This is a genomic window from Planococcus versutus, from assembly GCF_001186155.3.
In the GTDB taxonomy this organism is placed as follows: Bacteria; Bacillota; Bacilli; order Bacillales_A; family Planococcaceae; genus Planococcus; species Planococcus versutus.
On the sequence record NZ_CP016540.2, the window covers coordinates 1,947,453 to 2,408,825 of the forward strand.

A 461,373-nucleotide genomic window follows, 5' to 3' on the forward strand; every position below is an offset into this window, starting at 1 on the left:
ATGGTTCGTCATTCTTGCTCTCACCGGCTGACCAATTGTTGTCGAGTAGCTTTCCCATAAAATTTTTAACATCCCGAAACCTTCGTCAATATACATTTGCGTATAAAGTTCAGTATAAAAAAGCACGGCTCGGACTAGTTCTTGCCGATTGACGGTTTGTCCACTTATCATTTTTAAAGACGTTGCAATACCCTGTACCTCTAGATCAAAATCTTCTTTGTCTTGATTCACATTTAGTCCGATCCCTACAATTAATGCTTGTATACCATCAGCATCCGACTGAAGTTCTGTCAATATACCTGTACATTTCTTGCCATTTAATAAAATATCGTTCGGCCACTTGATTTTAGGTTGCAATGCAGTTACTTCTTCAATCGCTCGAACGATTGCAACAGCTGTTACTAGTGTAAATTGAGGTGCTTTTTGAGGCGGTACATTTGGACGTAGAATAATACTCATCCACACCCCTTTGTGAGCAGCAGAATCCCATTTCCTAGCCATCCTGCCACGTCCAGCTGTTTGCGTTTCTGTTAGCACCACTGTGCCGTCTGGAGCATTTTCTTGCGCTAATTGATGTGCAATAATTTGAGTTGATGTGCAACTTTCAACGTATTCTATGCGTTGGCCAATTCGTTTTGTTTTTAATCCTATTTGAATTGTAATTGGTTCTAACGTATCAGGTATCGAAACAATGCGATACCCCTTTTTTTTAACAGATTCTATTTCATATCCTTTTTCTTCGAGTTCTTTCATGTGCTTCCAAATGGCCGTTCTAGAAATGCCAAATTCGTCTGCTAGTTGTTGGCCTGACAGAGCTTCACCAGTTGACTCTAGCATTCGTTTTGCTATTTTATACGTGACGGTGATATTCATTTACAAACCAGTCCTTTATCGTTTCTTTCTCATTAGTTAATAGACCATAAACAACTAACTTTTCCATTTTTTCAAGCCATACTTTTAGCCAAGGTCCTGATTTTTCTCCGGTCCACTGCATAAAGTCAAGGCCATTGACAGCCAAATCAGATTTTGTTTGTATCGGCAATAAAGCTTTTTCTTTTTCCAACTCCATGTTTACTTTTTTTACTTGAGCTGCCATTATTAATTGTTCTATCGAATACGAATACAATGTCCACTGATCCCATGTAGTCAAAGCTACTAGCTCTAAGCTCTTTTCAATAACTCGCTTTTCTGCATTGGAAAAACGATAGTCTTTTATAGCCGAAAACGGTTGATTTTGCTGGTGCAATAAGTAAAACCATCCAAAAATAGCATGACCATTTGTTCTATAGAATGTCCAATCATTTTCGAAAAGCTCTCCTGCTGGTAAGAATATCGTCAATCTTGAATCTCTTAAATACTTCAAGCTTTTTTGTGTATCTAGACTAGTAAAAATTTTATCAATTTCCGACTTTACCCGTTCAACTGCAATCGTTTGAATTAATGAAGCATAACTTTTTATGGAAGTAAGAGTCTCGCGTTCAATAGTAAAACCTAGTTGACCCGAAAAACGAATAGCTCTTAACATGCGTAATGCATCTTCTTGAAAACGCTCGTCTGGGTCACCGACTGCACGAATGAGTTGACTTGTTAAATCTTGTTTTCCTCCGAAGAGATCGATAACTTTTAAACTTTCAGTCATTGCCATCGCATTAATCGTAAAATCACGTCGTTGAAGATCTTCACAAAGCGATTGAACAAATTCAACAGAATCAGGTCTGCGGTTGTCGGAATAACTGCTTTCTGTTCGAAATGTCGTAACTTCGATGCCTTCTCCGTCTAATAGCACTAATACCGTCCCATGGTCGATCCCTGTATCTATCGTTCGAGTAAATAATGCTTTGACTTGTTGTGGAAGAGCAGAAGAAGCTACATCCACATCGCAAGGCTCTTTTCCTAGTAAATAATCACGTACCGCTCCACCAACTATATATGCTTCAAACCCAGCTTTTTTCAATATTTTAATGACTTTAATGGCTGTTTTCATTTGTTGTTCTTGTCCATCAATTGCTCATATAACTCTTCATATTGTTCTAAAATTTTTGATGAAGAGAAACGTTCTGCTACTGTTTTCAAGGCTCCTTGCCTCAACTTTTGCAATTGTGAGTCATCACGTAACAGTCGAGTGGCATATTCAGCTGCTTTTTGTGTATCACCTAATTCAACAAGATAGCCATTAATGCCTGGTTCAATAATTTCAGGCATACCTCCGATATTCGATCCAATAACTGGAACTCCGCACGCCATTGCTTCTAATAACACTAAACCAAATGCTTCTTTTTCAGATAATAGCAATTTAATATCACTCATACTATAAAATTCAGCCAAACCGTCTCGTTTGCCAAGAAATAAGACTTGCTCGTCTAATCCCAGTTCTCGTACTTGCTGGATGATGCGTCCCATCTCAGGTCCATCACCAATCAATAATAATTTACACTTGATTTTTTCATATGTTAATGCAAATGTTTCAACCACATCTTGAACTCGTTTCACATTACGGAAGTTCGAAACATGAATCATGACTTTTTCATCTGCATTAATACCAAGCTGTTGTTTTAACTTGCTAGCATCTTGCGAAAAGTATTCACGTTCATCAACAAAATTATAAACTGTTTCAATTTCTTTAATGGGTTGTATCAGTTCATATGTTTGTTCTTTTAACGAGTTCGATACAGCTGTTACGATATCAGATTTTTCGATGCCATAACGAATAGCTTCTTTTAAAGAAGAATCCGCTCCCAACACCGTAATATCTGTGCCGTGTAAAGTCGTCACGATGCCAATGTTTGATGCTGCCATATCGCGTCCTAAAATAGCACAAACAGCATGTGGAATTGCGTAATGAACGTGCAAAAGATCCAAGCCTTCATTTTTAATCACTTCAGAAATTTTGGTAGCTAATGCAATATCATATGGCGCATATTGAAAAACAGAATAAGTATTAATATCTACTTGATGATTATAAATATTAGCGTAAGTTTTATTTAAACGAAAAGGTGTACTAGATGTAATAAAATGCACTTCATGTCCTTTTTCTGCCAACATCTTCCCTAATTCTGTAGCAATAACACCAGATCCTCCAACAGTAGGATAGCAAGTAATGCCAATTTTCATTTTCCGCACATCATTCTCTCCTATCCTCTTCTCTCACCAAGTAAACGCCAATCAATAAAACCTTCTTCTAGCCCTTTTAAAAGCACTTCAGCAGTTCCCATATTTGTAGCCAACGGAATGCTATAGACGTCACACAGACGTATCAAAGCCGTTACATCAGGCTCATGTGGCTGAGCTGTTAAAGGATCACGAAAGAAAATAACCATATCCATTTTATCTTGTGCAACCATAGCACCAATTTGCTGATCGCCACCAAGTGGACCAGACCGGAAACGATTGACCTGTAAACTGGTTTCGTCAATAACTCGTTGTCCGGTAGTTCCAGTTGCATATAGTGTATGTTGAGCAAAAATCGGCTCATAAGCCGTCGCAAATTGGATTAAGTCATCTTTTTTTCTATCATGCGCAATTAATGCGATATTCATTAGATCGTCTCCTTTAGTCAATAATGTGTTCCAAGCCATAAATAAGTTCTTCTTTTTCCATTACTGTCTTAATGGATAACACAATTCCTGACATAAATGAGCCTCTATTAAAAGAGTCATGGCGTAGTGTCAGCAATTGACCTTCCCCACCAAGCAAGACTTGTTGATGAGCAACTAAACCAGGCAAACGAACGCTGTGAATGCGCATACCATCGTAATTAGCACCACGAGCTCCTTCGAGAACTTCTTTTTCACCAGCATGTCCTTGTGGATGAATAGTTCTATTTTGTGAAATCAGATGTGCTGTTTTTAATGCTGTTCCAGATGGAGCATCTTTTTTTTGATCATGATGCATTTCAATGATTTCAATATCTGGTAAATAATTAGCAGCTTGTTCTGCGAATTTCATCATCAATATCGCTCCTAACGCAAAGTTAGGTGCGATGATGCATCCAATTTTTTTATTTTTTGAAAGAACTTTTAATTCATCGAGTTGTTCGTCTGAGAAACCAGTCGTCCCAATAACTGGACGTATATTTAACTCTAAAGCATTTTTTGTATGTTCATATACAAATTCCGGCGTTGTTAAATCGACGAATACGTCGGGTGCTGTTTCTGAATAAAGTTCTTCAAGGTTTGTAAAAATGGGCACAGTAAAATTAGCCGGAAACAAATGAGTGTCTGCTAAGGTTCGTCCAATTTCTTTATAGTCAAGTGCCGATACCAATTCCATCTCTGGATTGTTCATTACAGTATGTACCGCTTCTTTTCCCATTTTACCTCTTGCTCCTGCGATAGCTACACGAATCGTCATTTTTGTTCGTCCTTTCTCGTCCAACGATTTTGATCGCGCGTATTGAATTTTTTGATTACTTGGTCATGTGCATCTGCCAAATCAATACCCATAGAATTAGCCATACATATTAAAACAAATAAAAGATCGCCCATTTCTTCTTCGATGCTATTGTCATCTTCAGAATTTTTCTTTTTTTTCGGTCCATATTGATGCATGACTTCTCTTGAAAGTTCACCTATTTCCTCAGTTAAACGAGCCATCAGTTCCATTGGCTGAAAATAGCCTTCTTTATATTGTCCAATATATGTGTCTACATCTTCTTGTAACTGTTTCATCGTTTTTTCACCGTTCATTTCATCACACTCCTCAGTCAATCGTAAAGAAAACAAAGGATGTTGTCAAAACACATTATTTAAACGATAATACAGAAGTTGATATTTACGAAAGGAGCTTAGCAATAGTGAAAGAATTGAAATTTAAGAACGTCTTTTTCATCCTTGTTGGAGCTGCTATTTATAGTTTTGGATTTGTTCACTTTAATATCCAAAACGAATTAGGAGAAGGCGGTTTTGCTGGGATTACATTGATTTTGTACTTCATCTTTAATTGGGACCCTGCTTTAATGAATTTGCTTTTAAACATTCCATTATTTTTTATAGGATGGAAGCTTCTTGGTAGAAAAGTTTTTCTTTATACCGTTATCGGCACTGTAGCGGTTTCTTTCTTTTTGAAAATCTTTTTAATCTATGAAATTCAAATCAACTTACAAGATGATTTATTTTTAGCGGCATTGTTTGCAGGTGTTTTTGTCGGCATTGGACTCGGTATTATTTTCAGGTTCGGAGGAACTACTGGAGGCGTAGATATTATTGCCCGTTTAGCCCAAAAGTACATAGGCTGGAGCATGGGGAAAACCATGTTCTTGTTTGACGCCGTCGTCATTATGTTATCTTGGTTAACGTTTCTCGATCATCGCTCCATGATGTATACTCTTGTTGCTGTTTTTATCGGCGCTCGGGTTATTGACTTTGTGCAAGAAGGTGCTTATTCAGGTCGTGGTGCGTTAATCATTTCAAATTCGCAGGAAGAAATCGCCAGTCGCATTGCTATTGAAATGGATCGTGGCATTACCATTCTTCGAGGCTATGGGCATTTCACGAAAGAAGAACGAGAAGTATTGTATTGTGTAATTGCAAGAAATGAAATTGTGCGGTTAAAGAGCATTATTAATTCGGTAGATCCTCATGCATTCGTTTCGTTAATGGATGTTCACGATGTAATGGGTGAAGGATTTACGCTCGATGAAGAAAAACGACCAATTGAATAACAGGAAAGTACAAAAAAACGGCCCTATGTGGGCCGTTTTTTTATGAACGATTCATACTTGTATAAATTAAAATCAATCTACCCAATTCAAGAACGGCAACTGCAGTAGCTGCCACATATGTCATGGCTGCTGCACTCAACACTTTTTTAGCGTGTCGCTCTTCTTCGTTTCGAATAATGTTATGCGATAACAATTGGTCCATCGCTCGACTGGAGGCATTAAACTCAACAGGCAAAGTTATTAGCTGGAATACAACACCCGCTGCTAACAGAACAATACCAATCAGTAACGCCCCACTCCATGCGGAGAAAAAGCCGATCATAATAAAAACCCATGACATATTTGATGAAATGTTTACAATCGGCACTAACCGATGACGCAAGCGCAAAAACGAATAATCTTCTGCATCTTGGATAGCATGTCCTACTTCATGAGCCGCAACAGCTGTACCAGCAATAGAAGCATCATTATAGTTATGGCTACTTAGTGCCACTGTTTTGGTCACAGGATTGTAATGATCGCTGAGCATACCGCGACTTTCAATAACCTTAACATTTTGCAAACCATTAGCATCCAATATAATGCGTGCGACTTGAGCACCTGTTTGTCCTGATGTTGAACGTATTTTCGAGTATTTTCCGTATGTTCGTTTTAATTTAAATTGAGCCCATAATGGGATGATCAACAAAAGAATAAAATAGAAGATATAACCGCCTATACTCATCTGTAAAACAGCACCTCTTTCTACTTGATGCTTTTATTTTACTTTCAATAGTCAGTGTTGGTCAACTAAAACGGATTGTGATTTATTCAAATAAGCTACATAAAAGGCAAAGCTGACACAAGCAATAGAAAGCCAAAATGTAAAATAACCAATTTGGCTACTGTATTCGCTTAATCTGCTATAAATAGGCATTTGGTCAAATACGTAATCGATCACATCGTTATGCAATGTCCAAATTGCTGTTAACGCAACGGATAGCCACCCAAAACGGTAGTGCTCGATATATAGGACCGCTTGCAACGCCATTGCAAAGTGAGAGCCTATTAACATCCAACCAATCCAGCCGATTGAACCCGTTTCCCAAAGTGTCAACAAATTCATAACAACTGCCCACAAGCCATATTTAATCAGTGTGATAAAAGCCAATGCTTCAATTAACCGGTTTCGTTTTCCAAAAATCCATAACCCCAGAACAATTGTAAAAAACAAACTAGCTGTCGGACTATCCGGAACAAATAGCAAAAAAATAGGTTCTGTAATTTTTAACTGCCAGCCATACCATATGTATCCATAAACGGTACCACCTAAATTGATCAAAAATAGCAAAATCAAAAATGGACGGTACATTAGCCAAGCTGAAATTTTAATCGCGAAGGAAAGCATCATTTTTCTTCCTCTCAAGGTAGAAAAAAAGAGCCGGTTTCCCGGCTCTTTTTCTATTATTGATTATTCTGCTTCAAGGCCTGAAATAAATTCAGCTAGGACTTGTAGATCTTCATCTGTTCCATCCCATGAAGGAGGCATTACTTGCGCTCCGTCTTTTTCAATCCCGTTGACAGCAATTTCAGAGATTTCTTCAGGAGTCAAGCCAGTCCCAACTAGTGTTGGTCCAACAGCTCCTTCTAAATTATCTCCGTGACAACTGATACATGCAGCGCCAGAATATACTTCATATCCTGGATCAGTTGTATCGATTTCCACTTCTTCTGTAATTTGCCCTTGTGCTTCAGCAGCTTCCCAGTCATGGTTAGCTACTGATTCCCATGTAAGGAAAATGATTGCTACTATAGCAAGAATCATAAATCCTGTTGGCAATGGGCGTTTCGAAGGACGTCTTTCTGGTCCACGATCTAAGAATGGTGCTAGCATAAGTGCTCCAAAAGCAAGTCCTGGAACAATGATAGCGCCCACGATATTAAATGGTCCAGAAGCAAATTGGTACTTCAGTAATTGATATAAGAACAAGAAATACCAGTCTGGCAAAGGAATATATGCTGTATTAGTCGGGTCAGCCTGGCCCTCAAGAGGCGATGGGTGAGCAACTGTCAACAGCAGATAACCGATTAAGAAGACTGAACCAATCATCCATTCTTTCAAAAGGAAGTTCGGCCAGAAAGCTTCTGTTTTACCAGGGTATTCGGAGTAATCTTTAGGAACATTCGGCTGACGGAATTCCAAACCTGGAACACGCGAATCCCCTACAAATTTCATCCCTTTTCCGCGATGCATAAGTGTTCCCTCCTTAAAAAATCCTTGTTACGCAATGATTTATAGCGGTCCTGAAATACCTTGTCTTCTAATCATAATAAAGTGAGCAGCTAGCAACCCAAGCAACGCTGCAGGTAAGAAGAAGACGTGAATCGCGAAGAATCGTGTCAAAGTCTGTGCACCAAGGATTGTTGAATCCCCAGCCAATAGAATTTTGATTGAATCGCCAATCACCGGTACAGAAGCTGCAATTTCAATCCCAACTTTTGTTGCGAATAGAGCTTTCATATCCCATGGAAGCAAGTAACCTGTAAAACTTAACCCAAGAATGACACCGAATAGTAAAACGCCAACTACCCAGTTCAATTCACGTGGTTTCTTATAAGAACCTGTAAAGAATACTCGTAGGGTATGAAGGAAAATCATAACAACTACAAGAGAAGCCCCCCAGTGATGCATCCCACGCACAATTTCTCCAAAAGCAACTTCGTTTTGAAGATAGTAAACCGACTGCCAAGCATTTTCAATATCTGGCACGTAATACATCGTTAAGAACATACCGGATAAGATCTGAATCACTGTAATGAAAAATGTAAGTCCCCCAAAACAATAAACAAATGCTGAAAAGTGGTGTGCGGGGTTTACGTGCTCAGGTACTTCATGGTCAGCAATATCACGCCAGATAGGCGTAATGTCCAATCGCTCATCAACCCAATCATATAACTTGTTTAGCACTGGTGTCGTACCCCCTAACTATTAAACTAGTGTGTTATCTCTTACTGCGCCGATTGCAACAAAACCATCTTGTTCTTTAACTTGATACTCATCCAGTGGTCCAAGCGGCGGTGTTCCTGCAATGTTTTGACCATTTTTCTCATAACGGCCAGCGTGACACGGACAGAAAAATTGTGTCGGGTGTTCCGGAGAACCTGCCCAGTTCACTGTGCAACCTAAATGTTTACAAACTGGTGAAAGTGCGATTAATTTGTCGCCTTCTTTATACACCCAAGCTGAATTCGTCACTTCAGATTTGTACCAAGCGTCTGTTTGTTCAAATGTAAAGTCGACACGCACTGGCTCTTCTGTGATATCAGCTACAGCTTGATCAGTTAAAACGTAGTCTCCGCCTTCATGTTGTTGAAGAATCGGGTCTACTGCAAAACGAACCATTGGCATCAACATACCTGCTGCCATGAAACCACCTACACCTGTTAATGTGTAGCCTAAAAATTGACGTCGTGATACACGATTATTACTCATCCTTTTCCCCCCTCTAACATTCAAGGTCAGTCCAATGGACATACTCATTCAAATATAATTACTAGGACAACCTAATGATATATCAATCAATTCTGTAGGTCAATATCGCAAAGAGCCTATTCAAGCAGTTTGTGAACATTTCATGAATGATGTGACCATTCTTTTGTAAATAGCGGTAATACCTGTCTTAACTGATCTTCCATTACCGAATTTTTAAACGATTGATCCATATCTTCTATTGGAATTGCCGGTAACCATAAAACATTTTTCAAGCTATCCAATGTTCGCCATTCAGAATCAGTAGTCAAATAAAATACATGTTTGAATTTTGTATGCTCTACTTCTTTTGTCAGTTCATCAGCTATTCGTTGTCGGTCTGCAGTTTTTCCATAAGAGATAGGCGGCAGCAAAAGAATCCGCCCTTTAAATTGTTTTTCAAGCAAAGCCGTTAAATTTTGCAAATACTCAGAAGCCCCTGCGCTTGACTTCATTCCTGTTTCGCTCAAATCTATTTGAAGTAGCGGCACTACAACTGTATCGATATAGTCTTGCTGATTTAAATATTGATCAATTTCTTTTCCGATAAAATGCATAATCGCTTTTCACTCTCCGTTTTTTTTAGTAGAATTCAATGTTTGCAGTATTGATGAAAGTTCAAAGAAACGATCACGATCGTTAGCATCCAAAGCATCATCAATTTGTTTAGAAAGAGACTCTTCTTGAAAAATCGACATACTCTCTGCGAGAATTTGTTCAGCAGTTTGACGATCTTTCTCATCAATTGATGCATCTTCAGGTACATATGGATTTTCTTCTAGCACCGATAAGTATAGTACCGGCGGTGGAATGTTTGGAAAGTTTAATTGAATATACAAATGCTCTTCCGGATTTAACCGCAAATCATGAAATGACTTTTCTGCATCTGCTGTCATTAAATTCCCCTTGTAAAAGCGGAATGGAATTTCTTTCGACTCACTTGAGGACATAACCATCGCGCGTGGACAATAATGCGCTTCTTCAACAAAATGAGTTTTATCGAGTAGCTCTTCGTTACTTAGCATATAGTTCAAAATCCAAATGCATTCACGTCTTTTCATCTTGTATGATTGCAAAAACCAACGGACAAATTGCTTTTTTTCACCTAAGGATATTGAAGCGGTCATGAAACTTCCTCCTTTCAATCGAAAGACTGTTGCCAATCAAACCACTCGGGGTTTTCTGGTTCTAGTACTTGCAATTCTTTAATAATTTCGAGAGCAACTTCTCTTTTTCCTTCTTCTATTAAAAATAAAGCGTATTTCTTTAGAAAAACAACGTCGTCTTTAAAAGAACTGTAAGCTTTTTCATAATAAATCATCGCTTGTGCATAGTCTTCTGTACGTTCATAAGCTTCTGCAATCATGGGATATAAACCAGACCAGTCATCCCCACTTTCAATGACCATTGTCGCAAGCTCAAGTACATCATCATCTTGCTCTTGTAAATGGAAATAAGATATCAGCGTAAAAATTGCTTCCATATACTCCGGGTCTAGCGCGATTGCCTGTCGCAGATGATGAACACCTTCATTTGACTTACTCAGTTTTAATGCAAGTTTTCCTGCAAAGAGATAGAGCTCTTTATCAAATTCGTCTCTTGCGATTCCTTCACTTATTGCTTGATATGCAGCTTGATAATCTTCTGCCATATTCAAACTTTGAGCTTTTAATAAATAAGCAGAAAAATAGTCTGAATCAATTCCAATTAATTCATCAAGACGGCGAACAGCCATCTCGTATTGACGCGTCTGAAAAGCTGCGAATGCTGCTCCAAACAAAACGTCGGGCGAAGCTTGACTCTCTAGAGCCCTTTCGTAATAAGGCAAGGCCTCTTCATAAGCCGCTCCTGCACTATATACTTCAGCAAGTCTCTCAGAAATATTGACGCCTTCAATAACAATTTGCTGTGCTTCAAGCTGTTGATAAATTGTGGCAGACTCAAGGTAGCGCCCAGAATCTAATAATAGCTCTGCTTTTGCTTGTTGCAATAGAGGTTCATCCGGCAATAATTCGATTGCTTCATTTAACCGACTTTCCGCAGCTTCGAGCAAGCCTTGCAATTGGAACAAATCAGCTAATGTTACAAGTGCTTGAGCATATAATTCATCGTCTTTTGAGATTTCCATCAAAGCATTTAATGCATCATCTTCTCGGTCTGCATCAATTAATAAATTAGCTCGGTCAATAACAAGTTGTGCTTCTTCCGGAAAAATAAACTCAAGATGTTCGATTACTTTGATTGCTTCTTCCACAAATCCGATTTCTGCTAGCCACTCTGACAAACCGTATTGCTCATCCGGGTTACCGTTAAGTAAATAATCATCAAGTAAGGTATTTAGAAGATTGGGATCTCCTTGTTCTACCGCTTTTTGTATTTGTTCTATAGTCGCCATACAATCACCTATTCCTTCACATTCTACCTATCATCCTACACGAAAGGCAGTTATTATCATAATAAAAAACTCTCCATTAGGAGAGTCATTTTGTCAGTATATTGAGATGTTCAAAAAAACTTGGATAGGAAATTGAAATGCATTCGGCATCATCAATCACAACTTCTCCTGTCGCTATTAAAGCGGCTATCCCCGCCATCATTCCTAAGCGATGATCTCCGTAAGAAGTCATTTTAGCACCTATTAACTCTGTTGGACCGTGAATAATCATGCCATCTTCTGTCGCTTCGATAGCTGCGCCCATTTTTGACAATTCTTTAACAACTGCTGCAATCCGATCTGTTTCTTTCACACGCAATTCTTCAGCGTCTTTAATGACAGTCGTTCCTTCTGCTTGAGTAGCAATCAATGCGATCAACGGCAGTTCGTCAATTAAGCGCGGAATCATTTCGCCACCAATTTCAATTCCTCTTAATGCACTTGAGTAGACTGTTATGTCAGCTGAGCGTTCACCTTGTGTGTCATTTTCATTTACTTCAATACGCGCACCCATTTGTTCAACAACATCTAAAATTCCTGTACGTGTTGGGTTGATGCCGACATTTTTTAATACCACTTTACTGTCTTGTGTAATTAAAACAGCTCCAATTATAAATGCAGCAGACGAAATATCTCCAGTGACTTGGACATGAGCCGCTGTGAGCTTTTGACCGCCTTCAAGTTTTATGACATGATCTTGACGCGTAATTGTTGCGCCAAAATGTTCCAACATAATTTCTGTATGGTCACGCGATACAATCGGTTCGTGGATAATGGTTTTGCCATCTGCTTTTAAAGCAGCTAATAACACCGCTGACTTCACTTGTGCGCTAGCAACCGGCAACGTATAGTCAATTGCTTTCAACTGTGTGCCTTGAATCGCTAACGGTGTGTAGTGTCCGTCTTGACGTCCTTTAATATCTGCGCCCATTTCACGAAGTGGACTGATGATTCGCTTCATTGGACGTTTAGCAATTGATTGATCTCCAGCCATGATTGAATGAAAAGAAGTTCCTGCTAATAACCCGAGCATTAGACGCGTGGTCGTACCTGAGTTTCCTGTATCTAAAACTTGAGAAGGCTCTTTCCATAAATCGTCTCCTTGACTTTTGATGGTCACTAAATCGTGCGTCACTTCGATTTCTACGCCTAATTTTCTAAAACAAGAAATTGTGCTCAAACAGTCATCTCCCATAAGAAAGCCTTCGACTGTCGTGATGCCCGTCGCTATAGAACCAAACATAATTGCTCGGTGAGAAATTGATTTATCTCCCGGAACTTGTATACTGCCGGTTAAGCTTGGATTGTTATATGATAACGATAAAGCCATAGAGCCATTCATCCTCTCAAGAAATATACGTATCGTAAATCGTACGTGTTGAAATACATTTTTGCGCACGCGCGCGATCTTCAGTAGTTTGAAAACTAATAATTAGTATACCGAAGACATCTTCACGTGTTTCTAAAATTCGCAAATTGACAATGCTGATTTGTTCTTCTGCCAAATAGCCCGTCAGTTCCGAGATAACTCCTGGCACATCAGGTATATCGATATATAAATCGAACACTGAAAACATAGCACCATGTCCAGAAATCGGCAATTTATCTCGAACCATTTTAGCGTGTGTAAAATACTCTTGAATCGGCTCCGGGTCATTTTTTTGAAGCATTTGCTTTAACTCTTCCATTTGCTCCATCCAGTTTTCTAACTGTTGAACAATCATCACATTGTTTTGAGTCGTAATATCTCGCCACATTTCTGGATTTGCTGAAGCAATACGTGTAGTATCTCGAAAACCACCCGCTGCTAATTGGCGAGTGAACGGGAATTTTTCTTCATGGTCAAGTTGATGAACCAGCGATGCCGCAATTAAATGAGGGAAATGACTAACAATTGCAGTCATATGATCATGTTCTTCAGCAGTTAACACTTTGATTTTAGCTTTCGTGACTGCTAATAAATTTGTTAAACATTGCATGTGTTTTTCATCAGTTTGATGGTTTGGCGTTAAAATATAAAAGGCATTTTCAAACAAGACCTCTTTTGCAGCTTCTACACCACTTTTATGCGATCCAGCCATAGGATGACCACCAATAAACAGATGGTTTAGCTTTTTAGAAGCTTCCATTATTTGTGTTTTTGTACTGCCGGTATCTGTTAATATGACATCATCTTTTAATTTCCAGTACTTGCTTTGTTCCATCAACTTGATCGTGGCACCTACAGGCGTCGCAAAAATAATAACATCTGCTTCTGATGCAGCTTGTTCAAGTGATGGTGGTGAACTATGTATGATACCCATTTTAAAGGCTTTCCTTGAAGTTAACGCACTAGAATCGTAGCCTGCCACATGGACATCACGATTGCGCTGAAGCGCTTTTGCGAGAGATCCACCAATCAAGCCCAATCCAATAATTAAAATATGCTTAGTCACTTTGAACTCACCTGGCTTTTAGCTGATAAATCCGGACGTAGTTTTTTAGCTTCGTTTAAATAAACATGATGAATTTCTTTTTGACCCACGCCTGTATTAACATGCATCATGACACGGATGCATAAAGGCATACTGCCTGGAACATCCATTTCATGCGTACACATGACGGGTACGTAATTCCACTCTTTAATGGTTCTTACGGCTTTAGCAGGAAAAGCTGAAGAAATATCTGTAGTTGTCGAAATGATAACAGATGCGACATCTTCGGGCTCAATGTTATTTTCTTTAGCCATTTCCAAAACAAGACGTTGTGTTTCTTCTTGGATTTCATCCGCATGATCTGCGGAAACCGTAATTGCCCCTCTTATTCCACGTATCATGAAATCACTTCTCCTATCTGCAAAATTAGTTTGTCGTAAGCTGAGCGTGCACGTTTTTCATCTATTTCTTCTACAAACGGTTGTCCTGTTTGTTCGAGAAGAATAAAATTTAATACCCCTTTTGACGATTTTTTGTCTTTTTTCATATAAGGCAGTAATTCTTCAAAAGGTAATTTTTTAAGTAAATGGAATGGATAGCTATTCGCTATAGACCATTGAATAAATTCGTCCAATTTATGATGATTAGACAAAAGCAACGCATACGTCATCCCAACCACCACCGCTTCACCATGAGTAACTTTACCATAGCCGAGATAGCCTTCTATAGCATGGGCTAATGTATGCCCAAAATTCAAATATTTCCGGACACTGCCTTCAAATTCATCTTCTTCAACAATCGCCGCTTTTACAGCAATGCCTTTTTCTAGATGATAAGTTAAGTCTGTTTCAGTCAATTGCTTAAAATCCTTGATAGCCAATATTTCGTCAAGCCAACCTTTGTTGGATATAAAAGCATGTTTGATCACTTCTGCCATGCCTGAACGAACTTCACAAAGAGGTAATGTAACTAATAAAGAGCTGTCATACAACACGGATGCTGGCTGATAAAATGTCCCAATCATATTTTTTCCTAATTCGTGATTGATAGCCGTTTTACCGCCTACTGCACTGTCGTGAGCTAAAATGGTTGTTGGTAGTTGTACAAATGAAATCCCACGCATAAATGTTGAAGCGACAAACCCAACAACGTCTCCTGTAGCGCCTCCACCAAATGCTAACAATATAGAATTCCGTGAACACTGCTCCGTAAGCAAAAAGCTATGACAGGCCATAAAAGTTTCCACAGATTTCGCATTTTCTCCTGATGGAATTGTAAAAACAGCAATTTCCCAATTCGATAAAAAACTCATCAAATAGTGTAAGTGAAGCTCAGCCACTCGTTCATCAGCGATGATTACAATTCGATCGGCTGCATCGAGTAAAGGTCGATAAGCATCCATAAACAACCCATACACTCCAGAACCAATATGAACGCTATAAGGGCGATCAGCTTCGACTCGCAATTGCCTCATATTTAAAACTCCTTTGTGTAATCCATATAGTTTTTCAAATTATCCACTAAGCGTGGCATTTGATCTGCATCAAATTGCTCTAGCAATGCATTTGCTACTTCCCATGCGACAACATGCTCTGCAACAATCGAAGCCGCCGGCACGGCACAGCTATCCGATCGCTCAATACTTGCTTGGAAAGGCTCTTTTGTTTCGATATCAACACTTTTCAGTGGTTTGTATAAAGTTGGAATAGGTTTCATGACTCCTCTAATAATAATTGGCATACCCGTCGTCATGCCTCCTTCGAATCCACCTAAGTTATTAGTTTTACGTGTATATCCATTTTCTTTGTCCCACAAAATTTCATCGTGTACTTCACTACCAGGTTTTCTGGCCATATCAAACCCTAAACCGAATTCGACACCTTTAAAAGCATTAATGCTCATAATGGCAGCTGCCATTTTAGCATCGAGTTTTCGGTCGTAATGAACATAACTACCAATCCCCGCTGGCATGCCTTCTACAATTACTTCGACTGTACCACCTATAGAATCACCATTTTTCTTCGTTTCGTCTATTAAATCTGTCATTTGTTTCGTTACTAATGGATCTGCACAATAGACGGCATCGTTTTCAACAATTTCTCTGATGTCATCAGCAGACTTTCCAAGATAACTTTCAGGATTTACTTTAATACCCCCTATTTCTGTAACATGTGAAACAATTTTGATGCCAAGTTCAGCGAGTAATTGCTTGGCTACTGCACCTACTGCCACACGTACTGTTGTTTCACGTGCTGACGATCGTTCTAGAACATTCCGAAGATCACGGTGTCCATACTTCATGCCGCCATTTAAATCGGCGTGACCAGGTCGTGGACGTGCTATTTGGCGTTTCACATTTTCTGTTTCTTCAATTGGTTCGATTCCCATAATAGAAGTCCAATGTTTCCAATCGTCATTTTTAACGACTAAAGCGACAGGAGACCCTAATGTTTTACCATGTCTGACGCCTGAAACAATTTCGACTGTATCTTTCTCGATTTGCATTCTTCTACCACGTCCGTGTCCACCTTGTCGTCTTTTTAATTCTTTATTAATCATTTCTGCCGTCAAAGGTAACTGCGCTGGCAACCCCTCTATAATAGCTGTTAATTGTGGACCGTGTGATTCTCCTGCTGTTAAATAACGCATTTACACTTTCTCCCTTCAACGTGCTAAAGTATTTATATACCACTATACCATAAGACATTTCTTCAATTCCATATAAAAAGGACATAAAGTGAAACTTCAATCAATTGAAATTTTATCGAGGATACATTGCGATTCTCTATACAAAAAAGCTGCCCCACTTGGGACAGCTTTTTGATCGGGTAAATTAGTTAACCCAGTTGTTCATTGTTTTTTCATATGAAACCAATTCTTCTTCTTTGAAGAACAAGCCGATTTCACGTTCTGCACTTTCAGCAGAATCCGAACCGTGAATCATGTTTTTACCAACAGTGACTGCGAAGTCTCCGCGGATTGTTCCTGGAGCAGCATCTTTCGGGTTAGTCGCGCCCATCATTTGACGTGCAGTCAAAATAACGTTTTCGCCTTCCCAAACCATTGCAAATACAGGACCTGAAGTGATGAATTCAACTAATTCACCGAAGAATGGACGCTCTTTATGCTCGCCGTAATGCTCTTCAGCCAATTCAGTTGGAATTTGCATCAATTTAGCACCTACTAAATGATATCCTTTTTTCTCGAAACGTGCGACGATTTCTCCGATTACGTTGCGTTGAACGCCGTCTGGTTTAACCATTAAAAATGTTTTTTCCAATGTAAACACTCCTCTATTAAAAGCTCGGGCGTTTTGCCCACCTTAAAAAATACTATCATTGTCGAGTCATTTGTCAACCAACAACTTAAAAATTTCGTTTTCCAATAAAAAATGCAATTTTGCGCATGGTTTTTACGCCTTGACCTTTTGGTAAAAAGGACAGTTCACGCAAAGCCTTCTGAAGGTAACGCTCGCTCATTGTTTTAGCTTCTTCAATTCCCGAACTATTGCGTATTGTACTGACAATTTCCAATCGCTCGTCATTCGTCAATTCTTTCTTCAAATTGGCTTTTAACATCGCATAGATTGCGGAATCATTTCGTGCACATAAAATGGGCAACGTAATATTCCCTTGAATAAAATCGCTACCTGCGGGTTTACCTAGCTCTTCATCTGTTGATGTAAAATCAAGAATGTCATCAATAATTTGAAAAGACATTCCAATAAAATAACCAAATCGACGTAAATGTGCTGCTGTTTTCTCATCCGTACCTGAGACAAGCGCACCTAATTCACAACTTGATGAAATCAATAAGGCTGTTTTTCGTTTGATGCGTCGTAAATAATCTCGCAAGTTTTGATCAAGTTTGTATTTATCTTCAATTTGAATAATTTCGCCTCGGCAAACTTCAATCAATGTTTTAGATAAAATCTCATGTACACGAGGTGACTTGACTTCAGTAATTCTCTCTAATGCTCTCGCCAAAATAAAATCGCCCGTATACATAGCCACACTGTTGTTCCACTGTGATTTAACGGTTGGTTTACCTCTACGAATCTCTGAGTCATCTATGACGTCATCGTGGACTAAAGACGCCATATGGATCAGTTCTAGCGGCACAGCGACTTGTTTCATCACATCAATGTTATACTCTCCAAATTTTCCAGCAAGTAAAACAAAAACAGGTCGGATTCTTTTCCCTCCGGCCTGCAATAAATGAAGAGACGCATCATTTAAAAGGAGAGACTCGGAATCCACTGCCTGTTCCAATTCTTTCTCGATCATTTCTAGTTCCGGTTTAAGATCGGAATAGAGCAATTTCAACTTCATCTTTTCCACTTAAAATCCTTCTCCCGCTAGTTTACTTTTTTTATTCCTAAATGGAGGGCTGCGGCGCCTCCAGTGTATGGTTTGTATTTTACTTTTTCAAATCCGACTTCTGCAAACAACTTCGCTAATTGTTTCATTCCGGGAAAAAGTTTGGCCGATTCTTGAAGCCATGAATATTCACTGTAACTTTTTGCAAATAGTTTACCGAAAACTGGCATGATAAAACGGAAATACATTCTAAAAAACGGTTTGAATATAATATTTTCAGGCTGTGACGTTTCTAAGCAAGCAATCATTCCACCTGGCTTTAACACGCGGTGCATTTCAGTAAGCGCTTGACGATAATCTGGTACGTTACGTAACCCGAATCCAATAGTCGCAAAATCAAATGAGTTGTCAGGATATGGTAGAGACATCGCATTCCCTTGTATCAATTTGATTTGCGGCATATCTTTTGTTTTATCATATCCGACATTCAGCATATTCTGACTGAAATCGAGCCCAATAACTTGTCCTGTTTCTCCAACTGCTGTTCCTAATGCAATAGTCCAATCAGCCGTTCCGCAACAAACATCGATAGCTGCGGCACCTTTTGGCACTTGCATTTTGTACATCGTATCTTCGCGCCACTTATTGTGTTGCTGAAAACTAATGACTGAATTCATTTGATCATAGTTTTCAGAAATTTTTTCAAATACTTCATGAACTCTTTGTTCTTTTGTTTTAGGCATATCAGTCATCCTTCTCGGGTCAGCTGCTCAGCTCTATGCTGGTGCGGGGTTATTTGATGGAGCAAAAACTGTTCTAATTCATAGTCAAGTTTACAATCAGTGATGGACATGGTTATTTGTTCATGCAAATTACACAGTTTTTCCATCAACCAATACTTTGTATAATTTTTATCGAGCAAAATTGTATTTGCTTCATGTAAGAAATGCGTGAAGTTTTCAGATTTTAAACGCTCAAGTTCTTCGGCATACCGCAAGTAAAGTAACGCCTGTTTTGCAAGCTGAGCATATTCAGAATAACCGTAAAAATTATAAAATGACATTAAAAGTTCAGTTTCAATAACAATTATTGCTTTTTCGATTTCATCCATTGTTCGAGGTTTCTGCTCAAAAAAAGAAGTTTTACTTTCACTCACTCGAATAATAGCCGTTGCCAATTGTTGGACCATAGCAATGTTCTTTGTGCTAACAAGCATTTGATAATAAATACCGCTGTATAAGTCTCCAGCTAAAACCGTTAACTGCTGTTCTTTAACAATAGGAGTTTCTTCTCTTATTTGATCATGGGAATGCAATGCTGCATAGACGATTGCAACTGTTTTTGCAGAAGATTCAATTTCCATCGACCAAGTTTTCCCGCTTAAAAAAGGCAGCAGTAAAAAAAACAAACGGCACTCTTTGACAGAGGGACCTTCTGTAAATTGATCGAGCGTCCGCTGATGTACAGCATTTAAGATCTCGACTTCCATAGAGAGTATTTTCGATTGTATTTGATGTCCCTTCATACCGCTTGCTCCATTCATGATTTAGCCATACTACAATAGTATATCACAGGCATAGCCCTGCCTTCATCAATATCGTTTATTTTTTAGCTTCACTTTCAACGATGCCGTGAGCAGAATGAATTTCCGCTTTTCCGCGAATTTTCATAGCTGAAGTGTGCTCTGTAAATTGAGCAATCATTACTTCGCCTTTATCCAATTTTTCAGTATGGTGAAATTTTGTATCATTGCCGCGAGTCAATCCAATTACGTTCACGCCATCTTCTTGAGCGCGAATTACAATATATTCTGTCTGAGCCATTTCCGCACCTACTTTTTAAGTTTTAGTTCATATTAATATATGTGATAATTTCCGAACGCTTTACTGCATCGGTTTCAAGTACGCCACGCGAAACTGCTGTTACTGTTTTCGCTCCTGGTTTTTTGATCCCTCTCATGGTCATGCACATATGTTCCGCTTCTATCATGACATAAACACCATGTGGATTTAAAGTATCCATTAGCGAATCTGCAACTGACGAAGTAATGCGTTCTTGAAGTTGCGGTCGTTTAGCGACTGTTTCTACAGCACGAGCCAGTTTGCTTAATCCTGTCACGACTCCACCGCGCGGAATATAGGCGATATGGGCCTTACCGAAAAAAGGCACAAGATGATGTTCACACATCGAGTAGAAAGGAATATCTTTGACAAGCACTAATTCTTCATGCCCTTCATGAAAAACTGTTTTAAAATATTCTTTTGGATCTTCTTTTAATCCTGAGAATACTTCCGCATACATCTTAGCTACTCTTTTAGGCGTATCCTTTAATCCTTCCCGGTTTACGTCTTCTCCAACCGCCTCTAAAATCATTGAGACTGCTTGTTCTATTTTATCAAGGTCTACTTTTTGTGCATTTACATCTATCATTCTGCTTCCTCCTGTTGAAGACGAATCGTTTTTTGTAGCAGGATGTTAAAGACTACTGTTATTTGCCTCTTAACGAAACCTATCCAATCTTTTTATCTCTATATTTTTAGTTTTGAAAGCTTTTTTCAATTCGTAAGCCATTTCATCTATGTGGAAAAAGACGCTACTTCTGTGGTCTGTCTTCCCCTTGTCGAATTTTGCTCAATCGCTTCTACTTTTCTCACATGAATCGTAGCACACGCACAGGTGTTTCGCAAAATTGTTGGCTCAAAAAAAGGACGACTTTTGCAAGATTGTGTCTCGCAAAAGTCATCCTATGTACAGAGGCTAAAGCTTACTTCACTGCGTCTTTAAGCGCTTTACCTGGCTTAAATGCAGGAACTTTGCTTGCAGCAATTTCGATTTCAGCACCAGTTTGTGGGTTACGTCCTTTGCGGGCCGCGCGTTCGCGTACTTCAAAGTTACCGAATCCGATCAACTGTACTTTTTCACCTTTAGTTAAAGCGTCTTGAATCGTCTCAAATGCAGCGTCAACTGCTTTGGCAGCGTCTTTACGAGAAAGTTCAGCTGCTTCAGCAACAGAGTTCACTAATTCTGTTTTGTTCATGCTATTCACCTCCTCTCAAAGGGGATGCAACCATCAATCCTGTAAAAAGAGTATCACATCGAAAATCGCATAGCAACAACAAACAGCTCTCTTTTCTAATATAACCTTCAAATACTGACATATTTTTCTAAAAAGAAGCTATTTCTGTTAAAACGCATCAAATCAGGGGTTTTACTCTTCTAAAAATATCGGTTCATTGTCTTCGTTAATTGTGTAAGGAAGTGAATAAGCTGGCAAGACTGGGAAGTCTTCATACAGGATAAATCGAATGTCTTGGCCAGGTTTCAACTCACCTTCATATTCTTGAAGAGCTGTAAAAAGATCCATTGCATAATCGACATAAACATCCCCGCTGCCGGTAATCACCATGGGCAAATTCCGGTCACTATATGGACTGACTACTGTCGGTTCTTCTGAAAAACCCATTGCTTTATGGTTAAATTTGTAGACATTATCCGCTAATATTTCAGCAATTGGCGCTTGTCCACCATTAGCACTTTTCCGTACATTTACTGATCTAATCGCTTCAGCCGCTTTTAAATCCACTAATTTTACGGTTGGATTTTCTTCAACATCTACTAATACATACTGAAAAACGCCACCTGTTTCAAATGCATTGGACGGGATTTCAGCCGTGTATTGAGGCACAATTTTCGAAAAATCTATTGGATATTTGATGTATTGATCAATCTCCATGTCTCTTGTTTTGATTGGCAACAGTCCACCTGTTTCATCTCTATATTGGTTTACTGCATTTTGAACAGTGAGTAATTGATCTTCATAAGGAACTTGATTTCCAGCTCTCTCATCTTGTGGAAAACCACAAGCAGTCAGAAGAACAGCTATCAATAAAAGCAAACTTAGCATTGATATTTTTTTCATTTTTCTCACCTCACGCGCCGCCTGTAGGGCCGCTAAATACTGTGAATACCATGATGAAAAATCCAAGAATTAGTAAGATATAAGCAACTAGTGCAAACGTAAATTTAAGGATGCCATTCTTTAGTTTATACCTGCTCAAGTAAATCATACCCATCGAAATCATTAAAAAAGCAATTCCAGCAAATGATACCCACATTTTGTCTAAAGAACTCATAATTGCCCGCCTTTCATAGTGTTTCAGTCCATAGTATAGCACAAAAAAAGAAGAGTCAGCATGGAGCTTCCTCTTCTTTTGTGACAATTAAAGTAAGTCGACTAAATCTTCCATTTCGTTCTTTTTGGTCCGCCCCATTAAGCTTCCAGCTGCTTGGTCAGTTGATACATTTTCAAAAAGAACCGAGTAAAGTGCAACTGTAATCGGCATTGGTACATCGTAAGCTTTAGAAAGTTGATAAGCGGCTTTAGTCGTGCGAATTCCTTCGACGACCATCCCCATTTCTTGCAGCACTTCATCTAACGACTTTCCTTTGCCTAACATGTTCCCTGCTCGCCAATTGCGCGAGTGAACACTTGTGCACGTTACAATTAAATCGCCCACTCCAGTCAATCCAGAGAAAGTTAGAGGTGTTGCACCCATCTTAACTCCTAAACGCGCAATTTCTGCTAGTCCTCGCGTCATAATGGCAGCTTTTGCATTATCACCAAACTCCAATCCATCCGTAATTCCGACAGCTAAAGCGATAATGTTTTTCAAAGCTCCTCCAATTTCTACACCAATGACATCCGTATTCGTATAAACACGAAAATACTGATTCATAAATAGATCTTGGACTCGAATGGCCGACTCAGTGTTCTCACAAGCTGCTGTAACAGTGGTTGGATGTTCTTGTACTACTTCTTCTGCATGACTCGGTCCAGACAACACTACGATATCTTCAATCCATTGCTCAGGAATTTCTTCGCGAATCATTTCACTAATCCGCTTTAAGGAATCTGGTTCGATTCCTTTTGAAACATGAACAAACAGTATTTTTTGATCAAGATTCTTTTTAATCTCTTGGCATACTTCACGAATCGCTTTTGTAGGTACAGCTAATACAAAAATACAACTATGCGCAACTGCTTGAGGCAAATCACTTGTTGCTTTCAAGCTTTCTGGCAACTTCACATCTTTTAAATAACGTTTGTTTGTGTGCTGATTGATTTCATCGGCTTGTTCTTTCCGATGTGTCCAAAGAAGTAAATCATGACCATTTTGAGCAAGTACATAACTCAGCGCGGTTCCCCAACTTCCCGCTCCAAAAACTGAAACTTTTTCCATAAGTTAAACCCACCTTTTTATCTTAAGTACGAGCTCTCGTTATAAGACGAAGAGGAGTTCCTTCAAAATCGAAACTTTCGCGAATCCGGTTTTGCAAGAAACGTTCATAGCTAAAATGCATTATTTCTGGCTCGTTAACAAAAACCACAAATGTTGGTGGTTTAATCGCGACTTGCGTTGCATAGTAAACACGCAAACGACGGCCTTTGTCTGATGGTGCAGGGTTCATAGCTACTGCATCTTCGATTACTTCGTTTAAAATACTCGATTGAATACGTCTTGAGTGATTATCATTCACTTTGTTGACAATCTCTAAAATACTATGCACACGTTTGCCGCTGATTGCTGAAACAAACATGATCGGCGCATAATCAAGGAATAAGAAATGCTCGCGAATTTTACGCGTAAAAACATTCATCGTTTTTTCGTCTTTTTCAACTGCATCCCATTTGTTTACGATAACAATGACTGCTTTACCAGCCTCGTGCGCATATCCTGCAATTTTCTTGTCTTGCTCTTGAATACCTTCTTCTGCATTTAAGACGACTAAAACAACATCCGAGCGTTCAATTGCACGTAAAGCACGTAAAACACTGTATTTTTCTGTTGTTTCGTAAACTTTCCCTTTTTTGCGCATTCCTGCAGTATCAATAATGACATATGGTTGTTCATTGTACTCATACTGTGTATCCACAGCATCGCGTGTTGTTCCTGCTACTTCACTGACAATAACACGTTCTTCTCCTAAAAATGAGTTTACGAGAGAAGATTTGCCGACATTTGGACGACCAATCAATGAAAATTTAATGACATCGTCCGGATATTCTTCATCATCTTCTGCTGGGAAGTTTTTAGCCACTTCGTCCAGTAGGTCTCCTAATCCCAGTCCGTGTGATCCTGAAAGCGGAAAAGGTTCGCCCATACCTAATGTATAGAAATCATAAATCATGTGACGCATATCGGGATTGTCGATTTTATTGACAGCTAAAATGATCGGCTTTTTTGTCCGATATAAAATTTTAGCTACTTGCTCATCTTGTGTTGTAACACCATCGCGTCCATTTACAAGAAAGATAATGACATCTGCTTCGTCCATAGCGATTTCTGCCTGTTGTCGAATTTGTTCTAGGAATGGCTCGTCACTAAGATCAATGCCTCCTGTATCTATAATATTAAATTCGTGTGTCAACCAATCTGCCGAGCTGTAAATACGGTCACGTGTTACTCCAGGAATGTCTTCCACGATTGAAACTCGTTCTCCTACCACGCGATTGAAAATCGTGGACTTACCAACGTTCGGCCGGCCGACTATTGCTACTACCGGTTTTGACATAATAACTTCATCCTTCCACTTCTGATATGCCTATTATACACGAAAAAGAAGATGGCATCTGTTAAATGTCCATCTCCTCCATATGTGCAATATTCAGTTATTCTTCATAATTGCATAGCTTGCTGGATCAAAGCCTCTCATAGAAAGATATTGAGCTAATTCTCCAGTAATTATTGCAGGACATTTTGGCAAATCTATCAATTTTTTAGCACCAAGCGCTGTCATCATCATCGACAAATCTTCGTGCAGTGATTCGATATCAGCAATCAATTGTTTTTCTCCTTGTTGCATCGCAGTTTTTAAAAACGAACCAGCTAAACCCACAGCATCGGCGCCCAATAAAAATGCTTTGATTATGTCTTGTGCATCTTGTATTCCGCCAGATGCTAGCACTATTTTATCAAATGCACTTTTGACTTCTACAATTGAAGCAGCTGTCGGAATGCCCCAGTCTTCAAAGTAAGCCAATTTTTTTCGACGTCGTTCATTTTCAATCTGCGCAAAGTTTGTTCCACCAAAGCCACTGACATCAATTGCTGCTATAGCACTTTGTTTTAATTTCCCTGCTGTTTCTCGAGACATACCAAATCCCGTCTCTTTTACAATTACAGGGACCTTTACTTGCTCAGCTATAGCTTGTATACGCTCGAGTGCACCACGAAAATCTCGATCTCCTTCAGGCATGGTTAATTCCTGAATAACATTCAAGTGAATTTGCAATGCATCAGCTTCGATCATTTCAATTGCATCGTGAGCTTGTTGAACAGTTGCTTCACTGCCGAGATTGCCAAATAAAATTCCATTTGGATTTTCTTTCCTGACGACAGAATAGGTACGACGTTCACTTGCATCTTTTAAAGCAGCCATTTGCGACCCAACAGCCATCGCGATTCCGGTTTCTCTTGCAACACGCGCTAAAAGACCATTTAACTGTTGTGTATCGTGCCCTCCGCCACCAGTCATTGCATTGATAAAAACAGGTGATTTCATCTTCAAATCACCTGTTTCAGGTTTTATGCAATTATCAGATACTGCTACATCAGGCAGAGCCTGATGTACAAACCGAATGTCATCAAACATATTTTTACTGCTTTGTCCTGTGGATAAAGCATACTGTATATGATCCATTTTCCGTTCAGCTCTTGACATATTATTCGGTTTTAAATCCTTTTAATTTATCACCAATAACATCACTGATAGAGAATCCAGACGACTCTTCAGGAATATCATAACTTGAAAAGTCTTGATCATTTTGTTTTTCCTGCAAATCTTTAATACTAAGAGACAATCGCTTATCAGCTTTGTTTACTTCTAATACTTTAACTTGCACTTCTTCGCCTTCTGTTAAAACTTCGTTGGGTGTTCCAATATGTTTATGAGCAATCTGCGAAATATGAACCAATCCCTCAACACCTGGGAGCACTTCGACAAATGCACCATAGCTAACCAGTCTTTTAACCTTTCCAGTATGCACAGAATCTTTAGGTGCTTTTTCATCAATCGTATCCCACGGTCCAGGCAATGTCTCTTTGATGGACAAGGAAATACGTTCTGAATCTCGATCAACCGATAATACTTTCACTTTTACTTCTTGACCTTCAGTAACAACATCAGAAACTTTCTCCACATGTTCATGTGATAATTGAGAGATATGGACTAAGCCATCTACTCCTCCAATATCAACAAAAGCTCCAAAAGAAGCAATGCGTTGAACTTTTCCGCTCAATTCGTCTCCGGCATGGATTTGTCCCATTACTTGCTCTTTTTGTGACTCTTTTTCTTTTTCAATAACTGCCCGATGAGACAAAATTAACCGGTTGTTTTCCTTTTCCATCTCAACTATTTTAAATGTTAGTGTTTTGCCTTTGTAGTCTTCAAAAGACTCGACAAAGTAATCTTCCACAAGAGAAGCCGGAACAAATCCGCGCACACCCAAATCGACGACCAAACCACCTTTAACCACGTCTTTTACTTGTGTTTCAATAATTTCTCCTGAGTGGAATTTCTTTTCCAAATCGTCCCATGCTTGTTCAGCATCTACTTTACGTTTGGATAAAACAAAGTTATCATCTTCGACTTTAGTAATAATCAGTTCTAACTCGTTTCCAACTTCAACAGAATCTGATGCTTTTTCGATATGCAAGCTTGATAACTCACTAATTGGAATAACGCCATCAAAAGGCGCTCCTTCAATTGTTACCGTAACAGCTTTTTCCTCTATTTTTGACACTACCCCTGTGACGCGATCTCCTGTTTGGAAGTCACGGTTTTCCAACATGTTCGTTTCCTCTGACATAAGTAGCCCTCCTTCACAAACTATCCATCTTCTATTTTATTCGAATTCTCTAATAAAAACAAAAATTATCACTTATTACTAGCGTAGTCGTCTATGATCTTCTGAATACTCCCCATAATTGCTTCCGTTACTTCATCCACTGAAGCTTTCCGCTCACGATATGGCTCCATTCGTATGGGTTCTCCGTAAACCACTTGCACTTTACGAAATGCTTTGTAAGGTCCAATAATTGCACACGGCATTACGTCTGCATTTCCTCGCAGCGCAAAAAATCCAGCTCCGCTTAGTCCTTTTTGCAAAACTCCGTCGGTAGAGCGAGTTCCTTCTGGAAACAAGCCAACCACTTCTCCGCCTTTTAGTATTTTTAACGCTGTTCGAAGGGCTTCACGATCGCTCATGCCACGCTTTACAGGGAAAGCATTTACTTTTGGTAAAATGGATTTAAGTATCGGAGCATTGAACAACTCTTCTTTCGCCATAAAATGAACCGTTCTAGGTGCAGTCATCCCGACAACCGGAGGATCAAGTGCATGGATGTGATTTGAACAAAGAAGAATTCCTCCTTCTTTCGGAAAATTTTCAGCTCCAATTACTTCAAAGCGATAAAGAGGACTTAATACCGTTTTTACAAGTCCTTTGCCAAAAGCATATAAATTCATTTAAATCATCCTCTCCTCGGCCAATTTCAAAATTTTCTGTGCTGCTTGATCAATGGTTAAAGTGGTGGTATCTAAAAACACAGCGTCTTCTGCTTGACGCAATGGTGATACTTGACGTTCACTATCCATTTTATCACGTTCAGCAATTTCAACTTGCAACTCTTCAAGTGATGTTAAAATACCACGTTTGTTATTTTCTTCAAATCTTCTTCGAGCTCTTTCTTCAACAGATGCAGACATAAATACTTTTAATGCAGCGTCCGTTAAGACATGCGTTCCAATATCACGACCATCCATTACCACTCCACGGTCTTTAGCTAGTTGCTTTTGTAATTCAACCATGTGCTTGCGTACTAGTTTATGTGTCGCCATTTCTGAGACTGCTTTTGTTACGTGTTGAGATCGAATAGCTTCTGTCACATTTTTCTTATCAAGAAATACGAGCTGGCCATCTTCTGATGGCTGTAAGTCGATTTCTGTTTTCGCTAATAATTTTCCAGCTTCTTCATTGCTAGCCATATTAATTCTTTCTGATAAGGCTTTCATTGTAATGGCACGGTACATCGCACCTGTATCGATATAAATATAACCTAACTGTTCTGCTACTATTTTTGCTATTGTGCTTTTTCCAGCTGCTGCTGGACCATCGATTGCTATTTGTATTGGTTTTGTCAAAATAGTCACCTCATCTTATGAATTCATCACATTTTAACATAAAAAAAAAGTCTCTATGTGTAAGACCTTTTAGTATGCATTTATTTCCCTGACTGTGTTGTAGAACTTTGCTCAACGTAATGTGACACGGAAAGCAAATGGGCTTGTTTAACTTTTCGGAGACCAAACCACCATAAAAACAACATAAATGGAATGGCCCCATACATAATATTATCGTATATGTAAAGACTTGTGTTATAAGCCAAATGGAGAATAATGGAACTTAAAAGAGCCCACCCTATCCAGCGTCTACGCTTATTATCTTTACTAAACTTGGCTATACCAAAATAATACCCCATAACAACACCAAATAACGCATGACTTGAAACTGGTAAAAATGCACGAATAAATGCAGTCTGTAAGCCGAACTCTAGTATGTATAATATATTTTCGACAGTAGCAAATCCTAAAGAAATGCTGGCACCATATAAAATCCCATCATACGGATCTTCAAAGTCTACATGACGATATACCGCAATTAACAAGACGAACCATTTAAAAAACTCTTCAATCACGCTTGAAAACACAATATTTTGTAAAAAATGATTCACAAAAACTCCTTCAGCATCAAATACATATTGAACAAAAAGAATTGGGAATGTCAAAACAGCTCCATATATAAAACTTTGAAACAGTAGCTTTGATGGTTCCCCAGCAAATTGATCACGTAAATAGAAATAACTGAAAAGCGCTAGGCCCGGGGCTATTGCTACAGTCAATAAAATGATCATACGCTTACCCCTTTAGTTGAATTGTCCCTATTGTATCATGCTCTTCCATTGTTTTCAGCTCGCCCTTTGTTTCTTATCGGTGGAAGGCATCGTCCGGTACATCTCTCCCAGCAGACAGCAATACCGCTAGTTTAATACGTGCTTTTTTACTATCGTAATCACTTCCGAGGATTACGCCACGTGCCATCAAATCATGCGCGCTACCCGGATAACTATAGGCTGGATACGTATTTCCTTCTTCAGCACTCGTTGTTAATACAACAGGTACTCCTTTTTTTACCGCTTGGTCAATCGCTTCTACCATGTGTGGAGATACTTGTCCTCGACCTGCAGCTTCTAAAATTATTCCTTTGCAAGGACCTGCAACCAGCTGGTCGATTAAATAGCCATCTTGCCCTGAATGACATTTAATAATATCCACGCGCGGCAACGTCTCTTTAATGACACGTACTTCATGTATGACCGGTTTCTGATAAACTCGTACAGTATCATTATCAATAATCCCTAAATAACCATGCCCAAAAGAATCAAAGCCTTGTAAATTACTAGAATGAACTTTTTTTACGTATTTCGCACTATAAATTCGTTCATTAAAGACTACAACAGCACCTATTCCTCGTAAATTCACATCTACAGCCACGTAGATCGAGTTTTGCAAGTTGGAATAGACATCTGTTCCGACTTCTTCAGGAGACCGCTGCGAGCCTGTTATTACAACTGTTCGGTCGTCATCAATTGTTAAATCCAAAAAGTAAGATGTTTCTTCTAATGTGTCTGTTCCATGAGTTACAACAACACCCTCAACTTCTGGATCTTCTAATTCTTCAAGAATTGCCTGTCTAATTTGTAGCATTTGGACAAAACCAATATGCATACTTGGCAGTTGCAAAACATCCACTACTTTTACTTCAATATCTTCAGGAAGTTGACAAAGTTCTGCTAATTCTTTTCCTGAAATCGCTCCTGATTTTAATAGTCCATTTGAAACTTCTCTACTGGCAATCGTTCCGCCTGTTGTAATTAAAGATACCTTTTTTTTCATTTCAGAACTTCCTTTCTTACTTGACTAAACGCATGTTAGTTAAAAATTTTTAAACTTCTCCTCTTTACATAAGTCGCTCTTTTTTGGCAATCGCTTCCGCAATTTGATGGCCATGAAATCGACCGTTTTCTATGAAAATTTCATTGGCATTATTGCCTGCTGCAATCACTCCAGCAATGTATAAATTTTCTACATTAGACTCCATTGTTTCTTCATTAAATATGGGTCTCCCCGAATGTTCTTCAATTACAATCCCCATTGATGTTAAAAATACGTGATCTGGATGATAGCCAATCATAGCAAAAACAAATTGATTTGGAATGGTTTCTTTTTGATCATTTGCAGTCAACTCAACGCTATGATCGGTAATGCGATCCACCATCGAGTCGAAAAGCATCGTGATTTCTCCTTTTCTCACCAATCCATCAAACTCTGGTAAGATCCAAGGTTTAATGCTTTTTGAATAGCTAGTTCCATGATAAGAAACTGTTACTCTGCTGCCTGCTTTATGCAGTGCTAAAGCAGCGTCAACAGCAGAATTTTTACCGCCAATCACTAACACATCTTGATCAAAATAAGGATGCCCTTCTTTAAAATAATGCATAACTTTCGGCAAATCTGCGCCTTTAACATCCAATGTGTTTGGCTGATCGTAATAGCCTGTAGCAGCGATTACGTACTTTGCTTGGAATTGACCTTTTGTTGTAGTAACTGTAAAAAACTCATTTTTTTCCACTCGTTCAACGGTTTCAAACGACCGCACTTGAATTCCGCTTCTTTTTACAACTTCGCGGTAGTAAACCAACGCTTGATTACGCTTTGGTTTATGCTCTTCTATAATAAAAGGAACGTCACCAATCGCTAATTTTTCACTTGTACTAAAAAAAGTTTGATGTGTCGGGTAATTAAAAATAGCATTGACGATATTTCCTTTTTCAATAACTACTGTTTGTAGACCTATTTTCTTTAGTTCCATCGCAGCCGATAAGCCACAAGGACCGCCTCCGATAATTAATGCATCCACTTTCTCCATTATAAAACATCTCCTGTACTTAAGCTTTCTCTGTAGAAAAAACAACTTTCCTTTGCATTTATTTTATTCTCTCGCATCGATTGAATGTGTAATCGTCAGTAAATGAAACTCCGCAGGTGCACCAAGTCTAAGATGCAACGTGGTCGTCCCAAACCCATTACTAATTAGTTCGACACGGTTTCTTTTCCACTCTATCGCACCTTTTCTAAACATCCCAAAAGGTCCAATTCGGATTTGACCACCGTGGGTATGACCTGCTAGCAGTAAATCAGCAGAGTAAGGAGCTTTTACTTTCCAAAAATCGAAAGGTGTATGAGAAACAAAAATAACGGTATCTTGTTTTTTAACATCTCGAAAAGCATTTTCAAATCCATTTGGCTTATAAGCAAAATGATCAAGTCCAACTAGCCTTAACTGATCGTTGCCAAAGAGTGGTACTGATATATCATCCATTACAATAACTCCATAATAATCAAAAATTTTTCTGAGCGAGGTTTCATCTACTTCTCGGTCGTTGTTGCCCCATACAAAATATACGGGCGCATAAGCGCTTAATAGTTTAATATTATTAGCGACTCTTTCAAGAGGTACACCTCTCTCGACTAAATCCCCTCCTATAATTATAATATCAATAGGAAAATTAAGTGACTCAGCTTTAATTATTCTTCTGTGGACATCAGCGATAAAAAGCAGATTAAATGGTCTAAACTTTTTTTGTGTTGGCAGTTTAATGGTTTTTTTCACCAGATTTTCTGAAAAAGCATTTCTTACCATAAAGACCAACAAGGCAATTGCTGCTAAAACGATTCGCATTAAATATTTCATAGAGAGATTCCTTTCATAACGAAGAAAAAAACATAAGCGAGGCTTATGTTTTTTATTTTACACTTCTATTAATCTTCAGCAATATCTAACACTCGGAAGCCCGATTTTTCAAGTTCTTTTATAAATCGGTCAATGTTGCCTTTCTTTTCAACCTTTAACACAATGCGTCGAACCATTTTATTGCTTTCATCGAATGTAACGAGCGAAATTACAGATTCTTTATGCTTCTCAATAATTTCTCCTAAACGACCAATACGTCCTTCTGATTCAACAGAAGTAACCGTGATGCGGTAGCCTGGTTCGTTCATTCCAAAAGCGCTTTGCAATTGATTAACAATATCAAAACGTGTAACTATCCCTAAGAAATGATTGTTTTCTACTACTGCAATAATTGGGAAGTCGGCTAGTTTAACTAAAGCTTTTTCGTAAACATCGTTAATATTCAAATAAACTTCTTGATTGACGATTACATCACTAACTTTGGTTGAACTGATAAACTCAGCTTTCGTTTTACCAGAGTAGAAAAACGCACGATATGCATGATACCAAGTAAAGATTCCTTTAAATTCAGTTCCTTCAACTACTGGTAAAGCATCGATTGTGTAATTATCTAACAAATCAAATCCCACTTGTACAGAATCTTCCATTTTGACTGTATAACATTTTTCTTTTCCCACCATTACACTTTTAACAAACATTTGATCTCCTACTTTCTTTTATCTTTTAGCTATTCCCTATTTAAATCTAAATTAACCCACTAATTTTATGGTAATGTTAAGGTTTGACCGGGACTAATACTGTTTGAACTTAGCCCGTTTGCTTGTTTGATTTTTTCAACTGCTGCTGCTGCACCTGTTGCTCCATAGTTATTCACAGCGATTCGATAAAGTGTTTCACTAGACTGAACAACATAGGTTTTACCATTAGCACTCGGGGTTTCTTCTTTTTTATCTTCTGCTTTTTTGGCTTTTGCTTCCGCTTCTTTTTCAGCTTTTGCTTTTTCTGCTGCTTCCGCTTTTTCGGTAGCCTGTGCATTTGCTTGTTGTTCTGCTTGAGCTAGTTCAGCAGCTTGTGCTTTTTCTGCTTGTACTCGTGCTGCTTCTGCTTTTGCTTGCTCTTCAGCTTGTGCTTTTTCTGCTTCTGCTGCTTGTGCTTTTTCAGCCTTTTCTTTCTCCTCTTCTTCTTTTTTAGCAAGAGCAACAGAAGTTGCAGAGGGCTCGGAATTCATTTCGAAACTTACTTCGTTTTCTACAGATTTGGCTGTCAATGAATCATCGGGTTGAAATATAAAAGCCACATAAATCAGCATCGAAATCGGGATAAAGATAAAGATAAAAAATAATGCAGGCAACAAGAGACCTTTACTTTTTTTAGCTTTAGGCTTTTGAGCTTGTTTTTGTGCTGCTCTAGACAACACAGAGTTTTTGTCCATCGAAATTTCTTGTCTATTCTTTTCGATCGATTCACGGTAACTATTATTTCCCATGCTTGACTACCCCTATCTTTACGTATATATATAAATCTATTATGACGAAAAAAGACTCATTTGTAAATGACAGTTAATTAAAACCTTACATAGGTAATATTACACGTAAACGATCTTCCCATTCAACAAGCACGTTGTTTTTTGCTGAGTAATTAAAAGCTTCAAAATTCTCGTAATCGATTCCATCATTCACACAACAATTATCAGGTTTAATTATCAACTGCTGATCAAAGCTTTCAATTAGGTAAGTGCGTAGACAATTCTGAAGCGAAACCAATTCTCTAATTTTCATTACTTGTTGTTTCTTACCAATACTCAGTAATTCCAATTGTCGAATAATGCCTTCTAATGGCAATTTCGTCATCCAATAAGAAATTACTCGAAAAGCGGTTTCTCGCACTATTCCTTGATCAATCAAGTAAGTGGCTGCTGCTCCTTTGTGATAAACTTCTTCTATTTCATATTGAGTAGGTAAGTCATCCATTACTAGACTTTCAAGTAAACCCTCATCTCCTTGTGCATATAACAATGTAGCCAAAGCCGGTTTTCCGTCCCTTCCGGCTCTCCCTACTTCTTGTACATATCCTTCAATTGAAGTAGGCAGTTGAAAATGAATAACTTGACGAATATTAGAAATATGAACACCCATTCCAAATGCATTAGTAGAACAGATCCATTGTATTTCTCCATTTTGAAATTGCTGTTGAACAAAAATACGGTCTTGATGCTCCATTCCTCCGTGATAAAAAGCAGAAGAAATTCCTTGCTCGGTCAAAAGAGCAGATAATTCTTGGGACTTTTTTCTAGTTCCGGCATAGATAATTCCAGGACCATTAAATCGATGGATAAATGTTTTTAAAAACTCTATTTTTTCATGTCGGTCTTCAAATTTTTTTATATCATAAACAATATTTTTTCTATCCATGGGGTGACAATAGATATACGGTTCCATCAAAGATAAGTATTCTTTAATCTCTTCAGTCACTTTGTCAGTGGCTGTTGCCGTAAGTGCCAGAATTTGAGGAAAATTTAACGTCGGTAAAATTTCAGAAATTCGCAAATAATCTGGTCTGAAATCAAATCCCCATTGAGAAATACAATGAGCCTCATCTGCCACTAACAAGGAAACTCGAATTTTTTTCAGATTTTTTTTTATGAAAGGTTGAACTAACATTTCGGGAGAGATAAAAATAAATTTATAAGAGCCAAGACGGTTCATAATTTTTTCTTTGTCTTCTGGTTTTAAGAACGAGTTGATGGCAATTACAGACTTCTCTCCCATTTTTTTTAATTGAGCAACTTGATCTTGCATTAATGATAATAAAGGAGAAACAATTAATATGCTGTCCGGTAAAACTTTTGCAGGTAATTGATAGCAAATAGATTTACCCATTCCTGTCGGCAATAATGCAATGACATCATCACCACTTATGACACGTTCGATAATTTCTTTTTGTCCAGGACGAAAAGAAGAAAATCCATAAGTAGTATACAATAAATTTTCTAAATTCATAGTTGTTCCTCCTTAATCGCAAGTGCTAATCGAATTTGAAAATAACTGGCCTGTGGTAAGCTTTCTTTTATTTCACGTAACCTTTTTGATTTTAAACGATGACTTTCAGCAATAATTTCTTCGTATAAACTCGGAAAGACAAACGGCTCATAGTTAAAATTAGGGTTGTTCATCGCCAACTCTACAATATGATCTTCAATGGTGCTTGTTTTCAATTGACGTAAAGAGGCAACTTGTTCTATAGTAAACCCTCTATCAAATAGCTTTTCTGTCCGTGCAGCCGTAGCGGTTAAAGAAGACGGTTGAATGATTCCTTCCATTAAACCTATAAGCAAGGAAGGTTTGGTTTGTTCAATTAGATCCATCCAAGCATGCAAGCCTTCCACCATCATTAGTTGTACATCTAAAATGTGAAGATTTTTAGATGTAGCGATTTGTTGCCACGTCAAGCCACCTAATTCAAAACCGGATAAACGTTCCATTAAAATCGTTTTATGAGTTTCGGAAACGTTTGAATTGGTTAAAGTAGTTATAAGCTCGTTTTTAAAAGCTTGTGATACAGCAATTTCACGAAACTGAATTTGCTGTAAGTACTTTTTCACCCATTTTTGTACTTCTTCATTGTTTACAACTGGATCGAAAGTCTTTATTTGCTGACTAACATGAGATAAAGTTTGAACAATTAATGACAAACGGCTAAAAAAGAGTGCTTCGTTGCCTCTATACTTCCAACCGTTCAATGGAGATGGAGGTACGCTAACTTCTAACGCACTTTTTGAAAGCTCGATCACATGATCATTAACCAATAAATACCCTTTTGAAAAAAGGGTTTGAACCGACTGGTCATAGTCTTTCTTATCCAATTTTGGCAAAACACCAAAATAAGGATAAAGGCCAAAATAGCCAATATCCTGAATTGTTTGTCCAGACTTCTTTCCTCGGATCAAATGATAAGGAGAAGAAATGGTCCGTTGCCTATTAACGGTCTTCATAATGGCTAAAATAAGTTCATTAAATAACAAGCTTGCACCCCCTAGCGGTTTTAGGTTGAAAAAGTTCTCAAACACCTTTAGAATAAATACGATAGCATAACTGAACTTGTTCGGAGATAAAGGAGAGGAAAAACAATATGGCTAAGTATACCATTGTTGATAAAGATACTTGTATCGCTTGTGGTGCATGTGGAGCTGCTGCACCTGATGTTTATGATTACGATGACGAAGGAATTGCTTTTGTTATTTTAGATAATAACATGGGAACAGAACAAGTTCCAGACGAACTCGAAGAAGACATGGAAGATGCATTTGAAGGATGTCCAACAGATTCTATCAAAGTAGCAGATAGCTCTTTTGAAGGCGATCCGTTAAAATATGAAGATTGAACGTCCATAAAAGAGCTAAGAGCCAAAGTCATTTAATGACTTGGCTCTTAGCTCTTTTGATTTTTACAGACCATCAAAAGTCAAGATTTTATTTTGAATTATTTACGAGTCGTTACATTTACTGTGATTTCATCATCTTTATAAGCAATTGTAATAGTGGTTGACCCTTTTTTCTTAGCCGTGATTAAACCATTTTCTACAGACAAAATGGATTCATCGGCTACTGTATACGTAGCCTCTTTTGTCACATTGGTTTTCTTTGTTTTGCCATTGGCTAAAATCGCTTCTTGCCAAACCACAAGTTTCCCTTTGTTGCCGTTGATCGTTATGTTTTCATTGTTGACGATTAATGTTGTGTTGTCATTTGGTTCGGGTTCTGGCGTTGGTTCTTCTTCTTCTTTTTCATAAATTAACGACTCTGCAGTATTTCCCGCAGCATCTTTGACGAACACCGTTACCGTGTTGGTTTCTTTTGTTACAGGGAAAGTGAAAGTTCCATCTGCAGACAAGTTTAAAGCAACAGGCTCAGATTTTTGACCGTCCACTGTCGTTACATAGCTTGCATTTAATTTGTCATTCAAGTCGTAGTCTAGTTCGTGTTTCTTGAGTTCTGTGTTGTAGTCGATGTATTTATCCGTAATTTGACCCGTTGCTTGACCATTTTCAACACTACCTGCGATCTCAGGAGCAGTGGTTTTCACAATAATTGGTCCAACAAAATCACTTACCGCTTTATTTTGAGAGATTACTTTAAAATCAATTGTGTAAAGGCCATCTGGAATTGTCGTACGTGGCGTGGCATCCCATGGTTGGTACATGCCGTCTATAGATAATGTATACGAACCAGCAGCTAGCTTTTGTCCAGCAATAAAATAGCCTATATAGCCATCTTCGAACTTACCACCTTCAGGATTCATAATGTCCCATAGTTCAATATAATGAGAAGTTACGTCTCTAGTTAGTGTAAATGCTAATTGAGCATTGTCTTTCACACCATCTCCATTAAAAGACAGGTCTTTTTCTGTAATGCTCATATTCTTAATTTCTGCTAATCCAGTGCCTCCAAAATCAGCAGCGAATGGAAGTGAAATTTCATAGTCTCCATTCTTCAGATGAATATACCCAAGCAATTCGTCTCCAGGGTTTGTTTGAGCGTTTTGGTCCGCTACTAATGTAGCGGTTAACGATTGTTCTCCATTCAAGTTAAATGAAGTTTGGTCTACTGTTAATGTGGCACCGGCAAAGCCTTTAGTAATTTCAACAGTGACATCATAAATCCCACCTTTTTGCCCCATATCTTTAACTAAAATTTCTTTATCTACTGAAACAGCCGATTCCGAAATATTTTGTGTACCAAAAGTGACCGTGCCTTTTATGTTATCAACTAATTCTCCACTTTCGTCCACAATTGCTTGGTCTTGAGCATAAGCTAATGCATTAGGATGAACTGCCGCATATGCATTCACTCGACCTGCTCCTTGTGCAAAAACATCATACTTTTTAGTGTCTAAAATTGTTGCAGTGTTGGAAAGTGCAACTTTCACATCAAACGCATTCCAATCTGGATGTGCTTGTTTTACCAAAGCCGCGATTCCTGCAATATGAGGAGTCGCCATCGATGTTCCTGTTTTGCGCGTGTACGCCTGGCTGTATGATGCATCCGGGAAATCAGCTTTGTACATAGGAATTGCTGACATAATATTTGTTCCTGGTGCACTTACATCCGGTTTAATATCAAAATTGGGTGTAGAAGGACCACGTGAACTTGATGCATTCACTTCATCTCCTTCTGTTGTTGTGTTTGTAAATCCATCAAACGAAATGCTTCCTTTAGTGCCAGAGAGTGCCGAACGAAGTGCTTCTCCGTCTGTTTGAGACATGTCAAAAGTCGGTAAGAACTCGAAAGAATCGCCTAAAAATGTACCTGAAGCTCCAGGGGCGTTTGTGCCACCTGCAAAGTTATGAATAATTACAGCTTTTGCACCTGCTTGTTTTGCAGCTGCGATTTTATCCACAAAAGCAATTTCCCCACGAGAAATTAACGCTACTTTATCTTGTACATCAACTTCTGCGAAGTCTGTCGGTTTACCAAATCCTGGCACCGCTACTATCTCGTATTCTCCTGAAAGTTGTTCAGAAAGATTTTGACCAAATGTGGTTCCCATTAGTTGAAGTGATTTGTCTAATGTGTAACTTCCAGCCACTACATTCATCGTACCTTCATATATTTTCTCTGGATTGGTGGTGTTACCTACCGCTATTCCTAAACGGGCAGTAGCAGGAGTTCCCATTGTGCCACGTTTTGGCCCTGAGTTCCCTGTCGCTACGACACCAATCGTACCTGATAACATCGCGTTGTTAATCGCAAACGAACCTGCATCGGTTTCCGTATTTGCTCCTCCACCTAAAGACAGGTTTATGACGTCCATTTCTTGAATAACTGCTTCTTCAATTGCTGCAATGATCCCAGAAGTTGAACCACTTCCATATGCACCTAGTACACGGTAGGCATACAAGTCAACTTTCGGCGCAATTCCTTTAATGCCGTATTCGTTTGCTCCAATTGCAGCAATTGTGCCTGCAACATGTGTTCCATGTGATGTATAAAATGAACTCCCGTTTGCATTAAATTCGGGTTGAGTTGACACACGTTCAGACGGTCTTGTTTCTGATGCATCGTCTATCGCACGTGATTTTGTGTAAACAGTTGGGTTAAACGGAATAAAGTTTTTTCCGCCTTTATAAATGCCCGTAAATTCTGGATGGTCTGGATCAATCCCTGTATCAAGAACTGCAACTTTCACTCCTTGACCTTCCAACCCCTCTTGCCACAAAGGCTCAATACCTAAGAAAGAGATACTATTGTCCATTGCTGCATCAACATCTCCAGCAGCAGTGGTTTTCGGTGTTTCCATTGCATGAACCTCTGTATCAGGTTCAACCAATGTTACGCCTTCGATTGTTAAAATTTTATCCAAATCTTTTGCTTTTACGGTTGCTGCAAATCCATTAAGAACCGTGTCATAAGCAAAACCTTCTTTAACAATTATGTTTAAAGCACGCATTTCTTTTTTAGCTAATGCTTGCTGCGCTTTTACATTCTTTTTGACTTTTGTTTTGGCATCATTAGAAAATGCTTTGCCTTTTGACTTTACAATTGCACGTTCAAGTCCCACTGGTTTTTTTGACAAGTGGACAATTACATCGACTGTCTCCTCACCAGACTTTTTTTCAAGTGCTTTGTGAAGTCGTGGCTGACTGTCGATCACACGAAGTTGATCGGCGATAGCTGCTTTGATTTCCATTTGACTTTGCGTTTGTTGGTTTTCTTTAACAGAAAGATTTTGCTCTGCTGAAACCGAGAACGGTGACAGGAGCGAAAAAACCAACACGAAAGTCAGAATGGCGCTGAAAAGTTTAATAAAATTGACTTTTGACAATTTCCATTTCCCCTTTGCTTTTTTGTTCACACAAATCAGAATTGCATGACAATTCGAATGTTAACATAAGGAGAGAAGAAATTGTATGTTTCTTGAATATAAAGAATAATAGGGGTATGTATAAATATTTTGTAAACTGTAATAATACTTAAAATAATTTTCATAATTAGAGCTAATTTTTTAAAATTCGGTATCTACACATTATGAGTTTTTTTAATAGACTAAATCTCACAACACTTCTTTAATATTATTAGTTCCATTTCCATTCTTTTTTGTTTAAATAATAAATTTCAATCTTCTTTTTATTTTTTATATTATAATCTTGCTTTGTTGTATTTATATTCATTGTTTATCAAGACATTTTCATATGATTATTCATTAAAGCATTTAATTAGTTGTGTAATTTCACAAACGACAAAAACAGGTAGCGAAAAGTTTTGCTTTTCGCTACCTGTTTTTTCGTATCACCATCCTGTTAAATTAAAATGGCGCATCGTTTTTTATTTTATGACAAATAATAGGTACGCTGCTTTTCAATCCAATTGTGCATGCTGCTAAACATAAGCAAGACAATAGCTGTCAAAAGAACGCCTTTAATTAAGTTAAATGGTAAAATCCCTAAAACGATCGTCCCGAATAGAGCAGTTCCCGTTTCTGCAGGCATGTTGAGGAAATACGTATACATCGGCAAAAAGACAAAATAATTTAAAACACTCATTCCAATTGCCATCGACAATGTACCGACTGCTAAGCCGAATGCCATTCCTTTTTTCGTCGCCACTTTTTGATAAATAAAATAAACGGGCAAAATAAACAGCAAACTCGTCACTAAATTTGCCATATGACCAACAGGTACTCCAGTAGGACTTCCTGCAAAAAGCCAATCTAGCACGTTTTTAAAGAAAGCAACTAATATTCCTGCTACTGGCCCCATCGTAATTGCTGCGATTAATGCAGGCACATCACTAAAATCCACTTTTAAAAAAGCAGGTAGCGCTGGCAATGGGAAGTTAAAAAGCATTAATATAAAAGAAATACTGCTCAACATTCCAATGACAATCATCGTTTGTAACTTTTTATTCTTCATGTTCCTCTCTCCTTGTAGTGATTCACCAGAAGAAAAGTTTAGACCTCGCATTTACATATAAAAACCCTTAAGCATTAATTACTTAAAGGAGAAAAGGCACACTTAACAAGCGTTCCGTCTACATGTAAACGACAAACGTCCGCACCTTCACCTTCTCCCATCCAGACTATACTGTCGGCTTTGGAGTCTCACCAAATCCTGCGTTTTACGGCTCGCGGGCTTATGAACAGAGTTCAATTACCGCCGGTAGGGACTTGCACCCTGCCCCGAAGATGAATCGTTATTTTGTTATAGCCTAATCGTAGTATAAAAAAGCAGTGTTGTAAACAAATTTGTTTACAACACTGCTTTTCTCATTGCGCTGTCCATTCCAGTAAATTTGGTGCTATAGGAATTGGCAAAGGTAGGCTAAAGTCAAAGCCATTCCAATTGACTGGTTGCAGCCCTTCGATTTTAGCTTCTTTATGAAATGAATTGGCTGTTAATGTCAGACTTTCGATCATTCGTACAGCGTCTAACTGATTGATGGCATTTAAGTCGACTTCTGTTTCAAATCGAACTGTCACAAGCTTATCAGTTTCAATTACTTGAAAAACTAAGTCTTCGGGAATTGTTCCACTATACAAATCACTCGGACTTTTAGTGAGTGAACTAATAGCTTCGCTCACTGAAGCAAAAGGCATATCGTATCCTGGCGCAAGATAAATGTCACCATTTTTTGCAGCCACTGAGTAGTAAGCAAGATTTTCTTGAGTAGGCACTCTACTTTCAACAGGACCAATTTGAGAAAACTCTGCAGCTGATCCGTCTTTATTGACCACTTCAATTTGATCTGCATCGTTAAAACTTGCTGATAGTGTATTGAAATAGATACCTATACTTGCAGAAGCCTTATCGTATTGATGATCTTGTGGCAACATATGACGAATGCCTGTAGTAGTTTTTTCTAATGTCCCAATATAAGGATGATAGTTATCAAAACCGAGTGCTTTTTCATTAATATCATCAGCGTATTTTTGGTACAACTCTAAAGATGTGGGGACCAAACTTTTAAAATCGCTCGCAATTTCTTCAGCTGGAATCAAGAACGTCACAGGCACTACAATTGCTTGCACAGTCAGTCCAATAGTCATAACAGTTTGATCACTAATCTCGCTTTCATAAACCGCCGTTCTCACTGTATCTTCTACTTGTGCTGTAGAAAACTGATCCGATTCACTTTCGTTAGAATCCTCAACTTCTGATAATTCGTTGTTTTCCTTCATTGTTGCTGATGACTCATCTGCTGCATCACTAGAATCATTTTTTGTTTGAGCAAAGTCAATTCCGTTTTGACTAATGATCGAAGAAACTAAAATACCCATAGCTATAAAAGCTAATGCTGCAATCAAAATTGGTAACCACGGTTTCCGAGGTTTCTTCACTGATTTTCGTTGAACTAATTGATTGTAAACTCTTTTTTTTGACCGGTTGTCTTTTATCTCGGGGAACTCCTTTAACAAATCTTCGATAGCGTCATCGGTCCATTTGTTATTCGGCATTGTCATCTCCCCTTTCTCTAGCTACTAATTTTTCGCGTAAAGCTTTTATTGCACGATGTTGCGTAGTTTTTACTTTTCCTTCAGTCCAAACTAAAATTTCTGCAGTTTCTGCAATCGACAAATCTTGAAAAAACCGCATGATGATGACCATTTTTTGATCGCCAGTACATGTATCTAACGCTTTATACAAAAGTACTTTATCTTCATTTAACAAGGACACTTCTTCTGGAAGTTTTTCAGACGAAACCAATTGCTGTGTTTCCCAATCAAAGTACTCCATTGAATGTTTTGTCCGCACAGCTGCTTTTCGAAAATGATCAATTGCCACATTTTTAGCGATGGAAAAAAGCCATGTTTTTTCGGAGCTTCGTCCTTCAAAACGATCAAACGCACGAAAAGCACGAATGTATACTTCTTGCATTAAGTCTTCTGCTAAATGTCTATTTTTCACAAGATAAATTAAAAATTGAAAGACATCTTGATGATACTCATCATACAATCGATGGAAAACGGAGTCATTCAATATACTCCCTCCGTTCTTAAGATTAGTCGTCTCTGTCTTCGAATAGTTACATGTTTTTCAAAGGCAGGTAAAAGGCAAAAGAAGTTCCTTGTCCTTCAAGGCTTTCTGCGTGTATTTTACCTTCATGAGCTTGAATAATATTACTAGCAATTGCTAAACCAAGACCTGTTCCACCTTTGCCAAGCGTTCTTGCTTTGTTCGCTTTATAAAAACGTTCAAAAACAAATTCTAAATCTTCTTTGGAAATACCGACTCCGGTGTCATTAATTGAAATTTTAGCGTATTCTTGCTGCTGTTCAACACGAACCACTACTTTTCCGTTTTCTGGCGTGTGACGAATAGCGTTATCGATGAGATTTGTCATCACTTGTTCAATTCGGTCTTCATCCATTTCGCTAGTTGCCCAATCATCGAGTTTTGTTTCAAACGATAAGTAGACTTCGTTTTCTTTTGCGATTTGAGTAAACTTAAGAGTCATACGTTCAATAGCACTATTTAATTGAACTATTTCTTTATACAGTCTCATATAGCCCGATTCCATCCGTGCAAGATTCAATAAATCTGTAACTAAACGACCCATTCGTTGTGATTCTTCATAGATGATTCTCGTCATTTCACGTCGCTCTTCTTCTGTCGCTCCAACATCATCTAGAATGGCTTCACTATAACCTTGAAGCATCGCAATTGGAGTTCTTAACTCATGAGAAACATTCGCTATAAAGTCTTCTCTAAGCTTTTCTAAGCGATGTTGTTCGGTCATGTTATGCAACACTGCAACGGCTCCACGAATTGATTCTCCGCTATATAGAGGACTAAAATTGATAGCATAATATGCCCCTTCAATTTCTAATTCTTCTTCAAGTTCTTCTTCAAACCCGAGCACGTGATCCAACATGTGAAGCATTTCTGGTGGCAATGGTTGTGCTTTTGTTGAACCATTTTTAAACATCCATTGTTGCAATAGCTTTTCTGCAGGTGGATTACTTAATAATATAGTTTTGTCTTGATTAAATGTAATAACAGCATCTGCCATTGATGTTAGAATACTTGATAATTGCTCTTTCTCTTGATTGATTACTTCAACATGGTGTTTGAGCTGTCGACCCATTTGATTAAAAGCAATCGCTAATTGACCGATTTCGTCACTTGAAGTCGCTTTCACTTTAGTGTCAAAATTGCCTTTAGCAAGCTCGAACGCACCTTCACGCATTTTTCGAAGAGGCGATGTAATTCGTGATGATAAAAAGAAAGCAAAAAATGTCGTTAATAATAATGCGATAAATGCAGATAAAAAAACAATATTAGTTGTTCGTTCCGCAGTGCGGTCCATAACTTCTAAGGATTGATAAATAAAGACAACACCGTGTTCTTCTTCTCCAGTTTTTAGCGGGCTCGCCAAAACAATATACGATTCTAAACGATTTTGTTCTGTTAGTGATGGCAGCAGGATTTCTTTCATAACAGTTTCATTGGTTTCAAATACTTTTTGAAATGCTGGCTCATTCAATATTTTTTCTCTTGTTTTTGACCCATTTATTCCATCGTGAAGATAATAGCTGCTATCATAGGGTTTTTCAGCGATTACTGCATTGGTTTCAGGTCCAATGATATCTTCAATAATATCTAAGGAAATCGATACTTGTTGATGGTCATTGAATATATTGCCAATCATGTTTGCTTCACTGTTTAACGCTTCTTCCACTGTTTGACTATGATAGTTTCCAAGAAACTCCAAAAGAAGAACGGTCACAATAAAAAGAACAAAGGAAACGAGAAGCAGGATCGTAATCCACAGCTTCCCGACGACACTATTCCATATTCTATTCATTCCCTACCTCAAATTTATAACCTACGCCCCATACCGTCACAATCATTTTCGCAGCTGGTTCTGAAACGCGATTGAGCTTTTCGCGTAAGCGCTTTACATGCGTATCCACTGTTCTTAAATCTCCAAAAAAGTCATAATGCCACACTTCTTTTAGTAAATGCTCACGATCGAACACTTTATCAGGAGCTTTTGCTAAAAAGTATAGCAATTCATATTCTTTTGGTGTCAAATTCACTTCTACATTATCTGCTGTCACACGATGTGCATCATGATCAATTGTCAAGTGTGGGAAAACAACCAAGTCTTTCGAAGCTGTTGAATTCGAAATTGGCGAATAAGCAGATGAACGTCTTAAAATTGCTTTGACGCGAAGCACTACTTCTCTTGGACTAAATGGTTTAACAATATAATCATCTGCTCCAGATTCAAAACCTTCGACTCGATTAGCTTCTTCTCCCTTGGCTGTTAGCATAATAATCGGCGTCATTTTTGTTTCACGAAGTTCTGTTGCAACTGCAACACCATCTTTTTCAGGCATCATTAAGTCAAGCAAAATACAATGATAGTCTTTTTCCAATGCCATCTCTAACGCTTGAACGCCATTTTCAGCTTCTTCTACTAAATAGCCTTCACGTTCTAAATACATTTTCAACAATCGCCGAATTCTTTCTTCGTCATCTACAACCAAAATCGTAATTTCTTCAGACATGTTAACCCCTCCAACTTTCTGCTGTTATGTTTCATTGTACCGATAACCTCGTTAAAAATAAAGAAAAGTGTGAGTTCACAACAAAGTTCAAATGAAAACAAAAGACCTTTTCCGTTACCGGAAAAGGTCTGCTTGTTATGCGTAAGAATGCAACCCGGCGATTATTAAGTTTACAGCTACCAAGTTGAACATAATGATGACAAAACCAACTACGGCGAGCCACGCAGATTTCTCGCCTTGCCAGCCTTTGCCTAAACGCAAGTGCAAGTATGCTGCATAGAATAACCATGTGATCAGTGCCCATACTTCTTTCGGGTCCCAGCCCCAGAAGCGAGACCAAGCAATTTGTGCCCAAATCATCGCGAAAATTAATGCACCCAATGTAAATACAGGGAATCCAATAATAACAGCACGATAACCGATTTCGTCCATCAATTGCAAGTTTACGTTTTTAACAAAAGGCTTCAAAATAGCCGCAATGCGCTTTCTTGAAACTAAGCGAATCAACCAATAAAGAATAGTCCCAACTAAAATAGACCAAACAACTGTCGTTAACTTTCCAGCATGAACTATCGCAGGTGTTTCAACAAGTGGTGTCAGTGCATCTTCTGTTAACGCAACATATTCATTCATCCCAAAAATTGGAGGCATTGCATATGTGATTGCAGCTTCTGCACCTTCTTTATCTACATAAGTAAATTCGGCTTCATAGCCTGTCAGTGAGAAGAACGAGCTTGCTAATACAAAACCAGCAACTAGTACTAAAGAATACATGATCGCTTCTAACCAAAAACGTTGTTTAGATTTTTTCGTAGGATCTACAACTTTTAGTAAATAAATTAAACCAGCTGCAGCACTAATGGCCAGAATACCTTCTGCAATAACAACTGTACTGACATGGATTGCCAACCAGTTTGTTTGAAGAGCTGGAATAAGCGGACTAACTTCACTCGGGAACATGCTAGCAAAAGCGATGATCAACAAAGCCACAGGCAATACAATCATGCCGAGAACTGGCGTTTTGTATAAGAAATACAAAATAATAAATCCACCAACTAAAGTCATTCCAAAAGCAGTGGTAAATTCGAACATATTGCTAAGTGGTGCATGGCCAGTTGCTCCCCATCGCGTGAAGAAATAGCCAAGGTTTGCAGCAAAACCGACAAGGGTGATGATAATCGCAACATTGCCCCATCGTTTTTCTGACTTAAATGTTCCTTCTTTATTGCCTTTAACTGCTCCACCAAAAACAAATGTCGCAATTAGATAAGCGATAAAGGCTACGTATAATAAGTTTGAACTAATATCGGCTAATGTCATAACAATACTTCACCTTCCTTTTCCGCTTTTTCTTGTTTATCGATTTCATCTTGTTGATCTGTGTAGGCTGGTAATTCGGCATATTCAATAACTTTATCGAGATCTTTTTTCAAACCAAACCAGTTTTTACTGGTATGACCGGCTAATAAAATTGTGCCATCAGTTTTTTGTTGAATCCAGAATCTGCGGTGATTAAAATACATCCCTTGTGCTACACCAATCATAAAGATTAAACCACCAAGACCAAGAATCGGTAACGTGCTATCTTTACGAACCGTTAAACCTGAGACATCACGTGTATCAGCTTTTTGGAAGGTTAGTTTGAAATCATTTTCACCTAGAGGCTCAATCGTATTTTGAATTGTAATAAAACTCGTTTCTCCTTCTGGTGTTTCAGGAGTAAATAGTTTTACTAAAAAGCCAGGATTATTTGGTAACGGTGTGGCTGTTTGTGGTTCGCCTTCCTCAAATCCTGAAAAGTCTGGATAATAACCAAGTAATTCTACAGAAGAACCGCCTTCAAGTTCATATTTTTTGGCTGGATTGATTAAATCAATGGTCAATTCACCTAGTGATTCTTCTGTTTTTTTGTTGGTTAATGCAAAAGTCATGGCTTTTAGTTCATCTAAACGAAAATCCATTTGATAGATCGCATAGCCATCAAATTTCAGCGGCTGATTGACACGAATCGGAAATTCTTTCACAACTTCGCGTCCATCTTCTGCTCCTGGCAATGCGTCTTCTGTTTTCTGATACAAGACGATATCTGTTTGGTAGTTTTTAGCGACTGTCCCCACACGATCCAACGCTTCTCCAAAGATTTGTTCGCCACCTTCACCTGAATAATTTTCAAGTTCGAAGTTTTCACTTTCAAGGTAATAGCCTGGCACTTCTGGAATGGCTCTTGTTTCACCTTCACGAATCCAAAGACTTTCATCAATATAGAATCCAGGCATCATGCGCAACATTACACCAAACAAAAAGATGATAAGTCCGATGTGATTGACATAAGGCCCCCATCTAGCAAAGCGACCTTTTTCAGCCAATAATCCATTTTTGTCTGTACGAACTTTATACTTTAGTTCTGTTAATTTTTTTTCTGCTTTTTTCAACGTGTCTTCTGTTCCTGGCCCTTCAGCATAAATACGCTGTTTTTCCATAAAGCTTGGATGGCGAAGCACGCGTTGATTTTTCAGTGATTTATAAAGAGGTACAAACCGATCGAGACTGGCGATAATCAAGGAAATTGCTAACATTCCAACTAGAATGATAAACCAAAATGAACTGTATAAATCATGAAAGCCAAGTCCGTGATAAATTTTTCCAATGATGCCGTAAGTATCAGCGTAATAATCTTTAATCGTCGCTTCTGTATTTGCTGGAACAAAAGCTTGCTGAGGCAAGATGGTTCCGATTGCTGCAGCTACTAACAAAATAACGATAATACTAACGCCCACTTTAACACTCGAGAAAAAATTCCATACTTTATCAATGATGGATTTGTTATAAGTTTGAGAACGTCTAGCTGTTCCTTCGTAACGCATATCGACTAGTTTGCTATTTTGTTCTTTTTCAGTCAAAGACCGCCCGCATGACTCACAGAGTTTTGTGCCGGGCGGATTTGTGTGACCGCATTGGCATTGCAAGTTTTCCATTCAAAAAATCTCCTTAATCAGGTTTGATTTCTTCCATAAACCCTTCAATATCCTGTTCAGTCATTTCACCTGTAATAACACGTTGAATTTCACCTTCTGAATTGACCAGTATTGTCGTTGGCAATGGTCTTATATTATAAGCAGTCATTACACTTTTTGTTTTATCAATTACTATTGGAAAAGACAGTCCATATTGATCTGCAAAAGATTGAACTTCAAAATCCGACTGGGCGATGTTTACCGCAAGTACTTGAACACCTTCATCTGAAAAAGCTTGATATTGCCGATCCATAGCGGGCATTTCTTTTGCACACGGTTTACACCATGTTCCCCAAAAATTTAAAAAGACGCCTTGTCCTTTGTAATCTGATAACTTATGGCTATTGCCTTCTAAGTCGACCAATGAAAAATCAGGTGCCTTATCCCCAACTTCTAACACTGTCACATCTTTTGCTGTCGCGCTATTATAAACCGTATAGCCAATGGCAGCTATTAAAATTGCTAGGATGGTTGTTCTCATCAAAGCTCTTTTTCGTTTCTTGTTATTATTTTTTACTTTTGGCTGTTTGTCCAAATCTTTTCCTCCTTCGAGGTTTATTATGCAAGCCTAATTATATCAAAGTTTAAACAGTCATAAGTTTAGAGTTTTGAAGGGTTTGTGAACGTTAAGCAATTAAACGCGCTTGCCCGTTTCAGCTAGCACACGCAATAATTTTATTTCGTGGGCAGAAAGCTCACGCGATTCACCTGCATTTAATCCATGTAATGTTAAAAATGCAAATTGCTCACGGCTCAGTTTTTGAACGGGATACCCGATGGCTTCAAACATTCTTCTAACTTGACGATTTCTTCCTTCGTGAATCGTAATTTGAACAATCGCTTTCCCTGTCTTTTTATCGCCTGACAAAAGCTTTACTCTAGCAGGTGCTGTCATGCCATCTTCTAATTTGATGCCACGCTCTAACTTTCTTAAATCCTCTTTTTCTGGAATGCCTTTTAAACGCGCGACATACGTTTTATCAATTTCGAATTTTGGATGTGTCAACATGTTGGCGAATTCACCATCATTTGTCATGATTAACAAACCAGATGTATCGTAATCTAGGCGACCAACTGGATAAATTCGTTTATCTATACCTTCAAAAAAATCTGTTACAACTTTTCGGTTTTTATCATCAGAAACAGCTGAAATAACGCCGCGTGGTTTGTATAATAAGTGATAGACTTTCTGTTCTTTTTCAAGCTGAACGCCTTCTACTTCGATTTTATCGGAGTTTGTTACCTTTACTCCCAGTTCTTTAATTGTTTTTCCGTTAACTCTTACTTTTCCGTCCAAAATCAATTGCTCTGATTTACGTCTTGACGCTACGCCTGCATGCGCAAGTACTTTCTGTAATCTTTCCATAAATAAGTTCACCTCATTAGTATTTTTTCGAAAAGCGTACGCTCCTGAGTCTCAGGGGCTGCAGCTAGACAAATCGAAAAGCACAAGCGCCTATTTTCGGACATGCCCTGCTAAGTACTGCAAATGTATTACAATAACTTGATATGCCGTTCGTTCCTCTCGGAATTATGTCACATTTTTCTTGAAAGTGGAAGTACTTAGCTTAAAACAAAAGAAGACTGTCAATGGCGTAGCTTTCTAACAATCTTATACTTTTAGTTCTTCTTTAAAGGTTTGCTGAAAATTAGTCATAAATAAATCTGCATCTTCGTCTGAATCTGCCTTTTCTTCTTCTGGTAAGAAAGGAAGTTCATCTAAATTCTTCAACCCAAAATAGTTTAAAAATTCGTTTGTCGTTCCATATAATATCGCTCTACCTGTCCCTTCTACACGACCAAGTTCTTGAACTAGTCCTTTAGCTGATAGCGTTTGAAGAGCTTTCTCGCTTTTGACTCCGCGCATATCTTCCACTTCGATTCGTGTAATTGGCTGCTTGTAAGCGATGATCGCCAATACCTCCAAAGAAGCTTGCGACAAAGCCTGTACAGGCGGATTGTCTACTAGTTTTTGAATGATTTCAGCAACTTCTTGTTTTGTCACTAATTGAAAAATCCCAGCTAATTCTCTCAATTCAATTCCACTTATAGAAAAAGTATATCGTTCACTTAATTCGTTAATTGCTGATTGGAGTTCTTCTGTTTCGGATTCCGTTAAAAATTGTAGCTGCTTGAATGTTAACCCATCATCTCCGGCTACAAAAAGAAGTGCTTCTATTTTACTCGAAAGAGTCATCTTCATATTCCCACTTGTCCTTTCTGAGTTTTATCATTAAATCTGTAAAGTTCTTTTGTTGTTCTACCGCTATGACTTGACGTTTCATTAATTCTAGTATTGATAAAAATGATACTACTAAAACACTTTTATCGTTCGATGAAAATAAGTCACTAAACCAAATAGGATCTCTTGACAACCTCAACTGCTCAACAATACCTATCATTTGTTGCTTAATCGAAATTTCTTGTCTTGCAACACGCGCTGATAATGGTATTTTCAATTGCTTTCGACGAAGCATTTTTTGAAAAGCAGCAAGCATATCGTAAGCATTCGCATTAAGGTCAACATCTTCGAAAATCATTGTCGACTGCATTTCAGTTAAATTCATGGGTGTTTTTGTAAAAATTGCAGAACGATTTGTTTCTAGTTTTCTTAAACTATCAGAAGCTTTCTTAAATTTTCGATATTCCAACAGGCGTGATACCAATTCTTCTCGTGGGTCTTGTTCGTCGAATTCATATGCTACTTCTTCCAGTTCTCCTTCATGAACAGGTAAGAGCGTTTTACTCTTAATTGCTAATAAGGTCGCGGCCATTACGAGGTACTCACTTGCTTCGTTTAGCTCCAAGACTTGCATCGCTCGTATGTGTTCCATATACTGTGTAGTAATCTGAGAAACAGGAATATCGTAAATATCAATTTCCAAACGGTGGATTAAATGCAATAATAAATCAAGAGGACCTTCAAAAGCCTCTACTTTCACTTCGTATGACATACTTGTACCACCTGACTGTTAAAATACTCATTTATCCCGATTAATGGGCAATTATTCTTCATTATAATAGAAAGGAGATCAAAATGCATCCACTTCATCATCCACTGTTTATTCAGTATGTTGTTAATTTTAATTATGAAAAAGATTTTTTTGAATGCCATGAAGTCGGCGAAGATTACTGGAAATCTGTTGCACCTAAAGATAAAATGCATCCTTTAACCGGTTGGATCCAATTGGCTGTTGGAATGTACCATTGGCGAAGAAGCAATTATCAAGGTGCATTACGATCGTTTATACGTGCTAAAGTAAAACTCGCAGACGGTGGTATTTGGGTTGAGGGAGTTGACCATGAGAAACTTATTAGTATGTTGAGCGATTCGATTAAAGCTGTCACAGAACGTCAACCTTTTTGGAATCAAGATATCCCGATTACCAATGAACAACTGAAATCGGCAATCAAGTGCTACCGTTCTGAAAATCCACCAACACAACAAGACGCTTATTTTCTCATGCACAAACACAGACTTCGTGATCGATCTTCGATTATTAGTTTACGTGAACAAAAAAAAAGGCGGAACCTTTAACTAAAGGTCGCCTTTTTTTAATGGACACTTTCTTAGAAACGCTGCTGTTTCTTCTGTTGCAATCATTTCTCGATCCTGCATAATTTGCTGAATTTTAACAATCATTTCATGACCTATACCTTCACCACGATGCGACGGATTTACAGATATGTGATGGATTGTATAAGATGTCACGTCTACTTTGATTCCTAGCAAGCCTACAAAATCATCTTCTTTTTTCCACAAAAAAAGTTGCCAATCTGGATTTTCTTCATAAATATGCATGGTTTGCTGAAGTTTTTTTAACTCTCGTTCTCTTGGCATGAACGACATTAACCCCATAGCTATTTTTTCGAATGATTTCTTATATCTATACAACATAGTTAAATCCCTCATTTTCGTCTAAAAGCGGCTTTTACCATACTACTATAAATCGATTAATAACTCAAGAGAGCCTTTTTTAACCGTTAATGACATTTTCTGCAAAGAAAACCCAATAAACAATTCCCCACGCTACCGCCATTGCTAAAATGAACAACAGCAGCATTATATTTGCTTTTTTCATTTTTTAACAGCCTTTCGTGAATAGGGTAAATCTTGCTTGACTAAATCTTCATTGGTTTCACGTTTCACAACTAGCTGAGGCACACCATCTTCAACAAAAATAACTGCTGGTCGTGCAATTCGGTTATAGTTGCTGGCCATTGAATAGCCGTATGCTCCTGTACAGAAAACACTTAATAAGTCGCCAGCTTCAACAGCAGTTAATTCTGCGTGTTCAATCAGCTTATCGCCAGACTCACAGCATTTGCCAGCAATTGTGTATTGTTCAGTCACTTCAGCATTTGCTTTATTGGCAACAAGCGAACTATATTTAGCACCATACAGGGCTGGTCGAATATTATCCGACATGCCTCCATCAACGGCTGCATACTTTTTCGTATCTGGAATTTCTTTTATTGATCCAATAGTATAAAGCGTCGTGCCGGCGTCGCCTATTAACGAGCGACCTGGTTCAATCCAAATTTCAGGAATGGGATATCCGGAAATTTTTGTTGCTTGTTTGACGGTTTCAATCATTTGCTCAACATAAACCGCAGGCTCAAGCGGTTTGTCTTCTCTTGTATAACGAATACCAAATCCACCACCAAGATTTAGTACTGTGCATACATATCCGACTTCTTTTTTCCATCCAGCCATTTTTTGTATAAGTTTTTCAGCAGCTAGTTGAAATGCACCAGTATCGAAAATTTGTGAACCAATATGACAGTGCAGACCCATTACTTTTAAATAATCATGGGTATATGTTTGTTGAAATGCGCGATCTGCTTGACCATTTTTCAAATCAAAGCCAAATTTAGAATCTTCTTGACCCGTCGTAATGTAATCGTGTGTGTGAGCTTCAATACCAGGAGTTACTCGCAATAGAATATTCATTGGTTGTTCTAGTTGCTCAGCAAGTTTCTTTACTAACTCAATTTCATGAAAATTATCTACAACAATACAGCCAATTCCTACTTCGAACGCCATCTGCAACTCTTCTATACTTTTGTTGTTGCCATGAAAATGGATTTTTTCAACAGGAAATCCTGCTTGAACAGCCGTATAAAGTTCTCCAGCCGAAACCACATCTAATGACAAGTTTTCTTCTGCTGCGACTTGATAAATAGCAACAGTTGAAAAAGCTTTACTTGCATAAGCAACTTGGTAGCCAATTTCAGCTTGTTCGAACGTTTGCTGAAAAGCTTTCGCACGTTCTCGAAACAATTGGATATCGTAAACAAAAAGAGGTGTCCCGTATGTTTTAGCTAGCTCTACTGAGTCAGCTCCTCCAATGATCAAATGACCTTGTTCATTAATCGTTTGTGTACCGTATAAATACATTTGAAAACCTCCTGGTAGTAACTAGATATGAAAAATCTTGCTGAGCAATTACCCAGCAAGATTTTTTGTTAATCGATGATCAAAGCTGAAATCAGCTTGATTTTTTCCACCGGTTTACTTGTATATTCAATACTATTATATATCATTTTAGAACATTCTGCGAGGTCTTCTGTATTAGAATAAATCGTTGCAATCGACTCATCAGCTTTTACAAAATCTCCAACTTTCTTGTGAAGAACAATACCTACTGCTAAATCAATAATCGATTCTTTTGTCGCTCTACCAGCACCCAGCACCATCGCAGCTGTGCCAATTTCATCTGCTTCTAAAAATGAAACATAGCCTTCTTCTTTAGAAAGGACTTCTGTCACAAATTTAGCTTGTGGCAATAATGTGACGTCATCCACCACGTCTGGATTGCCACCTTGGTCCGCTATGAATTGCTTAAAAACTTCTAATGCTTGACCATTTTCAATCACCTTTTCTAACATTGTCCGCGCTTCTTCTAACGTTTCTGCTTTACCTCCAACAACAACCATTTGACTACCAAGCACCATGCATAATTCTGTTAAGTCTTCCGGTCCTTTGCCTTGTAAAGTTTCGATTGCTTCTTTAACTTCTAATGCGTTGCCAATCGCAAATCCGAGCGGTTGGCTCATATCTGAAATAATCGCCATTGTTTTTCTGCCTGTTGCATTGCCAATTCCAACCATTGCATGTGCTAATTCTTTAGCATCTTCTGGGGTTTTCATAAATGCGCCTTCACCTGTTTTAACATCTAAAACGATAGCATCTGCTCCTGCTGCAATTTTCTTACTCATAATTGAGCTAGCAATTAACGGAATGCTGTTCACGGTACCCGTTACATCGCGTAAGGCATACAATTTTTTATCTGCAGGTGTCAAGTTACCACTTTGACCAATTACTGCTAATTTGTGATCATTAACTTGTTTGATAAATTTTTCTGTTGAAAGTTCAACATGAAAGCCATCAATTGCTTCTAATTTATCAATAGTTCCGCCTGTATGCCCCAGTCCACGTCCACTCATTTTTGCAACAGGGACACCACAAGCCGCAACCAACGGTCCTAGAACTAAAGTTGTTGTGTCACCTACGCCACCTGTAGAATGCTTATCCACTTTGATACCATCAATTGCTGACAAATCGATTTGGTCACCTGATTCAGCCATAGCTAAAGTCAAATCTGCGCGTTCTCGTTCTGTCATATTTTGAAAATAAATAGCCATCAAAAACGCACTCATTTGATAATCAGCAATATCACCATTTGTATAATTAGTGATTGCAAAATTTATTTCTTCTGTTGTTAACTCATGCCCATCTCTTTTCTTTTCAATCAAATCTACCATTCTCATGAATACTACCACCTTCTCAGTTTAATTTTTAGAAGCTGAACTTGCTTATCAAGATGGCAGCCTATTCGTTTATACGAGATAAAAAGCTCTTGCCGAACTTAGGCATAGTTACTGAAAAATTCTCAGCAATTGTCGCACCGATATCCGCAAATGTTGTACCTGTTTCTAACTCTCCACCCTTAGCAAAACGCGGTGAATAAGCTAAAAGCGGAACGTATTCACGCGTATGATCAGTTCCAGGAAATGTTGGATCATTGCCGTGATCCGCTGTCAGAATCAATAAATCATCTTGTTGCATTTTTTCCATCACTTCCAGCAAACGAACATCAAATGCTTCTAACGCCTCGCCATAACCCTGTGGATTTCTACGATGACCGTAAAGTGCATCAAAGTCCACTAAATTTAAGAAGCTTAGTCCATGAAAATCTCCTTCAATGACTTTGATCAGTTTGTCCATGCCATCCATATTGTCTTTCGTGCGAATTGCTTTTGTCACGCCTTCACCGTTATAAATATCGTCAATTTTGCCAATCGCAATAACTTCTTTACCACCATCTTTTAATTCGTTCATTACAGTACGACCAAATGGTGCTAAAGCATAGTCATGACGGTTTGATGTACGCTTGAATGCACCTGGTTCTCCGAGGAATGGACGTGCAATCACACGGCCTACTAAATATTCAGGCTCTAACGTCAATTCACGAGCGATTTCACAGATGCGATACAGCTCTTCTAACGGAACTATTTCTTCGTGCGCTGCGATTTGTAAAACAGGATCTGCGGATGTGTACACGATAATTGCGCCTGTCTCCATGTGTTGTTGGCCAAGTTCTTCTAATATTTCAGTCCCACTTGCAGGTTTGTTTCCTAAAACCTTACGGCCAGTTTTTTCTTCAAGTTGCTTAATAAGCTCTTCTGGAAAACCATCCGGATAAACTTTAAATGGTGTATCGTTGTTTAAACCCATAATTTCCCAATGACCTGTCATTGTATCTTTTCCTACAGACGCTTCTTGCAATTTACCATGAAAAGCAGTTGGTGCTTCTGTGCTTGCCAATCCTTTTACTGGAACAATATTTGCAAGTCCTAATTTTTCCATATTCGGCATGTTTAATCCGCCAACTGTTTCTGCAATATGTCCAAGTGTATCTGAACCTGTATCTCCATAATCTTTAGCATCGGGAGCTTCACCAATTCCTACTGAATCTAATACTACTAAATGAATACGGTTAAATGATTTAATTGTCATAAAAAATTCCTCCTTCATCTTATTTTCATTTTACCACATATATTGTTCTTGTCGGAAGTCAGACTTATTTCAAGCACGTGGATGAAATTGAGAATATACATCTTTTAATCGTGTTTTGCTGACATGAGTATATATTTGCGTTGTCGAAATATCAGCATGCCCAAGCATTTCTTGAACCGCTCGTATATCAGCACCATTTTCTAGTAAATGTGTTGCAAATGAATGCCGGAGCGTATGAGGTGTCAATTCTTTTTGTATACCCGCTTTTTGAGCATGTTGTTTCAATAATTTCCAAAACCCTTGTCGCGTCAGTCTTTTTCCACGTTGGTTGATAAATAGAGCATCTGTTTTTTCACTACTCGTTACTAAATCCATGCGTCCTTTTTCTAAGTAAGTTTGACACGATTTTAATGCTGATTGCCCTAATGGAATAATGCGTTCTTTTCCACCTTTCCCTATACAGCGGACAAACCCCATTGTTAAATGGACATCTTCTATATCTAAGTTGATGCATTCGCTTACTCGCATTCCACTGGCATATAGCAGTTCTAGCATCGCTTGGTCACGTAGTCCATTAGCTTTGTTTGTGGCCGGTGCTTTAATAAGTACATCCACTTCTTCAACCGAAAGGATATTGGGTAATTTTTTATCCATTTGCGGCATTTCTAAATGGACAGTCGGATCGGTCTCAACAATTCGTTCACGGATAAGAAATTGATGAAAAGATCGTATTGATGAGATATGACGTGCAATGGTTCGCGATGTTTTTGTGGTCTCTTTTAAATGACGCAAATGATTTAATATGTGTACCCGTTCTACTTTCTTTAAGGACTCTAATTGTTCAACTTCTTTTAAATAATGGAGATAGACACTCAAATCTCTTTTATAAGAAGTTAATGTATTATCCGCAAGCTGTCTTTCAACACGTAGAAAATGCACATAATCGTCGAGTGCATCTTTTCCAAAATTCATAAGTCTACCTCCTTATATTTTAGATTAAGACATTCTGTTAAGAATCCATTTTTTCCATACAAAAAGGACGACCTGTATGGGCCGTCCTTTGGCATCAGTTATTCTGATGGATTTTGAGAACTGCTGTCGTTGCAGCGCCAGCAGATGCCATGGAATGTAAGACGGTGGTCTTTAATTTGGAAATTCCAACGTTTCTCTACTATGTTTTCCACATCTTCCAAAAGATCTTCCTGTATTTCATCTACTGCTCCGCATTCCAGACAAACGAGGTGATGATGGAAATGAGCTGCTCCCTCTTGACGTAGATCATAACGCGACACACCATCACCAAAATTTATTTTGTCGACAATTTTCAATTCTGTTAAAAGTTCTAATGTCCGATATACAGTCGCCAATCCGATTTCCGGTGCAATGTCTTTTACTAAAAGATAGACGTCTTCTGCACTTAAATGGTCTTCTTCATGGTCCAATAAAATCCGAACAGTTGCTTCACGCTGTGGCGTCAATTTATAACTCGCAGCGTGCAGTTGTTTTTTAATCCGGTCAATTCTGGTTTCCATGCGACGCCCTCCCTCAAACTATCTTTATTATATCAAAAGGGAGTTCTCAATTACAACAATACTATCCATTCTTTATTTATAATCGTTACAAAGTAATAATCGTTTCAATTCTCAATTGATAATTGATGTTTGATCCATAGAATGGCAAATGCTGTTTTAGCATCATAAATTCTCTCGTCTTTAACCATTTGTTCTGCTTCTGCAAGAGTGACTTCCATAAGTTCCACAAACTCATCAGCGTCTAAGACGGCACCATTGGTTGCTTTGCTTAACCCTTCTGCAGCGAATAAATGAACCACTTCATCGGCAAATCCAGGGGATGTAGCAAACGTTTGGATTTTAGTTAGTTTTTCTGCTGTGTATCCTGTTTCTTCTTCTAGTTCACGCATTGCTGTCGTTTCTGGCGCTTCACCAGGTTCTAATTTACCAGCTGGAATTTCAATAAGCGAGCGTTCTAACGCTTTACGGTATTGTTCGACTAAAATGATTTTGTTATCAGGGGTAATCGCAATTATGGCAACCGCTCCTGGATGCTCAATCAGTTCGCGTTTTGACATGCCACCATTTGGAAGCGATACATCATCAATTTTCAAATTAATGACTTTTCCTTCATACAAGCGATTAGACTGGATTGTTTTTTCTTCAAATTTTTTCATTTAAATCCTCTTTTCATTTGTGGTTTATCTGACAAAGAGTATACCATAATAGATACGATAGACTAAATGAGGTGGAAAGATGAAGAAAATTTTATTGGGTACGAGCGGTATGAAAGTAAGTGAAATCGGATTTGGTTGTATGTCTTTACCAACTGATGTTAACGAAGCAGAGCTTATTGTCAACACAGCAATTTCACAAGGTATTAATTATTTCGACACAGCAGACTTATATGATAAAGGAGCAAATGAAGAAGTTGTCGGAAAAGCTTTACAACAGCACCGAAAAGAAGTTGTTCTTGCCACTAAAGTAGGAAATGAGTGGAACCCAGAAACAGACAAAATACAATGGAATCCAAGCAAGACTTATATTAAAAAACAAATTCACGCAAGCTTGAAAAGACTGCAAACTGATTATATCGACTTATATCAATTGCATGGCGGCACAATCGACGATAATGCAGAAGAAACGATTGAAGCTTTCGATGATTTGAAAAAAGAAGGATTGATTCGCGCGTATGGAATTTCATCGATTCGCCCAAACGTCATCAATCGTTTTTTGAAAAATAGCGATATCTCTTCTATTATGATGCAATATAGTTTATTGGATCGTCGACCAGAAGAATGGCTAGACTCGATTCACCAAGCGGAGAAATCTGTCGTTACACGTGGTTCACTCGCAAAAGGTTTACTGACAGGTGAAGGTCTCGAACGCGCAGAAAACATGGACGGTTACTTAACTTATGATGCACTTGAACTAAAAACTACGTTACAAAAATTAATGTCAGTCCATGATAATTTGCATGCATTGGCACTGCAAAGTGTCTTACAACATCAAACCATCAGCTCTATTGTAGTAGGTGCCAGTTCTGCAGAGCAGATCAAATCAACTATAGACGCTTATGAAACACCTGTTTCAACTGAACAAATCAACGAAGCCAAAACAATAACCCGACAAGCGGCTTACCAAGAGCACAGAAAATAATTAAAACCCAGCAACTATTCCGCTGCTAAACGGATTGTTGCTGGGTTTACTTATAAAGAGATAACGAAGCCATATCGACAATACGAATGGTCTTTTGGTTTACTTGCTGTATCCATCCTTCATCTTCAAACTTTGCTAGCTTTCGGCTGATCGTTTCTGGCGTAGTTCCAAGAAACGATGCGAGATCTTTACGTGACATGGGCAATTGAATTTCTTGATTTTGTTCTAGCTCTGTTTGTTGAATCAAGTAAAGGGCAATTCTTGTTTCCGTGTCTTCTGTTGCAAAACTAGTCATTTGATGTTCGGTCTGATCTAATCTTATTGAAAACTCTTTGAGAATTTTTAATGATATTTGAGGATATTTCAAGAATAACGCGCGAATGTCTTTACTGCTTATCATGCACAAAGCAGTCGTTTCCATTGCTTCTGTATATGAGTCATGAACATCATCGGTAAAAAGAGCCAACTCGCCTGTAAAATCACCGGGATAGAGAATACGAATAACTTGTTCTTTTCCTGTTTCGGTTAAACGGTAAGTTTTTAATTGACCTTTGTGAATGATGTACAAAGAATCAGATTTTTCTCCGGCGCGGTATAGAATTTCATCTTTTGACAGATTTCTGTGTTGTGTTACATTGTCAATTTCTTTTAGTTCGTTCTGTTCCAGATGATTAAAAATCGGAACGATGGAAACACATAAATGCTTATGTGCTGAAAATGAGTCTTCTGCTCCATTAGCCCCCACAATTTACCTCCTATATAGAACATTCTTTTCTTTACTATACCCTATACTTAGCCTCCTATATAGGACATACCAATTTTCTTGCGATTTTTCGCCGTTGCTTCAGTTCGTTCATCTGAATAACGATCACGTCTCCCGTTCCAAACTGCACCAATGGCTTCTAGAAGTTGCGTATCGGTCCAATCATTTCGAAGAAGTTCTCGAACATCAAATCCTTCTGTAGCAAAAAGACAAGTATAGAATTTTCCGTCTGAAGATAGCCTGGATCTTGTACATGATGAACAAAATGATTCTGAAACAGAAGTGATAAAGCCTACTTGAGCATCGCTATCTTGGTAACGATAGCGTTTTGCTACTTCTCCAAAATAATCCTTGTCAACCGGTGTTAATGTGTAAACAGTTTTTAATTTTTCCAGTATTTCTTTTTTAGTCACAACTTTTTTAAAACTCCAATTATTATCGTTACCTACATCCATAAATTCAATAAACCGTAGCGTAATATCTCGTTCTTTAAAGTAAGCAGCCATTGGAAGAATTTCAACGTCGTTAACATGTTTTTGTACAACCATATTCACTTTAATACTAAAGCCAAGTGCTTTTGCGTAGTCAATTTGTTCTAAGATATGTTCTGAACTGACTCCTCTTCCATTTAACTTGCCGAACAATTCAGGGTCGAGTGCATCTAAACTAATATTCAACCTTCTTAATCCTGCGTCGTACAAGGCTTGACCGTGTTTTTTAAGAAGAACTCCGTTCGTAGTCAATCCGACGTCTTCTACGCCTTTGACTGAAAAAATTAGTTTAATTAATTCCGGTAATCCTTTACGTAATAAGGGCTCTCCACCAGTTAACCGAATTTTTTTAACACCCATTGAAACAAACAATTCAGTGAGTCGATGAATTTCCTCGAATGTCAGAAGTTCTTGTTTCGGTAAAAAAGCGTAATCATCGCCGAAAACTTCTTTCGGCATACAGTAAGAGCACCGGAAATTGCATCGATCTGTAACAGAAATACGCAAATCTCTCATTGGCCGTCCTAACTGATCCGTCAATGCTTGTTTTATCATCAATGAATCCACCTTTCTGGCAACTTTTTTTATCGATCGACCGCTACATTGATGCTTAGTAAGTTAATTAGGCAATAATTCGGGAACGGTTATTTTTTTCTCGTATTCAGAAGTAATGTCTGTGAACGTTCCGACATAACGAACAACTTCTCCTGTATCATCTTTTACTGCACTGATATTTAACCACTGTAAATATTCTTCTCCATTTTTACGCAAATTCCAAATTTCCCCTTGCCATACGCCATTCCGTTCAATTTCCTGCCACATATCTCTGTAAAAATTCTTGGACTGTCTTCCAGACTTCATAATACTTGGATTTTGTCCAATAACGTCTCTTTCTTCATAACCGGTTAATTTAGTAAAGGCAGGATTAACTGTTCTGATATTTCCCGAAGTATCGGTCACTAAGATTCCTTGTCCTGTTGAGTTAAATACTTCAACTGCTAGCAGTAAACGATCTTGATAATACATCCAAACAACTAGCACCAAACTGGCGAGAGCTACTTGAGATAACAACATAAAACCAATCGAGTATTGCCCAGTGATAGAAAAAATTACGGATAACATGATGGGTGGAAAAAATCCTCCAAGCCCGCCCATCATCGAAACAATTCCATTTGCAATGCCTGCTTGTTTATTGAAATAAAACGGAACCAGTTTAAAAATAACACCATTTCCAATACCTGCACTTACAGCAATTGCTAAACTGCCAATTGTGTAAAGCCCAATAGTTGGCGAGAAAGCCAAAACAATCGCTGCTATCGTGTAGATGAAAAACGTACCCATCAATAACAACAGTGGCTGTAATTTATCCGCAAGCCAGCCGCCTATGGGCCGAAGAAAAGTGGCAAGTGCGATAAAACCAGCCGTACGCATACCAGCATCCACTTTTTCTAGTTCAAAATTGCTGACTAAAAAATTAGGCAAGTAAATTGTGAATGCCACAAACGAGCCAAATGTGATGAAATAAAATAGCGAAAAAAACCAAAGTTTCTCATTTTTATAGACACTTTTAATTTGTTCAATAATAGGAGTTTTCACTTTTGGTTCGTGACGATCGCCTAAAAAGAAATTTAAAGCTGCAAAAAGTAACAGTAAGATCAAGTAAACTTTGACAGTCGCGGACCAACCAATTTGCGTTGCGATTAATGGAGCAGCAAATGTAGAGATAGCGGTTCCGATATTCCCTGCACCATAAATCCCATTAACAAATCCATGTTTTTCTTTTGGATAGTATTTGGGCAAAGACGTAACCCCTACAGAAAATACAGCTCCCCCGATCCCTAGAAACAATCCACTAATAATAAGATCCGAAAAACTTGAAGCTTCGCTTAAATAAAAGACCGGAAACAATAACAAAACAAAACTGACTAAAAATATAATTCGTGCTCCAAAGACATTTGCATAATAACCTAATGGAATTCGTAAAATAGAGCCTAAAACAACTGGAACAGCTGTAACTATCGCTAGTCGCTCTGGTGCAATAGCAATATCCTCGCGAATAAAAGGAATAAGAGAAGATATTATTACCCACACCATAAAGCCGACTACCAAGTTCATCGTTTGAAGGGGCAACTGCAGTTTCTTAATCATCAAAATCACCTTTTCCATTAAAATTTTAGTTATAACTTCCGCATTCATTTCCTACTTACATTGTATCTTGAGAGTGTATCTATTTTAATAAGGGAGTGCCCTTCAGCTGGCAAGGGAAACCCTTAAAATAAAAAAAGCTACTTCTAAAGGAAGCAGCTAGATCTATTTAAGTAATAAGGGTATTCATTTTTTTGTATAACTCATCTTGATCAACGGCTTTCATTGCTTTTTCAGCCATTGGAAACAATACCGTTTCTTCTTTCATAAAATGAACTGTTAACACTTCAAATGCTTCTGCAGCATCTTGAGCAACTGCTTTCATTTGCTCCAATGTTAACAGGTCAATGTTGTCGCGTGTATGATGGAAAAAATGACCAATGTATGCGTCTATTTCTTGATGTTCTTCTTGTATACCGACTAATGGCCCTTGTTCAAACCCAATATAATTTCCGAGCGCTGGAAAAAAGAATTCCTCTTCTTTATCCGTGTGATTTTTAAAAGGCTCAACAAATTCAAAAAGCTTTTGCCTCAAATTCTTCATGTTTTCACGGCCTTTTTCAAGACTCAAGTTTGTATTTTCGAACGACAAAACAAGCGCATGCCAATCGTTCATTAAAAAACTTAAATACGCATGTTCATTTTCCAATAACCTCATACCAGGTTCTTTAAAGCGAAGCTCAGGTTTTTCTGCCATTAAATGATCAACTCCTAGCTATTCGTCAAAAATTTAATAATTTTTTCTTTAGTACATATTCGACTAATTCAGGTCTGCTCTTTAACTGTAACTTCTCCATAATTTTGGCTTTATGCGCTTCTACTGTTTTCACAGAAATAAAAAGTTTTTGAGCAATTTCTTTATTTCCGTATCCTTTTGCAACTAAAGGAAGCACTTCAATTTCCCGTTTAGACAATAATTCGAAAGGATCAGACTCTTTTACTTTATGATCTTTGTTTACTAATTCGCGAACTAAAGACGTAGCCATTTTCGGATGAATATAAGTTCCTCCACTATAAATAACTCGAATTGCTTGAAGTAATTCTTCATCGGGTGCACTTTTTAGCATATAACCAGAAGCACCATTTTTTAATACATGGAATAGATATTCTTCGTCGTCATGCATCGTTAAAATCAGAATTTTGGTTTCAGGAAAGTCTTCTTTGATTTTTCCAGTTGCTACTAATCCACTTTCTCCTGGTGGCATGCTCAAATCTAACAATAATACATCCGGTTGGTGTTTAGCTACCATTTGATAAGCTTCGATTCCATCTGCTGCCATCGCAATAACTTCCATGTCTTCTTGGAAATTAAGGATCATTGAAAATCCACTTCTAACAATGGCATGGTCATCGGCTATGACGATTTTCATTTCGCCACCTCCCGCTTTTCATTTAAAGGTACACGTAAGTTTACTGTTGTTCCTTTCGAAATTTCAGAATTAATGGTTAAATTACCTTGCACCAACTCAGCGCGTTCATTCATACCAAACAAACCAAGACCCGTACCGATAGGATTGGATCCCAGTTTGAATCCAACTCCTCCATCTTTCACAACTAAACGTAAAGTATTTACTTCTTCAAACAATAGAACTTCAACAACTTCAACTTGCGCATATTTTATGGCATTGAAAATCGCTTCTTGACAGACTCTGTATAGAACCGTTTCCACTTCGTTTTCATAACGTGTTTTTTTAATGGTCGACACAAAGTTTACCGTTAAACCAAAACTTTCTTCTAGTCGTTTAAAATGAGAGCGAAAAGCTGCTTCTAAACCGAAATCATCAAGCGCAGAAGGCCGCAATTCAACCGATAAATTCCGAATGTCATCCATCAAGCGAAGCAAAGTTGACATGCTTTCACTTGTTTTCTTTAACACATCTTCATCTTTGGTCATGTACTTTAAAGCACGCAAATCAACAACCGCACTTAATAGTTCTTGAGCCACACTGTCATGCAACTCTCTTGAAATTCTTTTCCGTTCGTTTTCTTGTGCTTTAATAACATTTTTCATCATTGTATTTTGTTGAAGTTTGTTTTGCGTTTCAAATTTAATGGATAAATCTCTTAAAATAAATACCCTTGTTCCTTTTTCAGGATCGATGACATGGAATGTTGCAGAATACGGTATAGTCCCTTTTCCTACGGTCTCTAAAAATACTTGAAAAGAAGAAAAATCTGAATGATTAAAGCTAGTGAAGTAACAATCCTCACAAGTCATCAGTTTACTTTCATTCGTGTACCCTCTGCAGACCATACACAGAGCATCTTCTGCTCCTTTTTTCAATTGCTCTAACGCTTGAACATCCATAATTTTTTCTGCCGCCGGATTCATTGATATGGTTTTACCTTCACTTGAAAAAAACAAAATGGCTTCTGAACTGTTTGCATACATTTTTAGCATCAGGTCAACTAATTGATCTTTTTCATTAGAAATCAACTCCACATCAATTCCTTTCCATCCAACGTGCCTATATCAGATTTAGACATGCTAATCAACATGTCCAATCTTTCTGGTGTCATCAAATGAGGTTCTCGAAATCCAGCTAAGAGAACCCCTACCACTCTTCCGCTATGCCATAAAGGCGTAGCGCCTATACTCAAAATTTTTTCTAATTTCAAAATTGGATAATTGAACAAATCATTTTTTACAGTGAATTCTTCCACATCTGCCATCAGTAATGGTTTACCGTTTTTAAATACGCCTCCCGCAATTCCTTTTCCTGATTGCAAAACTACTTTCTTGATGCGTTCACTTATAGTACCTGAAGTATACTGCCATTTTAATACATGCATATTTTCCGCCGATTCGACTAAAGCCAGCGCAATAATATCACAATGAAGAGCTTCTCTTATTTTTTCAATCTGCACTTGATAATCTTTGTTGGTATTCATACTTTGGTCTCCTATGAAACTAAAAGAGAATTTCTTTTAGTTTGTTGGTTTATGTCTTCTATATAGGATATAACTTCTGCCTACATAATTCAACGGAACACTCCATACATGTACGAGACGTGAAAATGGCCAAAACGCAAATATCGCAAAGCCTGTTAATACATGAATTTTGAAAGACAATGGCACACTTGCCATAATAGCTGGGTTGGCGTTAAATAAAAACAAATCGCGGAACCAAACAGATATTGTCATTCTATAATCAAATTCAGGTTGTACAATATTTGTCACTAAAGTTGCATACATACCGACAAAAACAATAAATAATAACAGAGCGTTAACTGCTAAATCAGAGAAAGAACTCAACTTCCGAACGCTTGAGATCGTGAATCGACGAAAGGTTAGAATAAACATGCCAATCAATGTCATAAAACCGAAAATCCCTCCGATATAAATGGCACCAATGTGGTAAAGATGAGGACTAACCCCCATCGCATTCATCCATGAAATCGGAATAACTAATCCCCCAATATGACCAAAAATAACTGGGATGATGCCCATATGAAACAAAAGACTTCCCATCATTAACTGTTTTTTTTCAATAAATTCACTGGACTTAGCTGTCCAGTGAAATTTATCAATGCCATATCGGTAAAGATGACCAAAGATGAAAATGGCTATACAAAGATAAGGAAAGACCACCCAAATAAACTTATCTAGCGTTTCCATCTGCAGGCACCTCCTGCTCGATACATATCTTAAAGGTCTCACGTAGTCCTTTAACAAGATGGAAATAAGGACTGTTTTTTTTCTCTAATGATTTTAACAAATGATAGGTTCCGTCTTCTAATACAGCAATTAAAATATGAAAAGTTTGTGGTGCACGAGGATCTCCTATCCATTCTGCTGCATATAGAAATTCACAAATTAGCGGCAAAAAATCCGATAGCTCTGAATCTGGCATTTCAAGACCGAACATTTCATACGAAACTTTTAATTTTGCTAGCATCTGTCCACGTTCTTTGGCATCTTCAAATTTAAAATACGTCATAAACAAGGTACTATCTTTGTCAAAATCGAAAATATCTGTATACATTTCTTGAATTTGATCCAAACTCATGTCATGCATTAAGTTCCAATATCGCCAAGCATGTTCATATGCCGGATGATCCACATCAAACGATTCCTCGATTTGCGACGGGTGAAAATCGAGTTTTTCAGGATAGGTCAAGTGATGCGCAATAAAACCGAATGACTGCTTGTATCGATAGAGTTTTTCTAAATTAATCACGCCATATACCTCCGTAGAAATTTTCTTCGTAAATTTCTTTCCCCGTCTTCGTAGCAGTGCCGGTCGGACTTGAAGTTGCAGGGCCACAACTATCACAAGAACCACCAGAATCAGTTCCCCATCCTCCCATACCTTCAGTATCATAGCCTTCCATTCCTTGAGCACGATATGGATTTACGCGACCTTCGCGATGTGTGGTTGGAATAACAAAACGATCTTCGTATTTCGCAATTGCCAGTAACCGATACATTTTTTCTGTTTGGTGTGCCGTCATGCCAATTCGTTCTAAGCGACTTTCATCAAAATCTTTCCCTGTTGTTTTAGCACGCATGTAAGAACGCATCATTGCCATACGTTGTAATGATTTTTTCACTGTTTCCGTGTCGCCAGCTGTCAGCATATTTGCCAAATACTGAATAGGTGTCCGCATTTCTTCAATTGCAGGAAAAATCATATCTGGATTTTTAATCGAATCTTTTCCTTCAAAATAATTCATGATTGGACTAAGTGGTGGGACATACCAAACCATTGGTAGTGTTCGATATTCTGGGTGAAGTGGAAAAGCCAATTGATGTTCAATCGCGAGTTTGTATACAGGCGAATTTTGGGCTGCTTCGATCCAATCTTCTGAAATGCCATCTTTTCGTGCCAAAGCGATCATTTCTGGATCGAACGGATCGATAAACAAATCACATTGCGCTTTGTACAAATCTTTTTCATCCGGTGTAGAAGCCACTTCTAAAACACGATCTGCATCATATAGAAGAACTCCCAAATAACGAATGCGTCCTGTGCATGTTTCCGAACACACTGTAGGCAATCCTGACTCAATGCGTGGGAAACAGAATGTACATTTTTCAGCTTTATTGGTTTGCCAGTTAAAGTATACTTTTTTGTATGGACAACCTGTCATACAATAGCGCCAGCCTCGACAAGCTTCTTGGTCGACTAACACAATGCCATCTTCTTCACGCTTATAAATGGCACCAGAAGGACAACTTGCTACACAGCTTGGATTTAAACAATGTTCACAAAGCCTTGGCAAGTAAACCATAAAGGCTTTATCAAAATTGAATTTAATTTCCTCTTCTATTTTCTGGATGTTTGGATCGAGTGGTCCTGTAATGTGTGCTCCTGCTAGATCATCTTCCCAGTTTGGACCCCAATCAAGGTCCATTTTTTTCCCTGTGATAACTGAATGCGCACGTGCCACTGGTGAATGTTCTAATTCACCAGCATTGGTCAAGTGCTCATAATTATAGGTCCAAGGCTCATAATAATCTTTCATTTCTGGCATGTCCGGGTTGTAAAAGATTTTTCCCAATGCGACTTTCGATAACTTATTGCCTGATTTTAACTCTAATTTCCCTTTGCGAAGTTGCCAGCCGCCTTTGTACAGTTCTTGGTCTTCCCAGCGTTTCGGATACCCAATGCCCGGTTTTGTCTCTACGTTGTTAAACCACATATATTCGGCACCTTTACGGTTGGTCCAAGTGGTTTTGCAAGTGACACTACAGGTATGACAACCGATACATTTATCTAAATTCATCACCATCGCTACTTGTGCTTTAATCTTCAAGCCAGTCAACCTCCTTCATTTTTCGGACTGCAACGTATTCATCACGCTGATTGCCAATGGGTCCATAATAGTTGAAACCATAGCTAAGTTGAGCGTATCCTCCAACCATTTGAGTCGGCTTCATGTGAATGCGTGTTGGCGCATTGTGACTGCCGCCTCGTGTGTCTGTAATTTCAGAGCCAGGTACTTGAATATGCTTGTCTTGTGCGTGGTACATGAACATTGTGCCTCTTGGCATGCGATGACTGACAACAGCACGAGCCGTAACTACACCGTTTCGGTTGTAAACTTCGAGCCAGGCATTGTCATCGATATCGTGTGCTTTTGCATCTTCGTTATTGATCCAAACAGTCGGACCTCCACGGAATAATGTCAGCATGTGTTGATTGTCTTGGTAAGTAGAGTGGATATTCCATTTTCCATGAGGTGTTAAGTAACGCAAGACAAGTGAATCTACGCCACCTTTTATTTTTTTATCATTTTTTCCAAAAACCATTGGCGGTAAGGTTGGTTTATAGATTGGCAATGCCTCTCCGTATTGTTGGAAAATTTCATGATCGATATAAAAATGCTGTCTGCCTGTCAACGTCCGGAAAGGCACTAGCCGTTCAATATTGGTTGTAAATGGCGAATAACGTCTGCCCATTTTGTTTGATCCACTAAATACGGGTGTTGGAATAACTTCACGTGGTTGAACCGTAATGCTTTGGAAAGTAATTTTCTCTGCTGCACGGTCTGCAGAAATGTCTCTCAGTTCGACACCTGTATCTTTTTCAGCTTCAATATACGCTTTTTGTGATACTCGTCCATTTGTTGCTGAAGATAGATTTAACATAGCATCTGCCACTTGGCGAGCTGTTTGAATTTTTGGTAAGCCGTTTTTAATTGAGTCATCGAAATGAGTCCCATTAATATGTTTCAATTCTTCATATTCTTCTGCTACAGAAAAACTAACACCGTGTGCACCCGTTTTACCAATAGATAAATTAGGCCCAAGCGTAATGTATTTATCGTAAATCTTAGTAAAGTCTCGTTCTACGATACTGAAGTTAGGCATTGTTTTTCCTGGTATCGCTTCGATTTCTCCTTTAGCCCAATCTTTCACAACTCCCATAGGCTGTGAAATTTCACTGATTGAGTCATGTGCAAGAGGCGTAATCACGACATCTTTGTATACACCAGGTAAATGCGTTCCTGCCATTTCTGAGAACTTTTCAGCTAATTTCGCGTAAATATCCCAATCAGAACGAGATTCCCAAAGTGGATTTACTGCAGGATTAAATGGATGAACAAATGGGTGCATATCTGTTGAAGATAGATCCGTTTTTTCATACCAAGTAGCTGCTGGTAAGACAATATCAGCATAAAGTGGTGTTGATGTCATACGAAAATCAAGTGCTACCATCAAATCCAATTTGCCTTCCACATCTTCTCTCCATACAATTTCTTCTGGCTTTTCAGTAACGTTCGGTTCAGCCAACAAGCCATCTGATGCACCTAAAAGATGCTTCATGAAATATTCTTGGCCTTTAGCAGAACTTGAAATCAAGTTTGAACGCCAAATAAATAATGTTCTCGGGAAATTTTCGGGTGCTCCTGGATCTTCTATTGCAAATTTTGTTTTACGTGATGTTACTTGTTCAACCGCATAATCAATAATCTCTTTATTTGTTTTAGCACCTTTTTCAGCAGCTTCTTCTGCGAACAGCAAGCTGTTTTTGTCGAACTGTGGATAAGAAGGGAGCCATCCCAATCTTGCAGCTAACACGTTATAATCTGCTGGATGCTGATATGCAACATTTTCAGCAAGTGGAGATGTTAAGGCATCCGTGCCACTTTCTTCATATCTCCACTGTTCTGTCGCAAAGTAAAAGAAAGAAGTGGCATTTTGCAATCTTGCTGGTCCTTGCCAGTCTTTCGCAAAAGCAATGGATGACCAACCTTCAATTGGACGACATTTTTCTTGTCCAACGTAATGAGCCCAACCTCCACCATTGACACCTTGAGACGCTGTCAAAATAACTAAGTTCAAAATCGCACGATAAATCGTATCACTATTGAACCAGTGGTTGATTCCCGCGCCCATAATAATCATGGAGCGCCCACCTGTATCAAGTGAATTTTGAGCAAATTCACGCGCAATTTGTGTCACGATTGATGCTTTAACGGAAGTAACTTTTTCTTGCCAAGCCGGTGTATAATGAGATGTTTCGTCATCGTACCCTTTTGCGTTATATTCACTATCAATACGAATAATTCCGTATTGACTTAACATCAAATCATAAACAGTTGCTGCGTAACGCTCTGTGCCATCTGCTAACTGGACTTTTCTTGTTGGAATGACACGTTTGAAAACACCATTTCCTTGGTTATCAAAATACGGAAAAACAATTTCTTTCCACTCTTCTTGATGTCCTTCGACACTCATTGCAGGTTCTACTTTTGAACCGTCTTCATTTTCAAGAATCAAATTCCATTTTTTATCTTCTTCCCAACGCTGTCCCATCGTTCCATTTGGCACAATCAATTTGTTAGCAGCTTCGTCAAAGATGACAGGTTTCCACTCTGCATGTTGCGACGTGTCGCCTAAATCACTAGCACGTAAAAAGCGTCCACCTTTTAACGAATCTTCGTGTGGATCTAATAGGATCATAAAAGGCATATCTGTAAATTGTTTTGCATAATTAATAAACATTGGTTCTTGACGTTGTTGATAAAATTCATCTAAAATAACATGCGTCATTGCTTGTGCTAACGCAGCATCCGTTCCAGGGTGAGGAGCTAGCCAGTTGTCTGCAAATTTTACGTTTTCCGCATAATCAGGTGCAACCGATACAACTTTCGTTCCTTTATAGCGAACTTCTGTCATAAAATGCGCATCCGGTGTTCTGGTCATTGGTACGTTTGAACCCCACATCATTAAATAACCTGCGTTATACCAATCTGATGATTCTGGAACATCTGTTTGTTCTCCCCAAATTTGTGGAGAGGCTGGTGGAAGATCCGCATACCAATCGTAAAAGCTCAACATTTCTCCACCTAAAAGTGAGATAAAGCGTGCTCCTGAAGCATAGCTAACCATAGACATTGCAGGAATCGGTGTAAATCCAGCGACACGATCTGGTCCATATTTTTGAATCGTATATATTAGTTGTGCTGCGATTAATTCCAGTGCATCATCCCAGTTAACACGGATATGACCCCCTTTTCCGCGTGCAGATTTGTAAAACGTAGCTTTTTCAGGGTCTTCTACAATACTTGCCCAAGCTTCTACTGGATTTGAGTGACTTGCACGAGCTGCTTTCCACAGCCTCCAAAGTCTTCCGCGCATATAAGGGTATTTAACACGCAATGGACTGTATTCATACCAAGAAAACGTAGCGCCTCTCGGACAACCACGTGGTTCAAATTCAGGCATATCAGGTCCACAAGATGGATAATCGATTTGCTGGTTTTCCCAAGTAATAATTCCATTTTTCACAAATACTTTCCAACTACATGATCCAGTACAGTTTACGCCGTGCGTTGTGCGTACCACTTTATCGTGTGACCATCTTTGACGGTACATGTTTTCCCAATCTCGGCTTTTTTCCTCCAAGATCGACCAACTGCCCGAATAACTTTCTACTGGTTTAAAGAAATTTAATCCGAATTTTTTCTTCATCGCTTATACACACTCCTTCTCAGAATGAAAGACATTGAAGGGAATCAATTAAAAATTCATTCGTATACCCTTATTATGTTAGTCGCACACAAAAGTTCACATTAGGGAATGTCCTATTGAACCATTGGAATTCCCTTGTTCATTGAAAATTGAAACGATCCGATACTATTTCCTCACTATTTTTCTGCTTATTTCTGGCGATTTCTGAGAAAATGCTGTGAGTTTTCTGCCTTCTTATACTTATAGCTACAAGTAGAAGAAGGTATTTGTGAAACTAGTTATGTACTTTTATGAGATTAAACTTCCAAAATACTCCATTTCCCAAGAATTTCTTGTCACTTAACCTCTTATTCCTAACACTCGATTAGGGACTTCCCTCTTTTGCAAAAGGAAATGCCCTAGCTGGAAAATCAATGGTTTTTATCATGTTATACTGAAAAAAAATGAGGGGAATGAATGATTATGTCAGGACCATCTTTGCGCCAGTTACATGCTCATCACGCGATTCATCAAGGCGCCTTATCTGGAGCGCTAACTAAAACGGAGGAAGTAGAAGACTTGTTAAGAGCTAAAGAATTTGAAGTTGCGCGTCAAGCAGCAGATCATTTATTGGAGTTTTGGGAAACGCGTATCATTAGCCATGCTGATGCAGAAGAAGAAGGCTTTTATCAAGACATGATTCAACAAAAACCAGAACTTGAGAAAGCGGTTATTGACTTAACACGCGATCACGACATTTTACGAATCATTGCAGCTGATATTAAACAATTGCTTGTTGAAGAAGGACTGAGCTATGAAGTCATGAAACAATTTCACGCACTACTTGTAGTAAATGCTATTCATAGTCGCGAAGAAGAACGCATGCTACTAAAGGAGCCTTCAGTATGATTAAGACCATTGGTAGAAACGACTTATGTCTCTGTAATAGCGGCAAAAAATATAAAAAATGTTGTGAAGCGAATCATTCTTCGAAACAATTGGTTGAAGAACAAAATAAAGTGCTACAAGGCTTGTTGCAAGAGTTTTTCGAAAATCATCCACGCCCTTCTGAACAAAAAGAGTTAGTCAAATGGAAAGACCAAGTGGAAAATATTCTTGTGCCATTATATGGAGAAGACAAAGCAAATGGAATAATCGGAGACATCTTTTTCTTTTCAGAACATGTAGCTATTTGGAATTCTTTTATCGAACGAAAAATCCTTGAAGAAAGTCAAACACAACTAAAGCAAATTCTGAACTCTTGGATAAACCCATTGTTTATGGCAGGCAGAGTTCTTTCTATTTCCAATTACCGCGCGAAAGTTTGCGATGTACTGTCTGGAACAGTCATGGAAATTGAAGTGAACGAATCGTTCTCTGTAGAAGTTGGAAATATTGCTACGGGTTTTTACTTACCGGATGTTCGAGTGGGAAATCATTTTTTAATGGTATTAAACAGTCTAACCATTGCAGTGGATGTTAACGATGACAGTATTTCAAAACTCAAAGAAATGTATGATAGTTCTGAACTCCTTACAGTGCCTGATTTTTATAAACATAATATACTCGCTGTTTATCAAATCTTAAGCAGCGGTCTTCTTGGCGCTGAGCAAGTATCTTCAACAGTTCTTGAAAAGGTTGAAGAACTAGAGAACTTCCTAATCGAGCACGATTTAAAAAGTGATGAGTTCATCGAAGTGTTTTTCCATCATATAGAGCCTCTTGCAAAAATTCCTCAGGAAGCGATTGCAGGAGCGATTCAATTCGCTATTGATCACCAATTTATTCAATTGGAGTGGAACCTTGAAAAAACAGCTCACTACTTTTCGGTCACAACTGAAAACGCAACACGTTTCAAAGATGAACTTGACGCTTTTTATCATACAGCTATGCACAATAAAGAAAATGACGAAGAAAAAGAAGCAGTTTATGCATTTGAAGTGGGAACAGATCCAAAAGGCAATGAACTGCAGAACTGGCACTTGTATATGCATTTAAAAAATGCCACTATTTCGAGTGAAAATGAATTAAAACGGCAAATGGAGTATTATCACAGTAAATCTTATGAACCAAAAACAAAAGCTGAAAATGCTCAATTGCTTGCCTACGCTGCCTACACAAGCACTAATCGTACTGAGAATTTAGAAAAAATTCAGCAACTAGATCCAACAAATTCGGATGCTTTGCTACTAGAAGCTGAAGTAGAAACAGACTTGAAACAGAAAGAACTTCTACTTCAAAAAGCGATCGCTAGCAGCAAAGAACGCTTTGAGCCTGAAATGGATGTGGCTTGGCTTTATGTGCCAAACCGGTCGTATTTGCGGTCGTTGTTCTTGCTTGGAAATTTTTATTGGGAACAAGGTCGTTTTGAAGAAGCTTTCCCTCTTTACTATGAGCTGTTACGTTTAAATCCTGGCGATCATCAAGGTGCACGTTATTTAGCGGTCTCCACATTGATCGCACTTGATCGACTTCCAGAAGCTGAAAGTTTGATTGATCATTACGAAGAAGAGCTTAGTGATAATGCTTTCTATGCCTGGTTTAAGTGGTCAATTGAACGAAAAAAGAAAATACTTTCTCAAGCAACTCAAGCTCTGTATGTGAGAGCAGTAGATCAAAATCCATATGTGAAAAAATATATTAAAAAACAGTATGTGGCAGTCCCTTATCCGAAGTCTTTAGTTATAACACCACGTTCTCCTGAAGAAGCAAGTCTAATATGGACATTTTTAGCACCTACACTAAATGCTTGATAACACAAAAAAACAAGCCTCATTTTTCTAATTGAAAATGAGGTTTGTTTTTTTATGCTTAACTATTAATAGATCCAGTTTGGTTATCGTCTTTTGCAGAATCAAAATTTCCTTGTCCAACTCTTTTGCGTATTTCTTCTTCTGTTAATTTACTGCCAATTGGCCCTGTAGGAATATTTGTAGATCCACTTTCAGTTTCTGCACGTTCAACACGCGCAAACCCTGAATTTGTTTGACGTCCAATCCGTTCTCTTTCAGCTCTGCTTGAGTATGTTTGTTCCACGTTTTTTTCATCAGCCATATGAATACCTCCATTTCGACTTATTTTACGTTCTTACAATTTCATATTTACCTTATCACTTTTTTCTGATTAATCAAACATCAAGTACCTACTAATTTTATGAAACGATCTATTATTTTTAATTTATTTAAAAAAACGTTACAAAAAACTATAGTAATTGGAACCAGGAATTAATTACCACATTATAGTTTATTAAATATTCTAAAAATATGTAAAATTCAGTTGTTTTTTTATTATACTTTGTTAATATGTATAGATAAGATTACTTTTTAACTAATAAATAATAATAGAAAGGACTTTAATAGGCTTTTATACTTATTTTTTTGAAAGTAAAGTAGTTTTTATGTATTGTCTGTATTACCCATTAAAGGAGGACAAAAAATGATAAAAAAATTCTTTGCTACTGCAGCCACATTCGCTTTAGTTTTAACTAGTACAAATTTATTACCATCTGCCGCAACAAATGCAGAAAAACCCACAAATGTTAATCCAGTAGATTACGCAAAAGACATCAATTTAAATCCTATGCTAGAAGCACTTGTAAAAAGTTCTACCGGAGTTGCTATTAAAACAGTCGACTTTAAACAAGGCGTTAAATACGATTTTGCAGCCAGCAACAATATGACTGGTTTTACAAATGACTCTGCGGACAATCCCATTTCTGTTGAGATTCAAAACGGAACTCAGTTAACAACCCAAGAAATCGACGCCATTGCAGCCGATGATGGGAAAACCGCGATTACTAAAAGCAGTAACGGCTTTCCTTCTCAACGCTTTGTAGTTGATGTTTCTAAAGATATAACCGCCGGTAATGAAATTGAACTTTACTGGAAAGGTAAAACGTTATCTAGTGGACTTGCCAATTTATCTGCTTGGGATTACAAAGCTAGTACTTGGATTGCGTTGAGTCAAGTCGAAGGAAATCAAAACAATGATGAAATTGTTTTATCTTCCGAAATTGATCTTGAAAGATTTGTTAAAGACGGTAAAATTCAAGCAATGGTTCACGATTCTGGAACACTTACCGACTCTAAAGACAAAGACTTTACAATGCTCTGGTTTTCAGATACACAGTATTATGCAGAAGACTATCCAGAAGTTTGGACTTCAATGACAGATTGGATGATTGAAGAATTTAAAAAAGGAAGATATGAATACGCAATGCATACAGGAGATTTAGTCAATCAATACGACAAGCCAGAGCAGTGGGAAGTCGCAAAAGAAAACTTAGATCGTATGGACGCAGCCAATATTCCTTACGGCGTCTTAGCAGGAAATCGTGATGTCATGCCTGATCGAACACAAAAGGTTTATGATTATACGCTTTTCGGTAAATATGCTGGTTTAGATCGCTTTAAAGACAAACCTTGGTTTGGTGAAGCAATGAATGAACAAAACCAAAATCATTATGATTTGTTCTCATTTGGAGACCATGATTTCATTATGCTTTATCTTGGTTTTGGAAAAGATGGTACTAGTGAATCCGTTGAATGGGCTAATAAAGTGCTAGAACAGTACGCCGATCATAACGCAATTCTTGGTATGCATGAAAACATTAACTCTTTGGCTCAATATGTGACAGAGAGCGCCCGAATTGTGAACAGAGAAATTGTAAATCCTAATAAAAATGTCAAAATGGTTCTTAGTGGACATCACCATGGTTCAAATTATCGAGTTAAACAAGTTAAAAATGAAGATGGTACCGATCGTGAAGTATTGGAAGTCTTGGGGAATTATCAAGGGAATCTTGCTGATGACCGCGGACAAGGATATTTACGTTTGCTGACATTTGATCCTACTGACGAAACACTTGATTTTGTTTCGTACTCACCTTATCTTAATGATTTCGATTTTGATCAATTTGATCAAGCTAAAGAAAGCTTTACAGCAAACTTTGACTTAGCAGATGTTGAAGCAAAACCAAATCCAAGACAAATTGAAACAGACTATATGGCTGTTAATATTTATACTGACCAATTAATCGGTCAAGATACTAACTTGAAACCTGGTGAAATTGCTTCTACTCAGTGGAAGGACCTAACCGAAAAAACAACTTACCAGTGGTATATGAATATTACCAATGCTTCTGACGAAAGTGAAAAATCACCAATTTATCAGTTTACGACTGGACTTAAAGAACCTGAACCAGAGCCGGAACCTGTGCCAACAGAGCCAACATTCCCAGACGTAACACCAGAAAAACCAGACTGGGCTTACGAAGCAATTGAAAGAATGGCTGCAAGAGGTATAATTGAAGGCTATCCGGATAAAACTTTCAAGTGGAGAAATAGCATTGAAAGACAACATGTTTCGCTAATGTTTACTCGCGCATTGCCAGAACTGAAAAGCAAAGCACCTTATCAATACTTTAGCGATGTTCCAAAAAACCATAAATACTTCGAACCTATTATGGCTACTCAACAAGCCGGAATTGTGGAAGGGTATCAAAACAAATTCCGTCCTGCTGGTATGCTGACACGTCAAGAAATGGCAAAAGTACTCGTAATCGCGTTTGATATCGAGGAAAAAGGGACACATACATTCCCAGACGTTGATCCAAATGGTTGGTCAGATCCGTATATCGATGCATTATATGCTGCAGGAATTACAATCGGATCTCCTAATGGTAAGTTTAATCCAAAAGCAGATGTTACTAGAGCTGAGTTTGCTGTCTTCATGGATAGATCACTCAAATACACTGAAAAAGAATAAGCAAAAGAGCTTGCAGCTGATCACCTGCAAGCTCTTTTAATGTTCTATTGTTGAGTCGTTAAAACTTATTGCCTTTGTCTCCATGACGTTCTAACAGTTCAGCGAAAGATAAGTTTTTCTCGCGTTCTTTGCGTTCAAATATGCGTTGTGCTTCTTTTTCTTCTTCTAGTTTTTGCTCTTCTTGAAGTAAATCTTTTTTTGTTTCTTTTAACTTCGATAATATGTCTTCAGAAAATATACCATTAGCTTCTTCTTTTCTTCTAGCCACGAATTTTCTCTCCTTATGGACGCTTGATCACAGTTGCAATTCCTTGACCGCCACCGATGCACAAAGTCGCAAGACCTGTCTTGGCATCACGCTTGATCATTTCATGCAACAATGTAACAAATATACGAGTACCGCTTGCACCTATCGGATGACCAATTGCAATCGCTCCCCCATTCACATTTAAAATGTCATGGTTGAATTTTAATTCACGATCAACTGAAATAGACTGAGCTGCAAATGCTTCATTTGCTTCAATCAATTCGATATCAGCAAGTGACATATGCGCTTTAGATAAAGCATTTTTCACAGCTTGTACTGGACCAATACCCATTACAGCGGGATCCACTCCAGCAGTACCACTTGCTACTATTGTTGCGAGTGGTGTTAATCCTAATTCATCTGCTTTGGCTCTTGACATCACTACAACTGCTGCTGCTCCATCATTAATACCTGATGAGTTACCTGCTGTTACACTTCCGTCTTTTTTGAACGCTGGACGCAATTTCCCTAACTTTTCTTCATTAGAACTGCTTTTCACGTATTCGTCTGTTTGGAAAATAACAGGTTCTCCTTTGCGTTGCGGAATTTCTACCGGCACGATTTCTTCATCAAATCGACCCGATTCTATCGCAGCTGTTGCACGCGCTTGTGAACGCGCCGCGAATTTGTCTTGTTCTTCGCGCGTTATATCGTAACGATCACATAAATTTTCGGCTGTAACGCCCATATGGTAATTATTAAATGCACACGTTAATCCGTCAACCAACATGCTATCCACTAGTTTTTGATCACCCATACGGAAACCACTCCGAGCATTTTCCATTAAATAAGGAGCACGGCTCATATTTTCCATTCCGCCAGCTACTACAATTTCTGCATCCCCTGCGTAAATTGCTTGAAAAGCAAGCTGAATAGATTTTAATCCAGAACCACATACTTTATTGATGGTCATAGCTGGAATTGTTTCTGGTAAACCTGCATGAATAGATGATTGACGCGCTGGATTTTGCCCTAGCCCTGCTTGTAGCACATTGCCCATAATAACCTCAGATACTTGTTCTGGCTGGACTCCTGCGCGTTTAAGCGCCTCTTTTATAACGATTGACCCTAAAGTGGTTGCTGGAATATCTTTAAGAGCTCCTTGAAAGGAACCTACCGCCGTTCGGACAGCGCTTACAATAACAATTTCTTGTGACATGAATTTTCCCCCTTATTTGACTGTTTGTTAGTTGCTCTTTTATCCCTCTCCTCTATACAATGGAAAGTAGGAGGGATACTATGTTTAGTTTACCAAAAAATGCAACGATTATCGAGGTAGGGCCACGGGATGGTCTCCAAAATGAAGGAAAGCTTGTTAAAACAAAAGACAAACTTCAATTTATTGATGCTTTGCAGCAGGCTGGAATTCACGAAATGGAGTTAACTTCTTTTGTCTCTCCCAAATGGGTACCACAAATGGCTGATGCTAAAGAAATTGTGGCCGGAACCAAAAAAATGGGTCGACAATTTGTGTTAACACCAAATAAACTTGGCATTGATACGGCTCTTGAGTCAGACGCACAATCTCTCGCTGTCTTTGTGGGTGTTTCTGATACGTTTAATAAAAAAAACATTAACAAAACAACGCAAGAAAGCATGGATGCATTAAAACCGCTTGTTCTTGAGTTGAAAAAACAAGGTATCTTTGTTCGTGCCTGTATTTCTACTGCGTTTTATTGTCCGTTTGAAGGGGCTATTGCTCCAGAAGCAACCATAGCTCTTTGTCGAGAATTTGTCGATTGGGGAGTTGATGAATTGAGTGTAGCAGATACTATTGGTATGGCAAATCCAAAAGAAAGCTATGACTTATTCAATCAACTTGTTCAGGAATTCCCTGAAATTTTGATAGCCGCTCATTTTCATGATACGCGTAGAATGGCATTAGCCAATATCGTTTCAGCTTTACAAGCTGGCGTTACGAGGTTTGATGCTTCAGCTGGCGGTTTAGGTGGCTGTCCTTTTGCTCCTGGCGCCACGGGTAACGTAGCAACAGAAGATGTGGTTAATATGCTTCACCGCATGAATGTCCAAACAGGAATTGATTTAGATCTTTTATGCGTGGCAATCAAAACAATCGAGCCGCATGTGACAAATCCTGTGACAACAGGTATGTATACTTTATATAAAAACCGGTCTTGAGGAGCCTGTATTATGAAAAAAAGATTGATTTGGACTTCAGCTATTGCTTCTAGCGTTCTTACTGCATCGGCTACTGTTATTGGCATAATAGCTAGTAATCGATTGATGTATGTTAAGAAGAAAGACGATCAGCTTATTTTAGAACGAGAAACTAGCGCAAAACGTTATGACGAAGTATGGTACACAAACGTTCCAAAACATGAACAGTGGATCGAATCTGAAAATGGTTATCCGATTAAAGCTATATTTCTAGAACCTCATACTACTAATCGCTATGTAATTATTTGTCATGGTGTCACAGAATCAAAAGTAAATTCGTTTAGATTCGCCCGTATGTTTGAGCGTTTAGGATTTAACTCAGTCGTTTATGACCACCGGCGACATGGTGATTCAGGCGGCAAAACGACTAGCTTTGGTCATTTCGAAAAATTTGATTTAAAAGCTGTTGTCAAAGCACTCAAACTCCATGTTGGAACTGACTTGTTTTATGGCATTCATGGCGAATCCATGGGTGCTGCTACAACGCTTCTATATGCTGGCATGGAAGACACGGCAGATTTCTATATTTCCGATTGTGCGTACTCTGATATTTACGAACAAGTTCTGCACGTTATGAGAACGACCACACCACTCCGGACTACATTAGCCCTTCGTCTCGCAAGTCTATTTATGAAAATGCGTGATGGGTATTCGATGTCGACGGTCTCGCCTAGAGAAACGGTCCAAAATATCCAAAGTCCAGTTCTTTTTATCCACAGCCTTAGAGATGAATTTGTCTTACCCAAAATGAGCGAAGAACTGTACGAATTAAAAAAAGGACCAAAAAAATTAAAAATGTTTAAAGAAGGAGCTCATGCTCAATCGTTTAATATGAATCCAGAAGAGTACGAAAAAACTGTTGCTGAGTTTTTAATGACGTACAGTTTACTAACCTCTCACTAAAAAGAAATTCAATAACTTCTCTTCTATCTCGAAACATAAGAAAACACTCTGTGGAGTGCTTTCTTATGTTTCTTTCTTTTTGTTCAAGATAAGCTTCATACCCGCTTCTCCTTCGACACCAATAAACAATTCCGTAATCGGTCCACTTTTAACTATGCCTGTTACATGAAGTTCAATGGTATCCAGATTGTAATCAGTCATGTCTTTTACCAACTCTTGGATCTTATCTATAGACATCGGAAACGATTTCTTCATGTTTGTTGTCTCTAAATTAAATGTTCCGGTTTCTTTTTCATCTTCTTCGATCACAGGCAAGTAAAAACGCAACTCTTGCTGTTCACTCATTACTGATTCCTCCTTTAGTATTGACTTTAGCTTACACAACTGAAAAGTAACCTTTACAAAGACAATACCCGTTATCCAAAATTTTAATTGATAAATCTAGTCAAAATAAAAAAAGTACTCCGAAGAGTACTTTTATTTTTTAATTTTTTTTTCTGGTTTAGTTGATGCTTTATTCATTTGAGACATCATTTGATTGATTTTCTTTTGAGACGGTTTTTGTCCCATTTGCATCATCATGATTCGTAGCATTTCTTCATTGATTGGTGGGTTATCTTGCAAATATTTCATCATGTATCGACGTGCGATAAAGAATCCAAGTGCAACACCTGCGAGTAAAGCCACGATAACGATTACGATCCAGATCCATGTATTCATTCTTGTTACCTCCTTCGTGTTGCGTAAATAAGTAGTGCACCACAATGGATTATACTATAAAAAAAGAATTGTGACCATATGTAGGAAAATAATAAAAAAAGGGGAGCAGCAAATGCCCCATTCTCCATTTTATTTCTCGTTAACTAAGTTTTTAACTTTGTTAACTACGTTTTCAACCGTGAATCCAAGCTCTTCCATAATGCGATCTCCTGGCGCACTCGCACCAAAGCGATCAATTGCCAGAATTTCGCCTTCATCTCCTGTGTAACGATCCCAGCCAAATGAAGTTCCTACTTCTATTGCAAGACGCTTTTTAATTGTTTTTGGAATAACAGATTGCTTGTATTCCTTATCTTGTTTTTCAAAACGATCCCAAGATGGCATTGAAACGACCGATACGTTAATTCCTTCTTTAGCTAATTGCTTTTGTGCAGCTACTGCTAAACTAACCTCAGAGCCAGTCGCTAATAACAATGCTTGTGGGTTTTCAACAGGTGACACGACATAAGCACCTTTTTCAACGCCAGTTTCAGCAAGTTCTCCGCTCTTTTCTAGAATTGGTAAGTCTTGACGCGACAGTACTAATAAAGTTGGTGTCGCTTTAGCTGTTAACGCTAAACGCCAAGCTGCTTTTGTTTCATTAGCATCAGCAGGACGAACAACGCTCAAGTTTGGCATTGCACGAAGAGATGCTAATTGTTCCACTGGCTCATGAGTTGGACCATCTTCACCAACTGCTACGCTATCATGCGTAAAGACATATGTGACAGGAAGTCCCATTAATGCAGCCAAACGAATAGCTGGGCGTACATAGTCACTAAAGACGAAGAACGTTCCACCAAAGACATGCAGTCCACCGTGTAGTGCCATACCATTTAAAGCAGCACCCATTGCAAATTCTCGTACACCAAACCAAATATTACGTCCTTCAGGATGTTCAGCGTCAAAGTCGCCCGCGCCTTTAATATTTGTTTTGTTAGATCCAGCAAGATCGGCGCTACCACCAAAGAATGAAGGAACCGTTTTAGCGATTGCATTAATCATGTCTCCAGAAGAAGCACGCGTTGCTTGTTTTTTACCGGCTTCATACGTCGGGAATTCAGCATCAAAGTTCTCTGGAAGTTCACCACGAATAGCCATTTGTAATTGCTCAGCTAACTCGGGATGTGCTGATTCGTATTGGGCATATAATTCGTTCCACTCCGACTCAGCTTTTGCTCCTACTTCTTCAGTTGCTTGTTCGAAGGTTTCATACACTTCTTTCGGTACATAAAAATCCTCTTCGAATGTCCATTCGTAATGCTCTTTCGTCAACTTCATTTCATCCTCACCAAGTGGCGCACCGTGAGAATCTGCTTTACCTGATTTGTTTGGCGAACCGTAACCGATCACTGTTTTGACTTCGATCAACGTGGGCTTGTCTGAAAATTGCTTAGCTTGCGCAATTTTTTCAGACAAATCGTCTAATTGATTACCATCGTCTACGCGTAAGTAATTCCAACCGTATGACTCAAAACGTTTTTGTACGTTTTCAGAAAAACTTTTGCTCAGTGGTCCATCTAACGAAATATCATTACTATCGTATAGAATAACCAGTTTGTCTAACTTCAAGTGACCTGCAAGAGAAATTGCTTCTCCAGCGACACCTTCCATCAAATCACCATCGCCGCATAAAGCGAAAGTATTGTGATCAATAACGTTCATATCGTCTTTATTATAAGTAGCTGCTAAATGGCGTTCAGCCATAGCCATACCAACAGCCATTCCAATTCCTTGACCAAGCGGTCCGGTTGTAGCTTCTACACCTACAGTATGACCAAATTCAGGATGTCCAGGAGTTTTTGAATCCCATTGACGGAAGTTTTTGATTTCATCCATTTCCAAACCATAGCCGCTCAAATGAAGCAAACTGTATAAAAGCATGGAACCATGCCCTGCCGATAACACAAAACGGTCACGGTTAAACCAATTAGGGTTTTTCGGGTTGTGGTTCATGTGTTTCGTCCATAATGTATACGCCATTGGAGCTGCGCCCATTGGCAATCCTGGATGACCAGAATTTGCTTTTTCAATAGCATCGATAGAAAGTGTACGAATTGTAGTTACTGCAAGTTGATCTGCGTGGGTTGACATAGTAACATCCTTTCTCAAACAAATAGTTAATCCCTTTCTAGTTTAGTCAACAATAGAAAAGAATACAATGAAAAAGAGAATAAGTAGTTAATTCAAATACTTATTCTCTCGGATATTTTTGACCTTGTCCGGAGTTACATCATTTCCGTTAGGATCAATTACTTTTACGTTTTCAATTGTGCCACGCATTGTTTTGCGGAAAGTTTGCAAGTATTCTTGACGCAAAGCTGTTTGTTCATGTGCTTCTTCTTTTGTTAAGCCATCGGTTTTGGATTTGCGTGACAATTGGTTGATACGATTTAACTTATCGGGTGATAACATGTACATCCACCTTTCTTCTTTTCATATCGTACAAAAAAAGTCCGATTTCTGCAATGTTTTAGTCTTCCATCAGTCGTTCGTATTCTTTGTAACGACGATGTACTGTCGCTTTGCTCGCTTGATAGCCAAATCCTTGCAATGTTACGGCAATTTCACTGAACGTTAAGCCATTAGCCTTTAAACTTACGATTTGATCAATTGGTAAATCAATACGCTCTCGTCCGTCCGGATTGCCTTTGCCTTTAAGATTTTTTTCCGGTCTATACCCATTGTTTACAGCGCGTTTCATGCCTCGTTTGATTTTAGCATTATGTATTTTGCGCTGATATTCTTCAACGATAGCTAAAATTTCAAGCACCATATCATCCATATCATTTAGCGCAATAGGTCCTTGATCTGATAGCGTATACACATCAACATTGTATTTTTTCATTACGTGCAAGAGGGCTATCCTTGCATGCCCTCTACCTAGACGGGTCTCATCTTGAATGAAAACAGCGTCCACTGCATCTGTTTTAATGGCATTGAGCATTTCTAGTAATCCTTCTCGGTCCATTTCATAGCCGCTATGCTGATCGGAAAAGACACCGTCCACTTTATAGGATTGCTGAAACGCAAACTTCATTAGCTCTTCTTCTTGTCTCTCTAGTGAAGATTCTTGTGTGTCTTTTGTTGTGCTGACACGACAATATAATAATGCGATTTTCTTCATTCATTGTCACCTGCAAATTTTTTCGTTTCATCTGGCACGTAGTTAAGTTGATCACTAGGGATATCAAGAGAATCACCTGCGATAATTTTAGCAGTTGTTAAATTATTTTCTTTCATAATTTCTTCTATCCATTCATGATGCGGCGTCGAACCACTAAAAGATTCAGCTAAAGTCCACAGTGTATCGCCTTCTTTTATTTCAAGTTGGCTTGTTTGTGCACTGTTGTTAGTATGGGACAAAATTGCATAAAAAGTAAACAACATAATTAACACGAAAAATAAAATAAGATAAGTGTTTTGTCGGATGATTGTTATTTAAATCGCCTCCTGGGAATGAGTGTTCGGAATGTATGTTCTCATATTAATGCGAACAAGTGTTTTTGTCAACAATTAAAATTCGAACCTATGTTTGCATTTCAATGCCCGAGTTGGTATACTATTGGTAGAAATCAAGTAGAATTACTCAAAATGAGGTGAAACGGTTGAAAAAAGTATCTAAGCGTCAAGAAGACATCCTGACATTCATAAAAGAAGAAGTCCGCTTAAAAGGCTATCCGCCTTCCGTTCGTGAAATTGGTGAGGCCGTGGGTCTTGCATCTAGCTCGACTGTTCATGGTCACTTGGCCCGTCTTGAAAGTAAAGGCTTAATCCGTCGAGATCCGACTAAACCAAGAGCTATCGAAGTTATTAGCACTGATGAAGCTTTAATTGATAAAAGTCCTGTATTGCACGTACCTTTAATTGGTAAAGTAACTGCCGGTACACCCATTACGGCGATTGAGAACGTTGAAGAATACTTTCCACTTCCACAAAGTTATGGCACAGAAGATGATCACATCTTCATGTTAGAAATCATGGGAGAAAGTATGATCGAAGCTGGTATTTTAAACGGCGACTATGTTATCGTAAAACAACAACAAACCGCTAATAATGGCGATATCGTCGTCGCAATGACTGCCGAAGACGAAGCAACTGTAAAACGCTTTTTCCGAGAAGATAATTATTTCCGTTTACAGCCTGAAAATTCTTCAATGGATCCCATTATTGTGGAACAAGTATCTATTTTAGGTAAAGTTGTTGGCGTCTATCGCCAAATTCATTAATCCAAAAAACACCGTGAAAAATTTCACGGTGTTTTTATTATGTAAATTTGTTATCCTTTTAAACAGCTAAACGCTAAAATAACTGGAATTCGTTTTCTTCTTTCGTATCCTTCTTCGTCTTGAAAATGATGTCGACTTGGCATCCCCTCGCGTAACCCTGTTACATTAAAACCAGCCTGTGTTAAAGCGGTAAAGTAATTCTCAACGGTACGGTGATATTTGACCACTATTTTATCAATCCATGGCTCTTTGCGTTCGCCTTCTATAAAATAATCATCCACAATCCAATTGCTTCTTTTTTCACCCGACTCTTTGCTTGCAAAAGAAGACGTGGTTAATGGATGTTGTATACTAAAGATAAATTTACCTCCATCTTTCAAACTCGCATGGACATCCCGAAACAATTGATCTACTTCTTTTAAGTAGTGAATGACTAAGCGAGAAGTGACAGTATCAACCGATTTTTTTGGAAAGTCAAATGATTCAAGTTTTGACTGTGTAAGTTCTCCTGAAAAACCTGCTAAGTTTTGAATCGCTAAGTCAATCATTTGTCCAGACCCTTCAACTCCATGATAGTTACATGCACCGTTCGCTAATAGTTCTTTGCCAAAACTCGCATCTCCGCATCCTAAATCTAATATGCGTTGGTGTTGAAACGATCCAAGCAATTCATAAATTACTGGTTTTTCAATACTGTTATTCGGACTATCCACGCGATTTCTTCTTCTCAAATAGTTAGTTAAAAAATCCGTCTCTTCGTAAACAGCTGGACCTTTAAATTCCATTACAATTCCTCCTATTATTGACTTTCATCAAAATAATGCCGTAAAAAAAGATGCTGCTTCTGCAACACCTCTGTGCAGCTTATCAAGAAGAAACCTTCTACAATTCGCTGACTTTTATATAATTAACTAAATTGATTGTGATGCGATAAATATTGCTTGTTTCATTATCGGAAACTTCGTAAGTACCATTTGATGGGATTTGACTTAATGCCGATTCTTTATCCACAGCTTGAATGTGATGAACAAACGTATTTTCTTTATCAAAATTAAATTCTACTCGAAACATCTTCATGAAATGGCCTCCTCTAATCTACTAAGGTTTTCTTTTCTTTCTGAATAAGTGTACCATAGTCCAAACGCTATTGCTGTTTAGACAATTCTTTTAGAACAATGACTTTTAGCGCTAATAGCTCATCTTCAGTTAACTCTTCTTCCAACTTATCGATCACGTCTTCTGTTGACATCGTGCCTTTTTCAACTTGAGACTTCATTTTGACTAACTTGGTAAATCCTACTTTTTTCACTAATGTATTAGCAGCATCTTCAGTTGTTTGGAAAGGCAAAGACTGTTGCGATTGTGATTTTTCTGGTGCTTGCTGCTGCTCTGAAATCTCTGCTTTTTCTATATATTGAATCATTTGCGGATCATTTTCTACATATTCCACTATTTTTTCCATCTGTCCACTATCTTTCAGTTTTTCAGTCGCTTCAAGTACGAAACGTTCTGCCGATAAATCAGGTCCAACAACATACACACCGATCCCAGCAAATGAAAAAAAGATCAAAAAGATGATGATGGTCATCAAAAAGCGCATTGTCAACATCCCCTCTGCTTTTAGATTATTATAACAGCATATGAGAAAATGTGTATAAACTTTCCAAAAAAACCTCAAATCCCTTTTAAAAGGAGTTCGAGGTTTTTTTAATTACGAATTTTCAATTAATCGTTGTTTCCGCTGCTCAGCAATCCACCAATCGATATGTTCTAAGTTAAATATAATGACATCTTTATAGGCTTTGCGATGCGGAATTTTTCTTCTCAACATTAAATCAGTAATCTCTTCTACAGCCAGTGGATAATCTACTGACTCCAAATAATTGACTAAATTCGGTAGTCCCTGAATTTTCCTCAATTTAATCCCCTCCCACAAAATCCTCCTTTCGATCTTTCAAAAGGAAAATTCAGTATGAGTTACTAAATTTACAGGCTGCACTATACTATATCCTTTTTACATAGATAGTAAACCTGAAGTGAGAATTGATTTATCGTCAAACGAGAAAAAACCGCTAGAGCTTAAAGCTCTAACGGTTTTCATCTTAATACATCTTCAAATATTGTTCACGTTCCCAAGGGTGTACGCTTGTGCGGAACATTTCCCATTCAATTTCTTTTGCTTCGACAAAGTTATTTAAAATATGTTTGCCTAATGCCTTAGTCATAACTTCATTTTTTTGTAGTTCTCGTAATGCGTCATAAAGCGAACTTGGAAGATCTTCGATGCCAACTGCTTCACGTTCTTTTTGATTCATCATGTAGATATTGCGGTCTACTGCTTTTGGTGGCGCTAAATCTCTCTTGATGCCATCAAGACCTGCACCTAATAATACAGCCATTGCTAAGTATGGATTAGCTGCAGGGTCAACTGAGCGTACTTCTACACGAGTAGATAATCCACGTGATGACGGGATACGTACTAACGGACTTCGATTTTGTCCTGACCATGCAATATAGCAAGGCGCTTCATATCCTGGTACTAGACGTTTGTATGAGTTCACAAGTGGATTTGTAATTGCTGTATATCCTTTAGCATGCTCGATAACTCCTGCGATAAATTGGTAAGCTGTTTTGCTTAGTTTCATATCGCCGTCTTCATCTAAGAACGTGTTGCGTTTTCCATCAAACAAAGAAACGTTCATATGCATGCCTGATCCACTAACACCAAATAACGGTTTAGGCATGAATGTTGCGTGAAGACCGTGTTTACGTGCAATTGTTTTTACTACCAGTTTAAACGTTTGAATATCATCACACGCTTTGATTGCATCAGCGTATTTAAAGTCAATTTCATGTTGTCCTGGTGCTACTTCGTGGTGAGAAGCTTCGATTTCAAAGCCCATTTCTTCAAGCTCAAGAACAATATCACGTCGACAGTTCTCACCAAGGTCCATAGGCGCTAAGTCAAAATAGCCACCATGATCATTTAACTCTAGAGACGGCTCGCCGCGTTCATCTAGTTTGAATAAGAAAAATTCTGGCTCTGGGCCAAGATTAAAGTGTGTAAATCCAAGCTCTTCCATTTCTTTTAAAATGCGTTTTAAGTTGTTGCGCGGATCTCCAGCAAATGGCGTGCCATCTGGGTTATAAATATCACAGATTAAACGAGCAACTTTTCCTTTCCCAGTAATCCATGGGAAAACCACCCATGTGTCAAGGTCTGGAAATAAATACATATCGGATTCTTCGATACGTACAAATCCATCGATAGAAGATCCATCAAACATCATCTTATTATCGAGTGCTTTGTCTAACTGAGATGTTGGTATTTCAACGTTTTTAATGACTCCCAGAATATCTGTAAATTGTAAACGAATAAAATTAACGTTTTCTTCTTTTACTAATCTGTGAATATCTTCTTTTGAATACTTGCTCATGTTCGCTTCACTCTCCTATGAATGTTGTATGTGAGCCCATTATTAATGAAAAAAACGGGATAAATCACTTTGCTTAAAGCCACCTAATTCGTACGGTCTTGCTTGATGTTTTAGTTGTTCTCGCAACAATATGCGCAACTCTTCATCACTTATATGCTTAGGTTCTACTTTTACATTCTCATGTCGTAAGCCCAAGTCAAATATTTTTCTAATTCCTGCCATATTGAGTCCTTGATCTAAATAATCTTTAATTTCAAGAAGGATATCAACGTCATCCAACGAAAACATACGCTTGTTGCCTTCTGTACGAGCAGGATAAATTAACTCATGCTCCTCATAATAACGGATTTGTCTCGCTGTCAATTCTGTAAGTTGCATAACGATACTGATTGGGAGAAGCGGCATTGTCCGTCGCACCCGGTTCGTCATAAGATTCACCTACTCTAATTAATTATTACTTACAAAAGTATATAATATGTTAGGTTTCTTGTCAAACTGATGTAAGTTTTCCTTACATCGATTTCATTATGTTTTTAGCTCGAAATCTGTCAAACTAATTTCAACTTGTTTAACTCATCAACTGAGTTAAGAACCGCAATTTTAACGTGCTCGTATGTAAGACCACCTTGAACAAAGGCTGTGTAAGGGGGACGAATCGGGCCGTCAGCTGTCAACTCAATACTCGACCCTTGAACAAATGTGCCTGCTGCCATGATGACATCGTCTTCATATCCAGGCATATACGCCGGTTCTGGCTTAAATTGCGCATTGACCGGAGAACTTGCTTGTATCGTTTGGCAAAAAGCAATCATTTGTTTAGCAGTTTGAAAAGATACCGACTGAATCAAATCTGTCCGTTTGTCACTCCAATGAGGTGTTGTTTCCATTCCGGCCTGTTCTTAATAAGGCTGAAGTAAAAATAGCTCCTTTTAAAGCTTGCGAGACAATATGAGGCGCCATAAAAAAACCTTGATACATATCTGGCAGAGCATTGAGTGATGCACCTGCCTCCCCACCTATACCCGGTGAGGTCATTCGGTAACCACATTTTTCAACTAATGCTGTTCGTCCCGCAATATAGCCGCCGATCTTCGCTAAACCTCCACCTGGATTTTTAATTAAAGAACCCGCGATCAAATCTGCTCCGACTTCAATTGGTTCACGCGTTTCTACAAATTCTCCATAACAATTATCCACAAATACAATAGCTTCTGGTTTTATTCGGCGAATCGATACAATCATTTCTTCTATTTCTTCTATCGTAAAAGAAGGACGCGTATCGTATCCTCTAGATCGTTGAATGGCAATCATTTTTGTTTTTCCTGATATCGCTTTTTCAGCTGTTTGCCAATCGATTTTATTATCAAAAGTTAATTCGATATGCCGGTAACTGATGCCAAAGTCATTTAATGACCCAGTATCTTTTTCGCCACCCGAAACGATAGAATCCAATGTATCATAAGGTTTGCCTGTTAAGTAAAGCAACTCGTCACCAGGCCGCAGTATGCCGAACAAGGAAATCGTGATGGCATGTGTTCCTGAAATGATTTGAGGACGTACGAGTGCGGCTTCAGCTCTAAAGACATCTGCATATACGCGTTCAAGTGTATCTCGTCCATCATCGTCGTAGCCATAGCCAGTCGAAGGATTGAAATGATGATCACTTACGCGCTGGTTGTGAAAAGCAGCCAATACTTTTTTCTGATTTACATAAGCTGTGTCATCAGCTAATTGGAGCTGTTTTTCAATCGTTTTTTCTATTTTTTTAATGGTAGTTAACATATAATTCTCCATTCTTTCTAATTTCTCTTTCTATTATGGAGCATGACTTGAAATAGCGTCAAATTCTGCTACAATTCATAGAGTTACATGTTGAGGAGGAAAAAGGCTATGGCTTGGGAAGTACTAAGCGCCATTGGTACAATTGCTTTTGCGGTATCTGGCGCAATTATCGCCATGGAAGAAGAATACGATATTTTTGGCGTTTATCTTCTTGGCGTTGTCACAGCTTTTGGCGGCGGTGCGATCCGCAATCTATTGATTGGCGTACCTGTTTCTGCTTTATGGGAGCAAGAATTCATGTTTCAGCTGGCCTTTATTTCGATTACAATTGTTTTCTTATTTCCACATAATTTGCTTGGTCATTGGAATCGTTGGGGTCACTTTTTTGACGCCATTGGGTTGTCCGCATTTGCGGTTCAAGGTGCGATTTATGCAGTCGAACTAAACTTGCCTTTGTTCGCCGTTATTGTTGCAGCAGTATTGACAGGATCTGGTGGGGGCATTATACGAGACATGTTAGCTGGAAGAAAACCGCTCGTGTTAAAATCAGAAATTTATGCTGTATGGGCCGCTTTAGCTGGCTTGTTTATCAGCTTTAATTGGGCTGAATCTGATTTGATGCTTTACTCGTTATTCGTGCTTATTACGATTTTGAGAATTTTGTCTTATACCTTTAAATGGCGATTGCCCGCTCGTAAAATTCAAGTATCCTAAAAAAACAGACCTACCGGCGTATATCACCGAGGTCTGTTTTTTTATAGTTATGCGATCGTCTCACCATTCCAAGCAGTCATGCCACCCTCGATGTTGGTTGTGTTAATTTTATTTGACTCTAGAATACCGCAAGCCATTTCGCTACGGCGTCCTGCTCGACATACCACATGATATTCTTTTTGAGCATCAAATTCTCCGATGCGTTCTTCAACATCACCAAGAGGAACATGTTTTGCGCCTGGAATCATTCCGGCAGCCACTTCGTCCGCTTCACGAACATCGATAATGTTCAACTCTTCTCCAGCTTCCACACGTTTTTCCAATTCATCTGCTGTAATGATTTTCATGAATACCCCTCCTGAAAATAAATCTCATTTATACTAAAATGCTATACCCATACAAGATAACTGTCAACCTGAAAAGTGCAGGCTGCCGTGTAGATTCGACGGGCATAAGACGCACTGGCGAAGCGGCGTTCTTTGTCGCACAGCCCAGAGTGGCTTATGACCCTAGAATCTGACTGCCGGAGCTAGACAACCCGAAAAGTGCAGGCTGCCGTGTAGATTCGACGGACTCAACCCATAAAAAAACGGACCATAAGTGCAGTCCGAAAATCTTCTTATTCTTCGTGTTCAATTGCTACAGGTTTTGACGGTGAAAAAGTTGAAATAGCATGTTTGTAAATTAATTGCTGTTTGCCATCTGTTTCAACCAACACTGTAAAATTATCATAAGATTTAATGGTTCCTTTTAATTGAAAGCCATTTAGTAAAAAGACCGTCACATAAATATTATTTTTTCGAAGCTGATTTAAATAAACATCTTGAATATTAACCGGTTTCATATAAATCCTCCTATTTCTCTGTTGGCATTTGATTTTCCGCTAGTTTATCAATTCGACACGTTCGGTCATTTTCCTGCATAAATGCTATGATTTCCGATATACTTTTTTCAGAATTTGCCAATGCATCGATCCAAAAAATTGGAAGCTTGTTCTTAAAGTACGTAAACTGTCGTTTTGCAAATTTCCGTGAGTTTTGCTTTAGCTTTCCAACCGCGTCTTCAAAGCTTAAACGTCCATCCAAGTAGCTATAAATTTCTTTGTACCCAATCGCACGTACCGACTGAGCGTCGCGTATGCCACGCTTTCGCAAAGCCATTACTTCCGGAATCAGTCCTTGCTCTAGCATCAAGTCTACACGCTGGTTAATGCGTTCATATAGGACATCTCGGGGAATATCTAGCCCTATAATTACTTCATTGTACAGCGGTGATTGAGACAAATTACGATTTTCTTTAGGTTGGTCGCTCATTAAGATTTCAACTGCACGCACGACACGACGTGTATTCTTCGGATGAATATCTGAAGTAGGATCTAGTGCCATTAATTTTTGATGCATATGTTCAGGTCCGAGTTGCTCAAGTTCTTTTTGCAGTTGTTCGCGTAATTCTTGATCTACTGGCTCTTCTGAAAAACGATAATCAAATAACACGGCTTGCACATATAAACCAGAACCCCCAACAATAATTGGTAATTTTCCTCGCAAATGAATATCAGCTATAGTATCTCGCACTAGTTTTTGATATTCCGCCACTGAAAAACTATCTTCTGGATCTTTAATATTTAAAAGATGGTGTGAAATTCCAGCCATTTCTTCTGGCAAAATCTTCGCTGTCCCAATTGTCATATCTCGATAAACTTGCATCGAATCGCCATTAATGATTTCTCCATTTAATCGCTTTGCCAGCTCAAGACTTAACGCCGTCTTACCTGACGCTGTCGGTCCCACAATGGCTACTACATCAATCATTTCCGCACATCCAGTCTCCGATAACTTTAAAGTGATCGTGACGATTGATTTCATTTAACAATTCGTGTCGTCCTTCTTCTACCAAATAGACTTTAACATTAGTGATTCCTGCATCGTTAAACGCTCTAGCTGAACTGAATACACCTTTCCCGTTATCACCAACAGGATCCTGTGCTCCACTAATCAATAAAAGAGATAAGTCTTTACGAATCTTAGCAATCTCTGATGAATTGTTTATAACAGCAAGTCCTGAAAATAAATCAATATAGAATTGGTTGGTCGACTCAAAACCACAGTACGGATCGGCTTCGTATTTTGCAACCATTTCTTTATCACGCGTTAGCCAAGCAGAAGCAGACCCTTCGTCAGCAAATGGTTTATTAAAGTTGCCAAACGTTAATTTGCCAAGCGCTTCGCTTGGCTCTTTTTTTCCGTAAAGTTTTGCTGATGCACGTGCAACTGCTTTTCCGACTTTACCGGTAAAGCCCGGGTCTCCGCCTGTACCAGATAAAACCACACGATGAATTTTTTCGCTATGTAACTGAATATAGCGGCGCGTCACAAACGAACCCATACTATGACCAAATAATACCAGTGGCCATGCACCTGTGGCTCGTTGCACTTCAGTAATAACTGTGTCGATGTCTTCGACTATGCGATGGAAGCCATCTTCGTCAGCAAAATAGCCTAAAATACCATTTCGTTGGGCTGTTTTTCCATGGCCACGTTGATCGTGTGCTGATACGATAAAGCCAATTGACACTAAGTATTTCGCAAATTCTTCGTAGCGTCCTATGTGCTCCGCCATTCCGTGAATTAGATGAACATGCCCAATCGGACGTTCCGGCGTATAACATACGTAGTACAGTTCATGACCATCAGAAGCGCGCATATAGTCTTTTCTTACTTGCATTCTCTACACCCTTTCTTCTTGAATTGTACCTTTTACTCATCCCTTACCTATTATGAACAAACACTAGCATGTTAATTCATTACACGTTTGAACATCTTTTCAACGTCATATGTTCGAAAATGAATGATAACGGGACGACCATGTGGACAAGTAAAGGGTTGTTCTGCTTTTTTCAAATCTGCTAGTAACCGTTCCATATCGTGCTTTTGCAGAAAATGATTGGCTTTAATGGATCGTTTGCAACTCATCATAATCGCTGCGTCTTCTCGCAGTTTTTTGACATCTACTTTGCGATCTGTTAATACTTGCTCAATCAAATCTTCAATAACTTCATGTTCAAAGCCTTTTGGAAACCATGTTGGGTATTCTCGCACAATAAATGAAGTGTCTCCAAACTCTTCTAAAAATACGCCGCTGTCTGATAAGGTTGGCAATTGACTTTTTAATCTTAAAGCTTCATCTCGACTGTAGTGGAATGTTAACGGTAAAAGAAGCGATTGGCGTTCATTGCTATCGATATCGCCTACTTTTTCACGAAAGTATTCATATTTAATGCGTTCTTGTGCTGCGTGTTGGTCGATCAAATAAAATCCATCATTGCTTTGTGCAACGATATACGTTCCGTGAATTTGACCAACTACTTCAAGTTCTGGAAATTGAGGACTTTCTTCTTGTTTTCCTACATGTTCGATAACAGGCGGCAGTTTTTCAACAAAAGAAACTTCATCTTGAACTGGCACCTCTTCTTGTTCAACTGGTAGCTCTGACCATTCCTCCGTGCGCACTTCTTTTGGTTCTTGGACGGTAAATGAGCTTTTCCAGAAATCCATTTGTTTTGTAGGCGCGTGTTTAACTGGTTTTGGTTTATCAATAATAGGTGCTCGGACTACTGCACTAATCGTTCGCTGAATTGTTTCGTAAATTAAATCCATCAATTCTTTTTCTTTACTGAGACGGATTTGTTGCTTGGATGGATGCACATTGACATCCGTCAAATAAGGATCTCCTTTAATGTTCATCACCACAATCGGCTGTCGTTCAAGAGGCAAGAACGTGTGGTATGCCCTATAGACTGTGTTTACGATTGCATAATGTTTAACCCAACGTCCATTAACAAATAAAGAAATATAATTTTTATTAGCGCGTGTGATCTCAGGGAGTGACGCAAAGCCCGATACTTTGTAGTCATGTGACTCGCCTTCAAAAGGAATCATTTTCTTGGCGATTGCCACTCCGTATATATCTGCCAGCACTCGCTTGATTTCGCCACTACCAGATGTTTGCAAAATGACCCTTTCATCATGCAATAGTTTAAAAGAAATTTCTGGGTAACTTAATGCAAATCGATTGAGTAAATCAATGGTATGCCCAAGTTCTGTCTGTAAAGTTTTCATGTATTTTAAACGAGCAGGTGTATTAAAAAATAATTGGTCAATTTTGATATCGGTTCCTTTTCTAAGAGAACCCACACGTTGTTCAATAAGACGTCCGCCTTCCATATGAACAAACGTGCCATTTTCGCCGTTAGATGTATGCAACGTCACTTTTGAGACAGATGCGATACTGGCTAATGCTTCACCGCGAAACCCTAGTGTCCGAATTCGAAACAAATCGTGTTCATTAGCTATTTTACTCGTCGCATGACGAGAAAAAGACAATAACGCATCGTCCGCGTCCATACCTGCTCCATTATCAACAATTTGAATGGAAGTCAGCCCTGCTTCGACAAGTAGTACTTCTATTGCGGTACTGCCAGCATCAATGGCATTCTCGACTAATTCTTTTACGACAGAAGTTGGGCGTTCTACTACTTCACCCGCGGCTATTTTATTGGATAGAGGTTCGTCCATCAACTGAATGATGCCCATGTGCTCACTCCTTACTGATTAGTTAACTTTTCTTGCAAGTCATTGATCATTTGCAAAGCTTGAAGCGGTGTCATCGCAGATACTTGAACATCTTTGATGGTTTGCAAGATTTCATCTTTTTTTGTATCTGTTTCATCGAAAAACGATAATTGCTCAATCGTTGCAGGTTGTTGTTTTTTATCTTTTTCAAAGGTTTTCAACAACTCGCGCGCGCGTTTCAGAATTGGCTCCGGTAAATTCGCCAGTTCTGCAACATGGATGCCGTAGCTTTTATCTGCTGGTCCTTTTTTCACTTTATGAAGAAAAACCACTTTCCCAGATTGCTCCATTGCAGCTACGTGAACATTATGCAATTTCTCAAGTGACTTTTCCAATGCTGTCAACTCATGGTAATGCGTTGAAAATAGTGTGTTCGCTCCAATTTCACGATGAATGTATTCAATCATTGACTGTGCCAGTGCCATGCCGTCGTAAGTCGATGTACCTCGTCCAATTTCATCAAACAACAATAAACTATTTTTAGTTGCATGCGTAATGGCATATTGTGATTCTAGCATTTCAACCATAAATGTACTTTGACCTGAAACCAAGTCGTCAGCCGCACCAATGCGCGTAAAAATTTGATCGACTATTGGTAAATTTGCAGATTCTGCAGGTACGTAACTGCCAATTTGTGCTAAAACAATCGTCAGTGCCACTTGTCGCATATACGTACTTTTACCTGACATGTTTGGTCCAGTAATTAATAACATATTGGCATCTTCAGCCAACACACAATTGTTCGGTACATAATGTTGCTTGTTGAGCATTTTTTCAACAACTGGATGACGTCCTTCAATGATAGAAATTTCTGTTGAATCATTAAAAACAGGTTTTACAAAGCGGTATTTCTCTGCTATGTTGGCAAAGCTCAAAAAGACATCTAATCCACTAAGAGAAGAAGCTAGACGTTGAATTCGTGAAATATACTGCTTCACTTCATCACGAATAGTAACAAACAACTCATATTCGAGCGTTAAACTTTCTTCTTCAGCTGTTAAAATCAATGCTTCTTTTTCTTTTAATTCCGGTGTAGTATACCGTTCTGCGTTGGCTAATGTTTGCTTTCGGTCATATCGTTCTAAGTCTGCTAAATGCATATTAGCTTTTGAAATTTCAATATAGTACCCAAAAATACGGTTATAGCCGATTTTTAGTGATTTAATGCCTGTTAACTTCCGTTCTTTTTGCTCCAGTTGCGCAATCCAGTCTTTTCCATTACGCGAAGCATCTCGAAATTCGTCTAGCCGCTCGTGAAAACCATCACGAATAACGCCGCCTTCTTTTGAAGACAAGGGTGGATTTTCACTGATTGCCTGGAGGAGTTCACACACTTCAGTACAGCGATCTAGTTTTCCGCTGAATTCAAGTAAAGCTGGATTATCGGATTTTGCTAACTCTTCAACTAACATCGGTACTTTTTCGAGAGAACTTCGAAGCTGTGCTAAATCTCTTCCACTAGCGCTACCAAAGGCGATTCGCCCTGACAAGCGTTCTAGGTCATAAACTTCTTTTAACAGTCCCTGAAGCTCTACACGCACGAAATAGTGATCGATTAACGCAGCCACCAGTTCTTGGCGCTCTTCAATCATCTGTTTATTCGCCAACGGCTGATGCAACCATTGTTTGAGTTTTCGGCTTCCCATTGCCGTTACTGTTTCATCAAGTAGCCACAACAAAGTTCCTTTTGTTTCATTGCCACGAATAGATTGCAGCAATTCCAGATTTCGTTTCGAATGAAAGTCAATGCTTAGTAATTGATTGTTTTCTTTGTAACTAAACACTTGAATATGATCAAGCGATTGTTTTTGTGTACGCGCAATATACGTCATCAACCGATGACAACTGGTGTGCAAGTCTTCTGGACAATTGACCGTTAGCAACGTATTTGCTTTGAGTGCTTCTTCCATCGTTTCAATCGATAATACCAAATCTTGTTCTTCTTCTGTCAGCAATACAAATAATTGCTCTGACACAACCAGTTCACGAATGCTTAAAGAACGTAACTCTTGTAACAATGCTTTTTCAGTACCTACTATGTAAGTAGCGGTGGATTCACCTGTACTGATGTCGATATATGACAAAGCAAAGCCGTTAGATAATTCATCTGCTGCAGCTAAAAAAACGTTCGATTTGGAATCCACACTTTTTCCTTCTGTATGAGTTCCTGGTGTAATTAAACGGACTACTTCTCGTTTAACAACACCTTTTGTCAGTTTGGGATCTTCTACTTGCTCACAAATAGCCACTTTGTGGCCTTTTAAAATAAGTTGATCGATATAATTTTTTGCCGCATGGTGAGGAACGCCACACATCGGTATTCGGTCATCGCCTGTACCACCACGGCTTGTCAATGTGATTTCGAGTATTTGTGATGCGTGAATTGCATCGTCATAAAACAATTCATAAAAATCACCTAAACGAAAAAACAAAAAAGCATCTACGTATTCAGATTTCACTTGAAAATATTGTTGCATCATTGGTGTTGGCGCCATGTTAAAACCTCTTTCAAATCGATTATCGTCTTTCTATTGTACCAAAAATACAGGTAGAAAAGAAAAAACTGAAAGAGCTTTAGCTCTTTCAGTTTTTTTCTGTTTAAACCTTTTTAATTTAGTGATCTGCTTTCTGCCTGTCGGGACTAGACAGGCACTTACGCTTTTCTTTCTTTTTCTAGCTTCAACGACCAATCCCTCGGGTCATAAGCGGTCGTTTATGCTTTTCTTTGTCCAGCTCCAGCGATCAGTTCCTCGGGCATAAGCCATTCTGGCTGTGTGGCAAAGTGCGCCACTTCGCCAGATCTTCTTATGCCATCGGAACTAAACGATCGCCTACGCTTTTCTTGTTACCCGCAGCTTCCTGGTTTGTCGTTGCGGACTTTTGATCCTGTTTCGCCACGTAACAAGTCGCCGCCTGTTTCAGTAATAATGTTGTTCGTTACTTGATTGGAAATGGCTGTTGATACCATTTGCAATAAAGAGTTCACGTCGCTTTGAGATTGTTTAAATTCTTGAACAATCGGTACAGCATCAATTTCTTCTTCGATCTTCGCTATTTTGCCTTCTATCAAATTTAATGCTCGTTCTTTGCCGTATGCTTGGAAATTGACAGCTTGTTTTTGCAAACTTTTTAGGCTAGCAATTTTTTCGCGAATTTGTTGGTTTTCGTTAATTTGTGCTTCTGCACGTTTAAAGAAATCCACTTCTTCTGTTGCTGCGATCATATCTGCAACTTCACGTGCTTTGTCGACAATTTCTTGTTTTGTGTACGTCATTTTAGACACCCATTTCTTGGTCTACTGCAGTCTCTATTTGGTAACCGTTCTGCGACCATGTTTTAGTTTCGATAATGCCGACTTTCATCGCTTTATTTTAATAAGAACACTCAAACTATGCATATCTGCTACCTCAAAAATTCTCTACCATTTGTTCACATAATAATCCTTGGATCCAAATCTTAATCGTATCTTTACTTCTAAGACATGATTATTCGTTCAATTGCTCCCTTATTATACTGAAGATAGGGAACGTACTTCAAGGTCTCTGCTTGAATTGTCGAAGTTTTGTCAAGAAGCTGTAGATTTATCCTTGAAATGGATAATCTTCATTGATATATACACGCTCAAAGCTTAAAGCTTTGCCAGTTTGGTCATCAATTTCTGTAAAAAAACCACTAACTACTGAACGACCACGTTTTGGTACTTCAAATCGAGTTGGCATATTGGTTTTAAAGCGATACAATACGGCTTCTTTGTTCATCCCAAGTATCTCATCATAAGGCCCCGTCATTCCCACATCCGAAATATACGCCGTACCTTTTGGTAAAATACGTGCATCCGCTGTTTGCACATGCGTATGCGTTCCAACAACAACAGAAGCTCTGCCATCTAAATGCCAGCCCATTGCAATCTTCTCACTCGTTGCTTCTGCATGAAAATCCACAAACACAAGAGGTGAAATGGCTTTCGCTTCCGTTATTAGCTCATCTGCTTTTTGGAATGGATCTTCATGTGGCGGCAAAAATACTCGTCCATGTAAATTGATGACAGATAATGTCCGTCCATTTTTCGTAACTGTTGCCATGCCACGCCCGGGTGCATCTTCTGAAAAGTTAGCAGGACGAATCAAGTAGTCGACATCATCAATAAAATCAAAAATTTCTTTTTGATCCCATGTGTGGTTGCCCATTGTTACCATGTCTACCCCCATGAATAATAAATCCTGATAAATCGCTTTCGTAATACCGCGTCCTGCTGCAGCGTTTTCACCATTAGCAATAATCACATCTGGTGCATATTTTCTTTTTAACCTCGGCAAATACGATTCAAGTGCATCTCTTCCGATTGATCCTACGATATCTCCAATAAATAAAATTTTCACAAACTCACCTTTTTCCATAAGAAAAAGGCTTCTTTGAATAGACATTCATCGAAGCCTTACTCTTATTATTTTGCGTATTCAACTGCTCTAGTTTCTCTAATAACCGTCACTTTGATATGACCTGGATAATTCAGCTCTTCTTCAATCCGTTTCCGGATATCGCGAGCCAAACGATGTGCTGTCATGTCATCAATTTGTTCAGGTCGCACCATGATGCGAATTTCACGTCCCGCTTGAATAGCGAATGACTTCTCAACGCCTTCATACGACTCTGAAATTTCTTCAAGTTTTTCTAAGCGGCGAATATAGTTTTCCAATGTTTCACTTCTTGCTCCTGGACGAGCGGCAGACAATGCATCTGCTGCTGCCACAATAACTGAAATAATTGAAGTTGCTTCTGTATCACCGTGGTGAGAAGCAATACTGTTAATAACCACTGGATGTTCTTTATATTTCGTACCAAGTTCCACGCCAATTTCTACGTGGCTACCTTCAACTTCATGGTCAATTGCTTTACCGATATCATGAAGAAGACCCGCACGACGTGCTAACGTTACGTCTTCTCCTAGCTCTGCTGCCATCAAGCCTGACAAGAATGCCACTTCCACAGAATGCTTCAGTACATTTTGTCCGTAACTTGTACGGTAGCGAAGGCGTCCAAGAATTTTGATCAAATCAGGATGTAAATTGTGTATGCCTACGTCAAATGTCGTTTGTTCACCAATTTCACGAATTTGTTCATCCACTTCACGTCTTGACTTCTCAACCATTTCTTCAATACGCGCAGGGTGAATACGGCCATCAGATACCAGTTTTTCAAGTGCCAATCGTGCTGTTTCGCGACGAATCGGATCGAATCCTGACAAAATAACCGCTTCTGGTGTATCGTCGATAATTAAATCGATACCTGTTAAAGTTTCAAGCGTCCGGATATTACGTCCTTCACGCCCAATGATACGCCCTTTCATTTCGTCGTTTGGTAGATTGACTACAGATACTGTAGTTTCTGCTACATGGTCTGCAGCAAAACGTTGCATCGCCAATGACAAAATGTTTTTCGCTTTTTTGTCCGATTCTTCTTTGGCGCGAGCTTCCGACTCTTTCATCATTACCGCAATGTCCGTTGAAAGTTCTTTTTCAACATCCTGTAAGATGATTGATTTCGCTTCTTCGCGTGTCAAAGATGAAATGCGTTCCATTTCAGATTGCTGCTGTCGAACTAGTTCTTCGGCTTTGCTCTCCATCTGTTCAATATGCTGTTGTTTTTCTGAGAGCGTTTCGTCTTTACGTTCTAGACCTGCTTCTCTTTTGTTTAATGCATCATCCTTGCGATCTAAATTTTCTTCTCTCTGGGACAACCGATTTTCTTGTTTTTGAAATTCTAATCGGCGTTCTCGAATATCAGATTCTGTTTCAGTACGCAATTTGTGATTTTCGTCTTTTGCTTCCAAAAGGGCTTCTTTTTTCTGCGCTTCGGCTTCTCTCTTTGCATCTTCGATGATCTGCTCTGCAGAGTTTCTCGCACCTGCCATTTTGGACTCATTTGATTTTTTCATTACAAAATAACCAACAACTACACCGACGATGATACCAAGCAAAGTGAAGATGATCACGTTATCCATTCGAACACCTCCTCTTGCTATTGATTTTTTTCATTTTAAAAGATGACTATCGAAAATCTCTTTCACTGCAACTATTTTTAAAATTAGTAAATTATACAATTTTAATTGTATAGCTGGACTTATGTCGTGTCAACCCAGGAAAAGCAGAAGCGCCTGTTCAGCGCTGACAGGTGTTAGACAATGTGGTGAAGTTGTATAGCCATAACACCTGAGAGTTAGCCGACAGAAAAACCGCAAAGCTTCTGCTTAGCGGCTCATCTTTACTTATTCAGCTGGTCTTACTTTTCATCTTCATCATCAAGCAAAAGATTAAAATCTTCCGCTTCATCTTTGTTTGCAGCGATTGTATAAGTGGCTGCTGACATACCATAAGATTCACGAATCTTATTAGATATTTCATTGCGGATTTCTGGATTTTTAAGCAAGAATTGCTTAACGTTTTCACGACCTTGACCAATGCGTTCTTCGTTATACGAATACCACGATCCGCTTTTTTGAATAATTTCTAAATCAGAACCAATATCTACAATTTCACCTTCTCGTGAAATCCCTTTTCCGTACATAATATCGACTTCAGCAGTACGGAACGGCGGAGCTACTTTGTTTTTGACGACTTTAATTTTTGTTCTGTTACCAATAATTTCAGTTCCTGATTTTAATGCTTCAGCACGACGTACTTCTAAACGGACAGACGAATAGAATTTCAACGCACGTCCACCAGGAGTTGTTTCTGGATTACCAAACATCACACCAATTTTTTCACGAATTTGGTTTATGAAAATAACAATCGTATTGGATTTGTTAATAACACCTGACAATTTACGTAGTGCTTGAGACATTAAACGCGCTTGTAACCCCATATGCGAATCGCCCATTTCGCCTTCGATTTCAGCTTTTGGAACTAGTGCTGCCACTGAATCGACAACGACGATATCAACAGCGCCACTGCGTACTAATGCTTCAGCGATTTCAAGTGCTTGTTCCCCAGTATCTGGTTGAGAAAGTAATAATTCATCAATATTAACGCCAAGATTTTTTGCATATACCGGGTCTAATGCGTGTTCAGCATCAATAAACGCAGCTGTTCCGCCAGTAGCTTGAACTTCTGCAATAGCATGAAGCGAAACAGTAGTTTTACCTGAACTTTCTGGACCATAAATTTCAATTACACGACCACGTGGATATCCACCTATTCCTAGTGCTGTATCCAATGCTAATGAACCACTTGAAACGGATGATATATTACGGTCGGTTTTTTCTCCCAATTTCATGACAGAACCTTTACCGAATTGCTTTTCTATTTGTTTTAACGCCATGTCTAATGCTGCTTTACGATCGCTCAAAAAAAATCCTCCTCTAAATGAAAACCTATTTTCTATCTGTCTCTATTATACTAGCTCAATGAGAAATACACAAGAAAAAAGCGAACGTTTATTCGGTTATTTATTTTCAAATATTATTTTTAACTGTCTTATTTTACTCATTTCCCAATTTTGGCGATAAAAAAACACGCAAAATTAAATTTTGCGCGCATCTTCTTCAATTAATGTACGGATTACGTAATAAAGCGCTAATTTCACCGCTCTTAAACGGTTTGTATTGCGCATACCTGATAACTGGAGCCGGTAGGAAGAGGTTCCTTGATCGGTTGCTACTGCTATCCACACAGTGCCTGCTGGCTGATCGCCATGTGCATCAGGTCCCGCTGCTCCTGTTAAAGAAACACTAATGTTTGTTTTAAATTTTTGTTGTACAGCTTCGGCCATCGCTAGTGCTGTTTGTTCACTGACGACTCCATATTCAGCAAGCATTTCAGCAGATAAGCCGAGTTGGTGAACTTTCATTTCTTCATTGTAAGTAATTACACCGCCTGATAATACAGCACTCGCACCAGCAATAGAAGCTAACTCAGACTGAAATAGTCCCGCTGTTAAGCTTTCAGCAGCCGAAATCGTTTTGCCTTGATCTTTTAGCAGTTCAATTACTTTCGATGCAAGTGAATCATTGTCATAGCCGTAAAGATAATCCCCTACGAGGTCTAGAATTTCATCTTTTGCGCCATTGATTAATTGCCAAGCTTTTTCAGTTGTAGTAGTTTTTGCTGTAATGCGCAACGTCACTTCCCCGTCAGTCGCAAGCGGTGCGATGGTCGGGTTGGTCTGCTTTTCAAGAATATGGTGTAGACGGTCTTCAAGTTCTGCTTCTCCAATTCCATAAAAACGTAGGACATGCGACAAAATCACATCTGCTTTGTTTAATAAACTAGCAAGCTTTGGCTTTGCTTCAAATTGAAACATTGGCTCCATTTCTTTTGGTGGTCCCGGCAGTAAAATATACACGCGTTCATCTTTTGTGTACATCATGCCCGGTGCCATGCCATTATGGTTCACAAGAACCGTGCTGTCTTTTAATACGAGCGCTTGTTTTTTATTGTTCTCTGTCATCGAACGACCTGCACGTTCAAAATAAGCGACGATTGAATTTAATGCTTCTTCGTTACTTTCAAGTGACGTGTTCAAGTGACGTGCAATCGCTTCTTTTGTTAAGTCATCTTTAGTTGGGCCTAATCCTCCTGTAAATAGGATAAGATCTGCCCGATTTTCCGCAATTGTAATAGCATCTTCTAAGCGAGCTGGATTGTCTCCTACTACGGTATGGTAATACACATTAATGCCGAGCTCTGCTAAATGGTTAGACAAGAAACGAGCATTTGTATTGGTGATTTGACCTAACAATAATTCTGAACCTACTGCAATAATTTCTGCATTCATTTATATGAACTCCTTTTTTTGCGCTTATTTTGAAGCCATTAACGCGCGACGGTTGGCATAGAAATAATCCCAGCCCGACCATACTGTGAAAATCAGTGCAATGTAAAGCATAATTTGTCCAAATGGCAAACCAACTAAAACGAAAATTGTATCATGTAGTAATAAAGCAGCAATTGCTAAAATTTGAGCAGTGGTTTTGATTTTGCCCAAACCACCTGCCGCAACTACTTCACCTTCACCAGCCAATACTAAACGAAGTCCTGTAACAGCAAATTCTCTACTAATAATGATAATAACGATCCACGAAGCCGCAAAATCTAATTCTACTAAAATAATCAAAGCAGCTGATACTAACAACTTATCTGCTAACGGATCTAAAAATTTTCCGAAAGTCGTGACTAAATTGAATTTACGCGCATAATATCCATCTACCCAATCTGTCAATGAGGCAAAAATAAAGATAAGTCCTCCAACAAAGTGCGTAACGGGCATGTCTGCACCAAAAAGGGTCATTGTGCCCCAGTCAAAACCGGCCAGCATAACCACCATAAATACAGGAATCAATAAAATTCTCGAGATGGTAATTTGATTTGGTATATTCATTGTTGTTTCTCCTTTCAAACTTTCAAGAAAAATAGCCATCCAAAGATGGCTATTCGCTGACTTTAAACTGAATAACAATATTTTGGGGTTTTGTTTGCTGCGCGTATTCAATGGTCTCACCATTCAAGCTTAAATTAATATTCGAATAGTCACCAATACGCACACGTATAAATTCTACATCTGACAAATCAATGATTTCTGTTTCTCCAGCTTGCAGTACATGTGCTTTTGATAATCGTTCTTGTAGGTTTTCATCAGTAGCTGCAACCCACGAAGGTCCACTCGCCGCAATTTCAAGTTCAGGATTTGCTCCTTGAAATGAATAAGTTGTCGTTTCCCCTTGAGTTTCTTCCATTATAAGAATTGGATCAGGTTGTTTTTCTTCAGTTTCTTTTGGCGTTTCTTCTTTAACTGGTTTATCTGGTTTTTCTTGCACACTTGATGCAGGCTCTTCATATGGAACACCAAGACCTTTTTCAATTGGGTCACTTGATGAGGCACCATTTGTTGAAGCATCATAAAAATACCAAGCCACTGCGAGTATCAATACAATAAACAATGCCACGAGAACTTTCGGAATGACTTCGCTATACACATCACTTGGAGCGGTTCGAGTAATCGAACGGCTTCTCGACGTATAAGTAGTCGGTGTTGTTGTATGAGCGTGAGGTTCCTTTACAGGCATCTCTATTGGATACTGCTGAAGTAACGCTTCACCGTCAAGATCCACAGCTGCAGCGTATTGTTTAATAAACGCTCGAACGTAGAATGCACCCGGCATTGTGCTGTACTCGCCTTCTTCTATCCCAGCTAAATAACGTTTTTGAATTTTCGTCACATCTTGCAGATCTTCCAAACTGATTTTTTTGGCGATTCTCGCCTCTTTTAGTCGAGTTCCTAACTCATTCAAAATGATCACCCGCCTACTTAAAAATTGAATCCGTCACCAAACATACTGCCTTGTGCTTTGTCATCCATGAAAGTGTTTTGTTCTAATACTTCATAAGTAATTTTTTCTTCCGGATGGTGACGCAATTCAATAATATAATCAAAATCTTCAATACTGTACTCTGATTGCTCTACAAACTTATCAGGATGTTCTACAACTTTAATGGTTGGCATGCGCATCATTTCACGAACCAATTGCATATGACGTTCGTCCGATGAACGGCGCGTAACAATGCCATCTAAAATAAAGATATTATTGTCGTTATGCTCATCGCCCATCAATTGATTGCGTACGGTTTGTTTAATCATGGTAGAAGATAAGAATATCCACTTCTTATTTGCACTAACACTTGCTGCGACAATTGACTCAGTTTTCCCAACGCGAGGCATCCCTCTTAAACCTACCAATTTATGGCCTTCTTGTTTAAAAATTTCTGCCATAAAATCCACTAATAACCCTAATTCATCCCGAACAAAACGGAAAGTTTTACGATCATCTACATCGCGTTGAATATACCGACCATGGCGAATGGCTAAAATGTCTCGTAATTTTGGCTCACGGAATTTTGTCACAGAAATTGTATCAATTGTTGAAACAATTTGTTCAAAACGTTCTAACTGAACATCGTGTTCTGCACGAAGTAACATTCCACGACGCCCTTGGTCTACACCATTTATCGTCACAATATTTACTCGTAACATCCCAAGCAGAGAAGAGATATCGCCAAGAAGACCGGGACGGTTAACTTGGATTTCGTATTCAAAATACCATTCTTTCATACAATATCCGACCTTTCTCCCTATCGATTATCTAAAAGGATTTCTAGTTAATATAATAGCTGATTTACTGCTGTCGTGAAAGAACAATTTGATATATAAATGCGATTACATCAACCATCCGCCATTAATACGTATTGTCTGACCTGTTATGTAATCTGCTTTTCCTCCAGTTAAGAAATCCACAGCGTTTGCAATATCTTGAGGAGTTCCAAAACCGAGTGGAATATCCTCTTTGATCTTTTGTAATTCGTCTTCAGACAAGCTCGCATTCATCTTTGTTTGAATAAAGCCTGGAGATATAGCATTCACACGTGTGCCCGATGGCGCCATTTCTTTCGCATAAGCTTTGACAAACGCCAGTTGCGCACCTTTCACAGCAGAATAAACAGTCTCCATAGATGCCCCAATCTCTCCCCATATCGAAGAAACAAAGACAATATAAGACTTTTCGTAACGATAAAAAAAACGCGATATCGACTGAATGGCCGATATCGGATTTTTAACATGTACGCTCCATAAGCTTTCGATTTCTTGATCGGATGTATCGATTAGCATTTTTAAAAGAGAGTGACCGCTTGCAATTACAATACAAGATGCATCGTAAACGTTGCTAACCAATTGATCAGCACTCAAGTCATCCATAAAATTAGCTTGCACAGCGATAAATTCTTGCGCTGGATAACTCATACTTAGTTGTTGTGCGAGTATGGCAGTGGAATTGGTATTCCAGTGCAAATACAAAGACCAACCACTTTCTGCCATTTGTCGCGCGATGCTTTCACCAATTTCACCGGAAGCCCCTAATAACACAGCAAATCGCTTCACTCTGCATCCTTTTTCGAAGGCATAATCGTGAAAACAGAATGTTGAGACTCGTGGCTAACTAAAGCAAATGCCTGTTGAAGATCAGCAACTTCTAATTCTTCAAGTACAGGAACTACATCAAACAAGTTCATTTCATTAAATGCGTAATTTGTGAATTGATTTGCAATGTATTCTGGTGAATTTAATGCTCTTAAGAAAAAGCCGATTTTTTTTCGACGAACACGATCAAGATCATCTTGTCCAAAAGGCCATTTTTCAACAGCATTTTGAAGCGTGTGTTTAACTTCTTTAATGAATGTCTCAGGTTTATGAGTATCGGAACCAATCAAAGCATAACCAAAGCCGCTTTCTAACGAATAATCAAACGAATAGGATTCATCAATCCAATCATTTTCATACGCTTCGTGATAAAAATCCGATGTGCGTCCAAACAACAATTCATACGCAAGTTGAGCAGCTAGTTCATGCTTCAACATCTCAGGTCCAATCAAATCAAGTTTTTCCGGTTTCAAACCATAGAAAACTTTTGGCTTCTGAACGCTCATTTCTAACACACGTTCTTTAATCGCTACTTCTTTTGGCTCTTCTGGATAGACGCGTTCGATTTCTGCTGGTTCTGCAAACGTTTTTTGTGCTTGGTCATCTTTTACTAAAGTCATCATTTGTTCTGCATCCACATTTCCAACGATAAATAAAATCATATTTGATGGATGATAAAACGTGTTGTAGCATGTATACAAATGCTCTGCTGTGATGTCTTGAATCGATTCTACTGTTCCTGCAATATCAATTTTAACTGGGTGATTTTTATACAAGTTTTCGATAATCCCAAAATAAAGACGCCAATCTGGCTGATCATCATACATTGTGATTTCTTGTGCAATAATGCCTTTTTCTTTTTCTACTGTTTTTTCTGTGAAGTACGGACTTTGCACGAAATCCAATAATGTTTTAACGTTTTTGTCAATTTCACCTGTTGCGGAGAATAAATAAGCCGTGCGCGTGAATGAAGTAAAAGCATTTGCTGAAGCGCCTTGTTTGCTAAACTCTTGGAATACGTCGCCTGCTTCTTTTTCGAACATTTTATGTTCTAAAAAGTGAGCAATGCCATCTGGTACTTTAATAGCTTCTGTCTCACCTTGAGGTACAAAATGATTATCAATCGAACCATATTTTGTAGTAAATGTAGCAAACGTTTTCGAAAATCCTTTTTTCGGTAAAATATAAACGGTTAAACCGTTATCAAGCGTTTCATGAAAAAGTGTTTCACCTAGTTGATCAAATTCAACTTTATGCATTTGTGTCATCCTCCTTACCAGATAGGAAGTAAGTCATTTCTAAAGACAATTCCTCAGCGACTGCTGCAATATCTTCTTTCGTTACGTTTTTCCATTTATTAATCATGTATTCAGGTTCGAAAGACTCTGTCAATTCCATATACTGATCATATATTTCAATTTGTCCACGTGCAGAATCTAGTGCTTCTTTTAATTGATTGATGAGCAGCGCTTTTGTCTGATCAAGTTCAATATCTGAAATATTGCCTTTTTTGACATCTTCTAATTGTTTCAAAACCAAGCTCACAGCTTTTTTTTCTAATTTGGAATCAATGCCTGCTAATACGAACATCAGCCCAAATTGTGAAGCAAAAGAACTAGATACATAATACGCCATACTTTCTTTTTCACGAATATTTACAAATATTTTTGAGTGCGCATAGCCACCAAAAACACCATTCATCAATTGCATAACTGGGAATTTTTCATCACGGAAAGTAATTGGTGTAAAGAATGCCATATGCAGTTTGCCTTGCTTCATGTCTTCGTGTTCAAGGACACGTGACTGCTCAGGCTTAACCAATTCCATTGGAGCCACAGCAATTGCTTTTTCACGATCTTTAAAATGGAGAAATTCACGGACGTATGACGCGATCATTTCCGGTTTCACATCGCCTACTGCATAAATTTCAATTTCATTTTGAGTGAGCATTTCTTGGTACTCAGCAACTAATTGTTCGTTCGTAACAGCTTCTACTGCTTGAATCGTGCCGTTTGATGTAATCGAAGCAGGATGGTTCGGCAAAGCGAGTTCCATCATACGCTGTTGTGCATAGCGTGTCTTGTCATCAAACACCGATTCAATGCGTTGAACAATCGAATGTTTTTCTCGTATAAAAATAGACTCTTTAAACAAATCATTTTCAAAATTAGGTTTAAATAGAACGATATACATCAAGTTCAACACTTTCTCAAGCACGCCTTTTTCAGAAAGGTATTGATCATTAACCGTTTCAACATTCAAAGTTACAACATGCTCGCTGCCTCGTTTTGAAGAATCTATGTAAAGAGAAGTTCCGTAAAGATCATCCAATACCATACGAAGTGCAGTGTGCGAAGGATAAACCTCATTACTATGCTGCAAAACGTTTGCCAAAATCGAGCGGGCAGACGCTTTTTCCTCCGTCAGTTTATCTTTAAATTTGATTGAAAAATTTATCGTTTTAAACTGTGTCGTTTCATTAACGTGTACATTCACGCCTTTAGCAATGTTAATCGTTTCAAACATGTAGAATCCCCTCTCGTCGTTCATATCTTAACTATACCGAACCTTTTCCGTTAATTGCAAATAAAGAAAAGCCGCAATGCCAAATACTAACCGAATTTATGTGCATAAAAAAGAGCCGTCGCAACTGACGGCTCTTTTGAAAGTCTTATCGTTGTCCTTTAATGTAAGGTTTACCATTGGCTAACGGTGCATTAGCACGGCCAATAAAGCCGGCTAACGCGATAATCGTTAAGACATACGGCAAGATTAACAAGAAGACGTTTGGAATTTCTGAAATATATGGAATGCGCGAACCCACAATACTCAACGATTGTGCAAATCCAAAGAACAAAGCAGCTCCCATAGCACCTAGTGGATGCCATTTTCCAAAGATCATCGCAGCTAAAGCCATAAATCCTTGTCCGTTAATGGTTGCATGTCCAAAATCATTCGTAATCGTTTGCGAATAAATGGCACCCCCAATCCCCGCTAAAGCCCCGGAAATCATAACGGCCACATAACGCATTCTTGTGACATTGATTCCCATTGTATCTGCGGCCATCGGATGTTCTCCGACTGCGCGAAGACGCAAGCCAAAAGGGGTTTTATAAATGACAAACCATGCCACAAACGCTACCGCAATGGCAAAGAATGAGGTGTTGTATACCGATTTAAATAATAAAGGTCCAATGACTGGAATATCCGATAAAAACGGAACATTGTATCGTGAAAAACGTTCTGTGATGAAATCAGTTTGTCCTTTTCCAAAAATACTTTTCACTAAGTAAATCGATAATGCTGCCGCTAACAAGTTAATGGCAACCCCAGAGACTACTTGGTCTGCGCGGAACGAAATCGATGCAACCGCGTGCAACAGTGACAATAGCAATGCCGCTAGCATTGCTGCGACCAACGCAAGCCACGGCGTCGCTCCGCCAAATGTATCAGCAAACAATAAGTTAAACAAGATCCCGACAAATGCACCGATGACCATCAATCCTTCGAGACCGATGTTCACGACTCCAGATTTTTCGGAAAAGACGCCGCCTATTGCCACTAAAATAAGTGGCGCAGCATAGAAAATCGCTGAAGGAACGATGAAATATAGAACATCAAGGAAACTCATATTACTTCGCCTCCTTCTTCTTAGCTGCTGCACGGAGCAACAGCAAACGAATAATGTAACCAGATGCTACAAAGAAGATAATCACTGCAATGACAATTTCAACAATTTCAATTGGAATACCGGCCGCATTTGGCATGTTTAACGCTCCGTATTTTAGCGAGCCAAACAACGTAGCACCAAATACCACACCAAGTGGTGTATTCAAACCAAGTAATGCTACTGCAATCCCGTCAAAGCCGATGCCAGTAAAGCCACCTTTAGAGGATACATACTCAAATGTTCCAAGAGCTTCCATAGCACCTGCAAGTCCAGCAAATGCACCAGAAATAACCATGGCCAAAATGATATTTTTATTGACATTCATCCCCGCATACTTAGAAGCGTTTTGGTTAAAACCAACTGCTTTTAACTCAAAGCCAAGTGTAGTTTTTTCTAAAATAAACCACATGACGCCCACCATCGCCAAGGCAATAATGATTCCGTAATGTAAGCGAGAAAAGTCCGTTAGTTCTTCTAAAAAATCAGAACGCAATGATGCACTGGCAAAAATGTTACCTGTGCGGTCACCGCCATCAGAAACAGTGCGGATTAACGCATTGGATACATGTAAAGCAATGTAGTTCATCATAATCGTGACGATTACTTCATGAACGTGGAACTTTGCTTTTAACAGTCCGGGTACAAATCCCCATAATGCGCCCGCTGCTGCTGCAGCCAAAATCGCTAATGGCAAATGAATGATTTTTGGCAATTCCACGGCTACTCCTACATATGCTGCAGCAAACCATCCAACAATTAATTGACCTTCAACACCAATATTAAAAAGACCTGAACGAAACGCAAAAGCAACTGCAAGTCCTGCTAATAAATAAGGCGTGATTTGACGAATGGTTTCACCGATAGTATATAAGTCTCCAAAAATTCCGTTCCAAAGAGCAGCATAGCCTTCAAGTGGGTTATAGCCGCTGACCAGCATAATAACTGCGCCGACCAACAATCCTAAAATAACGGAAATGATGGGGACCAAGAGATTGGTCGCTCTATTCGACATGCTGATCCTCACCTTTCTTTGTTAAATCCTTTGTTTTTTTCTGCTCTGTATGTCCTGCCATAAGTAAGCCTAGTTCTTGCTCTGTTGTTGTTTCTGGCGTCACAATATCGACAATTTCTCCATCATGAATAACAGCTATTCGATCTGAAACATTCATAACTTCGTCTAATTCAAATGAGATCAATAATACTGCTTTACCGTTATCGCGTTGTTCAATTAAACGACTATGAATAAATTCAATAGCGCCTACGTCTAAACCTCGAGTCGGCAATGCTGCAATTAACAAGTCTGGATCTCGATCAACTTCTCGCCCAATAATGGCTTTTTGTTGATTGCCTCCTGATAAAGAACGTGCTAATTCTGACGGTCCTTGTGTTCGAACATCAAAATCTTTTATAATTTGCAAGGCTTTTTCATTGATTTCGTTGTAATCAATAATGCCCGATTTGGAAATAGGTTTTTTGTAATAGGTCTGAAGCGAGATATTATGCCCTACTGGAAAATCCAATATTAATCCGTGCTTATGGCGATCTTGAGGAATATGTCCAACACCAGCTTCTGTTACTTTTCGTGGCTTCATATTGGTAACATCTTTGCCATTGAGAGAAATGGTCCCACTTTTCACTTTACGAAGACCTGTAATAGCCTCAATAAGCTCTGATTGTCCGTTGCCATCAATTCCAGCAATCCCCATAATTTCACCTTTGCGAACATTTAAATTCAGACTCTTAACCTTATCAATTCCGCGATAATCTTGAACTACTAAGTCTTTAATATCTAAAACTTCTTCTCCTGGAAAAGCTTCTCCTTTTACTGTAGTAAACTCCACTGCACGACCGACCATCAATGAGGCAAGATCGTTCGGATTGGTTTCAGATGTAGTGACGGTACCAATTCCCTTACCTTTTCGAATAACCGTTACGCGATCAGAAACGTCCATAATCTCTTTTAGTTTATGTGTAATCAAAATAATCGACTTGCCTTCAGCTACTAATCGTTTCATAATTTGAATCAATTCTATAATTTCTTGAGGTGTCAATGAAGCTGTTGGCTCATCAAAAATCAAAATTTCGGCTCCGCGATAAAGCGTTTTCAATATTTCTACACGTTGTTGCATTCCTACTGAAATATCTTCAATTATGGCATTTGGATCTACGTTCAAACTATATTGTTCTGATAATGCTTGAACTTTTTTAGCCGCATCTTTTTTATTAGTAATCCCGTATTTAGTAGGCTCGCTTCCCAAAATAATGTTTTCCGTAACAGAAAAGTTTTCGACTAACATAAAATGTTGGTGAACCATTCCAATGCCAAGATCATTGGCTATGTTCGGATTTGAAATATCTACTTTCTTTCCACGTACTCGAATTTCTCCACCTTCGGGCTGGTACAATCCAAATAAGACGTTCATTAAAGTCGATTTCCCTGCACCATTTTCTCCTAGTAATGCGTGAATCTCTCCCTTTTCTAGTTGCAGCGTAATATTGTCATTGGCGACAAATGTACCGAACTCTTTACGAATATTCAGCATTTCGATTACATACTCCACTGTTGTCACTCCCTTAAAACTGCTGACTTCATTTAAATTAATTAATACAGGAAAGGCTTCCGTTATCAAAAACCTTTCCTCTAATAATCTTTAACTTATGCATAAAAAAATCATAAAGACCGGTTGAACCGGTCTTTATGATGACCGTGTTAAAATTTCTATTATTCGACAGTTTCAGGAACTTCAATATCGCCGTCGATAACTTGTTGTTTGTAGTCTTCAATTTGCTTCAGCACGTCTTCAGGAATTGCTCCACGTGAATCAGCAAGACCTACACCTTCATCAGACAAACCATAAGTGATTGTTTCGCCACCTGGGAATTCACCGTTCATAGCTTGTTCTGAGATATTAATAACAGCTGAATCAACTCGTTTTAATACTGATGTTAAAGTAACGTTAGTGTCGCCAGTTTGACCTTCGTCGTATTGATCTGAGTCAACTCCGATTACCCAAACAGGTGTGTCTGGATTTGCTTCTTTACGTTCTTTTGCTTCAGTAAATACACCATTTCCTGTACCACCAGCTGCGTGGAAAATGATATCTGCTCCAGCTGAGTACATGCGGTTAGCCGTTGTTTTACCTAATTCTGCTTTATCAAAAGCTCCTGTGTATTGAACATCAACTTCAATTGACTCGTCAACTGCCGCAACACCTTCAAGGAATCCTGCTTCAAAACGCTCGATTACTGGAATTTCCATTCCACCAACAAATCCGATTTTCTTCGATTCTGACATTAGAGCTGCTGCAACGCCGGCAAGGAATGCACCTTCTTGCTCTTTGAAAAGAACGCTTGCAACGTTTGGAGCATCTACGACCGCGTCAATGATTGCGATTTGAGCTTCAGGCTGTTGTTCAGCAATTTCTTTTACAGCACCTTCCATTAGGAAACCAATGCCGTATACGACATCGAAATCGCGACGGATCAAGTTATTTAAGTTCGTGTTGTAGTCTGCATCTGATGCAGATTGCAGATAATCATAACCGCCATCGCCTTTTTCAAGACCTTTTTCTTCACCAAACTGTTGTAGGCCTTCCCATGCTGATTGGTTAAATGATTTATCATCTACTCCACCAACATCTGTAACCATAGCTACAGAAAAGTCAGAAGTTTCTTCTCCACCTTTTTCGCCTTCAGATCCGCCAGATGATGTTTTTTCGTCGCTTCCGCAACCAGCGAGCAGTGTACCAGCAGCAAGCATTAATGATAGCCCTAAACCGAATTTACGTTTTGTCAATGTAATAACCCCCAAAGAATTTTTGATATTAGCAGGAATTTGCTGTTTTACACACGTTTACGAACCACATGAAAGCTGAACTTGTCAGCTCTAAAGTAATTCTTTGAATAAAGCACCAATCGATCGTCCTCATCGTAATGGAGCTGTTTTAAAACTAATAATGCCGTTTCCGGTTCACATTCCAGAATTGGGGAAGCGTCTTCATGATAACCAGTCGGATCAATAAATGTCACCGCATAAGAAATATGAATATTCCCCGATTCTTCAATTGCTGTAAAAATGGAACTTTCAGTGCGTCCTAAAAAATCAGAAGGCAAATAATTCGAAGGAACCTTATCAATGCAATAGACGACAGGATCTCCGTTTGCCGTACGAACGCGTTCAATAGTTATAATTGTATCATCGCCAGTGCAATGAAAGCGTTTTATATCTTCCTCAGAAGAAAGGCTCTCCAACGTGCTCAAGTAGATAGCACCTGGTTCCATTCCTGCCTGGCGGATCATGTCAGAGACACTTGTCAGCTGTTCAATACCTGAAGAAAATAGAGGTTTTGAGTTAACAAATGTTCCAACACCGTGGCGTCTGACGATAGTATTGTCTTCTTCCAACAGCCGAAGCGCTTCTCGTAAAGTCGCTCGACTGACTCCAAGTGTTTTCGATAATTCGAATTCAGACGGTAACTTCTCTTTCTCTTTGTATACGCCCGCAGCAATATCCTGTTTCATTCGATCGATTACTTGAAGATACAAAGCACGATGATCCGCTTTAATAGTCATCCGATTCACCACCTATGACAGAGATCAGACATCTGATGTAAAACATTCCTACTAATCAGAATTACTATACCACTTATTAGAAATGAAATAAATAGCAATTTGTAGAATTTAGTGATTTTTCTAATTTAGTTTGTAAAATAACTGATTAAATTATCACAAAAAAACGATTAAGCTTCAATATTCTTCCTTCTTTGGAACTAGAACAGTACGTGGCTTACTACCCTCGTAAGGTCCAACTACTCCACGCTGTTCCATTTGGTCTATAATACGTGCTGCACGCGAATAGCCAACTCGGAATCGTCGTTGCAACATCGAAACAGATGCTGTTTGCATTTCTGTAACTAATTGAACAGCATCGTCGTAAATTTCGTCTGTGTCTTCGCTTATTTTCGTTTCATCTATTTCAGTCGGAATCATGTCTTCTTGGTATTGCGCTTTTTGTTGTTCGATCACAAAGTCAACAATTTTTTCGACTTCTGAATCTGATAAAAAAGCTCCCTGCACACGAACAGGTTTAGATTGACCTGCGCCAAGAAACAACATGTCGCCACGACCCAGTAATTTTTCAGCGCCTCCCATATCTAAAATGGTTCGTGAATCAATTGCTGATGAAACAGCGAACGAAATACGCGATGGAATATTCGCCTTAATAACACCCGTAATAACGTTAACACTCGGACGCTGCGTTGCAATGATCAAATGAATTCCTGCCGCACGTGCCATTTGAGCTAAGCGCGTTATAGCATCTTCTACTTCGTTTGAAGCAACCATCATCAAATCCGCCAATTCATCCACGATTACCACAATAAATGGTAATTTCGGATGTTTATCTTCGTTTTCTTCATTGAAGACACGAACATATTCGTTATAACCTTCGATGTTGCGAGTGCCTGTGTGCGAAAAAAGTTCATATCTTCTTTCCATTTCAGAAACAATTTTCTTTAATGCTTGTGCTGCTTTTCGTGGATCCGTAACTACAGGTGCAAGCAGATGTGGAATCCCATTGTAAACATTTAGTTCGACCATTTTCGGATCGATCATCATCATTTTTACTTCGTGTGGCTTAGCGCGCATAATGATACTGGTAATAATGCCATTAATGCATACTGATTTCCCACTGCCCGTTGAACCTGCGACTAGTAAATGGGGCATTTTGTTTAACTCTGTCATCACCGCTTGACCTGTTACATCTCTACCTAATGCAAATAATAGTTTAGCATCTGGTCTATTATTTTCTTCAGACTCTAAAACTTCTCGCAAACTAACAATTGACACTTCTGAGTTTGGTACTTCAATCCCGATCGCAGATTTTCCAGGGATAGGTGCTTCAATTCGAATATCACGCGCTGCCAACGCTAATGCCAAATCATCGTGTAAACTTACAATTTTGCTCACTTTGACTCCTGTATCTGGCAATACTTCATATTTCGTAACAGCTGGACCTAAGTGAACTTGTGTCACTTTTGCACGCACACCAAAACTTTGGAACGTTTTCTCTAATTTTTTTGCGTTTTTTTGTATCCCTGAATATTCACCACTTTGGTCTTGATGCGGAGGAAGCGTCAACAAGCTAAGTGGCGGTAATTGATATTCTTCGTTTTCTAATTCTTCTGAAGTAGAAAGAAGTTGAACATCGCTCGGAGCTTTTTTTTCTACAGATGCTTCTGCAGTGTTTTCTTTTTTCGGTTTTACATTTTCGGTAAATGCTGAAATGATCGGTTCTTCTTGTTTCGGACGATATAAAAAGTCTTCTTGGTCATCGTCTTCTTCGTAAGCTAACGATTCGTTAATTTCTAACACTTGTTCAGGTTCTGACTTTTTATGAGAAGCACGTATTTTCTTTGGCTTTGACTTAGTTTGTTGAAAACGACTCATTAATCGATCAAGCGCTGGACGTGCACTAGGTATTTTTTCTGCAATAAATGGTGCTGCTGCTTTCCCCGTTAAAATGATTGCCCCAATAGAAAGTAAAATAATTGCTACAATCCAAGTACCAGCAGTATCAAACAACACATGCAATAAAGCATACAAGAACGCGCCTAAAATCCCACCCCCTGTGGCTAAATAGCTATTCCAAATCGTACCAGTCATTTGTGTTGTTCGAATGGTTTCAGCAAGCACATTCGATGAAGTAATGGGTAAAATACTGCTCGCTGCCCAAATTAAATGGCATACGAGCAAAATTCCGATCAATATGAACGAAGAACCAAATGCAAATTTCGCTTTTGGTTTTGGCCATTTTCGTTTCACCATGACATATATAGCTACAAACACTAGTAATAATGGAATTAGAAATGCTATATAGCCCGCTAAATATTCTGCTATGTTATATAACATTTTTCCAATGACACCGAGTTGGAATGTCATTAATACAGCAATTCCAAGCATAACCAAGCCTATTACTTCATACGCAATCATTGGCATAGGTTGTCTTTTTTTATTTTTAGATTTTGTTTTAGAGTTTACTTTTGCTCTCGCTTTTGATTTTTTTTTCGTTTTCTCACGAGCCCTATTCATGCCTATCCCTCTTTTCTGTCATAATCGAAAAAGGATTTCCTCCGAATCAAATCGGTATGGAAATCCTTCTACTTTTTTACGCTTAGTATTCCATAATAATCGGGATAATCATTGGACGACGTTTTGTTTGCTGGAACAAATAAGAATTTAAGGTGTCACGAATTTCTTGTTTAATATTATTCCATTCGAAAGCGTCTCTTGTCACATACTTTTCAACGACTTTTCGAACAAGTCGCGTAGATTCTTCCATCAGTTCTTCTGATTCCCGCACATACACAAATCCACGTGAAATCATTTCTGGACCTGAAGCGATTTTCTTTTCTTTACGGTTTAATGTAACCACAACAATAAAAATTCCATCCTGCGAAAGTAGTTTACGATCGCGAAGAACAATGTTTCCAACATCTCCAATACCAATTCCATCAATCAAGACATTTCCAGCAGTAACGCGTCCGCTCATTCGAACTTTGCCGTCTTTGTATTCGACGATGTCGCCTTTATCAGCGATGAAAATTTCGGATTTATTTATCCCAACTTGCTGTGCTAATTTAGAATGCGCAATCAGCATTTTGTATTCACCTTGAATTGGTATAAAGTATTTTGGCTTCATCATGTTTAGCATCATTTTCAAATCTTCTTGACTGCCATGACCCGATACGTGAACTTTTTTACTTGAAGTCAATACGTTCGCTCCAGCTTTCGCCAATTTGTTCATCGTTTGGAACATAGAAACTTCCATACCTGGTGATGGTGTAAATGTAATCAGAACTGTATCAGTCGATTTTATTTTTACGTCTTTGTGTTGCTTGCGAACCATTTTATCTAAAGCTTCAAGTGGCTCTCCTTGGTTACCAGTTACAATGATAACAACTTCATCATCGCGGTAATTTTCTAAGTCTTTTAGTGAAATGACTGTTTCTTCGTCTACAGTTAAATACCCAAGACGTAAACCAACTTCGTAGCTACTTTCTAAACTTCTTCCTGCGACTGCAACTTTTTTACCTGTAGCTGCGGCGATATCAAATACCTGCTGGATGCGGATAAAGTTTGATGAATACAATGATACAAGCACGCGACCTTCTGCTGCAATAAAGGCAGACAAAATATGGTCAGCAACTACGATTTCTGAAGTCGTGTATCCAGGACGTTCTGCTTCTGTCGAATCAGACAGCAGCATTAAAACACCGTCTTCTCCCAGTTTCGCCATTTTTGCGATATCGGGTCTATAGCTTCCTTTGGCTGATTGGTCAAACTTAAATTCACCTGTGTGAACAACGGCACCTTCTGAAGTATGGAAAACAATTCCAAGTGCATCAGGAATACTATGTGTTGTATGAAAAAATGTTACATGTGTTTTGTCAAAGTTCATACGGCTTTTGTTTGTTACTTCAAAGAATTTCACATGCTTTAAAGAGCCTTGTTCTTTAATATGTTCTTTAGCCATAGCAATCGTCAATTTTGATCCATAAACCGGCACTTGAATTTTTTTCAATAAATAAGCAATCGATCCAATAGCATCTTCATGTCCATGAGTCAAGAAAATCCCTTTAACACGATCTTTGTTTTCTACTAAAAATGTCATGTCTGGAATGACAATATCGACGCCTAGCATTTCATCTTCTGGGAACATCAATCCACTGTCTACGACAAACAGGTCTTCGTCAATTTCGACTACATACATTGCTTTGCCGACTTCGCCGACACCGCCTAGCGGTATTACTCTTATTACTTCATTTTTTATTTTACTCAATGTTATTTCCTCCTAAAATTAACCCGTACACATCCATAGAATTCATTATACGGGAATCATCGGAAACAGTCCAAAGAAAAAAATAAACCAGCACAACGGCTAGTTTATTTTTAAAAACAATAGCGTTTAATTACACAATGTTTTCTTCTATCAAAGCTTCCGCAATTTGCACTGAATTCAGTGCTGCACCTTTAACAAGATTATCTGCTACTACCCATAAATGAAAACCATTCGGATTGTCTAAATCTTGGCGAATTCGTCCAACAAACACTTCGTCTAGACCTGCTGTCATCAACGGCATTGGGTATACTTGGTTTGATGGGTCGTCCATCAATTTAACACCTGGTGCATTTTTTATTGCTTGTTTAATCTGTTCTACTGTCGCTACTTTGTCTAATTCTACATAAATAGATTCTGAATGTCCTGTTACTACCGGAAGACGTACACAAGTTGCTGCGACTGCTAAAGCGTCATCATGCATAATTTTTTTTGTTTCGTTAATCATTTTCATTTCTTCTAATGTATAACCATTATCAGCAAACTGATCGATTTGTGGAATAACATTAAAAGCAATTGGGTAATGATGCTCAGCTGATTTGACTGGCAGCATTTTGGCTTCTGCTTGTTTTGCGTTATCAAAATCGATCGATTGCATTTTCAATTCGTTAATAGCATCAATACCTGCACCTGAAACAGCTTGATAAGTAGATACCACTACTTTTTTCAACCCGAACAACTCTTTTAACGGCTGCAATGCACAAACCATTTGTATGGTCGAACAATTTGGATTAGCAATAATTCCTTTATGAAGTCGAAGATCACCTTTGTTTACTTCGGGAACTACTAACGGAACGTCTTTGCTCATTCGAAACGCACTTGTATTGTCAATAACGATTGCTCCTCGTTTAACAGCCTCAGGAGCGAGCTTTTCCGAAACACTTCCACCTGCACTGAATAATGCGATGTCGATCTCTTCAAATGACTCAGCCTTTGCTTCTTGTACTGTATAGACCTTGCCATTAAAATCAATTTTCTTTCCAGCAGAACGACTAGATGACAAAAACACAATATTGTTAATCGGAAAGTTCCGTTTTTCCAATTGTTCTTTCATTTGCTGACCAACTGCACCTGTTGCTCCCATAATCGCCACGTTAAATTTTTTCAACCTATTCGCTCCTCTACTGGTAATTTGAATTATTGTAACATAATTTATTGTGATAAAAAGTGAAATCATAAAAAAAGCTCCCTTATACGAAAGAAGCTTCTTTTGGCTGGATGATGGAAATAGCTGGTGATTCTATTAAATTATCCAGTAACTCTGTTACTTTTTGAAGCGATACTTGATCTATTTGCGTTAATACCTCATCGTAAGTTTGATGTTTGCCGAGTAGTAATTCATGTCTGCCGTTACGACTCATCCGTGCACTAGTGCTTTCGAGTCCAAGCATTAAACTACCTTTTAACTGCTCTTTAGAATCGGTAATTTCCTCTTGTGTAATGCCGTCTTTTTTTAACTCTTTTAACAGACTTAAAATAACTTGTTGCATTTCAGCCATTTGATCATCAGAAGTTCCTCCATAAATCGCGAAAGTTCCATGATCAGAGTACGCTGAATGATAAGAGAAAATTGAATAAGCCAGTCCACGTTGTTCTCTAATTTCTTGGAACAATCGTGAAGACATTGAGCCTCCGATAATATTGTCCAAGACCGTGATATTGTAAATGTTCGAATCGTTTAATGATACGCCAGGAAAACCAAGACACAAATGACCTTGTTCTGTTTCTTTGTTCTTTATTGAATGTCCTGCTTTAAATACTGGCACTTCATAAACTTTCAAGTTTTCTTCTCTTTCAAAATCTCCAAATAAAGCCTCTACTTTCTCAAGTAAGCTGGCAGTAACATTCCCCGCTACAGAAACTACAATGTTTGCTGGTGTATAATGACGATTCATGTAATCACGAATTTTTTCTGGAGTAAAACTTGCCAAAGTTTCAGCCGTTCCTAGTATCGATGCTCCAATGGAGTTTTGCGGATACATCACACGCCATAATTGTTCGTGAACATCATCATCCGGCATATCTTCCGTCATACTAATTTCTTCAAGAATTACTTGTCGCTCTTTATCAAATTCTACAGGATCCATTTGTGAATTAAAAAGCATGTCTGCAAGAACGCTCACTGCGCGCTCTGCATGATGGTCTAAGACTTTTGCATAATAACAAGTATATTCTTTCGATGTATAGGCATTAATATCGCCACCAATCCGGTCAAATTCGCGCGCGATTTCTTTTGCTGTTCGTGAGTCTGTTCCTTTAAACAGCATATGTTCGATAAAATGAGTAATACCGTTTTCTTCTGGCAGTTCATCTCGTGATCCGTTATTCACAAAAACACCCATTGCAACAGAATGAAAATGTGGAATAGTTTCGGAAACAATGCGCAATCCATTTTTGCAAGTCTGTGTTGTTACCATGTGCATGTTCCTCCTCATAGTAAAAAATTGCCGACAAAGTCGACAATTTTGAAAGATTAATTTTATTCTTGATCTTGTTTTTCAGCAGCTTCTTTTTGCTCTTTTAAAACAATCTTACGTGACAAGTTTACACGGCCTTGACGATCAATTTCAATTACTTTGACTTGAATGACTTGATCCATTTTCAAAACGTCTTCTACTTCTTTAGTCCGTTCTTCTTGGATTTCAGAAATATGAAGAAGACCGTCTTTACCAGGGAATAATTCAACAAATGCACCAAACTTCTCAATTCGCTTGACTTTGCCTTCGTAATATTCGCCGACGTTTGCTTCACGTACAATGTTTTCAATCATTGCTTTCGCTTTTGCGTTCATTTCTTCATCAACTGAAGAAATGAAAATCGTACCGTCTTGCTCTGTATCGATTTTAACGCCCGTTTCCTCAATAATTTTATTAATCACTTTACCACCGGGTCCAATAACGTCGCGAATCTTATCTGGTTTAATCTTCACCATAATAATTTTCGGAGCATATTTAGAAAGAATTGTTCTCGGTTCAGCAATCGTCGCTAACATCGATTCTAAAATATGGATACGACCGATTTGCGCTTGAGTTAATGCCTCTTCTAAAATTTCACGAGAAAGACCATCAATTTTAATGTCCATTTGAAGAGCTGTGATTCCTTTAGCTGTACCAGCTACTTTAAAATCCATATCACCAAGGTGATCTTCCATGCCTTGAATGTCAGATAGAACCGTATAGTTATCGCCTTTTTTAACGAGACCCATGGCAATACCTGCAACCGGAGCTGTAAGTGGTACACCTGCATCCATCATCGCAAGTGTTGATGCGCAAATACTTGCTTGTGAAGTTGAACCATTCGACTCAAGTACCTCTGCAACAAGACGAATCGTATAAGGGAAATCTTTTTCGCTTGGAATAACGGCTTCTAGTGCACGTTCACCAAGTGCCCCATGACCGATTTCGCGACGTCCCGGCCCACGAAGAAATCCAGTTTCACCTACTGAAAACAGCGGGAAATTGTAATGGTGCATAAAGCGTTTTGTATCTTCAATGCCAAGACCATCAATGATTTGAACATCACCTAAAGCGCCTAGCGTACAAATACTCATTGCTTGCGTTTGTCCGCGCGTAAATAGGCCTGAACCATGCGTACGGTTTAACACACCCACTTCAGAAGACAATGGACGGATCTCAGAAGGTCCACGGCCATCCGGACGGATTTTTTCGTCTGTAATTAAGCGACGAACTTCATCTTTCACCATTTTATCTAAAATTTGACCTGCTTGTTTTTTAACGGCATCATCCGAATCTTCGTATGCCGCCATTGCACGTGCTTTTACTTCGTCAATAGCTTCATTTCGCGCTTGTTTTTCATTGATTTGAACAGCTGTGTTTAAATCAGTTTCTACAGCGTCTTTAAGAGATGAAGTTAATTCTGCATCTAATTCATAAAGCTTGATGTCAGATTTTTCTTTTCCAACTTCTGCAGCGATTTGTTCTTGAAACGCGATTAATTTTTTGATTTCTTCATGACCGAACATGATGGCTTCTAAAATGATTTCTTCAGAAACTTCTTTTGCTCCTGCTTCTACCATGTTAATGGCATCTTTTGTTCCAGCGACGATCAAATTGATCGAACTTTGTTCAAGTTGTTCGTTTGTTGGATTAATGATATATTGTCCGTCAATTAACCCAACAATGACTCCAGCAATCGGTCCGCCAAACGGAATATCTGAAATCATTAATGCGAGTGAAGAACCAAACATTGCAGCCATTTCTGATGGACAATCTTGATCGACTGACATGACCATAGAAATAACTTGAACTTCATTACGGAAACCGTCTGGGAATAATGGACGAATCGGACGGTCGATTAAACGGCTTGTTAACGTCGCTTTTTCAGAAGGACGTCCTTCTCGTTTAATGAAGCCACCTGGAATTTTACCAACAGCGTAAAGACGTTCTTCATAGTTTACTGTTAATGGAAAGAAATCTAAAGGTTTTGGTGTCTTTGATGCTGTTGCAGTAGAAAGAACTGCTGTATCGCCATAGCGAATCAATGCTGCTCCATTTGCTTGTTTTGCCAATTGACCGACCTCAACTTGTAACTCGCGGCCTGCCCAATCCAATGTGTAGACTTTTTTTGTTTGCTCCATATTATCGAGCTCCTCTCTATTACGATCTATCTATATACTATATGTATCCATTAGTAGTGTATCAAAAAAGCATCATATGTGCGATGCGATAGATTAAAGTTTTATCCATAAAGAAAAAGCGGGACGAATCCCGCTTTTACTGTTTACTATTAACGGCGTAGGCCAAGTCTTGCGATTAACTCACGGTAGCGAGCTACTTCGTTTTCACGTAAGTATTTTAGCAAGTTACGACGGCGTCCGACCATTTTGAATAGACCACGACGTGAGTGATGATCTTTTTTGTGAGTACGTAAGTGCTCATTCAAATTGTTGATGTCTTCTGTAAGAATAGCGATTTGAATCTCTGCAGACCCAGTATCAGTGTCATGCACTTTGTATTCGCTAATCAATTCATTTTTGCGTTCTTGTGTGATTGCCATACTGTTTCCACCTCCTAATTTCTGATATCCCCAATTACCGAGCAAACGTTGGTGATTCGATTTGCCAAGCAACGGTTTGTACTTTTAGTACTCATAAATAATAGCACAAGAAATTTTTAAAATCAACTGCATAACCTATTTCATACTGACAAAAAACTTTTGTGCTGTTTCTTTATCACGTTGAATTTGTGCCTTCAATTCTTCGATTCCTGAAAACTTTTGCTCATCACGAATCCGCTCATACCATTCCACTTCTACCATTTCTCCGTAAATCGTCTTGGCAAAATCAAGAATATGAACTTCGATCACTTGTTTTTTTACTTCCGGATTATTAAACGTAGGTTTATAACCGATATTGCAAATACCGTTGTAATTATTGTCTTGGACTTGAATTTTTACTGCGTAAACACCCCGACTCGGCATAATAGCCCCGAGCTCTGGTTCTATATTTGCTGTGGGAAACCCAATTGTACGCCCTCGTTTATCTCCATTAACAACCGTTCCCGAAATTCTAAATGGTCTTCCGAGAAGATGATAAACTTTGGCCGTTTCACCTTGTTTTAATAATTCACGAATACGTGTCGAACTGATCTTTTCATCATTTTCTTCTAGTTTCTCAGCAACCGTAACATCATAATGATCTTCACTCATTTGTTTCATTAACCTCATATCGCCTTTTCCTTTGCTGCCAAACGAAAAGTCAAATCCAGCCGTTACGTGTTTAGCTTGAAGATTCTTAACGAAAAACTCAATAAATTCTTCAGGTGTTAACTTAGCAAATTCAGATGTAAATCGGACAATAAAGCAGTAATCAACATTCATGCTCTCTAGAATATCCATCTTTTGCTGCATCGGTGTTATATAAAAAACTTCTTCTTTTCTTCCACCAAGTACAAGTGATGGATGAGGATCAAAAGTCATAACGGCTGACTTAAGGTCTTTTTGTTGCGCTTGATAAATAGCTTCTCCTATCACTCGTTGGTGACCTTTATGTACCCCATCAAAAAACCCTAATGCTAATGAGATAGGTCCTGTATCAAAATCAGGTTTTACGTGATTTGGATAATTTAAATGAATAATTTTCATATTACACCTCGTCCACTGTCGGAAAACCGAACATTTTTTCAGGTTTCATTTTGTCTGCTTTTTCTGGATGGTTTTTATAAAGTGCAACGGGTTGCCCTTTATACGTCAACACAACATACCCCATTTTGTCGAGTATTTTATGTCTTGTTAACACTTGACCATTCTTTACAGCAAAAATTTGTTTCGATTCAATTTCCATGAACGGAAACGCACTCAAGCCATAACTTAGCGGTTTCAAAATATCACCGATATGTTCATTTTGAGCAAGTTCCGCAACTTCAGCAAGTGTTACGCAATCTTTTTCGCTAAATTCCCCAGATTCTGTTCGCGTCAATTTGGACATATGCGCAGGGTATCCTAAAACTTCTCCTATTTGGACAGCCAGTGTCCGAATATAAGTTCCTTTACCACAACGTATACGAATATTGAATTTGATATTTTGACCTATCCATTTTGCGTCGCCATCAAGCAATTCAATCGAGTCAATGCGGACAATTCGTTCTGGCCGCTCAACTGGAATTCCTTGACGAGCGTACTCATATAATTTCTTACCATTAACTTTTACAGCAGAATACATAGGCGGTATTTGTGTAATATTCCCTGTTAATTTAAGAAAAGCAGTTTCTAGTTGATCTCGAGCAACTACTTTTTCTGTTTGGTCAGTTTCAACTGTTTCACCTGTTGCGTCTTCAGTGTCAGTTGAATAACCAATCGTCACTTCTGCTTCATAGGTCTTTCCTTGATCTGTAATGTACTCTGCTACTTTTGTAGTGTTCCCGATACAAATTGGTAATACGCCGTCTACTTCAGGGTCTAGTGTACCTGTATGCCCTACTTTTTTCGTTTGCAAAATCTTTCTTAGTTTAAAGACACAATCGTGCGATGTCATTCCTTTTTCTTTCCACAATGGTAAAATTCCATTCAACGTCATATGCTTACCTTCTCCTTTACTCGATACAAAAAAGCCCACTATCTAAAATAGACAGCGGGCTTTTTTTAATCTTCTTTTGGTTCTTGAATCCCACGTAATAGCGTATCAATACGGTTACCATAAGCAACTGATGAATCGATTTCAAAAGACAGTTCTGGAGTTTTACGTAGACGAATTCGTTGTCCGATTTCAGTCCGGATAAATCCTTTTGACTTTGTCAATCCAAGCAAGGTCTGCTCTTTTTCATAGTCTTCACCTAACACACTAATATATACAGTTGCCTGTTGGAGATCTCCTGTAACTTCAACATCTGTTACAGTGACAAATCCGATACGGGGATCTTTCAGTTTTCGACTGATGATATCGCTAAGCTCTTTTTTCATTTGCTCAGCTACACGATTTGCGCGCATGGTCATTGATAGTCCACCTCGTTCTTACACATATTCTTTTTCAATCTCCAAACATTCCCAAGAAGGATTGCTTTCCAAATAGTAAAGAACTTGTGCCATTTCTTTGTCTGCCACTTCTTTGGAAGAAGATACAGTCACAAATGCTAAACGAGTTCTTTGCCATACATTTTGGTGATCAATCTCTGCTGTAGAAACATTGAATTTCTGCTTGCTGCGAGTCAGCATGCTTTTAACAACTGCCCGCTTATCTTTTAACGAGTGTGCGGTTGGAATGAAAAACTCACATTCCATATATAGGATCATTTGCGTTCAATTTCTTCCATTATAAACGCTTCGATAATATCTAGCTCTTTTACATCGTTGAAGTTTTTAATAGTAATTCCGCATTCGTATCCTTTTGCTACTTCTTTCGCATCGTCTTTAAATCGTTTTAATGTGTCAATTTCGCCTTCGAATACCACGATGCCTTCGCGGATTACACGAACGCCACTATTACGTGTAATCTTACCTTCTGTTACATAACTTCCGGCAATTGTTCCAACTTTAGAAACTTTGAACGTGCTACGAATTTCTGCTTGTCCAATAATTTTCTCTTCAAATTCAGGATCGAGCAAGCCTTTCATAGCGAATTCAATTTCTTCGATTACTTTATAGATAATGCGATGTAGGCGGATGTCTACACCTTCAGCGTCAGCAGCACGTTTTGCGTTTGCGTCTGGACGAACGTTAAAACCAATAATGATAGCGTTCGAAGCAGCTGCTAGTGCAATATCAGATTCCGTAATGGCACCAGCGCCAGTATGAATAATCTTCACGTTAACGCCTTCTACATCAAGTTTAAGCAAAGATGCAGCCATTGCTTCGACTGCGCCTTGAACGTCAGCTTTAACGATTAAGTTTAGCTCTTTCATTTCACCTTGTTTTAACTGATCAAACAAGTTATCAAGTGTTACACGTGTTTTTTCAGAACGTTGAACTTGAAGTGCTGAAGTGGCACGAGTTTCTCCAACTTGACGAGCTGTTTTTTCATCTTCAAAAACAACAAACCGGTCTCCAGCTTGAGGTACATCGTTTAATCCAGTAATTTCAACTGGTGTTGATGGTCCAGCTTCTTTTGCACGACGCCCTGTATCAGATACCATTGCACGAACGCGGCCAAATGTGTTACCAACAACAATCGGATCGCCAACTTTTAACGTTCCGTCTTGTACAAGAAGTGTTGCTACTGAACCGCGACCTTTATCAAGCTCTGCTTCAATAACTGTACCAATCGCACGACGTGCAGGATTTGCTTTTAATTCACCAACTTCTGATACAAGAAGAACCATTTCAAGCAATGAATCGATGCCATCACCCGTTAAAGCAGAAATTGGAACAAAAATTGTGTCGCCGCCCCAAGCTTCCGCAACGAGTCCGTGCTCAGTCAACTCCTGCATAACACGATCTGGATTTGCACTTGGCTTATCCATCTTGTTTACTGCAATAATGATTGGAACTTCTGCAGCTTTTGCATGATTGATCGCTTCAACTGTTTGTGGCATAACACCATCATCAGCTGCTACAACAATGATTGCAAGATCCGTTACTTTTGCTCCACGTGCACGCATCGTAGTAAACGCTGCGTGACCAGGTGTATCAAGGAACGTGATTTTTTTGTCATTATCATCGACAACTTGATAAGCACCGATATGTTGCGTAATCCCACCTGCTTCTCCAGCAGTTACTTTCGTGTGACGAATTGAATCCAGTAAAGTTGTTTTACCATGGTCAACGTGTCCCATGATGGTGACAACTGGCGGACGTTCTTGGTTCAAGTTTTCATCTTCTGGTTCGAAGTAAACTTCAAGATCCGTTTTATCGACAATGATTTCTTCTTCTACTTCAACTTCGTATTCTGCACAAATCAATTCAATTGTATCTTTATCAAGTTCTTGGTTAATAGTAGCCATTGCACCAAGCATAAATAATTTTTTGATTACTTCAGATGGCTCGCGCCCTAATTTTTTTGCCAGTTCTGCTACTGTCAATGATTCGCTAAATGTAATCTTAGCAGGCAGTTCTTTTTCTTTTTTAGGCATAGGTGGCAACGGATTCACCGGTTGTTGCTGCTTGCCTTTACGGTTCCGGTTTTGGAAGCCATTACGGTTTCCACCGCCTGGACGTCCTGAAGAACGTTGACCAGGGCCTGCTGTTGGTTTCGCGGCTTTTGGCGTAAAGTTCGAACCTGATTTCGCAGGCGCTGTTGGTCGTTGGCCATTCCCTTGTGAACGAGATTGTCCTTGACTTGGTGCTGCTGGTTTTGATTGACTTTGTCCTGATGGACGTGTTTGTCCACCTTGTGAAGGTCGTGATTGTCCACTTTGTGACGGACGAGATTGGTTTCCTTGTGCAGGTCGTGATGTAGCAGGTCGTGATTTAGCTTGCGGACGCTGTCCAGCCGCTGCATTTTTATAAATGCCGTCTAACTTTGTTACATCTGTATCTTCTAAAGTAGCCATGTGGTTTGGTACTTTAACGTTCATTTTTGACAATTCATTGATGATTTCTTTACTTGGCTTATCTACTTTTTTCGCGTATTCATGTACTCGAATTTTGGTCATCTGCTCGCCCCCGATTAATTTCTTCAATCAAGCTGATTAGTTTTTTTGCAAATCCTGAATCTGTGACTGCAATCACTACCCGCTCTTGTTTGCCTATTGCATGTCCCAACTCAAAACGGGATCCAAAAACACATAGTTCCACTCCATTTGATTTACATTTATCATGCAATTTCTTGCTTGTATTTTCTGAAGCATCTTCCGAAATGATCACTAATTTCGCTTTTCCTTTTCGAACTTCGCTCACGGACATTTCTTCACCAGAAATGGTCATTCTTGCACGTGTTGCTAATCCAAGTAATTGAAGGACTTTTTGTTTGGTCATTATTTCAACTGCTCTCTAAGAACGATGCGAATTAACTCATCATAGATTTCGTCTGGAATTTTGACTTCTAACTGCTTGTCCAGCACTTTCTTTTTGCGGGCAGTCGCGATGGCATCTTCCGTTTTCGAAAGATAAGCGCCGCGTCCTGACTTTTTGCCGGTCAAATCAACCGATACTTCGCCTTCTTTTGAACGAACAACACGAATCATTTCTTTTTTAGGATGCATCTCGCTTGTAGCTACACACTTCCGTAATGGAATTTTCTTTTGCAGAGCCAACGGACATCACCTTTTCTAAATAAAATAGACTATTTTAATGCTCAATACAGTTACGTTATCGTGTAGAAAGCTCTATAGTTTATTTAATTTCCTTATTCTTTTTCGCCGTAAAAATCAAAATCATCTAGTTCTTCACCGGATTCAACTAATTCAATTTTAGTATTTGAGTTAGGGTAAATCCCAAGTTCACGTGCATCGGTTTCGCTTTTAATATCAATTTTCCAGCCTGTTAACTTTGCTGCTAATCGAGCATTTTGTCCACGTTTACCGATAGCTAGTGATAATTGATAATCAGGAACAACAACCGTAGTTGATTTTGCTTCTTCGTTTACTTGTACATCTAATACTTTAGATGGACTAAGTGCATTTGCTACAAAGACAACTGGCTCTTCAGACCATTCCACAATATCAATCTTCTCACCGCTCAACTCGTTAACGATTGTTTGAACACGACCACCTTTAGATCCCACACATGAACCTACCGGATCGATATCATCGCGATGTGCAAATACCGATATTTTTGAGCGATCCCCTGCTTCACGTGCGATTGACTTGATTTCAACAATACCATCATAAATTTCAGGAACTTCGCTTTCGAATAAGCGACGCAGTAGTCCTGGGTGTGTACGTGAAACAAATACTTGTGGTCCGCGTGTTGTGCGTTCAACTTTTGTGATATACACTTTAATGCGATCATGCGGCTTGTAATTTTCATTAGGCATTTGTTCTGTCTGTGGAAGCACAGCTTCTACTTTACCTAAACCGACATATAAATTACGAGCATCCATGCGTTCTACAATGCCATTTACAATATCGTCTGCACGATCAACAAATTCTTCAAAGATTAATCCGCGTTCAGCTTCACGTACTCGTTGTGTAACAACTTGTTTTGCTGTTTGTGCAGCAATTCGACCGAAGTTACGTGGCGTTACTTCTTCTTCCACCACATCTCCTAGCTCATAAGCCGGATTGATCACTTTTGCTTCTTCTAATGAAATGTGAAGGCGCTCATCTTCAACTTCTTCTACAACATCTTTACGTGAATAAACTAACATCGTTCCCGTATCTAAGTTTAAATCCACTCGAACGTTTTGGGCTTGGTTAAAATTCCGTTTGTATGCTGTTACTAAAGCCGCTTCGATTGCTTCAATTAGAACTTCACGCGATATCCCTTTTTGTTTTTCTAATACTTCAAAAGCATCCAATAACTCACTGCTCATTTTATTCACTCCCAGGTTCTTCAATCAGGTTTAACAGAAAAATCAATAGCCAATCGAATTAACGCAATTTTTTCTTTTGCAATTGTGATTATTTTTCTGCGTGTTTTGATTTTAATTTCAATTTCTACTTGATCATCATCATAAGATTTCAAGTAGCCTTCAAACTCTTTTGTATCTTCAATCGGTTCATATGTTTTGATGTAAATTAATTTACTCAAAGCTTTTTCATAGTCTTTTTCTTTTTTCAAAGGACGCTCTGCGCCTGGTGAAGAAACTTCCAGGAAGTAATTTTGTTCAATCGGATCTAATTCATCCAAAATTTCACTTAATTTTTCACTAACTAATGCACATTGATCTATATCAATTGGTGCATCTGGATTGTCCACATATACTCGTAAAAACCATGTACGACCTTCTTTTACGAATTCCACATCTACAAGTTCAAGTGCTAATTCACTCGTAATGGGTTGTACTATCTTCTCGATTTGTTCTGTAATTTTGCTCATACATGCCTCCCGCCAATTTTATGCCATAACAAACAGAAAAGAGCGGGAGAACCCACTCTTCTGCGACAGAGCTATTCAGTAAATGTTACTACAATAATACCATAAATGGCGTCGTGGTGCAACTGACTAGAATAAAGACAGCTGATTGGCATCAGGCATTCCTTCTAAGCATCCGTGGTCATCCATATATTCGATGATGGTTTTTGAAACACGTCCACGTTGCTGAAGATCTTCTTTCGATAAAAATTCTCCATGCTCACGTGCAGCAACGATTGATTTTGCAGCATTCGTCCCAAGTCCTGGGATAGCATTAAATGGTGGAATCAAGCTTTTGCCTTCAATAATAAATTGATCCGCAGATGATTTATACAAGTCAACTTTTTGGAACGTATATCCTCGTTCAATCATTTCAAGCGTCAGTTCCATAACCGTCAATAAGTTTTTTTCTTTGGTTGACGCTTCTAATCCTTTAGAATTGATTTCATCAAGTACTGAGCGAATCGATTGTGAACCTTTCGCCATGGCGTTAACATCAAAGTCTTCTGCACGAACGGTAAAGTATGCTGCGTAGTACAGTATAGGAAAATGCACTTTGAAATATGCAATCCGTACAGCCATCAAAACATAAGCCGCCGCATGAGCTTTTGGAAACATGTACTTAATTTTTTTACACGATTCGATATACCAATTGGGTACACCTTCTTTTTTCATAGCTTCTTCAAACTCGGGTGTTAGTCCTTTTCCTTTACGAACAGATTCCATAATTTTAAATGCAAGTGAAGATTCGAGTCCTTGATAAATCAAATAAACCATGATGTCATCTCGACAGCCGATTACATCGGATAGCTGACAGGTACCGTTTTGAATCAGTTCTTGTGCGTTGCTCAACCACACATCTGTCCCATGAGACAGTCCAGAAATCTGAACTAATTCTGAAAACGTATTCGGTTTTGTTTCTTCAAGCATTTGACGGACAAAACGCGTACCAAACTCAGGGATACCTAGTGTACCGGTTTTGCAGCCAATTTGCTCTTTTGTCACACCAAGTGTTTCTGGCCCTGCAAAAATTTTCATCACTTCTGGATCATCTGTTGGAATAGTTTTTGGGTCTATCCCGGAAAGATCTTGCAGCATACGAATCACTGTTGGATCATCGTGTCCGAGTATATCGAGCTTCAATAAATTGTCATGAATCGAATGGAAATCAAAATGAGTTGTCTTCCATTCAGAATCTTGAGCATCCGCTGGAAACTGTATCGGTGAGAAATCATAGATATCCATATAGTCTGGAACCACGATGATTCCTCCTGGATGCTGTCCCGTACTACGCTTAACACCCGAACATCCTTGCACTAAGCGGTCAATTTCTGCTCCCCGCATCGTCAAGTCTCGGTCGTTTGCATAGCCACGAACATAACCATAAGCTGTTTTCTCTGCAACTGTTCCGATTGTCCCTGCACGGAACACATTGTCTTCTCCAAACAGTTCTTTTGTATAGTTATGCGCTTTTGACTGATACTCACCACTAAAGTTCAAATCGATATCGGGAACTTTGTCTCCTTTAAATCCTAAAAACGTTTCAAATGGAATGTCTTGCCCTTCTTTTTGATAAGGCACATCACATTCCGGACAATTTTTATCCTTCAAATCAAATCCAGAGCCAACCGAACCATCATCGAAAAACTCAGATTTTTTGCATTTCCTGCAAATATAATGCGGTGGCAAAGGATTGACTTCGGTAATTTCCGTTAACGTAGCAACCAGTGATGACCCAACCGAACCACGCGAACCAACCAAATAACCATCGTCTAACGATTTTTTCACCAATTTATGAGAAATCAAATAAATAACCGCAAAGCCATGTCCAATAATGGATTTCAATTCTTTTTCAATACGTGCTTCGACAATATCAGGTAAAGGAGAACCATATATTTGTTGTGCCATATTGTAACTGAGTTCTCGAACTTCTTCGTCTGCACCTTCGATTTTTGGCGTATACAACTCGTCTTTAATTGGTTTAACTACATCAATCATCTCAGAAATTTTCAAAGAGTTGTCCACAACTAGTTCGTGTGCTGTCTCACTTCCAAGAAAATCAAAAGCGTCTAGCATCTCATTGGTTGTTCTAAAATGGACTTTTGGTAATTTAGTCCGGTTGAGTGGATTGGCTCCACCTTGGGAACCGATTAACACTTGTCGGAATATGGCATCGGTTTCATCTAAATAATGCACGTTTCCTGTTGCCACTAACGGTATTTCTAATTTGCGACTGACTTTTACCAGCTTGCGAATAATGTCCTCTAGGTTCCATTCATCCCGAATCATTTCACGTTCGATTAAATGCGAATACACTTCTTTTGGATGAACTTCTAAATAATCGTAAAATTGCGCGGCTTTCTCAACTTCTTCCATTGACTTTTGCATAACCGCTTCAAAAACTTCCCCTTTATCACAGCCAGAACCAACTAGCAGTCCACTTCGATGCTTTTGCAATAACGATCGTGGAATACGAGGGACGCGGTAGAAATAATCAATGTGTGAAGCAGATACTAATTTGAAAAGATTTTTCAGCCCTTCGTCATTTTGAGCCAATAACGTACAATGCGTGGGTCGCGAACGTTTATAAGCATCCCCACTACCAACATAATCATTGATTTGATCGTGATACAAGATGCCTTTTTTATCTGCTTCTTTTAGCAAATGCGTCAGTAAATAAGAAGTCGCTTCCGTATCATAAATTGCACGGTGATGTTGCGTTAAATCGATCCCAAATTTCTTCGCTAAGGTGTTTAGTCGATGATTTTTAAGTTCAGGATGAAGCATACGCGCTAATTCTAATGTATCGATGGTAGAGTGTTTGGTTTCAATACCGAATTTTTTATAGCATACATATAAAAAGCCCATATCGAATGAAGCATTATGCGCGACCATAATATGGTCGCCTGCCCAATCGTGGTAGTTGCGAATAACTTCTTCTACTTCCGGTGCATTTTTGACCATATCGTCTGTGATCCCAGTCAAATCAATGGTGGTTGATGACAACTCATGATGTGGATTAGCAAAACTTTCGAATTTATCGATAATTTGCCCACCTTTAATTTTTACAGCTGCCAACTCAATGATTGTGTCGTAAACTGCAGATAAACCGGTAGTTTCTAAGTCAAAAACAACGAAGGTCTCGTCTTCTAATAGGACGTGGCGTTCACCATGTGCAATTGGCACACCATCATCAACTAAATTAGCTTCCAAGCCGAATATCGCTTTAATGCCATGCTTTTTACTCGCTGCATAGGCATCAGGAAATGATTGTACACCAGCATGATCTGTAATGGCGATTGCCGGATGTCCCCATTTAGCCGCTTGGCTAACGAGTGACTCGACAGATGAAACAGCATCCATTTGACTCATGGGTGTATGCAAATGAAGCTCCACACGTTTTTCTTCAGCAGTGTCCCGTCGAAGCTCTGGTTTAATCTCGACAATATCTTGCGCCATCATGACCAAGTCACGAACAAATGTATCGGTTTGAATCGAGCCACGCGCTTTGAGCCACATTCCTTTTTTAGCATTGGCCATCAATGCGGCATCTTCTTTATCGCGCGAGAACATCTTGACCAAAATCGAATCGGTGTAATCTGTAATCTTCACGGTCAATAAAGAACGTCCACTTCGAAGTTCTCGCACTTCTGCATCAAAAACATATCCTTCAATTGTAACTCGACGCTCTTCATCCACAATTGATTTAATATCCACAATATATTCATCCGGCTTGATTGCCGTGCCCATTTGGAATGGACCTGAAGGCGCTCCATTTTCTTTTTGATGGGTTTCTCGTTTTTTCATATCGGACAATGCTTTTTGAGCCATAGCTTCTTCTTCACGAAGACGTTCGGCCATGAAGGCTTCGTGAGCAGCTTCTTGATTTTCGTCTGACAATTGAAAATCGATGGCTACATGCGGAAAACCAAACTGGCGATAAACGCCTGCTAATTTGTCGCTATATTTTGATTTTAATGCCATCATTTCGTGTTCGTGGCTACATTGCAATAGAAGTTTATTGCCATTCCACACAGGCTTTTGTGACAATAATCTTTCGCGTAATGGCGGTGCCATATCCGCCAACTCTTCAACTGCGTATTTCCAATAAGACAACACTTCGGTTTCCTCTGCCGTTTGTTGTACTGTTTCAATACTCAATTGAACAGAAGCTATCGGAGAAAATGTACTATACAATCGTTGTTTTAATAATAAATACAAATCAATCGGTAGGATATTCTTTAGTTTCACAAGAAATTTCCAAGACCGCTCTTTTTTATGGACAGTCATTCGTGTTAATTCAGCTTTTTCAAAAAAAGGCATATGCAAATCGTCTGTTAAGTTGAGATGTTGAAGCAGCATTTTGAATCGCATTTTGGAGTCTTGCTCGTTTGTCATAATTATCTCCTTCATGGTAGTGATTTAAGAAAATCTATTCTGAAGAAACTGCTACAGAATATACTGCGTGTAGAAACGACTAAAAGTATATTAATCGTTAAAGAGTAAGATACAAACTATAAGTTACCTCTTCTAAAGCGGGTAGAAAAAGAAAGGAAAGCACATACTGTGCTTTCCTTTCATCATATCAGATTTCACTGTTATTTTTTAAAGAACTGCTGTATTTTCTCAAGTACTTCGTCACGCGTCCATTCAAATGTTTCACCTGTACGACGTATTTTCACTTCCAAAATTCCTTCAGCTGCTTTTTTACCAATAGTGATTCGAATTGGTAAGCCAATCAAATCTGCGTCAGTGAATTTTACTCCAGCGCGTTCTTTGCGATCATCTAATAATACTTCGTACCGATTATTTTTTAACAAAGCATAAAGTTCTTCACCAAGTTCACGCTGGACATCGTCTTTAACGTTTACAGGCACAAGATGCACTTCATATGGCGCGACAATATTTGGCCACGTAAAGCCATCATCATCTTGAAATTGTTCAGCTACTGCAGCCAGAACACGTGACACACCAATGCCATAACAACCCATAATATAAGGCATTGCTTTGCCTTGGTCGTTCAGAAACGTTCCTTTTAACGGAATGCTATAAGTTGTCCCTAATTTAAAGATATGGCCAACTTCGATTCCTTTCGCAAACTGAATTGTTCCTTGACCGTCCGGAGAAGCATCGCCTTCTTGGATAAAGCGCAAGTCATGAAAAGCGGGTACCGTAAAGTCTTTACCAGGCGTAACATTTTTATAATGGTAGCCACTTTCGTTAGCTCCTGCAATCCCATTTACAATGTTTTCCACTGCATGGTCAGCAAACAATCGAATATCTCCCGGCAAATTGATAGGTCCAAGCGAACCGATATCACAATCTAATAAGTGCTGTACCTCTTCTGGAGTTGCCATTTCAACAACTGTAGCACCTGTAGCGTGTTTTACTTTAACATCATTGACTTCGTGATCGCCTCTTGCTAAAACGATGACCAGTTCATCATCTGCTTTGAACACCATTGTTTTGATGCATTTGTCAGCAGTTGTTTGGAAAAATTCTGCTATATCTGCAATGGTGTTTTTGCCTGGAGTTGCAACTTTTTCCATCGCTCTAGCTGTTTCGTCTGAAACTGGGTACGTCACGTTAACTGCAGCCATTTCAATGTTCGCAGCATATGAAGATGTATCCGAATAAGCAATTGTATCTTCGCCGATTTCCGACAACACCATAAATTCATGATTGTCTTTTCCGCCAATTGCACCGGAATCTGCAATAACTGCACGGAAATTTAACCCAAGACGTGTAAAAATATTCTTATATGCTTGCATCATGACGTCATATGTTTCGTCTAAGCTTTCAGATGTCGCATGGAATGAATAAGCATCTTTCATCAAGAATTCACGGCCACGCAATAAACCAAAGCGTGGACGTTTTTCATCTCTAAACTTTGATTGAATTTGAAATAAATTTAACGGTAATTTCTTGTATGATTTGATTTCATCACGCAATAAGCTGGTAATGACTTCTTCGTGTGTCGCACCAAGTGCAAATTCACGATCATTGCGATCTTTCAAACGCATTAATTCGTCACCGTACGTATACCAACGACCAGATTCTTGCCACAACTCTGCTTGTTGAAGTGCTGGCATAAAAATTTCGACGCTATTAGCTGCTTCCATTTCTTCACGAATAACCGTTTCAACTTTTTGGAGAACACGTTTGCCTAATGGTAAAAACGAATAAATGCCACTTGTATTTTGACGAATAAATCCTGCGCGCAATAGCAACTGATGCGATCTTACTTCTGCATCGGCTGGCGTTTCACGTAAAGTCGGGATAAAAGTTACTGTTTGTTTCATTCTTTAATGCACCTCAACTGACTATAAAATTTTTATACAAAGCATAAAAGATCGAGACAGACACGCATGTGTCTGTCTGCTAATTTTAGTTGTTTTAGTTAAAAGAAATACTTTTGAATATCATTCCACGTGACGACAAGCATCAGCAACATAAGAAGCATAATTCCTACAAAGTGAACCATTCCTTCTTTTTGTCGATCTACCGGTTTGCCGCGAACTGCTTCAAGAATAAAGAACATTAAACGTCCACCATCAAGTGCAGGTAACGGCAATAAGTTCATAATACCAAGATTGATACTTAGCATACCTGCCCAGCTCATCAAGGTAAAGAATCCATATTTCGCTACTTCTTCAGTGGTTTTGTATATGCCAACTGGACCTGACAAAGCATCAATTGTAAATTGTCCTGTTACAAGCATTCCTAACAAACGGAAGATTTCTTTAAACCAAAAAACGGTTTGTTCAGCACCATACACGAATGAACCAAGAAAATCCTTCTCTACTGGACTTTGATAACGAACACCAATTACGCCTACTTGTTCAGCTGATTGATCTGAAACTTCAGGTGTAATAGTAAAGTCCAGCGGTTTACCATTTCGTTCAACTTCAAAGGCAAGTGGATTCCCCGCATTATCTTGAACAGATTCGACAAGTTCATCCCATGTAGAAATTGAAGTTCCGTCAATTTCAGTAACTAAATCACCATTTTCCATGCCAGCTTCAGCTGCTGGGCTTTCTTCAGTTACTTCCGTTATGACGGGTTCAAAAGTTGGTACACCTTGCATCATACCAATTGCTGTGAAAATAAAAAACGCTAAAATAAAGTTGAATAACGGTCCAGCAAAAATGGTCATAAATCGTTTTCCGACTGACTTAGAGTCGAACTGACGATCATATGGAGCTAAAATTGTTTCCCTACCATTTTCTTCTACAACTGCATCGCGTACCACTTCTATGCGTACAAGTTGTTCGTCTTCATCATATCCTTTTATCCAAAGTTCCTTTTCTAAATCCGCTTCTTCTACTTCAAGAAACAAAATTTCCGGATAAACATTCTTTTGATTCATGATAATTTTTGTGGCTTGCCCTTTTTTATTCAAAAGAATGCCGATGCGATGACCTGCTTGAAGCTGGATCGTGTCCATGTCTTCACCAGCCATACGTACATAGCCTCCAATTGGTAATAACCGCACTGTGTAAAGCGTTTCTCCTTTGGTGATCCCCAAAATTTTTGGGCCCATTCCAATCGCAAATTCACGAACTAAAATACCTGCACGTTTCGCAAAAAGAAAATGACCAAATTCGTGGAAAAAAACTAAAGCACCGAAAATTATTATAAACGAGATAACTGTTTCCATTTTGAACCCATCCTTATAAATTTATTCGGTTTTAATCTTTAGTCATTTTAGCATGTTACGAACAGATTTTCTTGTTTCAGCATCTACGTGTAAAATTGTTTCCAAATCTGGATTCGCCATCACTTTATGCTGATCCATGGCACGTTCAATTATTTCTTCGATTTGAAGAAATTTGATTTTTTCATTTAAAAACAACGCTACTGCTTGTTCGTTCGCTGCATTAAGTACAGTCGTCATCGTCCCACCGGCATTTCCAGCATCAAAAGCTAGTTGCAATGCGCGGAATCGCGTATAATCCATTTCCCGGAAATTCAACTGACTAATCTCGGCTAAATTCAACCGTTTTGCATTCGGACGCGGTAAACGATCCGGATAAGACAATGCGTACTGAATGGGAACACGCATGTCCGGTGTTCCAAGTTGCGCGATCACACTTGTATCTTGGAATTCAACCATGGAATGAATAATACTTTCGCGATGAAGTACGACATCTATGTCCGCATACGCAAAATTAAATAAAATATGCGCTTCGATTACTTCTAATCCTTTATTGACCATTGTGGCAGAATCAATTGTGATTTTCGAACCCATTGACCAGTTAGGATGATTTAAAGCATCTTGAACGGTGACGTTTTGCAACTGGTCGCGTGTTAAATCGCGAAAACTACCACCTGAAGCCGTTAAAATTAATCGATTTGCTTGATCTTTTTTTTCACCGTTTAATGCTTGAAATAACGCTGAATGTTCGCTGTCGACTGGTAAAATAGTTGCTCCATAAAGCTTAGCGCTATCCATCACCAAATGACCTGCTGTAACGAGCGTTTCTTTATTAGCAATCGCAATGGTACGACCAAGCTTAATCGCTTCTAGTGTCGGCTCTAAGCCTACACTGCCTAATACTGCATTTACTAGTATGTCCGCGTCATAAACAGCAATCTCAATCAACCCTTTAGTTCCTGTTACAAATGATACAGCGGGATATTCACGTGCTAACGTTTTCGCGTCTTCTTCTTGTTGCACACAAACAATTTCAGGTTTGAATTCAGCAAGTAACGCGCGCGCGGTATTCATATTTTTTCCGGCGGAAAATCCAACTAGTGAAAACTTTTGCGGATGTTCTCGAATAATATCAGCTGTTTGCACACCGATGGATCCGGTTGCGCCCATTAAAATAATTTTCTTAGTCATTCAGCAATTTCCTTTCTTAGATGAAATGTAAAAAATGAAGCAAAGGCATGACAAATAGGATGCTATCAAAACGATCTAATATGCCCCCGTGTCCCGGTAATATTGAGCCAGAATCTTTTACATTAAAATGGCGTTTCAAAGCAGACTCAACTAAGTCACCCATTTGACCAAAAATAGAAGCGACGATTGTTACGATAATGATTAAGAAAATCGAATGGTTTAAAGGGATAAAATAATTAAAAATCAACGCAATTCCGATCGCCCAAACAATTCCACCAACAAACCCTTCAATGGTTTTGTTAGGAGAAATCTCTGGCCATAGTTTTCGTTTGCCAATTTTCCGACCTGTAAAGTAAGCACCGGAATCCGTGAACCAAACAATCAATAATGCAAAGATTAGATAACTCAGACTAGCTTCCCGTGTCTCAATAAAATAAAAGAAACCAATTCCAACATATAAAGTGCCCATGATCGCAAACGCTGCGTCATCAAACGTAAAGCTGTTTTTTACAACAACTGTATGTATTAAAAGTAAAATAACTGCTAAAAAAGCAAATTCGATTTTTTCATAGCCTGTCCATTTGAGAACATGAACAGCCCAGTCACTCGGTAACATAAATGCATACAACGCAATCAATGATATAAGACCTGGAATGCTCCAAATGCTTCGACCTTTCATCGTCAGTAACTCTTGTAATGCGATAGTCCCGAGTAAATAAACCAATATGGTAAAAGGAATGCCTCCCATAACAACAAAAGGAATAAACAAAGCTGCTGCAATTACACCCGTTACAATCCGTTGTTTCATTTCACTTCGTCTCCTTTCAACCCTCCATACCGGCGATTTCGCTTTTGATATATTTTGATCGCTTCGAGTAAGGACTCTTCGTTAAAATCAGGCCACAAGGTTTCCGTGAACCAAAATTCCGTATAGGCTAGTTGCCACAGCATAAAGTTACTTAAACGCACTTCGCCACTTGTTCGAATGAGTAGATCAGGTTCCGGTAACCCTTTTGTCATTAACCCACTAGAAATTAGATCTTCGTTTATATCGCTTATCTCTAAAGTTCCTTCAGCTACTTGTTTGGCAATGTCTTTTACAGCATCAACAATTTCAGAGCGACTGCCATAGTTTAATGCGAAATTTAACACAAGACCCGTATTATCTTTCGTTGCTTCTTTTGCTTTGTTAATAGCTTTCAATGTATGCGATGGTAAATTTTGTTGATAGCCCATCATTTCGACACGAACATTTTCTTCAATTAGTTCGGGTAAAAAAGTTGTTAAAAATTCTTCGGGTAAGCGCATTAAAAAATCCACTTCAATTTTAGGTCGTTTCCAATTTTCAGTAGAAAATGCATATAAAGTTAAAACACCAACTCCAAGTTCATTGGCAAGTTTCGTAACTTTTCGAACCGTTTTCATTCCTTCATGATGTCCAGCTATTCGAGGAAGTGAACGTTTCTTAGCCCATCGACCATTGCCGTCCATAATGATTGCGATATGAGCTGGAATCTCTTCATTTGGAATTAAAACTAAACGATCTTTATCTTTTAAGACCACTTCAGTATTTCTTTTTAATAGTTTATTGAACATAGTTAATCCTCCACCTATTACAAATCGGCATGTCTATTGTTTATCATATCAAAAAAAACGACATTGTGCGCTTCTTTCAAAATACCGTATTAATTTTTGACATGAAAAAGCGTCCTGTTAAACAGGACGCTCAACCAAAAATGAAGTTCGATTTAAACTTCCATAATCTCTTTTTCTTTACCTTTAGCCATTTCATCAATTTTTGAAATGTTGTCATCTGTCAATTTTTGAACGTCGTCAGAATAGCCACGCAAATCATCTTCTGTGATTTCACTTTTCTTTTCTAGTTTTTTAAACTCATCGTTAGCATCACGGCGAACGTTACGGACTACAACTTTGGCTTCTTCCGCTTCTCTTTTCACTTGTTTCACCAAATTTTTACGACGCTCTTCTGTCAATGCTGGAACGGCTAAACGAATAACAGAACCATCATTTGATGGGCTTAATCCTAAATCAGATTTAAGAATGGCTTTTTCAATATCGCTAAGAACTGATTTATCATACGGTTGAATCATAATCAACCGAGCTTCAGGAATTGAAATACCTGCTACTTGGTTCACTGGAGTCGGCGTACCATAATAAATAATTGACAACTTGTCTAAAATTGATGGCGTTGCGCGCCCCGCACGTATAGAGGCTAAATCACGCGAAAAAGCTTGGATTGCACTATTCATTTTAGATGTGGTTTCGTTCATTACTGATTTTGGCATTAGATTGTTCTCCTCACTACTGTCCCGATTTTTTCTCCGAGTACAGCACGTTTTATATTTCCTTTTTCCATAATCGAGAATACAACGAGTGGAATATCATTGTCCATACACAGTGTAGAAGCAGTTGAATCCATCACTTGCAAGCCTTGTTGAATTACTTCGAAATATGAAAGCTCATCGTATTTTACAGCTGTTGAGTCGGTCTTTGGATCAGCTGAGTAAACGCCATCAACATTGTTTTTAGCCATTAAAATGACATCGGCTTCAATTTCGGCCGCACGCAATGCTGCTGTTGTATCAGTTGAAAAATAAGGATTTCCTGTACCTGCTGCAAAAATAACAACCCGTTTTTTTTCTAAATGACGGATAGCTCTTCTACGGATATAAGGCTCGGCAACTTGACGCATTTCGATAGATGACAAAACGCGAGTTTCAACGTCTTGTTTTTCTAATGAATCTTGCAATGCTAATGAGTTCATCACAGTTGCTAACATTCCCATATAGTCTGCTGTTGCACGATCCATGCCCATTTCCGAACCAACTTTACCTCTCCAGATGTTACCGCCACCTACAACGACTGCAACTTCTACTCCGAGTTCCACTACTTCTTTTACTTGGCTTGCGACTGATTTGATAATTTCAGGGGACAATCCGAAACCCTGTCCTCCTGCCATTGCTTCACCACTTAGTTTTAATACAATGCGTTTATATTGCTGAACACTCATCGGTACCCTCCGTTACACTTTTATTGAAAAATAGGGAACACATTCTCGTGTTCCCTAGTAAAATCGTATAGTCCAATAATTTTATTTTTTGTTGACTTGGCTCATAACTTCGTCAGCAAAGTTATCTTCACGTTTTTCGATACCTTCTCCGACTTCGTAACGGATGAATTCTTTAATAGACCCACCTGTAGAAGCTACGAAATCACGAACTTTTTGATCTGAGTTTTTAACAAACGCTTGATCAAGCAAGCAGATGTCTTCAAAATATTTACCAAGGCGGCCTTCAACCATTTTCGCAACAATTTTTTCAGGTTTGCCTTCGTTTAATGCTTGCTCAGTTAATACTTTACGCTCGTGTTCTACTTCGTCAGCAGAAACTTCATCGCGCGAGATATATTTAGGGTTTAATGCAGCAATGTGCATAGCAATGTCCCGTGCAGCAGCTGAATCAGTAGAGTTCTCAAGAACTACAAGTACTGAAATTCGTCCACCCATGTGAAGATACGGTCCAAAAGCATCTGCATCTGTTTTTGTACGGATTTCAAAACGACGCAATGTGATTTTCTCACCAATTTTAGCGATTGCGTTTGAAATATGGTCTGCTACTGTCAAACCATTTGACATTGTAGAAGCATTTGCTTCTTCAACTGTAGCCGGTTTAGTAGACATTAAGTGCTCGCCTAATTCTTTTACTAATGTTTGGAAACCGTCGTTTTTCGCGACAAAGTCAGTTTCTGCGTTTACTTCAAAGATAATCGCTTCGTTTTCTTGTACAAGAATTGAAGTGATCCCTTCAGCTGCAATGCGGTCTGCTTTTTTAGAAGCGCTAGAAAGACCTTTTTCACGCAAGAAATCTAGAGCTGCTTCCATATCTCCGTCTGTTTCAACTAATGCTTTTTTACAATCCATCATACCGGCGCCTGTTTTTCCGCGCAATTCTTTTACCATTTGTGCTGTAACTGCCATGATTAATTTCCTCCTTCATAGTATGTTGCTATTTTCTCAAAAAAAGGTGATAAGAGGGGTTGGCCGCTTATCACCTGTGTAATCGTGAATTACTCAGCAGATTCAGCTTGAGTTTCTTCATCTTCTTCCGGTTTTGATTCAAGCAAAGCATCCGCCATTTTACCAGTTAATAGTTTAACTGCGCGAATTGCATCGTCGTTTGCAGGAATAACATAATCGATTTCATCCGGATCACAGTTAGTATCAACAATACCAACGATTGGAATGTTCAATTTCATTGCTTCTGCTACTGCAATACGTTCTTTACGTGGATCAACTACGAACATTACGTCCGGAAGTGCTTTCATATCACGAATACCGCCTAAGAATTTAACAAGACGTTCGTGTTGTTTCTTCAATTGAACAACTTCTTTTTTCGGTAGAACTTCGAAAGTTCCATCTTCTTCCATGCGTTCGATTTGTTTTAAACGATTCACACGTTTTTGGATTGTACCGAAGTTAGTAAGTGTTCCACCCAACCAACGTTGGTTGATGTAATAGTTACCAGAGCGTTCTGCTTCTTCTTTGATAGCGTCTTGAGCTTGTTTTTTCGTACCAACGAAAAGAACTTTTCCGCCTTCTTCGCCAACTTGTTTCATGAAGCTATAAGCTTCTTCCAGTTTGCGAACTGTTTTTTGTAGATCGATGATGTAGATACCGTTACGTTCCACGAAAATATATTTTTTCATTTTCGGGTTCCAACGACGAGTTTGGTGACCAAAGTGAACACCAGCTTCTAACAATTGTTTCATTGAGATTACTGCCATGATTTGTTTCCTCCTGATAGGTTATTTTTTCCCTCCGCATTTTTCTCTTCTGAACCGTTACCCAATTGGGCACCCACGACTCAAATCGAAATGCGTGTGTATTTAACACCATTTCAAATTATATCACGCTCATGTTATAAAACACAATAGTTTTCTCTTTAGAAACAAAAACAGACAAAAAAAGATGCCTAAGAAATTCTAGGCATCTTTTCAAAAAATTTAATTCATTTTTAACTGCTCAAGTTCTGCAAGAAACTTCGTGTTCAATACTTTAATGTATGTCCCTTTCATTCCTAGAGAACGAGATTCGATAACGCCAGCACTTTCAAGTTTGCGAAGTGCATTTACGATAACTGATCGTGTAATACCAACGCGGTCAGCAATTTTAGAAGCAACTAGTAATCCTTCGTTGCCATCTAACTCTTCAAAGATATGTTCAATAGCTTCAAGTTCACTGTATGAAAGTGAAGAAATCGCCATTTGAACAACTGCTTTGCTACGAGCTTCTTCTTCAATGCGGTCGCCTTTTTCGCGAAGAATTTCCATCCCGACTACCGTTGCGCCGTATTCACCAAGAATTAAATCGTCGTCATGGAATTCTGCTTCGATGCGTCCAAGAAGTAATGTTCCAAGACGTTCGCCGCCTCCTTTAATCGGAACGATCGTTGTCAAACCGTTTTTAAACAATTCGCGTTCTTCTACAGGGAAAATTGTGTGTTCGCTGTTTACATCAATATTTTCTGTTGTTTCTGTGATGCTTGAAAGTTTTTGCATATACTCGGCTGGGAATTGGCGATCTTCGAGCATACCTTTCATTCGATCATTCTCGATTTGTTGATTAATTGCATAGCCCAACACTTTACCTTTACGGCTAACTACAAACGCATTACATTCAATAACTTCGCTCAGCGTTTCAGCCATATCTTTAAAATTCACTTTCTTACCGCCCGCTGCTTCTAGCATCGAGTTAATTCGTCTTGTTTTTCCTAATAAATCCATTTAAATGAACCTCCTACAGTTTTCATACCATGTTTATTCAATATTCTAAAGGTTTTTACTCCTTTATGGAACTAATTCGCCTTGTTTTACAGAATAAATTGTGACAAGTCTTTGTTTTTCGCCACATTTTCAAGTTTTTCATTCACATATTTGACCGTTATATCAATTTGTGCTGGAGAAATCTCGGATGCTTCGAAAGACAAATCTTCCAAAAGGCGCTCAAGAATGGTATGTAACCTGCGCGCACCGATGTTATCCGTGTCTTGATTTACTTCATATGCAATTTCTGCAAGTCTGATTATTGAGGCATCATTGAAGTGTACCACAATTCCTTCAGTTTCGAGAAGTGCTTTGTACTGATTTAACAAAGAATGTTTTGGTTCTGTCAAAATTTTCACAAAATCGGCTACTTCTAGTTTTTGTAATTCTACTCGAATTGGAAAGCGTCCTTGTAATTCAGGAATCAAATCAGATGGTTTCGACATGTGAAAAGCCCCTGCTGCAACAAACAACATATAATCTGTTTTGACTGCGCCGTATTTTGTAGAGACCGTCGACCCTTCGACGATTGGTAAAATATCGCGTTGCACTCCTTCTCGCGATACATCAACGGATGAAGAGCCATTTTTACTGGCTATTTTGTCCATTTCATCGATAAAAATAATGCCATGCTGTTCAGCTCGATCAATCGCATCCATCGCTATTTCTTCATCATCTACTAATTTAGCAGCTTCTTCTGTTGTTAACACACGACGTGCTTCTTTTACACGCAATCTGCGTTTTTTCTTTTTTTTCGGCATTAACGAAGAAAAAGCATCTTGCATGTTTGCACCCATCTGTTCCATTCCCGATCCTTGCAATGCATCAAACATAGAATTCGAATTTTCAACTACTTCAACTGTTATCCATTCATCTTCAAGTTTTCCTGCTTTTAAATCTATAGCAATTTCTCTTCTTTTCACACGAACTTCTACTTCAGCAGTGGGCTCTTCTTCTTCTTCTTCGAGTTTTTGTCCGAATAGCATTTCCAACGGATTTTGATTAGATTGTTTTTTGCGCATAGATGGTACTAATAATTTAACAATACGCTCATTTGCCGCTGATTCTGCTTGGAACTTGACCGCTTCAAATTTCTCTTCTTTAACGATTCGAACAGAAGCCTCTACTAGATCACGAACCATTGATTCAACATCCCGGCCAACATAACCAACTTCTGTGAATTTAGTAGCTTCTACTTTTATAAAAGGCGCTCCTGTCAATTTCGCAATTCGACGCGCAATTTCTGTTTTCCCTACACCTGTAGGTCCAATCATTAAAATATTTTTTGGAATAACTTCTCCACGCATTTCTTCGTCTAATCGACTTCTACGGTAGCGGTTACGTAATGCAATTGCTATTGAACGCTTAGCATCTTTTTGGCCAACAATATAGTGATCGAGGTGATCAGTAATTTGTCTAGGCGTTAAATCTGTTTGACTTTTCATTAGGACAATTCCTCCACTACAATTTGATGATTGGTGTAGACGCAAATATCCGCTGCCGTTTCTAATGCTGACTTCGCAATTTCCACAGCTGTAAAATGTTCACCAGCGTATTTTTTCAAGGCACGCCCAGCAGCTAACGCATAGTTGCCACCCGATCCAATGGCTAAAATTCCATCATCTGGTTCAATTACCTCGCCCGTACCGGACACGAGAAGCAATTCATCTTTGTTCATGATAATTAGCATAGCCTCTAATTGACGTAGCATTTTGTCTCCACGCCATTGTTTTGCTAGTTCCACAGCTGCCCGTTGTAAGTTGCCGTTATACTCTGTTAATTTTCCTTCAAACATTTCAAACAATGTAAAAGCATCTGCGACTGATCCTGCAAATCCAGTCAGCACTTGTCCATTATATAATTTGCGTACTTTTCGTGCAGTGTGCTTCATAACTACTGCGTTGCCAAATGTAACTTGACCATCACCAGACATCGCACATTGGCCGTTGTGACGAACGGCGAATATCGTGGTCGCATGAAATTCTTGCATCAAAGCATGCTCCTCTCTAAGCTCTCGGGTGTGATTTCAAATAAGTGTTTCGTAAATGTTCTTTTGTAACATGAGTATATACTTGCGTAGAACTCAGGTGCGAATGTCCAAGAAGTTCTTGAACTGTTCGAATATCGGCTCCGTTATTAATCAGGTGCGTCGCAAAAGAATGGCGAATCATATGCGGATAAATTGAAGAATTAATCGACGCTTTCTTCATGCATTCACTTAAGATATGACGAATGCCACGATCTGTTACAGTTTCTCCGCGACTATTAACAAATAAATAATCATGGTTTTGCTTCTTCATCAGTTTAGGACGTGCTTCCTCGAGGTAATGTTCCAACGCATCTTGTGCAAACTGGCCGTAAGGAATATAACGCTCTTTTCGGCCTTTCCCCATCACTTTAACAATTTGGATAGTCTGGTCTAAATCCATTAATCGAATCGAAACACATTCACTTACACGCATGCCTGTCGCATATAACAACTCCAGTAATGCCGTATTGCGAATTGATAATTTATCGTCACCTTGAACTGATTTAAACAGCTGTGCAAGTTCTTCTTCATAAAAAAACTGTGGAAGCCGTTCTTCTTTTTTCGGATGAAATAACGATCGAAAAGCCGCTTCATCTAACCCAAACTCACGATTGCCATAACGAAAAAACGAACGGATCGCAGATATTTTTCGTGAAACAGTCGTTCTGGATAGTTTGGCATCGTACAATTTTGTCATGTAATTTCTAGCATGTATATATTCGACTTCTCTAATATCAAGCACACCTTCAGTATTTAAAAAAAGAAAAAAATCCTTTAAATCGTGACTGTAGTGATGAACAGTATGCTCAGAATAATTTTTCTCCAATTGAATATAACTCATAAAAGATTCAAGCATCTTTTCTTTTTCCATATATGCTCCACCTTCCACCAACTAGAAAAGCCTCTAAATTATAACAACATTTAGAGGCTTTTATCCATTAAACAGTCACTGTATTCATATAAATTCGAATAGATTCCAACGCACGGTTTGCGTGTTTTTCTGCACGCTCTGATTTTGAACGGATTCGCTCTCCCAAGTCAGGAAACAACCCAAAGTTCACATTCATTGGCTGGAAATTTTTGCTATCTGCTTCTGTAATGTAGCGTGCCATGCTGCCTAAAGCAGTTTCGGCTGGAAATACTAACAACTCTTCATCCAATGCTAATTTTGCTGCATTGATTCCTGCAAGCAACCCACTTCCTGCAGACTCTACATAACCTTCTACACCTGTCATTTGACCTGCGAAGAAAATGTTGGGATCGGCTTTTAGTTGATATGTTGGTTTTAAGACACGCGGAGAGTTGATGAACGTATTGCGATGCATCACTCCATAACGCACAATTTCCACATTCTCTAATCCTGGAATCAATTTCAATACTTCTTTTTGAGGTCCCCATTTTAAATGTGTTTGGAAGCCGACGATGTTGTAGAGCGTTCCGGCTGCATCGTCTTGTCGTAGTTGAACAACTGCATATGGCCGCTCTCCAGTTTTCGGATCTTCTAATCCTACTGGCTTCATGGGTCCGAATGTTAAGGTTTTTTCGCCTCTTGCCGCCATAACTTCAACCGGCATACAGCCTTCAAAATAAATTTCTTTTTCGAATTCTTTTAGCGGCACTACTTCTGCTTCGACTAAAGCTGTGTGGAAACGTTTAAACTCCTCTTCATTCATTGGACAGTTTAGATAAGCCGCTTCTCCTTTGTCGTAACGAGACTTCAAATATACTTTATCCATATCGATACTGTCTTTTTCAACAATTGGCGCCGCAGCGTCATAAAAGTACAAATATTCTTCTCCTGTTAACTTACGGATTTTTTCAGCAAGTGCTGGAGACGTTAACGGACCTGTTGCGATTATCGTAATGCCTTCTGGAATTTCTGTTACTTCTTCGTTGATGACTTCTACGAGCGGATGATTTTTTACTTTATCGGTAACTGCCGCCGCAAATTCGTGACGATCGACTGCAAGTGCACCACCAGCTGGTACAGATGCACCGTCTGCTGATTCGATAATAACTGAATCCAGTTTACGCATTTCTTCTTTGATGACACCAACAGCATTGGTTAACGAATTCGCACGCAATGAATTACTGCAAACCAACTCAGCGAATTTATCCGTGTGGTGAGCAGCTGTTTGTTGAACTGGACGCATTTCAAATAGACGTACTTTTACTCCGCGTTTTGCGATTTGCCACGCTGCCTCACTACCAGCTAAACCAGCGCCAATTACGTTTACATGTTTTGTCATTTTCATACACCTCTATATCATTATTGAACTTCTTCTTTATAATCACAATTTGTGCAATTGATTTGAACACCTTTTTTCACTTTTTTCTCTACAAGCAATTTGTCGCATTTCGGACATGGACGTTCAATTGGTTTATCCCAAGAAACGAATTCGCATTCTGGATAACGCTCGCAGCCATAGAAAATGCGGCGCTTTTTACTTTTTCTTTCAACGATTTCGCCTTCTTTACATGTCGGACATGTAACACCTATGTGCTTAACGATTGCTTTCGTATTACGGCATTCAGGGAAATTGCTACAAGCCATAAACTTGCCGTAGCGTCCTAATTTATAAACCATGGGCGACCCACACAATTCACAATCTTCACCTACTGGCTCATCTTTGATTTGTACTTTTTCCATTTCATTTTCTGCTACTTCAACATTCTTTTCAAATTTCTTATAAAATGCATCGATAATGGTGCGCCATTCAATTTCTCCATCTTCAACAGTATCTAAATCATGTTCCATTTTTGCAGTAAACTCGATGTTCAAAATATCCGGGAAAAATTCGAGTACCAGTTGATGAACAATTTCACCCAACTCAGTCGGAATAAAACGTTTCGCATCTAAAGTTGCGTAACCCCGCTTTTGAATGGTGTCTAGTGTGGGCGCGTAAGTTGATGGACGTCCGATTCCCAACTCTTCAAGCGCTCTTACTAAGCGAGCCTCTGTAAAGCGTGGAGGTGGTTGCGTAAAATGCTGATTGGGTAGAACATCAACCGCTTTTACAATATCTCCTTCAACCATTTCTGGCAGTATGTTATCTTTTTCTTCTTTTTGATCGTCTGTCCCTTCAATATAAAGTTTCATAAAGCCTGCGAACTTGACTTGCGATCCATTTGCACGAAACACCGCATCGCCATTTTGCAACTCCGCCATAACCGTATCTAAAACGGCAGATGACATTTGACTTGCTACAAATCGATCCCAAATCAATTTGTATAAACGATGAAGATCACGTGATAAAATACTCTTCATCGATTCTGGCGTTCTCATGACGCTTGTCGGCCGAACTGCTTCGTGGGCGTCTTGTGATTTTGCTGATTGCTTAGCTGGTGCTTTTTGCGTCACGTATTCTTCGCCGTAGTTTTCGACGATAAAGTCCATCGTATCTTTTTTTGCCGTATCAGAGATTCGTGTAGAATCCGTTCGCATGTACGTAATCAAGCCCGTGATGCCTTCTTTACCGACAGAGATTCCTTCGTATAATTGCTGTGCTAGCATCATCGTCTTTTTCGCTCGGAAATTTAATTTCCGAGCAGCTTCCTGTTGAAGTGAAGAAGTTGTAAAAGAAGGAGATGGATTTCTTTTTCGTTCTTTTTTCACTACGCGGTTAACTGTAAAGTCTTTACCAGACATAGAAGCCATAACAGCTTTGACGTCTGCTTCGTTGTGTAGTTTTACTTTTTCTTTAGTATTGCCATAAAATTGTGCTTCAAATTTCTTTTTCGCTTTTTCAAATTCTCCAGTAATTGACCAGTATTCTTCTGGTTCAAAACTTTTGATTTCATTTTCGCGATCAATGACTAAACGCAGTGCCACTGATTGTACGCGTCCAGCTGATAATCCTTTTTTTACTTTCTTCCAAAGCAACGGGCTGATGCTGTACCCCACTAGGCGATCTAAAATCCGGCGTGCTTGTTGCGCATCGACTAAGTCCATATCAATTTTGCGTGGATGCTTAAAAGATTCTTTAATGGCATCTTTTGTGATTTCGTTAAAAACAACGCGACAATCTGAAGTTTGATCAATACCGAGCGCCGTCGCTAAATGCCATGCAATTGCTTCTCCCTCTCTATCGGGGTCAGCAGCTAGAAAGACTTTTTTTGCCTTTTTTGCTTCTTTTTTAAGATCTTGTAGGATAGGTCCTTTACCTCTTATCGTAATGTAACGAGGTTCATAATTGTTTTCCACGTCTACACCCATTTGACTTCGGGGCAAATCGCGTAAATGTCCAAGTGAAGCACGGACTTTATATTTCTTACCCAAATACCGTTCGATCGTCTTAGCCTTTGCAGGCGACTCAACAATCACTAAAAAATCCGCCATAACTATTTCCTCCTCATAGAGGTTTCTCAAAATGCTTAAAAGAATTACCTGTTGCAAAATGTATAACAGATTTTAGCTTAATGCAAGGCTTTTCATTTTTTTCATTCTTTTCTAGCTGTCATTTGTTGGTATTCCTCTAGTATCTGCCAGCCATTCCATACTGGTTTTGCGCCTTCTAAAATCAATTTATGGGGTCCTTCAGATAATAACGAACCAATATCTCCAGGAACTGCAAAAATGTCTTTTCCATGATCTAGCGCATGTTCAATTGTACTCAAAGTACCACTTTTCACTTGAGCTTCTGTTACAACGATTCCTTTAGATAACCCACTAATAATGCGATTTCTCATTGGAAAGTTCCATTTTAATGGTTTCATATAAGGAGGGTATTCAGTTAAAACCAACTGTTTTTCTTCTATTATATTATTTAACGCATTGTTTTCTTTCGGATAAGGATGCAAGAAACCACTACCTGTAACAGCGATCGTCCGACCACCTAAGTCAATCGTTTTTTGATGGGCCATCGCATCCGCACCTCTTGCTAATCCACTTACAATGATAAAGTTGTTCTCAACAAGAGGGGGAATGATTGTGTGCAACGCTTTTTGAGAATAAGAAGTGGCTTTCCGAGAACCAATAATGGCGATTTTTTGAGGATTTGCGAGTAAAGTAAGATCTCCCTTAGCATATAGTACAGCTGGTGGATCGATCAATTCGAGCAAGCTTTTTGGATAACTGGGGTGTTGATAAGATATGGGGAATATCTTATATTTGATGTAGGTTTCTTGTAAGGGATAGGTTAAGGATTGTCGATAAGAGGCGGTTAGTTTCACGGCTTGTTCTACTTTGATATTTAATAACCACATAAGCTCATTCGGCGATTTTTTTTCGAGTTTTGCTAAGTCTGGGTCATCCGTAAATAGTGGCAAAAACGTTTTCAAACTTTTTGGATAGACATAATGCAACGCTAATAACCGCCTTGTAAATTCATTGTTCATTTTATTCCTCCTGTTCTTTTTTAGACGAAAGATGTCTCGACTACGCAACATCTTCATTCTATTTTAAACGGTTTTCCCGTTGCCGTAAACGTTCAATATGCGCCTTTATTCGTTCTTTTTCTCACTACAATTGTTTCCGCGACTTTTGTTACCTTTGCTGTTGAATGGACGCTTTCGTCCACAAGAGTAAACTTTTTTCATGACGTAAAGAGTGTTTAAATGACAGCAAAAAAAACCGTTCACTTAGCACAATCTTTTTATGGGTACTCTCTGCTAGTTACTTACTTTACAGCTATTCGTTGCATACGGGCTATTGGAAATAGCCACTTTATTGCAGTTTGGCATTGTTCTTTCTGATCCTTGTTAGCGGAAAGTTGTTCACGAAACGGAACTTCTGGATTTCTTTTTGATCATGAGCTATTTCTTGGGAAATGCCTAGTCCTGTCATCATAAAAAAAGACTCAAAACCTTGGTTAATCAAGGTTTTGAGTCTTTTAAGTATTAATGAGTTTTACACTTGTCGTATAAACCTTTTTCTTTAATCACTTTGATCAAAGTTTCTCCAATTACGGATGGAGTGTCTGCAACTTCGATTCCAGCTTCGTTCATTGCTTTGATTTTATCAGCAGCTGTTCCTTTACCACCAGAAATAATCGCACCGGCATGGCCCATACGTTTTCCTTCAGGTGCAGTTTGTCCGCCAATAAATCCAACAACCGGTTTTGTCATGTTCGCTTTAACCCACTCAGCAGCTTCTTCTTCAGCTGTCCCGCCGATTTCACCAATCATAACAACTGCATACGTGTCTTCATCTTCGTTGAATTCTTTCAACACATCAATAAAGTTTGTCCCGTTTACTGGGTCTCCGCCAATACCGACAGCTGTCGATTGGCCAATTCCCTCTTCAGACAATTGATGAGTCGCTTCATACGTCAGTGTACCTGAACGTGAAACAACGCCAACATGTCCTTTTTTGTGAATGTATCCAGGCATGATGCCGATTTTACATTCGTCCGGAGTAATAACTCCCGGGCAGTTTGGTCCAACAAGACGTGTTTTTTTGCCTTCCATGTAACGGTTCACTTTGACCATATCCAATACTGGAATATGCTCAGTGATACAAATTGCCATGTCCAGTTCAGCTTCAACTGCTTCAAGAATTGCGTCCGCAGCGAAAGGTGCCGGTACGTAAATTACAGATACGTTAGCTCCTGTAGCTTTTACTGCATCTTCTACAGTATTGAAGACAGGTACGCCTTCAGCTTCAGTTCCGCCTTTACCTGGTGTTACACCCGCAACGATTTTCGTTCCGTATTCAAGCATTTGCTTTGTATGGAAAAGGGCAGTTGACCCTGTAATTCCTTGTACAAGCACTTTTGTGTCTTTATTAATGTATACACTCATTTTTGTCCCTGCCCTTCTTTAGCCTACAAGTTCTACAATCTGTTTAGCGCCATCTGCCATTGTTCCAGCAGCTACGATATTAAGACCTGATTCATTCAGCAGTTTTTTACCAAGCTCTACGTTTGTTCCTTCAAGACGGACTACTAATGGCACATCTAAGCTTACTTCTTTTGCAGCTTGAATAACGCCTTCCGCGATGATGTCACACTTCATGATACCGCCGAAAATGTTAACGAAAATTCCTTTTACATTCTTATCAGAAAGAATGATTTTGAAAGCTTCCGTTACTTTCTCAGCAGTGGCACCGCCCCCAACGTCAAGGAAGTTAGCGGGTGTTCCGCCGTAATAGTTGATCGTGTCCATCGTTGCCATAGCAAGTCCTGCGCCGTTAACCATACAGCCGATGTTCCCGTCTAAAGAAATGTAGCTTAAGTCATACTTAGAAGCTTCAATTTCTTTTGGATCTTCTTCGTCGAAATCACGCAGTTCCACAATGTCTTTGTGGCGGTAAAGAGCGTTTTCATCAAAATCAAATTTTGCATCAAGCGCTAAAATATTGCCATCGCCAGTTTCAACCAACGGGTTGATTTCAACGATAGAAGCATCTTTTTCGATAAATACAGTGTATAAACCAAGCATAAATTTCGCCGCTTTATTTACAAGTTTTGGTGGAATATTCATGTTGAAAGCCATACGACGTGCTTGGAAACCAGTCAAGCCGACTACTGGATCGATAACTTCTTTAAAAATCTTCTCAGGAGTATTTTCAGAAACTTCCTCGATATCTACTCCACCCTCTTCAGAGCCCATCAGAGTAACACGAGCAGTTTGGCGGTCAAGTACCAATCCGACGTAGTATTCTTTCTTGATGTCAGATCCTTCTTCGATCAAAAGGCGTTTGATTTCTTTACCTTCTGGACCGGTTTGGTGAGTCACAAGAACCTTACCTAAAAGTTCTTTTGCATAAGTGCGGACCTCATCCAAGTTTTTAGCGATTTTAACGCCGCCAGCTTTGCCTCGTCCACCTGCGTGGATTTGAGCTTTTACCACGACAACATCCGTACTCAGTTCTTTAGCTGCCTTCACTGCTTCTTCTGGAGAAAAAGCAACGGTGCCGTAAGAAACTGCTACTCCATATTGTCTAAGAAGTTCTTTTCCTTGATATTCATGGATATTCATCTGTCATCCTCCAATCAAACATCTCTATCGTAATTTTATTACCATAACCATTGTATTAAAGTTGTCATAAAATGTCCACCGTTGTTCGTTATTCTAACAAAACTTCGTGTATCCAAAACAGTTAGTTTTCTCTCAAAAGAGATTTTACCGGTTCAAATGTCGTTCGGTGAATCTCACAAGGCCCGTACTTTTCAAGTGCTGCAACATGATCTTTTGTTCCGTACCCTGCGTGTTTTTCAAAACCATACAGTGGATACTGAACCGCATATTCTGCCATCAATGCATCTCTTCTGGTCTTTGCCAAAATAGAAGCTGCTGCGATGCTCAAGCTTTTCGCATCACCTTTAATAATAGATTTACAAGACATAGGAAGTTCCAACATCATCGCATCAGCAAGTACAACGGTCGGTGCAGGAGATAATAACAATGCTGATTGCGTCATCGAATTGCGTGTCGCTTGGTAAATATTAAGACAATCAATTTCTTCTGGTGACTGAATATGAACTGCGTAGCTAACAGCGATTTTTTTAATGATTTCAGCAAACACGTCACGTTTTGCTTTGCTCAATTGTTTGGAATCATCTAAACCGATGAGACTTGTGCAGTCTTGTGGCAAAATAACTGCCGCTGTTACGACGGGACCTGCAAGCGGTCCTCTACCTGCTTCATCAATGCCTGCTACTAAATCAGACGATGTTCTTCTAAATGACTCATCAAATTCAAGCTTAGACTCATGATTTTCTACTACTTTTTCTCGTCGTGCTTGTTTTCGTTTCCAAGTAGCTAATAAGGTTTGAACACTTTTACGTGAATCACGTTCAAGTTCTTCTATCCATGATTGCCACGTCGTTACTTCATTTAACTTTTCTTTAAGTTCATTAGTTGTTTTCATCCATTCAACTCCTGTTTTCATCTACATAAAAAAACTGCTCCTCATAATCGAGGAACAGCTCATTTCAAAAGAGCGAATGCTCACTCTTCTTCAATCATTTCATCTCTATAATCGAATGTCACTTTGCCTAAATGTTGGTTCCGAATATCTCGTACTATCACTTCAGCAGTAGTTTCATAATCAACTTCACCATGTTGATCTAAACAGCGACGTTTTTTGCCAATATGATCAAACGTATTGACGATTTCTTTATCGACATGATCAATGCCATAGCGTTCCATCATTCGTTCCGGATAACGTTCTTCTAAAAATTTTAACGAATAGATGGCAAGTTCTTGCATTTGAATAACAGAGTCTTTTATCGCACCTGTAACCGCTAATTTTAATCCTGTTTCAGGATCTTCAAATTTCGGCCATAAAATACCTGGTGTATCCAATAACTCAATTTCTTTGCCCACTTTAATCCATTGCTGCGCTTTTGTGACCCCTGGCATATTCCCAGTTTTCGCTAAGCTTTTTTTTGATAAACGGTTGATGAGTGTCGATTTTCCGACATTTGGAATTCCAACAATCATCGCTCGAATGGCACGAGGTTTAATACCTTTTGCAATCATCCGATCCCATTTCTCTTCAAGAATTTCTTTTGATGCTTTTGTAACTAATTGTAGCCCTCTACCTTCAAGCGAGTTGATGGCAACGGCACGCGTACCTTGATCTTCGAAATAACGGATCCATTTTTTCGTTTCAACTTCATCGGCCATATCCATTTTGTTTAAAATAATGAGACGTGGTTTTTGTTGTATCACTTGATCGATCATCGGATTTCGTGAAGATAAAGGCAACCTGGCGTCCACAAGTTCAAAAATAATATCCACTAATTTCAGTTTTTCAGTAACTTGTCTTCGCGCTTTTGCCATGTGTCCAGGAAACCATTGTATCGTCATAAAACCACTCCTTATTTTACAATTCCCGCTTCAGGCAGTGGCCAGAAAACGAAATTTGTGTCACCAATTACTTCATCGGTCGAGACCAATCCGATATGACGGCTATCTTTACTTGCACGGCGATTATCACCCATCACAAAGACAAATCCATCAGGTATAATGTTTTCTCCTCCGGTCACATCTTCTAAAACAAAGTCTTCTGTAAGTGTACCGGTGATGCCTTGTTTGTATACATCCAAATAAGGCTCTTCTATTGCTTTACCATTTATATATAACTGGTCATCTTCATAGGCAACGTGGTCACCTGGCAACCCGATTATACGCTTAATATAATCTTTTTTCTCTGGGGCATGAAAAACGATAATATCGAAACGGTCTGGTTCTCCAACTGAATAACCAATTTTGTTAACAATCATACGGTCTCCATGCTCCAATGTTGGCATCATCGACTCTCCATCTACAACAATCGGTGTAAATAAAAAGAATCGAATAATTGCAGCCAAGCCGAAGGCGATCAATAGAGCTTTAGACCATTCCCAAAGTTCATTTTTCTTTTTTACTTCAGTCTCCATGCGTGTTCCTCCCCAAACTTACTTTTTTAATTGTACAAGGAAATATACTTTTTAGCAAAAAAAAAGAGGGCGCAAGCGCCCTCTTTCATCCATGCAATCTTATCGAATTTCTTTAATACGAGCTGCTTTACCGCGTAGTTCACGCAAGTAATACAATTTCGCACGACGTACTTTACCACGACGGGTAACTTCAAGCTGTGCAATTTTTGGTGTGTGTACAGGGAATGTACGCTCAACACCAACACCGTATGAGATTTTGCGAACAGTGAATGATTCACTGATTCCGCCTCCACGACGTCCAATTACGACTCCTTCGTATACCTGAACACGTTCGCGAGTACCCTCGACAACTTTAACGTGTACACGAACAGTGTCTCCGGGACGGAATGTTGGAAGATCCGTGCGAAGTTGTTCTTTAGTGATTTCTGTAATAATGTTTTGCATTATTTTTCTCTCCTTCTACAGATGCTCTTACACCAAATCAAGTGTTGCAGCGGAACATCGTGATCCTGTACTTCACATAAAAGTACATTGTCCATGATACCACTGATAATCTATCGGTGCAAGAGTAAAATTGGTCGTATTTTTATTCCTTTAATTCTTTGATAATTTTTTTTTGCTTGTCAGTCAATTCGATTTTTTCAAGAAGATCCGGACGTCTATCAAACGTTCTTTTCAAGGTTTGTTTTTCGCGCCATTCTTCTACTTTGCCATGATTTCCAGAAGTTAAAACATCCGGTACCTTCCAACCTCTAAAATTGGCTGGACGGGTGTATTGTGGGTGTTCTAGCAACCCTGTAGAGAATGAATCACGAATAGGAGAATCGGCATTGCCTAGCACTCCTGGAAGCAGTCTGACGACACTATCGATGACAGTCATAGCCGCAAGCTCGCCACCCGTCAGAACAAAATCACCAATTGAAATTTCATCAGTCACTAAATATTCGCGAATACGCTCGTCATAGCCTTCATAATGACCGCAAATAAATACCAACTCTTCTTCATTCGCAAGCTCTTCAGCTTTTTGTTGCGTAAAGCGTTGACCTTGAGGACACAATAAAATAACGCGTCGTTTGCTATTTGGTGTGAGGTTTTCAACTGCATTGAAAATGGGTTCTGGTTTCAAGACCATCCCGGCTCCACCACCAAACGGGTAATCATCTACTTGACGCTTATTGTCCGCAAATTCACGTATATCTACGACATTTAGACTAACAGCATTTTTATCTTGCGCTTTTCTCATAATTGAATGTTGAAAGACGCCTTCAAACATTGGTGGAAATAATGACAATACGTGAATATTCATCAAGACAATAACCCTTCAATAACTTCAATAATTACTTTCTTTTCGTCGATATCAATTTCTTTGACGATTTCTTCAGTGTAAGGAATGTAATGCTTTTTGCCTTTCTCAGGTGTTACTTCCCATACATCGTTTGCACCTGTTTCTAAAATCTCACTAATTTTTCCAAGTTGTTGACCTTCTATCGAAAAAACTGTGCACCCAAGAATTTCATGGTGGTAATAAGCATTTTCTTCAAGTTCAGTTAAATCGTGTTCAGCGATTCGCAAATAAGACTCTTTAAACGGCTCAACGTCATTGATGTTTGGATATCCTTCAAAAGTTACTAATTCAAAGTTTTTGTGCTGACGATGACTAGCAATTTTCACCGTGATTGGTTTTTTAGCTTCTGGCATAAAAAGACCCAATTTTGTTCCGACCGCGAATCGTTCTTCTGGAAAATCGGTACGTGATAATACACGGACTTCTCCACGAATTCCGTGCGTGTTAACAATTTTACCTACGTTAAACCATTGCACAAGCAAACATCCTTTCTAAGCTATTTTTCTGAAAAAAAAAGAAGGAACCGGGGCTCCTCCTTTTTCTTAATCCACAATATCGAGATACGTTTTTTTCTTATGGTAACCGCCTGCTGCTGAGTACACAATCGAACGAACAGCTTTTGCTACACGTCCTTGTTTTCCGATGACTTTCCCTGTATCCTCTGGATGCACGGAAAGCTTGTAGACAATTCGGCTATCGTTTTCGTCAGTATCGACACGAACTTCTTCCGGATAATCAACTAACGGTTTCACAATGGTCTCAATCAGCTGCTTCATAAGAAACTCTCCCTTACTTGCTTAGTTTTTCATTATGGAATTTCTCCATAATGCCTTTTTGAGAAAATAAGTTACGAACAGTATCAGATGGTTTAGCACCATCGTGAAGCCATTTCAATACTTGCTCTTCATCAATTTTAACTTCAGCTGGAACTGTCAGTGGGTTGTAAGTACCTACTGTTTGGATTTGACGACCATCACGTGGAGCACGTGAGTCTGCTACTACAATACGATAAAAAGGAGAACGTTTAGCTCCCATACGTTTCAAGCGAATTTTTACTGCCATTTCTTAAAGCACCTCCGAATAGTTTCACACAAGATATTATATTAGCAAGCTTTAAATAGTTTGTAAAGTATTTTTTCTTAACACCTTGATATTTTTACTTAAAAAGTGAGTCTAGACCCGGCATTCCCATTTTTTTTCGTCCTTTTTTCGTGTTCATGCCAGACATTTGCTTCATCATTTTCTTCATGTCTTCAAACTGTTTTAACAGTCGATTAACATCTTGAATGTTAGTCCCTGAACCTTTAGCAATTCGTTTTTTTCGATTTGCATTAATAATTTCAGGCGTTGTTTTCTCTTTTTTAGTCATCGAATAAATAATGGCTTCTACTCGATCCATCTGACCTTCATCTACTTTTGCATTTTCTAATCCTTTGATTTTATTAGCACCTGGGAGCATTTTTAAAATTTCATCTAACGGTCCCATTTGTTTTACTTGAGTCATTTGCTCAAGAAAATCATCAAAAGTAAACGTAGACGTTCTGAACTTTTCTTCTAATTCTTTTGCCTTTTCTTCATCGACATTTGACTGTGCTTTTTCAATCAACGATAACATATCGCCCATGCCGAGTATACGAGATGCCATACGTTCTGGATGAAAAGCTTCAAGTGCATCCATTTTTTCGCCCATCCCGACAAATTTAATCGGTTTTTGCGTAACCGCACGAATGGAAAGTGCCGCACCACCTCGAGTATCGCCATCAAGTTTTGTTAAAACAACACCTGATATGCCTATCGCATCATCAAAATTCTGAGCTACATTAACAGCGTCTTGACCCGTCATTGAATCGACCACTAGGAAAATTTCGTCCGGCTCTTTGAGCGCACGGATATCTTTTAATTCCTGCATTAACGCTTCATCAACATGTAAACGCCCTGCTGTATCAATGATGACGGTATCTAAATGCTCTGCTTTTGCGTGTTCTATTGCTTGACGCGCAATTTCTACAGGAGACACATCTGTGCCTTTTGAGAAAACCGGGAGAGATAACTGCTTGCCGATGGTCTCTAGCTGCTGAATTGCAGCTGGACGATACACATCAGCAGCCACTAAAAGTGGTTTCCGGTTGTGTTTTCGACGCAATAAATTCGCGAGTTTCCCTGTTGTGGTTGTCTTACCAGCACCTTGTAGACCGACCATCATAATGACTGTTGGCTGTTTAGTTGAAAACTCGATTTTTCGTTCTTCGCCGCCCATCAATTCGGTCAGCTCATCTTTAACAATTTTCACAACTTGTTGTCCTGGTGTTAGGCTGTCCATGACATCTTGCCCTATCGCTCGTTCACTGATTTTTTTGACGAATTCTTTTACTACTTTTAAGTTAACATCCGCTTCAATCAAGGCGAAACGAACTTCGCGCATCATTTCTTTAACGTCTGCTTCGTTGACTTTCCCTTTGCCTTTAATTTTGGTCATCGTACCTTGTAGGCGTTCAGATAAACCTTCAAATGCCATTCTTTCCGCCTCCTAATCCCATTCTTTGAGTTCGCCCAAAAATTGTTGGACACGCTCTTCTGTGAATGGCTTTTTTTCAAATGACGAAACTAATTGCTGCCTTTTTTGGAATTTCTCGAAGAGCTGTAATTTTTGTTCATATTCTTCTAGCATCGCTTCTGTTCGGCGGATATTGTCATATACTGCCTGTCGAGTGATGGTGTATTCTTCAGCAATTTCTCCCAGTGAATGGTCATCTAAGTAATACAGCATCATGTAACTGCGTTGTTTAGGTGTCAATAGCTCTTGATAGAAATCAAACAAATAGTTTATACGTGTTGTTTTTTCTAGTCCCATCATTGGCGCTCACCCCATTCGCTCTCTAGATTAGAATACTGAAAACAGATAGTGCTGTCAAGTATTTTTACTTGTCTGTCTGAGCATCTTCTGCTTGTTGTTCTTTGTCTAATCCGTCAGCAAACAAGCCATAAACGTATTTTTGTGCATCAAATGGTTGCAAATCGTCTAGTTTTTCTCCAAGACCCACATACTTCACAGGAATTTTCAACTTATTACGAATAGCTAACACAATCCCGCCTTTTGCTGTTCCATCAAGCTTTGTCAAAACAATTCCCGTTACGTCTGTAACTTCTTTAAAAGTTTGTGCTTGGAGCATCGCATTTTGTCCTGTTGTAGCATCTAGTGCTAATAATACTTCATGTGGTGCTCCAGGAATTTCACGCGAAATCACACGATGAACTTTCTGAAGTTCGTTCATCAAATTAACTTTGTTTTGCAGACGTCCTGCTGTATCACAAATCAGCACGTCTACTCCACGAGACTTGGCTGAACGGACAGCGTCGTACATAACTGCTGCGGGATCTGACCCTTCGCTTTGCTTTATAACATCAACGCCGACACGCTTGCCCCAAACATCGAGTTGTTCAATAGCACCCGCACGGAATGTATCACCAGCTGCTAGCATAACGGTTTTGCCTTCGTTTTTAAAACGATGCGCCAGTTTTCCAATTGTGGTAGTTTTACCAACACCATTGACGCCAACCATTAAAATAACCGTCAACCCATCAACGAAATTGATTTCGTTAACTTCTTCATCACCAGCTTGGTAAATTTCAACTAATTTTTCCGAAATAACCGATTGAACATTTGATGTGTCTTTTACGTTTTTTCGTTGTACTTCAAAACGCAAATCATCCATCAATTCAATAACGGTTTCAAATCCAACGTCTGCTTGCAACAAGATTTCTTCTAATTCTTCAAAAAAATCTTCATCGACTTTGCGGTATTTTGCTACCAAATCATTAATTTTCGACGTAAAACCTGTACGGGTTTTAGCTAATCCTTCTTTGTATTTTTCAGTTGATTCTTCTGCTTCCGCATTGCCAGCAAATTTATCTTTTAATTTTTTAAAGAAACTCACAGTCGATCTCTCCTTTTTCAGTTTTTTTCTTCAAGTTTGACCGAAACTAGTTTGGATATTCCCGATTCTTGCATCGTAATGCCATATAAAACATCGGCGCCTTCCATCGTTCCTTTGCGGTGTGTAATAACGATGAATTGCGTGTCTTCACTGAATTTCTTCAAGTATTGACTGTAACGTACGACATTCGATTCATCAAGCGCGGCTTCGACTTCATCAAGTACACAAAACGGAACAGGTCTCACGTTTAAAATGGCAAATAATAATGCAATCGCTGTGAGTGCACGTTCCCCACCTGATAGTAAACTCAAGTTTTGCAGTTTTTTACCAGGTGGCTGCGCAATAATTTCGACACCGGTCATTAGCATATCTTGTGGGTTGGTTAATACTAAGTCCGCAGAACCCCCCCAAACAGCTCTTTAAATACGCGTTGGAATTGAATCCGAATCGCATGGAAAGTGTCATCGAAACGACTTGTCATTTCTCCATCCATTTCACGTATCAGCGTTCGTAATGTTTCTTTTGCTTCGTTTAGATCATTGCGCTGCTCTGTTAAGAAGGCATGGCGGTCCGAAACATGTTCAAACTCCTCAATTGCGCCAACATGGACTGGTCCTAACTCTTCAATCGATCGCTTAAGAAGTTTCACTTTTCTACGAACTGCCACTTCTTCATCCATCATTTCAAATTGTTTAGCTTGCTCAAACGTCAGCTGATAATTGGTTTCCAATTGACCAATAAAACTTTGAATTTGTACTTCTAGTCGTGTCGATTTGACTTCAAAAATTCGTATCGCTTCTACATAACCTTTGTAAACTCGATGTTGTTCTTTTAAGTTTTCTTCAAGCTCATTCAAGCTTTTTTGTTGCTTTCCACGTTGTTCTTTTGTTTTATTGACTGTTTGTTGGGATTGTTTCTTTTTAACAGCCCATAAACTGATCTCCTGTAAAATTTCTTCGTCAGAATAAACTTTCGCTGCTTCTTCTGATTGAATCCACCGCAATTCTTTTTCTTGGTCTTGCAATTTCCGGTTACTTTTCTCTAAACGTTCGAAAAGTTCGGCTTCGCTTGCAGTTAATTGTGCAACTCGTTCTTTGGTTACGGCATAAAGTGATTTTTTCTCAGCTAATTTCTCAAGTATTTGATCACGTGCGGTTTCGTTTTGCTGCTTAAAAAGAGTCAATTCATCTATTTTTACGGTGATGGCAGCAAGCTCATTCTCTGCAACTTCTAGACGCGTCAACGCGCTATTTTTACGACCTGTTATCGCGGTTAAATCGTATTCTTTGTTTTTCTGTTCAGCTTCAAAAACGTAAAAACGCTCTACCGTTGTTTTTAGCACTGCTTCTATTTCACGCAAAACAATCGCATTTTCTGCTTCCATATCTCGATATTTTTCGCCTTCAGTTTGCAAGAATGCCATTGTTTCTTCTACTTTTTTAACTTCTGTTTGCTCTTTTTGCACCGTTTTTTCAGCAGCTATGATCGTTTCTTTTAACTCTGAAGCTTGTACCAGTAACTGTTCAAGTTCGGCTTTTCGTGTAAAGAAAGAGGCTTGCGTTTTGTTCGCTCCACCTGTCATTGACCCACCTGCGTTAACGATATCACCTTCTACTGTCACCACACGAAAACGATTGCCGATTAACTTAGCAATCGCTGTTGCACCTTTTAAGTCTTTGGCAATAATGACGTTGCCTAATAAGTTTTCGATGATCATTGCGTATTGGGAATTGTAATCGACCAATTCGAATGCCATTTTAATATAGGAAGGATGTTCGCTCAACATCGCCAATGTGTGCTCTGGTATGTGTCTTGGCTTCATAACTGTCATTGGTAAAAAAGTCGAACGCCCAGCTCGTTTCTTACGCAAGAAATCAATAGCTTGTCGTGCATGTTCTTCATTTTCTGTCACAATATGTTGACTCGAAGCACCTAAAGCTGTTTCAATTGCTTTTGCAAAAGACTTCTCGACTTGAGCAATTTCAGCAACTGCTCCTCTAATGCCTTGCAATTGCCCTTTTTCACGTGCCATTAGCACTTCTTTTACACCTTGAAAAAAGCCAGAAAAATCAGCTTCTAATTCCTGAAGTGTCTCGATGCGAGAGGCTAATTGCTTTTGTGACTGATAAGCTTGAAAAAGCATGGCTTGCTTCTGTTCTGCAGATTTTTTTTGCTGTTGATACAGAATGTCGCTGTCTTTGTATTGCTGGCGCTTACTGTCTAACTGCACTCGAACTTCTTGAAGGTTTGTCTCAGCTTGTATCTTGTTCTTTTCAAGCTTTGAAAGTTGAGTCGCAAAGTCTGTTCGCTGCAAACTAATGCGACCTGTCGACTCAGATAATTGTTGTTCTTGCAAACCAATATTTTTTAATTCGTTTTTAACAGTAGCTTGTTCATTCCTCAAGTCAATATAAACAGACTTGCAATTTTCAATTTCATTGTCAATGTCTGCAGGTGTACGATTCAACTGACCTTCAAGATCTTGAATTGCTGTTCGTAAGTTTTGTCTTTCGGCTTTACGTTCTTCTAACCATGCTAACTGTTCGCCGTGTTTTTCCTTCAAACTTGCGTTTTCCTGCTTTTCTACATTTAAATTGTCTTGCAATTGTTGTGCTTGACGATGTGCATTGCTTTTTTTCTCGGTCATCAAGAGCTTGCGTCCTTGCCATCTTTCCGTTTCAGCACTCGCTTCAATTAAAGCGTTTTGAGCTCTATCTATTTGGCTATCCATCTCTAAAAGCACTTTTCTTGTTTTAGCAACGATATGCTCTTTTTCATTTATTTCTGCTGATAATTGGTATTCTTGTTTAGAATGAACCTCGGCATCTCGTGTTAATTGTTCTAGCTCTTGCTCTAAATTTCCTGCATCGTAAGCAAGTAAAGCAATATCAGCATCCTTCAGCTGTTCGTTCATATCTAGAAAATCGCGCGCAGTTGAAGCTTGAATTTGAAGCGGCTCCATACGTTCATCTAATTCATGCAAAATATCAAGTACACGATTTAAATTTTCATCCGTTTCATTTAATTTGACTTCTGCTTTTTTCTTGCGCTGCTTGTACTTTAAAACTCCAGCAGCTTCTTCAAAAATTGCTCGCCGTTCTTCTGCTTTTGAATTTAGAATTTCGTCTACTCGTCCTTGAGAAATAATGGAAAAAGCTTCCTTGCCAAGTCCCGAATCCATAAACAAATCGGTAATGTCTTTTAATCGACAGTTTTGTTTATTTAAGAGATAAGCACTTTCGCCACTACGAAAAACCCTTCTTGTTACACTGATTTCGCTGTAATCAAGAGGGACACGACCGTCCGTATTATCTAAAACTAACGTCACTTCCGCAAAGTTAAGTGCCTTTCTTGACTCGCTACCGGAAAAAATAACATCTTCCATTTTAGCACCACGTAATGATTTTGCTGATTGTTCACCAAGAACCCAACGGATCGCATCTGTAACATTGCTTTTACCACTACCATTTGGACCCACAACAGCTGTTACTCCTGGCACAAAGTCAATGCCGATACGATCAGCAAAAGACTTAAACCCCATGACTTCCAATCTTTTCAAAAACATGTATTACTCCTCCGCCGCTTCTTGCAGTTTACGGATTGCTAGCTGTGCTGCTTGCTGTTCCGCTTCTTTTTTTGATCGGCCATTGCCAACTCCAAGTTCTTTGTCTGCTAAAGACACGCGCGTGACAAAAATACGACTGTGAGCCGGACCGATTTCATCAATAATTTCATAATTCAACGCTCCGGCATTCTTTTGTTGAACCAACTCTTGCAACTGGCTCTTATAATCCATCACATGCGAAAAAGCACCGATATCTACTTTTGGAAATAACACTATTTCCAGAAATCTGACAACAGGTTCTAACCCTTGGTCCAGATAAAGTGCACCGATATACGATTCGAAAACATCAGCCAAAAGCGCAGGACGTGTTCGGCCACCAGTCAATTCTTCTCCTTTGCCTAAAAGGATGTATTTGCCAAAATCAAGTTCGTTCGCAAATAAAACCAACGAAGGTTCACAAACAATTGCTGCACGCAACTTTGTTAACTCGCCTTCGCTCATTTCCGGATACTTCATGTATAGGTAATGCGAAACTGAAATTTCCAGTACCGCATCTCCTAAAAACTCTAGGCGTTCGTTGTCGGTGAACTGTTTTCTTCGATGCTCATTCACATAAGATGAATGGGTAAATGCTTGGTAGAGCAAAGCTGGCTTGTGAAATGAAACATTTAACTCTCTTTGTAATTGTTCAAATGCCACTTTAGCACTTTCCTTTACAAGACCAGACTTTTGATGATTTGTTTTTTTATTTATCGCCATTTTTATCTGCCTTTCTGTGTATACTTCCTTCGATTTTACCTGTTTTTCAGCGTTTGTGCAAAAAAAGAATTGACGCACAATTGCTTAGTATAACAGCAATTATGCGTCAATAGATGTTAGCGTATTATTGTTTCTTTTCGATGTACGTTACTGCGTCGCCTACTGTGTTCATGTTTTCAGCGTCTTCATCAGAAATTTCCATATCGAACTCATCTTCAAGTTCCATAACAAGTTCTACTACGTCCAATGAATCTGCACCTAGGTCACCTGTAAATGAAGCTTCAAGTTTCACTTCGCTTTCTTCTACTCCTAGACGATCCACGATTACTTTCGTTACTCTATCTAATACTGTTGACAATGTCGTCACCTCCCCTCAAATAGTATACAAAAAATTTAGTTACATGACCATGCCACCATCAAGGTGCAGTGTTTGACCGGTCATATATGAAGCATCATCTGAAGCTAAAAATAATGCTGCTTTTGCAACATCTTCTGGAGCTCCAAAACGGCCGAGTGGGATTTGTCCCATCATGGTTTTCTGAACATCTTCGTTCAATTGATCGGTCATGTCTGTCGTGATAAAACCAGGTGCAACTGCGTTCGCTGTAATTCCACGGCTTGCTAGTTCGCGCGCTGTTGTTTTTGTCAAGCCGATAACACCTGCTTTTGACGCAACATAGTTTGCTTGTCCCGCATTTCCCATGACACCTACGATTGAAGCAATATTGACAATTCTTCCAGAGCGTTGTTTCATCATTTGACGGGTAACAGCTTTTGTACAAATAAATACGCCTTTTAAGTTAATATTAATCACGTCATCCCATTCGTCGTCTTTCATGCGCATCATTAAGTTATCACGCGTAATTCCAGCATTGTTTACTAAAATATCTACAGAACCGAACGTCTTCATTGTTTCATCAATCATCGCTTTTACTGAATCTGCTTCTGATACATTGGCTTTAACCGCAATTGCTGTTCCGCCATTAGATTCGATATCTGCGACGACTGCTTCTGCTTTTTCTTGGCTGCCACTATAATTGACTACTACTTTTGCACCTTCTGCTGCAAATTTTCGGGCGATTTCTGCACCAATCCCACGAGACCCACCTGTAATAATTGCTGTTTTCCCTGCAAGTTTACTCATTTTCCCAACTCCTCTACCGCTTTTCCAAACGACTCTAAGTCATACACCGGAAAAGTTTTCACTGAGCGATCAATTTTTTTCACTAAGCCACTCAATACTTTTCCAGGACCAATTTCGACAAACACTGTTACACCAAGGTCAATCATTTCACGAACTGATTGCTCCCATAGAACTGGAGAGTACAATTGACGAACGAGGAGATCTTGAATTTGAGTTGCGTTTGTTTCTGCTTTTGCCGTGACGTTTGAAACGACTGGTACTTTCGCATCTAACAAGAAAGAAACACTCAGTTCTTTCGCTAAATCTTGGGATGCCGAACGCATCAATTCTGAGTGGAATGGTCCGCTGACATCAAGTGAAATGGCCCGTTTAGCTCCACGCTCTTTTGCTAGTAAACAAGCTTGTTCAACTCCTGCTTTTGTACCCGAAATAACAATTTGTCCTGGGCAATTCAAGTTAGCAAGTTGAACAACGCCTGTCGTGTCCGTCACTTCATTTGTTACTTTTTCAAGTTCTTCACTTTCCATACCAAGAATAGCAGCCATTGTCCCTTCTCCAGCTGGAAAAGCCGTATTCATAAACAATCCACGCTTATGTACAATATTAACTGCTTTTGGAAATTCTAACACATTCGAAGTTACGAGCGCGCTATATTCGCCAAGACTGTGGCCTGCTGTATAATCCGGACGAATACCAGCACGAATCAAACGTTCTGTAATCATTGAACTAACTGTTAATAAAGCGGGCTGCGCATGATACGTTAACGTCAGCTGTTCTTGTGGACCTTCTAGCATTAACTTGGATAAGTCTAGGTCGAGTGCTTGATCTGCACTTTCGAAAAATTTACGGCTCGTGTCGTCTTCTAAAAAGCTCTCGCCCATTCCGACTGTTTGCGACCCTTGGCCTGGATAGATAAATGCAATTTTAGTCTTCATGTAAAGTCTCCTTTTTCAGCGTACTGTAAATTGTGCCTGTTACATCAAATTCAACCATCGTACGCGTTTGGCGTATCGCATTGAATAAGGCGTTAGCATTTGATGAACCATGAGCTTTAATGACAGGTGCTTTTAAACCAAATAATCCTGCGCCACCATATTCGCTATAATCCAACATACCTTTTAATCCTTTTATATCATCTTTGACAAGAAAAGCAGCTACTTTTGTTTTTGCTGAACTCATAAATACGTCTTTAATCATCGAAAAGACGTTCATCGCCGTTCCTTCAATCGTCTTCAAAACCATATTGCCAGTAAAGCCATCTGTCACTACAATATCAGCTACTCCATTTAATAAGCCTCGCGACTCTACATTGCCAACAAAATTAATCGGCGCTTTTTTTAATAACGGAAAAGCAGCTTTTGTTAAGTCATTGCCTTTTTTCTCTTCTGTTCCAATATTTAATAAGCCCACCGTCGGATTTTTAATGCCGCGAACTTTTTCAGCATAAATGCTACCCATAATCGCGTATTGCACAAGATGTTCAGGACGAGCTTCCGCATTCGCACCCATATCAAGCATTACGAATCCTTTGCCGTCGAGTGTCGGCAAAGTTGGAGCTAGAGCTGGACGATCCACGCCATCAATACGACCTACGATAAACAAGCCGGCTGACATGAGTGCGCCTGTATTGCCTGCGGATACACAAGCATCTGCTTCACCGTCTTTTACAGCTTGCGCCATTCGAACCATTGATGCATCTTTTTTACGACGAACCGAGCGTACAGGATCGTCTTCTGATTCGATCACTTCTTCACAGTGCATGATTGTTAAACGATCATGTTCTGTCAAAAATTCCTGCATTTTTTCTTGATGGCCATATAACTGAATTTCAATATCCGGATATGCTGTTAACGCTTTATAAACGCCACCAATAATTTCTTTTGGAGCATTGTCTCCACCCATTGCATCTACTGCTATTTTCACTTTACGTCACCTTCACTTTGTTCTGTCATGCGATACATTTCAAAAGTGCCGATAAAAACCGTTTGCTGTTCAACTGAAGAAGTAACTTTGACAAACGCTCTATTTTTTTCAGGATAATTGTCGATTACTTCTGCTTTTGCAACAATTCGTTGACCTGCTCGAACCGGACGTAAAAATTGCAGTTCCGATTTCACTGTCAGTGCCAGATCTTCATTCATGACAGCTACTGCCAATGAATTGGCTTGTGCAAATAAATGATGTCCTCTGGCAATTTGATTGCGTTGAAAAACATGTTCGGGTTTAACATCGAAAATTGAAATTGCTTTTTGATCTAATTCAATATCAATAATTTCGCCAATTACTTCGTCGATAGGCAAAGATTTGACTTCGTCTTCAAAAGTTTTTACAGCCACGTGTTTAATTCGCTCTCGAAGTTCCGGAATCGCAAGTTCCATTCGATCTAATCGAATGGTTTGCACACTAACGTCGAATATTATCGATAATTCTTCATCAGTCACAAAAGGATTTTCTTTAATCGAGTCTTGTAATGCTTGTTGTCGCTGTTTTTTCGGTCTTTTCACTGTGTCACCGCCCGCTATTAGCACTTGGTACTAATATGAGTATATAAATAACAAAAAAAGAATGCAAGGAAAATTAATACCTAGCATTCTTAATCGAGTCGACCACCCGATAATATTCCTGACTTTTCAATTTGCTGACGCAAACAAGACATGTCTTCCGCATGCCAAAACTCTTCACTGCTAATCAATTTTTCCGCATCTTTTCTAGCTGTTTCAAGTGCTCGGTAATCATGAATCAAATCAGCCATTTTAAATTCAGGAATACCACTTTGCTTTCGACCAAAAAAGTCTCCTGGGCCTCTTAGCTGCAAATCCTTCTCTGCCAGTACAAAACCATCGTTAGTTTCAGTCATCGTCGTCATACGCTCTTTGCCGATCTCTGTTTTCGGGTCTGCTAACAAGATACAATATGACTGTTCACTGCCGCGTCCAACACGTCCTCGTAATTGGTGCAGCTGTGACAAACCAAAACGTTCGGCGTCGTAAATAAGCATAAACGACGCGTTTGGTACATTCACGCCAACCTCTACAACCGTCGTCGACACTAATACGGCAATTTGTCCTTCTGAAAATTCGCGCATTGTCTGTTCTTTTTCATCTGAGTGCAAGCGACCATGCATCAATCCAACCGTAAACCGGTCTTTAAAATACATCGATAACTGCTGAAACAAATCGACTGCATTTTGATAATCCAGTTTATCGGATTCTTCGATCAGCGGACAGATGACATAGGCTTGTCGTCCTGCAGTTAACTCTTTTTCCATCCGCCCAACAATTTTGCCAAACATCTCTTTTTTCATCCAATAGGTTTCAATTTCTTTGCGACCAGCAGGCATTTCATCAATCACGGATACATCCATTTCTCCAAAAGCAGAAATCGCCAACGTTCGTGGAATCGGTGTAGCCGTCATAAATAGAACATCTGGATTATAGCCTTTATCCTTTAACACACGTCGCTGATCTACGCCAAACCGGTGTTGCTCATCGGTAATGACAAGACCTAGCTTGTGGAATCGCACTTCAGGCTGAATCAAGGCATGAGTACCGATCAATAAATCAATTTCACCATTAGCTAACTGCTCCAAAATCAATTGTCTTTTTTTGCCTTTCACTGAACCTGTTAAAAGAGCAATGTTCAACGAAAAAGGTCGAAACCACTGTTCTAATGTATTGGCATGCTGTTCTGCTAAAATTTCAGTCGGTGCCATTAACGCACCTTGTAGTCCTGCTGTATAAGCTGCATATAACGCAATCGCAGCTACTACAGTTTTGCCAGAACCCACGTCACCTTGTAGCAGACGATTCATACGAAATGGTTCTTTCATATCCTTGCAGATCTCATTGACGACTCGTTTTTGTGCAGCTGTCAAATTAAAAGGAAGCGATTCGATGAATATTTTCAAGCGTTCGAGATCGTAATCAATAAAAGAACCACCTTCTTCTTCACGATTCTTTTTGCGAAGCGCTTGCATTTTCAACTGAAAAACCAACAATTCTTCGTAAACAAATCTTCTACGCGCTTGTTTGACTTTTTCACCATCTGGAGGAAAATGAACCCATTCTAAAGCTTCTTGAATTGGTGCCAATTGATACGCATCGACAAACACTTTTGGCAAACAATCTTCCATATCTTCTTTTACTAAATCTAATGCTTGCCTCATCAGTTTCCGAAATGTTTTTTGGTGAATGCTCCCTTTCAAACTATAAACCGGTTCAAAATCCGCTCCATTTGTCCTTGGACCGATAGTATGATTTGATACCGTAATAACTTGACGACCACGATCCCATTTACCAGTTAAGGTAATAATTTCTCCTAAATGCAGTTTTGCTTTTACGTAAGGTTGATTAAAGAAAATTGCTTTGATCAAATGACGGCCAACCAACACGCGGACTTGCGTACGTGATTTATTCTTACCTAAAAAAAGGACGGAAGGTTCACTTTCGACCCTTCCCTCCACTGTAACGCGCTCATTATGAGGTGTATCAACCAGATCCTTTAATTGAAAATCTTCATGGCGGTATGGAAATGTCATAATCAAGTCATGCAAGGTCTCAATTTTCATTTCCTGTAAGGTTTCGACGGCTTGTTTCCCTACTCCTTTTAATATGGCGACAGACTCTTTACTGCCCACTACCAACGACTGCTCCTCCGAAAATTTTGGATTCGAGCCATTTTCCGGTAGGAGTTGCGGCAAGTCCACCTTTTGCAGTTTCTCTTAATGCACTAGGCATAGACTGACCAATTTCAAACATCGCACCAATGACTTCGTCACACGGAATACGGCTAGTAACACCTGCTAACGCCATATCTGCTGCTACCACTGCGTTAGCAGCCCCCATTGCATTACGTTTCACACAAGGCACTTCTACTAATCCCGCCACTGGGTCGCATACTAGACCAAGCATATTTTTCATGGTAATTGCGAACGCTTCTGAACATTGTTGCGGAGTCCCACCAGCCATTTCGATAATAGCTGCTGAAGCCATACCAGCGGCTGATCCTACTTCTGCTTGACAGCCACCAGCCGCTCCTGAAATTGATGCGTTATTCGCCACAACAAAACCAAAAGCGCCTGCTGTGAATAAGTAACGAATCATTTGCTCTCGTGTTGGATTTAACTTATTTTGAACAGCGAATAATGTGCCTGGTACAACGCCTGCAGAGCCAGCTGTTGGCGTTGCGCAAATTGTACCCATCGCTGCGTTAACTTCATTTGTCGCTACTGCCTTGCTTACAGCATCAATTAATAAGTCGCCAGAAAGCGTGTTGCCTTTTTCACGGTAAGCTTGCAATAGTACCGCATCTCCACCGGTAAGCCCTGACACCGAATGAACGCCTTTTAATCCTTTTTCCACGGCTTCTTCCATAATTGTTAAATTGTGATCCATTTGAATCATTATGTCTTCACGAGAACGATCCGTCATCAGCATTTCTTGCTCAATCATGATTTCTGAAATCAATTTCTCTTCTTTTTCAGCTCGTTCAACTAATTCTCTTACATTACGGAATAAAGCTTCCATTATTTAGCCCTCCAATTTAATCGGCAATTCTTGTTACTTGTGTAATGTTGGGAAGTTTACGTAACTCGTCCATCACTTCTTTATCAACGTTTTGATCTACTTCAATAACCATCAATGCCATATGTCCTTTTTCTTTACGGGAAACTTCCATATGACCAATGTTGATATCGTATTTGTATAAACAATTAGCGACATTGGCAATGCATCCTGAACGATCTTCATGAACAACTAAAATTGCCGGGTGATTTCCCGACAATCGCAAAGGAAATCCATTAAGCTCTGTAATTTCAATTTTACCGCCACCGATAGATATACCCATCATCGACATTTCAGATTTCGCATCTCCAATGACAATACGCGCAGTATTTGGATGATCCACATGACCTGTCTCTGGAATAAATTCAAAAGACATTCCTGCATTTTTTGCTTCTTCAAAAGATGTTTTGATGCGCTCATCAAAAGTATCGTAATCCAATAGTCCACCAATGATTGCAACATCTGTACTATGGCCTTTATAGGTTTCTGCAAATGAACCGTATAAATGCACTTTCGCCCATTCTGGCTGCCTACCAAACAAATCTCTCGCTACTCTTCCGATACGAGCTGCTCCCGCAGTATGCGAAGAAGATGGTCCAATCATGACCGGACCGATTATATCAAAAACAGATTTGAACTTCATGGCTCAAACCCCTCACTTTCAGTTTACTTATATTCTTAGTGTACATGAATCTGACATATTTAACAAAAATAAAAAGCGCATACATGGGTATGCGCCTAAGGTTCTTAGTTGTTATTTACAAATTGAAATACAAAACTATTCTACAGCAAGTATAAATGGATATAGCGGTTGCTTGCCGTCATGGACTTCAACTTCCACTTCGTTATTTAACGACTCAATAAACTCCGCTAGTTTTTGTGCATCGGCAGCTGTCGCATCTTCTCCATAAAGAATAGTCACGATTTCAGCTTCGCTATCCACTAATTGTTTAGCAAGCTCTTCTGTCACATGTTCAAGTTTACTGTTGGAAACGACAATCTTCCCTTCAGAAATGCCCATGAAATCATCTTTTTTAATTTTAATGCCATCAATTGATGTGTCACGAACAGCAAACGTTACTGAACCAGATTTCACATGTTTTGATGCACTTGTCATAGCAGTTTGGTTATCTTGGACTGAAGCATTGGGATTAAAAGCAAGCAAAGCAGACATTCCTTGAGGCACGTCTTTAGTTGGCACCACAGCTGCTTCAATATCAAGAAGCTCTGCTGCTTGCTCTGCAGCCATAATAATATTTTTGTTGTTAGGTAAAATTAATACGCGTTCTGCGCCAATAGATTTTACAGCATTAACAATGTCTTCTGTCGATGGATTCATCGTCTGACCACCTTCAATCACATACGAAGCACCAATACTGCGTAGCAATTCCCCGATTCCTTCGCCCATAGCAACCGTTACAACTGCATACGGATAAACTGCTTGTGATTTGGTTTCAGTTTTATGGAAATCTTCACCGACAATATCAATATGCTGTTGACGCATATTTTCAATTTTCATACTGATCAAACTTCCATAATCTTGGCCATATGTAAGCACTTTCCCAGGCTCTTCTGAGTGGATATGAATTTTCGCCACTTCATCATCTGCGATAACCAATAAAGAGTCGCCATAATTACTTAAATCAGAACGGAATAAAGCTTCATTAAACTCCTTTTTGCCTACTTCAAATTTCACCATAAATTCTGTACAATAACCAAACTCAATATCGGCAGTATTCATGAAACCTGCGATGGTTTTATGATGTTCAGCACTCACTAAATCTGACATTGAGTTGTGAGCATGTTTCTCTGGAAGTTCTTCACCTTTTAATGAAGCAAGGAAACCTTCATACACGTAAACAAGCCCTTGTCCCCCACTATCAACAACCCCTACTTCTTTTAACACGGGGAGTAAGTCGGGCGTACGTTCTAAAGATGCTTTTGCTTCAGTCACTACAGTCTCGAACCAAACAATGATGTCCTTTTCTGTTTTCGCTGATTGCATGCCTTTAGCAGCCGCATCTTTTGCGACTGTCAAAATCGTACCTTCAACTGGTTTCATCACTGCTTTATATGCTGTTTCTACTCCATGTTGCAGAGCTTCAGCAAACGTAAGCACCGTCAATTCTGATTCAGTGGCAATGTGCTTACCAAAGCCTCTAAAAAGTTGTGAAAGAATAACACCTGAGTTTCCACGAGCTCCCATTAATAAGCCTTTAGATAAAGCACTTGCGGTTTTACCGATGTGCGCTTCTGCTTGAGCTGTTGTTTCTTTTGCTCCAGAAGTCATCGATAAATTCATATTGGTTCCTGTATCTCCATCAGGAACCGGGAATACGTTTAATGCATCCACATAGTCTGCATTTTGAAAAAGATGGTGAGACCCCATCTGAACCATTTCTGCGAACTTCACGCCATTTAATGACTTCATATCTACTTCTTCCTCCTCTTACGGGTTCGTTACACGAACTCCCTGGACAAAAATATTTACTGCTTGTACTGACATACCCAATGTTTTTGTAATGGTGTATTTCACTTTAGATTGAACTTGATAAGCCACTTCGGAGATTTTCGTACCGTAGCTAATGATGACATACATATCGATGACCAAATCTGCATCTTCTTGGCGGACAATGACACCTTTTGCAAAATTTTCTTTGCGAAGTATATCTGTCAAGCCGTCACGTATTTGATGTTTTGTCGCCATACCTACAATACCGTAGCATTCTATCGCTGCACCGCCTGCTATTTGAGCAATGACGTCATTTGAAATATCGATTTGACCATATTCGTTCTTTAATTCAATCGACATTGAAATTCCTCCTTGAGTCCTATTTCACTCTTCTCATTCTACCTTAAACCATTATAGATGAAAAGCCACCGTTTTAAGGTGTAAAGGTTTTTTTCTTTAAAGACCTTGAATTATAGTTGCAATGCGAATATGTCTGTGGTAAATTATTAAAGTATGTGAAACGAAAAACGAACTGAAATTCTACAATAATTTTCAGCTTCACTTGTGAGGAGGGACTTACATGCCTAAAGTATGTGCAATTAGTGGACGTAAAGCTCGCGCCGGAAATGCCCGTTCGCACGCTATGAATTCGACAAAACGTACATGGGGAGCTAACCTTCAAAAAGTTCGCATCCTTGTAGACGGTAAACCGAAACGTGTATGGGTTTCTGCAAGAGCAATGAAATCAGGAAAAGTTGAGCGTGTATAATCGCTCATCGCTAATGCCGACACTGATTTAATCAGTTCGGCATTTTTTTCTTTGATCGACTCAAAAGGACTGCCACAAAAGGTCATAACCATGACTTTGTGTGACAGTCCTTTTGTACTTCCAAAAAATTGACTACTTTCTCATTATTTCTCTACATCTGAACTTTCCACCATTAAACAATGACCACTCCCAATTGTTACACTTCCCCGATTTAAAAGTTCATTGCTGACAAATCGTGTTGTGCCAAACGGAAGGTCTTCGTTAATCACGGGGTACATAAATCCTGTTAGCGTCAATCCTTCTACTTTTTCTGCAAAAGGATAAAAAGATACATAATGGTAACGTGGATGTTTTGTAACTTCATGCGTACCTGAATTTAAAAAACGAATTTGGTTTTGATTGTTTAATAAGGTAAAACGCGTTGCAGGATACTCTTGCTGATATTTGTACATAATATGCAACACACTCATGTAATGGTCTAGACGACCACCAGTTACACCTGCTAGTATTACTTGCTTTGGCTCGTAGCTCATTGCCATTTCAAGTCCAAGCTCTGTATCCGATTGATCTTTTACTGACGGTGAACGTGCCAAATCTGGGAACACTGAGCGTATCTGTTCATATTCTTCCGCAGTCACAGAGTCAAAATCTCCAACTGCAGCCACAGGGCGAATGCTTCGTTCGAGTAATGCGAGTGTTCCTGAATCAACACCTATAAATAGTCCATCAGGAAAAAAAGAGAAATCCGGCAGTTCATCTGCCGGACCTCCTGCGATTAACATGATATTCACGAAATCGCCTCTTCTCCCGCTTTCTTAATTGCTTGAAGTGCTTGCTTTCGGTCTTTTTTGCTATAGATAGCAGAACCTGCTACAAAAACAGTCGCACCAGCTTGTGCGCAAGCAATAATAGTTTCTTCGTTAATACCACCGTCAATTTCAATTTCAATCGATAAATCCTTTTCTTTAATAATTTCAGCAAGTTGTTTTACTTTTGGCACGACCGAGTGAATGAATTTTTGTCCTCCAAAGCCGGGGTTTACAGTCATAAATAATACAAGGTCGATATCTTCAAGTACATGTTGAATGCTCTCAACTGGCGTGTGCGGATTTAATACAACACCAGGTTTGACACCGAATGAACGAATCAATTGAATCGTACGATGTAAATGAGGACAAGCTTCTACGTGCACTGTAATGTAATCAGCGCCTGCTTTGGCAAATTCTTCGATGTACAGGTCAGGATTTTCAATCATTAAATGAACATCCATGGGCAATTTTGTCAGTGGACGTATCGCATTTAACACAACTGCTCCGAATGAAATGTTCGGAACAAAATGACCATCCATGACATCTACATGAATCCAATCCGCTCCTGCTTTTTCTACTTCTAACACTTCTTCTCCAAGTTTTGTGAAATCTGCTGCTAAAATAGACGGTGCAATTTTAATCATTTGAATACCTCGGCTTTCGGCTTATAATTTCTTCTAAAAACTTTAAGTAATGCTTATAACGATAAGCTGGGATTTCTTTTGTTTCAACTGCTGCTTTAATAGCACATTTAGGTTCGTTCAGGTGTAAACATTCTCGAAATTTACAAGCGTTAGAACGCACTGCAAATTCAGGGAAACAAGCAGACAATTCTTCTTTTTCCATCGTTTCAAAGTCAAACGAACTAAACCCAGGAGTGTCAGCCAAAAGACCTTTATTAACAGCGATCAATTCAACATGTCTTGTCGTATGCTTTCCACGATTTAACGCTTTGGAAATATCATCTGTTTTTAATTTTAACGAAGGCAAAATGGTGTTGAGCATCGTTGATTTTCCAACTCCGGATTGTCCAGCTAATACACTAATCTTTCCTTCAAGTACTGGCATTAACCGGTCCTTTAATGCGGGATCATCGATAAATGTCGGAATCACTTCATATCCTATTTTTTCGTAATCTGCAATATAGTTTTTAATGTTCTCTTTTTCTGTTTCTTTTAATAAATCCATTTTTGTTAAGCAAATAATAGGTTGAATCGAATGGGCTTCTATTGCTGTTAGAAAACGATCCAAGAGCAAAGGATGAAAATCTGGTTGTTTAGCTGAAAATACCAAAATAGCTTGGTCTACATTTGAAATAGGTGGTCGAATCAATTCATTTTTACGTTCATAGACATGTAAGATCGTTCCTTCTAACTCATGATCTGCCTTATAGTCAACATAATCACCAACTAAAGGTGTGATTTGACGGTTACGAAAAACACCTCGTCCACGACATTGCGTATAACGCTCTCCATCTTCATCCAAAACATAGTAAAATCCACTTAATGCTTTTCTGATTTGACCCTTTGGCATCGTTTCACTCCTTTCGTTATTTATTCCACTTCTGCATAATCAATCGTTTCTTCCAAAATAATAGTAGCGTCTCGGACAATTCGGTAAGAAGCGCTTTCGCCTTGTCCGATTTGAAGTTCAATACGGTGCGTTTTGTTTTCCGTAATCTTGAATTTTTCAGCCGGTTCTACCATGGTTTGTGTATTATCCTGCACATAAATTTGAATCGTTTGTTCGACCGGCTCTTCGCCTTCTTTAGCAGCCTCAGCTGGTTCATAAGGAATTTCTATCGTATCAACGAAGGTTTTCATTGCTTGTTCTGCCATACCTGAAGATAAGGTAACTTCAATCGTACTACCGGCAACTAGTTGTTCTCCTGCAGCTGGAGTTTGTGACATCACTTTCCCCGCTTCGACTTTATCAGATGCTTGTTCAGAAATAATGCGAATATTAAAGCCTGAAGATCGGGCGTAATCATTTAAATTTGCTTCGGTAAAGCCAGCTAAATTTTCTACAGCACGCATGTCTTTTCCTTTGCTAACGATAAATTCTACAGTTGTCTCACTAACGATTACTTCTTCTCCTGCTGCAGGTCGCTGATTTAAAATCGTACCTTCAGGTTCATCGGAAAATTCTTCTGTAGCGTTTGCTGGTTCAAAATTTTTCGTTACCAACTCTTTTGTAGCTTCTTCAAGAGTTGATCCTACGAAGTTGTTCATTTCAACTTTTTCTTTGCCTTTGCTAATAAACAGCTGAACTGCTGTTTCGCGGTCTCTCATTTTACCGGCTTCTGGAATCGTCCGGATAATATGATTGCTAGCTATTTCTTCTGAAAATTCTTCCGTTTCTTCACCGACAGTAAAACCTGTAGCCTGGAGCTCTTCTATCGCTTCTGTTCGTTCCACTTCTGAAACGTCAGGCACCGCAACTTGTCTTGGTGCAAACAATCCAGGAAATGCGATTGCTTGAATCAGTCCAAGAACTAGAAGAAAAGCAAGAATGCCCACTACCCATGGCCATTTCTTTTTCTTCTTTTTCTCAGGAACTTTCTGTACTTTTTTCGCTTCGTTTAACGGCAACGGCATCGTTTTTGTTTCTATCGGATCCATGGATGCTACTGAATTTTTTATCGCTGGCATCGCACGTGTAGCCCCTTCGTCAACAGGCACGACAAACTTTGGTTCATTTAACCGTTCTGGCAACAATGCCGTCTCCAAATCTTCTTCCATTTCATCTGCCGATTGATAGCGATGTTCAATGTTTTTTGCTGTCGCTTTTAATACAATGTTCTCCAAACTTTGAGGCAATGTTGGAACCGTTTCTCGCAAGGATGGCGTTTCTGTTTGCAAATGCTTTAATGCAATCGACACGGCTGATTCACCTGAAAATGGCAGTTTCCCTGTAATCAATTCATACATCACGATGCCAAGTGAATAAATATCAGATTTTTTATTAGCTGTGCCACCTCTGGCTTGTTCTGGCGATAAATAATGCACAGTTCCTAACACTGAATTTGTTTGTGTATAGGAAGTCGCACTCAACGCCATCGCAATGCCAAAATCAGATATCTTCACATTGCCTTCAGCATCCATCAATACATTTTGCGGTTTAATGTCACGATGAACAATTTGGTTGTGATGGGCGTGAGCTAAAGCAGATGTCAATTGCCTCATGATCTCGACTGCCCGCTCAGACGAAACAGGTGAATGCTCGATTATGTATTCTTTTAAAGTTTCTCCTGGAACATATTCCATCACCAAATAATGAATCGAACCGTCTTCACCTACATCGAAAATATTGACAATATTCGGATGAGCCAAACTCGTAGTAGATAACGCTTCTCTTTGGAAGCGTCTACGCAGTTCTTCTTCATTCGAAAAATCATAACGTAAAATTTTGATTGCGATGTCTCGGTCTAAAATGATGTCATGTGCCAAATAGACATTAGACATACCACCACTACCAATTAATTCTTTGATCTTGTAGCGTCCGTTGATATTTTTACCGATCAACATGGTTACACCACCTCATCCAAAGACGATAAAAGAATTAACGAAATATTATCTTCGCCTCCAAGATCATTGGCTAACGTAATTAACTCTTGACCTTTTTGAGATAGAGGCGCACTAGCACGAACAATAGATGCAAGTTCTTCTTTTGGGATTTTATTGCTTAATCCATCTGAGCACATGAGCAAATAAGAAGCATCTACAAATGAAAAATCAATGATTTGTCTTTCTATCCCGGCTTCTGTTCCAAGTGCACGGACAATCCAATTTTTCTTTGGATGCGCTTCAGCTTCTTCTTGACTGATTTCTCCACTATCAACTAGGACGTTTACATAGGAATGGTCTCGTGTGATTTGTTGGATTGCATCGTTTATAAGATAAGCCCGGCTGTCACCAATATGACATAAAATACCTCCACTTCCTTCAATCAACGCTGCAATCAATGTCGTACCCATTCCTTTGCACTCAGAGTGTTTTGTAGCATGTTCAAAAACGTTTTGGTTGATTGTTTGAATGCGCTTAGAAAGCCATTCCCTTTTATTGTCGAGCGTGCGGAACTCTGTTTCATCGTCTTCTAAAAAATAACGACTCAATTGGTCCACTGTCATTTTACTAGCTACATCTCCAGCTTTATGACCACCCATTCCATCAGCGACAATTGCCAATATCAATCCACTTGGCCGTTTTAATACCGCTACACTATCTTCGTTTACTGCCCGAACTTTTCCCATATCACTTTCAATAACATACTGAAACAAATCACGACACCCCAATCCCTTTAAACTGTTGCTGTCTTTTGGGTCTTTTTAAAAGCAGCGATAAAAAATCCGTCACTTTCATAATCTTGCGGAAACACTTGAACAAAACCTATATGTTTACTATTCATAGCTTTTGGCAATACAGCTTGAATGGTTTCCATCTCCGGATGCTCTTTTAAAAAACGTTCAGCTGTTCCTCTATTTTCAATCGCATCGATCGTACATGTGCTATAAACGAGAATACCATCTTCTTTTAATACACGAGCAGCTTGGTCTAATAACTCAATTTGAATTTCTTGCAGACGGGCAAAGTCTTGCTCTTTTTTTGTGTATTTAATGTCTGGTTTACGTTTGATAACACCTAGTCCACTACACGGAGCATCCACCAGTACGCGATCGAATTTTTCTTCGCCAAATTGCTCAACACTTTGTTTACCATCGCCGACGATTGTCTCAATAATAGTATGTCCAAGTCGTTTGGCATTTTCATCAATTAACTTTACTTTATGTTGGTGCAAGTCTAGTGCATATAAGGTTCCGCGATTATTCATTTTCTCAGCGATATGGGTTGTTTTTCCACCTGGCGCTGCACACATATCAAGCACTGCCATGTCTGGTTCAGCTTGCAGTGCATAGGCTGGAAGCATGGAACTTTCATCTTGAATAGTAATAAAGCCTTTTTCAAAAGTCATCGTACGAGCAGGTTGACCATTGGTAACAATTAAGCATTCCGGAATCAACTTGCTCGGTACCGCTTTTAACTCTTCTGATTCAAGCATTTCAATAGCTTCTTCCACAGTCGCTCGGACAGTATTGACACGCACCGTTTGAGATGGCGTTTTGTTGTTTTCAAGCGCCATTTCACGTGTTTTTTCCAATCCAAATTGCTCGGCCCATCTTCGGATCATCCATTCTGGATGACTTGTTTCAATAGAAATTTTTTCATATGGATCACTTATCGTATTAAATGAACGAACGCCGTTTCTTTGCACCGAACGGAGCACGCCATTGACTACAGAAGCAACACCTCCGTGACCACGTCGTTTAGCGATTTCAACTGCTTCGTGAACAACTGCATGCGGTGGAATCCGATCTAAATAAACAATTTGATAAAGTGAAAGTCTTAGTAAAACTTTCACCCAAGGCTCGATTTTCCCTTTTAGATAAGGTTCTAAATAATAATCTAACGTCATTTGATGTTGCAAAGTACCGTACGTAATTTCCGTTAACAAGCCTTTGTTTTTAGTAGCAATCCCGAAACTTTCAATTGTTTGGTGAAGTAAAAGATTGCTATAAGCTTGTTTGTTTTCAACTGCCCACAGGATTGAAAAAGCGGCATCGCGCACATTGCCTTGAAGTTTTTTGTTTTTCATTCGAATAAATCTCCTACCTGGATTTTAGGTCCTTTTAAATACTCTTTTGCTGTCATGCGTTTTTTTCCAGCTGGTTGCAAGTCTGTAATTGCTAGTATGCCATCACCAGTTTGCACTAAAATGGCATCTTCAGTCGTGCTAACCACTTGCCCTACTTGACCATTTTCAGTAGATGACGTTTTTTCTGTCCACCAAATTTTCATGTTGGCTTGATTAAAGCTGGTATATGCTACTGGCCATGGATAGAGTCCACGCACTTGATTGTAAATCGCTCTAGCAGATTTTGACCAATCGATCCGCTCTTGCTCGCGCGAAATATTTCGCGCATACGTTACAAATTGCTCTTCTTGTGGAATTCGTTTGTTGGTGCCTTCAATAATGGATGGCAGTGTAGCTTTCAATAAATCGCATCCTGCACTACTCAACTTTTCAAACATACTACCAGTGTGATCTTGCTCTTTAATTGGCACGGTTACTTGCGAAATAATATCCCCTGCATCTAATCGGTCCACCATATACATAATGGTAACGCCCGTTTTATCTTGCCCATCAATAATGGCTTGATGAATTGGCGCCCCTCCACGATAAGCTGGCAATAGTGATGCGTGAACATTAATTGCGCCAAGTTTTGGTGCTTCCAATAGTTCACTTGGTAAAATTTGACCAAATGCTGCTGTCACAATCAAATCAGCCTGTAAATCTAGAACACGCTGAAGTTCTTCTTGGTTTTTTAACTTTTCTGGTTGATAAACAGGCAAACCAAGACGTATTGCTTCTTCTTTAACTGGAGTCGCCGTCATGACTTTTTTGCGACCTACAGGACGATCCGGCTGTGTAACGACAGAAACCACTTCATAGCCTTCTTCAATAAGCATTCGCAATATCGGTACTGAAAAGGCAGGCGTTCCCATAAATATAATTTTGGTCAAACCTGCTCCTCCTCTTTTTCTTGCTCACGAATCATTTCATCTAATTCTTCTTGTGTCACATATTTAGTGATTTTGCTAGTAAATAAAATACCATCTAAATGATCCATTTCATGTTGAATGGCACGAGCTTCATAGCCTTCTGCTTCTAACTCATACCACGAACCATCCCGTTCTTGTGCTTTGATTTTAATGTGATCAAAACGTTCTACTTCCCCGAAAATTCCTGGGAAACTTAAACAACCCTCAATATCGGTTTCAGTGCCTTCAAATAGCACCAATTCTGGATTGATCATTTCAATGGGCTCTTGGCCTTCTCTGAAATCAACAATCGCCACTCGCACTGTTTCGCCTACTTGAGGAGCAGCAATGCCAACTCCATCAGATTCAATCATTGTTTCGTGCATATCATCTAATAAAACCGACAATTTTTCATCAAAAACAGTTACTACTTGACAGGTTGTTTCTAATACCTTGTTTGGGTGTTTTACAATTATTCGAATTGACATATATGGTTCCTCTTTTCTTTTACATAACCGACGTAGGATTCATATCAATCGACAGCGTGGCACCTTTTTTTAGCCATTCTGTGCGATGAATTTTAATCAATTGCTGCATGGTGTCGACGAGTTTTGGTTCTTTTTTGTATTTTATCAAACATTGATAACGATATCTATTATTGACACGAGCAATCAGCGATGCTGAAGGTCCGATAATTAACGTATTTGGAGACAGCTGCCTTTTTAAATAACGAACGGTTTGGTCTGCATATTCGGCTACAGTCATTAAATCTTCATGTGTGAATTGTATATTGGCAACAAAGTAGTAAGGGGGATAGCCACTTGCCCGTCGCATGGTCATTTCTCGTTCATAAAACGGTTCATACAATTGATCTTTCGCTAACGTAATAGCGTAATGGTCTGGCGTATACGATTGAACATAGACTGTACCCGGTAACACATCACGACCAGCACGACCACTAACTTGTGTCAGCAATTGATAGGTTTTTTCTGCTGCTCTAAAATCAGGCAAATGAAGCGTGGTATCTGCAGATAACACCCCGACTAGTGTAATGTTCGGAAAGTCTAATCCTTTAGCGATCATCTGTGTACCTAATAAAATGTCTGCTTTGCCTTCACCAAAAGCAGACAGGATTTTTTCGTGTGCGCCTTTACTGCGTGTTGTATCAACATCCATTCGCAATACACGTGCTTCTGGCACCACTTTGGCTAGTTCTTCTTCAACTTTTTGTGTACCAGTTCCGAAAAACCGAATATGTTCACTTTCACATTCGGGACATATTTTTGGAACACGTTCATCATAGCCACAATAATGACATTTCATGGTTTCACTCGATCGATGATACGTTAGAGAAATATCGCAATTCGGACATTGCATAACTATTCCACAATCGCGGCACAACACAAACGATGAATATCCACGTTTGTTTAAAAATAATACCGTTTGTTGTTTTTTTTCGAGACGATCACGAATGGCATCTGCTAATTGAACGGAAAACATCGAGCGATTGCCGTTCCGCAGTTCTTCACGCATATCGACAATGTGAACAGCTGGCAAAGGTTGGTTTTTCGCACGTTTTTCTAGTACTAATAATTCATATACTCCTTTTTGAGCACGAGCATAAGACTCTAGTGAAGGTGTTGCACTTCCTAGTATAACTGGGCAATTATGGTATTCACTTCGCCAAATTGCCATATCACGTGCATGATAGCGTGGAGAATCATCTTGTTTATAACTTGACTCATGTTCTTCATCGAGAATAATTAATCCTAAGTTTTGGAAAGGAGCAAATATCGCTGAACGTGCACCCACCACAACTTTCACTTCTGCTCGTTGAATTTTTCGCCATTCGTCGTATTTTTCACCTGCAGATAATCCACTGTGCAAAACTGCTACTTGATCTCCAAATCGCTCTTTAAAGCGAATTGTCATTTGAGGTGTCAACGAAATCTCGGGTACTAACATGATGGCTTCTTTGCCTTGTTTTAATACTTGATCGATTGTTTGCAAATAAATTTCAGTTTTTCCACTACCAGTAATTCCATGTAATAAGAACGTTTTCTCTGTGTTTAAAGAAGACTCTATTGCATCAAACGCAGATTGTTGAGCTTTCGTCAGTGTTAAAGATGATTTGCGTTCGATTTCAGTTAATAATTGTGGATCGCGGTAAGATTCCATATTGGAAATTTGAGCCGCACCTTTTTCTACTAAGCTATAAATTGTTGGCAACGAAACACTCGCTATTTTTTGAAGTTGAGATGATTCAATTGTCTGTCCCGTATTGCTCAAAAAGTATGCCATTAACTTTGACTGCTGTTTAGCGTTTGCGCGGATTTCAATTGCTTCAAGCGTTTCAACATCATTTGCAATGTGAATCATTCTTATCTTTTTAACAGCTGTTTGCTGTTGAATATCCGTGTCTGCACTAATTGTTCCTTTGTCCATTTCTTTCTTTAATAGCGCATATATATCCACTGCATCTTGCAATCGAATGAACGGTCGCTTTTCGAAGTACGGACGCAACTCTGGAGCGATTGTTTCAAGTGTGTCATTTAATACAAATCGTTTTTCGTATTTTGCCCGTAAAGCGGCTGGAACCATAACTTGCAAAGCATCAATTTCAAAACACACAGTTTGTTTTTTCATCCACTGTGCCATTTGTAGTAATTCTTCATTTAGTACGGGTATTACGTCCATCAGTTCATGAATCGGCTTTAACCGTTTTGGGTCAAAATCTGAAAGCTCTTTAATTTTTGTAATAAATCCAAGTACTTTTCGATTGCCAAACGGCACTTTCACACGCATTCCCGGCTGTGTCAACACTTCAATTTGTTTTGGAATGACATAATCAAAAGGCCGATCAATTGGATGTGCAGCAACGTCAACAATCACTTCAGCGATCATATGGTGTTTCCTTTTCTATAATCATTTCAAACAACTGATGAGCCAATTGTTGTTTCGGCATCATGTCAAAAGCTTGCTCAAAATCATTTTTCCCGTAAACAACAACGCGGTTTGTATCTGATTCAAAACCAGCTTGCGCTTCGCTTACATCGTTTGCGATAATATAGTCTGCGTTTTTTCGCTCTAATTTATCTTTTGCGTATTTACTAACGTTGTTGGTTTCAGCTGCAAAACCGATTAATACTTGATGTGTTTTTTGTTGTCCCAATTGGTTTAGGATGTCAATTGTGCGTTCTAATACAATTGATGACTCACCTTGTTGTTTTTTTATTTTTTGATCGGCGATTTTTTTAGGCCGGTAATCAGCAACGGCTGCTGTTTTGACCACATAGTCTGCCGTTGCAAAATGAGCTTCTACTGCTTCTAACATCTCTGCTGCACTCTCGACTTGTATACGTGTCACACCACTAGGTACGCTCAGTGAAACAGGTCCACTAATTAATATCGCTTCCGCTCCCATTTCAGCAGCAGCGCTAGCCATCGCATAACCCATTTTGCCACTTGAGAAATTTGTTAAAAAACGGACGGGATCAATTCGCTCTCGCGTAGGTCCTGCTGTAACAACCACTTTTTTACCCGTCAATTTGAGTTCACGTCTAAAATAAGTTTCTACCAACTGCGTAATTTTCTCAGGTTCTTCTAAACGGCCTTTGCCGACATAACCACAAGCGAGAAAGCCTTCAGATGGTTCGATAAAACGGATACCATCTTCATGAAGCTGTTGAATGTTGCGTTTGACTGCAGGATGATCATACATGTGAACATTCATTGCTGGTGCAATCCAAATAGGCGCCGTTGCAGCAAGCAAAGTCGTTGTTACCATATCATCGCCAATGCCATTTGCTAATTTACCAATCACATTCGCCGTTCCAGGTGCGACAATAATCAATTCCGCCCAATCCGCTAAATCGATGTGCGCAATGACAGATGAATCTTTTTCGTCAAACGTGTCTGTGAAAACATCATGTCTTGACATCACCTGAAAAGTTAACGGTTGCACGAATTGCTGCGCTGATTGGGTCATAATCACTTTTACAGAAGCACCTGCTTGAGACAGTTTACTTACGAGCGCAACCGCTTTGTAGACAGCAATTCCTCCACTGACACATAGTAGAATTTTTCGATTCTCCAACAACTCAATACACCCTTTCTAAACAACAAACTCCCAAAGAACAAATTTGCTCTGGGAGTCGTCAATTGCGATTAATGGTTAAATTTCGTCTTCGTAAATTGCAAATTCATCTTGTTTTTCTGGTACTAAGACACCAGCAGCTACTTCTTCAAGCGCTTTTCCAACTGATTTAACTGAAGTGTACGAATCTAATTTTTCGTCACCATTTTCATGTAATTGGCGCGCACGTTTAGAAGCAAGTGCTACCAATGAGTATTTCGAATCGATTCGGTTTTTTAGTTTGTCAACAGATGGGTATAACATTAAACATTCTCCTTTAGCATATCAAAATAGCGTTTCTCAACGCGTTCACGCTTGCAATGTTCTGCAATAATAATAGCATTGATTCGGTTACAGGCATTTTCAACTTCATCATTTTCTACTACGTAATCATATAAATTCATCATTTCAAGTTCTTGACGTGCAGCCTGTAATCGACAAGCAATCACTTCATCTGACTCAGTTCCTCGACCCACTAGTCGCTCTTCTAGTTCGGATAGGCTTGGTGGAGCTAAAAAGATAAACAAGCCATCTGGAACTTTTGAACGAACTTGTGCAGCACCTTGCACTTCAATTTCTAAAAACACATCACGACCTGCATCGCGCATTTTGTTTACATATTCGAGCGGTGTCCCATAATAATTTTCTACAAACTCTGCAAATTCCAGCAACTGTCCTTGTTCAATCAGGGATTCAAACTCACTTCGCGTTTTAAAGAAATAGTCGACTTCGTCGATTTCTCCTTCACGCGGAAATCTTGTCGTCATCGATATTGAGTATTCATAATTTGTGTTTGGCTGTGAGAACAGCTCTTTTCGTACCGTGCCTTTTCCAACACCCGAAGGTCCTGATAGGACAATCAGCAGTCCACGTTGGTTTCTCATTTTATCCCTCATTTGCCTTGTCGTTATTTTCATCAACGGCTCTTTGACATAACTTTTTTGAATCAGCTAGCTTAATGATACAATCCGCGTATACTTTAATGCAATTCGGTTGACCGATTAACATAATTTATACAATCTGAGAACATTTCTGCTTTCTGTCGAACATTTTATCATTAGTTTAGACTGATCGTTATTCTTCGTTTTCTACCTAACTGTCTTATTATATCATATTACACGGAGAAAATGATAAGATGGAACAAAACGATTTGAAAGAGGGATATTTAATGGCATTTGATGGATTATTCACCAAATCGATGACGAGTGAATTGCAACAACTCGTTACCGGTAGGATTTCAAAAGTTCATCAGCCTAACCAGCTTGAACTACTTTTACACATTCGCGCGCAAGGAAAAAATCATAAACTGTTAATCTCGATTCACCCATCGTATTCGCGTATCCATTTAACAGCTGAAGCTAATGTTAACCCATCTGAACCACCTATGTTCTGTATGCTGTTACGCAAACATATTGAAGGCGGCGTCATCACTGAAATTGCCCAGTACGGAATGGATCGTCTGATCATGTTAAAAATCAAAGCAAAAAACGAAATTGGAGACGATATCGAACGCGAACTTCACGTTGAAATGATGGGTCGGCATTCGAACGTTATTTTAATCGATGCAGAACGTACAATGATTCTCGACAGCTTAAAACATTTACCACCAAGCGTCAACTCTTATCGAACTATTTTACCGGGACAGCCGTACATCTTCCCGCCTGCTCAAGAAAAGCAAGATCCTTATGAGTCAATTGAAGAATTAGCTCAAACAGAGCCAAGCGAAATTGTTAGCCAATTTTCTGGCTTTTCACCATTAAATGCACGTGAACTTGCATACCGTTTAGCAACAGCCGAAAACAAATTGGAAACCACAAAAATGTTTCTAGCTGATTTTTCAAGCGCACAGCCGACCGGTTATTATGTTGAGCATGAAGGAAAAAGTTTCTTTTCTGCATCTCAACTCACCTACATCGCCGAAAATGGCTTGCCTTTTTTAACACTTGGCGAGTTGCTCGACAGAATGTATTATGCTAAAGCCGAACGCGACCGTGTTAAACAACAAGCGGGTGATTTGGAAAGATGGTTACAAAACGAAATTGCCAAGTTGAAACTCAAATTAAAGAAATTGAAAAAAGAACAAGATCAAGCTGAAAAACGTGACGTTCTTCAATTGAATGGTGAACTGATCATGGCAAACCTTCACCGCATTAAAAAAGGTATGAAGGAAATTGAAGTCGATAATTATTACAACGATGAAAAAGTAACTATTGCGCTTGACCCGCGAAAAACGCCAATTGATAATTCGCAACGTTATTATTCGCGCTACCAAAAAGCAAAAATTGCTGTTGTTAAAACACAAGAACAAATCAATAAAACCATTGAAGATATTGAGTACTTTGAAACTTTAATGTCTCAAGTTCAACAAGCTGGAATTTCAGATATTGAAGAAATTCGTGAAGAATTAGCTGAACAAGGCTTTATGAAAGCGCAGAAGTCTAAGAAAAAGAAAAAACCTACAAAACCAACTGTAGAAGCGTACGTGTCTTCTGCAGGAACAGCCATTTCGGTTGGTAAAAACAATAAACAAAATGATTATGTGACATTCAAAGTTGCAACAAAATCTGATACATGGCTTCATACGAAAGACATTCCGGGATCCCATGTTATTATTCATGATAATGATCCAGACGAAGAGACAATTCTAGAAGCTGCAACCATTGCGGCTTACTTTAGTAAAGCAAGAGGATCTTCTTCTGTTCCTGTAGATTATACAGAAGCACGTCACGTGAAAAAACCAAATGGTTCAAAACCTGGATTTGTCACGTATTTCGAACAAAAAACAGTATTTGTAACACCTGATGAAGAATTAGTTATTAAGTTGAAAAAATAGTTTATACACCGGAGAGCTTTTTGCTTTTCGGTTTTTTAATATTTTTTATACTAAATTATTAATTAGTATTTTATGAGTTTACATAATAATAATATAGTAAAAAAAAGAATTTTCTTCCAATTAGTGCTTAAAGTATTGCTCTATACAAGAGTAAATGCTATGTTCTTAAAGGATTTAATTTTAAGGGGGCTTTAAAAAATGATTACTTATTACCCAAAGAAAAAAACAATTTTCACCATGGGTGCAGCCGCAGTTTTGCTTATAACTGGTTGCACAAACGAAGAAAAGACAGCCGAAAAAGAACAAACAGCCTGGGATGTCATTCAAGAAGAAGGATCTTTAACAGTAGCTACATCTGGAACTTTACTTGCCACTTCTTTTCGTGATGCAGAATCTGATGAGTTGACGGGCTTTGAAGTAGAAGTTGTTCGAGAATTGGGCGAACGTTTGGAATTAGATATTGAATTTAAAGAGCTTGGCTTTGATGAAATGTTGACAAGTGTAAACACGGGCCAAATCGATCTTGCCGCCAATGATATTGAAATTACGGAAGATCGAGCAAAAGAGTTTATTTTTTCAACACCGATTAAGTATTCTTACGGCACAGCAGTTGTTCGTAAAGATGATTTATCCGGCATTTCCAGTTTAGAAGATCTACCAGGTAAAAAAGCAGCTGGAGCTTCGACGTCCATTTACATGGAAATCGCACGTGAGTATGGTGCGGAAGAAGTGACGTACGACAACGCTTCAAACGAAGTTTATTTAAGAGACGTTTCAATTGGTCGCACAGATGTTATTTTAAATGATTATTATTTATCGACGTTTGGTGTTGCTGCTTTCCCAGAACTAAACATTACTATTCATCCGGACATTAAATACGCGCCTTCAGAAGTAGGTTTAGTTATGAACAAAGACAATACAGAACTTGCAGAACACGTGAATCAAGCGATAGAAGAAATGCTTGAAGATGGAACAATTACCGAAATATCAGAAGAATTTTTTGGCGGCGCAGACGTTTCTGTTAAACCTGATATAGAAGAACAATAAGCAGGAGGTTGTCCCATGAATGACATTGAATGGGGATTATTGTTTGACCCGGAATTGGCGTTGAATTCTTTACCTTATGTACTTGAAGGAATTGGCTATACCTTGCTGATTTCAGTCGTCAGTATGATCGTAGGGATCATCATCGGATTTTTCTTATCGCTTGCTCGAACATCTCAATTAAAAGTTTTGCAGTTTCCTGCGCGCCTCTATATTTCGTTTATGAGAGGTGTGCCGATTCTGGTTATCTTATTTTTACTTTATTTCGCGTTGCCTGTTGTCGGTATTGAATTTACAGCCGTTCAAGCCGCATTAATTGGATTCTCGCTCAATAGTGCAGCTTATATCGCAGAAGTTTTCCGGTCCTCATTGGCATCCGTTGATAAAGGGCAATGGGAATCATCGAAAGCCCTTGGGTTAACTTATTGGCAATCGATGCGGCGCATTATTTTGCCCCAGTCTATTCGAATTGCGTTGCCTCCCTTATCCAACGTTTACTTGGATTTAATCAAAGCATCTTCTTTGGCTGCGATGATTACGGTGCCGGAAATTTTCCAAAAAGCGCGAATTGTAGGTGCACGTGAATATGATTTATTAACGATGTTGATTTTAGTAGCGCTTATTTACTGGGCGATTTGTTCAATCATGACGATTTTGCAAAACTATCTTGAAAAACGTTACGCTGATTACATTTAAAAAGCATCCGGAGATTTTTCTCTCGGATGCTTTTTCGATTGATTGCATTCACAATTCCTGCGTATAGAGAACTTCTCACATACGGCCATTCAGCCTATAAAGCTGCCATCATACAGGAAATTCGTCGTCTCGGTTTGCTTTACTGAGAGTTGAAAAAGATTTTTCAAGCCGTTCGATAACGAATCAAATAGGGCAATGCCATTAAGTTAACAAGAAGTACCAGGAATCCAATAAACATCAACAGCTGCATGCTTATTGAAGGCGAAAAAAAAGTGAATATACCTATCGGCCCAACGACTAAAAAAGAAGCCAAAATACGGGATGAAAACCGAATGTGATAGCGTTTTTTGCAAGTGCGACACGTTATCGGTTTGTATGCTAACGCTACCGATTTACTGACTTGTTTCCATGTAAATGGCGTATGACAAACTTCGCAAGTCTGCATTAATGATTTTCCTTTAGTTTGTCCACATATTGTTTAGCGTCTAAGAGAGACCAACCGAACTCTTCACGAGTTCGTTTCACCGCTTCAACCATTTTCCCTTTTTGTAGCAATTCTCGAAGTTCGTCATTTACATCAGGCTCTTTCCATTCTTCGCCTTGCTGTATTTGTGTTAGCTGTTTTTCAAGTTGACGCACTCTTTTTTCTAATGCCTTGATTTGTTTCTCTGAAGCCATATAAAGTAAATAGCCTGATACATAGACAGCTCCCAAAATGATCAGTATCCACGATACATCCATTTGCTACACCCCTAAGTTTTTATTTCCACGTTGATAAAATGCATCCATTTCTTCTTTTGGCACCAATGCGCCTCCCGTTGCCCATACAATATGCGTGGCTGTATTCATTGGTATTTTATTAGCTTGTGCGTAATCGCTTGCTTGAACTTTCAACGGTCCGAGTAAACCAGCTGTTGCAGAAGGTTCGACGAAAATTTCTTCACTGTTTGCCAAAAGCGCTAATAAAAAAAACAGTTCTTGATCTTCTATCGTATACATTCCACTAACTGTTTTTTCACTAATACTCGAGGCAAAACTAGAAGGTCTTCCTACTGCTAGTCCATCACCTTCTGTAACATTGTTAATACCGAAATCTTGGACACAAACTTTTTCTTTCTCACCCGTCATTAAACCAATAAGCACTGCTGGAGAATGTGTCGGTTCTACAAAAAAGCAATGAACCGCATCACCCAAAACTTGCTTCAGTCCGAAAGCAATTCCTCCCGGCGCACCTCCTACTCCGCAAGGTAAGTACACAAATAGCGGATGCTTGGCGTCAACTTGGATATTTTGATCAGTAAGTTGTTGTTTGAGTCGAAAAGCAGCTACACTATAGCCTAAAAACAAATGCTTAGATTTTTCGTCATCAACAAAATAAGCCCCTGGTTTGGCTAACGTTTCGCTTCGTCCAGCTGAAATAGCCTCACTAAAACCACCTTTAAATTCTACAACAGTGGCACCTTTTTCACGTAATAATTCTTTTTTCCACGCTTTTGCGTCTGAAGACATATAAACAGATACTTGGAATCCGAGTTTAGCACTGATGATGCCAATGCTGAGTCCAAGGTTTCCTGTAGAACCTACCCCGATGGAGTATTGACTGAAAAACTGTTTGAATTTTTGTGAGGAAAACTGCTCGTACGATTGCTGGCTTGAAATAATGCCTGCTTTTTCAGCTAATTTCTCTGCATGATGCAATACTTCATAAACACCACCGCGTGCTTTAATCGATCCAGCAATTGGCAATTCGTTATCACATTTTAAGTATAGCCGACCTTCAATTTCTCCCTCAAACTGTTTGTTCAATTGCTCTTTCATTCTAGCTACCTCACGCAGTGGGGATTCCACAATTCCATTTACCTTTGCTGTGTCTTGAAATTGAGCTGCTAGAAAAGGAGCAAACCTCTGCCAAAGTTGCTCTGCTTTCTCCATATCAGCGAGGTTCACTGGCAAATCGGTCATATCAGCCAGTTTTTGGAGTTTAGGATTTAACCATACAACCGACTCTAAGTTCATAATCGGTTTAAGTAAAGGATTGCATGAAATCCAGTCGTTTAGTTGTTGTAGTTCAATGCTCATAGAAATCCCCTTCCGTTCAAGTCATCTGATATTTTCATCATACAGGAGACCATAAAAAGAGTCATCTCTCCATGTTCTTTTCACTGACTTAAAGATAACCGACTTAATCCTTTAGTAAGTCCTACCAATGCAAGTCCAATCAAAAAGAGTACCCACCACTGAATTTGAATGATCGGACCGATTCCATCAAAAAAATAACCAACACCCAGTATAAAAGCAAAAGCAATCATGCCATATAATCCAGATACAACATAAATTTTCCATTCTTGAATTTCTGGTTTAAAAACAGAAGTACGAATAAGACGGAAAATGATAAATAAGCCAATAACACCAACTAAAACTATGGCCAGAAAAATTATTGAAATGCTTCCTAAAGCGAAATCATTATCTATGGAAGTGAATACTGAAATAATCCCATTTAAAACTCCATACGTAAGTGTAAACCAACCTGCTAACCCAAGCGTGAATGATGTTGCTTGCAAAATAACATTTCGTTTATTCTCTTTCGGCATATTTGCAATGAGCTCATCTGCATAAGCTTCTGGGGAATCGCCGAACAAATCCGTAGCATCTTTGCCGTTTCTTTGCGCTTCAATTAAATGATCCAATAAATCCATCAACAGCTCTTCTGCTGCACGCTCATCCACTCGAAGGTCTGTTCGGATATACAGCAATAAATCTTCGTAAAGTTTCTCGTTTTCAGAAGTTAAAAGCTTTCTTTTATCGTTATTTTCCTTAATCAGTTTAGTCGTTCCTCTCATCGTGTCCACCTCTTTTCAGTAGTTGGCTGACTGGCTCGGCAATTTGAAGCCATTCAAAAGCCATTTGCGCTAACTCCGCTTTTCCTTCCTCGGTCAAAAAATAATACTTACGATTCGGCCCTGCTGCAGAAGGCCTCATTTCACCACGGATAAAGCCGTTTTTCTGTAGCCGAAGCAACACGGGATAAATAGTGCCATCACTAATGTCTGGTAACCCGATTCCTTGCAACTTTTGCGAAAGTTCATAGCCATAGACCGGTTGCTCTTCCACTACAGCCATTACACACGCTTCTAAAACTCCTTTTAGCAATTGGCTTCTAAGAGCCATATCGGTCTCTCCTTTCGGTACTATGTAATACAAGATAGTACCTCAAAAAAACAACTACTTTGCATTACCAACTAGTTGTTTTTATTGTAATCAGTTTATTCATTTATGTCAACAATTTCAACATAGAAAAAAACCGACCAATTGGCCGGCTTTACAAAGTTCCTGCTTTTAACTTTTCATGCCAATCTGCAAGCATCGGCAGTTCGTCTTCACTAATAGCACCTGTACTCAATGCCTGTTCAACAAGCGCTGGGAAATCCGTTAGCGTATGGAACGTATAACCTGCTCCTGTGATGGTCTCAATTGACTGTGGCAAATCGTACGTAAAAATCGCAACAATTCCAAGTACGTCAAAACCTGCTGCTTCTAACGCTTGTGCTGCTTGTAAGACAGAGCCGCCTTTAGAAATCAAGTCTTCTACGACTACTACTTTTTGACCTTTTTCGATTTTGCCTTCGATCATATTTGTTTGCCCGTGTTCTTTCGCTTTTGAACGGACGTAAACCATTGGCAGTTCAAGTAAATCACTAACCCAAGCCGCATGCGGAATACCTGCAGTGGCAGTTCCTGCGACCACTTCACAGTCAGGATAATATTCGTTAATGGTTTCTGCTAGACTGGCAGCAATGTCTTTGCGTACTTTTGGGTAAGACATTGTCAATCGGTTATCACAGTAAATCGGTGACTTAACGCCTGACGCCCAAGTAAAGGGATCTTGCGGACGCAATTCGACTGCGCCAATAGATAGTAAATGATTTGCTACTTTTAACTTCATTGGTGTCCACTCCATTCTGTTGCAATCTGGCTGTAACTTTCTGATGGGTTGTCAGCTTTTGTAATGGCTCGACCGACCACAATATGACTAGAACCTTTTTCACGCGCTTGCGCTGGAGTCGCGATGCGTTTTTGATCGTCTGCTGACACTGCGGCAGGTCGAATGCCTGGTGTAACACGTAAAAATTCTTGACCACAAGCATCTCTTATAGCTTGTGCTTCTAGTACGGAACAAACGACACCGTCTAATCCTGCTTGCATGGCACGTTTTGCGTAATGCAATACAGATTCTTCCAGGCTAACATAAATCCATTGATCTTCGTGCATCTGTTTTTCACTAGTCGAAGTCAATTGTGTCACAGCAATCAGTTTTGTATCACTATCCGCTAGTCCGCGTTTAGCTGCTTTCATCATCTCAAGTCCTCCTGCAGCATGAACATTGACCATGTCCACCCCAAGTTTAGACAAGCCCCGCATAGCAGATTCGACAGTATTTGGAATATCGTGCAGCTTCAAGTCCAAGAAAATTTCATGACCGAGCGATTTGATGTAACGGATGAGCTCCGGTCCTTCTTGGTAATAAAGCTCCATGCCTACTTTGACAAAAAGCGGTTCAGAAAACTGTGCTAAAAATTCTTCTACTTGTTGTTTGGATGCAAAATCTAAAGCAATAATGGGTTTATTCACAGACGATGACTCCTTCCGACAAGTTGTTCGACTGAATCAAATCCAAGTTCGTGCAAGTGTTCTGGTAGTTGCTTTATTATTTCTGGACAGACAAATGGATTGACGAAATTGGCTGTTCCGACCGCCACAGCGCTCGCGCCGGCTGATAAAAAGTCGATGACATCGTCCACATTTGTTACCCCGCCCATACCGATAATTGGCAGCTTAGTATGCTGACTAACTTCGTAAACCATCCGTAAAGCGACCGGTTTAATAGCAGGCCCTGACAAGCCACCTGTAATATTGGCGATAATCGGACGTCCAGTTTTCGTATCCATGCGCATGCCGAGTAATGTATTAATCATCGTAATGCCATCCGCACCACCTTCTTCGACTGCTTTGGCGATTGACACGATATTCGTCACGTTCGGCGACAATTTAACATAAACCGGCACAGCAGACACTTCTTTTACAGCACGCGTTAACTCACGGGCTACGTCTGGATCGGTACCGAACGTGATGCCGCCTTGCTTAACGTTTGGACACGAAATATTGATTTCCAGTGCATGAACATTTGGTGCTTGTGAAATAGCTTTCGCGACTTCGACATAATCTTCTGTCGTCGTTCCCGCTACATTGGCAATGATCGGCACGTCGTACTTTTCTAACCATGGTAATTCTTGACCGGCTACTTTTTCAAGGCCAGGATTTTGTAAACCGATAGCGTTTAGCATGCCCGACGCTGTTTCTGCAACTCGCGGAGTCGGATTACCAAGACGCATTTCAACGGTCGTTGCTTTGATCATGATGGCACCAAGCTGCGACAAGTCGTATAATTGTGCATACTCTTTACCAAAACCGAAACAGCCAGAAGCTGGCATGATTGGGTTTTTTAAGTTGAGCCCTGGAAGTTTAACTGTTAAATCAATCATGTAATCACCACTCCTGCTGGAAATACCGGTCCATCTGAACACACTTTGATGTAATCCGTTTCGCTTTTCGTTGTTCGGCATACGCAAGCGAAGCATGCTCCGATGCCGCAGCCCATTCGTTGCTCATACGATAAGAACCCTTTTTTCTGTGGATACGCCCATTGCACCGCTTCAAGCATCGCAGTTGGTCCACAGCTATAATAGGTATCAAAATCTGTTGGCAACTCGTTGAGGATATGCGTCACAAACCCTTGCGTACCATGAGATCCATCAACTGTCGCAATATGTGTATCGCCAAGTTCGCGAAACTTATCTTCATAAAAAACGGCTTGCTTGCTTTCAAATCCCAGGATATGGACCGTTTCGATACCGCGCGCGTTTAACTGTTTGGCGAGTTCATATAGCGGTGGAACACCGATTCCTCCGCCAATCAAATACGCTCTTTTCACAGCTTCTTCTACCGGAAAGCCGTGTCCGAGTGGTCCGAGTACGTCTAAGGTATCACCCGCTGTTTTTTCAGCCAATAACTGTGTTCCACGTCCTTCTGCTCGATAAATCATTGTAAATTGCGAAGCTTCTAGATCGATTGAAGCCACTGAAATTGGGCGACGCAACAAAGGCTCAAAACTATCAGCCACGCGAATATGGACAAATTGTCCGGGTTCTGCCATTTCATTGGCAAGAGTCCCTTTTACAGTTAGTTCAAAAATGTGATGGGCGATTTGCTGCTGCTTGATAATTTGCATACGTTCTTGTTTGATCATATGCCTGCCCCCATTTCCTCCGCTGAGAAAGTCATTGATTCGATAACACGTAACATCGCTTCTGCTGTATCCAGCGAAGTTAGACAAGGAATGCCGTTCTCAACCGATTCACGGCGAATGCGAAAGCCGTCACGTTCTGGTTGTTTGCCTTTTGTTAAGGTATTGATGACGATTTGCGTGTCGCCGTTTTGAATAACATCGAGCAAAGTTTTGCCTTCAGACCCAATTTTGCCGACTGGTGCAACGATGATTCCCGCTTCTTCGAAAGCTTTGGCTGTTCCGCCAGTTGCCATAATTTGATAGCCGATTGCTTTAAAGCGTTTTGCTAAACCGATCGCTTCTTCTTTATCTTTATCGGCTACTGTTAGTAGCACTGTGCCATGATCTTTTACTTCCATGCCCGCTGCTGCTAATCCTTTATACAACGCTTTTTCAAGTGTTGTGTCTTTGCCCATCACTTCTCCAGTAGATTTCATTTCTGGCCCGAGTGTAATATCAACACGGCGTAACTTGGCAAAAGAAAAGACCGGTACTTTGACGAATACTCCTTTTGAAATTGGTGCAAGTCCTGGTGTAAAACCTTGGTCAACGATGCTTTGCCCTAAAATTGCTTTTGTCGCAATATTAGCCATTGGAATTGATGTAATTTTGCTCATAAACGGCACTGTTCGACTTGATCTTGGATTGACTTCAATCACAAAGACTTCACCTTTTGAAATAACATACTGGATATTCAATAAGCCGATGATGTTCAATCCTTTTGCTAATCGTGTGGTGTAGTCAACGAGTGTATCAAGTAATTCTGTTGAAATATTTTGTGTTGGGTAAACTGCGATCGAGTCGCCCGAGTGAACGCCTGCACGTTCAATATGTTCCATGATCCCCGGAATTAAGACATGTTCACCATCTGAAATGGCATCGACTTCAATTTCGATTCCTGTTAAGTAACGGTCGACTAGTACCGGGTGTTCTGGACTCGCTTCTACTGCGTGTTCCATATAATATTTCAAGTCTTCTTCGTTGTAAACGATTTCCATTGCGCGTCCTCCAAGTACATACGAAGGACGAACGAGTACCGGATAACCGATATCCGCAGCGATAATGATGGCTTCGTCTGCATTAACAGCCGTTTTTCCTAAAGGTTGTGGAATGCCGATTTCGTGCAAAGCTGCTTCGAATTTGTTGCGATTTTCTGCTCTGTCTGTATCTTCTAGTGAAGTTCCTAAAATTTTAACACCGTTTTGCTCAAGTTTTTCAGCTAAGTTAATGGCTGTCTGTCCGCCGAATTGAACGACAACTCCTTTTGGCTGCTCCAGATCGACAATATGCATAACATCTTCGATTGTCAGCGGTTCAAAATACAATTTATCGGAAATCGAGAAATCGGTTGAAACGGTTTCCGGATTATTGTTGACGATTATCGCTTCGTAACCCGCTTCTTTAATCGCCCATACAGAGTGCACCGTCGCATAGTCGAATTCAACGCCTTGACCGATACGGATTGGGCCTGAACCGAGAACAATGACCGACTCTTTGTCTGTTTTTACTGACTCATTTTCATCTTCATACGTGCCGTAAAAATAAGGCGTTTCCGATTCAAACTCTGCCGCACATGTATCGACCATTTTGTAAACCGGCATTAATTTTTGTTCTTTGCGCCAGTTATACACTTGCTGTTCAGTGGTATTCCATAGCTTCGCGATTGTCCGGTCTGCAAAACCTAAACGTTTGGCGCGTCTCGCTGTGTCGTAATCAAATGGTGCATTTTTCAAATTTTCTTCGTATTTTACGATGTTTTCGAATTTCTTTAAGAAGAATAAATCGATTTGGCTCCATTCATTGATGGTTTCAATCGTCACTCCGCGGCGAAGTGCTTCGCCGATAAAGAATAAACGCTCATCTCCTGCGCGGCAAATACGTTTTTGAATCCATTCATCACTCATGCTATCCGCATTTTTTAACTCTAAGTGGAATTGCCCTGTTTCTAATGAACGGACAGCTTTTAAAATAGACTCTTCGAATGTACGACCCATTGCCATTACTTCGCCTGTTGCTTTCATTTGCGTTCCTAGATTGCGTTTGGCTGATTCGAATTTATCAAACGGCCAGCGTGGAATTTTTGTTACCACATAATCAAGCGCCGGCTCGAATGCAGCATAGGTGCGGCCAGTAACTGGGTTCATCATTTCATCTAAAGTTAAACCGACAGCAATTTTTGCCGCTAGTTTCGCAATTGGATAACCTGTCGCTTTTGACGCCAGCGCTGAAGAACGACTGACACGCGGATTTACTTCGATAATGTAGTAGTTAAAACTAAATGGATCTAATGCCAACTGAACGTTGCAGCCACCTTCGATTTTCAATGCGCGAATAATTTTCAAGGATACATTACGCAGCATTTGGTACTCACGGTCTGATAAAGTTTGGCTTGGCGCGACAACGATCGAATCACCTGTGTGGATACCGACTGGATCAATGTTTTCCATGTTACAAACAACAATTGCTGTATCGTTTTTATCACGCATTACTTCGTACTCGATTTCTTTAAAGCCGGCAATTGATTTTTCTAGTAAACATTGTGTAACCGGGCTGTATTTTAAGCCGCTCGCAACAATTTCTTTCAGCTGTTCGTAATTTTCGCAAATGCCTCCGCCTGTTCCACCTAGTGTAAAAGCAGGACGCACAATAACTGGATAACCGATACGATCAACGAAATTTTCAGCTTCTGCCATATTGTGAATAATATCCGAATCTGGAACGGGTTCGCCAAGTTCGTTCATCAGCGTTCGGAACAAGTCACGATCTTCTGCTTTATGAATGGCTTCAAGCTTCGTGCCTAAGATTTCGATATTCAACTCATCTAGAATGCCTGACTCATCAAGTTCGATTGCCATATTCAGTCCAGTTTGTCCGCCAAGTGTCGGCAATAGTGCATCGGGACGTTCTTTCCGCAAGATGCGGCTAACAAATTCCAGTGTAATCGGCTCGATATAGACTTTATCTGCAATTTCAGTGTCTGTCATGATTGTCGCTGGATTCGAGTTGATCAAGATAACGCGGTAGCCTTCTTCTTTTAATGCAAGACATGCTTGTGTTCCTGCATAGTCAAACTCTGCTGCTTGTCCGATGACAATAGGACCTGATCCGATGACGAGTATACTTTGAATGTCTTGTCTTTTAGGCATGTTGGTGCTCCTTTCGAGTTGCGTTCATAACATCAATAAAGCGGTCGAATAAGTAGTTTGAGTCTTCCGGTCCGGGTGATGATTCTGGGTGGTATTGAACTGTGAAAGCTGGATAATCTAAGTGTGCCAAGCCTTCATTTGTATCATCATTTAATGCACTATGCGTTACTTTTAGACGAGTTCCTTGTAAGGTATCTTCATCCACAGCGTAGCCATGGTTTTGTGATGTGATTTCGATTTTGCCTGTGACTAAGTCGCGTACTGGATGATTGCCTCCGCGATGTCCGAATTTCAATTTGAACGTGTCTGCACCACAAGCTCTTGCGAACAATTGATGACCTAGGCAGATGCCGAAGATTGGAACTTGGCCAAGTAGTTCGCGTACCACGTCTACACATTCTTCTACATCTTTTGGATCTCCAGGGCCATTTGATAACATAACGCCATCAGGTCCCCAAGCAAGAATTTCTTTTGATGACGTGTTATAAGGAACGACAATGACGTCGCAATCGCGGTTGTTAAGTTCGCGTAAAATGCCATGCTTCATGCCGTAGTCAATTAATACAACGCGTTTGCCACGACCAGGGCTTGGATAAGGACGTGCTGTTGAAACTTGCGCCACTTGGTCGCTTGGCAAAATCGTTTCTTCGAGCGTCTTCACGACTGCTGCTAATTGAACTTCTTCACCGGCTGCTGTTAAGACTCCTTTGATGGCGCCTTTTGAGCGGATTAAACGTGTCAGTTTACGTGTATCAATACCTGAAATCCCAGGAATGTTTTTTGTTTTGAATAATTCGTCTAAAGTTGACTTATTTCTGAAATTGGATGGAAACTCGGCAAGTTCGCGAACGACCATTCCTTTAACTGCTGGTTCAATCGATTCGAAATCGTCACTATTAATGCCGTAGTTGCCGATTAATGGGTAGGTCATCGTGACAATTTGTCCGCAGTAAGAAGGATCCGATAAAATTTCCTGATAACCCGTCATACTCGTATTAAAAACGATTTCTCCGACAGAAGCACTGTCGCTTCCAAATGCTGTTCCTTCAAATACCGTACCGTCTTCTAAGATTAAATAACGTTTCATTAATTTTCCTCCTCCTGCCATACGATTTCTCCACTAAAAATAGTCATTACCGGCCATCCTGTACATTTCCAGCCACCAAATGGTGTATTGCGACCTTTCGATAAAAATGTATTTACTTGAATTTCTTGTTCTTTTTCCAGATCCAGCAATACTAAATCTGCTACTTGACCTGTTTCTAATTTGCCATAGGGCAAGTTAAACGTTTCGCTCGGTTTGATCGTCAACCAGTCGATTAATTGTTGTAACGTCCATGTACCATTTTTAACAAATTTGCTGTAGAGCAATGGAAATGCTGTTTCAAAACCGACGATTCCAAACATCGAGCCATTCATGCCATTTGTTTTTTCTGCCGCTGTATGTGGTGCATGGTCTGTCGCAATAAAGTCTAGTGTGCCGTCAAGCAAACCTTCGTGTAGCGCTTGCCAATCTTCCTTTGCACGTAGTGGCGGGTTCATTTTGTAATTGGCATCGTCCGCTGGAATATCATCTTCTGTTAACAGCAAATGGTGAGGTGTAACTTCAGCTGTTACGCGAACTCCTGCACGTTTTGCGTCGCGAATGACGCGAACTGATTCTTTTGTGCTGACGTGGCAGACGTGGTAATGTGCGCCTGCTGCTTCTGCTAGTAAAATGTCGCGTGCAATATGCACCGATTCAGCAACCGCTGGAATGCCTTTAAGCCCAAGTTCTCTACTGCGCTTACCGTCGTGCATGACACCATCATAAATCAAGCTATTGTCTTCGCAATGCGCAACGACTGCCATGTCGATTTTCGCTGCTTCTTGCATCGTTTCGTACATCATTCCCGCTTCTTGAATGCCGACACCATCATCCGTAAAAGCGAAAGCACCGTTTTCTTTTAGTTCCTGTAAGTTCGTGCGTTCTTTTCCTGCTTCTCTAATGGTAATTGAAGCATATGGCAAAACTCGGATAAGCGCATTTTTTTCGATCAATCCGTTGACCAGTTGAAGATTTTCTTTCGTATCCGGAACAGGACGTGTGTTTGGCATCGCACAAATCGTAGTAAAGCCGCCTTTTGCTGCTGAACGCGTTCCGCTTTCGATGGTTTCTTTTTGCTCCCCACCCGGTTCACGCAAATGTACGTGGATATCAACGAACCCTGGTGCGACCATTCGGCCTTTGCCGTCAATTTGGGTTTCGTTTTGCGCCTGTAAGTTTCTACCGATTTCATTAACTTTGCCATTTACGACCCGAATATTTGTTGGTGACATTTCTCCATTTTGCAGCATGGTTACGTTTTTAATAAATAAATTCAAGTTAATCTCTCCCTTTCAATGCGTATTCAAGTACTGCCATTCGGATGAAAACTCCGTTTGTCATTTGTTTAAAAATTCGTGAACGTTCACATTCAACTAAGTTGTCAGCAATTTCGACTCCTCGGTTGATTGGAGCTGGATGCATGATGATGGCGCTATCCTTCATTTTCTTTTCTCGCGCTACTGTTAAACCGTATTGTTGATGGTAGTTCTCTTTTGAAAAATGCTCAGAATCCGTATGCCGTTCATGTTGCACTCGGAGCAACATGATGACATCTGTATTTTCTATAAAATCATCCAAATGCTCGGAAGATTCATACTCTCCACTCCATTCTTCGGGACACACAAAACTCACTTTCGCCCCTAATTGCTTGAGTGCCGAAGCATTTGATTTTGCCACTCGGCTATGAGCAACGTCTCCAACGATGGTGACATGAATTCCTTCCACGTGGCCAAATTCTTGATAAATTGTAAACAAATCTAGCAACGATTGTGTGGGATGTTGCCCTGAACCGTCCCCACCGTTTATGACTGCGATAGTACAGCCTTCGAGTTGCTGATAGTATTCTTCTTCTTCGTGGCGAATAATAACTGCACCTACACCGATCGCTTCCATCGTCTTAACAGTGTCATATAGTGTTTCTCCTTTTAAGATGCTAGAAAAGGCTGTTTCAAATGGCAACACGGCGAGTCCTAATTTATGCTCAGCCATTTCAAAACTCATCTTTGTTCGTGTACTCGGTTCAAAAAACAAATTAACGACTGTGCCATCAATTGATGCTTTTTCGCCGTGTTGAAATTCTCCCGCACGATCCATTAAGCTCATGATTGTGTCATTTTCTAAGTTGTTCATGGATAATAAGTTCGGCAAAATACTTCATCCTTTCTTCTTTCAGACAAAAAAATACCTTCCCAGAGGCAGGAAGGTATGAGGAAAGAAGGGTTAGTCCACCCGTTCTTCAACCCTTTCCATGCCTCTCTGGACATTCATTAAAAGGTAATTATTTAGTTCCGTCGTCTACTTCTTTTTTATCCATTCCCGGTAGCACTAAGTTCAAAATGACACCAACAATAGCAGCGAGCGCCATTCCTTCGATTGAGAATGTTTCACTAAATTCAATTTTAGCTCCGCCAATCCCGATAACCAAGATAACTGAAGAAATCACTAAATTTCGGTTGTTGCCAAAGTCGATGTTGTTATCTACTAGCATACGCAAGCCAGAAGATGCGATAATACCAAACAATAAGATCGAAATTCCGCCTAGAACAGCCGTTGGAATTGTCTCGATGACGGCCATCAATTTGCCAAAGAACGAAAAGACGATGGCAAACACTGCCGCTCCAAAGATGACATAGACTGAAAACACTTTCGTAATTGCGAGTACCCCAATATTCTCACCGTATGTCGTCTTTGGTGGGCCACCAACTAGTGAAGAGATAAAAGTTCCAATCCCATCACCTAGTATCGACCGATGTAAGCCTGGGTCTTTTATGTAATTTCGATTGACAATCTTGCCTAGTACCAGTTGATGACCGATATGTTCAGAAATCGTGACGATGGCAATTGGGACCATGACGAACAACAAGGTTGGTGTTACTTGAAAAGAGTAATCCACTCCAGGAATTAAGAATTCTGGTACTGCGAACCATTTCGCGTCAGCAATGACGCCGTAGTCAATAATGCCAATAGCAGCTGAGTAGCCATACCCTGCGATAATACCGATCAAAATCGGCATCAATGAAATGATGTTTTTAAAATAAATGTTACAAATGATGGCAGTTAGCAGCGTAACAATAGCTGCCGAAAAATGCAGCAAACTATATTCTGAAGCATTTCCTACTGGAATGGTCATGGCCATATTTACTGCTGTTCCCGATAAAGCCAGTCCGATGACAATGATAACCGGCCCTACGACAATCGGTGGAAGTAACTTCATCAGCCACTGATAACCTGTTTTCCAAATAATTAACGCGACAATCGCGTAGACAAGTGAAACAAACATGGCACCAATCATGGCAGAGCCAATGCCACCGGTTTTTGTGGCAATGGTAATCGGTAAGATAAAGGCAAATGAAGATCCGAGATATGCTGGTACTTTAAATTGTGTGATAAGGATAAAAATGATCGTTGCAATCCCACTTGTTAACAATGCGATAGCTGGGCTCAAGCCGACTAGTTGAGGCACTAGAATTGTCGCTCCGAACATCGCAAACATATGCTGCAAGCTTAGTGAAATCCATTGTCCTGTTTTTGGTTTATCTTGTACGTCTAAAATTGCTTCGCTCAATTTCCATTCTCCTCTATCTATAACTATCTATTCGTGAATGGCAACGCGGTCGACTTGATCACTTTCAATCATTTTCACAATGATTCGTTCGTCGCTTGAAGTCGGAATGTTTTTTCCGACAAAGTCAGCGCGTATTGGCAATTCGCGATGTCCTCGGTCAATCAATACTGCTAGTTGAATTTGTGCCGGTCGTCCTAGGTCCATAACAGCATCCATCGCTGCGCGTACAGTGCGTCCTGTATAGAGCACATCATCTACTAAGATGACTTTTTTGTTAAGTATACTGTGTTTAATATCGACTTGTTGCACTAACGGTTCTTGGTTTTTTGTTTTGATGCTCAAGTCATCTCTGTAAAGCGTAATATCAAGTTCGCCTTTCATGATGGGGCGCCCTTCGATTTTTTCGATTTTTTCAGCCAGTCGCTTTGCGATAAATGCACCGCGCGTTTTGATGCCGACTAATATACAGTCATCAATACCTTTATTGCGTTCGATAATTTCATGCGCAATACGCGTGATCGCTCGGCTAATTGCCTGTTCATCTAGAATATCTGCTTTTTCCACCATTATATTCGCTCCTTTTTGCAAATAAAAAACCTCTTGCCAGAGAGGCAAGAGGTTAGATGCGCAGAAAAATTCAACACGGAAGACACACTTCCGGCTTGCGTAAATACCTTTTCAGCCTCTCTGGACTGTTTTTAAAGGTGTTCATTATTCGATTTGTTTTTTTAAGTATAAAGAAAGAAGGTCCCTTTTGTCAATCCTTGTCGCGAAGAGATTCTAGAAGTTCTGCAAATTCAGCTGGTGGCTCTACAGAAAACTCCATGTATTCGTTCGTTTTTGGATGATCAAAACCGATAACTTCCGCGTGAAGCGCTTGACCGCCAACATCCATTGTTTTCTTCGGTCCATACTTCGGATCTCCAACAAGTGGGTAGCCGATGTATTTCATGTGCACACGGATTTGATGCGTTCTGCCTGTTTCTAAACGGCATTCTACTAATGTGAAATCACCAAAACGTTCCAATACTCGGAAATGTGTTACGGCATGTTTTCCTTTATCGACAATTGCCATGTTTTGACGTTCTTTTGGATCACGTGCAATCGGTGCTTGAATCGTTCCTTTATCGTGAGGAATGTGACCATGTACGAGCGCTACATATTTACGCGTAACCGTCTTTTTCACTAATTGATCCACTAGTGACGTATGCGCAGCATCATTTTTTGCTACCATCAACAAGCCAGATGTATCTTTATCAATTCTGTGAACAATTCCTGGACGTACTACGCCATTAATTCCTGATAAGTCTGTGCAGTGGTGCATTAAGCCATTAACCAATGTGCCTTTAGCATGTCCCGGAGCCGGATGAACGACCATTCCTTTTGGTTTGTTGACTACCAAGACGTCTTCGTCTTCATAGACAATCTCCAAATTAAGATCTTCAGGCACGACGTCCAATTCTTCGAGTTCAGGTGGCGTGACAACAATAACGTCTTGCAAACGTACTTTGTAATTTGGTTTTACGGTTTCTCCGTTCACTTTTACGGCGCCTTCTTTGACCCAATTACTGATCTGTGAACGCGACCAGTCTTCATCTATTGATGACACAGCTTTATCTACTCGTTCGCCGGCCATTTCTTCTGTAATTTCAATCGTTAATTCTTCCATTAAGACACCTTTTTCTTTTGTTGTTTTTCGTCATAAATCATATAAATAATCATCAATACGACACCAATGGTTAGCGCAGCATCTGCAACATTAAAAATCGGAAAATCATAATTAACAATTGGGATCAGTACGTCGACAAAATCAACGACTTCTCCGCGCAACATCCGATCGATAAAATTACCTACTGCGCCACCTAAGAGAATCATTAAGCTAAACTGAAACAAAGGTTGCCCTTTTGCATGTTTATGAAAATAGTAAATTATTCCGGTGATGACCGCCACAGTAATAATAGCAAACAGCCACATCTGTCCTTCAAGCATACCCCAAGCAGCACCACGGTTACGATGTGACAGCCATCCGAGATAGGGATCAATAACGGAAATCCGTTCACCCAATTCCATGTTTTTCAGCACTAGCCACTTTGTCCATTGATCTAGTGCAATAATGATTAACGCAACTCCATAATAAATAAACATCCGTATCCTCCGTCAATTCAGCAGTCACTCTATTTTAACACACTGCCAAGGAAAAAAGTAAAGGTCTGAAAAACAGAAATCTCTGTTTTTCAGACCTTTTGCTAATTATAGCTATTTAGCATACTGTGTTTCAACAACATTTGCGCAACGAAGACATAATGTCGGATGTTCTTCACTTTGACCAATTTCTTCTGAAATTGTCCAGCAACGTTCACATTTTTCACCCGTCGCTTTTTCAACGGTTACGGAAACTTCATTTAACTTAACAGCGTTCTCCGGTGCTTGATCTTGTGTTCCACCGTATTCATATTTCGATACGATAAATAATTGAGCAAGGTTTTCATCAGTAGAAGCTAGTAAATTAGCAAGTTCTTCATTTCCATAAACTGTTACTTTTGCTTCTAAAGATTTACCGATTGTTTTAGCTGCACGCGCTTCTTCTAATGCTTTTAATACATCGTCTCGTACATCCATAAAACGACTCCATTTTTCATCAAGTCCTTCAAATGCTGGATTTGAAATAACTTCTGGGAAGTCTGTCAATTGTACACTTTCTTCATCTACAAAGCTTAGGTAAGACCATAATTCATCTGCAGTATGCGGAATGATCGGTGTCGCCAATTTCAAAATCGCCATTAATGAATCAAACATGACTGTTTGCATCGCACGACGGTGTGGATGATCTGCACTTTCAATATAGACAACATCTTTCGCTACATCCAAGTAGAATGAGCTCAAATCATTGGCACAATAATTGTTTAAGGCATGATAGATTGTTGAAAACTCATATGTCTCATACGAGTTACGAACTGTTGCTATCATTTTTTGTAATTTCATTGCCATGTATTGATCCATTTCACGCATGTCTTCAAATGCAACACGATGTTCTTGCTCGTTAAAGTCAGCTAAGTTGCCATGAATGAATTTTAATGTGTTACGGATTTTGCGGTAAACTTCTGACACTTGTTTAAAGTTCTCGTCAGAAACACGAACGTCTGCTGTATAGTCTACAGAAGCAACCCAAAGACGCAAAATATCCGCTCCCATTTGGTTCATTACTTTTGCCGGAACAATAACATTACCTAGAGATTTGCTCATTTTACGACCATTGCCATCCAGTGTAAAGCCATGGCTTAAAATACCTTTGTAAGGTGCGATACCATTTATGGCTACACTTGTTGTTAACGAGGAATTGAACCATCCACGATATTGATCAGACCCTTCTAAATATAGGTCTGCCGGGTATTGCAAATCTTCTCTTTCAACAAGAACACCTTGATGAGATGATCCCGAGTCAAACCATACATCCATTATATCTGTTTCTTTTGTGAACAAGCCATTTGGGCTACTAGGGTGTGTAAATCCTGGCGGCAATAATTCGGCTGTTGAACGTTCAAACCAAACATTCGATCCGTGCTCACGGAACAGTTCGGCAATATGAGCAATGGTTTCTTCTGTAATAACCGGATCGCCATTTTCAGCGTAAAATACAGGAATTGGAACGCCCCATACACGTTGACGCGAAATATTCCAATCGCCGCGATCACGCAGCATATTGTAAAGGCGTGTTTCACCCCACGCTGGAGTAAACGAAGTTTCTTTGATAGCTTTTAAAATTTGATCACGGAATGCTTCAATCGAAACAAACCATTGAGCCGTTGCACGGTAAATTACCGGCTTTTTCGTACGCCAATCATGAGGATATGAGTGCGTGATAAACGTAAGTTTTTCAAGTGCACCTACATTATCCAGCGCTTCTGTCACAGACTTATTGGCTTTGTCGTAAAACTCGCCTTCAAATCCAGGTGCTTCATCTGTCATAATTCCACGCTCATCAACTGGACATAAAACGCTCAATCCGTATTTCTTACCGATTAAGAAATCATCTTCACCATGACCAGGTGCTGTATGGACGCAGCCTGTACCTGAATCAATTGTTACATGATCTCCAAGCATGACTAAAGAAGTACGATCATACAAAGGGTGTTTTGTCAGAATATGTTCTAGTTCTTCACCTTTGAATACGCGAACAACTTCGTGATCGGTCCAAGCTAATTCTTCAGCTACTTCTTTTAGTAACTCTTGTGCTATAACGTAAAGCGAACCGTTTAAAGCGACTTCTACATAATCTAACTGTGCATTTACTGAAATTCCTAGGTTCGCAGGAATTGTCCAAGGTGTAGTAGTCCAGATGACCAAATTTGTTCCTTCCGCTAAAATACCTTTGCCATCTGTAACTGCGAAAGATACGTAAATAGAAGGAGATTTTTTATCATGATACTCAATTTCAGCTTCAGCAAGTGAAGATTCACTAGATGGAGACCAATAAACAGGCTTTAATCCTTTGTAAATATAGCCTTTGTTTGCCATTTTTCCAAACACTTCAATTTGACGTGATTCGTATGCAGGCTTTAATGTCACATACGGGTTGTCCCAGTCGCCACGAACACCGATGCGTTTAAATTGAGAGCGTTGGCTATCAATTTGCTGATAAGCATATTCTTCACATAGCTTGCGGAATTCCGCTAACGACATTTCTTTCCGATTCACGCCTTTATTTGTCAATGCTTGTTCAATTGGTAGACCGTGTGTATCCCAACCTGGAACATACGGCGCGTGAAAGCCCATCATCGAACGAGAACGAACGACCATATCTTTTAATACTTTGTTTAGCGCATGACCCATATGCAAATCGCCGTTTGCGTATGGCGGTCCATCATGAAGGATAAAAAAAGGACGATCTTTTGTGCGATCTAATACTTTTTTATAAATATCCATTTCTTCCCATTTAAGCTGAATTTCTGGCTCCCGGTTTGGCAAATTGCCACGCATCGGAAAATCGGTTTTCGGCATTAACAACGTATCTTTGTATTCCATTTCTATTCCTCCTATAGGCATAATAAAAAGCCTCTCATCCCTGGTAAAGGGACGAGAAGCTTAAACTCGCGGTACCACCCTTGTTGCAGCCAATTGGCTGCCACTCGATCACCGTAACGTGGCGTAGACGGAATCGGATACTAGTTTCACCAATTCTGCTCAAGAGTGATTTTCGTCTATGTGACCACATCAGGCTCTCACTATCCCTAATTCGCTTTAGTGTCTTACATAGCTTACTGTCTCTATCAGTGCGTTTTTTTGTATGTCGTAATTATAGAATCAGAAAGTCTCAGAGTCAAGAGTTCGACTCTTCTTTGTCCTTCTCAATCTTTTCTAAATTTTGTGTATCGATATCGTATTCCAGTAAAGTTTCCCAATCATCTGTTTCAATCAAGTCTAATTGAGCTTCAACTAACATCTTGAAACGGTTTTTAAAAATTCGAGATTGTTTTTTTAGTTCTTCAATTTCTGTTGCAATGCGTCGTGCTTTTGTCAACGATTCATTGACAATGCGATCGGCATTTTTCTCTGCTTCTTTAATGATCAATTCTGCTTCTTTTTGCGAATTACGTCGAACTTCTTCTGAAGCTTCTTGAGCAACAAAAATAGATTTTTGCAAGGTCGACTCGATTGTATTGAAATGGCCAACTCGTTCGTCGGTTGAACGCAACCGTTCTTCAAGTGCAGCCTTATCTTTTAGCAAAATTTCAAAATCTCTCATAATCTGTTCCAGGAATTCATTTACTTCATCTTCCTGATATCCACGGAATGCACGGCTAAATTCTTTGTTATGTATATCTAACGGGGATAATGGCATTGAGTAAACCTCTCCTTAACTTGTCATCTTACCTTTTCATTATACAGGTGAAACACACAAATTTCAGTATTATTTCAGTTTTTTTAAACGCCGACTAGTTTTTTACTTCTAGTCGACCAATTTGCAGGCGTATTTTGTCTTTTTTCGTGCGTCCTTCAATCATGATTAGCCGAACACGACCGAATCCTCTTGAAGAAATCATATCCGATTCATGCAATTCAAATGATGGCTGTTCTTGCGATGTCCAATTTACTTTTACTTTTCCACCATGAATCAGTGCAGATGCTTTTTGACGTGAAATGTTATAAACAGAACTCATTACTGTATCTAGCCTCATCGAACTGACAGTATAGGTTTCTTCTATCCATTCTTCAGTTGTTTCAATCATGTCAGCAACATTTGTCACTTCGGTTAATTGAACTTTTACTTTTGCAGCAGTGATAAAGTTACTTTGCATGTATGGACTAACTTCTTTCATGACCGCTAGTTGAACTCTTTCGTGATCGATGCGAATATCGCCAAACTTACTTCGATCTAGACCAAGTGACATTAGCGATCCTAAAATATCTGGATGGCGTAGACTAACAAACTTCGATGGGTATTTCAACTCAAAAACAGTGATATTGAAATCTTCTTGTTGAGGTTCAAAATAAGAAGGGTATAACAACACACGCTGTCTTTCTGCATCTTTAAAAAGACCTGAAGTTATCCATTTTACATCACTTGAGCCAATGACTGCTTCTACTATGAAACGTTGTCGTGGATCCAAAAAGTCAGTTAGTTTTGGCGAATAACGATCTTCGACTTCTCGAAGCCAATTAGACACTTGTTCGATAAACTGCTGCTCTTCTTTTCTGAAATGCTGAAATATCTCTTCCATAATAAATGCTCCTTCACATGTGATTGGTTTTTCAAGAAAAAAACCTCACATCACGTGAGGTTTTGAATTAAAAGAAGAAATTAAACAGTACGATGATCCCTTGACTTGCCAAACTTAATGTGAAAATCGCAACAATTGGCGAAATATCAATCATACCGATTGGCGGAATAAACCGTCTGAATATATCTAAATATGGATCCGTGATTGTTGAAATCATTTGTCCGAAACTGGATTCTTTAATGCTTGGTATCCAACTCATGAATACACTGACAATAAGAATATAGAAATAAATGTTAATCGCTGAAAGTATCAAACTTAATAAAACTGACATATTTTTTATGGCACCTCTCTTATTGTTGCTCTTCGTAATAATAATCGGAAATGGCGCCATCCACTTCTACAGTGTCTGGTACACATAAGAAAATATCCGTTCCAATGCGTTGAATATCTCCACCAAGAGCATAAACTGTTCCGCTTAAAAAGTCGATAATCCGAAGACCTTGATCTTTTTCAATGCGCTGCAAGTTAACAACTACGGCTTGCTTGTTTTTTAGGCTTTCTGCAATATCTTGTGCTTCGGCATAAACTCTTGGTTCAGCTAAGCTCACTTTCGATGCTTTTGACGCGCCTTGCATACTGACTAAGTTAGGCACAATGGTTTCCTCCATTTTCTGGCGCCGTTCTTTCGGTGCTTTTTTCGATTCTTGCATGGCAGCAGGTTTCTCATACCGCGGAACTTGTTTTTGCTGTTGTGCGGGATGTTCACGCACTTGTTCTTCTTCATATTCATCTAAATAAAAGAAATTTTTAAATTTGTCTTTCACACTCATCGTTATGCCTCACTTTCTGTCCCAACCAGTGCAGTACCAATTCGGACAAAACTTGCCCCTTCTTGGGCTGCAATTAAATAGTCATTAGACATACCCATTGAACATTCTGTGCATGGCGCATGGCTTAGGTTTTTATCGGCAACTTGAAGTTGGAGTGATTTTAATCCTTTAAATGCTTCACGAATTACACTTTCATCAGCTGTATTGGGTGCCATTGTCATCAATCCAACCACATTAATTTTATCAAAAGGTTCTAAAGACTCGATAAAATCCATTGTTTTTTCAGGTGCTATGCCACTTTTCGATTCTTCTCCTGACACGTTTACTTGAACAAAACAATTTACAGGGCGATTTGCACGCTTTTGTATTTCTTGTGCTAAACTCATTCGATCTAAAGAATGTAAAAAATCAACTTCATTAATCACATCTTTCACTTTTCGTGTCTGTAAATTCCCAATATAATGCCATGATACTGGTTCGCTTATGACCTCATGCTTTTGAACTAATCCTTCTGGTCGGTTTTCACCTAAATGAATAATACCAGCTTGAATCGCTTCTTTTGTACGTTCTATGCCGACTTGCTTTGTCACAGCAATAATTTGTATCGCTTCATTTACAGCGGTTAATTGTTGAGTGATTCTTTCAAAAACAGGTTTAATCGGTTTCATTTTATTCACAACTTTTCTTATAGAAGTCCAGTATATTGTACCAAGTTTCTATTGATTTATCAATTAAGCCCCATTCTTTAAAAAAACAGCTGCCAACAGGCAGCTGTTTAGATTAACGTCTTTTTTGACGATTGCGCAAGAAAGTTGGGATGTCTAGTGCATCTTCGCTTTGCTTATCTTGTCGTTGTGGTTCTTGAGTATAATAAGGTGATGGTTCATCACGGCGCTGTTCTTCGCGACGTTGGTCTTCACGGCGTGCATCGCGAATAGAAGGTGCTGGAGTTTGTTGTTGAATCGACTGCACACGACTTGAATTTAAGCCAGATCCTCTTGGCGTTCTTGGCTGAAGTTGCTCTTCGTTAAATCCAGTTGCAATTACTGTAACGATAATTTCATCTTTCAAGTTATCGTTAATAACTGAACCGAAAATCATATTTACTTCTTCATCCGAAGCAGATGCTACAATATCAGCTGCTTCTTGCACTTCGTAAAGGCTAAGATTTGAGCCACCTGTGATGTTCATTAAAACACCTTTCGCTCCTTCGACAGAAACTTCCAGCAATGGACTTGAAACAGCTTTTTTAGCTGCTTCAGAAGCACGATTTTCTCCTGAAGAAACTCCAATGCCCATTAAAGCAGAACCTTTATTAGACATAATTGTTTTAACATCGGCGAAATCCAAGTTGATCAGTCCAGGAACAGCGATCAAATCAGAAATACCTGATACACCTTGACGAAGAACGTTGTCCGCTTCACGGAAGGCTTCTAACATAGGTGTATTTTTGTCGACAATTTCAAGCAACCGATCATTAGGAATAACAATCAAGGTATCTACTGATTCTTTCATTGTAGAAATACCACCAATGGCTTGTGTTGAACGTTTACGACCTTCAAAAGTAAACGGACGCGTTACAACACCAACAGTCAAAGCACCAAGTTCTTTAGCGATACCCGCAATAACAGGTGCTGCACCTGTACCTGTTCCGCCGCCCATTCCTGCTGTTACGAATACCATATCCGCTCCACGCAAAGCTTCTTCAATTTGTTCTTTGCTTTCTTCTGCTGCCTTTTTACCAACGTCCGGGTTCGCACCAGCTCCAAGACCACGAGTCAATTTTCCACCAATCTGAAGACGGACTTCAGCTTTTGATAAATTTAACGCTTGGGCATCTGTATTTACTGCAATAAATTCTACACCTTGAACTCCATGTTCGATCATACGATTTACAGCATTATTTCCACCGCCACCGACACCAATAACTTTAATTACGGCAAGTGCATCAATATTTGTATCAAATTCCAACATTCTTTTTCCTCCTAAGATTGCTTAGCTTTTATAGTTGCAAGCTAGGTGCAACAGTAATTTTATTCAAAGAATCGATCAAACATTTTTTTCGCTTTACTTACAACACCTTCTGAATTTTGCTTTGGCTGTTTTTGCTTGGCCGCATGTTGCACTTCGTGATGTTCAGTTTTAACCGTTCCTGAAATCGCTCCACCATTTCCAACACGACCATAGAAGACATCTTCCATGTATGCATATTGAATCAAGCCGACTGCTGTCGTATATTGTGGTTCACGGACGCCAATAAACTCTGGCGTGAACAAACGAACACGTGTCTGTAAAATGTTGCGTGCCAATTCTGGAAGACCATCTAATTTAGCCATACCACCTGTTAACACAACACCGCCTGGTAAATCTTGAACACCTAAACGATAAAATTCATCTAAAATCAATTCGAAAAGTTCTTCTAAACGAACTCCGATTATTTCAGATATGTATTTTTGATTATATTGTTCTGTCGAATCTGATCCAATAACTGGAACTTCAAATACTTCGTCTTCTGAAGCATCTTCAAAAAATGCATGACCATATTCAAGTTTGATTTTTTCAGCTTGATCTGTTGGTGTTTTTAAAATAATGGACAAGTCTTTCGTTACGTGATCGCCTCCAACTGGAATAACAGAAGACGCAGTTAAATGACCATCTTGGAAAATTGAAATAGAAGTAGATCCTCCACCAATATCGATACACGCTGTGCCATGGTTTTTTTCATCTTCTGTCAACGCGTAGCTTCCTGCTGCTAGTGGTTGTACATAAATATCACGAATTTCAAGTCCTGCTCTTTCAACGCAACGAAGCACGTTGTGTAAGATGGTTTTTGAGGTTGTCACCATTGTACCATCCATTTCAAGACGGATACCAATCATGCCTCGTGGATCTTTGATCTCACCTAAGTGATCGACAATGTATTGTTCGGGAATGATGTTTACTAGTTCCCGTTCTGGGGGAATCGACATAACTTGAGCCGCTTCTAATACACGATCTAAATCATCATCGGTAATTTCACGATTCTCACTATTCACTGCAACAATGCCTTTTACAGGCTGTAGCAGTGCTTTGTTTGCTGGAATTCCTAGTACAACTTCGTGAATAGATTTGCCTATCATGCGTTCTGCTTGATCGACTGCTTTTTTAATGGACTGCACCGTTGCATCTATGTCAACAATCGCACCTTTTTTTATTCCACTAGACTTTACATTTCCTACACCAATTACATTCAATGACTTATTGGCCATTTCTCCGATTAATACTTTTACGGATGACGAACCGATATCTAGACTAACGTATAATTCTGATTGACTCAATTCGTGGCACCTCCTTATTATACTGCTGTACTTATATTCTATTGCAAATTGTGCACCTTGTCTAAGAAAATCGCAAAACTTAAATGAATTTCTTCGAATTACTTAAATTGTTTCTCTAACTTCTTTTTTTTCAGTCCATTTTGCCAAAATAATACGTCGGATAACGGCAATGTTTTGAAATAGCCGAACACCAAATGCGAAAATTGCAGCTAAGTACAAATCTACACCTAGATGAACACCTAAAAAGGCAAGTCCAGCTGCTAAAGCAATATTGAAAAAAAATCCCGATACGAATACTTTATCATCATAGACTTGTTGTAAATGAGCACGGATTCCACCGAAAAGGGTATCGAGCGATGCTAATACAGCGATTGATAAGTAATTGCCATATTCAGGAGGAATCTGAATATCCGTTAACAGTCCAAGCGATATCCCGAGTATTAAACCTAAGATTGGCAACCACATCGCTATTCCTCCTCTGTTGCTTGTAAATATTTGGTGTCTATTGCACCATCGTATGCTTCAATAACTAAATCGGGTTTGGGCGTTGAAACTGTTAATGTCATATTATCAATGTAAAAGTCGTCTAATATACGTGATGCCAATAAATGATTATACAGCTTTTCTGAGTCTTCCATCGTATTAGAGATTATTTTTATGGAAAACGGTGGGGTTTCTACTGATTTGGTATTAACCGTTGTTTGGCCATTTATATCTCGAATTGCTGTAGTATTGACAATTCGTTTGCCATCTATGGAAATATGCAAAGCATTGAAACGATTGATTTCATTGACTAGTCGAATGAGCAAGTCTGGTGAAATCCCTTTAATATCAAGTCCTAACGCAACCGCTTCCATTGAAGGTTCGATCAAAACTTCGATTCCAGGACCTGTGGTTTCTATTAATCCGGCTAACATTCTAAGTTCTCCAGCTGTTTCACGTAATGCTTGCTCAGGACTAGCATCAGACGCTGCTTCGTATTTATCTAAAGTGTTATCCAGACTGTCAATCTCAGAGAGTAATTGAGAATGCAATTTCGTTTCTCGTGACAGTTCTTGTCTAACTTCCCAAACATCGCGTGTATCACGAGTATTAGGTTCATTGATTGTATTATATTGTATGCCCGCCATTAAACCGATAAGAAAAAGTATCGCTGTAAATCGGGTTAGAATCTTTTTCTTCACACGATTCCTCCTCACTCATGACTCTGTAAGTAAAGCAGGCATTTTAATAATGAGTCCTTCATCCATCGTTACAATAATATTGTCATTGACCAATTGATCGATAATCCCTCCGGTTAACTCCATTGAAGATGTCAACACTTTAGGCTCGCCAATAGCTTCAATCACAAACGGCGCTGGATATTGTATACCATCCACTGCAATAACTGGACCTGTACAAACAATATGTGAATTTCCATGAATGCGTTGACCGTTAATAGAAATGGCTTCTGCACCTGAAATATACAATTCGTTAATCACTTGGAAAACATGGCTTTCATGAACGATATAATCATTTGGATTTACTGAATTCGGATTATATTCGCCATCTTGCAGCGTTACTTTTAATCCAGTGCCTTGTACAGGAACTAACCCTAAATATCTTCTTAATTCCTTTGCTTCTTCAGCATATTCTGTATATCGATTTTCTCCATCAGCAAAAGATTGTTCAAACTCTTGAACGTTGCTTTGTTTGTTTTGTAGTTCTACACGCAACTCTTTGTTGCGTTCTTGTTGACTGATTAACTCTTTTCGATATTGTTCTTCTTGTTCGAAAAAAGCGCCACCTGTAAATTTTTCAGATTCTCTATTTGCGCTAGAAAGGCTATAAGAGTAAGCCATGATAAAACCCAAAACAAGAAAAACTAAAGAAAATATAATGGATTTACTGAAGTTTTTGCGACTATTCCTCGTCGGGGTTTTCATTTTCCGAGACCTCCTTTGCAAATCCATAAACGTCTGCATAAGAACGGAAAAAGATACCTACTTCCATATCAATAACGCCTTTTTGTTCATCTTCTAACTGTGCTACGACCGATGGGTAATAATTCATTTTCTCTGCTAAAGTGCTAAGAATGCCACGAATTTCATTGCCGTCATTCATATATAAAGTCACGTAGTCTGCATCTTCTTTTTCAATATTTAACATAATCTGTGAAACTAGCTGAAGAACTTCCGGTTCAATATCCGTTAATTGATCAATCAGTGCTTCACGCTTTTTCTCATCATCAAAATTCGAGTAGATTGGACCATTAACAATTGTGACCGGTTGATTGAGCGCTAAATTGTTTGACAAGATCATTTGATAGCTATTGCCCACATCCAAATATCCCATCTGAACATACTCTTGTACATCAAGTTTAACGCCAGTTAACCAATTTTTTTTGACAGTTGCTTTTTCGACCCATTCCAGCTTTTCTATTTTTTGGGCAACAGCTCGCGTATCAAAAGACCACATAGAGTCTCCGATCGTTAATCCACTTGCTGCCTCATAGCTTTTTTGATCAAAAAGAACAGCTCCTTCAATAGTGATATTCTGAATTTCACTATACTTCGACTGGCTGTATAAAAGTATGGCAAGCAAAGTGAGAAAAATGAGCAGCAGTGCCACGAACTTACGATTGGTTCTTTTTTTTCTACGTTCGCGGAGAGACGGGATGCGTTCTTCGATGTCAATCACTTTGTCCATAATTGCTGCTCCTTATCTTTTATTCATTTGCTTCTGTCATTTTTTGCACTGCCGTGATAAAAGCATCTCCTCGAATTTCAAAACTATCGTATTGATCCCAGCTCGCACATGCAGGAGATAACAGTATTGTATCACCAGAAGCAGAGTGATTTATCGCTTTTTCGACCGCATCATCCATTTTACCGGCTTGTTCAATAGATTCTACTCCACATTCGCTTGCAAATTCCGTCATTCGTTGTGCTGTTTCGCCGAAAGTTACTAATACTTTAACACGATTCATAAATGGGCGGAGTTCTTCTAGCGAATGATTCCGCTCTAAACCACCAGCTAATAAGATGATGTTTTCCGGAAATGCTTCTAACGCACTTTTTGTTGCCAAAGCATTGGTGGCTTTTGAATCGTTATAAAACTTTCGTCCGTGCCATTCAACAATAAATTGCGAGCGATGCTTAACGCCTGTAAATGAGGTGAGAACACGAATAATGGTTTCTTTAGTTCCGCCTTGAATCATCGTTGCAGCAGTAGCAGCTAAAATATTCTCTAAATTATGCTGACCTGCTAATACAATTTTCGAACGCTCGATCAGTTTCTCTCCTTGCCAATAAACCCACTTATCATCTGCACTAGAACTTTCGGCAGTACGTCCTTTTAACGTAAAGGGAACCAACTGAGCTTTGCAGTTTTTCGCGTGTTCGACTAGTATCGACTGATCTGCGTTGTAAATAAAATAATCTTCTGCTGTTTGATTTTCAGTTAATTTCATTTTGGAAGCACGATAGTCCTCTACAGAACCGTGATAATCTAAATGCGCTTCATACAGATTCGTAATAATAGCGATATCCGGACGGAAAGCCACGGTTCCTTTCAGCTGAAACGAAGACAGCTCTGTTACAATAATATTTTTCGTTTTTGCTTTTTCAGCAACTCCACTTGCCACGGTTCCAATATTCCCAGCAATTAGTGGATGCTTCTTATCTTGATTGAGCATATGGAACAATAAAGTAGTCGTTGTTGTTTTGCCATTTGAACCAGTGATTCCAATAAATGGCGCTTCACTAATCAAATAAGCCAATTCAATTTCAGTCCATACTGGAATACCCTTTGTGATAGCTGCTTGTATCAACACATTGCTGTATGGGATTCCTGGGTTTTTTACTACTAACTCAAAGCCTTCTTCTAGCAAGTCTTCGGGATGTCTTCCGCAAATAACTGTGATGCCCATATTTAATAATTCTTGTGCTTCTGGATTTTCCTCAAAAGGCTTTGAATCATTTACAGTTACAAAAGCTCCTAGTTTGTTTAAAATACGAGCTGCAGTAAATCCGCTTTTCGCTAATCCTAAAACCAAAACTTTTTTTTGATGTAATTGCGGTGCTTCTTTCATTTACATTACCTCCAAAAAGACGGCGATTGCCGCACTGATAAGACCGACTGACCAGAAAACGATAACTACTTTCCATTCTGACCATCCGCTCAACTCGAAATGATGATGAATTGGACTCATTTTGAAGATTCGTTTTTGACGCAGTTTGAAACTACCCACTTGTAAAATAACGGATGCTGTTTCAATAACGAATACAAATCCGATGATCAATAGTAACAATTCTTGTTTCAGCAAGATTGACACCATGGCAAGTGCTCCACCTAACGCTAAAGAGCCCGTATCTCCCATAAAGACTTTTGCAGGATACTTATTGAAGATTAAGAACCCAAGCAAACCACCTGTGACAGAAAAAGCGAAGATAGCGATAGCTGTTTCCTCTTGATAAAGTGCAAGTATGCCAAAAGCAGCAAAAGCAATAGAAGCTGTTCCTGCTACTAAACCGTCTAAACCATCTGTTAAATTGACTGCGTTGGAGAATCCAACAAGCCAAAAGACGATAAAGAACACATACAACCACGATAATTCAATAGAAATACTTGTGAAAGGAATACTCAATCCTGTTTCAAAGTCAATACCATTTAAAACTAAGAACGAAATGACGGCAATGACAATTTGAGCAAGTAATTTTTGGAGAGAAGTTAATCCTAGATTACGTTTCAAAACAACCTTGATAAAATCATCTAAAAAGCCAATCAGTCCGTAACCGAATAATACCATTAGTAAAATCAGTGTTTTTGCTGTTAATAGATTTGCTAACCAAGTTACTATTATCACAGTGAAAATAATAGAAATTAAGAAAACTAAGCCACCCATTGTCGGGGTGCCTGTTTTTTTCATATGTGATTGTGGTCCTTCTTCTCGGATACTTTGTCCAAATTTCATTCGTTTTAACAAAGGAATAAATAGCGGCATTAATACCACCGTTAATAACAAAGCAATTCCTAGACTCATTATTGTATAAGTATTCATTTATAGAGCTCCTTTAAATATAAGATTACTCGGTCATTTCATCTGTTGGGATTTCTGTTTCTATTTCTTGTTGAGGTGTTTCAACTTCTATTTCAAGTGTTGGATTTTCTAAGACATTTTGTTCTTTAGCTTCTGCTTGCGCAGGATAGTAGATTTCAGGCGGTTGAAGCTCGATAACTACCGGCTCATTGTCTCCTACTATTTCATCTGTTGCAACACTTTGTGTCATTGCGTAACCTTGCCCAACAATTTCTAACGACAAGCCACTTAAGGTTTGATAAGCAAGCAATTCTCGCTTAGACCACCCAGTAAAGTCAGGTAACGTGGTTTCTCCTGCTGTTTTCAGGATAACTTGTCCGCCCTTCAACACTACATCTCCATTTTTTGGATACTGAGAAATAACTTTCTCAGTATTTCCGGTAACAACTACTTCTACTCCTAATTCCTGCAGATGCTCAGTAGCCTTTGTTACATGTTGATCGATATAGGTTTCAACAGGCACTGTTGCTGCTTGAGCCATGTTTTCTGGCTGTATATTCAAGTATTTCAAGCCGTTTTCCATAACTGAAGTGAAAATTTTTGCAACCGGCACTGAACCATATTCATTGCCAGGTGTTTTTGGTTGTTGCACCCCCACATAGATAAGCAGTTCTGGATCTTCTGCAGGAGCCATTCCTAAGAACGAAAACAAATAATTATTAGCACCTTTCAAATAGCCGCCGCCTTCTTTTGGAATTTGTGCTGTACCCGTTTTTCCAGCGATTGTATAATCCTGAAGCGCAAAGCCTCTTGCCGAACCGACTTCAGAAGTAACTGTTGAAGCAAGCACTTCTTTAACTTTTTCGGCAGTTTCTGCTGAAATAGGCTGACCTGCTTTTTCCGGATTACTTTTCAAAGTAACTTTCCCAGTTTCCGCGTTTTTAATTTGATCAATTACATATGGTTTCATCATGACGCCATCGTTTGCAATAGCTGATGCAGCCTGAATCATTTGAATCGGTGTTACTGTAGAGCCTTGTCCATATGCTGTCGTCAATTTGTTGATTGGGTATTGATCTAGTATTTTTCCTGATGCTTCCTTTGGCAAGTCAATACCCGTTTTATCGCCAAAGCCAAAAGCATCGATATATGTCATAAAAGTATCTGCTCCTAATCGTTCTAATAAGTAAGCCATTGATACGTTAGATGAGCGTTGAAACCCTTCTAAAAACGAAATGGTTCCCCATCCTCGACCACCGTTATGATCACCAATTGTACTTCCAAGCATACTGTAGGTTCCTGACTGATACGTCGCATTCGGATCCCATTTGCCTTCTTCAATAGCTGCAGCTAATGTAAACATTTTCATTGGAGATCCAGGTTCGATTGTCAACTCAATGCTTTCATTTAACCAATTCTCTGATAATCCTTCTCGCGTATTCGGATCAAAGGTTGGGCGCTGCGACATCGCCAAAATTTCTCCTGTTTTTGGATCTGCGATTACAGCGATCATTCGAGTTGGGTCATATTCTTCTTGAACGCCATTCATGGCATCTTCCAGAAAATTTTGCAAGGTCTTATCCAACGTCAATTGGACATCAGATCCATTAACTGCAGGTGTAATCGCTGATTCATTGTTCGGTAATAAGAAGCCCCATTTATCAGTATCAAATTCAAGTTTACCATTTTTACCTGTCAACACATCATTGTGTATCGCTTCAAGACCCATTCTACCGGTCGTTTTTGTTTCTCCGTTCTTTAGTTCCTCTTTCATAGCATAGCCAATCAAGTGAGAAGCAAATGCACCATTCGGATACAATCTTTTTAAATCCCGAACAAATAATAAGCCAGGTATGTTAGCTTCTTTCATTTCTAGCATCTGCGTGTGACTAATTTCGCGTCCTGCAGAGCCAAATTCTACTTGGTAACGATCTTCCGCTATGCCTGTTTCTAAAATTCCCAAAATGTTTTCTTTCGGAACATTCAAAAATCCCGCTAACTTTTCTGCTGTTTCCACAGCATCTACTACATGCTGTGGGTCACTCGCTTTTTGAGTAACAGACTCATCAAGAATTGCGACCAGCTTATAAGTTAGTGTATCTTCTGCAATCGTTTCCCCGTTACGATCAAGAATGCGTCCTCGTTCAGCCGTCAGTACTTCTTCCTGACTGTATTTAGCTGCAGCTTTTGCAGCAAGTTCTTGCCCTTCTACTTTACCCGTGGCTTGAATCGTTACAATTCTTGTCAACAAAAGGAAAAAGAGCCCTGCGAATAACAAAAATAGCAGAAAGGCTCCTCCTTGAAATCGAAATTTTTTTTTCATTGTCCAGGCACTACCTTTACATTATGGTCATTCAACTTAAGACCAAGCTCTTTTGCTTTTGACCAAATGCGCTGATAGGAAGACAGTTCACTTACCTGTACCGACAAATCTGTATTTTGCTTTACTGTTTCGTTGACTGAACGTTCAATTGTTTGAATTTCCTGAGTAGATGCTTGAATGGTCGATTGGTTATGTAAAACCAGTAACGCACATAAAATACATACGGCTACAAAGGCTGAATATAGAATTTTTTCACCTTTTGTAACTACATTTTTTTTCTTTTTTAGCTGCTGGCTCGCCTTTTGAGGAACGGCCGGCTGTTGGATGTATGCTTCTGTTCTTGCATTCAGTGCCATCTCAACACGTCCTTACTCATTTATTTTTTCTGCAATCCGCAATTTAGCGGACCTTGATCGATTGTTATGTTCTAGTTCTTCTTCAGAAGGAAGTATCGGTTTTCTTGTGATTAATTTTAAGACAGGTTCCATTCCAGCAGGAATTACCGGTAAATTTGGAGGCAATTCCGGAAGCGAAGAAGCCTCTTTAAATATGGCTTTACAAAGTCGATCTTCAAGCGAGTGGAACGTAATTACGCTAATCCTTCCACCAATAGCCAATAGGTCGACTGCATCTTGTAATGATGTCTCAGCAGCGCCGAGCTCATCGTTTACTGCAATACGAATAGCTTGAAATACGCGTTTTGCAGGATGTCCACCTTTTCGACGTGCAAAAGCAGGAATCCCATCTTTGATGCACGCTACTAATTGTCCAGTGGTTTCAATCGGTTGCTGTTCTCGTGCAACTTCTATTTTGCGAACAATTTGTTTGGAGAATTTTTCTTCACCGTAACGATGAAAAATTCTTACTAAATCTTCGAAAGACCATTCATTGACTACATGGTATGCACTTAGCTCTGCGCTTTGATCCATTCGCATATCTAAAGGAGCATCATTGTGATAACTAAAGCCTCGTTCAGGTGTATCTAATTGTGGAGAAGAAACGCCTAAGTCATATAAAATGCCATCAACTTTTTCTACTCCATGCATTTCCAATTGTTCTTTTAAAAACTTAAAATTGGCATGGATAAAAGTGATTCTATGTAAGTACTTTTGTAGTTTTTCTTTTGCATGAGCTATTGCCGTTGCGTCTTGATCGAAACAATATAAATGACCTTGGTCAGATAATTGCTGAACCAAATATTCGCTGTGTCCTGCTCCGCCCAGCGTACAATCTACATATATTCCGTCAGGACGAACGTTCAGACCATCGACAGTTTCGTGCAGTAAAACCGTGGTGTGATTGAACAATTCATTTCCTCCGTTCACTTTTAAAAATCGAAATCAGTTAAATTTTCCGCTATTTCACTAAAAGATTCTTCAGATTCTGCAAAGTAGCTTTCCCATGCATCTTTTGCCCATATTTCAAAACGATTTGATACACCTAAAATAATGCACTCTTTTTCAAGTTTTGCATGAGTTAATAATGTTGTCGGTATATTGACGCGTCCTTGTTTATCAAGTTCCACTTCCGTAGCTCCCGAGAAAAAGAATCGTGTAAAAGCTCGAGCATCTTTTTTAGTGACTGGCAATTCTTTTAGTTTTTCTTCAATTTTCTGCCATTCGTCCATCGTGTAACCAAATAAGCACTGGTCAAGGCCTCGAGTGATAATAAAATTATCGCCCAACTGCTCACGGAATTTAGCCGGTATAATTACCCGTCCTTTTGCATCAACACTATGTTGATATTCACCCATGAACATACCCATCACCCCACTTATTGTAATAAATGTACCACAATCCCCCACTTCTCACCACTTGTTTTTGAAATATTTCACTTTTATTACATCAAAACGTCTCAACAAGTTATTTTGACATAAAAAAAGTCTGCATATGCAGACTTTTCAGCTTAAAAATAAATAATTTTATGGTTTTTGTCATAATGAAGCGAAAGCTTTAATAAATCTTGGACTAGGCTAGGCCCGTATTGATTCAAGTAGACAAATGGTCCGTATATGCGTTCTTGGAAACTATCATTTGGCAGTAGCTCATTTTCAATAGAAGCATAGTGACTAAACTCGATACTATTCTGAAGAACAACTTCATCTTCTAATTTGTTTTTCAAAAAACTTAACTGATCCATATGCAGCTGCAAGTTTTTTTGGACTACTGGCGTTAACCCTTTACTAATTGATGAAAATTTTTGGTTAATCATATGGTACATTTTTTCGATATGTACTTGTAAATCCATGATCAACGCTTCAGCTTCTTGCTCTCGAATCGATTCCATTAGCTGATTTTTTTTTGCAGTAAGTTGTTCACTGCTCATAACTGCTGAAAAATCTAAGTCGTACTTAGTCAGCAATCTTTGTGTTTGTCGATTTACTAAACTTAGATTTAAGCGCGGCATAATCACTGGTAGCTCCATAGAAAACAATTCGAATGCACCTTTTAATGCTGCCCAGTACGCAATTTCTCCAGGACCTCCAACAAAAGCAAGTACTGGAAAGACCATTTCTTGCATCAAAGGTCGTGTTACCACATTATTACTCAAAAGTTCCGGATTATTTTTAGCGATATCTAGCAGTTGTTGTGTCGTATAGCGAATCGCTCCATTATTCACAACAAACTCTTGTTCTTGTCGCTCTAATAGCAACCGTTCGCCTTTTATTGTAATAAACAAATTCGCAGCAGCTTCTTCTGCTCCAATTACTGCGCTATAGCCATCTTTTACAAGTGATCGTTCTGTTGCAGTAACGGTTTTCGCAATTTCAGCAGCGTGTTCAATCATTTTCACAAAATAAGGAGATTCATATTGACGAAGCGCTTTATCGGCAGCATCAATATACAACAATCCTTCTTCTTGAAAAAAATAACGAAGAAGTGACGCAAAGAAATCGGTAAACGATTGTGAAGTTCCAAGCATTCCAAAAGCTAATCTCTGAATTTCTTTTGAGTGTTCAGTTTCAGGTAAACTACGGAAGTATTCTTCTAGAAAAAGAGTGATTTTCTCTTTATTAAGTTTTGCTGAAGAAGCTGAATTTTTCCCGTATTCAGCATATGGAATATTTAATTTGTCTACTCGTCCATTTACTTCACGATAAAGATGACTAATTTCCGCCAAATCATGGTCTTCTCCTGCAATCCAAAACACAGGCACAACTGGTGTATTTAACTGCTCTGAAGCTTGCTTTGCAAGGATAATTACAGAAATTGCTTTATGTATGGTATATAGAGGTCCAGTTAAAATGCCAGCTTGTTGCCCAGTAACTATTACCGGTGCACCTTCTTCAAATTTGACCAAATTCTGCTGCGCTGCTTTAGATAGCGGATGACGCTCCATGTAACTGCGTACAATCTTCGCTAACATCGACCGATCAACAGAATGATGTGCAAGTTTTTTCAGTCGTTCTTCAAATGACTGCATTTCTGGCTCGTAAGAAAAATAATGGCGAAGCATTGGGTCGCCATTTATATAATCACTCATTAGTTTAGTAGCTGGTTCTACATACTGCTCTTCTAATTTCATAAAAAAAAATCCCCTTTTCCCATTACATTCAAATCAACTATAGCAAACGCATCTCTTAAAGAAAAAAAATACGCCTACTAAATTGATTTTATGAGGATATTTATGAGGCCCGATAACCAGGCAAGTGCATACAAAACTGCTAATAGCAAAAAGTAAGTTCGCCAAAGTTTACGGAAAAACGGTATGATTTCAATTTCTTTTGTTGTTTTCCATTCAAACACTAAAAGAATAATAGCCAATACAAGCACAATAAAATAAATGATCCCTGAAATAGAATAATTCCATAAAAATTCTACACTAGCTGGGACAGAAAAAAACAGCAACAGCGTAGTAATATCTGAAGCAAAGCCTAACGCTTTTCGTTTTTTTCTTTTTAATGATAAAAGATACAAAAGGATAAATAAAAGAAAGGGTACATATAGAAAAATTGTTCCAATCGCATATAATATCGTCATTTTTTTACCTCAACAGTTTTTAATAAATGATAAAAAGCTTTAAATAACGGTAACTCAAGTTTCGATCGATTCAACATAAATAACATCAATCCGTCTACTTCCATCAAGTCTCCGACTAAACGATCCGCATACATTCTTGAAATCCCTTTAGGTTCAGTAGCACACATAACTGCTACTTGCTCAATCGGATGGAGCCTCTCAATTTCGGGAAAAGCCAAATAAAGTTCGTTATAAAGATTTCTAAATAACTCATAGGCATGTGGATTGGTAATCAAATCTCCATTGTGTATTTTCATCACTGTCGTTAAAGGATCGATCAAGCTACCTAACAATGTGTTTTCAAATAATGCCTGCTCCGTATCGTCTACCCACTCGCTTTTCCATGCAGCCGTTTCGAGTAGAGGGTAAAATTTATCTGCATCTCCTTTTACTAAACCGATCGTCAGCTGAGGCGTTTTATGAAAACTAATTTCATTTGCACTCAATTTTATAGAATCTGTGATCAATATGGCTGCAGCAATATGACGATGCGCTAAAATTTGTGCTTTTTCAAAAAACAACATTCCTTGCTGCAAAAATACAATTTTATTGCTAGGGCAGCGAATTTTCAACAGTCTTAAGATTGGTTGTAACTCCTCGTAAGTTACCGTTACAACTATAAAAGCATCTGAATCAATTTGTTCTAGGTCTGTATATGCGTCTACTCGTTGGCGACTTTCACCCTGTATAATGCCTTGCTCATTAAGTAATAGCGCTTGTTCTTTGAGCTGTGTAACCACTTGTACTTCATGGCCAGCTTTTTTCAAAAGATATGCTGGCAGCAATCCGTTGACTCCAGCACCGATAATTGCATATTTCATAAGATCACTCCTTACAGTCCCACAATTTTTCTTAAAAAAGAAGCCTGCCCATATTAGGCAGACTTCCAATAATAAGTTTTATTATACAGGATAAATCGGATGTTTTCGATATGGCAATGGCAAATCTTTTGTTTCGTAGAAAGAAAAGCGCTGTGAAAGAACTGAACGCAATTGATGTGGTGCTACAATTTCGTCAACAATCAATTCAGATGCCAAGCGATAAATATCGATTTCTTCTTTATATTCTTGATGTTTTTGCTGAACATATTGAAGACGTTCTTTTGGATCTTCGATGGCTTCAATTTTATTTGAATAAACAGCGTTTACAGCCGCTTCAGGGCCCATTACCGCAATTTGTGCTGTTGGTAAAGCAATACAGACATCCGGCTCAAATGCAGGGCCTGCCATTGCGTATAATCCAGCACCGTAAGCTTTACGCACAATAACCGAAATTTTCGGCACAGTCGCAGAACTCATCGCAGCGATAAACTTAGCACCGTGGCGAATAATACCAGCACGTTCCACTTTTGTTCCAATCATAAAGCCTGGAACATCTGCAAGGAATAACAACGGAATCGAGAACGCGTCACAAAGATTGATGAATTTAGCGCCTTTGTCAGCCGAATCACCGAATAACACGCCGCCTTTAACTTTAGGCTGGTTGGCAAGAATGCCAACAACTTGACCATCAATACGAGCAATTCCGGTAATTAATTCTCCAGCGAATAATTTCTTAATATCAAAGAAACTGCCTTCATCGACTAATTGATCAATCAATTCATACATATCAAAAGGTGCATTTTGGTTTTCTGGGATAATGGCTTCTAGTGAACGTCCCGCTTTTGCAGCTTTTGCCTCAATTTTTTCAGGCTTAATGGCAAAGTTAGCTGGGAAATTCGTCAAATAGCGGCGTGCTTCTGAAATAGCTTCTTCTTCAGTTGCCACTAAAACATCGCCTACACCACTAACTGTGCAATGCATACGCGCTCCGCCCATTTCTTCTAGTGACACCTTTTCACCGATAACTTTTTCCGCCATCCGTGGTGAGCCTAGATACATTGAAGCATTGCCATCTACCATGATAACAATGTCACAAAATGCTGGAATATAAGCGCCGCCTGCAGCAGATGGACCAAATAATAGGCAGACTTGTGGAACCATTCCGGACATTCTTACTTGGTTATGAAAAATTTTACCTGCACCGCGTCGGTTTGGAAACATTTCCAGTTGATCAGTAATACGCGCTCCAGCAGAATCCACTAAATACAACATAGGCACTTGCATTTTTTCTGCCGTTTCTTGAATACGAATGATTTTTTCAACAGTACGCGAACCCCACGATCCTGCTTTAACAGTTGAATCATTCGCCATGACACAAACAGTTTCTCCGTTGACTTTGCCAATAGCTGTTACAACACCATCAGCAGGAAGGTCTTTTGCTTCTACATTGGCAAACCTGCCATCTTCAGCATAGTTTTCATCGTCAAACAATAATTTCAAACGATCGCGCACAAACAATTTATTGCTTTCTTTCATTTTATCGTGATATTTTTGCTGTCCTCCAGCAAAAATCTTTGAAAGTTTCTGCTCTAAACGTTCGTTATATCCTGTTGTCTCAGTCGTTTTTGTCATTTCACTGTCCCCTTTGCTTATAACGATTATTCGCCGACAGTCATCAGCACGTCGCCTTCGTTAACAAAGCCGCCGACTTCCACATGAATTTTTTCTACTTTGCCACCAAATTCAGCTTCTACTGGAATTTCCATTTTCATTGATTCGATCGTTAAGACAGCTTGTCCAGGAGTAATTGCTTGTCCCTCTGCTGCTAATACATTTAATACTGTACCTGCCATTGAAGCTTTTAGTTCTTTCATAATGTGTTTTCCTCCTTTGATTTTTCTATCCACTCTGGCAACACTGCAGTTGCATAGTCGCCTGAAGCAAATGGCTCTGACACAATAAATTCCTTAAATAATGGAATGTTGGTTTTTACCCCACTAATTGTAACATGATTAAAGAAATTCTGTGATTTTGATAATGCCTCTTCACGGTCTTTTCCATGAATGATTACTTTAGAAATCATTGGATCATAAAATGGTGTTACTTGATTGCCTTCTTCATAGCCTGTTTCAATCCGCGCGCCTTCTCCCCATTGAAGCTTCTCGAGTTTTCCGGGAGACGGAAAAAAAGTTTTTGGATCTTCTGCGTAGACGCGGTATTCGATTGCATGACCACTAGTTTGTATCGTATCTTGGGCTGGAAGCCTTCCTCCATCAGCGACAGTCAATTGCCATTCTACCAAATCGAGTCCTGTTACTTCTTCTGTAACAGGGTGCTCAACTTGCAAACGCGTATTCATTTCTAGAAAATAAAATTCGTTATTTGAATCGACGATAAATTCGACGGTTCCTGCATTTGTGTAATTTACGGCTTTGCCAGCTAACAATGCAGCTTCACAAAGCTGTTCACGTACATTTTGTGGCAAATTTGGTGAAGGTGATTCTTCAATCACTTTCTGATTTCGGCGCTGAACAGAACAATTGCGCTCATATAAATGAACTAAATTGCCGTGGTGATCTCCAAAAATCTGAACTTCGATATGACGAGCATCTGCGATAAACTTCTCCAGATAAACAACGTCATCTCCAAAATAAGCTTTTGCTCGGTTTTTGACAGATGCAAATTGCTGAGTGAGCGCTTGCTCACTTTCACAGCGCACCATACCAATTCCACCGCCGCCTGCGCTTGCTTTCAACATGAGTGGATAACCAATTTTCTGAGCTTCTTCCAATGCTTTTTCTAGCGTCGTCACGCCTTCTTCTGTTCCAGGCACAACTGGTACTCCAGCTTGAATCATCGTTTTGCGTGATTCAATTTTGTCTCCCATTTTTTCAATAATGTCGCTTGAAGGACCGATAAAGACCATGCCAACTTCCGCTACTTTGCGAGCAAAGTCGGCATTTTCCGATAACAAGCCATATCCAGGATGAATTCCTTCCACTCCATGTTTTTTAGCTACTTCAATAATTTTATCCTTTTGTAAATAAGACTGTACAACCGGGTTTGGACCGATCAATACAGCTTCAGTCGCTTCACTAACGTAAGGCAGATCCCCATCTGCCTCGGAGTGAATAGCGACTGTTTCGATTCCAAGACGATTACATGTACGAATAATTCGACGTGCAATTTCTCCTCGGTTCGCGATTAGGATTTTTTTCATATTTAAAATACCCCCTATGTTTTCTCCCTTCTATAGCATATACGAGTTTTGTAAGCGATTTCAACTGTTCACTAAAATATTTCTTTTATTTTTCAAAAAAAACACTATTATTTGAGTTTAAAAAAGAAATCCTTTAAGAAGAAGGATTTCTTTTTTTTGTTTTATTAAGAAAGCGATCAACCGCTTCATGGTGTGCATCTCGTTCCCACAAAACAGCACATCGTCTCACTTCTTGTTCAACGCGTTCTTGTAAATCTGTTTTCTGCCATTTGCGAATAGCCATTTCTTTGTATGCCCGATGCACATCTGGATGAATGGTTTTCATTCGCTCGAAAAACGCTTTAATGTCTTGGTCTTCTTGAACAATGATCGTTGCCCAACCAAAGTCTTTTAGTTCGTTGGCGGGATATACTTTGGCTTCGCTGAGCATTTTTAACGCTTGGTCATGCTGCAGGGTTTCCAATAGATAAGTTCCGCCACCCCAACCACTAGTAATGGCGAGTGTGCCTTGTATAAAGCCACATTTCGCATGATCCCATACAAGCCTGTAATCGCACGCTGTAGCAATTTCGCAACCTCCACCAACAGCAGCGCCATTGACGACAGCCACTACCGGCACAGGCAGTGTTTTGATCGAATACAGCACATCACTCATCCGTTTAAGCATGCGATATGATTGTTGTTCTGTACGAAGCGCATGAAATACGGAAAGATCGCCTCCTGAACAAAAAGCTTGCTTGCCTGAAGCTGTAATGATAACCATTCGAACAGAAGGATGCTGTGCTCCTTCTACCAGTTCTTCAAGACCTGCTGTTACTTCATTGTTAATCGCATTGCGTATTTCAGGGCGGTCAATTGTGAATGTCATAATGCCATCCGTCAGGTTTATCGTATAAGACAATAGAATCCCTCTCTTCTGCCAGTTTCCTGCAGGCAAATTAACGCCACTTACTTATGTATAGAGAAAAAGGCTATCGAGAGCCATGGCCTCTCAATAGCCTTTCAGCAGCAAATACTGTTTTATTTGCTTGCTACTACTTCTTTCCCTTTGTATGATCCACATGCTTTACAGACGTGGTGAGCCAATTTACTTTCGCCACAGCTTGGGCAAATTACCATGCCCGGCACTGACAATTTAAAATGTGTACGGCGCTTTCTTTTAGCGGTTTTGGACGTTCTTCTAGCTGGTACAGCCATTGGTGACACCTCCTTACACTAATTCTATTCATCTGACTGATCAAAATACTTTGCTAAATCAGCAAGTCTTGGATCCGGTTTTGGTGGTGCCGCTTCTTTCTCGGCTTCGTACTCTTCGTCTGTTGAATACGACCAATCATTTCCGCCTTTTATAACAGACTGATCAGCGTCTTCCTTAAACACTTGCATCGGTATCTCTAGCAAAACGAGTTCTTCTAATAGTGGTTGAAGGTCTATAACTTCAGTTTCTACAGTGTGAACATCACTAAGCTTATCTTCTTGGCCTTTTTCAGACCAATCAAAGACTTCAACCGAATCAACGTTTATCGGAAACTCAACATCCTCCCAAGTTCGAGCGCAAGGCAGCGTAAGCATACCTTCGAGATGGAGTTGGCACGTTAATTGTTGCGAGCCAATTGTGCAATGTCCTGTAACATGTACAGGTGAAATTTCCCGAATATCGCTATTCCGTGATTTCACTGCATCCAAATGAACCATCTGGTCAATTGGCAGTCCGTCATTGCGATGCTTTTGAAGCTGTTGAATCGCTATTTTCATAAGTAATCACCTCAAGACAACAAAGTTGATTATATAATGCACAGAAAAAGATGTCAAGAAAAAATCTTGTCACTCTATTTCAAACATCGGTATACTAGAACTAATTCTACCAAAGAGGTGAGCAGATTGAAAGCTGTAGGAATTATCGTTGAATATAACCCTTTTCATAATGGACATCTTCATCATGCAGAGCAAGCTCGCAAAGCATCAGGTGCAGACCTAGTAATTGCTGTAATGAGCGGTCAATTTCTCCAGCGTGGTGAACCTGCTTTTACAGACAAGTGGCTTCGAACACAAATGGCACTGGATGCTGGAATTGACTTAGTCATTGAATTGCCTTATGTCTATGCAACAGCACAAGCGTCGGATTTTGCTAAAGGAGGCATTGCTTTACTAGATGCAATTGGTTGCTCTTCTTTTTGCTTTGGAAGTGAACAAGGAACAATCGAACCTTTTTCGAATTCGCTTCACTTATTAAAAGAGCGTGAAGATGACTATCAACAATTGATTCATAAAGCTATTGGCACTGGGATTAGTTACCCTAAAGCATTAAATAATGCTTATACAATATTAACAGCTAATCAGACTCATTTTGCTGATTTAACACAGCCAAATAACATTTTAGGATTTCATTATATAGAAGCTGCTGAAAATCTTGGTTCTTCTATGCAACCACTCACGATTCAACGAATTGGCGCCAACTATCATGATCCGATTAATGTTGAGATGCCTATTGCCAGTGCTACAGGCATTCGCGAAGCATTTTTCAAAGGAGATTCTCCAGACAAATTATCTGCTTTTATGCCAGAATCTTCGATTATCTTGCTAAACAAAGCACAGACTGAATACGGAGTTTTTGGAAGTTGGGAGCAGTTTTACTCTTTGTTGCGTTTTGTTATTTTACGTGATGGTCCCGAAAAATTAAAACAGTACGCGGAAGTAACCGAAGGAATCGAAAACTTGATTTACCAATCTGCAAAAACTGAAAAAAACTTTGAATCTTTTATTTCGTGTGTTAAATCGAAACGATTTACACGGACGCGTATTCAGCGAATGCTGACACACATCTATACGGGCTTTACATGGCGCCTGTTGCGTTCTTTTGATGCCCCAAGCTATATTCGACTACTCGGTATGTCGAACACCGGAAAACGCTATTTAAATCATAATAAAAAAAACATTGAGCTCCCCCTTATTAGTCGCGCAGCTGATTTGAACGACTCTATGGGGAAACTCGATATTCACGCTACTACTTTGTATTTGCAAGGCATGGGTTCCGTTGATTTCAAAAAAGAATTTACGACTCCTCCCATTTATCGAGACTGAAGTTCATCTAAAAACTGCAAAGCATCTTCAATCGTTTTGACTGGTACGATTTTCATGTCGGTATCGATTTTTTTTGCAGTTTTAATGGCTATTTCATAATTGTTAGCTTCGCCACTTTCTACTGGCTCATCTGGTGCAAAGAAAATATCGATATCTGCTGAATCGGCCGCCATAATTTTTTGGTCAATTCCTCCGATTCTTCCAACAGACCCATCACTTTCCATTGTTCCAGTACCCGCAATGTCATAGCCTTTCGTGATATCTTCGTCTTCTAATTGATTCAAGATTTCAAGCGTAAACATTAAACCAGCAGATGGACCTCCGATTTGGTCGGTATCGATTTCAACTTCCGGCGTTGTCTTAATACTTTTATCTTCCACAAACGAAATACCCAGTCCTACACGTTCTGGGTCACTTGGCAGTGGAGCTAATTTAATTTCAGTGCTGATTTCACGATCTTCTCGTTCATAAAGAACTTCTACCGTGTCACCTTCTTTTTTAGCACTTAAGTAATCGATTAGTTGTTGCATTTCAGTAAAGTTATTGCCATCGATTTCAAGCACTCGATCACCAGGTGCCAATACCTCATCTGCAGCGCTTCCCGTAGAGACGCTTAAAACAAAAACGCCATTATTATTCACTTCAAATGGTAGCTCTGCTTGTTCAAATGCAACTTGAAGAGCGTTAACTTGTGAATCTGACATCAATTTCAATTGGCGCACATTGTATTCTTCTTCACTTTCATGAGGACTTCGAACTTGCTCAGGTTGCAAGATTTTATAACCATCTTGAATTTTTGCCCAAATGTATAAAGCAGGGGTAGCTGTCAACATAGACACTGTCATTAAGCTAAGCGTTCCTTCGTCATCTTCATCTCCACCTACAACTTCTACTAATGGCGACAACTCATATGCCCCTCCTGGTTTTGTTACATACGTATCCAATCGATAAGAAGTGAAAAAAACGACAAGCGCAATCGCGATAACAAAAAGTAATAATCGTTTCTTTTTCATATAGGTCCTCCTGTCTTCACCAAACGAATTTCTTTATTTTTAGAATAAGAAAAAGTCACGAGACTCGTGACTTATTGAAATTTCAAATGAAGTGCTTTTTCAACAGCCTCTGGCACTAAGCCTGTAATTGTACCTTGATATTTTGCCACTTCTTTTACAATGCTCGAACTAAGGAATGAATATTGGTTAGTTGAAATCATAAACAAAGTTTCAATATTTTCATTTAAAAATCGGTTCATCGATGTAATTTGCATTTCGTATTCAAAATCACTAACAGCTCGTAACCCTCGAATAATAGCATTAGCTTGAACTTCTACTGAATAATCGATCAGTAATCCTGAAAAAGAATCCACTTTGACGTTAGGAATTGATTGCGTTACTTCTGCGATCAAAGTCATTCGTTCATCTACATCAAATAACGGATTTTTCGACGAGTTGTTCATAACAACCACTTTGACTTCATCAAAAATAGTAGAAGCTCTTTTAATAATGTCCAAATGTCCCATTGTAATTGGATCAAAACTCCCTGGAACTACAGCAATTTTAGTCAATATGTTCTCCTTCTTCCCCATGGTAACGGTAAATTGAAATAATGGTGCTCCCGTAGAGCTCTTTTTTATAACGTTCGAAATACTTGGTTCGATCAGGAAGTTCGACTTCACGATCGTGTTCACAAACTATAATCGCATCTTTTGTCACAATATCCAATTCTCCCGCTTTATCCATCAAGTCGTAAGACTTTTTCATATGATATGGAGGATCTAAAAATAACAGTCTAGCTTGTACACCATTTTTTTTAATCGCTTTTATCGCACGTTCTGCATCTGCACGGTGCACTTCTGCTCTACTTGTCAATCGAACCTTTTCAAGATTGGATTGAATTGTTTCAACGGCCCGCCTGTCTTTGTCTGTAAAGATGACATGGTCAATTCCACGACTTAGCGCTTCTATTCCCAATCCACCGCTCCCCGCAAATAGATCCAACGCATAGCCCCCATCAAAAAAAGGCCCAATCATATTAAAAATAGATTCTTTTACTTTATCTGTTGTCGGCCTCGTCGAATTGCCGGGAACTGCTTTCAAAGGTATTCCTTTTACTGTGCCTGCTACAACTCGCATGCTATCGCCTCTAACTTAAATGATTTTATTGATGCAATTTAATTACCTAATGGTAAAATGGAGACTGGAAAGGACGTGAAATGATGACTCAACGTTTTATTGAGCTCGGAGAAGGGTACGGAGATATCTATGAGCTCCGGGAACTTATCACAAGCAACCAACAACGCTTTATGCATGGATTTGTGTTTGTTTCGACAAACTCCCATGGAAAACAAGTGCTGTCCATCGCAGTGGTCTTCAAACCTGCTTCAGAAGGAAACTTCATGCCAATCTACCTTTGTCGCGAAGGAATTCCAGTTGACTCTAAGCGTTTGGCTGTTTTTGAAAAAGCTGTCACAGACTTGGGCCATACCCCGATCAAAATGGAAGTAAAGCATTCATCCGTCTATGCAAATAAAAAATTCTATCATAGTCACTTGATCTCAGTTTTAAGATTAAATCATTATATTCCACCAATGCAATAATTACAGTCCAATTTTATAATCGTACTCTTTTGCTTTATCCGGCTTGGCATTTTCATATTCTGTTTTAAGAAACGGCCGTTGCGATTCAAGCACTTGTTTAACATAAGGCAATTTGTTCAATTTTGTTTTAGTCGCTTCGATTACATCTTGGTCCATATAAAGAACAACGTATTTTAGTTTACGCGAGATATAATGGACATGTCCGAACTTTCTTAGCGATTTTGCTTGTTTTAAATGATGCACATAGACGATAAGGCCTTGGCGATCATGCATAACTATCCCTCTTTTCTTAGTTTCTAGAATACCATAGGAAAGAAAAAAGCCGCAACCGAATAAACTGACAGTACTGCACTCAATCGCTATACTGTTTGAGAAGATAGAAATTTAAGGAGGTCATTTACAATATGGGAAAAAAAACAAAAATCGGTTTAGCAGCCGCGGCAGTTGGGGCTGCTGCTTGGGCCGGGTCTAAAGCGTTAGCTAATCCACACCAACGTCCTGATAAAGAAGTATTGAATTATGAACGCCCAATTGTTCTTGCGCATCGAGGTGGTGCTAAATTAGCACCCGAAAACACATTAGCTGCATTTAATCGTTCTGCAGAACTTGGTGTTCACGGCTTTGAAATTGATATTCGCATGACCAGTGATGAAGAAATAATTGTTTTTCATGACGAATACATTGACCGTACAACAGATGGCGCCGGCAAAGTGGCCGATATGACGCTCGAACAATTAAAATCATTCGACCTTGGCTATCACTTTATCGATGAAGATGGACACCATTCATACCGCGGCAAAAATGAAAAAGTCGTTTTGTTAAGCGAACTGTTCCAAAAATTCCCACAGATGCTTATCAACATTGATATTAAAGACGCTCCTGAAACATATGAAGGCAGCTTGGTTCCGTCAAAGCTGTGGCGCTTAATTGATTCGCTTGGCGCACACGATCGAGTTGTTGTCACTTCTTTTTACGACGAGCAAGTAGATCGCTTTAATTTATATGCTCAAAACCGCATCGCAATTGGCGCGGGTGAAAATGAAGTTAAAAAAGCGTATTCTGCATTTACTAGCCAGTTTGGTCATTTGTATCAGCCACGCGCTGACATTTTTCAAATCCCAACAAAATCTTCTGTATTCCGTTTAGATTCTGCACGCTTTATTGCGTTTTTAGAAAATCTGAACATTCCCGTTCATTATTGGGTAATTGATGATACAGAAACAATGCGTTTATTGCTGGCTGCGGGCGCCAAAGGTATTATAACGGACCGTCCTGACTTGGCTGTTGCATTGATTTCAGAAACAGAAAATTAATTGGCTTTAAAAAAGTGCAACGCAAGCGTTGCACTTTTTTAATGGAACTATTTATTTTTTTGCGATTAAGCTGAACATGAACAACCGCCGCCCGTACCACAACTTCCACCGCATGAAGAATCTGAAGAAAAAAACGGATTAGAAGATGGAATTTTGACAGCTTCTGAAACAGATCTACCAATGATGAAACTCACCTGATCCATCAAATCCTGTAGTTCATTTTCCATTAAACGTAAATGTGCGATGTCTTCATTTAAATCTAAGCGACGTTTATCTACACGGATTTGCTTCATCACGCGAGCGTACTCTGGGTGATATTTACCAAATCGCTGAACTTCTTCATATTGATCTTTTAATCTGGCGAAAGCATGAATTTCATTCGACAACTCTTTATCATTATAAACAGAACGATAAGCTTCTCGGTAAAGATCGGCTTGTTCTGATTGTAAAATCATTTGGCTTAACTCGTCTGCAAAGTCAGTTATTTCAGCCCATTCGTAAGTCATAATCATAGCTTCTTCCTCCTTTACGCTTTAATCATAGCAGATATATATGTGCATTTCACTATACACTTGAAAGGATTTTCAATATGAAAGCTCTTACTGATCAATTTACGCGCATTATCAAAAATAGCAGCCCAGAAGATATTGGAATTTTAACGGATTACTTACGCAACTTCGAAAAAAAGCAACAAGGTGCCTTTTCAACTTATTTAAGTGCTAGCTTGGACATGTCCCGCGTTACCGACAAAGAATCTTCTGTTGTCTCTATCCCAAACACTGCTTTTATTCACAATACGGTCGCGATTCCACATGGTGGAATACTAGCAGTTCTCCTTGATACCGCGATGGGTACATTAGCCAATAACAATTGTCCAGAAGGATTTAGTGCTGTTACAACAACTCTTACAATTCATTATTTGTCAGTTGCAGATGAAGAACAGATAAGCGCACATGCACGAATTATTCGCCGCGGTAGGCAAACGATGGTCCTTGAAGGCAATATTTATCAAGAAGATGGCAAACACATTGCAACTTCTACCGGATCTTTTTTTGTTATTCCTAAAAAAAATCCCATTATTGCTTCACAGCAGTAACGGGCTCTTTTTCCAGAAATATTTGAGTGTAGTAATCACCAAAGACGCCAACACCCGTTTGATTGTATTCTTCACTCAGCAATGTTTCGCGGTGCGCTTCTGAGTTGATCCAACCGTGAACTGTTTCAGCTGGATCGTAATACCTAGCAGCTGTATTAACAGCTGCTTGTTCAAAAGCAATATTCTGATCTTGCAAACGAGCATATAAGTCTTTAAATTCAATTTCTTCAGAAGAAAAATTTTGCTTTGCCATATCCTTGCTATTGGCTTTAGCTACTGTGCTAGTGGGAGGATTTATAGTCAACGGACTTACTTGATGACGAAGACGATAAATATTCACCAAATCAAGAATTTGCTTTGCGTTAGCTACGTCGATTGATCGTTGCATAGTCGATGATGGCTCTACTATCGGAATTAGCTCTCCTGAGAACATCATGTCGTATGGATGATGACGAATTAACGTTTCTGCATCCATAAAACGCACAGCTTCTAGTGCACGATCAACAGAATCGATGTATAGCTGTGCATAAACTCCGTCAAATTTAACTAAAATCCGTTTGTCCATGTCTTCTGCAGTGACGTTAAGTGTATAAATATTAGTATCGTATTCTACTGTGACTTCATTTTCTAAAATAGTAAAGCGATATAAATCATCCAAACTTTGCCCTATCATATAAGGAGACACATCTGTTGCTGCTCCTGTCGTATAAGCTTGAACCACTTTGCCATCTTTAACACCAATCATTGTGTAATGAACATAACTAGCATTATAAACCCACCAATCGTAGCCATAAGCTGAAGGTTCGATACGCTCTGGTTCTCCATACTGTTCAACCCATTTATCGATAGATTTTCCTATATAAGTCGAAATGCCTTTTGTAGGACGATCAATATCTAAAGAATTATTTGTAATATCATCGCTAGGTAAAGGATCGACGGTACGTGGTGCTTCAAGAACATCATTCTCATTAACTGACGGATCCAAATAAAATAAACCTATAAGAAGGATCGACAGAAAAATCATAATACGTAACAAGTCTTTCAATCGAGCATCTCCTTTACTGTTGTATCATCTTCATTATAGCAGTCGCCTCTACACTGACACAATCTAGCCATTGCAACAACTTAAATTATGATCTATTATTAAAAGAGCATGTAGTCTTTTTTGTTATAAAGGAGGAGAGATCCTATGTATTTTGAAAATACAGGACTTGAAAACATTCACGTGGATATCGCATTACTTGAAAGCATTATGAACAAACACGCTTTGACTAAGGAAGGTCAATGGGATTATGAACGCGTTACTTATGATCGCAAATTCATCGTACGTGAAGGCACTTATTATTTACGTGTATTTGCTTATGCTACTGATGGTGATGTCGATTCAAACGACGCTACAATGCGCGTGATGAAACCAGTACTCGGCAAGCACTATTATCCACATGGTGTAGAGTATGGCGAAGACGAACATTTCCCGGAACATTTGGTTAAAACTTGTATTGGAATTTTGGATTCTATCAAAAAAGAAGTCCAAGCTTTCGAAATCAATGTATAAAAAAACCGCAGTTCAGCAATTGAACTGCGGTTTTTTTAACTACTATTAGCTTATTTCAACTTGTTAAGGAGGTTCCCATGCGTGAAATGGTTAACGAAAAAAACGGTAACAATTACACTTGTTATCGCAATTTTAATGTTAGTTTCTGTTTACATACTACCTGTGTCCATTCCATTAATCATTGCATTAATTACTGCTATTTTTTTAGAGCCGTTTGTAAGTTTTATACATAAAAAGTTCAAATGGCAACGAAAATCAGCCGTTATTTCTGTCTTTATTATTTTTCTATTAATCGTTTCAAGTTTACTGTATTGGATAGTTACTCAATTAATCGGGCAGATTATTCAATTTTCAAAAATGGTACCTGACTACACAAACTCTTTATCTACTATGTGGGATGAAGTCCAAGAGTTTTTCTTTCGTTCAACAAAAGATATGCCTGTTGAAGTAGTTTCTTCGTTTGAAACTGAGCTTGCTGGATTTATGGATAGCATTCGCACTTGGGTATTATCAATCATTAATTACGACACTGTTACCAATTTGTTAACAGGAATCCCTTCTTTTCTAGTTAGCTTTATTGTATTTTTAATCGCTTTATTTTTATTTATGCTCGATTTGCCACATTTAAAAATTTTGCTTTTTAAACGCTTAAAAGATTCAACTGCTGAAAAAGTTCGTTTTATATTTGCGCGTCTAAATAAAGTCATTTTTGGCTTTTTAAAAGCTCAATTTCTTGTGAGTTGCATCATTTTTGTTGTCTCACTCATTTCTTTGGCTTTTATTGCACCCGAATACGCACTTGTCATGTCCGTAGTCATTTGGCTTATCGATTTTATTCCGATTTTAGGTTCTATCATTGTTTTAACTCCTTGGTTTGCTTACGAGTTTATCACTGGAGATGTTGTTCTTGGAACACAACTTGCCATACTCGCGCTTGTGCTATTAATCATTAGACGAACAGTAGAACCTAAAGTTATGGGTACACAAATCGGTCTTTCACCTTTAGCAACGTTAATTGCTATGTTTATTGGTCTTCAGTTACTTGGATTTCTTGGGTTCTTTATTGGGCCTTTAATTGTTATTCTCTTTACATCAGCACGTGAAGCGGGAATGATTAAAGTAGATTTTAGAATATAAAAAAAAGAACCTCTCGAGGTTCTTTTTTTTATCCGCCTAAAATAGCTTTAAAAACAGAAGTGGTGTGTCCACCTTCATAAATTACATAAAGCAACAAATAAACCATGACACCTGTTATAGCTGTAAAAAACCACACTATACTAGTGATTGGACCAATTTTACGATGCTTTGTCAACTGGTTTTTCCATCCCCAATAAATAGTAAACAATCCCATAATTCCACCCGTAGTCGCCAAAGTGATATGAAAGATTAAAAACACCGTATAAAAGATTTTCAACTCATCAGGTCCACCAAAAGCTGTGTTTCCGATAAAAATCGTTCGAGACATATAGATAATAAAGAAAGTTAATGCAGAAGCACCTGCTGCTACCATCACTTTCTTATGAGCTTCAATTTTTCGACGAAGAACTAAATTCCAGCCAATCGCTACTAAAATGGCGCTTAATACGATAAAAAATGTACTGATCGTCGGCAATAGTGGCAAATTCATTATCAATTATTCTCCTTTATGATTCGTTATGCGTTGTGTCTATGGAAAGCCATATCTTTGCGATCTTGTATTGATTTCGCAGTAATCTCATCTGCGTTTTCTGTTTCATTGCGAAGCCATTCATAAAAGACCATCCATATAAAAGCAGTGAAAACCAGTTCTTGAATAATTTTCATCGTAATTCCACCTGTACGTTGATCTTCGAGAGCGGACATGCTAGAAAATAATTCAGGTCCTGATAAATTCAACTGTGACAAAGTTCCAGCTGGTACACATAATGCCATTGCTTGTAACCAAGCTGCTCCATCTGTATACGTTGCGTAAAAAGGTGTACTACTAAAGATAATCATCGCACATGCAGGCGTGACTAGCACACTAAGTCCAAATAAATAACCTAATTTTTTAAGTCCATGGAACTTATACATTCCTTCCATATTATTGACTACCGGCCACCAGTAAAACATAGCGGATGTAAACAAAATAACATTGACTCCTGCGTGTATCAACGAGTCTTGTTTAACAAAATCAAAGACCATTGGAATGTGATAAAAAGAAAATATCATTCCGAACAAAATTATGGCGAGCATTGGTTTTGTGAAAAAGTTAAACAGTGGCTTAACAACTGGAATGTTGATAAACGCTTTCCAAACATAAGTTGGTATACCCATGATTAATAGCGGGGCTACCAACAGTAACATTAGTGCCATCTGAACCATGTGCATCGTAAATAAAATATGACCATACAAATCTACCGGTGAACCTTTTAGAATATAGAGCAGCAAGATCCCCGACAAAAAGAAAATCGCTTCTTTTTTACTCAACGGTTGATTGCCTTCAAACTTGTCGCGCCACTTTACAGTGGTTAAGAAATATAAGATCGTTACCATAACGATAACTGCTAAGTAAACAGGACTCCACAAAGCTTGAAACCCGAAAATACTGATTGGCATGTTACGGGACCTCCCTTTTTTCATGTACCTTAATTATATAGTGCTGTGCAAACTATATCAATGAACGAACTATGAACAATTAACTAGTAAAAGAGAAGAATGATGATGTTTATTTACTAATAATAACTGATTAGCTGTAATCTTGAAATACCAAAAAAATAAACTGTTTTTACTGTAATTCGCCTAATAAGGGTCTCCTAGAGTCTTTTGTTTTCGTTCTTAACATATTGTATCAAAAACCATAAAAAAACCCCGCACCAATAAAGGTACGGGATTTTAAGCAGTATTTACCACCAAATGATTGTCACAAATGTAAGAACCGTGATAAAAGCAATGAAGATACCACAGAACATAAAGAACGCAACCATGCCGTGTCCTTTACCGCTCAAGTGCATGAAGTAATAAAGTTGTAGAACTACTTGAATGGCAGCCATTAAAAGAAGAATTGGTGCAACCAAGTAAACAGAAAATCCTGCAGCAACCATTGTAAACGCAATTAATGTCAAGAATATCATAATTGCAAATGTTCCTAAATGACCACGCATTTCGTCTGCTCTTTTTTTCTTAGTAAACTCGAACTCTGCTTGCGACCTAACAGTAATATTTGTATCGTGTGCCATTATCCGATCACTCCCATCAAATAGACGACAGTAAAGATGAATACCCATACTACGTCAATAAAATGCCAGTATAACGAAGCTAGATAGAATTTCGGTGCATTGTACATATTCAATCCACGTTTTGAGTTACGGACCATCAACGCAATAAACCAGCTAAGACCAAACAGTACGTGAGCACCATGTGTTCCGACTAGCGTATAAAACGCCGAACTAAATGCACTATTAGTATAACCAAAGCCTAAATGCACATAATGATTAAACTCATAAATTTCTAAGCCAAGGAAAGTCAGACCAAGTAAAACGGTAATACCAAGCCAAGCTTGCATCGCTTTAAAATTATGGTTTTTCATGTGATACATTGCGTAAACACTTGTTAAGGATGACGTCAAAAGAATCATAGTCATGGCAAAAACAAGTGGCAGTTCAAAAAGTCCAGCGGCAGAAAACTCCATGCCGCTCGGTCCTTTATCTTTTAAAGCAAGATATGTTGCAAAAAGAGAAGCAAATGTTACTGTTTCTGCAGCAAGAAGCAACCAGAAACCAAGAAACTTATTCTTCCCTTCCATCGTAGCCGTCTCAGGATGTTCGGGCCAAGATTGAGGAGTATACTTTTGATTAATGTCCATTGGTGTTGCCTCCTTTCGCATCTCTCAGTAATTCTGCTTTTGTAACATAGAAACCTAAATCATCTTTCAATGAACGAAGTAACATTGAACCAAACAGAATGACCAATCCAATAATTAATACGGGAAGTGCCCAAACTTTATCGTCTAGGAAGTAAAGAGCTCCGAATGAAGCAACAAACATACCAAAAGACATAACGAATGGAATGATTGAACTGTTTGGCATATGGATATCGTCAAGAGGTTCAGCATAAATCATACCTTTTTCATTGCCATCCATTTTTTCAATCCAGTACGTATCAAGACCACGAACTAATGGAGTTTGTGCAAAGTTATAGAACGGCGGTGGAGATGGAATTGCCCATTCCAATGTACGACCATCGCCCCATGGATCATTGCCAACACGCTCATTTTTCACTGTAGTTAATACAACGTTAACAAGTAAAATGATAACACCTATTGCCATTAATGCAGCACCAGCCGAACTGATGGCGTTAAATAGATCCCAACCTTGATCTGCTCCAAACGTGTAAACACGACGTGGCATACCCATCAAGCCTAAGAAATGCTGGATAAAGAATGTTAAATGGAATCCGATAAAGAAAAACCAGAATGTCCATTTCCCTAATTTTTCACTTAGCATTGTTCCAAACATTTTTGGCCAGTACAAATGCGTACCTGCTAAGATTCCTAATACAGTACCCCCCACAATAACGTAATGGAAGTGAGCTACGATAAAGTAAGAATCATGCAATTGGTAATCCAAAGGCGCGATTGCTTGCATAACACCCGTTACTCCACCTGCTACGAATGACGGAATAAACGCGATAGCGTAAATCATTGGAACTGTGAAGGAGATACTGCCTCCCCAAATCGTCAGTAACCAGTTAAAGATCTTGATTCCTGTTGGGACTGCAATGATCATCGTCGCTAAAGCAAACACAGCGTTTGCTGTTGGTCCTAAACCGACTGTGAACATATGGTGAGCCCAAACCATGAATCCGTAAAAACCAATCAAGATTGTTGCGAAAACAAGTGCCGTATATCCGAATAGACGTTTACGAGAGAAAATTGCAAAGATTTCAGAGAAAATACCGAAAGCCGGCAAAATCAAAATGTAAACTTCAGGGTGACCGAAGATCCAGAATAAATGTTCCCAGATAATCGTATTTCCTCCCATTTCAACTGCAAAGAAATTTGCACCGAACATGCGGTCAAAGACCATGGTGAAAAGGCCGACTGTAAGTGGTGGGAATGCCAATAAGATTAAAGCGGAAGCAACAAAAGTTGTCCATGTAAACATCGGCATTCTCATATAAGTCATACCTGGAGCACGCATATTGATGATGGTAACAAGGAAGTTAATCCCTGCGATTAGCGTACCAAAACCAGATATGGTCAATCCTAATGCATAAAAATCAATTCCGTGACTTTCTGATGCAAGTGCGAGCGAAGCATAGTTCGTCCAACCTGCGTCTGGTGCACCTCCCATGAACCAAGAAAGGTTCAAGAAAATTCCACCAAAGAAGAATAACCAGAAGCCGAGTGAATTTAAGAATGGAAAGGCAACATCACGCGCGCCAATTTGCAAAGGCATAACAGCATTCATGAAAGCCAGTAAAATTGGCATGGCTGCCAAGAAAATCATGGTCGTACCGTGCATTGTTATAACTTCGTTGTATGTTCCGGCACTCAGGAAATCATTCCCTGCTTTAGCCAATTGAATACGGATCAACATTGCTTCAACGCCACCGACAAGGAAGAAGAAACCACCTGAGATCAAATAAAGAATCGCAATTTTTTTATGGTCAACCGTTGTCATAAAGTCCCATATCGTAGCGCCGAAGCCCTTTTTTTGAGCAGTAGAACTCACAGTATATACCTCCCTTTTTTAAGCTGTTTTCTATTCTTCAACTGATAAGCCCATTAAATAAGCAGCCAATGCATCAAGTTCTTGATCTGATAAATCTTTGCCGTTATTCAATGAAGATGCTTCTGGCATTAAGTTACCAGGTTTGTATTCTTGCGGATCTTGTATCCATTTTTTAAGATTTTCTTCATTGTGTTCCAAATAACCAGCAACACGGTTACGATCGCCAAATGTTGCTAAGTTCGGACCAATTCCACCAGTACCACCAGCACCAGAAACAGCGTGACATTGGATACAAGCAAGTCCATCTGCTCCAAACAATTCTTCGCCTTGTTGAGCAAGATCTCCTTCAACAGCAGCTGGTTCTTCTGCTTGCATTGCTGTTACCCATTGGTCAAACTCTTCACGATCCACAGATTTCACTTTGAAATCCATCAATGCGTGAGAAGGTCCGCAAAGTTCAGCACATTTCCCATAAAATACACCATCATCAAGTTCTGCTGATTCACGGTCAAACTCTAAATAGAAGGTATTGACGTTTTCAGGGTTTACGTCTAGTTTACCACCAATAGATGGAATCCAGAAAGAGTGTTTAATATCCGCTGAAATCAAGTTAAAGTAAACGCGTTCATCAGTTGGTACAACCAACTCTTGAGCAGTCACAATTCCTTGTTCTGGATATTCAAATTCCCACCAATAAAGTTTACCCGTTACGTTAACTGTTAAGTTAGATGAATTTCCATCTTTAGCTTCAACATCCATTGTAGATACATCTGCTAAATCAAAAGTAGAATAAACTGTTGGAACTGCAAGAATTAAAAGAAGAACGATTGGAATAGCTGTCCAAATAAATTCTAATCTAGCACTTCCTTCAACTTGCTCAGGAATCATATCTTCCCCTACTTTAGAGCGACGGAATTTCACGATTGCTAGAACGAAAATAATCGAAACAACAATGATGACAAACGCCATTACGACTGACGATAGGATCAATAAATTAAATTGATCTTGTGCAACTTTACCCGCTGGTATTAACGTTGAGATCTCTTCACGGCCACATCCTGCCAGAAAAACTAGCAAGATCGTCATTAGTGCAAAAAGTCGACATTTTTTTATACCTTTCATCATAACTTGTCATACCCCTCTCTCACAAAAATTATTTTTCTTTAAAAATGGTTATTAGATGAAGACTGCAAAAATGATCATTGAAACAAATAGAATAGTCATATAGTTCAACGAATAAATAAACATCGTTTTTGCCCATTTCAAGTCATCAGTCACTTTAAACCCACGAATGGCTAGTATTAACCAACCGATGTTTAAAAGTGTCGCTAACACAAGGAATCCTACCCCAAGCTCCATTAATAAGAATGGTAGAGGGAAAAGCATAATGATCCATGCAAGCATTGATTTTTTTGTTCTGTGAAATCCTTTTACTACCGGTAACATAGGAATATTCGCTGCCCGATACTCTTCTGTCCGTTTCATAGCCAACGCATAAAAATGTGGTGGCTGCCAAATGAACATAATTAGAAATAATGCCCAAGCACCCGTACCGAGTGCTGGCTCTACAGCTGCCCATCCAATTAGTGGTGGAATTGCACCAGAGATGCTCCCCACAATCGTGTTGCTGACAAAACGTCTTTTAGACCACATGGAATACAACACCACATAAGCTAAAACTCCAGCGATTCCAAACATACCAGCGGATACAGAAGCGGAAAACAGAAATAATTCGCCTATAACGATGAAAGAAACAGCAAGTGCCAATACAGCGGACGGCTTGAATCTTCCGGTTACTGTTGGACGTCCTTTCTTACTTTCCATCAATGGGTCTATATCTGTATCGATGTAGTTGTTCATAGCTGCAGAACCCGCAATGATAAGTGCTGAACCAACAATGGTATAAGCAAGGATATCCAGTTCGTTTAAAAAGTGTCTATCGGAAAACTGAAATGCAAGCCACAAGCCTGTAAAGACTGTGATTAAATTAGAATTGACAATTCCAATCTTTATAAGTGCCAAAAAGTCTTTCAGAAATGTGGTCGCTTCTGGCGCTTCGTGAGAATCTGCAGATATTGACCGGCCGTTTGACATATAAGTCCCTCCTTTCAAAGTTGTAAGCATAATCCGCTATCATAACTATATCTAAATTTCAGTTGCTTTTCTACATATAACTGAAATTTCCTGATAAAAGTGATGATTATACGTAATTGGTCTCACAAACATACACATCTTATCATACCTTAACAACTACACTATTTTAAGATAGAAAAATAATAGTTTTTGAACAGTTTGTGAAGCCGTCATTAATATGTCTAAATCTTGAAAGTTTCCACTAATGCTGTTTTCTCGTTGTATTTTGAAGAAATATTCGCTATTATCGAGTATGCAGGTAGTATAGACGATAAAAAGTTTTCTATAGAAAAAGTAGGTGGGATTTTGCAGCAAAATAAATATATTAAATGGTTTGCCGTTGCAGCCACTATAGGTATGTTACTCATTCTTTTAGGCGGCGCACTTGTCACGAAAACCGATAGTGGTTTAGGATGCGGTCGAAACTGGCCGGATTGTAATGGAAAGTTAATCCCTGATAACATTACAACTGAAGTTTTGATTGAGTTTTCTCATCGCCTCGTCACAGGTGTTGTCGGCATACTGATTGTCGTTTTGGCTGTTTGGGCTTGGAGAAAATTTGGACACGTTCGTGAAACAAAATTTTTAGCAGTTATGGCTGTTTTCTTTTTACTTTTACAAGCATTAATTGGTGCCGCACAAGTACTATGGGGACAAGGTGACTTTATATTAGCTCTTCATTTTGGCATCTCCTTACTATCATTTGCTTCTATCTTATTATTAACTTTATTAATTTTTGAAGTCGATCGAAAATTTGATGCAGATCGCTTACAAATTGGTAAGAAATTACGCTTCCATACGATTGGTGTAACGCTTTATTCTTACCTGGTTGTATATACTGGGGCGTTGGTACGTCATACAGATTCGAGTTTAGTTTGTTCAGACTGGCCTCTGTGTCGAAACGATACTTTTGCATTGCCAAGCAATATGTATGAATGGGTACAGATGGGGCATCGTGCCGCTGCCGGCTTGATTGTCATTTGGTTAGGCTATATCGCTTGGCATGCTATCAAGCAGTATAAAGATCAGCGCGTCATTTACTGGGGATGGAGCATTGCTTTCATCATCGTTTTACTTCAAGCAACGACCGGTATGCTTGTTGTGCTAACAAAACTAAACTTAGTTGTCGCATTGCTTCACTCTTTATTAATTTCTATGCTGTTTGGTTTACTGTGCTACATGGTGCTGCTTGTTTCACGCAGCCGAATCAAAAAATCTTCATAAAAAATAGGGCTTGCGCTTTTGCGCCAGCCCTATTTTTTATTTTCTTTCCATTTCAATTAGCAGATCTCCTGTAGAAATACCGTCATTAGCAACTACATGGATTGCTTGAATCGTTCCAGCAAAAGGAGCTTGAACAGTCGTTTCCATTTTCATCGCTTCTGTCACGAGTAAATGGTCACCGCGTTTTACTTTAGCGCCTGTTTCTGCAAGTACTTTTAATACTGTTCCAGGCATTGTCGCAGCAATATGGTTTTCATTTGTTGGATCTGCTTTTGGTTTAGCCGTATTATCGGTTTCCACCATCATATCCTGAATACTCACTTCACGCGGTTGTCCGTTCAATTCAAAGTAAATGATGCGTGTACCGTCTTTTTGTGGTTCACCAATTGATACCATTTTCACCATAAGCGTCTTACCTTTTTCAATTTCTACTTCAATTTCTTCGCCTAATCTCATTCCATATAGGAACGTCAGTGTATCCAAGACAGAAACATTGCCAAACTGAATATTCGTTGCTGTGTATTCATCAAAGACTTTTGGATAAAGTGCATAAGCCAAAACTTCATGACTTGTTACTGGACGTTCTAATTTATCATACAAAGTTCTCTTAATGGCATCAAAATCTGCAGGTTCTAGCAGTTCACCAGGACGAACCGTAATTGGCTCTCGCTCTTTTAGAATGACTTTCTGCAGTTCTTCTGGAAATCCGCCATGCGGTTGACCAATATACCCTTCAAAAAATTCAATAACTGATTCGGGAAAGTCGATTGTTTTCCCGCGTGTGATTACTGTTTTTTCATCTAACTCATTTTGAACCATAAATAATGCCATATCCCCTACAACTTTAGAAGAAGGTGTTACTTTCACGACATCTCCAAATAATAAGTTGACGCGTGAATACATCGCTTTTACTTCTTCCCAACGCAACCCAAGCCCAACAGCTTTAGCTTGTTGCTGAAGATTGCTGTATTGACCACCTGGCATTTCGTGAACGTAGATTTCTGAATGTGGGCTATTCATGCCACTTTCAAAATCTACATAGTATTTACGAACGTCTTCCCAATAATGAGACATTTTTTCAAGATTTTTCACATCTGATCGAATTTCACGTTTGCCACCGCTCATAGCGTAATGCAGGGAACTTGCACTTGGTTGTGATGTAAGACCTGCCATTGACCCAAGAGCCGTATCAACGATATCCACACCTGCTTCAATCGCTTTCGAGTACATATAAATTCCGTTACCACTTGTATCATGCGTATGAAGGTGAATTGGCAACGACACAGTATCTTTAAGTTCAGATACTAAACGATATGCCGCTTCTGGCTTTAACAGTCCCGCCATATCTTTAATTGCGAGAATATGTGCACCGGCTGCTTCTAATTCTTTAGCCATATCTTTATAATATTGAACCGTATATTTGTCTCGACTCGGATCCAGGATATCTCCAGTGTAACAAATTGCAGCTTCAGCGATTTTGCCAGACTGACGGACTTCGTCTATTGCTACTTCCATTCCTTTAATCCAATTTAAGCTATCGAAAATACGGAACACATCGATTCCGGCATCCCCTGATTTGCGAACAAACTCACGGATGACGTTATCTGGATAATTTTTATAGCCAACCGCATTTGCTCCACGGAATAGCATTTGGAACAAGATATTTGGGATGTCTTTCCGTAGCTTGATTAGACGTTCCCATGGGTCTTCTTTTAAGAATCTGTAAGAGACATCGAACGTGGCGCCTCCCCACATTTCCAAAGAAAATAGATCACTCTGCAAACGAGCAGTTTCTTTCGCAATTTCAAACAAATCATGCGAGCGAACGCGTGTAGCTAATAGAGATTGGTGAGCGTCACGGAACGTCGTATCTGTAATTAACACATCTTTTTGTTCATGAATCCATTTCGTTAGTCCTTCCGCTCCTTGCAAATCAAAAATTTGCTTTGTGCCATTTGGCGCTGGAGACAAGAGATCGATTTCCGGTTTTCTTGGAGCCGTGTGAATTGGTTTCTTTTTCTTCTCGATACCGGGGAAGCCGTTAACTGTCACGTTCCCGATATAACTTAATAATTTAGTACCGCGGTCTTGTCGGACTGGGAAGATAAACAACTCTGGAGTCGTATCAATAAAGCTCGTATCAAAATCGCCTGTAATAAAGTCTTTATGTTTTACAACATTTTCGAGAAAAGGAATATTAGTTTTGATTCCTCGAATACGGAATTCCTGAAGATTGCGATCCATTTTAGCAGCTGCCTCTTTAAATGTTAATGCCCAAGTTGATACTTTAACTAAAAGAGAATCGTAATAAGGAGAAATCACAGCCCCTTGAAATCCATTACCAGCATCGAGCCTTACGCCAAATCCGCCACCTGAGCGGTAAACCATCAATTTCCCGGCATCTGGCATGAAATCATTTAATGGGTCTTCTGTCGTTACACGTGATTGAATGGCAAAACCGAATAATGGAATGTCACTTTGTTTTGGGATTCCTACTTCTTCGCTGTGAATCATATGCCCTCTGGCAATATGAATTTGCGCGTGAACAATGTCGATCCCTGTAATCATTTCTGTAATTGTATGTTCAACTTGAATACGTGGATTTACTTCGATAAAGTAAAATTCATCATTCGCTACAAGGAATTCGACTGTACCGGCATTTATGTAGTCAATATTTTTCATTAATTTGACTGCAGCATCGCAAATATCATTGCGCAGTTTGTTACTAATTGAATTCGAAGGTGCAATTTCTACAACTTTTTGATGACGGCGTTGAATAGAGCAATCTCTCTCATACAAATGAACAATATTGCCTTCCGAATCACCTAATATTTGAACTTCAATATGTTTCGGTTTTTCAACGAATTTTTCAACGTACATTTCATCTGAACCAAACGCTGCTTTCGCTTCGGATTTTGCACGTTCGTAAGAGGATGCTAGTTCTTCATGAGATCTGACAATTCGCATGCCGCGGCCACCGCCGCCTAGAGATGCTTTAATCATTAATGGAAACCCTGCTGTTTTACTGAATTCTTCAACTTCTTCCACTGATTCGACAGGGCCGTCTGTACCTGGAATAACAGGAATACCCGCAGCAATTGCTTGTGAACGTGCTTTTACTTTGTCACCGAACATATCCAAATGTCGTGAAGTTGGACCAATAAAAACAATGCCTTCTTCTTCACAACGTCTTGCAAAATGAACGTTTTCGGATAAAAAGCCGTATCCTGGATGTATCGCATCTACATCCGAATCTTTAGCTATACGGATAATGTCTTCAATATCCAAATAAGCATCAATTGGTTTTTTTCCTTTACCGACTAAATAGGATTCATCCGCTTTATAGCGATGAAACGAGCCACTGTCTTCTTGAGAATAGATTGCCACTGTTTGAATTTTCAGTTCTGTACAAGCGCGGAAAACCCGAATTGCGATTTCACCGCGGTTAGCCACTAAGATTTTGTCGATTTCTCTCACGCCACAGCACATCCTTTACTTTTTCGTTTTTTCATATTTGTTAAACATGGAAACATTCATCAATACTCCCATAGCTAAAGATAACAAAATTACAGAGGTTCCGCCATAGCTTATAAATGGAAGCGTCACTCCTGTTAACGGAATAATACCTGTGAGGCCACCTAAATTAACAAAAGACTGGATACCAATCATGCTCGCTACACCTGCTGCAAGCATTCTAGCCAAAGGATCATACGTGGTCATAGCAATCCATAATCCGCGTAAAACAATAAATCCTAAACCGCCTAATACAAACACAACACCTAATACACCTAACTCTTCAGCAATAACCGACATAATAAAATCAGTATGAGGTTCTGGTAAATAGCCTAATTTTTGAATCGATTGTCCAAGCCCTAACCCGCTCAATCCACCTGATCCAATCGCTAAATAGCCATTAACAATTTGAAAACCAAAGCCCAATTCATCTGAAAATGGATTAAAGAAAGCATCTAGTCGCCCTAAACGTTTTTCAGTAAAAATCGAATCACCAGCAAAAATCATAAACGGGACAATAATAACAGATGCCGCTGCGATAAAGACGGTTGCGAGACGGATAAACGGTTTTAATCGGACACCACTTACTGACATGACACACAAACCAACAGCAGCAATAATCAGCATTGATCCTAGATCAGGTTCAAGGAAAATTGAGAACAACACCAATGTCAAAATAATAACCGGAGGAAAAATTGACTCGTTTAATTTATTAATCATGCCATTTTGATACTTATTAGCAAAGACACCTGATAAATAAAAGATGATTCCCACCTTTGCTACTTCGGAAGGTTGAATATTACCAAATCCAATGCTAATCCAACTTTGAGCACCACCCGCAGCAAATCCAATAAAATGAACAGCAATTAACCCTGTAAAGACAACAAACAATATCAATATCATCATCCAACGTTTTTTGAAATGCTTATATGGAAATACCGACGCAAGTGCGAAAACCGGAAACGCGATCGCTAAATTTAGTAATTGCTGTATGTAGAATCGGTCAGGTTCTGAGTTATAATAATTGACCGACCAAGCCATGCTAGAACTGTAAATCATAATTAATCCAAAGATTGTCAATGCTAAATATGTAAAAAACAAAGGATAATCTACGTACTTTGCGTATTTCTTGATGTATGATTTCATTTTGATACCTCTTTTAATTTGATAGAGTAATTAGAAAAGCAACAAGAGACATGCAGATTCAACAACTTTTAAATTTGTCTGCAGCCATCTTGATCTTAAGTTTTGTCTATGGTCTAAAATTTTAAAAAAACTCAAACAAAATTCGTTTGAGTTTTAGATCATTTATTTGTATACGCTTCGTGAAGAATGGAAAGTTTCTTTTCTAGCGTATCCATTAAATTTTTTCCAGCCTCACGTTCAATGAGCCCCAGCTTAACCGCAAAATCGATTTCACGCGATAGGCCGAACATTTGAGTGTCAAGCACCTCTTCGTATAAAGGACAAGATGGCAATGTTAAATTATCCATTTGCACTTTGATTAGTTGTTCAATTTTTTCTGCATCCGCTTTGAGGAGTTCCAAAGCTTTCAGATGGTATGTTTGTTCTTCTGTATGTTCCATGAGGAATCCCCCCATATTATGAGTTTTCTTCTCTATTTTCCTGTTTAAAGTGTATCTTTTAAAAAGAGAAAATGCAAGCTTCTATAAATGAAAGAGAGGAATCCCTTTAGGAACTTGACACAAAAAGGTATACTATTAAGAGAGCAACTATTTAAGATGGAGGGTTTACCCATGGAATTTATCGTACCTTTTAAAGGTGAAGTGAAATTTAAACTCATATTGGATCCTACTGTATGGATTTTTGACGACCGGAAGTTGAATTTGGAAACGTATTTTCAAGAAGAGCGAATCGAAAAAGACGAACTCGAAGACTATAAGCGTGGAATGGGTGAACATTGGTCTCGTGAAATCATGGAAGGCAGTACAGTCCCGCCGACTTTGAATTCAGAAAAAACCTACAAGAGTAAAGAAAAAAAAGAAATGTTAACAGGCACTTTCGGTATTTTGTTTAAGCCGTTTCTTTTAAATGCCGAGCCTTACGAACATGCAAAACGAGTCGTATTTGAAACGACGAACGGCGAATTTGAATTTCCAATCGAACATGCGGCTCAGCTCATTTTTAAATTTAGCGATCATGGCAAACCTTTAAAAGAAGATGGCCCTGTACACGTACTTCTTCCTGATGGATCAAATCAAGATAATCCCATTACTAATATCCAAGCAATTCGAGTCGAATAGGAGTGAGTTAACATGCGTGTAAAATGCGTAATCTGCGATACGATTGAAGAGTTAGTTGATGATACACTCCAGGCTAAGCGCCTGCGCAATAGACCTATCCACACCCATATGTGCAATGAATGCCATGATCGAATCACAGAACGCACAAAAGAACGCATAGCAACCGGCTCTTTTCATTTTTACCGAAGCTCCCGTAGCATTGAGGAGGACTTCTGATGAAGGTCTTAAAAGGTCTCTGGATCGGTTTATGGAGCGGATTGGTTTTAGGTCTTTTGCTAAAATGGATTCAGTCTGTCACTGGCGAACAAGTTTACACACTGTTACTAAATATTGATTTTGTTCCATTGATGGGCGATATCCAGTGGTCTGAAATAACAGAGTTTACTTTTCATATGATTATTTCATTAATCATTGGTATTGTGTTTGTTTATTTGGCAAAACGGCGAGATTATACGTTCGGCCAATTGGTATTGATCAGTTTACTAATTTCTGTGCCTTTTCCGTTTCTCTTTTTTATACTTTCCGAACTTGCTATCAGAACCGACGTACCAGGTGCTACTGATTGGGGCGCATTTCTTTACTGGGTATTCGGCCACTTAACATATTCGTTGCTATTGCCAATTTTATATAAAATTTTTGAACGCAAAAACGCTGTATCTCAATGAGATACAGCGTTTTCGCGTTTTTCACGCCATAAACGGATTTTATAAAGAATCAGTATGAGCGCGGCTATAACTAGCCCTTCAACAACCGGTAGGAAAAAGGCGAGAAACGTAAGCCCTAAACCACCAACTGCTAAGAATAAGCCAATCGCAGCATTTTTTCCAAGTGATAATTTTCTAGCAAACCCTAATTTATAAACGAATGCCGAAAGCAGGAAAATTACCGCAAACAACGCGTATCCTGCTAGATCGTAATTCGGCAAATTCTGATATAGAATTCGGGCTACTGGATACATATGGTCATAGACAAAAGCTTGTTCGTCCACGGGCTATACATCCTTCCCATTCACTTATTCTTCTATTGCAACTTTCTTTTTCTTAGCCATACGCTCACGTTCATTTTTATCAAGAATCTTTTTACGCAGACGAATCGTTTGTGGAGTAATTTCACAATACTCGTCATCATTCAAGTACTCAAGTGCTTCTTCAAGACTCATTAAACGTGCTTTTTTCATTGTTGTTGTTTGGTCTTTGTTCGCTGAACGAATGTTTGTAGCAGCTTTGATTTTTACGATGTTTACAGTTAAGTCGCTATCGCGATTATGTTGTCCAACAATCATGCCTTCGTAAATTTCAGCACCAACTTCAACAAATGAAGTTCCGCGATCTTCAATACCCATCAAGCCGTATGTCGAAACTTTACCGCGCTCCATAGATACGAGTACACCTTCACGACGTCCACCTACACGTCCAGTTGCAACTGGTTGGTAACTATCGAATGTGTGGTTAATAATTCCGTATCCACGAGTTTGCGTCAAAAATTCTGTTGTATAGCCAATCAAACCACGAGCGGGTACATTAAACACCATGCGGACTTGTCCACTGCCGTTGTTTACCATATCCAACATTTCGCCTTTACGATCACCCAATGATTCAATGATGTTGCCTGTATATTCTTCAGGCACGTCTACTTGAACGCGTTCAATTGGTTCGCAACGAACACCGTCAACCATACGAACAATAACTTCTGGTTTTGAAACTTGAATTTCAAATCCTTCACGTCGCATATTTTCGATTAAAATCGACAAATGTAATTCTCCACGACCTGAAACTACCCAAGCGTCAGGCGAATCTGTTGCGTCTACACGCAATGATACATCTGTTTGCAATTGAGCATCTAAACGCTCTTGGATTTTTCTAGATGTAATCCATTTACCTTCTTTACCTGCAAATGGACTATTGTTAACCAAAAAAGTCATTTGTAGAGTTGGCTCATCGATGCGTAAAATTGGCAATGCTTCGCGATGTTCTGCTGGGCATACTGTCTCTCCTACGTTGATGTCTTCCATACCAGAAATAGCAATCAAATCGCCCGCTTCTGCTTTTTGGATTTCTACTCGCTTCAGCCCCATGAAACCATGAATTTTCGTTACACGGAAGTTCTTGTAAGAGCCATCAAGTTTCATTAAAGCAACGGATTGTCCAACTTCAATTGTTCCACGGAATACACGACCAATTCCGATACGCCCTACATAGTCACTATAGTCTAAAAGCGCAACTTGGAATTGAAGTGGCTCATTTCTGTTGTCGATAGGCGCTGGAACATGTTCCATGATTGCATCATAAACAACTTGCATGTTTTCTTCTTGGTCAGCTGGATCTGAAGAAAGGCTTGCAGTACCGTTCATACCTGATGCAAAAATAACTGGGAATTCCAATTGATCGTCATTCGCTTCAAGTTCAATGAACAATTCGATGACTTCGTCAACCACTTCTTCAGGGCGTGCGAAATCACGGTCAATTTTGTTTACGACAACAATTGGCTTCAAGTTTTGTTCAAGAGCTTTTTTCAAAACAAAACGTGTTTGTGGCATACAGCCTTCATAAGCATCCACTACTAATAAAACACCATCTACCATTTTCATAATACGCTCAACTTCTCCGCCAAAATCTGCGTGTCCAGGAGTATCTAGAATGTTGATTTTTGCGTCTTTGTACTGAATAGCCGTATTTTTCGCAAGAATCGTGATTCCACGTTCTCTTTCTATATCGTTAGAATCCATCGCACGTTCATCAACGTGTTCATTTGAACGGAAAATTCCGGATTGTTGTAGAAGTTGATCTACCAAAGTTGTTTTACCATGGTCAACGTGGGCAATAATTGCAATGTTTCTCAAGTCATTTCGTAAGTTAGTCATATTTTCACTCCAATATTCTTTTTTCATGTCTATAACTGTGCTAGTATAACACATATAGGTGTAAAACCCTAAGATTTTATTTCAGGCGATACGCCACAGGAGGAAATTCCAATGATAGATTTCGTAAAAAACATAAAATGGATCTTTGTATTGTATTCCTTGGCAGCACTTTTAGCGATGGTCGGAATTGGCTTGGCTGTTGGTTTGCGTAGTATATTAGGGATCTTTTTATCGGTTCTACTACTAATTGTAATTATGGGTATGGGATTTAAAAAGAAAAAAGAAATGCGGGAAGCCGGATTGCTATAATTATAAAAAAAGATGCGGAATTCCGCATCTTTTTTTACTTGAATTTTATATATTTTTCTAATAGCTCTTGATGAATTGATGGATTAGCTGCGATAAATGTGTCTTGCTTTAACAAGTTTGCAGGATCATTCTTAAAACTTGTTGTCACTGCTCCCACTTCTTTTGCAATGACCATACCACCCGCAATATCCCATGGTGACAATCGCATTGACATATAAGCATCGACTCGTCCACTTGCTAAATAAGCGAGTTCAAGTGCTGCTGAGCCATAAGAACGTGTCCCTCGAACATCACGGATCAACTGAATGATTGCATCATTATCTAAGTAGCGATTGGGAATCGCCCATGTAGCATTCATTGCTATAATTGATTCGGCTATATTTGTTTTTAAGAGTGGCTTTAATTTTTCGTCGTTAAAGTATGCCCCACCATTTTCTACTCCATGGTATAAATCATCATTCACAACATCATAAATATAGCCAAGCTTGCCAATCCCATCGACATATATTCCAAGCGAAATAGCAAAGTTACGCTTCTGATGAACAAAATTCATCGTGCCATCAATCGGATCAAGCAACCAAATAACTCCGTCTGTACTTTGAATGTCATCACCAAAGCCTTCTTCTCCAAAAACCTTGTGCTTTGGAAAGTCTCTGCGAATCCGTCCTATAAAAAATTGCTCGATTTCTTTATCCATATTTGTCACTAAATCATTTGCATTTGATTTGGATTCAATTGTAATATCTGATAAAAACGAATTACGTATTTGATGTCCCGCTTCTTTGATTAATGACTTTATGTAACTGTCCATAGCATGTAAATCCATTTTTACCACTCCTTCTTTGTTCTAGTATAACGAAAAAGGCATCTGCTGTCTTACTCTAGCAGATGCCTTTACTGTATAGATGGATTAGAGCGCATGAAGGGCCTCCAGTTCTACGTGTATTTCTTGGAGTCGTTGCTTGCTTTTTGAGACTTCATGATTGTTGTCTTGTTGCATTGCATCAAAAAGTGACGCAAGTTCGTAGTCTAACTCTAGTTTCAATACATGTACATATTCTTTTTCTACGTCCGCTTTGCGGATTATCTGGACCATCTGTTTCATCATGAGCACCCCTTTCTCTTCGTAAACCGAAAATTCTGTCTATTACTATTACAACTTCATAATATCACTTTTCTCTAAGAAAATCTATTGCTAAACCATATTTATATTCTTTTTTCCCAAACTTCGTTAAAATGAAACCTGATTAGTCTAAACAGAGGAGGATTTTTTTGAATTCATATTGGAGCAATAAAGATTTTGAAGTTTTTAATACGCCAGGTCTTGAAGCAAGAATGGCTGCGTTAGCTGAAGTCATCCGTCCAAAATTTGAAGAATTAGGGTCTGAGTTTTCTTCGTTTTTCTCCGGAAAAACAGGAGATGAGTTTTTCCCGCACGTAGCCAAGCATATGCGGAGAACTGTCAATCCACCTAACGATAGTTGGGTAGCTTTTGCCCCATATAAAAGAGGGTATAAAGCGGTTCCGCATTTCCAGATTGGCATGTGGGAAAGTCACGTGTTTGTCATATTAGCTGTTATTTACGAAGCACCTAATAAGGCAAGCATGGCTGAAAATTTACTACATTCGGATGTGTTGGAAAAACTACCAAACGATTTTGTCGTTTCTGGTGACCACATGAAGCCCCAGTCTGATACACTCAACGAATTGGGTGAAGAAGGTATTGAAAAGTTACTTGTTCGTCTGCGAGACGTTAAAAAAGGTGAATTGGTGATTGGTCGTCATTTGACTAAAGAACAAGCTGCTCACTTTAATAAAAAGGAATTTTTTCAATTTGTTGAAGAAACCTTCAACTCTTTACTTTCTGTTTATACGACTTTGCTTCAACCAACAAAAGAACCTGTTAGCCGATAAGGCTGCAGGTTCTTTTTGCACTCATTTCTTTTGGAGTTTGATAACTTTGTCATCTGTTCCTGTTTTCATTTCCTTAATAACCGGAAAGCTCGCATAGCCACTTTCATCTTCAAATTCTCGAAAAAAAGTTTTTTCTTCAGAAATTGCAGGAACAATTTTCTTGAATTTTCGATAACACGTGAACAACTCTTGTCTAGTGATCCCTTTTTCATAGGCTCTTTCAATTGCTTCAAAAAAACGAACGACGTCAATAATTTCTTCCGTTGACCATTCAATTGAAAATGGATAAGAATAATCCATCGTTTATCCCTCTTCTCATCTAGTGATTGACCATTTTTCTCGGATTTCCTCAGCTTGTTTAACCATGCCTTCAATCAATTCTTGGACAGTTGGTACGTCTTTAATCAAGCCTGTGACTTGGCCAGCCCAACCAAATCCTTGATCCTCTTCTCCATTATAGATGAAACGCTTGTTAGCTTCACCACTAATATAGTCTTTTAACGCTTCGTATGTAGGTGTTTGGCTTTCAATTTCAAGAATCCGATCAGTCCAGCTGTTTCGTAAAGTTCGTGCTGGTGCACCAATGCTACGTTTAATGATAACTGTATCGTTCTCAGAGCTATCGATTAATTGTTGTTTATAAGCACCAGACGCATGGACACATTCTTTTGTTGCAATAAAACGCGTCCCCATTTCTATACCTTCAGCACCTAACGCAAGAGCTGCCATCCAGCCTCGCCCGTCACCAATTCCTCCTGAAGCGATAACTGGGATCTTCACTGCATCGACTACTTGTGGAATGAGTACCATCGTTCCGATGTCATCACGTCCTAAATGCCCGCCGCCTTCTTGGCCCACAACCATCACTGCGTCAGCACCAAGACTTTCCGCTTTTTCAGCTTGTCTTCTCGCAGCTACTAGCACGAGTTTTTTTATATGCGTGTCTTTTAGTTGTTCAAAAATAGGTGTTGGATTGCCACCTGTCATAGAGACGACTGGCACTCCTTCTTCAATTGCAACATCTAACATATGAGAAAATGTACGTCCTTGATCGCCAATCGCAAAGTTAACACCAAAAGGGTTATTTGTTAGTTTTTTTACTTTTTGAATCTCAGTTCTCAACTCTTCTGGTGTGGAAAGACTCATCGCCGTAATTTGTCCAAGTCCACCTGCATTTGAAACTGCTGCTGCAAGTTCTGCATAAGCTAAATAAGCTAAGCCTCCTTGTACAATCGGATAACGAATTCCCAATAGCTCCGTCACTTTTGTTTTGAATTCCATCGACTCACTCCTTTTTTCTCTACTCGTTCATGTATTCGCTTCAACAAGAGAATATCCTTTTTTATACTATAGCAAGTTCCATCATGTTATAATTCATTTTGTTTTCATTTTAATTAGCGAGGTGGGCTTATCATTGTCTCAATTAGAAACTCCGTTATTTGATGCGCTTTTAAAGCATCGGAATCGGCACCCGATCCAATTCCATATTCCTGGCCACAAGAAAGGACAAGGCGTTGATCCTGCATTTCGGGAATTTGTCGGCGATAACATTCTTTCCATTGATTTGATCAATATCGAGCCTTTGGACGATTTACACGCTCCAAAAGGTGCTATAAAAGATGCGCAAGAATTGGCTGCTCAAGCTTTTGGAGCAGATTATACATTCTTTTCGGTTCAAGGAACTAGTGGTGCAATCATGACGATGATTCTTAGTGTTGTTGGTCCCAATGATAAAATATTGGTTCCGCGAAATGTTCATAAATCGATTATGTCTGCGATTGTTTTTGCAGGAGCTATTCCGATTTTCATTCATCCAGAAGTGGATCCAGTACTTGGCATTTCGCATGGCATTTCAGCGGAAGCAGTAGAAAAAGCATTAGTTGAATACCCAGACACGAAAGCCGTGCTGGTCATCAATCCGACTTATTTCGGTGTAGCTGCTGACTTAAAACGAATTGTCGATATTGCACATGTGCGGAATGTGCCTGTTTTGGTCGATGAAGCGCATGGAGTTCATATTCATTTCCATCATTCATTGCCTATTTCTGCAATGTCAGCAGGAGCAGATATGGCGGCTACTTCCGTTCATAAACTAGGTGGTTCTATGACACAAAGTTCGGTTCTCAATGTTCGTGAAGGTTTGGTATCGCCAAAACGTGTGCAGTCAACGCTGTCTATGTTAACAACGACATCTACATCTTATCCAATTTTGGCGTCTCTTGATACAGCACGTCGTCAATTGGCAATTCATGGCTTTGATTTAATTGATCGAGCGATTCGATTGGCTCAAGATGCACGTAAACGTATCAATAAAATTCCTCATCTTTATTGCGTGGGAAAAGAAGTTCTTAACTCATCAGCTACTTTTGATATGGACCCAACGAAACTGTTGATCAGTGTCAAAAACTTAGGCATTACTGGGCATCAAGCCGAGAAATGGCTGCGAGAAAATGCCAATATCGAAATCGAACTTTCTGATCTGTACAATATTTTATGTTTGATCACAATTGGTGACAGCCGAAAAGAAGTAACTTTACTCATCAACGCACTGCAACGAATGAGCAAAGCATTAGATAGTGATGCAAGCGTCATTGAACCGGTTGTATTGCTTCCAGACATACCAAGACTAGCGATGACTCCTCGCGATGCGTTTTATGCAACCACAGAAGTCATATCTATCAATAGCGCAGTTGGGCGTATTTCTGCAGAATTCATCATGGTTTATCCACCAGGCATTCCGATATTTATTCCAGGTGAAATTATCACAGAAGAAAACATCAACTATATCCACATGAACGTAGCCGCCGGACTTCCTGTTCAAGGACCTGAAGACGACACATTACAACTGCTGCGGGTTATAAAAGAACAACAAGCAATTCAGTAGAAAAGCAATAGTTGACTACTTTGTTTAAAATAGCCTATGACGTATCGACTGTGAAATTTCGACAAGTCCCTTGCATAACAATAAAAAACGACCCACAGAATAGTTCTGTGGGTCGTTTTTTATATGCCTTCGATTTCTTTTGGATCCACAAAGCCATAGCCTTTATCGGCTAATCCTTGGATGATTCTAGGCAACGCTTCAACAGTCCAATCCCGATCGTGCATTAGTAAATTAGCGCCATTGTTTAAATATTCCGTATTCACCATGATATCAGCTAGCGCTTGAGCTTCTTGATATTGCTTTTCCCAGTCATAGCCATACGTCCAGTTCATCAATACCATTTCTTCATCTGCTACTAGTTGTTTGCTAAAATCCGTATTCGAACCAAACGGTGCACGGAAAAATTTAGGTTTTTCTCCCGTGATGTCTTCAACCATTTCATTCACTTTGGTAATTTCTTCGCGTTGTTGCTCTTCTGTTAAGCTCTTTAAATCTTGGTGACTGTATGTATGATTGCCAATAACAAAGCCCATTTCGTGAATCTCTTTTAGCTGTTGTTTTTTTTCATCGCTATCCAAGAAATGACCATTCACAAAGAAAATCGCGGGAATGTCTTGGCTTTTTAAAGTTTCAGCCATTTCCATTGAATGCTTGTCCGGTGCATCATCAATTGTGACTAATACCACTTTTTCGTCTGCGTCTGCAATCGGTTGTACTGACCAATTAGCTGAATTAATTTGATAACGAGGTTCAGAAACTGCTTTTTCTTCTTCGGTTTTTTCTGGTTCAGTTTCTTTTGCTTTCTCACTGCCAGTTTCTTCTTGTTTTTCTATCGCTGTATTGTCTTCTACAGGTTCCGCTTCTTTTTCTGTTGAGGAAGAAGTTGTTGTTTGTTCTCCACAAGCTGCCAATAAAAATGATGCAGCCACTATAGCCATCCATTTTTTATGTATCAATGTAAACACTCCTTTACACAACAAATTTTATCATATTCTATCGTTTATTTCCAAAAAAAAAAAAGAAGCTGCAAAAACAGCTTCTCATAAAAATTACTTCATAATGTGAATAGGTGTTCCTAAAGCTACTTCTGCAGCTTCCATTGTAATTTCAGCAAGTGTTGGATGAGCATGAATCGTCATTGCGATATCTTCTACTGTCATTCCAGCTTCGATAGCAAGACCAAGCTCGGCGATCATGTCTGATGCGCCAGCTCCAACAATTTGTGCACCTAACAGCAACCCGTCAGATTTACGTGAAACCAACTTCACGAATCCTTCAGTTGCGTTTAATGAAAGAGCACGGCCGTTTGCAGCAAATGGGAATTTCGCAGCCGCAGCTTCGAATCCTTCTTCTTTGGCTTGTTCTTCAGACAAACCGACGCTCGCAAGTTCTGGATCTGTAAAGCAGACCGCTGGAATAGCCATATAATCAACTTCAGACTTTTCTCCTGCAATTGCTTCTGCAGCTACTTTACCTTCGTATGAAGCTTTGTGTGCTAACTGAAGGCCCGCTACTACATCACCGATTGCATAAATGTTAGAAATGTTTGTGCGGCATTGCTTGTCAACTTCAATCAAGCCACGGTCAGACATGTTCAAGTTCAATTCTTCAAGACCCATTTCGTCTGTATTTGGACGACGGCCAACAGTTACAAGAACATAATCTGCTTCAAGCGTTTTTTCTTCTCCGCCTGCTTCGTATGATACCGTAACGCCAGAATCAGTTTCTTTTACACCTTTAGCAGATGCTTTAGTGATAACTTCAACGCCTTTTTTCTTCAATCCTTTTTTAACGATTGCTGTCATTTGTTTTTCAAACCCAGCAAGAATATCCGGTGTGCCTTCAAGAATCGTTACTTCAGAACCCATGTTTGCAAATGCAGTACCAAGCTCTGTACCGATATACCCGCCGCCAATAACAACAAGTTTTTTCGGAAGCTCAGTGAGTGCCAAAGCGCCAGTTGAATTAATTACACGTTTTGTAAATTTGAAAGTCGGGATTTCAACTGGACGAGATCCAGTTGCGATAATAGCATTTTTAAACTTATACGTTTGTGCTGAATTGTCATCCATGATGCGGACAGTGTTTTCGTCAACAAAATAAGCTTCACCGCGCAAAATTTCAACTTTATTGCCTTTCAAAAGAGACTCAACGCCGCCAGTCAATTTCTTAACAACGCCATCTTTGAACGCTTGCGCTTTTTCAAAGTTAAGTGAAACTTCTTTAGCTACAATTCCCATGTCTTCTGAATGCTGCGCTTCCTCAAAACGGTGCCCAACAGAAATCATTGCTTTAGAAGGAATGCAACCAACGTTTAAACAAACGCCGCCAATATATTCTTTCTCTACAATTGTTACTTTTTGGCCAGTTTGTGCTGCACGGATTGCTGCAACATAACCGCCAGGGCCTGAGCCAATTACGAGTGTGTCTGTTTCAATTGGAAAATCTCCTACTACCATAAGTTTTACGCCTCCATTAATAGTAATTCAGGTTGACTTAATAAACGTTTAATATGATTTAATGCATGCTGTGCTGTCGCACCATCGATCATTCTGTGATCAAAGCTTAGTGATAATGCTAACACAGGTGCAGCTACAATTTCACCATTTTTAATTACAGGTTTTTCTGCAATACGGCCAATTCCAAGAATCGCCACCTCTGGGTGGTTAATCACTGGAGTAAACCATTGTCCGCCTGCTGAACCAATATTCGTAATCGAGCAGGATGCACCTTTCATTTCAGCAGCTGATAATTTACCATCGCGCGCTTTTGTCGCCAAACCATTAATTTCATCGGAAATTGCAAAAATAGATTTGCGGTCAGCGTTTTTAATAACCGGAACCATTAACCCTTTTTCAGTATCTGCAGCGATTCCGATATTGAAATAATGCTTTTGAATCACTTCGCTTGTTTCATCATCAAAAGATGTATTCAAAGCTGGGAATTCACGTAACGTACTAACTAACGCTTTTACTACGTATGGTAAATAAGTCAGTTTGATCTCTTTTTCTGCTGCAATGTCTTTGAACTTTTTGCGGTGTGCCACAAGTTCAGTCACATCGACTTCGTCCATTAACGTTACGTGAGGAGCTGTATGTTTTGAGTGAACCATCGCTTTTGCAATTGCTTTACGAATTCCAGACATTTTCTCCCGAGTTTCAGGGAATTCACCTTCAGGAGCAACTACGGCTTTAGGTGCCGAAGCTTTTTCAGTACTTTCGTCTGTTCCTTCTTGTGGCGCTTCAGAAGTTGACGCTTGTTGGTCACCATTCATAAAGGCTTCTATGTCTTCTTTTAACACACGCCCATTATTGCCTGAACCTGTTACTTGTTTAATATCAACATCATTGTCACGCGCAAATTTGCGAACAGATGGCATTGAAATCACACGAGCAGTTGGATCTGACTCTTCTTTTAGAGCAGCTTGCGATTGTGATCCGGCACCTGTTTGTTTTTTCGGTTCTTCTCTGACAGGTGCTTTATCAACATCCCCACCAGATTCAGCAGTACCAGCTTGCACTTGTTCTTCGGTTTCTTCTTTCACTTCAGGAGTCGCGTCTTCTTTAGAATCCTCGTCTTCGTCTTCTTCGGCATCAGGTGCATCAATCCGGACTAATACATCGCCAACTACGGCTACTGTGCCTTCTTCAACCAATACTTCTTCTACTGTTCCAGATACTGGTGATGGAATTTCAACGACAGCTTTATCATTTTGCACTTCAACAAGCACATCGTCTTCTTCGATTTTATCTCCCGCTTTGACAAACCATTTTACAATTTCACCTTCATGGATACCTTCTCCGATATCCGGCAAACGAAATTTATAAGCCATCAATTTCACCCTTTCTTCTCTTTCTATTTTAAAAAGTAAGAACTTTTTTCGCTGTTTCTATAATATCTTTTGCATTCGGAAGCCAAACTTCTTCTGCTTGTGAGAACGCGAATACTGTATCCGGAGCTGTCACACGAAGAACAGGTGCATCCAAACTTAAAATGGCACGTTCTGTGATTTCAGCTACGACATTAGCTGCGATACCTGCTTGTTTTTGTGCTTCTTGAACGACCATAGCACGACCCGTTTTTTCTACGGAGGCGATAATTGTGTCAATATCAAGTGGCTGAATCGTACGCAAGTCTACAACTTCTACTGAATAGTTTTCTTTTTCAAGTTCTTCAGCAGCTTTTATACTTTCTTGCACCATTGCACCATATGTGATAATTGACAAATCTTTGCCTTCACGCTTTACTTCAGCTTTGCCTAATGGAATCGTGTATTCTTCTTCTGGAACTTCTTGACGAAACGAGCGATAAAGTTTCATATGCTCAAGGAAAATAACAGGATCATTATCGCGAATCGCTGAAATAAGCAAACCTTTTGCATCATATGGTGTAGATGGGATCACTACTTTCAAACCTGGTGAAGCTGCCATCAGTCCTTCGAGCGAGTCAGCGTGCATTTCAGGAGTATGAACTCCTCCACCAAATGGAGAGCGAATCGTTACAGGTGCATTTTGGCTACCACCGCTACGATAGCGCATGCGCGCCATCTGTCCGCTGATTGAATCCATTACTTCAAAAACAAAACCAAAAAATTGAATTTCCGGAACTGGACGATATCCTTGTAAAGACAAACCAATCGCAAGACCGCCAATACCTGATTCTGCTAAAGGTGTATCAAATACTCGATCTTCGCCAAATTCTTTTTGCAGGCCTTCTGTTGCACGGAAAACTCCACCATTATTTCCGACATCTTCCCCGAAAACAAGAACATTTTCATCATTTTTCAACTCTGTTTTTAGGGCGTCCGTAATCGCTTGGATCATTGTTAATTGTGCCATGGCTTACTTCGACTCCTTTGCTTTATAAATATCCATTTGCTCTTGGACGTTGAATGGCATTTCTTCATACATAAATCCGAGCAAATCAGTTACTTTTTGTTTAGGTGTAGCATCTGCTTTTTTAATTGCAGCTTTAATTTCTTCTTTCGCTTGTTCCATTACTTCAGTTTCTTTTTCTTCATTCCACAAGTTTTTAGCTTCTAAATACTTACGGAAACGAACAAGTGGATCTTTCTTTTCCCATTCGCTATCGATGTCAGACGTACGGTAGCGCGTTGGATCATCGCCAGCCATTGTGTGTGGGCCATAGCGGTAGCAAAACGTTTCAATAAGTGTTGGTCCGCCACCTTTTATAGCGCGTTCGCGTGCATCGCGTGTTACAGCATACACAGCTAATGGATCCATTCCATCAACAAAAACTCCTGGAATTCCAGCCGCTACTGATTTTTGAGCAATGGTTTTAGCCGCAGTTTGAACTTCACGTGGTGTCGAAATTGCATATTGGTTGTTTTGAACGATAAAGATAGCCGGAGCTCGGAAAGATCCTGCAAAGTTGATTCCTTCATAGAAATCCCCTTGTGAAGACCCGCCTTCTCCTGTATATGTTACAGCAACTGTTTCTTTTTTACGTTTCTGCATGCCAAGTGCTACACCTGTAGCTTGGATAATTTGAGCACCAATAATAATTTGAGGAGCTAACACGTTCAATCCTTCAGGCATTTGATTGCCTGCGAAATGTCCGCGGGAAAATAAAAATGCTTGGTGTAAAGGCCAACCGTGCCAAATTAATTGTGGTACATCGCGATAGCCCGGAAGGATAAAATCTTCTTTTTCCAAAGCAAAATGAGAAGCCAATTGTGAAGCCTCTTGTCCAGCAGTCGGAGCATAAAATCCTAAACGACCTTGACGATTTAAAGAAATAGAACGTTGATCTAAAATACGTGTATAAACCATTCTTCTCATTAGTTCTTGCAAGTCTTCGTCCGAAAGTTTCGGATCTGCCTCTTTGTTAACAATTTCGCCTTCTTCGTTCAAAATTTGCACCATTTCGAACTTTTCTTCGATTGCATTAAGTGTTTCTACCGGATCGAACTGCTGTGATTTTTTCGCAGCCATAATAGCAACTCTCCTTTTATCTGTATTAAAATAATTAACTATAACTTATGATACAATTTCGCATTCTTACTAAGTATACGTTACGATAATAACGTGGTCAATCATAGAGAATTCGTCATTTTAGGATGATAGCACTTACTAGAAAATCCGGATTCATTAAACTGTACTAGTCTTTTTTTTACTCTGTACTATAATACAAACAAAACATCATCACCCTTTTATAGCACAGAAAAAGCAGCCAGTTCAGGCTGCTTATTCTTTTTCATTAAGTTTATCCAATGTCTCATCTTTTAATGTATTAACTTGTTCTGTCAATTCATTAAACGTTGTAACAGCTTGTTGTACTTGTTCGTTTTGTTCGTTCACTTTTGCAGCTTTTTCTTGCAACGCTTGCAATTTGGTTTTTTCGTCTTTAAGCATCTCGTATAATTCTTTTTGGTAACCTATCAATTGTTCGTATGCTTTTGCAAACTCACCATGAGCTGCAAAACGTTCTTGCATTTTTACTTTTAACGCTTTTACATCCGCTTTCACCGATGCTTCTTCCGCATCTTCGATTAGTTGATCGATGTCTGCTGATTTTTCTTCGGCAGACTCTATCGACTCTTTTTCAGTGTTCAAAAATTCTAGTCGCTCATCAGCCGAGTCAAGTGCTTGTTGCGCTTGTTTGGCAACCTTGTCTTGCTCTTCTTGAGTCAACGCCATAATTTCTTCAAACAGTTTTTGTTCTGCTTTTTCACGTTCTTCTAAATCAGCTTGAACTTCACGGTATTCTTCTTCTTCCTCAAACGTATCATTGAGAGCGGCATCCAAATCCCCGCTAATTCCAGAACTTGAGCATGCTGACAACATAAGAAGCGCTGAAAAGCTACCTGCTATTACTATTTTTCTCATAAAATCCACTCCTTATTTACCATGAATTAACTATAGTATGCAAACGTAAAAAAGACAACACTATTTGTCAGCTTTTTCTTTTTTCAAAATAACGAAATTGCGTTATACTAAAAAGAGAGAAAGTTACTTGAAAGGATGAAACTACTTGATACGAATGAAAGACATTATCCGTGAAGGTCATCCTACACTCAGACAACGCTCCGAAGAAGTGTCTTTTCCACTTTCAGAAGAAGATCGTCTACTAAGTGAAGACCTGATGGAATATGTAATCAACAGCCAAGATGATGAATTGGCTGAAAAATACGATATACGCCCTGGCGTAGGAATTGCAGCTCCACAAGTTAACAAAGCAAAAAGAATTTTCGCTTTACACTTTGACGAAAGTACGCGAGAAGATTTAAGCATAATCGCAATTAATCCGAAAATTATTAGTCACTCTGTGGAAAAAGCATATTTGTCAGCAGGAGAAGGTTGCTTATCCGTTGACCGTGCTGTACCAGGCTATGTACCAAGATACGCTCGAATTACCATTAAAGCTTTTAACACACAAGGTGAAGAAATTAAAATGCGATTAAAAGGTCTTCCGGCTATTGCGTTTCAACATGAGCTTGATCATTTGAATGGCGTCATGTTTTTTGACCATATTGATCCTAACAACCCATTTGCAGAAATCGAAAATGCATTTGCAATAGAAAGAGACTCGGCTGAATAAGTCGAGTCTCTTTTGGAGTATTTTTATAGTTGAATATACAACATGAAGGCTGTTTTGATCAAATAAGATTTAAGTGTTTGAACGCTTTTGCTAAACCATCATTATCTACATGATCGGTTACATAAGAAGCGCGTTTTTTTGTTTCCTCGTGGCCATTTTCCATAGCTACACTAAATCTTGCCACATCCATCATTTGAAGATCGTTTAACCCGTCACCAAATGCAATCGTGTCTTCAATCGAATGTCCAGTTGCTTTTATTAAATTTTTGATACCACTAGCTTTTGTGCCACCTTTTGGTGTGACGTCGCATGAAACACGATGCCATCGAACAAAATCGACTTCTTTAAATGTATCATGGTATTGTTGTTCTTCGTCTTTTCCACAGAAAACCAACGCCTGATAAACTTCATTGTTTAGATGGAAATCTTTTTCTACTTCTGGATGTGGAATTTTTAAAGACTTAATACTTTCATCAATATCTGGATGATAATCAATAGAAGAAATCATCTTTTCTTCATTCATAAAAACAAAGGGATGGTCACGTTGTTCCGCAAATTCAAAGATCTTTTTTAACATGTTCACATCGAGTGCTTGTTTATGAACAGTTTTTCCATTATGTGAAATGTATTGACCGTTAAATGTAATATATGTGTTGATTTCTAGTTCCTTCAAAATTTCTTTGATCATAAAAGGTCCTCTTCCGGTAGCAATAGCTAAGTCGTGACCGTTTAATCTTGCTTGTTGCAAAGCTTCTTTTGCAGAAGCAGGCAGTTTTTTTTGTGAATCTAACAGCGTTCCATCAATATCGAGCAATAATAATTTTGGCATTTTGGAGTCCCCATTCTTATGAAATTTTAAAGACAATCGGTAAATCTAGCTGCTTTACAATTATCAGAAAACGCAGTATAATCGCGTTAAGGAGTGGTTGGCCATGCTGAAACGTTTGAAAAGAAAACTTCTCAGACAGCTCAATGGCATCATGAATAAAAAGAAAATAGCTTAAACGATTTAGCCCTTCTTTATAAATAAGGAGGGCTATTCTTTATTTTAGTACACTGTCATGATAATATAAAGGAAGTGCATTTATTTGAGCGTGGAAAAAGGAGAGCAAACAATGATTTTTAAAGTATATTACCAAGAAAACCGATTTGAAGTACCCGTTAGAGAGAATACAAAAAGCCTTTATGTGGAAGCTGCGTCCGAGCGCGAAGTCCGACACCACTTGAAAAATCGTGATTACAACGTAGAACTTGTTCAATTACTTGAAGGCAGTCATCTAGACTATGAACAAGCGAGTCAAAACTACGAAGTTGAGAGCATTGAGTGACAATGAAATTCGTTAAAAATGATCAAACTGCTGTTTTTGCACTCGGCGGACTGGGTGAAATCGGCAAAAATACGTACGGTGTTCAATTTCAAGATGAAATTATCTTGATTGACGCTGGCATTAAATTTCCGGAAGACGATTTGCTCGGAATCGATTACGTTATTCCAGATTATACGTACTTAGTAAAAAACGTTGATAAAATTAAAGGCTTGTTTATCACACATGGCCATGAAGATCACATCGGCGGCATTCCATATTTACTTAAAAAAATTAACATTCCCGTCTACGGTGGAAAGCTTGCGTTAGGGTTATTGCGCAAAAAACTAGAAGAACACGGTTTATTACGTCAGACAAAAATGACTGAAATCGAAGAAGATGATGTTATTAAATTCCGTAAAACTGCTGTTAGTTTTTTCCGTACAACGCATAGTATTCCAGACGCATTTGGTGTGGTTGTTAAAACACCACCTGGTAATATTGTGCATACAGGCGATTTCAAATTTGACTTTACACCAGTTGGTGAGCCTGCCAATTTATTGAAAATGGCTCAAATCGGTAGTGAAGGTGTCTTATGTCTACTATCTGATAGCACCAATGCCGAAGTTCCAGACTTTACAATGTCTGAACGAAAAGTTGGCGAAACGATTAAAGACATTATGAGAAAAGTTGATGGTCGCTTAATTTTTGCTACTTTCGCCTCAAATATCTATCGTTTGCAACAAGTAACTGACGAAGCCGTTGCACAAGGACGTAAAATCGCTGTTTTCGGTCGCAGCATGGACAACGCAATGACAATTGGGCGTGAACTAGGCTATATTAATGCTCCTGAAGACGCGTTTGTTGATACGCAAACCTTGAATCGTCTGCCTGCAAACGAAGTATTAATTCTTTGTACAGGTTCACAAGGTGAACCGATGGCCGCTCTTTCAAGAATTGCTAGCGGTACACACCGCCAAATTCAAATTCAGCCTAACGACACGGTCGTCTTCTCGTCTTCTCCGATTCCAGGTAATACGAGCAGCGTTAACCGTACAATTAATTTATTGTTCCGCGCTGGTGCAGATGTGATTCACGGATCTCTTAACAATATCCATACATCAGGTCATGGTTCAGAGCCTGAAAACAAATTGATGTTACGTTTGATCAAGCCTAAATACTTCATGCCAATACACGGTGAATTCCGTATGTTAAAAACGCATGCTGGTTTGGCCGTAGAATGTGATGTTCCACTTGAAAACACATTTATCATGGAAAATGGTGAAGTGCTTGCTTTAGGGCAAGATGAAGCATCTATCGCAGGCCGTATCCCTTCTGGTGATGTTTATATTGACGGTAGTGGAATCGGCGATATTGGTAATATTGTATTACGCGATCGTCGTGTACTTTCTGAAGAAGGCTTAGTTATTGTTGTGGTCAGTGTTGACATGCAGAAAAACAAAATGGTTTCAGGTCCTGATATCATTTCACGCGGATTTGTGTACATGCGTGAATCAGGTACAATGATTTACGAAGCACAACAAATGCTAAACCGCCATTTAAACAAAAAAATACACAGCAAAAATACAGATTGGGCAGAATTGAAAACCGATATTTCAGATGTTCTCGGACCGTACTTATACGAAAAAACTAAACGTCGTCCGATGATTTTGCCGGTAATTATGGAAGTTTAATATAAAAAGGTGTGTGGGATTAATATCCCACACACCTTTTTTCATTTTGGCACATTAAAAGACCTGTAGAGGTTTTATCCGTTACAGGTCTTTTAATCAATTCATTACTTTTTTTTCAAAGCGATTGATATCCGCATCTGATCCAATAATGATCAAAATATCTTCTTGTTCTATTTCCATGTCTGCTTGCGGAGACACGATAATGTCGTCTCCTCTTTTAATGGCCACAATGTTGATTCCGTAACGTGCTCTTATATCCAGTCCAATCAATGTATATCCAGCCAACTTGTTGTTCACTTTGATTTCCATAATCGAATGCTCATCCGATAACTCTAAATAATCGAGTACGTTATTCGAAAGAATATTGTGAGCAATTCGGATGCCCATATCACGTTCTGGATGAACTACTTTGTCTGCCCCAATTTTGTGTAATACTTTAGCGTGGTAATCATTTTGGGCTTTGACCGTAATTTTTTTTACGCCGATTTCTTTTAACATTAGCGTTGTTAAAATACTCGCTTGAATGTTTTCACCAATTGCTACAATAACATGTTCAAAGTTACGAATTCCCAATGACTTCAAGACTGACTCGTCTGTTGTATCTGCTACAACAGCTTGTGTGGCAATTGAAGAAAATTCATCCACTCGTTCAGAATCTTTATCAATGGCCATTACATCTGCATCTTGTTCAATTAATTCACGTACAATACTTCCGCCAAAACGGCCAAGTCCTATGACTACAAATTCTTTTTTCATACTCATCCTCCAACTGTTCAAGTGGCTTTATTTTACCATATATAAGACTTTTAAAAACGCCTACTTTCAAGAATTTGCATGTTGTTGTCTTTAGTTACTTCCTATACTTCAAACGCCTACTGTTAGTAAACTATATCAAATAAAAACCCCGCTTATCGGCGGGGATCTAATGGTCGTTTTGGTCGATTTTCACAGTATTCACAACTAATATCAGTACAAGGCTCCTCGCGCCATTCATTGCAACTTGCACAATAACTTGCATCAAATTCATCATCAAATGTCAAGGCATCTAAGCATGTGTGACAATACGTATGAACATCCATCCAATTGATAAATCGTTTGTTGGCCACAAGATATAAACCTTGCTGATCTTGTTTATAATTCATAATCGAAGGCTTTTGAATAACGCGGTTTTTAGGGTCGAGAAAGAAATTCATTTTTTCGTTCATTTTTATCACTCCTAAAATTTGGGTCTAACGAGTATGTTTCGGTTTCTATGCATTTGTTATATAAGTTGGAATAACGAATTCTTTTAAGTGGCGAGCCGATGGGTCTTGAGAGACCGTATATATCTATCGTACCACCTAGAGCTACGATAGAGAATGACTTTAGCCAATTTGCATTTGTATCACTACTTTTTTAGTGTAAACCTATCTTATCATTAATCTTTCAACGAGTTATAACTTTACACTTTCTCTATGATAGTAAAAACTACCGGTAAATAGCAATAGATAAAACTTCATAACGCAAATATATTTTAACTTGAAAAATGTCAACTGTTTCGTATAATGAATATATGCTATTAGTAAACTAAAAGTATATTTTAACTAAACTTTCTGCCATTTTAATTTAGGAGAATCGAGGAGAATTCTGGTGAACATCGGAACAAAAATTAAACGGCTTCGATTAAAAAACGGCTTAACACAAGAAGAACTTGGCAAACGAACAGATTTAAGTAAAGGATTTATTTCTCAACTAGAACGAGATACAAATTCTCCTTCTATTGAAACCTTTTTCACATTGCTCGAAGTACTTGGAACGACACCAAAAGAATTTTTTGCTGATGAGCATAACGTCAAAGTTGTTTATTCAGCAACAGACCATACAGCGCACGTTGACCCAGTAGCAGGTTATGAAATCGAATGGCTGATTCCTACTTCAAATGAAAAAGAAATGGAGCCTGTTTTTTTGACATTGCAATCAAAAGGAGCTTTTAAAAAATTTGAACCTTCTTCTTCTGAAACGTTTATTTATATTTTGGGCGGTCAGGTATTGCTTCAAATTGGCGATCACCGCTATGCTGCTTCTGCAGGAGATTCTATTTATTATGAAGCAACTGACCACCATCAAATAATGAATAACTATGATGGAGTATCCGAGATCATCATTGTTACTACGCAATCTTATTTATAATTTAGGAGGGATTTTATGACTGAAATACCGATTATTCGATTTGAAAATGTTACACAAACATACGAAGGTGCTGGCAATGTATTGAATAATGTTAGCTTTACACTAGAAAGAGGAAAATTTTATACACTTTTAGGTCCATCTGGTTGTGGAAAAACTACGATACTGCGTTTAATCGCAGGTTTCAACACGCCTACTAGTGGTGATATTTATATTGAAAATAAAAAAATGAACAAAGTTCCCGCAAACCAACGTCAAGTTAATACTGTATTTCAAGATTATGCTCTTTTCCCTCATTTAAATGTTTTCGAGAACGTTGCTTTTGGTTTACGCATTAAAAAAATAAAAAGCACAGAAGTAGAACGACGCGTCAAAGAAGCATTAGCTTTCGTCAATTTACAAGGCTATGAAAAAAGAGAAATTCCAGAAATGTCTGGCGGTCAGCGTCAGCGTGTTGCCATTGCTAGAGCCATCATTAATGACCCAGAAGTTATACTGCTCGATGAACCACTTTCTGCACTAGACTTAAAATTACGTACAGAAATGCAGTATGAGCTGCGTGAACTTCAACAACGGCTTGGTAAAACTTTCGTTTTCGTCACTCACGATCAAGAAGAAGCGCTAGCGATGTCTGATGAAATTTTCGTTCTGAACGAGGGTCAAATACAACAAAGTGGTACACCAATGGATATTTATGATGAACCCATCAACCGTTTTGTAGCAGATTTTATTGGTGAATCTAATATTGTCAGCGGCGAGATGATTGCTAATTACCAAGTACGTTTTGCAAACAAAGAATTTGAATGCGTAGATGCGGGATTAAATCCAAATGAACAAGTAGAAATAGTCATCCGTCCAGAAGATTTAGAAATCACTTCAAGCGGTATTGGTAAAATGACTGTAACCGTAGACACACAATTATTTAGAGGCGTTCACTTTGAAATTTCAACAATTGACGAAGTTGGCAATGAATGGCTCGTTCACTCGACTAAGAAAGTAGAAGTTGGTTCACAAATCGGCTTGGATTTTTCTCCAGAAGCTATTCATGTTATGCGATTAAATGAGTCTGAAGAAGCGTTTGATGCACGTCTAGAGTCCTACGGAGCAGTTGCTAATGAAAGATAATCCATCGCGTCCATTATATCTTGTTCCTTATTATTTATGGATTGTTTTATTTGTTATCGCACCAATTGCATTAGTCTTCTATTTTTCTTTTTTAGATTTGACTGGTGCTTTTTCGCTTGAAAACTACAAAAACTTCTTTTCTTCTGTTTATTTACGGATGACTTTAAGTTCTTTTTGGTATGCATTCGTGATTACACTCATCACCGTTATTATCGCTTACCCAACAGCTTATTGGTTGACTAAAACGAAGCATAAACAATTATGGCTCTTACTAATTATCATTCCTTCCTGGATTAACTTATTGCTGAAAGCTTACGCATTTATCGGAATATTTGGATTGTACGGACCTGCTAACAAGCTATTGCAAACACTTGGTACAGGACCATGGCAAATTTTGTTTACTGACTTTAGCTTTATCTTTGTTGCTGTTTATATTTTCATTCCATTTATGGTGTTGCCGATTTTTAACTCGTTAGATAAAATCAATCCCGCTTTAATAGATGCGTCACGAGATTTAGGTGCTTCGGCTTTCACGACATTTAGACGTGTCATTTTCCCATTAGCCATTAACGGAGTGAAATCTGGCATACAAGCAGTATTTATCCCGGCCTTATCGCTTTTTGTTATTACGCGATTGATTGCTGGAAATAAAGTGATTACGCTCGGAACAGCAATTGAACAACAATTTCTCGTTACGCAAAACTGGGGCATGGGTTCAACCATTGCAGTGTTTTTAATCTTGTTTATGATCATCATTATGATGGTAACAGGACAGAAAGAAAAAGGAGGGTCTGACAATGGCAAAACTAAGTAAGTCTGCAAAAATCTACTTAATACTAGTTTTTGCCGTTTTGTATGCGCCTATTTTCTATCTGATTTTCTATTCTTTCAACAGCGGTGGGACAATGGCGAGTTTCGAAGGATTTACTTGGGAACATTACGGAGCTGTGTTTAACGATACTCGCTTATTGATTATTTTAATGAACACGGTGATCATTGCGTTATTATCATCTCTTTTTTCCACTGCTATCGGCGTGCTCGGTGCAATTGGCATCGTCTTTTTGAGAAATCGCAAAACACGTAATACTGTGTTATCGTTAAATACGATTTTAATCGTCAGTCCAGACGTTATCATTGGAGCCTCTTTTCTAATTTTGTTCACTTTAATTGGTGTCAAGCTCGGCTTTGCTTCGGTTCTCATTTCACACATTGCATTTAGTATTCCGATTGTGGTTATAATGGTTTTGCCGAAGCTACAGGAAATGAGTACGTCATTGATTGATGCGGCAACTGATCTTGGTGCATCAAAACGCGACATTTTAACACGCGTCATCATTCCCTATATAAAGCCAGGTATTTTCGCAGGATTTTTCTTGGCGCTGACGTATTCATTAGACGATTTTGCAGTGACTTTCTTCGTTACTGGAAATGGGTTTTCTACTTTGTCGATCGAGATCTATTCAATGGCACGTGCTGGAATTACATTAACGATCAATGCGCTATCGGCTTTAATTTTCGTCGTTACACTCGGTCTGGTTCTTGGTTATTACTTTTTTAATCAACGTACAGGTCAATCTCCAGGAACGGGAGGTGCTAAACTATGAAAGAAATAACAAGAGCTGCAATCGCCATTTTATTGATAGCAGGTATTTTGTTATATGTTGTCAATATCATGGAAAAAAGTTCAGCAACTTCTGGGGGTGGGACAATTTCTGTCTATAACTGGGGCGAGTATATAGACCCTGAGCTCATAAAGCAATTTGAAAAAGAAACGAATATTTCGGTTGTTTACGAAACATTCGATTCAAATGAATCGATGATGACAAAAATTGAGCAAGGCGGGACAACTTATGATGTCGCTGTTCCTTCTGAATACGCGATTGAAAAAATGAAAGAAAACAAATTACTACAACCGATTGACCATGCGCTGATTCCAAACTTGAAAAATATTGATCCTTATTTTCTTGATTTGCCTTTTGATCCAGGCAATGAATATTCTATTCCTTATTTTTGGGGAACTGTTGGTATAGCCTTTAATCCTACCTTACTAGACGGACAGACGTTTGAAAGCTGGAACGACTTGTGGGATCCGTCACTTGAACAAGAAGTCATCCTAGTTGATAGTGCCCGTGAAGTAATTGGTTTGGGGTTAAACAGTCTCGGCTATTCGTTAAATTCAACCGATATGGATGAATTGCGAGAAGCAACAGACAAATTGAAAACAATGGGTCCCAACGTTAAAGCCATTATTGGCGATGAAATTGTTGAAATGATGCGACGCGAGGAAGCAGCGGTAGCTGTTATTTGGTCTGGCCAAGCTGCAGACGTCATGTGGGTTAACGAAGACATTGATTTTGTTGTTCCAGAAGAAGGCTCGAATTTATGGTTTGATAATATGATTATTCCTAAAACTGCGGATAACGTAGAAGGTGCTCATGCGTTTATTAACTTTATGTTAGATCCTGAAGTAGCTGCTCAAAACGCAGATTATGTCGGGTACTCTACACCAAACGAAAAAGCGATTGCTTTGATGGACCCAGAAGTTACAGAAGATAAACGGTTTTATCCACCTGAAGAACTTCGAGAGCGACTAGAAGTCTACGAAAACTTAGGACTTGAAATGCTTGGCACTTATAATGAGTTGTTTTTAGAATTCAAAATGGATATGGAAAATTGACAGGCAGAACGTTTGCCTGTTTTTTTTTTGCGTTTTGAGGTATAGTATGTAGATTCTAAAGACTGAAATTTAGCAACACGAAATAATAACGAAAGAAGGTCCCTCTATGGCCGTACAATCAAATAAATCGGCGCTTTATGTGCTGATGTTTAATATGTTCATTGCGATGAGTGGTATTGGACTGATCATTCCCATTATGCCTGCTTATTTGGATACATTTGGTGTAGCAGGTCAAGCACTCGGCACATTAATCGCCACTTTTGCTTTAGCACAGTTTTTATTCTCTCCTCTTTCAGGTCAGCTTTCCGATAAATACGGTCGCAAAAAACTAATTATTTTTGGTTTGATTGTCTTCGGACTGTCTCAACTTGCATTCGGTATATCTACTGAGTTATGGATGCTTTATGTAGCTCGTTTTTTTAGTGGATTGGGAGCAGCCTTCCTGATTCCGCCGATGATGGCATTTGTTGCAGATATCACGACATACGAAGAACGAGGTAAAGGCATGGGTCTGCTCGGTGCTTCTATGTCGCTTGGCTTTATGATCGGTCCCGGTATCGGTGGTTTTCTGGCCGAAGTTAGTATTCAATTTCCGTTTTATATCGCTACTGCTGTCGCCTTGATCGCGGCGTTAATTTCCTTCACTGTTCTACCTAATGTGGTACCTACGATTCAAGCAACAGGTAAAAAGTCTGAAAACTTGCTACAACAAATGAAACGATCTACTTATACACCTTATTTTGTCATGTTATTGATTATGTTCATCTTCGCTTTTGGTTTATCCAACTTCCAATCGACCATTGCTTTATACGCCGATAAGAAATTTGGTTTCACTCCAAAAGAAATTGCTGTTTTAATAACAGTCGGTGGATTTATAGGAGTTGTTGTTCAAACATTTGTGATTGACAAACTCTTTAAGCGTTTTGGAGAAATGAAAGTTATTTTAGTCAACCTTTTAATATCCGCAGCTGGGATGATTGGTATTTTGTTCGTTAGTTCTTTCTATGCAATTCTGTTAGTATCAGCAGTTTTTTTTACTGCTGCCTCTCTACTTCGTCCCGCGATCAATACGTTAATTTCCAAACTAGCAGGTGATGAACAAGGGTTCGCAGCAGGTATGAACAATGCCTATATGAGCTTGGGCAATATGATTGGTCCAGCACTTGCTGGCATTCTTTTTGATATCGATATGAGCTATCCTTATATTTTAGGAACTGCCATTTTAATCACTTGTTTCTTTATCGCCAACACATGGTCGATGCGAAAACAACAACTTTTGGCTACAAGCCGCAGTTAAAAAACAGCAGCTCAAACCTTAAAGGTTTGAGCTGCTGTTTTTTAATGGGAAAATAAAAAAGAGTTATTTTTTACTTTTCGCTTTTATTAATTGATCAATTGCTGTAGGTGAAGAAACTTCTTCTTTTGTAACTTTTCTTTTTGCTATAGATGCTGGAAGCCCGAAACGGCGAAGCGTGATATCCGTAAAAAACAAGACCATTGCGATAAACAAGACAATCAGCTGAATCGACCGAGTACTACCACTCTTGTAAGACATATCTCGAAAAGCTGCATCTAACGTCTCTAAGACCTGCCCACCTGTCCGATCAGCCAGTGTGGTCATTAAAGACACGTTTGTCTCTGCCGGTTGGTATTCATCTCCATAAGGAATCGTCATGCCTGTTTTATAGGCAGCCCCTGTTTCGTTGCTAATGCTCAAAAATACTAACCCGGGTTCAGCATCGATTTTCACGTCTACTTTTCCAGGTGCTACCGGTTCCGTCTGCAGCGGAATCTCGTTGCCTTGCTCATCTACTGCTGCAACCGTTAAAATCGCCGAGCTCCGAGTAGGATCCTCGACTGTATATACGCCTTGCTCTTTTCGTACGACTGAAAAAGGAATTTCTTCAAACGTAGGCTGTAATTCAGCTACAGTTTTATTCCAAAACTCTGGCCACTTCGACCAGCTCTGAAAATCTCCACTCCATGCCCCGCTCCCAGACGTAAAAGCAATTGTTTTTCCAAGGCCATAATTCCAACTCGCGAGTACCGGATCTTGTTCTTCACTTTCGAGTGCTACCGTTGCTGTATTTTTCGCGGTCGTTGCAATATAGGTATTCAACTGCGGTACACCGTCTGCAAACAAATTATTCCATTTACTGTCGTATACCACCGGATAAAATGGCTTATCGACAATGTATGTTCGTGACATCATAATCGTTTCACGGGATAAAATAGCTGGAATTGTTGTGGCATCTGTGACATCGTAAAACCTCCCGCTACCTGTACTAGCTAGTTGCTCCAATAAATTTCGATCTGCATCTTGACCGATGGAAACAGTCGATAAGGTAATGTTATTGTCTTTTCCGTTTTCGATTAATGCATCGTAATCATTGGATGTCGCGGATTGTCCATCTGTTAACAGGATAATGTGTTTGCGTTGCAGTTTTAAGTCTTCTAGTTCCATATAAGCTTGCTGCAACGAACGATAAATTTCAGTTCCACCACCAGGTGTAATACTTAAAATTTTATCTACTGCTTTTTTAGAATCTGCTACTTTAGCTATCGGTAAGATTTCCCACGGTTTGTCATCAAACGCAATAACTCCTAGCGTGTCATTGGGACGCAACAGTTCAACAGAACGAGCAGCTGCTTCTTTTGCTAGTTCCATTTTCATGCCCATCATGCTTCCCGAACGGTCCATAACAATCATTAGCCCAAGTGAAGGTAATTCATGCTTGCCTTTGACTTCCATTTCGACTGGCAATAACTGTTCGATTGGCGTTTTAAAATAGCCACCTAATCCAAAGCTTTGGTCGCCACCAACCATTATAAATCCAACACCAAATTGACGAACCGCTTGTTCAATAATTGTCATTTGTTGTTCCCCTACAGATGTTCCAGAAACATTATCAAAAATAATTGAATCATAACGAAGGATGGCAGATAAACTGCTCGGCAATTGATCCGCGGCTAGTTCCGTTACGCCTAAATTATTCGTATCCAATAAAAGTGCTATTGGGCTTGGAACACCGCCGTTGACGACTAGCACTTCTGGGTTTCCAGAAACTTCTGTGATGCTAAACATTGAATTGTTTTCAAGGTACGCATCTTTCGCCGTTTCTATACGGACTTCATACTTTTGAAGCCCTTCTAAATTAGCAGGATACGAATAGCTATAGACATTTTGACCTTCAACAACTTTGATTTCTTTCTTATCCAACTCTTTATCATTAGCAGAAAAAATAAGTTTAGCTGTTGATTCAGTATCTGAGTCAATGGCTACAGTAAAAGTTTGCGATTCACCTAAAAATGCACGTGAGGGCGTTTCAAAGCGACTAATCGCTAGATCATTTTTGGCGATTTGTTCGACTGGCCAGATATCCACTTGAAGACGCTCTGACTGTAGTCGATTTAAACTTTCAATAGCAGACGATTGTGTTTCATTGCCATCCGTTAAAATGACAAGTCGCGTCGCTAAGTTGGTATCTCCACTATTTGAAGCAAGTTCTAACGCCCGCGCAATATTGGTGTGGCTATTGTTTCCAACGGTTAGTTCTGCCGGTAAAAGTTGCGGATCGTTGGTCATTGGTAACAAGCTTTGGAAATCCTCTGCAAATGTATAGACCGCGATAGATTGATGATCTTTTTTGGCTTCTACTGCTTCTTCAATTGCCACGGTCATTGCTGTTTGCATTCCTTCAAGAGACGCAGAACGGTCCATAAGAAAAATAACTTGTTCTTCTTTTACAGGACTAAATAACGAAGGAGCTGCCAAAGCAACTATCAACAAGGTGACAGCCACGGTTCTTAAAACAAACACAACCTTTATCATTTTAGAGCTAGCTGAAAAATGCTTGAGTGCAAACCACCCAAAATAACACAGCACCGGAATGAGTAACAATAGCCAGATGGGCTTATCGAGTTGCAATTCCACGACGATACACCTCCCATTCCAGAAGCACTAACAGTAAGATGATCCCTATAATAAATGGCACAAACGAAAAACGAACGGTATCTTGTACAGCTTTTGACTGCCCCATTACATAAGACGACCCAGCAGAAAGCTCTTTTTCTTGAGAAGTTAGCTGTACAATCATGGTCATGTCTTTTTCATCACCCACCACTTGGTAAATACCCGGTTCATTAGGTGCCACAAAAGGTCCGCTCCCTTCAATATAAGAATGGCGATAAGCACCGTCTCGAAAGATTTCCCATTCTCCGGTTGGTGAAGCTAACGACATGGATCGGTGTTCATTTGGCTGGAAAAAACCAAGAAATTCCGCATCGTCTGATAAACTTTCCATGGCACTCCATAAAAACAAAGGAAAAGAAGGAGAAAGCGGCCAGTCGGTCAATTGAACATCTGTCAACACCACAATGTCTCCTTTTGGAGACACTTGAATAAACGGATGATCATCTATTGTGGCGATGGTTTCGTAGCCTTTAAAAGGTGGATATAGTTGTGAAACATACACTTCATCCAATGAAGCATAGGTGAAAAGCGGATGTGGCTTTGTCTCAATTTGACCTGTCACTTCAAAAGGATTTTCATCATTTCGCCCAAACATAAAAATGGGTGTCGTGGCTTCTAGTAAATCACGTTGATTCGTAACTAATGGCAATCCTGCGTCAGGCTGCAATTGAGTGGCTTCGGCTAAACTAACATCTAAAGCGAGTGAACGAAAACCACTTGCGATTAATTCATGCAAAGCCGAGTCAATGACAATTGCGTTAACTGGCGGAGCTAAATATGTTGCCATTGTATTATCCGCAGCATAATCATCCGATACGTCTAGCTCTGCTTGCCATAGCTTGTAGTTTGGCAACTCATCAAACGGAACGAGCAGTTCTTCTGCCGCTTCGAGTTTTACTTCTACTGCTTTTTCAAAACTGCCAGACGATAAACGCACAGTAGCATTCATGGATGTTTCGCTATTATTGATAACTTGGACAATGCCTCGTGTCCCTTTATCCGTTTCTGAAAGACCCAGTTGGCGAATAGCTACATTAGTCAGTTTTTCCGAAAACCCATGAACTTGATAACTTTGTCCTGTTTTATTGGCAAGGGCAGCACGGTCTAAGTAATCGGTAAAAATATGAATAATCGTTGAGTCATTAGTCGCGAGCGTATCCGCAAATAAAATCGTTTGCTCCATTTCGGCATTTTCGTAACTTACGGCTAATTGGTCAATTGCTTTTTCCACTCGCTCAACATTTTGCTCATTGCGAATAACCACTTCTGGACTAACACCCGTCGTAACAATTGTCACAGGCTTGCCTCCTGCTTGTGACGCTAATTTCTTCATTTGTGCTTGTTGCTTTTCAAAATGCGTTGGAGAACCAGCTAACATCGTTGCTGACGTATCCACAATAAAAACAAAGTCATTGCCAGCTAAAGTTTCCGATTCGTTGAAGGGCTCAATTAACGCCAGTACACAAAAAAGAAGAGCAGCCAATTGAAGATAAAACAATAAATGATGCTGTAATTTTTTCAAATAAGGCGAAGCTTGCAACTCTTTCATTCGTTCTTGCCAAAACAAAGTTGAAGAAACGCGCTGGTCTTTGTATTTTTTTCTAAAAAAATAATAGAGAATGACGGCTAGCGGCATAATTGCCGTCCAGATCATCACCCAATTTGCTACTCCCATGCCGCTTCACCTCACCCGATCCAATTTTTTCGTATCATTTGATGAAATAACACTTGCTCGATTCCGTCTTCTACATTTACCGGTAAATAAGCAATCCCATAAGTGCGACAAAGAGATTCTAAACCTTTGCTGTGCAGTTCACTTTGCTTTTGGTATGCACGAAGTGCTTCTTCTGTCACCGTCACGCTCGTTACTTGTTGCGTTTCATCATCGATAAAACGTAAATCTCCTTTGTAAGCCGGCAATCGTTCGTCTTGTGTAGTCACATGAATAAATCGGATATCGTGCGCAAAAGCCGGAGCCTGTCTGAAAAACACCTGCCAATCTTCAAGTGGTTCTAGTCCATCGGATACGATGAATAATACAGTAGAGTCCTTTGCGGCATGAAAACGTGCTTGACGCACGAATGATACGTTTTCAGGATCTGGCATAGCAGATACAAAATGTTCAAACAGTTTTTTTGCTGATTTTCCTTTTTTACGAAAAGGAATTATTTTTTTGGATCCCGCTGATACCGTTAAGCGGTCATCACTTCCCAACACCATTAACCCAAGTGAAAACGCCAATTGCTTGGCAAACAACCATTTATTGCTCATTGATTTTGAACTATCAAGCAAGACATGGATACGCATTTCTTGCTCATCTAGAAACCGTTTAATGTAGATGCGTTCCGTTCGGGCATAAACGTTCCAGTCGATATGGCGGACATCGTCTCCTGGATGGTATTCGCGAAAATCGGAAAAATCTAATGAACTACCAAAACGCATTGACCGGTGAGACCCTTTATGGTGTCCTTTAATTTTTGCTTTTGTACCTATGGCATAGCGACTAAGACGCGAACCCCAATCAGCTGGTAAATTTAATACCGTCATTTCAATACGCCTTTTCCAGCTGTGCTCAGCACACTATCAATCAACTCATCTGCATTTTTACCCATCGCTTCTGCTTCATAATTTAATAACAAGCGGTGCCTCAATACCGGTTTTGCCACATGTTTTAAATCACCAATTGACACATGATACCGTCCTTCCATTAACGCACGTGCTTTAGCTAAACGGATCAAACTTTGCAGACCACGAGGACCGCTACCGTATTGAACAAATTGCTGGATTTCTTGATGTTCTGAATGCTCTGGATGCGTATTTTGAATGATATCGACAGCGACCATTAAAATGTCTTCTGCTATCAACACTTCTTTCACCATATCTTGTGCATCAATTAAGCTAGCTGTATTCATTTTTTTACTAAGAAGAATTAGTTGAGATCCCGTTGTTCTGCGGCTAATTTCCGCAAGTTCCTCGCGACTTGGGTAAGCAACCAGGATTTTACAAAGAAAACGGTCCATTTGTGCTTCAGGTAACGGATAGGTCCCTTCCATTTCAATAGGATTTTGTGTTGCCAAAACGAAAAACGGTCGCGCCATTTTTTTCGTATCACCCAGTATGGTCACTGTCTTTTCACCCATTGCCTCTAGCAGCGCACTTTGTGTTTTCGGTGTAGCACGGTTAATTTCATCTGCAAGTACCATTTGGTGAAAAATCGGACCTTCTCGAAAAGTAAACTGCTGGCGTCCTTCTGCATCTCGTTCAATGAGGCTCGTCCCTGTAATATCCGAAGGCATCAAATCGGGTGTAAACTGAATTCTTGAAAACGACAAATCGAGCACATCTGAAATGGTCCGAATCAACATTGTTTTACCAAGACCGGGCAAGCCTTCTAGTAAGGCATGACCATCCGCTAGAATCGCGTACAAAGAAAACTCAACCGCGCTTTCTTGTCCGACGATAAACCGTCCAATTTCGGATTTAACTTGTTGAAGCAATTGGCTCATTTCTGTAAATTGATCGGTTGTGTATGTCATAAAAAGCCCTCTTTTCTATTTGTCGGTTTCAATATCTGTAAAGTATTGTTCTACAATGGTTTGCAAATCAGCAGGCAATTGCAGACGATCTACACTTGAGAAGTACGAAGTCGAATAATTTCCCACTACATCCGCATAAGGATGAACGGTTCCTTTAGTTGCAGGAACAGCACCATATTGTTCACCGGCCGCTTCTCCTTCTCCGACTTTTCCGCTATCGATTGACGTGTCGCTTTGCCCTCCAATTCGGAATGGTACAGTTAACAGATCACGGCTTCCTTGACCTTTACCAGCTCCACCACCTTGCTGACTATTTCCATTTCCTTGCCCTTGGTTTTGTCCTTGTCCTTGTCCTTGTCCTTGTCCTTGTCCTTGTCCTTGGTTTTGTGATTGGCTATTTTCTGACTCCGATTCTGACTCTGCAGCTCTTTCAGTAGTTTCACTTTCTTCGTTTTCTGATGATTGTCCACTAGCACTAGGTTCACCAGATTTACTTTCTCCGTCAGAAGATTTATTTTCAGAAGAATCATTTTTTTTGCTACTAGTTGTTTGTTCTCGCTGAGCTATGGTTTGCTGTAATGGAAATGCTACGGGTTTTCCCATATTGCTTAAAGCCGATTGTGTGTTTCCTGCCTTCTCAGCTAACTGCCCAGCAGCTTTTTCAATATCTGCGCTAATTTCTTTAGCATTTGGATTTTTGCCTTCTGCCAGCTGCCGTTTTTTCAAGTCCAATTCTTTTTGTTTTTTGACGATTTCTTTCAGTACTGCTTCTGGATTTTCTTTTTCTTCGATGGTTGCTTGTAATGCATCCAGTTCTTTTTTAACTATTTTTGTTTTTGCTTGTTTTTTGATTTCATCAATTTCTTTTTTGATATCTGCTACCAATTCGATTTCTTTTTCTACATCATTTGCTTGATTTTGCAAATTACTTGGAAACACTAAAAGTAAAACCAATAACGTCGCACTACCAACCGCTCCGATTAACCACTTAGGACGTAGCCATACTTTGTGTTCTTTGCGGAATAATTGGTAGCTATACGGAATGGTTTTGGCTGTTTCACGAGTCAATTCTTCAGTCAATGCATTGTGCTCTGTTAGCTTCCACACGGTCAGCAACTGATTATGAGGTATAAAACGGTCCAGTTCTTGCACTGCTTGTTGCATATGGGGCAATCCTTTACTAGATAACACAATCCAACTTATCACGACAGCAATTCCTGCTACATATGCATAAAATTCATAATAAGGAAGCACGAACAATCGTGATACTAATAGTAACGCTGTTGCTAAAGTCAGACCTGCAAATAACGCAAATTGAAAAACACGACTAATATGAAGCGCCTTTAACAGCCACTCAACTTTTTTGACGTATTTCCGAATATCACGATTGTTCATGAAACTCCCTCCTTATTTGTATTTATTCATATTAACGCGCAACTTTTTGACAGCTAACAAAAGACAGCCGGCTGATACCAAAACATAGAAAATAGCATAACCGATCCACAATGGAATGGGCACCATCGTCAAACTTTGCAATTGCTCCTCCATTGGTGGTTGCAGCAAAGTGAGTAACACAGCTGGTGGATTGATCGTTGCCCAAAAGTGAGCAACTGGCGATATTGATGGTGTTGTAGCACCTATTTGAGAAAGTTGAACCGAAATCAGTAAGAAAAAAGCAGTGACTCCCGCGATGAAAATCATGGCTCCATACGTTGCGATAATCGCAACAATGGTTTTACGAATCAAAGTTGACAGCATGACACCAATACTTGCGATTGCCAGTAACGTCAGCATATAAAACAAGAAGATATAAAATAGCTGACTAGGTGAAACGCCTCCGTATAAAAACACTAAACTGTATATTGGTAACCCTGACACAATCATCAATAACAAAAAAGCGATGGATGATGTCATTTTCCCAAAAATAATTTGGAAAGAAGTTTGCGAAGTTGTTAGTAAAATATTCAAAGTCTGTTTTTCACGTTCTGTACTAATCGTTCCTGCTGTTAATGCGGGCGTAATAAACAAAATCAATCCTAATTGAATATACGTCATAATGCTAAATAGCATAAAACTTTCATCTGGACGGAAAAAACCGTTACCTGTTAGAGATGTAGCTAAAAAGATAAAACCAAAAACAAAGACGCTCATCGCAATTAAATAAAACAAAATACCAGTAAAGCTTTTTAAGTTACGGAAACGCAATTTAAGTTCTTTCACTAGTACGGGATTGGCAAAAAGAGTTTTCATCCAATTTCCACTCCTTTTGTAATCGCCATAAAGACATCTTCCAAATCCGTTTCTTCTTCTGAAAACGACAAAATCGGTAACTTTTGATGAATAGCACGTTGCAATAGTTGAAGCTGATCTTCATCTGTTCCGCGATAGAAAAACTGAATGCTGTTTTTATCTGGTTGTACTTCTATTTGAGAAACAAACGGATCCATTTCAAAAAATGCAATGACGGATTCCATTTCGCCAACTAGTTTGACACAGAGTACTTTTTCACTTTGAAGTTGCGCTTGAATGTCATGTACTGACCCTTGTGCGATCAGTTTTCCATTATCAATGACGCCGATACTGTCGCACATCTCAGCAAGTTCTGGAAGAATATGAGAAGAAATCAAAATGGTTTTACCCATCGCTTTTAGCTCGCGTAATATATCTCTCATTTCGACTCGTGCACGTGGATCTAGTCCCGAAGCAGGTTCGTCTAGTATTAAGATGTTCGGATCATGTATTAACGCTCTTGCTAAACAGAGACGTTGCTTCATACCACGAGACAATAAATCGACGTAGTCATAGCGTTTATGTTCTAAGTTAACTAGTTCTAGTAGCTTAGGAATTAATACTGCGCGTTCTTTTGGTTTGATGCCATAACTCGCTCCATAAAAATCTAAGTACTCGTCGGTTTTTAATTGGTCATACACTCCGAAGAAATCAGGCATATACCCAATTTGTTTCCGCACTTCTTGCGGATTTTTAGTTACACTGATGCCATTAATAAATGCATCACCTGCTGTCGGCTGAAGCAGTGTAGCTAAAATTGAAAAAGTGGTTGATTTCCCCGCTCCATTTGCACCTACAAAACCAAACACTGTGCTATCTTCTACCACTAAATTTAAATCCTGTAAGGCATAAAACGATCCGTATTTTTTGGTTAATCCAATTGTTTCAATCACGGAGCAATCACTCCTTTCAATTTCACTTTCGGCACAACCACTTCAGGGTTGCTCATGTTTTCGGTAACTTTCAACTTTAGTTTAATGGCACCTTCTGGACCGATATACTGTTTTGCTTTTTCAGCAAACTTTTGATTTGTCTCTGTAATTTCTTCGTAACTTCCACTTTTCACATTGAATATGCTGACGGTGACATTTTGTCCTGTTTTAGTAAGTGCTAATTCAGTCCATGTCGATTTTTCTAAATCAATTTCTTCTGGCAAAGTATATGTCAGATCAAATTCACCGGGGTCAAAATAATAAAGATACGGATCGTTTGAAACATTCTCAAAATACACACCATTATTGACACTTGTTAGAGCCATTGCAAAGGCATCAACATTTAATGTAATGTCGCCATTTAATATTAATTGAGGTTTAAAACTTTGTGCAATAAGGTGAACAGATTCTACAGATGCGCGTTGATTTTCAAGCGTAATCGGTACGATGGCATCTTTTGTATAAGCAATCACATAAGGTGATTTTCCATTTTGTGATAATTGCTCAAATGACGTAGAAAGCAAGGTTTGACGACGTGCTTTTTTCAACTCTTTCAAATTGGCTACAGGTTGATAGCCATATGATTGACTAACAGATGCAGCAGGTGACAAAATAGCTGACTGAGCGGTTTCATTCACTTCTAACGTTTCTCCAGGATTCAACTCGCCTACATCCATTAGACGAGTACCTGTCCAAATAGAAACATCTTCGACTGAAAACGGAAAATTATTCTGTATTGTTCCAGTAATTTTCCCTTCTGCAACGGATAAGTCAATAGCGAAGTCACCACTGTCTTTTATATAGGATTGCCCCATAATCGATTGCACAGACCAATAACGCATATCACGCAAAGTCATTTGATTAGTAGTGGCTCCTTTTTCCAAAATAGCTGCCAAATAAGGTTGTGTTGATGAAAATTCACTAGCTAATTGAGTCGTCATTGTAGTAGAAGTTGGTGCTGAAAATTGATAGTTTCCACCACGATTTGATAATAAGGAATTGACATAATAGCCTTTTAATCCACTGTCTGCATCTACTTCAAAAAATCCAGTTTGTTGGATTTGAGGATTTCCAATTCGGTCTTTTGCACCAAATGCGAACAATCCAATTGAGGTCAGTAGAGCAATAGTTGGAATAATAAACCAAGCGTATTCTCGTTTGTCTTTTTTCTTCAGTACAATGTACAGTACTGGAACCACTATTAGAATATACAAAAAAACAATCGCTAGTATAAACGGTGTGGACACTTTAAAGCTTTCAAAAAGCTCATTTACATTTCCTACCTCATATGTCATAGAATCGAGTATGGATTGTCCACCCATTGTATTGTAGTTTGTAGAAGTCACCGGAAAGAAACTCGACATCATCTGACTATAACCTTTTTGACTGGAAACGGTTTCATCTCCAAGAGAAAAACTCATTTGTGTAAGACTTCCAGAGCCAATTTTCTGTGTAGCAGCAAAAATTTGACCGTCTTTTTGCAACTTTATAGATGCCCCTTCTTTAATCTTTGTTTGGAAAACCGGTACTGCTGTTTCTAATCCTGGAACTTTTGCATCGTTCACATCTGCTAATTCCAAAGGCAAGTATTCACTCAAATTGCCAAGTTCTGCTTGTAGATTACTTGTAGATCCTGTGACAACATGTCCACCTTGTTGAATCCATTGCAAAACAGCTTTTTGTGTAGGTGCTGGTAAATCACTATAAGCAAATTCATCAATGACCAAGTAATCGATCATTTCCCACGATTGCGCTTCTGTAGGCAGTGTAAATTCTTTTAATTGATTGAGATGTAGAACTTCAATTCCTTCGCTCGATGGAACAGTTATTTGTTTTAAAGGTGACAATCGATCTGCATTATCCGTTAACGTCGCTACAAATAGCGACATTGACGTATAGTAGGATGGTTGTATCGTTTTTTTGCCTTTAAATTTAATAGATTCTCCTTTTTCCCAACCACCTTCAAACAAGTAAATACTTTGATCGTTAGGTCCTCCCGAATAATACATATCTGATAACCCAGACGTTGCAATTTGTAAGGTTTTACTTTCTCCTTCAGCAAGTTCAATTGGTAGCGCCATACCAGTTCCAAGGTTGTAAGTCTCGGAAAAACTAAGTACCAAGTCACCAGAAAATGCTGAACCTTCATTGGTCACTGTAAATTGAAGTGGCAATCCACTTTCATACTTTGCTTTGTTTTGAAAACCGGCACTTGAATCAATGGTAATTTGTGGCGCTGCTAAAGATGGTTGTGGCAAGATAAACAAACTAATAAAAAATACAAAAGCTAAAAATGCCAGCAGGCGTTTATGCATGGTAATCCCCCTTTTACTCGTCTCTCTATTAGTACGCTAGTAAATTAAATTAGTTCCATCTTCTCACAAAGAAATCTAACTAATTTGAACTACACAACAGCCACAGATCGTTTACCACTAAACCGGTATTTCTAATACAAAAAAACGAACAGCTAAAGCTGTCCGCTTTCATAATTGTAAAAATAAACCATATAAAAATTCAGGCATGACTGCAAGGACTTTTTCATCAGGATTTAGTTTTGAATGATGCAGTCCATAGGGTGACGAAACCCCTGCCCAAAACATAACGCCTGGGATTTGTTCGGTAAAGTAACCGAAATCTTCACCGGTCATCGCGGCTTTGCTTTCTATAGCATGAATGCCTTCAATGCCATTAGCGTAGCGGAAGAAGTCTTTTACTAATCTTTCATCGTTGTTAACTTCCAAGTAACTCGAACCGTAATCAATATTGACTTGGCAGTTGTTTGCTTGTTCAACTCCATGGCAAATGGCTTCAATCCGAAGTTTCATTTGACGCATCGATTTACTAGTAAGTGTTCGGATAGTTCCTTCTAAACGTGCATGTTCTGCAATACTGTTTTGCGCGGTTCCTGCGCTCAGCTTGCCAATTGTCAACACGGCAGAATCCATAGGGTCCACATTTCGACTGACAACGGTTTGCAACTGCATCAACATCGAAGCCGCTGCAATTGCCATATCTTCTGTTAAATGAGGAAAAGCTGCATGACCACCTTTGCCGTGAAGGTCAATAAACAATTCTGATGTATTAGCAAACAACAATCCTGGTCGTGTCCCCACCGTACCAACAGGTAACTCCGGGGCAATATGCAAAGCATAAATACAATCAGGTAAAAAGTCTGGTTTGTTCGTTTTCAGCCATTCCCGAAAAGGCAATGCACCACCAGGCCCTTCTTCAGCTGGTTGAAACAAGATGACTACATCATTTTTAATAGGTTCGTCAATTAGCTTGTGTAACAAACCTATTGCAATAGTCATATGGATATCATGGCCACATGCATGCATAAATCCCGGATGCTGTGATTGAAATTCCACTCCAGTTTCTTCGTTAATCGCTAAAGCATCAATGTCTGTTCGCCAACCAATCAGCTTTGCCGGATCTTCCCCGCGTACTTTAACCGCAATTCCTGTCCGCCATTTTACAAGTTCAATACGCTGTTGAGGAAACTGAGAAATGATGTTTAATAAATAAGCTTGTGTTTTGATTTCCTGAAAACCGATTTCTGGAATTTGATGCAAAGCTCTTCTAATTTTCACTAGTTCCATCGCGCTCATCACTTAAAGTTGTCTTAGTTCTTGCTTGATTTCTGTTTTTGAACGTGTTTTTGCATCCATTAATTTTAATACACGTGCAGGTGTGCCACCCACCACTGAATTTTCTGGTACATCTTCAATAACAATTGCTCCTGCTGCAACAACTGCACCTTTACCGATACGAACGCCTTCTAGAATAACAGCGTTAGCACCTACCATAACATCGTCTTCAATCACAACAGGAGTTGCTGATGCAGGTTCAATTACGCCCGCTAGTACTGCCCCTGCTCCAATATGACAATTTTTTCCGACAGTCGCACGACCGCCCATAATAACACCCATATCGATCATTGTCCCGTCTCCGATAACCGCGCCGATATTGATAACTGCTCCCATCATTATGATGCAGTTATTACCAATTTCAACATTGTCACGAATAAATGCGCCTGGTTCGATGCGGCTATTGATTTGTTTCATATCAAGTAATGGGATTGCTGAATTTCTGCGATCATTTTCAACAACAAAATCTTCAATAACAAGAGCATTTACTTTCAATGATTTTTGAATATCTGCCCATTCACCAAACACTGTTACTGAATTGCCTTCACCAAATACTTTAGAATCTGGACCGTAGTTTAAATCCGCAATGTCTTGTCCTTTTATGTATACTTTTACAGGTGTTGATTTTTTTGCATTTTGTATGTATGAAATTATTTCTGTTGCGTCCATCTGCTTCATTTATAAAACCTCTTTCTAATAAGTGATGTTGTTATTATATCTGAATTAGTATAAAAATTCATCCACTTCATCTTAATAAAGCGGCATGTTTTTTGACGATATCGACAAACGCTCTAACTTGTGGCAATTCAAATGCAGAATCGTATCCAATCAGCCATGTATCTCGTGTTAATTCCAACTCTTCTTCATCATTAGTCAACGGCATCATGTATACATCTTCAGTACCTGTTAATGTAATGGACGGAAGAATAGCATAGCCAATTCCGTTTACCGCCATTTGTTTACACGTTTCAATTTGGTCTACAGTAATTTGATGTTTTGGATTAGAAGCAAAATGCTTTTGCCACCATTGCTGAATTTCCTCATAATACGTCGAATCACTTTTAAACTGAATAAAAGGTCGTTCTGTTTGAAGAAGCTCTTCAAGCGACCGAATTTCTTTGTCTACTAAATAGAGTGTGTCTTTAAACAAATGCAATTTCGGACCTTTCCATTCTGTAGAACCTCGAATAATTCCAATATGAGCTTCACCTTCATAAAGTGACCGAACGATTTCTGAACTCCATCCAGTAATCAATTGGATTTTAGCTTCTGGATAGAGAGTTACAAAATCTTTTAATACTTTTGGCAGCCAATTTTGGCCGACAATTGTTGCGCAGGCAATCTTTAATGTACCATGTACTTTTGACGTCAAAGTGTACAGCAGTTCAACTACTTCTTCTTTTTGTACAATTGTCTCATTTGCATACTGAATAATTAGTTCTCCAGCTGGAGTTGGAGACAACCCTTTTTGAGAACGAATAAATAGCTGATGTCCCCAATCTTTTTCGATTGTTTGAAGACGCTGAGATAAAGCAGGCTGCGAAATAAAAAGACGTTCTGCAGCTTTTCTCATATTGCCTTCTTCAGCTAATACTTTTATAATCATTTCTTCATTTGACATGGCTCTTCACTCCTTTTTCTCCACGAAGTCCGAATATTAACCCAAAGCTAACGATCGCAAAAAATGCTGTGACTAAGTAAACGTTATCAAGTGAATTGGCCAATGCTTGCTGAAGAAATTTTAATGATTCAATAGGCATTTCAACCCGAGTGTTTTGGCTCAATAAATTATTGATAGAACTTAACGAATAATCTTGACTATTGTCTGCAAAAAAACGCAAAAGCGAACTATTTAAAATACTACCGAGCAATGCGACACCAATTGTACTTCCTAAATTCCGCATAAACATATTTGAAGCAGTCGCAGAGCCTCTTTGTTCGTATGAAACAGCTGCTTGAATTGAAACGATGAAAGCAGTACTCGTTAACCCCATCCCTATTCCAATACAAAAACTGGACAAGGCTGCCCACAACGGACCAAAACTGGGTTGCATAAGCACAAACAACAAAGTTCCTAACACTAGAAATGCTCCACCCGTGATTGATGTTTTAAAATAACCAATTTTCAGCAATAACCTACCCGAGAAAAATGATGCCAATGGCCAGCCAATAGACATTGCAGTTAATGTAAACCCTGCAATTGCTGCAGGCTGTTCCATTACCCCAGTCACATAAGTTGGCAAATAACTTGAAATACCAATTAAAATAACGCCTGTTGCTAATGAAACCAGATTCGCATAAAGAATGGTTTTATTTCGCCAAATTTCAAAAGGCATAATCGGATCGATAGCTTTTCGCTCTACTATAACGAAAAGGACCACAAACACACTACTTGCTAGCAATAAGATGACAGACTGTACAGACAACCAATCAAATGCCACACCACCTTCAACTAGTAAATACAACATAGTTGATAAAGAAACCATTAATAGTATGGCTCCTGTATAATCGATTACTGGCTTTTGTTTATTAACAGGCTCTTTCAAAAACAGCAAAACCCCTAAAAGTGATAAGATTCCTAGAGGTAAATTCACCCAAAATACGTACTCCCAGCCAATCGTGACAACTAAAACACCGCCGATTGCCGGACCCGTAACAGCAGAGATTCCCCAAACACTTGATAAATACCCTTGAATTTTCGCGCGTTCTTCTCTTGTATAAATATCCCCCACAATGGTAGTCGCGATCGGCATAACAGCCCCTGCTCCAAGTCCTTGAACAAACCGGTAAAAGATAAGCTCATCCATGGACGTCGCCAAACCGCATAATAATGAGCCTAATAGAAATAACAGCATTCCTACAGCAAATATGCGCTTGCGTCCGAATATATCCGAGAGTTTGCCATAAAGTAAGACCGTTACAGTGCTCATCAGTAAATAAGCCGAGAATACCCAACTGTATTTTGAAAACCCACCTAGTTCAGCTGCGATGCTCGGCATTGCGGTGGAGACGATGGTTGCTTCTACAGCACTGACGAACATCGCTAACATAACAGAGATTAAAACTAACGGTCTTTTTGTTTTTTCCAATATATATCCCTCGTTTCATCAGCTTACAAAAAAGAGCTTAAAGCATAGATTAACTCATAACTTGTCTATATTCACGAATCTATTTTTTAAAGCATAAAAAAGGCCCCTCGTTAGGAGACCTTTCTACTGTTCGTATCGTTATTTTTTTAACTGATAAATTTGTTTTTTTAACTGCTTCAAAACGACACGTCGCGTCAAAATCCCCATAAACATTTCTTCATCATCTATGACACATAGAAAATTTTGATTGATGACCATATCAAGCGCTTTTTGAAAACGTTCGTTGATGTGAATCAAAGGAAGATCTTTTTCCATTATTTCTTCCACACGGATATCAGAAAGTCGTTCGTATTCTATATGATCCAAACCGAGAATTGCATCAGTTATTCGTTGTGCATTGATTAATCCCCGAAATCGGTATTTCGAATCAAGAACCGGAATAGCTGAATAACCCGTTTTCGTTAAAACGAGCAATGCATGTTCGGCACTGTTGCCCATTTGAACATGTGCAACTTTCTCGGAAGAAATGATATAGTCTTCGATCGGTGTTTCAAGAAAATCTTTGCTTGATAAAGAAATCATGCGCTCTACTCCTTTTACATTGCTTAAATAGATGCCACTATTCAGACTTTATCATAACACATCCAGATTCTTGAAACTATTTTAACGCCACAATAACTTACTTAAAAAGGAAATTTATTTAGCCATTGACCACCGTCCAATGTAACAATCTCTCCATTCATGTATGAAGCTTTATCAGACATAATAAAAGCTGCAAGCTCTGCAACTTCTTCAGGTTTTCCAAGTCTACCGAGAGGAATTGACTCTAGTGTCCGTTTGGCTGCTTTTTCAGATTCCCAAAGTTTTTCTGCGCCACCTGTTCGCTCGATAGGTCCTGGTGCAATGCCATTTACACGAATACCAAACTGCGTACCCCACTCGACAGCAAGCGTCCGTGTCAATGACATAACACCTGCTTTGGCTGCTGCTGAATGAGCAACTCCCGCTCCTGCATTCCAAGCATATGTTGCAAGCATATTGATAATATTGCCTTTCGAACCATTTTCAATCCAATAATTTCCGACTGCATGAGAACAGAAAAATGTTCCGTTTAAGACAATATCAATGACCGACTTCCAGCCATTTGGAGAAAGTTTTTCTGCATGGACAATAAAGTTTCCAGCCGCGTTATTTACTAAACCATCTACCCTACCAAACTTATCATGAGCAAACTTCACCATTGCTTTAGCATGTTCTGGTTCACGTACATCCATTTGAAACACTTCAACCGATCCACGCTCTCCTGCTATTGCTTTTACAGCTTCGTTTAATTTTTCCATATCTCGTCCTGTAATCACTACATTTGCTCCTTCAGAAGCAAATTTTTTAGCCATGTGAAGTCCCATCCCACTAGATCCACCTGTAACGATTATTGTTTGATCTGTAAACACATAAACATCTCCTTTGAATTAGATTGAATAGGTTGAACTTCCAATCTTTTTAACGAGATTTTACAGATTGTCTGATCTACCTTACGTAATAGAGTTCTACAAAGCCGGCGACTTCTCCTTTTATTAGGTCTGTTCATCTAGTATACAGTCCCTGAAAATTTTGATATGATGGGATTGAACTAGCTAATATATATGAAAGGAATGAGTTCATGCCAACCGCTAAATCAGATTCAGAAATTGCACAAGCTATTTTCACTGTTAACCGACATGCTAAAACGGCTCCCGATAATCATTATTTGTATACGCTGAAGAAAGAAGCATTGAATTTAATGATTTTGAAAAAACGTGCATTAAAAATTGGTTTACACTTCAGTAAAAACCCTCAGAAAAGTCAACAACAATCTTCAGTCCTCGTTAAATGTGGCAATTACTATTTTCATATGCTTCCCAAAAAAGAAGATTTTTCTTCACTTGAACATTTGGGGCATTTGGACGATACGTATCGAAATCCACCAAGTCGCATGAACTTAAAAGTAGCAAAAGAAATATTGCGTGTATTGACAGGCTTCGAACCACAAAAAAAAGAAGTCACTGCTTCAAATTTCACAAAATCCTATCAACCACGACCCATAGATCGATTTTACTCACCTAGAAAATCTTATTTTGATTAATAATTATACATGAGGTTATCTTGTCAAAATTCACAAATCAAAAACCAGCAGAGAAAAATGAATCATTTTTCTCTGCTGGTTTTATTTGGGCTTATAGAATAACTCTGTTTATTATGATCTGTAGTATTTAATTAAGGTTTGCGTTCCATTGTCTTCATGTCCTTCTGCTGCTACTTTTTCGAACATCGCCAACGATAGACGCAGACCTGGTAAATCTAATCCCCAGTTTTCGGCTTCATCTGCTGCAATTTTCATATCTTTTATAAAATGTTTAATATAAAATCCAGGTCGGAAATCTTCATTGATCATTTTAGGTGCTAAATTAGATAACGACCATGAACCCGCTGCACCTGAGGAAATAGATCGCAACACACGCTCTGGATCTAATCCCGCTTTTTCTGCGTAAATGAGTGATTCACAAACACCAATCATATTGCTAGCAATATTGATTTGGTTGCACATTTTAGTATGCTGTCCTGCACCAGCAGGTCCTTGAAATACAATATTTTCTCCAAACAAATTAAGAATGTGGGAAATTTGCTTATAGATGTCTTTTTCTCCACCAATCATAATGGATAAGACTCCATTTCTTGCGCCAATATCTCCACCTGAAACAGGTGCATCTAGTGCATGTAATCCTTTTTCTGTAGCTGCCTCAAAAATACGTTGAGCTAATTTTGGCTGCGACGTTGTCATGTCCACAAGAACCGTACCTTTTTTGGCATTTGCCAATAATCCTTGTTGTCCAAAATAAACTTGTTCCACATCAGAAGGATATCCTACCATGGTAAAAATCACTTCACTATTTCCAGCTACTTGCTGTGGAGAATCCACGAGCATCGCACCTGCTTCTACTAAATTTTCTGCTTTTTTAGCAGTACGTGTATAAATAGAAACCTCGTGTTTGTCATCGAGTAGATGCTTTACTAAGCTATTGCCCATGACGCCGGTTCCAATAAATCCGAGCTTCATATGTATATCCTCCTTTTGTCTTCACCTTCAGTCTAGCAAATTTTTTTGGGAAGTACACTTATACGTACAAAAAGAACTCCCAAATAAAAAAGAAGCCGACCCGTAAACGGGCCGACCACAAAAGGGGGAAATGAGAATGTTGCTGTGTTCAAGTATACTATGCCCCTCTTAAACAACATTCAAACATTTTCTTTCAAATAAATTTCCTTTATTTTTTCAATCTCAGCAATAAACTTTGTTGCTTGTGATTGAGGCAATTGTTTATCTCCATAACGAACACGGTCATAAGTGTTATAAAAAGAGTCAGTTACATCCCATTGCATTCGTCTTACCCATTCTCGAACCGTTTCGTAATCTTCTCGTCCCAAATCTACGCTATTCGCCGCTCTTTCAAGTTCTCGAAACACTTCTCTAATTTGATGCAAATTTATTGTGCTTTCCGTAGACTTTGTAGCAAGTGAAACGACAGATTCCGTTGAATTGTGATCGTATCTTTTAATGCTACTTACACTTTCTTTAACTGGTACTTGTATATCTGGCTTTACTTTTCTTAACCATAAAACAAGTACAATAATGCATGCTAGCACAATGAAACTTAGTAAAATTTCAACTGGAAAGTCTGTGGAGGAAATGTCGCTCACTACTGTTTCATTTTGCACGGCTTCTTCGTCAGGACCTAGTTTATCGATAGTTTCTTGCATTTCCTCTTCTGGTGACAAGCCCGACAAAAATTCACTAATCTGCTCTAGCACCAGTGCAAGTGGCCAAAAGACAATTCGAATCATGCCTCCTAAAACCCAACCTACCCCACTACGAACTTCATCGGCGATAAAAAAAGTAACGAATGCCGCTATCGTGGGTATGCTTAACAAAATGCCCCATAAGGTGATCGCTTGCCCAAAGTGTGCACCGTCCAATTTGGAGTAAAGGTAATGATACAATAAATGGCTAGTCACATAAAACAACACCCCCATTGGTACAATGGTGAAAAGTAAACGACTTGACTGCTCATCGGGATTTAATAGAAGAAAAACCCAGCATACACTAAAGACTACAAGAAACTTCATTAAAAAGTGATGTCCCGTATTAAATTCATCATAATAGCTTGAATATCTTTCATGAAGCATATAGACAAGCAATATTCCTAAAATTAGCACTAGCCATAAAGGAACGTTCATCATCCACATACTAACTGCTAGAATACTTGAAATACCAATTACCCATAGTAATTGATAAGAAAATTTCGAAAAAAAAGCAAAAGCGATTATTGAAGCGAAAAATGCTCCTAACAACCAACTCCAAGCAACAGGCAACACCATTTCTTGAGACACAAACACCAACACTAAAGAAATAATAAAAGCATCCAGCATAAAATAGATGCTAGAAATCAAACGTGAACTCATGCTAACTCACGCTCCTGTCTATTTGGCAAAATCGTAAGTTCTGTTTGCATACTCCATTTGGTTATAAAGCGTAGCGCTTCTTTTGGCTTATCGGTTAATAAATACGTTGTGTAAGGTAATTCTGTATGAATATCCAAATGACCCAACATTGTACTGTAAGGCAGCGTCGCATTGTTTTTGGAAATAATAGAAAGTAGTTCTAATGCTTGTTGCCGTTGCTTTTGCCCAAGCCCTGTAGACAAATACAAATAGGGCATCTTTCCAGCAGAACGAACGTTGACTGCCACTGCATAAGGAATTCCAGCGCTAAAGCAATTTTCGACATACGAAGCCAATTCTTCAATACGTTCTTCTAAATCGTGAATAGTGCCATAATGTGCTGAAACATTCAGCGCAAAAAGCATGGACTCATTTGCTACTTGCGAAAAGATTTTAGTTTGGTAATTTTGCATTCTGACACTAGCTTTCCAGTGAATTTGATTAAACTGATCTGTTGACACGTAATCACGCGTGCCAATTGGCTGAAAGGCATCATCAAATAAAGAATGTTTTAAATTAAACTGACCTGGCTTTTGAGGAGAAGGTGTATAGCCAAAAGAGTATTTCTGAAGCTTAGGAAAAACAAGTTGCTCGTGAAGTATTCTCGGTTGATACTCTAAAGTGATGCTCGCTTCTCCAAAAGGATGTGGAATGAGTACTTCCATTTTTGTAATACGAGAGATTCCTCGTCTATTACCTGTGAGTGGTACTTCTATTTCAATGGTCTGCTTATGACCGATCGTAAAAGGCAAATCAAGTTCTATAACATCGCCAAAACTGACATTCTGTCTTCCTATTGGCTCTACAGTATGATGAAACCAAATTTTTAAATGACCACCCCAAATTGGTAAACCCTCATTATGAAAAACAAGTTGCCAAGAAGATTCTCCCTCATAAAGTACGCGTTTTCTCAGTCGTTCATTTTGAAAAACTAATTTCTTTCCTGCTTGCCTCAAGTAAATCAATTGCAAGCTCACTGCTGCCACAACAAAAATAATGGCAGCCGCAGCGGCAAACTGTAAAAAGGCCATAGCCATAATAAATAAGACTAGTAAAAACCCCAATACCCACTTCATATTTTTGGCATCTTCATCGTGGCGTATCCAAAGCATCTAAAATGCCTCTACCGGTGAAGAAACTGAAGTTAAAATTTCACGTAAAATTGCAACAGGATCTTGAACCAGCATTCCTTCAGCTGTCAGCATCAAGCGATGTACAGCTACAGGCTCTAATATGTATTTGACATCATCTGGTGTTACATAATTTCGTCCTTCAATAAAGGCTCGTCCTTGTGCAGCATGAACGAGTGCTAGAGCGGCTCTTGAACTTAAACCAAGTTCTATAGACAAGTGCTCACGTGTAGCACGAACTAATGCCAATATATACGTCTCAATATCTTCGTGAACAGCTACTTTTTCTGCTTCGTCATGCCATTTTCTTACGTCTTCTACTGAAGCAACCGGAAAAATTTCTTTTTTATGAGAAACGTTGTCACGGAAATTCCGAATAATTGCAAGTTCTTCTTCATACTCTGGATAACCAATTTCTAGGCGGAACAAAAAGCGATCAAGTTGAGCTGCTGGAAGTGGAAACGTTCCTTGTTGAGATTCAACAGGATTTTGTGTCGCAATAACAATAAATGGATTTGGTAATTGAAGCGTTTCGCCATCAATGGTTGCTTGTTTTTCTTCCATTGATTCTAATAAACTTGATTGCGTTCTTGGCGTTGCACGGTTGATTTCGTCTGCCAATAATAAATTGGTTTGCACTGGACCTGCTCTAAGTTCAAATTCTTGTGTTTTCGGATTAAAAAAACGTATGCCTGTCACATCAGATGGCAACACATCCGGTGTAAATTGAATTCGTTGAAATTGACCCGCAAATGACCCCGCAAAGGCTTTAGCCATCCATGTCTTGCCTGAACCTGGTACACTTTCAAGCAAGACATGACCTCCTTGAATTAAAGCAATTAACATAAAATCAAGTTCTTTTTTTCTACCTACCACTAACTGATTTAACTGTGCTTTTGTTTGTGCTAACTTTTCCACTCGATCGCCTCCATTTGTATGTGTTTACTTTGATGGTTCTACTGTATACGTGTAAATGGTTGTACCGTGATGATATGCTGCACCTCTAAAGTGTTTAAAATCTTCACGTGTAATCAATACTGCTCGAAATTCTAAAAAATCTTCTTTTTCAATCGTCAGTGATTCGATCGAGCCATTCTTTAACTCTTCTAGTTGCTGGTTGTAGTCAGTCATAAAATGTTCCCCTTTTGCCTTAGTTTTAATAAACTCTTCTGTTATAATACTAAACGAATGATAAATAACGTATCTTTGCAAAGTTATTACGAAACAGATTTGTTAAAAACCTGCGCTAGGCATTAGTATACAACAAGTAAACAAGTTGAACATCTTTGCACATAAAGTGAACGCGTCTTTTTTTTTAGGAGGATTTACATGATTAACTTTTTAAAGCAACATCCGTTGATTTTGATGTTGCCGTTAGCTTTTTATCTTTACGATTTAGCTTTTGAAAACACTGCTATTTTTTGGTATATGTACACTTTTGCCATGTTGATATTAATGTCGCTTGCTATTGTATTTGTTAAAATCTTTGATGAACTTGTGACGTGGAAATCATTAACTTATGGCACAGGTTTTGGTTTACTTATTTACAGTATTTTTGCATTAGGCTTTCAGTTGTTGCTCTTAACGCCTTTTAATATAACTGAATCAGTTGGAGATTTTTTAGCTAGCTATGCACCTTTCTCAATTTGGCATTACTTACTTCTCATGTTTATTATCGTACCGAGTGAAGAAGTTTTTTGGAGAGGTCTTGTCCAACAGAAACTAAAACAATACCTTCCTGTTTCTTTAGCAGTTACAGCAAGTTCTATACTTTTCGGATTAGCGTTGATACTGATTGGATTTTGGCCTGGAGCTTTGGCAGGCGTCATAGCAGGATTGATTTTAGGATTTCTGTACGAATGGAAAAAAAGCATGCCTGTTATCATTGTCGCTCATTTAGTAATGATTGTTGTGCTGTTTCTTATTTTTCCTTTATCAGTTTAATATAGTGTTTTCCCTCTTAACAGTTGTCTAATGAACAACTGTTAAGAGGGAATTTTTATGAAGATTTTTTTACTACTGTCTACTCTGACGATTCTGTTGAAACAAAGAAGATAGCACTTCTATAACAAGTACGGACAAAGCAGTCAACGCTACAGAAGACTTTGTTAAAATTACATAAATTCCCATATCTACACAAAACTGAACGTAATTTTAAAAAGAAGAAAAGGCCATCCGAATTTCGGATAACCTTCTCTTCTCAGTAAGATAAATCTTTAATCGACAATCCCAGTTTTTTCATTAATTCGATGGCTTGATCTTTTTCTTCGCTTGTTAAGGCCTCTGTTAATTCATGTAAGTTTTGTTCGTGCCCCGGAAAAATTGCAGCCATAAACTCTTTGCCTGCTTCCGATATTTCTGCGTACGTTATACGACGATCGCTCGGGCTGTTAACGCGTGTAATATACCCTCTTTTTTCAAGTTTATCAATTACATACGTAATTGATCCACTTGCTAACAAAATTTTTCCCCCTATTTTTTGAAGAGGTTGCTTTCCTTTATGGTATAGCAACTCTAAAACAGCAAACTCGGTGGGATTGACGCCATTTGCTTGAAAAAAATGATTTGTTTGCTCAGTGATTGCTTTATGTGCACGTGATAGCACAATGAATAATTTTAGCGATTGTTTAATGTCTTCATTCATCTGACTCACTCTTTCTACTTTTTAAACTCCACTGTCCTGATTATAGTCTTTTTTCACTAGAAAGGCATCCTGTAAGGGTTAGCCAATAATTACGCGTTCTTTTGGATAATGGAACTTGGTCGGATCATTTTTACCGCCTATTGTGAATAAGAAAGAAATCAATCCCACACGCCCTACGAACATTAATGCCATAATGATAAACTTACCGACTTCTGATAAATCACTAGTAATTCCAAGCGACATACCACATGTTCCAAAAGCAGAAGTGATTTCAAATATGATTTCGACTACCGTTGCTGTAGGTTCAGTAACCAGTAACGCAAGTGTAGCAGCAAAGACGATAAAAAATGCTAAGAAAATAACGGCAAACGCTCGAAAGACATCAGTTAACTCGATTTCACGTCTGAAAATTTGAATAGTGTTTTTTCCTCGCGCAAAATTAATCAGAAACAAAATCGCAATCGCAAAAGTCGTAGTACGGATTCCGCCCCCAGTAGAACTTGGAGATGCTCCGATGAACATTAATGCGCTCATAAAAACATTTGTCGCATCACTAAATTGTGTGATGTCTACGGTCACCAGTCCAGCTGAACGCGTTGAAACTGAATGAAAAATTGCTGCAAACATGGACTCGTGCCAACTCATTGCTTTAAATGCTTTAACAGATTCCAACAAGAAAATTCCTATGGCTCCTACTACAAGTAATACAGCAAAAATACTTGTTGTAATTTTTGTGAAAAGAGAAAAACGAAAGTGCTTTTTTTTGTTGGATATAAATTCTTTTACTTCAATCAAAACAGGAAAACCGATAGCTCCTAAAATAATCAGAATCATATTCATGATTTGAACAAAATAATCGTTAAAATAAGGCATCAATGATTCGCCCGTAATATCGAAGCCAGCATTAGTAGTCGCTGTAATAGCGCCAAAAACACCATGAAGGAGGGCTTCTTGGAACGTTGAGAAATACTGTGTAAAATAAATTGTCAGTATAATTGCACCAACCGCTTCTATTAGCAACATTATTTTCACAATTTCCCGAATTAGTTTAACAACGCCTGAAATACTCGACTGATTGTGATCCACCATGATTAGTTGGCGTTCACGTAATCCAATGCGTTTACCTACGAGAAGCCAGAAAAACGTTCCAATAGACATAATGCCAATTCCTCCTAACTGGAGGATGAACATCAATACAACAACACCGAATACTGAATAAGTTTCACTAATATTGATCACCGATAACCCTGTGACACTTATTGCACTTACCGCAGTAAACAAGCTATCGATTAGCGGAATGGTCATCCCGGGCTTATGAACATTTGGTAACCTCAATAATGAGAAGGAAACAGCAATTGCCACAAAATAATACGCCACGATAACCTGTGCTGGTGTAAGATTCCGTACTTTTTGAAATGATTTATTCATAAGACATTGATTCCCTTCAGCGTTTTACTCTCTTCTCATTCTATGAAAAGAATAGACAAAAAGAAAGAGAAATCGACAATCTATTTCAGATAGATTTTAGAATTCTCTCTATATCTGTCATATTACCATAAAGAAACGGTTTACTAGATTTCACTGGCGTAAGTTTCTTCTTAATCTTTAATACAAAAAGATGCAATGGAATTATATCCATTGCATCTTTTTAACACTTGTTCAAGCATTTAGTGATTTTCTTGCTCTTTGTTTTGCTTAACTCCTAAAATACCACCTACAACAACAATACCAAGTAATACTGACCAAAAGACCAGCGTCCAAGGTGTAGAATGTGGGAAGTCTTCAGGAAGTATACCCACGTTTTCATGAGACAAAGTCATAACGAGTAGCTTTATTCCAACCCATCCAACAATAACAAATGCTGCTGTTTCGAGTTGCGGATATTTTTCTAGCAACTGTACAAATTTGTGTGCTGCAAATCGCATGATAATTACACCAATTAATCCACCAGCAAGCATGACCATAAACTGACCTGAGTTAATACCACCAATATCCTTCAGGCCAAACACATCCAAATGTGGCAACGTAACTGCCAAAGCCACAGCTGCTAGCATTGAGTCGATAGCAAATGCGATATCAGCTAGTTCAACTTTCAAAACCGTCATCCAAAAACCAGAACCTTTTTTCTTTGGTTTTGCATCAACGCCTTCAAGAATTTCATCTGTATCTCCTTTACGCTGATCGTATATACTCTTAATCGAAATAAACAACAGATAAGCCGCGCCAAGTGCTTGAATTTGCCAAATGTTAACCAATAGCGTAATCATAAATAACGCCGCAAAACGGAACACAAAAGCTCCTACTAATCCATAAAATAACGCTTTTTTCTGTTGTGCTTTTGGTAAATGCTTAACCATTACTGCCATTACCACTGCGTTATCTGCAGCTAGTAAACCTTCAAGTCCTACTAAAACCAATAAGACCCAGGCATACTCCAATAAAATTGCTTCCATTCTGCTTTCTCCTCCTGTTTTTTGCCAACAAAAAAGACCCTTGCCTAAATAAAGGCAAAGGTCTCGCTAAGCAAATTTCGTCTGCTATCACAACCGATGGCTACTAACCATGTATTGACGACTGTGAAATAGGTTTCCCTATAGCTACTCCCCTTGACTGAAAGTCAAAGTATATTGAGTTGTATTGCTAGTATAGCATCTTTTTATACGCCATGAAAGTTTAAGTAATAGTGACTTGAAAGTTTTTGTCATTTTTATGTACATTGTAAAACTCGACCATTTTAGGCATCGTTTCTAAAAAATCTGTACAACAAATATTACTCTCTTTTAACAAGCGATTAACATTTTGAGTATCAAAATCAGCAGACCACGTCAAATAATCCAAAGTTTCAATTTCAACGCGTAAAAATTTTCTCACAGTGGCTAACGACAACGACATTTTAGCTAACCTATGTGGCAACCGGCCTTTTGGGTTTTTTCCAGTCATTAAATACACCATTCTCCGATAAACTTCTTCTACGGGATGCGGATGAGGATCTGTCAGATGAACAGTTTGACCAGCTGCCTCATTTAATTTACTTAAATAAATAGAAGCATTTAAAATATAATCAATCGGCACTACATTGATGTACGATTTAGAATAGCCTACGAAAGGAATATACGGCAAATATTTAACACGGTCAATCAAATTAAGGAAAAAATAAGGTCCATCAAATTTAATGGTTTCTCCTGTAGTAGAATGTCCACGGACGATTCCAGGTCGAATAATGGTTACTGGCAAGGTTTTCTTTAGCTCATCTACAAGCAACTCTGCTTCGAATTTAGTTTCTTCATAAAAATTTTTAAAAGCTTGAGGACGTTTTAAGTCTCTTTCATAAATTGTTCCTTGTCGATTTCCAGCAACATAAGCCGTACTGAAATAAATATAACGCTTAAGATTTGATAATTCTGCTACAAATCTATTTACAAAACGTGTTCCTTCTACATTCACTTTCCATGCAATGTCTCTTGGAACAGCTAAGTCATAAATAGCTGCTAAATGCCAAAAAATGATTTCTTTATTTTTAAGATAGTCTTTATCATTTTCAGTAAGTGCTAAACCTTGTTTAGTTATATCTCCTTCAATTAGCTTAATCGCTCGACAATTTGTTTCCTTTTCAATACGCTCGGCTTCTTTTTCTGCTTTTACTCGTTCAGACGATAAGATAATAGCCGTAATCAGTTTGCCTTTTTGTGCATGCTTATAAATTAATTGACTCGTGATAAATCCTGGAAATCCAGTAAACACTACTTCAGTCATTACTTCAGCCCCTTTTCTTTCATCATACTAAACTTTCTGATGATTTACAGCCAAAAAAAAGTAAACCCGAAGGCTTACTTTTTATTCATTCTTCTTGTTTGTCGATCAAAAAGACTGTAGACAATTGGCACTATATAAAGTGACAATAACGTCGAACTAATAAGTCCACCAATTACTGTAATTCCCATCGGCTGATTAATTTCAGTACCTTCTCCTATACCGATCGCCAAAGGAAGCAATCCTAGAATGGTTGTTAACGCCGTCATTAAAATCGGACGACGACGATCATGAACAGAAGTGACAATGGCATCATAAGAATCCATACCGGCTTCTTTACGTTGATTGATATAGTCAACCAATACAATCCCATTATTAACGACAATCCCGACTAGCACAAGCAATCCGATAACGGCAGTAATGCTGACGGGTGTTTGCGTAACGAATAATGCAATCGCTACGCCAATCGCCATCAATGGAACAGTGAACATAATAACGAGTGGATACTTAAAGGATTCGAATTGTGCAGCCATAACAATATAGACAAGCACAATGGCTAGTAAGACAGCTAGTAGCATATCGTTAATGGAGTTATCTAGTAATTCTCTATCTCCGCCAAACGAAATCATTGTATCATCGCTTAGCTCCAACTCTTCAATAGTCTTATCTACTTGATCGGCCATGTCTCCTAGTGTAATACTCGATTGGTGTTGCAAAGTAAAGGAAACACTATCTGCTTGGTCGACCCGTTGGATGCTAACAGGACCTTGAGCAACTTCAATGTCAGCTAACTCTTGAAGCTCAACAAATTCTCCTGAAGGAGTCCGTAAAGAAAGTGTTCGAAGCTTTTCAAGACTATTTCGTTCTCCTTCTTCATAAGCCACATAAACGCTGAGAACTTCATCGTTTTCCGTTAATACTTGAGTCGCCAAAACTCCGCGTGTGATGTTATTGACAGATTGTGCTATTTGAACCGGTGGTAAGCCATATTCTGTGGCGGCTTCACGGTCGATAGTCATCTGGATTTCATCAATGGTTTCTTGACGATCGTTAGTTAATTCCGTTACTTCTGGAAGCTCTGTCAAAGCAGATTCAATATCAGCGACTGCTTGATCCAGTCTTGAACGATCTGTATCTGTCACAGTGAAGGATAAAGTATTTGGTGAAGAACCTGCAGCTGTTTGCAAATTAAAACTAACAAGTGCACGATCCCCGACAGTCTCTAGAACACGTGGTTGCACATCGTCTACAAAGTCAAAAACAGAGCGGTCACGATCTGCTAAATCTACTAATTTTACGTAAATTTCAGCAACATTCGTTTCTGCTGATCCTTGTGCTTGTCCTTGTTGTGTCGAACCCACTAAACTAACATACACGTCAACATCTTCTTCAAGCTTTAGTTCATCTTCTATCAAATTGACCACTTCGTCTGTCGCAGTTTTAGAAGATCCATTTTCAAGCTCGACAGACACACTGACGAAGCCTTCATCTGTAGCAGGAATAAATTCTGTTCCAACTTGCATAATGCCAAAAGCACCCACTAATAGCAAAACGAGTGCTGTAAACAACACAATAATTCTGTGTCGTAAAGCCCAAACAACCGATCCTTCAAATATTTTGACGCTCTTTGAAGTCTCTCTTTGCACTTTCGGCTTTTTACTCGGTTTGCCCAGCATTCTTGATGCCATCATTGGAATAACAGTCAAAGCAACCGCTAAAGATGCAACCAGGCTAAACGAAATGGTTAAAGCAAATTCAAAGAAAATTTCTCCTATCAATCCTGATATGAATATGACAGGTATAAACACAGCCACAGTTGTGAGAGTAGAAGCAATAATCGCACCTGAAACTTCTTTTGCCCCTTCAGAGGCAGCTTTTTTAGCATTCTTACCCATCGCCAAATGGCGTTCAATATTTTCGATAACAACAATGGCATTGTCTACTAGCATTCCGATTCCTAGAGCCAATGCGCCTAAGGTTAAGATATTCAAAGCAAAGTCGGCAAAAAACATAAGAACAAATGTAACAATAACCGAATAAGGAATAGCTACACCGATAATGATTGGACTTTTAATGCCACGCAGGAAAAAGAAGAGAACCAGCATAGCAAAAATTCCACCCAAGATCAAAGTCTGCCCAATATTGCTGATAGCGAGTTTGACGTAATCGCCTTGGTCAAACAAAATATCTGCTTGTACTCCTTCAAAACGCTCTTCACTCAGTAATTCATCTAATCTTTCTTGGAAAGCATCTGAAACTTCAGCAGTATTAGCTTGAGATTCCTGAAGAGCAGATAGCAATACTGCTGGCTCTTCATTCGTTCTTGTTTCACTATTATTTTGACGCTCACTCAAATCAACTTTGGCGACATCAGCAATTGTCACATTATCTCCATCTACTGGATCAATGGTTAAAACAAGATCTCGTATTTCCTCTACATTTGTCAAAGTGCTAATAATACGTGTAGTTAAATTGCGACCATCTTGAGTTTCAATGGGTTCGCCAGGTAGTGAAATATTATTGGCTTGAATCAATTGCACAACGTCTGATTGTTGCAAGCCACGCTCTTCAAGTGCCGCTTGATCTAATTCAATTTGGATTTCTTCTATTAAAGAACCTGAAACGTTAACACTTGCTACCCCTTCTGTTTGACGGAGCTCTGTTTCTAATTCTTCTGCAATGACACGCACATCTGCATCTGGATCACTCGAACGCAACGACAATTGCAAAATTGGAAATTGAGACGGATCAAACTTTAAAAACCGTGGATCATTTGAATCATCAGGAATGGGTGTTTGGTCGATTCGTTGCGCAATATCTGTTTGCACGTCATCGATATTTGTCGACCAATCAAATTCCAAAAGGATAAAATTCGAGCCTTCTTGGCTATTCGATTGAATCGATTTAATCCCTGGTAAAGTTGCTAAATTCGCTTCTAACGGCTTCGTAATTTTTTCACTAACTTCTGTTGGACTCGCACCTGGATAATTAGTTACGACAACACCAATTGGTGGATTGAGTTCTGGTATTAGTGTGATGGGTATGCGTGAAAATGACACTGCTCCCAAAATAATGATTAAAAACATAATGACCAGTGTAAAGACAGGTCGTTTGATCGAAAAGTCGCTTATTTTCATTGCTTCCAACCCTCTCTTTACTTTGTTCTTATATCATAAGAAAAATTAGTTCTAACCGCAAATTTTATAGAGCGTGTTCACTTATCTGCCATATTTTTAAAAAAACAAAAAAAACCTGCCGAAGCAGGTTTCACACTGTAGACAAAGTCTATCTAAAATGAATAGCAGAAAATCAACCCAACCGGTCTGGCCACTTCTCTTTCCTGCGGAGTCTTCAGCTTTCGCTGTCCCACGGAAGTCTCCGTGGCCAGACCGATTACTATACTGAAAAAGACCAGGCTATTCATCCGTTTTTTATTCAGAGGATCTTAAATCTTTTGGTAGTTTAGGATGCGGAGCGCAAACTGGCGAAGGGCAAAGAACTCCTCTTGCATCGCTGCTCTAGCTTTGGCAGGTTTCAGTTTACAGTAGGCTATAAAGGCGGATATTCGAATTTTTGTCTTGGAACCAACGTGTCGCAAACTCGTTTTCAAATAAAAAGACATATCGATTGAAACGGTCACGAACTAACATAGAACGACCGCTAGACATTGATTCTTTAACATCTTCTTCATTTTCAATCCACCGCGCAATTTTCGAACCGATTGGTTCCATACGCACATCTACATTGTATTCATTTTTCATCCGGTGTTCGAATACTTCAAATTGAAGTTGTCCAACGGCACCTAAAATGACTTCTTCTAAATGAAGTGTTTTATAGTACTGAATTGCACCTTCTTGTACCAGCTGAAGAATTCCTTTATGAAAATGTTTTTGTTTCATAACGTTTTTAGCAGTTACTTTTACAAAAAGTTCTGGAGTAAATTGTGGTAAATTTTCGAACTGAAATTTCTTACCGCTCGTAATTGTATCTCCAATTTGATAATTTCCTACATCATGCAAACCAATAATATCACCAGCAACTGCTTCGTTAACCATTTCACGATCATCAGCTAAAAACTGAGTAGTTTGGGATAGCTTAATACTTTTTCCAGTGCGTGCCAAAGTAACGTTCATTCCACGTTCAAATTTGCCAGACACAATGCGGACAAACGCAATACGATCACGATGAGCAGGATTCATATTGGCTTGGATTTTAAAGATAAATCCTGAAAATGGCATTTCAATTGGATCAACGATATCTCCATCCTGTGTCATACGCGGTTGAGGTGGTGGCGCAAATTGCAAATACGTTTCAAGAAATGTTTCCACACCAAAATTAGCTAATGCGCTACCGAAGAAGACAGGTGTTAATTCACCTTTTTTAACACGGTCAATTGAAAAGTCGTTGCCCGCTTCGTCCAATAATTCGATATCTTCCATCGCTTGTGTGTAATATGATGTTTTTTTCATGTCATGGTCTTCGATTAATCGCCCATTTTCATCAAGCTCGAGAAAACGTTCTCCTTCTGAACGGAAAGGTTCCACACGTTTGTTATAGCGATCATAAATACCAAGGAATTCTTTCCCCATGCCAATTGGCCAGTTCATTGCGTACGATTGAATACCGAGTACTTCTTCTAACTCTTCCATCAACTCTAATGGTTCTTTTCCTTGACGATCCATTTTGTTGATAAAAGTAAAGATTGGAATTCCACGCATTTTGCAGACTTTGAATAGTTTGACTGTTTGCGCTTCTATTCCTTTAGCTACGTCAATAATCATTACCGCACTATCGACTGCCATTAACGTACGATACGTATCTTCACTAAAATCTTGGTGACCAGGAGTATCTAAAATATTAACGCGATTTCCATCATAATCAAATTGCATAACAGAAGATGTTACAGAAATACCGCGTTGCTTTTCAATTTCCATCCAGTCGGATGTTGCAAACTTCCCACTTTTCTTGCCTTTAACTGTTCCAGCGTCACGAATAGCACCACCGAACAATAATAATTTCTCTGTTAATGTTGTTTTACCAGCATCTGGGTGAGAGATGATGGCAAAGGTTCTTCTATTTTGAATTTCATTCGTTAATTGGTCCGGCATGTTTATACGCTCCTTTAATCTACTCTCTTCATATTAGAGAAGCACGCTGAAAAAAACAAGGGATTTTAACGTCCACAGAAAAAAGAAGCCTCGTGAGGCTTCTTTTTTATCGAAATTTTTTCATTGCTTCTTGTATTGCAATTTCTTTATCGCTATGCGGATACTTTGTATTGCCGATGATTTGGAAATCTTCATGTCCTTTTCCTGCAAAAATAATAATGTCACCCGCTTGTGCTTGTTGCACTGCATGAATAACAGCTTCTTTTCGGTCACCGATGCAAACAAAATTTTCGTGAGTCATGCCTGTTTGTAAATCAGCTAAAATGCTGTCGTATGCTTCATCCCGTGGGTCGTCTGTTGTTAACACGACATAATCTGCAACAGATGCTTTTTCAGCCATAATTGGACGTTTGGTTTTATCACGATTGCCACCTGTTCCAACAAGGAAAATAATACGATTTGTTTTGAAATCTGCTACGGCATTGATCGCTTTTTCAATAGCATCCGGTGTATGAGCATAATCGATAAACATAGAAATAGGCACGTCTATTTCTATTTGTTCCATGCGTCCTTCTACTGGCGCAATTAATGCTAGTGCCTTCAAGATTTCTTCTATCTTATAACCTTCTGCATACAAAGCCGCGATAGCAGCTAATGCATTCGAGACATTGAATTCACCTAACAAAGTCATAGAAACAGAAAACTCACCTTCTACACAAGTTAACGTAAAAGTAGTTCCGGTATGCATCAAGTTGATATTCTTCGCTTGGAATTGCGCTTTGTTGTGAATTCCATACGTATAAACAGGATGCGATGTTGTTTTTGCGATTTCGTAAGACCACGGATCGTCAGCATTCAAGATGGCTTGCTTTTGATTTGCTAAATCTTGACCTAATTGTGAAAAAAGCAATGCTTTTGCATGACCATACTCTTCCATCGTTCCATGAAAATCCAAGTGATCATGGGTTAAATTAGTGAAAATCGCTGTATCAAATTCCACGCCAGCTAAACGCCCGAGAATCAAGCCATGTGATGAAACTTCCATTGTCATGTGTGAGCAATCTTCATCTCGCGCACGTGCAATCATTTGTTGCGTCGTTAATGCATCATTTGTCGTATTCGCTGACGGATGCAATTCACCATTTAAATTAAAACCAATTGTTCCTGACAATGCTGACTTTTCCCCTAACTCCATTAGTAGGGAATGCAAAATTCCAGCAACACTGGTTTTACCATTAGTCCCCGTAATTCCAATCATATGCAAAAGTTTCGATGGGTATTCGTAAAATTTAGCGGCAAACTGCCCTAAAACTCGCGTTGTGTCATCGACGATTAACACTGTCGCATTATCTATCGCCATTGGCTTTTCAGCTACGATTAAGGTCGCACCTCTATTCGCTGCTTGTTGCGCAAAGTCATGACCATCCACTGTATAGCCCACAATGCAAATGAACATAGAATCCGCTTGAATATCACGAGAATCGATTGTCATATGCTGGATTTGTTCAGGCAATGCTCCTTCAAGTTGCTTGTAAGGAATTGCTGAAAGTAATTCTTTGCTATTCATGAAAACCCTCTCCTAACTCTTATGAAACCAGTGGAGACAACACGTATGCATGAAGCAATGCTGCCGCCGCTTGTAATGAATCGGTATGTGTGCGCTCATACGAATGAGAAGCCTCAATTCCTGGACCAAACAAAGCATGTTTAATATCATGACCTGCACTGATCGCAGCAGATGCATCCGATCCGTAATACGGATAAATATCAACTTTATAATCAATGTTATTTGTTTGAGCTAGCGAAATTAAATGACGTGTTAATCCGTAATGATAAGGGCCACTTGAATCTTTTGCACAAATAGACACCGTATATTCATCTGATTCTTGTCCATCACCAATTGCACCCATATCAACCGCAATGTATTCTTGTGTTTCTACTGGAATGCTAGCATTTCCGCCGTAGCCAATTTCTTCATTGTTAGAAATATAGAAATGAGTCGTGTGCGGAAGTTGTTCTTTTGTTTTACTCAAGTGTTTTACTAATTGAAGCAATAATGCTGTACTTGCCTTATCGTCTAAATGGCGTGATTTAATATATCCAGAAGCTGTCGTTTCAAACCTTGGGTTGAATGATACAAAATCTCCCACTTCAATGCCCAAACCCTGCACTTCTTCTTTCGAAAAAGCTTTTTCGTCTAAACGCACTTCCATATTGTCTGCGCTGCGTTCAGCAGTACCGGCATCTTTATAGACGTGAACAGTTGTTTGATGCAAAAGAATCGTTCCTGAGATTGTCGACCCATCTGCTTTATGTATAAGGCAATTTTCACCTTCGATGGCATTAAATTTAAAACCACCAACCAATGATAGTTTCAAGCGACCGCTTGGCTTGATTTCTTTTACCATTGCTCCAAGTGTATCAACATGTGCTGTCAACAACCGATGCTGATTTTGGTTTTTTCCTGGTATTGTCGCAATTAAGGCTCCTTTATGAGTCGTTTTGTACTCAACATTCCAGTCAGTCAACAACAAACTGATTGTTGACATAACATCCATCGTATAACCAGATGGACTTGGAATTTCTGCTAACTCTTTTAGTAAATCGATCGTTTCGTTTTTATTCCATTGATAAGTCATCATTATCACTCCTCGATCTTTTAATCATATCAAAATCTAAGATATTCGGACAGTCCTGACTTGTAGTATTATAATATAAGTTAGCTGATAGTTTTCAGTTTTTGTTTGAACATGTAACTCTAATCTTTTGCTAATTAGCAATGCATTTATCCAATTTAAAAGTATAAACTTTGAGGTGCTTAATGGAAAGTAAAGTTATCAATCGAAAAAGAAGTCAATTATTCGTTCATATTTATGGATTTTTGAGTATTTTTCACTTCCTGCTTAATCATTTAATCTACATGAATGCTGCTATCGTTTCTCCTGTTTTTGGAATAATTTCTTATGTTTTGTTACTGATACTCATGGTCAAAATGAACGATCTCAGTATCCAGTATGCGATTCTTTTTGCGATGAATTTATATATCCTTATTTTAAACTTCGAATCCTTGTCGCCTATCACACTTGTCTATTTTATCGTACCTATCATTGCAGGCGCTTTATACAATGATACAAAACCCATTCTTATTCTTGGACTTGTAACAATTATTGAATTCGCATTTCTCCTTACCATATACGATCGCTTTAAAACAGGTGGCACATTGTCTTATACACAAGTGTCTATTCTTATTTTCACACTATCCGTATTTTCGCTTACTGTGCTTCACAGCTTTTACTTTAGTAGGTACTGGAAACAATTAGAACTCAAAAATGCTTCAATGGAAAAGGCTTTGCTGTCAAAAGAAGGGTATTTGCAACTTTTTTTCGAAACAGCTAAAGATGCGATCGCTGTTTTTGATTCAGACGATCGAATCATCGCGGTAAATCCTGCTTTTGAAGAACTGTACGGATGGAATTCTGAAGAATGCATCGGACAAATTTTGCCGCTTTATCCAGAAGATCACAAACAAGCTGTCGATGCTCGCACACAACAAGTTCGAAAAGGAAAAAGTTACTCTTTGTTAGAAACAGAAGATGCTCGAAAAGACGGCAGTCGCTTTCATGCACAAGTGACTTTATCACCTATTTATGATGATTCAAAAAAAGTAATTGCGACTTCTATTATCTCACGCGACATGAGCTATCAAAAAGAGTCAGAGAAGCTGATTATCCAATCTGAAAAACTCAAACTTGCTGGAGAAATTGCAGCAGGAGTTGCCCACGAAATTAGAAATCCTATGACAGTGATTTCAGGGTTTATTCAACTTATGCATCATGATCCTAAAAATATGTTCCCGGCGTATACTGAACTTATTCAGTCCGAGTTAGACCGCATCAACTTGATCATTAGTGAATTTTTAGTTTTAGCCAAACCACAAGCTGCCGTCTTAAAAGTATTCAGTGTTCAAAAAGCGTTAGATGATATCCTTCTGTTATTTAGTTCTGAGCTAAATATGAACGGCATTCAATTAAGTAAAAACTGGGAAAAAGTTATTTCATTTGAAGGTGAAGAAAATCATTTGAAGCAAGTGTTCATCAATTTATTGAAAAACGCTGTTGAATCAATGGAACAGCCTGGAGAAATTTCTGTCACGTTAAAAGCTGAAGATGAGAAGATGTTTTCTGTTAGTTTTGAAGACTCCGGAAACGGGATTTCTGAAGAAGATTTAACTGATATATTCGAACCTTTCTATACAACAAAAGCAACGGGCACAGGGCTTGGATTGCTGGTTTCACAAAAAATCATTCAAGAGTATAACGGCTCACTCTCAGTGACAAGTAAAATAGGAGTTGGAACAGTCGCAAAAATTTTACTGCCATTATATTAAAAAAGCTTCGCTGGAAATCACATGATTTCCAGCGAAGCTTTTTAGTTTTTCGTTATTTTTTAGTTTGATTAGTCACGATCATCATCATCAACATCGTCTTCGTCTTCGTCTTCGTCATCGGACTCAATTTTTAAAATAGCACCGTCTTTCGCATCGACTTCGATTTCATGTTCAATTGTGCCATCTTGAACTTCTATCTCATAATAAGCAATACCGTTTTTTGTTTTCAACTCAAATCCATCGAATGTGCCATTGACTTGTTCTAAAGCCACTGCAATTGCTTGATCAGAGCTGATCAGTCCTTCTGTTGCAATCGTATCAGTAGACTCTTTAGCATCATCAGCATCTTTTTTCTCACGGGTTTCTTCGATTACTTCTCCCGTATAAGCGTCAAAGTCAAAATCATATTCATAGCCATCAAAATCAACTTCTACTTCGTAATGTGCTTTTTTATCGTCCATATCCAATTCGATATCGGTAATGTTGCCATTTGCTCGTTCAAGTGATTTTGCTGAAATTTCCTCGATACCGACTAACTTTTCAGTAGAGACTTTCTCGGTATCATTCTTCACTTCTGTTGATGTTTGTGAATTGGCTAATGCAATGCCCCCGAAAGCTAAAACTCCCACTGCTAATGGAATATACATTAATTTTTTCATGTAACTTCTCCTCCTCATTTGTTGTTACTCTTACTATAACTTTGTCATCTGAGTAGAAGATTAAAGCTTTATGAGAGTTTGATGAGAAATTCACGAAGATTTCGTTAGCTTCAATTATCCCACTCGACAGTCATAGTATTGCCTCGAACAGCATGAATTTGAATCGTTGCTTCCTGATCTGTTTCTTCGTTTTCAATTTCCACTAAGTAATACCCGCCGTCTTCTGTTTCTTCAAAATCGACGTCTTGCACTTCGCCTTCTAATGTTTTTTTCGCTCGCTTTATCGCTTCGTTGCGTGTAATGATTCGATCGGGTTCTGACTGCTCTACGCCTTCATCTGTCGCAACTGGCTCTTGCTTAATTGAACTGACTTTTCCTGACTTGGCCGACAAAACAACTATTGATAGTTGTTTGTCATCTTTAATGTGAACTGCATACTCATCTTTTTTCTCTTTATACTCAATGTTTTCGATACTACCTGGTACTCTTTCTAGTGCAATTTTTTCAATTTGCTGTTGGGTAAAAGTTTCAACAGTTTGTGCTTTTTCGATCAGCTCGACTGACTCTACTTGGCCACTTTCCCGATTAACTTGTGCTAAGTAAAGACCCTTGTCTCGTTGAAATTCCACTTCGTATTTATATTGTCGCGCGGTCGTTTTTTCTGGTTTTCCTCCGTAAAGACTAATAACAGTTTTAGTTGCCTGCTCTTTTGTAATAGCTTGCGAAGACTGAGGCACCAGTAAGAAAAGTAACACGACCGCTCCAAGCAAGATAGTGGCTGCTGAAAGTATCACTCTTTTTCGCATTATAACCCCTCCTGCTTTGAGTATACTTCTTCCACATTAAAATCCTCTGTGAAGACGAGAGAAACTGTAGTCCCGACATGTTCAATACTTTCGAGTTTGATGGATATCTGTAAGGAATCAGCAAGCTGCTTAGCTAGTGAAAGCCCCAATCCAAATCCTCCTGTATCGCGACTTCTTGCTTTATCTACACGATAAAATCGTTCGAAAACGAATGGCACTGATTCTTTTGGAATTCCTATTCCTCTATCACAAATTCGAATTGCAAGATGGTCGTTCTGCTCAACAATTACTTCTACTTTGTCAGAACTGTATTTTCTAGCATTATCCAACAAAATATAAAGCAATTGCTTGAACTTTTCAACATCTGTGACAATCGGTAATAGCTCTTTTTTTGCGACTAATTTAAACTCTCGGTCATAAGCGGTGTTCATTGCAGTAACAGTTTGTTCCAATAAGCTGTAAGCATCGACTTCTGTCCAGTCTACGTATGATTCGCTGCGCCGAGCAATATGCAATAAACGGTCAATTAAAGCTTTCATCCGATCGGTTTCTGCTCGAATCGCGGCTATACTTTCTTCCGCAATTTCTTTGTCTTGCATGCCTTGCCGCTGCAGTAATTTGGCATAGCTTCCAATGACCGTAAGTGGTGTTTTTAGTTCATGAGAAGCATTCGACACAAACTCTTCTTGCTTAGAATAGTTTTCTTCTAGCAAGCTTATCATTTCATTAAAGGTACTCCCCATTTGAGCCAGTTCATCATGAGAATCTCTTTCGATCAATAGCTTTTCAAACTTACCGTTACGCTGAATGCGCGTCATGGTAGTCGTTAAATTTGTAATCGGCAATGTCACAATTTTCCCCAGTACGATACTAGAAATAACTACTGGAATCATTGCAATTAATGTTCCGACGAGTAATACGAGTCGCAATGTAGTTAAATTATTCGTCGTCTCGTGTAAAGACTGCGCCACAGTCACTTCTGCTACATCTCCGTCTGTCCAAATAAGTGGTGCTTTTACATACGCAAACTGCTTTCCTTTTATAGTTAGAGTTCCAGATTGTTCTTCCAAATCAGTAGGCAGTTCGATGGTTACAGATGGTGACTGAATGGGTGACATTTTTTTGTTATCAGGAGTTGTTACTTGAACAATTCCATCAACTGGTACATAAGCACGCAATACCGTACTTGGATCGGTTCTTTCAACTTTATTAAATTCGGCTACTAGTGCGTTTGTTTCTGTTTGAAGTTGAGTAACTTCTGTTGAGTAAGTCAATCGACTAAATGAAAAATAAATAACAACAGCTAGCACCACTAAAATGACAAGCATCAGCAATGTAGAAGAAATGTGAATTTTATTTTTCAGTTTCATTGAGTTGCTCCTTTAGCACATATCCGACACCGCGAACAGTTTGGATATACGTTGAACTTTCACCCGCGTCTACTTTTTTTCTCAAGTAACGAATATAGACGTCAATCACATTGGTATCTCCGTAATAATCATACCCCCATACCGCATTGAGCACTTGCTCACGACTAAGCACTTGCTGTGAGTTTTTGATTAAATAAAGCAGTAAATCAAATTCGCGAGGGGTCAATTCAATCATGCGTCCTCGACGGTTTACATCACGTGTACTTTCATTCATTTCTAAGTCATGAAAGCGGTGAAACGAGGCATTTTGACTGCCATTAGACAAACGCAAAAAGGCACGAATTCTAGCCAGCACTTCTTCGATTTCAAACGGCTTTGTTATATAATCATTTGCGCCTAGATCTAAGCCTGCTACTTTATCTTTGACATCGTTTTTGGCTGTCAGTAAAATAACCGGGATTGTTTTATCAGAAGATCGAATCCGTTTCAAGACGTCCAATCCATGAATTTCTGGCAACATCAAATCGAGCAGGATCAAGTCCCAAGAATGCTCTCGAAATTGAATTAGGCCTTCAGATCCTGTATGTGCAACACCTGTTTCATATCCTTCAAATTTCAGTTCCAATTCCAATACGCGGGCAATGCTTTTTTCATCTTCAACAATTAAAATACGTTCTGCCATTGCAATCACCTCTTGTCTTCATCATAGCAGATATTCGAAATGCACAAACAGTTCTACAAACGAAAAAAAAACGACCCGGAGGCCGTTTATTTTAATACTGTTTTGATCCATTTTGCTTTATTTTTATAAGGAGGGAATAATAGATTTGTCGATAGTTTAGTTGATTTTTTCAAAATGGCTTTAGCGTGTGTAAATGTATCGAAACTCGCTTTTCCATGATAAGAACTCATTCCCGATGTACCAACTCCACCAAATGGCAAGTACGCGCTGCCCACATGCGAAACGGTATCGTTAATACATCCTCCGCCAAACGGCAATTGATCTAAGAAAAACTGTGTTGCTCGCTCGTTTTCTGAAAAGAAATAAGCCGATAACGGTTTAGGCAATTTACGAATTTGATGGACTAAGACCGGTAAATCGGTGTAGCTGATAATTGGCAAAATCGGTCCAAAAATTTCATCTTCCATAGATGGGCTATTCCATTCTATGCGATCTAGTAAGACCGGTTCAATGTATAAGTCATTACGATCTACTTTACCGCCATAAATAACATGATTGCCTTCTTTTCGAATAATTTCTGCTAAACGATCAAAGTGTTGCGTGTTAACGATGCGACCATAATCTGGACTTTTTTGTGCATCCTTGCCATAAAAATTTTGTATCGTTTTTGTTAATTTTTTTATAAATTCATCTTTCACTGATTCATGCACACAAACGTAATCAGGTGCCACACAAGTTTGTCCGGTATTCATCAATTTGCCCCAAGCAATTCGTTTTACTGCCAAATCGATATCTGCCGTTTGGTCTATAATCGCTGGACTTTTACCGCCGAGCTCTAAAGTAATTGGTGTTAACCGCTCGGACGCTGCTTTCATAATCACTTTGCCAACATTGACACTGCCGGTAAAGAAAATATAATCAAACGAAGCATGAATCAAAGCCGTTACTTCCTCTTTTTCACCTTCAACTACGCGAATGTAGTAGGAAGGAAATGCTTCTTCCACAATGTCTCGTATTACTTTAGCAACATGTGGCGTTGCTTCAGACGGCTTAACAATGGCACAGTTGCCTCCCACGATTGCACCGATTAACGGCTCCATTACCAATTGAAACGGATAGTTAAACGGTCCAATAACCAAAACAGAACCATAAGGCTCACGAATAACAAAGCTCTTTGATGGCTGAAGATGAATCGGTGTTTTAACAGATTCAGGTTTCATCCAGTCTTCTACGTTTTTTATCATATTGCCAATGCTATCAAGTACAAATCCAACTTCTGTTGCATAAGCTTCAAATTCACTTTTTCCTAAATCGTTCTTTAATGCATTAATGACCGCAGTTTCGTTAGCTTGGATAACAGTTTTTAATCGATATAATTGCTCGATTCGAAAACTCGCTGATTTTGTGTCCCCTGTATAATAATAAGCACGTTGTTCTTCAATCATGTGTTCTACGTCAGTTGCAGTAAAATTCATTGTCCATCCCCCTCTAAGTCTCTTCAGTATATCAAGCAAAGTATTCTATAAGCTAAACTAACGCTCATACTTGTCTTCCCCAATAATCTACTCTATTAACAAATGATCGATATACCGTTGAACAAGCAAGCCTTCTTCAAAGTCTACCAAAACCGTTGAGTATTCATTCATTTCTTCAAAAAGTGATGGTACTTCTTCAAATTCACTAATCAGCTGACGATCTTCTCCCGCTGTTGACTGGTAAAGATTTGTCCAGTTTTCTAACGTTAACACACCTTGTTTGCCGTAAATTTTAAACTGCAACAACTCCTTTTGCCCAATATCACTAAGTCCCGTTAGTAAAAATGGAATTTGCTCTTTGGTCAGTCCGTGTGCAATAATTCCTGTTTCGCATTTATCTGCCTGCTGCGGATAGGTAATGTGATGAGAAGTAAAATTCAACTCATTAAACAGCCGATTCATTAATTGAAGATAATGTGGAAAAACTTCACGGACAAATCCACCTTGACTGCGTGAACCAATCCACGGATTTCGCTGCCAACGTCTCGGCCAGTCTGGAAAAAAAGTTTGAAGTTCGATACGAACAACTTTGCCGATTGCTCCTGATTTAACACGCTTTGCTAACTCTCGAACTGCAGGTGCATACATTAATGGAAAATGCATAGCTGTTTGCACACGATTATTTTGAACAGATTCCACCATCATTTCGCCATCAGCTACATTGTGCGCCAATGGTTTTTCACAAAGAATATTGATTCCTGCACTTGCTGCTAAGTTTGCAATTTCTGCATGATAAGCAGGAGGTGTCGCAATATATACCCAGTTGATATCTGAGTGGAAAACCTCTTCGATTGAGCTCGCCATTGGGATGTTGTACATTTGACTAATTTCTGTAAGTCGTTCAGTTTGTTCATCATAAACCATTTTTATTTCCACATGACTTTCTTGCTGAAGTTGTTTAATGATTCGTTCTCCCACAATTCCTGCTCCAATGATACCAATTGAAATCATTTGTACTCTCTCCTTTTACTGTTTTTCAGCTTTTTATATTTGGTGTTTATAAGTGTACCCTTTAAGGGTATAGAATAGTCAAACAATACCATCTGTTATAAACTGAGGAGGTTATATAATGAACGAACTAACAAAATGGTGGGAACCAATTTTTACAGGACAATTAGAAGTAGGTGTCGATAAAGAAAAATTGGAAAACTTAACAGAAGAATCGCTTTTATACTACACCGAACATCCAATAGCAGAGCCTGCACGTTGATCGATGACGGTTGCTAAATTATATTTCGTATACATAAAAACACTTGTTTCTTTACTGAAACAAGTGTTTTATTTTGCAGTCAATTGACCATGCTGTCTTAAAACGAACTGCCACCGGATAGCCAATTGATTTGATTTTTCGTATACTAAAAGAACGAAAGCAGGGATGGCAATGAAACTAAAATTTATGATACTGGCTTTACTTTTTCTATCAGGCTGCGGAATGGCTGGATCCGTTGACACGCCAAATACCACTGATCAAATCGATGTAAAAGTTACAAAAGTCATTGATGGCGACACTATCAAAATTATATACGAAGGCGATGAAGTAACGGTTCGGTATTTGTTAATTGATACACCAGAAACCAATCATCCGCGCTTAGGCGAACAACCGCTTGGCAAAGAAGCGACAAAAGAAAACAAACGACTCATCGATTCAGGCGATGTTACGATTGAATTTGACGTTGGTGACCGCTTTGATGATTACGATCGGTTACTTGCCTATATCTACGTAGATGGCAAAAGTGTTCAAGAACAAATGATTGACGCAGGTCTAGCGAGAGTCGCTTATGTGTTCCCGCCGAACACGCGTTACTTGGATCAGTTTGAGCACGCAGAACAACTGGCGAAAGAAAACGAAGCAGGAATTTGGCAATATGAAAACTACTCCACTGACCGGGGCTTTGATGCAGATGCTTATGGACAGAAGTCTACTGGAAATTCACCGCCCACTAGGTCTGACCAACAAAACAGCAACTGCGATATTAAAGGCAATATTAACCGCAGCGGCAATAAAATTTACCACTTGCCAAGCGATTCTTCCTATGAACAAACCAATCCAGAAGTGTGGTTTTGTTCTGAGCAAGAAGCACAAGATGCAGGCTTTAAAGGCTTAGAGTAGTAAGGTACAAAACCCTATTTTGTTTGTTCACCAACTATTGACTTTTTCTAAGGACGAGCTATAATTAGATTTGTCCTTAAAATTGCGATTCCTTAGCTCAGCTGGGAGAGCGCTACCTTGACAGGGTAGAGGTCGCTGGTTCGAGCCCAGTAGGAATCATAAACAGTAACCGCACAGCCCTATGGCTTGTGCGGTTTTTTCTGTTAATCAATCATAAAGATTCCAACTACTTCGTCTATTGGCAGTCTATACTTTATATTGGTCTCTACACAAACGAGCACTTGATTGTTCGTATCAAGATTTCTAATTGTTCCGCGTTGTTCGTAAATAACACCTTCTTTCCAACTCTGGATCAGTACTTCACATTGACGCTTGAAGGCAATATCTAGTTCTTCTTGCAGTAGCCGCAAATCGTCATCCGTTAACTCAGGTTTCGCTACTAGTTCTTCTTTTGCATACCATTCCCGGATCATGTCGACGTGCTCTGGCAGCATTAACGCTGTCCATTTAATACGTCCACGATCTTTAATGTCACCTACCACTTTTAAATGCTTATTGCGCTTCATTAGACAAACCTCCTTATTCTTTATTGTGTCCCCCAATTAATTTTGTTCGGGCAATCGCGGTACCTGCCTGTGTAGCGGATATGCCGCGGTAAATCGCTGAATAGCCGTATCTTTTGCGAATTCTATCCATCACTTCTCCAAGCTGTCTGTTTTCAAATTTTTTTTCATCAAAGAGGCTTAACTGCATCGACGACTCTTCTTCTAAATTGCTGATAGCTAGTGAAATTTGCCGAACTGGCTTGTGTTGAAAATGTTCTTGGAAAAGCTCTTGGCAAAGTTGGTACATTGTCAACGTATCGTTTGTCGCTTCGTCAATAGAACGTGAACGAGAAAAGCCACCACCAAATGCCGTCTTACTGTAAACGATGCTCAAATGGACTGTTCGTCCTGCACGTCTTGCTTGGCGTGTGCGCATCGCAACATCTTCACACATTTCTAAAATAACTGTCATGATGTCTTGTTCTTCTATGTAATCTCGGTATAAAATTTGGCCTTTTCCGTAACTGACTTGTCCTTCAACTAAAGACGAACCCATGTCCGACAAATCAATACCATTGGCGTGTTGATGCAATTGATTGCCTAAAATACCAAACTGTTTTTCTAAAACAGCAACACCTGTGCATGCCAAATCTCCTACTGAAAAAATACCCATGCTGTTTAAGGTTTTTTCTGTGCGCGATCCAATTCCCCACATTCGGCTCAAGGGTTGAACCGGCCATAATTTTTTGGCCACATCGTCAAATGACCAATAAGCAAATCCCGTTTTTTTTGCCTCCAAATCCAGTGCTAATTTTGCTAGCAGCATATTTGGACCCCCTCCAACGGAAGATGGCAATTGAAAAAAATCCAATAGCTCTTGCTGAATCCGAAGCATCGTAGCTATTGGAGGACCCCATAATTTTTCAGTACCTGTTAGCTCGATAAAACTTTCATCCACACTGTAAATATGAATCGATTCTTTTGGCGCATAGCGTGCTAGTAATTCTGTAATCGCCATGGACTTTTGCAAATACAGTTTCATTTTGGGTTCTACTAATAAAATATCTTGATGATTAGGAACTTCATAAAGCCGCGTGCCAGTTTTTACACCAAATCGTTTTTTCATCATCGGTGATGCAGCTAATACCACACTGCCTTTACGTTGTGGATTGCTGACAACCGCAAGACAAACTTCCAGAGGGTCTAGTCCAAGCTCTACCGCTGAAACACTGGCGTAAAAGCCACACATATCGATGCAGAAGATAGAAGCTTCGGATAACGCTTGCTTCACCATCATAATCACCTCATAAAATAGGAACATTTGTTCTTATTTTATACTACAACGATCTTAACAGCAATCCTTTTTTAAGAAATTAAAATTTTTGATTTTAAAAACAGCAAACCTTATCGTCAATCGCTAAATTTTCTAACAACTTTACATTTATCAGTGAACAAGATATGATAAATCTAGTAACAAGTTCGACATCCACCGTTCTTATAAGATTGGTAAATCAGTAAGAATCATTGGGTGCCAAACCCACTACAAGCTTTAGGAACAAAGTTTGCTTTGAAAAAGTCATCGCCTTCGGGTGATGGCTTTTTTCATTTCCTTTTACATAGTTATAAAACATAAAGAAAACCGGTTAGGCTTGTGCCTAACCGGTTTTCTTTATGTTTATGCTTCCTCTGTTTTAACAGTTTTTTTATCGCGTGCTAGCCATTGAATACCAAACAAGATGACAAACAAGACGGCACCGATTGTATCAGACAAGCCTTCTGGATAAATCAACGCAAGTCCAGTAGCAAATGTAATGATGCGTTCAAACCAATTGAGCTTCCGGTACCAATAACCAATCAATCCTGCTCCGATCGCAACCATACCTGCTAAGGCTGTGATCAATACCCAAATCAATTCAGGCCAAGTGGTATCGATCATTAATAACGATGGAGACAACACGAACATATATGGAATAATAAAGGCTGCTGCTGCTAATTTTGCTGCAATAAAGCCCGTCCGTATCGGCTCGCCACCTGATATCCCTGATGCTGCAAACGCAGCAAGTGCGACAGGTGGTGTAATATCGGCAATGATTCCAAAATAGAATACAAATAAATGGGCAGATAACGCAACCACAAGTGGCACTGCCGCTCCGACTGGTTCATCTAACATCAACAGCGTAATAATAGCAGGTGCCGCAATTGTCGATGTAATAACGTAGTTAGCCGTTGTCGGAGAGCCCATGCCTAGCACAATCGCTGCTAGCATCGTGAAGAACAACGTTAATAAGATATTTCCGCCTGAAGCAGAAACTAATCCATTTGCTAAGCTCAATCCAAGTCCTGTCTTCACGACGACTCCAACAATAATACCAGCTGCTGCAGTTGCGGCTGCAACCGCTAATGCCGTTCTCGCTCCATCCACCAATGCCAAAATCATATCTTTAAAGTTTAAACGTGTTTCTTTATTAAATGCACTCACAAGTATTGTCAGCACGATTCCGTAAAGCGCTGCTTGCATTGTTGGAATACCAATCAATAAGAAGACGATAATCGCCACAATCGGCAACAAGAGATAAATCTTTTTTAATACTTCTTTACGATTTGGCATTTCTTCGGGTGAAAGACCTTTCAAGCCAATTCGCTTTGCTTCAAAGTGGGTCATAATCCAAACGCCTGTAAAGTATAAAAGAGCTGGAATCGTTGCAGCTTTCGCAATTTCCCAGTAGGTGACGCCACCAATAAATTCAACCATTAGGAAAGCTGCTGCTCCCATAATTGGAGGCATCAATTGTCCACCTGTAGAGGCTGCTGCTTCTACACCACCGGCAAATTCTTTTTTATAGCCTAGTTTTTTCATCATTGGAATTGTGTAAGAACCCGAAGTTACCACGTTAGCAACCGAACTCCCTGAAATTGTTCCTTGTAAAGCACTCGAGAAAATAGCGACTTTTGCCGGCCCACCCGTTAAATTTCCAGCTAGTGATACAGCTAAGTCATTAAAGTACTGTCCCACGCCTGTTTTGACCAAGAACGATCCAAATAACAAGAACGTGAATATAAAAGTGGCCGATACACCAATGGGTGTTCCGAGTACGCCATCTGTCGTATAGAACATCAACTGAACAAGTGAATCCAGATCTTGTCCTCTGTGGCGTAAAAATCCTGGGAAATAAGGTCCGAAAAAAGCATAAGCTAAAAACAAACTAGCAATGACAGTAATTGGCATACCAACTGCTCGTCGCGTTGCTTCTAACGTTAGCAGAACAGCTAAAATTCCGACAACCATGTCTAGTTCTGTAACTCGACCAAGTCGAAAAACCAAATCATCATACATAATTGGCCAATACGAAGCGACACCAACAGATAATAAAGCCAAAATATAATCATACCAATCTACTTTATGACGAATACCTTTGCGTTTTCTAGCTGGGAATAAAAGAAAAATCAAAGATAAAGCAAAGCCTAAGTGAACTGATCGCTGAATATAAGCGGTATATTGTCCGAAAATTGCGGTATAAAGCTGGAATAAAGAAAAAGCTAATAATCCAAAAAAGACTACATGCTTCACAATTCCACTTAAATCACGTGTATTGGATTCAGGATCATACTTCTGTAAAATTTCTTTCTGCTTTTCTTCTGAAACATAAGATTCATCTTCTGGTGGAAGCTTGTTCCGTTCATGTTCTTCTGGAGGCAACTTATCGCTCATCAATCCTCACTCCTTTTCTTAGTTGAAATAAAGATAAGCGCTCTACTCGAAAAGTATACGATTTTCCTCTTTCCAACGTTCCTTTTAAGTCAACGCGACTGCCTTTGGTTTTAAACGACAAACCCGCATCAACATCTCCAACAAATAACCGAAATTCCGGAAGTTTCCTTGTCATATTTTTAATAAAGTATTTCCCATCTTTTTCGACAAAGGTTTCTCCTTCTCCTGCATTTGAAGGCATGCCAATATTAAAATCTTCATATTCCAGCTCTGTCATCATTAGCTCACCATCGTCTGTTACTTTGTAACTTTCAATGACTTCTGAAAGATGAATAGAATGCGTATAGATGATTTGAAACAAGCGACTCTCCAATGGGATATAAGCTGCTAGATTTTCACTTTCATTGTCAATAAACACATAATATTTTTGGGAAGGGATCCATACAATTAAGGAGCTGATTAGGATGAGGGCACTTAGTAAAAGAAGGATTTTGTGTATCCGGGTAAACCGCATAATTTATTCTCCTCCAGCTAAAAAAATAAACAACTGACGGAAAGCTTGCGCTTCATCGTCAGTTGATTGCTCATTCAATTAATTTACTTCGTCAAAATATTTTTGTGCTCCAGGATGAATATCGATACCGATTCCATCAAGACCTGTTTCAGCTTTGATCAATTCAGCTTTTGCATGCTGGATTTGATCTGTATTTTCATAAATCGCTTTTGTAATATCATAAACAAGATCTTCAGAAAGATCATTTTGTACCACTAACATAGCTAAAACTGAAACTGTTGGTACTTCTTCAGTCAAGCCATAAATGCCTGACGGTACAACATCATGTGCATAATATGGATATTTCTCGATAAGTTCATCTGCTTTTGCTTTTTCTACAGGCACTATCACGACGTCTGAAGTTGCGCCTAAGCTTTCAACTGCGCCTGTTGGCGTTCCAGCAGTAATAAACGCTGCATCAATTTGACCAGACTGCAAGCTTTCTTGAGACTCGCCAAAGTCAAGATTCTGTGCATCAATATCATCCATGGTCATGCCATGAATTTCCAATAATTGTTCCGCATTGATATATGTTCCCGATCCAGGTGCACCTACTGAGATTTTTTTGCCTGCTAAATCTTCAAAAGAAGCAACTCCTGAACTTGAAGTTGTTACCAATTGAATAGTCTCTGGATAAAGAGCGCCAATTGCTGAAACGGTATCGATGACTTCGCCTTCGAACATATTTGTTCCTTCAGCAGCATAGAAAGCTGTATCTGTTTGAACAAATGCAATTTGAGCATCTCCATCAGCAAGCGCTGTCATGTTAGCGGCAGATGCTTGTGAGACTTCTGCAGTTGTATCCAATCCCGTTTCTGTTTCAATAATGTTAGCCATTGCGCCACCAAGCGGATAGTACGTACCTGTTGTTCCGCCTGTTAGGATGCTAAGGAATTCAGGATCTTTAGAAGCTCCTTCTCCACCTTCGCCTTCTGTAGCCGCATCATCTCCACAACCTGCTAAAAATACAGATCCTGCAATCGTGACCGCTGCAAACAAACCAAATTTCTTTTTCAACATAAAGTGACCTCCCTTTTCTACAATACTAATTTCTATTTCAACTTTATAATAGCATGTCTTTCTTACTAGTTTCAATGCATTTCGTTAAATACAATCGCTTACAGAAAGAACATTTAGAATACTTCCTTATGTGTCTGTCCCACTTATATGAATTTCAGGAGTAGTGTCTCGTGGTGACAAATCTTCAAAGGTTTTGCCTTGTTCTTCAAGATCACGTGTACGATGAGCAATACGCGCCGATGCACATGCAGCTATACTCGCAACTAAGTCGTCGAGAAACGTGTGAACTTGTCCTCCATATTTTGTATCCAACTCATGGATAATACCTGTTTTGTTTTTATCTAAGTGACCAAATGTTGTTACAGCGATACTGCCATAAGTTAAAACTGCCCCTAAGCCGATCATTTCATCGACACCAAATAGTCCTTCATCCGATCCTACGATTTCTTGAAGTGGCTTAGATAGTTTTCCTTGCTCGGCTAGTTCATCTAATTCTATTCCCACGAGCAATGCATGTTGCATTTCTCGTTTACGTAAAACGCTTTCAACCGACTCCATACAATGTTCAATTGTAAGACCTTTATTAAACGAAATTTGCATATCAAATACAATTTTGGCAATGTCTTCGTTTGTAACGCCTCTTCGTTTTAATGCTTCATGCGTTGCTTTTGTTACGACGTCTGAGTGAACTTGGAACTTTGCACCATCCATATTAAAAACCCCTTCCTCAAAGCTTAGTGATGTTCTGCTCTTATTATACCTTGAACATTCATTATGGTACAATTTTCTTATAGAAGAGAAGAGGAGGCAAACATATGGCTAATGGCAAGGTAGAGGATTTATCAATCTATAGCAAAGAACTTCAAGAAGACATGCAATTGCTCGTCTATCTTCCGTCAAATTACTCGCCCTTATATAAATACACCATTGTCATCGCTTCTGATGGCAAAGACTATTTTCAACTCGGACGCGTTCCACGAGTGGTAGATGAATTATTAGAAAATCGAGAAATCGAAAACATTATTGTGGTCGGTGTTCCTTATAAAAGTGTAGCGGACCGCAATAAAAAATACGAGCCAACTGGTGAACAACACAGTTCTTATTTACGCTTTTTAGCACATGAACTGGTCCCTTTTTTAGACGCACAATATCCAACTTATCAAGTAGGAATGGGACGTGCTTTAATTGGTGATTCCTTAGCAGCAACAGTTTCGTTAATGGCGGCTTTAAAATACCCCAATATTTTTGGTCGTGTCATTCTTCAATCACCAAAAGTTGGTGAAGAAATGCTAAATGCGGTAGAAGCATTTAAATCTTCCAGTCCATTTACGGTTTATCACGTTATTGGAAAAGAAGAAACTGCCGTTAAACTAGGCAGTGGCAAAACCGCTGATTTCCTTGAACCCAATCGGAAATTAAATAATTTAATGAAAAATAAAGGGTTTTCGGTCTTTTATGAAGAATTTGAAGGAGACCACACTTGGAAGCATTGGCAACCTGATTTAAGACGTGCCCTTATTCAAAACTTTGGCATGTAATAGTTGGAAATGCTCCAAGGCATTATATTTCTAGATGGTTATAACAGACAAGGAGGTTTTTAGGATGAACTATGGAGTCGCAGTTTTCCCTTCAAAAAAAATGCAGGATATCGCCAATTCGTACAGAAAACGATATGACCCGCATTACGAGATGATTACCCCTCATATGACATTAAAAGAACCATTTGAGGTGGATGCGTCAGAAATCAAGGACATTGCAACAGAAATGACAAACATCGCTAAACGTCATAAGCCGTTTAAATTGCACACAACACGTGTTAGCACATTTTCACCGGTTACGAACACACTTTATTTCAAAGTAGAGCCAAACCCTGAAATCACTTCTTTACATGAAGATCTGCATTCTGAGTTTTTTGGTGGCATGTCGAAACATTCATTCGTGCCTCATATTACAATTGGACAAAAACTGTCTGATACAGAGCATGCGGATATTTATGGCCAATTGAAGATGGCTGGTATCGATCAAGAAGAAATGATTGATCGGATGCATTTGCTTTACCAATTGGAAGATGGTTCATGGACAGTATACGAAACATTCCGTTTATCTGGAGATGATCAGTAAGTGTTAAAAGCAAAAATAGCTGAGACGCAAATGGAAAAAGAACAAGCTTTCGACGTCCGTAGAAAAGTTTTTGTAGAAGAACAACAAGTTCCTATACACATTGAAATGGATGAACACGATGACAGCGCGATTCATTTTATTGCTTATCAGCTTGAACAACCCGTGGCTGCCGGTCGAATGAGAGAAGTCGAAATCGGGCTTGGTAAAGTTGAACGCGTCTGCGTACTTTCTGAGTACCGCGGTCTCCACATTGGCGTCATGGTGATGAACGAAATGGAACAATATGCACAAGAGAATGGCATTTTCAGACTCAAATTAAATGCTCAAACTCATGCACTTCCATTTTATGAAAAGCTGGGTTATGAAGTCGTGTCAGAAGAATTTCTAGAAGCTGATATTCCTCATAAAACGATGGAAAAATCGGTTAACGGTTAACAAACAACAAAGGACAGAGAAAAGTTTTTACTTTTCTCTGTCCTTTGTATTGCTTTTTATAAAATATGGAATCCACTATCTACATGAATGGTTTCTCCTGTAATTCCGCGAGACATATCGCTGAAAAGGAAAGCTGCTGTATCGCCCACTTCTTCAGGCGTTGTATTGCGACGCAATGGTGCTTTTTCTTCAATCTCATGCAAGATGGAGTTAAAATCACTGACACCTTTTGAAGATAGTGTACGAATCGGTCCTGAAGAAATCGCATTGACACGAATACCGTGTTTGCCAAGGTCTGCTGCCAAATAACGGACAGACATTTCAAGAGATGCTTTTGCAACACCCATGACGTTATAGTTTGGCATGACACGTTCTCCACCAATGTACGTTAAAGCTACAATGCTGCCACCTTCTGCCATCAACGGTTTCGCATTTTTTGCAATGCTTGTTAACGAGTAAGCACTAATATTATGTGCTAGTAAAAAACCATCTCGTGATGTATCTGAAAAGTCACCTGCTAGCTCTTCGCTTTTGGCAAAAGCGATACAATGCGCTAATCCGTGAATTGTTTCAACTTGTTCTTGAATCGTTTTAAAGCATGTAGCTACTGCTTCATCGTTTGTTACGTCACATGGCAAAATCAATTCGTGGTTACCATCTAATGTTGCGACCAAATCCCGCACTGATTTCTCAAAGCGCTCTCCTGCATAGGTGAAAATCAAGTTGGCCCCCGATTGATCTAACGCACGCGCGATTCCCCAAGCAATGCTTCGCTTGTTGGCTACTCCCATAATGACAAAAGTCTTTCCTGTTAATGATATTGACATGACCATTCCTCCTGCGTCTGTTTTATTACCTGGTACTAATAATACCTCATAAAAAAGAAAAGTGCAATTTGCACTTTTCTAAAGACGGCTCAAAAATGTTGTAGCTAAGCCTAGATAAATCAAAATAGAAATAATGTCATTCAAGGTTGTAATAAAAGGACCAGATGCTACGGCTGGGTCAATCTTCATACGGTGAATTAATAATGGAATAAATGAGCCAGCTAAAGTGGCAACAAAAATAGAACTCATAACAGCTGTACCAACTAGCATCCCAATCAATAATTCTCCTTTCCAAAAATAAACCAATCCGACAACAACAATTCCACAAACGACGCCCGTAATCAGTCCCGTACCTGCTTCACGAAATAACAACTTTGTTTTACTTTCTTCTTCAATGTCTCCCGTCGCAATTCCTCGAACAGCTACAGCTAAAGCTTGCGTCCCACTATTACCAGCCATACCAGCAATCAGTGGAATAAAAACAGCTAGAAGCGCTACTTGGTCTAAGGTTGCTTCGAACATCCCCATTAAGTTGGCTGTCAACATCCCTAAAAATGTCAGCAAAATCAACCAAGGCAAGCGTTTTTTTGCAGCCGTTAACGAACTTTTATCAAAAGTATCCATGTCGGATACGGCTGCGAGTTTAGAATAATCATCTGAAGCTTCTTCTTCGAGTACATCGATAATGTCATCAACTGTAATAATTCCCAGCAAATGTTGTTGGAAATCCACAACCGGTAAAGCCAAAAAGTCGTAGTCTTTAATCATACGTGCAACTTCTTCTTGGTCTTCACTAACGGATACACTGACCACTCGTTCATTCATAATAGATTTGATTAATGTATCTTCTTCTGCAAGAATCAAATCTCTCAACGTCACAATGCCAGAAAGTTTCTTATCATCGTCTACGACAAAGACGTAGTAAATCGTCTCAGCATTTGGAGCCGCATTACGAAGAATGTTCATTGCAGATCGAACCGTTGAATTTTTGGGGATTGCTACAAATTCTGTTGTCATGATTGAACCCGCTGTATATTCTTCGTAATGCAACAAGTCTTTAATTTGACGTGCTGATTCTTTATCCATAATTGTCAAATAACTTGCAACTTGTTCTTTATTCAATTCATTTAAAATATCGACTGCGTCATCCGTATACATATAAGACAGTAAATCTGCTGCATAGCGGGCATCCATTTCGCGAAACAAGTCTTCGTAGTCGTCATCATCTAATTCAATTGCTTCAAAAAGATCCGCCATCTCTTTAGGAGAGAGATACTGATACAGCAATTGCCTAGTCTCGGAATCTGCCTTTTCATAAAAACTTGCTTGGTCGTATGGATGGTGTGATAAAAACTCTTCACGGAAGTCTTTAACATCTCCACGAATGAGTAATTCGGTAAACAATGCCTCGTTTAATTCTTCGTCACGTACTACTTTATCGTCCATCATGTATACTCCCTCCTTTCGAAGCTTTTCTATGCTTGCTTATAGTAGTTTATACGCTACACCATCAATATGTATAGTATATTTAAAATCAAAGAGGTGCATAAAATGAAATTTGATATTATTGGCGACATTCATGGATGCTATCAAGAGCTCTTGTTGCTGATTGAACGTTTGGGTTATCAACAACAAAACTCTGTCTTTACTCATCCAGAAGACAGGCAACTCGCTTTTGTCGGTGATGCTATGGACCGCGGACCTGAATCCTTGAATGTCCTCCGGCTATTGTTCGCTTTACAAGACGCAAACGTTCTTAACTATTCTCCTGGCAATCACTGCAATAAACTTTTTCGTTTTTTTAAAGGACACGATGTTCAATTGGCTCATGGCTTAGAAATGACCGTGCACGAGTGGGAACAACTGCCAAAATCCGAAAAACAACAATTTCGAAAGCGTTATATTTACTTTTACGAACAACTTCCACATTACCAACAAGTTGGTGATGACTTGATTATTGCTCATGCTGGGTTGAAAGCCGAAATGATTGGAAAACCAGTAAACAGAAGTATTGCCGCATTTGTTCTATATGGAGACGTAACAGGAAAATTCCAAACTGATGGTCGTCCTATAAGACGTGACTGGGCTAAATCCTATACTGGAGAGCAATGGATCGTGTACGGACATACACCCACTGAAAAACCATATATTATTAACCGGACAGTCAATATCGATACAGGTTGTATTTTCGGAGGCACATTAAGTGCTCTTCGCTACCCTGAAAAAGATGTTGTTTCTGTTCCTTCTTTGCAACCTTATCAACCAGATCGCTTTTCTACATACGATTAAAGCAAAGATTGCATATCTTCATTTAACGCAGAATGAAAAACAAGCGGTTTTCCAGAAACCGGATGAACCAATTCGAGTTCTGTGCAATGCAATGCTTGGCGGTTGATCTCTGCTCTTTTGCCACCATATAAATCGTCTCCCACTAGCGGATGACCTATGTGAGTTAAATGAACACGAATTTGATGCGTTCTGCCTGTATTTAACTGTAAGCGAATATGAGAATACTCTTCGAGAAGTGCAAGTACTCGAACTTCTGTTTGTGCAAACTGACCGTCAGCGCGCACTTCTCGCTCGATAATGCTGGTATCTTTTCGTCCGATTGGAGCGGTTATTGTAAATTCACTGTTGTCTATTCGTCCATGAACCAATGCCTCATACCGTCGTTTCATCTTTTTTTCTTGCTGTTGCAAAGAAATCATATGGTGAATGTGACGGTTTTTTGCAATGCATACAAGTCCTGATGTGTCGCGGTCAAGTCGAGTTGCAATGTGCAAAGTCGAGGGAATGCCATGATCATTAAAATGCTTGGCAACAATATTTGCAACACTTCCAAAAGGATGTTCACGAGACGGAATGGTGTTTTGCATAGGTGGTTTTTCAACAATCAACAAAGCTTCATCTTCATAAACAATTTCTAATGGTCCCGCTTCAGCGATTAGGCCTTTTCCGTGTGTTTCATTCGGAAAAATAACGGTCACTGCATCGCCTTTTTGCAAGGGATGCCTGACCGTCACTTCTACACCATTTACTAAAATTTGACCACCGCCATATTTAACAGAAGCTAAGGTTCGCTTGGAAATACCCCATACTTCCAATGCTTCGCGAAGAAGACCTGATTGTTCAGCAGTATAAATTAACTGAAAAGGTTTCATAGCAATCAATCCGATAGCTCGCTGTCGATAAAAGAGTCGTGAACACGTTGCCAAAACGGAAATGCACGAAATCTAGCAAAACGGACTTTTTCGTCAGCCACTCGATATTCAATTGATTTTACATCTTTGTGAAGCAATTGCAAATGATCAACAGTTACCATAAAATCTGGTGCTTTAACCGGTCGCAACGCACATCTATGATGAGCAGGTAACACTAGTGGCGAGCCTACTGTTCGGAATACACGGTTGTTGATAGAAGCCATCTCCGTTAACTGCATCGCTTGCAGAGACGGATGAATGATTGCACCGCCCAATGCTTTATTATAAGCTGTACTGCCTGAAGGTGTTGACATACATAGGCCGTCTCCTCTAAAGCGTTCGAAATGACTTTCGTTTAAAAAAACATCCATAACCAATGTGACGTCAGGCGACTTTACAGTTGACTCGTTTAACGCCAAGTACACTGCAGGCTCATCTAAGTTTTGATAATGAATGCTCACCTCTAACAACGGATATTTAATCACTTCGTATTCTTTTTTAGCAATCGACAAAACTAGTTTTTCAATCTCAATTGGTTTCCAGTCAGCATAAAAGCCAAGATGGCCCGTATGTATTCCAACAAAAGCTACATCCGCCAGTTTTTCACTGTATTTGTGAAACGCATGAAGCAACGTTCCGTCTCCACCGATCGATAATACAACGTCTGGTGATTCTTCATCCCATTGCATACCAAAGTCTTGTAAATAATCTTTTGCTGTAGCCATCAATTCATTCGATAATTTATCTGTTCTCGATATAATGTAAAATTTCATTGTTTTGTTCAACCTCCTTCTCGATCACTTCGGAAATGTGTTCCAGATGATTCCTTAAATTCATTAAAATAAACTTGTGCTTCTTGAATTTCATCTCGGATTTGCGACATTTCCTCATCCAACTGAAATGCAGCTTCAGCCGCGCGCTGTAGCCGATTTTTTATTTCTTCTGGAAAATCGCCTTTGTATTTATAGTTTAAAGAATGCTCAATCGATGCCCAAAAATTCATAGCAAGTGTACGAATCTGAATTTCTGCTAAAACTAACTGCTCTCCATTAATTGTTTGAACGGGATATTCCACAATCACATGATACGAGCGATAGCCGCTTTGTTTTTCATTAGAAATATAATCTTTTTCTTCCACAATCCGCAAATCTTTACGCTGTCTTAACAACTCTACAACGGTTTCAATATCTCCCACAAACTGACACATCATTCGAATGCCAACAATATCCTGCAATTGATGAGCGAGTTCTTCTGAAGGTTCAAACGGAATGCCTTTTTCAAGTGTTTTATCATAAATGCTAGCCAAAGGTTTAACACGTCCAGTCACAAACTCAATTGGCGAGTTTGTGTTATCGTTCTCAAATTGGTTTCGCATGCCTTTAAATTTTATCTTTAATTCGTCTACTGCTTGTTTATAGGGTGTTAAAAAATGATTCCATTGCCCCATCCCGAGCCCTCCTCACTTCTTTTAAAATCGTGAAGCAAGTGCCTCATGAAATGTCTTTTCCACAGCTTTACGAAAAGATTCGCTGTAAGTGTCATTGGCTTCTATGCTTTCCACGAGCATCTGCAGCTTTTCGTGAAATTCAGCTAATGGCATAATTTGTTTGCCCCATAGTAAAAGAGGGACATTTTTTTGCTGAAGTGCTTTTGTTAATGCAGGCCATGTATGTAATCCAAACTGTACGTATATGTAATCAGTACCCGTATCTAGTAAATAGATAAACGCTTCATTGTTAGCATCAGCCAGCATTTGACCCGATGCCTCAAGTGATTCAGTTGGTTCCATTTCTTCAATAATGAATTCAATGTTGTTGTTGGCAATTTGCGTCTTGTTGACCTTCACTAATTTATGCAAATCAGAACTTCCTTTCTAGCTTGTTGATAATCATATTTTACCACAGCTCTGTCATTCGTTGCAGTTTGCGTCAAACTATCCGATAATGAAATTAATAGAGAGGTGCTTATCATGACGAAAGAACTTGAAATCGAATTTAAAAACATGCTGACAAAAGAAGAATACATTCATTTGCTTGAAGACTTTACTCATTTTCATAGCGGTCCACTTACACAGCACAATCATTACTTTGATACAGATGACTTTCAACTTAAAAAACACCACAGCGCTTTGCGTATTCGCCAAAAAAATGGGCGCTTTGAATGCACGCTGAAAATCCCAGCACCCGTTGGCCATTACGAAATTACAGATTCATTGACCGAAGACCAGGCAAATGCCATGCTCGAGTTGGATCTCTTTAAAGCTGATGAAGTCACAGTTGCACTTGAGACATTAAATGTTCCCATTACGAAGTTAAAATCAATTGGTACTTTAACGACTCATCGTGTGGAATTTGAGTATCTTGATGGTTTATTGGTACTCGACCATTCTGAATACAATGACCAAGAAGATTTCGAGCTGGAATTTGAAGTATCAGATGCCGAGCACGGACAAGAACAGTTTTCAAATCTCTTAAAAGAAAAAAAAATTCCAGAACGCCCAGCAAAGAAAAAAATTGAACGTTTTATGAATTCAGCTATTGATCATAATTCCAATTAGTGATTTCCTTTTACTTTCTACTCATTCAATCGATTTGTTTGAGATATTTGAGATCCGTTGTTAGAATGGATTTACAGCTAATGCAAAGGAGATACGATAATGACTGGAAAACCGATTATTCCGTATGAAGAAATTGGTGCGGAAACATTATCACAATTAGTCGACGCATTTTATGCTCGCGTAGCGGCTCATCCGAAGCTGCAGCCTATTTTTCCTGATGATCTTTCAGAAACTGCCCGTAAGCAAAAACAGTTTTTAACGCAGTACTTAGGCGGACCTAATATTTATTCAGCTGAGCATGGGCATCCAAGACTAAAAGCAAGGCATAATCCATTTCCCATTACACCTGCTAGAGCACAAGCGTGGCTAGAATGCATGAGTGGCGCAATGGACGAAGTAGGACTAAGCGGCACGTTTCGTGAAACTTTATACAACCGACTTGTTTTAACCGCGCACCATATGATCAATGAGTCCGACAGCGAGGAGGAGTTGGAGTGAGCAACCTAGATTTGGTTGAAGAAATTCACGAACCGTTAAATGCCATCAAACCAATGGAATTATACGTTTTTGTGGATCCCTTGAATCCACAATGTTGGGAAATGCAAGGCGTTATTCGGAAGTTACAGATTGAATATGGCCATTATTTTTCTATGCGAATTGTGTTGAGTACGCAAATATTCAACTTAAATAAAACTGTTCTATCAGCAAATATTGATACTGATAATTTAACTCACCCTGTACTACCATCTGTTGCGATAAAAGCTGCAGAACTACAAGGTAAACGATCTGGAAATCGCTTTTTGCACAAGTTACAAGAGCATTTATTTCTTCAATCGAAAGACGTTTCTTCTTACAACGTATTACTTGAAATTGCCGAAGAAGCCAATCTCGACCAAGAAGAATTCAAAACAGACTTTCATTCGGTTCATACCGCAAAAGCGTTTCAATGTGATTTGAAGATTACCCGTGAAATGGAAATTAACGAAGTACCAAGCATTGTATTTTTTAACGAATGCATTGAAGATGAAGGCGTAAAAGTATCTGGACTTTATTCATATGACGTTTATCAAACTATTTTACAGGAGATGATGGGTGAAGAAAGTTTAAATCGCCAAACCCCGCCTTCTTTAGATGACCTTTTTACTAAATACTCGACGATGGCAACAAGAGAAATCGCTTCTATATATAATATTTCTGAACAAACGGCAGAATGTGAATTAAAAAAGAAAGTGCTTCAACAAAAAATTGAACGTATCTGTATGTCAAAAGAAACAATATGGAAAGTTAAATAACCTGCGTCCCAAAATTGGGACGCAGGTTATTTTTTAAGCGTTGATATGCGTATCGACAGTATTTATGTAATTTGGACAGTATTCGAGCTGGATTGGACAGTATTTTGCCAATTTGGACAGTATTTCATTCTAATCGGACAGTATCTCCAAATTTTAGGGGTAAAATCAAGAATTTCAGTCTTCTATAAAACGTAAAAGACGCCTTCCACGTCCGGAAGGCGTCTTTCTATATTACACAAAGGGGATGGGAGAAATGTTCACGCTCAAACAAAGGGGTGTATGTTTGTATGTGATTTATTTCACAAGATTATCTTATCATGGAATAATAGTTAAATCAATATTTCACAAAGACTTTCACATTTTCGTCATATTTTCGTCAGATTGATATCTTTTATTTGCTTATCCATTATTTCAACATAACATAAAAAGAAGCAACCTCCACAAGGACGCTTCTTTTTATAGCTTTATTTGTTCAGTAATAATTTTTCAAGTTCGTTTAATTTTTGTTCAAAGACCATGCATGCTTCTTCTACAGCTTTTGACTCAGTCATGTCTACTCCGGCTTTTTTCAACACTTCAATCGGATAATCAGAGCTTCCTGCTTTTAAGAATTCATTGATGTACCGATCAACTGCTGGCTGTCCTTCTTCAAGGATTCCTTTGCTTAATGCCGTAGCCGCGCTAAAGCCTGTAGCGTATTGAAAGACATAATAATTATAGTAAAAGTGTGGAATGCGTGCCCACTCTACTCCAATTTCTTCATCTGCTGCTACATCTGGTCCGTAATACTTTTGATTTAGCTCATAATAGACTTCAGTTAAGCGATCAGCAGTCAATGCTTCACCGTCTTGATCCATTTTGTGAATCATGTGTTCAAACTCTGCAAACATTGTTTGACGGAATACAGTACCACGGAATCCATCAAGCCAATTGTTCAATAAATAGATACGTTCTTCGTCATTTTCAGCAGCATTGACCATATGTTCGTTTAATAAAGCCTCATTTGTCGTAGAAGCCACTTCTGCTACAAAAATAGAGTAATCACCATAAACGTAAGGTTGATTGTTACGTGAATAATAACTATGAACGCTGTGGCCAAATTCATGTGCCAATGTAAACAAATTATTCACGTTATCTTGCCAGTTCATCAAAATATATGGATTGGTGCCGTATGCTCCTGATGAATAAGCTCCGCTGCGCTTGCCTTTGTTTTCTTTCACGTCTACCCAGCGGTTATCTATGCCTTCTTTGACAATTCCTACATACTCATCCCCTAGAGCTTCCAGCCCTTTCAGCATAACGCCTGTTGCTTTATCGTAAGGCATTTCCATTTTCACTTCTGGAACGAGTGGTGTATGCAAATCCCACATATGAACTTTGTCGAGTCCTAGTACTTCTTTACGCAAAGCAGAATAGCGATGCAATAAGTGAAGATTGTCATTGACCGTTTCAACCAAGTTATCGTAAACCGCTTCTGGAATATGGTCGTCAGCTAAAGCCGCTTGGCGAGCTGAATCGAATTTACGGATTCGTGCATTGACGTTATCGCGTTTGATGTTCCCCGATAAAGTAGATGCAAAGGTGTTGCGGAATTTGCTATACGTCGCATAAACTGCTTTAAAAGCATCTTCACGTACGCGACGGTCGCTACTTTCTAAGAAACGAATGTAATTACCGTGTGTAATTTGAACTTTTTGGCCTGATTCGTCTTCTATTTCTGGGAATTCAAGGTCCGCATTGTTCAAGCTGCCAAATGTTTCAGAAGATGCTTGAGCGACTTCAGACATTTGGGCCATTAAAGATTCTTGTTCAGCCGGCAACACATGAGGACGCATTGCATTTAGTTCTTCAAGTGCTTGCTTGTATAAGCTCAGTCCTTCGTGGTTTGCAACGTATTCATTTAACGTCGATTCGTCTAATGCTAAAATTTCAGGTGTTAAAAAAGACAAACCTGCTGATACTTTTGCGAATAACGATTTGATGCGACTGTCTAATGCTTGGTATTTTGAGTTTGTTGTATCTTGGTCGTATCGCATGTGCGAATACGTATAAAGACGTCTCAGCCGTTCTGTTAACTCGTCTTTATACACCAATACCTCATAAAGAGCATCGGCGCTTTCATGCAACTTCCCTTTGTATGATTCAGCTTTGTCGCTAAGTGTCGCTACTTCGGTAAACTCTTTTTCCCAAAGCGCATCCGTTGCAAATATGTCTTCTAGTTTCCACGTTAATTCAGTCGGAACTTCTTCTCTTGTTAATACTTTCTCAGCCATTTTTTTCCTCCTCTATCCCATTCTTTCGGGAAACGAACTACATCTTATTTTCTCAATTTTCTTACGGTTTTGCAATAGATATCATAGACATTATCCAAAAGGTTGGCATTTGTTTTTTCACTATTTTTTATTGACGTATAAAAAGTCAAATAATCTGTCATAACTTCCAATGCCTGTGAGAATTTTTCCGGATGAGTTAAAACGACTTGCCCGGAAGCAACGAGTGTTTCTAGTCCAACCCCTTTCTCGTAAGCTTGAGCTATTTGTAATTGCCAAATTATCGCTGGCTCTTTCATGCAGTCACCACCGAGTAAAGGTATGCCAAAAAAAGCAGGCACACTCGCTACCTCCACCTGTAATTCATAACATAATCTGCAAAAAAGATTTCCAATACGTCTACCTGCGTATAATTGACTACGAATGTATTGTCTTTTTAAATTCTGAAAAATTCCAATGACAAGTTTAAACTCGTTTCTCGTTAAAGGATTAGGCAAAGCAAAAGGGAAAATTTGTTGGTTGGCTTGAAGTGACTTTGTTTTCCCTACCCATCGGTTGCCACTTACATAAAACAAATTGGATTGATAATAAAATCGATTATTTGGTGGATGAAATAACAATAAATAAGAAAAGTGATCTGCTTGCTGAAACATAGCAACCTCATACGCTTGTAAATGCACTAAGCCAATTTCTTCGCGCAAAGGTTCTTTTAATCCTTTTATCCATACAGGGTGAACATTTAGTCGTTTGTATCCATCAGAGCGCTGAAAAAGCTGTGAAACTGGGATAGGGCTGCATTGGAATTCAATAGCGTAACGTTCGTTAACAAACACGTCCGTGCGTTGACGAATTCCAGATAAATATTTTTCTAAATCTACAGTGTGATTTAACTTTTTGAAGAAGTTGTGCAGAAGGAGCTTTCCGTGTAAATGCAGGGAGGATTCTGGTTCGCTAAACTGATCGCAGCTTGAAAGAGCTTTATGTGCAAAATGAGGGATATTGATTTCTCCGATTTTCAAATGTACCGAAGCTTGACAAGTAGGGCAAAAAAATTGTTCATGCGTTCGAATTTTGTGCAATTCTTGTCGTGAGTGTTGGTTTGTTAAATAGAATAGTTTTTGATTGCTTGTTTTGGCTACTAATATAATTACCACTCTCCTTTCTTCCATTCTATGGAATCCGCAAGATTTTGGCAATAAAAAAAATCTCCAATAAAGGAGATTTTAACCGAAATAATGAAGTACATTTGAAAGTGCATCTTTTACAAAAATAGGTTTACCGTATTCTTCAAGACGGTGAATTGTAAGTGGTGATGTGCGTAAATATTCAGAGATGATGCTGATGTTGTTTTTAATGTCTTCTTCTGAATGCAAGATCTCATCAAAATTCAAGTATAAGTAATATTTATTGTCAAAATAGTATACTGCCGATTCAATTGGTACATACATTAAACGTCGCGCAATCGGTAGCAATTCTTCTATTTCTGAAAAAACAAATGTATATTCAAGTTTCTTAATATCAGGTTCATCGAAGACAGGTTCGAATTCATCAAACTCTGTTGCTTCCGTATCTTCACTTGCAAACATTTTACGACGTTCTTCTATATCATCAGGCAAATCTAATTTTTGACCATCTTTTGTTAGTTGAGCGCGTGTTACTGTAACTTCTAGACCTTTATCCATGGCTTGGACTTGGATCCAAAGTGGACCTTCCATAACGAAATCGGCTTCTTCGTTGACTTCATCCATCATTTCCCAAAAAAGCTCTTCACTTTTGTCTTTGTTAAACCAGATTTCGTCACGGCTAAACCCTCGCTCTTCAACATCGAGATAGGAAATGTAAAATTTAACTGTGTTGTCGTTAATACGTTCGATTTCCATTTTACACCTCTCCTTTACGGTTTGGACTAAGAGGATTTTCCTCAGAGCCGTGCTGTCTTGCTTTAACCAAGTATAACTTTTATTTCTATTAAAGAAAAAGTTTATGCCTATGTCTCAAGGTCATGTGCAAGTACATAGAGTTTAATGCACTCTACTAATTTATGCAACTAATTTAACATAAAGAAAAGCTGTCCAAAGATCTCTTATGAAATACCATAAAGACCGGACAGCTAGTGTAATTATTGTTAATTAACCATTCGCTGAGCTTCAAGCAATTGGTAAGCTCTAACTTTACGTGGCAAGAAACGACGAATCTCGTCTTCATTGTACCCAACCTGTAGACGTTTTTCATCCATAATAATCGGACGACGCAACAATCCTGGGTGTTCTTGAATCAGTTCATATAAACGCTGAAGCGGTAAACTTTCAACATCTACATTCAATTTTTGGAATATTTTAGAGCGAGTAGAGATGATTTCATCCGTACCGTCTTCAGTCATACGTAAGATTTCTTTGATTTCGCTAATTGTTAGCGGTTCAGAGAAAATATTGCGTTCTGTATATGGAATTTCGTGTTCCTCGAGCCAAGCTTTAGCTTTTCTACAAGATGTACAGCTCGGTGAAGTAAATAATGTAACCATCATAGTGGAGCACTTCCTTTCGGATTCATGAAATATAGTTTAGTTTATTTTTAATTTAGAATCATTATTGTTTAGAAGCTCTACATTCATTATACAACGATTTTCATGAGTTTAATAGTAGATCTCGATAAAAAATTATATATATTAAGCAATCCGTCACATTTTGACTATATATTCATTATACTTTATTTGCTATACACTTAAAATACCCCATTTAATAATACCTTAAACTAGAAAATAGCCTATTTTTATTCTCATTTACATTTTCTTTTTGAAAATATTCTTTACTCTACTATTAATACGTTTTAAAACGAGAAAAGTTTCGTTAACGAGCATGTTATTGTATTAATTTCGCAAAAAGTTATACATTTCTTTCTCTAAGTCAAGGCGTGTAATCGACACCTTCTGAGTAAGTGTTTCCAGCATTCCACAGAAGGAATTCTTCTATTCCTTGTTCATTTAATGCTTTAATTTGTGCTTCGACTTCTTCTTTACCATAGCGCTTGAAATTTCCAGCACCTAAGTAACTTGCTGTGAAATCTTGAATCCACGGTCGTGAAACGGGTGGGTTTTCTAATGCTCCTAAAACCTCATTTTCCACTTTTGCATATTCGGTTACTAGCTTGTATGGTTCTAAGTCTGGTTTTGCGATACCAAAATAAGATGTCCAGTGACTTGGATAAATCATAGATGAGATGACATCGACGTTTTCAGAGATTTTTGAAAAGTTTTGGCCAATGCCAGGTGCTTCAGGTAATGTTGCCGCATAGCCAAATATATCAACCGACACTTCAACACCATAAGGCTCCAACTGCTCTTTAGCATATGCAACAAAATCTGTTACGGCCTCAACTCTTTTTTGAACAAGATCCATCTCAACATCTTCGTATTCACCAAGAGAGTATGTTAAATCATCAGCGCGATTTTCAAATCCTTCTGGGAATCGAACATAATCAAATTGAATTTCTTTAAACCCAAGTTTTGCTGCTTCAATAGCTACTTTTACGTTATGATCCCATACTTCTTTAAGGAATGGATTGACGAACGCATCTCCGCGATTATTTTTCCAAACTTGATTGCCATCCATAAATGTTAGATCTGGACGTTGTTCTGCTAAAACAGTATCTTTAAAAACAACTACACGAGCAATTGGGTAAATTTCTTTTTCTTCTAATTTTTCCAACATACCTCGAGGATCTTTTATAAAGTTTTTTCCCATACCAAGCTCCGCTAACTCTGAGCCTTCTTCAGGTTGGTATGTTAAATATCCTACATCTTCTTTAATATCAATAACCATTGCATTCAATTCTGTATTGTCTAAAAGATCAACCAAAGAACTAAAACGTTCTCCTCCAGCAGAGTAACCCGTTAAAAATATCCCTCGAACAGCATCTGGATAATTAAATTCAAGTCCTGAATCGAATTTAAACAATCCTGATGATGTTAATACTTTTGAGTCAATTTGAGTTGCTTGATAAGACCGTTTTGTAAAATCAGGTGTCTTATCCTCATCAGCTGCATACACGCTTCCTGCACCTACTAAACTAATGCTTGCTGCACACGCTGCGATCCATTTCCAATTTTTAATCATTCTTCCGCACTCCTTCTCCATACGTTTACAATTACAGCAACTGTTGATCAGCCAATTATAGCTGTTCAAAGTTTTTGAATATCCATTGTTCTTCCATTCTATCATTTATCTGACTAATTAAATCAAAAATTTACGTATATCTTAAATTAAATGTAGAAAGCGCCAAAATCGGCCAAAAAGAATAAAAAAAGAACGTTGTCTTGTAGACAACGCTCTTTTTTTTAGTTTGTTATTACAGCTGCTTTAATCGATTCGAATTCGCGCTCTGAACATTGAACAAAATGACCAGGGCTGATTTCTCTCATGCGAACATCGTCAGCTTTTGTATATTCGTGTACAGCAGGATCATATGATTTACGAACGCGGTTGCGCTCATAGTTTGGATCTGGAAGTGGAATTGCAGACAACAAAGATTGCGTATACGGATGCAATGGATTCTTGTACAACTCTTCCGCTGGTGCTAGTTCCACCAGTCTTCCGAAGTACATTACACCAATTCGATCTGAAATGTATTTAACCATCGACAAATCATGGGCGATGAACAGGAATGTCAGTCCTTTTTCTTCTTGTAATTCTTTCAGTAAGTTAACAACTTGCGCTTGGATCGAAACATCGAGTGCTGAGATTGGCTCATCGGCAATGATAAAGTCAGGTTCAACAGCCAAAGCGCGAGCAATTCCAAGACGCTGACGTTGTCCACCAGAGAATTCATGCGGATAGCGGTTAGCGTGTTCTTTGTTCAAGCCAACTGTTTCTAATAAATCATAAACCATTTTTTTACGTTCTGTTGCATTTTTTGCTAAGCCATGAATATCGATGCCTTCTGCAATAATATCCATTACTTTCATCCGTTGATTTAACGATGCATATGGATCTTGGAAGATCATTTGCATTTTACGGTTAAATTTCTTTAAATCTTTTTTAGATTTTTTGCCATGAACGTTTTCACCTTCATAGAACACATCACCATCAGTCGCATCGTACAGACGAATGATCGAACGACCCGTTGTCGATTTTCCACAACCCGACTCGCCAACCAATCCTAAAGTTTCACCTTTGTATATATCAAAACTGATATCGTCTACTGCGCGGACTTCGTTTGCTTTACCGATATTGAAATATTGTTTCAGGTTTTTAATCTCAAGTAATTTTTCAGCCATTATACCGCACCCCCTTCATAATATCTGCTTCCCGGGAATTTCTTCATACGTTCAATAACAGTGAGAGGCGGTTCTACTTGAGGTGCATCTGGATGCAATAACCAAGTTGCTGCATAATGTGTATCACTGACTTTGAAGAATGGAGGGTTTTGCTCCATATCGATGGTCATTGCGTACTCACTACGAAGTGCAAAAGCATCGCCTTTTGGCGGATCCAATAAATCAGGTGGTGTTCCTGGAATTGCGTACAATTTTGCATCTTCTGTATCTAATGATGGCATCGAACTTAATAATCCCCACGTATATGGATGCTGGGGGTTATAGAACACTTCATCAACTGTACCAATTTCCACAATTTTCCCACCGTACATAACAGCTACGCGATCTGCTACGTTCGCTACAACACCAAGATCGTGTGTGATAAAAATAATAGAAGTATCAATTTTTTTCTGCAAATCTTTCATTAACTCTAGAATTTGCGCCTGGATTGTAACGTCAAGTGCCGTTGTCGGCTCATCGGCGATCAAAATTTTCGGGTTACAGGCTAATGAAATAGCGATAACAATACGTTGACGCTGTCCACCTGAGAATTGGTGAGGATATTGCTTCATCCGCAACTCTGGCTTTGGCATACCAACTAAGCGTAACAAGTCGATTGCTACTTTTTTCGCTTCACTTTTGCTGATTTTTTGGTGTTTTAACAAAGGTTCTGTTAATTGACGACCAATTGGCATAGTTGGATTCAGAGAAGTCATTGGATCCTGGAAAATCATTGATATTTCTTTTCCTCGAATTTTTTGCATTTCTTTGTCACTCAACTTTGTCAAATCACGGCCATCAAACAAAATTTCGCCGCTTTTAAATTCTGCAGATTGTTCCGGTAGCAAACGCATGATGGATTTAGTCGTTACAGATTTACCTGAACCAGACTCTCCAACGATTGCTAAAGTTTCGCCTTTGTATAAATCAAAGTTAACCCCACGTATCGCTTTAACTTCCCCGCCTTGGGTGTTAAAGGAAAGCTCTAGGTCTTTTACTTGTAATATTTTCTCCATTTTAAACTTTCCTCCTTAATCTTTCATCTTCGGATCGAGGGCATCACGAAGTCCGTCACCAATTAAGTTGAACGCAATCATGATTAAACTCAGCAAGACTGCTGGGAATGCTAAAATATGCGGCGCAAATTGAATTAATGCATACCCATCGTTAATCAATGTTCCGAGAGATGCATCAGGAGCCTGCAGCCCCAGTCCGATAAAGCTTAAGAACGCTTCAAAGAAAATTGCGCTTGGAATAGTGAACATCGTATTGATGATGATTACGCCTAAAACGTTTGGCATTAAATGTTTCCATATAATGCGGCTGTCACTCGCACCTAACGTACGAGCAGCCAAAACGAATTCCTGGCTCTTATATTTAAGAACTTGTCCACGGACGACTCGAGACATTCCTGTCCATCCGGTGATGGTCAAGGCAATGATGATGGCCAATATTCCTGGGTCCATGATCAAAATAAAGAGGATTACTACGACTAAGTTTGGAATTCCCGTTAAAATTTCCACAATACGTTGCATAAAGTCATCTACGCGTCCCCCAAAGTATCCGGAAACGCCTCCGTAAATTACACCAATCAACATATCAATTGCAGCTGCTACAAACGCGATAAATAGAGATACTTGCGTACCTTTCCAAACACGAGAAAACATATCTCGTCCAAGACCATCTGTTCCAAACCAGTAGTTGACTTCAACATTTTTCATTTCGTACAAGTCAACTTCTTCACCAGCTAATGTACCCACGCCATTAAGAATACCTAAGTTCTCAATAACCGGAATCTTAGGTGGTAAGTTTGCATGAGTGATTGTTTGCGAATTCGGTTCGTACGGACTAATAACTGGTCCTAAAAAAGACATAATAACAATTAAGCCAAACAGGATGATGCTAAATAATGCGCCTTTGTTTTTACGAATACGATACCATGCATCCTGCCAAAAGCTTACACTAGGCTTTGTAATGCGTTCAGATTGCTTAGAGTCTAATGTAATACGCTCAAATGAACCTTTAGGCAGTTCTGGAATCTTATCAATGTTCTGAGTCATTAATTTTTACCTCCTGAAAGACGGATACGAGGATCAATAATGCCATATAAAATATCCACCAGTAGGATGATTACAATCAAAAATACTGAGAAGAAAATAGTTGTTCCCATAATAATGGAGAAGTCACTAACTATAATCGATTTGACAAATTGTTCCCCGATGCCTGGAATTGCGAAAATTTGTTCGACAACGAGTGATCCTGTAAGAATAGCAACCGCCATAGGCCCTAAAACCGTAATCAACGGAATCAACGCATTACGAAAAGCATGTTTAAATGCAATTTCTGAACCACTTGCACCTTTAGCTTTCGCTAATGTAATGTAGTCTGAACCAAGAACTTCAATCATCTCAGTACGGATAAAACGCGCTGCCGTAGCAAGCGGGAACATAGCTAAAGCGATGGATGGCAAAACACTAGACATAAAGCCATCTTTCCATAAAGCTACTGGGAACAAATCCCATTTTAAACCGAACCAGTATTGCAGCAATGATGCAAAAACGAAAGAAGGTATTGATATCCCTACAATTGCTACAAATGTACTCGTGTAGTCAATCCATGTGTTTTGCCTTAACGCAGCAACCATTCCTAAAAGAATTCCTAGAACAGTTCCGAGCACCATTCCTTGGAAACCAATCTGTGCTGAAGGACCCATACGGCTTAAAATGACTTCTGTAACTTCTCTTCCTTTAAACTGGTTAATGGAAATACCTAAGTCACCTTGTACTAAACCAAACATATAATCAAAGTATTGTGCCGGAAGCGGTTTATCCAATCCGTATCTCGCTTCGACGACTGCCCTTTGTTCTGGAGATAATTTATCTGCGGAAGCGACGGGGGAACCTGGTAAAATTTTGATTAAGAAAAATGTGAAACTCGCGATCAGCGCTAAAGTGATCACCATATAAATTAAACGTTTGCCTATATACTTCGCCATAGTGCACCTCCAAAAATAATTCTATTTCACAAATTCTACTATCGTATAAGTAGATTTATAATTTTCAATAGTTAGCGGAAAATGCCCAATTTTCGGTCAATTCCTTTGCATTAGAAAAGAGAGTATATCAATCTAACTATTCGATATACTCTCTCTCTATTTTGTTTTCACAGTAGCGGGATTAGCTTATTATTTACCCGAAATGTATGCCCATTTGTAAGAGAAATCTCCACCGAATGGGTGTTTGATAATATCGTTAACGTATGGTTGTTGAAGAGCCATTGCTCCACGCTGATAGATCGGTGCAATTGCAGCATCGTCTTCTAGAAGAATTTTCTCAGCTTTCGCCATTGCTTCCCAACGTGCAGCTGGATCAGTTGCTAGATCACCTTTAGCAGAGTCAACTAAAGCATCATACTCAGAGTTTGAGTAAGACATTTTGTTTTGAGCAGATCCAGTAACAAACAAGTCAATGAATGTCATTGGATCCTGGTAATCAGGTCCCCATCCAGAAGTTTGAATGTCATAATCTTGAGCCTCATCAAGTTCTAAACGAACTCCAAAAGGTACAGCTTTCAGGTTAATTGTTAAACCTTCAAGATTTGTTTCAAGTTGTTCTTTCAAGTATGCATCCATGTTTTTAGCTGTTTCAGTATCTCCACCTAAAATTTCAAGCGTAAGTTCTGTTTCTCCTAATTCTTCAAGTCCAGTTGCAAAAAGCTTCGCAGCTTCTTCAGCGTTAAACTCGATTAGGTCTCCGTTAACTTCACGGAAATCAGCTTTGCTTTCATCAAAAGCAAATTCAGTTGGCACTAAGAAAGTAGCTGGCAACGAACCGTTAGCTAGTACAACATCAACTAAATCTTGTTTGTTGAAGCCCATAGCAATTGCTTTACGAATATTTACATTTGAAAGAGCATTTTCTTCGCCTTTACGTTCTTGGTTCATCTTAAGATAGAAAACAGTTGGTTCTAAATCAGTAATTAAGTTTTCATCGTTTGCATATTGTCTAGCAAATTCACCGCTTAGTCCAGCACGGTCTTTTTCACCAGAGTTGTAAAGGTTCACTGATGTAGCAGGCTCTTTAACAACGTCTACATTAATCGTTTCAAGTTTAACTGTTTCAGCATCCCAGTACTCAGGATTTTTTTGCATTTTCCAAGTTAAACCAGTTCCGTCCCAATCAGTTAATGTGAATGGTCCGTTAAAAATTAAGTTTTCAGAGTTAGAAGCGTAAGCGTCACCTTTTTCAGTTACGAAAGCTTCATTCTGTGGGTAGAAAGTCGGGAATGACATTAATGACATAAAGTATGGTACTGGACGCTCAAGTTTTACTTCAAGAGTGTTATCGTCAACAGCAGTAACTCCAAGTTCAGTAACTTCCATGTCGCCTGCTGCAATGTCAGTAGCATTTACAATCGAACCAGCCATCATGTATGCTCCATATGGAGAACCTGTGTCAGGATCAATTGAACGTTGCCAAGAGTATACAAAGTCTTTAGCAGTAACTGGTGTACCGTCGGACCAATTAGAATCACGCAATTTAAAAGTATAAGTCAGTCCATCTTCGCTGACTTCAGGCTCGCCTTCAGCAAGTGCTGGCTCAGCTACGTTTTCTTGATTTAAACGGAATAGGCCTTCGTTAACATTATTGAAAATGTTGAACGCGACTGCATCTTCAGCAAGTGAAATATCCATTGTTGGAATTTCAGCGCTTTCCATTAAGTTAAGTACTTGCTCTGAGTCTAAATCCCCAGATGGTTCTTTTTCTTCTGATCCTCCAGTTCCAGTCTCTTCTTTATCGCCACCACATGCAGCTAGAAAAGCACTTAGAACTAAAACTAGGCTTAGTAGCCAAAAAATCTTGCTGTTCTTCACTAAATTGACCCCCTCAAGTTTTCTGAAAAATTGGTACACAGCTAATTATACATATATATTTATTGTTGTACAGAACTTTTTTCAATAGTTTTTACACTTTTATAACAATTGCGTTACATTCATATTACGTAAAGTAGCTTGAATGTTGTATTTGTAAGCGTTTTCGGCGTCTACGATGATTGAATATTTTTTTGATTTTTTTTAAGATTTCTTCTACAATTAGTATGAATCGAGGTGCACAAGTTGAAAAAAGTAGTGATTTCTTTATTGTTTATTCAAGTTTTGATTTTAATCACGATATTTTTACGTTCAGATGATCTCAGCTTATTAACGTATATTAATAACTCGTTCGTTTATGGTGGGATTTTAGTTTTTGTTGGTCTTTGGGTTTTTGTAGTGCGAACAGGTGTATTTGATATATTTACAATCAGTATGAGAAAAGCATTCAAAATAAAATCCACATTGGAAGATGACGAAATGCGACCTCCTTCTGAGATACTGGCTTTTTCCAGTTCGTATTTACTTGTTACTGGAACACTGACCTTACTGATAATGAGCATTTGTTTAATAATTTATAGTTTCTAATATTGATTAAAAATTTAGTTATGTATTATAATTACAAGATATAACTAAGCAATGATAAAGAAGAGTAAATGTAGTTTCTTCTATATAGAGAGTCTGTGGTTGGTGAAAACAGATGAAGTGCTGCATTGAATGGACTTTAGAGCTGAATCAGTGAATAGCGAGTAGCTGATTCCGTGTTCTTCACGTTATGAAGAAGAGTGGCCGGCGACGGCAACTAGGGTGGTACCGCGGAAAACACATGATTCGTCCCTTCTACAGGGATGTGTACTGTGTTTTTTACTTTGAGGAGGAATAAGTATGAAGAACAAAATTTTTTCAGGCGTTCAGCCTACCGGTACGGTAACACTCGGAAATTACATAGGAGCATTTAAACAATTTACCGAGTTGCAAGATGAGTATGATTGCATTTTTTGTATTGTGGATCAACACGCCATCACAATGCCTCAGGATCGGTTAGAACTGCGTAAAAACATTAAAGCTTTAGCAGCGCTTTATTTGGCTGTAGGAATTGATCCTGAAAAAGTTACATTGTTTATCCAATCGGAAGTTCCGGCGCATGCACAAGCAGGTTGGATGCTTCAATGTGTTTCGACGATTGGAGAACTCGAGCGCATGACACAATACAAAGACAAGTCAGCAAAAAACACTTCTGTCTTGGCTGGACTCTTAACATATCCGCCATTAATGGCTGCTGATATCTTGCTGTATCAAACCAACATTGTGCCAGTTGGTGATGATCAAAAACAACATATTGAATTGACTCGTGATTTAGCAGAACGATTCAACCGAAAGTATAATGATATTTTTACTATTCCTGATATTCGCATTCCTAAAAATGGAGCTCGCATTATGTCGCTACAAGATCCCACAAAAAAAATGAGTAAATCTGATCCAAACAAAAAAGCTATTATCACTTTGCTCGATGAGTTGAAAACAATTGAAAAGAAAATTAAAAGTGCTGTCACTGATTCGGAAGGGATCGTTCGCTATGACCCTGTCAATAAACCAGGTGTTGCAAACCTGTTAACCATTGAAGCTGCATTAACTGGCGAAAGTATTGATGACTTGGTTTCTAAATACGCAGGTTCTGGATACGGTGATTTTAAAGCTTCTGTTGCACAAGCGGTTACTAAACATTTAGCTCCTATTCAAGAACGCTATAAAGCGCTACTGGACTCAGATGAATTGGACAAAATTCTGGACAACGGAGCTGAAAAAGCTAACCTCTTAGCGAACAAAACCATTCGGAAAATGGAAAATGCAATGGGGCTCGGACGTGAAAGAAAATAACAAAAGGAGCTGCGAAATTCGCAGCTCCTTTTCATTTAGTTTTTATTCTGCTTTAACCGCTTCTTCTTTGCTCACAGCAAGGTCAGACAAATAAACGCCTGTGCCATCGCCAATCGCATAATTTAAGACACGGTTGTTAACTGGACTAAGCAATGCACGATAGAGTGTTGGGAATACCGGCACTTCATCGACCATTAGCTGTTGCCACTCATTATAAACGTCTTGGCGATATGCCAAATCAAATGCTTCTGGTGAACGACCTTCTTTTAGAAGACGCTCGTTGTCTTCATTTTCCCAGCGTGCAAAGTTGTATAAAGCTTCAGCTCCGTAAAGTCCTGAAGGATCTACATCAATTCCAACTCCCCAAGCTGCTTGGAAAACATCTACTTCTGGATCGTCTTCTCCGCCGTTACCAACACGGTCGTAGAACGTATTAAACTCAAGCATTTCTAAGTTTACTTTTAACCCAACTTTTTCCCAAGACTGTACATAGTATTGAGCTAAAGGCTCAGCAGTGTCCCCACCAGTCATCGAAATAAAGTTAATTTCTAACGGATTGCCTTCCGGATCTTCACGGAAGCCATCATCGTCTGTGTCAACATATCCTGCATCATCCAATAGCTTCATTGCGGCTTCTGGGTCATACGTTCTTCCTTCGTTTTTATCATCATGGAATTCAGGATGCGATGGTGGAATCAATGTCGTTGCATTCCAACGTAACCCATTGTAAAAACGTTCGCCAACTGCTGTGTTATCCACTGCACTCCACATTGCTTGACGAAGTTCAACATCACCCATTTTCGCATCTGGGTTAGGTGCCACAACATTCTTTTCTGCGTCCCATGTTCCAAGTTTAAAGCCAATGTACGTATAAGCACGATCAATCGTACCTAGGTATTCAACGTTTGACATTTCAGCGTTATCTGGGAATTGATCTACCGGGAAATCACTGATCAAGTCAACGCCACCTGTCTCCAATTCTTGAACAACCGTTGAACTGCCGATTACTTTTACAGTAACGCCATCAAGTTTTGGTGCTCCGCGCCAGTAGTCATCGTTTTTAGTAAGTGTTACAGATTCACCAGGTATGATGCTGTCTACTTTAAATGGACCAAAACCAATTGGGTTTTGACGAACTTCTGGTGAAGATGAAATATCTGCTACTGCCATATCACCAAAAATGTGTTTTGCTAGTGGATATGACCAAATGCTTCCTGTTAATAGCGAAGGTGTTGATTCGATATACGTAATCTTCAACGTCTTTTCATCAACTACTTCAATACCTGAAATCGTATCAGCAGATCCGCTATTATACTCTTCCATTCCTTCAATATTTGTGAAATCTGAGTTGTATCGAGGACCGTCGTAATCTTTGTTACCGATCACTTCATGTGCAAACTGCCAGTCTTCTGCAGTTACAGGTTCGCCGTCATGCCAGTTGACGTTATCGCCAATTTCAAACGTAAATGTGCGTCCATCTTCTGAAACTTCGTATGTTGCAGCTCCATCATTTGTATACACATAGTTTTCGTCCCACGTTAACAATCCTTCATCAAACCAGTTTAAGATTTCTGCATCTGGCGCACCAGAATAAAAGTTCCAGTTTAATGTTCCTTCAAATACTGTGTCTGATACTAACCCAAATGTAATGGTTCCACCATCAATGGCTTCGCCTTCATTTGTCTTAACATTGCTGAAATCGTCTATCGAGTACATGCCGTCTTTCTTTTCATCCCCGCCTTCAGCACCTTTATCGCTGCCGCTATCTTTCGCTTTATCATCACCGCTACATGCTGCTAAAATTAATACAAATGATATGATTAGAAAAAGTAAAAACTTAGACCTATTGGTTTTCCCCATTATCTGCTTCCCCCTCTAATTTTAAATACAATAATTGCTGTTTACTGTTTTTGTCTAGTTGCAAATGACTGCGTATCCCCTTTCCCCCTATTTTGTTACCCTCTTCGCTGCCGGGCATCGGTAGCGCGTTTTAAGGCTTGCCCAACATTATTTATACTAAGCATCAATACTAGAATTAGAACTGATGCAGGTAACCAAATCCACCATCTTAACTCCAACGTTTGAGGGTTTCGTGCGTAACTGATCAATGTCCCTAAACTCGGAGTCGATTCTGGAAAACCAAATCCTAAAAAGGATAATCCAGACTCAATGCCAATATTTGCTGCCAAATTTAAAGTCATTGTAACAATGATAATTGAACTTAAGTTAGGCAGTACTTGGAAAAACATAATTTTAAAATCGGATGTGCCCAATGTTTTGGATGCTTTTACATAATCCAATTCTTTTTCTTGTAATGCTTTTGAACGTATAAGACGGGCGATTCCCATCCATAAAAATGCAGTCATAATTAAAGAAAAAGAAACAATGCTATAACCAGGTACGGCAGTAACAAAAGCAATAACAATCATCAAAGTCGGTAACACCATAAAAAAGTCGACAAAGCGCATGAAGATGTTATCAACAGTACCTCCGTAATACCCAGAAATCAGTCCTACTAGTATGCCGATTATTCCAGTCAGCAAAGTAATGATGATGCCAATAGCGAGTGAATTACGCGTTCCAATAATTAATTGCCCAAAAATATCTCGTCCACCATAATCGGTACCTAGCCAATACATCGAAGAGGGTGCTTCATAAAGTGCAAATAAATCAACTTTAATGATTTCAGTTTGGTCTAAAATTATTGATGTACCAAATACACCAACAACAATAAGAAACAGGAATAGGAGCGAAACAAAAGCCAGTTTATCCCGTATTAATTCTCTTACTAATATACTAAATCCGGATGGACTTTTACCGAGATCCAAATCTGGTATTTGTGTTCCAACATCTTTATCAAGTCTCATAGTTACACCTCAAAATTGTCATTTATTATTTAATCCGGATACGTGGATCTACTAAACTTAAGATAATATCTGATAACAATGCACCAATGATAGCAGCAAGTCCAAATAGCAGAACAAGCGCTGTCATTACGCTATAATCACGTAAACTAATAGAAGAAAGGAATAATTCCCCCATTCCAGGATAGCCAAAAATGTTTTCAATGAATATCGTTCCGCCAATCAATCCTGTGATTTCGTATCCAAAAAAAGCAGCGATTGGAAGCAACGAGTTGCGAAGCACATGACGATTATAAACACGTGATTCAGATGAGCCTTTAGCTCGAGCTGTTACAATAAAATCTTTTTGTTTTGTGTCAATGATCTCACTTCTCAAATACTGAACTGTAGAAACAGTAGTGATCAAAGCCATCGATACCGCTGGCAATAATAAATGATTCAATTTACTGATAAAATATTCGAACGTTCCAGGTGTTGTACCAGGTGCTACGCTTCCACTTGTCGGGAACCAGCCAAGTTGAAAGCCGAATATGAACAGCATTACCAAAGCAAAAATAAATAACGGAGCTGCAAAACCAATGTATGTGTATCCTGTAATTGCACGATCTAACCAAGTATCGTTAAAACGTCCACTAATAATGCCTAATGGAATAGCGATCAAGTATGTCAAAATCAATGTTGCTAAAGACAACCAAAGCGTATTAATCATTCGTCCACCGATCAAATCAGATACTGGCATTTTAAAGCGGAACGATTGACCGAAATCTCCTTGTACAACTCCTTTAATCCAATCGATGTACTGGACATACCATGGATTGTTCAATCCAAGACGTTCACGCATTGCTTCAATCGTTGCTGGGTCAATACTTGGATCGATGAGTCCGGTTAAAGCATCTCCAGGCATTGCTTGAGCTAAAATAAATACTAAAAGACTTAAGACAATAATTTGCGGGATAGTGATCAGTGTTCTGCGTACAATTAATTTCCACATACCATTCAACCTCTCTCAGCCAACGCTACTTGATGGGTAGCTGAAATTGATTTTAACGAGAAAGGCAAACCTTCTTCATCAAAAAAGTCTTTTTCCAGCCTATCGTACTCGGATTTCACCAATTTACGATTTTCATAATGCATTTCCCGATTACGCGGATTGCTATCTGGAATTGCTGCAATTAATCGTTTTGTGTAAATATGCTGTGGATTAGTGAAAATCTCGTCAGCTGTTCCATGTTCAACGTAACGACCTTTGTACATAATGCCGATATGGTCGCACATATGGCGAATAATGCCCAAATCATGACTTATAAATAAATATGTTAAGTTTAATTCTTTTTGAATTTCACGCATAAAGTTTAATACTTGAGCTTGAACTGATACATCTAACGCAGATACAGGTTCATCAGCAATAATCAATTTAGGGTTTAACGCAATGGCACGTGCAATGCCAATTCGTTGGCGTTGGCCACCAGAAAATTCATGTGGATATTTATAAATGGCTTCTGGACTAAGACCTACGAGTTCCATAAGTTCTTGAATGCGAATGCGTTCTTCTTTTGCAGATAGGTTTTCATAGTTTCGGAGCGGTTCGGCTACAATATCGGCTACTCGCTTTTTAGGGTTGAGTGATGAAAAAGGATCTTGAAAAATCATTTGGATATCTTTCCGTACATCGATGTATTCTTTTTTACCGATTGTAGCTAAATCTCTACCTTCAAACATTACTTTTCCTGAAGTAATGTCATTCAAGCCGATAATGGCTCGGCCTGTTGTTGTTTTGCCTGAACCCGATTCTCCAACAAGCCCATACGTTTGACCTTGTTCAATCGAGAATGACACGCCATCTACTGCACGAACCTGATCTTGTACAGTTTGAAAGACTCCACCACGAACAGGAAAATGAACTTTAAGATTTTCAACTTCAATTAGCGACATAGGTGTGGTCCTCCTTGACTTGTTCTGGGAAGTAAAAATCTTTGTAGCATGTGCAGCGTACAAAATGACCCGTACTAATTTCATGCAGTTCAGGTGATGCTTCGTGAGTTGAATCTTCCATCCAAGGTATACGAGAAGCAAAACGGCATCCTGTTCTTGGCAAGTTTTGGAGCGATGGTACCACGCCTTGAATTACATGAAGATCTGATTTCACTTCTGACAATGTTGGAATTGAGTTTAATAACGAACGTGTATACGGATGCAGTGGATTTTCCATCAATGTATAAATATCAGCAATTTCCACAATTTGTCCTGCATACATAACTGCGACTCTGTCAGCCATTTCTGCAACTACACCCAAATCATGTGTAATTAAGATAATGCCCGCGTGAATAGTTTCTTTTAATTCTTTGATTAAATCTAAAATTTGCGACTGAATTGTTACATCGAGTGCGGTTGTTGGTTCATCAGCAATCAGCAACTCTGGTTGATTTGAAATCGCCATTGCGATAACGATGCGTTGACGCATCCCACCTGACAATTCATGTGGATACTGGTAATACGTTTTTTCAGGACGAGGAATTCCAACTTGGTTTAATAAGTTAATCACTTGTTTTTTTCGTAAGCTTTTAGACGTTTTTGGATTATGAAGAAAAATCGCCTCATCAATCTGCGCACCTACTACCATAAGCGGATTGAGTGCTGAAAGAGCATCTTGAAAGATCATTCCCATTTCATTACCGCGCAACTTTTTCATTTGGTTTGGAGTTGCTTCTACTAGATTATTGCCCTTGTAATTGATGTGCCCTTCAATTTTGGCACGTGTGTGAAGTCCCATAATAGAAAATGCAAATGCACTTTTCCCAGAACCTGACTCACCAACAATTGCTAGTACTTCATTTTTTCGAACGTCTAATGAAACGTTATCGACTGCTGCGTAATAATCATCTTTAATCCTAAAGGACGTTTCTAAATTTTTGATTTCAAGCAAAACATCTTTCACATAGATCCCCCTCAAAATAAAACTTTCTATCGAGCCTTCTGCAAATCACTTTTCTCGTACACCTAATATTTTAAATTTTCAAATTTATTAGGCTATACTAATTTTCTACTACTAGTTTTCACTTTCACATTTGTTATTAGACAACTTTTTTTCGCTATATTTAGAATAGCACAATAATTTAAAGAGTGGCTAACTTTTTTCAATTTTTATAAAATTATGGGTATTTTCCTTTTGTTTTACTTTTTAAATACATAAAAAGACAACCTGCACTTGTTTTCGCAGATTGCCTATGTTCAGTTTAATTAAATTTTTTAAATACAAGCGACGCATTGTGTCCACCAAATCCAAGTGAATTACTCATTGCATAGGTAAAGTCTGCTTTTCGCGCTTTGTTTGGTACATAATCTAAATCGCATTGTTCGTCTGGCGTTTCATAATTTGTTGTTGGAGGCATAATGCCTTCTTGCAATGCTAAAGCTGTGAAAATAGCTTCAACTCCACCAGCAGCACCTAGCAAATGACCTGTCATCGATTTAGTTGAGCTTATTCCGAGTTGGTAAGCATGCTTACCAAATACAGTTTTAACTGCCATTGTTTCGTAGAGATCATTATACGCAGTACTTGTGCCGTGGGCATTGATATAGCCAATATCTGTTGTTTCAATATTTGCATCAGCCAACGCTTGTGCCATTGCACGCGCCGCCCCTTCTCCACCTTCTGCTGGAGCTGTAATGTGATAGGCATCTCCAGTCGAACCATATCCAACAACTTCTGCATAAATTTTAGCACCTCGTGCTTTTGCAAATTCATACTCTTCAAGAATAACGATGCCCGCACCTTCTCCAATAACAAAGCCATCTCGATTTTTGTCAAATGGACGTGAGGCTGTTGCTGGGTCTGTGTTTGTCGTCAACGCTGTATTTGCTGTAAATCCAGCTACAGACAACTGTGTTATAGGCGCTTCTGCTCCACCAGAAATCATCGCATCTGCATCTCCACGTTGAATGACTTTAAATGCATCTCCAATTGAATTTGTACCTGATGCACAAGCAGTTACTGAACACGAGTTAATAGCTTTTGCACCAAAGTAAATAGATACTTGACCTGATGCCATGTCTGGAATAATCATCGGTATTAAAAATGGACTAATTCGACGCACACCGCGTGTATTTAAAACATTCATTTGGTTTTCAATCGTTTCCATCCCACCAATACCAGACCCAATCCAAACACCCGTCCGCAAAGCTGTTTTTTCATCTAGCTCTAAATTGGCATCTTTCATCGCCATAATTGAAGCAGCAAGCGCATAGTGTGTGAAACGATCCATTTTCCGCGCATCTTTTTTCTCAATATAGTCTTCAATTGAAAAGTCATTTACTTCAGCAGCAACTTTTGCTGCATACAAATCTGCATCCAATCTCGTTAAGAGCCCCACACCAGATTCCCCGTTTTTAACTGCTTCCCATGTCGTTTCAATATTATTGCCTAAAGGTGTGACAGCACCAATTCCTGTAATAACTACACGCCGGTTTTCCATTCTATTTTCTTCCTTTCGCATACCTATTTATTTGCCCCACTTCATTGCAATTGCGCCCCAAGTCAATCCGCCACCAAAGCCGACCATGACGATAATATCGTCGTCTTTAACACGACCTTCTTGTAAGTCTTCAACAAGAGAAATCGGAATGGATGCAGCTGAAGTGTTGCCATATTTTTGAATTGTTTTTGACATTTTTTCAGGTGGAAGACCTAATCGTTCTCTAGATGCTTCCATAATGCGAATATTCGCTTGGTGTGGAATCAAGAAATCTACGTCTTCTTTTTTTAAACCTGCTTTTTCGATTACATTAATCGCAGACTCACCCATTTGACGTACCGCAAATTTAAAAACTTCACGGCCGTTCATAATCAAATGCTTGTCCTGATAAAGATGTTTTCCACCTCTGCCATCTGCTCCTAGCTCAAAAGACAAAATTCCACGACCCTCTGATACTTTACCAATGATCGCTGCTCCTGCACCATCACCAAAAAGAACCGCAGTGTTGCGATCTTCCCAATTGGTAATTTTTGATAACTTTTCAACACCAACTACGAGAACATATTTATATACATCAGAATCGATGAATTGTTTTGCTGTAATCACACCGTACATAAATCCTGCACATGCAGCTGAAATATCCATAGCAGCCGCATTAACTGCGCCAATATCTTGCTGAATTACACAAGACATCGATGGGAAAGGTTGATCTGGCGTTACCGTCGCGACCAAAATCAATCCAATATCTGCTGGATCAATCCCAGCATCTTTAATCGCATTTTGTGCTGCTTCTCTCGCCATATCAGAAGTATTTTGATCGTCTTTTGCAATTCGACGTTGTTCTATTCCTGTCATTGTGCGAATCCACTCATCACTTGTATCCATGCGCTGCTCTAATTGAAAATTTGTCAATCGCTCTTCAGGCAAACTTCTGCCCATTCCGACTATTCCAGCGTTCATCTTTATCCCTCATTTCAATTATCATCATATGTTAGTACCTGGTATTAATAATACGCCATCCTGTAGCCAATTTCAACTAACTGACATATTTCCGACAAAAATTCATCATTCTCTAGAATCTTTCTTTCTGTCTGTTAGAGCTTGTGCTATGATTAAGCTAGATATTCTACGTAGAGGTGAAATTAGATGCAATATATCGGAACATTTGTATGGTCATTTTTATTAATTACGTTGGTTAACTACGTGGTAAGTGCAGTTCAAAACGTCCCTTTCGACTTTATGGTCGGCGCTTACATTTCAATTGGGGTTTCCATTTTAATCTTCGTGATGTCAGCAGTTATTCCTAACGAAGCTGTTGCTGAAAAGCATTAATCAACAAAAAAGAAGCGTAAACCGGTTTTCCGGTTTACGCTTCTTTTTTGTTGATCACAATTTGTTTGTTGTTATCCATCGTTAGTTCTAATTCTGTATTCGCTACAATTTCACCTTTAATCAATTCTCGAGCAATATCCGTTTCGATTCTACGTTGAATAAATCGTTTTAGCGGCCGTGCACCAAATACAGGATCCGTTCCGGCTTCAACAATGTAGTTAATGACAGAATCATTAACCGTCAATTTGATGTGCTGCTGATTCATTCGTTCAGCCAATTCGCCAATCATTTTTCTGGCTATACCGTAGAAATGTTCGTTCGTCAGTGCATGGAAAATAACAATATCATCAATACGGTTTAATAATTCTGGCTTAAAGTGTTTGCGCAACTCACTCATGACAATGTCTTCGATATCGTGTTCGTTGCTTGTATCACTAATATGAACTGAGCCGATATTCGATGTCATAATAACAACTGTATTTGAAAAGTTTACTAGACGTCCTTGACTATCCGTGATGCGTCCGTCATCGAGAATCTGCAAGAGAATATTGGCAACGTCTGGATGTGCTTTTTCAATTTCATCTAGTAACACAACTGAATAAGGGTTACGACGTACCGCTTCTGTTAACTGTCCGCCTTCTTCGTAGCCAACGTATCCCGGTGGCGCCCCGACTAGACGCGACACACTATGCTTTTCCATATATTCAGACATATCGATTCGGATAAAATGATCTTCTGAATCAAACAAATTAGCAGCGAGTGATTTCGCCAGTTCAGTTTTCCCGACACCCGTTGGTCCAAGGAAAATAAAAGAGCCAATTGGCTTTCTCTCATCTTTAATACCCGCACGTGCTCTCCAGACAGCTTCTGTTACAAGTGCTACTGCTTTGTCTTGACCAATGACGCGTTCTTTTAAAGTTTCGCCTAAACGCAACAGCTTTTCGCGTTCACCTTCTACTAATTTCGTGACGGGAATACCTGTCCATCTTGCGACAATTCCTGCTACTTCTTCTTCTGTTACTTCTTCACGCAGCAATCGTTCAGCACCTTCGTTTTCTAAGTCTGCCTCTAATGCTATTAATTTTTTTTCGAGTGCTGGAATTTTACCATGTTGCAAAACAGCTGCTGCGTTTAAGTCATACTTATTTTCCGCATCTTCTAATTGTCTACGAAACTGATCTAATTGCTCACGTTTTTGCTGAATGATTTTCAATGATTCTTTTTCTTTAAGCCATTGATTTTTCATACCTGCTGAAGAATCTCGTAGTTCTTTAATTTCTTCACGTAAAGTTTCCAAGCGAACTTTACTCGCTTCGTCTTTTTCTTTCATCAATGCTTGTTCTTCTATTTCCAACTGTAGCAACCGGCGTGTTACTTCATCCAGTTCTTGCGGCATCGAATCGATTTCTGTACGAATCATTGCACAAGCTTCGTCTATCAAGTCGATCGCTTTGTCTGGTAAAAAGCGCTCTGTAATGTAGCGATCCGACATGGCAGCCGCTGCAACAATTGCACGGTCATGAATACGGACAGCATGGTGTAATTCAAAACGTTCTTTTAAACCGCGCAAAATCGATACTGTATCTTCGACAGATGGCTCGCGTACTAGTACTTGTTGGAAACGGCGTTCTAAAGCAGGATCTTTTTCAATATGCATGCGGTACTCATCTAGTGTTGTCGCACCAATACAGTATAGTTCACCACGAGCAAGCATGGGCTTCAGCATATTCCCTGCATCCATTGCCCCTTCTGTTTTACCTGCACCAACAATTGTGTGAATTTCATCAATGAACAAAATGATTTGTCCTTCACTGTCTTTTACTTGTTTTAACACCGCTTTTAATCGCTCTTCGAATTCTCCACGGTATTTAGCACCGGCAATTAATGCACTCATGTCAAGTTCATAAATTGTTCGATTTTTCAATCCTTCTGGAACATCATTGCGAACAATACGTTGTGCTAATCCTTCAACAATCGCTGTTTTACCAACACCAGGTTCCCCGATTAACACGGGATTGTTTTTTGTTTTACGCGATAAGATTCGAATCACGTTTCGAATTTCTTGATCTCTACCAATGACTGGATCCATTTTTCCTGATTGTGCTTGTTCCACCATATTGCGTCCAAATTGCTCTAATGGGGATTTTTGTTCTTCATTATTTGGGGATTGAACCATAACAACCACTCCTTTTAAAAAGTTTGACTATCTTTGACTAATTAAAGTATAGCTAATTTTTTGTAAGTTAGCAATTATTTTGGTTTTTCAGCCGATTCTTTTATACTCTATATTTAACTGGTTGATTTGCTGTGTATGACCTTTTATAAATATATTTCACTCACAAACAGAAACAACCTCACTAGAATAAATCTAGTGAGGTTGTTCAAGTATTGCTTATCTGACGCCTAGTGCCATTTTTGCATAGCGTGACATATGTTCTTTGCCCCATACTGGCTGCCAGACAATTTTTACATCGACTTCTTCTACTTCCGGTAACTCATACAAAGCGGTTTTAACCATTTGTACGATTTGCGGTCCCATTGGACAACCCATTGATGTTAATGTCATCGTGACTACTGCAAATCCATCTTCTGACAACAACACATCATAAATTAGTCCTAAATTGACGATATCAATTCCCAACTCGGGATCGATTACTGTTTCTAATGCACCCATCATGCTATCTTTCATATCTTGATCCATTTAAAATCCCTCCTTTTACTAGTAATCTCATCTTAACAAACTTTGTACGAAAATGGAATTGACATGATTACTCAGATAAATGCTTGGCAAACCATTGTGTGGCGTTAAGCATGCCTGTTCGACTTACTGCATGTCCTGCTTCTCGTTCACGATGGAAAACAATTTTTTCCGGTACCGATTCGTATTGTTTTTTAAGATCTTTGTACAAACGATATGTTGGTTCGAAAGGAACTGTCGTATCTTGCTCACCGTGCCAGAAATAAATAGGACGTTTATTGAATTTATCTTGGTGTTGAACACTATCAAATAGCGCTAAAGTTGTTAGCATGTGCTCTTTTTCTTTTTTACTCACCGGTAACTCAAAACCTCTAGATTCGTATTGCGTCATTTGTGCTTGAGCCAATTCTACATAATTACCTGCTCCCATCATTACAGCTGCAGCTTGGATCCATGGATAGACAATCATGGCTCCCATTGTAGTGATGCCTCCCATAGAAGTACCACCCACTCCTAATTCGCCGACGACTAAATCTCGCTTGTGAAGTTCGGCGTGCAAAAATGCCAACTCTTCTATAGAAGTCAGGACGATTTCCCAAAACCGTAAACTGATTTCAACTGTATCTAATGCCTCACTTCGTTCTCCGTGAAAAAGAGCATCCGGTAAAATCACACGAAGTCCTCTTTGAGCTAATTGATATGCATAATGCAAATTATGTTCTTTAGCACTCATATGACCATGAAAAAAGACCACTGTTGGTAATGCAGAATGCTCATGTTGGTCTGGTGTTATGTGAAGCAACGGGATATGTTCCCACATTTGTTTTTCTACTTTCAATTAAATTCACTTCCTTCACTTTCAATCCTACCAATTTTCAGGTTTTCCAGCAAATACCCATCTTCTCTCCAGAAAAGCCTTTTCTTCTCTAAAATTTTTGACGAATCCCCTGTACTATCGCTACACTGAGTATAGATAGAAAGGAGACGGCTACTTATGAAGCAACATTTAATTGTTCTTGATTTAGATGGAACATTATTGACAGACCAAAAAATCATTTCACCAAAAACTAAACTGACTTTAAATAAAGCAATAGAAGCAGGACACGAAGTGATGATTGCAACGGGTCGACCTTATCGCTCAAGTGAAACTTTTTACAAAGAGTTAGGATTATCAACGCCAATCGTCAACTTCAATGGTGCATTTGTTCATCATCCGAGAAATAGTAACTGGGGAATGTACCACACTCCTATTGGATTGAACACGGTTCATGAAGTAGTAGAGTCTATGTATGATTATAATTTCCATAATATCGTAGCTGAAGTTTTAGACGATGTGTATGTTCATCAACATGACGAAAAACTTATGGACATCTTTCGATTTGGAGATCCCACGATCACCACTGGCGATTTGCGTAGTTACTTAAAAACTGACCCAACCTCCATACTGATCCACGCTCCGTATGAACGCGTACAGGAAATTCACAATCATTTGTCTTCTGTCCATGCTGAAGTAATTGATCATCGCCGCTGGGGAGCGCCGTGGCATGTTATCGAAATTGTAAAAAGTGGGATGAGCAAAGCAGTCGGTCTTGATCGCGTTGCTAAATCGCTTGGTATTGGTAGAGAAAATATCATCGCTTTTGGTGATGAAGATAACGATCTCGAAATGATTGATTTTGCTGGCATTGGTGTCGCCATGGGCAACGCGATTTCACCCCTGAAAAATATCGCAAATGACATCACTTTAACCAATAACGAAGATGGGATTGCTGAATTACTGATTGACCGCTTGAAACTATAAAAAGGGGGATAAATTATGAGGTTATTTGCCGATAGTGCGTCTGATTTGCCTAAAGAGTTTTTTTTAGACGAAGACGTTAGTTTATTTTCACTTCGAGTTCATATTGGAGATCGAGATTACGAAGACATCCGCGACATTCAATCCATTAAAGTATTTGACGCGATTCGAGCAGGCAATCACCCTAAAACATCGCAAGTATCTCCTGAAGAAATGCTGAAAGCTTTTGAACAATTGGCATTATCAGGAGAAGAAGGGTTTTACATCGCTTTCTCTTCTGAATTGTCAGGAACTTATAGTACAGCCGTTATGGTTGCTGATCAAGTACGCGAAGAACATCCAGACTTAAAGCTAACGATACTCGATTCCAAAGCCGCTTCTCTCGGTTACGGGTTGTTGGTCAAAGAAGCTGCTGATCTTCGTTCTGCTGGTCAGTCATTACATGAAATTATTAAAAAAGTTTCATTTATGGCAGATCATTTAGAAAGCTTGTTTACCGTAGAAGATTTGGATTACATGGCCAAAGGTGGTCGCATATCTAAAGGGAGTGCTTTTGTCGGTAGCTTGCTAAACATCAAACCGCTACTTCACGTAGAAGACGGTAAATTAGTCCCCATTGAAAAGTTACGTGGTCGAAAAAAAGTGGTTAAACGTATGATTGAGTTAATGAAAGAGCGTGGCACCCAACTAGATCAGCAAAAAATCGCGATCAGTCATGGAGATGACGAAGAATTTGCAGCGGTATTAAAACGAGCCATCGAAGAAAACTTCCATCCTCAAAGCATTGACATCCATATGATTGGTTCTGTTATCGCTGCCCATACTGGACCGGGCACTTTAGCTTTGTTTTTCTATAATAAAATTGACTAGGAGCTGAATAGACCGTGAAAAAAGTAGTTATTATTGGAGCTGTTGGCGGAGGAGCGACAGTTGCTGGTCAACTTCGATTTTATGATTCTGATATGCATATTGTTGTCTTTGATCGCGATTCAACAATGTCTTATGCAGCATGTGGAACGCCTTACGTTATTGGTAATGTCATTCAAGATGAGCAATCAATCATCATGACAACTCCTGAAAAATTTAAGAAAAAACGCGACGTTACTGTTAAATTACATCATGAAGTTTTAATGATCAATAGAGATGCTAAGACTGTGCTAGTAAAAAACATGATTACCGGCGAACAGTTCGAAGAACCATACGATACATTAATTTTAGCTCCAGGTGGCTCTGCCATCATCCCTAAGATTGAGGGCTTAGATTCATCAAAAGTGTTTACTTTACGCAATTTTGAAGATATGCAACGCATTGATCATTACATTAAATCCGAAAAACCGAAAAGTTGTATCGTATCGGGTGGTGGATTTATCGGACTTGAAATGGCTGAAAACTTAAAAAACCTTGGCTTGGAGGTTTCGTTAGTGCATAAATCCCCAACCATCATGTCTATTCTAGATACAGATATGTCTTTACTGATTGAAAAAGAATTGGCTATTCACGATGTTAAATTGCTCACAGGAACGATGATTGAAAAAACCGATGGCACAAATATCAAACTATCGAATGATATAGAGCTACAAGCAGACTTTATCATCATGAGTGTTGGATTGAAACCCAATACAACACTTGCAGAAAAAGCAGGCTTAGCTATTGGTGAAACCGGCGGAATTAAAGCCAATGAATTTATGCAAACAAATGACCCATCAATTTATGCGATTGGTGATGCTTCAGAAAACTTTGATTTGGTGACTGGAGATCCAAAAAGAGTTCCACTTGCCTCTCCTGCACATCGACAAGCATTTATTGTAGCTCGTCACATAACTGGTGACAAAATTGCGAAAACAGGCTTACTTGGAACATCTGTATTAAAGGTTTTTTCATTAACGGCTGCTATGACAGGCTTGAATGAGCGAACAATTAAAGAGAAAAACATATCCTATGCAACTGTTGTTCATAACGGCAACTCAAATGCAGGCTATTACCCTGAGCATTCTAACATTACCTTGAAAGTACATTATGATCCCAAGACAAGAAAACTTCTTGGAGCACAATGTGTTGGTGGCAAAGGCGTTGATAAACGAATCGACGTTATTGTTACAGCCATCTATGGTGGGTTAACAATTGATGACTTGCAAGCGCTTGAGCTTTGCTATGCACCTCCTTATTCTTCGCCAAAAGATCCAATTAACATGATTGGCTATAAAGCAATCGCCAAATAGCACCCATCAAAAAACAGGCAGAAAGAGCAAATTGCTCTTTCTGCCTGTTTTAGTTTAATGATTAGCGCATTTTATTCGCTTGTTTTTGCTTTGCTACATCTGCTTTACGTTGCTTTCCTTTGCGCCATACTATCCACAAGAATAGCATAAACACCACGTACATAATGGCAAGTGTTGAAATGTAAGCAGCATTAAGTTTTGTTTCTTTTGTTACGTGGAAAATTTCTGCAATCTCACGATCTTGCGTGATTCGGTATTCTCCATTATCTTCGCGAATAATGTCACTTTCAAACAAGCCACGCAATTGCTGTCCTGTTCCAATCACATCACTCGATAAGTTAAACGATTTTGTCGAGGAAGAGTTATTAATGGCAATAATCCATGTTTCTTCATCGTTTGAACGCTCATAAACGAGCCAGTCGTCTTCGTCATGTAAGATGTTCAACTCACCTGTCCGCAACGCTTCTGAAGAATTACGTAATGACGTTAAATCAGTAATGTGATCAATAAGCTCTTTTTCTACTGCTAAATCCAAAATCTGATGAGATTCAGCAGGAGTTGTCCCGTTCATAGCCGACTCTGAACCGTATTGAATAACCGGAATTCCCGGCATGGTCAGTAGTTGTGTCAACAACAGCGTCCAACGTGTGGGTGGAAAACCATTTACTTCTACAATATCTGCTGTAAACCGTGACCCAATTAACGAATCTACTTGAATCAATTTACCTTTACTTTGTTCCATTAATGTTGATACATCAGTCAATCCTTGATCAAAATTTTTATATCCGGCACGAAGAGTTTCTTCTACACCTGGTAAAACAACTGCATCAAATCCAGCTGTTTCATCCATTTCTCGATCGCTTAAAATATAGCTATCTCGCACATTTTTAATCGCTTTAGAAAAGTTTTTAACAAAAGTTGAGTCTAGCTTATCTGAGTTTTGAAGACGAAAGCCGTCTACTTTGTAGTTGTCACTGAATTCTGTGAATGTTGAAGTCAACTCTTTTTGGACTGCTGGATTTGCCGTGTCTAACGCCAAACTGCCATCTTTGTTTTCTACAAACCATTCAGAGTGTTCAGAGGTCCATATGTGATTGGCACTTAGCTGTTGCGTTGGAATATCCACAATTACTTTCATGTCTTGGTCATGGATTTCCTCTACAAGTGCTTTAAATTCTTCTTCGGTACCAAAATGTCGCTCAAATTCGCCGTAATCGATCACTTGTTTTCCATCATATGTTGCTGTAGAAAATACGGGTCCTATAGAAAGAGCCGTAAAGCCCATATCTTTCACAAATAATATTTCACTAGCAAGTCCAGCAAAATCACCGCCATTAAAAGCTGTGGGATCTATCGCATTTACTTCGTAATCATTATCAATTTTTTTATTAAAATAACGATCAATCAACAAATCATAAATGAATTCGTCTTTGAGTTCTCGTTTTTCTGCAGCATATGTCGGATTGACAAATGCCAGCAACAGTAAAGTTGTGATAATACTTAAAATCCATTTTGCCTTCAATCTAACATCCTCCTTCAATGAGGTCATCATTGTCTTCTACCCGATTCATTTTATCAAACTCCAGCTATCCCTGCCATGTAAAGTTGTGGTTTTGAATGGGACTTGTTAGAGTTTCGTCTAATCTGTGAAAATTTGCATAGAAAAAGGTAGGTGCACGGAGCACCTACCTGAATTCTTAAAAGAAATCCAAACCGACTGGTAACATAAAGCCGATAAACATTGTTGCCAATAAGAACAAGACAAACAATGCCCAAAACATAGTAACAGGCTTTTGTTTTTTCGAACGGATTAACACCATTTCCATCATCCCAATTGTTAAGAGACCTAACAGAAACTTGATGCCGTATGTCATTGGATCAGACGACGACCACTCGATAAATAACGCAAGACCAGTAATAATAATTAAGACATAAAACAATCTCAAAACCATGTGTACAATCTTACGACCTTTGCTATCACGTTGCATAAATGCTGCAACTAAGAACAAAATGACAGCAACAACCCATGTCGTAATGTGTAAATGTGTAGTGTCTGTTAAAATACCCAAAATTTCACCTCTTCTAAATAATGTCCATCTAAGCTTATCATAAATGTGACATCGATAAAGAACTTAAAATTATGACAAATGTGTGACGAGTGTGCCAATTGATTCGATAGAGACTTTTACTGTATCTCCTGCTTTTAAGAACTTCGGTGGAGTAAAGCCTTTCCCGACTCCAGCAGGTGTTCCTGTAAGAATAATATCGCCTGGTTCTAATGCTACATATGTTGAAACTTCCGCGATCAGTTCATCTACACGGCGGACCATATGTTCGGTATTTCCATTTTGACGAATTTCATCATTCACTTTTGTCACAATCGATAAGTTTTGCGCTTGTGGAATTTCATCTTTGGTTACGATATAAGGTCCAAGAGGACACGAACCAGCTAAGCTTTTTCCAAGAAAATATTGCTGGTGCTTTTCTTGTACATCACGTGCAGTCAAATCATTAGCGATGGTGTAGCCAAACACATAATCATAAGCTAATTGCTTTGGTATTTTATGTCCTGCTTTGCCAATGACAACAGCTAATTCTCCTTCGTAATCATAAGAATCCGTTACGTCACTATGAGCAGAAACCGTTTCATTGTCTGCTGAAATGCAAGTTGACGACTTTGTGAAAACGACTAGGTCTACAGGAGCTTCACCACCCATTTCTTGAGCATGATCTGCATAGTTTTTGCCAATTCCAATAATGTTTTTAGGCGTTCTCGAGATAGGCGCTAACCATTCAATTTTTGAAAATGAGTGTTTGAATTCTTCAGATCGGTCAGATTGGACAGCGGCTTCCGTCAATTTACGAATTTGTTCAACAAATTCCATTCCTTGTGGAATTCCCTCAATCAATTGTTCAGGAAATGCAGGTAAGACCTCTAATTGCTTTTGAATCGCAACTAAATCCCAAACAGCTTCTTCCTTTTTAACTTTAGGTCCAAATCTTTCTTTACCTTCATAGCGAAATGATAACAGCTTCATTCGTCAAACACTCCTTTTCTGTGGTTGCATTCATTATACACATTCAGCGTTTTGAATTGTTAGTTTTTTCGAAATTATTTCCATAAGTCCATTTTCTCCAAAGCACTTCAAGTGGTCCTCGTGAAAACTTCTCAAACCACAACTCTGCGAAAATCAATTGGAATATGAAGATTCCAATGGCAATTAATGTCCCGGTTAACAGGTCTACTTGTCCGTACAACCCTAAACCATAAGAATAAAAAATCAAAGTGGCCAAAACTGATTGCGTGATGTAAGTCGTTAAAGACATCCTGCCTACCTTTGCGATCGGTGAAAGCATCTTTTGTAATGTACTCTTTTGCGCTAGTAAAGCAATAATTGCAGCATAACCAATAGCTACAAGAGGTCCTCCGAATATATCTTGTACATACACAAAAGCATAGTTTGTATCAAACAAAAATGGCGTACTCTTTAAAGCTAGTCCAATCAGTAAAGGAACAGTCGCTAAACATAACCACAGTTTCCGCTTTTCTGCTGTTCGTTCAATCAAGCGCCATTTTGCAGCCGCAGCTCCAATCATTAAGAACGGCAAAATCGTGAATGCTTGTAAAATAAGCCCAAAAATATTATTGCTCGCATACCAATCAGACAATCGCTGGCTAAAGATTTCAGCAAAGCTTCCTGATTGGTACGATTGAATCGAGCTTTCGATTTCCATATACCCTACGTAAATATTTGGATCTGCTGCGACCGCAATAAACATAATCACCAGCATCAAAAGATGAGGAATCGCATAGATAGCCAGGCCAAATCCAATAAGCCAACTAGAAGGCAAACGAATCATCCCAATTAATAACAAGCCCATGAGAGCATATGTAATCAAAATATCGCCATACCAAATTAAAAAAGCATGCACCATACCAAATAACAGCAAAACAACAAGACGTTTTATAGCGAGTGGCGCAAAAGCCTGACTTTTCAATTCTGCACGCATAAACTGCATTGCTAAGCCATAGCCAAATAACAGTGCAAATAGTGGATAAAAACTAGCTTGAACAAATATATCGATTACTGAGTAGAGGCTTTCATTAACATTTCCGGTAAACCATTTGTATGGATCGATATATGAAAAAGGTGAGTGAAAAGCAAGCATATTAACGATTAAAATACCAAAGAGTGCAAAGCCTCTCATTAAATCAATTGCTTTTACTCGTTCGTTTATAGAAATCGGCTGTAAGTTCAACATAATCCCCCTAAATATTCACTTCTTGGCTGACTGCAAACAAATACAACAACCGCTCTTTAACCGAAATTTGCAGTATAGATTCAACAGCTTCTTGATAAACGGTCAATTGAACATTATATCGTTCCGTCATTTCACTTTTCACATTACTCATGTTTGCCACACGATCCGTCTTATAATCTACTAGCACCCAGCCGTCTTGCTCTTCAAACAAACAATCGACGATTCCTTGAATAATTTGATAGTCACCGTCTGCATCTTTTTTCGCATAAGTAAAAGGCACTTCGCGTTTAATGTTTTTCGCTTGGCTTAAACGACTAGCAGTTTCACTCGCATAAAAACGCTCAATTTCTTCAACTTTTACAACTTTTCCTTCATCGGGAGAAAGAATTTCCATTCCGACCAAAGTCTCAACAAATTCTTTTATCTCTTTGCTATTCATTGTACGGTTTAAAGGGATATGTTGCATAACTGCATGAACAGCCGTGCCAACATCCGCTGCTGACAGGCGCTCATCCATCATGAAGGCTGGTCGATGAAGCAATGTCTTTTTCTGCTGTTTTACAGGTGGAATAAACGATTCTGGTTCGTCAAGTCGCTGCAACATTTGCAACCGTTTCATTTCAGTAACCGATTCTTTAGAACGTTTGTCTACTGCGCCTTGATGAGGATAGTGGTAGTTAAAACGCTCGTCTACAAGTTGCTGATAATCTTTGCTTGCTCTATCTTCCGCTAGTGAGTCTTCTCTAATGGCTACTGGTGGAAGCAATGATTGAGATTCAATCATCTCGATATGAAAACGTGAAGAGTGCTTGATTACATTACCATTCACATTTAATTGATCTACAGCATCAGGATGTCTGGCTAGAGCAGGACCTATCCAATCTAAGTAACCTTTAGCACGTGAGCGCATGAAATCTGGTAAGCGAAGATCTGTTGTGCTAACTTTCCATTTTTCAACCAGTTTATCGATATCTTTTACGGAGGCAGTTAAGTATAAACGTTCTTTTGCGCGCGTCATAGCTACATATAAAACACGCATTTCTTCTGCTTTCATTTGAAGTTGCTTTATTTCTCTAACCGCTAAAAATGGCAGCGACGTATATTCAATCCGCGTATCTGGATTAACAGCTTTGACCGCTAAGCCATAATTCTGGTCAAACAAATACGGTTTTTTAAAATCCATTTCGTTAAAAGAACGACCAGTTCCTGCAAAAAAGACCACAGGAAACTCTAGACCTTTTGATTTGTGAACAGTCATGAGCCGAACGACGTTTTCTTTTTCGCTGAGTGATTTAGCAGTTCCGAGATCATCTCCGCGTTCACGCATTCGGTCGATAAATCGTAAAAATCGGAACAAGCCACGGAAAGAAGTTTTCTCATACTCTAATGCGCGGTCATGCAACGCACGCAAATTGGCTTTTCGTTGCTTGCCGTTAGTCATAGCTCCCGCCATTTCGTAGTAATTGGTATCTAAATAGACTTTCCAAATCAGCTCTGCCAACGACCCACGACGTGCTAAATTTCGCCAATCTTCTAATTGAGTGACAAAACGGTTTAGTTTTTCAGCAGTAACTGAATCTATCCCTGTACCTGCGCGCATAAACATTTTTAACGCTTCGTAATATGAAGCTTGTGGTGCGGCTAATCGAATTTGGGCTAGCTCATTTTCTTTCAAGCCAATAAATGGTGCACGCAATACCGAAGCGAGCGGAATATCTTGATACGGATTATCGATGACTCGCAAAGTGTTGAGCATAATCATCACTTCAAGTGCTTCAAAATAGCCACCTGTCAATTCTGCATATAACGGAATCCCTGCCATTTTAAATTCGTCTACAAAGTCACCTGACCATGTCATTGAACGCATCAACACAACGATGTCTCTGTACTCAAGCGCGCGTTGTTGCTGTGTCCATGGATCATTTACCAATGTATTGTTACTCATCAGTTTGTTAATTTCTTTAGCGATAAAACGAGCTTCCCACTGTGATTTAGCAAGATCTTCTTCTTGTGACTGTTCTTCGGTTTCAAGTTCATGAATCAAAGTCAATTCAATCGGCACTGCCCGGTCAGGATAAGGCGCTTTTGCTTTTAAAGCAGCCGCTTCATCATAGTCAATTTCACCAACTCGTTCGCCCATAATTTGTGAGAATATATAATTGGTGCCGTCTAGTATTTCTTTCCGACTTCTAAAATTCGCATTTAAATCAATACGCAAACCCGTTGCTTGTGCCTCGTGACTAAAACGTGCATATTTCCCCAAAAACAACATTGGTTCGGCTAAACGGAAACGGTAGATTGACTGTTTCACGTCTCCTACCATGAATAAGTTGCCGTCGTGTTCATCGCCAGACTTCACTAAGTTTAAGATAGTTTCTTGAAGCAAGTTCGTATCTTGGTACTCGTCAACTAGTACTTCTTTAAAACGATTTTGGTATTCTTTCGCAATCGCTGATGGTTTGCCATCTGTCATTAATATTTCCAATGCATAATGCTCTAAATCAGAAAAATCAACTAATGCACGATCAATTTTCAATGCTTTGTATTGATTCGCAAAAAGTTGAGTTAGTTCGACTAACGTTTTCATTAACGGGGCCATTTCACGCATTTCTTCGAGTAAACGCTGCGGGGCACGTGTAAAATAAGCATCAAACAAGCCGCTGACTATTTTCTTCACTTCATTGCGTCGTGCTTTTGCTTCTTCTGCGATGACTGGATCGCAACTATCTTTACGAATACTGGCTGCTTTGTCCCATTTAAACGATTTTGAAAAAGCATAGACACTGTCCCAAGAATTCTCAAGTGCAGCGATAGCGGCTCCTATAACTTCTATATCTGTTCTGAATGTAGCTTCTAGTACAACTGGACCTTCTGGTTGCAATGTCAATTCGAGTCCTTCTCCAGCTAGTTGCAAAGCCTCATCTAAAGCATGGCGTATGGTTAGCTTTAAATCTTTAATGAATGATAGCTCATCCACAGTTGCGTCAACTGATACATCGTACAACATAGGCACTTGCTGAAGCCATTGCTGTGGATCTGGATGTACGCGCGAATAATCATATAGTTTACTCAACAACACTTCCATCGCTTGATCACTGCGATCTGAAGTAAAGCTATCTGCTAACCGATAAACAGCGTCTGCGTCTTCTCCTTCATATGCAGATTCAAGTACCGCTTCAAGAACATCGTCTCGTAAAAGAGCCGCTTCTGTATCTCCAGCAATGCGAAAGCCTGGATCAATTTCCAGCAAGTATGCGTATTGTTTGACGACTTGCAAACAAAAAGAATGCAAGGTGGAAATTTGAGCTTTGTTGATCAACCGTAATTGTTTTCTTAAATGTGACGATTCAGGAGTTTCTGCAACTGCTTTTTCCAAAGCATTCGACATGCGATGCCGCATTTCAGCTGCTGACGCATTGGTAAACGTCACGACCAACAGTTCGTCTACTGATATAGGATTTTCTTCAGCTAATACTTTTTCAATCATGCGATTGATCAACACTGCTGTTTTTCCTGAACCTGCTGCGGCTGATACTAGCATATCATGGCCTTTAGCCCAAATGGCTAGCCATTGTTCATCGGTCCACGTGGCATTCATCGGTTTCTTCGGTATCATCTGCAGAAATCTCCTCTCTAATCAACGTTACTGCTTTACCGGGCGATAAAGGCGTGAGTTTCCGGTAGTTTTGTTCGGGATCTGCTGGATCAAATTGACAAACAGATCGATATGAACAAAATTGACAAGGTGTATCTTCTTTCAATTTATATGGGGTAATGCTTGTGTCTCCTGCTAAAATACCGTTTCCGGCGTTTTGATGTTTGTTGCGCACAAAGCGACGAACTGCTTGCATATCTTCTTTGGAAACTGTTTTCGACTGTGAAGCAGATACCGCCCCGTCTTTATTAAGTCTTACTGGAATAACGTTTGAGTACCCATCAATTTGGTCATCCATTGCTTCAATCACTTCAGGATCTTCGACAACTAAACCGTTCATTTTAAATGACTTCGCCATTTCTTCTTCCAGTTCTTCAGCAGTTAACAATTTAGTCAACTTCAGCATAGGGTTATGCATATGGAAATATAACACTCCTGCAGGCTCTGCCTCTTCTCCGAGCCAGCGATCTGCATGCGTTAATGCCACATCTAAATAAGTAAAGGTTTGCAAAGAGAGACCATGAAAAACGTTGCCGAGATCGAGTCCTTGCTTAGATGATTTGTAGTCAACCACACGCAAATAGGGTTTGCCGTGAATTTCAGTCGAATCAATTCGATCAATTCGACCACGAACATTCATTTTACGTCCTCGATCCAATGAGATTTCAAGTGCTGGAATCGTTTCTTTTGGTCCAAACCCTACTTCTAAAGCAATTGGAACAAAACCAGAAACTTTAGCATGCTTACTCAACATAAATGCTGTTTGACGAATAATGCCTTCAAGCTTGTGTTGAATGTAACGATACCGGTGAGAACTAATCAAAATATGATTAACAAAATAAGGTGAAAGTTGTTCAATTGCTTCTTTTGCTAAATTTCTGCACTGTTTTTGTGTTAATGACGACCAAGACACCCCTAGTCTCATTACTTCATCTGAAATCCATTTGATCGCAGCATGGAAAAGATCACCCATTGCAGGAGCGGCTAATTTATACTGACTTCGCTCTTCTAAGCGTAATCCATATGCTACGTAATGTGCATACGGACAGCCGTAATACGTCTCAACGCGTGAAACACTCGATGAAATTGGGACGCCATAAAGCGGTTCAGTGAGATTTTCACGTAATGGATCTGCTTTGTTGGACTTGATTGGCGCAAAAATACGTCTTATAACAGAAGACCATAACGGATCTGCTTTGTAATAATTCAAAACAGCTTGCCATTCGGCTGACAAGTCACCACTCCGAATTTGTGAGGTCAAATAAGCAAGACTTGCTCGTGGATGTGAAATATAAGCTAATGGTGAAGCATTTAGTAGCTCTTCAGGATCAATAACTACTGGAATGGTATCGATTGCTAACATATCCTTTAGCTTTTGAATATAAAGAGACGGCAATAACGCTTTTCCTTCTTCATCTGCAATTGGAAAAGACACTGTTAACAAGTCAGAAGCCGAAGTAAATGCGCGGTAAACCATATAGGTTTCATCCATTAATCGCATCTTTGAAGTAGGAGCTAACTCGAATCCGATTTGTGCAAACCACTCGCGGTCTGTATCTGTCAAAATACCTTCTTGTTCGATACGCTTTGGTAACACTCCTTCGTTTGCACCTACAACAAATACAGATTTAATATCCATTAAACGTGCCAAATCAATGTTTGAAACTGTCACTTGATCTAATGAAGGTGGAATTCGAGAAAATTCCAAGGTGTCAAATCCTTCATCCAAGATTTTTACAGCCGTCATTAAATCTATTTCTTTATCGCCAAACATTAAAACAAATTGATCCAACACACCTACCCATTGATTCCATGCTTGCTCATGTTCTGATGCAGCGAGTAAGCGATGCTCGTTTTCTTCACGTTCTCGTAAATCTTGAATTTTTGCATAAACATCTATTTTTTCAATAAAAAGAAACAGCGATTCTGCAATGTCTCTACCTGTTTTACTAAGCTTCAACTGTTCTTTCAACTGAGCTAACGGATTTCTGATTAAATCACGTACAGCGTGCAGTTCAACTTGTGCTGCAAGTTCTTCATCTGTTTGAATAGCAGTATGAAATTCTAAGCCACGGTACTTTTTATAAAACCATCGCTTGTCATCAAACCATCGCTCACCGTATATTCCGTTAGCAATAACAAAGTTCTCTAGTAAATCACTTCGTTCACGCCATTTTTGAACAGGTCCTTGTGGAAAAAACAAGTCCGTCTTAACAGCTCGGAAAACCGATTCATATGAATAGTTAGAAACTACCGATTCAAGAACCGAACGACTAAATTCGATCAACGGATGATGAAGCATTGATTTTTTTTGACTAATAAAATATGGGATTTCGTATTGAGGAAAAACAGTGTTGATCAATTCATCGTAAATTTCAGGCTGTCTGTAAAGAATGGCTATTTCGTTGTATCGATAGCCCTTTCTGATTTGATCTCTTATCGCGCGGGCCACTGCATGCATTTCAGCTCTTCTGTTTGATGCCTCGATTAAAGAGACATGGCCATCTCCTTGAATGGTTTGCATAGGATATTCGTCAAAATATCGCTCAATATGCTCGAGCTCGGGATTATTAAAACGACGAACGTAATCCAAATGTACTGAATTTCCGATGTCAATTTCTTCTTTAGCAGCATATTCACTTAACCTACGAGCTGTATTTGCGGACTGATAAAACAAGGCTTGTTCATTATCTGCATCTGTATTTTCATCCATCGGTAAAGCAATGGTTACCGACTTGGCATATTTCATGAGTTCGAAAAGAATTTCGTATTCCCGCGCTGTGAACGTCATAAACCCATCAATATAAATAGTCGAAGATTTTATCAACTCTGATTGTGAAATTTTTTCACTTAATAAGGCCAAATGACCTTCAGAATCTACAAATACTTTTCCTAATCGACTCTCAATTTCCGTCAGAATCAATTCCAGGTCTTCTGCTTTATCAAGCAAAGTTCGAGGGGCTCCTGCTTCAAGTAATGAAGAACGAATAGAATTTAATTCGATGCAATTTACACAATAACGTGCAAATTCTTTTACTAATTGTTCAATTTGATCAGTAAAACCTCTTTTTCCGGCAGCTCGGCGAAATAATTGAAAGTCTTCACGATGGTCTTCTAACAAACTCCGAATCAACATGCGGTAACCGAATGTATCCACTTCTTTTCTACTAATACCTCCTACTTCTTGAAGCACACGCCAAGCTAGTCGCTTAAACGTAACTGCTTGTGCACGAATCATACCGTTCATACCATAAGCAGCAGCGAGTCGATACTCCGTAGTAAAAGACATCTGATCTGGTACAACTAAGAAAATGGGATCTCCATCTGCTTGTTGTTTTAACTCTTCCACTATTTCTTCTTGAACAAAACGAGTTTTTCCCGATCCTGCTCTGCCATAAACAATCCGCAATGACATAAAACCACCCCTTAAATAAGAACATTTGTTCTATTGTACGTTTTTTTACTTCGAAATGCTACTTATAAATTTACTCTTGTGGCTTTTGTTTTTTCCGTTCTTCACTTGCTAAACGGAAATCTGCTTCTACTTTCCTATTCAAGCGGTTTTCAAGGATTTTTCCAACAACATACAATAAAATAATCACTAATATAACTATTGCTGTTCGAATTGGCTGTGTGAAAAGTGCACGCAGGTCATAGCCAACATAAGAAATCGTGAAGACCATAACAAACTTACCTGCCATCACCGTTAACAAATAATATTGTTTGCGAATATTTGATAATCCCGCTACTAAGTTAACAAGTGCAGAAGGCGTAAAAGGTAAACACAGTAAAAGAAACAAAGGGCCAAAACCGTTTCGCTCTACCCAGTGAATTAATTTTTGAACTTTGTCATGACGAGTCATAAAATTCATAAATCGCGCTCTGCCATATTTTCGGACGATTAAAAACACTGCATAAGCACCGATAACAGATCCACCCCAAGAAAGTAAAAAGCCAAACCAAAGTCCGTAAGCTGTAGCATTAGCAAAGACAAAAACAAATAACGGTAGAAAAGGCAAAAATGCTTCGATGAATGGTAATAAGAACCCGATTAACGGACCAAAAGCCCTGTAGGATTGGGTCAACTCAACAATATTTTCCATTGAAAAAAAATCCGACATTTACTCAGTCCTTTAAAGAGTTTAATTTTTCAAAATCTTAACCCAAACTAAAAAGTTTTTGTGATATGCTATTATAATTACTTTACACTCTTTTAAAGAGTTTGGAAAAGGAAATACTTATACATAAGGGGCGAAACGAATGAATGGACGTGAGTTTTCTGATGGAGTAAAGGCTGGGACTAGCATCGCTGTTGGTTATTTTCCTATAGCTTTGACTTTTGGTTTACTTGCAAAAACTACTGGGCTTTCACTACTAGAAGCTACAGCGATGAGCATATTTGTATTCGCAGGGGCCTCACAGTATATTGCACTGTCACTTATTACAGGTGGTGTGGCTCCTGTAATCATTGTTTTAAATACGTTTGTCGTCAATATTCGTCATTTTCTTATGACGGCGTCACTTAATGAAAAGATGGAACCCGACGATAAGTGGAAAAAAGCTTTATATGCTTTTGGAATCACGGATGAAACTTTTTCAGTATTAGCTACGCAAAAAAACCATAAAATAACTACGCCATTTGCTATAGGTGTAATCCTAGTTGCTTACGCGAGTTGGGTTGTGTTTACTTCAGTTGGTCATTTGATTGGTGCTAACCTTCCTCAATTTCTTCAAGCCGCTATGTCGATTGCGCTTTATGCGATGTTCATTGGTTTATTGGTTCCTTCAATGCGTGGCAATCGCAAAGTTATGAGTTTGGCACTTATTGCCGGAGCGATTAATTCTCTTTTTTATTTTACAGAATGGTTGTCTACAGGCTGGGCCATTATGGTATCCACTTTGGCATCAGCCATTTTTATTGAATGGATCTCACGGAAAGGTGTGAAAGCATCATGAGTTCTTGGTATTGGTGGATGATACTTGGCATGGCTGTTGTAACGTATATTCCTCGGGCTATTCCGCTGACGTTTTTAGAAGGGCGCGAGTTGCCTGAGCCTGTTCAAAATGTTTTGCGCAATATTCCTTATGCAGTGTTGGGCGCACTTATTTTTCCGGCTGTTTTTTTTATTCAAGAAAACATTTGGTTTGGTGTTATTGGCGCATTCGCTGCGTTTGGCATTGCAATTACAGGAGCCAATGTGATGATAGTGGTTCTTGGTTCAATTGCTCTACTTGCGATAGTTAGTGGATTATTGTAAAAATATGTACGAAAAAAGCCGTTACTCATTTTCATGAGCCTCGGCTTTTTTTCTGCGTTTAAACATATTTGTCGAATACCAAAACCCGACAGTAAGAGATGCCGCGTTCGCTATAAATAGCACCCACGTATGCGTATACCCTGCATAGACAGCTGCAGTCATAAGTGCCACTGTTAAAACCAATGCAACAATGTGGTTAAATGTAACTCTTGTAAACAAAATGACGAGCAGTCCCGGTACAAATAGAGACAAAAAGAATTTTGTTACCATAGATTCCATTAATTTAGCTCCTTAATTGACCACTAATAATCCTAGACGATGATGATCATGACGGAAAATAACATGCTGACGTAGACGCACTTCCAAGTTATGATCTAACACCTCTAAACGACAATGAGCAGCATTCACTTGAATGGCTTCATAAAGCTCAGATTCATTGGCAATGGCAATCCCATTTACTTTACGAATTACTTCTCCGCGCATCAAGCCCATTTTATCGGCTGGTGAACCGGGTAAGACATCGATAATCATCACTCCTTGAGATTGAGGGGTAACTGCATAATTGCCACTGCGTTCTTTTAATGCAAAGTGAACAGCAATAGCAATGCGGCCAATCACTCCGCCAACCAATGCAACAGCTACCAATGGCGACCATAACAATGCTCCTAAACCGATAACGACAATGCCAATCCCTAAAGTAGAAACCGCTTTGCCCACTAGTGGGTAAAAATACATTGGCAAAGTCCGTTGCGTGCGCCCTAGAAATCCAAAGACAACTGGGAAGAGAATCAACGAAAAGCTACTTTCGCCAATTGGTAATTGTGGCCAGTACGGCGCATACAAATCAAGCAATGAACCAGGTACAACCAATAGAATTGGCAATAACCATAACCGTTTTGAAATATACGCTGCAGCTTTTAAGCCACGTCCTGATTTGTGAAGTCGTGGAGAAGCAGCATCTGCTGCTGCTTTGACAATCATTTTACCTTCTGCAAAAACCAGTGTACCTGCAATCAGTGCAACAGGAATCAGCCATTGATACGACAAAGAGACTCCTTCGAACGTAAACAACCCAAAATTCAAAGTCCACTCATTGGCATAGAACAACCAGCTAAGACCAACAGCACCTGTAGCTAGATAAATAAATGATCCTGCTTGATAAAAAGTTGTGACCATCAATAGAATGGAAACAATGCTCAACGCAATCAACCAATCCATTGGTACGACTAATCCAATTCCTGCGAACAGTAACGAAAAAACGATGGCGTATAGCCAGCTATCTTTTACAAGTCGTTTAAATTCAGTCAATCCGTAGACAATCCGAATTCTAAAAATTTTCCGTTCTTTTTTTACGCGATAATATCCCAATAGCACTGCAGCAAGCAATGCGATGTATAAAACCGGGTTTACAAAAAACCTGCTAATCGCTAACACAAAATCCATTATCACTATACTTACACCATCCTATCACCGGCAATTAACGTTACTACTTATTGTAACAAAGAAAACTTGCTTGCTGCACTTCTTTTTTAGTTAAACAAATGCAGCACCTAATTGTTCTAAAATATCTTCTGTTCCCTCTATGCCTGCTGATAGACGAACAACTTGACGTGTAACGCCAATTTTTTCTTTTTCTTCTGCTGACAACGCTCGGTGCGAAGTTCCGTATGGGTACGATACGGTGGTTTCTACTCCAGCTAATGTCGGCACAATTTTAATCCAACCCAGTGATGAAAAAAATGTTGATACATCCATTGTTTCAGGCAACTCAAATGACACGATAGCACCCATCCCTGGATACCAAACACGTGCTTTATTCGTTAAAAATACAGCAATTGCTCGAGCATTTTCAGTTTGTGTTTTCATTCGAAGAGCAAGTGTCTTGATGCCACGAATTGTCAACCAAGCTTCAAAAGGACTTAAGTTTAACCCTAAATTCACTACGCGTTTTTCAGCGACACCGATCAATTCTGCATCACCAACTAAAACACCTGCTGTTACATCGCTATGACCGCCAAGATACTTTGTCGCACTGTGAGCAACTAAATCTACTCCAAGCGTATAAGGAGTCATTGTGAAGGGTGTGGCAAATGTATTATCGATCATAACGCGAATGCCGTAGTGTTGCTTGAACTGACAAAGAACTTCAATATCTTCTACTCGCAAAAAGGGATTGGTGATCGATTCACTAAACACTAACTTGATTTCAGGAATATCAATTAACATCCGCTCAACTTTGCTGTGATCTGAGAAGTCTTCAAAATGAACTTGGATGTCCATTAAAGCTAGTTCTTCTTTTAGCAAATGGAACGTTCCCCATAAACATCTTGTGCTGCTAAAACGTGATCTCCGGCTTGAACTACAGACAAGATTCCAGCTAAAATTGCAGATGTTCCAGAAGAAGCCGAAATGCCTTTTGGTGCTTTTTCTAAATCAGCTACAGTTTGCCCCAAAGCATCAGTATTTGGATTGGCTGTACGCGAATACAAATAAGTGCCATTCCCTTCGTAATATCCTTCAAGTTCTTCTAAAGAAGAAAAAGAAAATGCAGAAGTTTGATACAATGGCATCACTTTCGATTGAATTGTTCGCTCTTTCATTACAGCTGTATGGACCGACTTGGTTTCGATTGATGTCATTAGTTCATCTCCTATTCCATTTTTTTAACGAATTGTTCCATCATAGATATGTCCATAGGTCCGACAACTTTATGTTGAATGCGCCCTTTCGTATCGATCATATAAGAAGTTGGAATAGATATCGTTTGGTAGGTAGCGCCTACATCCCCTTTTGCATCCATTGGAATAGCGAATTCCAATCCGAACTCGTCAACAAAGTCTTCGATTTCCGCAAGACCTTTATCTTCAGTTGTTAAATTTACCGCTAGAATGACAACGTTTTCTTGTTCAGCTTGTTCTTCATAATACGTTTGCATATGTGGCATTTCAGCTCGACAAGGCGGACACCATGTGGCCCAAAAATTTAAAATCACTTTTTTACCTTGATAGTCTGCTAATGTCACTTTTTTTCCATCTAATGTTGTTAGCTGAAAATTAGGTGCTTGTTTTCCTTTTGCCAAGCCTTCATCTGTTGGTAGAAACTCTACATCACTGCCAAGAGCCATGTTATCAATTGCTTCTGTCTCTGCAATATTGCTTTTGACGACTCCTATTATGACGATTGCTACCATAACAGCAAGCACTAATAAGCCAATTATCTTTTTAGGCATCTGTTATCCACTCCGTTCACGTTTTATCATACGATAAATTGAGTACCTTGTTCCACTAAGTTTATTTGAAATTGTGACAAAATGGGCGTAATCAAAAAACAGTCAGCATTTCCATGCCGACTGCCTGTGTTTATAAATTTAATTTAGACACGTAAAAATTTTCTAATTGACATAAAGCTTCCCCAGATTCCAATAAATACACCCATCAATAAGATCAAGGCACTAACTTGATAAATAAACGGGGTAAATTCAAGAATTTGGAATAACTCCCCACTCAAACGAGGTTGTGCATATTCAGTAACTTTTTTATACAATAACACAACAAGACCGATTGGAATAATTGATCCTAGTATTCCTAACCACATACCTTCCAAAATAAACGGAATACGAACAAACCAGTTTGTTGCCCCAACCAATTTCATAATTTCAATTTCACGGCGTCTTGCGACAATCGTAATTCGAATTGTATTCGAAATTAAGAACATAGCAGTAAATAATAACGCTAAGATTAAAACCAATCCAACGTTTCTGCCTGCATTCAAAATATTGAAGAGCTTTTTAATTTTTTCTTTACCATATTCGACTTTTTTTATATTGTCTAATGTGGCAATGTTTTTCGCTACTGTTTCAGTTTGTTGCGGATCAGTAGCTTTCACATAAAATACATCAAATAATGGATTACTTTGTTCGAACAAACTTAATTCATCACCAAAATCAAGAACCAAGTCAGTCAACTCTTCTTCTTTTGTTGAAAAGTCTGTTGATTCGACACCTGGTATTTCACTGATTTCCGACTCTAAATTTTTTATTGTTTGTTCTTCAGTTTCTAACGAAATGAACACTTTGATTTCAACATCGTTTTCAAGATCGTCAGCTACTTTGTTTAAGTTCATCATAATCAGAACAAACACACCTACCAATAACAACGTAACCGTGACTGCACTGACTGATGCGAATGTCATCCAACTATTACGACCAATGCTTTTAAAACTTTCTTTAAAATGACGTCTCAATGTTCTACCCTTCATAGCCGTAATCACCTCCAGCTACGTCACGAACAATTAATCCGCCTTCAATGGCAATGACGCGATGTCTCAATGTATTAACAATATGCTGATTATGTGTTGCCATAATGACGGTTGTCCCAGCTTTATTGATTCGTTCAAACAAGTTCATAATGTCCCAAGCTGTTTCCGGATCTAAATTCCCTGTCGGTTCATCGGCAATCATCACTTTCGGCATATTTACAATCGAACGCGCAATGGATACACGTTGTTGCTCGCCACCAGACAATTCATCTGGAAACATTTTTGCTTTGTGTTTTAACCCGACTAAATCTAGCACTTCCATTACTCGTTTCTTAATCGCTTCTGGTTTTTCTTCGATTACTTCCAATGCGAAAGCTACATTTTCGTAGACATTTAACTTAGTTAGCAATTTAAAATCTTGAAAGACAACTCCGATTTGACGACGCAACATCGGAACTTTCCGGTTTTTCAACGTAGCGATATCGATATCATCTACAAACATTTGTCCTGAAGACGGTCGTTCTTCACGGTACATCATTTTGATAAACGTCGATTTCCCTGCCCCACTTGGTCCTACAATATATACAAATTCCCCTTGTTCGATTTCAACATTGAGACCGTTCAAAGCGACAATTCCATTCGGATACTTTTTGTAAACATTTTTCATTTGTATCATCTTTTATTACCCACCTACTAGTAATTGGCTTACACCAAAATTATTTCCTTAAAATTTTGCGGCATCCCCATTATAACACCTTAACCCCTTTATTTTATTACATTTCTGTATCATTTAAAATTCAAATGGGATATGCTGTTTCGTAAAAAAATTAAGGGATTTAAAATAAGTTTCATCAATTATATGACAAATTATTCTATCAAATAAGTGAATAGTATTCTGTATCAATAAAAATCAAAAAAAAATAAACCTGCAAATTCGCAGGTTTATTTCATTTCGGATAGGTATTTAGCTACTGCTGTTGCTTCTTCGCCTTCAATTAATCCAGCCGGCATTGCACCTTGACCATTTTCAATGACAGAGTGAATTTCATCTTCTGACAAACGAGAGCCAACATCATTAAGAGACGGGAAGTTTCCAGCGCCTTCTAAATTTTCACCGTGACAAGAAATACAGTTTTGTTGAACTACTTGTTCTGCATCAACCGCTGATGTTTCTTCTCCACCGCTATCTGCTGGTGTTTCTTCAGGTTCTGATGAATCATCTCCACCACAAGCTCCGAGAACAAGTGCTGCACCGAATAACATAACCATCAATTGCTTTTTCATTTGATGACCTCCTCATATATTTTTTAAATCTTCTTATAGTATACCAAAGTTATGGTCTTTTAAAACCCTCACCCAAAACTTCAGAAGCATCTGAAACAATTACAAATGCAGAAGGGTCGATAAACTTTACTAATTGTTTTAGCCGTGTAAATTCAGTTTGAGGAATAACCACCATTAGCAATGGCTTTTCTGTTCCAGAATATCCACCCGTTGCAGTTAACTCAGTGACGCCCCGGTCGACTTCATTATAAATTGCGTCTCGAATTTCTACTTGTTTCGTTGTAATAATATAAACCAATTTCGATTGGCCAAATCCGACTTGAACAAGATCAATTGTTTTTGTGGTAACGTACAAGCCAATTAATGCATACAGACCTTTTTCAATATCAAAAACCAATGCTGCACTTAATACGATAAAGCCGTCAATCAATGCAACACTTGTCCCTAAAGTTAAGCCTGTAAATTTAGTAATAATTTGTGCAGCCAGATCAGTTCCACCTGTCGAAGCTTTTCCGCGAAAGACAATGCCAAGTCCCAGTCCGACCATAATTCCACCAAACAAAGCACCCAGTAGTGGGTCACGCGTCCAAGGCTCCCAGGATTCTGTTAAAAACACGACTAATGGGAGAAAAATGGTTCCTACAGCCGTTTTAATACCAAAGTTTTTTCCAAGCAAAACTAATCCAGCAATAAACAATGGAATGTTGAATGCCCATTGAACAAAAGCCGGCCTCCAGTCAAATACACTTTTCAATATCGTACTGATGCCACTAACGCCTCCGGAAGCAACTTCGTTTGGCAATAGCAGTACGTTAAAAGAAATAGCCACAATCGCTGATCCGATGATTACGCTGGCGTAATCACTGAAGATTGTCAGTCTTGGATGTGGATCTTTGCGAATACGCCGATTTTTTTTAGTCATCTATCTGTTTCCTCTTTTCCACCTTCGAATTAAGCCCTGTCAGAGTATACCAAACGCATTAGACTTTGTGAACTTCATTAAACTAAAGTAATCTATACGAAAAAAGGTCAAAAGCATAAATACTTTTGACCTTTTAACTATAAAAAACCTATGACTAACTAGTCCATCTTGGAACGCAATAGCGAGTTAATAAACCCATCAATATCGCCATCCATCACCGCACCCAAGTTTCCTGTTTCGTAATTGGTACGATGATCTTTAACCATTGAATAAGGATGGAATACATAAGAGCGAATTTGACTTCCCCATCCGATTTCTTTTTGTTCGCCTCGAATCTCAAGAAGTCGTGCTTCTTCTTCTTCGATTTTCAAGGCATACAATTTTGCTTTTAACATTTGCATTGCTTTTTCACGGTTTTTAATTTGCGAACGCTCTTGCTGACATGTGACAACAGCTCCTGTTGGCATATGAGTAATTCGAACAGCAGAATCCGTCGTATTGATATGCTGTCCACCCGCTCCACTTGCACGATAGGTATCAATTTTTAAATCTTCTGTACGTATATCAATTTCAATTTCGCCTGTGAATTCTGGCATTACTTCACAAGATACAAACGATGTATGTCGACGTCCAGACGAGTCAAAAGGGGAGATTCGGACTAACCGGTGGACGCCTTTTTCGGCTTTTAAATAGCCGTAAGCATTGTGTCCACGAATTCCCAACGTGACTGATTTAACGCCGGCTTCGTCTCCTGCTAAGTAATCCAAGGTTTCTACTTTAAAGCCGCGTTTCTCTGCCCACCGCGTATACATGCGAAGCAACATCGAACACCAATCTTGAGACTCTGTTCCACCTGCACCTGGATGCAACTCTAAAATAGCATTGTTTTTATCATATGGTTCGCTAAGCAACATAGTTAACTCATAATCTGCTAAATCAGCTATAAATTGCTTCATTTCAGTATCGACTTCTTCATGTAGATCTACATCATCTTCTTCTCGTAGTAACTCCAAAGACATTTCCATGTTTTCTTGTGTTTCTACGAACTCATAATACGTATTGACGATTTCTTTTAATCCATTTAATTCAGAAATAACGGTTTGAGCCGAGTCTTGATCGTTCCAAAAATTAGGATCAAGCATCATTTCATCTAGTTCTTGTATACGAGACTCTTTGTTTTCTAAGTCAAAGAGACCCCCTAAAGTCGGCCAACTTACTGGCTGTTTTATCAAGATTGTTGCGAATGTCTGCTAATTCCATTATATGTTCCTCCTCAAAATAACACCGAAGAGCAATTGCTCTTCGGTCTTTTCACGCATTCTTATAAATCTGCCCCGTGGCAATTCTTGTATTTCTTGCCACTACCGCATGGACAAAGATCATTACGACCCACTTCAATTTGCTTGCGGACGGGAGCTTTTTTCTTTTTTGGGGCTGGTCCATCTTCTTTTGGATTGACTGCCTGTCCTTTTGCTACTTCCTCGCGCTGGAGATTGTTTCGAATTTCAGCTTTCATCGAATACTTCGCCACGTCTTCTTCAATGGCTTCAACCATTGCTTCAAACATCGCAAATCCTTCACTTTGATACTCACGAAGTGGATCATTTTGACCATATGCACGCAAGTGAATTCCTTGGCGCAGTTGGTCCATTGCATCAATGTGATCAATCCATTTCGTATCAATCGAGCGAAGCAAAACAACTTTCTCAAATTCACGCATCCGATTTGGAGTCATTTCTTCTTCTTTTTCATCATAACGAACAGCTACAGCTTCTTTAATGAAAGCAATAAGCTCTTCTTGAGATTTTCCATGAAGGTCGACTTCCGTTATTGCATCTTCTGGCAATAAATTCGCTGCGATCAGTTCAGAAAGTGTTTTTAAATGCCAGTTTTCTGATTTTTCTTCAGCTGTATGCACGTAAACCATACGCTCAATTGAACTGTTGATCATGTTCTCCACTAGCATACGCATATTCTCTGTTTCTAATACTTCCATACGCTCTTTGTAAATAATTTCACGTTGCTGACGAAGAACATCATCATATTGAAGCAAGCGTTTCCGAGCGTCGAAGTTATTTCCTTCTACTCGTTTTTGCGCCGACTCCACAGAACGTGTTACCATTTTCGATTGCAATGGTTGGGAATCATCCATTCCTAATTTACCCATCATGTTGCGCATAGCATCTGAACCAAAGCGACGCATTAAATCATCTTCAAGAGACAGATAAAATTGTGTCACACCTGGGTCACCTTGACGACCTGAGCGTCCACGCAACTGATTATCGATACGTCTAGATTCATGGCGTTCTGTACCAATAACTGAAAGTCCACCAACTTCGATAACACCTTCACCCAATTTAATGTCAGTACCACGTCCTGCCATGTTTGTAGCGATCGTTACAGCGCCTTTTTGTCCAGCATTTAAAATGATTTCCGCTTCATGGGCGTGGTTTTTTGCGTTTAGTACAGAATGTTTAATGCCTTTTTTCGTCAAATACTCAGAAATAATTTCCGAAGTTTCAATGGCTACTGTACCAACTAAAACCGGTTGCCCTTTTGCATGACGAGCTGCGATGTCATCCCCTACAGCTTTGTATTTACCAGCAGTTGTAGAATAAATCAAATCGACATGATCTTCCCGAATAATTGGTTTGTTAGTTGGAATAACAATGACATACATATTGTAAATGTTACGGAATTCTTCTTCCTCAGTTTTCGCAGTACCTGTCATACCTGACAATTTGTCATACATTCGGAAAAAGTTTTGGAATGTGATTGTTGCCATCGTCATCGATTCGTTTTGAATCTCCAATCCTTCTTTTGCTTCAATCGCTTGATGAAGGCCATCAGAATAACGACGTCCTTTCATTAACCGACCCGTAAACTGATCGACAATGACTACCTCTTCATCTTGCACAATGTAGTCTACATCTTTGTTCATCGTAACGTAAGCCTTTAATGATTGGTTGATTGTATGATTTAAGCGAACATGGCTAATATCAAAAAGATTATCAATACCAAATGCTTTTTCAACTTTCTCAATCCCGTCTTCTGTTAACACAACGCCTTTTGTTGTTTCATCATACGTATAATCTGTTTCTTTCGTTAACAACCGTGCAAAGGCATTTGATTGTTGATACAGTTGTGCCGCTTTTGCTGCTTGTCCAGAAATAATAAGTGGAGTCCGCGCTTCATCGATTAAAATAGAATCGACTTCATCAATAACTGCATAATTTAATGGACGCTGTACCATATCTTCTTTGTACAACACCATATTATCTCGTAAATAATCAAATCCTAGCTCATTATTCGTACTGTATGTTACGTCAGCTTGATAGGCTTTTCGCTTTTCTTCTTTCGTCAAACTATTCAAGTTTAATCCGACAGATAATCCAAGCCACTCATACAATTGACCCATTTCTAAGGCATCACGGCTCGCCAAGTATTCATTGACCGTTACAACGTGAGCTCCTTTTTTACTAATAGCATTCAAGTAAACTGCTAATGTAGAAGTTAAGGTTTTACCTTCACCTGTTTTCATTTCTGAAATATTTCCTTCGTGAAGAGAAACTGCTCCCATGATCTGTACACGGAATGGATAAAGCCCAAGGACTCGCTTCGCGGCCTCACGGATTGTCGCGAAAGCTTCTGGCAATAAATCATTCAATGATTCACCTTTGGCATACCGCGCTACAAATTCTTCTGTTTTTGCTTGTAATGCCTCATCCGTTAACGCAGCAAAATCCGTTGCTAATGCTTCTACACGATCCGCTACTTTTTCCAATCGTTTTAAATCCCGTTTATTCGGATCAAATACCTTATTTAATACTCCCAGCATATTTATACCGCTCCTTGCAAAAGTGTCCATCGGCATTTAACATCCCGATTGATCGACTTAGCTTTTATAGTGTTAAGCAATGTTGCTCAAAAATGATGTTACTCTATTCATATTCAGTCAGTCTAAAAAATTCTCACTATTTATTTTAACACTGCGTAGAAACGCGTGCAAATAATGCCACCCTATTCTGGCATTGACTTGAGAATTGTCTCATTATAGACAAGATCGGATAAGCAAAAATAAAAGCCTCTCTATAAATAGAGAGGCTTTTATGAGTTTTTTATGTTTATTACGCAGAAGTTTCGATTAAGCCGTAACTTCCATCTTTACGTTTATAGACAATATTAGTTTCATTCGTTTCTGCATCTGTGAAGACGAAAAAGCTATGTCCCAGCATGTTCATTTGCAAAACTGCCTCTTCTTCATCCATCGGTTTTAACTCGAATTGCTTTGTACGAACAATGGTGAAGTCTTCTTCTTCTGAGTCAGTTTGTTGACGTGTATCGTTTTCTGCAACAGCAAAGGATACACCCATACCATCGCGATCGCGGAACTTGCGATTGACTTTAGTTTTATACTTACGGATTTGACGCTCTAGCTTGCTAACAATCAAATCAATTGCTGCGTACATATCTTCATGACGTTCTTCTGCACGCAATGTTAAGTTTTTCATTGGAATTGTAACTTCTACTTTTGTTTGGTTATGATTGTATGATTTTAAGTTTACCATTGCGGTAGCATTTGCACCGTCTGTGAAATAACGTTCGATTTTTTCTACTTTCTTCTCAATATGCTCTCGTATTGCTGGAGTTACCTCGATATTTTCGCCTCTAATGTTGAATTGCAACATATTAACTCCTCCTTCTATTGTGCTACCTATACAATTCTATATCTTCCCTTATCATTCCTTCTTAAAACTAAAAAAGTTTTAAAAAGATTTGTTTTAGGTAAACTACTGTATAAGGAGCTGAAGCAAATGTTCGCCAACAAAACAATCATTGTCACAGGAGCATCACACGGCATCGGAAATAGCATTGCCACTCATTTCGCTGCTAAAGGCGCACGCGTCATCGGATTGGATATTCATCCTGTTAAAATCGATCAGGTTGAATACAGAAAATGTGACGTCGGAAGCTTTAGCGAAGTGATAACAACATTCAAGAAGATTCATGACGATTATGGCGCCATTCATGCATTAATCAATAACGCAGGAATTTCAACATTCAACTCAATTTGGGATGTTGATGAGAACGAATGGGATCAAGTATTAAATACTAACTTAAAAAGCGTATTCATCTGCAGTCGTGAAGCAGCCCGTTACATGACAGAAGATATTCGCTCGATTATCAATATGACTTCAACACGCGCCTTTATGTCGGAACCCAATACAGAAACCTATTCGGCATCAAAAGGCGGCATTTTCGCTTTAACGCATTCTCTTGCTGCTACTTTCCATGATCAAGAAATTCGTGTCAACTCGATTGCCCCGGGATGGATTCATACAGGGAATGCCGAAGAACTAAGAGATATTGACCATCAGCAACATTGGAGTAAACGTGTTGGAAACCCTTCCGACATTGCCCGTGCCTGCCTATTTCTAAGCAATCCAGATAATTCTTTTATTACAGGCGAATGCTTAACTATCGATGGAGGCATGACCAAAAAAATGATTTACGAACACTAAAGAAAAGCGAAAACAGCCATGTAGCTCCGACAGGCGTAAAGCGAGCTGGCGAAGTGGCGTGTTTTAGCCACACAGCCAGAACGACTTACGACCCGAGGAGCTGGCTGTTGGAGCTAGACACCAAGAAAAGCGAAAACAGCCATGTAGCTCCGACAAACACAACAGTGGATTTACAGTAAAATTAAAAACGGCGAAAGCCGTTTTTTTAATTAGATTCAATTTCTTTCAATTCTTTGATTTCATTTACAATAAGCATTTCCTTTATGAGACTACGCTCGAAATTTGCTCCGTAAAGCCAGCCTTCCTCACACGGTTTTTTCCAGATAAGTTTTGCTTCAACTGTAATGATTTCGTGATTTAAGACAAATTTCAGCTTCATCATTTCTTGCAAAACCGTTCGTTCTTTTTCAACAAAAATTTTTGCGCCTTTTGGTGATATATCTAACAACAAGCCGTATATTGTTAAATTCATGCTGTCAGCAGTGGGTAGATTTCTTATTTGTAATTGGATTTCTGGAGGTGTACCAAATGCATATCGAAAACTTTCTAACCGTTTATAGAACATCAGTGTCACTCCCATTCTTTCTACTATAGATAAATGATCAAGCACGGATAAGTGTTACTATTTTAATTTCTTTCGCACCTTTATCTTTTAATACTTTAGCAGCCATCCGTAAAGTACTTCCTGTTGTGTATAAATCATCGAATAATAAAATTTTTTTAGGCACTTGTTTCTCATTCCACCAAAATACATTTTGCATTTCTATTCGTTCTGCTTTTGACTTTCCTCCCAAAGCTACTCGATTTTTACCGAGCAAATGTGTATAAGGAATAGATGCAGCATCGAGAAGCCGATCAACTTGAGAAAAAGTCCGCAATTTCAATTTTTCGTCATTCATCGGAATTGGCACGATGATCGATTTTTGCTTTTGTAACTCTTCTTTCAAAACCGATGCAAACACCTCTGAAAGTATCACGTCTTGCAAAAATTTATAACGATGCAAATACTCTTTCATTGGGGGATTATAGCGATACAAACTCGTTCCCGAATCAATAAGTCCTTGGTATTCAGTTGCTTCCCACTGAACGCAGTCGAGACATTTACCTTCTCCTTCTGCACTACAAATTGGACACCCTGCTGCTATTTCTTCAAAACCAGTTCGACAACGCGAACAACAGACATCATCCGGCTCATGAAAAAAGACACTTCGCCAAGTAACTTGATGCGGCATTTGGCGATCGCATAAATAACAGTTCACTTTACTGACCTCCATTGTAAAAAGTAATCGTTTTTTTCGCTTTGTCCATCTGATGTGTAATACCATCATGAAAAAAGATGATTTTTCCATCTGGATAATCACGGGATCTGCCGACTCGTCCTGAAATTTGAATCAAAGCAGCCGCATCAAAAATTGGCTGGTCTGCCCCTATCACTGCAACTTGTACGTTAGGAATAGTAATTCCTCGTTCTAAAATAGTTGAAGTTAAGACACCCGGAATTTGACTTTGGCGTAATTTCATCACTTTTTCTTTTCGGTTTACATCTTGAGAATGTACAGCTTCAATCAGGGGGTGAATTTTTTTAAATAGAACAATCGCATCTTCAATCAATTCAATTGTAGAAAAAAACAAAAGAAATGGCTCTTTTTTCTCTATTCTTTCATTTACCCAGTTTTCTAATTTCTTTGGGATTTTTCCTTTAGCAAAATCTTTTTCGTATCTCCATAGTGATTGAAATGTGGGAACAGGCAAAGAATGACCATGAAATCGCTTAAATAGTTTTGAGACGTTAACCACTTGCTTCAATAATTGATCTGAAGGTGTTGCAGAAACATAAACCGTCGACGCATTATTTTTCTTTGCCTTTAAAACCGCTCTTTTTAGTGCTTCATCGTAAGAATATGGAAAGGCATCTGCTTCATCAATAATCATGACGTCAAAAGCTTTGTTAAATCGATATAGTTGATGTGTGGTAGCAACAACAAGCTGTGCAAAACCAGTTTCTTCTGGTGAATCTCCATACAAACTGTGAATGATGGTTTCTGGAAATACAGTACGTAATCGCGGGGTGAGCTCTAAAACAACATCTGTTCTAGGCGCAGCAATACAAACACGCTGACCATTTTTCAACGCAGCAAAAATAGCAGGAAACAGCAACTCAGTTTTTCCCGCTCCACAAACTGCATAAACGATATGGTCTTTTTTTTGTAAAATGCTTTTTTGAACTTGTTGAGAAGCTCGTTCTTGTTGAGGAGTAAGTTGTCCATTCCAGCTAAACGAATGGTTTTGAAGTGGAATCGTTGAGGTGAGCGCCCAAGTAATCAATTCTGTACAAGAACTGATGCGCCCCATTTTTATGCAATGGCGACAATAAAAACAGTTTTTTTGACAAGCCGCACAAAAAAAGGAAATAATCTTTTGAGGAGATTTTTCAAGACAGCGAACACATTGCTTTTCTTTCGTAATGCCTAAGCTCACGCTTACGGCACCTAACTGTATTGCGTGATCTACTAGCTCGTTAGGAAAAGGGACAAAATTCCTAAGCCATATTCTGCCGACTAAAAACGCTTCGACTTGCTTCATCTTCAACCACCTTTCTATAGAAAAAAGTCTCAGTAGGTTTATTTTTTTACCCAACCAAGACCCATTGCACCTTCTCCTAAATGAGTTCCAATAACCGGACCAAAAAATGAAATTTCAAAGTCTACTTGTGGATACATCTCTTTTAGCTGTTCTTGCCATTGCTGTGCTTCTTCTAATCGATTCGCGTGAATAATGGTTGCTTGCAACTGATCCCCACTTTTAATGTCAGCATGTAACAACTCGACAATTCGACTCATCGCTTTTTTTCGCGTTCGAATTTTTTCAAATGGCACAATGACTTTGTCTTCAAAATACAAAATCGGTTTAATTTGCAGGATGCCTCCGACTAACGCTTGTGCACTGGACAGTCTACCTCCACGCTGTAAATGGTTTAAGTCCTCAACCATGAAATACGCACGAAGTGTTTTTTTCATTTCGTTTAACTCAACTAAAATGGTTTGAGCATCTGCTCCTGCTTGAGCCATTTCTGCTGCTTTCACAGTATAAAATCCCTGTAACGAGCAAGTTAGTTCGGAATCAAAAGCATATACTTTTACTCCATCGACTAATTCAGCAGCTTGTTGTGAACCTGCATAAGTTCCACTAATGCCACTCGATAAATGAATTGAAATAATCTCATCGTGTTGTGCAGAAAGTTCGCTGTACAATTCAATAAATTCACCTAATGGCGGCTGTGATGTTTTCGGAAATTCTTCTCTAGCTTTCCGATAAAACTCTTCTTGAGTCAACTCTGCTTCTTTAAATGATTCCATACCAAACGTTACTTGTAATGAAATCATATGAATATCCAGTATTTTTTGTGTTTCTGTTGATAAATAAGATGTACTATCTGTTACAATGGCTGTTTTCATCAGTAGACTAACCTCCCCCTCTCTAGTTTAGCAAAAAACGGCATAAAAAAGACATCAAATAAAATATCCTAACAAAAAAACCCGCAAAAAGCGAGTTTTTTATTGGTTTCCAACTAAATGAACTCCACTTACTTTCCATTCGTTATTTTCTTTTTTAAATATAACCACTTGGCGTGCTGTCTGTTCAACTGCATCTTCTGAATTCGCTGCTTTCATTTTTACATTAAGTGAAGCAAAAACTTCTGCACGATTTTCTTCATATTTTACAATCGTTTCATCGCTTGTTTCGTACACGCTATCATAAGCAGCAAATGCTTGAATTAATGCCGCTTGATCTTCTTCTCGGTCAAATCCATCTGGGTTTTCTGCGATCGTTTTCATATACCGATCAATATCTTCAGAGTTAAACGCGTCGATGTATTCTTTATAAGCTGTCAATAACTCTTTCGCTGGTTCTTCTGGAACATCCGCTGCTATAATATTGCCTTCATCATCTACTGTAAAGCCAACATCTTCTGTTTTTTCTTTCTCATCTTCAACAATGCCATGATCTATCGCATTGTTTTCATTTGCTGCATTGCCATCTTCAACTGTATTTTCATTGACTGAAGACTCTTCGGAATCCGAGCATGCAACGAGTATCAACATAATACCTATCACTACTAACATTTTTTTCATGATGCATTCCTCCTGCGCTTTATTTTGCCATAGGCAGATGGTGAATACAATGAAGAAACTGTGTCATCTGTTAAAACGGAATTTTTTTTAACTTTGCGTTACACTAGTATGTAGAAATAAAGGAGGCGATCCTATGGAAAAACGAAACGCACGAGAGATTTTAGAACAAAAAATGAAAGAAACACGTTCACAATGGCGTTCTAAGCAACCAACTCGCTCTAAAAAATACAAATCAAGTACAGCAAAAGTAGAAAACTATGTAGTATTGGATTTTGAAACGACTGGCTTACGTGCTGGAAGCGATAAAATCATTCAAATAGGCGCTGTTAAATATATGAATCACGAGCGTAAAGAAACCATGTATGTAATGGTCAATCCCCAGTGTTCAATTTCGAACACCATTACACGAATCACAGGAATCACTAACAGAGATGTAGAAAGCGCACCGGTTATCGAAGAAATAGCTCATGAACTCATTGCATTTATTAGTGGCTTGCCAATCATTGCACACAATGCGCCTTTTGATATGGGCTTTCTTTACGCATTAGAAGACATTACGCCTATACCAGAATACACAGTCATTGATACAGTCAGGTTAGCAAGACGAGCTATTACGCAAACACCTAACCACAAATTAACCACATTAACCGCCTTTTTAAAACTCGAACACAATGCACACGATGCACTAGGAGACTGTTTAGCAACAGCAGCCATCTATCAATACTGTTACGACAAGTTATAAGAATGCATAAGACAGGCTTCAACGTTTCGATAGAAGCTCAAATCACAAACTTCTAAGTCATAAAGAAAAGGTGTCGCTGCACTTAAGCAGCGACACCTTTTTGTATTATCTTACTTCAACCCAACCATTTTTGATTGCGGTTACCACTGCTTGTGTCCGATCGTTTACTTGCATTTTTTGCAAAATACTCGACACATGATTTTTTACAGTTTTTTCAGAGATAAACAAAGTTTCACCAATCACACGATTACTTTGACCGTCTGTTAACAATTGAAGAACTTCACTTTCACGTTTCGTTAAAAGATGATAAGGACGACGAATTTCAGTTTGATGGAAAGAACCTTTGTTTTCACGTTCGCTCAATCGACGAAATTCCAATACTAAGTTACGCGTGACTTTTGGATGTAAATAAGATCCACCTTTTGCGACTACTTTAATCGCTTGAATGATCGCATCTGCATCCATCTCTTTTAGCATATAACCTAAAGCGCCTGTTTTTAGTGCATGCGTTACATAAGACTCATCGTCGTGAATAGACAGCATAATGACTTTTGCATCAGGAAATTGTTCAATCAATTCCGCTGTAGCTTCTACTCCATTTTTTTGCGGCATGTTAATATCCATTAAAACCACATCTGGTCGATTTTCTTCGTATAATTTGACAACTTCGTTTCCATCTCCGCCTTCAGCTACCACTTCAAACGAATTTTCAAAATCTAATATTCTTTTTACACCTTCACGGAATAATTGATGATCGTCTATAATAATAATTTTCGTCATTATGTCGCCCTCCTCGAATACCCTCACTTACATACCCTTCTTAAATGGTATATGAAACATCAACACAGTCCCATTGCCTGGTGAAGAGTTAATTAAAAAGTTGCCTTCAACCAATTCAATTCGTTCTTTCATGCCCACCAATCCGAACGACTGATGTTTCACAATTTCTTGATCAAAACCAGTGCCGTTATCGGTTACATTAATATCTACTTGGTCTTTCAACCATTTCATTTCTACTGAAATTTCACTCGATTTCCCGTGACGAATTGCGTTCGAAATTCCTTCTTGTACGAGTCGAAAAATAGCTGTTTCATAATTATTAGGCAATCGTTCCTCTTTTCCATTTGATAGAAAGTTCAAACGAATGCCGTTGTTATATTCTTCAATTGTATCCATATATTTTTTTAAAGTTGGTACCAAACCTAAATCATCCAATGTCATTGGCCGCAAATCGTAAATGATTCTTCTTACTTCAGTAAGTGCTTGTCTCACCATTTCTTTTAACGCTGTAATTTCCTGAAAAGCTGAATCTGCACCTTTTTCACGATACGTTCTTTCAATTAAATCAGAACGAAGTAGAACATTGGCCATCATTTGAGCGGGTCCATCATGGATTTCCCTTGATAGTTTTTTTCTTTCTTCTTCTTGTGCTTCAATAATACGTAGACTGTAGTCCTGAGTCGTTTTATTTTTATCGATGGCTTCATCGACATTTTTAAAATCAGAAACTAAATAACTGCTGGCTATATTCAATTGAGTAACCAAATTTTCAGCACGTTCAATGGTTTGCAATAAAATTTGAAGACGTCGTTGCAACTTATCTCGTTTTTGACGACATTTTTTTTCTTCACTACGATTGGAGGACAATTGGACTTGAAGTTCATTTGCCTGTTTGTAAACGTGGCTCACTTGGTTTTCAGTAAAAGAACTAAAACACTGAGATACTTCTGCTAAGCGTCTTCGCGCGGCTCGCGTTTTTTCTTCTAAAAAATCTCCTGTATTAATGATAGCTGAGATTTCTGTACGAACATCTTCTAGCTCGTTTTTCATCTGTTCATAACTTAGACGACTTTCTTCACTAATGACGAAAATATCTTGCCTTGCCTGTTCCATTTCTGCAAGCATTGTATTAAAAATAGAATCAGGGGTTTTTCCATCAATTTTTTTTGCCATTTTAAAACCGCCTTAGCTATACTGATTAAATCTAAGTATGATGCTTGCTTCTTTATACCTTGTCGGTTGTAATAAGTATATCACTATATATGTACTAACATATTAAATATACATTACAAATTATCTGATTTCATTCTACAACAGGGGGAGTTAAATTGCGAGAAAATTACATAACTGTAGGTCAAACTAGCAATGCAGAACTAATTATCCAAAAATCTAGGTTTATTGGACATGCTGCACGAGCAGAAACCGAACAGCAGGCGATCGAGTTTATCGACTCGATTAAGCAACTTCATAAAACAGCTACACATAACTGTTCAGCCTATCTTATCGGAGAGCACGACTCTATTCAAAAAGCGAATGATGATGGAGAGCCAAGTGGAACTGCAGGATTTCCAATGCTTGAAGTGTTAAAAAAACAAAAATTAAAAGATACAGTCGTGGTGGTTACGCGCTATTACGGGGGATTAAATTAGGCAGTGGCGGCTTGATCCGCGCTTATGGAAAAGCTGTTTCAGAAGCATTGTCTGCTGCAGGTATTGTCGAAAGAAAGCTCCATCATTTAATGAAAACTTCTATTGACTATACATGGCTTGGTAAGCTTGAGAACGAAATTCGGCAGTCTACGTTTCCATTAGACCACTTGGAATATACAGAAAGCGTGAATCTTTATATTTTTGTTCCCGTTGTAGAAGAAACCTTTTTTAGAAACTGGATCAACGAACTTACTAATGGTCAAGCTCATGTTAGTATAAAGGATAGTCAATTTCTTGAATTCACTGTTTCGTAAAATTATTTTATTTACGCATTGTCGAAATAACTGTATAATGTCAAAAGCATTAGAAATGAAACTTCCATTTTCAAACTTTCTAAAAGAAAACTGAACATTCTTTCAAATAATGGATTGATCCGAACTTAGTATTCGGTTGGCCCATAACCCATCGAGGAGCAACTTAATATGAACCGAAAAAACTATCGGAAAACCAAAACTGAAAAAAAGAAAACCGTGATCAAAGTGATTGCACTCTTGGTCGTTTCTTTACTTATTTGTTTTTCTGCTTACGGGATTTATCTGGTGAAGAAAGCACAATCTGCTGTTGATACTGCTTTTGAGTCTGCAGGAAATGAAAACGAAAATGTTGAACCGCTTACGGATAATATGTCAATTTTATTTATTGGTGTAGATGACAGCGAAGAGCGTGGACAAAGCGATGACAACATACGCTCAGATGCCCTTATACTTGCAACGTTAAACAACAAAGATAAATCTGTTAAATTGGTAAGTATACCTCGCGATACTTATACTTACATTCCGGATAGCGGAAAAGAAGACAAAATCACCCACGCCTATGCATTTAATGGGCCGAGTTCTACAATTGAAAGTGTTGAAGAATTATTAGACGTCCCAATCGACTACTACCTCCGTATGAATTTCGATGCATTTATTGAGGTTGTTGATGCTTTAGGGGGATTAAAGTCGAAGTTCCATACGACATTACAGAACAAGACGAAAATGATTCGCAAAACGCGATCGAACTAAAAAAAGGAATTCAGTTCTTAGATGGCAGCGAGGCACTCGCTCTCGCTAGAACTCGTCACTATGATAATGACATCGAGCGCGGAAAACGCCAACAAATGATTTTAGAGTCCATTATGAATCGTGCTTTGTCAGTAGGTTCTATTACAAAATACGGGGATGTATTTGAAGCTGTCGGAGATAATATGAAAACCGATTTAAGTTTCCGGAATATCAGTTCATTGTTTGAATATGCAAAAAACGGAAAGCCAGATGTAGAAACCATTACACTTGATGGGTACGATGATATGTCAACAGGTATTTACTATTGGAAACTAAAAGAAGAATCTCTAATGGAAATACAAGATGTCTTAAAAAGTCATCTTGGTATGAAATCTGATACCTCAAACTTAACTCGTAACGAGACCATCATTGAATCATATAAAGACAACAAACCACCACAATGAACACTGTGGTGGTTTGTCTCTCTTCTTTTGTTTATATAGTTATAACTAAAAAAAGATTGAACTTAAAGCGCGATGCTTTAAGTTCAATCTTTTCATTTGCCGATTAGTCGAACTAGATTTAAAAGTGGACGATAATTTTTGCCTGCCAACCCAACTACTTCTACGAAAAGTTCAATTGCTAGTAACATAACTCCAATTAACAAAAGTCCTCCCCATAAAGTTGCTTGAGAGAATAAGAGCGCAGCAAGACCGAACAAAGCAGCAATTCCATAAATAATTAAAACAGTTTGCTGATGAGAAAAACCAATGTTTAGCAAACAGTGATGCAAATGAGATTTGTCTGCCTCTGAGATTGATTTCTTTTCACGAACACGACGAACAATCGCGAAAAACGTATCTGAAATTGGGACACCTAACATGATAATCGGGATAATTAACGCCACAACCGTAACGTTTTTAAAGCCCATCAAAGCCAATACCGAAATCATAAATCCAAGGAACAACGCTCCTGTATCACCCATAAATATTTTTGCAGGATGAAAATTGTAAACCAAAAAACCGGAAGTACTTGCAGCTAACAATGCAGCCATCGACATAACATAGACGTCACCCATTATGAATGCCATCGCCGCCAATGTTAATAAGGCGACCGTGGATACACCCGCTGCTAATCCATCGAGACCATCAATTAAATTAATAGCATTTGTTATTCCGACAATCCATAAGATAGTCAAGGGAATACTAAAATAACCAAAATCCAGTACACCACCAAATGGTAAATTAATGAAGGAAATTTCAAGCCCCCACCAACTACAACAATTCCAGCAGCTACTAGTTGACCAACTAATTTTGCTTTGGCGCTTATTTCGTAAATATCATCTAGTACACCCGTAATAATAATCAACAAAGCACCGATAATAATCGCAGTTTCAATTGGAATATATGAAGCTTCAATAGCATTAGATATAGGATCCTGAGGTTGAAATATAAAATATGCGATCAAAAATGAACCAAATATGGCCAATCCGCCTAATCGTGGCATGATTCTCGCATGAACTTTTCGGTAATTTGGTCGGTCAACTGCTCCTACACGAAAAGCAATGCGTTTGACAATCGGCGTTAAAGCAACCGAAGCAATAAATGCCAAGACCATCATGAGGTATAGCATATCTTCCCTCCTTAAAATAACTTTCATACACACGTATTTATTGATATTATAGCATGTCTACATAGGAAATACAGAGAAACCACCTATAATTAGAAGTTCTATGCATAAATGACGATGCTTTTTCTATAAAGTTTCTTTTTTAGGCACTGCTTTTAACCTCTCTCTTTCCGAATCGATATCGATTGTCAGCAGCGCTTCGCTTCAAAAGATAGACTTCCACTATAAGATACAGTTTTTTTATTGTGTTATAAGTAAATATACTTACTTTATCTTCGCTTATGTGATATATTGAATATAATATAGTGAATTTTCCATAATTTTATTAGGAGTGGAAACCGAATGGATGAAACCTTGCAAGTCTATTCAACAAAAAAGGACTGGACACCTTGGGATGAAGCTGCTGTATTGAAAATGGATCAACGTGCTCGTGCAGACTTAGCGAAAATGATTAATTGTAAGGGCTTACTTATTGATTTATCTATGGATCAGCATGCTGAAGTAAGATTTGGTGTTGCCAAAAACATCCATACCCCCCTTCAGACACTAGAAAGATTGAGCACAGAAGAATTATGCATTACTGTTAAAAACACAGCCAAGCAAACTTTGTCGAGTCTTTCATTTACTTAGCAGATTATTTTTAATATGTTTAACTTCTGATTTATTAGGCTATTGTATGAATAACTAAAATTTAAAGGAGGAATCAGTAATGAGCGATAGCAATGGATTTTCTGACAAAATTAAAGGTGCAGTAAACAAAGGCAAAGGCGAACTAAAAGATCAAGTAGGCAACGCTACAAATGATACAAATAAACAAGCTGAAGGCAAAATGGATAAAGCAAAAGGAAATATTCAAGATAAAGTTGGCGATTTCAAAAACAAAGACAATAAATAAGTAGAAACTCGGTTTTCTAACCGAGTTTTTTTTTGTTTTTTTAATGTTTTCAAAAATGAAAGAATTCTGTTATAGTAACTAACTGTGTGAATGTCATTCAATAAGGAGTTCAATATGACAGAGAAAACGCTTACAAAAACAGACATTTTAACTCTGGGACTTATGCTATTCGCTTTGTTCTTAGGGGCTGGAAATATCATTTTCCCACCTTATTTAGGACAATTAGCAGGCGATCAATTAGCGATTGCCATAATTGGCTTTTTACTAACAGGAGTAGGTCTTCCACTGCTCGGAATTTTAGCGATTGCTAAAGGTGGCGGAGATCTTCAATCTATCGCTGGACGTGTACACCCCGTTTTCGGTATCATTTTCACACTGATTGTTTATTTAGCAATAGGTCCTTTTTTTGGAATTCCTCGAACCGCAACAGTTGCTTTTGAAATCGGCATTGCGCCTTTTTTATCAACGAGTGCTAGTGAATCAATTTGGTCACTGGCTATTTTCACCATCCTCTTTTTCAGTATCACTGTTTTATTTGCGATGAATCCAACAAAGTTAGTCGATCGAATCGGCAAAATTTTAACACCCTTACTGATTATCGTGATTGGTTTATTGGCAGTAAAAAGCTTTTTGACACCCATGGGTCCAATAAAATCACCGATTGGGAATTATGATACGCAAGCGTTTTTCGAAAGTTTCTTACAAGGTTACTTGACAATGGATGCCATTGCAGCATTGGTCTTTGGCATTGTGATTATTCAATCTATTCGAGATAAAGGTGTTACAAATACGAACTCCATTTTAAAAGCTACTGCCTATGCTGGATTGATTGCTGCGATTGCATTATCTGTCGTTTATCTATCATTAAGTTATATTGGCGCTACAAGTGTTGAAGCAATTGGCTTGCAGGATAATGGCGGTATCATTATTGCAATGGCCGCTCGTGTGCTGTATGGGGATCTGGGTGGCATTATCTTGTCTGTTGCTATTACTTTTGCATGTTTAACCACTTCTATTGGTCTTGTATCTGCTACGGCGCAATTTTCAACTAAAATTTTCCCGAAAATTTCTTATATTGCATACGTTTTATTTTTTTCGATTTTTTCAGCTTTGATTTCAAATATTGGGTTAACACAATTAATCTCTATTTCATTACCAGTTTTGCTAGCAATTTACCCTGTTGCAATCGTTCTTGTACTTTTATCGTTTTTTGACCGTGTGTTTGATCGCAAACCATTTGTTTATGTGATTGCCTTTTCGCTAACTGCGGTAGTCAGTATTTTCGATGCATTGCGCTCAGCAGGTATATCTTTTAAGGAAGTAGATTCCATTTTCAGTTACCTCCCTCTTTTCGAGCAAGGAATTGGCTGGGTAGTTCCTGCTATTACCGGAACATTAATCGGCATTGTCATCGCGCGCGCTACTAACTAAAATAAAAAAGCTTTCCCAAAAAATTTTGGGAAAGCTTTTTTCTACTTAAAAGAATCGTTGTGATGGTGGGTTTAAATTGTCTTTGTTTTTTTTACTTTCAATTTCTCTATGTTCTTCAGGATTTTTAGCATGTTCGAAATTAGATGACTGTTTATCATTCAATGATTTTTCTTCTTTCGAATCTCTACCGAATGGAGCTGGTCCTAAATTTGGATCTACACCTGGTGAAGGTTCACTTTGTCTGCGATTAATACCCTCTTCTCGCAACAAATTTTCTTCACCTTCTGTAGTTTGCAAACCCGGCTCGTGATCAAATTCTTTTTCACGTATAGACTCTTCGTCTTTTGCCAGTCCAGCAGTAGGATGAATTTCATCTCCTTTTAAGCGAGAATCTTGGGAACGATCATTATTGATTGAACGTGCATGCTGGTCTTCTCTTGAAACTTCACGTGTGTATATTTCATCTCCACTACGATTTTCTTGCGCAAGAGCTGCCTTGCCAAAAGTAGCGTTTCCTGTAGGTTCTGATTCAAGATCCATTGGGTTATTCGAATCATCTAAAGATGAAAAATGCTCATCTTCTGTTGAACCTGTTTGACCATCTGTATAAAGAAGAATAGCACCTTTTTCAATTTCACGCTTGTAATCGTCTGCTCTATCTCTGTTTAAATTTAGGCGATCTAATTCTTTTCCAACACTGTCTTTTCCTCTAAGAAGAGACTTAAAACTACTAGAAATGGAATTGGCTTTTTCTGCATGGACTCCTGCATCACTGGCGGATTCTACGATTGTCTTGTCGTTTGCCATTACATGAATATCTTGCTCGTTAAATCCTTTTGCTTTTAAAGACGCTACTGCTGTTTTCATCTCTGACTCGCTATAAACAATTTCAAATTCACGATTTCCTGATTTCATAATTAAATACCTCCTGTAATTTTGTAGTAAGTTGACATTTCCTTTTGCTTGTTCATTTGTACTTTTTATTACTTTGGCTGTGTTTTTCTGCTTCACTAGATCCACCACGAATTTTTTCAATTTCTGGTTTTTGCTCAGTAGTAAAAGAGTTATGATGTTCTTCTTTTATTAAAGTAGGATCTTGCGCAAATGATTCTCCATGTTCAAAACGGTCTTCTTGTTCATCAAAATTATTATCAACCGAATTGATAAATTGTTTTCTTTGATTAGCGGTAGGCGTTTCTGGCGAAGAATCAATCTCATGATTAGTGATTTCGTCCATAATTGTTTTCTCGTCTTCATCTTCATACAAAAGAATTCCTCCTTTTGCGAGGTCAGCAGTATAACGTTCTGTTTCTTCATCAGAAAGGTTTAATGATTTTACACCTTCGTATACACCACTATCTCCTGAAACAAACCCTTTAAATTTATCAGTAAAAGTATCTACTTCCGTGCGATCAAATCCATAGTCTTTAAAATGTCCAGTATCTTTTGCCATGATATGAAAATCTTGCTCTTTGTAACCATTGTTCTTTAACTCTTGTAGTTTTTTTTGTAAATCAGTTTCTGAAAAAACCACTGCTACTACCTTTTTATGTCCACTCATATAAAAACCTCCATAAATTTGATAAATCACCGTACTGTATATCTACCCATCATTAGACAATCATTAACTTCATTTAGTTGATTAGTCTCGATAAACTATCATTCTGTGAATAATATAATAGTAGTTTTTATTAGAAGTAGAGATATTTATGTCAATATACCTATCAAAAGAGCTTTATCTATTGTTTCCTTCATCAATATTTACCGAAGTAAGCATATTTTCCCTTTTTTTCATTTTTGGCTATTTTCATACTAAAAAAGCAGTTTATTTAGAAAATTGATGATATCATAGATACAAGATAGACAAATAAAGAAATATAGGATGTGGAGGCGACAATTATCGTACTTGGCGATCTATTTTCTTCATACTTTTCGGACAGTACTAGACAGGTAGAAAACAACTCTCCTATATGGTTAACAGAGGTACTGCCCCTGCAAAAGGAAAGGAGAGCAGTAATGGACACGGGAATGCGCTTGAAATATCATCGATTGAAACAAAAAATCAGTTTAGAAGAATTCTCCTCTGGCATACTCTCTCCACGAGAATTAAAGAAAATTGAAAGTGGCATTAAAGATCCCGCATTAAAAGAGTTAGAAGCTTTGTGCAAAAAGCTAGACATTCCTTTAGCCCCTAAAGATAATCCAATTGGAAAAGTTCTGGTAAAGAACTTCAAAAATTCTTTATTGCACCCGCAAAACAAAGCCCAAATTATGGAGCAATATAACGATATCCAAGGACATCCTTTACTGAACGCTGATGAAGACGTCGAGTTAGAGTACAGCATCCAACAAATCAGGTATTACATCATCACTGGTGATTTGGATAGTGCCGAAGACAAAATCAAAGAAATGGATCGATTTAGAGAATTTATGAGTCAAGAGCAGTTTTACTTATTTCATAAGTACAACGGGAATTACAATTATATTCTTAATGACTTTGAGAAATCACTAAAAACCTATCTCGTCGCTGAAAAAATAGCTCCACCCTCTATCTCTGCTTCAGAACTTGGAGATCTTTATTATTCAATTGGAATTGCTAGTACTAAATGCCGAGAAACCGAAATGGCTTATAAGTATACAGAGATGGCCTTAAAGATTTACCAGCAGGAATTTATTCCAAAACGTATTGTGGAATGTCATTTGAATATTGCTATTACTCATCAGCATTTTGGCAATTTTCGCATGTCGATGCAACACTACAAAAATGCTTTAACTATTGGAAATAAATTAGAAATTGATATTTTACGCTTTACGACAGAATACAATATAGGATACGCTTACTTTTTGTATCAAAATTATGAACCAGCCATTACTCATACTGAAAATTCACTAGATTATATACATCCCGAGTATCCTGCCGACATCCTCATAAGCTATTGTGTTTTAATAAAATGCAATTATGAGCTTGGTCGTATTGCAGTCGCAAAAGAGTGGTTGAGAAAAGGATTAGATATAGTTGAAAACAAAAAGATAAGTATAAACTCACCAACTAATAAAGCTTTTAAAGAAGCATATATCGAATTTATATGTCTGGATCATTTAGTAAATAAAAACTTTGTGGAATTTGAAAATTTTATTTTAAATAAATTGCTTCCAAGCTTAGAGAACACAAGAAATTTCTTTGAGATGGGTTACTTTTTAAGTCATTTAGCTGATGTTTATTACCAACAAGAAAGATACAAAGAGTCAGCAATGTACATGAGCAAAGCAAAATATGCATATAAAAATACAACTATTTTATATTAGGGAGTGAACGTGATGAAAAAGGGTGTCACTATATTATTTTTTTCTATATTAACGTTTAGCACTTTATCATTTAACACTAGTTCTGATAAGGAACTAGCTGCTCAAGCTCGCGTTCCTGAGCCTTGGTCTATCGGCACTGAAGTGGCTGCTCAAGCCCGCGTTCCTGAGCCTTGGTCTATTGGCACTGAAGTGGCTGCTCAAGCTCGCGTTCCTGAGCCTTGGTCTATTGGCACTGAAGTGGCTGCTCAAGCTCGCGTTCCTGAGCCTTGGTCTATTGGCACTGAAGTGGCTGCTCAAGCCCGCGTTCCTGAGCCTTGGTCTATTGGCACTGAAGTGGCTGCTCAAGCTCGCGTTCCTGAGCCTTGGTCTATTGGCACTGAAGTGGCTGCTCAAGCTCGCGTTCCTGAGCCTTGGTCTATCGGCACTGAAGTGGCTGCTCAAGCCCGCGTTCCTGAGCCTTGGTCTATTGGCACTGAAGTGGCTGCTCAAGCTCGCGTTCCTGAGCCTTGGTCTACTAAAAAGCAACAACTCTAAATTTATCATCGACTACAATAGCTATCGCTAATTTCTTTTAGTGATAGCTTTTTTATTTTCTTTTTGAAACTTATAATGAAAAATAAAAACATCCAAGGGACTATAACTCCTTGGATGTTTAAAATATGATTGCTTGCTCACTTTAATGCATTAGAACTTTATTGATTTTGCTTTTTATCCACTAAGCATTCTTTAACAAAGCGATCAAAGATGTTTATTGAAGCTTTGTCTCCTTGAAGGGCAAACTCTTCTGGGTGCCATTGAATGCCTATCGCAAATTGATGATTTCTGCTTTCTAGCGCTTCCACGAGTCCATCAGCGGCGTGTGCAGCCACAGTCAGTTTCTCAGAAACATCTTTTACGCCTTGGTGGTGAAACGAGTTTACATTGAATTTTTTCTCTTGCATAATTTCATATAGCAAGCTATCTTCTTCTAATGTGACTGAATGCGTACGATGAGTTCTCATAGCTTTTTGCTTATGTTGATAAAGTTCTCCTTCAAACTGAGATTCTAAATCTTGATAGTTTGTTCCTCCCATCGCAATGTTAAACATTTGCAAACCACGGCACATCCCAATAAATGGCTTGTCTAACTCAAGAAACTTCAAAATAAGTTCTTTTTCATATTCATCGCCTCCTGGATAAACTGTACCTAGACGCAAATGAGGCTCTTCTCCATATAATGTAGGATTAATATCTCCTCCGCCTATAACAATTAATCCATCCAACCGCTCGCATAGTAATGGAATGTCTTCTTTATCTACAATCGGCACAATTAATGGTAAGCCTCCTGCTTTAAGAACGGCATTACTGTAAACAGAATCTAATGTATAGTTCAGGTTTTCTTCAACGCGTGCTGTGATGCCAATTACCGGCTTATTTTCTTTTTTCATGCTTTCCCTCTTCTCCTCAAAATCAAGTTATCTCTTAACATCTATACCCTTCACTTCTAAACTTGCAAACATTAGAGGTGTAGTTACTTGTTTTTTTTAATCATCTTCTCGACTTCAGAACTACTGTGTCGTTATTTACAAAAAATAAAAAACCTCTTTTTTGGAGGTTTTAATACAATTCACTGTGATTTTTTTCTTGTATTTGGAGCTGAAACTGAGTCAAATCGATTTGATCATTCAAATCCACTTCCACTCCTTCATTTTGAAGTGATGTTTTTTGGAAATAACGCGCTTCCTCATCTTTAAGAACAATTTGACCTCGGACATTCACAATTCGGTGCCAAGGCAAATTATACTGTGCACTCATGCTATGTAAGATTCTAGTCACTTGCCTGGCTGCACGTGGACTTCCGGCAGCTGCTGCTACTTGACCATAAGTCATGATTTTGCCAGGCGGAATTTGTTGGATAATCTGTATAACTTTTTCCGTGAATGCTTGCAATCTTCTCATCCGTTCTCTTCATAGATAAATTAGGCTTTTTTCTTTTTTTTCTCTACTTCTGACAATAACTCTCCACTTTTATACTCTATCAACAGTTTTTGTGCAAATTCATACAACGGTAAGTTTCCCGTGTCTGCAGAAAGACCATTTGTTTCAGCGTGGAGATACTTGTAATATTCTATCATTCTCGCTACCAACTCCTCAAGACCTTCCAGTGTTTTTTCATTATGATGCTGAAGCGGTCTTGCTAAGTTGATGTCTTTTGCTTCATTTAAATACAGAAATTCCATTTGTTCCAATGAATCGATCGCTTGATCAAACAATTGTTGATTGCGATCCATTCGATAGAAACTTCGCCAAAAAACGAAAACTTCCTTTGCAACTCCCAATTTTTTTGCACCACGTGAAGCATTTAATCCTTCAACAACACAAATTTCGTACATTATTTTTCTTAAAGATTTTTTATACTCTCTTTCTACAACACCTTTGTACTGTATATACTTCATGTCTATCCCTCCCAAATTAAATCAACTGTTTCTATATTTACGTATAATATCTTCATCTTCTAAAGACACCAGTCGATTATAGATTTCTTGATCGTAAATTTGCTGGCCGATTGTAAACATCACAGGCTCACAATTGGCAATTTCTTTTTTTATAGAATTTTCACTAGTTGCTTTATAAAAATTACTGCCTAAATGAAAAGAGGTATAGTAATTTTCTTTGCCCCATTCAGCAATTTTCTCTAACAAAGTTCGCATTGTTTTTTGGTAGTTTGCTTCAGATAAACTACCTTCTAGATGATAATAAATAGTATCTCCTTTTGCTAAGACATAGCAGGCAGAGACTAGCTTAGTTTCCTGATAAACGCCAAACAAATGCAAATTTGATCCCATCGAACTAATTAAGGCTTCAAAATAATCATTTGTGAAAAAAAAATAGCTATCCGTTTCTTCTTTCCGTCGAACAGATGAATAATACAGCACTAAAAATTCAAAGAGATGACGCACCGTACCCAGTTTTTTCACGACTAAGTCCCCATTGGTCTGGATAGGGATCGAATAGTTTTTTAAATTGATTGTAAAGGTTTCAAATACAGTCGATATTTTAAAATAATTGTTGAATAAGTGATCGTTCTGCTTTAAAGGATGAAAGCGAATATATTCTGCAATTATCTTTTCTTTGTAGCAGTATTCTACAAACTCTTTTCTGAAATTGTTTACCAATCGTTGCTGATCCTTTTTTACCTTTACGATAGGGCCACCATAACCGTAAGGAGTTGTTACATCAAAAACCGTAACATCTTCGTTATTCACGACTCTTTTAATGAAAGGATAGGCGACTTCACCATCTTCATCTTTATAATAAAAAAGAACAGCGACTCCAGGATCTAATTTCAAGGCACTTAGAAAATATTGGTTGGTATAGTATATATCCGTTATATTTAAACCATCGAGGATTCTTTGCCATCGACTCTGTTCTTGTATTGATATTAGTTCATACATATATTCCCACCCCTACCTTGCCTAGTAAATCATTTTTAAACCGTTTGAAACGACACTCTTGTCTCGACTCTCTCTGTTTCTTCTTGTTTTTCAACTAGCCAATTCAATAAAATAATACGCTTTAAAAACGTTTAAAATTAACTAGAAAAAGTATGCTTATTACTGACCACTCGATGCACAGACTTTTTAAGATTTCTAATTGAAGATTATTTCTAAAAATTCAGATTATTATAGTTCATTTATATCATACTTAAGTGTTTCAATCTACAATATTAAGGATAAAGTTTAAATAATTGAGATAAAAACTAAGTACTTAGTCTTTATCTGTTTATTAAAAGAGTTTTACCCTCCATTGAGTAGGTATTTTGATTCTGATTTATTCGTGTCTTCTCAGTCGAGTACATCTAATATCCCTTTTCTTAAAAAAACATAAAAAAAGCATCTCTCTTGTTAATGAGAGACGCTCAGAGTCTATACGAAAAAGGTTTTGAAACAAGTTAGTTCCAAAACCTCTTTTGTCTATTTTATTTTCTGTGACTCCACTCTATTCTTTAGTCCGGCAATACACGCCTAAGGGGGATGGCAAAGCGAGAAGTATAAATGGTCTTTCTTGGCTTCTCACACGAGCCATCTCCAAAGAGACTAGAGCAGTTATGTTGCTTCACAATCTCCAGGTAATTTGAGTTTGTCTATAGTTAAAACATCTGCCCTCTTACTGAGATATGCTTGTTTATACTTCTTTTCTCAACCCAATAATTCCATTTCTGCGGTAAATAACTTCTTTTGATTCTAATATTTTTAAAACTTTACTTAAGGTTTGATGTGAAATATTAATATCTGCTGTAATTTCTTTAATGGTTTTAAATAGTACTGCTTGTGATGATGAATTTTTATAAAAGTATTTTAAAAACGATTCACCAATAGCTGCTATTTTCTCAGTTTCTGTTGAAAAGTATGCGCGACAATTGTCTACTAGTTTTTCTTCTGAAAAGATAATTGATTTGTTTTGAGTTTGTTCTTCCGCCACTTTCACTCAACCGCCTCCAAGCTTTGTAGGATAAGTTACGTAGTTATTAGTTGTATACCCTATCTTAGTTCCAATATACACACTATATCAAAAAATACTGATAATTCCAAAATACGCATATATTTTTACATTTTATGGACAACGAAAAAACCAGAAAAAAGAATGATTCTTTTTTCTGGTTTTATTAAATTCAACGAGATTAGTTTTTCATCGCATCTTCGATAAAATCTTTCAATACATGAATTCCCATTACACAGTCATTCAAAGATGACCATTCTTTTGGGTTATGACTGATCCCGTCTTTGCTTCGAACAAAAAGCATCGCGACCGGAATAAAGCGGCCAAGATTCATTGCATCATGACCAGCTCCGCTTGGAATGTAAGTGGGTGCGATATTAAACTTATTCAATGATTTAGCTAACCGTTTCTGCAAGTCTTTAGCAATCGGTACCGGCTGTATACGCGTATTCACCTTAATGTTTGATCGAATTTCATGTGCATTTGCTACTTTTTCTGCTTGCTTGCATAATTGATCAAGCAATTGGTCTCTTGGCTCTTCATTTATATCGCGGATATCGATAAGCATTTTCACACTTTCCGGAATAACATTTGCTCCATTTGGAAAAACAGTTAACTTCCCGACAGTTGCAACTGCCGTATGGTTTAATGCTTTTGGAAATTGAGGAATCGATTGAAGAAGTTCTGCCGCCGCTACTAAACAATCTTTCCGACCAATCATCGGCGTATTACCCGCATGTCCTGCTTCGCCGATATACTCAACTTCTACCCACGCTGGCCCTGCAATGCCACTTACAATACCCACTGGTTGGTTTGCTTGTTCTAATTTTCTTCCTTGTTCGATATGAACTTCTACAAACAGTTCTAACTCTTCTAAATTTCTTTTAGCAGCTTTAAATGACTCTAGCGTACTGCCATAATGCGCCAATACTTGTTCTAATGTTTCATTATTGTAATCATGAAGTTGATCTATTTCTTGATCTGTCATTGCACCTGTCATCGCTTGACTGCCTGTTAAACCACTATTAAAACGAGATCCCTCTTCATCAGAAAAAATAATGACTTCATATGGCTTGTCTGGAATATAGCCTGTTTCTTTCCATGATTCGACAACTTCCAGTGCAGATAAAACACCTAGTGGACCATCAAAATTCCCACCACTTGGCACACTGTCGACATGTGAACCTGAAGCAATCGCTGGCCGCTTAGTCTTTCCTTCTAATCGAGCTAATACATTCCCTGCTCCATCTTCAGAAACTTCCAGCCCCGCTTCTTGCATCCATTTTTTAACGAGCGCTTTCGCGGCTTTTTCATCGTCTGAAAACCCAGGACGTTTTACCCCTCCAACTTGAACAAATCCTATCTGAGATAATTCGAACAATCGTTTTGCAATACGCTCACCGCTGATTCCTGAATGATCGAGTTTGATGTTATAATCTTTTAGCAACTCTTCATATAAGGGATTGTTAGTATGTTCTAGCATAATTTCCTCCTGAGTTGTGATTATTTTGTTAAAAAAGACCATGCGTATTGTGCGTAAAGTTCAGCACCTGTCACCATTGAATCCTCATCAACATTAAACTTTCCGTGATGATGTGCCCATTGTGTATCTTTTTTAGCATTACCACTTCCAACCAACGCAAAGCTTCCTGGAACTTCGTCTAAGTAAAATGAAAAGTCCTCTCCACCCATGGTCGGTTCTTCTTTATATACAGAATCTTCGCCGAATGCTTCACTTGCGACTTGTTGAACTAAATGAGCACTTTCTGTTTCATTAATAACAGCTTGCGTTCCACGAATATAGTCTACTTCTGCAGTACCTCCATAGATTGCTGCTGTATGATTTGCATAAACCTGTAGTTGCTTTTCAATGTGATCACGAATCGCAGGATCAAAGCATCTTACTGTACCTTCGATTTCTGCATTTTCAGCGATGATATTAAAGCGAGTTCCAACAACCATTTTGCCGATGGTCACAACAGCTGATTGCATAGGATCGACTGTGCGAGAGACGATTGACTGAATGTTCATTACAAATGAAGAAGCAATGACAGCAGTGTCAATGCAAGCTTGTGGCATGGCACCGTGTCCTCCTTGTCCTTTAAAACGTACATTAAAAATATCTGCTGAAGCAAATGCTGGACCTGGACTACAAGCTACTGTACTCGTAGCTCCTTGAGACCAGATATGAATACCAAAAACGTTATCAACTCCATCTACAGCTCCTTGCTTGACCATTGCTTTAGCACCCGTTGCGACTTCTTCAGCAGGCTGAAAAATAAATCGGACATTGCCTGGAATTTCTTCTTTTACGCTGTCCAAAGCTTTTGCAGCTGCTAAAAGCATAGCCGTATGAACGTCATGTCCACAAGCATGCATTTTACCAAGTTCTTTTGACTTATAAGTCAAGTCTGTATTTAGTTCTTCAACAGACAATGCATCCATATCTGCCCGCAAGGCAACGGTTTTTCCTTTTTTTCCACCTTCAAGCTCTGCTATGACGCCAGTCGGTTCCATTTTGCGCGCTTTGATGCCAAGCTTTATTAAATAATCGTATACAAACTGGGAAGTTTCATACTCTTCCCATGACAATTCAGGCTCACTGTGAAGTTTGCGACGAATTTCAATCATTTCGTGACTATTTTCTTTTATAGCGTTTTTTATTGTTTGATTGATCATTGTGAATTCACTCCAATTTCTGTTTTATGAAACGTGTTCCCCGCATGCTCAATCAAAATGAATGTTTATAGGAAGCCTACAAATATACCGGCCAAAATGACAGAAACAATCGTAACCGTGATAAAGCCCGCCACTAGCATCGGTGGCAACATATGACTTGTTAGAACTTCACGTTCTTGTTCGTCTTTGGTCAACGAGTTGATAACTTCTACAGTAATAATATAATCTGCTGGAAACCCGTACAAAGCCGTTAAAGAAACTGCGAATGCCATTTCTTTACTAACTTTCAGAAGCTTACCGACAATAAGTGAGAAGATGTACATTCCAGCAACACCGATAACGATACAGCCAATAAGCGGATACATTATTTCTACCATCATGCTTGGTGTGGCATTTTTTAAGCCGTCAAAAATGAATAGCAACAAGCCCATGATCGCGAATCCAAAGCCGTTCGCTTTTTGTAATGGATGACGTTCAAGGAAACCGATACTACGTGCAATAACACCAAATAGTAAACATAAAACGAATGGGCTGATTCCGACAACTGGCGTTAAAAGAACCGACGTTAAGTAAGCTAGATAGCCTACTAGTGCCAAGCGGAAAAACTTGAAAAAGTCTGTATTGTATTTTTCTGGCATCTTTGCAAACATGCGCGGTTCTCTTACTGTTTTTTCCGTAGTTCCTGATTGTTCGCCAGGCAATTGCTTAGCTGTCAATTCATTGTTTCTAAATTTCTCTAGTAGGTTTTTCCCTTCTTTTTTCAACATAATCGAAGTCAATGGATACCCTGCAAATCCTTGCACAACATAAATGACGATTGCGAAAACTGCTAGTGTTGGAAGTCCTGCAGCAGCTGCTCCTTCTGACATAATCAATGCAGATACTAGTCCACCAACTAAAGGCGGAATCGCGACTACTACTGTTTGAAAATCAAACAGTAAAGTACCGATACCGAATAAAGCGGCAACAATTCCTAAAATACCGGATATTGCAATTAAGATTGTTTTCCATTGTTCTTTTAATTCTTGTAAAGACAACAAAGTTCCCATATTGGTAATCAGTAAATAAATAAGCATGACGGCAACAGCCGGTGGAATTCCTGCAAGCGTAACAATTTCAGGAGGAAAGAATGTCCAAAATCCGAGTAAGAACAAAACCCCACTGACAAATATTGAAGGAATCCAAGCTTTTGTGCGAATTGAAACTGCTTCGCCGATAAATAAAACTAAAATTAAAATAGCTAATGCCAGCATTTGAGACATGTTGGTTTCCTCCTTTTTTTGTAACAAATAATGTGTGCTTTCGAGCTCCACACTATTTTTGTTAGTATCAAAATAGTAGCACAACATTCTCTTCTAATACATGGAATTTATAGACTATTTAGAAATAATATTCACTTCAACTACAAATATATTTTATGAAACCGATTCCGCTAGCTATATATTGCATACTTTAGCTAATTTAAAATCTTTTTAATATATGTCTAAATTGTGAACAGAGCTTACTTTGTAATGGATTAAAAGTTTACGCAGAGACAATTAGAGGTAAATAAATAAGATACGCATAAACCAAAAGGAGGATGTCTAGAATGGACGGAAGACATTATATTAACGGTGAATGGACAACTACAGGCGATGGAAAAATTGACGTTTTGAATCCTGCGACTGGTGAAATTTTAGGTTCAGTGCCTAATGGTGGCGAACGAGAAGCGACTCAAGCAATCGAAGCAGCAGCTGCTGCATTTCCAGAATGGTCAAAAACGACTGCATATCACCGTGCAGAAGTTTTAATGAAATGGCATGATTTATTACTCGAACACAAACAAGAAATTGGCGAAATTTTAACAAAAGAGATGGGAAAACCTTTAGCTGAAGCAATTGGAGAAATTGAGTATTCGGCCTCATTTGTTTCATGGTTTGCTGAAGAAGGCAAACGTATGTACGGAAGAACAATTCCCGCTACGAAAGAAGGAAAGCGCATCCAAATCAATAAACAGCCTGTTGGTGTTGTTGTATCTATTACCCCTTGGAACTTTCCTGCTGCTATGATGGCAAGAAAAATGGCTCCTGCTCTTGCTGCAGGTTGTACGTTCGTAGCCAAGCCCGCTAAAATGACACCGTTAACTGCAGTAAAAATGTACGAACTTGCGATTGAAGCTGGTTTCCCTAAAGGCGTCATTAACTTGGTCACTGGCAGCGCTAGTAAAATTGGCAAAGTATTTACTAGTCATCCAGATGTCCGTAAACTAACCTTTACCGGATCAACGGGAATTGGCAAAGAACTGATGAAACAAGCTTCAGAAACTATGTTGAACTTATCTTTAGAACTAGGTGGTCACGCGCCAATTATTGTTTTAGAAGATGCAAATATGGATTTAGCGATTGAAGGTGTTATGGCATCAAAATTCCGTAATGCTGGACAAACATGTGTCTGCGGTAACCGTATTTATGTTCAACAAAGCATTGTCGAGGAGTTCTCTAAAAAGCTCAGTGAAGCTGCAAGCAAACTAAAAGTTGGAAATGGCTTAGACGAAGGTGTAAAAATTGGTCCGCTAGTCAATAAAGAGGGCTACGAAAAAGTTGAAAAGCATGTACAAGACGCTGTTGATAAAGGCGCTAAAGTACTTGTCGGCGGAGACGGTCGCACCGAAAACAATGCTTACTTCTATAACCCCACTGTCTTAACAAACGCTACCTCTGATATGTTAGTCATGAACGAAGAAACCTTTGGCCCTGTCGCACCAATTATGACATTTGAAACAGATAAAGAAGCTGTTCAATTAGCGAATGACACTCGTTTTGGATTAGCCGCTTACTTTTTCACTGAAAGTATGTCGCGCGGTACTTATATCTCTGAAAATCTGGATTATGGGATTGTCGGATGGAATGATGGAGCTCCGTCTACTGCTCAAGCTCCATTTGGTGGAATGAAAGAAAGTGGTATCGGTCGTGAAGGCGGCCAAGAAGGATTGGACGCATTTTTGGAAACAAAGTATGTTTCAATCAAAATTTAAATCTGATCTATAAAAAGAAGCTATCCGGAAATTCCGGATAGCTTCTTTTTCCTTTTATACGATTGTTTCACATATGTTGATTCCTGTAGAAGATGGCTTTGTAACTAAGCATTCATACAGCGGAAATTCTTTCGCCAATTGTTCCGCTACTGCCGTTTCTCTTCCTTTTTCTACTGCGATGAACAAAGAAGGTCCTGCTCCACTAATCGCTGAACCAAACACCTCGAGTTCAAGACAACTTTGCTGTATGGCATCAAAGTTAGGGAATTTGTCTTTACGATAAGGTTCATGAAAAACATCTTTTTGCATCATGCGTCCCGCTGTCTGCCAGTCTCCTTTTGCTAAAGCTGCGGATACAACATTGCCTGCAGCACTCCCTTGCACAGCTATTTTATGAGATAAGGTTTTTGGCAGGAGGTCACGCGATTCTGAAGTCAAAAATTCCGTAGGAGGAATTAATATAACAACCCCAATTTCTACTTCTGGGACGTGAACAATTTCTAATTCTTCTTTATCAAAATAAGAAATCGTCAACCCTCCAAGAAATGACGCTGAGATATTGTCCGGATGCCCTTCTAGTTCGGTTCCGATTCCCAACTTTTCTTTCATTGACAGTTTTAGCCCCATCAAGCGATCAGCAATTTCAATGCCGGCAGCGATTGCTGTTGCACTGCTGCCAAGACCTCTGCTCAATGGAATTTCCGTATTCACGACCAATTTCGCAGCAGGCAATGATTGATCATATTTATCCGCAACCCACTGTGCCGTTGCGGCAATCAGATTGTCAGTACCGGTCTCAATCTGCTGATAGCCTTGATCTTTGTATTCGATAAGCCAAGTAGCGGCGGGAGACACATAAACGACCATATGAAGATCTAATGCCAGACCAATCGAATCAAATCCGGGACCTAGATTAGCGGTCGATGCTGGCACAGTCACTGAAAATTCTCTCCAGTTCATACGCTCACTCCTTTTTTCAAATCCTCCCAGAAACGTTCCATATCTTCGGGAACAAGAAGTGCTTTGTGCTGATTAACAGAAATTGCTGTTTCAGGATCTTTCAGTCCATTTCCTGTCAAAACAGCAACTACTTTTGAGCCTTTTTTCAACAGGCCATTTTCTACTTGCTTTTTAATCCCTGCAATAGAAGCACACGAAGCCGGTTCAGCAAATACCCCTTCAGTTCGAGCCAAGAGCTGATAAGCTTCAAGGATTTCTTCATCAGTAGCCGCTAAAATCGTTCCATTTGATTGATTTAAAGCATCAAGCGCTAATTGCCAACTTGCCGGATTTCCAATGCGAATAGCAGTTGCTACCGTCTCTGGATTTTTTACAATTTTATTATGAACGATTGGTGCTGCACCTGCTGCTTGGATGCCGAGAAGCACCGGACGTTTTTCACCAGTACGTTCCGCATATTCTGTAAAGCCTTTCCAAGAAGCTGAAATGTTGCCTGCGTTACCAACGGGCAATGCGAAGATATCTGGTACTTGCCCCAATTGATCAATCACTTCAAATGCGATTGTTTTCTGTCCTTCTAAGCGGTAAGGGTTGACCGAATTGACTAAAGCAATGCCTGCTTCTTGACCTACTTCACGCACTATTTGCAGTGCTTCATCAAAATTTCCTTTGATTTCAAGAATTTCCGCTCCATACATTTTTGCCTGTGCCAGTTTTCCGAGTGCAATACGGCCTTCTGGAATGACAACAATCGTCCGCATACCGGCTCTTGCACCGTATGCTGCAGCCGAGGCAGACGTGTTGCCTGTCGAAGCACAAATCAATACAGTTTTGCCTTCTTCTTTTGCTTTAGCGACAGCCATCACCATGCCGCGGTCTTTAAAAGAACCTGTTGGGTTGGCACCTTCTAGTTTTACGTACAGCTCAATTCCCCACTCTGTTGATAGTTTTTCCAAACGAACAAGCGGTGTATTGCCTTCTTGCAAAGTCAGTGAAGGGGTATTTTCTGTAACTGGAAGCCACTCTTTATGTTCCTCGATTAATCCTTGCCATCTCATACTGTTTCCTCCCCTTCTATGCGGTAATGGCTGATAACGCTCGCCGTTCCTTCTAAGTCACTCAATACATCTAAATGTTGTTGTCGAGAAATCTGGTGAGTCAGCAAGACTAATTCTGCTTTGCCAACTTGTTTAGCAGGCGACTGCATGACTGATTGAATGCTCGCCTCATGCTTACTGTAAATTGAAGTCATTTTCGATAAAACACCAACTTCATCATTTACGAGCAAGCGGTGGCAGTATTTCGCAAAACATTTTGTTTCTGGTTTAATAACACGTTCGTGTTGCGCTGAATGCACACGTTTTCCGTTGACACCAAGCTGTAAGTTGCGGCAAGCTGCGATAATATCAGAAACGACTGAAGTTGCGGTCGGCAAAGATCCTGCTCCAGGACCATAAAGCATCGTTTCACCTACAGCATCTCCATATATGTATACAGCATTGAATTCATTGTTAACAGACGCCAGTAGATGCGAGTTTGCTAGAAAAATAGGTTCGACTGAAACTTCGATGCCGTCTTCGTCTTTTGTTGAAGAACCAACCATTTTTATCGTGTAACCAAATTTATTCGCTAGCTCCAAATCGCCATCACGGATTTCTTTCATGCCTCTGACAAGTACGTCATCTAAATGCACTTCTGTAGAAAACGCCAGTGAAGAGAGGATAACCATCTTCCGTGCTGCGTCAATCCCGTCGACATCCGCTGATGGGTCAGCTTCGGCATATCCTAATTCAGTTGCTTCGGCTAAGGCATCCTCATAGCTCATGTTTTCTTTTTTCATTTTTGTTAAAATAAAGTTTGTTGTGCCGTTGACGATTCCTATCAAACTAGAGATGCGATCAGAAGCCAGACCATCTTCTAAAGTGCGGATAATCGGCACGCCTCCAGCAACACTTGCTTCATAAAAAAGATCGCATTTTTCAGCGTCTGCTAATTTCAATAAATCGTGGCCATATTCTGCCATGACGTCTTTATTCGCTGTCACGACTTGCTTACCCGTTCTGAGCGCTTTTTCAATCGCTAGTTTTGCACCAGCTATGCCACCCATCACTTCTACAATGATATCGAGAGAAGAATCATTTAATATCTCTTCTATGTCTGTCGTGAATACACTTGGATCTAAACTAGAAAGCCGGTCTTTATTTGCATCTCTGACCAGTACTTTTCCGATTAGAACTTGGGCACCTAATTTATGATGCAAATCTTGCTGATGCTGCTGGATGATTTTAGCAACTCCGCTGCCCACTGTTCCAAGGCCTAACAATCCGATTGAAATTTCATTTTTCATTGACGATTCCTCCCACGATGTGTACACTGTGAAAAAACAATTGTTTTTATCATAGAGACATTATAGTATTATATCTTAGTTAAAACAACCCTTTACAGACTATTAAAAAAGATGGGACTTGATCAGATGAAAGTGAGCAAATTTGGCGGTACGTCAGTAGCTAGCGCACAACAAATAAAAAAAGTAGCTGCAATTATTAAAGCAGAGCCTGCTCGCAAAATCATCGTTGTTTCTGCTCCTGGTAAGCGATTTGTAGAAGATGTGAAAGTGACAGATTTACTGATTAACTTATCAGCTGCAGCGCTTCGCGATGAGTCCACAAAAGAGCCACTTGCTCAAGTTGTGGCGCGTTATTCAGAAATCACGGATGAACTGGGTTTGGACAATACTATTAAACACGTTATCGAGACAGATCTGTTAAATCGCTTACAAGCAGACAAAAGCTCACCTCCTCTATTTGCTGATTCAATCAAAGCAAGTGGTGAAGACAATTCCGCAAAATTAATAGCTGCTTATTTGACATCTATTGGTTTGCCAGCAGAATACGTCAATCCATTTGATGCTGGCTTGTTTGTGAACGATCTGCCTGAGCGTGCTCAAGCACTTCCAGAGGCTTATGAACGACTAGCAACGTTACAACATAAACAAACCATTACCGTATTCCCTGGCTTTTTTGGCTACACAAGAAACGGAACATTGCGGACATTTGAACGTGGCGGTTCTGATATTACCGGCTCGATTCTTGCAGCTGCAGTAAAAGCTGAGCTATATGAGAACTTTACCGATGTAGATTGTGTCTTTGCAGCCAATCCACGTGTCGTGAATAATCCTGTGGAAATCGAACAAATGACTTACCGTGAAATGCGCGAGCTGTCGTATGCAGGTTTTGCTGTTTTACATGACGAAGCTTTAATGCCCGTTTTTAAAGCAGCTGTTCCATTATGTATTCGCAATACAAACAACCCTTCAGCTCCCGGCACAATGATTGTGGCAGAGCGTGACCATTCACTGCATCCTGTTACCGGTATTTCAGCAGACAGCGGCTTCTCCACTTTATACGTCAGTAAATACTTGATGAACCGAGAAATTGGTTTTGGGCGTAAACTACTTCAAATTTTGGAAGACGAAGCTATTTCATACGAACACATTCCTTCTGGAATTGATAACTTGTCTGTCATTTTGCGTAGTCATCAATTGACGACCGATAAAGAACAACGCATTATTGATCGTGTAAAATCAGAATTGAACGCAGATGATGTTCATATCCGCAGTGATTTTTCTATGATTGTGTTAGTTGGAGAAGGCATGAACAATCAAAAAGGACTAACAGCACGCGCAGCGAATGCTTTTGCTCGAACAGGCGTCAATATTGAAATGATAAACCAAGGCTCTTCTGAAGTGAGTTTGGTCTTTGGTATTTTAAAAGCAGACGAACAAAAAATAGTAAATGAATTATATAAAGAGTTTTTTGAACCTGCTTTGGTTCACTGAGTTTTCACCTCTTACGCTCACTAGCTTAAGAGGTTTTTCATATTTTCTTGTCCATTCAAAAACTGAATGTTGCTAGATTATTATATAGCCCTTATGCATTTCAGAAAATTGTGATAATATAAAGCTATTCTGAGAGGAGGAAGATCAATGACTGGTATTATCAAGCCCACACCAAAATTGTATGTGATGGATAACGGCACGTTAAGCATGGATAAAAACTTTATGATCTCAATGCACAATCCAGCGAGTATAGAAAACCCGAATCAACCTAGTGAAATGGCCACATTCCCTGTATATACGGTACTAATTGACCATCCCGAAGGTAAAATTTTGTTTGATACCGCTTGCAACCCCAATTCCATGGGTGCAGAAGGCCGATGGGGCAAAGTAACACAATCTCTTTTCCCTATTGATATGCCTGAAGAATGCTATTTGCATAACCGTTTGGAAGAACTAGGTGTTCGTCCAGAAGACATTAAATACGTTGTGGCTTCTCATCTTCACTTAGACCATGCAGGCTGCCTTGAGTTGTTTACAAATGCGACAATTATTGTTCACGAAGATGAATTGAATGGCGCCTTGCAAACCTATGCCAGAAATACCAAAGAAGGTGCTTATATTTGGGGCGATATTGATGCATGGATCAAGAACAATCTTCAATGGAAAACTGTTAAACGAACAGAAGATGGACTTCAACTAGCTGAAGGAATAAAGTTACTGAATTTTGGAAGCGGACATGCTTGGGGCATGCTTGGGCTTCAGATTCAACTTCCTGAGACAGGAGGAATTATTCTTGCATCTGATGCTATTTATACAGCCGAAAGCTTTGGTCCTCCCGTTAAGCCACCTGGCATTTTATATGATTCTGTCGGCTATACGTCAGCTGTTGAAAAAATCCGCAGACTATCACAAGAAACCAATTCAGACGTTTGGTTTGGCCACGATGCCAATCAATTTAAAACTTTCCGAAAGTCGACTGAAGGATACTACGAATAATTGGTTTAATAGACATTCAATGGATTTCAAAATTCAAAAGCCCCTCGCCACAAGCTGGCAAAGGGCTTTTATGTGTTTACATCCATTTGTCGACAACGGGACCTTTAGCGCCAAAAACCGGATCTGTTTTTGGCAAAGGCGTATTTTGGATATCTTCCAGAACATAAGGACGTTCTTCTACTTTACCGGTTTTTAAGTTATGAGACACACCACCAGGATAAGCTCCAACTACGCGAAAATCACTACTCGCCTCTAGTTTTTTATGCCCGGTCCCTGCTGGTAGCAATACTACATCCCCTTTGGCAATGCGCAGAGCTTTTCCTGTTTCACCGCCAAGTTGCAAAGTGGCAAATCCGCTTTGTACACCTAACACTTCGTGCGTATTGCTATGGTAATGGTGATAATCAAAAACACCATTTACCCAACTATTGGTCCAGTTGTGTTTGTTAAAAACCTTTTCAATTTCTTCTGGATTTTCTTTAAAAATAGCTGGATATAGAATGACATCCAAGAAAGGATTATTCGGAATCACACCATCGTCTTCAAATCGATAAAATTGGGAGTTTGACATACGGTTCACCTCTTTTTCAATCAAAATACTCTATACAACGATTTGCTCGTTCTGTACATTACGTTAACGTAGCAATGAATTTTTCCAATCGCTTCATGCCTTCTTCGAGTTCGTTCATGCTGCAGGCATAAGAAATTCGGATAAATCCTTCTCCGTATCTTGTAAATGCAGACCCAGGAACTGCTGCAACGTCTCCTTCTTTTAACAAACGCGTAGCAAACTCAAAAGAAGTCATACCGAACTTTTCAATCGATGGGAAAATGTAAAAAGCACCTGTTGGCAAGATTACATTCATACCCATCACTGTTAAGCGACTGTAAACAAAATCTCTTCGTCTCATATATTCCTTGTTCATTTCACCAGGTATATGACGCTGATTTTTTACCGCCTCAATTGCTGCATACTGACTCGGTACAGATGCACAAATAGCATTATACTGATGCACTTTAAGAACATGCTTCATATATATTTCTGGACCTAACACAAAACCAATTCGCCAGCCTGTCATCGAATGTGACTTTGATAGTCCATGAACTAAGAATGTACGATTACGCATTTTTTCGAAATGTGCAAAAGTAACGTGTTTGCCTCTATATGAATTTTCACTATAAATTTCATCGGTTACGACAAAGACTTCGTATTTTTCTAATACAGCAGCTACGTTTTCAAGTTGTATCGAATCCATCGTGACACCTGTTGGATTGGAAGGGAAATTCATCATTACTGCTTTCGTTCGTTCGGTTATCAAACTTTCCAAACGTGCTGGATCTGGTTGAAAACCAGTATCTGACATATCTAAGTAAACTACTTTAGCGCCGCACAGCTTAATAATTGGCTCATATCCTGGATAAGTCGGAACAGGCAAAATTACCTCGTCACCTTCTTCTAAAATCACTCGCAGCAAGGAATCTAATCCTTCACTTGCACCATTCGTAACAATAATTTCTGTTTTCGGATCAAAAGTTAACCTGTACGTATCTTGAAAAAAACTAGCGATTTCTGTTCTCAGCTCAAGTAAACCCGCATTATGTGAATAATTTGTTCGATTGTTTTCAATTGCAGTAATAGCAGCTCTTTTAATAGCTTCAGGTGTAGGGAAATCCGGCTGTCCAATAGTTAAGTTGATAGCGTTAGGATAGTCAACCAGTTGATTTGAAAACTGACGGATGCCTGAAATTTGGATAGTCTCAACGCGATGATTGATTGAAATACTCATATACAACAACCTTTCTTTCGTTTGACTTACACTAAAAAAATTTCTTATTCGTAAAGTCCAGGCAACCATAAAGACAAAGCAGGAATAAATGTGATAATCAATAAACAAACGATCATTGAAAATAAGAACGGAATTACCGCAAAAGCAATTTTCTCAAACCGAACTCCTCCAACACTCGATGCCACAAACAAATTGACACCAAGTGGCGGTGTCACAAATCCAATAGCTAAGTTAGCTACAAGAATAACACCAAAATGAACCGGATCTACTCCTACGCTCACAACTATTGGCAATAAAATTGGAGTTAACACAACCAAAGCTGAAATGGTATCAATAAACATGCCAACAACAAGCAATAATAAGTTAATGGCTAGTAAAATAACTAAAGGATTGCTCGATAGTGCAGTCAAATAATCAGAAATTTCTCCTGGAATTTGTTCAATTGTCATGAAGTATGCAAACGATACTGATAGCCCAATGATGATCATTGTTGTCGAGTTGATCACAATTGCTTGTCTGAAACTTTCATAAAGTCCTTGCCACGACAATTCTTTATAAACGAATTTGCCAATAATTATAGCATAAACGACAGCTACAACCGCGGCTTCTGTAGGCGAAAAGATTCCGCCATAAATCCCACCCAGAATAATAACAGGGATCAGCAAAGCCCATTTCGCATCCCAAAAAGTCGTTAAGACATCTTTAAATTTAAAAGAAGAGGCTTCTCCTGGCTCTGGCTTGTAGCCGCGTTTTTTAGAAATGATATAAGCCGTGAGCAACAACCCTGTTCCAATGATAATTCCAGGAATAATGCCCGCTAAAAACATACTTCCCACTGATACTCCACCGATAACACCATACAAAACAAATGGAATACTTGGTGGAATAATAACCCCGATTGACCCAGCTGCCGCCGCAACCGCAGAAGCAAAGCCTCCATCATACTTACGTGCAACCATTGCCGGAATCATAAAGCCACCAATTGCCGCAACAGTAGCAGGACCTGATCCTGAAATCGCTGCGAAAAACATACACGCCACAATGGTCACCATTCCTAAGCCGCCCGTCATCCATCCGACTAAAGCTGATGCAAACGCTAGTAATCGTTTAGAAACACCGCCTTTACCCATTAAAATGCCCGCGAGCATAAAAAACGGAATCGCAAGCAACGGAAATGAGTCAAGCGAAGTAAATGCTTTTTGTGTAATAATACTTAACGGCAAAGTTGTTCCAAAATAAATCGCCGTTAACGCTGAAACCCCTAAGGCAATTGCAATTGGTACACCAATCAATAAACATATAAATAAAGTTCCAAATAATAGCGCTATTGTCATGCTGGAAGGTCCCCTTCCTTATGCATTTCATAATCACCTTGCCAAATTTTGAACAATTGCTGGATCAACCTAATACACATACCAGCTCCACCTATTGGAATCGCTAAAAATGGAATCCACATAGGCAACTGCATCGCAGGCGTCACTTGTCCATTGGTGATACTACTCAATACTAAATCTGTTCCGAAATAGGCTAAAAATAATGCCATTCCGAACCAAATCGAAAGCGTAATCGTTTCTAAAACTTTTCTTGGTAATCCTTTAAAACGAGTAATAAAAGCTTCTACACGAATATGCTCACGCAATTTCACAGCATAACTTGCACCAATCCAAACTTGAAAAATATGTATATAACGAGCCATTTCTTCTGTCCAACTTGGCGCATCAGAAAACACATAACGCCCAACGACTTGTCCGAAAATCAGCGCTACCATGACTACCAATGTTAAAACTAAAAATGCTTCTTCTGCCTTCTCAAATTTTTTAATCATTGCTGCACTTCCTTTCATAAAATGAAAAATCAAGGAATTGCTTCCTTGATTTTCAGCTATTATTCATTTGCCGCTAAAGCTTGATCAATCAAGTCCTTGCCAATTTGGCCCTCGTATTTCGTGTAAACAGACTGTGCTGCTTCACGAAACTCATTGCGTTGATCATCTGTTAAATCGTTGATTTGCATACCTTCTTCTTTTAGTTTGTCCATAAATTCACCATCTTGTTGTTGTGCTAATTTACGCTGATCTGTACGGAATTCTTCAGAAGCTTCTGTCATAATTTCTTGAAGATCTTCTGGTAGACTACTGTAGAAATCGTTGTTCACTAACAATGCAGTTGCTGCATATACATGACCTGTTAAGGTCAAGTAATCTTGTACTTCATAGAATTTGTTTGTGTAATACAATGAAATTGGGCAATCCATTGCGTCGTAAGTTCCTTGTTGAAGAGCGGTATAAAGCTCGCCAAAAGCAAATGGCGAAGCATTTGCTCCAAATGCGTTAAATGTATCTGTATGCAATGGACTTTCCAATGTGCGCATTTTCAAGCCTTCTAAATCTGCTGGAGATTCAATCGGTCCTTCATTATTAGAAACGTGACGGAATCCATTTTCGCCAAACACCAAACCTTTTAAATCATTGTTTTCAAGATCAGCCAGCAATTCCTGACCTAGTTCACCGTCTAGCGCTTTATAGGCAGCTTCATTGTTATTAAATAGGAATGGCAAATCGAATACTTGGAACTTTTCATTGAATGAAGCCATTGCTGCTACAGCGGGTATAGTCATTTCAATGTTTCCGAGTTGCACTGCTTCAATCGCTTCTCGGTCAGAGCCGTATAATTGTCCGTTCGGGTATAGCTCAACGATTAAACGTCCATCTGATTCTGACTCTAGTTTTTCTTTAAAAGCCACGGCTGCAACATGAGAAGACTGCTCTTCTGGTACAAGATGGGCAAGTCGGATTGTGTATGTATCTTCACTTGATTCTCCATCTTCGGTCGTTGTTGTTCCACTATCCGGTCTTCCGCAAGCTGACAAAATAAATAATATAATGAGAAAAAATCCAATTGTTTTTTTCATAGTTCCTCCTGGTAAAATAGATTTCAGTAGCTCGCATTCAATTTATTCTAACTGAATGCTCAACTGCCGCTTGGCTTTTTATGCACTGACCGTTGCCGAGATCTGTTAACAATCAAAATACTCTGCCATTTTCCTATTTTTATAATTACCTCGTGAATTTCAATAACATCTCGATTAGTAAAGACTAAATCAATTATTCCATTGCCACATCTACTGCGAGTCATTTAATGCACCACGTTGGCATTCTTCTATTCAAAATTTTACTATCTGTTTTTCTTCAAGCAGCTCATGACTAGGTTTTGACTCTTTGGTAACAATCATTTTCTTAATGTGTGGACAGACTCGATTTGCTAATATGACATGCATGACATTATTTTTTATACTTTCTCCTCCTTCATAATTACTTGACAAAGTGTATACTATATACAGAAAGTATAGAATAGACAGATCTATTTGTATAGTGAATATTTAAGTTTTCTACTAATTAAATATGTCTTATCTCTAAAATCTAAACAACAATAAGTTCGTTAAAGGAGTTTTGTTTTTATGAACAATGAGTGGATCTGTCAGTTACAAAACAAATTAAACGAAGACCAATGCTCAATGAGTAGTAGTGAAAAATACCGGCACAGTCACGATGAATCTGACCATGTACCTGTTGAACCCGACTTGGTTTGTTTTCCTGAGTCGACAGAAGATGTAGTAGCAATTGTGCAAATTGCACAACAAGCAGCGATACCGATTACTCCATTTGGTGCGGGGTCAGGTCTAGAAGGTCAATCGATTCCTTTTAAAGGTGGTATTTCACTAAATTTTGAGCGCATGAACAAAGTGATAAAATTTTCACCAGAAGATCTATTGATTACAGTTCAACCCGGCATAACAAGACTGCAATTAAATCACTTAATCAACCGGCACGGATTGCAATTTCCAATCGACCCCGGTGCAGATGCTACGATTGGTGGAATGGTAGCTAATAACGCCAGCGGCACGACTGCTGTGCGATACGGAGTAATGCGAGACCAAGTTATAGATTTAGAAATCGTTTTAGCAGATGGAACTCGATTACATACAGGAACCAAAGCTAAAAAATCATCTTCTGGTTATCATTTAACAGGTCTTTTTACAGGATCTGAAGGCACTTTAGGCATTATCACTGAAATTACGCTCAAGCTCCATGGCATTTCGGAGCATACAATTGCAGCTAGTTGCACATTTGAAACTCCTCATCAATGTGCAGAAGCGGCACACATGATTTTACTGAGTGGCATTCCCATACAACGCATGGAGTTTGTTGATGCCTATAGTATTTCGAAAGTAAATCGTTACGGCAATTATGGACTTCCTGAAAAACATTCGTTGTTTTTTGAATTTGCGGGCATGAAAAGCGCTGTCGAAGAAGAAGCTAATTTAGCAAAAGAATTGATAATGGATATGAATGGTGAAAATTGGCGTGTAGCAGCAGACTCTGAAGAACGAGCAATGATTTGGAAAGCTCGACATGAAATGGCTTATGCATATCGCCATCAAGCAGGAATGACCATTACAGGCGGCGATGTTTGTGTTCCGATTTCAAAGCTTCCAGAACTGATCGACTATGCCCGCGAACTCATTGTCGAAAGTGGATTAGAAGGAGGAATTCTAGGTCACATCGGTGATGGCAATTTCCATACAGCCATTGCTTACGATACCACAGATCCCAAACAACGGCTCTCTGCAGAATACATTAACGAAAAACTTGCGTATCGCGCCATTAAACTCGAAGGGACTTGTACAGGAGAACATGGAGTCGGGCTTGGTAAAATGAAATACCAAGATGCTGAACACGGAGCTGCAGTAGCTGTCATGAAAAACATGAAAAAAATGTTAGATCCATCTAATTTATTAAATCCAGGGAAAATATTCACCTAGAAATTAGTTGTAAGAGATGTACTGCTTTAAAAAAATCTCTTCTATAATATTCACTACTCCCAATACACGGATAAAACGCTATTCGACTATTGATGTTGCAAGTTTTTATTGTTTGAATGGCACAATAAAGTTTATTGTCTACATAAAGCCATGTGTTCTTTTTGCTACTTTCGCCAAAAGACACCTTCGCAGGTGATTGTTGTACCGGGATTCAAAAATAATAATAAAAAGAGGAAAACCAATTTACTGGTTTTCCTCTTTTTATTATTATTCTGCGATTTTTTGTAGCAATCCTTCTTGGTCATTAAATTGAATTTTCCCGATTTTTCCTTCTATTGGCACGATGGCTTCTCCTTCATACTCAAATGTCTCTTTCTCTCCTGTTTCGTTTTCATAGATGACGTGGAACGTAAAATTATAAAGAGTTTTCTCAATTTCATTTTGTTTGATTTCAATCGCAGAAGGCGTTATTTTGTAGGCTTGATCAGAAAAACTGTATGCAAAAGCTTCTGTTTTGCTAAATGCATCATAGGTATTTTCAGTGAAATACAAAGCATACGTATCGCTCGTGTAATCGGTTAACGCCGTATATTCCGGTCCGTTCATCCACGCGTTGTAGTCTTCTTCACTCATCTCAGCTGTTTGGATTTCCATTGCCGCGTTCCATAATTCTCGGTATTTTTTGTCTGGACCGTTAAAGTGTTTTTCAATGAACGCTTGAATTACCGCTTCGTCTTTTGCAACCGACTGGGTTGATTTTTTAGCTTCTACTGTTTTTGTTTTGTCGTTTTCAGAACAACCGACAATGAGTAGGCAAGAAACGAGTACTAGCAGTAGTCCTAAAAGCAGCTTGTTTCCTATAAAAACGTTCATCCTTATTCCTCCTTCTAATTCACTCTACATCGTTTACAGAAAAGTCATTTACTGTTATACGAACTAGCTCTCCATAAGTTCCACTTTTCCCATAATAAAAAAACTTCCATCCTCATTTTTTTTGAGAGTCCGGAGGTCTTAGATTAATCACTCGATTTAGTAAAAACTTCTTTAAAGTATTCTACTGTTTTCATCTTTTCTCCAGTTTTCCGTGTGTTCTACGTAGTTTCGATAAATACTATGGTAACGAAAATCAGTTGCTTTTTTCGACAACAATAAAAAGCCACCGCGATAAGTCAGTATTCATGACTTTTCGAAATGGCTCCATGTGTTACTCTTGGTTGGATGATTTAAAGCGGTAACGAGTGTCTTCTTCGAGCTTATTGAAAACTTCGATGTAACGAATGCTACTTTGTTCGGATTCAGCGGTCAGTTCATCTCCATCGAGAATTTCAGCGAGTGGACGAGCTTCTGGTTCAATGATTGCGGAATCGAAATCGTCCATCAAGCCTTGAAGCTCTTTGTAAGTTTCAAGCGCTTTGTCTTTTTTCACTTTTTCAAACAGTCGGTCGGACTCTTCTTGTGTTAACTCTACATATCCGACTGTGATACGTTGCTTTTCCATGGTAAACCCTCCTATGACTTAATCGATAAGTTATCATTCCATACCCTCTATGCTAAAATACATAAACCTACAGCTGTCAACTACTGGATGATAGCACTAGTTTCCGCTATGATAAAAACAACAGAAAAAATGAGAAACCGGAGTTGATTGCTTTGCGCGTAGCCATATTCGATTTTGATGGAACTTTGTATTCGAAAGAAACTTTCCAACTCATGATGAATCATTTAAAAAATCATCCTACTCACAGCAAACGTTACCGCCAATTTTACCGGAATATCATGCCTCCTTATATCGGTCATAAACTTAAAATTTATCCTGAGAGAAAAATGCGTGAACGTTCGGTTCAAGCGTATTTATCTGCTTTGGAAACGTTCACCAAGGTCGAACTCGAGCAGTTTTTCGGCGAAATTGCAGATCAAATGCATGATGATATGAATCCGAATGTTGTTGATCGATTACAAGCACATGTAGCCAACAACGATTACGTTATGCTTGTATCTGGTGCTTTTACACCGCTTTTGCATGCGGTCACTAAAACATTGCCGATTAAAACCATCATTGGAACAGAAGTTCTTTACAATAATAATATTGTCGATCACCGCACTCCGTTATCTCATATTCAAGGACCATTAAAAACGATAAAAATTGAAGAAGCACTCGAAGGTTGGGAGATTGACTGGGCTAATAGTTATGCTTACGGTGACAGCTATTCCGACTTACCTGTACTAGAACTGGTTGGTCATCCCATAGCTGTTCAACCGAAAGCTGATTTACGAAAAGTAGCGGAAAAACGCAACTGGGAAATCATGTAATCGTAAGAAAAGCATTGGCCGAAGCCTGCGAGGACAAGCTTTTGTGACGATGAGGCTGAAGCTGAGCCCACCGGCAAGCGAAGCGGCCAGCCCAATTGGAGATTATACATCACTATTCAATTTAATAAGACTTTGTCTACAGCCTAAAACAGACCGCAAATGCGGTCTGTTTTTTTAGTTTTCACTTAATACGCGAATACAAACTTGAACTCCTTTTAACAAATCCTCATGTGACCAACTCGGAATGTTACCGTGCTGAATAGCTAATTCGTGTGATGCCGGAATGTGGATAAATCCTGTAGGTAAATCAGGTTTATTCGTTTTAGCATAATACAACCCTTCGTACATTACGTTGTTGCATAAATATGCACCTGCTGTATTTGAAATGGCTGCAGGCAAACCGTTTGCAAGCAAGCCATCTACCATTTGTCGAATCGGCAAAGTAGATAAATAAGCCGCTTCTCCTCTTTCTCGTATCGGTTCATCAATCGGCTTAATGCCTTTGTTATCCGTATCTCCATCTTTCACATTTAACGCAATTCGCTCTGGTGTGATCTTATAACGCCCTGCAGCAAGTCCAAGTGAAATAACTGCATCCGGCTGGTCTTCTTTAATAAAGTTCAACAAAAAATCTCCAGATAAATTAAAATCTACCGGTATAATTTTGCCAATAATTTCATAGTCTCCGATGTTTGTTCCGTGAAGTGATTCCACAATTTTCATTGTGGGATTGATCATATAATCCAGAAACGGCTCAAAGCCAGTGAGTAATAATTTCTTCAATCTAATCCCCTCCTAGTTGGTAGTATACACAGCCGGCATGCTGTTTCCCATAAATATAATACCACATTTAAAATTTCAGAAAACCTTCCCATAATTAAAATACTGTGTTAAAATTCACTATAACGAATAATTATACAAAAACAGGAGGAATATTCATGACTCGTAAAAACTTATTTATAGCTTTATTTGCATCATCCGTATTATTTTTAGGCGCTTGTGGAAATGCTAGTAAACAAGATTCTTCAGAAGAAAAAAAAATACTAGAAATGGGGACCTCTGCCGAATTTGCTCCATTTGAATCACGTAACCCTGAAGGCGAAATTGTCGGATTTGATATCGACTTGGCAAATCACATTGCAGATGAACTTGGCTATGAACTCAAAATTACCGATATGAAGTTTGATGGCTTGATTGGTGCATTACAAAACGATCGCGTGGATATGGTTATTGCAGGCATGTCTGCAACTGAATCCCGTAAAGAAAACGTTGATTTTTCGACAGAATATAATCATTCAGGTGAAATGTTTGTCACTGCTAAAGGGTCTGAACTGACGAGTCTTGAATCGTTAGAAGGCAAAACGGTTGGTGTTCAACTTGGCACCATTCAAGAAGAAGGGGCAGAGAAGATTATTGCCGATAAAGAAGTCAATTTTGAACTAAAAGCTTTAGATGATTCTGGTGCACTAATACAAGAAATCTTGTCAGGTCGCATTGATGCCGCCTATATGGATAAGCAAGTAGCACTTGGCTATATCGAAGCACAAGATCTTGGTGCATTTGATGACCCAACCACCGCTTCACCTGGTATGGCTGTTGCATTTCCAAAAGACAGTGAACTTGTAGAAGAGGTAAACGACGTACTCGCTAGCATGAAAGAAAGTGGCGAGTTGGATAAACTAAAAGAAGAATGGCTGACAGAAGAACAATAAATTGACTTGCAGAAATGAGAGGTATTTTATGAATCTTGATTTTTCACAAATCGTCCCTTATATCCCTTTTATGTTGGAAGGGATATGGGTTACGTTAAAATTTGTATTTTTTGCTATTATTCTTGGCTCCATTCTTGGCATTTTATTGGCTTTGTTTAAAATTGGTAGCGTTAAACCAGCACGCTGGTTTGCCGATGCTTATACATCTATTTTTCGTGGAACACCGTTAATTCTTCAATTGATGATTATCTATTATTCAATTCCACAATTGACTGGCTTTGATATATCACCGTTTCTTTCTGCAATTCTTGCATTTGGACTTAATTCTTCTGCTTATATATCCGAAATCATTCGTGCAGGAATTCAAGCAGTCGATAAAGGTCAAACAGAAGCCGCACAAGCTCTGGGTGTGCCTTACAGCGCTATGATGAAAGACATTATTTTGCCGCAAGCACTTAAAAACATCTTGCCTGCATTAATGAATGAATTTATTACCTTAACTAAAGAATCTGCGATCGTCTCCACAATTGGCTATCTGGATCTCATGAGACGTGCACAAGTAGTCGGCGCAGACCTGTTTCGCAACTTTGAGCCACTGTTGTTTGTCGGTGTCATTTATTGGTGCCTAGTGATGGGCTTGACGATGATTGGAAGAGTTTTCGAACGGAGGCTGAAACAAAGTGATTAATGTACAACAGTTACACAAGAAATTCGGTTCCCATGAAGTACTGAGTGACATTTCTACTTCTGTCGCAACAGGAGAAGTCGTTTCGATTATTGGACCTTCTGGATCAGGCAAATCTACATTTTTACGGTGCTTGAATTTATTAGAAATTCCAACTTCTGGCACTATTGAAATTAACGGCACAAGTTTAACGGCTTCTAAAAAGTCGATCCACAAAATCCGCCAAGAAATTGGCATGGTTTTTCAACACTTTCATTTATTCCCTCATTTAACGGTGCTTGAAAACTTAACTTACGCTCCGATAAAAGCCAAAGGTATAAAAAAAGAAGAAGCAGATCTAAAAGCTCGTGTTTTATTAAAGCGTGTTGGGTTGTCAGAAAAAGAAACGGCTTATCCAAATAGCTTATCCGGTGGTCAAAAACAACGTGTCGCAATTGCTCGTGCGTTAGCTATGGAGCCTGAACTCATGTTGTTTGATGAACCTACGTCGGCACTCGATCCTGAAATGGTAAAAGAAGTGCTCGACGTAATGAAAGACTTAGCAAAATCAGGCATGACCATGGTGGTCGTTACACATGAAATGGGTTTTGCTCGTGAAGTCGCAGATCGTGTCTTGTTCTTAGACCACGGTGCTTTGGTTGAAGAAGGCAAACCTAACGAATTTTTCAATGATCCAAAAACCGCACGCGCCAAAGATTTTTTAGATAAGGTTTTATAACAGGTATCCAATTGGGTACTTTTTTTTGTTCATTGGATGCTCAAATGTTCACGGGCGGTGACTATTTGGGCGTGTTATAATCACTACTGGATAACTTGTAGAAAACAGAGGTGGAAAATGTGTTACGAAAAATAATTGTTTTAATAAGCGTCGTATTTTTCATGACGTTGATTGTGTTTACTGCTGTCATGTTTTTAACAAATGAAGTGGAACTTTATTCTGAAAATAATGTTTCTTTAACCATTAAAAAACCCACTTTCATTTCACTCAGTGAACCGGAAGTGACAAAACAAGAAACAGATAAGACACAAGTTTTTAATCTGACATTGCTTGGTCTGCAAGTAGGAACCTATACGTTAGTTGACCGATCTCTAGAAAATGGCACTTCGATCATTTTCGAAAAAATTGAAAATACCGGTTGGATTCCTTATACTTTTTCATTGAATCTCACCAATATAGAGGATGCTGAATTTGAGTCATGGAACCCAGAATCGACTGTTGCACTTGACGAAGCGATTTATGGAACAGATCCTACGACAAATCCTTATGGTGTTTTCAAAACGAAAAACGGCGAAATTTTAGTAGGAAATGTTTACGTATCTCGCAATCTTCAATTGGGTAACGGCGACTGGGTACAAGAACTGCGCCATGAAATTGCTGAATTTACAAACGAAGAAGGCGTCCTGTCGAAAAGTTTATGGTTGCCGCCAAAACACACAAGTTATACGTGGTTAATGGCTTCTCAAGAGCCGTTTTTTGAAACAGACAAAGCAGAAGATGAGTGGATCTCATTTTCACTTCAAAACCGCTTGTCACAGTTGAACTGGCTTACTCCAAAGGGACCACTAGTTAAGCTCGAGCTAACAGACGATCCCAGAACACAAATGGCTTATGGTTATATCGATAAACGAACAGCCGATTTACCTTCGGTAGAATGGCAAGAGTCATCGCCTTCTCTATTTTTTGAATCGATGGTATTAAACGCAGAAATCAATCAGCAATGACAAAGAAAAACGTTAAAGCTATGGCTTTAACGTTTTTTTATAAATTACTTTATCGATTTTGTAGTTTCTCTTTATTACTTAAACAACTCGCTAGCTATTTAACTGAATAATCTGTATAATTGATGTGAATCAAATAAAGTAATCTATTTCCTGTGGCTGCTGAAAAGTAAACGAGGAGGTTGGTCATGATGGAACACAAAGTACTCGATCCACGAGAAGTTGAACTTCGTCTTGATGAAGATTTTAATGCAATGCTGAATATGATTGGCGAAGGAGCACCCGTATTTTCATTTTATGAACACCAAGTGATGGCAGAAGAACAAACCCCTGAAGAACATACAAGCAAAGAACTTCATTAATCTAGCTAAAAAACCCCGTTCTGAGAACGGGGTTTTTCTTATTCCATCATTTCTGCTAAATATTCATACGACTGCAAACGATCTTCTTGGTAAAAAACCGCTGAATTGACAATGATCTCATTGGCTCTAGTTTTAAGAATAAAATTTTCCAGTTTTTGTTTCACGACTTCCGATGTCCCCACCATCATCGATTCAGAATCCAATTTGTCGCGGAAAATGGCAATTTCACGATCTGTCCACACCTCTTCTAGATTATCAATAGGCGGTTGGAATGTTGTTGGTTCTCCGCGCATCAACGAAAACATTTGTTGCTGTGAAGACGTGGCTAACCACTCAGCGCGTTCTTGCGTTTCCGCAATTATAATATTAACACCCAGCATAGCATATGGTGCGTCTAACGCTTTTGATGGTTTAAAGTTTTGATGATACAACTGCAAAGCTTGCATCATGTAATCCGGTGCAAAATGGCTAGCAAATGAAAACGGTAAGCCTTTTAATGCAGCGAGCTGCGCACTAAATCCACTTGACCCAAGTAGCCAAAGAGGAATTTTCAAATTAGTACCAGGAAAAGCACGAACACGACCAACTGGATTTTCCGAAAAGTAATTTTCCAGTTCAGCTACTTGTTGTGGGAAATCTTCGCCATTGCTCTGTAAACTCCGACGTAGTGCATGAGCTGTCGCTTGATCGCTACCCGGTGCGCGTCCTAATCCTAAATCGATGCGTCCAGGATAAATAGTTTCTAATGTACCAAATTGCTCAGCAATCACAAGCGGTGCGTGATTGGGAAGCATAACCCCACCTGAACCAACACGAATAGACTTTGTCGCCCCTGCAATATGTCCAATGAGAACCGACGTTGCAGAACTACCAATGCCTGGCATATTATGATGTTCAGCTAACCAATAGCGATTAAACCCTAATTTTTCAACTCGTTGTGCGAGCTCTACACTATTTTTGAAAGTCTGTGCTGTTTCCGCACCTTCATTAATTGGTGCCAAATCGAGCACAGCTAATGGAATATTTTCGAATTTCTTAGTTTGCATAACCATTTCACTCCTATTCCTCTTCATTGTAGCGATGTTTAACAAAAACATCCTTTCTTCTGCTCAAACAAAGAAAAGCAAAAGCGCCTGTGTAGATTTGACGGGCACAAGACAAACCGGCAAAACGGTATGTTTTAGTCGCACAGCCAGAGTGGCTGATGATCCCAAGAGTCGGCTATTGATTTGCCAATTGAATAGTAAAAAAACAGAACATTAACGCACGCATAGCCAAGTCAAGTAATGCGTAGAGTTTACTCTACATATAAACTTATTCTCCTATGCTCAACTTTTAGACACAATTAAAAATAAAACGGTAGACATCGCTGTTTGTGATTGACATTCTCAATTAGCACTTTATAATTGAGGTTGAGAATGGTTTTCATTTAACTTCTCAATTACATACTAAAAGGAGAGACATTCATGAAAAAATCCTTATACTTCATTTTGGCATTGTTACTGCTTGTTTTAGCAGCATGTGGCAATAACGAGGCATCTGAGCCAACAAAAGATGATGCGCCGGAAGAAGAAGCAACAGAAAGTACAGAAGTTAACCTATATACAGCAAGACATTACGATGTAGACGACGAACTTTATAAAAAATTCGAAGAAGAAACAGGCGTTAAAGTAAACTTAATCAAAGGTGACGCAGATGAGCTTCTTGAACGCATCAAACGCGAAGGAGACGGCACAGAAGCTGATTTATTCTTAACAGCAGATGCTGGACGTTTATACCGCGCCAAGGAAGATGGTTTGTTACAAGCTGTATCAAGTGATTTATTAGAAGAGCAAATCCCTGAAAACTATCGTGACACTGATCAAATGTGGTACGGTTTAACAAAACGTGCACGAATTATGGTTTATAATGAAGATACTGTAAAACCTGAAGACTTATCAACATATGAAGCATTGACAGAAGACGAGTGGAATGGCCGTGTGTTAATTCGCGGTTCTGAAAATATTTACAACCAATCTTTACTCGCTTCATTTATCGAAATTGAAGGTGAAGAAAAAGCCAAAGAATGGGCTGCAGGACTTGTCAATAACTTTGCACGCGATCCTGAAGGCGGAGATCGTGACCAAGCAAAAGCAATTGCAGCTGGAATTGGCGATGTTGCGATTATGAACAGTTATTACTTTGGTCAAATGTTAAATTCTGAAGATCCAGCTGAAGTTGAAATTGCAGAAGGTCTAGGCATCTTCTTCCCGAACCAAGAAACAACCGGTACTCATGTTAACGTTAGTGGTGCAGGTGTTGTAAAAACGTCAAAAAATAAAGAAAATGCAATTAAATTACTTGAGTTTTTGTCAGCTCCTGATGCACAAGAAACATTTGCAGAAGCAAACTACGAATACCCAGTAAACGAAGCAGTTGAACCTTCTGAGTTGCTTAAATCATGGGGTGATTTTAAAGAGCAAGATATCCCACTTTCTGCACTAGGAGACAATAATGCTAAGTCAATTTTGATCTTTAACGAGGTAGGCTGGAAATAATCAACGAGATCTTCCCTTGCTGTAGTTTTTAACGGCAAGGGATTTCTAGCGATTGGAAAGGCGGCTAAAGCCATGCAAAGAAGGTTAGCAAATATAAACGTTTGGACGGTTGCAGCTTTAGTCATTATCGCTGCCTTGTTTTTGCCAAACATGACGATTGTGACAGGTTTATTTACTCCATCTAATGAAAATTGGGAGCATATGAAGGAATTTGTTCTTTGGTCCTTTGTTCAAAACTCCTTGATTCTTGTGGTAGCTACTGCTATTTCAACGATTTTCATTGGGCTAAGCCTGGCTTGGCTAATTGCTCAGTATCAGTTCCCTTTCAGAAAATTTTTAAAATGGGCACTGATTCTTCCGCTTTCCATTCCGCCATTTATTGGAGCCTATACGTATCATGGAATATTTAACTACACGGGAGTTATCCAAACGACACTTCGTGAAAAGTTCGATATGGAACTAAATCCTGCTCATTTCGATATCATGAATTTGCCAGGAGCCATTTTCATTTATACGGTTTTCTTATATCCTTACGTTTATACCATCACGCAAGTTTTTCTTGCGCAGCAATCTGCTTCGTTAATCGAAAGCACACGACTACTAGGCAAAGGTCCATGGCGCACATTTTTCCAAGTAGTTGTTCCGATATCGCGAATTTCTATAATTGCGGGTGCTAGTTTAGTGGTTTTAGAGGTGTTGAATGATTATGGAGTCGTGAAATATTATGGCATTCAGACGTTTACAACAGCGATTTTCCAATCGTGGTTTGGGTTAGGAGATATCGAAACTTCTATTAAACTTGCAGCTTCTTTAATGGGATTTGTTATTTTGATTTTACTGATTGAAAAAATTCTTCGTGGCAGACGCCAATATAGCTATTCTTCCACTAAAGTTCGGCCATTGCCGCTCATTAAGTTAACCGGCTGGAAAGCATTTGCTGCCGCAAGCTATGGTTTAGGAATCTTGTCAGTAGGATTTTTCATTCCCATTGCGCAACTAGTCGATTGGACGATTTTAACTTTCGGAACCATTCCAGTCGATGAATTTTTATCCTACATTAGAAACTCAGTCTTTGTAGCAGGATTTAGTGCTGCAACGATTATTGTTTTCGCCTTGATTGTCGGCAATTTCGCACGTCTTGTCCAAGGACGAGTAGCTAAATTATTGCCGAAACTAACGGTTCTCGGTTATTCTATTCCTGGAGCTGTTATTGCAGTCGCTGTCGTTACTGCTTTTGTGGCATTAGATGAATTTTTAGCACCTCTTTACAAACTAGCAGGCATGAATACGACACTTGTACTGAGCGTCAGCATTATCTTGCTCGTAACAGCTTATATCATTCGTTTCTTTGCCATTGGGTATAGTTCGATTGAGACTGGTTATGATAAAATCGGAACCGACTTCCAAGATGCTTCGCGGCTTCTGGGAGCAGGACTTACAAGAACATTCTTTAAAGTAGATATGCCAATGATGAAAGGCGCAATCATTAGCGGATTTATTCTAGTCTTTATCGATGTATTAAAAGAAATCCCACTAACTTTAATTTTAAGACCATTTAACTTTGATACACTATCTACGAAAGCTTTCCAGTACGCGAGCGATGAAAAGATCATGGAAGCTTCTCAAGCTTCTTTATTGATTGTTGGTATCAGTGCTCTGGCAATTGTGGTCTTTTATAAGTTTTTGGAAAAGGAGTTGGATTAATATGTTCGTAACCATTGAAAATCTCTGTTTTTCTTATCCAAACACAAAAGCAGTTGCACTTGATAACTTTTCTTTAGAGATTGAAAAAGGAGAAGTCATTTCCATTCTTGGCCGAAGCGGTAGCGGGAAAAGTACCGTTCTTCGTCTTCTTGCTGGCCTTGAAAATCCTTCACTCGGAACAGTAACGATTCAAGATCAAGTTTTATGTGATGAAAAAACATTTATACAGCCTGAAAAAAGAGGGATCGGCATGGTGTTTCAGGATTATGCATTATTTCCTCACATGACAGTTGCCGATAATATTTTGTTTGGACTGTTTCGCATGAAAAAAGCGGACAAAAAGAAACGACTTCAAGAAGTATTAGAGCTAGTTGAATTAGAAGGCTATGAAAAGCGGTATCCTCACCAATTAAGTGGTGGGCAACAACAGCGTGTGGCAATTGCCCGAGCGCTTGCGCCTAATCCTCATCTTCTCTTGCTTGATGAGCCATTTAGCAATTTGGATGCAGAGTTACAAGAAAAAATACGGAAAGAATTGCGTGACATTCTAAAAAAAGCGAACATTACTTCTATTTTTGTGACACATGACGAAAAAGATGCACATATTTTAGCAGATCGGATTGTTAAAATTAAAAATGGTCACACTGACTTTATAGGTCGCCCGTGTGATTTACTCGACGTATACCGTCAAGAAGGTCACAGTGAAACTGCTGTTCCACTAGAAGAAAAACAATTAATGCATAGCTAAAAATAGCCAACTCTCTTTTATTTACTAAAAGAAGGTTGGCTGTTTTTTGTTATTACGAATTATGATTTTCTCCAATTGTTGATAAACTCGCTGTCTTTTGCATCACATCTTCTGTTTCAATGGTTTTGCGTGCCACACCTGTTTCGATAGCAGCTTTAGCAACTGCTGCAGCTACAGCCGAAGCTACACGTAAATCGAATGGCTTTGGAATAACGTAATCCTCATGAAGCTCATTTGTCTCAAGCAAGCCTGCAATGGCTTCGACTGCAGCGATTTTCATTGCATCATTAATATCTGTCGCCAATACATCCAGTGCGCCTCTAAAAAGTCCGGGGAATGCTAAAACGTTATTCACTTGGTTTGGAAAATCAGAACGCCCTGTTCCAACAACTTTTGCACCAGCTTTTTTCGCTAAATGTGGCAGAATTTCAGGATTCGGATTAGCCATTGCAAAAATAATTGCATCACGATTCATTGAACGTACCATGTCTTCAGTCAATGCGCCTTCTGCTGAAACGCCAATGAAAATGTCTGCTCCTTGAATGACATCGGCAAGTTGACCTTGGTTGCGTTCATAATTGCTCATTTCAGCCACTTCTTCTTTAAATGGATTCATGCCGTGGGGACGTCCTTTATAGATAGCACCTTTAGTATCACACATAATCAACTGTCCAAACCCAAACTTACTTAGTAATTTAACGATAGCAATTCCCGCAGCTCCTGCGCCGTTGACTACAACTTTGGTTTCTTGCACGTCTTTGCCTACCAATTTCAACGCGTTGATCAACCCAGCAAGTGTCACAATTGCCGTGCCGTGTTGATCATCATGAAATACAGGAATGCCCATTTCTTTTTTCAGCCTTTCTTCCACAATAAAACAAGTAGGAGCTGAAATGTCTTCGAGATTGACTCCGCCAAATCCAGGTTCGAGCAACTTTACCGTTTGAATAATCAACTCAGCATCCGTTGTATCCAAACATATTGGAAACGCATCGACACCCGCGAATTCCTTAAACAGCACAGCCTTGCCTTCCATTACAGGTAACGATGCAAGAGGTCCGATATTGCCTAAACCTAGAACAGCAGTTCCATCTGTGACAACGGCTACCATATTGCTCTTCATCGTGTACTCATGAACCTTTGATGGATCTGCAGCAATTTCTCTACAAGGTTCAGCTACTCCTGGAGAATAAGCAAGACTCAAGTCTCTTTCGTTTTCCACCGCCACTTTTGAACGAATCTCTAGTTTGCCTTGATGCATTCTATGCAATTGCAGCGAATCACTCTTTAAATTGGACATTTGCCTCATCTCCTTCTATTCATAATTGTTTATTATATAGCGTATTCACATAATAAAAAGAGTTTTCACTTATTTTAGATATTATTCAGACTTTAGGCGGATAAGACGATCGAGTATGATCATTTGATAAATTTACTAACTTAAGGAGCAGTAAAATTCTCTCTTTCTTTTTTTAGAGTTAAATAGCAGTCCAGCCTCCATCTACTTTAATGGTTTCACCTGTTACAAAATTAGCTAAGTTTGACGCTAAATACAGGACTGCTCCCGAAATATCTTCAGGTTGCGCCAAACCATCAAGTAAAATTCTCCTGTCAACATCGTTTTTAAACTCTTTATTTTCAAACATCTTTGCAGTAAACTCTGTTTCTATAAACGTCGGTGCCACCGCATTCACTCGTATTCCTTGCTGTGCCCATTCAACAGCTAAAGCTTTTGTCAGCTGAACCAATCCACCTTTACTTGAACAATAAGCTGCTCGCTTTACATAGCCAACAAACGCCATTTGTGAAGCAATATTTATAATACGTCCATTTTTTTGTTCGAGCATATAACGAGCTGCTGCTTGACTAGCAAAGAATGCCGTTTTCAAATTCAAATCTAACACTGTATCCCAATCAGCTTCGGTAACTTCCATAGCCGGTTTGGCAATATTGATACCTGCATTGTTAATTAGTACATCGATCGTTCCAAACTCAGCCGCTGCTTGATCAATCAACGTTCTTACTTCTTCAATACTACTCAAGTCACCACACACAGCCATGCATTTGGAATTGTGTTTTTGTAATTCTGTTAAGGTAGCTGTAAGGTCTTTTTGATTTCTACCAGATATCACTACATTGGCTTGTAACTTCGCGAAAGTTAACGCAATATCTTTGCCAATTCCTTTGCTACTTCCAGTAACAATCACGGTTTTGTTTTTCAGTTCAGAAAAGTAATTGCTCATTATAAATTCCCTCCCTTTAAATCGTTTTTCAAAAAGTGAATCAAGGTCTGTTCGCGCTCTTCGTTTAACATTGCTGAAACCTCGGGCTCCCACAAATAAAAGCCTTGCCCGGTTTTATCGCCTAATTTGTTTTCCTCTACGAGTTGAGTCAAGATTTTACCAGATTGCTGATCTGTTGATAATTCTTCAAATAAGTAATTAGAGATTGCTGAAAAAACATCCAATCCCCCCATGTCCGCTGACATCAATGGACCAGTTATCGGCAAACGACGCCCAATGCTGTACGTTACAGCTGCATCAATATCTTCTTTTGAAGCCGCTCCAGCATCTAGCAATGCTTGTGCTTCCCGAAATAAAGCATATTGCAGTCGATTGCCAATAAATCCTGGAATTTCTTTATGCAGCAACACCGCTTTCTTATTCATCTTTTTCAACACTGTCATGGCTCGTGCTACTGTTTTTTCATGTGTATGTTCTCCTTTAACAACTTCTACTAAAGGAATAAGATGGGCCGGATTCCAAAAATGTGTAACAACAAAACGTTCAGGATGTTTCATATCAGCTGCTAGTAAACTCGGTTTAAAACCTGAAGTATTGCTCGCAATAACTACATCGTCTTCTACTAAGGTTTCAAGTTTATTGTATAGCTCTTTTTTTAAATCTAAAACTTCAGGAACTACTTCTACAATAAAAGTCGCTTCTAACACAGCTTCTTCTAAAAAAGTGGTAAAAGTAATCCGTGTTCTAATTTCTTTTGCTTGTTTTGCAGTGAACAACTCGTTTTCAACCATGACTTCTAATTTTTTGCCTAAGCCTTTGTCAGCGTTTTCAATATCTTGTTGATTTATCCCATATACTTTCACAAATTGATTGCCCCATGCTGCTGACAACGCAATCGAATGTCCCATCGTACCTGCTCCAAGAATCGAAATTTTTTCCATTGCGTTCACTCCTTTAGCTCCTCATCGTACAATACAAATTGCCCAACAAACTGTTAGTCACTGTGTTTGCTGGGCAATTTAATCTTATAAGCCTACTGAGAATAATATAACTGCTAAAACGGCACCAATTAATGGGACCACTACAGTCAGTGCACCAAATGCAGGATACGCATCGCGATGTGTTTCACCTGCAATAGAGCGAATCGTTGTTACTACATATCCTCCTTGAGGCATCGAGTCTAATGATCCTGAAGAAATAGAGACCGTTCTATGCAACGCTTCTGGGTCGACACCCATATCCAAATAATGAGGTGCCAGTAGTGGCAAAGCAATAGCCTGTCCACCAGAAGATGAGCCTGTCAAACCTGCAATAACAGCTACGGCAAGTGCACCACCAATTAATGGGCTACCTGGAATACCTGTCATGACATCCACTGCTGCTTCAAAAGAGGGTGTAGCTTTTACAACGCCCCCAAAGCCAACTACCGCTGCCGTATTAGCAATTGCGATAACTGCTCCTAAGGCTCCTTCACTAAAAGCATGACTGATATCTTGAAAATATTTTCTATTGATAAAATAAGTCGCAGCAATTCCTCCAGTTAATGCAATGATTAATGCTGAAGTTCCCAATGAGTTATGAAACAAAAATGAGATACCCAAAACGACTACAAGCGGAATCATACTAAGTAAAGGATTTGGTAGTTCTGTACGTTCTTCTACAGAAGGATCTGTTTTTCTTGAAACAAATCGCTCGCCTTTTGCCATTGCTTTGGCAATCATTTTCTTCAGCCACCAATAGCCAAAAATCATCATGAACAAGGCCACACAAATACTGACTTCCCATCCAGCGTATGGAGAAGTTCCTAAAAATTCAATCGGAATCCAGTTTTGAATTTCAGGTGAGCCAGCAGAAGTCATTGTGAAAGTCGTAGATCCAAAGGCAAGTGCTGCTGGAATAAAACGACGTGGCAAATCAGCTTGTCTAAACAAACTAAGTGCCATTGGGTATACTGAAAAAGCTACAACAAACAAGCTAACCCCACCATAAGTTAAGACTGCACATGCCAGTACTACGGCTAAAGCTGCTCGTTTCATACCAATTTTGCTGACAATCCATTTTGAAACACTGTCAGCCGCTCCACTATCTTCCATCACTTTACCAAAAATCGCACCGGTCAAAAACATCAAATACCAAGAAGCGATAAATCCTGTAAAGCCAGTCATATAGTTTGTTAAAAAATTGGCTGCTCCGTCGTCAGCAAGTTGTGGAAATAACGGCAACCCATTAAATACGGCTACAAGTAACGCAGTCAATGGTGCCGCGATCAGCAAATTCATTCCACGCATCGTCAAAATGATTAATAAAATCAAGCCTCCAAACATTCCAATCATACCAAGCATTGAAACAACCTCCCATACTCCTCAGATTAACTTATTTCTTGCCATATCTTCTTACTCTGAGGAGCGCTTGTTCAGCGTGTCCTGCGAAGTTTTCAAGCTGACACAATCGTGCTGCATATTCTCCAATATAAGCACTCGCTTCTGGTGTCACTTTTTGATAAGTAACGGTTTTAATAAACTTCCCTACCCATAATCCACCCGTGTAACGAGAAGCGCCTTTTGTTGGCAATGTATGATTTGTCCCTATTACTTTGTCGCCATATGCCACATTGGTTTCTGGTCCTAGAAACAAGCAACCGTAGTTTGTCATGTGTTCAAGAAAATAATCTGGATTTTCCGTAAGAATCTCTACATGTTCAAAAGCTAAGCGATCTGCTTCAATACGAGCTTCTTCAATAGAATCTACTACTAATATTTGACCATAATCTTCCCATGAAACACGTGCAACATCTGCTGTTACTAATGTTTCCAATTGACGTTCAATTTCTTTAACTGTTTCAGTTGCTAATTCTTCTGAAGTAGTAATTAAAGCACCTGGTGAAGTGGGTCCATGTTCTCCTTGACCTAAAAGATCGGTCGCTACCATTTCGGCATCCGCTGTATGATCTGCTACTACTAAAGTTTCAGTGGGACCAGCAAATAAATCGATTCCAACGCGTCCGTATAATTGACGTTTTGCTTCCGCTACAAAGGCATTACCCGGTCCAACAATCATATCTACTGATTCAATTGTTTCCGTTCCGATTGCCATCGCTGCCATTGCTTGAATACCACCAAGCAAATAAATTTCATCTGCTCCAGCTAGTGACATTGCTGCGATTGTCGCATTTGGTATTTCACCATTGATTGGCGGCGTGCAAGCGATTACACGTTTAACACCTGCAACTTTAGCCGTTAACACACTCATGTGAGCGGAAGCGACCATTGGATAACGTCCACCAGGGATATAGCAGCCTACACTGTTCACTGGAATGTTTTTATGACCTAGAATCACTCCTGGTATGTTTTCAACTTCTACATCATTCATAGAAGCGAGTTGCGCTTCTGCAAATTCACGAATATTTTTTTGAGCAAATTTAATATCTTCAATCACATGATCTGGCACATTGGAAACGATTGCATTTATTTCAGCTTGGGACAAACGAAAAGAATTTGGTTGCCATTTGTCAAACTTTCTTGAAAGTTCACGAACTGCTTTATCACCTTGTGTTTCAACAGATTGCAAAGCTTCTGCTACAATTTGTGAAATCTTCGAATCGTTCGCACTTACTTCTTCTTGCGATTTGCCTGCTTTTACTATTTTCACCATATCGATTCCTCCAATTTTTTGAATACGTATGCAAATGTGAAACTATTTAGATAATAAGACGGTTTTTATTAAATGTCAATAGTTATTATGTCGTTTTTCGCTCAATCAACTTTCCTTCAATTTCTACAGCCTCCACCCTTCCTGAATAATTAGCAATTTCAGACATTAAATAATTCACTGTTGCTTCTACCATTTCTTCGATAGGTTGCTCCCATGTAGTTAATTCATAAGCTGGCCAAGAAGACATGCTAATATTATCAAATCCAATAACTTTTACTTGTTGAGGAACTTGAATTGCGTGTTTTCGCAAAGCATCTAAAACTCCTAAAGCCATAATGTCATTTGCTACGAAAAAGGCCGATGGCAAAGTGTTATTTTTGATAATGTTCAGAGCTGTTTTATACCCACCCTCGTAAGTAAAATCAGAAGTATGTTTTGCATAAGTTAGCGTACATTGATCTAGCGCCTCGCCAAATCCTTTTTCGCGCTCCAAACTTGTAGATGTATTTTCATTACCTGAAATATAGACGGCATCTCTCAAACCTTCTGCCATTAAATAGTGACCTATAGAACGTCCAGCATTCAAATTATTGCAACAAACCGAATAAAACGTAGAGTGACTTAGTTTACGATTAAAGAAAACTAACGGAATTTGATTGGCTTTAAAGCTTTCTGCTACATTTAATGACATCGAAGCATCTGTGATGACGACTCCAGCCACATTATAATTCAATAGCGTTTCGATGTCTTCTGCTTGAATTTCATCACTATTGGTATGAACAAACAACACACTGTAACCATGATGTTTAAAGGCATTGGCAAATTGAGTCAATACTTGAGGATAAAAAGGATTTTGTACTCCTTTCATCACTAAACCTATAATTTTGGTTCGATTGGTAATTAAACTTCTAGCAAATTCATTTGGTCGATATCCCAATTCCTCTGCTGCAGCTAGTACTTTTTCGCGTGTTTTTGTAGAAACCTTAGCTCCTTCAAAATAAACGCGAGAAACTGATGACTGAGAGACACCTGCCAATTTTGCGACATCTTTTGCATTGATTGTTGTTTTCATTTTATTCAACCCTTTTCACTAATCATAACTCTAGCTTACCTTATTTCGACTTGGCTGACAGCTGTAGTTTGGTTGCACACAAAAAAAGCCTGCCTATTCAACGGCAAGCTTTTTTTCACTTGTGAATCGTCTTTGCTTAAAATAAGCATTAATCGTTATAAATAGAACGAATCATCATATAGTGGTTTTATATGCAAATCGTACTCTTTTTTCACTTCTTCGATATCGTAAATTGTTCCACCATTTTCTGAATTCGTCATTTGTTCGACTTGTTCATGAACCAAATCTGCAAAATACTTTCCACAAGCTATATCATGCAAATAGTTCGCTTTTACTTTCGCTACTAATTCTTCGTCGAGTGTTTCTTTAAGTGCTTGATACATGGCCTCATTCACGATCGTCAATGCTTTCTTAGAGGCATGGGATACCATATAATAATTTCCGTAACGATCTTTCAATAAGTCTTTTTCCGCTATAATTTCCATAACTTCACTCTCCTTTCGCTCTACATTGTTCCATACCCTTCTGTTTCTTTGAAAACAGCTCAGTGCATACTTTTAATAGAATTATTACATAGAAAAACTACCTGCATGGGCAAGTAGTTGGGCTTGTAGACAAAAGAATAATTATAATTCAATAGAGAATAACTCATTTTTTCCTTACGTTCTACGTTATTCTGCGCTACTAATGTTAGCTTGTTTCCG

Annotated in this window: 447 protein-coding genes, 1 tRNA gene, 7 pseudogenes, 1 riboswitch and 2 other annotated features (1 of these 458 cut by a window edge); of the genes and pseudogenes, 80 read left to right on the forward strand and 375 right to left on the reverse strand. The window is 39.0% G+C overall.

The annotated features are described in order from the left end of the window. The 6 genes in view from I858_RS10035 to I858_RS10060 are tightly spaced (at most 13 nt apart) and all read right to left on the reverse strand, a layout consistent with a single transcriptional unit that may run on beyond the window. A protein-coding gene (locus I858_RS10035) for a biotin--[acetyl-CoA-carboxylase] ligase (RefSeq protein WP_065524490.1) crosses the window boundary here: on the reverse strand, positions 1-873 show its 5' portion. It extends 111 nt beyond the left edge of the window; the window shows 873 of its 984 coding nt (coding positions 1-873); the start codon lies at positions 871-873; the stop codon falls past the left edge of the window. After that, positions 851-1,984 (reverse strand): CCA tRNA nucleotidyltransferase, encoded by a 1,134-nt coding sequence (locus I858_RS10040; RefSeq protein ID WP_065524489.1) that lies wholly within the window; start codon positions 1,982-1,984, stop codon positions 851-853. The genes I858_RS10035 and I858_RS10040 overlap by 23 nt, the downstream gene beginning before the upstream one ends. Further along, positions 1,981-3,120, reverse strand: a complete 1,140-nt coding sequence (gene bshA / locus I858_RS10045) for an N-acetyl-alpha-D-glucosaminyl L-malate synthase BshA (protein WP_065524488.1) — start codon at positions 3,118-3,120, stop codon at positions 1,981-1,983. The genes I858_RS10040 and bshA overlap by 4 nt, the downstream gene beginning before the upstream one ends. A gap of 11 nt (positions 3,121-3,131) precedes the next feature. Further along, positions 3,132-3,536 (reverse strand): methylglyoxal synthase, encoded by a 405-nt coding sequence (gene mgsA, locus I858_RS10050; RefSeq protein WP_065524487.1) that lies wholly within the window; start codon positions 3,534-3,536, stop codon positions 3,132-3,134. Positions 3,537-3,549: 13 nt separating this feature from the next. Continuing rightward, a complete protein-coding gene (gene dapB, locus I858_RS10055; protein ID WP_065524486.1) occupies positions 3,550-4,350 on the reverse strand; it encodes a 4-hydroxy-tetrahydrodipicolinate reductase in 801 nt (266 codons plus the stop codon). Continuing rightward, positions 4,347-4,685, reverse strand: coding sequence for a nucleotide pyrophosphohydrolase (locus I858_RS10060; protein ID WP_065524921.1), 339 nt, complete (start codon positions 4,683-4,685; stop codon positions 4,347-4,349). Before I858_RS10060 ends, dapB begins: the two co-directional genes overlap by 4 nt. A 107-nt stretch (positions 4,686-4,792) precedes the next feature. Here I858_RS10060 and I858_RS10065 point away from each other — a divergent pair, with 107 nt between their 5' ends. Then, positions 4,793-5,659 (forward strand): YitT family protein, encoded by an 867-nt coding sequence (locus I858_RS10065; RefSeq protein ID WP_083553699.1) that lies wholly within the window; start codon positions 4,793-4,795, stop codon positions 5,657-5,659. Between the two features lie 40 nt (positions 5,660-5,699). On the opposite strand, the gene I858_RS10070 is transcribed toward I858_RS10065, so the two are convergent. From I858_RS10070 to I858_RS10245, 36 genes are all read right to left on the reverse strand, one after another. Continuing rightward, complete coding sequence (locus I858_RS10070) at positions 5,700-6,383, reverse strand: zinc metallopeptidase (protein WP_065524485.1); 684 nt, start codon at positions 6,381-6,383, stop codon at positions 5,700-5,702. Between the two features lie 51 nt (positions 6,384-6,434). Then, positions 6,435-7,046 carry a lipoprotein heptaprenylglyceryl N-acetyltransferase LhaT gene (gene lhaT, locus I858_RS10075; protein WP_157886544.1) on the reverse strand — a complete coding sequence of 204 codons (612 nt, stop codon included), beginning with the start codon at positions 7,044-7,046 and terminating at the stop codon, positions 6,435-6,437. Between the two features lie 63 nt (positions 7,047-7,109). Then, positions 7,110-7,892 (reverse strand): menaquinol-cytochrome c reductase cytochrome b/c subunit, encoded by a 783-nt coding sequence (locus I858_RS10080; protein WP_065524483.1) that lies wholly within the window; start codon positions 7,890-7,892, stop codon positions 7,110-7,112. Between the two features lie 39 nt (positions 7,893-7,931). Beyond that, positions 7,932-8,606 (reverse strand): menaquinol-cytochrome c reductase cytochrome b subunit, encoded by a 675-nt coding sequence (gene qcrB / locus I858_RS10085; RefSeq protein WP_065524482.1) that lies wholly within the window; start codon positions 8,604-8,606, stop codon positions 7,932-7,934. 21 nt (positions 8,607-8,627) lie between these two features. Continuing rightward, the gene (locus I858_RS10090) at positions 8,628-9,131 is read right to left on the reverse strand and encodes a Rieske (2Fe-2S) protein (protein WP_065524481.1); all 504 of its coding nucleotides are present in this window, start codon (positions 9,129-9,131) and stop codon (positions 8,628-8,630) included. Positions 9,132-9,271: 140 nt separating this feature from the next. Further along, positions 9,272-9,724 (reverse strand): DUF2487 family protein, encoded by a 453-nt coding sequence (locus tag I858_RS10095; protein WP_065524480.1) that lies wholly within the window; start codon positions 9,722-9,724, stop codon positions 9,272-9,274. A 9-nt stretch (positions 9,725-9,733) separates the two neighbouring features. Next, the gene (locus tag I858_RS10100; protein ID WP_065524479.1) at positions 9,734-10,294 is read right to left on the reverse strand and encodes a ReoY family proteolytic degradation factor; all 561 of its coding nucleotides are present in this window, start codon (positions 10,292-10,294) and stop codon (positions 9,734-9,736) included. 14 nt (positions 10,295-10,308) lie between these two features. Next, a complete protein-coding gene (locus I858_RS10105; RefSeq protein ID WP_065524478.1) occupies positions 10,309-11,562 on the reverse strand; it encodes a tetratricopeptide repeat protein in 1,254 nt (417 codons plus the stop codon). A gap of 85 nt (positions 11,563-11,647) precedes the next feature. Next, a complete protein-coding gene (aroA, locus tag I858_RS10110) occupies positions 11,648-12,931 on the reverse strand; it encodes a 3-phosphoshikimate 1-carboxyvinyltransferase (RefSeq protein ID WP_065524477.1) in 1,284 nt (427 codons plus the stop codon). A 16-nt stretch (positions 12,932-12,947) separates the two neighbouring features. Continuing rightward, entirely contained in the window at positions 12,948-14,036 is a 1,089-nt protein-coding gene (locus I858_RS10115) for a prephenate dehydrogenase (protein ID WP_065524476.1), read from the reverse strand. Next, positions 14,033-14,416: a chorismate mutase gene (gene aroH, locus I858_RS10120; RefSeq protein WP_065524475.1), complete on the reverse strand. Its 384-nt coding sequence runs from the start codon at positions 14,414-14,416 to the stop codon at positions 14,033-14,035. The genes I858_RS10115 and aroH overlap by 4 nt, the downstream gene beginning before the upstream one ends. Beyond that, positions 14,413-15,489: a 3-dehydroquinate synthase gene (gene aroB / locus I858_RS10125; protein WP_065524474.1), complete on the reverse strand. Its 1,077-nt coding sequence runs from the start codon at positions 15,487-15,489 to the stop codon at positions 14,413-14,415. The genes aroH and aroB overlap by 4 nt, the downstream gene beginning before the upstream one ends. A 2-nt stretch (positions 15,490-15,491) precedes the next feature. Beyond that, positions 15,492-16,664: a chorismate synthase gene (gene aroC / locus I858_RS10130; RefSeq protein ID WP_065524473.1), complete on the reverse strand. Its 1,173-nt coding sequence runs from the start codon at positions 16,662-16,664 to the stop codon at positions 15,492-15,494. Between the two features lie 184 nt (positions 16,665-16,848). Then, entirely contained in the window at positions 16,849-17,295 is a 447-nt protein-coding gene (ndk, locus tag I858_RS10135) for a nucleoside-diphosphate kinase (RefSeq protein WP_065524472.1), read from the reverse strand. An 85-nt stretch (positions 17,296-17,380) separates the two neighbouring features. Beyond that, positions 17,381-18,355, reverse strand: a complete 975-nt coding sequence (gene hepT, locus I858_RS10140; RefSeq protein ID WP_065524471.1) for a heptaprenyl diphosphate synthase component II — start codon at positions 18,353-18,355, stop codon at positions 17,381-17,383. 17 nt (positions 18,356-18,372) lie between these two features. Further along, entirely contained in the window at positions 18,373-19,077 is a 705-nt protein-coding gene (locus I858_RS10145) for a demethylmenaquinone methyltransferase (protein WP_065524470.1), read from the reverse strand. Between the two features lie 5 nt (positions 19,078-19,082). Continuing rightward, on the reverse strand, positions 19,083-19,877 hold the full coding sequence (locus I858_RS10150; RefSeq protein WP_239457130.1) for a heptaprenyl diphosphate synthase component 1: 795 nt from the start codon (positions 19,875-19,877) through the stop codon (positions 19,083-19,085). A gap of 58 nt (positions 19,878-19,935) precedes the next feature. Next, complete coding sequence (mtrB, locus tag I858_RS10155) at positions 19,936-20,157, reverse strand: trp RNA-binding attenuation protein MtrB (protein WP_058385037.1); 222 nt, start codon at positions 20,155-20,157, stop codon at positions 19,936-19,938. A gap of 22 nt (positions 20,158-20,179) precedes the next feature. Further along, positions 20,180-20,764 (reverse strand): GTP cyclohydrolase I FolE, encoded by a 585-nt coding sequence (folE, locus tag I858_RS10160; protein WP_065524468.1) that lies wholly within the window; start codon positions 20,762-20,764, stop codon positions 20,180-20,182. A 334-nt stretch (positions 20,765-21,098) separates the two neighbouring features. After that, a complete protein-coding gene (locus I858_RS10165) occupies positions 21,099-21,371 on the reverse strand; it encodes an HU family DNA-binding protein (protein WP_006829858.1) in 273 nt (90 codons plus the stop codon). Positions 21,372-21,542: 171 nt separating this feature from the next. Then, a complete protein-coding gene (locus I858_RS10170) occupies positions 21,543-22,253 on the reverse strand; it encodes a hypothetical protein (RefSeq protein WP_065524919.1) in 711 nt (236 codons plus the stop codon). A 10-nt stretch (positions 22,254-22,263) separates the two neighbouring features. Next, positions 22,264-22,467 carry a DUF2768 domain-containing protein gene (locus I858_RS10175; RefSeq protein ID WP_065524467.1) on the reverse strand — a complete coding sequence of 68 codons (204 nt, stop codon included), beginning with the start codon at positions 22,465-22,467 and terminating at the stop codon, positions 22,264-22,266. A gap of 87 nt (positions 22,468-22,554) precedes the next feature. Continuing rightward, positions 22,555-23,574: an NAD(P)H-dependent glycerol-3-phosphate dehydrogenase gene (locus tag I858_RS10180; protein WP_065524466.1), complete on the reverse strand. Its 1,020-nt coding sequence runs from the start codon at positions 23,572-23,574 to the stop codon at positions 22,555-22,557. 22 nt (positions 23,575-23,596) lie between these two features. Then, positions 23,597-24,907 carry a ribosome biogenesis GTPase Der gene (gene der / locus I858_RS10185; RefSeq protein WP_065524465.1) on the reverse strand — a complete coding sequence of 437 codons (1,311 nt, stop codon included), beginning with the start codon at positions 24,905-24,907 and terminating at the stop codon, positions 23,597-23,599. Between the two features lie 93 nt (positions 24,908-25,000). Beyond that, on the reverse strand, positions 25,001-26,056 hold the full coding sequence (fni, locus tag I858_RS10190) for a type 2 isopentenyl-diphosphate Delta-isomerase (protein ID WP_065524464.1): 1,056 nt from the start codon (positions 26,054-26,056) through the stop codon (positions 25,001-25,003). A gap of 1 nt (position 26,057) precedes the next feature. Then, positions 26,058-27,203 carry a 30S ribosomal protein S1 gene (gene rpsA, locus I858_RS10195; RefSeq protein WP_065524463.1) on the reverse strand — a complete coding sequence of 382 codons (1,146 nt, stop codon included), beginning with the start codon at positions 27,201-27,203 and terminating at the stop codon, positions 26,058-26,060. Between the two features lie 68 nt (positions 27,204-27,271). Continuing rightward, a complete protein-coding gene (locus I858_RS10200; RefSeq protein WP_065524462.1) occupies positions 27,272-27,862 on the reverse strand; it encodes a lysophospholipid acyltransferase family protein in 591 nt (196 codons plus the stop codon). Then, positions 27,863-28,537 carry a (d)CMP kinase gene (gene cmk, locus I858_RS10205; RefSeq protein ID WP_065524461.1) on the reverse strand — a complete coding sequence of 225 codons (675 nt, stop codon included), beginning with the start codon at positions 28,535-28,537 and terminating at the stop codon, positions 27,863-27,865. Positions 28,538-28,617: 80 nt separating this feature from the next. Further along, positions 28,618-29,307, reverse strand: a complete 690-nt coding sequence (gene prsW, locus I858_RS10210) for a glutamic-type intramembrane protease PrsW (RefSeq protein ID WP_065524460.1) — start codon at positions 29,305-29,307, stop codon at positions 28,618-28,620. Positions 29,308-29,380: 73 nt separating this feature from the next. Then, the gene (locus tag I858_RS10215) at positions 29,381-30,349 is read right to left on the reverse strand and encodes an asparaginase (protein WP_065524459.1); all 969 of its coding nucleotides are present in this window, start codon (positions 30,347-30,349) and stop codon (positions 29,381-29,383) included. A gap of 64 nt (positions 30,350-30,413) precedes the next feature. After that, positions 30,414-31,382 carry a YpdA family putative bacillithiol disulfide reductase gene (locus I858_RS10220; RefSeq protein WP_065524458.1) on the reverse strand — a complete coding sequence of 323 codons (969 nt, stop codon included), beginning with the start codon at positions 31,380-31,382 and terminating at the stop codon, positions 30,414-30,416. Between the two features lie 63 nt (positions 31,383-31,445). Next, positions 31,446-32,207 carry a metallophosphoesterase gene (locus I858_RS10225; protein WP_065524457.1) on the reverse strand — a complete coding sequence of 254 codons (762 nt, stop codon included), beginning with the start codon at positions 32,205-32,207 and terminating at the stop codon, positions 31,446-31,448. 68 nt (positions 32,208-32,275) lie between these two features. Next, positions 32,276-32,905, reverse strand: coding sequence for a CBS domain-containing protein (locus I858_RS10230; RefSeq protein WP_065524456.1), 630 nt, complete (start codon positions 32,903-32,905; stop codon positions 32,276-32,278). A 65-nt stretch (positions 32,906-32,970) separates the two neighbouring features. Next, on the reverse strand, positions 32,971-33,693 hold the full coding sequence (locus I858_RS10235) for a LysM peptidoglycan-binding domain-containing protein (protein WP_065524455.1): 723 nt from the start codon (positions 33,691-33,693) through the stop codon (positions 32,971-32,973). A gap of 85 nt (positions 33,694-33,778) precedes the next feature. Then, complete coding sequence (locus tag I858_RS10240) at positions 33,779-35,206, reverse strand: RecQ family ATP-dependent DNA helicase (protein ID WP_065524454.1); 1,428 nt, start codon at positions 35,204-35,206, stop codon at positions 33,779-33,781. Next, entirely contained in the window at positions 35,203-36,228 is a 1,026-nt protein-coding gene (locus I858_RS10245; RefSeq protein ID WP_065524453.1) for a YpbB family protein, read from the reverse strand. Before I858_RS10245 ends, I858_RS10240 begins: the two co-directional genes overlap by 4 nt. Before the next feature lie 107 nt (positions 36,229-36,335). Between I858_RS10245 and I858_RS10250 the strand changes: the two genes are divergently transcribed. Then, positions 36,336-36,587, forward strand: coding sequence for a ferredoxin (locus tag I858_RS10250; protein ID WP_038704175.1), 252 nt, complete (start codon positions 36,336-36,338; stop codon positions 36,585-36,587). Positions 36,588-36,685: 98 nt separating this feature from the next. Here the strand turns inward: I858_RS10250 and I858_RS10255 are convergent, their stop codons facing one another. The 12 genes from I858_RS10255 to I858_RS10310 all read right to left on the reverse strand — a co-directional run bounded on the left by I858_RS10255 (position 36,686) and on the right by I858_RS10310 (position 51,683). Beyond that, entirely contained in the window at positions 36,686-40,027 is a 3,342-nt protein-coding gene (locus tag I858_RS10255; protein ID WP_065524452.1) for a S8 family serine peptidase, read from the reverse strand. 505 nt (positions 40,028-40,532) lie between these two features. Further along, complete coding sequence (locus I858_RS10260; protein ID WP_065524451.1) at positions 40,533-41,114, reverse strand: ECF transporter S component; 582 nt, start codon at positions 41,112-41,114, stop codon at positions 40,533-40,535. A 145-nt stretch (positions 41,115-41,259) separates the two neighbouring features. Next, positions 41,260-41,392, reverse strand: a riboswitch (FMN riboswitch). 75 nt (positions 41,393-41,467) lie between these two features. Beyond that, positions 41,468-42,655, reverse strand: a complete 1,188-nt coding sequence (locus I858_RS10265) for a hypothetical protein (RefSeq protein WP_049693184.1) — start codon at positions 42,653-42,655, stop codon at positions 41,468-41,470. Next, positions 42,645-43,178 (reverse strand): RNA polymerase sigma factor SigX, encoded by a 534-nt coding sequence (locus I858_RS10270; protein WP_049693185.1) that lies wholly within the window; start codon positions 43,176-43,178, stop codon positions 42,645-42,647. Before I858_RS10270 ends, I858_RS10265 begins: the two co-directional genes overlap by 11 nt. A 46-nt stretch (positions 43,179-43,224) precedes the next feature. Continuing rightward, positions 43,225-45,006: an ATP-binding protein gene (locus I858_RS10275; RefSeq protein ID WP_049693186.1), complete on the reverse strand. Its 1,782-nt coding sequence runs from the start codon at positions 45,004-45,006 to the stop codon at positions 43,225-43,227. After that, a complete protein-coding gene (locus I858_RS10280) occupies positions 44,999-45,715 on the reverse strand; it encodes a response regulator transcription factor (RefSeq protein ID WP_049693187.1) in 717 nt (238 codons plus the stop codon). Before I858_RS10280 ends, I858_RS10275 begins: the two co-directional genes overlap by 8 nt. A gap of 135 nt (positions 45,716-45,850) precedes the next feature. Beyond that, positions 45,851-47,035 (reverse strand): c-type cytochrome biogenesis protein CcsB, encoded by a 1,185-nt coding sequence (ccsB, locus tag I858_RS10285; RefSeq protein WP_049693188.1) that lies wholly within the window; start codon positions 47,033-47,035, stop codon positions 45,851-45,853. Continuing rightward, positions 47,032-48,690: a cytochrome c biogenesis ResB family protein gene (locus I858_RS10290; RefSeq protein WP_049693189.1), complete on the reverse strand. Its 1,659-nt coding sequence runs from the start codon at positions 48,688-48,690 to the stop codon at positions 47,032-47,034. The genes ccsB and I858_RS10290 overlap by 4 nt, the downstream gene beginning before the upstream one ends. 13 nt (positions 48,691-48,703) lie before the next feature. After that, a complete protein-coding gene (gene resA, locus I858_RS10295; protein ID WP_049693190.1) occupies positions 48,704-49,264 on the reverse strand; it encodes a thiol-disulfide oxidoreductase ResA in 561 nt (186 codons plus the stop codon). A gap of 99 nt (positions 49,265-49,363) precedes the next feature. Next, on the reverse strand, positions 49,364-50,095 hold the full coding sequence (locus tag I858_RS10300; RefSeq protein ID WP_049693191.1) for a pseudouridine synthase: 732 nt from the start codon (positions 50,093-50,095) through the stop codon (positions 49,364-49,366). Positions 50,096-50,341: 246 nt separating this feature from the next. Continuing rightward, positions 50,342-50,932, reverse strand: coding sequence for an SMC-Scp complex subunit ScpB (gene scpB / locus I858_RS10305; RefSeq protein ID WP_049693192.1), 591 nt, complete (start codon positions 50,930-50,932; stop codon positions 50,342-50,344). Then, positions 50,910-51,683 carry a segregation/condensation protein A gene (locus I858_RS10310; protein WP_049693193.1) on the reverse strand — a complete coding sequence of 258 codons (774 nt, stop codon included), beginning with the start codon at positions 51,681-51,683 and terminating at the stop codon, positions 50,910-50,912. Before I858_RS10310 ends, scpB begins: the two co-directional genes overlap by 23 nt. A gap of 83 nt (positions 51,684-51,766) precedes the next feature. Between I858_RS10310 and I858_RS10315 the strand changes: the two genes are divergently transcribed. Next, positions 51,767-52,267 carry a DUF309 domain-containing protein gene (locus I858_RS10315; RefSeq protein ID WP_049693194.1) on the forward strand — a complete coding sequence of 167 codons (501 nt, stop codon included), beginning with the start codon at positions 51,767-51,769 and terminating at the stop codon, positions 52,265-52,267. Here the strand turns inward: I858_RS10315 and I858_RS10320 are convergent, their stop codons facing one another. The 7 genes from I858_RS10320 to I858_RS10350 form a co-directional block, all read right to left on the reverse strand. Then, positions 52,268-52,627, reverse strand: coding sequence for a GNAT family N-acetyltransferase (locus tag I858_RS10320; protein WP_049693195.1), 360 nt, complete (start codon positions 52,625-52,627; stop codon positions 52,268-52,270). 180 nt (positions 52,628-52,807) lie between these two features. Then, the gene (gene lysA, locus I858_RS10325) at positions 52,808-54,130 is read right to left on the reverse strand and encodes a diaminopimelate decarboxylase (RefSeq protein ID WP_049693196.1); all 1,323 of its coding nucleotides are present in this window, start codon (positions 54,128-54,130) and stop codon (positions 52,808-52,810) included. 68 nt (positions 54,131-54,198) lie between these two features. Beyond that, positions 54,199-55,503, reverse strand: coding sequence for a pyrimidine-nucleoside phosphorylase (locus tag I858_RS10330; protein WP_049693197.1), 1,305 nt, complete (start codon positions 55,501-55,503; stop codon positions 54,199-54,201). Positions 55,504-55,564: 61 nt separating this feature from the next. Next, on the reverse strand, positions 55,565-56,752 hold the full coding sequence (gene deoB / locus I858_RS10335; protein WP_049693198.1) for a phosphopentomutase: 1,188 nt from the start codon (positions 56,750-56,752) through the stop codon (positions 55,565-55,567). A 69-nt stretch (positions 56,753-56,821) separates the two neighbouring features. Further along, on the reverse strand, positions 56,822-57,724 hold the full coding sequence (gene xerD / locus I858_RS10340; protein ID WP_049693199.1) for a site-specific tyrosine recombinase XerD: 903 nt from the start codon (positions 57,722-57,724) through the stop codon (positions 56,822-56,824). A gap of 98 nt (positions 57,725-57,822) precedes the next feature. Then, on the reverse strand, positions 57,823-58,284 hold the full coding sequence (gene fur / locus I858_RS10345) for a ferric iron uptake transcriptional regulator (protein WP_049693200.1): 462 nt from the start codon (positions 58,282-58,284) through the stop codon (positions 57,823-57,825). A 104-nt stretch (positions 58,285-58,388) separates the two neighbouring features. Then, entirely contained in the window at positions 58,389-58,940 is a 552-nt protein-coding gene (locus I858_RS10350; RefSeq protein ID WP_049693201.1) for an NUDIX domain-containing protein, read from the reverse strand. 79 nt (positions 58,941-59,019) lie between these two features. Between I858_RS10350 and I858_RS10355 the strand changes: the two genes are divergently transcribed. Further along, entirely contained in the window at positions 59,020-59,922 is a 903-nt protein-coding gene (locus I858_RS10355; protein ID WP_049693202.1) for an aldo/keto reductase, read from the forward strand. A gap of 46 nt (positions 59,923-59,968) precedes the next feature. Here I858_RS10355 and I858_RS10360 read toward each other — a convergent pair whose 3' ends face one another. The 11 genes from I858_RS10360 to I858_RS10410 all read right to left on the reverse strand — a co-directional run bounded on the left by I858_RS10360 (position 59,969) and on the right by I858_RS10410 (position 72,744). Next, positions 59,969-60,667: a Crp/Fnr family transcriptional regulator gene (locus tag I858_RS10360; RefSeq protein WP_053221266.1), complete on the reverse strand. Its 699-nt coding sequence runs from the start codon at positions 60,665-60,667 to the stop codon at positions 59,969-59,971. A gap of 47 nt (positions 60,668-60,714) precedes the next feature. Beyond that, positions 60,715-61,731, reverse strand: a complete 1,017-nt coding sequence (gene moaA, locus I858_RS10365; RefSeq protein ID WP_049693204.1) for a GTP 3',8-cyclase MoaA — start codon at positions 61,729-61,731, stop codon at positions 60,715-60,717. 63 nt (positions 61,732-61,794) lie between these two features. After that, positions 61,795-63,324: a nitrate/nitrite transporter gene (locus I858_RS10370; protein WP_049693205.1), complete on the reverse strand. Its 1,530-nt coding sequence runs from the start codon at positions 63,322-63,324 to the stop codon at positions 61,795-61,797. Between the two features lie 166 nt (positions 63,325-63,490). Continuing rightward, positions 63,491-64,018 carry a hemerythrin domain-containing protein gene (locus I858_RS10375; protein WP_049693206.1) on the reverse strand — a complete coding sequence of 176 codons (528 nt, stop codon included), beginning with the start codon at positions 64,016-64,018 and terminating at the stop codon, positions 63,491-63,493. 25 nt (positions 64,019-64,043) lie between these two features. Next, positions 64,044-64,691, reverse strand: coding sequence for a response regulator transcription factor (locus I858_RS10380; protein ID WP_049693207.1), 648 nt, complete (start codon positions 64,689-64,691; stop codon positions 64,044-64,046). Next, the gene (locus I858_RS10385; RefSeq protein ID WP_049693461.1) at positions 64,688-65,722 is read right to left on the reverse strand and encodes a sensor histidine kinase; all 1,035 of its coding nucleotides are present in this window, start codon (positions 65,720-65,722) and stop codon (positions 64,688-64,690) included. The genes I858_RS10380 and I858_RS10385 overlap by 4 nt, the downstream gene beginning before the upstream one ends. A 32-nt stretch (positions 65,723-65,754) precedes the next feature. Then, complete coding sequence (locus I858_RS10390; protein WP_049693208.1) at positions 65,755-66,213, reverse strand: GAF domain-containing protein; 459 nt, start codon at positions 66,211-66,213, stop codon at positions 65,755-65,757. A 36-nt stretch (positions 66,214-66,249) separates the two neighbouring features. After that, complete coding sequence (gene narI, locus I858_RS10395) at positions 66,250-66,939, reverse strand: respiratory nitrate reductase subunit gamma (RefSeq protein ID WP_049693209.1); 690 nt, start codon at positions 66,937-66,939, stop codon at positions 66,250-66,252. Then, positions 66,923-67,501, reverse strand: a complete 579-nt coding sequence (narJ, locus tag I858_RS10400; protein ID WP_049693210.1) for a nitrate reductase molybdenum cofactor assembly chaperone — start codon at positions 67,499-67,501, stop codon at positions 66,923-66,925. The genes narI and narJ overlap by 17 nt, the downstream gene beginning before the upstream one ends. Then, positions 67,494-69,080: a nitrate reductase subunit beta gene (gene narH / locus I858_RS10405; protein WP_049693211.1), complete on the reverse strand. Its 1,587-nt coding sequence runs from the start codon at positions 69,078-69,080 to the stop codon at positions 67,494-67,496. Before narH ends, narJ begins: the two co-directional genes overlap by 8 nt. Continuing rightward, complete coding sequence (locus tag I858_RS10410) at positions 69,070-72,744, reverse strand: nitrate reductase subunit alpha (protein ID WP_049693212.1); 3,675 nt, start codon at positions 72,742-72,744, stop codon at positions 69,070-69,072. The genes narH and I858_RS10410 overlap by 11 nt, the downstream gene beginning before the upstream one ends. A 462-nt stretch (positions 72,745-73,206) precedes the next feature. On the opposite strand from I858_RS10410, the gene I858_RS10415 reads away from it, so the two are divergent. Then, positions 73,207-73,632 (forward strand): hypothetical protein, encoded by a 426-nt coding sequence (locus I858_RS10415; RefSeq protein WP_049693462.1) that lies wholly within the window; start codon positions 73,207-73,209, stop codon positions 73,630-73,632. Beyond that, the gene (locus tag I858_RS10420) at positions 73,629-75,476 is read left to right on the forward strand and encodes a tetratricopeptide repeat protein (RefSeq protein WP_049693213.1); all 1,848 of its coding nucleotides are present in this window, start codon (positions 73,629-73,631) and stop codon (positions 75,474-75,476) included. The genes I858_RS10415 and I858_RS10420 overlap by 4 nt, the downstream gene beginning before the upstream one ends. A 58-nt stretch (positions 75,477-75,534) precedes the next feature. On the opposite strand, the gene I858_RS10425 is transcribed toward I858_RS10420, so the two are convergent. Next, on the reverse strand, positions 75,535-75,777 hold the full coding sequence (locus tag I858_RS10425) for a hypothetical protein (RefSeq protein WP_049693214.1): 243 nt from the start codon (positions 75,775-75,777) through the stop codon (positions 75,535-75,537). A gap of 381 nt (positions 75,778-76,158) precedes the next feature. Between I858_RS10425 and I858_RS10430 the strand changes: the two genes are divergently transcribed. After that, positions 76,159-78,489, forward strand: a complete 2,331-nt coding sequence (locus tag I858_RS10430; RefSeq protein WP_049693215.1) for an S-layer homology domain-containing protein — start codon at positions 76,159-76,161, stop codon at positions 78,487-78,489. A 58-nt stretch (positions 78,490-78,547) separates the two neighbouring features. Here the strand turns inward: I858_RS10430 and I858_RS10435 are convergent, their stop codons facing one another. Further along, complete coding sequence (locus tag I858_RS10435; RefSeq protein ID WP_049693216.1) at positions 78,548-78,757, reverse strand: DUF3886 domain-containing protein; 210 nt, start codon at positions 78,755-78,757, stop codon at positions 78,548-78,550. 13 nt (positions 78,758-78,770) lie between these two features. Beyond that, entirely contained in the window at positions 78,771-79,955 is a 1,185-nt protein-coding gene (locus I858_RS10440; protein WP_049693217.1) for an acetyl-CoA C-acetyltransferase, read from the reverse strand. Positions 79,956-80,035: 80 nt separating this feature from the next. On the opposite strand from I858_RS10440, the gene I858_RS10445 reads away from it, so the two are divergent. Then, positions 80,036-80,935: a hydroxymethylglutaryl-CoA lyase gene (locus I858_RS10445; protein WP_049693218.1), complete on the forward strand. Its 900-nt coding sequence runs from the start codon at positions 80,036-80,038 to the stop codon at positions 80,933-80,935. A gap of 12 nt (positions 80,936-80,947) precedes the next feature. Further along, positions 80,948-81,877 (forward strand): alpha/beta hydrolase, encoded by a 930-nt coding sequence (locus tag I858_RS10450; protein WP_049693219.1) that lies wholly within the window; start codon positions 80,948-80,950, stop codon positions 81,875-81,877. Between the two features lie 63 nt (positions 81,878-81,940). On the opposite strand, the gene I858_RS10455 is transcribed toward I858_RS10450, so the two are convergent. From I858_RS10455 to yneA, 6 genes are all read right to left on the reverse strand, one after another. Continuing rightward, complete coding sequence (locus tag I858_RS10455; RefSeq protein WP_049693220.1) at positions 81,941-82,222, reverse strand: hypothetical protein; 282 nt, start codon at positions 82,220-82,222, stop codon at positions 81,941-81,943. A gap of 132 nt (positions 82,223-82,354) precedes the next feature. Then, positions 82,355-82,597: a YneF family protein gene (locus tag I858_RS10460; RefSeq protein WP_049693221.1), complete on the reverse strand. Its 243-nt coding sequence runs from the start codon at positions 82,595-82,597 to the stop codon at positions 82,355-82,357. A 129-nt stretch (positions 82,598-82,726) separates the two neighbouring features. Next, positions 82,727-84,730: a transketolase gene (tkt, locus tag I858_RS10465; protein WP_049693222.1), complete on the reverse strand. Its 2,004-nt coding sequence runs from the start codon at positions 84,728-84,730 to the stop codon at positions 82,727-82,729. A gap of 87 nt (positions 84,731-84,817) precedes the next feature. Next, a complete protein-coding gene (locus I858_RS10470; RefSeq protein WP_049693223.1) occupies positions 84,818-85,051 on the reverse strand; it encodes a DUF896 domain-containing protein in 234 nt (77 codons plus the stop codon). A 58-nt stretch (positions 85,052-85,109) separates the two neighbouring features. After that, complete coding sequence (locus tag I858_RS10475) at positions 85,110-85,763, reverse strand: YneB family resolvase-like protein (protein WP_049693224.1); 654 nt, start codon at positions 85,761-85,763, stop codon at positions 85,110-85,112. After that, positions 85,760-86,077 (reverse strand): cell division suppressor protein YneA, encoded by a 318-nt coding sequence (gene yneA, locus I858_RS10480; protein WP_049693225.1) that lies wholly within the window; start codon positions 86,075-86,077, stop codon positions 85,760-85,762. Before yneA ends, I858_RS10475 begins: the two co-directional genes overlap by 4 nt. A gap of 167 nt (positions 86,078-86,244) precedes the next feature. On the opposite strand from yneA, the gene lexA reads away from it, so the two are divergent. Continuing rightward, a complete protein-coding gene (lexA, locus tag I858_RS10485) occupies positions 86,245-86,865 on the forward strand; it encodes a transcriptional repressor LexA (RefSeq protein ID WP_049693226.1) in 621 nt (206 codons plus the stop codon). 50 nt (positions 86,866-86,915) lie between these two features. Here the strand turns inward: lexA and I858_RS10490 are convergent, their stop codons facing one another. The 7 genes and pseudogenes from I858_RS10490 to I858_RS10520 all read right to left on the reverse strand — a co-directional run bounded on the left by I858_RS10490 (position 86,916) and on the right by I858_RS10520 (position 92,084). Then, positions 86,916-87,650 (reverse strand): class I SAM-dependent methyltransferase, encoded by a 735-nt coding sequence (locus tag I858_RS10490; RefSeq protein ID WP_049693227.1) that lies wholly within the window; start codon positions 87,648-87,650, stop codon positions 86,916-86,918. A gap of 97 nt (positions 87,651-87,747) precedes the next feature. Then, the gene (locus I858_RS10495; RefSeq protein ID WP_049693228.1) at positions 87,748-87,942 is read right to left on the reverse strand and encodes a hypothetical protein; all 195 of its coding nucleotides are present in this window, start codon (positions 87,940-87,942) and stop codon (positions 87,748-87,750) included. Positions 87,943-88,009: 67 nt separating this feature from the next. Then, positions 88,010-88,465, reverse strand: a complete 456-nt coding sequence (locus I858_RS10500) for a hypothetical protein (protein ID WP_049693229.1) — start codon at positions 88,463-88,465, stop codon at positions 88,010-88,012. A gap of 111 nt (positions 88,466-88,576) precedes the next feature. Then, on the reverse strand, positions 88,577-88,783 hold the full coding sequence (locus tag I858_RS10505; RefSeq protein WP_049693230.1) for a hypothetical protein: 207 nt from the start codon (positions 88,781-88,783) through the stop codon (positions 88,577-88,579). A 184-nt stretch (positions 88,784-88,967) separates the two neighbouring features. Next, positions 88,968-90,302 (reverse strand): type I glutamate--ammonia ligase, encoded by a 1,335-nt coding sequence (glnA, locus tag I858_RS10510; RefSeq protein ID WP_049693231.1) that lies wholly within the window; start codon positions 90,300-90,302, stop codon positions 88,968-88,970. 42 nt (positions 90,303-90,344) lie between these two features. Further along, positions 90,345-90,731, reverse strand: coding sequence for a MerR family transcriptional regulator (locus tag I858_RS10515; protein ID WP_049693232.1), 387 nt, complete (start codon positions 90,729-90,731; stop codon positions 90,345-90,347). 119 nt (positions 90,732-90,850) lie between these two features. Continuing rightward, positions 90,851-92,084, reverse strand: a pseudogene (locus I858_RS10520) (methionine gamma-lyase family protein). Between the two features lie 108 nt (positions 92,085-92,192). Here I858_RS10520 and I858_RS10525 point away from each other — a divergent pair. Next, the gene (locus I858_RS10525) at positions 92,193-92,798 is read left to right on the forward strand and encodes a trimeric intracellular cation channel family protein (protein ID WP_049693233.1); all 606 of its coding nucleotides are present in this window, start codon (positions 92,193-92,195) and stop codon (positions 92,796-92,798) included. A gap of 47 nt (positions 92,799-92,845) precedes the next feature. Here the strand turns inward: I858_RS10525 and I858_RS10530 are convergent, their stop codons facing one another. From I858_RS10530 to I858_RS10920, 79 genes and pseudogenes are all read right to left on the reverse strand, one after another. After that, positions 92,846-93,145 carry a rhodanese-like domain-containing protein gene (locus I858_RS10530; RefSeq protein WP_049693234.1) on the reverse strand — a complete coding sequence of 100 codons (300 nt, stop codon included), beginning with the start codon at positions 93,143-93,145 and terminating at the stop codon, positions 92,846-92,848. A gap of 272 nt (positions 93,146-93,417) precedes the next feature. After that, on the reverse strand, positions 93,418-93,642 hold the full coding sequence (gene hfq / locus I858_RS10535; RefSeq protein ID WP_049693235.1) for an RNA chaperone Hfq: 225 nt from the start codon (positions 93,640-93,642) through the stop codon (positions 93,418-93,420). 10 nt (positions 93,643-93,652) lie between these two features. Continuing rightward, entirely contained in the window at positions 93,653-94,609 is a 957-nt protein-coding gene (gene miaA, locus I858_RS10540; protein ID WP_049693236.1) for a tRNA (adenosine(37)-N6)-dimethylallyltransferase MiaA, read from the reverse strand. Next, complete coding sequence (locus tag I858_RS10545) at positions 94,602-95,522, reverse strand: alpha/beta fold hydrolase (RefSeq protein WP_049693237.1); 921 nt, start codon at positions 95,520-95,522, stop codon at positions 94,602-94,604. Before I858_RS10545 ends, miaA begins: the two co-directional genes overlap by 8 nt. Positions 95,523-95,593: 71 nt before the next feature. Next, positions 95,594-97,390 carry a DNA mismatch repair endonuclease MutL gene (gene mutL, locus I858_RS10550; RefSeq protein WP_049693238.1) on the reverse strand — a complete coding sequence of 599 codons (1,797 nt, stop codon included), beginning with the start codon at positions 97,388-97,390 and terminating at the stop codon, positions 95,594-95,596. 11 nt (positions 97,391-97,401) lie between these two features. Next, positions 97,402-99,924, reverse strand: coding sequence for a DNA mismatch repair protein MutS (mutS, locus tag I858_RS10555; RefSeq protein ID WP_049693239.1), 2,523 nt, complete (start codon positions 99,922-99,924; stop codon positions 97,402-97,404). Between the two features lie 350 nt (positions 99,925-100,274). Then, a complete protein-coding gene (locus I858_RS10560; RefSeq protein WP_049693240.1) occupies positions 100,275-100,703 on the reverse strand; it encodes a YlbF/YmcA family competence regulator in 429 nt (142 codons plus the stop codon). A 307-nt stretch (positions 100,704-101,010) separates the two neighbouring features. Then, entirely contained in the window at positions 101,011-101,808 is a 798-nt protein-coding gene (locus I858_RS10565) for a TIGR00282 family metallophosphoesterase (protein ID WP_049693463.1), read from the reverse strand. A gap of 65 nt (positions 101,809-101,873) precedes the next feature. Continuing rightward, on the reverse strand, positions 101,874-103,430 hold the full coding sequence (rny, locus tag I858_RS10570; protein ID WP_049693241.1) for a ribonuclease Y: 1,557 nt from the start codon (positions 103,428-103,430) through the stop codon (positions 101,874-101,876). 278 nt (positions 103,431-103,708) lie between these two features. Next, the gene (gene recA, locus I858_RS10575) at positions 103,709-104,773 is read right to left on the reverse strand and encodes a recombinase RecA (RefSeq protein WP_049693242.1); all 1,065 of its coding nucleotides are present in this window, start codon (positions 104,771-104,773) and stop codon (positions 103,709-103,711) included. A 174-nt stretch (positions 104,774-104,947) separates the two neighbouring features. Then, positions 104,948-106,201 carry a competence/damage-inducible protein A gene (locus I858_RS10580; protein WP_049693243.1) on the reverse strand — a complete coding sequence of 418 codons (1,254 nt, stop codon included), beginning with the start codon at positions 106,199-106,201 and terminating at the stop codon, positions 104,948-104,950. A gap of 24 nt (positions 106,202-106,225) precedes the next feature. Further along, complete coding sequence (gene pgsA / locus I858_RS10585) at positions 106,226-106,804, reverse strand: CDP-diacylglycerol--glycerol-3-phosphate 3-phosphatidyltransferase (protein WP_049693244.1); 579 nt, start codon at positions 106,802-106,804, stop codon at positions 106,226-106,228. A gap of 49 nt (positions 106,805-106,853) precedes the next feature. Further along, positions 106,854-107,714, reverse strand: a complete 861-nt coding sequence (locus I858_RS10590) for a helix-turn-helix domain-containing protein (protein WP_049693245.1) — start codon at positions 107,712-107,714, stop codon at positions 106,854-106,856. 17 nt (positions 107,715-107,731) lie between these two features. Continuing rightward, complete coding sequence (locus tag I858_RS10595) at positions 107,732-108,532, reverse strand: DUF3388 domain-containing protein (RefSeq protein WP_049693246.1); 801 nt, start codon at positions 108,530-108,532, stop codon at positions 107,732-107,734. 105 nt (positions 108,533-108,637) lie between these two features. Further along, positions 108,638-109,357, reverse strand: coding sequence for an elongation factor P 5-aminopentanone reductase (gene ymfI / locus I858_RS10600; RefSeq protein WP_049693247.1), 720 nt, complete (start codon positions 109,355-109,357; stop codon positions 108,638-108,640). After that, entirely contained in the window at positions 109,354-110,655 is a 1,302-nt protein-coding gene (gene yfmH, locus I858_RS10605; protein WP_049693248.1) for an EF-P 5-aminopentanol modification-associated protein YfmH, read from the reverse strand. The genes ymfI and yfmH overlap by 4 nt, the downstream gene beginning before the upstream one ends. Then, the gene (gene yfmF / locus I858_RS10610; RefSeq protein WP_049693249.1) at positions 110,648-111,922 is read right to left on the reverse strand and encodes an EF-P 5-aminopentanol modification-associated protein YfmF; all 1,275 of its coding nucleotides are present in this window, start codon (positions 111,920-111,922) and stop codon (positions 110,648-110,650) included. Before yfmF ends, yfmH begins: the two co-directional genes overlap by 8 nt. A 145-nt stretch (positions 111,923-112,067) precedes the next feature. Then, complete coding sequence (locus tag I858_RS10615; RefSeq protein WP_049693250.1) at positions 112,068-113,027, reverse strand: ABC transporter permease; 960 nt, start codon at positions 113,025-113,027, stop codon at positions 112,068-112,070. Between the two features lies 1 nt (position 113,028). Next, positions 113,029-114,078: an ABC transporter permease gene (locus tag I858_RS10620; RefSeq protein WP_049693251.1), complete on the reverse strand. Its 1,050-nt coding sequence runs from the start codon at positions 114,076-114,078 to the stop codon at positions 113,029-113,031. Beyond that, positions 114,068-115,627 carry an ABC transporter ATP-binding protein gene (locus tag I858_RS10625; protein ID WP_049693464.1) on the reverse strand — a complete coding sequence of 520 codons (1,560 nt, stop codon included), beginning with the start codon at positions 115,625-115,627 and terminating at the stop codon, positions 114,068-114,070. Before I858_RS10625 ends, I858_RS10620 begins: the two co-directional genes overlap by 11 nt. A 161-nt stretch (positions 115,628-115,788) precedes the next feature. After that, positions 115,789-116,862, reverse strand: a complete 1,074-nt coding sequence (locus I858_RS10630) for a BMP family lipoprotein (protein ID WP_049693252.1) — start codon at positions 116,860-116,862, stop codon at positions 115,789-115,791. 47 nt (positions 116,863-116,909) lie between these two features. Continuing rightward, complete coding sequence (locus tag I858_RS10635) at positions 116,910-117,638, reverse strand: GntR family transcriptional regulator (protein WP_049693253.1); 729 nt, start codon at positions 117,636-117,638, stop codon at positions 116,910-116,912. A gap of 174 nt (positions 117,639-117,812) precedes the next feature. After that, positions 117,813-120,155 carry an FtsK/SpoIIIE family DNA translocase gene (locus I858_RS10640; protein ID WP_049693254.1) on the reverse strand — a complete coding sequence of 781 codons (2,343 nt, stop codon included), beginning with the start codon at positions 120,153-120,155 and terminating at the stop codon, positions 117,813-117,815. Positions 120,156-120,237: 82 nt separating this feature from the next. Then, the gene (locus tag I858_RS10645; protein WP_049693255.1) at positions 120,238-121,905 is read right to left on the reverse strand and encodes a ribonuclease J; all 1,668 of its coding nucleotides are present in this window, start codon (positions 121,903-121,905) and stop codon (positions 120,238-120,240) included. A gap of 130 nt (positions 121,906-122,035) precedes the next feature. Then, positions 122,036-123,046: an aspartate-semialdehyde dehydrogenase gene (locus tag I858_RS10650; RefSeq protein WP_049693465.1), complete on the reverse strand. Its 1,011-nt coding sequence runs from the start codon at positions 123,044-123,046 to the stop codon at positions 122,036-122,038. A 106-nt stretch (positions 123,047-123,152) separates the two neighbouring features. Further along, positions 123,153-124,379, reverse strand: a complete 1,227-nt coding sequence (locus I858_RS10655) for a M16 family metallopeptidase (RefSeq protein ID WP_049693256.1) — start codon at positions 124,377-124,379, stop codon at positions 123,153-123,155. 62 nt (positions 124,380-124,441) lie between these two features. After that, positions 124,442-126,559 carry a polyribonucleotide nucleotidyltransferase gene (gene pnp / locus I858_RS10660; RefSeq protein ID WP_049693257.1) on the reverse strand — a complete coding sequence of 706 codons (2,118 nt, stop codon included), beginning with the start codon at positions 126,557-126,559 and terminating at the stop codon, positions 124,442-124,444. Between the two features lie 149 nt (positions 126,560-126,708). After that, entirely contained in the window at positions 126,709-126,978 is a 270-nt protein-coding gene (gene rpsO / locus I858_RS10665; RefSeq protein ID WP_008430885.1) for a 30S ribosomal protein S15, read from the reverse strand. A gap of 135 nt (positions 126,979-127,113) precedes the next feature. Beyond that, positions 127,114-128,064 (reverse strand): riboflavin biosynthesis protein RibF, encoded by a 951-nt coding sequence (gene ribF / locus I858_RS10670; RefSeq protein ID WP_049693258.1) that lies wholly within the window; start codon positions 128,062-128,064, stop codon positions 127,114-127,116. Position 128,065: 1 nt separating this feature from the next. Beyond that, on the reverse strand, positions 128,066-128,995 hold the full coding sequence (gene truB / locus I858_RS10675; RefSeq protein WP_049693259.1) for a tRNA pseudouridine(55) synthase TruB: 930 nt from the start codon (positions 128,993-128,995) through the stop codon (positions 128,066-128,068). Positions 128,996-129,060: 65 nt separating this feature from the next. Continuing rightward, positions 129,061-129,411 carry a 30S ribosome-binding factor RbfA gene (rbfA, locus tag I858_RS10680; protein WP_049693260.1) on the reverse strand — a complete coding sequence of 117 codons (351 nt, stop codon included), beginning with the start codon at positions 129,409-129,411 and terminating at the stop codon, positions 129,061-129,063. 18 nt (positions 129,412-129,429) lie between these two features. Beyond that, positions 129,430-129,708, reverse strand: coding sequence for a DUF503 domain-containing protein (locus tag I858_RS10685; RefSeq protein WP_049693261.1), 279 nt, complete (start codon positions 129,706-129,708; stop codon positions 129,430-129,432). Then, entirely contained in the window at positions 129,705-132,005 is a 2,301-nt protein-coding gene (infB, locus tag I858_RS10690) for a translation initiation factor IF-2 (RefSeq protein ID WP_049693262.1), read from the reverse strand. The genes I858_RS10685 and infB overlap by 4 nt, the downstream gene beginning before the upstream one ends. Next, entirely contained in the window at positions 131,983-132,327 is a 345-nt protein-coding gene (locus tag I858_RS10695; RefSeq protein WP_049693263.1) for a YlxQ family RNA-binding protein, read from the reverse strand. Before I858_RS10695 ends, infB begins: the two co-directional genes overlap by 23 nt. Next, positions 132,327-132,605, reverse strand: coding sequence for an RNase P modulator RnpM (rnpM, locus tag I858_RS10700; RefSeq protein ID WP_049693264.1), 279 nt, complete (start codon positions 132,603-132,605; stop codon positions 132,327-132,329). The genes I858_RS10695 and rnpM overlap by 1 nt, the downstream gene beginning before the upstream one ends. A gap of 92 nt (positions 132,606-132,697) precedes the next feature. Beyond that, positions 132,698-133,825 carry a transcription termination factor NusA gene (nusA, locus tag I858_RS10705; protein ID WP_049693265.1) on the reverse strand — a complete coding sequence of 376 codons (1,128 nt, stop codon included), beginning with the start codon at positions 133,823-133,825 and terminating at the stop codon, positions 132,698-132,700. Positions 133,826-133,845: 20 nt separating this feature from the next. Continuing rightward, positions 133,846-134,331, reverse strand: a complete 486-nt coding sequence (gene rimP / locus I858_RS10710; RefSeq protein WP_049693266.1) for a ribosome maturation factor RimP — start codon at positions 134,329-134,331, stop codon at positions 133,846-133,848. A 126-nt stretch (positions 134,332-134,457) separates the two neighbouring features. Continuing rightward, on the reverse strand, positions 134,458-138,765 hold the full coding sequence (locus tag I858_RS10715) for a PolC-type DNA polymerase III (RefSeq protein WP_049693267.1): 4,308 nt from the start codon (positions 138,763-138,765) through the stop codon (positions 134,458-134,460). 200 nt (positions 138,766-138,965) lie between these two features. Continuing rightward, a complete protein-coding gene (locus tag I858_RS10720; protein WP_049693268.1) occupies positions 138,966-140,669 on the reverse strand; it encodes a proline--tRNA ligase in 1,704 nt (567 codons plus the stop codon). Positions 140,670-140,767: 98 nt separating this feature from the next. Further along, on the reverse strand, positions 140,768-142,027 hold the full coding sequence (gene rseP / locus I858_RS10725; protein WP_049693269.1) for an RIP metalloprotease RseP: 1,260 nt from the start codon (positions 142,025-142,027) through the stop codon (positions 140,768-140,770). 42 nt (positions 142,028-142,069) lie between these two features. Beyond that, positions 142,070-143,215 (reverse strand): 1-deoxy-D-xylulose-5-phosphate reductoisomerase, encoded by a 1,146-nt coding sequence (gene dxr / locus I858_RS10730; protein WP_049693270.1) that lies wholly within the window; start codon positions 143,213-143,215, stop codon positions 142,070-142,072. Between the two features lie 16 nt (positions 143,216-143,231). Beyond that, the gene (locus I858_RS10735) at positions 143,232-144,023 is read right to left on the reverse strand and encodes a phosphatidate cytidylyltransferase (protein ID WP_049693271.1); all 792 of its coding nucleotides are present in this window, start codon (positions 144,021-144,023) and stop codon (positions 143,232-143,234) included. Beyond that, positions 144,020-144,811, reverse strand: a complete 792-nt coding sequence (locus I858_RS10740; protein WP_049693272.1) for an undecaprenyl pyrophosphate synthase — start codon at positions 144,809-144,811, stop codon at positions 144,020-144,022. The genes I858_RS10735 and I858_RS10740 overlap by 4 nt, the downstream gene beginning before the upstream one ends. A gap of 152 nt (positions 144,812-144,963) precedes the next feature. After that, positions 144,964-145,521 (reverse strand): ribosome recycling factor, encoded by a 558-nt coding sequence (frr, locus tag I858_RS10745; protein WP_049693273.1) that lies wholly within the window; start codon positions 145,519-145,521, stop codon positions 144,964-144,966. Beyond that, on the reverse strand, positions 145,521-146,246 hold the full coding sequence (gene pyrH / locus I858_RS10750; protein ID WP_049693274.1) for a UMP kinase: 726 nt from the start codon (positions 146,244-146,246) through the stop codon (positions 145,521-145,523). The genes frr and pyrH overlap by 1 nt, the downstream gene beginning before the upstream one ends. Positions 146,247-146,327: 81 nt before the next feature. Further along, positions 146,328-147,212: a translation elongation factor Ts gene (tsf, locus tag I858_RS10755; protein ID WP_049693275.1), complete on the reverse strand. Its 885-nt coding sequence runs from the start codon at positions 147,210-147,212 to the stop codon at positions 146,328-146,330. 89 nt (positions 147,213-147,301) lie between these two features. Continuing rightward, complete coding sequence (gene rpsB / locus I858_RS10760; protein WP_038704256.1) at positions 147,302-148,018, reverse strand: 30S ribosomal protein S2; 717 nt, start codon at positions 148,016-148,018, stop codon at positions 147,302-147,304. Between the two features lie 219 nt (positions 148,019-148,237). Then, positions 148,238-149,017, reverse strand: a complete 780-nt coding sequence (gene codY, locus I858_RS10765) for a GTP-sensing pleiotropic transcriptional regulator CodY (RefSeq protein WP_049693276.1) — start codon at positions 149,015-149,017, stop codon at positions 148,238-148,240. A gap of 86 nt (positions 149,018-149,103) precedes the next feature. After that, a complete protein-coding gene (gene hslU, locus I858_RS10770; RefSeq protein WP_049693277.1) occupies positions 149,104-150,501 on the reverse strand; it encodes an ATP-dependent protease ATPase subunit HslU in 1,398 nt (465 codons plus the stop codon). Further along, complete coding sequence (hslV, locus tag I858_RS10775) at positions 150,501-151,046, reverse strand: ATP-dependent protease subunit HslV (RefSeq protein WP_049693278.1); 546 nt, start codon at positions 151,044-151,046, stop codon at positions 150,501-150,503. The genes hslU and hslV overlap by 1 nt, the downstream gene beginning before the upstream one ends. A 16-nt stretch (positions 151,047-151,062) precedes the next feature. Beyond that, complete coding sequence (gene xerC / locus I858_RS10780; protein WP_049693279.1) at positions 151,063-151,956, reverse strand: tyrosine recombinase XerC; 894 nt, start codon at positions 151,954-151,956, stop codon at positions 151,063-151,065. A gap of 67 nt (positions 151,957-152,023) precedes the next feature. Beyond that, positions 152,024-153,334 (reverse strand): FADH(2)-oxidizing methylenetetrahydrofolate--tRNA-(uracil(54)-C(5))-methyltransferase TrmFO, encoded by a 1,311-nt coding sequence (trmFO, locus tag I858_RS10785; protein WP_049693280.1) that lies wholly within the window; start codon positions 153,332-153,334, stop codon positions 152,024-152,026. Positions 153,335-153,354: 20 nt separating this feature from the next. Further along, positions 153,355-155,424 carry a type I DNA topoisomerase gene (gene topA, locus I858_RS10790; RefSeq protein ID WP_049693281.1) on the reverse strand — a complete coding sequence of 690 codons (2,070 nt, stop codon included), beginning with the start codon at positions 155,422-155,424 and terminating at the stop codon, positions 153,355-153,357. Positions 155,425-155,525: 101 nt separating this feature from the next. Next, positions 155,526-156,422 carry a DNA-processing protein DprA gene (dprA, locus tag I858_RS10795; protein WP_049693282.1) on the reverse strand — a complete coding sequence of 299 codons (897 nt, stop codon included), beginning with the start codon at positions 156,420-156,422 and terminating at the stop codon, positions 155,526-155,528. A 501-nt stretch (positions 156,423-156,923) separates the two neighbouring features. Next, positions 156,924-157,826 (reverse strand): succinate--CoA ligase subunit alpha, encoded by a 903-nt coding sequence (gene sucD / locus I858_RS10800; RefSeq protein ID WP_049693283.1) that lies wholly within the window; start codon positions 157,824-157,826, stop codon positions 156,924-156,926. Positions 157,827-157,844: 18 nt separating this feature from the next. Continuing rightward, entirely contained in the window at positions 157,845-159,005 is a 1,161-nt protein-coding gene (gene sucC, locus I858_RS10805; RefSeq protein WP_049693284.1) for an ADP-forming succinate--CoA ligase subunit beta, read from the reverse strand. 121 nt (positions 159,006-159,126) lie between these two features. Continuing rightward, positions 159,127-159,897, reverse strand: a complete 771-nt coding sequence (locus I858_RS10810) for a ribonuclease HII (protein WP_049693285.1) — start codon at positions 159,895-159,897, stop codon at positions 159,127-159,129. A gap of 80 nt (positions 159,898-159,977) precedes the next feature. Next, positions 159,978-160,841, reverse strand: a complete 864-nt coding sequence (gene ylqF, locus I858_RS10815) for a ribosome biogenesis GTPase YlqF (protein WP_049693286.1) — start codon at positions 160,839-160,841, stop codon at positions 159,978-159,980. Between the two features lie 11 nt (positions 160,842-160,852). Further along, positions 160,853-161,413 carry a signal peptidase I gene (gene lepB, locus I858_RS10820; protein WP_049693287.1) on the reverse strand — a complete coding sequence of 187 codons (561 nt, stop codon included), beginning with the start codon at positions 161,411-161,413 and terminating at the stop codon, positions 160,853-160,855. A 99-nt stretch (positions 161,414-161,512) separates the two neighbouring features. Continuing rightward, a complete protein-coding gene (gene rplS / locus I858_RS10825) occupies positions 161,513-161,857 on the reverse strand; it encodes a 50S ribosomal protein L19 (protein ID WP_049693288.1) in 345 nt (114 codons plus the stop codon). Positions 161,858-161,999: 142 nt separating this feature from the next. Next, entirely contained in the window at positions 162,000-162,719 is a 720-nt protein-coding gene (trmD, locus tag I858_RS10830) for a tRNA (guanosine(37)-N1)-methyltransferase TrmD (RefSeq protein ID WP_049693289.1), read from the reverse strand. Beyond that, a complete protein-coding gene (gene rimM, locus I858_RS10835; protein WP_049693290.1) occupies positions 162,719-163,234 on the reverse strand; it encodes a ribosome maturation factor RimM in 516 nt (171 codons plus the stop codon). The genes trmD and rimM overlap by 1 nt, the downstream gene beginning before the upstream one ends. 66 nt (positions 163,235-163,300) lie before the next feature. Continuing rightward, positions 163,301-163,534 (reverse strand): KH domain-containing protein, encoded by a 234-nt coding sequence (locus I858_RS10840; RefSeq protein ID WP_049693291.1) that lies wholly within the window; start codon positions 163,532-163,534, stop codon positions 163,301-163,303. Positions 163,535-163,547: 13 nt separating this feature from the next. Beyond that, on the reverse strand, positions 163,548-163,820 hold the full coding sequence (gene rpsP, locus I858_RS10845; RefSeq protein ID WP_049693292.1) for a 30S ribosomal protein S16: 273 nt from the start codon (positions 163,818-163,820) through the stop codon (positions 163,548-163,550). A gap of 94 nt (positions 163,821-163,914) precedes the next feature. Next, positions 163,915-165,273 (reverse strand): signal recognition particle protein, encoded by a 1,359-nt coding sequence (gene ffh / locus I858_RS10850; RefSeq protein ID WP_049693293.1) that lies wholly within the window; start codon positions 165,271-165,273, stop codon positions 163,915-163,917. Between the two features lie 12 nt (positions 165,274-165,285). Continuing rightward, positions 165,286-165,609: a putative DNA-binding protein gene (locus I858_RS10855; protein WP_049693466.1), complete on the reverse strand. Its 324-nt coding sequence runs from the start codon at positions 165,607-165,609 to the stop codon at positions 165,286-165,288. Positions 165,610-165,676: 67 nt separating this feature from the next. Beyond that, positions 165,677-166,693 (reverse strand): signal recognition particle-docking protein FtsY, encoded by a 1,017-nt coding sequence (gene ftsY, locus I858_RS10860; protein ID WP_049693294.1) that lies wholly within the window; start codon positions 166,691-166,693, stop codon positions 165,677-165,679. Positions 166,694-166,710: 17 nt separating this feature from the next. Next, positions 166,711-170,258, reverse strand: a pseudogene (smc, locus tag I858_RS10865) (chromosome segregation protein SMC). A gap of 3 nt (positions 170,259-170,261) precedes the next feature. After that, the gene (gene rnc / locus I858_RS10870; protein ID WP_049693296.1) at positions 170,262-171,017 is read right to left on the reverse strand and encodes a ribonuclease III; all 756 of its coding nucleotides are present in this window, start codon (positions 171,015-171,017) and stop codon (positions 170,262-170,264) included. 124 nt (positions 171,018-171,141) lie between these two features. Next, positions 171,142-171,375: an acyl carrier protein gene (locus I858_RS10875; RefSeq protein ID WP_049693297.1), complete on the reverse strand. Its 234-nt coding sequence runs from the start codon at positions 171,373-171,375 to the stop codon at positions 171,142-171,144. Positions 171,376-171,414: 39 nt separating this feature from the next. Continuing rightward, positions 171,415-172,161: a 3-oxoacyl-[acyl-carrier-protein] reductase gene (gene fabG, locus I858_RS10880; protein ID WP_049693298.1), complete on the reverse strand. Its 747-nt coding sequence runs from the start codon at positions 172,159-172,161 to the stop codon at positions 171,415-171,417. Further along, positions 172,158-173,096: an ACP S-malonyltransferase gene (gene fabD / locus I858_RS10885; RefSeq protein ID WP_049693299.1), complete on the reverse strand. Its 939-nt coding sequence runs from the start codon at positions 173,094-173,096 to the stop codon at positions 172,158-172,160. The genes fabG and fabD overlap by 4 nt, the downstream gene beginning before the upstream one ends. After that, complete coding sequence (plsX, locus tag I858_RS10890; protein WP_049693300.1) at positions 173,086-174,084, reverse strand: phosphate acyltransferase PlsX; 999 nt, start codon at positions 174,082-174,084, stop codon at positions 173,086-173,088. The genes fabD and plsX overlap by 11 nt, the downstream gene beginning before the upstream one ends. Further along, on the reverse strand, positions 174,081-174,665 hold the full coding sequence (fapR, locus tag I858_RS10895; RefSeq protein WP_049693301.1) for a transcription factor FapR: 585 nt from the start codon (positions 174,663-174,665) through the stop codon (positions 174,081-174,083). Before fapR ends, plsX begins: the two co-directional genes overlap by 4 nt. An 89-nt stretch (positions 174,666-174,754) precedes the next feature. Continuing rightward, positions 174,755-176,797 carry an ATP-dependent DNA helicase RecG gene (recG, locus tag I858_RS10900; protein ID WP_049693467.1) on the reverse strand — a complete coding sequence of 681 codons (2,043 nt, stop codon included), beginning with the start codon at positions 176,795-176,797 and terminating at the stop codon, positions 174,755-174,757. Then, the gene (sdaAA, locus tag I858_RS10905; RefSeq protein WP_049693302.1) at positions 176,787-177,686 is read right to left on the reverse strand and encodes an L-serine ammonia-lyase, iron-sulfur-dependent, subunit alpha; all 900 of its coding nucleotides are present in this window, start codon (positions 177,684-177,686) and stop codon (positions 176,787-176,789) included. The genes recG and sdaAA overlap by 11 nt, the downstream gene beginning before the upstream one ends. 16 nt (positions 177,687-177,702) lie before the next feature. Then, the gene (gene sdaAB / locus I858_RS10910; RefSeq protein ID WP_049693303.1) at positions 177,703-178,365 is read right to left on the reverse strand and encodes an L-serine ammonia-lyase, iron-sulfur-dependent subunit beta; all 663 of its coding nucleotides are present in this window, start codon (positions 178,363-178,365) and stop codon (positions 177,703-177,705) included. Between the two features lie 135 nt (positions 178,366-178,500). Continuing rightward, positions 178,501-180,153 (reverse strand): DAK2 domain-containing protein, encoded by a 1,653-nt coding sequence (locus I858_RS10915; protein WP_049693304.1) that lies wholly within the window; start codon positions 180,151-180,153, stop codon positions 178,501-178,503. Between the two features lie 18 nt (positions 180,154-180,171). Continuing rightward, positions 180,172-180,534 (reverse strand): Asp23/Gls24 family envelope stress response protein, encoded by a 363-nt coding sequence (locus I858_RS10920; RefSeq protein WP_049693305.1) that lies wholly within the window; start codon positions 180,532-180,534, stop codon positions 180,172-180,174. Between the two features lie 220 nt (positions 180,535-180,754). On the opposite strand from I858_RS10920, the gene rpmB reads away from it, so the two are divergent. After that, entirely contained in the window at positions 180,755-180,943 is a 189-nt protein-coding gene (rpmB, locus tag I858_RS10925; protein WP_049693306.1) for a 50S ribosomal protein L28, read from the forward strand. Positions 180,944-181,086: 143 nt separating this feature from the next. Here rpmB and I858_RS10930 read toward each other — a convergent pair whose 3' ends face one another. From I858_RS10930 to gmk, 12 genes are all read right to left on the reverse strand, one after another. Then, the gene (locus tag I858_RS10930; RefSeq protein ID WP_239457269.1) at positions 181,087-181,725 is read right to left on the reverse strand and encodes a thiamine diphosphokinase; all 639 of its coding nucleotides are present in this window, start codon (positions 181,723-181,725) and stop codon (positions 181,087-181,089) included. A gap of 5 nt (positions 181,726-181,730) precedes the next feature. Further along, positions 181,731-182,396 (reverse strand): ribulose-phosphate 3-epimerase, encoded by a 666-nt coding sequence (gene rpe / locus I858_RS10935; RefSeq protein ID WP_049693308.1) that lies wholly within the window; start codon positions 182,394-182,396, stop codon positions 181,731-181,733. Beyond that, the gene (rsgA, locus tag I858_RS10940; RefSeq protein WP_049693309.1) at positions 182,389-183,285 is read right to left on the reverse strand and encodes a ribosome small subunit-dependent GTPase A; all 897 of its coding nucleotides are present in this window, start codon (positions 183,283-183,285) and stop codon (positions 182,389-182,391) included. The genes rpe and rsgA overlap by 8 nt, the downstream gene beginning before the upstream one ends. A 20-nt stretch (positions 183,286-183,305) precedes the next feature. Next, entirely contained in the window at positions 183,306-185,279 is a 1,974-nt protein-coding gene (pknB, locus tag I858_RS10945; RefSeq protein ID WP_049693310.1) for a Stk1 family PASTA domain-containing Ser/Thr kinase, read from the reverse strand. A 2-nt stretch (positions 185,280-185,281) separates the two neighbouring features. Then, complete coding sequence (locus tag I858_RS10950; protein ID WP_083553701.1) at positions 185,282-186,031, reverse strand: Stp1/IreP family PP2C-type Ser/Thr phosphatase; 750 nt, start codon at positions 186,029-186,031, stop codon at positions 185,282-185,284. A 20-nt stretch (positions 186,032-186,051) separates the two neighbouring features. Next, a complete protein-coding gene (gene rsmB / locus I858_RS10955; RefSeq protein ID WP_049693311.1) occupies positions 186,052-187,404 on the reverse strand; it encodes a 16S rRNA (cytosine(967)-C(5))-methyltransferase RsmB in 1,353 nt (450 codons plus the stop codon). After that, the gene (gene fmt, locus I858_RS10960; protein ID WP_049693312.1) at positions 187,401-188,333 is read right to left on the reverse strand and encodes a methionyl-tRNA formyltransferase; all 933 of its coding nucleotides are present in this window, start codon (positions 188,331-188,333) and stop codon (positions 187,401-187,403) included. Before fmt ends, rsmB begins: the two co-directional genes overlap by 4 nt. Beyond that, positions 188,330-188,839, reverse strand: a complete 510-nt coding sequence (gene def / locus I858_RS10965) for a peptide deformylase (protein ID WP_049693313.1) — start codon at positions 188,837-188,839, stop codon at positions 188,330-188,332. The genes fmt and def (I858_RS10965) overlap by 4 nt, the downstream gene beginning before the upstream one ends. 19 nt (positions 188,840-188,858) lie before the next feature. Beyond that, positions 188,859-191,255 carry a primosomal protein N' gene (gene priA, locus I858_RS10970; protein WP_049693314.1) on the reverse strand — a complete coding sequence of 799 codons (2,397 nt, stop codon included), beginning with the start codon at positions 191,253-191,255 and terminating at the stop codon, positions 188,859-188,861. Next, positions 191,245-192,450 carry a bifunctional phosphopantothenoylcysteine decarboxylase/phosphopantothenate--cysteine ligase CoaBC gene (coaBC, locus tag I858_RS10975; RefSeq protein WP_049693315.1) on the reverse strand — a complete coding sequence of 402 codons (1,206 nt, stop codon included), beginning with the start codon at positions 192,448-192,450 and terminating at the stop codon, positions 191,245-191,247. The genes priA and coaBC overlap by 11 nt, the downstream gene beginning before the upstream one ends. A gap of 75 nt (positions 192,451-192,525) precedes the next feature. Continuing rightward, entirely contained in the window at positions 192,526-192,750 is a 225-nt protein-coding gene (gene rpoZ, locus I858_RS10980; protein ID WP_049693316.1) for a DNA-directed RNA polymerase subunit omega, read from the reverse strand. After that, entirely contained in the window at positions 192,750-193,370 is a 621-nt protein-coding gene (gene gmk / locus I858_RS10985; protein ID WP_049693317.1) for a guanylate kinase, read from the reverse strand. Before gmk ends, rpoZ begins: the two co-directional genes overlap by 1 nt. A gap of 284 nt (positions 193,371-193,654) precedes the next feature. Here gmk and I858_RS10990 point away from each other — a divergent pair, with 284 nt between their 5' ends. From I858_RS10990 to I858_RS11000, 3 genes are all read left to right on the forward strand, one after another. Beyond that, the gene (locus I858_RS10990) at positions 193,655-195,319 is read left to right on the forward strand and encodes an Rqc2 family fibronectin-binding protein (protein WP_049693318.1); all 1,665 of its coding nucleotides are present in this window, start codon (positions 193,655-193,657) and stop codon (positions 195,317-195,319) included. 198 nt (positions 195,320-195,517) lie between these two features. Continuing rightward, positions 195,518-196,366 carry a transporter substrate-binding domain-containing protein gene (locus tag I858_RS10995; RefSeq protein ID WP_049693319.1) on the forward strand — a complete coding sequence of 283 codons (849 nt, stop codon included), beginning with the start codon at positions 195,518-195,520 and terminating at the stop codon, positions 196,364-196,366. 15 nt (positions 196,367-196,381) lie between these two features. Further along, entirely contained in the window at positions 196,382-197,059 is a 678-nt protein-coding gene (locus tag I858_RS11000; protein WP_049693320.1) for an amino acid ABC transporter permease, read from the forward strand. 163 nt (positions 197,060-197,222) lie between these two features. Here the strand turns inward: I858_RS11000 and I858_RS11005 are convergent, their stop codons facing one another. The 44 genes from I858_RS11005 to I858_RS11220 form a co-directional block, all read right to left on the reverse strand. Continuing rightward, positions 197,223-197,504, reverse strand: a complete 282-nt coding sequence (locus I858_RS11005; protein WP_071645364.1) for a TIGR04104 family putative zinc finger protein — start codon at positions 197,502-197,504, stop codon at positions 197,223-197,225. Further along, the gene (locus I858_RS11010) at positions 197,504-197,800 is read right to left on the reverse strand and encodes a hypothetical protein (RefSeq protein WP_049693321.1); all 297 of its coding nucleotides are present in this window, start codon (positions 197,798-197,800) and stop codon (positions 197,504-197,506) included. Before I858_RS11010 ends, I858_RS11005 begins: the two co-directional genes overlap by 1 nt. Positions 197,801-197,803: 3 nt before the next feature. Then, positions 197,804-199,138, reverse strand: a complete 1,335-nt coding sequence (locus I858_RS11015; RefSeq protein WP_049693322.1) for a D-serine ammonia-lyase — start codon at positions 199,136-199,138, stop codon at positions 197,804-197,806. A gap of 80 nt (positions 199,139-199,218) precedes the next feature. Further along, positions 199,219-199,899: a DUF1129 family protein gene (locus I858_RS11020; RefSeq protein ID WP_049693323.1), complete on the reverse strand. Its 681-nt coding sequence runs from the start codon at positions 199,897-199,899 to the stop codon at positions 199,219-199,221. Further along, a complete protein-coding gene (locus tag I858_RS11025) occupies positions 199,883-200,227 on the reverse strand; it encodes a PadR family transcriptional regulator (protein ID WP_049693324.1) in 345 nt (114 codons plus the stop codon). Before I858_RS11025 ends, I858_RS11020 begins: the two co-directional genes overlap by 17 nt. A 151-nt stretch (positions 200,228-200,378) precedes the next feature. Next, positions 200,379-201,002, reverse strand: a complete 624-nt coding sequence (gene pyrE / locus I858_RS11030; protein WP_049693325.1) for an orotate phosphoribosyltransferase — start codon at positions 201,000-201,002, stop codon at positions 200,379-200,381. Beyond that, on the reverse strand, positions 200,999-201,688 hold the full coding sequence (gene pyrF, locus I858_RS11035) for an orotidine-5'-phosphate decarboxylase (protein WP_049693326.1): 690 nt from the start codon (positions 201,686-201,688) through the stop codon (positions 200,999-201,001). The genes pyrE and pyrF overlap by 4 nt, the downstream gene beginning before the upstream one ends. Further along, positions 201,685-202,599, reverse strand: coding sequence for a dihydroorotate dehydrogenase (locus tag I858_RS11040; protein WP_049693327.1), 915 nt, complete (start codon positions 202,597-202,599; stop codon positions 201,685-201,687). The genes pyrF and I858_RS11040 overlap by 4 nt, the downstream gene beginning before the upstream one ends. After that, positions 202,596-203,363, reverse strand: a complete 768-nt coding sequence (locus tag I858_RS11045) for a dihydroorotate dehydrogenase electron transfer subunit (RefSeq protein WP_049693328.1) — start codon at positions 203,361-203,363, stop codon at positions 202,596-202,598. Before I858_RS11045 ends, I858_RS11040 begins: the two co-directional genes overlap by 4 nt. Next, positions 203,360-206,548 (reverse strand): carbamoyl-phosphate synthase large subunit, encoded by a 3,189-nt coding sequence (carB, locus tag I858_RS11050; RefSeq protein ID WP_049693329.1) that lies wholly within the window; start codon positions 206,546-206,548, stop codon positions 203,360-203,362. The genes I858_RS11045 and carB overlap by 4 nt, the downstream gene beginning before the upstream one ends. After that, positions 206,541-207,635, reverse strand: a complete 1,095-nt coding sequence (locus tag I858_RS11055; protein ID WP_338046060.1) for a carbamoyl phosphate synthase small subunit — start codon at positions 207,633-207,635, stop codon at positions 206,541-206,543. The genes carB and I858_RS11055 overlap by 8 nt, the downstream gene beginning before the upstream one ends. Continuing rightward, on the reverse strand, positions 207,635-208,912 hold the full coding sequence (locus I858_RS11060; protein ID WP_071645365.1) for a dihydroorotase: 1,278 nt from the start codon (positions 208,910-208,912) through the stop codon (positions 207,635-207,637). The genes I858_RS11055 and I858_RS11060 overlap by 1 nt, the downstream gene beginning before the upstream one ends. Position 208,913: 1 nt before the next feature. Further along, positions 208,914-209,783, reverse strand: a complete 870-nt coding sequence (locus I858_RS11065; protein ID WP_049693331.1) for an aspartate carbamoyltransferase catalytic subunit — start codon at positions 209,781-209,783, stop codon at positions 208,914-208,916. A 130-nt stretch (positions 209,784-209,913) separates the two neighbouring features. Next, positions 209,914-211,200, reverse strand: coding sequence for a solute carrier family 23 protein (locus tag I858_RS11070; RefSeq protein WP_049693332.1), 1,287 nt, complete (start codon positions 211,198-211,200; stop codon positions 209,914-209,916). Positions 211,201-211,227: 27 nt separating this feature from the next. Further along, positions 211,228-211,764, reverse strand: coding sequence for a bifunctional pyr operon transcriptional regulator/uracil phosphoribosyltransferase PyrR (gene pyrR / locus I858_RS11075; RefSeq protein WP_275425624.1), 537 nt, complete (start codon positions 211,762-211,764; stop codon positions 211,228-211,230). Between the two features lie 193 nt (positions 211,765-211,957). Then, positions 211,958-212,869, reverse strand: a complete 912-nt coding sequence (locus I858_RS11080) for an RluA family pseudouridine synthase (RefSeq protein ID WP_049693334.1) — start codon at positions 212,867-212,869, stop codon at positions 211,958-211,960. Then, a complete protein-coding gene (gene lspA / locus I858_RS11085) occupies positions 212,869-213,345 on the reverse strand; it encodes a signal peptidase II (RefSeq protein ID WP_049693335.1) in 477 nt (158 codons plus the stop codon). Before lspA ends, I858_RS11080 begins: the two co-directional genes overlap by 1 nt. A 111-nt stretch (positions 213,346-213,456) precedes the next feature. Beyond that, positions 213,457-216,222, reverse strand: a complete 2,766-nt coding sequence (gene ileS / locus I858_RS11090; RefSeq protein ID WP_049693336.1) for an isoleucine--tRNA ligase — start codon at positions 216,220-216,222, stop codon at positions 213,457-213,459. A gap of 44 nt (positions 216,223-216,266) precedes the next feature. Then, positions 216,267-216,480, reverse strand: a binding site (T-box leader). Positions 216,481-216,517: 37 nt separating this feature from the next. Continuing rightward, positions 216,518-217,039, reverse strand: a complete 522-nt coding sequence (locus I858_RS11095; protein WP_049693337.1) for a DivIVA domain-containing protein — start codon at positions 217,037-217,039, stop codon at positions 216,518-216,520. A gap of 94 nt (positions 217,040-217,133) precedes the next feature. After that, entirely contained in the window at positions 217,134-217,919 is a 786-nt protein-coding gene (locus I858_RS11100) for a YlmH family RNA-binding protein (RefSeq protein WP_049693338.1), read from the reverse strand. Between the two features lie 67 nt (positions 217,920-217,986). Beyond that, entirely contained in the window at positions 217,987-218,250 is a 264-nt protein-coding gene (locus I858_RS11105; protein ID WP_049693339.1) for a YggT family protein, read from the reverse strand. A gap of 19 nt (positions 218,251-218,269) precedes the next feature. Further along, positions 218,270-218,749 (reverse strand): cell division protein SepF, encoded by a 480-nt coding sequence (locus I858_RS11110; RefSeq protein WP_049693340.1) that lies wholly within the window; start codon positions 218,747-218,749, stop codon positions 218,270-218,272. Between the two features lie 2 nt (positions 218,750-218,751). Beyond that, positions 218,752-219,417 carry a YggS family pyridoxal phosphate-dependent enzyme gene (locus I858_RS11115; RefSeq protein WP_049693341.1) on the reverse strand — a complete coding sequence of 222 codons (666 nt, stop codon included), beginning with the start codon at positions 219,415-219,417 and terminating at the stop codon, positions 218,752-218,754. A 112-nt stretch (positions 219,418-219,529) separates the two neighbouring features. Beyond that, entirely contained in the window at positions 219,530-220,723 is a 1,194-nt protein-coding gene (gene ftsZ, locus I858_RS11120) for a cell division protein FtsZ (protein ID WP_049693342.1), read from the reverse strand. A gap of 59 nt (positions 220,724-220,782) precedes the next feature. Continuing rightward, positions 220,783-222,066, reverse strand: coding sequence for a cell division protein FtsA (gene ftsA / locus I858_RS11125; RefSeq protein WP_049693343.1), 1,284 nt, complete (start codon positions 222,064-222,066; stop codon positions 220,783-220,785). 102 nt (positions 222,067-222,168) lie between these two features. Continuing rightward, positions 222,169-222,531, reverse strand: coding sequence for a small basic family protein (locus I858_RS11130; RefSeq protein ID WP_049693344.1), 363 nt, complete (start codon positions 222,529-222,531; stop codon positions 222,169-222,171). Positions 222,532-222,533: 2 nt separating this feature from the next. After that, on the reverse strand, positions 222,534-223,196 hold the full coding sequence (locus I858_RS11135; protein WP_239457132.1) for a DUF881 domain-containing protein: 663 nt from the start codon (positions 223,194-223,196) through the stop codon (positions 222,534-222,536). Between the two features lie 69 nt (positions 223,197-223,265). After that, positions 223,266-223,991 carry a DUF881 domain-containing protein gene (locus I858_RS11140; protein ID WP_049693346.1) on the reverse strand — a complete coding sequence of 242 codons (726 nt, stop codon included), beginning with the start codon at positions 223,989-223,991 and terminating at the stop codon, positions 223,266-223,268. Further along, positions 223,969-224,754 carry a cell division protein FtsQ/DivIB gene (locus tag I858_RS11145; protein ID WP_049693347.1) on the reverse strand — a complete coding sequence of 262 codons (786 nt, stop codon included), beginning with the start codon at positions 224,752-224,754 and terminating at the stop codon, positions 223,969-223,971. The genes I858_RS11140 and I858_RS11145 overlap by 23 nt, the downstream gene beginning before the upstream one ends. Before the next feature lie 19 nt (positions 224,755-224,773). Beyond that, a complete protein-coding gene (gene murD / locus I858_RS11150) occupies positions 224,774-226,138 on the reverse strand; it encodes a UDP-N-acetylmuramoyl-L-alanine--D-glutamate ligase (protein ID WP_049693348.1) in 1,365 nt (454 codons plus the stop codon). Then, positions 226,139-227,107, reverse strand: coding sequence for a phospho-N-acetylmuramoyl-pentapeptide-transferase (gene mraY, locus I858_RS11155; RefSeq protein WP_049693349.1), 969 nt, complete (start codon positions 227,105-227,107; stop codon positions 226,139-226,141). 25 nt (positions 227,108-227,132) lie between these two features. Then, the gene (locus tag I858_RS11160; protein WP_049693350.1) at positions 227,133-229,409 is read right to left on the reverse strand and encodes a penicillin-binding protein; all 2,277 of its coding nucleotides are present in this window, start codon (positions 229,407-229,409) and stop codon (positions 227,133-227,135) included. Then, entirely contained in the window at positions 229,406-229,765 is a 360-nt protein-coding gene (gene ftsL, locus I858_RS11165; protein ID WP_049693351.1) for a cell division protein FtsL, read from the reverse strand. The genes I858_RS11160 and ftsL overlap by 4 nt, the downstream gene beginning before the upstream one ends. A gap of 12 nt (positions 229,766-229,777) precedes the next feature. Continuing rightward, entirely contained in the window at positions 229,778-230,716 is a 939-nt protein-coding gene (rsmH, locus tag I858_RS11170; RefSeq protein WP_049693352.1) for a 16S rRNA (cytosine(1402)-N(4))-methyltransferase RsmH, read from the reverse strand. A gap of 20 nt (positions 230,717-230,736) precedes the next feature. Then, positions 230,737-231,168, reverse strand: coding sequence for a division/cell wall cluster transcriptional repressor MraZ (mraZ, locus tag I858_RS11175; RefSeq protein WP_049693353.1), 432 nt, complete (start codon positions 231,166-231,168; stop codon positions 230,737-230,739). A gap of 146 nt (positions 231,169-231,314) precedes the next feature. Beyond that, positions 231,315-232,934 (reverse strand): bacillithiol biosynthesis cysteine-adding enzyme BshC, encoded by a 1,620-nt coding sequence (gene bshC, locus I858_RS11180; protein WP_049693354.1) that lies wholly within the window; start codon positions 232,932-232,934, stop codon positions 231,315-231,317. A gap of 77 nt (positions 232,935-233,011) precedes the next feature. Beyond that, positions 233,012-233,389, reverse strand: coding sequence for a DUF3397 family protein (locus I858_RS11185; RefSeq protein ID WP_049693355.1), 378 nt, complete (start codon positions 233,387-233,389; stop codon positions 233,012-233,014). Continuing rightward, positions 233,386-234,249, reverse strand: a complete 864-nt coding sequence (locus I858_RS11190; RefSeq protein ID WP_049693356.1) for a ketopantoate reductase family protein — start codon at positions 234,247-234,249, stop codon at positions 233,386-233,388. Before I858_RS11190 ends, I858_RS11185 begins: the two co-directional genes overlap by 4 nt. A gap of 81 nt (positions 234,250-234,330) precedes the next feature. Then, the gene (locus I858_RS11195) at positions 234,331-235,881 is read right to left on the reverse strand and encodes an acyl-CoA carboxylase subunit beta (RefSeq protein WP_049693357.1); all 1,551 of its coding nucleotides are present in this window, start codon (positions 235,879-235,881) and stop codon (positions 234,331-234,333) included. A 26-nt stretch (positions 235,882-235,907) separates the two neighbouring features. Further along, complete coding sequence (locus I858_RS11200; RefSeq protein ID WP_049693358.1) at positions 235,908-236,123, reverse strand: acyl-CoA carboxylase biotin carboxyl carrier protein subunit; 216 nt, start codon at positions 236,121-236,123, stop codon at positions 235,908-235,910. Further along, the gene (locus tag I858_RS11205; RefSeq protein ID WP_049693359.1) at positions 236,120-237,469 is read right to left on the reverse strand and encodes an acetyl-CoA carboxylase biotin carboxylase subunit; all 1,350 of its coding nucleotides are present in this window, start codon (positions 237,467-237,469) and stop codon (positions 236,120-236,122) included. Before I858_RS11205 ends, I858_RS11200 begins: the two co-directional genes overlap by 4 nt. Positions 237,470-237,602: 133 nt before the next feature. Then, positions 237,603-238,370 (reverse strand): enoyl-CoA hydratase/isomerase family protein, encoded by a 768-nt coding sequence (locus I858_RS11210; protein WP_083553702.1) that lies wholly within the window; start codon positions 238,368-238,370, stop codon positions 237,603-237,605. A gap of 119 nt (positions 238,371-238,489) precedes the next feature. Beyond that, positions 238,490-238,666: a 50S ribosomal protein L32 gene (gene rpmF / locus I858_RS11215; protein ID WP_006828847.1), complete on the reverse strand. Its 177-nt coding sequence runs from the start codon at positions 238,664-238,666 to the stop codon at positions 238,490-238,492. A 24-nt stretch (positions 238,667-238,690) separates the two neighbouring features. Beyond that, the gene (locus tag I858_RS11220) at positions 238,691-239,224 is read right to left on the reverse strand and encodes a YceD family protein (protein ID WP_049693360.1); all 534 of its coding nucleotides are present in this window, start codon (positions 239,222-239,224) and stop codon (positions 238,691-238,693) included. Positions 239,225-239,350: 126 nt separating this feature from the next. On the opposite strand from I858_RS11220, the gene I858_RS11225 reads away from it, so the two are divergent. Beyond that, on the forward strand, positions 239,351-240,550 hold the full coding sequence (locus I858_RS11225) for a nucleotidyltransferase (RefSeq protein ID WP_049693361.1): 1,200 nt from the start codon (positions 239,351-239,353) through the stop codon (positions 240,548-240,550). Here the strand turns inward: I858_RS11225 and I858_RS11230 are convergent. The 3 genes from I858_RS11230 to rsmD form a co-directional block, all read right to left on the reverse strand. Further along, complete coding sequence (locus tag I858_RS11230) at positions 240,538-241,563, reverse strand: SepM family pheromone-processing serine protease (RefSeq protein ID WP_049693362.1); 1,026 nt, start codon at positions 241,561-241,563, stop codon at positions 240,538-240,540. The genes I858_RS11225 and I858_RS11230 overlap by 13 nt on opposite strands. A gap of 71 nt (positions 241,564-241,634) precedes the next feature. Continuing rightward, positions 241,635-242,114 (reverse strand): pantetheine-phosphate adenylyltransferase, encoded by a 480-nt coding sequence (gene coaD / locus I858_RS11235; RefSeq protein WP_049693363.1) that lies wholly within the window; start codon positions 242,112-242,114, stop codon positions 241,635-241,637. Then, positions 242,107-242,682, reverse strand: a complete 576-nt coding sequence (rsmD, locus tag I858_RS11240; RefSeq protein WP_049693364.1) for a 16S rRNA (guanine(966)-N(2))-methyltransferase RsmD — start codon at positions 242,680-242,682, stop codon at positions 242,107-242,109. The genes coaD and rsmD overlap by 8 nt, the downstream gene beginning before the upstream one ends. Positions 242,683-242,765: 83 nt before the next feature. On the opposite strand from rsmD, the gene I858_RS11245 reads away from it, so the two are divergent. After that, on the forward strand, positions 242,766-243,146 hold the full coding sequence (locus I858_RS11245) for a DUF7147 family protein (RefSeq protein WP_049693365.1): 381 nt from the start codon (positions 242,766-242,768) through the stop codon (positions 243,144-243,146). Here I858_RS11245 and I858_RS11250 read toward each other — a convergent pair whose 3' ends face one another. Beyond that, positions 243,147-243,419 (reverse strand): YlbG family protein, encoded by a 273-nt coding sequence (locus tag I858_RS11250; protein ID WP_049693366.1) that lies wholly within the window; start codon positions 243,417-243,419, stop codon positions 243,147-243,149. A gap of 131 nt (positions 243,420-243,550) precedes the next feature. On the opposite strand from I858_RS11250, the gene I858_RS11255 reads away from it, so the two are divergent. Further along, the gene (locus I858_RS11255) at positions 243,551-244,459 is read left to right on the forward strand and encodes a glycerophosphodiester phosphodiesterase family protein (RefSeq protein WP_049693367.1); all 909 of its coding nucleotides are present in this window, start codon (positions 243,551-243,553) and stop codon (positions 244,457-244,459) included. Positions 244,460-244,524: 65 nt separating this feature from the next. Here I858_RS11255 and I858_RS11260 read toward each other — a convergent pair whose 3' ends face one another. Next, positions 244,525-244,971 (reverse strand): YlbF/YmcA family competence regulator, encoded by a 447-nt coding sequence (locus I858_RS11260; RefSeq protein WP_049693368.1) that lies wholly within the window; start codon positions 244,969-244,971, stop codon positions 244,525-244,527. Between the two features lie 77 nt (positions 244,972-245,048). Here I858_RS11260 and I858_RS11265 point away from each other — a divergent pair, with 77 nt between their 5' ends. Continuing rightward, complete coding sequence (locus I858_RS11265) at positions 245,049-245,555, forward strand: PaaI family thioesterase (protein WP_049693369.1); 507 nt, start codon at positions 245,049-245,051, stop codon at positions 245,553-245,555. Here the strand turns inward: I858_RS11265 and I858_RS11270 are convergent. After that, positions 245,536-246,600 (reverse strand): CAP domain-containing protein, encoded by a 1,065-nt coding sequence (locus tag I858_RS11270; protein ID WP_049693370.1) that lies wholly within the window; start codon positions 246,598-246,600, stop codon positions 245,536-245,538. The two genes, I858_RS11265 and I858_RS11270, sit on opposite strands and share 20 nt — an antisense overlap. A 144-nt stretch (positions 246,601-246,744) precedes the next feature. Here I858_RS11270 and I858_RS11275 point away from each other — a divergent pair, with 144 nt between their 5' ends. Both I858_RS11275 and ytvI read left to right on the forward strand, forming a co-directional pair. After that, positions 246,745-247,110: a YugN family protein gene (locus tag I858_RS11275; RefSeq protein ID WP_049693371.1), complete on the forward strand. Its 366-nt coding sequence runs from the start codon at positions 246,745-246,747 to the stop codon at positions 247,108-247,110. An 81-nt stretch (positions 247,111-247,191) separates the two neighbouring features. Continuing rightward, entirely contained in the window at positions 247,192-248,247 is a 1,056-nt protein-coding gene (ytvI, locus tag I858_RS11280) for a sporulation integral membrane protein YtvI (protein ID WP_049693372.1), read from the forward strand. Positions 248,248-248,275: 28 nt separating this feature from the next. Here ytvI and I858_RS11285 read toward each other — a convergent pair whose 3' ends face one another. The 7 genes from I858_RS11285 to cyoE all read right to left on the reverse strand — a co-directional run bounded on the left by I858_RS11285 (position 248,276) and on the right by cyoE (position 254,897). Continuing rightward, positions 248,276-248,737 (reverse strand): DUF420 domain-containing protein, encoded by a 462-nt coding sequence (locus I858_RS11285; RefSeq protein ID WP_049693373.1) that lies wholly within the window; start codon positions 248,735-248,737, stop codon positions 248,276-248,278. Between the two features lie 26 nt (positions 248,738-248,763). Next, positions 248,764-249,687, reverse strand: a complete 924-nt coding sequence (gene ctaG, locus I858_RS11290; protein ID WP_049693374.1) for a cytochrome c oxidase assembly factor CtaG — start codon at positions 249,685-249,687, stop codon at positions 248,764-248,766. Positions 249,688-249,974: 287 nt separating this feature from the next. Then, complete coding sequence (ctaF, locus tag I858_RS11295; protein ID WP_049693375.1) at positions 249,975-250,307, reverse strand: cytochrome c oxidase subunit IVB; 333 nt, start codon at positions 250,305-250,307, stop codon at positions 249,975-249,977. Continuing rightward, positions 250,307-250,933 carry a cytochrome (ubi)quinol oxidase subunit III gene (locus tag I858_RS11300; protein WP_049693376.1) on the reverse strand — a complete coding sequence of 209 codons (627 nt, stop codon included), beginning with the start codon at positions 250,931-250,933 and terminating at the stop codon, positions 250,307-250,309. The genes ctaF and I858_RS11300 overlap by 1 nt, the downstream gene beginning before the upstream one ends. Continuing rightward, on the reverse strand, positions 250,923-252,803 hold the full coding sequence (locus I858_RS11305; RefSeq protein ID WP_049693377.1) for a cytochrome c oxidase subunit I: 1,881 nt from the start codon (positions 252,801-252,803) through the stop codon (positions 250,923-250,925). Before I858_RS11305 ends, I858_RS11300 begins: the two co-directional genes overlap by 11 nt. A 30-nt stretch (positions 252,804-252,833) precedes the next feature. Further along, positions 252,834-253,928, reverse strand: a complete 1,095-nt coding sequence (gene coxB, locus I858_RS11310; RefSeq protein WP_049693378.1) for a cytochrome c oxidase subunit II — start codon at positions 253,926-253,928, stop codon at positions 252,834-252,836. A gap of 51 nt (positions 253,929-253,979) precedes the next feature. Further along, the gene (gene cyoE / locus I858_RS11315) at positions 253,980-254,897 is read right to left on the reverse strand and encodes a heme o synthase (RefSeq protein WP_049693379.1); all 918 of its coding nucleotides are present in this window, start codon (positions 254,895-254,897) and stop codon (positions 253,980-253,982) included. A 345-nt stretch (positions 254,898-255,242) separates the two neighbouring features. Here cyoE and I858_RS11320 point away from each other — a divergent pair, with 345 nt between their 5' ends. Further along, positions 255,243-256,160 (forward strand): COX15/CtaA family protein, encoded by a 918-nt coding sequence (locus tag I858_RS11320; protein WP_049693471.1) that lies wholly within the window; start codon positions 255,243-255,245, stop codon positions 256,158-256,160. Positions 256,161-256,196: 36 nt separating this feature from the next. Here I858_RS11320 and pyc read toward each other — a convergent pair whose 3' ends face one another. From pyc to I858_RS11335, 3 genes are all read right to left on the reverse strand, one after another. Then, positions 256,197-259,637, reverse strand: a complete 3,441-nt coding sequence (pyc, locus tag I858_RS11325) for a pyruvate carboxylase (RefSeq protein WP_049693380.1) — start codon at positions 259,635-259,637, stop codon at positions 256,197-256,199. Positions 259,638-259,652: 15 nt separating this feature from the next. Then, on the reverse strand, positions 259,653-260,819 hold the full coding sequence (locus I858_RS11330) for an FtsW/RodA/SpoVE family cell cycle protein (RefSeq protein WP_049693381.1): 1,167 nt from the start codon (positions 260,817-260,819) through the stop codon (positions 259,653-259,655). A 158-nt stretch (positions 260,820-260,977) separates the two neighbouring features. Continuing rightward, positions 260,978-261,259 carry an Fpa/YlaN family protein gene (locus I858_RS11335; protein ID WP_049693382.1) on the reverse strand — a complete coding sequence of 94 codons (282 nt, stop codon included), beginning with the start codon at positions 261,257-261,259 and terminating at the stop codon, positions 260,978-260,980. 171 nt (positions 261,260-261,430) lie between these two features. Here I858_RS11335 and I858_RS11340 point away from each other — a divergent pair, with 171 nt between their 5' ends. Genes I858_RS11340 through I858_RS11350 form a run of 3 tightly spaced genes read left to right on the forward strand, consistent with a single transcriptional unit; the run spans position 261,431 to position 262,602 of the window. Next, positions 261,431-261,937 carry a hypothetical protein gene (locus tag I858_RS11340; RefSeq protein WP_049693383.1) on the forward strand — a complete coding sequence of 169 codons (507 nt, stop codon included), beginning with the start codon at positions 261,431-261,433 and terminating at the stop codon, positions 261,935-261,937. Between the two features lie 12 nt (positions 261,938-261,949). Further along, positions 261,950-262,153 (forward strand): YlaI family protein, encoded by a 204-nt coding sequence (locus I858_RS11345; protein WP_049693384.1) that lies wholly within the window; start codon positions 261,950-261,952, stop codon positions 262,151-262,153. Further along, positions 262,153-262,602, forward strand: a complete 450-nt coding sequence (locus I858_RS11350; protein WP_049693385.1) for a hypothetical protein — start codon at positions 262,153-262,155, stop codon at positions 262,600-262,602. The genes I858_RS11345 and I858_RS11350 overlap by 1 nt, the downstream gene beginning before the upstream one ends. Here I858_RS11350 and I858_RS11355 read toward each other — a convergent pair. After that, positions 262,596-262,925, reverse strand: coding sequence for a YlaH-like family protein (locus tag I858_RS11355; RefSeq protein ID WP_049693386.1), 330 nt, complete (start codon positions 262,923-262,925; stop codon positions 262,596-262,598). The genes I858_RS11350 and I858_RS11355 overlap by 7 nt on opposite strands. A 24-nt stretch (positions 262,926-262,949) precedes the next feature. Then, a complete protein-coding gene (gene typA, locus I858_RS11360) occupies positions 262,950-264,797 on the reverse strand; it encodes a translational GTPase TypA (protein WP_049693387.1) in 1,848 nt (615 codons plus the stop codon). A 111-nt stretch (positions 264,798-264,908) separates the two neighbouring features. Here typA and I858_RS11365 point away from each other — a divergent pair, with 111 nt between their 5' ends. Then, entirely contained in the window at positions 264,909-265,106 is a 198-nt protein-coding gene (locus I858_RS11365; RefSeq protein ID WP_049693388.1) for a YlaF family protein, read from the forward strand. Positions 265,107-265,140: 34 nt separating this feature from the next. Here I858_RS11365 and I858_RS11370 read toward each other — a convergent pair whose 3' ends face one another. After that, positions 265,141-265,932 carry an inositol monophosphatase family protein gene (locus I858_RS11370; protein WP_049693389.1) on the reverse strand — a complete coding sequence of 264 codons (792 nt, stop codon included), beginning with the start codon at positions 265,930-265,932 and terminating at the stop codon, positions 265,141-265,143. Positions 265,933-266,016: 84 nt separating this feature from the next. Continuing rightward, on the reverse strand, positions 266,017-266,211 hold the full coding sequence (locus tag I858_RS11375; RefSeq protein WP_049693390.1) for a hypothetical protein: 195 nt from the start codon (positions 266,209-266,211) through the stop codon (positions 266,017-266,019). A gap of 167 nt (positions 266,212-266,378) precedes the next feature. Here I858_RS11375 and I858_RS11380 point away from each other — a divergent pair, with 167 nt between their 5' ends. Next, on the forward strand, positions 266,379-267,020 hold the full coding sequence (locus tag I858_RS11380; RefSeq protein WP_049693391.1) for a YktB family protein: 642 nt from the start codon (positions 266,379-266,381) through the stop codon (positions 267,018-267,020). A gap of 21 nt (positions 267,021-267,041) precedes the next feature. On the opposite strand, the gene I858_RS11385 is transcribed toward I858_RS11380, so the two are convergent. Together I858_RS11385 and I858_RS11390 are read right to left on the reverse strand one after the other, a co-directional pair. Next, entirely contained in the window at positions 267,042-267,320 is a 279-nt protein-coding gene (locus I858_RS11385) for a UPF0223 family protein (RefSeq protein ID WP_049693392.1), read from the reverse strand. Between the two features lie 15 nt (positions 267,321-267,335). Continuing rightward, positions 267,336-268,301: an NAD(P)H-dependent flavin oxidoreductase gene (locus tag I858_RS11390; RefSeq protein WP_049693393.1), complete on the reverse strand. Its 966-nt coding sequence runs from the start codon at positions 268,299-268,301 to the stop codon at positions 267,336-267,338. 133 nt (positions 268,302-268,434) lie between these two features. On the opposite strand from I858_RS11390, the gene I858_RS11395 reads away from it, so the two are divergent. After that, a complete protein-coding gene (locus I858_RS11395; RefSeq protein WP_049693394.1) occupies positions 268,435-269,904 on the forward strand; it encodes an aminotransferase class I/II-fold pyridoxal phosphate-dependent enzyme in 1,470 nt (489 codons plus the stop codon). 119 nt (positions 269,905-270,023) lie between these two features. Here I858_RS11395 and I858_RS11400 read toward each other — a convergent pair whose 3' ends face one another. The 6 genes from I858_RS11400 to I858_RS11425 all read right to left on the reverse strand — a co-directional run bounded on the left by I858_RS11400 (position 270,024) and on the right by I858_RS11425 (position 276,752). Continuing rightward, a complete protein-coding gene (locus tag I858_RS11400; protein WP_049693395.1) occupies positions 270,024-270,860 on the reverse strand; it encodes a polysaccharide deacetylase family protein in 837 nt (278 codons plus the stop codon). 93 nt (positions 270,861-270,953) lie between these two features. Then, positions 270,954-272,363, reverse strand: coding sequence for a dihydrolipoyl dehydrogenase (gene lpdA, locus I858_RS11405; protein WP_049693396.1), 1,410 nt, complete (start codon positions 272,361-272,363; stop codon positions 270,954-270,956). Between the two features lie 5 nt (positions 272,364-272,368). Beyond that, positions 272,369-273,736 (reverse strand): dihydrolipoamide acetyltransferase family protein, encoded by a 1,368-nt coding sequence (locus tag I858_RS11410; protein WP_049693472.1) that lies wholly within the window; start codon positions 273,734-273,736, stop codon positions 272,369-272,371. A 28-nt stretch (positions 273,737-273,764) separates the two neighbouring features. Continuing rightward, positions 273,765-274,742 (reverse strand): alpha-ketoacid dehydrogenase subunit beta, encoded by a 978-nt coding sequence (locus tag I858_RS11415; protein ID WP_049693397.1) that lies wholly within the window; start codon positions 274,740-274,742, stop codon positions 273,765-273,767. Between the two features lie 3 nt (positions 274,743-274,745). Further along, positions 274,746-275,858: a pyruvate dehydrogenase (acetyl-transferring) E1 component subunit alpha gene (gene pdhA, locus I858_RS11420; RefSeq protein ID WP_049693398.1), complete on the reverse strand. Its 1,113-nt coding sequence runs from the start codon at positions 275,856-275,858 to the stop codon at positions 274,746-274,748. A gap of 252 nt (positions 275,859-276,110) precedes the next feature. Next, positions 276,111-276,752, reverse strand: a complete 642-nt coding sequence (locus I858_RS11425) for a YkyA family protein (protein ID WP_049693399.1) — start codon at positions 276,750-276,752, stop codon at positions 276,111-276,113. 145 nt (positions 276,753-276,897) lie between these two features. On the opposite strand from I858_RS11425, the gene def (I858_RS11430) reads away from it, so the two are divergent. After that, positions 276,898-277,464: a peptide deformylase gene (def, locus tag I858_RS11430; RefSeq protein WP_049693400.1), complete on the forward strand. Its 567-nt coding sequence runs from the start codon at positions 276,898-276,900 to the stop codon at positions 277,462-277,464. 58 nt (positions 277,465-277,522) lie between these two features. On the opposite strand, the gene I858_RS11435 is transcribed toward def (I858_RS11430), so the two are convergent. Next, a complete protein-coding gene (locus I858_RS11435; RefSeq protein WP_049693401.1) occupies positions 277,523-278,293 on the reverse strand; it encodes a Cof-type HAD-IIB family hydrolase in 771 nt (256 codons plus the stop codon). 286 nt (positions 278,294-278,579) lie between these two features. Between I858_RS11435 and I858_RS11440 the strand changes: the two genes are divergently transcribed. Together I858_RS11440 and rnjA are read left to right on the forward strand one after the other, a co-directional pair. Further along, the gene (locus I858_RS11440; protein WP_049693473.1) at positions 278,580-278,792 is read left to right on the forward strand and encodes a DNA-dependent RNA polymerase subunit epsilon; all 213 of its coding nucleotides are present in this window, start codon (positions 278,580-278,582) and stop codon (positions 278,790-278,792) included. Between the two features lie 2 nt (positions 278,793-278,794). Then, complete coding sequence (gene rnjA / locus I858_RS11445; RefSeq protein ID WP_049693402.1) at positions 278,795-280,462, forward strand: ribonuclease J1; 1,668 nt, start codon at positions 278,795-278,797, stop codon at positions 280,460-280,462. Between the two features lie 96 nt (positions 280,463-280,558). Here rnjA and I858_RS11450 read toward each other — a convergent pair whose 3' ends face one another. Beyond that, a complete protein-coding gene (locus tag I858_RS11450; RefSeq protein WP_049693403.1) occupies positions 280,559-281,218 on the reverse strand; it encodes a potassium channel family protein in 660 nt (219 codons plus the stop codon). 152 nt (positions 281,219-281,370) lie between these two features. After that, positions 281,371-281,667 carry a hypothetical protein gene (locus tag I858_RS11455; protein ID WP_049693404.1) on the reverse strand — a complete coding sequence of 99 codons (297 nt, stop codon included), beginning with the start codon at positions 281,665-281,667 and terminating at the stop codon, positions 281,371-281,373. Between the two features lie 424 nt (positions 281,668-282,091). Here I858_RS11455 and I858_RS11460 point away from each other — a divergent pair, with 424 nt between their 5' ends. From I858_RS11460 to I858_RS11485, 6 genes are all read left to right on the forward strand, one after another. Next, on the forward strand, positions 282,092-282,631 hold the full coding sequence (locus I858_RS11460) for a helix-turn-helix domain-containing protein (RefSeq protein ID WP_049693405.1): 540 nt from the start codon (positions 282,092-282,094) through the stop codon (positions 282,629-282,631). A gap of 15 nt (positions 282,632-282,646) precedes the next feature. Continuing rightward, positions 282,647-283,753 carry an ABC transporter ATP-binding protein gene (locus I858_RS11465; RefSeq protein ID WP_049693406.1) on the forward strand — a complete coding sequence of 369 codons (1,107 nt, stop codon included), beginning with the start codon at positions 282,647-282,649 and terminating at the stop codon, positions 283,751-283,753. Then, complete coding sequence (locus tag I858_RS11470) at positions 283,743-284,567, forward strand: ABC transporter permease (protein ID WP_049693407.1); 825 nt, start codon at positions 283,743-283,745, stop codon at positions 284,565-284,567. Before I858_RS11465 ends, I858_RS11470 begins: the two co-directional genes overlap by 11 nt. Next, entirely contained in the window at positions 284,551-285,357 is an 807-nt protein-coding gene (locus I858_RS11475; protein ID WP_049693408.1) for an ABC transporter permease, read from the forward strand. Before I858_RS11470 ends, I858_RS11475 begins: the two co-directional genes overlap by 17 nt. Next, positions 285,354-286,430, forward strand: a complete 1,077-nt coding sequence (locus tag I858_RS11480; protein WP_049693409.1) for an ABC transporter substrate-binding protein — start codon at positions 285,354-285,356, stop codon at positions 286,428-286,430. The genes I858_RS11475 and I858_RS11480 overlap by 4 nt, the downstream gene beginning before the upstream one ends. A gap of 106 nt (positions 286,431-286,536) precedes the next feature. Further along, the gene (locus I858_RS11485) at positions 286,537-287,727 is read left to right on the forward strand and encodes an MFS transporter (protein WP_049693410.1); all 1,191 of its coding nucleotides are present in this window, start codon (positions 286,537-286,539) and stop codon (positions 287,725-287,727) included. A gap of 63 nt (positions 287,728-287,790) precedes the next feature. Here I858_RS11485 and I858_RS11490 read toward each other — a convergent pair whose 3' ends face one another. From I858_RS11490 to fadH, 14 genes are all read right to left on the reverse strand, one after another. Then, positions 287,791-290,364, reverse strand: coding sequence for a VWA domain-containing protein (locus I858_RS11490; RefSeq protein ID WP_049693411.1), 2,574 nt, complete (start codon positions 290,362-290,364; stop codon positions 287,791-287,793). Next, positions 290,345-292,078, reverse strand: a complete 1,734-nt coding sequence (locus I858_RS11495) for a vWA domain-containing protein (protein WP_049693412.1) — start codon at positions 292,076-292,078, stop codon at positions 290,345-290,347. Before I858_RS11495 ends, I858_RS11490 begins: the two co-directional genes overlap by 20 nt. An 11-nt stretch (positions 292,079-292,089) precedes the next feature. Continuing rightward, positions 292,090-292,950, reverse strand: a complete 861-nt coding sequence (locus tag I858_RS11500; RefSeq protein ID WP_049693413.1) for a DUF58 domain-containing protein — start codon at positions 292,948-292,950, stop codon at positions 292,090-292,092. Continuing rightward, a complete protein-coding gene (locus I858_RS11505) occupies positions 292,947-293,939 on the reverse strand; it encodes an AAA family ATPase (protein ID WP_049693414.1) in 993 nt (330 codons plus the stop codon). The genes I858_RS11500 and I858_RS11505 overlap by 4 nt, the downstream gene beginning before the upstream one ends. 15 nt (positions 293,940-293,954) lie before the next feature. After that, positions 293,955-295,334: a hypothetical protein gene (locus I858_RS11510; protein WP_049693415.1), complete on the reverse strand. Its 1,380-nt coding sequence runs from the start codon at positions 295,332-295,334 to the stop codon at positions 293,955-293,957. A 12-nt stretch (positions 295,335-295,346) separates the two neighbouring features. Further along, positions 295,347-296,189, reverse strand: a complete 843-nt coding sequence (locus I858_RS11515) for an ABC transporter permease (RefSeq protein WP_049693416.1) — start codon at positions 296,187-296,189, stop codon at positions 295,347-295,349. Continuing rightward, positions 296,186-297,121: an ABC transporter ATP-binding protein gene (locus I858_RS11520; protein WP_049693417.1), complete on the reverse strand. Its 936-nt coding sequence runs from the start codon at positions 297,119-297,121 to the stop codon at positions 296,186-296,188. Before I858_RS11520 ends, I858_RS11515 begins: the two co-directional genes overlap by 4 nt. Continuing rightward, the gene (locus tag I858_RS11525) at positions 297,118-299,475 is read right to left on the reverse strand and encodes a hypothetical protein (RefSeq protein WP_049693418.1); all 2,358 of its coding nucleotides are present in this window, start codon (positions 299,473-299,475) and stop codon (positions 297,118-297,120) included. Before I858_RS11525 ends, I858_RS11520 begins: the two co-directional genes overlap by 4 nt. A gap of 168 nt (positions 299,476-299,643) precedes the next feature. Further along, a complete protein-coding gene (locus tag I858_RS11530) occupies positions 299,644-300,768 on the reverse strand; it encodes an N-acetyldiaminopimelate deacetylase (RefSeq protein WP_204249422.1) in 1,125 nt (374 codons plus the stop codon). Between the two features lie 3 nt (positions 300,769-300,771). Next, positions 300,772-301,485 carry a 2,3,4,5-tetrahydropyridine-2,6-dicarboxylate N-acetyltransferase gene (dapD, locus tag I858_RS11535; RefSeq protein WP_049693420.1) on the reverse strand — a complete coding sequence of 238 codons (714 nt, stop codon included), beginning with the start codon at positions 301,483-301,485 and terminating at the stop codon, positions 300,772-300,774. Positions 301,486-301,552: 67 nt separating this feature from the next. After that, a complete protein-coding gene (locus tag I858_RS11540; protein ID WP_049693421.1) occupies positions 301,553-302,428 on the reverse strand; it encodes a transcriptional regulator CcpC in 876 nt (291 codons plus the stop codon). Then, positions 302,418-303,857, reverse strand: a complete 1,440-nt coding sequence (locus I858_RS11545) for an MFS transporter (RefSeq protein ID WP_083553749.1) — start codon at positions 303,855-303,857, stop codon at positions 302,418-302,420. Before I858_RS11545 ends, I858_RS11540 begins: the two co-directional genes overlap by 11 nt. A gap of 177 nt (positions 303,858-304,034) precedes the next feature. Further along, positions 304,035-304,478, reverse strand: a complete 444-nt coding sequence (gene cbpB, locus I858_RS11550; RefSeq protein ID WP_049693423.1) for a cyclic-di-AMP-binding protein CbpB — start codon at positions 304,476-304,478, stop codon at positions 304,035-304,037. Positions 304,479-304,579: 101 nt separating this feature from the next. Continuing rightward, complete coding sequence (gene fadH / locus I858_RS11555) at positions 304,580-305,347, reverse strand: 2,4-dienoyl-CoA reductase (protein ID WP_049693424.1); 768 nt, start codon at positions 305,345-305,347, stop codon at positions 304,580-304,582. 209 nt (positions 305,348-305,556) lie between these two features. Between fadH and I858_RS11560 the strand changes: the two genes are divergently transcribed. Next, positions 305,557-306,018 (forward strand): YkyB family protein, encoded by a 462-nt coding sequence (locus tag I858_RS11560; RefSeq protein WP_049693425.1) that lies wholly within the window; start codon positions 305,557-305,559, stop codon positions 306,016-306,018. Between the two features lie 111 nt (positions 306,019-306,129). Here I858_RS11560 and I858_RS11565 read toward each other — a convergent pair whose 3' ends face one another. The 5 genes from I858_RS11565 to I858_RS11585 form a co-directional block, all read right to left on the reverse strand. Then, complete coding sequence (locus I858_RS11565) at positions 306,130-306,990, reverse strand: NAD(P)-dependent oxidoreductase (RefSeq protein ID WP_049693426.1); 861 nt, start codon at positions 306,988-306,990, stop codon at positions 306,130-306,132. A gap of 179 nt (positions 306,991-307,169) precedes the next feature. Further along, positions 307,170-308,393 carry a DUF4129 domain-containing protein gene (locus tag I858_RS11570; protein WP_049693427.1) on the reverse strand — a complete coding sequence of 408 codons (1,224 nt, stop codon included), beginning with the start codon at positions 308,391-308,393 and terminating at the stop codon, positions 307,170-307,172. Further along, the gene (locus I858_RS11575; protein ID WP_049693428.1) at positions 308,390-309,544 is read right to left on the reverse strand and encodes a DUF58 domain-containing protein; all 1,155 of its coding nucleotides are present in this window, start codon (positions 309,542-309,544) and stop codon (positions 308,390-308,392) included. The genes I858_RS11570 and I858_RS11575 overlap by 4 nt, the downstream gene beginning before the upstream one ends. Continuing rightward, on the reverse strand, positions 309,545-310,480 hold the full coding sequence (locus I858_RS11580) for an AAA family ATPase (protein ID WP_049693429.1): 936 nt from the start codon (positions 310,478-310,480) through the stop codon (positions 309,545-309,547). 24 nt (positions 310,481-310,504) lie between these two features. Continuing rightward, positions 310,505-310,693 (reverse strand): hypothetical protein, encoded by a 189-nt coding sequence (locus I858_RS11585; RefSeq protein ID WP_049693430.1) that lies wholly within the window; start codon positions 310,691-310,693, stop codon positions 310,505-310,507. Between the two features lie 198 nt (positions 310,694-310,891). On the opposite strand from I858_RS11585, the gene I858_RS11590 reads away from it, so the two are divergent. Continuing rightward, on the forward strand, positions 310,892-311,506 hold the full coding sequence (locus I858_RS11590) for a CPBP family intramembrane glutamic endopeptidase (RefSeq protein WP_049693431.1): 615 nt from the start codon (positions 310,892-310,894) through the stop codon (positions 311,504-311,506). A gap of 256 nt (positions 311,507-311,762) precedes the next feature. On the opposite strand, the gene I858_RS11595 is transcribed toward I858_RS11590, so the two are convergent. The 8 genes from I858_RS11595 to I858_RS11630 form a co-directional block, all read right to left on the reverse strand. Further along, on the reverse strand, positions 311,763-312,206 hold the full coding sequence (locus I858_RS11595) for a MarR family winged helix-turn-helix transcriptional regulator (RefSeq protein ID WP_049693432.1): 444 nt from the start codon (positions 312,204-312,206) through the stop codon (positions 311,763-311,765). A gap of 78 nt (positions 312,207-312,284) precedes the next feature. Further along, positions 312,285-313,634 carry a TrkH family potassium uptake protein gene (locus tag I858_RS11600; RefSeq protein WP_049693433.1) on the reverse strand — a complete coding sequence of 450 codons (1,350 nt, stop codon included), beginning with the start codon at positions 313,632-313,634 and terminating at the stop codon, positions 312,285-312,287. Positions 313,635-313,873: 239 nt separating this feature from the next. Next, entirely contained in the window at positions 313,874-314,659 is a 786-nt protein-coding gene (locus tag I858_RS11605) for a TerC family protein (protein WP_049693434.1), read from the reverse strand. 220 nt (positions 314,660-314,879) lie between these two features. Next, entirely contained in the window at positions 314,880-315,959 is a 1,080-nt protein-coding gene (locus I858_RS11610) for an SDR family oxidoreductase (protein WP_049693435.1), read from the reverse strand. Positions 315,960-316,033: 74 nt separating this feature from the next. Further along, positions 316,034-319,093, reverse strand: coding sequence for an efflux RND transporter permease subunit (locus I858_RS11615; protein ID WP_049693436.1), 3,060 nt, complete (start codon positions 319,091-319,093; stop codon positions 316,034-316,036). A gap of 402 nt (positions 319,094-319,495) precedes the next feature. Then, positions 319,496-321,064: a peptide chain release factor 3 gene (locus I858_RS11620; protein ID WP_049693437.1), complete on the reverse strand. Its 1,569-nt coding sequence runs from the start codon at positions 321,062-321,064 to the stop codon at positions 319,496-319,498. A 106-nt stretch (positions 321,065-321,170) separates the two neighbouring features. Further along, entirely contained in the window at positions 321,171-322,631 is a 1,461-nt protein-coding gene (locus I858_RS11625; RefSeq protein ID WP_049693438.1) for a UDP-N-acetylmuramoyl-L-alanyl-D-glutamate--2,6-diaminopimelate ligase, read from the reverse strand. A 19-nt stretch (positions 322,632-322,650) separates the two neighbouring features. Then, positions 322,651-323,703, reverse strand: a complete 1,053-nt coding sequence (locus I858_RS11630) for a M42 family metallopeptidase (protein ID WP_049693439.1) — start codon at positions 323,701-323,703, stop codon at positions 322,651-322,653. A 182-nt stretch (positions 323,704-323,885) separates the two neighbouring features. Between I858_RS11630 and I858_RS11635 the strand changes: the two genes are divergently transcribed. Continuing rightward, the gene (locus tag I858_RS11635; RefSeq protein ID WP_049693440.1) at positions 323,886-325,451 is read left to right on the forward strand and encodes an ATP-binding protein; all 1,566 of its coding nucleotides are present in this window, start codon (positions 323,886-323,888) and stop codon (positions 325,449-325,451) included. Between the two features lie 68 nt (positions 325,452-325,519). On the opposite strand, the gene I858_RS11640 is transcribed toward I858_RS11635, so the two are convergent. The 6 genes from I858_RS11640 to I858_RS11665 form a co-directional block, all read right to left on the reverse strand. Further along, positions 325,520-326,110, reverse strand: coding sequence for a PepSY domain-containing protein (locus I858_RS11640; RefSeq protein ID WP_049693441.1), 591 nt, complete (start codon positions 326,108-326,110; stop codon positions 325,520-325,522). A 110-nt stretch (positions 326,111-326,220) separates the two neighbouring features. Beyond that, entirely contained in the window at positions 326,221-326,916 is a 696-nt protein-coding gene (locus tag I858_RS11645; RefSeq protein WP_049693442.1) for a PepSY domain-containing protein, read from the reverse strand. Beyond that, positions 326,916-328,286: a sensor histidine kinase gene (locus I858_RS11650; RefSeq protein WP_049693443.1), complete on the reverse strand. Its 1,371-nt coding sequence runs from the start codon at positions 328,284-328,286 to the stop codon at positions 326,916-326,918. Before I858_RS11650 ends, I858_RS11645 begins: the two co-directional genes overlap by 1 nt. Beyond that, a complete protein-coding gene (locus I858_RS11655) occupies positions 328,270-328,968 on the reverse strand; it encodes a response regulator transcription factor (RefSeq protein WP_049693444.1) in 699 nt (232 codons plus the stop codon). Before I858_RS11655 ends, I858_RS11650 begins: the two co-directional genes overlap by 17 nt. An 86-nt stretch (positions 328,969-329,054) precedes the next feature. Beyond that, positions 329,055-330,443 carry an aldehyde dehydrogenase gene (locus I858_RS11660; RefSeq protein ID WP_049693445.1) on the reverse strand — a complete coding sequence of 463 codons (1,389 nt, stop codon included), beginning with the start codon at positions 330,441-330,443 and terminating at the stop codon, positions 329,055-329,057. Positions 330,444-330,530: 87 nt separating this feature from the next. Then, on the reverse strand, positions 330,531-331,454 hold the full coding sequence (locus I858_RS11665; RefSeq protein ID WP_049693446.1) for a Gfo/Idh/MocA family protein: 924 nt from the start codon (positions 331,452-331,454) through the stop codon (positions 330,531-330,533). 118 nt (positions 331,455-331,572) lie between these two features. Here I858_RS11665 and I858_RS17225 point away from each other — a divergent pair, with 118 nt between their 5' ends. The 3 genes from I858_RS17225 (at position 331,573) to I858_RS11675 (ending at position 332,772) form a co-directional block, all read left to right on the forward strand. Continuing rightward, positions 331,573-331,713 (forward strand): hypothetical protein, encoded by a 141-nt coding sequence (locus tag I858_RS17225; protein WP_204249423.1) that lies wholly within the window; start codon positions 331,573-331,575, stop codon positions 331,711-331,713. Between the two features lie 171 nt (positions 331,714-331,884). Next, the gene (locus I858_RS11670) at positions 331,885-332,613 is read left to right on the forward strand and encodes a thermonuclease family protein (RefSeq protein ID WP_049693447.1); all 729 of its coding nucleotides are present in this window, start codon (positions 331,885-331,887) and stop codon (positions 332,611-332,613) included. A gap of 86 nt (positions 332,614-332,699) precedes the next feature. Continuing rightward, positions 332,700-332,772, forward strand: a tRNA-Val gene (locus tag I858_RS11675). Positions 332,773-332,816: 44 nt separating this feature from the next. Here the strand turns inward: I858_RS11675 and I858_RS11680 are convergent. From I858_RS11680 to I858_RS11705, 6 genes are all read right to left on the reverse strand, one after another. Continuing rightward, a complete protein-coding gene (locus tag I858_RS11680) occupies positions 332,817-333,179 on the reverse strand; it encodes a YolD-like family protein (protein ID WP_049693448.1) in 363 nt (120 codons plus the stop codon). A 13-nt stretch (positions 333,180-333,192) separates the two neighbouring features. Then, a complete protein-coding gene (locus tag I858_RS11685; protein WP_157886546.1) occupies positions 333,193-334,452 on the reverse strand; it encodes a Y-family DNA polymerase in 1,260 nt (419 codons plus the stop codon). Between the two features lie 381 nt (positions 334,453-334,833). Beyond that, positions 334,834-336,867 (reverse strand): TRAP transporter permease, encoded by a 2,034-nt coding sequence (locus I858_RS11690; protein WP_049693450.1) that lies wholly within the window; start codon positions 336,865-336,867, stop codon positions 334,834-334,836. Continuing rightward, positions 336,857-337,285 carry a DUF1850 domain-containing protein gene (locus I858_RS11695; RefSeq protein WP_239457136.1) on the reverse strand — a complete coding sequence of 143 codons (429 nt, stop codon included), beginning with the start codon at positions 337,283-337,285 and terminating at the stop codon, positions 336,857-336,859. The genes I858_RS11690 and I858_RS11695 overlap by 11 nt, the downstream gene beginning before the upstream one ends. 174 nt (positions 337,286-337,459) lie before the next feature. Further along, positions 337,460-338,440 carry a TAXI family TRAP transporter solute-binding subunit gene (locus I858_RS11700; RefSeq protein ID WP_049693452.1) on the reverse strand — a complete coding sequence of 327 codons (981 nt, stop codon included), beginning with the start codon at positions 338,438-338,440 and terminating at the stop codon, positions 337,460-337,462. A 126-nt stretch (positions 338,441-338,566) separates the two neighbouring features. Beyond that, positions 338,567-339,151: a phosphatidylglycerophosphatase A family protein gene (locus tag I858_RS11705; protein WP_049693453.1), complete on the reverse strand. Its 585-nt coding sequence runs from the start codon at positions 339,149-339,151 to the stop codon at positions 338,567-338,569. Positions 339,152-339,255: 104 nt separating this feature from the next. Between I858_RS11705 and I858_RS11710 the strand changes: the two genes are divergently transcribed. From I858_RS11710 to I858_RS11720, 3 genes are all read left to right on the forward strand, one after another. After that, positions 339,256-339,978 (forward strand): alpha/beta hydrolase, encoded by a 723-nt coding sequence (locus tag I858_RS11710; RefSeq protein WP_049693454.1) that lies wholly within the window; start codon positions 339,256-339,258, stop codon positions 339,976-339,978. A 64-nt stretch (positions 339,979-340,042) separates the two neighbouring features. Continuing rightward, complete coding sequence (locus I858_RS11715; protein ID WP_049693455.1) at positions 340,043-340,561, forward strand: YjcG family protein; 519 nt, start codon at positions 340,043-340,045, stop codon at positions 340,559-340,561. Beyond that, the gene (locus I858_RS11720) at positions 340,562-340,996 is read left to right on the forward strand and encodes a GNAT family N-acetyltransferase (protein ID WP_049693456.1); all 435 of its coding nucleotides are present in this window, start codon (positions 340,562-340,564) and stop codon (positions 340,994-340,996) included. Positions 340,997-341,052: 56 nt separating this feature from the next. Here the strand turns inward: I858_RS11720 and fabI are convergent, their stop codons facing one another. Continuing rightward, positions 341,053-341,823, reverse strand: a complete 771-nt coding sequence (gene fabI, locus I858_RS11725) for an enoyl-ACP reductase FabI (protein WP_049693457.1) — start codon at positions 341,821-341,823, stop codon at positions 341,053-341,055. Between the two features lie 78 nt (positions 341,824-341,901). Next, complete coding sequence (mgtE, locus tag I858_RS11730) at positions 341,902-343,272, reverse strand: magnesium transporter (RefSeq protein ID WP_049693458.1); 1,371 nt, start codon at positions 343,270-343,272, stop codon at positions 341,902-341,904. A gap of 102 nt (positions 343,273-343,374) precedes the next feature. Here mgtE and prpE point away from each other — a divergent pair, with 102 nt between their 5' ends. Continuing rightward, positions 343,375-344,112: a bis(5'-nucleosyl)-tetraphosphatase PrpE gene (prpE, locus tag I858_RS11735; protein WP_049693459.1), complete on the forward strand. Its 738-nt coding sequence runs from the start codon at positions 343,375-343,377 to the stop codon at positions 344,110-344,112. Here the strand turns inward: prpE and I858_RS11740 are convergent. From I858_RS11740 to I858_RS11755, 4 genes are read right to left on the reverse strand one after another with little or no spacing between them, the layout of a single operon-like run. Continuing rightward, positions 344,109-344,984, reverse strand: coding sequence for an RluA family pseudouridine synthase (locus tag I858_RS11740; protein ID WP_065524918.1), 876 nt, complete (start codon positions 344,982-344,984; stop codon positions 344,109-344,111). The two genes, prpE and I858_RS11740, sit on opposite strands and share 4 nt — an antisense overlap. A gap of 5 nt (positions 344,985-344,989) precedes the next feature. After that, a complete protein-coding gene (locus I858_RS11745) occupies positions 344,990-345,796 on the reverse strand; it encodes an NAD kinase (RefSeq protein WP_049694149.1) in 807 nt (268 codons plus the stop codon). Between the two features lie 8 nt (positions 345,797-345,804). Then, positions 345,805-346,470, reverse strand: a complete 666-nt coding sequence (yjbM, locus tag I858_RS11750; RefSeq protein WP_049694150.1) for a GTP diphosphokinase — start codon at positions 346,468-346,470, stop codon at positions 345,805-345,807. Between the two features lie 21 nt (positions 346,471-346,491). After that, positions 346,492-346,881 carry a UPF0738 family protein gene (locus I858_RS11755; RefSeq protein WP_049694151.1) on the reverse strand — a complete coding sequence of 130 codons (390 nt, stop codon included), beginning with the start codon at positions 346,879-346,881 and terminating at the stop codon, positions 346,492-346,494. Between the two features lie 111 nt (positions 346,882-346,992). On the opposite strand from I858_RS11755, the gene I858_RS11760 reads away from it, so the two are divergent. The 3 genes from I858_RS11760 (at position 346,993) to I858_RS11770 (ending at position 348,872) form a co-directional block, all read left to right on the forward strand. Next, complete coding sequence (locus tag I858_RS11760; RefSeq protein WP_049694152.1) at positions 346,993-347,580, forward strand: CYTH domain-containing protein; 588 nt, start codon at positions 346,993-346,995, stop codon at positions 347,578-347,580. Positions 347,581-347,679: 99 nt separating this feature from the next. Further along, positions 347,680-348,078 (forward strand): globin domain-containing protein, encoded by a 399-nt coding sequence (locus I858_RS11765; RefSeq protein WP_049694153.1) that lies wholly within the window; start codon positions 347,680-347,682, stop codon positions 348,076-348,078. Then, positions 348,075-348,872: a ClpXP adapter SpxH family protein gene (locus tag I858_RS11770; RefSeq protein ID WP_049694154.1), complete on the forward strand. Its 798-nt coding sequence runs from the start codon at positions 348,075-348,077 to the stop codon at positions 348,870-348,872. Before I858_RS11765 ends, I858_RS11770 begins: the two co-directional genes overlap by 4 nt. 464 nt (positions 348,873-349,336) lie before the next feature. On the opposite strand, the gene pepF is transcribed toward I858_RS11770, so the two are convergent. The 10 genes from pepF to I858_RS11820 form a co-directional block, all read right to left on the reverse strand. After that, positions 349,337-351,145 (reverse strand): oligoendopeptidase F, encoded by a 1,809-nt coding sequence (pepF, locus tag I858_RS11775; protein ID WP_049694155.1) that lies wholly within the window; start codon positions 351,143-351,145, stop codon positions 349,337-349,339. A 44-nt stretch (positions 351,146-351,189) separates the two neighbouring features. Continuing rightward, positions 351,190-352,311: a competence protein CoiA gene (locus I858_RS11780; RefSeq protein ID WP_239457137.1), complete on the reverse strand. Its 1,122-nt coding sequence runs from the start codon at positions 352,309-352,311 to the stop codon at positions 351,190-351,192. Between the two features lie 54 nt (positions 352,312-352,365). Next, positions 352,366-353,022 (reverse strand): adaptor protein MecA, encoded by a 657-nt coding sequence (gene mecA / locus I858_RS11785; RefSeq protein WP_049694157.1) that lies wholly within the window; start codon positions 353,020-353,022, stop codon positions 352,366-352,368. A gap of 245 nt (positions 353,023-353,267) precedes the next feature. Continuing rightward, positions 353,268-353,663 carry a transcriptional regulator SpxA gene (gene spxA / locus I858_RS11790; protein WP_006829729.1) on the reverse strand — a complete coding sequence of 132 codons (396 nt, stop codon included), beginning with the start codon at positions 353,661-353,663 and terminating at the stop codon, positions 353,268-353,270. A gap of 382 nt (positions 353,664-354,045) precedes the next feature. After that, the gene (locus tag I858_RS11795) at positions 354,046-355,254 is read right to left on the reverse strand and encodes a putative glycoside hydrolase (protein ID WP_049694158.1); all 1,209 of its coding nucleotides are present in this window, start codon (positions 355,252-355,254) and stop codon (positions 354,046-354,048) included. A 221-nt stretch (positions 355,255-355,475) separates the two neighbouring features. Then, positions 355,476-356,414 (reverse strand): ABC transporter ATP-binding protein, encoded by a 939-nt coding sequence (locus tag I858_RS11800; protein WP_049694159.1) that lies wholly within the window; start codon positions 356,412-356,414, stop codon positions 355,476-355,478. Then, positions 356,414-357,469 carry an ABC transporter ATP-binding protein gene (locus I858_RS11805; RefSeq protein WP_049694160.1) on the reverse strand — a complete coding sequence of 352 codons (1,056 nt, stop codon included), beginning with the start codon at positions 357,467-357,469 and terminating at the stop codon, positions 356,414-356,416. The genes I858_RS11800 and I858_RS11805 overlap by 1 nt, the downstream gene beginning before the upstream one ends. Before the next feature lie 15 nt (positions 357,470-357,484). Continuing rightward, the gene (gene opp3C, locus I858_RS11810; RefSeq protein WP_049694161.1) at positions 357,485-358,513 is read right to left on the reverse strand and encodes an oligopeptide ABC transporter permease; all 1,029 of its coding nucleotides are present in this window, start codon (positions 358,511-358,513) and stop codon (positions 357,485-357,487) included. Further along, on the reverse strand, positions 358,513-359,448 hold the full coding sequence (gene opp3b / locus I858_RS11815) for an oligopeptide ABC transporter permease (RefSeq protein ID WP_049694162.1): 936 nt from the start codon (positions 359,446-359,448) through the stop codon (positions 358,513-358,515). The genes opp3C and opp3b overlap by 1 nt, the downstream gene beginning before the upstream one ends. Before the next feature lie 189 nt (positions 359,449-359,637). Then, positions 359,638-361,326, reverse strand: a complete 1,689-nt coding sequence (locus I858_RS11820; protein WP_049694163.1) for a peptide ABC transporter substrate-binding protein — start codon at positions 361,324-361,326, stop codon at positions 359,638-359,640. A gap of 234 nt (positions 361,327-361,560) precedes the next feature. On the opposite strand from I858_RS11820, the gene I858_RS11825 reads away from it, so the two are divergent. Together I858_RS11825 and trpS are read left to right on the forward strand one after the other, a co-directional pair. Beyond that, a complete protein-coding gene (locus tag I858_RS11825; protein ID WP_239457138.1) occupies positions 361,561-361,911 on the forward strand; it encodes a DUF3899 domain-containing protein in 351 nt (116 codons plus the stop codon). 42 nt (positions 361,912-361,953) lie between these two features. Continuing rightward, positions 361,954-362,165, forward strand: a binding site (T-box leader). A gap of 43 nt (positions 362,166-362,208) precedes the next feature. After that, a complete protein-coding gene (gene trpS, locus I858_RS11830) occupies positions 362,209-363,201 on the forward strand; it encodes a tryptophan--tRNA ligase (protein ID WP_049694165.1) in 993 nt (330 codons plus the stop codon). A gap of 42 nt (positions 363,202-363,243) precedes the next feature. Here trpS and opp4A read toward each other — a convergent pair whose 3' ends face one another. From opp4A to I858_RS11865, 7 genes are all read right to left on the reverse strand, one after another. After that, positions 363,244-365,061: an oligopeptide ABC transporter substrate-binding protein gene (gene opp4A / locus I858_RS11835; RefSeq protein ID WP_049694166.1), complete on the reverse strand. Its 1,818-nt coding sequence runs from the start codon at positions 365,059-365,061 to the stop codon at positions 363,244-363,246. Between the two features lie 95 nt (positions 365,062-365,156). Beyond that, positions 365,157-366,068 carry an ABC transporter permease gene (locus I858_RS11840; protein ID WP_049694167.1) on the reverse strand — a complete coding sequence of 304 codons (912 nt, stop codon included), beginning with the start codon at positions 366,066-366,068 and terminating at the stop codon, positions 365,157-365,159. 25 nt (positions 366,069-366,093) lie between these two features. After that, positions 366,094-367,056, reverse strand: coding sequence for an oligopeptide ABC transporter permease (gene opp4B / locus I858_RS11845; RefSeq protein WP_049694168.1), 963 nt, complete (start codon positions 367,054-367,056; stop codon positions 366,094-366,096). Between the two features lie 5 nt (positions 367,057-367,061). Continuing rightward, positions 367,062-367,997, reverse strand: coding sequence for an ABC transporter ATP-binding protein (locus I858_RS11850; protein WP_049694169.1), 936 nt, complete (start codon positions 367,995-367,997; stop codon positions 367,062-367,064). Further along, positions 367,984-369,000 (reverse strand): ABC transporter ATP-binding protein, encoded by a 1,017-nt coding sequence (locus tag I858_RS11855; RefSeq protein WP_049694170.1) that lies wholly within the window; start codon positions 368,998-369,000, stop codon positions 367,984-367,986. The genes I858_RS11850 and I858_RS11855 overlap by 14 nt, the downstream gene beginning before the upstream one ends. A 298-nt stretch (positions 369,001-369,298) precedes the next feature. After that, positions 369,299-370,537, reverse strand: a complete 1,239-nt coding sequence (fabF, locus tag I858_RS11860) for a beta-ketoacyl-ACP synthase II (protein WP_049694171.1) — start codon at positions 370,535-370,537, stop codon at positions 369,299-369,301. Positions 370,538-370,564: 27 nt separating this feature from the next. Continuing rightward, the gene (locus tag I858_RS11865) at positions 370,565-371,497 is read right to left on the reverse strand and encodes a beta-ketoacyl-ACP synthase III (protein ID WP_049694172.1); all 933 of its coding nucleotides are present in this window, start codon (positions 371,495-371,497) and stop codon (positions 370,565-370,567) included. Positions 371,498-371,683: 186 nt separating this feature from the next. On the opposite strand from I858_RS11865, the gene I858_RS11870 reads away from it, so the two are divergent. Next, on the forward strand, positions 371,684-371,869 hold the full coding sequence (locus tag I858_RS11870; RefSeq protein ID WP_049694173.1) for a DUF2929 family protein: 186 nt from the start codon (positions 371,684-371,686) through the stop codon (positions 371,867-371,869). 34 nt (positions 371,870-371,903) lie between these two features. Here the strand turns inward: I858_RS11870 and I858_RS11875 are convergent, their stop codons facing one another. From I858_RS11875 to I858_RS11885, 3 genes are all read right to left on the reverse strand, one after another. Beyond that, positions 371,904-374,045: an ATP-dependent Clp protease ATP-binding subunit gene (locus I858_RS11875; RefSeq protein WP_083553704.1), complete on the reverse strand. Its 2,142-nt coding sequence runs from the start codon at positions 374,043-374,045 to the stop codon at positions 371,904-371,906. 216 nt (positions 374,046-374,261) lie between these two features. Next, positions 374,262-374,570 (reverse strand): metal-sulfur cluster assembly factor, encoded by a 309-nt coding sequence (locus I858_RS11880; RefSeq protein ID WP_038704456.1) that lies wholly within the window; start codon positions 374,568-374,570, stop codon positions 374,262-374,264. A 67-nt stretch (positions 374,571-374,637) separates the two neighbouring features. Then, a complete protein-coding gene (locus I858_RS11885; RefSeq protein WP_049694585.1) occupies positions 374,638-375,405 on the reverse strand; it encodes a prolyl oligopeptidase family serine peptidase in 768 nt (255 codons plus the stop codon). A 156-nt stretch (positions 375,406-375,561) separates the two neighbouring features. On the opposite strand from I858_RS11885, the gene I858_RS11890 reads away from it, so the two are divergent. Genes I858_RS11890 through I858_RS11900 form a run of 3 tightly spaced genes read left to right on the forward strand, consistent with a single transcriptional unit; the run spans position 375,562 to position 378,584 of the window. Next, positions 375,562-376,368 (forward strand): Cof-type HAD-IIB family hydrolase, encoded by an 807-nt coding sequence (locus I858_RS11890; RefSeq protein WP_049694586.1) that lies wholly within the window; start codon positions 375,562-375,564, stop codon positions 376,366-376,368. 15 nt (positions 376,369-376,383) lie between these two features. Then, on the forward strand, positions 376,384-377,235 hold the full coding sequence (locus I858_RS11895; RefSeq protein ID WP_049694587.1) for a DegV family protein: 852 nt from the start codon (positions 376,384-376,386) through the stop codon (positions 377,233-377,235). 14 nt (positions 377,236-377,249) lie between these two features. Beyond that, positions 377,250-378,584: a CoA-disulfide reductase gene (locus I858_RS11900; RefSeq protein WP_049694588.1), complete on the forward strand. Its 1,335-nt coding sequence runs from the start codon at positions 377,250-377,252 to the stop codon at positions 378,582-378,584. 61 nt (positions 378,585-378,645) lie between these two features. Here I858_RS11900 and I858_RS11905 read toward each other — a convergent pair whose 3' ends face one another. The 7 genes from I858_RS11905 to I858_RS11935 form a co-directional block, all read right to left on the reverse strand. Then, positions 378,646-380,106, reverse strand: a complete 1,461-nt coding sequence (locus I858_RS11905; RefSeq protein WP_049694589.1) for an alpha-amylase family glycosyl hydrolase — start codon at positions 380,104-380,106, stop codon at positions 378,646-378,648. A 175-nt stretch (positions 380,107-380,281) separates the two neighbouring features. After that, entirely contained in the window at positions 380,282-380,653 is a 372-nt protein-coding gene (locus I858_RS11910) for a YisL family protein (RefSeq protein WP_049694590.1), read from the reverse strand. Between the two features lie 69 nt (positions 380,654-380,722). Beyond that, complete coding sequence (locus tag I858_RS11915; RefSeq protein ID WP_049694591.1) at positions 380,723-381,622, reverse strand: fumarylacetoacetate hydrolase family protein; 900 nt, start codon at positions 381,620-381,622, stop codon at positions 380,723-380,725. 43 nt (positions 381,623-381,665) lie between these two features. After that, complete coding sequence (locus tag I858_RS11920; protein WP_239457140.1) at positions 381,666-382,847, reverse strand: DUF418 domain-containing protein; 1,182 nt, start codon at positions 382,845-382,847, stop codon at positions 381,666-381,668. 7 nt (positions 382,848-382,854) lie between these two features. Further along, entirely contained in the window at positions 382,855-386,463 is a 3,609-nt protein-coding gene (gene addA / locus I858_RS11925; protein ID WP_049694592.1) for a helicase-exonuclease AddAB subunit AddA, read from the reverse strand. Then, the gene (gene addB / locus I858_RS11930; protein ID WP_049694593.1) at positions 386,423-389,917 is read right to left on the reverse strand and encodes a helicase-exonuclease AddAB subunit AddB; all 3,495 of its coding nucleotides are present in this window, start codon (positions 389,915-389,917) and stop codon (positions 386,423-386,425) included. Before addB ends, addA begins: the two co-directional genes overlap by 41 nt. Before the next feature lie 70 nt (positions 389,918-389,987). Continuing rightward, positions 389,988-390,605 carry a TVP38/TMEM64 family protein gene (locus I858_RS11935; protein WP_083553750.1) on the reverse strand — a complete coding sequence of 206 codons (618 nt, stop codon included), beginning with the start codon at positions 390,603-390,605 and terminating at the stop codon, positions 389,988-389,990. 157 nt (positions 390,606-390,762) lie between these two features. On the opposite strand from I858_RS11935, the gene I858_RS11940 reads away from it, so the two are divergent. Together I858_RS11940 and I858_RS11945 are read left to right on the forward strand one after the other, a co-directional pair. Then, on the forward strand, positions 390,763-391,458 hold the full coding sequence (locus I858_RS11940; RefSeq protein ID WP_049694595.1) for an AzlC family ABC transporter permease: 696 nt from the start codon (positions 390,763-390,765) through the stop codon (positions 391,456-391,458). Further along, positions 391,455-391,760, forward strand: a complete 306-nt coding sequence (locus I858_RS11945) for an AzlD domain-containing protein (protein ID WP_049694596.1) — start codon at positions 391,455-391,457, stop codon at positions 391,758-391,760. The genes I858_RS11940 and I858_RS11945 overlap by 4 nt, the downstream gene beginning before the upstream one ends. Before the next feature lie 21 nt (positions 391,761-391,781). On the opposite strand, the gene I858_RS11950 is transcribed toward I858_RS11945, so the two are convergent. From I858_RS11950 to hpf, 11 genes and pseudogenes are all read right to left on the reverse strand, one after another. After that, a complete protein-coding gene (locus I858_RS11950; protein ID WP_049694597.1) occupies positions 391,782-392,039 on the reverse strand; it encodes a CsbA family protein in 258 nt (85 codons plus the stop codon). Positions 392,040-392,051: 12 nt separating this feature from the next. Continuing rightward, entirely contained in the window at positions 392,052-393,203 is a 1,152-nt protein-coding gene (locus I858_RS11955) for a PDZ domain-containing protein (RefSeq protein ID WP_049694598.1), read from the reverse strand. Positions 393,204-393,293: 90 nt separating this feature from the next. After that, positions 393,294-394,399 (reverse strand): annotated as a pseudogene (locus I858_RS11960) (trans-sulfuration enzyme family protein). 11 nt (positions 394,400-394,410) lie between these two features. Next, the gene (locus tag I858_RS11965; RefSeq protein WP_049694600.1) at positions 394,411-394,989 is read right to left on the reverse strand and encodes a TlpA family protein disulfide reductase; all 579 of its coding nucleotides are present in this window, start codon (positions 394,987-394,989) and stop codon (positions 394,411-394,413) included. 143 nt (positions 394,990-395,132) lie between these two features. Continuing rightward, positions 395,133-396,017, reverse strand: a complete 885-nt coding sequence (gene ftsX, locus I858_RS11970; RefSeq protein WP_049694601.1) for a permease-like cell division protein FtsX — start codon at positions 396,015-396,017, stop codon at positions 395,133-395,135. Then, positions 396,007-396,693: a cell division ATP-binding protein FtsE gene (ftsE, locus tag I858_RS11975; RefSeq protein ID WP_049694602.1), complete on the reverse strand. Its 687-nt coding sequence runs from the start codon at positions 396,691-396,693 to the stop codon at positions 396,007-396,009. The genes ftsX and ftsE overlap by 11 nt, the downstream gene beginning before the upstream one ends. Before the next feature lie 266 nt (positions 396,694-396,959). Next, positions 396,960-397,301: a cytochrome c551 gene (gene cccB, locus I858_RS11980; RefSeq protein ID WP_049694603.1), complete on the reverse strand. Its 342-nt coding sequence runs from the start codon at positions 397,299-397,301 to the stop codon at positions 396,960-396,962. A gap of 49 nt (positions 397,302-397,350) precedes the next feature. Further along, the gene (locus I858_RS11985; protein ID WP_049694604.1) at positions 397,351-398,223 is read right to left on the reverse strand and encodes a YitT family protein; all 873 of its coding nucleotides are present in this window, start codon (positions 398,221-398,223) and stop codon (positions 397,351-397,353) included. 158 nt (positions 398,224-398,381) lie between these two features. Beyond that, positions 398,382-399,483 (reverse strand): peptide chain release factor 2 gene (gene prfB / locus I858_RS11990; protein ID WP_157886517.1). Its coding sequence is split into 2 segments (ribosomal slippage): positions 398,382-399,410 and positions 399,412-399,483, totalling 1,101 coding nucleotides; the frame shifts between segments, so codons are not numbered across the junction. Positions 399,484-399,544: 61 nt separating this feature from the next. Continuing rightward, positions 399,545-402,061 carry a preprotein translocase subunit SecA gene (secA, locus tag I858_RS11995; RefSeq protein ID WP_049694605.1) on the reverse strand — a complete coding sequence of 839 codons (2,517 nt, stop codon included), beginning with the start codon at positions 402,059-402,061 and terminating at the stop codon, positions 399,545-399,547. A gap of 289 nt (positions 402,062-402,350) precedes the next feature. Beyond that, on the reverse strand, positions 402,351-402,911 hold the full coding sequence (gene hpf, locus I858_RS12000; protein ID WP_049694606.1) for a ribosome hibernation-promoting factor, HPF/YfiA family: 561 nt from the start codon (positions 402,909-402,911) through the stop codon (positions 402,351-402,353). Positions 402,912-403,037: 126 nt separating this feature from the next. On the opposite strand from hpf, the gene I858_RS12005 reads away from it, so the two are divergent. Then, a complete protein-coding gene (locus tag I858_RS12005; protein WP_049694607.1) occupies positions 403,038-403,745 on the forward strand; it encodes an SDR family NAD(P)-dependent oxidoreductase in 708 nt (235 codons plus the stop codon). 205 nt (positions 403,746-403,950) lie between these two features. Here I858_RS12005 and I858_RS12010 read toward each other — a convergent pair whose 3' ends face one another. The 5 genes from I858_RS12010 to I858_RS12030 form a co-directional block, all read right to left on the reverse strand. Continuing rightward, positions 403,951-404,310: a PilZ domain-containing protein gene (locus I858_RS12010; protein WP_049694608.1), complete on the reverse strand. Its 360-nt coding sequence runs from the start codon at positions 404,308-404,310 to the stop codon at positions 403,951-403,953. A gap of 37 nt (positions 404,311-404,347) precedes the next feature. Next, positions 404,348-405,004: a ComF family protein gene (locus tag I858_RS17370; protein ID WP_239457141.1), complete on the reverse strand. Its 657-nt coding sequence runs from the start codon at positions 405,002-405,004 to the stop codon at positions 404,348-404,350. 1 nt (position 405,005) lies between these two features. After that, positions 405,006-406,097: an ATP-dependent helicase ComFA gene (locus I858_RS12020; protein WP_239457142.1), complete on the reverse strand. Its 1,092-nt coding sequence runs from the start codon at positions 406,095-406,097 to the stop codon at positions 405,006-405,008. 269 nt (positions 406,098-406,366) lie between these two features. Further along, positions 406,367-407,200 (reverse strand): DegV family protein, encoded by an 834-nt coding sequence (locus I858_RS12025; protein WP_049694610.1) that lies wholly within the window; start codon positions 407,198-407,200, stop codon positions 406,367-406,369. A gap of 99 nt (positions 407,201-407,299) precedes the next feature. Beyond that, positions 407,300-407,878 (reverse strand): DUF4440 domain-containing protein, encoded by a 579-nt coding sequence (locus I858_RS12030; RefSeq protein ID WP_049694611.1) that lies wholly within the window; start codon positions 407,876-407,878, stop codon positions 407,300-407,302. 133 nt (positions 407,879-408,011) lie between these two features. Between I858_RS12030 and I858_RS12035 the strand changes: the two genes are divergently transcribed. Beyond that, on the forward strand, positions 408,012-408,620 hold the full coding sequence (locus I858_RS12035; protein WP_049694612.1) for a 3'-5' exonuclease: 609 nt from the start codon (positions 408,012-408,014) through the stop codon (positions 408,618-408,620). Positions 408,621-408,725: 105 nt separating this feature from the next. Here the strand turns inward: I858_RS12035 and I858_RS12040 are convergent, their stop codons facing one another. Both I858_RS12040 and I858_RS12045 read right to left on the reverse strand, forming a co-directional pair. Further along, positions 408,726-409,400 carry a response regulator transcription factor gene (locus tag I858_RS12040; protein WP_049694613.1) on the reverse strand — a complete coding sequence of 225 codons (675 nt, stop codon included), beginning with the start codon at positions 409,398-409,400 and terminating at the stop codon, positions 408,726-408,728. A gap of 27 nt (positions 409,401-409,427) precedes the next feature. Next, complete coding sequence (locus tag I858_RS12045; RefSeq protein ID WP_049694614.1) at positions 409,428-410,573, reverse strand: sensor histidine kinase; 1,146 nt, start codon at positions 410,571-410,573, stop codon at positions 409,428-409,430. Positions 410,574-410,728: 155 nt separating this feature from the next. Here I858_RS12045 and I858_RS12050 point away from each other — a divergent pair. Both I858_RS12050 and I858_RS12055 read left to right on the forward strand, forming a co-directional pair. After that, positions 410,729-411,363, forward strand: a pseudogene (locus tag I858_RS12050) (YigZ family protein). 168 nt (positions 411,364-411,531) lie between these two features. Continuing rightward, positions 411,532-412,556: pseudogene (locus tag I858_RS12055) on the forward strand (LCP family protein). A 92-nt stretch (positions 412,557-412,648) separates the two neighbouring features. On the opposite strand, the pseudogene I858_RS12060 reads toward I858_RS12055, so the two are convergent. Next, a pseudogene (locus tag I858_RS12060) lies at positions 412,649-413,580 on the reverse strand (MraY family glycosyltransferase). Continuing rightward, positions 413,559-413,724: pseudogene (locus tag I858_RS17695) on the reverse strand (undecaprenyl/decaprenyl-phosphate alpha-N-acetylglucosaminyl 1-phosphate transferase); the annotation flags it as partial. The pseudogenes I858_RS12060 and I858_RS17695, both read right to left, overlap by 22 nt. A gap of 339 nt (positions 413,725-414,063) precedes the next feature. On the opposite strand from I858_RS17695, the gene I858_RS12065 reads away from it, so the two are divergent. From I858_RS12065 to brnQ, 3 genes are all read left to right on the forward strand, one after another. Further along, a complete protein-coding gene (locus I858_RS12065; RefSeq protein ID WP_049694618.1) occupies positions 414,064-414,351 on the forward strand; it encodes a hypothetical protein in 288 nt (95 codons plus the stop codon). A gap of 79 nt (positions 414,352-414,430) precedes the next feature. After that, positions 414,431-414,616 carry a CsbD family protein gene (locus tag I858_RS12070; RefSeq protein WP_049694619.1) on the forward strand — a complete coding sequence of 62 codons (186 nt, stop codon included), beginning with the start codon at positions 414,431-414,433 and terminating at the stop codon, positions 414,614-414,616. Positions 414,617-414,730: 114 nt separating this feature from the next. Then, positions 414,731-416,047, forward strand: coding sequence for a branched-chain amino acid transport system II carrier protein (gene brnQ, locus I858_RS12075; protein ID WP_049694620.1), 1,317 nt, complete (start codon positions 414,731-414,733; stop codon positions 416,045-416,047). 45 nt (positions 416,048-416,092) lie between these two features. On the opposite strand, the gene I858_RS12080 is transcribed toward brnQ, so the two are convergent. Together I858_RS12080 and I858_RS12085 are read right to left on the reverse strand one after the other, a co-directional pair. Then, entirely contained in the window at positions 416,093-416,962 is an 870-nt protein-coding gene (locus I858_RS12080) for a general stress protein (protein ID WP_049694621.1), read from the reverse strand. A 52-nt stretch (positions 416,963-417,014) separates the two neighbouring features. Further along, on the reverse strand, positions 417,015-417,608 hold the full coding sequence (locus tag I858_RS12085; protein WP_049694622.1) for a general stress protein: 594 nt from the start codon (positions 417,606-417,608) through the stop codon (positions 417,015-417,017). Between the two features lie 323 nt (positions 417,609-417,931). Between I858_RS12085 and I858_RS12090 the strand changes: the two genes are divergently transcribed. Both I858_RS12090 and I858_RS12095 read left to right on the forward strand, forming a co-directional pair. Further along, positions 417,932-419,353: a helix-turn-helix domain-containing protein gene (locus I858_RS12090; RefSeq protein WP_239457144.1), complete on the forward strand. Its 1,422-nt coding sequence runs from the start codon at positions 417,932-417,934 to the stop codon at positions 419,351-419,353. Between the two features lie 12 nt (positions 419,354-419,365). Further along, positions 419,366-419,887 (forward strand): hypothetical protein, encoded by a 522-nt coding sequence (locus I858_RS12095; RefSeq protein ID WP_065524450.1) that lies wholly within the window; start codon positions 419,366-419,368, stop codon positions 419,885-419,887. Between the two features lie 158 nt (positions 419,888-420,045). Here I858_RS12095 and I858_RS12100 read toward each other — a convergent pair whose 3' ends face one another. From I858_RS12100 to I858_RS12135, 8 genes are all read right to left on the reverse strand, one after another. After that, a complete protein-coding gene (locus I858_RS12100; RefSeq protein WP_049694625.1) occupies positions 420,046-420,780 on the reverse strand; it encodes a gamma-glutamyl-gamma-aminobutyrate hydrolase family protein in 735 nt (244 codons plus the stop codon). 169 nt (positions 420,781-420,949) lie between these two features. Beyond that, entirely contained in the window at positions 420,950-421,282 is a 333-nt protein-coding gene (locus I858_RS12105; protein WP_049694647.1) for an MGMT family protein, read from the reverse strand. Between the two features lie 29 nt (positions 421,283-421,311). Then, complete coding sequence (locus tag I858_RS12110; RefSeq protein ID WP_049694626.1) at positions 421,312-421,788, reverse strand: hypothetical protein; 477 nt, start codon at positions 421,786-421,788, stop codon at positions 421,312-421,314. Positions 421,789-421,809: 21 nt separating this feature from the next. Further along, positions 421,810-422,787 carry a GNAT family N-acetyltransferase gene (locus I858_RS12115; protein ID WP_049694627.1) on the reverse strand — a complete coding sequence of 326 codons (978 nt, stop codon included), beginning with the start codon at positions 422,785-422,787 and terminating at the stop codon, positions 421,810-421,812. A 730-nt stretch (positions 422,788-423,517) separates the two neighbouring features. Continuing rightward, positions 423,518-423,820, reverse strand: coding sequence for a MarR family transcriptional regulator (locus tag I858_RS12120; RefSeq protein ID WP_049694628.1), 303 nt, complete (start codon positions 423,818-423,820; stop codon positions 423,518-423,520). A 193-nt stretch (positions 423,821-424,013) separates the two neighbouring features. Further along, positions 424,014-425,315 (reverse strand): Zn-dependent hydrolase, encoded by a 1,302-nt coding sequence (locus tag I858_RS12125; RefSeq protein WP_049694629.1) that lies wholly within the window; start codon positions 425,313-425,315, stop codon positions 424,014-424,016. Positions 425,316-425,335: 20 nt separating this feature from the next. Beyond that, positions 425,336-426,511: an amidohydrolase gene (locus I858_RS12130; RefSeq protein WP_049694630.1), complete on the reverse strand. Its 1,176-nt coding sequence runs from the start codon at positions 426,509-426,511 to the stop codon at positions 425,336-425,338. Between the two features lie 65 nt (positions 426,512-426,576). Continuing rightward, positions 426,577-427,773, reverse strand: coding sequence for a hypothetical protein (locus I858_RS12135; RefSeq protein WP_049694631.1), 1,197 nt, complete (start codon positions 427,771-427,773; stop codon positions 426,577-426,579). A gap of 326 nt (positions 427,774-428,099) precedes the next feature. Here I858_RS12135 and I858_RS12140 point away from each other — a divergent pair, with 326 nt between their 5' ends. After that, positions 428,100-429,524, forward strand: coding sequence for an NAD-dependent succinate-semialdehyde dehydrogenase (locus I858_RS12140; RefSeq protein WP_049694632.1), 1,425 nt, complete (start codon positions 428,100-428,102; stop codon positions 429,522-429,524). A gap of 54 nt (positions 429,525-429,578) precedes the next feature. On the opposite strand, the gene thrB is transcribed toward I858_RS12140, so the two are convergent. Genes thrB through I858_RS12155 form a run of 3 tightly spaced genes read right to left on the reverse strand, consistent with a single transcriptional unit; the run spans position 429,579 to position 432,831 of the window. Next, complete coding sequence (gene thrB / locus I858_RS12145) at positions 429,579-430,484, reverse strand: homoserine kinase (RefSeq protein WP_049694633.1); 906 nt, start codon at positions 430,482-430,484, stop codon at positions 429,579-429,581. Beyond that, positions 430,481-431,542, reverse strand: a complete 1,062-nt coding sequence (thrC, locus tag I858_RS12150) for a threonine synthase (RefSeq protein ID WP_049694634.1) — start codon at positions 431,540-431,542, stop codon at positions 430,481-430,483. The genes thrB and thrC overlap by 4 nt, the downstream gene beginning before the upstream one ends. Next, positions 431,539-432,831 carry a homoserine dehydrogenase gene (locus I858_RS12155; RefSeq protein WP_049694635.1) on the reverse strand — a complete coding sequence of 431 codons (1,293 nt, stop codon included), beginning with the start codon at positions 432,829-432,831 and terminating at the stop codon, positions 431,539-431,541. The genes thrC and I858_RS12155 overlap by 4 nt, the downstream gene beginning before the upstream one ends. Before the next feature lie 126 nt (positions 432,832-432,957). Here I858_RS12155 and I858_RS12160 point away from each other — a divergent pair, with 126 nt between their 5' ends. Together I858_RS12160 and ahlS are read left to right on the forward strand one after the other, a co-directional pair. Beyond that, on the forward strand, positions 432,958-434,322 hold the full coding sequence (locus tag I858_RS12160) for an aspartate kinase (protein WP_049694636.1): 1,365 nt from the start codon (positions 432,958-432,960) through the stop codon (positions 434,320-434,322). Between the two features lie 147 nt (positions 434,323-434,469). Beyond that, entirely contained in the window at positions 434,470-435,318 is an 849-nt protein-coding gene (ahlS, locus tag I858_RS12165; RefSeq protein WP_049694637.1) for an AhlS family quorum-quenching N-acyl homoserine lactonase, read from the forward strand. Positions 435,319-435,394: 76 nt separating this feature from the next. Here ahlS and I858_RS12170 read toward each other — a convergent pair whose 3' ends face one another. The 5 genes from I858_RS12170 to I858_RS12190 are packed head-to-tail and all read right to left on the reverse strand — an operon-like array spanning position 435,395 to position 440,015. Next, positions 435,395-435,889: a hypothetical protein gene (locus tag I858_RS12170; RefSeq protein ID WP_049694638.1), complete on the reverse strand. Its 495-nt coding sequence runs from the start codon at positions 435,887-435,889 to the stop codon at positions 435,395-435,397. A 58-nt stretch (positions 435,890-435,947) separates the two neighbouring features. Further along, positions 435,948-437,105 carry an aminotransferase class I/II-fold pyridoxal phosphate-dependent enzyme gene (locus tag I858_RS12175; protein WP_049694639.1) on the reverse strand — a complete coding sequence of 386 codons (1,158 nt, stop codon included), beginning with the start codon at positions 437,103-437,105 and terminating at the stop codon, positions 435,948-435,950. 44 nt (positions 437,106-437,149) lie between these two features. Beyond that, a complete protein-coding gene (locus I858_RS12180) occupies positions 437,150-438,439 on the reverse strand; it encodes a TRAP transporter large permease (RefSeq protein ID WP_049694640.1) in 1,290 nt (429 codons plus the stop codon). Continuing rightward, the gene (locus I858_RS12185; RefSeq protein ID WP_049694648.1) at positions 438,436-438,930 is read right to left on the reverse strand and encodes a TRAP transporter small permease; all 495 of its coding nucleotides are present in this window, start codon (positions 438,928-438,930) and stop codon (positions 438,436-438,438) included. The genes I858_RS12180 and I858_RS12185 overlap by 4 nt, the downstream gene beginning before the upstream one ends. Before the next feature lie 59 nt (positions 438,931-438,989). Then, entirely contained in the window at positions 438,990-440,015 is a 1,026-nt protein-coding gene (locus I858_RS12190) for a TRAP transporter substrate-binding protein (RefSeq protein ID WP_049694641.1), read from the reverse strand. A 546-nt stretch (positions 440,016-440,561) separates the two neighbouring features. On the opposite strand from I858_RS12190, the gene I858_RS12195 reads away from it, so the two are divergent. Further along, positions 440,562-441,926: an FAD-binding oxidoreductase gene (locus I858_RS12195; RefSeq protein ID WP_049694642.1), complete on the forward strand. Its 1,365-nt coding sequence runs from the start codon at positions 440,562-440,564 to the stop codon at positions 441,924-441,926. Positions 441,927-442,193: 267 nt separating this feature from the next. On the opposite strand, the gene I858_RS12200 is transcribed toward I858_RS12195, so the two are convergent. Next, positions 442,194-442,799, reverse strand: a complete 606-nt coding sequence (locus I858_RS12200) for a hypothetical protein (RefSeq protein ID WP_049694764.1) — start codon at positions 442,797-442,799, stop codon at positions 442,194-442,196. 331 nt (positions 442,800-443,130) lie between these two features. Continuing rightward, positions 443,131-443,424, reverse strand: a complete 294-nt coding sequence (locus I858_RS12205) for a hypothetical protein (RefSeq protein ID WP_049694763.1) — start codon at positions 443,422-443,424, stop codon at positions 443,131-443,133. 143 nt (positions 443,425-443,567) lie between these two features. On the opposite strand from I858_RS12205, the gene I858_RS12210 reads away from it, so the two are divergent. After that, a complete protein-coding gene (locus tag I858_RS12210) occupies positions 443,568-444,236 on the forward strand; it encodes an HAD family hydrolase (RefSeq protein ID WP_338046061.1) in 669 nt (222 codons plus the stop codon). A 174-nt stretch (positions 444,237-444,410) separates the two neighbouring features. On the opposite strand, the gene I858_RS12215 is transcribed toward I858_RS12210, so the two are convergent. Further along, complete coding sequence (locus tag I858_RS12215; protein ID WP_049694762.1) at positions 444,411-445,019, reverse strand: pyroglutamyl-peptidase I; 609 nt, start codon at positions 445,017-445,019, stop codon at positions 444,411-444,413. A gap of 155 nt (positions 445,020-445,174) precedes the next feature. Here I858_RS12215 and I858_RS12220 point away from each other — a divergent pair, with 155 nt between their 5' ends. From I858_RS12220 to I858_RS17045, 5 genes are all read left to right on the forward strand, one after another. Further along, positions 445,175-445,948, forward strand: a complete 774-nt coding sequence (locus tag I858_RS12220; protein WP_049694761.1) for a transporter substrate-binding domain-containing protein — start codon at positions 445,175-445,177, stop codon at positions 445,946-445,948. Between the two features lie 28 nt (positions 445,949-445,976). Then, entirely contained in the window at positions 445,977-446,636 is a 660-nt protein-coding gene (locus I858_RS12225) for an amino acid ABC transporter permease (protein ID WP_049694760.1), read from the forward strand. Beyond that, complete coding sequence (locus I858_RS12230) at positions 446,629-447,351, forward strand: amino acid ABC transporter ATP-binding protein (protein ID WP_049694759.1); 723 nt, start codon at positions 446,629-446,631, stop codon at positions 447,349-447,351. Before I858_RS12225 ends, I858_RS12230 begins: the two co-directional genes overlap by 8 nt. A 119-nt stretch (positions 447,352-447,470) precedes the next feature. After that, the gene (locus I858_RS12235; protein ID WP_049694758.1) at positions 447,471-448,355 is read left to right on the forward strand and encodes a hypothetical protein; all 885 of its coding nucleotides are present in this window, start codon (positions 447,471-447,473) and stop codon (positions 448,353-448,355) included. 185 nt (positions 448,356-448,540) lie between these two features. Next, positions 448,541-448,714: a hypothetical protein gene (locus tag I858_RS17045; protein ID WP_157886518.1), complete on the forward strand. Its 174-nt coding sequence runs from the start codon at positions 448,541-448,543 to the stop codon at positions 448,712-448,714. A 38-nt stretch (positions 448,715-448,752) separates the two neighbouring features. On the opposite strand, the gene I858_RS12240 is transcribed toward I858_RS17045, so the two are convergent. Continuing rightward, complete coding sequence (locus tag I858_RS12240) at positions 448,753-449,760, reverse strand: LLM class flavin-dependent oxidoreductase (RefSeq protein WP_049694757.1); 1,008 nt, start codon at positions 449,758-449,760, stop codon at positions 448,753-448,755. Positions 449,761-450,180: 420 nt separating this feature from the next. Here I858_RS12240 and I858_RS12245 point away from each other — a divergent pair, with 420 nt between their 5' ends. From I858_RS12245 to I858_RS12255, 3 genes are all read left to right on the forward strand, one after another. Further along, positions 450,181-451,251 carry a Fe(3+) ABC transporter substrate-binding protein gene (locus I858_RS12245; RefSeq protein ID WP_049694756.1) on the forward strand — a complete coding sequence of 357 codons (1,071 nt, stop codon included), beginning with the start codon at positions 450,181-450,183 and terminating at the stop codon, positions 451,249-451,251. Between the two features lie 72 nt (positions 451,252-451,323). Further along, entirely contained in the window at positions 451,324-452,955 is a 1,632-nt protein-coding gene (locus I858_RS12250; RefSeq protein WP_049694755.1) for an ABC transporter permease, read from the forward strand. 1 nt (position 452,956) lies between these two features. Beyond that, positions 452,957-453,703 (forward strand): ABC transporter ATP-binding protein, encoded by a 747-nt coding sequence (locus I858_RS12255; RefSeq protein WP_049694754.1) that lies wholly within the window; start codon positions 452,957-452,959, stop codon positions 453,701-453,703. A 52-nt stretch (positions 453,704-453,755) separates the two neighbouring features. Here the strand turns inward: I858_RS12255 and ystJ are convergent, their stop codons facing one another. From ystJ to I858_RS12290, 7 genes are all read right to left on the reverse strand, one after another. Continuing rightward, the gene (gene ystJ, locus I858_RS12260) at positions 453,756-455,003 is read right to left on the reverse strand and encodes an NADP-dependent malic enzyme (protein ID WP_049694753.1); all 1,248 of its coding nucleotides are present in this window, start codon (positions 455,001-455,003) and stop codon (positions 453,756-453,758) included. Between the two features lie 178 nt (positions 455,004-455,181). Further along, complete coding sequence (locus I858_RS12265) at positions 455,182-455,946, reverse strand: SDR family NAD(P)-dependent oxidoreductase (protein ID WP_049694752.1); 765 nt, start codon at positions 455,944-455,946, stop codon at positions 455,182-455,184. Continuing rightward, positions 455,946-456,887 carry a 3-hydroxyacyl-CoA dehydrogenase family protein gene (locus tag I858_RS12270; RefSeq protein ID WP_083553705.1) on the reverse strand — a complete coding sequence of 314 codons (942 nt, stop codon included), beginning with the start codon at positions 456,885-456,887 and terminating at the stop codon, positions 455,946-455,948. The genes I858_RS12265 and I858_RS12270 overlap by 1 nt, the downstream gene beginning before the upstream one ends. Positions 456,888-456,971: 84 nt before the next feature. Next, a complete protein-coding gene (locus I858_RS12275; RefSeq protein WP_049694750.1) occupies positions 456,972-458,288 on the reverse strand; it encodes a GntP family permease in 1,317 nt (438 codons plus the stop codon). 31 nt (positions 458,289-458,319) lie between these two features. Beyond that, positions 458,320-459,597 (reverse strand): histidinol dehydrogenase, encoded by a 1,278-nt coding sequence (hisD, locus tag I858_RS12280; protein ID WP_049694749.1) that lies wholly within the window; start codon positions 459,595-459,597, stop codon positions 458,320-458,322. 85 nt (positions 459,598-459,682) lie between these two features. Beyond that, complete coding sequence (locus I858_RS12285; protein ID WP_049694748.1) at positions 459,683-460,669, reverse strand: LacI family DNA-binding transcriptional regulator; 987 nt, start codon at positions 460,667-460,669, stop codon at positions 459,683-459,685. 155 nt (positions 460,670-460,824) lie between these two features. Further along, on the reverse strand, positions 460,825-461,154 hold the full coding sequence (locus I858_RS12290; protein ID WP_049694747.1) for a hypothetical protein: 330 nt from the start codon (positions 461,152-461,154) through the stop codon (positions 460,825-460,827). Positions 461,155-461,373: the final 219 nt, after the last annotated feature.

Bases quoted from the DNA above. Each gene is read 5' to 3' on its own strand.
- I858_RS10040 (WP_065524489.1), bottom strand. From the start codon at position 1,984: ATGAAAACAGCCATTAAAGTCATTAAAATATTGAAAAAAGCTGGGTTT.
- mgsA (WP_065524487.1), bottom strand. From the start codon at position 3,536: ATGAATATCGCATTAATTGCGCATGATAGAAAAAAAGATGACTTAATC.
- dapB (WP_065524486.1), bottom strand. From the start codon at position 4,350: ATGACGATTCGTGTAGCTATCGCAGGAGCAAGAGGTAAAATGGGAAAA.
- I858_RS10060 (WP_065524921.1), bottom strand. From the start codon at position 4,685: ATGAACGGTGAAAAAACGATGAAACAGTTACAAGAAGATGTAGACACA.
- I858_RS10070 (WP_065524485.1), bottom strand. From the start codon at position 6,383: ATGAGTATAGGCGGTTATATCTTCTATTTTATTCTTTTGTTGATCATC.
- lhaT (WP_157886544.1), bottom strand. From the start codon at position 7,046: ATGCTTTCCTTCGCGATTAAAATTTCAGCTTGGCTAATGTACCGTCCA.
- I858_RS10080 (WP_065524483.1), bottom strand. From the start codon at position 7,892: ATGCATCGCGGAAAAGGGATGAAATTTGTAGGGGATTCGCGTGTTCCA.
- I858_RS10090 (WP_065524481.1), bottom strand. From the start codon at position 9,131: ATGAGTAATAATCGTGTATCACGACGTCAATTTTTAGGCTACACATTA.
- I858_RS10095 (WP_065524480.1), bottom strand. From the start codon at position 9,724: ATGCATTTTATCGGAAAAGAAATTGATCAATATTTAAATCAGCAAGAC.
- I858_RS10100 (WP_065524479.1), bottom strand. From the start codon at position 10,294: ATGACCGCTTCAATATCCTTAGGTGAAAAAAAGCAATTTGTCCGTTGG.
- I858_RS10105 (WP_065524478.1), bottom strand. From the start codon at position 11,562: ATGGCGACTATAGAACAAATACAAAAAGCGGTAGAACAAGGAGATCCC.
- aroA (WP_065524477.1), bottom strand. From the start codon at position 12,931: ATGGCTTTATCGTTATCATATAACAATCCAAGCTTAACCGGCAGTATA.
- aroH (WP_065524475.1), bottom strand. From the start codon at position 14,416: ATGATACGTGGAATAAGAGGGGCAATTACGGTTTCCGCAGATCATGCG.
- aroB (WP_065524474.1), bottom strand. From the start codon at position 15,489: ATGAGGCAATTGCGAGTCGAAGCTGATCGCCCTTATAGCGTTCATATT.
- aroC (WP_065524473.1), bottom strand. From the start codon at position 16,664: ATGCGTTATTTAACAGCAGGAGAATCACACGGTCCACAATTAACAGCT.
- I858_RS10145 (WP_065524470.1), bottom strand. From the start codon at position 19,077: ATGCCTAAAACAAAAGAACAAAGAGTTCATGAAGTATTTGAAAAAATT.
- I858_RS10150 (WP_239457130.1), bottom strand. From the start codon at position 19,877: ATGAATGGAGCAAGCGGTATGAAGGGACATCAAATACAATCGAAAATA.
- mtrB (WP_058385037.1), bottom strand. From the start codon at position 20,157: ATGGCTCAGACAGAATATATTGTAATTCGCGCTCAAGAAGATGGCGTG.
- folE (WP_065524468.1), bottom strand. From the start codon at position 20,764: ATGATAGATGTAAATGCACAAAAAGTAGACCTTGATAAAATAGAACAA.
- I858_RS10165 (WP_006829858.1), bottom strand. From the start codon at position 21,371: ATGAACAAAACAGAATTAGTGAACTCTGTTGCTGAAGCAGCTGAACTT.
- I858_RS10170 (WP_065524919.1), bottom strand. From the start codon at position 22,253: ATGAAAAAAATATCAATGCTAAGTTTGCTTTTATTGATAGCTGTTCTT.
- I858_RS10175 (WP_065524467.1), bottom strand. From the start codon at position 22,467: ATGAGTTCTTTAGACAAAATGTGGGTATCATTTGCTGGAATTGCTTTT.
- I858_RS10180 (WP_065524466.1), bottom strand. From the start codon at position 23,574: ATGGAAAAAGTTTCAGTTTTTGGAGCGGGAAGTTGGGGAACCGCGCTG.
- der (WP_065524465.1), bottom strand. From the start codon at position 24,907: ATGTCAAAACCGGTAGTAGCAATAGTCGGCCGGCCGAACGTTGGTAAG.
- fni (WP_065524464.1), bottom strand. From the start codon at position 26,056: ATGTCAAGAGCTGAACGGAAAATGGATCATATACAGTATGCTTTATCC.
- rpsA (WP_065524463.1), bottom strand. From the start codon at position 27,203: ATGTCAGAGGAAACGAACATGTTGGAAAACCGTGACTTCCAAACAGGA.
- I858_RS10200 (WP_065524462.1), bottom strand. From the start codon at position 27,862: ATGAATTTATATGCTTTTGGCAAAGGACTTGTAAAAACGGTATTAAGT.
- prsW (WP_065524460.1), bottom strand. From the start codon at position 29,307: ATGATCATTTTATTGACTGTAGCAATAGCCCCGGGCCTAGCGCTTTTC.
- I858_RS10215 (WP_065524459.1), bottom strand. From the start codon at position 30,349: ATGAAAAAAAAGGTATCTTTAATTACAACAGGCGGAACGATTGCCAGT.
- I858_RS10220 (WP_065524458.1), bottom strand. From the start codon at position 31,382: ATGGAGAAAGTGGATGCATTAATTATCGGAGGCGGTCCTTGTGGCTTA.
- I858_RS10225 (WP_065524457.1), bottom strand. From the start codon at position 32,207: ATGAAATATTTAATGCGAATCGTTTTAGCAGCAATTGCCTTGTTGGTC.
- I858_RS10230 (WP_065524456.1), bottom strand. From the start codon at position 32,905: ATGTTTGTTAAAAGTGTAATGGTGGGAAAAGAAAAATGTTATACAGTC.
- I858_RS10235 (WP_065524455.1), bottom strand. From the start codon at position 33,693: ATGGGAAATAATAGTTACCGTGAATCGATCGAAAAGAATAGACAAGAA.
- I858_RS10240 (WP_065524454.1), bottom strand. From the start codon at position 35,206: ATGAATTTAGAAAATTTATTGTATACTACTTATGGATTTTCTTCTTTT.
- I858_RS10250 (WP_038704175.1), top strand. From the start codon at position 36,336: ATGGCTAAGTATACCATTGTTGATAAAGATACTTGTATCGCTTGTGGT.
- I858_RS10260 (WP_065524451.1), bottom strand. From the start codon at position 41,114: ATGAAGAATAAAAAGTTACAAACGATGATTGTCATTGGAATGTTGAGC.
- I858_RS10265 (WP_049693184.1), bottom strand. From the start codon at position 42,655: ATGCCGAATAACAAATGGACCGATGACGCTATCGAAGATTTGTTAAAG.
- I858_RS10275 (WP_049693186.1), bottom strand. From the start codon at position 45,006: ATGAATAGAATATGGAATAGTGTCGTCGGGAAGCTGTGGATTACGATC.
- I858_RS10280 (WP_049693187.1), bottom strand. From the start codon at position 45,715: ATGTCTGAAGAAATTACGATTTTGGTTGTAGATGACGAAGAAAGAATT.
- ccsB (WP_049693188.1), bottom strand. From the start codon at position 47,035: ATGACATTAGCCGATATTAGTTCAAACTTATTATACGTAGCCTTTATC.
- I858_RS10290 (WP_049693189.1), bottom strand. From the start codon at position 48,690: ATGGAAAACTTGCAATGCCAATGCGGTCACACAAATCCGCCCGGCACA.
- I858_RS10300 (WP_049693191.1), bottom strand. From the start codon at position 50,095: ATGGAAAGATTACAGAAAGTACTTGCGCATGCAGGCGTAGCGTCAAGA.
- scpB (WP_049693192.1), bottom strand. From the start codon at position 50,932: ATGAAGATGACTCTTTCGAGTAAAATAGAAGCACTTCTTTTTGTAGCC.
- I858_RS10310 (WP_049693193.1), bottom strand. From the start codon at position 51,683: ATGTCATACGAAGTGAAAGTAGAGGCTTTTGAAGGTCCTCTTGATTTA.
- I858_RS10315 (WP_049693194.1), top strand. From the start codon at position 51,767: ATGCATCCACTTCATCATCCACTGTTTATTCAGTATGTTGTTAATTTT.
- I858_RS10320 (WP_049693195.1), bottom strand. From the start codon at position 52,627: ATGTTGTATAGATATAAGAAATCATTCGAAAAAATAGCTATGGGGTTA.
- lysA (WP_049693196.1), bottom strand. From the start codon at position 54,130: ATGTATTTATACGGTACACAAACGATTAATGAACAAGGTCATTTGATC.
- I858_RS10330 (WP_049693197.1), bottom strand. From the start codon at position 55,503: ATGAGAATGGTAGATTTGATTGAAAAGAAAAGAGATGGGCATGAGTTA.
- deoB (WP_049693198.1), bottom strand. From the start codon at position 56,752: ATGACAATTAAATCATTTAACCGTATTCATTTAGTAGTATTAGATTCA.
- xerD (WP_049693199.1), bottom strand. From the start codon at position 57,724: ATGAATTTTGGAAAAGATGCACTCGACGATTATGTGCATTTTCTACGT.
- fur (WP_049693200.1), bottom strand. From the start codon at position 58,284: ATGGAAACCAGAATTGACCGGATTAAAAAACAACTGCACGCTGCGAGT.
- I858_RS10350 (WP_049693201.1), bottom strand. From the start codon at position 58,940: ATGAAAAAATTTGAAGAAAAAACAATCCAGTCTAATCGCTTGTATGAA.
- I858_RS10355 (WP_049693202.1), top strand. From the start codon at position 59,020: ATGAAGAAAATTTTATTGGGTACGAGCGGTATGAAAGTAAGTGAAATC.
- moaA (WP_049693204.1), bottom strand. From the start codon at position 61,731: ATGATAAAACAAGCATTGACGGATCAGTTAGGACGGCCAATGAGAGAT.
- I858_RS10370 (WP_049693205.1), bottom strand. From the start codon at position 63,324: ATGATTAAGAAACTGCAGTTGCCCCTTCAAACGATGAACTTGGTAGTC.
- I858_RS10375 (WP_049693206.1), bottom strand. From the start codon at position 64,018: ATGGCAGAAAAACCTGAGCTTCGCTTTAAAGAACCTGGTATGAGGTTA.
- I858_RS10380 (WP_049693207.1), bottom strand. From the start codon at position 64,691: ATGAAAATCGTCATAGCCGATGACCATGCCATTGTTAGAAGTGGATTT.
- I858_RS10385 (WP_049693461.1), bottom strand. From the start codon at position 65,722: ATGCTAAAAATGTATGCAAACAGTTCAGAAGCCATTTTGTTTTTTTCA.
- I858_RS10390 (WP_049693208.1), bottom strand. From the start codon at position 66,213: ATGAATACCAACAAAGATTATCAAGTGCAGATTGAAAAAATAAGAGAA.
- narI (WP_049693209.1), bottom strand. From the start codon at position 66,939: ATGGAAACGCTAGATAAGTTTATTTGGGTGGTCTTTCCTTATCTTTGT.
- I858_RS10410 (WP_049693212.1), bottom strand. From the start codon at position 72,744: ATGAAGAAAAAATTCGGATTAAATTTCTTTAAACCAGTAGAAAGTTAT.
- I858_RS10415 (WP_049693462.1), top strand. From the start codon at position 73,207: ATGTCAGGACCATCTTTGCGCCAGTTACATGCTCATCACGCGATTCAT.
- I858_RS10420 (WP_049693213.1), top strand. From the start codon at position 73,629: ATGATTAAGACCATTGGTAGAAACGACTTATGTCTCTGTAATAGCGGC.
- I858_RS10425 (WP_049693214.1), bottom strand. From the start codon at position 75,777: ATGGCTGATGAAAAAAACGTGGAACAAACATACTCAAGCAGAGCTGAA.
- I858_RS10430 (WP_049693215.1), top strand. From the start codon at position 76,159: ATGATAAAAAAATTCTTTGCTACTGCAGCCACATTCGCTTTAGTTTTA.
- I858_RS10440 (WP_049693217.1), bottom strand. From the start codon at position 79,955: ATGTCACAAGAAATTGTTATTGTAAGCGCTGTCCGAACGGCGGTAGGT.
- I858_RS10445 (WP_049693218.1), top strand. From the start codon at position 80,036: ATGTTTAGTTTACCAAAAAATGCAACGATTATCGAGGTAGGGCCACGG.
- I858_RS10450 (WP_049693219.1), top strand. From the start codon at position 80,948: ATGAAAAAAAGATTGATTTGGACTTCAGCTATTGCTTCTAGCGTTCTT.
- I858_RS10455 (WP_049693220.1), bottom strand. From the start codon at position 82,222: ATGAGTGAACAGCAAGAGTTGCGTTTTTACTTGCCTGTGATCGAAGAA.
- I858_RS10460 (WP_049693221.1), bottom strand. From the start codon at position 82,597: ATGAATACATGGATCTGGATCGTAATCGTTATCGTGGCTTTACTCGCA.
- tkt (WP_049693222.1), bottom strand. From the start codon at position 84,730: ATGTCAACCCACGCAGATCAACTTGCAGTAACTACAATTCGTACACTT.
- I858_RS10470 (WP_049693223.1), bottom strand. From the start codon at position 85,051: ATGTTATCACCCGATAAGTTAAATCGTATCAACCAATTGTCACGCAAA.
- I858_RS10475 (WP_049693224.1), bottom strand. From the start codon at position 85,763: ATGAAGAAAATCGCATTATTATATTGTCGTGTCAGCACAACAAAAGAC.
- I858_RS10490 (WP_049693227.1), bottom strand. From the start codon at position 87,650: ATGGAATTTAAAGGTCCAGCTGTTTACGAAGAGACGGATTTTTTAACT.
- I858_RS10495 (WP_049693228.1), bottom strand. From the start codon at position 87,942: ATGAAGATGTTTCGAGTAGAATTTAATTTTGATAAAGAAAATACGTTT.
- I858_RS10500 (WP_049693229.1), bottom strand. From the start codon at position 88,465: ATGCGCTTTTTGATGACCATCATCATCTTTTTGATCTTTTTTTCATTT.
- glnA (WP_049693231.1), bottom strand. From the start codon at position 90,302: ATGAGCAAGTATTCAAAAGAAGATATTCACAGATTAGTAAAAGAAGAA.
- I858_RS10515 (WP_049693232.1), bottom strand. From the start codon at position 90,731: ATGACGAACCGGGTGCGACGGACAATGCCGCTTCTCCCAATCAGTATC.
- I858_RS10525 (WP_049693233.1), top strand. From the start codon at position 92,193: ATGGCTTGGGAAGTACTAAGCGCCATTGGTACAATTGCTTTTGCGGTA.
- I858_RS10530 (WP_049693234.1), bottom strand. From the start codon at position 93,145: ATGAAAATCATTACAGCAGATGAATTGGAAAAACGTGTGGAAGCTGGA.
- hfq (WP_049693235.1), bottom strand. From the start codon at position 93,642: ATGAAACCGGTTAATATTCAAGATGTTTATTTAAATCAGCTTCGAAAA.
- miaA (WP_049693236.1), bottom strand. From the start codon at position 94,609: ATGATTGATGTAGTAGCCATTGTGGGACCGACAGCGTCAGGTAAGACG.
- I858_RS10545 (WP_049693237.1), bottom strand. From the start codon at position 95,522: ATGCAAGTAAGAAAAGACTATATGCGCGCTTCTGATGGTCATGAACTG.
- mutL (WP_049693238.1), bottom strand. From the start codon at position 97,390: ATGGGCATCATTCAGTTGATGGACGAACCTCTATCCAATAAAATAGCC.
- mutS (WP_049693239.1), bottom strand. From the start codon at position 99,924: ATGGCGCCAACACCAATGATGCAACAATATTTTCAAGTGAAATCTGAA.
- I858_RS10560 (WP_049693240.1), bottom strand. From the start codon at position 100,703: ATGACGTACACAAAACAAGAAATTGTCGACAAAGCACGTGAAGTTGCA.
- rny (WP_049693241.1), bottom strand. From the start codon at position 103,430: ATGGATAACGTGATCATCTTCACTTTGCTTGGTATCATCGTCGGTGTA.
- I858_RS10580 (WP_049693243.1), bottom strand. From the start codon at position 106,201: ATGAATGCAGAAATTATTGCAGTAGGTTCAGAATTATTGTTAGGTCAA.
- pgsA (WP_049693244.1), bottom strand. From the start codon at position 106,804: ATGAATATACCAAATCAAATTACCATCTCGAGAATTTTATTGATTCCT.
- I858_RS10595 (WP_049693246.1), bottom strand. From the start codon at position 108,532: ATGAAAGAATGGTATTTTGAATACGAAATCCAAGTTAACCGTCCCGGT.
- yfmH (WP_049693248.1), bottom strand. From the start codon at position 110,655: ATGCATAAAGTTGAATTTGATCAACTAGGTGAAACACTTTTTCATGAA.
- yfmF (WP_049693249.1), bottom strand. From the start codon at position 111,922: ATGTTTGAAACGATTAACATTGCTAAAGGCGTGAATGTACACGTTAAT.
- I858_RS10615 (WP_049693250.1), bottom strand. From the start codon at position 113,027: ATGAGTTTCCTTGATGTTCTATATTTCATCGTTCCTTCAGCGATTTTC.
- I858_RS10620 (WP_049693251.1), bottom strand. From the start codon at position 114,078: ATGTCGAATAGAGCGACCAATCTCTTGGTCCCCATCATTTCCGTTATT.
- I858_RS10635 (WP_049693253.1), bottom strand. From the start codon at position 117,638: ATGACTATTAAAGCGGATCATCGTGCTTTGTATCTTCAAGTAATCGAT.
- I858_RS10640 (WP_049693254.1), bottom strand. From the start codon at position 120,155: ATGAATAGGGCTCGTGAGAAAACGAAAAAAAAATCAAAAGCGAGAGCA.
- I858_RS10650 (WP_049693465.1), bottom strand. From the start codon at position 123,046: ATGGGAGCAACAGGTGCAGTTGGTCAGCAAATGAAAGAACAATTGGAA.
- I858_RS10655 (WP_049693256.1), bottom strand. From the start codon at position 124,379: ATGGTAACAACACAGACTTGCAAAAATGGATTGCGCATTGTTTCCGAA.
- pnp (WP_049693257.1), bottom strand. From the start codon at position 126,559: ATGGAGCAAACAAAAAAAGTCTACACATTGGATTGGGCAGGCCGCGAG.
- rpsO (WP_008430885.1), bottom strand. From the start codon at position 126,978: ATGGCAATCACACAAGAACGCAAAAATGAATTGATTAGCGAATACAAA.
- ribF (WP_049693258.1), bottom strand. From the start codon at position 128,064: ATGAAAATTATTCATTTAAATTATCCAAATCACGTAAAACCTGATTTT.
- truB (WP_049693259.1), bottom strand. From the start codon at position 128,995: ATGACGTTGAATGGAATTTTACCATTGTGGAAAGAAAAAGGAATGACA.
- rbfA (WP_049693260.1), bottom strand. From the start codon at position 129,411: ATGACCATGCGCGCAAATCGTGTAGCTGAGCAAATGAAAAAAGAGCTT.
- I858_RS10685 (WP_049693261.1), bottom strand. From the start codon at position 129,708: ATGATCCTATATATGGAATGTGAGTTTTTCATTCCAACCGCACACTCG.
- infB (WP_049693262.1), bottom strand. From the start codon at position 132,005: ATGACCAAAATTCGAGTACATGAATACGCGAAAAAAGTAGATAAGCCA.
- I858_RS10695 (WP_049693263.1), bottom strand. From the start codon at position 132,327: ATGACCAAACAAAAAGTCCTTCAATTACTTGGATTAGCAACACGTGCA.
- nusA (WP_049693265.1), bottom strand. From the start codon at position 133,825: ATGAGCAGTGAGTTATTGGATGCTTTTGAAGTATTAGAAAAACAAAAA.
- rimP (WP_049693266.1), bottom strand. From the start codon at position 134,331: ATGAGCAAAATTACAGAACAAATCGAGAAGATAGTACAACCCATTACG.
- I858_RS10715 (WP_049693267.1), bottom strand. From the start codon at position 138,765: ATGACAAACGAGCAAGACTCCAAAATGCGATTCAAAATGCTGCTTCAA.
- I858_RS10720 (WP_049693268.1), bottom strand. From the start codon at position 140,669: ATGAAACAAACAGTAACTTTTATCCCGACTTTACGTGAAACGCCAGCC.
- rseP (WP_049693269.1), bottom strand. From the start codon at position 142,027: ATGGAAACAGTTATCTCGTTTATAATAATTTTCGGTGCTTTAGTTTTT.
- dxr (WP_049693270.1), bottom strand. From the start codon at position 143,215: ATGACTAAGAAAATTATTTTAATGGGCGCAACCGGATCCATCGGTGTG.
- I858_RS10735 (WP_049693271.1), bottom strand. From the start codon at position 144,023: ATGAAACAACGGATTGTAACGGGTGTAATTGCAGCAGCTTTGTTTATT.
- I858_RS10740 (WP_049693272.1), bottom strand. From the start codon at position 144,811: ATGTTCAATAAACTATTAAAAAGAAATACTGAAGTGGTCTTAAAAGAT.
- frr (WP_049693273.1), bottom strand. From the start codon at position 145,521: ATGCCAAAATCAGTAATGAACGAAACCACATCTAAAATGAATAGTGCA.
- pyrH (WP_049693274.1), bottom strand. From the start codon at position 146,246: ATGAGTGTTCAGCAATATAAACGCATTGTATTAAAACTAAGTGGTGAA.
- tsf (WP_049693275.1), bottom strand. From the start codon at position 147,212: ATGGCAGTTACAGCACAAATGGTAAAAGAATTGCGCGGAAAAACAGGC.
- rpsB (WP_038704256.1), bottom strand. From the start codon at position 148,018: ATGGCAGTAATCTCAATGAAACAATTGTTAGAAGCTGGTGTTCACTTT.
- codY (WP_049693276.1), bottom strand. From the start codon at position 149,017: ATGGATTTATTAGGAAAAACAAGACGAATTAACTCGATGCTAGAAGCA.
- hslU (WP_049693277.1), bottom strand. From the start codon at position 150,501: ATGAAAAGTCAAACAGATTTAACGCCTAGACAAATTACTGATCACCTC.
- hslV (WP_049693278.1), bottom strand. From the start codon at position 151,046: ATGCAAGAATTTCATGCGACCACGATATTCGCCGTTCGTCACAACGGC.
- xerC (WP_049693279.1), bottom strand. From the start codon at position 151,956: ATGGAAAAAGAAAAGATGCTTGAATCTTTTATGAGTTATATTCAATTG.
- trmFO (WP_049693280.1), bottom strand. From the start codon at position 153,334: ATGACAAAACATGTAAACGTAATTGGCGCTGGTTTAGCTGGTAGTGAG.
- topA (WP_049693281.1), bottom strand. From the start codon at position 155,424: ATGGCGGATTTTTTAGTGATTGTTGAGTCGCCTGCAAAGGCTAAGACG.
- dprA (WP_049693282.1), bottom strand. From the start codon at position 156,422: ATGAACAATGAATTTACAAGGCGGTTATTAGCGTTGCATTATGTCTAT.
- sucD (WP_049693283.1), bottom strand. From the start codon at position 157,826: ATGAGTGTATACATTAATAAAGACACAAAAGTGCTTGTACAAGGAATT.
- sucC (WP_049693284.1), bottom strand. From the start codon at position 159,005: ATGAATATCCATGAATATCAAGGAAAAGAACTTCTTAGACAATATGGA.
- I858_RS10810 (WP_049693285.1), bottom strand. From the start codon at position 159,897: ATGAAAACAACTAATGAACTTAAAGAAAAGTTAAATGAAGTAACGACG.
- ylqF (WP_049693286.1), bottom strand. From the start codon at position 160,841: ATGACGATACAATGGTTTCCTGGACACATGGCAAAAGCGCGAAGACAA.
- lepB (WP_049693287.1), bottom strand. From the start codon at position 161,413: ATGGAGACTGAAGTAAAAAAGAAAAATGAACTTTGGGAATGGTCTAAA.
- rplS (WP_049693288.1), bottom strand. From the start codon at position 161,857: ATGCAAAACATTATTACAGAAATCACTAAAGAACAACTTCGCACGGAT.
- trmD (WP_049693289.1), bottom strand. From the start codon at position 162,719: ATGAATATTCACGTATTGTCATTATTTCCACCAATGTTTGAAGGCGTC.
- I858_RS10840 (WP_049693291.1), bottom strand. From the start codon at position 163,534: ATGAAGCAGCTGATTGAGACCATTGTGAAACCGTTAGTTGATTATCCG.
- rpsP (WP_049693292.1), bottom strand. From the start codon at position 163,820: ATGGCAGTAAAAATTCGCTTGAAACGTATGGGAGCTAAACGTTCTCCT.
- ffh (WP_049693293.1), bottom strand. From the start codon at position 165,273: ATGGCATTTGAAGGTTTATCTGAACGCCTACAAGGTACGATGACCAAA.
- I858_RS10855 (WP_049693466.1), bottom strand. From the start codon at position 165,609: ATGGGACTAGAAAAAACAACACGTATAAACTATTTGTTTGATTTCTAT.
- rnc (WP_049693296.1), bottom strand. From the start codon at position 171,017: ATGGCGATAAATAAAAAAACAAATCATCAAAAGTCTGGTCTTGTAAAG.
- fabG (WP_049693298.1), bottom strand. From the start codon at position 172,161: ATGAGTAAACTTGCAGGGAAAACAGCAATTATTACAGGTGGGTCTCGT.
- fabD (WP_049693299.1), bottom strand. From the start codon at position 173,096: ATGAAGACTAAAATTGCATTTATCTATCCAGGCCAAGGGTCGCAAACA.
- sdaAA (WP_049693302.1), bottom strand. From the start codon at position 177,686: ATGGAAGCTTTATTCCGTAATGTAAGAGAATTAGTTGAACGAGCTGAA.
- sdaAB (WP_049693303.1), bottom strand. From the start codon at position 178,365: ATGAAGTTCAAATCTGTTTTTGATATAATCGGTCCGGTCATGATTGGA.
- I858_RS10915 (WP_049693304.1), bottom strand. From the start codon at position 180,153: ATGAAGTCATTAAATGGCGTGAAGTTCGCAGAAATGGTTCAGATGGGG.
- I858_RS10920 (WP_049693305.1), bottom strand. From the start codon at position 180,534: ATGTCGATTGAATTAAAGAACGAATATGGTCAAATCGATATTTCAAAT.
- rpmB (WP_049693306.1), top strand. From the start codon at position 180,755: ATGCCTAAAGTATGTGCAATTAGTGGACGTAAAGCTCGCGCCGGAAAT.
- I858_RS10930 (WP_239457269.1), bottom strand. From the start codon at position 181,725: ATGTTAATCGCAGGAGGTCCGGCAGATGAACTGCCGGATTTCTCTTTT.
- rpe (WP_049693308.1), bottom strand. From the start codon at position 182,396: ATGATTAAAATTGCACCGTCTATTTTAGCAGCAGATTTCACAAAACTT.
- rsgA (WP_049693309.1), bottom strand. From the start codon at position 183,285: ATGCCAAAGGGTCAAATCAGAAAAGCATTAAGTGGATTTTACTATGTT.
- pknB (WP_049693310.1), bottom strand. From the start codon at position 185,279: ATGTTGATCGGTAAAAATATCAACGGACGCTACAAGATCAAAGAATTA.
- rsmB (WP_049693311.1), bottom strand. From the start codon at position 187,404: ATGAAAAACAAAAAACTTCAAGGCAATGTGCGCGATGCCGCTTTTTCA.
- def (WP_049693313.1), bottom strand. From the start codon at position 188,839: ATGTCAATTCGAATAATTGTAAAACACCCAAACAAGGTATTAGAAACA.
- priA (WP_049693314.1), bottom strand. From the start codon at position 191,255: ATGATCGCTGAAGTGATTGTTGACGTTGCTGCACATCCAATTGATCGG.
- rpoZ (WP_049693316.1), bottom strand. From the start codon at position 192,750: ATGTTATACCCATCTGTTGACAAACTAAAAAACCGAATCGATTCGAAA.
- gmk (WP_049693317.1), bottom strand. From the start codon at position 193,370: ATGAGAAACCAACGTGGACTGCTGATTGTCCTATCAGGACCTTCGGGT.
- I858_RS10990 (WP_049693318.1), top strand. From the start codon at position 193,655: ATGGCATTTGATGGATTATTCACCAAATCGATGACGAGTGAATTGCAA.
- I858_RS10995 (WP_049693319.1), top strand. From the start codon at position 195,518: ATGATTACTTATTACCCAAAGAAAAAAACAATTTTCACCATGGGTGCA.
- I858_RS11000 (WP_049693320.1), top strand. From the start codon at position 196,382: ATGAATGACATTGAATGGGGATTATTGTTTGACCCGGAATTGGCGTTG.
- I858_RS11005 (WP_071645364.1), bottom strand. From the start codon at position 197,504: ATGCAGACTTGCGAAGTTTGTCATACGCCATTTACATGGAAACAAGTC.
- I858_RS11010 (WP_049693321.1), bottom strand. From the start codon at position 197,800: ATGGATGTATCGTGGATACTGATCATTTTGGGAGCTGTCTATGTATCA.
- I858_RS11015 (WP_049693322.1), bottom strand. From the start codon at position 199,138: ATGAGCATTGAACTACAACAACTAAACGACTGGATTTCATGCAATCCT.
- I858_RS11020 (WP_049693323.1), bottom strand. From the start codon at position 199,899: ATGAGAGGAACGACTAAACTGATTAAGGAAAATAACGATAAAAGAAAG.
- I858_RS11025 (WP_049693324.1), bottom strand. From the start codon at position 200,227: ATGGCTCTTAGAAGCCAATTGCTAAAAGGAGTTTTAGAAGCGTGTGTA.
- pyrE (WP_049693325.1), bottom strand. From the start codon at position 201,002: ATGAAGTTAAAAGTAGCAAATCATTTACTATCTATTGGCGCAGTCGAA.
- I858_RS11040 (WP_049693327.1), bottom strand. From the start codon at position 202,599: ATGATTGATTTAACAGTTAAACTTCCAGGGCTCAACTTAAAAAACCCA.
- I858_RS11045 (WP_049693328.1), bottom strand. From the start codon at position 203,363: ATGATCAAACAAGAACGTATGCAAATTATCAAGCAGCAGCAAATCGCC.
- carB (WP_049693329.1), bottom strand. From the start codon at position 206,548: ATGCCTAAAAGACAAGACATTCAAAGTATACTCGTCATCGGATCAGGT.
- I858_RS11055 (WP_338046060.1), bottom strand. From the start codon at position 207,635: ATGAAACGTTATTTAATCTTAGAAGACGGTACGGTATTTGAAGGAACA.
- I858_RS11080 (WP_049693334.1), bottom strand. From the start codon at position 212,869: ATGGAAGAATTAACGATTGAAATTACAGAAGAAATGGCCGGCGAACGA.
- lspA (WP_049693335.1), bottom strand. From the start codon at position 213,345: ATGTTTATTTATTATGGAGTTGCGTTAATCATTATTGCACTAGATCAA.
- ileS (WP_049693336.1), bottom strand. From the start codon at position 216,222: ATGGAATACAAAGATACGTTGTTAATGCCGAAAACCGATTTTCCGATG.
- I858_RS11095 (WP_049693337.1), bottom strand. From the start codon at position 217,039: ATGCCATTATCCCCGTTAGATATACATAACAAAGAATTTAGCCGTGCA.
- I858_RS11100 (WP_049693338.1), bottom strand. From the start codon at position 217,919: ATGGAAGAGATATTTCAGCATTTCAGAAAAGAAGAGCAGCAGTTTATC.
- I858_RS11105 (WP_049693339.1), bottom strand. From the start codon at position 218,250: ATGTCAGTTTTATTAAGTTTGATACTTTCAGCGATTAACATTTATTTC.
- I858_RS11110 (WP_049693340.1), bottom strand. From the start codon at position 218,749: ATGAGTGTGAAAGACAAATTTAAAAATTTCTTTTATTTAGATGAATAT.
- I858_RS11115 (WP_049693341.1), bottom strand. From the start codon at position 219,417: ATGAAACCGATTAAACCTGTTTTTGAAAGAATCACTCAACAATTAACC.
- ftsZ (WP_049693342.1), bottom strand. From the start codon at position 220,723: ATGTTGGAATTTGATACAAATATTGATGCACTTGCCGTAATTAAAGTT.
- I858_RS11130 (WP_049693344.1), bottom strand. From the start codon at position 222,531: ATGTGGTTGCCAATCTTAGGTTTAATACTCGGGATATCGCTTGGACTG.
- I858_RS11135 (WP_239457132.1), bottom strand. From the start codon at position 223,196: ATGGCGGGCATACAATATAATACAATCAATGAACCTAATACTCGTGAT.
- I858_RS11140 (WP_049693346.1), bottom strand. From the start codon at position 223,991: ATGAAAACCCCGACGAGGAATAGTCGCAAAAACTTCAGTAAATCCATT.
- I858_RS11145 (WP_049693347.1), bottom strand. From the start codon at position 224,754: ATGGACAAAGTGATTGACATCGAAGAACGCATCCCGTCTCTCCGCGAA.
- murD (WP_049693348.1), bottom strand. From the start codon at position 226,138: ATGAAAGAAGCACCGCAATTACATCAAAAAAAAGTTTTGGTTTTAGGA.
- mraY (WP_049693349.1), bottom strand. From the start codon at position 227,107: ATGAATACTTATACAATAATGAGTCTAGGAATTGCTTTGTTATTAACG.
- I858_RS11160 (WP_049693350.1), bottom strand. From the start codon at position 229,409: ATGAAAAAAAAATTTCGATTTCAAGGAGGAGCCTTTCTGCTATTTTTG.
- ftsL (WP_049693351.1), bottom strand. From the start codon at position 229,765: ATGGCACTGAATGCAAGAACAGAAGCATACATCCAACAGCCGGCCGTT.
- mraZ (WP_049693353.1), bottom strand. From the start codon at position 231,168: ATGTTCATGGGTGAATATCAACATAGTGTTGATGCAAAAGGACGGGTA.
- bshC (WP_049693354.1), bottom strand. From the start codon at position 232,934: ATGAAATTAGAAGAGCAGTATGTAGAACCAGCTACTAAACTAATGAGT.
- I858_RS11185 (WP_049693355.1), bottom strand. From the start codon at position 233,389: ATGACGATATTATATGCGATTGGAACAATTTTTCTATATGTACCCTTT.
- I858_RS11190 (WP_049693356.1), bottom strand. From the start codon at position 234,249: ATGAAATATGCAATTATCGGTGCTGGAGTCAACGGATTGCTGCCAGCA.
- I858_RS11195 (WP_049693357.1), bottom strand. From the start codon at position 235,881: ATGACAAAAACGACTGAGACAACAGGATATAACGAACGTTTAGAGCAG.
- I858_RS11200 (WP_049693358.1), bottom strand. From the start codon at position 236,123: ATGAAAGAACTAAAAGCTTCAATGGCAGGTACAGTATTAAATGTATTA.
- I858_RS11205 (WP_049693359.1), bottom strand. From the start codon at position 237,469: ATGAAAAAAATCCTAATCGCGAACCGAGGAGAAATTGCACGTCGAATT.
- rpmF (WP_006828847.1), bottom strand. From the start codon at position 238,666: ATGGCTGTACCAGCTAGAAGAACGTCCAAAACCGCTAAAAGAAAGCGC.
- I858_RS11220 (WP_049693360.1), bottom strand. From the start codon at position 239,224: ATGAAAATAGCGATTCAACAGCTTCAAAAGCATCGCAATGACGGACTG.
- I858_RS11230 (WP_049693362.1), bottom strand. From the start codon at position 241,563: ATGAAAAAGAAACGATTATTACTTTTTGTTATCGCGATTGCGCTTGTC.
- rsmD (WP_049693364.1), bottom strand. From the start codon at position 242,682: ATGCGAGTTGTAGCAGGCACAGTAAAAGGAATACCTTTGAAAGCAGTT.
- I858_RS11245 (WP_049693365.1), top strand. From the start codon at position 242,766: ATGACTCAACGTTTTATTGAGCTCGGAGAAGGGTACGGAGATATCTAT.
- I858_RS11250 (WP_049693366.1), bottom strand. From the start codon at position 243,419: ATGCATGATCGCCAAGGCCTTATCGTCTATGTGCATCATTTAAAACAA.
- I858_RS11255 (WP_049693367.1), top strand. From the start codon at position 243,551: ATGGGAAAAAAAACAAAAATCGGTTTAGCAGCCGCGGCAGTTGGGGCT.
- I858_RS11260 (WP_049693368.1), bottom strand. From the start codon at position 244,971: ATGATTATGACTTACGAATGGGCTGAAATAACTGACTTTGCAGACGAG.
- I858_RS11265 (WP_049693369.1), top strand. From the start codon at position 245,049: ATGAAAGCTCTTACTGATCAATTTACGCGCATTATCAAAAATAGCAGC.
- I858_RS11275 (WP_049693371.1), top strand. From the start codon at position 246,745: ATGTATTTTGAAAATACAGGACTTGAAAACATTCACGTGGATATCGCA.
- I858_RS11285 (WP_049693373.1), bottom strand. From the start codon at position 248,737: ATGAATTTGCCACTATTGCCGACGATCAGTACATTTTTTATCGTATTA.
- ctaG (WP_049693374.1), bottom strand. From the start codon at position 249,687: ATGCCAATCAGTATTTTCGGGTTTCAAGCTTTGTGGAGTCCTGTTTAC.
- ctaF (WP_049693375.1), bottom strand. From the start codon at position 250,307: ATGGCACACGATACAAATATTACTGTTAGGTCGCAAGCAGAGTTCGAG.
- I858_RS11300 (WP_049693376.1), bottom strand. From the start codon at position 250,933: ATGGACATTAATCAAAAGTATACTCCTCAATCTTGGCCCGAACATCCT.
- coxB (WP_049693378.1), bottom strand. From the start codon at position 253,928: ATGATGAAAGGTATAAAAAAATGTCGACTTTTTGCACTAATGACGATC.
- cyoE (WP_049693379.1), bottom strand. From the start codon at position 254,897: ATGTCAAACGGCCGGTCAATATCTGCAGATTCTCACGAAGCGCCAGAA.
- I858_RS11330 (WP_049693381.1), bottom strand. From the start codon at position 260,819: ATGAAATCATACATCAAGAAATACGCAAAGTACGTAGATTATCCTTTG.
- I858_RS11335 (WP_049693382.1), bottom strand. From the start codon at position 261,259: ATGGAACATACAGAAGAACAAACATACCATCTGAAAGCTTTGGAACTC.
- I858_RS11340 (WP_049693383.1), top strand. From the start codon at position 261,431: ATGGAATTTATCGTACCTTTTAAAGGTGAAGTGAAATTTAAACTCATA.
- I858_RS11345 (WP_049693384.1), top strand. From the start codon at position 261,950: ATGCGTGTAAAATGCGTAATCTGCGATACGATTGAAGAGTTAGTTGAT.
- I858_RS11350 (WP_049693385.1), top strand. From the start codon at position 262,153: ATGAAGGTCTTAAAAGGTCTCTGGATCGGTTTATGGAGCGGATTGGTT.
- typA (WP_049693387.1), bottom strand. From the start codon at position 264,797: ATGACTAACTTACGAAATGACTTGAGAAACATTGCAATTATTGCCCAC.
- I858_RS11365 (WP_049693388.1), top strand. From the start codon at position 264,909: ATGATAGATTTCGTAAAAAACATAAAATGGATCTTTGTATTGTATTCC.
- I858_RS11370 (WP_049693389.1), bottom strand. From the start codon at position 265,932: ATGGATTTACATGCTATGGACAGTTACATAAAGTCATTAATCAAAGAA.
- I858_RS11375 (WP_049693390.1), bottom strand. From the start codon at position 266,211: ATGAAACAGATGGTCCAGATAATCCGCAAAGCGGACGTAGAAAAAGAA.
- I858_RS11385 (WP_049693392.1), bottom strand. From the start codon at position 267,320: ATGGATTATTCTTATCCATTTTCAATTGAATGGTCAACGGAAGAAATT.
- I858_RS11390 (WP_049693393.1), bottom strand. From the start codon at position 268,301: ATGGAATTCAAAACAAAAGTGACGGAGCTATTGGGAATTCGTTATCCG.
- lpdA (WP_049693396.1), bottom strand. From the start codon at position 272,363: ATGGTAGTAGGAGATTTTCCAATTGAAACAGACACACTCGTAATTGGC.
- I858_RS11410 (WP_049693472.1), bottom strand. From the start codon at position 273,736: ATGGCTTATAAATTTCGTTTGCCGGATATCGGAGAAGGTATCCATGAA.
- I858_RS11415 (WP_049693397.1), bottom strand. From the start codon at position 274,742: ATGGCACAATTAACAATGATCCAAGCGATTACGGACGCCCTAAAAACA.
- pdhA (WP_049693398.1), bottom strand. From the start codon at position 275,858: ATGGCTGCGAAAAAATCACAGCAGTTCGATCCGGTAGAAACACTTAAT.
- I858_RS11425 (WP_049693399.1), bottom strand. From the start codon at position 276,752: ATGAGAAAAATAGTAATAGCAGGTAGCTTTTCAGCGCTTCTTATGTTG.
- I858_RS11435 (WP_049693401.1), bottom strand. From the start codon at position 278,293: ATGCCAAAATTATTATTGCTCGATATTGATGGAACGCTGTTAGATTCA.
- I858_RS11440 (WP_049693473.1), top strand. From the start codon at position 278,580: ATGATTTTTAAAGTATATTACCAAGAAAACCGATTTGAAGTACCCGTT.
- rnjA (WP_049693402.1), top strand. From the start codon at position 278,795: ATGAAATTCGTTAAAAATGATCAAACTGCTGTTTTTGCACTCGGCGGA.
- I858_RS11450 (WP_049693403.1), bottom strand. From the start codon at position 281,218: ATGAAAAAAGAATTTGTAGTCATAGGACTTGGCCGTTTTGGCGGAAGT.
- I858_RS11455 (WP_049693404.1), bottom strand. From the start codon at position 281,667: ATGAACGAAAAAATGAATTTCTTTCTCGACCCTAAAAACCGCGTTATT.
- I858_RS11465 (WP_049693406.1), top strand. From the start codon at position 282,647: ATGACTGAAATACCGATTATTCGATTTGAAAATGTTACACAAACATAC.
- I858_RS11470 (WP_049693407.1), top strand. From the start codon at position 283,743: ATGAAAGATAATCCATCGCGTCCATTATATCTTGTTCCTTATTATTTA.
- I858_RS11475 (WP_049693408.1), top strand. From the start codon at position 284,551: ATGGCAAAACTAAGTAAGTCTGCAAAAATCTACTTAATACTAGTTTTT.
- I858_RS11480 (WP_049693409.1), top strand. From the start codon at position 285,354: ATGAAAGAAATAACAAGAGCTGCAATCGCCATTTTATTGATAGCAGGT.
- I858_RS11485 (WP_049693410.1), top strand. From the start codon at position 286,537: ATGGCCGTACAATCAAATAAATCGGCGCTTTATGTGCTGATGTTTAAT.
- I858_RS11495 (WP_049693412.1), bottom strand. From the start codon at position 292,078: ATGGGAGTAGCAAATTGGGTGATGATCTGGACGGCAATTATGCCGCTA.
- I858_RS11500 (WP_049693413.1), bottom strand. From the start codon at position 292,950: ATGACGGTATTAAATTTACCAGCTGATTGGGGTTCGCGTCTTAGTCGC.
- I858_RS11505 (WP_049693414.1), bottom strand. From the start codon at position 293,939: ATGACATACACAACCGATCAATTTACAGAAATGAGCCAATTGCTTCAA.
- I858_RS11510 (WP_049693415.1), bottom strand. From the start codon at position 295,334: ATGAACAATCGTGATATTCGGAAATACGTCAAAAAAGTTGAGTGGCTG.
- I858_RS11515 (WP_049693416.1), bottom strand. From the start codon at position 296,189: ATGAAAACTCTTTTTGCCAATCCCGTACTAGTGAAAGAACTTAAATTG.
- I858_RS11525 (WP_049693418.1), bottom strand. From the start codon at position 299,475: ATGCATAAACGCCTGCTGGCATTTTTAGCTTTTGTATTTTTTATTAGT.
- I858_RS11530 (WP_204249422.1), bottom strand. From the start codon at position 300,768: ATGAGCGCGATGGAACTAGTGAAAATTAGAAGAGCTTTGCATCAAATT.
- dapD (WP_049693420.1), bottom strand. From the start codon at position 301,485: ATGAAGCAGATGGACGCAACAGAAATAATTTCATACATACAAAATGCA.
- I858_RS11540 (WP_049693421.1), bottom strand. From the start codon at position 302,428: ATGTCAAATGAAGAAATGATTATAAAAGTATTAGCTGAAGAAGGCAAT.
- I858_RS11545 (WP_083553749.1), bottom strand. From the start codon at position 303,857: ATGTTAGCGATGTTCGTCAGTGCTGTAGAAGCAACCATCGTCTCCACC.
- cbpB (WP_049693423.1), bottom strand. From the start codon at position 304,478: ATGATTTCTTTATCAAGCAAAGATTTTCTTGAAACACCGATCGAAGAC.
- I858_RS11560 (WP_049693425.1), top strand. From the start codon at position 305,557: ATGCCAACCGCTAAATCAGATTCAGAAATTGCACAAGCTATTTTCACT.
- I858_RS11565 (WP_049693426.1), bottom strand. From the start codon at position 306,990: ATGAAGCTCGGATTTATTGGAACCGGCGTCATGGGCAATAGCTTAGTA.
- I858_RS11570 (WP_049693427.1), bottom strand. From the start codon at position 308,393: ATGAGTTCACGTTTGATTTCTAGCATCTATTTTATGCTGGATGCTTTT.
- I858_RS11575 (WP_049693428.1), bottom strand. From the start codon at position 309,544: ATGCTTTGGATACGCCACGATGAAGATGCCAAAAATATGAAGTGGGTA.
- I858_RS11585 (WP_049693430.1), bottom strand. From the start codon at position 310,693: ATGACTGACTACAACCAGCAACTAGAAGAGTTAAAGAATGGCTCGATC.
- I858_RS11590 (WP_049693431.1), top strand. From the start codon at position 310,892: ATGATTAACTTTTTAAAGCAACATCCGTTGATTTTGATGTTGCCGTTA.
- I858_RS11595 (WP_049693432.1), bottom strand. From the start codon at position 312,206: ATGAATGAAGACATTAAACAATCGCTAAAATTATTCATTGTGCTATCA.
- I858_RS11600 (WP_049693433.1), bottom strand. From the start codon at position 313,634: ATGAATAAATCATTTCAAAAAGTACGGAATCTTACACCAGCACAGGTT.
- I858_RS11605 (WP_049693434.1), bottom strand. From the start codon at position 314,659: ATGGAAGCAATTTTATTGGAGTATGCCTGGGTCTTATTGGTTTTAGTA.
- I858_RS11610 (WP_049693435.1), bottom strand. From the start codon at position 315,959: ATGACTGAAGTAGTGTTTACTGGATTTCCAGGATTTATCACGAGTCAA.
- I858_RS11615 (WP_049693436.1), bottom strand. From the start codon at position 319,093: ATGAAAATAAGCGACTTTTCGATCAAACGACCTGTCTTTACACTGGTC.
- I858_RS11620 (WP_049693437.1), bottom strand. From the start codon at position 321,064: ATGCCGGACCAATTAACGAATGAAATTCAAAATAGAAGAACCTTTGCC.
- I858_RS11625 (WP_049693438.1), bottom strand. From the start codon at position 322,631: ATGAATAGCAAAGAATTACTTTCAGCAATTCCTTACAAGCAACTTGAA.
- I858_RS11630 (WP_049693439.1), bottom strand. From the start codon at position 323,703: ATGACTTATCAATGGAATAAAAACGAAACGATCGATTTACTAAAAGAG.
- I858_RS11635 (WP_049693440.1), top strand. From the start codon at position 323,886: ATGGAAAGTAAAGTTATCAATCGAAAAAGAAGTCAATTATTCGTTCAT.
- I858_RS11640 (WP_049693441.1), bottom strand. From the start codon at position 326,110: ATGAAAAAATTAATGTATATTCCATTAGCAGTGGGAGTTTTAGCTTTC.
- I858_RS11645 (WP_049693442.1), bottom strand. From the start codon at position 326,916: ATGCGAAAAAGAGTGATACTTTCAGCAGCCACTATCTTGCTTGGAGCG.
- I858_RS11650 (WP_049693443.1), bottom strand. From the start codon at position 328,286: ATGAAACTGAAAAATAAAATTCACATTTCTTCTACATTGCTGATGCTT.
- I858_RS11655 (WP_049693444.1), bottom strand. From the start codon at position 328,968: ATGGCAGAACGTATTTTAATTGTTGAAGATGAAAAAAGCATTGCCCGC.
- I858_RS11660 (WP_049693445.1), bottom strand. From the start codon at position 330,443: ATGAATTTTACTGCAACTGACGTAGAACACATGATTGAAGAACAACGT.
- I858_RS11665 (WP_049693446.1), bottom strand. From the start codon at position 331,454: ATGATTTCAATTGGTATCATTGGAGCAGGAATTGTGGGAGAACGAATC.
- I858_RS17225 (WP_204249423.1), top strand. From the start codon at position 331,573: ATGAACGAACTAACAAAATGGTGGGAACCAATTTTTACAGGACAATTA.
- I858_RS11670 (WP_049693447.1), top strand. From the start codon at position 331,885: ATGAAACTAAAATTTATGATACTGGCTTTACTTTTTCTATCAGGCTGC.
- I858_RS11680 (WP_049693448.1), bottom strand. From the start codon at position 333,179: ATGAAGCGCAATAAGCATTTAAAAGTGGTAGGTGACATTAAAGATCGT.
- I858_RS11685 (WP_157886546.1), bottom strand. From the start codon at position 334,452: ATGGTGAAGCAAGCGTTATCCGAAGCTTCTATCTTCTGCATCGATATG.
- I858_RS11690 (WP_049693450.1), bottom strand. From the start codon at position 336,867: ATGAGCGATAAGTTGCCTCCAGAAGAACATGAACGGAACAAGCTTCCA.
- I858_RS11700 (WP_049693452.1), bottom strand. From the start codon at position 338,440: ATGTTGAAAAAGAAATTTGGTTTGTTTGCAGCGGTCACGATTGCAGGA.
- I858_RS11705 (WP_049693453.1), bottom strand. From the start codon at position 339,151: ATGGATGGTGCAAAGTTCCAAGTTCACTCAGACGTCGTAACAAAAGCA.
- I858_RS11710 (WP_049693454.1), top strand. From the start codon at position 339,256: ATGGCTAATGGCAAGGTAGAGGATTTATCAATCTATAGCAAAGAACTT.
- I858_RS11715 (WP_049693455.1), top strand. From the start codon at position 340,043: ATGAACTATGGAGTCGCAGTTTTCCCTTCAAAAAAAATGCAGGATATC.
- fabI (WP_049693457.1), bottom strand. From the start codon at position 341,823: ATGTCAATATCATTAACAGGAAAGACTTTTGTCATTATGGGAGTAGCC.
- mgtE (WP_049693458.1), bottom strand. From the start codon at position 343,272: ATGATGGACGATAAAGTAGTACGTGACGAAGAATTAAACGAGGCATTG.
- prpE (WP_049693459.1), top strand. From the start codon at position 343,375: ATGAAATTTGATATTATTGGCGACATTCATGGATGCTATCAAGAGCTC.
- I858_RS11740 (WP_065524918.1), bottom strand. From the start codon at position 344,984: ATGAAACCTTTTCAGTTAATTTATACTGCTGAACAATCAGGTCTTCTT.
- I858_RS11745 (WP_049694149.1), bottom strand. From the start codon at position 345,796: ATGAAATTTTACATTATATCGAGAACAGATAAATTATCGAATGAATTG.
- yjbM (WP_049694150.1), bottom strand. From the start codon at position 346,470: ATGGGGCAATGGAATCATTTTTTAACACCCTATAAACAAGCAGTAGAC.
- I858_RS11760 (WP_049694152.1), top strand. From the start codon at position 346,993: ATGACGAAAGAACTTGAAATCGAATTTAAAAACATGCTGACAAAAGAA.
- I858_RS11765 (WP_049694153.1), top strand. From the start codon at position 347,680: ATGACTGGAAAACCGATTATTCCGTATGAAGAAATTGGTGCGGAAACA.
- pepF (WP_049694155.1), bottom strand. From the start codon at position 351,145: ATGGCTGAGAAAGTATTAACAAGAGAAGAAGTTCCGACTGAATTAACG.
- I858_RS11780 (WP_239457137.1), bottom strand. From the start codon at position 352,311: ATGGAAGAAAGGAGAGTGGTAATTATATTAGTAGCCAAAACAAGCAAT.
- mecA (WP_049694157.1), bottom strand. From the start codon at position 353,022: ATGGAAATCGAACGTATTAACGACAACACAGTTAAATTTTACATTTCC.
- spxA (WP_006829729.1), bottom strand. From the start codon at position 353,663: ATGGTTACATTATTTACTTCACCGAGCTGTACATCTTGTAGAAAAGCT.
- I858_RS11795 (WP_049694158.1), bottom strand. From the start codon at position 355,254: ATGATTAAAAATTGGAAATGGATCGCAGCGTGTGCAGCAAGCATTAGT.
- I858_RS11800 (WP_049694159.1), bottom strand. From the start codon at position 356,414: ATGGCTGAAAAATTACTTGAGATTAAAAACCTGAAACAATATTTCAAT.
- I858_RS11805 (WP_049694160.1), bottom strand. From the start codon at position 357,469: ATGGAGAAAATATTACAAGTAAAAGACCTAGAGCTTTCCTTTAACACC.
- opp3C (WP_049694161.1), bottom strand. From the start codon at position 358,513: ATGACTCAGAACATTGATAAGATTCCAGAACTGCCTAAAGGTTCATTT.
- opp3b (WP_049694162.1), bottom strand. From the start codon at position 359,448: ATGGCGAAGTATATAGGCAAACGTTTAATTTATATGGTGATCACTTTA.
- trpS (WP_049694165.1), top strand. From the start codon at position 362,209: ATGAAGAACAAAATTTTTTCAGGCGTTCAGCCTACCGGTACGGTAACA.
- opp4A (WP_049694166.1), bottom strand. From the start codon at position 365,061: ATGGGGAAAACCAATAGGTCTAAGTTTTTACTTTTTCTAATCATATCA.
- I858_RS11840 (WP_049694167.1), bottom strand. From the start codon at position 366,068: ATGAGACTTGATAAAGATGTTGGAACACAAATACCAGATTTGGATCTC.
- opp4B (WP_049694168.1), bottom strand. From the start codon at position 367,056: ATGTGGAAATTAATTGTACGCAGAACACTGATCACTATCCCGCAAATT.
- I858_RS11850 (WP_049694169.1), bottom strand. From the start codon at position 367,997: ATGTCGCTAATTGAAGTTGAAAATCTTAAAGTTCATTTTCCTGTTCGT.
- fabF (WP_049694171.1), bottom strand. From the start codon at position 370,537: ATGGAAAACCGGCGTGTAGTTATTACAGGAATTGGTGCTGTCACACCT.
- I858_RS11865 (WP_049694172.1), bottom strand. From the start codon at position 371,497: ATGAACGCTGGAATAGTCGGAATGGGCAGAAGTTTGCCTGAAGAGCGA.
- I858_RS11870 (WP_049694173.1), top strand. From the start codon at position 371,684: ATGCAATATATCGGAACATTTGTATGGTCATTTTTATTAATTACGTTG.
- I858_RS11875 (WP_083553704.1), bottom strand. From the start codon at position 374,045: ATGGTTCAATCCCCAAATAATGAAGAACAAAAATCCCCATTAGAGCAA.
- I858_RS11880 (WP_038704456.1), bottom strand. From the start codon at position 374,570: ATGGATCAAGATATGAAAGATAGCATGATGGGTGCATTAGAAACAGTA.
- I858_RS11890 (WP_049694586.1), top strand. From the start codon at position 375,562: ATGAAGCAACATTTAATTGTTCTTGATTTAGATGGAACATTATTGACA.
- I858_RS11895 (WP_049694587.1), top strand. From the start codon at position 376,384: ATGAGGTTATTTGCCGATAGTGCGTCTGATTTGCCTAAAGAGTTTTTT.
- I858_RS11915 (WP_049694591.1), bottom strand. From the start codon at position 381,622: ATGAAGCTGTTATCATTTCGCTATGAAGGTAAAGAAAGATTTGGACCT.
- I858_RS11920 (WP_239457140.1), bottom strand. From the start codon at position 382,847: ATGTTGAACTTACAGCCGATTTCTATAAACGAACGAGTAAAAGCAATT.
- addA (WP_049694592.1), bottom strand. From the start codon at position 386,463: ATGATACCGAAGAAACCGATGAATGCCACGTGGACCGATGAACAATGG.
- addB (WP_049694593.1), bottom strand. From the start codon at position 389,917: ATGTCATTGCGGATTGTTTATGGCAGAGCAGGATCGGGAAAAACTCGT.
- I858_RS11935 (WP_083553750.1), bottom strand. From the start codon at position 390,605: ATGGAAAATATTGTTGAGTTGACCCAATCCTACAGGGCTTTTGGTCCG.
- I858_RS11940 (WP_049694595.1), top strand. From the start codon at position 390,763: ATGAATGGACGTGAGTTTTCTGATGGAGTAAAGGCTGGGACTAGCATC.
- I858_RS11945 (WP_049694596.1), top strand. From the start codon at position 391,455: ATGAGTTCTTGGTATTGGTGGATGATACTTGGCATGGCTGTTGTAACG.
- I858_RS11950 (WP_049694597.1), bottom strand. From the start codon at position 392,039: ATGGAATCTATGGTAACAAAATTCTTTTTGTCTCTATTTGTACCGGGA.
- I858_RS11955 (WP_049694598.1), bottom strand. From the start codon at position 393,203: ATGGATTTTGTGTTAGCGATTAGCAGGTTTTTTGTAAACCCGGTTTTA.
- I858_RS11965 (WP_049694600.1), bottom strand. From the start codon at position 394,989: ATGCCTAAAAAGATAATTGGCTTATTAGTGCTTGCTGTTATGGTAGCA.
- ftsX (WP_049694601.1), bottom strand. From the start codon at position 396,017: ATGAAGGGTAGAACATTGAGACGTCATTTTAAAGAAAGTTTTAAAAGC.
- ftsE (WP_049694602.1), bottom strand. From the start codon at position 396,693: ATGATACAAATGAAAAATGTTTACAAAAAGTATCCGAATGGAATTGTC.
- cccB (WP_049694603.1), bottom strand. From the start codon at position 397,301: ATGAAAAAGCAATTGATGGTTATGTTATTCGGTGCAGCACTTGTTCTC.
- I858_RS11985 (WP_049694604.1), bottom strand. From the start codon at position 398,223: ATGACTAAAAAAAATCGGCGTATTCGCAAAGATCCACATCCAAGACTG.
- secA (WP_049694605.1), bottom strand. From the start codon at position 402,061: ATGCTGGGAGTATTAAATAAGGTATTTGATCCGAATAAACGGGATTTA.
- hpf (WP_049694606.1), bottom strand. From the start codon at position 402,911: ATGTTGCAATTCAACATTAGAGGCGAAAATATCGAGGTAACTCCAGCA.
- I858_RS12005 (WP_049694607.1), top strand. From the start codon at position 403,038: ATGTTCGCCAACAAAACAATCATTGTCACAGGAGCATCACACGGCATC.
- I858_RS12010 (WP_049694608.1), bottom strand. From the start codon at position 404,310: ATGTTCTATAAACGGTTAGAAAGTTTTCGATATGCATTTGGTACACCT.
- I858_RS12020 (WP_239457142.1), bottom strand. From the start codon at position 406,097: ATGGGGCGCATCAGTTCTTGTACAGAATTGATTACTTGGGCGCTCACC.
- I858_RS12025 (WP_049694610.1), bottom strand. From the start codon at position 407,200: ATGAAAACAGCCATTGTAACAGATAGTACATCTTATTTATCAACAGAA.
- I858_RS12030 (WP_049694611.1), bottom strand. From the start codon at position 407,878: ATGAAAAAAATGTTAGTAGTGATAGGTATTATGTTGATACTCGTTGCA.
- I858_RS12035 (WP_049694612.1), top strand. From the start codon at position 408,012: ATGGAAAAACGAAACGCACGAGAGATTTTAGAACAAAAAATGAAAGAA.
- I858_RS12040 (WP_049694613.1), bottom strand. From the start codon at position 409,400: ATGACGAAAATTATTATTATAGACGATCATCAATTATTCCGTGAAGGT.
- I858_RS12045 (WP_049694614.1), bottom strand. From the start codon at position 410,573: ATGGCAAAAAAAATTGATGGAAAAACCCCTGATTCTATTTTTAATACA.
- I858_RS12065 (WP_049694618.1), top strand. From the start codon at position 414,064: ATGGATGAAACCTTGCAAGTCTATTCAACAAAAAAGGACTGGACACCT.
- I858_RS12070 (WP_049694619.1), top strand. From the start codon at position 414,431: ATGAGCGATAGCAATGGATTTTCTGACAAAATTAAAGGTGCAGTAAAC.
- brnQ (WP_049694620.1), top strand. From the start codon at position 414,731: ATGACAGAGAAAACGCTTACAAAAACAGACATTTTAACTCTGGGACTT.
- I858_RS12080 (WP_049694621.1), bottom strand. From the start codon at position 416,962: ATGAAATCAGGAAATCGTGAATTTGAAATTGTTTATAGCGAGTCAGAG.
- I858_RS12085 (WP_049694622.1), bottom strand. From the start codon at position 417,608: ATGAGTGGACATAAAAAGGTAGTAGCAGTGGTTTTTTCAGAAACTGAT.
- I858_RS12095 (WP_065524450.1), top strand. From the start codon at position 419,366: ATGAAAAAGGGTGTCACTATATTATTTTTTTCTATATTAACGTTTAGC.
- I858_RS12100 (WP_049694625.1), bottom strand. From the start codon at position 420,780: ATGAAAAAAGAAAATAAGCCGGTAATTGGCATCACAGCACGCGTTGAA.
- I858_RS12110 (WP_049694626.1), bottom strand. From the start codon at position 421,788: ATGAAGTATATACAGTACAAAGGTGTTGTAGAAAGAGAGTATAAAAAA.
- I858_RS12115 (WP_049694627.1), bottom strand. From the start codon at position 422,787: ATGTATGAACTAATATCAATACAAGAACAGAGTCGATGGCAAAGAATC.
- I858_RS12125 (WP_049694629.1), bottom strand. From the start codon at position 425,315: ATGCTAGAACATACTAACAATCCCTTATATGAAGAGTTGCTAAAAGAT.
- I858_RS12130 (WP_049694630.1), bottom strand. From the start codon at position 426,511: ATGATCAATCAAACAATAAAAAACGCTATAAAAGAAAATAGTCACGAA.
- I858_RS12135 (WP_049694631.1), bottom strand. From the start codon at position 427,773: ATGTCTCAAATGCTGGCATTAGCTATTTTAATTTTAGTTTTATTTATC.
- I858_RS12140 (WP_049694632.1), top strand. From the start codon at position 428,100: ATGGACGGAAGACATTATATTAACGGTGAATGGACAACTACAGGCGAT.
- thrB (WP_049694633.1), bottom strand. From the start codon at position 430,484: ATGAACTGGAGAGAATTTTCAGTGACTGTGCCAGCATCGACCGCTAAT.
- thrC (WP_049694634.1), bottom strand. From the start codon at position 431,542: ATGAGATGGCAAGGATTAATCGAGGAACATAAAGAGTGGCTTCCAGTT.
- I858_RS12155 (WP_049694635.1), bottom strand. From the start codon at position 432,831: ATGAAAAATGAAATTTCAATCGGATTGTTAGGCCTTGGAACAGTGGGC.
- I858_RS12160 (WP_049694636.1), top strand. From the start codon at position 432,958: ATGAAAGTGAGCAAATTTGGCGGTACGTCAGTAGCTAGCGCACAACAA.
- ahlS (WP_049694637.1), top strand. From the start codon at position 434,470: ATGACTGGTATTATCAAGCCCACACCAAAATTGTATGTGATGGATAAC.
- I858_RS12170 (WP_049694638.1), bottom strand. From the start codon at position 435,889: ATGTCAAACTCCCAATTTTATCGATTTGAAGACGATGGTGTGATTCCG.
- I858_RS12175 (WP_049694639.1), bottom strand. From the start codon at position 437,105: ATGAGTATTTCAATCAATCATCGCGTTGAGACTATCCAAATTTCAGGC.
- I858_RS12180 (WP_049694640.1), bottom strand. From the start codon at position 438,439: ATGACAATAGCGCTATTATTTGGAACTTTATTTATATGTTTATTGATT.
- I858_RS12185 (WP_049694648.1), bottom strand. From the start codon at position 438,930: ATGATTAAAAAATTTGAGAAGGCAGAAGAAGCATTTTTAGTTTTAACA.
- I858_RS12190 (WP_049694641.1), bottom strand. From the start codon at position 440,015: ATGAAAAAAACAATTGGATTTTTTCTCATTATATTATTTATTTTGTCA.
- I858_RS12195 (WP_049694642.1), top strand. From the start codon at position 440,562: ATGAACAATGAGTGGATCTGTCAGTTACAAAACAAATTAAACGAAGAC.
- I858_RS12200 (WP_049694764.1), bottom strand. From the start codon at position 442,799: ATGAACGTTTTTATAGGAAACAAGCTGCTTTTAGGACTACTGCTAGTA.
- I858_RS12205 (WP_049694763.1), bottom strand. From the start codon at position 443,424: ATGGAAAAGCAACGTATCACAGTCGGATATGTAGAGTTAACACAAGAA.
- I858_RS12220 (WP_049694761.1), top strand. From the start codon at position 445,175: ATGACTCGTAAAAACTTATTTATAGCTTTATTTGCATCATCCGTATTA.
- I858_RS12225 (WP_049694760.1), top strand. From the start codon at position 445,977: ATGAATCTTGATTTTTCACAAATCGTCCCTTATATCCCTTTTATGTTG.
- I858_RS17045 (WP_157886518.1), top strand. From the start codon at position 448,541: ATGATGGAACACAAAGTACTCGATCCACGAGAAGTTGAACTTCGTCTT.
- I858_RS12240 (WP_049694757.1), bottom strand. From the start codon at position 449,760: ATGCAAACTAAGAAATTCGAAAATATTCCATTAGCTGTGCTCGATTTG.
- I858_RS12245 (WP_049694756.1), top strand. From the start codon at position 450,181: ATGAAAAAATCCTTATACTTCATTTTGGCATTGTTACTGCTTGTTTTA.
- I858_RS12250 (WP_049694755.1), top strand. From the start codon at position 451,324: ATGCAAAGAAGGTTAGCAAATATAAACGTTTGGACGGTTGCAGCTTTA.
- I858_RS12255 (WP_049694754.1), top strand. From the start codon at position 452,957: ATGTTCGTAACCATTGAAAATCTCTGTTTTTCTTATCCAAACACAAAA.
- ystJ (WP_049694753.1), bottom strand. From the start codon at position 455,003: ATGTCCAATTTAAAGAGTGATTCGCTGCAATTGCATAGAATGCATCAA.
- I858_RS12265 (WP_049694752.1), bottom strand. From the start codon at position 455,946: ATGAGCAATTACTTTTCTGAACTGAAAAACAAAACCGTGATTGTTACT.
- I858_RS12270 (WP_083553705.1), bottom strand. From the start codon at position 456,887: ATGGAAAAAATTTCGATTCTTGGAGCAGGTACGATGGGACATTCGATT.
- I858_RS12275 (WP_049694750.1), bottom strand. From the start codon at position 458,288: ATGCTTGGTATGATTGGAATGTTTGGAGGCTTGATTTTATTAATCATT.
- hisD (WP_049694749.1), bottom strand. From the start codon at position 459,597: ATGGTGAAAATAGTAAAAGCAGGCAAATCGCAAGAAGAAGTAAGTGCG.
- I858_RS12285 (WP_049694748.1), bottom strand. From the start codon at position 460,669: ATGAAAACAACAATCAATGCAAAAGATGTCGCAAAATTGGCAGGTGTC.
- I858_RS12290 (WP_049694747.1), bottom strand. From the start codon at position 461,154: ATGGAAATTATAGCGGAAAAAGACTTATTGAAAGATCGTTACGGAAAT.